This window comes from Sphingomonas sp. SDUR79, from assembly GCF_056821745.1.
In genome coordinates, this window is record NZ_JBPDIN010000001.1 from 3,049,186 (window position 1) to 3,496,303 (window position 447,118).

The following is a 447,118-nucleotide window of genomic DNA, read 5'->3' on the forward strand; positions in this document are numbered from 1 at the left end:
CCGACGCACCGGAGCGGGCCAAGCGCTATGTGCAGGCGGGTGCGGCGCTGGCCGCCGCTGGCCTTCCGATGAATTTCGACAATTGGGGCGGCTATCCCGCCGCGCGTGCACGCTTCCTGTCCTCGTCGCAGGCGATGGGCGCGAACCTGGTCGTGCTGGCCGGGGACAGCCACAATGCCTGGGCCTATGACCTGGCGCAGGACGGCAAGCCCGCCGGCGTCGAGTTCGCCGGCCAGTCGGTCAGTTCGCCGGGATACGAAGGTTCGATCAAGGTCGATCCCAAGCTGGTCGCGCGGTCGCTGGTCGAGACCAATCCCGAGCTCAAATGGTGCGACACGTCGAACCGCGGCTACATGGCCGTGACCGTCACGCCCGACAGCGTCCGCAACGACTGGATGTTCGTCGACACGGTCCTGACACCCAGCAAGACCGCGCGGATCGGGCATAGCGCGACCGTAGCGCGCGGGCGGAACGTGATGGCAGGCTGAACCACAGCTTTCGGATCGGGCCAGACAGGGTTCATTTCGACACCGATACAAGCTAATCCTGTCAGGCCCAGTGGCGTTCCCGGCTTGCTCAACCAGAGGAGGGAATAGCCATGCATCGTTCGTCCATGATCCTTGCCGCCAGCGCCGTCGCGCTGCTCGCCGGAACCGTCGCCGTCGCGCAACAGCCCGGTCAAAGCCTGCCCACGGGTCAGCGGCCTTACAAGCCCGCGATCCGCGCCACGCCGACCGCACTGCCCACCCCGCGCGTCCCGGTCGCCTGCAAGGTCGATCCGGCGGTGCGCTCGCTCACGCTGACCAAGGTCGGTGGTAACAAGCGCCGCATCCAGGCGATCATCGAAGTCGTCAACCTCGGCCCCGACACCTGGCGGTCGGGTCCGCGCCAGCAGACCGTGACGCTGACACTGCGCAACGGCAATACCGGTGCGGTCTACACCCGCAGTTTCCCGCTCCGGTCGCCCGCCGCGCGCAGCGCGGTGATGCTGCGCCACACCACCCCGGTACTGAACGACCCATTCGACACATTCGAATTCGCCGGCACCGCCGAGGTCAGCATCGCCTATGACCCCGATATCGCGATCGACGGCAACACGTGCAACGACGACACGAATATGGGTAACAACGGCAAGAAGCTGGTGACCAGCGACATCCAGGCGTTCCTCGGCAACACTACGATCACCAGCCGCACCTGGTAAATTGGCAGGTGGGCGTCAGCCCTCCAGGCTCTTGCTCACCTGCTCCGTCATGTCCTTGCTCAGCCCCGGCTGGGCAAGGATGCGCTCCAGCTCCGCGCGCATCTTTGCGGCGCGCGCCGCGTCGAACCGGCGCCAGCGGCCGAGCGGGGGGACCAGCTTCGCCGCAGTCTGCGGGTTCAGCTTGTCCAGTGCGATCAGTTGATCGGCGACGAAGCGATAGCCGCCGCCATCGACGCCGTGGAACGCGCGCTGATTGACCGCGAACGCACCCACCAGAGCGCGCGCGCGATTGGGGTTGGCGAGGGTGAAGTCGGGATGCTGCGCCAGTTCCTGCACCGCCGCCAGCGTATCGGGCCGGGACGACAGCGCCCGGGTCTGGAACCATTTGTCGAGCACGAGGCTGTTGTCGCGATAGCGTTGGTAGAAAATGTCGAGCGCCGCGACGCGCCGCGGATCGGCCGCTTCGGACGACAGGTTGGCGAGTGCCATCAGGCCGCCCTGCCGGTCGGTCATATTGTCCGCCGCCTCGAACTGCGCGAACGCCAGCTCGGGTCCGTCCGTCGCGCCGCTGGCGTTGATATAGCCGAGCGCGACCGACTTGATCCGCCGCGCGCCCTTCCCCGCCGGGGAATATTCGAAGCGGTTGGCGCGGACGCCCTCATATAGGCTGCGCCATTGCGGTTCGAGCGCGCGGCCAAGGTCGCGGCGCAGCGCCTCGCGCTTCTGGAAGATCAGCTCGGGATCGACCACCGCCAGCTGATCGCCGATGAAGCTGTCGGACGGGAGCAGCACTGCCTCGGCCACGAAGGCCGGGTCAAGCGTCGGATCGGCGAGCGTATTTGCCACCGCCGCGATCACCGGACCATGATCGACATGCCCCTTGGTCACCGCGCCGACGAGCGTGTCGAGCATCAGCTGCTGCATCGCCTCATACCGGGCGAAGGGATCGTCGTCATGCGCCGAGAGAAAGGCGAGATCGGCGGCGCTGCGATTGGTGTCGACGATTACGGGTGCAGAAAAGCCGCGGTTGACCGACAGTACCGGGCGCTCGGGTACGCTGTCGAAGCTGATCTGCGTCTCGGCTCCGTCGAGCAGGACCAGCCGTTCGTCGGCGAGCGGGGCGGCGCTGTCGCTGCCGAACAATTTGATGCGCAGCGGGAGCAACATCGGCGCCTTGACCGGCTGACCCGGGGTCGGCGGCACGCTCTGGCGCAGCGTCAGCGTGGCGCGCGCGCCGTCCGCTTCATGCTCAAGGCTAGCCGAGACACGCGGGGTGCCGGCCTGCGAATACCAGAGGCGAAACTGGGTCAGATCGACGCCGCTCGCTTCCTCCATGCACACGACAAAATCCTCGCACGTCGCCGCCGTGCCGTCGAACCGGTCGAAATAGAGGTCGCTGCCCGCGCGGAATTTCTGGGGCCCGAGGATCGTGGCGATCATGCGGATCACCTCGGCCCCCTTGTTATAGATGGTCGCGGTGTAGAAGTTGCTGATCTCGATATAGTCGTCCGGGCGGACCGGGTGCGCCAAGGGCCCTGCATCCTCCGGGAATTGCGCGGCGCGCAGGCCCCGGACATCCTCGATCCGCTTGACCGCGGCGCTGCCCTGATCCGCGCTGAACTGCTGATCGCGATAGACGGTGAAGCCTTCCTTCAAGGAAAGCTGGAACCAGTCGCGACAGGTGACGCGGTTGCCCGACCAGTTGTGGAAATATTCGTGCGCGACGACCGCAGCGACGGCGTCATAGTCGTAATCGGTCGCGGTATCGGGGTCGGCGAGGATGTAGCGGCTGTTGAAGATGTTCAGCCCCTTATTCTCCATCGCGCCGAAGTTGAAATCGTCCACCGCGACGATGTTGAAGACGTCGAGGTCATATTCGCGGCCATAGACGCGTTCGTCCCACGCCATGCTGAGCTTGAGCGCGTGGAGCGCGTGATCGGTCTTCGCCAGATCCTTCTCCCGCACCCAGATGGCGAGCTGAACCGTGCGCCCGCTGGCGGTGGTGAAGGTCGCGCGATTGGCGGCGAGGTTGCCCGCAACCAGCGCGAACAGATAGCAGGGCTTGGGGAAGGGGTCGTGCCACTCGGCCCAATGCTTGCCGTCTGCACTATCGCCTGCTGCCACCGGATCGCCATTGGCGAGCAGGACCGGGTAGCGCGCCTTGTCGGCGGTCATCTTCACGCGATAGCGCGACAGCACGTCGGGGCGGTCGGGGAAGAAGGTGATGCGACGGAACCCCTCCGCCTCGCATTGCGTGCACAGATTGCCGCCCGAGGCGTAGAGGCCCATCAGCTGGCTGTTGCGGTCGGGGACGATCTCGACCTCGGTCTCGATCACATGCGCGTCGCCGGGCAGGTCGACCACGAGCGCGGGGCCGTCCATCCGCCATCCGCTCGCCTCAACGCCATCGATCCGCACCGCGAGCGGGCTTAGCCCGTCGCCGTCGAGCCGCAGCGGACGAGCATGCGCGCCGTTCCGCGTCACCGACAGGCGCGCGCGAACGCGGGTGCCGCCGGGCGCCAGGTCGAAATCGAGGGCGATGTCCGGGACCAGCCAGTCGGGCTGGGCATAGTCCGCGCGGCGGATCACACGGGGTTGCAAGGTGGGCGTTGCGTCGAGAGCGTCGATCATGTTCTGGCCTTTACGCGCGGGCGCGCAATGCGGCACGCGAAGAAATTCGATTGCGGTGTATCGCCGGAATGCTACGCCTCACCCCGTCGTTGGTTCAAACGAAAGTTGATAGCCTTGTTCAAGTCCCGCCTGCTGCGTTCGACGATCGCCTTTTCGCTGATTACCCTTTCCCCCGCCGTGATGGCGCAGGACGCCAAGGCACCCGCCGACACGCGTGCCGAGGACAATGCCCGCGTCAATGCGCCGCTGCCGCCGGCCGAGGCGGCGATGAAGGCGCATGTCATGTTCCTGGCATCAGACGCGATGAAGGGCCGCGACGCGGGATCGCCCGAATATGACATCGCCGCGCAATATGTGGCTTCGCAATATTATGCCGCGGGTCTGCGTCCGGCGGGCGATAACGGCAGCTATCTCCAGGCCGTTCCGCTGCTGAGCTTTCGCCCGGCGGACAAGGGCACGCTGACGGTCACGCGCGGCGGTACACCGGTGACGCTGGAGTTCGGCAAGGATTATATTCCCGGCGGCGACCCCGAGAAGCTGAGCACGCTGATCGATGCCGGCGTGGTGTTCGCCGGCTATGGCATTGTCGCGCCGCAATATAAGCGCGACGATTACAAGGGCGTCGATGTGAAGGGCAAGATCGTCGCGATCTTTGGCGGCGCTCCCGGAAGCTTCGACGGCGAGGAGCGCGCGCATTTCGGCAGCAACGCCAACAAGGCGGCGATCGCGGCCAAGAAGGGTGCGGCGGGCGTGATCCTGATCGAGACGCCAGGATCGCGTCGCCCGTTCGCGCAAATCGTGGATTATTGGGACGAGTGGCGGATGACCTGGGCGGATGCGCAGGGCAATGGCCATCTTACCGCCAGGGGCACGCCGACCATCGCGTCGCTGAGCACGGCGGGCGCGGCCAAGCTGTTCGGCGATGACAAGGGCTGGGCAGCGGCGACCAAGGCCGTTGCGGACGGCAAGCCCGTGCTCAAATCCTTTGCGACGCGCGTCACGCTCGCCGTCGCGCTCAAGACCGAGCGCAAGATGGTGATGAGCAGCAACGTCGCCGGGATCATTCCGGGCAGCGACCCCGCGCTGAAGGACGAGGTGGTCGTGCTGACCGCGCATCTCGACCATGTCGGCGTCGGACGCCCGGATGCGAAGGGCGACACCATCTATAACGGCGCGATGGACAATGCGATGGGCATCGCCTCACTGATCGAGGAGGCCAAGCGCTTTCGCGATTCGGGCAAACCGCCGCGCCGGTCGGTCATGTTCCTTGCCGTCACCGCAGAGGAAAAGGGCCTGATCGGCGCCGATTACTTCGCGCACAACCCGACCGTGCCGAAGGACAAGATCGTCGCGAACGTCAATCTCGACATGCCGGTCATCACCTACAAGTTCGAAGACATGATCGCATTCGGCGCGGCGCGCTCGACGCTGGGCGAGATCGTTGCGCGCGCAACCGCGACAGTGGGCGTCGGTGTCGGCACCGATCCGATGCCGGAACAGGGGTTTTTCGTCCGCTCCGACCATTATCGCTTCGTCCAGCAGGGCATTCCGTCTGTATTCCTGTGGCCGGGCATGGCCGGCGTGGGCCGCGAGGCATTCGACCGTTTCCTGTCGACCCGCTATCACCGCGCATCGGACGAGATCACCAATCCTGAAATCCTGTGGGATCAGGGCGTCCGCTTCATCGAGGCCAACTATGCAATCGCGCGCGAAATCGCCGATGCTGATGCGCGCCCGGCGTGGAAGAAGGGCGATTTCTTCGGGACCTTGTACAACGGATATGGCGCGAAGTGAGGGTCGTCTGACGCCGTTGCTCCGTTTCTCCGTCACCCCCGCGAAAGCGGGGCCCCATCTCCGATCCGTGCCGCGTGCGCAACGGTCAGGAGATGGGTTCCCGCTTTCGCGGGAATGACGGCACAAGGATATGCGCCTCCTCATTTTCGGCCTTGGGTACAGCGCGCGGCATATCGCCGCCGCGCTGCCCGCTGCGCGCGTCATGGCAACGGGCAGCGTGGGCAACCTGCCCTTCGACGATCACGACCGGGTGCGGTTCGAGATTGCGCAGGCGACGCATATCCTCTCCTCCGTCCCGCCGGGCGAGGCCGATCCGGTGTTGGCGACCTATGGCGCGGAGCTCGCCGAGAGCGCCGCGTGGCTCGGCTATTTGTCTTCGACCGGGGTCTATGGCGATGCGCAGGGCGCGTGGGTGGATGAGAGCGCACCCACCGGCACCGGGCGACGCACCGCGCGCACGGCGGCGGATGCGGCGTGGCTGGATCTGGGCGCGCGGGTGTTCCGCCTGCCCGGTATCTACGGCCCTGGCCGCTCGCCGCTCGACCGGATACTGGCGGGTGAGGCGCGGCGGATCGACGTGCCGGGACAGATATTCAGCCGCATCCATGTGACCGACCTTGCCGCCGGGGTCATTGCCGGGTTCGATGCGCCTGCCGGTGCATACAACCTCGCGGACGACGAACCCGCGCCGCAGTCCGACGTGATCGCGTTCGGATGCCGGTTGCTCGGGCACCCCGTCCCGCCGCTGGTCCCGCTCGCCGAGGCGGAGCTGTCCCCGCAAGCGCGCGCCTTTTATGCCGAGAACCGCCGGGTCGCGAACGGAAAGGCGCGGCGCGTGCTGAACTGGCGGCCGCGTTTTCCCGATTATCGCGCGGGCCTGCGCGCCTTGAGCGCGACGATGAGTCCGATGCCCGCCAGCGCCGCGCCCGCCCCGGCCAGCAGCGACCAGCGATAGCCTTCAAACACCGTCGAAAGCAGCATCGCGATCACCGGGATCAGCACGCTGGAATAGGCCGCCTTGGCCGGGCCGATCACGCGAATGATGCCGAAGTAGAGCGGGAAGGCCACTGCCGACGCGACAATGCCGAGATACAGGACCCCGGCGATATAGGTCGCGGTCCATTCGAATACCGGCGGGCCGGCGGTGATCCAGGCGAACGCACCGTCCATCATCGCGCCGAGCAGCATCGCCCAGGCGATCATGGTCGCCATCGGATAACGTTTCGATCTCTCGGTCGCCTGCATGACATTGGCAACGGACGCGCACATGACGCCGAGCAGGGTGACGCCGATTCCGTAATAGACCTCGCCGCTCGCCAGGGGGTCGCGGCGGATCTCATGCACGAACAGCAACGCCACGCCCGCCATCGCCACGACCGACCCGACCAGCAGCTGCCGCCCCATCCGCTGGCCCAGGAAGATGCGCGACAGGATCGCGTTTGGCACGAGCAGCAGGGCAAATACCACGGCCACAAGGCCGGAGGTGACGTGCATCTCCGCGCGATAGACGAAGTTGAAGTTGAGGACGAACTGCATCAGCCCGAGCAACGCCGCGAACCCCATGCCGCGCGCGTCGAGCCATAACGGCTGGCGCGACCACGCCGCCCAGGCGAGCATCGCGATTCCGCCGACCAGAAAGCGATAGGTGACCGACCAGGTCGGCGGCACCACCCCCAGCTGACCGGTGATCACCAGCCAGGTCGATCCCCAGATCAGCGTGACGATGCCGAACGGGATCAGCACCGCGAGCTTTGTCGAATTGGGCCGGGGGGCCGCTGGCGCGCCCTCGCTCACAGCGCGGCGAGCGCCGCGGCGAGCGGAGCGACCGCGGCCGCGTCCTGATCCCAGGCGACGACGAAGCGCGCCTCGCCCACGCCCCAGTCGTAAAAGTCAAAGCCCTGCGCGCGCAGCGATGCGGCCTCGTCCGCAGTCAGCCGCACGAACACGGCGTTGGATTCGACCGGGTGCACCAACCGATGCGGCGCGGCCTGCCCCAGCAACGCCGCCCCCGCATTGGCGGCGCGGGCGTTGCGCAGCCAGACATCATCGTCGAGCATTGCGATCAGCTGTGCCGCGAGATAGCGGCCCTTGGACTGGAGGTGTCCGGCACGCTTGCGGCGCATCTTGCAGGTTTCGGCGAGGTCGGGGCGGAAGAACACCAAAGCCTCCGCGCCCATGCCGCCATTCTTGATGAAGCCGAAGCTCAGCGCATCGACGCCGGCGCGCCATGTCACATCCGCCGGGTCGCAGCCATGATGCACCAGCGCATTGGCGAAGCGCGCGCCGTCCATATGGAGGGCCAGATTGCGGCTGCGCGCAAGATCGCCGATCGCGGCCACCTCGGCCGGGGCATAGGCGAGCCCATATTCGGTGGCGTTGGTGATCGAGATCGCATGCGGCTGGACCCAGTGTACGCCCGGCTTCACCGCGTCGAGCACGGCACGGATCGCGTCGGGGGTCAGCTTTGCGCCTGGCCCCTCGGCCAGCATGAGCTTGGCACCGTGCGTGTAGAATTCGGGCGCCCCGCCCTCGTCCATCTGGATATGCGCCTCGCGGTGACACACCACGCCGCCATAGGGCGGGCAGAGCGAGGCGAGCGCGAGGCAATTGGCGGCGGTGCCGGTCGGTACCCACAGCACCGCCACCTCAGTCTCGAACAACTCCGAGAACCGCGCGTCGAGCGCCGCGCTCCAGCGGTCGCCGTCATAGGCGGTGTCCTGGACGTTGGCGGCGGAGAGCGCCGCGATCACCTCGGGACAGGCGGGGGCGGCATTGTCGGAGAAGAAGCGCATGGCGGCCCAGATGCGCCGCCATGCGATCTTGGTCAATCAGCCGCTTGTGTCAGCCGTTGACGATGATCCCGCCATTGGGATGCAGCACCTGTCCCGACATGTAGCTCGCATCGTCGCAGGCGAGGAACAGGAAGGCCGGAGCGACTTCATTGGGCTGGCCGGGGCGCCCCATCGGTGTGTCTTCGCCGAAGGTTTTGAGCTTTTCCGGCGAGGCACCGCCACAGGGGTTGAGCGGGGTCCAGATCGGGCCGGGCGCGACCGCGTTCACGCGGATCCCCTTCTCGATCAGATTTTCCGAAAGCGAGCGGGTAAAGGCGGTGATCGCGCCCTTGGTGCTCGAATAATCGAGCAGCTCGGCCGAGCCCTGATACATGGTCACGGATGTACAATTGATGATCGCTGCGCCTGATTTCAGGTGTGGAAGCGCGGCCTGTACCAGGTAGAACATGCCGAAGATGTTGGTCTGGAACGTGCGGAGCAATTGCTCTTCGGTAATGTCCCGAATGTCCTTGTCGGGATGCTGTTCGCCGGCATTGTTGATGAGGACATCGAGCCGTCCGAAGGCGTCGATTGTCTGCGCGACCGCGCGATCGCACATCTTCTTTGACCCGACATCGGCCTTGATCAGGATCGCACGGCGACCTTCCGACTCGACAATGCGTTTAGTTTCCTCGGCATCCGCGTCTTCGAGCAGATAGAGGATGGCGATGTCGGCGCCTTCGCGGGCAAACAGGGCGGCGACGGCGCGACCGATGCCGCTATCGGCGCCGGTGATCAGCGCGACCTTGCCATCGAGGCGGCCAGAACCGGGGTAGCGCGGCTGCCATTGCGGCTTGGGGTCGAGCGTCCGCTCTTCGCCCGGCAGCGCGTCTTCGTGGATCATTTCGGCGGTGTCGGTCATGCGTACGCTCCATCTGACCCCCGTCCCGCGTATCAACCGGAGCGGCGAAGGAGAGTTCCGGCAACCAGTGCCGTCGGCGCTCGTTTCAGCTGCGCGATGGCCCAGTTGACCTATCCCGACGGGATCGACCCCGCACATGCCGAGCCGCGCAGCGGAGGCTGGCGGCGCTGGATCGTGGTCCTGCTGCTGGCTGCGATCATGCTCGCCGCGTTGCTCGGCGCGTTTGGCGGCGGAAAAGCGCGTCCGGTGATCGCCACGGGTGAAGCTGCCCAACTCGAGGTCCGCACCCCGCGCGTGATCCGCAATGGCATGTTCTTCGAAACGCAGATCCGCGTCACGGCGCGCGCGCCAATCGCAAAAGCGGTGATCGCGGTCGATGCCGGGCTGTGGCGCGACATGACGATCAACACGATGCTGCCCGCTCCCAGCGAAGAGTCGTTCAAGGACGGGGCATTCCGCTTCGATTATGGCCCGCTCAAATCGGGCGAGACGCTGACCGTCAAGATCGATGGCCAGATCAACCCGCCGCTGTTCGCGGGGACCGAGGGCACAGTCGCGGTGCTGGATGGCGAGCGCGAACTGGCGGCGTTGCCGCTTACCATCACGGTGCTGCCCTGATGGATATCGTGATCCGCGCCAGCGTGATGTTCGCGCTTCTGTTCGGGCTGCTGCGCCTGATGGGCAAGCGCGAGCTGGGACAGATGACGCCGTTCGAGCTGGTGATGCTGGTGGTGCTGGGTGACCTGATCCAGCAGGGGGTCACGCATAATGATTTCAGCCTGACCAGCGCGACGCTGGCGATCGCGACCTTTGCGTTCTGGGCGACCGTGCTCGGCTGGGTCAGCTATCGCTGGCCGCGCGCCGAGCGGGCGATCGAGGGCGAGCCGCGTGTGCTGATCCGCGACGGGGCGTTGATCGAAGCGAATATGAAGCGCGACCGGCTAACGCGGCGCGAGCTGGAATCGGAGATGCGGCTGGCGGGGATTGTGTCCGTCCGCGATGTCGCCTGGGCGATCCTGGAGCCCGAGGGGCGGATCAGCTTCATCAGGCGCGGGGACGGCGAGCCCGCACAGGCAGAGGATGCGCGGCCCGCGTGAAGCGGGGGCGCACCCCGCCGGTCAGGCGATGAAGCCTGCCGACTGGGGTGCGATGGTGGTGGCGACCATGGCGGCGGTGAGACCGATCGACACGAGCGCGACGAGAAGCTGACGAACCATTTTATCTACTCCCTGTGAGATTGCGGCGGGTCAGGCGACCGGGCCGAGGCTGACGGTGTTGGCGACCATCATCAGGGTGAAGGCAGCAGCGCCGACCAGAGCGACGGCGGAGCGGGCGAAGCTTTCGAAACGGAGTGCCATGATGTGTTTTCCCTCTTTTGCTTCCCGGAGGATCATTCCGCCGGGGATGCCAGAAGGATTGCAGAGACCGTGCCAGTTTCGCTAAACGATTGATTTAGCTGGACTTGCAATTTTATTGCGAGGGAATGTGGGAAATATCGCCAGTTGGCATGGCGCATTTTACCAACGTTCAGCCGCCAATAATGCGGTTACGCCCGGCATGTTTGGCTTCGTACAGCTTGGCGTCGGCACGCGAGAAGCTGTCGGCGAGCGATTCGCCGATATGCACGCGGGTAAGGCCCGCAGAGAAGGTGATCTCACCGATCGGCAGATCGGATTCGCGAAGCCGATAGCGCTTCGATGCCACCATGGACCGCGCATGCTCCATGATGTCGCGCGCCTTGGCGATGCCGATGCCGGAAAACAGGATCGCGAACTCCTCGCCGCCATGCCGCGCGACGAGATGGCCGACACAGACTTCGCTCAGCCCCTGGGCGATGGTGCGCAGCACGCGATCCCCGACCGAGTGCCCGAACCGGTCGTTGACCGATTTGAAGTGATCGACGTCGCACACCGCAATGCACAGCCGCGCGCCGGACGCCTGCTGCGCACTGAACGCCTCCTCGAACGCCCGTCGGTTGGGCAATTCGGTAAGGGCGTCGCGGCGCGCATTGTCGCGTGCCTCTTCAAGCGCGCTGCGCAGTTCGCTCGCTTCCCGCGTTGCGCTTTCCAGCTGCGATTCGGCGCGATGGACGCGCTCGAGCATCGCCCCGGTAATGCGCGACACTTCTTCGAGCGCGACGCCGGTCGGCCCGTCGCCTGACCGGCGGATCGCATCGGCGCTGGCGGCAAGATCGCGACCGAAGCCGGCGGTCTCGGCGCGCATCGCCTGGACCATGTCCTGAAAGCCCTCGACCTGCATCTGTGTCTTGGCGACGAGGCCGTCGACCTTCTCACGCGCCTTTGCAGCATTGGCCGGCGGTTCGCAGCCAAGCGCTTCGATGTCGCGCTGAGTCAGCCGGACGCCACCCTCGGTCAGATGTTCAACCGCTTTGGCGAGCGCGCCGTCGGGATCGTGCAGCAAATGCCAGGCAAAGGCGAAATTGGCCGGGATGGGTTCGAGCCGCTGGTCGAACAGGAAGGTGCCGATGCGCTCGTACAACTGACGCGCCGCATCCCCGGCCTCGTCCGTACGTGACGCCCTCGCCAGCCTCACCAACCTGTCCTCCGCCTTACCAAAGCGCCCACCCATTGCGCGCTGCTCCGTCGCCACCGGACCTAATCCGGAAACTGCTAATATCCGGTGAAACGGGCCACGCCGTAACGAATCAGCGCTTCTGGGCGGCACGCCAGTCGCGCACGGCGGCGAGCGTGTTGCGCACGTGATCCGCCGGGCTGCGGTCGCTGTGCGCGTAGATAATCTTGCCGTTGGGCGCGATGACGTAGCTGGTGCGGTTGGTCGCGTCGCGGCCCCCGATCTGGCGGTCCAACGCAACGTCGTATCCGCGAATGACTTCCGGGCTGGCACTGGCGACCGCGAACTTTCCGGCACAGTCCTTGGCCGAGAAATCGCGCAACTTATCCACAGGATCGGCCGACATGCCGATCACCACGGCGCCCGCTTTCTTGAAATCGTCGACCGCCGCAGCGAATGCCGCCGCCTCGGCGCTGCACCCCGGCGTGAACGCGGCGGGGAAGAAATACAGGACCACCGGCCCCTTTTTCAGCTGGGTAGCGAGGTTCACGGTGAAATCGCGCCCTGCAATCGCGCCCTTGGCCGTGAAATTGGGCGCCTTTGCCCCCGGAGCCAGCGCGGCGCTCGCCGGCATGGTCAGCGGCAGCATCAGGGCGGCAAGAGCAAGCTTAAGGCGCATAATGTCTCTCCTAACGGTCGCCGGGCGACCTACCGCGTCAGCGCTATCCCGATCCGGGCATGGGTATCGCGGCGGCGATGATCGTCCAGTGCTTCGCCATAGCCTGTAAAGCCTTGCGCGAAGAGATAGAAGCCAAGATCGCCGTGCAGCCGGGCGAGCGGGTAGGAGGCGAACAGCTCAGCCGCGCCGCGCCCGCTGTCAGGACTGCCGCGAACGGTCAGCGCCAGCTTGAGGCTGTCCGGCTTGACGAGCGCAAGGCCGAGCGCGCCATTGCCCCAATAACGGTCGAGATCGGGGGCCACCCCCTGTTTGCCGACATAGACCCAGGCCTGGGGGGTCACCTCCGCACGCCAGCTGTCGCCCAGATCGAAGGTCTTGGTCGCGCGCAGGAAGATGCGGTTCGAATCGATCGAGGTCGCCGGCCCCTCGCCATTTGAATCATGTCGCCAGCCAAGCCCGATCGTCGCGCTCGGATCGATCGCCCGCTCGACATAAACCTCGGGCGAATAGGTGGTGTGGGCAAATGGCCCGGACGGAAGATCGAGCCGCCAGAACATCGTCTGAGTATAGGCGAAGCGCAAATGGCTGAACGCGCCGTCGCCACCGATCGGTTGGAACGCGAAGCTGACCTGCAGCTTGCCGCCCGAATCGCCCAGGCCGAATGCGCCATAGACGGGTTCGTGCGGCGTGAACCGGTCGAGAAAGCCAGATCGTGTGCCGGAAGATGTCGGGGCCTCATGCTCGCCCGCCCCGGCGCTGCGCGGGGCGGCGGCAGGTGCATCAGCGGTCCAGGGCGCGCCGACCCCGGAAGGGAGCGGCGCACCCGGCAGTGGCTTGGTCACCGGACGGGCGGCATAGCCGGTCGGAACATAGCGCGCCTTGGCAAAGCTGCCGGGAGCGATCGTCGCGGTCGGAGCGGGCAGGCGCTCAAGGATCAGGCGCGTGCCGTCGGCGGCGGTCACCTCGATCGTGCGCGGCCCTTCCGCAGCGACCGGGGCGGCACCTTCGTTGATCAGGATCACCTCGACCCCGCGCAGCGCCGCCGCTTCCGATTCGGGCTGAGTCGGCACGGCGCGCAGCTGCGCTGCGGCGGGCGACGCCATCGTGGCAGCGGCAAGAAGGAGCAGGCTTCGCATGGTCACCGGATGCCAGCGCGCGATGACGTTTGCGAGTCGGAAACGCAACGCCGGCGCGTCATCGCCGCCCTCACCCCTCACGCAGCGCGTAGCGGACCTGATCGAGCAGCGGTTTGGTGATGTAGGACAGGATCGAGCGGCTGCCGGTGGACACGAACACCTCGGCCGGCATCCCGGCCTTGAGCGCGATCTGGGGCTGGCGCGCCAATGTCGCTGCATCGACGCGCACGCGGATGCGGTAAAAGGCCTGACGCGTGGCATCGTCGCGCGTCAACTCAGGCGACACGAAGATCAGCTTGCCCGGAATATCGGGCGTCGCCTGACGATCGAGGCCGGAAAAGACGATGCGCGCATCCTGGCCGATGCGCACCTGGTCGACATCCTGCGGGCGAATGCGGGCTTCGATCACCAGCGTATCGCGGTCCGGGACGATCTGAAGGATCGGCTGGGCGGCGGGAACCGCGCTGCCGGTGGTAGTATAGGCGATCTTGTCGACCGTGCCCGATTGCGGTGCGCGCACATCGCTGCGCGCAAAGGCATCGGCGGCGGTGGCGACGCGCAGCTGCTGTTCGTTGATCTGCGCGACGACGTCGGCGAGTTGGGTCGCCGCCTCGCTGCGCATATTCTTGGTGACGTTCAGGATCTGCTCGCGCGTTTCGGCGATGCGGGCGCGTGCCTGGGCGATGTTCGATTGCAGCGCCGCGCGGCTCCCCTCCAGCTGGACGGCGGCGCGCTCGGCGCTGTTGAGCCGGTTGATCGTCACCAGCTGCTTCTCGTGCAGCCGGCGCAGTCCCTCCAGCTCGGGCTCGATCAGCACCAGCTGGCGATCGGCGGCGGCGATCTGGACGCGGTAACCGGCGATCTCGCTGTCGAGCTGCTCGATTCGCTGGCGCAGCAGGTCGAGCGTACCCGACAGTTCGGCGCGGCGCAGCGCCAACAGGCCCTGTTCGCGCGCGATCAATTCACGCACGCGCGCGTCGCCGGTCCCGGAAAGCTCGGGCGGCAGCCGCAGGCTCGCGGTGCCATCGCGCTCCGCCTCGAGCCGGGCGCGGCGGATCAGCAGCTGTTCCAGCCCCTGCGACGCCGATTGCGATCCGACCTGGGTGACCGTGGTATCGAGCCGAACCAGCAGCTGCCCCTGGCGCACGCGATCGCCGTTGCGGACCAGTACTTCGCGTAGGACGCCACCATTGGGGTGGCTGACCACGCGCACGCTGGAATCGACCACCACCTCGCCCATCCCGATCACCGCGCCGCCGACCTGCAGGATCGCGGACAGGCCGAACAGGCCGAATACGAGAAATCCGATCAGCGCAAAGGCGCGGCGGGTGCGGCGCTGGAGGCGCGCGTCGGCGGCACCGGGATCGGCAAGTTCATAGGCCGCATCATCGTCGACCGGGCTGTGCGCGTTCATGCCGATCCGCCGCGCTGCGGAAGGACCGCGACATTGGCCGTCTCGGGCGCGCCGCGGGGGCGGATCACCTTGGCCAGCACCTCGTCGCGCGGACCGAATGCCTGCACCGCACCGCCGCGGATAAACAGCGCGAGATCGACCGCGGCAAGGATCGCGGGGCGATGCGCGACCATCAGCACGATACCGCCGCGTTCGCGCACCTGCTGTACCGCGCGGATCAGCGCTGTCTCACCTTCATGGTCGAGGTTCGAATTGGGCTCGTCCAGCACGACCAGAAACGGGTCGCGATAGAGCGCGCGGGCGAGCGCGATGCGCTGGCGCTGCCCGGCGGACAGCTGGCCGCCATCCTCGCCCACCTCCAGGTCATAGCCATCGGGCAGCTGCAGGATAAGGTCATGTACCCCCGCCGCGCGCGCCGCAGCGAAGACCAGATCGGCGGGGGCGTCGGGTTCGAACCGGGCGATATTCTGCGCAATGGTCCCGGCAAACAGCTCGACCGACTGCGGGAGATAGCCGATATGCGCGCCGAGCTGATCGGCATCCCATTGATCGATCGTCGCGCCGTCGAGTCGCACACAGCCGCGCGCCGGCTTCCACGCGCCGATCACGCCGCGCACCAGCGATGACTTGCCCGAACCGCTGGGCCCGAGAATGCCGACTGCCTGCCCCGCCTGTAGCCGGAAGCTCGCGTCGCTGACCGTGGTGCGCGTCGCAGCGGGCGGGGTGAGCGTCAGATGTTCGACCGACAGTGTCTGGGCGGGCGGGGGCAGATTCGTGCGCGCCTGGGTCGGGGCAGGCAGCTGGCGCAACAGGTTCGACAGGCGCGACCAGCTTTGCCGCGCGCCGACAAAGCCCCGCCAATTGGCGATCGCCGCATCGACCGGCGCAAGCGCACGCCCGGCCAGGATCGCGCTGGCAAAGATGATCCCCGCCGTCGCCTTGCCATCGATGACCAGCACCGCGCCGACGGTCAGCACCGCCGACTGCAGGAGCATGCGCAGCACCTTGCTGACGCCGGTGAGGGTCGAGGTCGCGTCGGTGAGCGCCGCTTGCTCGCGCAGCATCGTCGTGTGCGCAGTGTGCCACTGCGCCACCATCCGCTGGCGCATCCCCAGGCTCGCGATCAGCTCGGCATGGCGCCAGCGTCGGTCGCCCAGGCTGCGGCGCCGCGCCCCGGCCTCGTTCACTGCGGCAAGATGGCGCGCGTTGATCCGCTCCGCCGCGACGGTCAGGCCCGCCAGCACGATCATCCCGACCAGCGTCACGACGCCGAGCCAATAATGCACCAGGGTCAGCACCAGCAGGAAGAAGATCATCCAGGGCAGGTCGATCAGCGCGGGCGGCCCGGCGCTCGCGATGAAACTGCGCAGCTGGTCGAGATCGCGGGTCGGGCTGACCAGTTCCTTTGCATCGGGGCGTTCGAGCGCCACGCGCCCTTCGATCTGCTGCACCCGCCCGACCAGGCTGTTGTCGAGCGAGGCGGCGACATCGGCGAGCATCCGTGAGCGCATCACGTCGAACGCGCCGTAAAAGGCGAAGGCGACGATCACCATCAGGAACAGACTGATCAGCGTCGCCTGGTGCTGCCCCGGCAGCACCCGGTCATAGACCAGCATCAGATAGATCGATCCGGTCAGCATGAGGATGTTGACCATCGCGCTCAGCGCAACGATGCCCCACAGGCCGCCGCGCACGCGCCGCAGCGCATCGCGCAATTCGGATTCGCCGAGGCGGCTTCGCAGATCCATCATTTCGCCACGCCATTCCCCGGAATGACCCGAGCAAATACAGCGTTATGGTGCCGGGGGAAAGCGTTCGTCACGATCGCGCCGCCAGGGTGCGTTCGACCAGCGCCACATCCTCGGGATTATTGACCTCCCAAAAGCCATGCTCCGGGCGCGCGATCTCGACCAGCTTGACCGGGACGCCATGTTCCAGGAAGCGCAACTGCTCCAGCCCCTCAGCCATTTCGAGCGCCCCGGGGGGTAGCGCGGCATAATTGCGCAGCGCGTCCGGCGTATAGGCATAGAGGCCGAGATGAAGCTTCAGCCCCTCCCCCGGCCCATAGGGAATGGGGCGTTTCGAGAAATAGAGCGCCTGGCCGGAGCGATCCGCCACCACGGTGGTGCCACCGACCCGACCCGCCTGATGATCGGCGATCAGCAGCGCGCCCAGCGTGCCATCGCACGCAATCCACGGGGTCAACACCGGCATCGGCGCAGCGACCCAGGCGTCGATCAGCGCATCGAGCGCGGCGCGCGGCACAAGCGGCGAATCGCCCTGCAGGTTGATCACCAAATCGGGGTCTTCATCGCGCTGATCGAGGACTGCGGCGCAGCGCTCCGTCCCGTTGCGCAGGTCAGGCGCCGTCATCGCGACCGCGCCGCCAAAGCCCCGCACCGTATCGGCGATGCGCGCATCGTCCGTGGCAACGACGATCTCCGCACGATCCCGCACGGCCATCGCCGCTTCCCAGCTCCACTGCACCAGCGGCTTGATCACGCCATCGCCGCCCCGGAGCGGGGCAAGCGGCTTGCCCGGGAAACGCTGGGAGGCGTAGCGCGCGGGCACCACCACCAGCACGCGCGGCGGCGGCGCGTCAGAGGATGCCGGCACGCAGCAGGTCCTGAATATGCACCAGGCCGGTCGCGCGCGCCGCGTCGACCACGAACAGAGTCGAAATGCGGTGCATGCGCATCAGGTCGAGCGCCTGAGAAATATCGGCGGCTGCATCGATCGTCACGGGATCGGGCGTCATCAAATCGCGGGCGGTGAGCGTCGCGACATCCATCGCGTGACGCCGGATATCGCCATCGCTGATCGCACCGATCAACTGCCCAGCCGCATCGGTGACGCCGACAATGCCCAGCCCCTTGGCGGTTATCTCACCCACCACGTCGATGCCGATGGCCGATGCCGGTACCAATGGCAGACGGTCGCCGCCGACCATGATCTGGGCCAGCGGGCGCAACCTGCGCCCGAGATCCCCGGCGGGATGCAGCGCGCGCATGTCGCTGCGTCGATGCCCGCGGAGCTGTGCCACCAGCAATGCGAGCACATCGCCCATCGCCATCGACACGATTGTCGACGCCATCGGCGCGGCATAGTCACCGCCGCCTTCGTCGCACTGTGGGATCAGCAGCACGTGATCGCTGATCAGGGCGAGCGGCGCGTGGCTGGATGCCGTGATCGCGACGGTCTCGGCGCCGAGATGGCGGGCATGTTCGACCACCCGTACAAGTTCGCGGCTCGCCCCCGATGCGCTGAACGCCACCACGACATCCTCGCCCCGGATCGCGCCGAGATCGCCGTGCAGGGCGTCGCCGGCGTGGAGGAACTGCGCGGGGGCGTCGAGCGAACAGAGCGTGGCGGCAAGCTTGCGCGCGACGATGGCCGATTTGCCGATCCCGCTGGTCAGCACGCGGCCGCGACAGGCAGCGATATCGGCCGCAGCCGCAATCACCGTCTCATCGATGCTGTCATCGAGCAAGGCGAGCGCACGCTGCTCGGCACGCAACAGGCGATGTGCGGTCGCGCGCAGATCGCCGTCGACCAGCGACGCAGCGCGTTCACGCACCGGGCAGGCCCGCCGACAGGGGCAAGATATACGCGAACATCGAACGGCCCCAATGGTTAAGTGCGCAATGGCGGATGCAGACGTGAAGCTTGCCGCCGCCGCTGGATGTCAGGCGACCAGATACCAGCCCAGATGGGGCTGTTCCCACGCACTGATGCCACCGCCCCGCGCCACGGACAGATCGAAATCGACCAGCTTGTCCTGAACATCGGCGACGCCCGTGATCTGGGGTTCGGCACCTGCCGCGAGGATGAAATCGCTCTGCGACAGCGCTGCACGCGTGACACCGTTGATGACGATGAAATCGCCATTGCCAAGGTCGATCGCGGTGCTGCCATCATTCTCGTGCATCGAGTTGATCACCGTCTGCCAGGTCAGGCCATAGGCACTGAGATCGATGCGATCCGTCCCGGTCACGAAATCGGCGATCACGTCACCGCCGGTGCCCTGGGTGAACACGAAGATATCCGCCCCCGCTTCCCCGAACAGCACGTCATTGCCGCCACCGCCGTTGAGAATGTCGTTGCCCGCACCCCCCAGCAGCCAGTTCGCACTGGAGCTGCCGGTGATGCGGTTGTCGAGGGCGTTGCCCACCCCGAACGGCGTATCGCCGCGCAGCACGAGGTTTTCGACATTGGCATTGAGCGTATAGCCCGCGCCGCTGATCGTGGCGTAGACGGTGTCGGTGCCACCGCCCACGGCTTCGATCGTCAGATCGTCCGGGGTGTCCACATAATAGCTGTCGTCGCCCGACCCGCCATCCATCCGGTCATAATCGCCAAGGCCGCTGTCGCCGCGCAGGATGTCGTTGCCCGCGCCGCCGACGAGGATATCAGTGAAGAACCCCGACCCGCCGATCAGCGTGTCGTCGCCATCCTCGCCATAGAGCGCATCAGCTTCGGTCCCGCCGTCGAGCGTGTCGTTGCCAATCCCGCCGACGAGATAGTCGATCCCGGCATCGCCGAACAGCTGGTCCGCACCGCCTTCGCCGAACAGCGAGTCCGCACCGCTGCCGCCGCGCACAATGTCGTCGCCCGCGCCGGCGATCAGCAGGTTAGAGCCGCTATTGCCCAGGATCGTATTCGCAAGCTCGTTGCCCACGCCGAAAATATTCCCCGCCCCTTCGGCCAGGGTCAGGTTCTCGACATGCTGCCACAGATAATAGTTGCTGGTAGAGATGACGGTGTCGGTCCCCTCTCCGTCGAATTCGAACACGATGTCGTCCTGGCGGTCGACATAATAGGTATCGTTGCCGCGATCGCCGTGCAGGCCGTCCGCGCCCGCACCCCCGTTGAGGATGTTGTCGGCCGCATTGCCGATCATGAAATCATTGCCGCTGCCGCCGATCGCATTTTCGATCACCGTGCCGCGCGCGATCACGACATTGCCGCGACCGGTGCCGATGTTCGAAAACGCCTCTTCGCGCAGGTTGATCAGCTGATTGGTGCTGTTGCCCGAATAGTCGAGCGTATCGATCCCGCCATTGTCGATGATCGTGTAGGCGACATTGGGGAAGAGCGAGGCGTTGTAGATGTCGCGACCGGCAGTGCTGTTATAGCCATAGGTCGTGTCGCCGGTCCGGGTCGTCGTCACCGTGCCATACATATTGGCAACCGCGATCGCATCGGCCGCCATCGGCGACAGCGTGAACTGTCGGGTATAGCCGAGCCCGGCGAAATAGCCGTTCTCGAGCGCGTCGAAATACGACATGACCGTCGTGATCCACGCGTCGTTGAGATAGCCCGCATCGGTCGCATAGTCGGCCGAGCTGTTGTAATTGCCGCCATGGCCCAAGCCGAGCGCGTGGCCGATCTCATGGACATAGGTCTGGAACGAATAGCTGTTAAGCGACGTGCCGTAGGTGGTCAGCCAGCCCGTACCGACATTGACGTTGGCGCTCGAGGTGACGCCGGCGCCGTTGAACGACGCGTTCGCGAACGCACCTTCCTCATCGTCGTCGAACGTGATCTGCGCATTGCCGGTCTGCTCGGCGAAGTTGATCCCGGTAAAGTCGGTCCACAATTGCAGGGCCGCGCGCGCCAGCGTCTGGCCGGCGGCCGTCAGCGCGCTGATGTCGACCGTCAGCGTGCCGCCCGGCGCCACGTCGAAATGGTGCGGCGTGGTCCAGTAGAGCGTCGTGAGCTGGTTCGCGATCTGGTCGTTGGTCCACAGCGTGAGCGGCGGCGCTTCGCCAAAGCTCAGCGTAAAGCTGCCCTGGTCCGATTCGCGCCACGTGCCGACATCGATATAATAGGTGCCGCTTGTGGTCGGGGTGAAGACGAGCCGCGAATAGGTGCCCGCACCGCCGTCGTCATTCTCGCCGATCGCGTTGCCGTTGGCGTCGCGCAGCATCAGCAACGTGTCGACCGTACCGCTACCCGACGTCTCGAACACATACCGCGTTCCGGCCGTCAACGTGACTCCATACCAGTCATGGTCACCCAGGCCGTTGAGGTTCACCGTGGTCGATCCACCAAATGTAACGGTGGCGGTGGTGGTCCGGTTGTCGACCACCGTGTCGGCCGGGTTCCACAGGCCGCTGCTGGCAAACAGGCTGTACGAGCCGGTCACGCTGCTGCTGAACCCGCTGACATCGACGAAATAGGTACCGGTCGTGGTCGCGGTGAAGGTGATGTGCGACAACACGTCCTGCCCGCCATCGTCATTGGTGACGATTACGCCGCCGCTCGAATCGCGCAACCTGAGCAGCGTGTCGGTTGGATCCTGCGCACCGTTGGTCCAGAAGGTGTAGGTCTGACCGGCGGTCAGGGTGACCCGATACCAGTCTTGGTCGCTTCCAGTGTCGATCGCCCCCGCGACCGAACCGCCGAACACCACCGCATCGGTCGAACCGGTATTGCCGGGCGCGTCGCTCGCCACCTCGACCGGGAGCAGGTCGTCATCGTCCAGTCGCGCCTTGGCACAGGCTTCGCACATGCACGAGGTGACTTCCGCGTGCTGGACCAGCGCGGTGCCGATCGACCCGTCGAGCTGCACGCCGCCGCCGAACCCGTCGACGATGCGTGAAAAGCCGGCGAAATTGCCGTCGGTGACGCCATCAAGCCTTGTCGAGATTCCGAACACACGCTGCCTCCCTCACCGGATGCCGTCCGATCGGACATCCTTGAAAAGGCGGTGCAAATCCAGAACAGCACTTCAGTCCGATAGCGCCGCCGCCCGCGCGACATCCCGCGCCAGCAAGCCGATAGAGTCAAGCCCCAAAGGCCGGTCGGACGATGAAATCATGCGGGTTTCAACCGATCGCGTACGTCCGCGCTCGATCACCGTGACATCCGCCGCGAGGGTATCGGGCCGAACGACGCGGAGCGCGACCGTCATGCCGTCGCCCGACCGCTGCCCGACCGGAACCAGCGCGTAGCGAAGCCCAGTGGCAGCCGACAGCTTTTCGGCAAAGCGCGTGCACATCACCTGCGGGTCCAGCCCGGCCGCCGCTGCCCCGGAAACGGTGCACGACAGCGACAGCGGCGTCCCGGCACCGGTCACCGACATGGCCAGCCAGACGATCCACGACATGCCGCTACTCCCGATAAGGCGATCATCCCCGGCACCCTGGCCGTGGCCCGATGAACAGGGCCTGTCGCGCGCGGTTCATCGCCGGAAACACAGCATATGGTCGATATGGTGCGGCTGGGCGAAGATTGCGTCGATCGTGATCGGCTGAATCCCGGCGACATAGTCGATGATCTCGAGGCTGAAGCCTTCGCCGATGATCTCCTCAAGGAACCCGCGCGGGTCGGGGTAGCGCAACACGGTGAATTCCATGAAGATGGTGAGCGGCTGACCACCGGCAAGGATGCCGGTCATCCCGCGCCACACCTGTTGCTCGAACCCTTCCACGTCGATCTTGATGAACTCGGCGTCGAGCGCTTCGGGAAAGCTGTCGAGCCGCCGCAGCGGGACCGCGTTGGACATCCCGTCGCCGGTTTCGGCATGGACCCGCCCGCCGCCGGGCTGGTGCGGCATGACTTCCAGCGTCACATATCCCTCTTCGCTGCCCAGGGCGCAGTCGTGCAATCTGGCAAAGGGCGCAAAGCCGTTCATCTCGATGCTGCGCTCAGCGCGGGTCGCCAGCGCCGGATTGGGCTCGAACGCCAGCACCCGCCCTTCCGCCCCGGTCAGGTCGGCGAGCAGCAGCGAATAATAGCCAAGATTGGCCCCGACATCGATCACGGTCGACCCGCGGCGGACGCTGCGCAGCATCGCCTCGGTCACCCACATTTCCCAGAATCCGTCGAGCATCAGATGGCTGCTGATGCCGATGTCGCGGGTGTCGACGAACATCTTGTAGCGCCCGAGCACCCGCGCCAGCGCAATATGGTCGCCGCAATAAGCGGTGCGACACAGCGCGCGGATCTCCGCCTCGTTGAAGGTGCGGGGATGCTGGAGCAGCCGCCAGATATCGTAGATCGGTGTCGCGTTCATCCTGTTCCCATCATCCCCCGGTCGCCGCGCGGCGCGCGCCGAACCATCCCGCCAGACGCCCGATCATGACGCGTGCCGCCGACGGGCCCGACGCGTTCGCCCCCGCCGCCAGCTCCTCCGCCAGCGCCTCGACACTGCACCGCTCGCCGCTGCGCGCACTGGCATAGCGCGGATAGACGATCAGCGCCGCCGCGACCAGTTCGGCAAGGGTGCGTCGCCGCGTGCGCCGCGCGACGGGCGCGCGGTCCTGCGTGAGGCCCCAGCCGGCATAGAAGGGCTGGCCGTGGACCACCACCTCCCGCCCGCGCAGCAGCGCCTCAAACCCGGTGAGCGACGTCAGCACATGCACCGCATCCACGCGATCGAGCAGGTCGGTCAGACTGGCGTGCGGCGCGACCAGATCGGCGAACGCCCGCGCCGCGGCTTCGTCGATCCCACCTGCGCGCAGCCCCGACACGATATCGGGGTGCGGCTTGTAAATCAGAAAGGCGTCGGGCTCCTCCGCGCGGACGCGGGCCAGCAGATCGAGCATGCCGGTTACGCCGGCATTGCCGAGCAGCACCGATTGATCCGATTCGACCTGACCCGCCACCAGGACGATCCGCCGCCCGGGTGGCAACGCCAGCGCCGCGCCGGCAAGATTATATTTGGTGAGGCGCGCCGAACATAGCAGCGCGATCAGCGCCTTTGCCCGCGCCACCATCCCCGCGTCGAATTCGGCGGTCTGAAGCAGCTCCTCAAGATCGCTCGGGCCGCTCGGGTCGTAATGTGGGCGGCGGCTGTCGAGGGTCAGCGAACAGGGCTGGACCAGCGCCGCGCCCAGCCCGGCCGAGCGCAGAAAGCCGTCCTCGATCCACCATAAGGGGACACCGGCATCGCGCGCCGCGCGCTCAAGCCCCGGCGGGGTCCGCGTCGCCCAGCAGCCGATCGCGCCGCCCCGCGCACGCGCCATCGCGACTGCGCGGGCGGGGTCACTGGCAAAGGCCGGGCCGTGCGCATTGCGCAGCATCGTAGCGATCCGCCGCCGCTTCCACGGCGCGATCCCGATCAGGCAGGCGAGCTCATCGGGCCGCGCCACCGCGCTCATCGCGTCAGCAGGTCGACGGTGATCGCGGGCGTGACCAGCGTATTGAGCAACTGCACCAGCTTGCCGAACTGCACCGAGCGGGCATTGGCGACCAGCAGCACATCCTTTTCGCGCATCTCGAACCGTTGCGAGAGGAAATAGCTGCGCGGGTCGAGCAGGTTGAGGCGGTAGATCACCGGTTTCGGCGCGCCATCGGCTCCCGCCTCGTACCGGAACACGAACACCCCCGTAGCATCGGCACGGTCGTCGGCCAGTCCGCCCGAGCGCGCAATCGCCTCGGCCAGGGTCAGCGTATCGCTGTCGAATGCCAGCTCCGCCACGTTGCGCGCCGAGCCGAGCACGGTCAGCGAGCGTACGCTGCGGATCAACTGGACATGATCGCCGGGTGCGAGCCGGACATTGGCGGGGCTGTCGACCCGCAGCTGATCGAGCCGGATTTCCGCCGCCTGTTCGCCACGCACCAGCCGGACGCGGGTGTCGGCCGGGCGATTGGCCGGGCCGCCCGCCTGCGCGATCAGGTCCAGCAGCCGCTCCCCCGCCAGCGTCAACGGCTGACGCCCGGGGTTGCGCACATCGCCGCTCGTGACGACGCTGCGCCCCGGGCCGCGATCGACCGCGACCACAACCTGCGCCTGTTGCGACAGGCCGCGCAGTTTCTGGCGAATCTCTTCCCCCACCGCCGCGCTGGAGCGGCCGGCCACCCGCACCGCGCCGATATAGGGGATGGTTACCGCGCCTGATTCACCCACCTCCATGCGCGGCAACGTCCGTGCGCCCGCCGCAGGCGGCGCGCCCTCGCGCACGCCGGGATCGCCTGACGGAGCGAATAGCGCGTAGCCGACCTCGAAGACCGTGACGGTCAGCACGTCGCCCACCGCGATCTCGCCGGTCCAGGGCGGGGCGTCGGCGATGGGCCAGGCGGGCTTGGACAGCGATGCGGCCTGGGGCGGCATGGGCGTATCGACAATGTCGATCACCGCAATGCCCGCGGTCGCCGCCGGTCCCACGACCTGCGAGGCGGTTGGTGCGCCGGTGGGTAGCGTCGCGCAAGCCGATGCCGCGAGGAGCAGCGGGAGGAGCGCGAAAACGCGGTTACGCATGGGCATGATCCGGTCCGCGTGCGGCGGCGAAACGCGCGATGGCGCGCTGCTGCGCCAGGTCGTCATAAAGTCGACCCAGCCGCTCCTGGTAGCGCGCCTGCGAAAACCGCTCCGCCTGTACCCGTCCGGCGGCGCTGAGCGTCGCGCGCAATTCGGCATCGTTGTCGAGTCGCGCCAGCCCCGCGCGGATGGACTGCGGGTCATAGGGATCGACATACAGCACCGCATCGCCCCCAACTTCGGGCAGCGCGCTCACATTCGAGGTCAGGACAGGCGTCCCCAGCATCATCGACTCCAGCACCGGCAGACCGAATCCCTCATAGATGGACGGAAAGGTCACCGCCTTTGCCCCACGGATCAACCGCATCAGCAGCGCACGGGGCAGATAATCGATCCGACGGATATTCTTGAACGTCGCCTTGAGCGGCTGGATTTCATCGCGCTGGAGCAGCCGCAGCTCCGCATCCGCTCCCCAGCTGCGCCGCCCGACGATCACCAGCGGGGTCCTGGTCGCGAGCGCCAGATACGCCTCGATCAGGCGGTTGACGTTCTTCTTGGGCTCGATCGCACCATAGAAGAGGAAATATCCGCGGAACGGCAGGTTGAAGATACTGCGGATTGCGGCGGCGACATCATCGTCGCTTTCCTGCAGCACCGCGTCGGGGACGCGTACCGCCTGATAGGTGTTGACGATCTTGCGCTCGGCGAATGGGAAGAATTCGATGATGTCGCGGCGGCTCGATTCCGACACGGTGACGATGCGGTCGGCGCGGCGGGCAACGGCGCGCATCAGCTTGTAATAATAACGTTTCCGGTCGGCGCTGGCATAGGGCAGCTTGAGCGGGACCAAGTCGTGCATCGTGTACAGATTGGCCGCACCGCGCAGCTTGAGCGGCAGCGGATAGGTCCAGTGCATCACATCGGCCGGCTCGGGCAGGCAAACGTTGGAGAACAGCCCGAGCCGCGCGAAATTGCGGCCAGCGAGGTCGAAAATGTCCGGGGCGGTGTACAGCCCGGCATCGAATTCGGGCAGGCGATGGGCAAACTGGCGGGCGAGCACGCGACCGTCCTGCGAGATGGCGCGCGCACGGCGATCGCGCAGCATCAGGGTCATCTCCCGAACCCAGTTGGGTGACAAGTGGCGGGGGGTGCGGGTCTGGTGCTCACGGCCCAGCGACTCGTAGAACATGATGTCGCGCAGCTTCGGATTGAACGGTGCGCGCAGGCCGTACAGGCCACCCACCGGCAGGCCCATGCCCTTGATCGCCCCGGCAAGCTGATAGCCATAGGTCGCCACCCCGGTGCCCTGCGGCAGCGCGAGATTAAAGCCGTCGATCAGTACGCGCATGATGAACCCGCCCCCAAGGCTCTCATAACTCACCACAAGCGTTCGTAAAGCGCCGCCAGCCGCGCGGCGAAGCGTTCGGGGGTGAAGTCGGCGGCACGCTGACGACCCGCCGCGACCAGCCTGGCGCGCAGGTCGGCGTCGGTTGCAATGCGCTGCACGGCCGCGGCGAGCGCCGTCGGGTCATGCGGATCGACCAGCAGCGCGGCGTCGCCCGCAATCTCCGCCGCCGCGCTGCCGGCGCTTGCCAGCGCGGGAACGCCAAGCGCCATCGCCTCGACCACCGGCAGCCCGAACCCCTCGGCCAGCGAGGGCATCAGCAGCGCGCGGGCATTGGCGATTAGCGCGGCGATGGTGGCATCGTCCTGCCAGCCGATCCGGATCACGTCCGGCGCGGTCATCAGCGCTTCGACCCGCCGACGCTCTGCGGCATCGCGCCAATGCCCGTCCGGCCCGGCAATGACCAGCGGCAGCCCGGTGTCGGCGCGGCGATGGGCGCGCAGCAACACCTCGACATTCTTGCGCGATTCGACCCGGCCGATCGTCAGCAGATAGGCACCGGGCGCGAGACCGGGTGGCACCGCGCGGCCCGGTCCCGGATCGACTGCCTGATAGGAGCAGGTGACCCGATCCCGCGCTTGTGGGATCAGCTTGCGCAGGTCAGTCGCTGTGGTTTCGGAGACGGTGACAAACTGCGCCGCAACCTCTGCCAGCCGATCGAGCAACCGGCGCTGGCGTCCGGCGCGGATGCCGGTCAGCGCGGGATCGGTCAGCGGGATCAGATCGTGGACGGCGTAGAAATTCGCCGCCCCGACGACCTGGATCGGCAGCGGATGCGACCAGTGGACGATCGCCGGAGGATCGGGGAGGATCAGCCGCGTCAGCGCCCCGGTGGCGGTGAAGCGGCGCTGGGCGAGGCGATAGAGGTCGGGGACCAGCCAGCCTGCTCCGGCACGCGTGGCAGTTGGTCGCCCGTGGACGATGCGCGGCAGATCGCGCCAGCCCGCGCGCGCCGCCGCGTCGCCGCCGTCGCCGATCGGCTCGACCGCAACCGGCAACCGCGCGAGCGCAGTGCCAAGCCCGGCGCGATAGCGCGCGACGCCCGTCCCTTCGCGCCACCGGACCGCGCGGCAATCGACCGCGATTCGCGGGACTTGCGCGGTCACCCCTGTGCTCCGGCTGCCACTTTGCCTATCATCCCGCGATGATTCGCTTCGACCGCGTCAGCAAGACCTATCGGACGCGGCGCGGGCAGCATCGCGTGCTCGACGAAGCGAGCTTCACGATCGGGCGGGGCGAGGCGCTGGGCATTTGCGGTCATAATGGCGCGGGCAAGTCGACGCTGCTGCGCCTGATTGCCGGGGTCGAGCGGCCGAGTTCGGGCCGGGTCGAGCGTCAAATGTCGGTGTCCTGGCCACTCGGCTATGCCAGCAGTTTCCAGAGCAGCCTGACCGGCGCCGACAATGTCCGCTTCATCGCGCGCGTCTATGGCCGGCCGGTCGACGCGGTGCTCGCCTTTGTCGAGGAGTTTGCGGAGCTTGGCAGCTATCTCGACATGCCGATCCGCACCTATTCGGCGGGGATGAACGCGCGGCTGGCCTTTGCCGCGTCGCTCGCGGTCGATTTCGACTGTTATCTGGTCGACGAGATCACCGCCGCCGGGGACGAGCGTTTCCGCGCGCGCTGCCACGCCGCATTGCTGGAGCGGCGCGAGCGCGGGACGCTCGTGATGGTGTCCCACGACCCGCACACGCTGCGCGCCTATTGCACCAGCGGCGCGACGTTGAGCGACGGGCGGCTGACATTTTACGACACGATCGAGGGCGCACTGGAGCAGCATTTCTAGCGCCGCGCCCGTCCCATCAACTCCGATGCTCGCGCACTCCGGCGATCAGCATCCAGCCAATGCCATAGGCAACGCTCAGGCCGATCAGGATCAGCAACGTCGTGCGGAAGGGCCTGGGCAAAGCCGGCTTTTCGGGAAGATTGGGTTCGACCACCGCGACGATGAACAGCTGCTCGTTCGCTGCACGCGTGCGCGCCTGTTCGAGCCGGGCCCGGGCCGCCTCATAGCGTTTGCCGGCGAACTCCTGCTGCAGCCGCAGCTCCTCATATTCACCGAGCCGCCCCGCCACCGCCTCGGGCCGACCGGTCTGGCGCGCACGCGCGGCGTCGAGCGCGGCCGATGCGGCGGCGACCTGTGCCGCCATCGCGCGCACTTGCGGGCTGTTCGGGCTGAGCTTGCCGCGCATATCGGCGAGCACGGCGGCAGCACGGTCGAGCCGCGCCTGTTGCTCCTCGATCAGCCGCGCGCCGCCCGCGCCGGTCGCGGCGGGATCGAGGTCGCGCTCACGCTCACGAAAGCCGCCAAGCTGACGCTGGATCGACTCCAGCTCGTCCTGCGCCCGCTGCGATTCGCCCGACGCGACGCGCAGCGAGGCGTCGAACAGCCGCGCATTATAGGCGTTGACCCGCTTTTCCCCCAGCGCAAGCAGCGCGCGGGCGACGCGCCGTGCATCGGCGGGGTCGAACGCGCGCACCGACAGGCGGGTGATATTGTCGTCGGGATCATAGATGATATCGACATGGTCGCGGTAGAAATCGAGCAGCGTCTCGGCACGCGGCACCGGGCTCCACAGCCGCGACAGCGGATCGGTGCCGGGACGGCGATAGATGGCGACAAGGTCCACCCCCTCCCGGCGCAGCGCGCGGATCGCATCGTGCGAGCGCAGATATTCGCGAATGCTCTGCGCCTCCTGCTGCCCCGGCGACAGGTTCGCGGAGAGGCCGAGCAATTGCCCGACCCCGCTTCCCGGGGCAGCCTGGGCCTCAAGCCCGCGCACCACGAACTGCGCCTCCGAGCGATATTGCGCGCTGGCGATGAGGAACAGATACAGCGCCGCGATCACCGTCGGCACGATCACCAACAGGATGAACGGATGCGCCCGTGCCCGGTCGAACAGCGAGGTCGAGCGTTCCTTGATAGCGTCTTGCGCGACTGGGTCGGACGTGTCGGTGAGCACCATGATGTTCCGCTTATCAGGAGAGTTCGATGCGCGCGCGCAAATGCTTGAGGCCGAGCAGTCCGAGCAAGGTCAGCGCGCCGCACCAGCCGACGACATAGGGCAGGTCGATCCAGCGCGACTCAAACGCCTCGAACTGGCCGACCTTGAGCAGTTCGAAGATGTGCACCGTCGGCACCCAGACGAGCAGGTCGCGCACCCCCTGTGGAAACCAGGACAACGCGAAAAACGCGCCCGAGAGCGGCATCGACAGATAAAGCAGCGGGTGCACGAGCCGTCCGACCACCGGCGACTGGTGCGAAGCTGCGGTAACCAGCATCGACAGGCCGAAGGCAAACCAGCACATCAGCGCCACCGCCCCCGCAAACGCCTCGGGCCGTGCCAGCGGATCGGCAAGGCCCAGCGCCCATGCCCCGCCGAGCAGAACGATCAGCATGACGATGGTGCTGACCGCCTCCAGCACCATCCGCGCGATCAGCATGTCGGGAATCGTTACCGGCCGATGATGCAGCAGCGGGCGGTTGGCCTCGATCACCGTTTCGGCGCGCGACACGACCGAGCGGAACATGATGAACAGCCCATAGCCGGCGATGGCGAACGGGATCGGGCGGATGCCCCCGGCGATCGGCAGATCGTGGTTGGTGTGGAGCAGCGCCACTGCCACCGCGAGCAGCATCGGCTCGGCGAACAACCACAGATAGCCGATATTGGCCCGCCCGAAGCGCGTGTGCAGCTCGCGCAGAATCAGTGCGCCGATGACATTGCCCTGTACCCTGAGGGCAGCGCGGAACGACACAATGCTCACAGCGCGTCCAGAAATGGCAGGACCTGCGCGAAATGCGTGTCCCAGCGTGGCGCCGTCCAGCTCCGCATCCGCGCGAGCTGCGCCGCGCGCATCGGCGAATCCGTGCGCGCATGGTCCTGGATCGCCCGCGTCCAGCCCGGACCGTCGAGCGGGTCGAAATAATCGGGCACATCGCCCCCGGTCTCGCGCAGCACGGCGATGTCGCTCGCGATCACCGGCACCCCCGCCGCCAGCGCCTCGGCCACCGGCAGGCCGAACCCCTCGGCAAAGCTGGGCATCAGCACCGCGCGCGCGCCGGCGATCAGCGCGCCAAGCGCGCGGTCCCCGACCGCGCCCGCTTCAACGACATGACCGTGCAGCGCGGGGCAGCGGTCGAGCAGGTCGACGACATTTTCATTTTCCCACCCGCGCCGCCCGGCGAGGATCAGCCTGGGCGTGTCGCCCGGCGACCGTTCCGCCATCGCGCGCCAGATCTGAAGCAATAGCAGGTGGTTCTTGCGCGGTTCGATCGTGCCGAGGCACAGGAAATAGGGTTGCGCAGGGTCGGCCCCGGCCTTGCCATGCACAAAGCGCGGCTCGATCCCCAGCGGCGCCACCATCAACGCGGGCCGATGTCCGGCATCGACGAGATAGGGTTCGACGGCGCGCGCGGTCGCGTGCGAATTGACGAGGATCGCATCGGCAAAGCGCGCTGCATTGCGCAGCCGCCGCCGATGCCGTTCGGCACCGCCAGCCCGTGCATATTCGGGAAAGTCGGCCGGAATCGCATCGTGCAGATAGACGCACAGCCGCTCGCCGTCGCGCAGGTTGCGCCGGTCGAGCCGGTCGAGATGCTGGTGCGACACGATCAGCCGCACGCCGGCAGCGGCGACGCGGGGCAGCGGGCGCACGCCTGACCAGGCCGTCGCGATGGCGCCGATGCCCGCCTCCTCCCCCATTTCCCAGCGCTGCTCCAGCGCCGCGACCAGGCGCATCAGCGCCGCACGCGAAAAGCCGACCCGGCCCAGCCATGGCAGCCACGCCTCGAACCGGGCCACCCGGTCGCGGCTTGCCAGCAGCGCGCGCGCATAGGCCAGCTCGACCCGGTCGATTCCGGTCGGGGCCGCATGGTGCGCGCGAATGAGGAGCCGGGTGATCTCCAGCGTCACGCTCCGCCCCGCCAGCGCGGTGCAGTCGGTTGCAGCGTGGTCGAGGGCGACCCGCGCGTTCACCGGTCGCGCAACCGGGCTACGGCGTTGCGGACAAGCAGGTCGAGCGCTTCCTCTCCGTGGAAGCCGCCATTGACCAGGCATTTCGCCCGCAACGCGCGACAGAATATGTCGAACGCCTCGGCATCGACCGGCGGCGGGGCGTGCCAGAAGCGGTCGAGCGGCACGTCCGCCGTGACGCCCGCAACGTCATAGATGGCGGTGCCCAATGTCTTCACCGGCACCCCGGCTGCCAACGCGAGCGGGCCAACACTGCTGTTCACCGTGACCACGCCGTGCGCGACCTTGAGCAACGGTGTCAGGTCAAAGCGTTCGATGAATACGACGCGGTCGCCCAGGCCGAGCTGTGCCGCCCGATCGGTGACGAAGCCACGCCAATTGTCCACATCGGGGTCCAGCGGATGCTGTTTGACCAGCAGCGCCACGTCTTCCGGCGCATCGCGGAATGCCGCCAGCACCTCCACCACCGCGTCGCGCATCGTGTCGAACCGCGAATGGACACGGATCTGCGCGTCCCCCTCCAGCTGCAGCGGGAACAGAAAGAAGCGCCGCCCCGCCAGTTCCGCGACCGCAGCCTGGCTCGCCCGCCGCTCGCGCCTGCGCCGCACATAACGCCGCAACCACGCCAGACCCTCCCGGATCGGGGATGCATGACGATGCGTGCGGTAATGGGCGAAGAACGGTGCCGCGGCCTGAGTCGCGGCGTAATAGAACGCCGACTGGCTGGCGCGCCGCCGGAAGGAACTGGCGACCTGAACCTCATCGGCGAGATCGCCAGCCCGCGCCGCGATCAGGCGCAGCGCATGGAGACCGCGCGGGAAGGACGAATGGCCATTCACCCCGCCGCGTTCAAGGGTCACGTGATTGGGGCGCAGATACCCCTCCTCGAACGTCGTAAAGCGCAGGCCGCGCCGGTCGGCGAGCACCCGCGCGGCGCGGTGCACCGGGCGCAGATCCCCGAACACGATGATGTCGGTCACTCCCCGGTCGCGGACAAAGCGATCGAGCCAGGTCGGCCAGTCGGCGGGCGTGCCACGATAGGCGAAGGCGTCACGTCCGGGCCAGTCGAGCACGTCGCCGCCGTTGAAATTGATCCGCGAGACGCGCGCCCCGTCCGCACGCAACGCCTCGCCCAGGCGCCGAAAAAACGGACCGGGAAGGCCCTGCAGGAACAGGTAATGACGCGCGGCGCGGGGGATGACGACGCACTGGTCAGATGCGTTGACCGGCTCCGCAACCGTTTCGTCGAGCATGTCGCGCGCGAGGCTAGCCATCCGACATCCCGGTCGCGCGCACCAGGTCATGGATATGCGCGACATCCGCCAGCAGCGGTTCAAGCCGGTCGAGCGGCCACACCGTCGCGCTGTCCGACCAGGCATTGGCCGGATCGGGATGGGTTTCGATAAAAAGCCCCGAAATCCCCGCCGCAGCGGCCGCGCGCGACAGCAGCGGGATCCATTCGCGCGCTCCGCCCGACCGCCCGTTCGCACCGCCCGGGCTCTGCACCGAATGCGATGCATCGAACAAGGTCGGCAACCCGGTCGCGCGCATTTTTCCCAGGCTGCGCATGTCGACGATCAGGTCGTGATAGCCAAAGCTGGTTCCGCGTTCGGTCAGGATGACATGGTCGCTGGCCACGCAGCCGGGGGGCAGCGCATCGCCGACCTTGGCCGCAGCATGGACCATATCGTCCGCCGCCATGAACTGGCCTTTCTTGATGTTGACCACCCGCCCGGTCGCGCCGGCGGCGCGGAGCAGATCGGTCTGGCGCGACAAAAAGGCCGGGATCTGGATGACATCGGCCACTTCCGCCACTGCCGCGACCTGCCCAGTCTCATGCACGTCGGTCAGCACCGGCAGCCCGATTTCGCGCTGAACCCGCGCCAGCACCGCCAGCCCTTCATCCAGGCCCGGTCCGCGCGGACTGGCGCCTGCTGTACGATTGGCCTTGTCGAAACTGCTCTTGAAGATGACCGGGAGTTGCACACGCGCGCCGATCGCCGCCAGCGCCTCTGCCACGCCCAGCGCATGATCCGCACTTTCGATGACGCATGGCCCCGCAACCACGAACAGCGGCCCGCTCGGCTCGACAGTAAAACGACCGATGCGCACCGCGACTCCCCGCGCCAATCCAGCCCTGCACTTTTGGGCATCGCTGTAGGCGTTCGCAACCAGCAATTTCCCGCCGCGCCTGCAAGTGCGACAGCGCTGCTCGGAATGCCACGTGTTCAACCGGCCGTCGCCGTGCGCGACTCGCGCGGGAGCCCAATCCGGACCAAAGCCCATTCAGCACCGCGACGGCCGCCCCGGCGAACCGGGCAGGCGACAGGAGTGGCGGAGACGGAGGGATTCGAACCCTCGGTACGGTTCCCCGTACGACGCTTTAGCAAAGCGTTGGTTTCAGCCACTCACCCACGTCTCCGGATGCTCGTAGCGAGCGGGGCTATAGCGAGCGTCGCGGCGGCGATCAATGGGCGGATTTGCGGCGGCTGGGCGCGAAATCGACTCGGGTCATCGCCGGTTCATTGCCGCACTGCCATCGCTCGGCATAAGTGCGAGGCTGCGGAGGGATTATATGCGACGGTTGATGCGGTGGATCGGAATGGCGCTTGTCGTGCCCGCGCTGACGATGATGCCGGTTCAGGCGCAGAGTATCCAGAAGGTCGATCCCGATACCGCCATCGACGCCGATCTCGACCGGCCGCAAACCGCCATTCCGGCACAGCCCGCACCACAAGACGAGCAGGTCGACCCCGGGGCACCTTATGAAGCGCCGCCCGCCGATGAGCAGCAGCCGACGCGTCCCGCTGGCCAGGCTCCGGCCCAGGAAAGCGCGCAGGCGGGTGGCCTGAGCAAGCCCGAAGCGCCGGTGACCTTCGACCGCGTCCGGCTGGTCTCTGCGGCCGAAGACGTGTTCGGCAAGGGTGCCACAGGCCTAGCCGCGCTGATCGAGGATATCCTGAAGGATCAAGGTGAGCCCAACGCCTATATCGCCGGCTCCGAAGGATCGGGCGCGGTGGTGGTCGGGCTGCGCTATGGATCGGGCAAGATGATCCATGCGGTCGAGGGCGAGCGCGACGTCTATTGGACCGGGCCGTCGGTCGGCTTCGACATCGGCGGCGACGCCAACAAGGTGTTCGTGCTGGTCTACAATCTTTACGACAGCCAGGAGCTGTACAAGCGCTTCCCGGCCGGCGAGGGCCGACTCTATTTCGTCGGCGGCTTTTCCGCCACCTATCTGCGTCGCGGCGATGTGGTGCTGATCCCGGTGCGGCTGGGCGTCGGATGGCGCGCGGGCGCCAATGTCGGATATATGAAGTTTAGCGAAAAACGTCGCTGGTTGCCGTTCTGACCGGCCTTCTATTCTGCGCTGCGCCCCGCTAGTCGGGGCGAATGCCAGTCAATCAAGCCGATATCGATCTCACCCAGCGCCTTGCCGATGCGGCGGGCGCGGCGATCCGCCCCTATTTCCGCGCCGAATATGGCCTTGAGACCAAGGACGATGCGTCGCCCGTCACGCTCGCCGACAAGGCGGCGGAGGCGGCAATGCGGCGGCTGATCGTCGCCGAACGCCCGATGGACGGCATCATCGGCGAAGAAGAGGAAGAGCGCGCCGGATCAAGCGGGCGGACCTGGGTGCTCGATCCCATCGACGGGACGCGCAGCTTCATCGTCGGGCGGCCGATCTTCGGCACGCTGATCGCGCTGCTGGAGGATGGCTGGCCAGTGCTGGGGATCATCGACCAGCCGATCATCAGCGAACGCTGGCTGGGCGTGACCGGACGACAGACGCTGTTCAACGGCAAGCCGGCGCAGGCGCGGACGTGCCGCGAGCTTTCACAGGCACTGCTCGCCACCACCTCCCCCGCCCTGTTCACCGACGGCCAGCTCCACGCATTTGAACATGTCGATGCGGCGGTGATGAGCACGGTGCTGGGCGGCGACTGCTATAATTACGGCCTGGTCGCATCGGGCCATCTGGATCTGGTGATCGAGGCGGGGCTCAAGCTGCACGATTTCGCCGCGCTGGTGCCGGTGGTCGAGGGCGCGGGCGGTCGCATGTGCGACTGGCAGGGCGATCCGCTGCATGCGGGCAGCACTGGCGAGGTGATCGCAGCGGGCGATCCGGCGCGAATCGAGGAAATCGTCGAAGCGCTGGCCTGCCGGGGGCATTGAGATGCTGCGCCTGCACCGCGGCTATGCGCTGGCGGCGGTGATGCTGTTCGCGATCGAGGTCGCGATCGCGCTCTATGTTCGCGACCGGTTCGTGCGGCCGCATCTGGGCGACACGCTTGCGGTACTGCTGGTCTATTGCGGGCTGCGCGCAGCAACGCGCATCGGGGTGGTTCCTGCAGCGGCGGCGGCATTTGCGGTCGCGGCGCTGGTCGAACTGGGCCAATGGATCGGCATTCTCGACCTGCTCGGCTGGCGCGACAGTCCACTCGCGCGCACGCTGCTGGGCACCGGATTCGATTGGAAGGATTTCCTTGCCTACGGTGCCGGGGCGGGCGTCGCCGTGGTGGCCGAACGCATGTTCGGGCGTCGTTGAAGGATCGGGAGGCGTGGCGCGGCGCGAATCGAGGAAATTGTCGAGGCACTTACCTGCCGGGGACATTGAAAGGGCGCGAATGGCTTCGGACATCTACTGGATCGACTCGACCCAGCCGCGTCTGGCGATCATGGCGCGACCGCGTGCGGGCGACTGGCTCGAGGATGAAATCGCCCATTGGCGCAGCGCCGGAATCGTTACGGTCGTCAGTCTGCTGGAGCGTCATGAGATCGACGAGCTGGGCCTGGAGGACGAACCCATATTTTGCGCAACAGCCGGCATTCGATTTCTGTCGCTCCCGATCGCCGATCGTGGACTTCCGAGCGATTCCCGAGCCTTCGACGCGTTTATCCAAGAGCTATCAAGCGACAGCGCACCACTAGCAGTTCATTGCCGCGCCGGCATTGGGCGTTCGGCCATCGTCGCTGCGGCCCTGCTGGTTCGGCGGGGTCTCGCACCTGCGGTCGCCATTGAACATATCTCGCTTGCGCGCGGCACCCGCGTGCCGGACACAGAGGCTCAGCGCGATTGGATCTTGCAGCTGGCCGCACGCTAAGCACCTCAGGCAGTTGCAAAACCGACTCAAACCGACTATCGGCCCGCCTTTCCGCGATTCAGGAACGACCCGGCTAACAAGGGCTGCCGTGGCTGTTCGAGAATTCGTCGCGCGTAAAAGGAGACGAAAATGCCCAAGATGAAGACCAAGAGCGGTGTGAAGAAGCGCTTCAAATTCACCGCAACGGGCAAGGTGAAGCACGGCGTCGCCGGCAAGCGTCACCGCCTGAGCAGCCATAACGCGAAATATATTCGCACCAACCGCGGCACGTCGGTCCTGTCCGAAGCTGATGCCGGTCACGTGCGCCTCTGGGCGCCGTACGGCCTGTAAGGAGAGATAGACCATGGCACGTGTCAAACGTGGTGTAACCACCAAGGCGAAGCACAAGCGGATTTTGGATCAGGCGAAGGGCTATTATGGCCGTCGCAAGAACACCATCCGCATCGCACGCCAGGCCGTCGAAAAGGCCGGCCAGTACGCCTATCGCGACCGCAAGGTTAAGAAGCGCAGCTTCCGCGCCCTGTGGATCCAGCGCATCAACGCCGGCGTCCGCGCCGAAGGCCTGACCTATTCGCAGTTCATGCATGGCCTCAAGCTCGCCGGCATCGAACTGGACCGGAAGGTCCTGGCCGACATCGCAATGCACGAGGGTGATGCGTTTACCGCCATCATCGCGCAGGCGAAGGCGGCTCTGCCCCAGGCCGCCTGAGGCGACCTGTAGCGACCGAAATGGGGCGCCGGTGGACCTTCCACCGGCGCCCTTTTTCTTGACCAGGAAGGCATCGCGAGATGACGCTCCAGACCTGGTGGCTTTATGTCACCGCCGTGTTCCTGATCTCCGCGACGCCGGGGCCGAACATGCTCCACGTCATGGTGCAGAGCATCCATCACGGCGCGCGCCGCTCGGTCGCGTCGATGCTGGGGCTGATGACGGCCAATATGGTCTGCCTGCTTGCGTCGGCGGCGGGCCTTGGGGCGTTGCTCAAGGCGTCGCCGATGCTGTTCGATGCCCTGCGCTATGCCGGGGTCGGCTATCTGGTGTGGCTGGGGATCAAGGCATGGCGTGCGCCAGTCGCGAGCAACGACCCGGACGCGGAGAAGCCCGCCCCGCCCTCGCTGGTCGCGATGTTCGGCGCGGGGCTTGGCACTGGCTTCTCCAATCCCAAGCTGATCATCTTTGCCGCCGCGCTGTTTCCGCAGTTCATCAACACCAACGCGCCGTTCGCGCCCCAGCTCGCCATCCTGATCGCCAGCTTCGCGGTGATCGAGGCATTCTGGTTCAGCATGTACGCGCTGGGAGGACGTTCGCTCGCCGCTTGGCTCGCGCCGGCCAACCGCCAGCGCCTGTTCAACCGCGTGACCGGCGGCGTGTTCATCGCGTTCGGCGTCGCTCTGCTGGGTGGGCGGACGTGAGGCTGAGCCGTTCGATCGCCTTCATCGTCATTCCCGCGCAGGCGGGAATCCATTGGCGCTGAAGGCGCGGTTCTTGCGATAGGGTAGCCAGAATGGATCCCCGCCTGCGCGGGGATGACGTTTGGGGAACATGCGGATGGCCAAACAACCGTGCGTGTACATTCTCGCGAGCGGGCGCGCGGGCACGGTCTATACCGGAGTCACCTCGGACTTACTCGGCCGGCTCTACCAACATCGCGAGGGCATCACCAAAGGGTTCGCGGGTGAGCATCATGCGCTGAAGCTCGTCTGGTACGAAATCCATCAGGAGATGGAGCCCGCGATCATCCGCGAAAAGCGGATCAAGAAGTGGAATCGCGACTGGAAACTGAACCTGATCGAGCGATCAAATCCCGAATGGCTTGACCTTGCCATCGCGCTGGGCTTCGAGCCACTGGACGATGCGCGAATGGATTCCCGCCTGCGCGGGAATGACGGAGTGAACAAGTGAACACCGATCTCGACCAATTGAAGGCCGACCTTCTCGCTGCAATCGATGCGGCCACCGGCGTCGATGCGCTGGAGGCGGTGCGCGTCCATGCGCTGGGCAAGCAGGGTGCCGTGACCGGGCTGCTCAAGACGCTGGGCGGCATGTCGCCCGAGGAGCGGCAGGAGACCGGCCCGCGCATCCACGGCCTGCGCGAGGCGGTGACCGAAGCGATTGCGGCGCGCAAGGCGGCGCTGGAGGGCGCGGCGCTCGAAGCCAAGCTGGCGAGCGAGACGCTCGACATGACCCTGCCTGTCGATGGCGTACCCGCAGGCACCGTCCATCCGATCAGCCAGGTGATGGACGAGCTGGCGGAAATCTTCGCCGATATGGGCTTTGCCGTCGCGACCGGGCCGGAGATCGAGGACGACTGGCACAATTTCACCGCGCTCAACATTCCCGAAACGCATCCCGCTCGCGCGATGCACGACACCTTCTATCTCGCGGGTGAGCATGAGCGGCCGATGGTGCTGCGCACCCACACCAGCCCCGTGCAGATCCGCACGATGACGTCGCAACAGCCGCCGATCCGCATCATCGCGCCGGGCCGCGTCTATCGCAGCGACAGCGACGCGACCCACACGCCGATGTTCCACCAGATCGAAGGGCTGGTGATCGACAAGGGGATCACGCTCGGCCACCTCAAATGGACGCTGGAGACCTTCCTCAAGGCCTATTTCGAGCGTGACGACATCGTGCTGCGGCTGCGCCCGAGCTATTTCCCGTTCACCGAGCCGAGCGCGGAGGTCGATGTTGGTTTCACGTGGATCAATGGCAAACGCGTGATCGGCGGGTCCGGCGATGCCGAGGGCGGCGGATGGATGGAGGTGCTGGGCAGCGGCATGGTCCATCGCCGCGTGATCGAATCGTGCGGTTTGGATCCCGATGAGTGGCAGGGTTTTGCCTTTGGCACCGGGGTCGATCGGCTGGCGATGCTCAAATATGGGATGGATGATTTGCGCGCATTCTTCGACGGCGATCTGCGCTGGTTGAAGCATTACGGCTTCTCGGCGCTCGACGTGCCCACGCTGTCGGGGGGAGTCGGGGCATGAAGTTCACTTATGGCTGGCTCAAGGAGCATCTCGACACCGATGCCGATCTGACCGCGATCCTCGATTGCCTGAACCGCATCGGGCACGAGGTCGAGGGCGTCGAAAACCCGGGCGCCGCGCTGGCGGCGTTCAAGGTTGCGCGCGTGCTGACCGCCGAGCGCCATCCGCAGGCGGACAAGCTGCAGGTGCTGACCGTCGATGCCGGCCCCGAGGTCAACAACGGCGAACCGCTGCAGATCGTGTGCGGCGCGCCCAATGCCCGCGCAGGGCTGGTCGGCGTGCTCGGCCTGCCCGGCGCGACCGTGCCCGCCAATGGCATGGTGCTGAAAGTCGCCGCCGTGCGCGGGGTCGAATCGAACGGCATGATGTGCTCCAGCCGCGAGCTGGAGCTGGGCGATGACCATGACGGCATCATCGAACTGCCCGAGAATGCGCCCGTCGGCACGCCCTTCCCCGACTATGCCGGGCTGGACGATCCGGTGATCGACGTATCGATCACCCCGAACCGTCAGGATTGCATGGGCGTGCGCGGCATTGCCCGCGACCTTGCCGCAGCAGGCCTTGGCACGCTCAAGCCACTCGACGCGGTGGTGTCGGGGCTTCCCGCAATCTTGGCGGAAGGTGCCGGACCGGACGTGCGGACCGACGATAGCGAGGGCTGCCCGGCCTTTTATGGCCAGATCGTGCGCGGCGTGAAGAACGGGCCGTCGCCCGAGTGGTTGCAGCGTCGCCTGAAGGCGGTGGGGCAGAAGCCGATCTCGGCGCTGGTCGACATCACCAACTTCGTGATGTTCGGACTGGGGCGCCCGCTCCATGTCTATGATCTCGCGACGCTCAACGGCGGCCTGGTCGCGCGCAGGGCGCAGGCAGGCGAACAGGTGCTTGCGCTCAACGGCAAGAGCTACACGCTCGACACGACCATGACAGTGATCGCCGATGATGCGGCGGTGCACGATATTGGCGGCATCATGGGCGGCGAACATTCGGGGTGCAGCGACACCACGACCGACGTGTTGATCGAATGCGCCTATTTCGATCCCGAACATATCGCCCGCACCGGGCAGAAGCTGCTGCTGACCAGCGACGCGCGCACCCGCTTCGAGCGCGGGGTGGATCCCGAGTTTCTCGACGACGGACTGGCGATCGCCACACGGCTGGTGCTGGCGCTGTGCGGCGGCAAGGCAAGCGACGTGACCCGCGCGGGCAGCATTCCGCGCGTCGGCTTCACCACCGGCTATGACCCGACGCTGGCCGAGACGCTGGGCGGGCTGGCGATCCCGGCGAGTCGGCAGCGCGACATCCTCGAATCGCTTGGCTTCACCGTCCAGCCGCTCGATGCCAATGGCGACCCGTGCGAGCTGGACGACGCCTGCGACGGCTTCCGCGTCACCGCGCCGAGCTGGCGGCGTGACATCGATGGCCCCGCCGATCTGGTTGAGGAAGTGATCCGGATCGAGGGGATCGACAAGGTCCCCTCCACCCCCCTGCCCCGCGCGCCCGGCGTCGCCAAGCCGACCGCGACGCCCGAACAGAAATTGGAGCGCCGCATCCGCCGCACCGCCGCCGCACGCGGCCTCAACGAGGCGGTGACGTGGAGCTTCATCTCCGAGAGCGAGGCCGCAGCGGTCGGCGGCGGCGCGTGGACGCTCGCCAATCCGATCAGCGAGGACCTGAAGGTCATGCGCCCCTCGCTGCTGCCGGGCCTGATGATGGCGGCGGCGCGCAATGTGAAGCGCGGTGCGACGAGTGTGCGGCTGTTCGAACTTGGCCGCCGGTATCAGGCCGATGGTGAGAAGCTGACCCTCACCGTCCTGCTCGCGGGCGACCGCAGCCCGCGCGGCTGGGCGAACGGCAGGGCCCAGCCCTTCGGCGCGTTCGACGCCAAGGGTGAAGCGCTGGCGTTGCTCGAAGCCGCCGGAGCGCCAGTCGGCAACCTTCAGGTCATGGGCGAAGCGGGCGCGGCCTGGCATCCCGGCCAGTCGGCGACGCTGCGGCTGGGCCCGAAGACCGTGCTCGCCGCGTTCGGTATGCTCCACCCGAGCCTGACCAAGAAATTCGACCTCGACGGCCCGGTCGCCGCGGTCGAGATCTTCCTCGACGCCATCCCCGCCAAGCGCGCGACTGGCTTCGCACGCCCGGCCTACACGCCCCCGGCGTTGCAGGCAGTGACGCGCGACTTCGCGTTCATCGTGCCGAGCACGCTGGCGGCGGGCGATCTCGTCCGCGCGGTCAAGGGTGCGGACAAGGCGGTGATCACCGATGCGCGGCTGTTCGACCTGTTCACCGGCGCCGGCGTCGAGGAGGGCAAGAAGAGCTTGGCGATCGAAGTCACGCTGCAACCCGGTGACAAGAGCTTCACCGACGCAGAGATCAAGGCAGTCGCGGACAAGGTCGTCGCGGCGGCGGCAAAGCTGGGCGCGAGTCTGCGCGGCTAACTCGAGAAGGACCCCGATCATGCCTACCGTACTCATCACCGGCGCGACTGCAGGGATCGGCGAGGCGGCGGTGCATGCCTTTGCCGATTCGGGCTGGCACGTCGTCGCCACCGGTCGCCGCGCCGACCGGCTGGCCGCGCTCAAAAGCGACAGCGTCCACACGCTCGAATTCGACATTCGCGACGAAGCCGCGCGCGATGCGGCGCTCGCGTCACTGGCCGAACCGTTTGCCGGGATCGACCTGCTCATCAACAATGCCGGGCTCGCCCGCGGCCTCGAGAAGGCGCAGCAGGCCGATCTCGATAACTGGAAGACGATGGTCGACACCAACGTCACCGCGATGATGTCGATCACGCACAAGCTGCTGCCGATGCTGATCGAACGCAGGGGCGCGATCATCAATCTCGGCTCGGTCGCGGGCAGCTATGTCTATCCGGCGGGCAATGTCTATGCCGGGACCAAGGCGTTCGTGAACCATTTCAGCCTCGCGCTGCGTGCCGATCTGCATGGCACCGGTGTGCGCGTCACCTCGATCGAGCCGGGCATGGTCGAGACCGAGTTCATGACCGTGCGCACCGGCGGCGACAGGCAAGCGTCGGACCGCCTGTACGCCGGGGTGAACCCGATGACGGCGGAGGACATCGCCGAGACGCTGTTGTGGGTCGCGACGCTGCCGCCGCATCTCAACATCAACCGGCTGGAGCTGATGCCGGTAAACCAGGATTTTGCCGGGTTCGCGGTCCACCGCGAAGGATAGAAAGCGTCCCGTGACGGGATCACCCCCGCCACCCCCCTTGCCATCGCGGCGTTAACCAATAGCCTGTCTGCCGGGGGGACATGCGGGTGGAGTCGATCGATCCCGGCAATACATGCGCAGCGTTCGGCGAGGACGACCTCGTCGAACTGCTCGCCATTGCCGAATATCATGAAGATGCGGGAAGCGTGCTGATGAATCTCGCTAAACAGGCGGGGAAACAGGCGGATTCGATCATCGAGTGGCTGCCCGACGATTGGGAAGCCAAGCTGCAGGGGATGCTCGATCTGGCGCTGCGCCAGAGCTATGCCTTCGCCTTCCGCACCAACAAGGCGAACCGCCGTGCCGCTGGCGACACGCGGCCGGTGAAGAACAGCGAGGGGTTTCACCGCTTCGCCGCCGGGTTCACGGGCGCACTCGGCGGTCTGGGCGGGGTCGGCACGACGCTGGCCGACCTGGCCGTCACCACCACACTGATCCTGCGATCGATCCAGCAGATCGCAGCCTATTATGGCGAGGATATCGACGATCCCGATGTGCGCGCCCAGTGTATCGCGGTGTTTGGCCTTGGCGGCCCGCTCAGCGACGATGACGCGACCGATACTGGGCTGTGGGCCGGACGCATCGCGCTTAGCCACCAGTCGATCTCCGGCGTGATCGGCGCGGTGGTACCGCGGATGGGGCGAACGATGGGCCAGACGCTCGCCGCGCGCGCCGCACCAGTGGTGAGCGCTGCTGCGGCAGCGGCGATCAACACCGTCTTCACGCGCTATTATCAGAAGATGGCGCACGTCCATTTCCGCCTGCGCCGGATCGAGCGCCGCCACCCGCGCGATCAGGTCATGGCGTGTTTCGAGCGGATCGTGCTGCTGGAGCGCGAGCGGCGCAAATCGCGCAAGCGCCGGGCGTAACGTTGGATTCGCGGCGCACTTGCCGCTAGAGGGCCGCGATGCCCGACAATTCGATTCCCGATCGCCGCACCTTTGCGATCATCTCTCACCCTGACGCCGGCAAGACCACGCTGACCGAAAAGCTGTTGCTGTTCGGTGGCGCGATCCATCTTGCCGGAGAGGTCAAGGCGCGTGGCCAGGCGCGGCGCGCGCGATCGGACTGGATGAAGATCGAGCAGCAGCGCGGCATTTCGGTCACCAGCTCGGTGATGACGTTCGAGCGCGACGGCATCACCTTCAACCTGCTCGACACGCCGGGCCACGAAGACTTTTCGGAAGACACCTATCGTACGCTGACCGCGGTCGATTCCGCCGTGATGGTGATCGACGCGGCCAAAGGCATCGAGAGCCAGACGCGCAAGCTGTTCGAAGTGTGCCGGTTGCGCAACGTGCCGATCATCACCTTCGTCAACAAGGTCGATCGCGAAGGCCGCGAGATGTTCGAGATTCTTGACGAGATCGCCGACCTGCTCGCGCTCGATGTCGCGCCGATGACCTGGCCGGTCGGCATGGGCGGGCAGTTCGAAGGCATCTACGATCTGGTCGACCATCGCCTGCTGCTGCCCGAGGGCGACAGCCGCGAATTTCAGGGCAAGGTCGTGCAGACCAGCGGGCTCGACGATCCGCAGCTCGATTCGCTGATCTCGGCGCAGACGCTCGCCAAGGTCCGCGAAGAGGCGGAGCTGGGATTGGCGGGCTATGCGACCTTCGACGGCGACGCCTATCGCAATGGCGACCTGACCCCGGTCTATTTTGGCTCCGCGCTCAAGGAATTCGGGGTCGATTCGCTGATCGACGCGATCGCGCGCCACGCGCCGCCGCCGCACGCCCTGCCCGCCGAACCCGCCCCGGTCGCGCCGGACAATCCCGAAGTCACCGGCTTCGTGTTCAAGGTTCAGGCGAACATGGACCCCAATCACCGCGACCGCATCGCGTTCATGCGGCTGGTGTCGGGGACGTTCAAGCGCGGCATGAAGCTGACGCCGAGCGGCCATGGCAAGCCGATCGCGATCCATTCGCCGATCATGTTCTTTGCCCAGCAGCGCGAATTGGCGGACGAGGCGTTCCCCGGCGACATCATCGGCATCCCCAATCACGGCACGCTGCGCGTCGGCGATACACTGAGCGAGAAGGCGGCGGTGCGCTTCACCGGCCTGCCCAATTTCGCGCCGGAAATCCTGCGTCGCGTGGTGCTGAAGGATCCGACCAAGACCAAGCAATTGCGCAAGGCGCTCGACGACCTGTCCGAAGAGGGCGTGATCCAGGTGTTCTATCCCGAAATCGGGTCGAACTGGATCATCGGCGTGGTTGGGCAGCTTCAGCTCGAAGTGCTGCTCAGCCGCCTCGATGCCGAGTACAAGGTTGGCGCGGTGCTCGAACCCGCGCCGTTCGATACCGCGCGCTGGGTCGGCGGTGAGGCAGCGGATTTGAAGGAATTCATGGACCTCAACCGCACCGCCATGGCCAAGGACCGCGACGGCAACCCGGTCTTCCTCGCCAAATCGGCGTGGGAAATCGGCTATATCGCTGAGCGCTATTCCAAGGTGAAGTTCATGGCGACGCGCGAGCGGTGAGTTACTCCGGTCGCGCCCGCGCCTGAGGATAGGTGCCGAGCACCCGCATCGACTTGGTGTGGAACTTGAGTTCCTCCAGCGCGCGGTCGACCGGCGCATCGCCGGGGCGACCGACGATATCGCAATAGAATTCGGTCGCCGCGAAGCTGCCGCCGCGCTGATAGCTTTCCAGCTTGGTCATGTTGACGCCATTGGTCGCGAAGCCGCCCAGCGCCTTGTAGAGCGCGGCGGGGATGTTCTTCACCTCAAACACGAAGGTGGTCATGTAGGGCCCATGATCGCGCAGCGGCGGCGCATTGCGCGCGAGCATCACGAAGCGGGTCATGTTATGGTCGGCGTCGGCAACGTCGCTGTCGAACACTGTCAGACCATAGAGCGGCGCAGCCCCCGGCGGCGCGAGCGCAGCGACCTGCGGATCGCCCATCTCCGCCACGACCGCCGCTGCACCGGCGGTGTCGGGATAGGAAAGCGGCGCGATACCCTGCGCCTTCAGCCAGTGGCGGCACTGGCCCAGCGCCTGCGGGTGGCTCATCGCCTGGCGGACTCCGGCGCGCGCGCCCAGTCCCATCAGCGCGTAGCGGATCGGCAGGAAATGCTCGCCGATGATCACCAGCCCCGATTCGGGCAGCAGGAAATGAATGTCGGCAACGCGCCCGTGCAGTGAATTTTCGATCGGAATCATCGCGCAATCGGCGCGCCCGTCGCGCACCGCGTCGATCGCATCCTCGAAGCTGAAGCACGGCATCGGCAGCCCGGTCGGGAACGCCTCCAGCGCCGCCATGTGCGAATTTGCGCCCGGCGCGCCCTGAAACGCGACCGCGCGCTTGGGCTCGGCCAGGGCGGCCTGCGTCATGCGTTCGACGATCGGGCGGGCGGGGGCGGCGAAATTGTCCATCGGCGCGCGCGTAACGGCGCGATCAACTTGCGGCAAGCCCGGGTTGCGGTGCGCAAAAGGGCCGACTAAAGAACCCGGCCAAGATCAACACGGGGCAGAACGGGCGCACATGGACAATCGCATGAACACGATCGCAGGCTGGGTCCTGTTCGGCTGTGCCTCTGCCCTCGGCCTCTCGATCGCCAGCGGCATGATTTACCACAGCGGAAAGCCCGAAAAGGAAGGCTATCCGGTCGAAAGCGCCGATGGTGCCGAGGGTGAAGGAGGAGCCGCCGCGGTCGAGCCGATCGCCAACCGCCTGGCCAAGGCCGATGTCGCCAAGGGCCAGGCTTCGTTCGCCAAGTGCGCCGCATGCCATTCGATCACCCAGGGCGGTGCCAATGGCGTGGGCCCGAACCTGTGGGCGTCGATGGGCAAGGCACATGGCCATGTCGCCGGCTTTGCCTATTCGGATGCGCTCAAGGCCGTCCCGGGCAATTGGGACTTTGCGGCGATGGATGCGTGGCTCGCGTCCCCCCGCAAATATGCCCCGGGCACCAAGATGACCTTTGCCGGCCTGTCCGATCCGCAGGAGCGCGCCAACCTCATCGCCTATCTGAACGCGCAGGGTTCGAACCTGCCGCTCCCGGCACCCGAAGCGGCTCCGGCCGAGGGTGGCGAAGCGGCGACCGAGAATGCGATCATCCCGACCGAAATGGGCAATGCCGGCACCCCGGCATCGGGCGCCCCGTCGGTCGATCCGGCTGCTGCAGAGGAAGCCGCGAAGAAGGAATGATCCACCGCAACTGACGGTGTGAACAAAAAAGGGCGGTCCGTTGGGCCGCCCTTTTTCTTATGCCGTCCGCTCTTCCCAGAATTTCTGGACGATTTCCCAGCCCTCTTCCGCCGTTTCGCAGAAGTGGAACAAGTTGAGGTCGCGCGGGCTGATCACGCCCTCTTCCACCAGCGCCTCGAAATTGACCACGCGGGTCCAGAAATCCTTGCCGTAGAACAGCACCGGGATCGGCGCGATCTTGCCGGTCTGGATCAGAGTCAGCAGCTCGAACGATTCGTCAAACGTGCCGAACCCGCCGGGGAACACCGCCACCGCGCGCGCGCGCAGCAGGAAGTGCATCTTGCGCAGCGCGAAATAGTGGAACTGGAAGCTGAGCGACGGGGTCACATATTCATTCGGTGCCTGCTCATGCGGCAGCACGATGTTGAGGCCGACCGATTCGCAGCCCTTCTCCGCCGCCCCGCGATTCGCCGCTTCCATGATCGACGGGCCACCGCCCGAGGTAACGACGAAGTGGCGATCGCCGTTTTCATCGAGCGGATAACAGCTGGCGAGTGCGGCCAGTTCGCGCGCGACGTCATAATATTTCGACTTTTCGATCAGCCGCTCGGCAATCCGGCGCGACTGGTCGTCGGTGGCCAAGTCGAGCAACGCCTGCGCCTTGGCAGGCTCAGGGATCCGCGCCGAGCCATAGATGACGAACAGCGACGCGATCTTCGCCTCGTCCATCAGCACGCTGGGCTTGAGCAGCTCCAGCTGGAACCGCACCGGGCGCAGATCTTCCCGCAACAGGAACTCCATGTCCTGAAAGGCAAGGGCATAGGCCGGGTGTTCGGTCTGGGGGGTAGAGACGGCGGTTCGCGCGGTCTCCGCATCCTGGCTCGCGCGGGCAAAGACGCGCGACGGCACTTTCTTGTCTGTCATTGGCGCGGGATTAGCGGGTTTCGGCGGCAAGGCAAACCACCCCGCGCCATTAACGGCAGAAGCGCTTGCCACCCATGTCGAAATGGAAATGGTTGGCGTGCGCGCTGTTATATTCCGGGCCCAGCACCGTGGTGAAGCGGCGGCAGGCCGAACGATGCACCACCCGCAGAAATTGACGCTCCTCCGCAGTCCCGCCGTTCCAGTCGCCCAGCACGCTGATCTTGCGCCCGTCGCGCAGCACGAACGCGGCGACGTCCACCGCATTGCCCAGCCCATGTTCGGACACCTTGAGCGACGACGCCGCGCTGCCGCCGACGATGCCGCGGCAGGCATAGGTGCCATAGGTTTCGACCCGCACCAGTTCCCCGCCCAATATCTCACGCGCCGCCGGAACCGCAGCGTGCCGCATCCAGCCGATAAACGTGCGCGCGAGCGGGCAACGCATCGCCTTCAGCCCCGACACGGGAATGCCGACATCGATCAGCTGCACCGCGCCAATCACCTGGCATCCGCCGCCATAATCCCGGTCGGGCAGGGGACTGAACCGCACCTGTTCGCGAGACAGGTCGGCATAGCATTGCTGCGTCTCGCGGCTGGTCGGCAGGTCGAGCGTCACCGGCCCGCGCGGATCTGGGCGCACCGGCGCGCGCGACGGCGCACGCTCCTCGCCGCCGCCGAACAGGCATCCGGCTAGGGCAAAGGGCAGGCACAGGCTCAGGAGGATACGCATGCCATATCCTCTCTAACCCATTCTGGTTAACCCGGGATTATTCGAACACCTCGTGATCGCGCAAATGGCTTTGCGTCTCGGTCAGTCGGCGAATGATCCAGAGCAGCGAGAGGCCTGCGATGAAGTCAAACGGAGTGCCTGCGATATCCACCCACGCAACTTCGACGAAATCCTCAAGCGTCTCGGCGCGCAGGCCCAGGCGAAAGGAGAGCTGACCGAACATCCCGGCGATCAGCCAGCCAGCCCACCACAGGCGCATGATGGCGGGCACCGGCACAGCGTCCGCATCAGCCGGTGCATGGCTTGCCTGCCACGTTTCCCGCACGCCGCTGAACGGGCGAAACAGGTTGAGAATCGGGATGAAGAAAGCGCCGATGCTCCATCCCGGCGACACCGTCATCGCATCGCTGAACTGCCACGCATTCTTGTTCACGCGGTAGATCCAGCGCCCGATCACGACCACACAGACAAGATAGGCGAGGGAATAGATGCCGCCCGAAATCATCGACACGAGGTCGACCGTCTCCAAATCCGCGAGCGGGGAGGATGACCCGCTCTGATAGGCGGAGATCCCGACGATCGAATAGATCGCCGAGCCGCAAAAGATTGCCGACGCGACAAGCCAGCAGATAAGGACCGCGCGCGCGGCCTTGCCGACGGCCGTCGGATCTCGAAATTCATCCATGAAGCCCCCTGTTTGCAGGATATTAGGCTGCACCTATGCGAAGTCCAGATCGTCCGACACGCGGCGGGCGGTATCGTCGGTTACCTTGATTCGCTTGACTTACCGCCCCTCGTCGTTAGGGCCGCCGACGGGCCACGCGGTCCCAACGCCGCGCGTGCTCTCTGCGAGGAGAGACTGACATGACTGATTTGACTGCCCCCGACGCCACAATTGCGTCCATTGCCAAGCCCGCCACCCGGCCGGCACGCCCCCATTTCTCTTCGGGTCCCTGCGCCAAGCCTCCGGGCTGGGACGCATCGAAGCTCGCGACCGAGGTCCTGGGACGCTCGCACCGCTCGAAGCTGGGCAAGACCCGCCTGCAATATTGCATCGACCTGATGCGTGAGATGCTGCGCCTGCCCGACACGCATCGCATCGGCATCGTCCCCGGTTCCGACACCGGCGCGTTCGAAATGGCGATGTGGACGATGCTCGGCGCGCGCGGCGTGACCACGCTCGCCTGGGAAAGCTTCGGCGAAGGCTGGGTCACCGACGCAGCCAAGCAGCTCAAGCTCGACCCGACGATCGTCCGCGCCGATTATGGCCAGCTGCCCGATCTCGCTGCGATCGACTGGTCGACCGATGTGCTGTTCACCTGGAACGGCACCACCAGCGGCGTGCGCGTGCCCAATGGCGACTGGATCCCCGACGATCGCGAAGGCCTGACCTTTGCCGATTCGACCAGCGCGGTGTTCGCGTACGACCTGCCGTGGGACAAGATCGATGTCGCAACCTTCAGCTGGCAGAAGGTGCTGGGCGGCGAAGGCGGCCATGGCGTCCTGATCCTCGGCCCGCGCGCCGTCGAACGCCTCGAAACCTACACCCCCGCATGGCCGTTGCCCAAGGTGTTCCGCCTGGTGGCCAAGGGCAAGCTGGCCGAAGGCGTGTTCAAGGGCGAGACGATCAACACGCCGTCGATGCTGGCGGTCGAGGACGCGATCTTCGCGCTCGAATGGGCCAAGGGCCTCGGCGGGCTCGACGGCCTGATCGCGCGCAGCGACGCCAATGCGGCGGCGTTGCAGACGCTGGTCGCGGAGCGCGACTGGCTTGGAAATCTCGCTGCGGACGAGTCGATTCGTTCGACCACCAGCGTGTGCCTGACCGTCGATGGTGCCGACGAAGCCTTCATCAAGAAGTTCGCGTCGCTGCTCGAGGCCGAACACGCCGCTTATGACGTCGCCGGTTATCGCGATGCCCCGGCGGGTCTGCGCATCTGGTGCGGCGCGACGGTAGACACCGCCGATATCGCAGCGCTCGGTCCCTGGCTCGACTGGGCCTACGCCACCGCCAAGGCTGGCTAATCGTCGCCCCGGCGCAGGCCGGGGCCGCCCTGTTGCACTCCCAAACTTATCGGCCCCGGCCTTCGCCGGGGCGACGGAGACATTCCATGCCCAAGGTACTCATCAGCGACAAAATGGACCCCAAGGCCGCCCAGATCTTCCGCGAGCGCGGGGTCGAGGTGGACGAGATCACCGGCAAGACGCCCGAAGAGCTGAAGGCGATCATCGGCGAGTATGACGGCCTCGCCATCCGCAGCTCGACCAAGGCGACCAAGGAGATCATCGACGCCGCGACGAACCTGAAGGTCATCGGCCGCGCCGGCATCGGCGTCGACAATGTCGACATCCCCTATGCCTCGTCCAAGGGCGTGGTGGTGATGAACACCCCGTTCGGCAATTCGATCACCACCGCCGAACACGCCATTGCCCTTATGTTCGCGCTCGCGCGCCAGCTGCCCGAAGCGAATGCCCAGACCCAGGCGGGCCTGTGGCCGAAGAACGGCTTCATGGGCGTCGAGGTGACCGGCAAGACGCTCGGCCTGATCGGTGCGGGCAATATCGGGTCGATCGTCGCCGACCGCGCGCTTGGCCTGAAGATGAAGGTCATCGCGTTCGACCCGTTCCTCTCGCCCGAACGCGCGGTCGAGCTCGGCGTTGAAAAGGTCGAGCTGGATGGCCTACTCGCCCGCGCCGACTTCATCACGCTCCACACGCCGCTGACCGACCAGACGCGCAACATCCTGAGCCGCGACAATTTGCTCAAGACCAAGAAGGGCGTGCGCATCATCAACTGCGCGCGCGGCGGACTGGTCGACGAGGCGGCGGTCAAGGAACTGCTCGACAGCGGCCATATCGCGGGCGCAGCGCTCGACGTGTTCGTCACCGAACCGGCCAAGGAACATGCGCTGTTCGGTACCCCCAACTTCGTCGCTACCCCGCATCTGGGTGCATCGACCAGCGAGGCACAGGTCAATGTCGCGATCCAGGTTGCCGAACAGATGGCGGATTATCTGGTCAATGGCGGCGTCACCAATGCGCTCAACGTCCCCAGCCTGACCGCCGAGGAAGCGCCGCGGGTGAAGCCGTATATGGCGCTCGCCGAAAAGCTCGGCAGCCTGGTCGGCCAGCTCACCCATGGCGATATCCCGCGCGTGTCGGTGCACAGCGAGGGCGCGGCGACCGAGGTCAACCAGAAGCCGATCGTCAGCGCGGTGCTCGCCGGGTTCCTGCGCACCCAGACCGACACGGTCAACATGGTCAACGCCCCCTTCCTCGCCAAGGAGCGCGGGATCGAGGTGCGTGAGGTCAAGACTGAGAAGGAAGGCGATTACCACACGCTGATCCGCGTCGCGGTCAAGACCGATGCGGGCGAGCGGTCGGTCGCCGGCACGCTGTTCAACAACCGCGAGCCGCGGCTGGTCGAACTGTTCGGGATCAAGGTCGAGGCCGATCTCGCGGGCCACATGCTCTATGTGGTGAACGAGGACGCGCCCGGCTTCATCGGCCGCATCGGTACCGCGCTGGGCGATGCCGGCGTCAACATCGGCACCTTCCACCTTGGCCGCCGCGATGCCGGTGGCGAAGCGGTGCTGCTGCTGTCGGTCGACGAAGCGGTGACGCCTGAGCTGGTCGCCAGCGTCCGCGCGCTGCCCGGCGTCCGGACCGCGATGGCGCTGAAGTTCTGAAAACCATAATCGTCACCCCGGACTTGTTCCGGGGTCCACTGTGCGGCAAGCGCGACGCACGAGCCTCTACAGTTGGACTTGAGGTTGAGTGGACCCCGGCACGAGGCCGGGGTGACGAGGTTTGATGATGAACGGACTACTTCCCGAAGGATTCCACGACCGCCTGCCCCCGCTTGCCGACGCGGCGGCGGCGCTCGAATCGCGCGTGCTCGATGTCGCGCGACTGCATGGCTATGAGCGAGTCGATCCCCCGCTTGCCGAGTTCGAGGAGTCGCTCGGCCAACGGCTGAAGGCGGCGAGCGGCAAGGATGCGGTGCGCTTTACCGATCCCGTGTCGCGCCGCACGCTGGCGATTCGTCCCGACATTACCGCACAGGTCGGTCGCATTGCCGCGACGCGCATGGCGCACCACCCACGTCCCGTCCGCCTGTCCTATGCCGGACCGGTGCTCAAGCTGCGCGCGAGCGAGCTGCGCCCCGAGCGCGCGATGCGCCAGATCGGCTGCGAACTGATCGGGCGCGACAGCATCGCCGCGGTGCGCGAGATCGTGACCGTTGCGGTCGCGGCGCTCGAGGCTGCGGGCGTGCCGGGGCTGGCGATCGACTTCACCCTGCCCGATCTGGTCGAGCAGCTCGCACCGACCATGGCAGCCGAACAGCTGTCCGGCTTGCGCGCGGCGCTCGACGCCAAGGACGCGGCGGCGGTGGCGGCAATCGACCAGGCCTTCCTCCCGCTGATCGAGGCGGCGGGGCCGTTCGATGCGGCAATCGCCCGGCTGCGCGCACACGATACCGGCGGTGCGCTGACCAGCAGACTCGACGGTCTGGAGGCGGTCGCACAGGCGGTGGCGGGCAAGGCCGCGCTGACGCTCGACCCGACCGAGCGGCATGGCTTTGAATATCAGAGCTGGATCGGCTTCTCGCTGTTCGCGCGCGGCGTGCGCGGCGAGATCGGGCGCGGGGGCAGCTATTCGGTGCTGGGTGCGCAGGGTGAGGAACCAGCGGTCGGCTTCTCGCTCTACGCCGATCCGCTGCTCGACGCGGGGCTCGCCCCGGCGGAGCGGCGGCGGTTGTTCCTGCCGTTCGGGACCGATGCCCACACCGCCGCGCATTGGCGCAGCGAAGGCTGGGTCGCGGTCGCCGCGCTCGATGCCGACGACAGCGCGCAGGCGCAGCTCTGCACCCACGTGCTGAACAACGGCGAGCCCTGCCGGATTTAGTCCAGCGGTTCGACCAGCAGGTCCGCCCATTCGGGGTGCTTGCGGATATAGGCGGCGACAAACGGGCATTGCGGCACGACCCGCAGGCCCCGCGCCCGCGCCTCGGCCAGGGCGTGGCGGATCAGTCGGCTCGCGATGCCCCGCCCCTCCAGTGCCGGCGGGACGATGGTGTGGGTGAAGGTGATGACGTCGCCATCGATAATATATTCGGCGCGCGCCAGATGGCCGTCCACGGTCAGTTCGAACTGGTGCCGCTCCCCATTGTCGTGAATCGCGTCAGAATCCATCACCCGCCTCCCGGTTGCCGTCCATCAGGGGCGATGGTAGCGATCCGGCAGTGGAGGACAATCGCCCGATGTTACGCCTGTTCAGCCTGATCGCGGCGGCTTTGATGCTCGGCGCTGCCGCAGATCCCGGAAAGCCGGTCAGCGACGGACAGAAGATCGAATGGACGATGGGCGAAGGCCGCAAGGTCTATCGCTTCGGTGACCTCACCGCCGTGTTCGATCGCGTCCAATGCGCACCGCTGGGCGAAGAATGCGAAGACGGCGATGTCGATCCGGTGCTGACGATCACGCGCGCCGATGGGGCGAGCGTCCGGCTCGACGGGTCGGCGATGCAGAACATCCTGATGCTCGGCCGCTTGTCGAAGGACGGCTCGGCGGTCGCGTTCTTTCAGGACTATACCGGGGGCATGCATTGCTGTCAGCGGATGCGCGTCGTCACGCCCGTGGGGGACACACTCAAGGTCGCCGAACTGGGCGGCTATGACGGGGCGGAGATTGGCTGGCCCAAGGATGTGGATGGCGACGGCACGCGCGATTTCGTGCTGAGCGATGATCGCTTTCTCTATGCCTTTGAAAGCTATGCCGCGAGTGTTGCGCCGCCCAAGGTGCTGAATGTCACTGACGGCGCGGTGCGCGATGTGTCGGCCGAACCGCGCTTTTCCAGGATCTTCGAGAAGGCCGCCACCAGCGCACGCAAGGCGTGCATCGGCGAGGCGTACCCCAACGGCGCGTGCGCCGCCTGGGCCGCCGCCGCTGCGCGGCTCGGCACGCTCGACGCTGTGTGGCCGGTGATCCTCGCCGAATATCGCAAGGACCCCGCGATCTGGCCCGACCGGTGCAAGGTCGAGCGTAGCGAGGATGGCGACTGCCCCGCGGGTCAGCTGGTCGAATATCCCGATTACCCGACAGGATTGCGCGCATTTCTGGTGGAGACTGGCTATATCCGCGCCGCATGAGTGACCCGCGCCCACTGAATCCCCAAGACGTATTACACACCGTTTTCGGCTTTCCCGAGTTCCGCGGGGTCCAGCGCCACGTGGTCGATCGCGTGCTGGCCAGACAGCGCACGCTTGCGGTGATGCCGACCGGCGCGGGTAAATCGCTGACCTATCAGCTGCCCGCAACGATGCTCGACGGGACCTGCGTCGTCATCTCCCCGTTGATCGCGCTGATGCACGATCAGTTGCGCGCCGCAGAGGCCGTCGGCATCCGCGCCGCCACGCTGACCAGCGTCGACGAGAACCGCGCCGAGACGATCGAGCGCTTCCGCAACGGCGCACTCGACCTGCTCTACGTCGCACCCGAACGCGCATCGAACAGCAGCTTCCGTGACCTGCTCCGCTCGGCCCCGCTCGCCTTGTTCGCGATCGATGAGGCGCATTGCGTGAGCGAATGGGGTCACGACTTCCGACCCGATTACCGCCTGCTCCGCCCGTTGATGGACGCGTTTCCCGACGTCCCCCGGCTCGCGCTGACCGCCACCGCCGACGCACACACCCGCGCCGACATTCTGAACCAGCTTGGCATCGCCGAAGACGGGCTGATCGTTGCGGGGTTCGACCGGCCCAATATCCGCTACAACATCGCCCCGCGCGACAATGTGCCGCGCCAGGTCGCCGATTTCATCGCCGCCCAGTCCGGTCCCGGCATCGTTTATGCCCAGACGCGCAAGGCGGTGGAGCAGCTGGCGGAAAAGCTCGCCGCGACCGGGCGCCCGACCCTGCCCTATCACGCCGGGCTCGACCCCGCCGTGCGCCGCCGCAACCAGGCCGCGTTCGTGTCGAGCGAGGATATGGTGATCGTCGCCACGGTCGCGTTCGGCATGGGGATCGACAAGCCCGATGTCCGCTTCGTCGTTCATGCCGGCCTGCCCAAGTCGATCGAGGCCTATTATCAGGAGACCGGTCGCGCGGGGCGCGACGGCGACCCGGCGCTTGCCCAGCTCTATTGGGGTGCCGATGATTTCGCCCGCGCGCGCCAGCGAATGACCGAGGTCGAGCCCGAGCGTCAGCCGGGCGAACGCGCGCGGCTCAACGCACTGGGCGCATTGGTCGAGACCGCCGGATGCCGCCGCGCGATCCTGCTCCGCCATTTCGGCGAAGAGCCGCCCGCGACCTGCGGCAATTGCGACAATTGCCTCGAGGCCCCCAAGGCGATCGACGCCAGCGTGACCGCGCAGAAATATCTCTCCGCCGTATTCCGCACCGGTCAGAGTTTCGGTGCGACCTATATCGAGCAAGTGCTGACCGGCCAGTCGAGCGAGCGCAGCCTGATGAACGGGCATGAGGCGCTGTCGGTCTGGGGGATTATCGAGGGGGATGAGGCAGCGCTGATCAAGCCGGTCGGCCGCGCGCTGCTGCTGCGCGATGCGCTGCGCACCAATCCCCATGGCGGGCTGGAGTTCGGCCCTGGAGCCCGCCCGATCCTCAAGGGCGAGGCGACGCTCGATCTGGTCGTCCCGCCCAAGCGCGAGCGCCGCCGCCGGGGTGCCACCACCGGAGCGCCCAATCCAGTCGGTGATCCGCTGTTCGAGGCACTGCGCGACAAGCGCCGCACGCTGGCGCAGGCCGCCGCAGTGCCGCCCTATGTCATCTTCCACGATTCAGTGCTGCGCGAGATGGCGGCGGCGCGTCCCGCGACACTCGCCGACCTGTCGCGCATTCCGGGCATTGGCGCGCGCAAGCTGGCGGATTATGGCGATGCCTTCCTGAACGTGATCCGCGAGGCCGACTGAATGCGCACGATCGACGAGACCATCTCCGTCTCCGCCCAGATTACCCCGGCCGACGTGACCGAACTGGCGCGCGCGGGCTTCAAGGCGATCGTCAACAACCGCCCCGACGAGGAAGAGCCCGGCCAGCCATCGGGCGACGCGATCCGCGCGGCTGCGCAGACGCTGGGCCTGTCCTATTTCGCGATTCCCGTGACCCATGCCGGCTTCTCGATGCCGCAGGTCGAGGCAATGCGCGCCGCGATCGATGGCGCGGGCGGTCCGGTCTTCGCCTATTGCCGATCGGGCACGCGCTCGACCAACCTCTGGGCGCTCGCCGAAGCCAGCCGGGGCACCGATCCCGAGACGCTGGCGACCAAGGCGGCGCAGGCGGGATATGACCTCACCGGCCTGCGTCCGATGCTCGACACGCTGGCGGGCAAGGCCTGATCCGATGAACTGGTGGCTGGCCGCCGGGTCGCTTGCCGCCGTGCTGGCGCTGGCCGGGGTTGCGCGGATGCTCGGGCTGGGCGGCAGCCAGCGGCTCGCTGACGGCGACGACGCCATCCGGCTGGCCGAAGCACTGGTGTCGGGGTTCGAGGGCAGGCTGGGCATCGTCGCCGCCGATGGTGGGCGCGCGGCAGTGGCGGGCGGCCCCGGCGATGTTGTGGTGATCGAACCGCTCGGCGCGCGGTATCGCGCGACCCGGTTCAAGTCCGCACGCGTCGTCATGGAGCATCCCGAGGCTGACGGCACCAAACTCGCGCTGGAGCTGCAGCCCGGCACCGTGCTCCGCATCACCGTCGCCGATGGCGAGGCGGCACGCGCCTTTGCCGAGACCCTAACCTAACCATTGCCAAGGTTGGGAAGACGCGCTTATTTACACTCGTGTAAGGAGCGTGGATGCCCAACCTGCCGAACCCGGTCGACCTAGCCGTCCCGGCCTTCGTCCTGCTCGTGCTGGCGGAGATGCTGGTCGCGCGGCTGAAGGATCGCAGCCGCTATTGCCCGCGCGACACATTGACCTCGCTGATGCTGGGGTTCGGCAGCACGATCGCGGGCGTGCTGGCGGGCGGCTTTGTGTTCGCCATGGCAGTGTGGGTCCACCAGTTCCGCCTCTTCGACATCGGCTATGCCTGGTATTGGTTCCTCCTCGCCTTCGTGCTGGACGATCTGGCCTATTATGTCTTCCACCGCTCGGCGCATCGCGTCCGCTGGTTCTGGGCGAGCCATGTCATCCACCACAGCAGCCAGCATTATAATCTGTCGACCGCGCTGCGGCAGACCTGGACCGGATTCTTCAGTCTGGGCTTCATCTTCCGCCTGCCGCTGTTCCTGATCGGCTTTCCGCCCGCGATGGTGTTCTTCGTCGCGGGCCTGAACCTCGTCTACCAATTCTGGATCCATACCGAGGCGATCGGGCGCATGCCGCGCTGGTTCGAGGCGGTGATGAACACCCCGTCGCACCACCGCGTCCACCACGCGACCAACCCGCGCTATCTCGACAAGAATTATGCCGGCGTGTTCATCATCTGGGACCGCATGTTCGGGACGTTCGAGGCGGAGCGCGATGACGACCGGCCGCGCTATGGCATCGTCAAGAACCTGCCCGACTTCAACCTGATCCGCGCGGCGTTCCACGAATGGTGGGGGATAGCGCAGGACGTGTGGGCTGCCCCGAGCTGGCACGCGCGCCTCATGTACATGATCGCACCGCCCGGCTGGAGCCATGACGGTAGTCGCGATACATCCGAGACGATCAAGGCGCGCTGGGAGGCGCGGGAAAAGGCGGGGAATCAATGGAAGAGGCCGACATCGTCGTCATCGGCGCCGGATCCGGAGGCAGCGCCGCAGCAGGCCGGCTGAGCGAAGACGGCAAATACAGCGTCGCCGTTCTGGAGGCGGGCGGGCGGAATACCAGTTTCCGTACATTGATGCCCGGCGGCATCGCGATGCAAACGCCCGCAACCAACTACGCCTATGAAACGGTGCCACAGCCGGGCCTTGACGGCCGTCGCGGATACCAGCCGCGCGGACGGGGCTTGGGCGGATCGAGCGCGATCAATGCGATGCTCTACATCCGCGGGGTGCCGTGGGACTATGACAATTGGGCGCGGCTCGGCTGTCCCGGTTGGGGCTGGGACGATGTCCTGCCCGTGTTCAGGCGCAGCGAGGCCAACGAACACGGCGCGGACGATTTCCACGGCGCCGACGGCCCGCTGCATGTCAGCGACCAGACCTTCGTCCACCCCGGCACGCGCGCGTTCATCGAGGCGGGTGCCGCGCTGCAGATCCCGCGCAACGACGATTTCAACGGCGCGCGGCAGGAGGGGATCGGCGTCTATCAGGTGACGCAAAAGGATGGCGAACGCTGGACTGCGGCGCGCGGCTATCTGAAGGAACGCGCGAACCTCGAAATCATCTGCGACGCGACGGTCGAGCGCGTGCTGTTCGAGGAGGGCCGCGTGTGGGGCGTCGCCTACTCGCGCGGCGGCCAGACCAGGATGATCCGCGCGCGCCGCGCCGTGGTGATGGCGGGCGGCGTGTTCGGCACACCCCAGACGCTGATGCTGTCGGGCATCGGCCCGGCCGCGCATCTCAAGGAAATGGGGCTTCAGGTCCGCATCGACCGGCCCGAGGTGGGCGGCAATTTGCAGGACCATCTCGATTATGTCGCCGCGTTCGAAACCCCGGGTTACGACTTTCTCGGCCGATCGATGCGCGGATCGCTGGCGGGGCTCGGCGGCATGTGGCGCTGGTTCCGCAGCCGCAGCGGCATGATGACATCACCCTATGCCGAGGGCGGCGCGTTCCTGAAAAGCGATCCCGCGCTGGAGGTGCCCGACATCCAGCTCCATTTCCTGATCGCGATTGTCGAGGATCATGGCCGCGCGAAGGTGAAGGCGCATGGGTTCAGCTGCCATGCCTGTGTCCTGCGTCCCGAAAGCCGGGGGACGGTGCGCCTGAAGTCGCCCGATCCGCGCGCCGCGCCGCTGATCGATCCGCAATTCCTGTCCGACCCGCGCGACCTGGAGCTGCTCATCAAGGGCACGCACATGATGTACCGGATTCTGGAGCAGGAGCCGCTCGCCACGTTCGCGGGCAAGGACCGCTACCCGTTCGACGACGATGCGACGCTGGAGCGGCTGATCCGCGCGCGCGCCGACACCATCTATCACCCGGTCGGTACGGCGCGGATGGGGCCCGACGATGCCGCAGTGTGCGATCCGCAGCTGCGCGTGCGCGGGGTCGAGGGGCTGTATGTCGCCGACGCCTCGATCATGCCGCGCCTGATCGGCGGCAATACCAATGCGCCAAGTGTCATGATCGGCGAGCGTTGCGCCGATTTCGTGAAGGCGGACCTCGCATAAAAAAACGGGCCGGCGCTTTCGCACCGGCCCAGTCGTCCGCAGGAGGAACCCCTGTGGGGCCGCACCACAAGGGGTGCGGCCCGATTTCGTCAGTAGTTGTAGGCGCGTTCGCCATGGGCGTTGAGATCGAGACCCTCGACCTCGACTTCCGCCTTCGGGCGCAGGCCGATCGTGTACTTGAGCGCGAGGAACAGCACCGCGCTGACGACGCCGCTCCATGCGATGGTCCAGCCAACTGCCTTGAGCTGCGTGATGACCTGGGCAGCCATGTCATACGCACCTGCAGTAGCGACCGGAGCGGTATAGTCGATCCAGCCCTGACCGCCCAGCGCCGGGTCGGCGACGATGCCGGTGCCGATCGCACCGATGATGCCGCCGACCGCGTGGATGCCGAAGACGTCGAGCGTGTCGTCATACTTCAGCGCGTTCTTCACCGTGGTGACGAAGAAGAAGCAGACCAGCGAGGCGACTGCGCCCAGGATGATCGCAGTGCCGGGGTGGGAGAAGCCCGCCGCCGGGGTGATCGCGACCAGACCGGCGACGACACCCGATGCTGCGCCGAGCAGCGACGGCTTCTTGTGCACGATCTGCTCGATCACTGCCCAGGCCACGCCTGCAGCCGCAGTGGCGACGAAGGTGTTGACGAAGGCAAGCGCACCGAACGCGTTGGCTTCAAGACCCGAGCCGGCATTGAACCCGAACCAGCCGATCCACAGCAGCGACGCGCCGATCATGGTCATCACCAGATTGTGCGGAGGCATCGGTTCGCTCTTGTAGCCGATACGCGGGCCGATCACGATGCAGCCGATCAGGCCGGCAATGCCCGCATTGATGTGAACCACGGTGCCGCCCGCGAAGTCGAGCGCGCCCCAGCTCCACAGCAGACCGGTGTCATCCGGCGCAGCGTGCAGGAAGTCCGGGCCAGCCCAGTACCAGACCTGATGTGCGATCGGGAAATAGGCGAGCGTCAGCCACGCGACCACGAAGAGGATCAGCGGGGTGAACTTCACGCGCTCCGCGAATGCACCGACGATCAGCGCCGGCGTGATGCAGGCAAAGGTCATCTGGAACATTACGAACACCAGTTCGGGGAGGTAGACCCCGTTCGAGAAGGTCGCGGCGAACGTCGTCGGATCGACGCCCGCAAGGAACACCTTGGAGAAGCCGCCGACATATTTGTTGAGGTCGCCGCCATTGGTGAAGGCCATCGAATAGCCCCAGGCGAACCAGACCAGCGCGGCGACGCAGACGATCGTCAGCACCTGCATCAGCACCGACAGCATGTTCTTGGTGCGGACCAGGCCGCCGTAGAACAGCGCCAGAGCAGGCACCGACATCATCAGCACCAATGCTGTGGCAACGATCATCCACGCGACATCGCCCTTGTTGACCATCTCGGCCGTGGGCGTGAAGGGTGCGGCGGGCGCGGCCGCGGCCGCGTCCTGGGCCCAGGCGGGCAATGCCGCGAACAGCGCGGCTCCCGCGCCTGCAGCCAGTTTGAGTGCAGTTTTCATCGATACCCCCTTGTTACAGCGCGGTCTGGTCGGTTTCGCCGGTGCGGATGCGCACGGCCTGACCGACGTCGAGCACGAAGATCTTGCCGTCCCCGATCGCGCCGGTGTTCGCCGCAGCCTGAATTGCCTCGACCACCCGGCCCGCCAGGTCGCTGGCACAGACCACTTCGATTTTGAGCTTGGGCACCATGTTGGTGCTGTATTCCGCGCCGCGGTAGATTTCGGTCTGGCCCTTTTGCCGTCCGAACCCCTTAACCTCGGTCACGGTCATGCCCGCGACGCCCAACTCCGTGAGCGCCTCCCGGACGTCATCGAGCTTGAACGGCTTGATGATGGCGATGACGAGTTTCATTCCGCCCCCTTTTCGCATTTGACCCGGGGAAGCATTCAGCAAAGGTCGTGCCAGAGTCGGAAAAGGCTGGATTCCGGGGATTCAGCTCCGCCGGATCGTTACCGAAAGGTAAAAAATTGTGCAGATGCGAAACACTGCCTAATTTTTAGGCGACAAGGTGCTGTGCTCACACAATAGGCAATGCTGTCGTCTGCGCCGCTATGTGCACGGGCGGGCTCAACAGAGGTGGCGGTAGCAACAGTGCTTCGACGCGCTAACCGCGGACTGGCCGAACTAAAGCTGGTGCCCCGTGCGGTCACGCTTGGTCGCGAGATAGGCGGCATTGTGCGGATTGGGCGGGAGGTGATGTGCGACCCGTTCCGCCACGGTCACCCCGGCGGCCTCAAGTCCGGCGACCTTGGCGGGGTTATTGGTGAGCAGACGCACCTGCGTCTGCCCCAATTGGGTCAGCATCCGCGCCGCCACGCCAAAATCGCGCGCATCCACCGCAAAACCCAATCGGGTATTGGCGTCGACCGTATCGAATCCCTGATCCTGCAGGGCATAGGCGCGCAGCTTGTTGATCAGCCCGATCCCCCGCCCCTCCTGGCGCAGATAGAGCAGGATGCCCCAGCCGTTATCCGCAATCGCACGAATCGCGGCGTGCAGCTGTGGTCCGCAATCGCATTTCAGGCTGCCCAGCACATCGCCGGTCAGGCATTCGCTGTGCAGCCGCACCAGCGGCGGAGTGCCGTCGGGTTGACCGATCAACAGCGCGATATGCTCGTCCGGGGACTCCGGGCTACGAAATGCCACGATCTCGGCATTTTCCGCGCCAACCACGGGGAGTCGGGCGCGTGTCACCAGCCGCAAGCGCGCAGGATCTTCATGCGCCTGGATATCAGCCGGCGTGATCGCCGCGTCGATCCGGTAACCCAGTTCCTCCCCCCGCACGAAAAAGGCCGGGAGCAAACCGGCAATCCGCGCCAGCCGCAGCGCCGCCGCCGCCGCCTCGGGTGCCATTGCGGGGACCGCGCGATATGGCCCTTTCAGAGGGACGCGCAGATCCAGCTGCGGATCCGACAGCGCGACCGCAGCGTCGAAATCGAGCCAGGGGCGGCGCGCGATCATCACCGGCGAATCCGGAACGGCGGCGGCGGCCTGATTGGCAAGCTTCAGCGTCACCGCGCGGCCCGAGGTAATCAGCAACGGTGCGGCCATGCCGGGATCGAACTCGGCGAGCCGCGCAGCGTCAGCGGTCTCGACGGCGAGCAGCGATAGCGCGCCGCTGGCCCCGCGGATCGCAAATGGCCAACCGCGTCGCATCGCGTCGACCGCGCGAGCCGCTGCGCGGGGATCGGGCGCGGGGGCGCTCAAAAGGCGAACTCGGTGACGATCGGGACATGGTCCGACGGCTTGAGCCAGCCGCGGCACGGTTCGCACACGCGATGCGCGGTCGCCTGTGCCGCGACTTCGCTGCTGGCCCACATATGGTCGAGCCGCCGCCCGCGGTCCGACGCCGCCCAGTCCTTCGCGCGGTAGCTCCACCAGGTGAAGCAGCGCTCGGGCGCAGGAATGAAGCGGCGGCCAAGATCGACCCAGTCATTCGCCGCCTGCAGCCGCCCTAGCGCCTCGACCTCGATCGGCGTGTGGCTGACCACGTCGAGCAGCTGTTTGTGGCTCCACACATCGCATTCGAGCGGGGCGATGTTGAAATCGCCGGTCACGATGACCGGCAGGCTGCCCAGCCCCTCCGACCAGCGCGTCATCCGCTCGACGAAATCGAGCTTCTGTCCGAATTTGGGGTTCTTCTCGCGGTCGGGAATGTCGCCGCCGGCCGGGACATAGACATTCTCGAGCCGCACGCCATTGGGCAGCCGCACGCCCACGTGCCGCGCCTCGCCATTCGCCTGCCAGTCGAGCCGGTCGTCCTCGACCAATGGCACCTTGCTGACGATCGCGACGCCGTGGTGCATGCGCTGGCCGTGGATGACGATATGCTCGTACCCCAACGCGCGCAGGGGGCCATGCGGGAAATCGCCATCGATCACCTTGGTTTCCTGAAGGCACAGCACGTCCGGCGCTTCCTCACGCAGAAAGCGCTCGACGATCTCCATGCGGAATCGGACGGAGTTGATGTTCCAGGAGGCGATCTTCATCGCGGGTGATCTAGGGGCGATCCTGCGCCGATGCCAGCCCAAGGTTGAGCGTGCGGCGCCAGCCCGCTCCGCCAGCCGGGCGCCCTACGCCAGTATTCTATGGGTGGCCGGGTGGGGGAGCGGGCTGGTGCCGCACCGCCGCGACAGCGGCGCACACACAAACCAAAAGGCCCCCGCTCCGGGGGCATGGAGCGAGGGCCGACCTGGCGTTCGTCACGCAGGCGGGACGGGATGTGCCTCAGGCAACAGGGGGAAAAATCCCGAGGCCCCGTCCGCAAGATCCGGTTTAGCGACTCAAAGCTGTCACCAACATGAACGCGAATGTCAGCGGCGTCCGCCGGTTTTCCGCGGGTCGTTCCAGCGGAACGATCCGTCGCTGACCGGCGCATTGAAACGCTGGCTCGACAGGCGGACGGTGGTGCGGTTGTTCTGCGAATCCAGCGCGACCCAGCCCTGAAGCATCAGCCCGCCGGGGGCCGACGCATTGCGCGCGAACACCATGGTGATGCGGCCATATTCGGGGCGCTTGGGGTCATGCGCTTCGACGCTGACGACATTCGGATTGCCGGTCGGAACCACCTTGGCATAGCGCGCGACATTGCCGTCCGGGTTCATCAGGATGCCGAGCGGCGAATCCTTCACCGGCCAGCGCTGCACCTGTCGCACCGAATAGTCGATGAACCACAAAGAACTGCCATCGGCGACGATCAGCAGCGGCACGCCCTTTTCATACTGAAACCGGATCTTGCCCGGCTTCTTGAGCGTCATCGTGCCGTTCAGCGTCTTGCCGGACCGGTCGGTCTGGCTGAACGCGGCCGTCATCGTCTGGGTGGCGCGCAGATGCTGTTGCACCTGTGCGAGCGTGCCCTGCTGCGCGGCGGCGGGCACGGCGAGCGGGAGGGTGATTGCGGCCACAGCCGCGAAGGAGCGAAACATCATGGAATTGCCAAACATGTCCCGCCCCTGCCGGTTCCGCGTTGAACTTGGTCTGAACGCTCAGGTGCGGTGGCGGCACCGCTTCGGCGTGACCCGAAAAAACTACGCTTCGCTGCGTGCCTTGACGATCTTGCCCGGCTCACGCGGCGGCTCACCCTTGGGCAGCGCGTCGACATGCTCCATGCCCTCGGTCACCATGCCCCATACGGTGTACTGGCCGTCGAGGAAGGTTGCATCGTCGAGGCAGATGAAGAACTGCGAATTGGCACTGTTCGGATCGTTGGTGCGCGCCATCGAGCAGGCGCCGCGCACATGCGGCTCGCGGCTGAACTCGGCGGGAAGGTTAGGCTCCTTCGACCCGCTCATGCCGGTTCCGGTCGGATCGCCGCCCTGAGCCATGAAGCCGTCGATGACGCGGTGGAACACGACGCCGTCATAGAAGCCGCTATCGGCCAGCTTGACGATCCGCTCGACATGCTTGGGCGCCAGGTCGGGGCGCAGCTGGATATGAACGTCGCCGGCGTCGAGCGTCATGATAAGGCGCGTCGGAAGATCGGACATCGAAACGGATACTCCAGAAGGGAAACAATCTGGGTCCCCCCTAGGGCGCGACGGGGCGGGTTGCAAATCGCGCCATCGAGACGGCGGATTGGCAGCACGATTCGAGCGCGTTAGAGGGGGGCAGGCAGCGCAGTCGGAGGAGGCTCGATGAACGACGAGACCGAAACCGCGACCGGCACCGCCGAGTCGACGCACGACGCGCAGGACAGCCTCTCGCCCGACTTCGTGCGGACCGTCCTCGACCTGGTCGAAGCAGGCGAGGTCGAGGCGGTGCGCGAACGGGTGGAGCCGCTTCACCCCGCCGACATCGCCGACCTGGTCGAGCTGACACCGACCGACCAACGCCAGGCACTCGCCGCGGCAATCGCCGGCCTGATCGACGGCGACGTGCTCGCCGAGATGAACGATTGGGTGCGCGAGGCGCTGATCGAGGCGCTCGAGCCGCACGAAGTCGCCGACATCGCCGCCGAGCTCGACACCGACGACGCCGTCGCGATCATCGAGGACATGGAGGAGGAGGACCAGCGCGCCGTCCTCCGCGCGCTCGACCCCGATGATCGCGCCGCGATCGAAGAGGCGCTGTCCTACCCCGAGGAATCCGCCGGCCGCCTGATGCAGCGCGAGCTGATCGCGGTGCCCGAGCATTGGACGGTCGGCGACGTGCTCGATTATTTGCGCGGCGAAGAGGAACTGGCGACCGATTTCTGGGAAATCTTCGTCGTCGATCCCGCGCATCACCCGGTCGGCACCTGCGCCTTGTCATGGGTCCTGCGCACCCCGCGATCGGTGTCGATGGCCGATGTGATGAAGCGCGAACAGACGCTGATCCCGGTCGACATGGATCAGGAGGAAGTCGCGCTGATCTTCCAGAAATACGCCCTGATCTCCGCCGCCGTGACCGACGATTCCGGGCGGCTGGTCGGTGTCATCACGGTGGACGATATCGTCCACATCATTTCCGAGGAAGCGGGCGAGGACGCGCTGCTGCTGTCGGGCGCGGGCGATGGCGACATCAACGAACCGATCCGCGACACCTATATCGCGCGCGTCCGCTGGCTGATCGCCAATCTGTTCACGGCACTGGTGGCATCATCGATCATTGCAGTGTTCGGCGGCGCGATCGAACAGATGGTCGCGCTCGCGATCCTGATGCCGATCGTCGCATCGATCGGCGGCAATGCCGGGACGCAGACGATGGCGGTGATCGTGCGCGCAATCGCCACCAATCAGCTGACCCAGTCGAACACGGTGCGGATGGTCAAGCGCGAGATCAAGGTCGCGTTGCTCAACGGCGGGACGATCGCGGTGCTGCTGGGGCTGGGCGCCGGGCTGGTCTTCTCCAACCCCGCGCTGGGCGGCGTGATCGCGGCGGCGATCGTCATCAACATCCTCGTCGCGGGTCTCGCCGGGGTGCTGGTTCCGGTCGCATTCGACCGCATGGATCAGGATCCGGCGGTCGCCTCATCGGTGTTCGTGACGATGGTCACCGATTCGATGGGCTTCCTCGCCTTTCTCGGCCTTGCCGTCGCGTCGGGACTGGTCGGCTGGTAGCTTGACCGGAGGGCGCGCGGCCCCCAGATCGCCGCGATGCCCCTCCATCTGACCAAAGTCGCATTCGGCGCCGCGAGTTTCGAGCATCTGCGCGAACGCCTCACGCTGCGCGGCGTGACCGGTCCGGTTGCGCTGACCACCCGCTATCTGCCCAAGCGGCATGAGGAGATTGCAGGAGAGGGATCGCTGTTCTGGATTCTCAAGCACCAGCTTGTCGCCCGCTCGCCGATCCTGGGCTTTGGCGAAGCCGAGGGTGGTCGCTGCGCGATCCTGCTCGATCCGGCGCTGGTGCAGGTCGTGCCGCAGCCCAAGCGTGCACATCAGGGCTGGCGCTATCTGGAGGGCAGCGACGCCCCGGTCGATCTGGGCAGCGGCGACATGGCGTCAATGCCTCCGGAACTGGCGGGAAAGCTGGCGGAACTGGGTCTCTAGCGCGCGAGGCTTGGATACGCCGCGCGGAATGCCGCCACCTTGGGCTTGTCCCAGCGGACGATATAGCCATGGTTCGGGTTGCGGCGGGCAAAGTCCTGATGCTCGGCCTCCGCCTCGAAAAAGGCGCCGCTTTCGATCCGGGTGACGATGCGCGCGTCATACGCGCCGCTGCGGCCGAGTTGTTCGATATAGGCGCGCGCCACGCGGGCCTGCCCTGCATTTTGCGGGAAAATCGCCGAACGATAGCTGGGGCCGGTATCCGGTCCCTGACGGTTCAACTGGGTCGGGTCGTGCGCGACCGAAAAATAGATGCGGAGCAGCGTCGCATAGCTCACCACACGCGGGTCATAGACGATGCGGATCGCCTCGGCATGGCGCGTGCGCTCGGTCGAAACCTGGGCGTAGGTTGCGGTCGCGCGGGTGCCGCCCGCATAGCCGCTGACCACGGACTTGACGCCCTTTACCCCCTCGAACACCGCCTCCATGCCCCAGAAGCAGCCGCCGGCCAGCACGGCGACCTGATCGCCCGGCGCGGGCGCGACATCGGTGGTAGAGGCGGGGATCGAAACGGCCTTTTCGCCGCCCACCGCAAGAACCGGCGGAACCAGCCCCGCCACGTTGGCAAAGGCGATAGCGCCAAGGCCTGCGAGGCCAAGAGCGGCCGCGCGCAACATCAGAAAAGCGGTGCCGCCAACACCTGATCGGCGTGTAGCGCGATCATGCCGACCACACCGAGCGAAAAGCCGGTCAGGAAACGGCGGAGGAACGGCGATTTGAGAGCCGCAGTCATCATCTTGATCCTTGTTGCGTGGCGCGGAGATGGGGGCGCCACCTCCGATTCCAAGCAAAGACTAACTTTCGCGTGCTGAACCTGCGCTGGTCTTCCCGTTCATATTCGGGAAATCCGCGCAAAAGGTTTCAGCCTTCGGTGAAAAAAGATTGCGGCTTGAATTGTGCGAAGCTGAACCGACTCTACCGCAAAGCGGCGCATGCTTCCTGAATTCGTCCGCACGCCTCGGTGAGCAGCGCCTCGCTCGTCGCATAGCTGATGCGCAGCGCGGGGGAGAGGCCGAACGCCGCACCATGCACCGCCGCAACCCGCGCATCGTCGAGCAGATAGCCGACCATCGTCTCGTCGCTGTCGATCACCAACCCCCTGGGCGTCGTCTTGCCGATCAACGCGCTGAATTCGGGATAGACGTAGAATGCACCCTCAGGCCGCGGACAGGTCATGCCGTTGATCTGGTTCAACATCGACACCACCAGATCGCGACGCGTCTGGAACGCGGCGTTGCGTTCGGCCAGGAACGACTGATCGCCATTGAGCGCCGCGACCGATGCGGCCTGCGACACGCTGCACGGGTTGCTGGTCGATTGCGACTGCAGCTTGCCCATCGCCTTGATCAGCCATTGCGGACCGCCCGCGTAACCAATGCGCCAGCCGGTCATGGCATAGGCCTTCGACACGCCGTTCGCAGTCAGCGTTCGGTCGAACAGTGACGGACACACCTGTGCGATCGTCGCAAATTCGAAACCGTCATACAGGATATGCTCGTACATATCGTCGGCATAGATCAGGACATGCGGGTGCCGCTCCAGCACCTCGCCCAGCGCCTTCAGCTCGGCCGCGCTATAGGCCGCGCCGGTCGGGTTGGACGGGGAGTTGAGCACGACCCATTTGGTCTTTGCGGTGATCGCCGCCTCAAGCTGCTCGGGCTTGACCTTGTAGTTCTGGTCGGCACCGGCGGCGACGAACACCGGCTTGCCGCCCGCAAATTCGACCACATCGGGGTAGCTGACCCAATAGGGCGCCGGAATCACCACCTCGTCGCCCGCGTCGATCGTGGCGCAGAACGCGTTGAACAGCGTGTGCTTGCCGCCCGAATTCACGCTGATCTGGTTCTCGGCATAGGTCAGGCCGTTGTCGCGGGCATATTTGGCGACGATCGCGGCCTTCAGTTCGGGCGTGCCGTCGACATTGGTGTACTTCGTCGCGCCGCGGCGGATCGCCTCGATCGCGGCCTCTTTGACGAAATCGGGCGTGTCGAAATCGGGTTCGCCCGCGCCAAGGCCGATCACATCGACGCCGGCACGCTTCAGCTCGAACACACGGCTCGTCATCGCGAGCGTGGCGGAAGGCTGGATGCGGTTGAGCGCGGCGGAGGTCTGCATGGGGGAACGCCTCTCTGGGAAGGAAATCGCGCGCCCTATAGGTCGGCTGGTTCCTCTTCCGCAACCGTAACAGCGGAAACCAGCCCGCGCACCGCATTGCCGAGCTGGAATCCGTCGCGCAGATCCGCGGGCCGCAGCTCCGCCTCGACCGCGCGGCCGCTGGCGATCAGCTCGGCGCGCAGCACGCCGGGAAGGATGCCATGGCTAAGCGGCGGGGTCTGTAGCACCCCGTCGGCGCGGGGCACGAAGAGCGACGTGAAGCTGCCCTCGGTCAGATAGCCATCAGCATCGACATAGACCGTCTCCCACGCCCCGGCGACGCGCGGCCACGGCCGACGGTCGGTCGTCTTGTGGCCAAGGCGAAAGTCGCGCGGCGCAACTTGGCGGCGGGCCAGCGCGACCGTTACCGGATCGGTCGGAGCCTCCGGCATCGGCGCGGTCCCGATCGTGATCCGCCCCTCCGGCGACAGCAACAGCCGCACCTTGGCCGGATGGCGCAGACGGAAGGTCGCCGCCTGCAGCTCGTTGCGCACCCCGTGCCGGTCGAAGCGAATCCCGACCGCCTCGGCGCTCGCGCGCATGCGTGCCAGGTGCCGTTCGAGCAGCGCGATGCCACCAACCGGATCGAACGCCATCGTCTCGATCAAGTCGAACCGCCGCTGGCCACGGGTCAGGAATGCGCCCTTGGCCAGGCACTCGTCCCATTCCTCGCCAGCGCGCGAATCAGCGACTACGCCCGACCCCAGGCCGATCGTCGCCGTGTCGGCACCGTGTTTCAGGTGCAGTGTGCGGATCGCCACGTTGAACGCGGCATCGCCATCCGGGTCGATCCGCCCGATCGAGCCGGTATAGGTGCCGCGCGCATCGGGCTCGACCGCCGCGATCACCTCCATCGCCCGGATTTTCGGCGCGCCGGTGACCGATCCGCATGGAAAGATCGCCGCCAGCGCCTGCCCCGGCCCAATCCCGGGCGCTAGCTTCGCGGCGATGGTTGACACCATGGTGTGCAGCGTCGGGTAGGTTTCGACCTTGAACAGTTCCGGCACCGACACGCTGCCCGGTGCGGCGATGCGGGTCAGGTCGTTGCGCATCAGGTCGACGATCATCAGGTTTTCGGCGCGCTGCTTGTCGTCCTTTGCCAGTTCCGTCCGCGCCGCTTCGTCCGCTTCGGGGGTCGCACCGCGTGGGGTGGTGCCCTTCATCGGCCGCGCGATCAATTCGCCCTGGCGGAGCGCGAAGAACAGTTCGGGCGAAAAGGACAGCAGCCAGTCGCTGCCGGTCCACACAATCCCGCCATAGCCCGCCGCCGCGCGCGAGCGGATCGCGGCATAGACGGCGAGCGGATCGCCCGCGACGCGCACTGCCGCGCGAAAGGTCAAATTGGCCTGATAGATGTCCCCCGCCTCGATCCAGTCATGCACGCGGGCAAAGGCGGCGTCATAGTCGCTGCGACTGATCCGCGGCGCTGGCCGCCCGACCCATGCGCCCGCCGGATCGGGAAGCCGCGCGGCAATCGCGTCGGGCGCTAGCTGCTCGACCGTCTCGAACAGCCCGAACCACAACAACGGCGCATCCGCATTAGTCCGACTCAGCCCGGCCAGCCGCGGTTCCAGCGCATGTCCGGCCTCATAGGCGATATACCCCGCCGCATGCAGCCCCTCCGCCCGCGCCGCGTCGAGCGCGGCCAGCGCCGGGGCGACCTCGTCCGCGCTGTGCGCAGCGATCACCCGCACCGGCGCGGTGTAAAGGCGCGCTTCCGCACCACCCGGTCGGGCATCGTCGAGCAGCACAAACGGTGTCTGGACAAGCATCGCATTGGCCATGAAGCGCTAAACGTCCGCCCGCAAGCCTCTGTTGCCGCTTGCCTGCGCGCCGCCTATCTCCGGGCCATGTCCACGCCCCCGCTGCGCGCCGCCATCGTGCCCGTCACCCCGCTTCAGCAGAACTCGACGCTGCTGTGGTGCACCCGCACCATGCGGGGCGCGCTCACCGATCCCGGCGGCGACCTCGACCGGCTGAAGGCGGCGGCGCAGCAGCATGGCGTCACCATCGAAAAATTGCTGATCACGCATGGCCATATCGACCATTGCGGTCAGGCGGGGAAGCTTGCCGCCGAACTCGGCGTGCCGATCGAGGGGCCGCACGAGGCCGACCGCTTCTGGATCAGCCGACTCGACGATGACGGCCGCAACTATGGCATCGACGGCAAGCCGTTCGAGCCCGATCGCTGGCTGGTCGATGGCGACACGGTCACGGTTGGCGAACTGACCCTCGATGTCTATCACTGCCCCGGCCACACGCCGGGCCATGTCGTGTTCCACCATGCACCGTCGAAGCTCGCCATCGTCGGCGACGTGATCTTTCAGGGGTCGATCGGCCGCACCGATTTCCCGATGGGCAATCATCAGGATCTGCTCGACGCGATCACCACCAAGCTATGGCCTCTCGGTGACGACACCGTCTTCGTCCCCGGCCATGGCCAGCCGAGCAGCTTCGGTCAGGAGCGCAAGACCAACCCGTTCGTGTCGGACCGCGCGCTCGCACAAAGCTAAACCGATCGGTTGACAATCAGAGGGGCCGCGAGTAGCTCAACCAAATGGTTGAACGACTCGACATGACCTTCCACGCGCTCGCCGATCCCACGCGGCGTGGGATGCTCGCCACCCTCGCACAGGGGGAGAAGAGCATCGGCGAACTGGCCCAGCCCTATGCGATGACCCTCGCCGGGGCGTCGAAGCACGTGCAAGTGCTCGAACGCGCCGGCCTCGTCACCCGCCGCCGCGACGGGCGCACGCACCGCTGCGCGCTAAACCCCGCCCCGCTCGCCGAAGCGAACCAGTGGCTCCAGCAATGGGCGGCGTTCTGGAACACGCGGCTCGACGGGCTCGAAGCGCTGTTGCGCGAATCAAAGGGAGACAGCGAATGACCAAGGCCACCCCATTCCTGATGTTCCAGCACGGCAAGGCGCAGGCCGCGCTCGACTTTTACATCGAGCATGTTCCCGACAGCCGCATCGATACGGTCGAACGCTTCGGCCCGGACGGTCCCGGCCCCGAGGGCACGATCATCCGCGCTCATGCAGTCATCGCCGGGCAACCGGTGATGATCCATGACAGCTTCATCACCCACGGCTTCGACTTCACGCCCTCCTGGTCCTTGTTCCTCGATTGCGACGACGCCGCGACGTTCGACCGACTGTTCGCGACACTCTCGGAGGGCGGCGGTGTGCTGATGCCGCCCGGCAATTATGGCTGGAGCAGCAATTTCGCCTGGATCAACGACCGTTTCGACGTGTCGTGGCAACTCAACCTCGCCTGACGGAGGCCCAACATGCCCGCACTGGAAATCCTCGCCCCCGACACATTGCGCATCGAGCGTATTCTCGACGCGCCGCCGACGACGGTGTGGCGCTACCTGGTCGAAGCCGATCTGCGCCGGAAATGGTTCGCCGGCGGCACCGATGCCCGGGCGGGCGAGGAGGTCCAACTGGTGTTCGACCATGACAATCTGTCGGCGGACGACGTGCCGTACCCCGAAAAATACGCCAAATGGAAAGGCGCGGTCGGGCGCGAGCGGGTGGTGGAATATGATCCGCCGCACGTCTTCGCGATCAGCTGGGACAATGGCAAGGAGGGCACCGCCCGGTTCGAATTGTTCGCCGAAGGGACTGATAAGACCCGCCTCGTTCTCACCCACAGCGGCATCACCGGTCCCGCGCCGATGGCCAATTTCGGCGGCGGCTGGCATTCGCATCTTGCGGTGCTTCAGGGGCTGCTGGCAGGCGACCCGGTGCGCGATTTCTGGGCGCTCCATGGCGAGTCGGAGGCAAAGGTCGCAGCCACACTCGCGCAGGCTTCGACAAGCGGAGGATGAATCCCTAGATCGGCGCGATGTTGATCCTCGGCCTCGAATCGAGTTGTGACGAAACCGCCGCCGCGCTGGTAACGGGCGACCGCCGCATCCTGTCCCACCGCCTCGCGCGACAGGATGAGGCGCATCGCCCGTTCGGCGGCGTCGTTCCCGAAATCGCCGCACGCGCGCATGTCGAGGCTCTCGAACCGCTGATCGCCGCCGCGTTCGAGGAAGCGGGCGTCACCCTCGCCGATGTCGATGCCGTCGCCGCCACTGCCGGGCCGGGCCTGATCGGCGGGGTGATGGTCGGCCTCGTCACCGGCAAGGCGCTGGCGCACGCCGCAGGCAAGCCGCTGGTCGCGGTCAACCATCTGGAAGGACATGCGCTGTCCCCGCGCCTTTCCGACCCCGATCTGGCCTTCCCCTATCTGCTACTGCTCGTATCGGGCGGCCATTGCCAATTGCTGCTGGTCGAGGGAGTCGGTGCCTATCGCCGCCTCGCCACCACGATCGACGATGCCGCAGGGGAGGCGTTCGACAAGACCGCGAAATTGCTCGGCCTCGGCTTCCCCGGCGGCCCTGCGGTCGAGGCGGCGGCGCTGCGCGGCGACCCGCGCGCGGTGCCGCTGCCCCGCCCGCTGGTCGGATCGGGCGAGCCGCATTTCTCCTTCGCGGGCCTCAAGAGCGATGTCGCGCGCAAGGTCGGGAAGTTCGCGCCCGAGGATCTCGCCGCATCGTTCCAGCAGGCGGTTGTCGATTGCCTGGTCGATCGCACCCGCATTGCGCTGACCAAGGCGCCTCAGGCCACCGCCCTCGTCGTCGCGGGCGGGGTCGCTGCCAACACTGCCGTTCGCGCGGCGTTGACGACGCTCGCAGCGGACCATGGCCTGCACTTCGTCGCGCCGCCGCTCTGGCTCTGCACCGACAATGCGGCCATGATCGCCTGGGCCGGGGCGGAGCGCTTCGTCGCCGGCTTCAGTGATCCGCTCGACGTGCCCGCGCGCCCGCGCTGGCCGCTCGACCCGGATGCAGAAAAGGTGCGCGGCGCGGGAGTGAAGGCATGAAGATCGGCGTACTCGGTGGCGGCGCATGGGGCACGGCGCTCGCTCAGGTCGCGGCACGTAACGACCAGCCAGTGACGCTGTGGGCGCGCGAGGATGACGTCGTGGCGTCGATCAACGCGGCGCATGAGAACGCGCTGTTCCTCCCCGGCATCCCGCTCGCCCCGTCGATCCGCGCGACCAGCGACCTCACGGCGCTATCGGATTGCGACGCGTTGCTGGTGGTCGTCCCGGCGCAGTTCCTGCGTTCGGTCCTGTCTCAGCTTCCTGCCGACAATCGCCCGCTGGTGCTGTGCGCCAAAGGGATCGAGGCGGGGACGGAAAAGCTGGTGGCCGAAATCGCCCGCGAACTCCATCCCGACGCGCCGGTCGCAGTGCTGTCCGGCCCGACCTTCGCGCATGAAGTGGCCAAGGGGCTGCCGACCGCCGTCACGCTGGCGTGCGAGGATGACGCGCTGCGCAACGCACTGGCCGAGCGGCTCGGCGGGCCGACTTTCCGCACTTATGGTTCGTCCGACGTCACCGGCGCTGAGATTGGTGGCGCGGTCAAGAATGTCCTCGCCATCGCATGCGGGGTGGTCGAGGGCGCGGGGCTTGGCCTCAACGCCCGCGCGGCGCTAATCGCACGCGGCTTTGCCGAGATGACCCGCTTTGGCGTGGCGCGCGGCGGGCGGCCGGAGACGCTGGCGGGACTGTCGGGCCTAGGCGACCTGGTTCTCACCTGTTCCTCGCCCAATTCGCGCAACTTTTCGCTCGGCCTGGGCTTGGGTCAAGGAAAGGCGGCGGCCGACCTGCTCGCCGACCGCCGCACCGTCGCCGAAGGTGCTGCGACCGCGCCGGTGCTGCGTGAAGCGGCGCGTGCCGCTGGGGTCGAGATGCCAGTGACCGAGGCCGTCTGCGCGCTGTTGGAGGGAACGCCGGTGCGCACCGTGGTCGACGCGCTGCTCGCCCGCCCGCCGCGCGGCGAAACCGCATGAGATGGGCGGCAATGCTGCGGGGGATCAACCTCGGCAAGCGACAGCTCAAATCGGCGGAACTCAGGGCAGTGATCGAAGGGATGGGCTTCACGGACGTCAAGACCCTGCTCGCGTCGGGCAATGTCGTCTTCACCGCCCCAGATGCGCCCGCCGAACGGCTCGAGGCGCAGATCCACGACGCGCTGGCCCGGGCGACCGGCCTAAAGTCCGAAATCTTCGTGCGCACGCCCGAAGCGATGGACGCAGTCGTCGCCGCCAACCCCTTCCCCGATGCAGCGACCGATCGGCCCAGCTTCCTCGTCGTCACCTTCCATCGCAAGCCGGTCGATGCCGCCGCCGTCGATGCGCTGATGGCGGTCCATGACGGCCCCGAGCGCGCGCGGGCGCTCGACCGCGAACTCTATATCGATTTCCGGGAAGGTCAGGGGCGGTCGACCCTGCATGCTCCGCTGGGCAAGGCGACGCGCGATCCCGTCACCACCGCGCGCAACTGGAACACCGTCCTGAAGATCCGCGACGCGCTTTAGCGTAACGCCTGCGCCGCCAGACCTTTGCAGTCGGCATCGGTCGCCAGCGGCGGGCGATCGCCGCCGATCGCATCGCCCAGTAGTTTCAGCACCCCGCCGACATTCGGCTTTGCGCCGTCGGGAAGGCGCATTACCGGTTCCTTGATCGTGCCCGAAACCGGCACCGGCTTGGTCAGGCGCAACAGGCTCTCCTTCTTGGGCGATCCGGTCATGGCGAGCGACAGCCGCTCATCCGACAGGTCGACTGTCCCGGCAAAGCGCGACTGGCTGCGCGAAGTGTCGATCAGGAACGGTGACATTCGCCCGGTGCCATTCTTCACCTCAAGCCGCAAAATCATGCAGCGCAGCGTCGCCACCTTATCCCCATCGACCAGCGCCCCACGCCCGACATCAAGGCCGAGATAGGAGGCGATGTTCGCGGGGATGCGCCCGGTGCCGCCGATCAGCGCGACGTTGCCGGTCGATCGTCCCACCGCGCTGCGGATCGTATCCCCCGGCCCGGTCAGCCGCACGCGCCCCCGCAGCGGCGCGTCAAGTACACCATCCCCCGCCAGCGCCGCAATCCGGCTGCCCCGCAACGTCAGGTCGAGATCAAGGGTCGGGACGGACTTGCCGCCGCGCTGGTCGATTACGATGCGGCCGGCCAGTCGGCCCGGCGTCATGTCCATCATGAACGGATCGACGGTCAGCCGCGCATCGTCCAGCGCCAGCGTCGCCCGCGCCGCGCGAAGGCCAGGCGCGCCGATGATGCGCCCGACGCGCACGCGCAGCGCGCCATCGACATCGCTCACGCTCTTGAGGTCGATCTGCGTCGCCGGGATCAGCCGGTCGCCCAGCCGCGCGCGCCGCGCGGCGGCAACGGCAAGACCGCGATCATTTGCGAGATCATCGAAACGGAACGCCGCAAGTGCGACATCGCCATCGATCCGCGTGCGACCCGGCTCGCTCTTGTCGATGCTGGCCGTAGCGCTCGTTAAACGCGACTCGCCGATCGTCCCGGTCAGCCGCTCGACCTGCCACTGATCGCCCTTGCGCGATACCCGTCCGACCAGCGCCACCGGCTGTGTCCCGAACAGGCCCGCCTCGATCACCCTGTCTACATCGAGCAGATCGGCGCCCTGTGCTGCAATGTCGAATGCCATGTCGCGTGTGTTGAACGGCGCCGCCATCGCGCCCTGCACCGCGATCCGCGTGCGCGGCCCGGCCAGCCGCGCGCGGAACGGCCAGCGGACACGCCCGGCAATCGCAGCACCGCGCACTTCGATGCTGACCGGTTCATCCGCCAGTGCGCCGGTTCCCGACGCCCGAAAGCCGCGCGGGTCGGAATCGATGCGCACCGCGAGGCGGCGGTCCTTCTTCGCATCGCGATAGTCGAGAATCAAATTGCTGACCGCCAGCGTCTCGAGCCCGCTGCCGCCACCGCTGCGTCGCTCCGATTCGCGCTCCCAATTCTTGCGCCCGTCCTTTGCGCGGATCAGCGTCAGGCGGCCATTGGCGGCCTCGACCGGTTCAGGGGCAAAGCGGCCGGTGAGGATCGGTAGCACCGGCAGGCGCACGGTCACGCGCTCGACCCGCACCATCTCGCCCGTCCCCGCCCAGTCCGGCTGGGCGATGCGCAGGTCACGAATGTCGAGCAGCGGATTGAACGAAAAGAATGAGCGCCGCTCGATCGCACCGATCGTCACCGGCGCGCCGATCTGCACCGACAATGCCCGTTCCGCCCGCCCCTTGAACGCCCCCCAGGGCAGCATCGCGAGCAGCAGGAGCAGCAACGCGAGCACCACGGCGATGCCGATGGCGATGCGAACGATCAGGGTGCGGGAAGGCGCGGTCATCGCCGCAGGACGCGCCGCGCGCGGATTTCGTTCCGGCTACGGTTCAGAAATCGATCGCGATGCCCTTCAGCTCCCAGTCGCCATAGCGGGTGGGATCATTGCCGAGCGGATCGCTCTGGGCCTTCTTGCCCGCCTCCGGTCGCGGCAGCGGCGGGCTCTTGGACAGATAAGCGGGCGGCTTCACATGATCGGGGCGCTTGCCCATGATGGTTCCTCGATTGAAGCGGGACATGGCATTTCCCACATTGGGGTGTGAAAGGATCGAATCCAAGTGAACGGCTTCAAGACGACGATGTTGCTGGCGGCGCTGACCGCGCTGTTCATGGCTTTGGGCTTCACCATTGGCGGGCGTGGCGGCATGGTCATCGCGCTGGTGGTCGCGGTGGGGATGAACCTGTTCACCTACTGGAACGCCGACAAGATCGTGCTGAGCATGCACGGCGCGCGACAGGTAGATGCCGCATCGGCGCCGGAATTCTACAACCTTGTCGCCGGACTGGCCCAGCGCGCGCAGCTGCCGATGCCCAAGGTCTATGTCATCGATTCGCCGCACCCCAATGCCTTCGCCACCGGCCGCAATCCGGAGAATGCGGCGGTCGCGGCGACGACGGGCCTGCTCAACATCCTCAATCGCGACGAGATCGCCGGGGTCATGGCGCATGAGCTGGCGCATGTGCGCAACCGTGACACACTGATCATGACGATGGTCGCGACGATCGCGGGTGCGATCTCAATGCTCGCCAATTTCGGCCTGTTCTTTCGCGGCGGCGACGGGGACAATCGCGGCGCGATGCTGGCGACGATCCTCGCCGTGATCGTCGCGCCCTTTGCCGCGATGATCGTGCAGATGGCGATCAGCCGCACCCGCGAATATGGCGCAGACAAGGGCGGCGCGGAGATTTCGGGCAACCCCCGCGCGCTCGCCTCGGCGCTCGCCAAGCTCGCCCATGGCGCGGCGGCGGTCCCCAACCCGGTGGCGCAGCGCAATCCGGCGGCGTCTCAGCTCTATATCGTCCCCGGCCTGGCCCTTGGCGGCGACAGCCTGTTTTCCACCCACCCCGACACCGGCAACCGCATCGCGGCGCTGGAGGAACTGGCAGTCACGATGGGCCAGAGCGCGCCGCTCGACGTGTTCGCTGCCCCTGCACCCGCCAACCGCCCGTCCGCGCTGGGTGTCCGCGCGGCCCCGCGCCGCAGCAGCGCGCTTGATCCGAACCGGCGCGTATGATGCTTTGGGGGTGAACCGGCGCGCGTTTCGGCGTAGGGGGCGGTGATGCCCCGCCCTACCGGTCATCGCCCCCCGCCCCGTCCCGCCGATCCCCCCGGCACCCCCGCCCGCCGTGCCGCGCTGCGCCTGCTCGACGCAGTGCTGCGTCGCGGCCTCGCCATCGAACAGGCGCTCGACGCCTCGACCCAGGGGCTTGCTCCGTCCGATCGCGGTCTCGCGCACGCCATCTCGGCCGAAGTGCTGCGCCGCCTCACCGATCTCGACGACCTGATCGACAGCGCCACGCGGAACCGCCTGCCCGATGACGCCAAGGCGCGCTTCGTGCTGCGCATCGCGCTGGTTCAGGCGCTGCGGCTCGGCACCCCGCCGCACGCCGCGATCTCGACCGCGCTGCCCCTAGTCGATGGCGGCCCGCGCAAGCTGGTCCATGGCGTATTCGGCACGCTGATGCGCCAGAACGCGGTCCTGACCGACCCGCCCGCGCTGCCGGGTGACGTCTATGCCCGGATCGCCGGTAATTGGGGCGAGCGCGTAGCCGACACGGCGTGCGCCGCAATCGCCGCTCCGCCACCGCTCGACCTGACATTGCGCGGCGGAGCGTCCGCCGAGGGCGAGAGCCTGCTTCCCGGCCATGTCCGGGTCGCCGCGGGCACCAGCATCGTCGAGCATGACGGCTTTGCCGAGGGCGAGTGGTGGGTGCAGGATATCGCCGCCTCGCTCCCCGCGCGGCTGATTGGCGGCGGATCGGGCCGCGCGCTCGACCTGTGCGCCGCTCCCGGAGGCAAGACGCTTCAGCTCGCTGCCGCCGGATGGGACGTTACCGCTGTCGACGCCTCGGAAAGTCGTCTGGCGCGACTTCACGAGAATCTGGAGCGCACCGGCCTGTCGGCGACCGTCATCGCCGCCGATCTGCTAAAATGGGAACCGGGGTTCGAAGCCGACGCCGTGCTGCTCGACGCGCCGTGCAGCGCGACCGGCATCTTCCGCCGCCACCCCGATGTGCTCCACCGCGTCCGCCCGCGCCTGATCGCGGAGATGGCCGAGCTTCAGGCGCAACTCCTGCCGCGCGCGGCGCGCTGGGTCCGCCCCGGCGGGTTGATGGTCTACGCCACCTGCTCGCTCGAGCCCGAAGAGGGTGAGCAGCAGATCGAGCGCTTCCTGGCCGACCATCCCGGTTTCGCGATCGACCCGGTCCTGCCCGATGAACTACCTGAAGGCGTTGTCGCGCACCCGCGTGGCTGGCTACGCACCCTGCCCGGCATGCTCGCGGAACAAGGCGGGCTGGACGGGTTTTTCATGGTGCGCCTCATGCGAGTTGCCGCCTAGAGTTGAGGTGATAAAGGGAAGGTCATGAACCCGGTCCGCATCGCCCCGTCCATCCTGTCCGCCGATTTCGCCAAATTGGGCGAGGAAGTGCGCGCGATCGACGCGGCTGGGGCCGACTGGATCCATATCGACGTGATGGACGGTCACTTCGTCCCCAACATCACGATCGGCCCCGCCGTCATCAAGGCGCTGCGCCCGCACAGCGCCAAGCCGTTCGACGTCCATCTGATGATCGCCCCGGTCGATCCGATGCTGGAGGCATTTGCGGAAGCCGGTGCCGATTGCCTGTCGGTCCATCCCGAAAGCGGCCCGCACCTGCACCGCACGCTCCAGACGATCAAGGGCTTAGGCAAGCGCGCCGGGGTCGTGCTCAACCCGGCGACGCCGGTCGATGTTGTCGATCATGTCATGGACCAGATTGACCTGATCCTGGTGATGAGCGTCAACCCGGGGTTTGGCGGGCAGAAGTTCATCGAGAGTCAGCTCGCCAAGATTTCAGCACTGCGCGCGAGGATCGACACCAGCGGCCGGTCGATCGACCTGGAGGTCGATGGCGGGGTCGATCGCACGAACGCCGCACGGGTGATTGCCGCCGGAGCCGATGCGCTGGTCGCAGGCACCGCCGCGTTCAAGGGCGGCCCTTCGGCCTATGCCGACAACATCGCCGCGTTGCGGGCGGGGTGAGCATTGGCGGCGATGAGCCCGCCGACGGGGCGGCCAGCGACGGGATCGAGCAGGGCAAGCGGCTCATCCGGATCGGCGGCGACCGTGGCCTGTCGCTCGCCGACCGCATTTCCGAAAAGCTGTTCCGCTTGAGCTGGCGCACACCAATCCATTCACTGCGCCTCAAAGGGCGACATCCGCTCAAGCTGATCGCGGTGACCGACGACCCGTTTATGGGCGACCCGGCGCGCGGCAATGCGCTGCTCGACGGCAAGCTGATGTTTCGCGGCGAAAGCCATGACGTCACCGCGCTTGAGTTCGCCCGGCCCGGCTGGTCCACCGCCTTTGGCGAGCATCTGCACAGCTTTGCCTGGCTGCGCGACCTGTCCACCGTCGCGACCCGGCAACAGGCCGCGCCGATCGCCGAAGCGTTGATGCGCGGCTGGCTGGCGGCACATGCCGGCAAGGTTGCCGATCCCGCCTGGCGCGCCGACTTGTGGGGTCGCCGCCTGCAATATTGGACCGCGCACGCGCCGCTGATCCTGTCGAGCACCGACCTCGTCTATCGTTCGCAAGTGCTCCACGCCCTCGCCCGCGGCGCCCGCCACCTCGACCGCGCTGCGGATCGTGCGCCGACCGGCGCGCCGCGCATCGCCGCCTGGTGCGGCGTGCTGACCGCCGGACTGATGATTCCCGGAGGCGACCCGCGCCGCTCATTCGGCGAGGCCGGCCTGTCGCGCGCGATCACCGGAGCAGTCAGCCGCGACGGCGGCATCACCGGCCGCTCGCCCGCTGCGTTGCTCGACGCGATCCAGCTGCTGACACTGCTGCGCGAAACCTATGCCGCGCGCCGGCTCGACGCCCCCGGCTTTGTCACCAACGCAATCGACCGCATGGTCTCGGCGCTGCTCGGCGTCAGCCATGGCGATGGCGGGCTGGCGAGCTGGCAGGGCGGGATTCCCATATCGGGCGACGTGATCGAACAGACGGTTGCGGCGACGGGCGCGCGCGTCCGGCCACTGCGTCAGGCGCATGAATGGGGCTATCAGCGGCTCGCCCAGCAGGGGACGGTGCTGATCATGGACGCCGCCCCGCCGCCGATTGCGCGGGTGATGGCGGGCGGCTGCGCCTCGACGCTTGCCTTTGAATTCTCTGACGGTGCCGAGCGGATCGTGGTGAGCTGTGGCGGCGCGCGCGGTGCCGACCTGCGCCTCCCCGCCGCATTGACCGAGGGGCTGCGCACCACCGCCGCCCATTCCACTTTGGTCGTACGCGACAGCAACTCCACCGCGATCCACCCCGACGGCACGCTGGGCCGCGGCGTGGTCGAGATGGAGCTCAGCCGCAACGAGAGCGATACGGCCAGCCGGATCGAGGCGAGCCATGACGGCTATGCCCGCCGCCACGGCGTGATCCACCGCCGCACCATCGCGCTCGGCACCGACGGACGCGATGTGCGCGGCGAAGACAGCCTGCTTCCGGCGACGGCGCGGGGAGGAAAGCGCAGCGCGGTGCCCTTCACCGTCCGCTTCCACCTTCACCCGGCGGTCGAAGCCACGCCCACCGCCGATGGCTCGGGCGCCTTGCTGCGCACCCGGTCCGGCGCGGTCTGGCAGTTTCGCGCGCGCGGCGCGGGATTGGCGGTCGAGGACAGCGTGTGGATCGACGCAAAGGGCATCCCCCGGGAAACGCTGCAACTGGCCCTGTCCGGCGAAGCGCTGACCGGTGGGTCCAGCGTCTCCTGGCTGTTCCACCGCGCGCGGTAGCACGGCTGGACAGCGGACTGCTGCCGCAACTCGGGGCTTGCAGCGCAAGCTTGGCAGGCTAAAGCGCCCGGCCATGACCAGCATCACCATCCGTCGCGCCCTTCTCTCGGTTTCGGACAAGACCGGGATCGTCGAACTCGGTCAGGCGCTCGCCGCCAAGGGGGTCGAACTCGTCTCGACCGGCGGCACGTCAAAGGTGCTGCGCGACGCGGGACTTGAGGTGCGCGACATCTCCGACCTCACCGGCTTCCCCGAGATGATGGACGGCCGCGTCAAGACGCTGCACCCGGTGGTGCATGGCGGGCTGCTCGCCGTGCGCGACGATGAAGGGCACATGGCCTCTGCCGGCGAACATGCGATCGGCATGATCGATCTGGTCGTCGTCAACCTCTACCCCTTCGCACAGACCGTCGCAAAGGGCGCGAGCCGCGACGAGATCATCGAGAATATCGACATCGGCGGCCCGTCGATGGTCCGCTCGGCCGCCAAGAACCACGCCTTTGTCGCGATCGTCACCGATCCCGCCGACTATGCCGTGGTTGCAGCTGGCGAAACCACGCTGGAAGACCGCAAGCGCTTCGCCGCCAAGGCCTATGCACTGACTGCGCAATATGATTCGACCATCGCCAGCTGGTTCGCCTTCGCCGATCAGGGCGAGCGTTTCCCCGAAACGCTGCCTTTGGTGTTCAAGCGCGGCGAGGAGCTTCGCTATGGCGAGAACCCGCACCAGTCCGCCGCGCTCTACCTTCCCGCGGGCCCCGCCACGCCGGGCATCGCCCAGGCGCAGCAGCTGCAGGGCAAGGAGCTGAGCTACAATAACTATAACGACGCCGACGCCGCGCTCGAGCTGGTCAGCGAGTTCCGCGACGGCCCGCCGACCGTGGTCATCGTCAAGCACGCCAACCCGTGCGGCGTCGCAACCGCCGACACGCTGGTCGATGCATACAAGGCGGCGCTCGCCTGCGATTCGGTCTCCGCGTTCGGCGGGATCATCGCATTGAACCGCCCGCTCGATGCCGACACGGCGAAGGCGATCACCGACATCTTCACCGAAGTCGTCGTTGCGCCGGGCGCAAGCGAAGAAGCCAAGGCGATCTTTGCCGCCAAGAAGAACCTGCGCCTGCTGATCTGCGGCGATCTGCCCGACCCCGCCCGCCCCGGCCTGATGCTCAAGACCATTGCCGGCGGCGCGCTGGTCCAGTCGCGCGACAGCGGTCGCGTGACGCAGGACGCTTTGAAGGTCGTGACTCAGCGCGCGCCGACCGGTCAGGAACTGGCCGATTGCCTGTTCGCCTGGACCGTTGCCAAGCACGTCAAGTCGAACGCGATCGTCTATGCCAAGGACGGCAGCACTGCGGGCGTCGGTGCAGGCCAGATGAACCGCCTTGAATCCGCGCGCATCGCCGCGTGGAAGGCCAAGGACGCCGCCGAAAAGGCCGGCTGGGCGGAGCCGCGCACGATTGGCAGCGCGGTCGCGTCGGACGCCTTTTTTCCCTTCGCTGACGGACTGCTCGCGGCGGTCGAGGCGGGCGCGACCGCCGTGATCCAGCCCGGCGGATCGATCCGCGACGATGAAGTGATCGCGGCGGCTGATGAAGCAGGGCTAGCGATGGTCTTTACCGGGATGCGCCACTTCCGGCATTGATGTGATCCGCTGACGCGGATGCGGTACCGGCCCGCTCCCCCACCCGGCCACCCATAGAATACACTGGCGTTGGGTGCCCGGCTGGCGGAGCGGGCCGGTACCGCCCTCAAACCTTCTCATCAGGCAATGTCGGCTCGCTCTTCGGCATCTTCTTGAACAGCGCGCGGTCTTCCGGGCCGAACGCCCATTTCCCGATCACGGCGAAATAGGCGATGAAGATCGCTGGAATCCCGACCGAAAGCTCCAGCCATTCCAAGGATGGCGGCAGCCGCGTGAAGGCCCAGCCGACCGCACCGGCGATCACGATCGCCGCGACGAAACCGGGACGCAGGCTGAACACTGCAGCGCCGGTCAGCCGGGCGAGCATCCAGCACTTGATCGTCGATCCCAGCGCCAGTGTCAGCACCAGCGCCACCGCCGGCCCCGCCGCCTGGACATGTACGTCGAGCCCCATTGCGCGCATCTGGAACACCAGCGCAAAGCTCAACGCCGCCTGGAATCCGAGCAAGAGCATCGACACCATCAGATTGCGGTGCCGCGCCATATAGACAAGGCCAGCTTCGGCAACTGCGCCGGGCGTGGCGACGACCTCAGCGGCAAGCAGAAAGCACAGGGCCACGGCACCGACCACGAATTGCGGCCCGACCACGCCCATCACCCCTTCGGCCGGGATGCCGCCCATCAACAGCAGCACCGCCTGTAGCGCGATGATCCAGAAGCCGACCTGCCGCACCTGCGCCGCAATTGCCGCGCGGTTGCCCGCTGCCAGATTGCGCGCGATCACCGGCCCCAGCACCGGATCGAAGCTGGTCTTGAGCTTTTGCGGGATCGAGGAGACCTGCTGGGCCATATAATAGATGCCGACGATTGCCGGTGGGAACAACAGGCCGAGAATGAAGCGGTCGATATTGCGCGACCCCCATTCGATTGCGTCCGCCCCGGCGAGCGGCATGTTGCGCCGGGCAAGCTGGAGCAGCGGCGTCACCCGCGGCGACCAGCCATGGGGCAGGCCATAGCTGCGAATGAACGGGATCAGGCTGGCGATCAGCGCCGCCGCCATCGACAGGACATAGGCGATGATCAGCCCGTCACGCGCCGAAACATAGTATAATGCCCACGCGGCAATGCTGATCGTCCACGGCTCGACAATCGCGCGCGCGGTCACGGTCGCCTTCACATTGTGGCGATAGGCGAGCGCGGCAAGGCTGACATCCGACCAGGCAATCGCGAACACGATCACGGCGAGATAGCGGTCGAGTCCGGTGGTGCCGCTGTTGGGGAACATGAGTTCGGGAAAGACGAACAGCAGCGCGCTCGCCAGCATCGAAACGACGAACGCCACCACCATGCCGTCCCACACGACATGGGCATGCGGCCGGTCGGTCGATGCCAGCGCCTGGGCCAGCCCGCGCTTTAGCCCCAATGTGGCGAGCAACGCGGCCAGTTCGACGACCACGACCGCCAACGCGAACCGCCCCACCGTCTCCGCGCCATAGAGCCGCCCGGCGATGAACAGAAATGGCAGGCGCGCGAGCAGCCGCAGGAAAAAGCCGAAGATATTGGTCCGCCCGCCCTTGGCGAGCGCGCTCATATCGTCATTCTGCTTCACGTCGCGCGCGCCCGACCGCGCTCGAGCAGACGCATTGCCGGGGTCGCGGTCGTCCCGTGCAGCAGGATCGAAATCAGGATCACGACGCCAAGCGCGCCCCACAGGCGCACCGGCTCCTCGAACTGGCCATGGTTGATCCCGTAAGCGAAATAAAAGACCGATCCCAGCCCGCGAATGCCGAAGAAGGCGATCACCGGCCGTTCGAACGGCGCAAGGCGGCACCCGGCCAGCGCGATCCAGCCCGCCAGCGGTCGCACGATGAAGATCGCGACCAGCGCAAAGCCGAGCTCCGCCCAGCCGATCATCGCGAACAATCCGCCAGCAGTCAGCATGCCACCGAACATGACGAGCAGCGCCATCATCAGCAGCCGTTCGGTCTCGTCGGCAAAATCATGCATCCGCGCATTGAAATCGCTGCTCCCGGCCGCGCGCCGCAGCATCAGCCCGGCGACGAACACCGCCAGAAAGCCATAGCCATGCGCCAGCTCGGTCACGGCATAGATCGCCAGCGTGGCACCCAGCGCGACAAAGCCATCACCGGTGCGCGACAATTTGGTGTCGGCAGGCAGGCGATAGATGATCTTGCCCAGCGCCCAGCCCCCGGCCCAGCCGAGCGCGAGGCCAACGGCGAGGCGGATGACCACTGCGTCCAGCGCCCAGGATGCCAGGTTGGAAACGGCCCAGCCGCCCGCCGCGACGGCGATGGCAAGATGCACGAACGGAAACGCTAGCGCGTCGTTGAGTCCGGCTTCGGAGGTCAGCGCGAACCGCGCCTCGTCATCGCTCGCGGATTCCGGCTCATCGATCTGGACATCCGATGCGAGCACTGGATCGGTCGGGGCGAGCGACGCGGCGAGCAGCAGCGCGGTCGCCACGCCAACGCCGAGCAACGCCTGTCCGGCAAAGGTCAATGCGAGGATGGTCAGCGGCATCGCGATCGCAAGCAGGCGCACGCACAACCGCCAATTGGCCCAGTTCAGCGCGCGATCGATCTTCAGTCCCGCCCCCATCAGCGAGACGATGACGATCAGCTCCGCCGCCTTCTCGACCAGAAATGGGCTCTCGATCGGGTGCAGCGCAAAGGGCGCGAAACGATCGAACGAAAACACCAGCGCGCCGACCCCGACACACAGGATCGGCAGCGACAGCGGCGCCTTTTCCAGCAGCAGCGGGACCCATGCGACCATCAGGATCAGCACGCCCGCGCCCAGCAGCAGCGGGATATACAGGTCGATCAGCGGCGCAAGGCTGGCCCCCGCTGCGGTCAATGCGCCGCGCCCCAGCTGGGGCCGGTGCCGATTTCGACGCCCAGCGGCACGGTCAGCGTGATCGCGGGCTCCGCCGCAGTCTCCATCACGCGGCGGATCACCGCCGATGCCGCGTCGACATCGCCCTCGGGCAGTTCGAACACCAGTTCGTCATGCACCTGCAGCAGCATGCGGACATTGGACAGGCCCGCGTCCAGCAACGCCGGACCCATCCGCGCCATCGCGCGCTTGATGATGTCGGCACTGGTCCCCTGGATCGGCGCGTTGATCGCGGCGCGCTCGCTGCCGGCGCGCTCATTCTGATTGGGCGCGTTGATCCGGGTGAAGTGCGTCTTCCGCCCGAACAGGGTCGTGGTGTAGCCGCGCGCCTTCGCCTCGTTCAGCGTGTCGGCGATGTAGCGGCTGATCCCGGGGAAGCTCTGAAAATAGCGGTCGATCATCCCCTGCGCCTCGTCCGGCGTCACGTCGAGCCGCCCGGCCAGCCCCCAGCGGCTGATGCCATAAAGGATCGCGAAGTTGATCGTCTTGGCCCGCCCCCGCGTGTCGCGATTGACCTCGCCGAACAGCTCCATCGCGGTGCGATTGTGAATGTCCTCGCCCTGTTCGAACGCCTCGCGCAGTGCGGGAACGTCGGCGATATGCGCGGCAAGGCGCAGTTCGATCTGCGAATAGTCGGCCGACAGGATGACATTGCCCGGCTCCGCCACAAAAGCGTCGCGGATTTGCCGACCGACTTCGGTACGGATCGGGATGTTCTGGAGGTTGGGATCGGTCGATGACAGCCGCCCGGTCTGCGCGCCGGTCAGCGAGTAGCTGGTATGCACGCGGCCCGTCGCAGGGTTGATCTGCGCCTGCAACGCGTCGGTATAGGTGGATTTGAGCTTCGACAGCTGGCGCCAGTCGAGCACCTTCAGCACCATCTCCCGCCCCGGCGAATCCTTGTCCGCCGCAATCCGCTCGAGCTCGTTGACGTCGGTCGAATAGACGCCCGACTTGCCCTTGCGCCCGCCCTTGATCCCCATCTTGTCGAACAGCACGTCACCCAGCTGCTTCGGGCTGCCGATAGTGAACTTGAACCCGGCAATGGCGTGAATCTCTTCTTCCAGCCGGGCAATCTGCTTCGAAAACTCGTCCGACAGCCGTGCCAGCACCCCGGCATCGACCTTGATGCCCGCCAATTCCATGTCGGCGATCACCCGCACCAGCGGTCGGTCCACCATCTCATAAACCCGCGTCGCGCCCTCATAGGCCAGCCGCGGTTTCAACCGCCGCCACAGCCGCAACGTTACATCGGCGTCCTCGGCGGCATAGCGGGTCGCGGCCTTCAGATCGACCTCGGCAAAGCCGATCTGCTTCTTGCCGCTCCCGGTCACGTCCTTGTACGCGATACAGCTGTGCGCCAGATGCGTCGCCGCCAGCTCGTCCATGCCATGGCCGTGCAGCCCGGCATCGAGGTCGAAGCTCATCACGATCGTGTCGTCGAACGGCGCGACCTGAATCCCCAGCCGCGCCAGGATGATCAGGTCATATTTGAGGTTATGCCCGATCTTGAGCACCGCCGGATCCTCCAGCAGCGGCTTGAGCTTCGCCAGCACCGTCGCCCGGTCGAGCTGCACCGGCTTTTCCGCGAACATGTCGGTCCCGCCATGGCCGATGGGGATATAGCAGGCGAGATTGGGGTGCAGCGCCAGGCTTACCCCGACCAGCTCGGCACGCGTCGCATCGGTCCCGGTCGTCTCGGTATCGATCGCGACCCAGCCCTGATGCCGCGCCACGGTGATCCAGCGGTCGAGCGCCGCCTCATCCACCACCGTTTCATAGCCATCGTGATCGCATGGGGGATCCGGCTCCAGCCCCGGCACTTCCTGCGTCTCGACCGGCGCATCAGCGACCGAACTCGCCTCGCTGCCCAACCGCGCGAGCAAGGTCTTGAACCCGTGATGCTCCAGAAACGCGCGCAGCGGCGCATCGGGAATCCCGTCGAGCACGAAATCGTCGAGCGGTTCGGGCAGCGGCACGTCCTCGGCCAGCGCGACCAGCTTGCGCGACAGCCGCGCCATATCGGCATGTTCGATCAGGTTATCGCGCAGCTTGCCCGGCTTCATCGTCGGCGCGGCGGCCAGTACCGCCTCGACATCGCCATGCTCCAGGATCAGCTTGGCGGCGGTCTTGGGGCCAACGCCAGGCACGCCCGGCACATTGTCGACGCTGTCGCCCATCAGCGCCAGCACCTCGCCCAATTTGTCCGGCCCGACCCCGAACTTCTCGACCACCGCCTCCGGCCCCATGCGCCGGTCCTTCATCGTATCGAGCATGTCGATGCCCGGTTCTGTCAGCAGCTGCATTAGATCCTTGTCGGAACTGACAATCGTCACCTGCCACCCCTGCGCCAGCGCCGCCTTGGAATAGCTGGCGATCAGATCATCCGCCTCCCAGCCCAATTCCTCGATGCACGGCAGGCTGAAGGCGCGCGTCGCGTCGCGGATCATCGGGAATTGCGGCTTTAAGTCTTCCGGTGCGGGCGGGCGATGCGCCTTATACTGGTCGTAGAGTTCGTTGCGGAATGTCTGCTCGCTCTTGTCGAGGATCACCGCCAGATGCGTAGGCCCTTCCGCCTTGTGCAGCTCGCTCGCCAGCTTCCACAGCATCGACACATAGCCATAGACCGCCCCCGCCGGCTCGCCATGTTTGTTGGTCAGCTTGGGCAGCACATGATAGGCGCGGAAGATGAAGCTCGAGCCGTCGACAAGGTAGAGATGGGGCATGGCGCGGGGATAACCCATGCTGCCGGACGGACAAACTCTTTTAGGTAAGTGCCGGCGGGGTTTCGGAACGGCCGAGTGACGTGCGGCACCGGCGCGCTCGGCGTTGCTGGCCCGGCCCTAATGCGCGTCGTGAAAGATAATGCCCAATGTGTGACGCCGACCTTCGCTGATCTTGCTGACGCCATGGCGCATCGTGACGCGGTAGCTGCCCCGGCTCCCCTGCACGGGGCGCTGGCTGACGGCGAAAATGACCGCATCGCCCTGCATCAAGGGCACGACGGCCGCGCGCGATTGCATCCGCGGGCGCTGTTCGGTCAGGACGAGCTCGCCACCGCTGAACTCCGCGCCCGGCTGGGACAGCAGCACGGCGACCTGCAGCGGGAAGAAATGGTCGCCATAAAGGTCCTGATGGAGACAATTATAGTCGCCCAGGCCGTAGCGCAGCAGCAGCGGCGTTGGCCGTCGTTGCCCTGCGGCATGGCATTGGTCGAGAAATGCATCGTGCGTCGGCGGAAAGCGCCGGTCGGTTGCCATCCGCGCGTACCAGCGGTTCGCAATGGGCGCGAGCTGTCGATAAAGGCCCGACCGCAGCGCGGCGACCTGACGCGGCAGCGGATAGGCGAAATAGCGGTACTCGCCCCGGCCAAACCCGTGCCGCGCCATGGTGATAGTCGAGCGAAACCGGGTGTCGTTGTCGTACCCAGCGACCAGCGCGGCGCAATCTTTGGGAGTCAGCAGACCCGGGAGCACCGCCCAGCCTTCCGCGTCGAGCGCGGCTTCGATGGCAGTCCAGTCGATCATGGTCAGCGCGTCGGTCATGGCCCCGCGTTAGCGAAGCACACGCCACCGCGCCTCCCGGCGCATGCGGTCGAACCGGTCAGCGGTGATTGGCAACCACGCTCGCAACCACCGCCTGCATCAACTGCTGACGTTCGCGCACCGGGCGCGGGGTGTCGCCGATCATCACCGCGACCGAATAGGCCTTGCCGTCGGGCGCGGTCAGGATGCCGATGTCGTTGAAGCCTGCAGTGCGACCACCCAGGTCCTGGCCGGTGCCGGTCTTGTGCGCCAGCGTCCAGCCCACCGGCACCGCGGCACGCAGCCGCGCCTTGCCGGTGCGGGTGCCCGACATGACATTGGTGAGGAAACTGGTCGAAGAGGCCGAGAGCAGCTCGCCCGCCTTGAGCCGCGCCAATGCCAGCGCGATTGCCGAGGGTGCCGCGCCATCGACCGGATCGGCGACATAAGAATCGAATGCCGCGCGCCGCACTGTCGGGGGCAGCGCCGCCCGCGCGCGCTGAAACTCGCCGGCCATCGAATAACGCTGATCCCAGCGCAGACCCGCCGTCCCGGCCTGCAACAACCGCTCGCCCGGACCGAAGCGAATCTCACCAAGGCCGCGTTCGGCGATGAATGCCCGCACTGCCTGCGGCCCGCCGGCCAAGGTCAGCAACCGGTCATTGGCGGTATTGTCGCTCTGCTGCATCGCGCGCAGCAGCAATTCGCGCACCGTGGTGCGATACACACCGTCGCGAACCACCAGGGTCGCGATCGGCTGGTGGAACAGGGTCAGATGCTCGCGCCGCAATTCGACCGGATCGTCGAGCGTCAGCTTGCCCTTGTCGCGGGCGTCGAGCACGGTCATCGCGACCCACAATTTGCTCACGCTCTGCTGTGGCATGCGGCGATCGCCATTGGCGTCAACCTGCCAGCCCCATTCGAGGCTGCGGACCGAAATGCCCACAACGCCGCCAAAGTCGCGCGCCAGTGCGTCGACCGACGCGGTCAGCGCCGCAGGAGCGGGAAAGACGGGCAGCGGCTTGGGCGCATCCGGGATCGGCATCGACACGCGATAGCTGGCCGGGGTCAGATCCTTGGGAAGGTCATCGCGATGCACCCCCGCGCCGATCAGCAGCACAGGCGCAAGGCCCGCCAATGTCATTGCCCGCTGAAGAATCGTAAACTCCTGCATCCCCAACACGATAATCACGCCCCTTGCCCAAAGCGATCATGCTGCGTCGCGGCACCATGGCCAAGAGCATATGGTGGCATCTGCGACGAATGCGCGGATTATGACGGCAAAGCGTGAAGATTCAGCCAAAAATTCACGGGACCAATACGGTGTCCTGCGCCATTTTGTCCGTATCCGGGAAATCCAGCGTGTAATGCAGCCCCCGGCTTTCGCGCCGGTGCAGCGCCGATCGCACGATCAGCTCGGCCGATTGCAACAGGTTGCGCAGCTCGATCAGGTCGGGCGTCACGCGGAAATGGCCGTAATAGTCGGCGACTTCCTCGTTCAGCATCTTGATGCGATGTGCCGCGCGTTCCAGCCGCTTGGTGGTGCGCACGATGCCGACATAGTTCCACATGAAGCGGCGGATTTCGGTCCAGTTCTGCTTGATCACCACCTCTTCATCCGAATCGGTGACGCGGCTTTCGTCCCATGGCCGGATCGGCGGTGGCGGGGGCAGATCCTCCCAGTTCGCCGCGATATGCCGCGCCGCCGCCTCGCCGAACACGAAACATTCGAGCAGCGAGTTGCTGGCGAGCCGGTTCGCGCCATGCAGACCGCTCTCGCTGCACTCGCCTGCGGCATAGAGGCCGGGCAGGTCGGTGCGCCCGTCCAGGTCGATGACGATCCCTCCGCACGTATAATGCTGGGCCGGCACAACCGGGATCGGGCCACTGGTCATGTCGATGCCAAGGCCAATCAGCTTGTCGTAGATGTTGGGGAAATGCCCCTTCACGAACTCCGGCGGCATATGGCTGATGTCGAGATGGACGTAATCAAGGCCGTCGCGCTTGATCTCCGCGTCGATCGCGCGCGCCACCACGTCACGCGGCGCCAGCTCCATCCGCTCGGGATCATAATCCGCCATGAAGCGCTTGCCGGTCTGCGGGTTGATCAGCCGCCCGCCCTCGCCACGCACCGCTTCGGTGATCAGGAAATTCTTGACGTCAAGGTGATAGAGGCAGGTGGGGTGGAACTGCATCATCTCCATGTTCGAGATGCGGCATCCTGCGCGCCACGCCATCGCGATCCCGTCCCCCGTCGCCCCCTTGGGCGCGGTCGAGAAAAGGTAGGTGCGCCCCGCCCCGCCGGTCGCCAACACGGTGGCGTTGGCGGTGAACAATTCGACCCGACCGGTCGCGCGATTGACGGCATAGACGCCCCACACCTTGCCCGCGCCCGAGTAGCGCAGCTCGTGGCGACTGGTGGCAAGATCGATCGCGACCATGTCGGGGACGAGGGTGATATTGGGATGCGCCTGCGCTGCGCGGATCAGCGCGACCTGCACCGCCCAGCCGGTGGCGTCATCGACATGGACGATGCGCCGCGCGCTATGCCCGCCCTCACGCGTCAAATGCAGCGCATTGCCGTCCATGTTGAACGGCACGCCCAGCTCGACCAGCCGGTTGATCGCGGCGGGGGCATTCTCGACGACCATCTCCACCGTCGCGCGGTCGTTGAGCCCCGCGCCCGCGACCATTGTATCCTCGATATGCGCCTCAAAGGTGTCGCCGGGTTCGAGTACGGCGGCGATCCCGCCCTGTGCCCAGGCGGTCGATCCCTCGTCCAACCCGCCTTTGGCCAGCACCGTGACGCGGAACCGCTCGGCGAGATTGAGCGCAGCGGTAAGTCCGGCGGCACCCGAGCCGATGATGAGGACGTCGCACTGATGGGGGTCGTGGGCCAATCTCGTTCCTTCGCGCACCGATGGCGGGGAGCCGCTATGCGACAAAGCGCGGGGAAATCAAACCGCGCGGAACTTCGCCGCGCCCCCACCCCTTATTGTCACCCCGGCCTTGTGCCGGGGTCCACCGCGCGGCAAGCGTGGGACAAGAGGCTCCAGTCCCGGACGCGCGGCACCGTGGACCTCGGCACAAGGCCGGGGTGACCAGCGTTCGGGAAACTGGGCCACCCAGTCTGGAGACCAAGTTTGCGCCTGATCCTCGCCGCCGCCGCTGCCCTGTTCGCCGCGACTGTGCCCACATTCGCCGCCCCGGGCTGTCCCGTCGCCGCCGGCACCACGGCGCGCGTGACGGTTGGCGATACCGGACGCAGCCTGCTCCTCCATGTCCCGGCGAATGCCAAACCAGGCCGCCTCCCGCTCGTCTTCGCGCTGCACGGCAGCGGCGGCGACGGCGCGGCGATCCTCGCGCAATCGAAGCTGGAGGGGAGCAGCGACCGCCACGGCTTCCTCGTCGCCGCACCCGATGCCGGCATTCCGGTCGAGCGTGGCTTTGTCTGGAACATCCCCGGCGTTCCGACCGTCACTGGCAAGGTGCCGGGGCCGGGCGATGCCGATGACGTGATGTTTCTCAAGACCGCGATCGACTGGCTGGCCGCCAGCGGCTGCGCCAACACCAAGCGCGTCTATGCCACCGGCCTGTCAGGCGGCGGACGGATGACGTCATGGCTGGGCTGCGTCGCGTCCGACCGCTTCGCCGCGATCGCCCCGGTCGTGGGCCTGCGCGCGGGCAACCCGCTGGCGAGCGACAAGACCCGCCCCGACCCCGCCACCTGCACGCCCAAGAACCCGATACCGGTGATCGCCTTTGCGGGCGATGCCGATGGCACCAACCCGGTGCAGGGCGGCGGCGCGGGCTATTGGCAGTACACGATGGAGGCCGCCGAAGCGCGCTGGGCCGCACTCAACGGCTGCACCGCCGGCCCGCTGCGCCGCGACCTCGCTGCCAATCTCTACGAACGCCTCCACACCCAATGCCGCGCGCAGGCCGAAGTTACCGCCCATATCCTGCGCGGCGGCGGTCACGTCTGGACCGCAGACAATGACGCGATGTGGCGCTTCTTCGCGCGCTACCGGCGTTAGGGTCTCAGCGCCCCCCCTATCGTCTGCGAGTGGATCAGGCCGCGTTCGCGGCGCGGGTGAGACTCAGGAACACGTCTTCAAGGTCTGCCTCGCGCGTGCTGACATCGACGATGCCGAACCCCGCCGCCTGCACCGCACCCAGTACTTCGCCGGCATTCGCACGGTCCTTGCGATAGGTGATCACCAGCGTCCGCTCGCCCTTCGCCTCGATCTTCTGGAAACAGCCATTGGCGGGGAGGTCGATGATGTCGCGATCGACCACGACCTCGACCGCCTTTTCCTGAGTCTTGCCAACCAGCTCGCGGGTCGGCTCATTCGCGATGAGCTTGCCATGGTTGATGATCGCGATGCGATCGCACAGCTGCTCGGCCTCCTCCAGATAATGGGTGGTCAGCACCACCGTCACGCCCTGCTCATTGAGCGTACGGACATAGGCCCAGAGCTGCTGGCGCAACTCGATATCGACGCCTGCGGTCGGCTCGTCGAGCACCAGCACGGGCGGTGAATGCACCATCGCCTTCGCCACCATCAACCGCCGCTTCATGCCGCCCGACAGCGTCCGCGAATAGGCACGCGCCTTGTCCTCCAGATGCACCGCGCGCAGCAGCTCCATCGACCGCCGCTCCGCCTTGGGTACGCCATATAGACCAGCCTGGATCTCCAGCGTTTCGACCGGTGTGAAGAACGGGTCGAACATGATCTCCTGATTGACGATCCCGATCGCGCGCTTGGCGTTGCGCGGGCTGGCGTCGATGTCGAACCCCCAGATGCGCGCCGTGCCGCCGGTCTTGTTGACGAGGCCTGCCAGAATGTTGATCAGCGTCGACTTGCCCGCGCCGTTCGGCCCCAGCAGCCCGAAAATCTGCCCGCGCGGCACGGTAAAGCTCACCCCGTCCAGCGCCTGCTTGCCGCCAGAATAGACCTTGGAAAGGCCGTCGATCTCGATCGCCGCGTCGCTCATGCCGGGGAAGTGGGACGGTATGGGGCGATTGGCAAGCGAAAGACGTTGCCAAGACCAGACGCACGGCACAGGCTGAGCCGCCATCAGGGGAGGAACACCGGTGCTCATCACATACGCACTCGCGCTCGCAATGCTTCAGGCCACACCGACGCCTGCCGATCAGGCCGACGCAAAATGCGTGTTCGCGATGACAATGCTGGGCGAAACTGCGTCGGCTACCGACAAGTCGGGACTCGACATGACGATGAGCTTCTTCCTCGGCAAGATCGTCGGACGCAGCGGTGCCGCCATGCTTGGCCCGGCGATGGAGGCGGTGGCGGAGTCGATGCAAGCGGGCGGCGTAGCGGGCGCGGCCAAGCTCGCCGAACGCTGTGCGGACGAGTTCGAGCGCGCCACCGGGACAATGTGAGCGTCGCTGCACGCCGAGATTGCTCGCGCGCCCGCGCTTTGCTAACCGCACTCCCATGATCGCGCCGCCCGAAGTCACCCGCGTCACCACCGCCCGCGTCGCCTGTGACGGCGCGCATGCGGGTATCCCCGCCGCGCTCGGTCATCCGCGCGTGTTTTTGCAGATCGACGAGCATGGCTATGTCGATTGCGGCTATTGCGACCGCCGCTTCGTGCTGATCGGGGGCCCCGCCGATGGCGCCGACCAGAGCGATTTGCCCGACATCGCGTCTGGCGCGAGCGTTTAAGCACTCTATATTTCGGGGATGTACAGCGATCCCCGAGGTTTCCTCTACCGCGACGGCTTCGATGCCGACGCCGCCCAGCGCCTGACCGCATCGATCCTCGCCAGGGCCGAGGATGGCGAGCTCTATCTGCAATATCGCAAGACAGAGGCGTTCGGCTTCGACGACGGGCGGCTCAAGACCGCGTCGTACAACACCGATTCGGGCTTCGGCCTGCGCGCGGTGAGCGGCGAGACCACCGCTTTTGCCCATGCCAATGAGATCAGCGACGCCGCGATCCGCCGCGCGGGCGAGACGATGGCGCTGATCGATCCGGCAACCGGCCCCAAGGCCGCGGCCCCGGTCGGCACCAACCGCCACCTCTACACCGACGCCGACCCGCTCGATCTGGTCCCCTTCGCCGACAAGGTGAATCTGTGCCAGACGATCGACGCCGCCGCCCGCGCCCGCGACCCGCGCGTGGTGCAGGTTTCGGTCAGCCTGCTCGGATCATGGAGCGTGGTCGAGATCGTCCGTCCCGACGGCTTTATCGCCTCCGACATCCGCCCGCTGGTGCGCCTCAACGTAAGCATCGTGGTCGAATCCAACGGGCGGCGTGAGACGGGCAGCTTCGGCACCGGCGGCCGCGCGCTCTATGACCGGCTGATGCAGCCCGAGACGTGGAATCGCGCGATCGACGAGGCACTCGCACAGGCGCTGGTCAATCTTGACGCGGTCGATGCGCCGGCGGGCGAAATGACCGTGCTGCTCGGCCCCGGCTGGCCCGGCATCCTGCTGCACGAGGCGATCGGCCATGGCCTTGAGGGCGATTTCAACCGCAAGGGGACCAGCGCATTTTCCGGTCGCATCGGCGAGCGCGTTGCCGCGCCCGGCGTCACCGTGGTCGATGACGGGTCGATCACCGACCGCCGCGGATCGCTGTCGATCGACGATGAGGGCACGCCGACGCGCGAAACGGTGCTGATCGAGGACGGTATCCTGCGCGGCTATATGCAGGATCGCATGAACGCGCGGCTGATGGGCGTCGAACCGACCGGCAATGGGCGACGCGAATCGTTCCAGCACGCCCCGATGCCGCGCATGACCAACACCTTTATGCGCGGGGGCAAGGACGATCCCGCCGAACTGCTGAGCCGAGTCAAGAAGGGCATTTTCGCCAAGAGCTTTGGCGGCGGTCAGGTCGACATCGTGTCGGGCAAGTTCGTGTTCAGCTGCACCGAAGCCTACAAGATCGAGAACGGCAAGTTGGGCGCCCCGATCAAGGGGGCGACCTTGATCGGCGACGGGCCGACCAGCCTGACCCGGGTTATCGGGATCGGCAATGATTTCGCGCTCGATGAGGGCATCGGCATGTGCGGCAAGGGTGGGCAGTCGGTGCCAGCCGGCGTGGGTCAGCCGACGCTGTTGCTCGACGGACTGACCGTCGGCGGGACGGCTTAAGCCAGCAACCGCGCGACTTCGGTGAAGTCGTGCGCGATGTCGTGGACACCAATGGCGCGCAGTCGGGCACCATGGTCCGGACCGCAATGATTGCCGGCGCATAGGCCGATCACATGCGCGCCTGACGCCACCGCCCCGGTCGCCCCCACCGGCGAATCCTCGATAATCGCGCAGCGTTCGATGCTCACGCCCAGCTGTGCGGCGGCGTGGAGATAGATATCCGGCGCGGGCTTGCCCCGCGCGACATGCTCGCGGCCGCTGAAGATTCGTCCGTCAAACGCGTCGCGGATGCCAAGATGGTCGAGATGCGTTCCGATCCAGTGGCTGTTGCTCGACGAAGCGATGGCGCGTGGCAGATCGTCGGGCAGCGCGCGGACGAAGGTGATCGCCCCGGCGACCTCGGCAACGCCCTCGGCCAGCGCACGGCGATTCTCCGCCTCGCGCGCATCGTGGAAGTCCTCGGGCAGGGAACGCCCGATCCAGCTCTCGATCGCTTCGATGAACTCGCGCCCGGCAAGGCCCATGAAGTTCGCCATCGACTCTTCCGGGCTGGTCGGGTGACCGATCGCGGTCAGATAGTCCGCGATGTGCCGGTTGCCCTCGAATTCGCTCTCGAGCAGGACGCCGTCAAAGTCGAAGATCAGCGCGTCGAACCGGACCGACAGGCTCATGCGCGTGCTCCGAACAACGCGGTGCCGACGCGGACATGGGTCGCGCCGATCGTCACCGCGACCTCGAAATCGTCCGACATGCCGATGCTGAGCCCCGCCAGCCCCGCCTCACGCGCCAGCTTGGCGAGCAGCGCGAAATAGGGTGCCGAATCGACGCCGACCGGCGGCACCGCCATCAGCCCGGCGATCGGCAGGCCCGCTGCTTGTGCCTCTGCCAGCAACGCAAACAGGTCTGCGACCGCGACGCCGCCCTTTTGCGGTTCGTCGCCGATATTGACCTGGATGAAACAATCGGGGCGTTTGCCACTCTCCCCCATCGCTTTGGCGAGCGCGGCGACCAGCGACGGGCGGTCGACCGAATGGATCGCATCGAACAGCGCCACCGCGTCCGCCGCCTTGTTCGACTGAAGCTGGCCGACCAGATGCAGGCGGATGTCCGGGGTCGCGGCCTTGAGCGCGGGCCATTTGGCCGCCGCCTCCTGCACGCGATTTTCGCCGAACACACGCTGCCCCGCATCGATAAGCGGCTGGATCGCGGCGGCGTCATGCGTCTTGGACACGGCAATCAGCGTGACCGCATCCGCACGGCGCCCCGCCGTCGCGGCGGCGCGGGCAAGGCGGGCGTTGATATCGGAAAGGCGAGACGAAGCGGTTTCGGCAGACATATGCCGCGCTATAGGTGGCGCGATGTCGCGCCGCCACCCCCACCCCTCCGCTTTGCCGCGCCGCTGGCTGATGACGGACGAGCGCTTGGGCGACGCGCTATGGGCAGCGATCGAAGCGCTGCCGCGCGGATCGGGGATCATCTTCCGCCATTATGCGACCCCGCCCCAGGCGCGACAGGCGCTGTTTGAACGGGTGCGCAGGCGTGCGCGACGCAAGCGGCTGATGCTGGTCGTGGCGGGGCCCCCGGTCGCGCGCGGACCCATGCTGCGCCATGGTCGGAGCCGTGCCGCGCTGACCGCGCCGGTGCATTCGCGGGTCGAGGCGATTGCGGCAGCGCGGGCCGGTGCTGCGCTGTTGTTCGTATCGCCGGTTTACCCCACGCGCTCGCATCCCGGCGCATCGGCGCTGGGTCCGGCGCGATTTGGCTTGATGATTCGCGGGCTCAAGCTGCCAGTGATCGCGCTCGGCGGGATGAATGAGCGCCGCTGGCGCGCGCTCAGCCCGCTCGGCGCGCATGGATGGGCGGGGATCGATGCCTGGGCCTAGCCCGACATCACCGGTCAGAAGCGGATGGCCGTTCCGACATAGACCGCCTGGCTGTCGCGGCGGTCATCCTTCAGCTGCGGCAAGCGATCCTTCTCGCTGTTGTACCGCACGCCCGCAGTCACATCGAGATTACGGGTGATCGAATAGGCGCCGCCGACATCGATCGAATAATTGGGATCGACCGTCAGCAGGCGCGGACCACGCTCGGCCGGCTTCTCGCTGGTCGCCTTGATCCGCCCCGACGCGCGCTTGCCGGTGTAGCTGAGGCCCAGATCCATCTTCTGGTTGCTGCCCGGCTGCCCCGCCAGATCGAGTTTCGCAAGATCGCCTGAGATCGCAAAGCGCTTCCAGCCCACCGAAACGCCCAGATTATAGGCGATCGGCTGCAACGTCACCGAAGCCGGGGCAGCCGCGCCGCGATCAGCGATCGCAGCCGACGGCCGGGTGGTGCGGGCGCGAACCGCGACGGTCACGCTGCGATTGCTGATCCCGCGCGTGTCGGCGGGCGTGAAGCGAAAGCCACTGCCCGACAGGCCACTGCGCGCCAGCGCTGCTGCAAGGCGCGGGTCGGCCGATGCCGGCGTGAAGGTTCCGATTCCCGCAATCGGGGTCGCCCGCGCAGGCGCAACGCGCTGCGGTGTCCCGGTCTGCGCGAGCAACGCCGGCGCGGCAACGAGCCCGGCGACGCCCAGCGCCCCCAGTCCCAATCCCGCAATGATCCGACGAGTACGCATTGAAACCCCTTATTCGCATTGTGCTCTACCATGATTCGATTGTGATGTTCCACAGGCCGAATCCGATTTTGGCGCAGGTGTTGCTCTAGACGCACAGCATGGGCCGCATCGGCTTGCGCTTGCGGCGCGCGCGCCAACATCTATAGATGCACACCGAGCCGATGAGATTTCCCATAGGATGATGCCGATGAACCGCCAGTTGCGCACCGCGATCCTGGGCAGCGTTGCCCTCACCCTCGCCGCGTGTGGCGGTGGTGGCGATCGCCCGCGCGCCGATCTTGCCGCGTCGAAGGTCACGACGATCGGCGTCAACGCCTATCTGTGGCGGGCGGCGCTCGACACCGTGTCGTTCGCGCCGATCGCGCAGACCGATTCGAACGGCGGTGTGATCGTGACCGACTGGCATGTGAACCCCAACCTCTCGACCGAGCGGATCAAGATCACCGTGGCAATCCTCGACCAGGATCTGCGCGCCGACGCGCTGCGCGTCAGCGTCCAGCGCCAGCAGAATCGCGGTGGTCAGTGGGTCGATGCGCCGGTGGAAGCAGCGACGGTGCAGAAGCTGGAAGACATCATCCTGACCAAGGCCCGCGATCTGCGGCGCGCCGCGATTACCGGGAATTGATCCGGCGGGCCGTTTGCCCGACCGACTGAAGACAAGGAAAGACATGTGTCGCGGTTCAACGCGCTGAACGCCGATTCCGCGTGGCAGAAGGTCTGGGAAGAACGCCGCACCTTCGCCGCGGACGATCATTCGCCCAAGCCCAAATCCTATGTGCTTGAGATGTTTCCCTATCCGTCGGGGCGCATCCATATGGGGCATGTCCGCAACTATACGATGGGCGACGTCCTGACGCGCTATCGGCGGATGAAGGGCATGGAAGTGCTCCACCCGATGGGGTGGGACGCATTCGGCATGCCGGCCGAGAATGCCGCGATGGAAAAGAAGGTCCATCCCGGCGGCTGGACGCGCGACAATATCGCGACGATGCGCGCGCAGCTGAAGCGCCTTGGCCTTGCCATTGACTGGGGTCGCGAACTGGCGACATGCGAGCCGGATTATTACGGCCACGAACAGGCGCTGTTCCTCGATCTCTTCGCTAACGGATTGGTTTACCGCAAGGAATCGACGGTCAACTGGGACCCGGTCGACATGACCGTGCTCGCCAATGAGCAGGTGATCGACGGGCGCGGCTGGCGCTCGGGCGCGCTGGTCGAGAAGAAGAAGCTCAACCAGTGGTTCCTCAAGATCACCGACTTTGCCGACGAGCTGCTCGATGGCCTCGAAACGCTCGACAAATGGCCCGACAAGGTCCGGCTGATGCAGGAAAACTGGATCGGCAAGTCACAGGGGATGCAGTTCCGCTTCAAGATTTCGTCCAGCGATTTCAACGAAGTAGAGGTGTTCACCACGCGGCCCGACACGATTTTCGGGTCGAGTTTCGTGGCGATTGCGGCGGACCATCCGATCGCGCAGGCGCTTGCCGCCAAGGATTCGGCGGTCGCCGAGTTCGTCGCACAGTGTAAGCTCGGCGGGACCACTGCGGCGGAGATCGAGACGCAGGAGAAATTGGGCTTCGACACCGGTATCCGCGCGGCGCATCCCTTTGATTCCACTTGGGAATTGCCGGTCTATATCGCCAATTTCGTGCTGATGGACTATGGCACCGGCGCGGTGTTCGGGGTGCCGGCGCATGACCAGCGCGATTTCGAATTTGCGACCAAATACGGCCTGCCGATCCGGCGCGTCGTCTCAGATGGCGAAAAAACCCAAAGCGAATATGTCGAGGATGAAAGCTTCACCGGCCCCGGCACGCTCGTCAACTCTCACTTCCTGAATGGCATGGATGTCGCCGACGCGAAGCGTGAGGTGATCCGCCGCGCCGAATCCGAAGGCTGGGGCAAGGGAACGACCGTCTGGCGGCTGCGCGATTGGGGCGTGTCGCGCCAGCGTTACTGGGGCACGCCGATCCCGATCGTGCATTGCGAGATTTGCGGCGCGGTGCCGGTGCCCAAGAAGCAGCTGCCCGTCGTGCTGCCCGAAGATGTCAGCTTCGACATCCCCGGCAACCCGCTCGATCGCCATCCGACCTGGAAGCATGTCGATTGCCCGCAATGCGGCAAGCCGGCGCGGCGCGAGACCGATACGCTCGATACCTTCGTCGATTCGAGCTGGTACTTCATCCGCTTCGCCAGCCAGCCGGGCGACAAGCCGTTCGACCGCGCGGTGGCCGAGCAGTGGCTGCCGGTGAATCAATATATCGGCGGGGTCGAGCATGCGATCCTGCATTTGCTCTATGCCCGCTTCTGGACGCGCGCGCTCAAGCGGATCGGGATGATCGACATCGCCGAGCCATTCGAGGGGCTGTTCACCCAGGGCATGGTGACGCATGAAACCTACAAGTCCGCCGATGGCCGCTGGCTGTCGCCGGGTGAGGTGGTACGCAGCAACGACGCGCTGGTCGAGGTCGAGGGCGGTGGCCCCGTCACCGTCGGCCGCATCGAGAAGATGTCCAAGTCCAAGAAGAACACGGTCGATCCCGAACCGATCGTGGACCAGTACGGCGCGGACGCGGTGCGCTGGTTCGTGCTGTCGGATTCGCCGCCCGAGCGCGATCTGGAGTGGACCGAGAACGGAATCGAGGGCGCCTGGCGCTTCGTCCAGCGCTTGTGGCGTCTGTTCGACGGGCTGCAGGCATGGGAGGGCGAGGACAAGAGCCTCGACCGTGTGCTGCACCAGACCATCGCCGGGGTTGCCGCGGATATCGAGGGGCTGCAGTTCAACAAGGCGGTGGCCAAGCTGTACGGCCTGGTCAACGCGATCGAAAAGGCCGCGCCGAGCGCGTCGCGCGCCAACGCGATCCGCACCGCGATCCTGATTGCCGCGCCGATGGTGCCGCATCTGGCGGAGGAAGCCTGGGCCGCGATGGGTAATGACGGCCTGATCGCCGATGCCGAGTGGCCGGCGGTCGACCCGGCCCTGCTGGTCGATGACGAGGTGACGATCGCGATCCAGGTCAATGGCAAGCTGCGCGACACGGTCACCGCGGCCAAGGGCGCGGACAAGGCCGATCTGGAAGCCATGGCCTTGGCAAACGCCAATGTGCAGCGCATTCTGGACGGCGCTACCCCGCGAAAGGTGATCGTCGTGCCCGACCGTCTGGTGAACATCGTCGCATGAAGCGCGCAGCACTCCTGATCGCGCTGGTCGCGGCGAGCACCACGCTGTCGGGCTGCGGGCTGCGTCCGCTCTATGGCGGCGGCGTCGGTGGCCCGGTGCAGACGATGCTGTCGGGGGTCGAGGTTGCGCCGATTCAGGGCGAGGCGGGGTGGCTCGTCTCCAACGCGGTGCGCGACCGGATCGAGGCGACGCGCAGCGGCACGCCCACCTATCGGCTGGAAATCAAGCTGGACGACCGGATCGAGGGTCTGGGCGTGCGCAGCGATGACGTGGTGACGCGCGAGCGGCGGACGTTGCGTGCGCGCTATCAGTTGATCGACCTGGCGACCGGGCAGACGGTGCTCGACGCGACCGCCGGGTCGGACGCGGGCATCGATGTCGCAGGATCGGAATATGCGACGATCGCGGCCGAGCGCAGCGCGCTGGAGCGGCTGTCGGGCATCGTCGCCGACCAGATCGTCGCGCGGCTCGCCCGCTACGCGCGCAGCGCCAAGCCCCAATGAACGCGAAAGCGACGTGAAGGCCAGCGAAGCGCAAATTCGCGCGCGGCTGGACAAGCCCGGCCCCGATATCCGCCTGTTCCTGCTCTACGGCCCCGATGAAGCGGGTGCCAACGACCTCGCCGCACGGCTCGGCCGGGCGATGGGCCCCGATGCCGAGCGCATCGATATCGAGGGCAATGCGCTGAAGGACGATGCCGGGCTGCTCGCGGGCGAGGCGGCCTCGCTGTCGCTGTTCGGCGGGGCGCGCTACATCCGCGTTTCGGGCATCGACGATGGCGGCACCGACGCGGTGCGGATGCTGATCGAGGCGGAGACGACCGGCAATCCGGTAGTTGCGGTCGGCGGCGGCCTCAAGGGCACCGGGCGGCTGCTCAAGCTCGCGCTCGCTGCGCCCAATGTGATGGTCCATGCCTGTTACGTGCCCGACGCGCGCACCGCCGGGCAGCTGGCGACCGGAATTGCGCGCGAACATGGGTTGCGGCTGGTCGGTGGCACGGCGGACCGGCTGGCCGCCATGTCGGGCGGCGACCGCGCCGTATTGGCGCGCGAGATCGAGAAATTGTCGCTGTTCCTCGACGCCGCACCCGATCGACCGCGTGAGGCCGGAATCGAGGCGCTGGATGCGATTGGCGCGGATCTGGGCGAGGCCGAGATGTCGGGCGCGATCGAGGCCGTGGTGGGCGGTCGCCCGGCGGAGATCGGCGTGGAGCTGGCGCGGCTCGACGCGGCGGGGGTGTCGACGATTCCGCTGCTGCGCGGGCTGGTCCGCCGCCTGATGGCGCTGGCCGAGATGCGCGCCGATATCGATCATGGGCTGAGCCCGACCGAGGTGGTCAAGAAGCACCGCGTGTTCTTCAAGGAAGAGGCCGCGACGATCCGCGCGCTGCAACGCTGGAACAGCCCGATGCTGGCGCGCGCCGTGGAACGCGCGCGCGAGGCGGAACGCGCGATGACGCGCGGCGGCGGCAATGCGGGCCAAGTGCTGGCGGATCATGAGCTGGCGGTGCTGGCGCGTGGTGCGGCGCGGGGGTGAGGGCCAGATCAGGGCTGTTGAATCGGCTCCAGACGACTCAAGACCCGACCGTGCCGTTCGCTGTGCGTTTCCGCAAACCCGCGTTCACGCAAAAACTTCTGGAGGCGTGGGTTTGGGTTCGCACAGGTGAGCGCATGGACAATCCACAACACGCTACGATAGCCACGGTCCTTCGCGAACGCAGTCACGAGCTTCCATAGCGATACAAGCACGCCCTCCCCGCCACCGTCAATGTGCGCGAGATTGACGGTGAGGCAATCATCATCCTTGTTGAACTCGGCAAGCACGGTTGCCGATCCGATGCGGAAGGTGATTGGTTGCCCGAATGCGAGCAGAGCATCGAGCTCGTCGCTCGGTAGCGCCCGCAAGGCTGCGGGAGTAAGGCCTTCTATTTTCACGCTGACTATCTGGCTGCGGATCGCGCAGGCAGCAAGTCGGCGCTATCTGTTCGTAACCCCGGACTTGTTCCGGGGGCCACTCGTCCTCGCGCCTGGCGGCTTGAAATTCAAGCTTTGGGCTTGTGTCCCGGTGGACCCCGGCACAGGGCCGGGGTGACGAGGGGGTTGGGGCGGCGTTGGTGGGCCTCCCACTCAGGTTAGGCCAATTCGGGGCAAACAGCCGAACGAAGGCGTGCTGTTCTAACTCCTCTCCCGCTTTCGGGGGATAGAGTTGGGTCACGGTCTTCTTCTTTTCGAAGGCCGTGCCGCGGGCCCGGAAGGAACAAGAAGAAGACCCTCCCCAACCCCCCCGCAAGCGGGAGGGGCTAAGAAGAAGAACCGTTCATTCCTATGGTCCAAACACGTTGATTTAACTAGATTTTCTCGCCCGTCAGGCGCTGGCAGATCATGTCCAGCTGATCGAGCGTCGAATAGGCCAGAGTCAGCGCCCCGCCCTTTTCCCCGAAGCTGATCTTGACGTTGAGGCCCAGCACATCGCCCAGCTGGCGCTCCAGTGCGGCGATGTCGGCGTTGCTGCCGCCGCCAGCCTTGTCGCCGCTCTTGCCAGGTGCGCGGGGCTTGGCGTCGCGGGCAAGCTTTTCGGTTTCGCGGACCGACAGGTCGCGTTCGACGACGATCTTTGCGAGCTTTTCCGGGTCGGGCGCGCCGATCAGGGCGCGGGCATGGCCCATGGTCAGCCCGCCCTCGACCACGCGCTGGCGGACGGTGGCGGGCAGGTCGAGCAGGCGGATCAGGTTGGCGATGTGGCTGCGCGATTTGTGGACGATCTTGGCCAGCGCCTCCTGGCTATGGCCGAAATCGCCGATCAGCTTGGCATAGGCCTCAGCCTCTTCGATCGCGTTCAGATCTTCGCGCTGAATATTTTCGACGATCGCGATTTCGAGCGTCTGCGCTTCGTCCAGGTCGCGGACGATCACCGGCACCTCGTGCAACCGCGCCCGCTGTGCCGCGCGCCAGCGGCGTTCGCCGGCGACGATCTGATAGTCCTTGCCATGCGGCCGCACCAGGATCGGCTGAATCAGCCCGCGCATCGCAATCGACTTGGCGAGCTCTTCCAGCGCATCCTCATCGAAATGGCGGCGTGGCTGCTCGGGGTGCGGGGCAAGCGAACTGACCGGGAGCATGCGCACGCCCATCGACGGTTCGGTGCCGGGGCGCACCGGCTCCTCGCGCTCGGCATCTCCGAGCAAGGCGCTGAGGCCGCGGCCGAGGCCGGGGCGGGTCTTGCGGGTGCTGAGTGCGGCGGCAGCGGGCGTAGCAGCCTCTTGGGGTGTCTCTTCGGTCATGCGGCCTTCTTCAGCTTGGGCAGGCGCTCGATCACTTCGCGCGCAAGGGCGATATAGGCTTCCGACCCGGCGCAGCGATAATCATAGATCAGCGCGGGCAGGCCGTGGCTGGGTGCTTCGGAAAGGCGGACGTTGCGCGGAATCACGGTGTCGAACACCACCTTGCCCAGCACCGCGCGGACATCGTCAGAGACCTGGTCAGTCAGGCGGTTACGGCGGTCGTACATGGTCAGCACAACGCCAAGGATCGACAGGCCCGGATTGAAGCGCCCGCGGATCCGCTCAACCGTGTTGAGCAGCTGGCTCAGTCCCTCGAGCGCAAAGAATTCGCATTGCAACGGCACGAGCAGCGCGTCGGACGCGACCATCGCATTGATGGTCAGCAAACCGAGCGACGGCGGACAGTCCATCAGCACCACGTCCCAGCGCTCCGCGCTCCGCTCGATCGCAGTTGCCAGGCGGTGGGTGCGGGCCTCAAATTCGATCAGCTCGATCTCCGCGCCCGACAGGTCGACGGTGGCGGGCACGATATCGAGGCCGGGAACGCGGGTGGGAACCGAGACATCCTCCAGACTGGTTTCACCGATCAGCAGGTCATAGGTCGAGCGCTCACGGTCGGCGCGGCCGATGCCGAGTCCGGTGGAGCAATTACCCTGGGGATCGAGATCGAGCAGCAACACCCGCATGCCCGTCGCGGCAAGCGCCGTCCCGACATTGATCGCGGTCGTGGTCTTGCCCACGCCGCCCTTCTGATTCGCAATGGCGATGCAGATCATCTGGGGCGCACCTCTTTGGCGACGATGATGAGCGAATCCGCTGCGGTCACGCTCGGTTCCACGTGGAACGAACCTTGCCACCATAGCTGCGCATCTTCCACCTCCGATTGCGCATTGCGGCCCTTGGGCAGCACCCAGATTGTGGATCGATCGGCGCGGTGGCGCGCGATGCGGAACAGGGTGTCGAGCGAGCCGACCGCCCGCGCGGTGATGACGGCCGCGCGGCCCGTAGTCCGCTCGACCTTCGCCGTGTGGACGGCCACGTTGGACAGGCCCAGTGTATCGACGCAATGCTGGAGGAAACCCGTGCGCAGCTTGCGAGGCTCGACCAGCTCCACCGGGGAGTCGCGCAGGATTGCGAGGACGATACCGGGCAGGCCTGCGCCACTTCCGATGTCGAGCCATGTGCCATCGATATCGACATGGTCGAGCAATTGCGCCGAATCGACCACATGGCGTGCCCAAATTTCGTCGAGCGTGGATGGAGAGACCAGATTCTGACGCGTTGCTTCGTCTCGCAGGAGGTCGACGAATGCGGCCAGCCGTGTTTCACGTGGAACATCGTAACGGTTGCGAACCCATTTGCGGGCTTCATCTTCGGTCATGCAGCCCGCTTCACATGCAGGAGGATGGCGGTCAATGCCGCTGGCGTGATCCCGCGAACGCGCGCGGCGTCGCCGATCGTGTCGGGGCGTGCGGTGCCGAGCCGTTCGACCATCTCATTGGATAGCCCCGGAACCGAGGCATAATCGAGCGCGGGGGGAATCCGCGTTCCGTCCGCACGACGCATCGCGGCGGTTTCCTGTGCCTGCCGCTCCAGATAGGGTGCGTAGCGTGCATCTTCGATCAGCTCGGCCAATATTGCGGGATCGGCACCTTCGGTATCGATATCGAGATGCTCGAGCGTCACCGCCGGGAAGCGGAGCCACTCGAACGCACTGCGACGCGCGCCGTCTTGCGCCACCGGTGCGCCAGCCTGACCGAGCGCATGGGCGGTCCGGGTGTCCGCAAACCGTGCATCGAGGCGCGCACGCGCTTCGGCCCGCCGGGCGATGAACGCGCGGCGGTCGGTGCCAAGGCACTGCGCCGCCTCACCCAGCGGGGCGAGGCGAGTCTGGGCATTGTCGGCGCGGAGATAGAGGCGATGTTCGGCGCGAGCGGTGAGCATGCGATAGGGCTCTGTCACGCCCTGCAGCGTGAGGTCGTCGATCATCACGCCGATATAGCTGAGTTCGCGCGGGAACAGGGTCGGCGCGCGGCCCAGCACGGCGGCGGCGGCATTGATGCCGGCGACGAGGCCCTGTGCGGCGGCCTCTTCATAGCCGGTGGTGCCGTTGATCTGGCCTGCGCAATAGAGGCCGGGCAGGTCGCGACATTCCAGTTGGTGCGAGAGTGCGCGGGGGTCGATATGGTCATACTCGACCGCATAGCCGGGGGTGACGATCTGTGCGCGGGCGAGCCCGGGTATCGAGGCGATCATTGCCGCCTGCACGTCCGTGGGCAACGAGGTCGAGAGGCCGTTGGGATAGACGAGATGGGTTGCCAAGCCTTCCGGCTCGAGAAAGACCTGATGCCCGTCGCGGTCGCCGAAGCGGAAGATCTTGTCCTCGATCGAGGGGCAGTAGCGTGGGCCGCCAGCTTCGATCGCACCGCTAAACAGGGGTGAGCGGTCGAGACCGCCACGGATGATCTCATGGGTCTCAAGCGTGGTGCGGGTGATTGCGCAGCCGAGCTGGGGCAGGCGCGGGTCGGTCGTCAGTGGTGACATGCGCCAATCATCGGCGTCGCTGGGCTGCTCGTCGAGGGCGCCCCAGTCGATGGTGCGACCGTCGAGCCGGGGTGGCGTGCCGGTCTTGAGACGGGTGATCGGGAGGCCACAGTCACGCAGCTGAACGCCCAATGCGGTCGCGGCGCGCTCCCCTACCCTGCCACCGGCCTCGCGCTCTTCGCCACGGAAGATGCGGCCGCCGAGGAAGGTGCCGCTGGCGAGGATGATGGCGCTGGCGCCCAGCGTGCTTCCGTCGGAAAGCTCGACGCCCGCGATGCGGCCACGCTCAATGCGGAGGGCAACCGCCTCCCCTTCAACAATCTCCAACCCCTGCTGGGCAGCGAGCATCGTCTGGATCGCGGCGGCGTAGCGGATGCGGTCGGCCTGGACGCGTGGTCCCTGCACCGCCGGCCCCTTCGACCGGTTGAGCAGACGGTAGTGGATTGCGGCAGTGTCGGCGGCGCGGGCGATCAGGCCGTCGAGCGCATCGACCTCGCGCACCAGATGCCCCTTGCCGAGCCCGCCGATCGCCGGGTTGCACGACATCGCGCCGATCATTGCGGGATCGAAGGTGACGAGCGCGGTTCGCGCACCGCAGCGCGCAGCCGCAGCTGCGGCTTCGGTACCGGCATGGCCGCCGCCGATCACGATCACGTCGAAACTTTGCATGTCCGCTCGCATAGCCCCGCGCGGGGGTCAGGTCAAAAGCGTTCCACGTGGAACACTCACTTGCCGATACAGAACCGCCCAAACAATGCGTCGAGCATCGCCTCGACATCCGCCGCGCCAGTGATGCGATGGAAAGCCCGCAGCGATGCGCGCAGTTCCTCGGCGACAAGCAGCAGTTCGTCGTGAGCCGCGGCAGCGCGCAACGCTATTGCGGCCTGCTCTGCGAGCGCACGCTGGCGGAGGTTAAGTGCGACGCTATCCGAAGGAGGAAGCAACGCGGTGGAGAGCTCTGCGACGGCGTTCCAGAGCGCCTCAACCCCCTGCCCCGTCTCTGCAGACACGGAAAGACGGTCTGTGGCTCCACCCTCCCGGCCTGCTGCGTCTGCGCGCGGGTGGATGAGCAGATGCGGTACTTCCGCCCACTCACCAGTTAGTGGCGCATCATCGAGCCATAGGACGAGGTCAGCACTTTCGATCGCGGACCGCGCGCGGGCGATGCCGATCTCCTCGACGATATCCGCAGGCGCTGCGTGGAAGCCGGCGGTGTCGGTGAGCAGATAGGCGATGCCGTCGCGCATCACCGGGACCTCGATCCGGTCGCGCGTCGTTCCCGCCAGCGGCGAGACGATCGCGGCTTCGCGCCCAGCCAGCGCGTTTAGCAGGGTCGATTTGCCGGCATTGGGTTGTCCCGCCAGCACGATGCGGATGCCGTCACGAATGCGTTCAACCGGTGGCTGCGCGCTTACGGCCTCGATCTCAGCCGCAAGCGCGGCCGCGTCGCGCTGCACAGTAGCAAGGACATCCCCCTCCCCCGCCACATCATCCTCGTCGCCATGATCGAGCATCGCCTCGACCAGCGCCGAGAGCCGAAGCGTGCGCGTGGCCCATTGCTCGATCCGCGACCGGACACTTCCTTCGGCAGCACGCAGCGCGGTGCGGCGTTGCATTTCGGTCTCGGCGGTGAGCAGGTCGCCCAACCCCTCCGCCTCGGTGAGATCAATCCGACCATGCTCAAGCGCGCGGCGGGTGAACTCGCCTGGCTCGGCACCGCGCAACCCCGGGATCGTGGCTAGCGCTGCCTCGACCGCGCGCACCACGGCGCGGCCACCGTGCAGGTGGAGTTCGGCAAGATCCTCGCCAGTCGCGGTCGCGGGGCCGGGAAAGACAAGGACCAGCGCGCGGTCGAGCGCTTCGCCGTCATGGCGGAGGGTCCGCAGCGATGCGCGACGCGGTGCCGGGAGCTCGCCCGCCAGCGTAGTGACGGCCGCGAATGCCTGTGGCCCCGAAATGCGGATAACCGCGATGCCGGCGGGCAATGCCCCGCTCGACAGCGCAAAGATCGTATCGCTCACTCGCCGCCGCTACGCTTGCCCATATCGAACATGCCGCGCCAGAAGTTCATTCCGGCCTCGCCCATCGGGGTCCAGCTCTTCATCATGTTGTCGAGCATCTCGGGATTGACCCCGCCCTTATCGATCGAGTCGAGCATCATCTGAATGTAGCGGTCATGGACCGGGGTGAAATCGGGCAGGCCCATCGCGCGGCGCGCCTCTTCAGGGGTGCAGTCGACCTCGACATTGATCTTCATACCGTCTTCTCCACTTGAGCCCGAAGCATCCCCTGCCCTACGCTCCGCCCATGTATGCGCGCGACCATGCCCTGATCGCAACGCCCATCGGCCTCATGCGGGTCGAGGGTGGCGAAACAACGGTTTCGCGGGTCGTCATCGGAGCGGACGGCCCGCCCGCAATCGGTTCAACAGCACCGGTCCGCGCTGCGGCGGAACAACTGCTGGCTTATTTTGCGGGCGATCTCAAAGAGTTCGACCTTCCGCTCCCCCCGCTTGCGTCGCCACGCGGACGGGAGTTGCGCGACGGACTGATCGCGCTGCGCTATGGCGAAACCGCAAGCTATGGCGAACTCGCACGGCGGCTCCAGTCGGGGCCGCGTGCGATCGGGCAGCTGTGCGCGCGCAATCCCCTTCCCGTCATCATTCCGTGTCACAGGGTAACCGCAGCCGGCGGCGCGCTGGGGAGTTATTCCGCGGGGCACGGCCCGGCGACCAAAATATGGCTGCTCGACCACGAGCAGCGTCACCGCTGAACAAGGAGAGTTTCATGGCGACTATCGAAATTAGCGCGATCGACGGGAGCGGCAGCTTCGCCGCCTATCGCGCCGACCCCGAGGGGACCCCGCGCGGCGCGATCGTCGTCATTCAGGAAATCTTTGGCGTGAATGAAGGGATTCGCCGCAAGTGCGATCATTTCGCGTCGCTCGGCTATGTCGCGCTGGCCCCGGACCTGTTCTGGCGGCTTGAGCCGGGCATCGACCTCGATCCCGATGTCGAGGCGGAGTTCAAGCAGGCGCTCGACTGGATGGGCAAGTTCGATCAAGACAAGGGCGTCGCCGATATCGAAGCGACGATCCGCGCGGCGCGCGACGCCAGCGGTGGTAAGGTCGGGGTCACCGGCTATTGCCTGGGCGGTCGCCTCGCCTTCATGACCGCCGCGCGCACCGATAGCGATGCCAGTGTCGGCTATTATGCGGTGGGCGTCGACGGGCTGCTGGGCGAAAAGCACGCCATCGCCAATCCGCTGATGCTGCACATTGCTGGTGAGGATGGATTTGTCCCCGCCGTGACGCAGCAAGCGATGCATGAAGGTCTGGACGATCACCCCAAGGTGACGCTCCATGACTATCCGGGCGAAGACCATGGCTTTGCGACCGAGATGGGCAAGCGTCGGTCCGATGCGGCGGCGCAGCTGGCGGACAGCCGAACCGAAGCGTTTTTCGCCGAGCATATCGGCTGACAAAAATGGGGCGGCATCCCCGTGGATGCCGCCCCATTTTCTTTTGTATCAGCTGCTTAGCGGAACAGCTGGAGCAGACCGACTTCCTGATCGGTGATCCCGGTGTAGATCATCGAACCCGCGACATAGACGATCACGAGCAGACCGATCCACGCGATCCAGCGATAGCGTTCGATATATTTGGCGATGATGTTCGCCGCGACGCCCATCAGTGCGACCGCGATGACCAGGCCGACCATCAGGATGCCCGGATGGTCGCGCGCCGCACCCGCAACCGCGAGGACGTTGTCGAGGCTCATCGACACGTCGGCGACTGCAACGGCCCAAGCAGCGCTGGCGAAGCTCTTGGCCGGCTTCACGCCCGAATGCTCGTCACCCTCGATCTCGGGCGAGCCGGCGCTTTCGCCGCCATGGCCGATCTCGCGCCACATTTTCCACGCGACCCACAGCAGCAGCACGCCGCCGGCAAAGACCAGGCCGATGACCTGCAGCAGTTGCGTGACGACCAGCGCAAAGCCGATGCGCAGCACCAGCGCGGCGATGATACCGATCAGGATGACCTTCTTGCGCTGATCTGCAGGCAGACCCGCAGCAAGCGCACCGATGACGATCGCATTGTCGCCCGCCAGGACGATGTCGATCAGAATGACCTGGCCGAATGCCAGCCAGGCGGACCCGCTGCCCGAGAACAGGCCAGCGAAGTCGGCGACGATATGGCCCCAAATTTCCTGCATGGATTTCCCTGTTTACCTTGAAGTGCCGACAAAGCGGTTCACCCGAGCCGGGTCAAGCCCGACGGGCATCAACGCGATGCCGGGTAAAGTGTTTCGTTCGCACCGAACAAACCGGCGGCGCAGTCCGTAAAGACTGCACCGCCGTGAAATTTCAAAGCCAAAATAATAGCTTACTGATTCATGCTGTCGAAAAAGTCTTCGTTCGTCTTCGAATCCTTCATCTTGTCGAGCAGGAACTCCATCGCATCGGTCGTGCCCATCTGCATGAGGATGCGGCGGAGCACCCACATTTTCGAGAGCGTCGCCTTGTCGAGCAGCAGCTCTTCCTTGCGCGTGCCGCTCTTGCCGACGTCGAGCGCCGGGAAGATGCGCTTGTCCGCAACCTTTCGGTCGAGGACGATTTCGGAGTTGCCGGTACCCTTGAACTCTTCGAAAATCACTTCGTCCATGCGGCTGCCCGTGTCGATCAGCGCGGTGGCGATGATCGAGAGCGAGCCGCCCTCCTCGATATTGCGCGCGGCGCCGAAGAAACGCTTCGGACGCTGCAGCGCATTGGCGTCGACACCGCCGGTCAGCACCTTGCCCGAACTCGGGACCACGGTGTTGTAGGCGCGGCCGAGGCGGGTGATCGAGTCGAGCAGGATGACGACATCCTTTTTGTGCTCGACCAGGCGCTTGGCCTTTTCGATCACCATTTCGGCGACCTGGACGTGGCGCGTGGCGGGTTCGTCGAAGGTCGAGCTGACCACCTCACCCTTCACGCTGCGCTGCATGTCGGTGACTTCCTCGGGCCGCTCGTCGATCAGCAGGACGAGCAGGAACACCTCGGGATGGTTGTCGGTGATCGCCTTGGCGATGTTCTGCAGCATGACCGTCTTGCCGACGCGCGGCGGCGCGACGATCAGCGTGCGCTGGCCCTTGCCCTGTGGCGAGACGATGTCAATGACGCGCGCCGACTTGTCCTTTTGCGTCGGATCGGCTGGGTCGAGCGTCAGCTTGCTGTCGGGATAAAGCGGCGTGAGGTTGTCGAAATTGACGCGATGGCGGACAACGTCGGGGTCGTCGAAATTGACGCTGACCAGCTTGGTCAGGGCGAAATAGCGCTCGCCATCCTTGGGCGCGCGGATTTCGCCTTCGACCGTATCACCGGTGCGCAGGCCGAATTTGCGGACCTGATTGGGCGAGACATAGATGTCGTCGGGGCCGGCAAGATAGTTGGACTGGGGGCTGCGCAGGAAGCCGAAGCCGTCCTGGAGCACCTCGATCGTGCCCTCCCCCATGATCAGTTCGCCATTTTCGGCCTGAGCCTTGAGGATGGCGAACATCAAATCCTGCTTGCGCAGCGTCGACGCGCTTTCGACACCGAGTTCCTCGGCCATCGACACCAGCTCGGCGGGCGCGGTTTTCTTCAAATCTTTTAAGTGCATGGGAGAAGTCCGTCTGGCGATCGCTACAAGGTTTTCGGGCGTTTGGACGCGCGGATTGCGATGGCTTGAGGAAAAAGGGAGGGATGCCGGGACGCCGCCGGAACGACGACGCGACCTCAGCGGATTAGGATTCGCCCTGTGGCAAGTCAAGCCATCAGACGGGCACGAGGCTGACAGACTGACAGAAACACGCGGGTTTGCGGCGAACTGGGCGGGTTCGCGACCGGTTTGGAACGGGGAGCCGACAGCGACGCGACACATAGGCGACATCGAGTCACCACCGGCGAGATTGTGACACGACTGCAACCGGCCGCTTCGCAACCGCGATGCGACAGCTTTGCGCCAGCATGACACCGTCGACGCATCATCGGATGACAGGATTTAAACGGTCAAAGAGCGGCATCCAACGATGCCGTTCGAGAACAACAAATAAAATCCAACATTACAAGCATGTTGCAGCCGTCAGAACGGACGCACCACCGCGAGGATGACGATCAGCGCGACGAAGATCGCGGGGATTTCATTGGCGATCCGCAGCTGTTTCGAGGTCAGCGGCCCCTGACCCGCCGTCAGCTTTTTGGAATAGCTGACCGCCCAGCCATGATAGCCCGAGAGCAGCACGACGAGCAGCAGCTTGGCGTGGAGCCAGCCGAGGCCAGCGCCGCCCTCGAACAGGCCGAGATTGATCGCGAGCGCAAGGCCGAGGACCCACACGATCACCAGCGAGGGGGTGAGGATCACGCGGCGCAGCTTTGCCTCGCGCTCCGCCCATGCCTTGGCCTGCACCGGATCGCCGAGCGATTCCTGATGATGGACCAGATAGCGCGGCAGGATGAACAAGCCGGCCATCCAGAAGATCACGAAGATGACATGCGCGGCCTTCACCCACAGCCAAGCGAAGCTCAGAAATCCGGTCATGCTGCTGCTGTCCCCCGAACGATCCCGATCAGCTGTTCGACATGCGCAATCGGCGTGTCCTGTTGAATGCCGTGGCCCAGGTTGAAGATATGGGGGCGGTCGCGCAGGGCATCAACCACGCGGGTCGCCGCTGCCTTAAGCTCCTCCCCGCCCGCGATCAGCGCGAGCGGGTCGAGATTGCCCTGCACCGGCATGCCGGCGGGGAGTTCGCGGTGCGCCCAGGCGGGATCGACGGTTTCATCAAGGCCGATCGCGTCGACCCCGGTTTCGCGGGCATAAGCGGCGAGCTTGCCACCGGCGCCCTTGGGGAAGCCGATGATCCTGGCCTGCGGGCAGCGCTCGCGCAGCCCTGCGACGATCGCGGCGTTTGGGGCGATGACCCAGCGTTCGAATTGCGCTGGGCTGAGCGATCCGGCCCAGCTGTCGAACAGCTGCACCGCCTCGACCCCCGCCTCGATCTGCTTGGCGAGATAGTCGATCGACATGGCGACGATGGCGTCGATGATCGCCTGAAACGCCCCCGGATCGGCATAGGCCATGCGGCGCGTTTCGCTCTGGTCGCGGCTGCCCTGCCCGGCGACCATGTACGTCGCGTTGGTCCAGGGACTTCCTGCAAAGCCCAGAAACGTCACCTCAGGCGGCAAAGCGGCGGCGACGCGGGTCACGGTGCCATAGACTGGGTCGAGCCGCTGTGGGGCCGCTGTAAGGCTTTCCAGCGCATGATCGACTAGCTTGGGAGCCAGACGTGGCCCCTCTCCGGCTTCGAACCACAGATCCTGACCGAGCGCGTGGGGGACGACGAGGATGTCGGAAAACAGGATCGCGCCGTCGAATCCGAAGCGACGGATCGGCTGGAGCGTGACCTCGGCCGCGGCATCGCTGTCGTTGACCAGCTCGAGAAAGCCGCCCTTTTCCGCCCGGAGTGCGCGATATTCGGGCAGATAGCGGCCGGCCTGACGCATGAGCCACATGGGGGGCGCATCGACGCGTTCCCCTGACAGCACTTGGAGTAGATTTTTGGGAGTCACCGGACCGCTCGTCTCTCAACAAAAGAAAGAAATAAGATTCTAACAGACTGTAGATGTTAGTTGGCGCGTGGATGCTGGGGCTTAGGCGTTCGTGCCCATTCTGCCAACAGATTGACCGCGCTGACTCACGCGATTCCGCGGCGATTCGATTCAACCGTCCACATTATCCACAGGCTGTGCGCAGGATCGCCGCGCTGTGGAGCCGGCTGTGGATGAATGACCCGGAGCGTGGATGGACTCCACCGCTTGGCGGGTCCGGCGGGTTGCGCTAGCGATTTCCCCCATGTTTTCCACAGAACTGTCCAGAAGGGCCATTTTCAGGTGAAATTGCACCTTCATCTCCTGTCGGATTCCACCGGCGAGACGCTGGAGAATATCGCCAAGGCCGCGCTGGCGCAGTTCGACGATGTCGAGGTGCTGCGCCATTTCTGGCCGATGGTGCGGAGCGAAACGCATCTCGAGCGCATTCTGGCGGAGATCGCGCAGAATCCTGGGCTGGTGATCTTCACCCTGGTGAACCCGGAGATCCGCCGCCAGCTGGAGACGCGGTGCCGCGCGATCGGTCTTCCCGCCGTGGCGCCGCTCGATCCGGTCAACCACGCGCTGTCCAACCTGTTGGGACAGGAGATGAAGGCGCGGCCGGGGCGGCAGCATATGCTCGATGCCGCCTATTTCGCGCGCGTGGACGCGATCCAGTTCACCATCGCGCATGATGATGGGGTGAATTGGGAGAATTGGGAGGAGGCCGATATCGTGCTGGCCGGGGTATCGCGCACGTCGAAGACCCCGACATCGATCTACCTCGCCAATCGCGGGCTGAAGGTCGCCAACATCCCGATCGTCCCGCAATCGCCGCCGCCCGACCTGCTCTTTTCCCTCAAAAATCCGATGGTGGTCGGGCTGACCACCAGTCCCGAGCGGCTGATCCAGGTGCGGCGCAACCGGCTGCTTGCGCTCAACCAGCAGGACGAGACCAGTTATGTCGAACAGGAAGCGGTGCAGAAGGAGGTCGCCTATGCCCGGCGCATGTTCGCCGACAATGGCTGGCCGGTGATCGACGTGACGCGGCGATCGATCGAGGAAACGGCGGCGGCGATCATCACCATGGCCAATGAACGTGCGACCGCGGCGGCGCGGCAATGATCGTGCTGGCATCGACCAGCGCGTCGCGGCGCGCGATGCTGACCGCCGCCGGGGTGGCGCATGAGGCGCTGCCCGCACATGTCGACGAGGAAGCGGTCAAGGCGAGCCTTGGCGAAGTCGCGCCGCGCGACTTGGCCGATGCGCTGGCCGAGATGAAGGCGATCAAGATCAGCCAGCGGGTGCCGGGCACCTTGGTACTGGGCGGGGATTCGGTCGTGGCGATCGAGGACGGGACGCTGCTCGACAAGCCGGTCGATCGGGCGGACGCCGAGCGGCATCTCAAGCTGTTGTCGGGCAAGCGCCATGATCTCTACAGCGCGGCTGTGATCGCGGAGAATGGCCGCGCGGTGTGGCGGCATGTCGATCGCGCGCGGCTGTGGGTGCGGCCGCTGTCCGACCAGTTCATCGCCGCGTATCTCGATGCAGAATGGCCGGCCATTTCGGGCTGTGTCGGCTGCTACCGGGTCGAGGGGCCGGGGGTGCAGCTGTTCAGCCGGATCGAGGGCAGCCATTACACGATCCTGGGGATGCCGTTGCTCAACATCCTCGATTATCTGCGGACCAGAGGCCAATTGACGTCATGACCACTCCCCATGCCGAAGTGATCGGCGACCCGATTGCACAGTCCAAATCGCCGCTGATTCATGGCTTCTGGATCGACAAGCTCGGCATCGATGCGCGCTATGAAAAGACGCTGGTGACGCCCGAGGGGCTGGGCGACTTCTTCGCCGCGCGGCGCGACGATCCGGACTGGCGCGGGTGCAACATCACTGCGCCGCATAAGGTGGCGGCGCTCGACCATGTGCCCGATCCGGGCAGGGTGCGCGACTCGATTGGTGCGATCAACACGGTGTTTCGCGGGGCTGACGGGGCGCTGATCGGGACCAATACCGATGCGGCGGGATTCTATGCGCCGATTGCCGAGTTCGACCTGGAGGGTGCGCCGGTGGCGGTGGTCGGCGCTGGCGGCGCGGCGCGGGCGATCCTGTTTGCGCTGGCGCGGGCGGGCGTGGAGCGGGTGACGATCCTCAACCGGTCACCGCTCAAGGCGATGGGCTTGCTGGCGACGTTCGGCCTGAAGGGCGATGTGGTGCCGCTCGACGCGCCGATCCCGCCGGTGGCGCTGCTGGTCAATGCGAGTTCGCTGGGGATGGTCGGGCATCCGCCGCTCGACCTCGACCTGTCCAACCTGCCTGAGGACGCGCTGGTCTATGACGCGGTTTACGCGCCGCTGGAGACCGAGTTGCTGGCGGCGGCGCGGGCGCGCGGGCTGGAGACGGTTGACGGGCTGGAGATGCTGATCGGGCAGGCGGCGCTGGCGTTCGAGCTGTTCTTTGGCAAACCGGCACCGCGCGAGCATGATGCGGAATTGCGTGCGTTGCTGTTGAAATGAGCCTCGTCCTCGGCCTCACTGGTTCGATCGGCATGGGCAAGTCCACCGTCGCGGCGATGTTCGCCGAGGCGGGGGTGCCGGTGTTCGATGCCGATGCCGAGGTGCACCGGCTGCAGGGGCCGGGCGGTGCGCTGGTGGCGCAGATCGAAGCGGAATTTCCCGATACGACGACCGAGCTGGGGGTCGACCGGACTTTGCTGGGCGAGGCGGTGTTCGGGAACCCGGAAGCGTTCAAACGGCTGGAGGGCATCGTTCACCCGGCCGTCGCGCATGCGCGCAATGAATTTCTGAAGGCCAATGCCGACAAGCCCCTGGTGCTGCTCGACGTGCCGTTGCTGTTCGAGGCCGGGGGGTGGCGGCAGGTGGACAAGATCGTCGTGGTATCCGCCCCGGCGGAGGTGCAGCGTGCGCGCGTGCTGGTGCGACCGGGGATGACGGTCGAGCGATTCGAGTCGATCCTGGCGCGGCAGATGCCCGATGCGGAGAAGCGCGCGCGCGCCGATTTCGTAATCGATACCGGCACGACGAAAGACGCGACGCGTGCCGAAGTTGCGGCGGTCATCGCTTGCCTCACGGGCCAAACGGGCGGATAAGACGGGCATGCGCGAAATCGTGTTCGACACCGAAACAACCGGCCTGAGCTACAGCGCCGGGCACCGGCTGGTGGAGATTGGCTGTGTCGAGCTGATCAACCGCGTGCCGACCGGCCGGCATTTCCACCGTTATGTGAACCCCGACCGCGACATGCCGGTCGAGGCGTTCGCGGTGCATGGGCTGTCGGAGGCGTTCCTGGCCGACAAGCCGCGCTTTCACGAGATTTGCGACGAACTGATCGAGTTTCTGGGCGATTGTCCGCTGATCGCGCACAATGCGATGTTCGACCTGGGGTTCATGAACGGTGAGCTGAAGGCGTGCGGTCGCGCGATTCTGACCGTCGACCGCATCGTCGACACGCTGCAGATCGCGCGGACCAAGCATCCTGGTGCCAAGCACACGCTCGATGCGCTGTGCGTGCGCTATGGCGTCGACCTGTCGGCGCGCGAGCTGCACGGCGCATTGCTCGACGCGCAATTGCTGGCGCAGGTGTTCATCGAACTGACCGGGGGGCGGCAGATCGCGCTGGGGCTGGCGGTGGGTGAATCTACCGGGCCCGACCGGATCACCGTCGCTTCGGCTAAGAGCAATATACGCCCGGCGCGCATTTTTACGCCGAGCGCAGAGGAACTGGCACGCCATTCGGCGTTTATGGCCGGGTTCGAGGACCCTGTCTGGGGAGCATCGGCGTCCGGTTGACGCTGTCGCCCCCCATTCCTAGGTGCTCCTCTTGTTAAGACGGAGGACGATATGGATATCCGCGTTTCTGGTCATCAGGTAGACACGGGCGAAGCACTGCGCCAGCACGTGGACGACCGGCTGCAGGGTATCGCCGAAAAGTATTTCGCCCGCGCCATTTCGGCGCAGGTGACGTTCGGCAAGGGTCCGCATGACCATGGCTTTACCTGCGACATCGTCGCGCATGTGATGCAGGGGCTGGTGCTCAAGGGCGCGCATTCGGCACCGTCCGAGGCGCACCTCGCGTTCGACGGCGCGGCCGACAAGATCGAAAAGCAGCTGCGCCGTTACATGCGCCGCTTGAAGGACCGCAACAATGGTCAGCAGCAGGCGATGCTGGCCGATTTCGATGCGGGCTACACCGTATTCCAGGTCGAGGAAGAGGAAGAGGTCGCCGATGCGCCCGCGATCATCGCGGAAACGCGCGTCGATGTGCCGGACGCCAGCGTGTCGGATGCGGTGATGATGCTTGACCTGCGCAATACCAATGCGCTGTTGTTCAAGAATATCGGCACCGGCACCTACAACATGGTGTATCGCCGTACCGATGGCACGATCGGCTGGGTCGAACCCAACCGGGCAGCCTGATCCAGCACGATGCATGATCTGAATGATCTGGTGACGCCCGAGGCGGTGGTCTCGGGCGTGGCGGCGAGCAGCACGAAGAAGCTCTTCGCGCTGCTCGCCGATGTTGCGGCGCGGGTCTATGGCCTCGACGCGACCATCGTCGCCGGACAACTGGCCGCCCGCGAAAAGCTCGGCACCACCGGCTTTGGTGGCGGGATCGCGATCCCGCATGGCCGGATCGAGGGGCTGGATGCGGTGCGCGGGGTGATGATGCGGCTGGACAAGCCGGTGGATTTCGGGGCGGTGGACGATAGTCCCGTGGACCTGGTGTTCATGCTGCTGTCGCCCGCCACCGCGGGTGCGGAACATCTGAAGGCGCTGGCGCGGGTGTCGCGGCGGCTGCGCGATCGCGGGTTCACCGCGAAGCTGCGCGGGGCTGGCTCGGCCGACGCCATCTATGCGCTGCTGGCGGGGACCGAAGCGCGTGACGCCGCTGCCTGACCCGACCCCCGCGGTCGGCGCGGTGGCGCACCACCGCGCGCTCGAATCGCTCTATGCCGCCGCGCCGATCAACCAGCTGTTCGAATCGCGGCTGGAAATCCCGCAAGCGGGCGTGGCGCGGATTCACTTCACCATCGATCAACGCCATTTCCATGCTGGCGGCGCGGCGCATGGGACGAGCTATTTCAAGATGCTCGACGATGCCGCCTTCTACGCCGCGAACAGCCTGGTGACCGACCGGTTTCTGCTGACCACCGCGTTCAACCTGCTGTTCACCAGGCCATTGGGGCCGGGGCCGGTGACTGCGGAAGGGCGCTGGGTCAGCGGCCAGCGGCGGGTGTTCGTCGCCGAGGCGCGGCTGATCGACGCATCGGGCGAAGAGGCGGCGCGCGGGACCGGCACCTTCATGAAATCGCGCATCGCGCTGGCCGGATTGCCCGGTTATCGCGCAACGTCGTGAGTGCGCGGCTCGCCAGCGGACTGGTTGCCAACGCGCTGATCCGCCGCGTCAATGGCGCGGGCGGCAGCGCGATGGTGCTGGCCAAGGGCCATGCGGAAGCGGGTGCGATCCTGATCCTGGCGCTGGAACGTGGCGGGAATCCGCGCTTTTTCGAGCGCGGGATCGGGCCTGACGGGCTGTCGGCGCTGCTGTCCAGTGGGCCTTCTGCATTCGAGGATGCCGGCGCGGTCACCGATTACTGGCAGCGCCGCCGCAGCCGCGACCCGGATCTATGGGTGATCGAACTGGATATCGCAGCGGCAGAACGGTTCGCCGCTGAAACGATTATCGGTGGTTGACGCGCTGCAACATCGGCGGCAGAGGCGCGCGACATTTTAATAGCGTTGTGCCGTCGGGGTCAGAGGCCGGTGGTTACGCAGTCGGGGGGCAAGCCCGATCGGTCCGTGCATCTGCACCTTGTGAGACCCGATCGCGCACCAACCGCACAGTATCGAAGTTGAATGACCTTCTCGTTCCGGGCTGCGATCATCGCGGCCACGACCCTCACCTTTGCCGCAGGCATCGGTGCAACGGCCCCAGGCGTAGCCGGAGAGGCCGAAAAGACCCCGGTTCAGGCAATTAACGAAGCCGCAGCCGAACAGGTTCCCACGATGGGCGAATCGCTCGCCGCGCTCGACGCCGACGATGCCGCCATCACCCCGGACTCCGAATCCGAATCCGCAACCTATGCGACGCTGGCCGCAGCGGTCGCCGCGCAGGACGCGATTGCCGCCGATGCCGAGCTCAACTGCCTGGCGATCGGCGTCTATTACGAATCGAAGGGCGAACCGCTGGAGGGCCAGCTCGCGGTCGCCGAGGTCATCCTCAATCGCGCAAAGTCGGGGCGTTTCCCGACATCGGTGTGCGGCGTGCTGACCCAGCGCGGGCAGTTTTCGTTCGTGCGTGGCGGCCGCCTGCCGCAGCCGCCGGCCAGCGCCCGCGCATGGAAGACCGCGCTTGCGGTGGCACAGGTCGCGCGGGACGATGCCTGGGACAGCCGCGTGTCCGACGCGCTGTTCTTTCACGCCCGCTATGTCTCGCCCGGCTGGCGCCGCGCGCGGGTCGGCAGCGTCGGCAATCACATCTTCTATCGTTGAACCCAGCGGGCGGGCTTCCGTTCGTTCGTCAAATGTTCTAAAGGCCGGAGATGGTTTCGAACCCCTCACCGGCCTTTTCCGTGGCTGACGATACCGATGCGGCGACCGCGCCGCTGATTGCCGCCGATGTGACGCGCGGTGTGTGCCGCATGCTGTTGCGGCATGATTGCGTGGCGATGGCGGAGGTGCCGCTGGGCGATGGCCGCCGCGCCGACCTGATGGCGCTCAACCTGCGTGGCGAGATCGTGATCGTCGAGGTCAAGGTATCGCGGGCCGATCTGATCGGCGACGGCAAATGGACCGACTATCTGGCGCATTGCGACCGTTATTTCTGGGCGGTGCCGGCGGGGTTCGACCTGGCCCCATTGGAGCGGCCCGACTTCCTGCCCGAGCGTGCCGGGGTGATCGTCGCTGACCGCTATGACGCGGCGATCGTGCGTGAGGCGCGGACCCATCCCCTGCCCAGTGCGACGCGGCGCAAATGCACGCTCGCCTTTGCCCGCCGCGCCGCGCGGCGGGTGATCACGCTGACCGATCCCGATGCGGACGGGATAGCTTGGGGGCGGGAGGGGTGAGTCAACAATCCTCTCCCGCAAGGGGGAGGTGTCAGCCCAGCTGACGGAGGGGGAGGAAGCACCACGGTCGAGAGGACATAGCCGTCCTCCCCCTCCGTCGGCCCGGATCAAGTCCGGGCCGCCACCTCCCCCTGGCGGGGGAGGATTTGGTCCCTAGAAGCTCGGGCCGGAAACCGTGCGCTTCTTGACCTTGGGCGCGTTCTTGAGTGCTTCGGCGATGGCGGGCGCACGCGTGTCGCGGGCAGCGTAATCGCGCGCGCTGAGCCCGGCGAGCCGGTCGACCATGTCGGGGTCGGCACCATTGGTCAGCAACAGCTGGACCAACTCGCCATCGCGGCGCTGGACTGCACGGATCAGCGGGGTTTCGCCGCCATTATTGGCGAGATTGACATTGCCCCTGCGCGTGATGAGCTCGCGCACGCCTTCGGGCCAGTCGGCCATGACAGCCAGCATCATCGCGGTGTTGCCGTCGCCATCCTGCAGATTGACGTTGCCGCCGCGCGCGAGGACGAAGCGCAGATAGGTCATGTCGCGTCGCTTGGTGATGATGTGGATCGCCGCCTCGCCCTTGTCATCCTTGGCATTGACGATGGTCTGGCCGGGGGCGTTGAGAAATTCGGTGACCTTGTTGCCATCCTGCTCGCGCACCGCCTTGAGGAAGTTGTAGCTTTCGGAAAAGCGCTGGGCGCCGGCCGGAAGCGCTACGCTCAGCAGCGCCGCGGCGAGTACGAGCCGGGACGGAACGGTCAACATGGTCGGAATACACCCCTGAACAACTGCAAGCCTTGCCTAACACCCCCTATCAGATCATGGGTCGCCTTGTCATGAACAGGATATCTTTCTTCGCCCTTCCCGCCCTTCTGGTGTTGGCCGCCTGTGGCGGAGGCGCTCCGGCGACCAAGTCGATTGCCGATGCCCCGCTCGCGGGCGCGTCGATCGGGGGACCGTTCACGCTGGTCAATGGCGATGGCAAGACCGTTACCGAGAAGGATTTCGCGGGCAAATACCGCATCATGTATTTCGGCTACACCTTCTGCCCCGATGTGTGTCCGGTCGATGTGCAGAATATCGGCGGCGCGATGAAGCGGCTCGACCAGCAGAATCCCGAGCTGGCGGCGAAGATTGTGCCCGTGTTCGTGTCGATCGACCCGGCGCGCGATACGCCTGCGGTGGTCAAGGAATTCACTGCTGCCTTCCACCCGCGCATGGTCGGCCTGACCGGCAGCGCGGCGCAGGTCGATGCGGCGGCGAAAGTCTATCGCGTCCCCTATGCCAAGCGCGAGACGCCGACTGGCTATCTGATGGATCATGGGCGTCAGGCCTATCTGATGGGGCCGAATGGCGAGCCGATCGCGCTGTTGCCGCAGGAGCAGAGCCCCGACGCGATCGTTGCGGAAATCACGCGGTGGATCGGCTGACCCGCTTTTGGGAATTGCCGCTCGCCCGGCTCGACCGCGCGCAGTGGGAGGCGCTGTGCGACGGCTGCGGCAAATGCTGCCTGCACAAGGTGGAGGATGCCGATAGCGGCGAAATCTATGCGACCAACGTCGCGTGCCGCTTGCTCGACCGCGACCAAGGGCGGTGCAGCGATTATCGGCACCGTCATGCCTATGTCGCCGAATGCGTGCGGCTGAATGCCGGGAATGTCGACGACATCCCCTGGCTGCCGGTCACCTGCGCCTATCGCCTGCGCGCGGCGGGCGAGCCGCTGCCCGATTGGCATTATCTGATCAGCGGGAGCCGCGAGACGGTGCATGAGGCGGGTGAATCGACTCGGGGCTGGACGGTTTCGGAAGATGTCGCCGGCGACCTCGAACATCATATGGTCGACCGTATCCTGTGAGCCACGAGATCCAGATCGTCCGCCACCCACGCGCGCGGACGATGCGGCTGTCGGTCGATCAGGCGACCGGCGCGGTGCGGCTGACCCTACCGCCGCGCGCGCCGACCGGGCCAGCGTTGCGCTGGGCGCAGGGACAGCAGGACTGGATCGCGCGCGCGCTCGCCAACCGCGCTGCGCCGACGCCGTTCGCACCGGGGGAGACGATCCTTTATCTCGGCGAAGACGTCGGGCTCGGCTGGGACAGCGGATTTCCGCGCACCCCGCTGCTCGATGACGGTCAAATCATCGCGGGCGGGCCGCGTGAGGGGTATGAGCGGCGGATCGAGCTGTGGTTGCGCAAGCGGGCGCTGGAGACGTTGAGCGCGGACACGGGTGAATATGCCGCGCTGTCGGGCGTGCGGGTCAGCAAGGTTGCGATTGGCGACGCCAAGGGCCGCTGGGGCAGCTGTGCGTCGTCAGGGGTGATCCGCTATAATTGGCGGCTAATCCTGGCCCCGCCAGCGGTGCGGCGGGCGACGGTGGCGCATGAAGTGGCGCACCGCACCCATATGAATCACAGCCCGGCGTTCCACGCGTTGGTGCGTAGCCTTTACGGGCGCGATCCGAAGCCGGAACGCGCGTGGCTGCGCGCCAACGCGATGCGGCTTCACTCGTTCGGACGGTCGTCCTGAGGCGCGCGTAGCGGTTCGCGCTGCGGCGCTTGCTGCTGTGGCGGGGGGCGGTCGGCCGGGTCGCGGCGCGGTGCCGGTTGCGGATCGCGCGGGGCATCACGGCCGGTCATGCGGTCGAGCCAGTCCTGGCTGATCCCGCCTTCATCGCCCGGCGCGGGCTCGCCCTCGATCGGTTCCTCGTCACGCGCGACCGGATTGCCGTCCTGATCGACGAACACGCCATTATCGGCTTCGCCCCACGCCTCCTGATCGGGCTCCATCTGCCATTCGGGCAGCGTTACCGCCGTCTCGAACTCTTCGACCGGACGGTTGGCGACCGCGACGCGCATGAAATTGGCGAAGGCGCGGGCAGGTGCTGTGCCGCCCTGCAGTCCGCCGACGCGCTTGGCATCGTCGCGGCCCATCCACACGCCAGTGGTGAGGCCGGAGGAGAAGCCGAGGAACCAGCCATCCTTGTTCGACGTGGTCGTGCCGGTCTTGCCCGCGACCGGGCGCCCGATCTGGGCCGCGCGGCCGGTGCCGGTGTTGACCGCGGTCTGGAGCAGGTCGGTCATCTGCGCCGCGACATAGGGGGCGACGAGGACGCGCGAGGTATCGACCTCATGCTGGTAGATCACCGCGCCATTCGCGGTGACCCGGGTGATCGCATAGGGGGTCACCGCCACGCCCTTTTGCCCGACCGAGGCAAAGGCGCGGGTCATGTCGATCAGCCGGACATTGGAAGTGCCGAGCACCATCGCCGGCTGAGTATTGATCGGCGTCGTGACGCCAAAGCGTCGCGCCATGTCGGCGACGGTGCCGAAGCCGGTTTCCTGCCCCAGCTTTGCCGCAACGGTGTTGATCGAATAGGCAAAAGCCGAGCGCAGCGTCATTTCACCGCTGAACCGCCCGCTATTGTTGCGGGGGCTCCAGCCATTGATCGTGACGGGCTCGTCGACCACGCGGTCCTCGACCTTGTGGCCCGCCTCCAGCGCGGCGAGGTAGACGAACAGCTTGAAGGCTGAGCCCGGCTGGCGCGTCGCCTGGGTCGCGCGGTTATAGATCGACGAGACATAATCGCGCCCGCCGACCATCGCGCGCACCGCGCCGTCGCGGTCGAGACTGATCAGCGCGCCCTGTGCCCCCTTGGGCGTGTTCGCCTGAATCGCCTGGGTCGCGGCATTCTGCATCTTGAGGTCGATCGTGGTCCACACGTCGAGCGGGGCGACGGTTTCGTCGATCAGCACTTCGAGCTGGGGCAGTGCCCAGTCGGTGAAATAGCGCACGCTGTTCTGCTTGGGCGCGGCGGCGAGCTTGACCTGCGCCGGGCTGGCGGCGGCGGCTTCAGCAGCGGTCAGCGCGCCAGTTTCGACCATGACGTCGAGCACCACGCTGGCGCGGCCGACGGCCGCCTGGGCATCGGCGGTGGGCGAATAGCGTGACGGCGCCTTGACCAGGCCCGCGATCACCGCCGCTTCGGACAGCGTCAAATTGGTCGCGGGATGGCCGAAAAAGGTGCGCGAGGCGGCGTCGATGCCATAGGCGCCGCCGCCGAAATACACCTTGTTGAGATAGAGTTCGAGGATCTGGTCCTTGGTGAATTTCCGCTCCAGCGCGAGCGCCAGGATCATCTCGCGGAATTTGCGCCCGACATCGTATTTGTTCGACAGGAAGATGGTGCGCGCGACCTGTTGCGTGATCGTCGACGCGCCCTGCAGCCGTCGCCCAGTGCCGCGATTGTCGATCGCGAATTTGGTGATGCGGGCGAGCGCGACCGGATCGACGCCCCAGTGCGAGCGGAAGCGGCGATCCTCGATCGCCACCATTGCGTCGCGCATCGGCTCTGGAATCTTGTCATATTCGATCCACTCGCCATAGCTTGGCCCCAGCGAGACGATCACCGTGCCATCGGCGGCATGGACGCGGATCATCTGGCCATTGGGTGAGGATTTCAGCTCCTCATAGCTCGGCAGCGACGACTTGGCGGTATAGACGGCGATCAGCAGCGCGATGAACGCGGCCAGCGCGGTCAACGCAATGCCGCCCCCCACCCAGAGGAGGATGCGGCGCGCCTTGGGCGAGAGCATTGGTTTACGGATGGCCATGGGACGCTGTGTGACGATTTACGGGTGAACCGGTGCTGTCACAAGCGAATCATGCGTCGCCCGATATCGCTCTGGGCCGAAATTCAAGCGCCACCGAATTGATGCAATAGCGCAGCCCGGTCGGCGGCGGGCCGTCAGGGAAGACATGGCCCTGATGCCCGTCACAACGCGCGCAGCGCACCTCGATCCGCGTCATGCCGTGGCTGGAGTCGCGATGCTCGCTGATGCGATCGGCCGCGACGGGGCGGGTGAAGCTGGGCCATCCCGATCCCGAATCATATTTGTCGTCGCTGTCGAACAGATCGAGGTGACATCCTGAGCAGCGATAGATGCCGTCCGCCTTGTTATCCGAAAGCGCGCCCGAAAAGGCGCGTTCGGTCCCGGCTTCGCGGAGCACATGATATTGTTCGGGGGTCAGGCGCTGACGCCATTCCGATTCAGACAGGTTGAGCTGATCCATGTGCGCAGATGTGTGGTGCGCAACGGCCTCCGTCAATTGGCGTTGGATTGAGCGGCGCTGAATCCTGGCACCGGCCCGCTCCCCCACCCGTTTCAGCTTTGCCGAACCAAGCTCTAACGGGTCAATCGGCCGGCGCATCCTTCCACGCCCACCATAGCTGCGCGGGCGGCACGTTCCACCATTCCATCGCATGGTCGATACGCGGGAAATGGGGGGTCAGGAAATTGCGGACGTTCGGATTGAACTGATAGACCAGAAACTGGCCGCCGGGGCGCAGCACCTGATGCGTCGCGGCGGCGATCTCTTCCCCGACGCCAGCGGGCAGGGTCGAGAAGGGGAGGCCTGACAGAACATAGTCGGCATGGGGTTCGCCATGGTCCGCGACGATCGCATTCACCTCCGCTGCCGAGCCATGGATCGCCGAAAAGCGCGGATCGACAATGGTGCGGCGCAGATAGGCGACGAAATCGGCATTGGTGTCGATCGCGATATATTTGGCGTTCGGGCCGAGCCGCTCGAGCACGGCGCGGCAGAAGGTGCCGACACCCGGGCCATATTCGACAAAGACCTTGCAGTTATCCCAGTCGACCGGGCCCAGCATCTTGCGGATCAGCTTGCCCGAGGAGGGGATGATCGATCCGACCATCACCGGGTGCTTGAAAAACCCCTGAAGAAACAGCGCCTGGGGCGAGAGCGGGCGCGAAGCCTTGCGCTTCGAGCGGGCAATCGTGGTCGAACCGGTCATCAACATTCCTCAAGTCGGTGTCGCGCTTCTGTAGGACAGTTGCAACGGTCCTGTCATCATCGACATGGCGCATTAACGTCGATCCTGTCGCAGCGGTTGCGCCACGGCGGGAAACGTTTCATCCTGAAACCCATGGAAAATCCGCGCACAGGGCAGATCGCCGTGATCTTCGTCTCGCAGCGGACGGGCGCGGAAGAGGCGGAATATGGCGCCGCCGCCACCGCGATGGCGGAGCTGGCAGCGGTGCAGCCGGGCTATGCCGGGGTCGACAGCGTCCGCGATGCACAGGGTCTGGGCATCACCATCAGCTATTGGACCGATGACGCCAGCGCGATCGCGTGGCGCGATCATCCCGAACATGCCCGCATCCGCGAGATGGGCCGGGCGCGCTGGTATGACTGGTATACGCTGGAGGTGACCCGGGTCGAACGCGGCTATCGCTGGAGCCGGGCATGACATCGCCGCGGATCGACCGCACCTTCGCGATCCTGTTTGCCGTCATGTTCGTGATCGCGGCCGGCAATACCGCGCTGCAATCGGTGCTGCCAGCGCTTGGGCGCTCGCTCGGCGTGCCCGACAGCGCGGTGGCGGCGGCATTTTCGGTGTCGGCGTTGCTGTGGACGCTGGTCGCGCCCTTCTGGGCCAATCGGTCGGATCGCTATGGGCGGCGCAAGATGGTGTTGCTGGGCCAGGTCGGGCTGACCGCGTCCTTGTTCTTCTGCGGCCTGTTCCTAGCGGCCGGGATCAATGGCTGGATCGCGCCGGTGACCGCCTTTGCCTTCTTTGTCGCCGCGCGGATGCTCTATGGCGGGTTCGGATCGGCGGCGCCGCCCGCGATTCAGGCGATCGTCGCGTCGCGCACCAGTCGGGACGAGCGAACCAAGGCGCTGACCCTGCTTGGCTCGGCGTTCGGGCTCGGGACGATCCTGGGTCCGGCGATTGCGCCCTATCTGGTGCTGGGCGATTTGTGGCGGGGCGGGCCGACGATCGGGCTGGCCGGGCCGGCCCTGATCTTCAGCGGGGTCGCGCTGGCGATGCTGTTCGCGGTCGCCCGGCTGCTCCCGCGCAATGTCGATGAGAGCATCAGCCATGGCGCGGCGTCGAGCTATCCGTCGATCGGTGGGCAGGCGAGCGGAGCGAGCGTGACCGCGGCAACGGCCGCAGCGGCCGAGCCGATCGGATTTCTCGACCCGCGTGTCCGCGCCTGGATGATCTGTGGCCTTGTGCTGGGCCATGCCCAGGCCATGGCGGGGCAGGTGATCGGGTTCCTGATCATCGACCGGCTGGGGGTCGCGCCGCTGGAGGCGATCGAGGCGACGGGGCTGGTGCTCATGATGGGCGCGGGGTCGGCGCTGTTGGTGCAATGGGGGATCATCCCGCTACTGGGGCTCAACCCGCGCCAGTTGATGCTGATCGGATTGAGTTTGAGCGCGGTCGGGTGCCTTGCCACCGGTACCGCGACCTCGCTGTACGGCATCGCTACGGCCTATGCGCTGACGACGATGGGGTTCGGCTTTTCGCGCCCCGGTTTCACGGCGGGATCGTCGCTGGCCGTGCCACAGGGCGCGCAGGGGTCGGTCGCGGGGAAGGTCACGTCGATCAACGGCGCGGCGTTCATCCTTGGCCCGTCGATCGGCGTTGCACTGTATGGTGGATGGCGGCCGCTCCCCTATCTGGTCGCGGCCGCCGCCCTGGCAGTGCTGGTCGTCTATGGCTGGTTCAGTCTTCGGACGAGCGAGTCCGCCCCTGCAGCATCCCCGGAGCGATAAAGCCGATCGGGTTCAGCGACACCGCGTCCTGCTTCATCTTCGAGACGATCTGCGCATATTCCTGCTCCATCTCCGGCGTGACGGTGGCGCGCGAATCGGCCAGCGCCGTTTCGAAATGCGCCATCGTTACCTGCGTCGCGGGTGGCCGTTCGCGCAGCGCGGCAAGGCCGGCGCGCCGGGCGACGTCCTCCAGGTCCGCGCCGGTGAAGCGTACGGTGCGGGCGGCGACCGCAGCGAGATCGACATCGTCGGCAAGCGGCATCTTCTGAGTCTGGATCTTGAGGATGCGTTCGCGCCCGGGGGCGTCGGGCACACCGACATAGATCAGCTCGTCGAGTCGGCCGGGACGCATCAGCGCGGGGTCGATCAGGTTCGGCCGGTTGGTCGCGCCGATCACCACGACCGACTGTAGCTCCTCCAGCCCGTCCATCTCGGCAAGGATGGTGTTGACCACGCGCTCGGTCACCTGCGGCTCGCCCATCCCTGATCCGCGCGCGGGGACGAGCGAATCGAGTTCGTCGATGAAGATGACGCAGGGCGCGACTTGGCGTGCGCGCGCGAACAGGCGGGCGATCTGCTGCTCGCTCTCACCATACCATTTGGACAGGAGGTCGCTCGACTTGGTGGCGATGAAATTCGCCTCCGCCTCGCGCGCGACTGCCTTGGCGAGCAAGGTCTTGCCGGTACCGGGCGGGCCATAGAGCAGGAAGCCCTTGGCCGGACGGATGCCGAGGCGACGGAACGCATCGGGATCGCGCATCGGCAACTCGACGCCCTCCTTCAACCGCATCTGCGCATCGTCGAGGCCGCCGACATCCTCCCATTTAATGTTCGGCTTTTGCACCATCACCTCGCGCATCGCGCTCGGCTGGACGCGCTTCAATGCCTCAACGAAATCCTCGCGGGTGACGGCGAGGGTTTCGAGGACGTCGGCGGGCACGGTTTTGTCGCTGAGGTTGAGGCGCGGCATGATCCGGCGCACCGCCTCGATCGCTGCTTCACGCGCGAGCGCCGCGATGTCCGCGCCGACAAAGCCGAAGGTGGTGCGGGCGAGCTCGTCGAGATCGACGCGCTCCTCGATCGGCATGCCGCGGGTGTGGATGCCGAGGATCTCGCGGCGACCGCGCTCGTCGGGGACGCCGACGATGATCTCGCGGTCGAAGCGGCCGGGGCGACGCAGCGCCTCATCGATCGCCTCGGGCCGGTTGGTCGCGGCGATGACGACGATGTTGGCGCGCGCCTCCAGCCCGTCCATCAGCGTCAGCAGCTGGGCGACGAGGCGCTTTTCGGCCTCGCCCGACACCTGGCCGCGCTTGGGCGCAATCGAATCGATCTCGTCGATGAACACGATCGAGGGGGCGTTTTTCGCCGCCTCCTCGAACACGTCACGCAGCCGCTTTTCCGATTCGCCATAGGCCGACCCCATGATTTCGGGACCGTTGATCAGGAAGAATTGCGCGTCCGATTCGTTGGCGACGGCGCGGGCAAGGCGGGTCTTGCCGGTGCCGGGCGGCCCATGGAGCAGCACACCCTTGGGCGGATCGACGCCGAGGCGCTGGAACAGTTCGGGATAGCGCAGCGGCAGTTCGACCATTTCGCGCAGCTGGTCGATCGTCGCGGCCATGCCGCCGATATCGTCATAGGTCACGTCGGCGCGGCGCAGTTCGCGTGCTTCCTCGAACTCGTTGCGCAGCTCGATCTCGGTCTCGGCATCGATATGGACGATACCGCGCGGGACGGCGGAGACCACAGTCAGGCGAATCTCCTGCAGCGCATAGGCGGGTGCGCGCAGATGCTGGAGCACGTTGGGCGGCATGTCCGACACGCGCTGTTGCCCGACGGTCGAAATGGTGTCGCCCTGGCACAGCGGACGGCCAAGGAAGGTGCGGCGGAGTGCATCGCCCGACCCTTCGAGTCGCAAGTCGCGGCGGGCGGGGGCAAAGATCACGCGAGTCGCGGGGCGCGACTCGGCCTTGCGCACCTCGACGAAATCGCCCGATCCGACTCCGGCATTGGCGCGCTGAAGCCCGTCGATGCGCAGCAGCTCCAGCCCTTCATCTTCGGGATAGGGATAGACGGCGCGCGCCGGGGTGGTGCGCTTGCCGATGATCTCGACCACGTCACCCTGTTGCACGCCGAGCGCGTCCATCATCGCCCGCGGAAGATGCGCTAGGCCGCGGCCGCTGTCCTCCGGCCGTGAATTGGCGACCTGCAGCTTGCGCGTGTCTGATTCGGTATCGGCCATCGGCTCTCCTTTCGCCCGTCGGGGGGTGACGCGCAGATAGGCAGCCGGTTCCGTGTCGGCTAGAGTTAGGGTGAGACGGCAGCGGGCCGATCCGCCACGCGGCCACCCAGCGCTAGCATGCTATGGGTCGCCGGGTGGGGGAGCGGGCCGGTGCCGGACCCTTGCCAACGCAAAACGCGCAAAAAAAAATGGGCCGGTCCGAAGACCAGCCCTTTGGAAGGTTTAGGAGAGGATGCCTGAAAGGCACGTCCTATGTGCAGTGCGGCGAGTTTTTGTGCAAGTGCGAAGAGCGTTCGTTGCGATTGCAGATTCTGCAATCTGTAACATTCGCGGATTACTGCCGATGACAAAGGTGTCATGCTTCCGACACCTGCGGGAATGAGTTGCAATATGCTACGCTGCACCACAGAAATATAAGCGATGCGCAGGCTGCCGCCCCTCACCGCCATCGAGGCGTTTGTCCAGGTCGCACGGCTGGGATCGGTGAAGGCCGCGTCGGAGGAACTGGCGCTGTCTTCGCCCGCGCTGAGCCGTCGCGTGCAGGCGCTGGAGCGATTCATCGGCAAGCAATTGTTCGAGCGGCGGCATCAGGCGATGAAGCTGAATGCGGAGGGCGAGCGGTTGCTCGGCCTGATCGCGCCGGCGCTCGACACGATGAGCGACGCCATTGAGAGCATGAACAGCGGGACCGAGGTGCTGCGGCTGCGCCTGGGAACGCCGTCGCTGTTCGCGAGCCAGCGGCTGTTGCCCTACCTCACATCGTTGCGTGCGGTGCATCCGCAGCTTCATCTCGATATCGATACCGGCGGGCATGGCATGTCGCGGCTGGGCGACGGGCTGGACGCGGCGATCGTGCTGGCGCGCGATATCGAGCCGACCTTGTACGGGCGCCGACTCGACCGCAACCGCATCCGCCCGGTGGCGGCGCGGCGGCTGGCGCATGGGCCAGAGGCGATCGGGCGGCCTGAGGAACTGGCGGGCTATTCGATTCTGGCGCATCGCGACATGGCCGACAGTTTCGAGATCTGGCGCACGGCTTTGGGCCTGCCCGACCTGGAGCCGGTATCGATCGACCTGTTCGATTCGGGATCGTTGCTGCTGGAGGCGGCGGCGCAGGGGGTGGGGATCGCCTTCATGCTCGATTCGCATCGCATCGATCCCGACGATCCGCGCATCGGGACGCTGTTCGGGGAACCGAGCGTCAAGAGTCCGTACAGCTACTGGTTCGTGTGCCGCCCGCGCGCGCTGGAGCAGCGCCCGGTGAAGCTGTTCCACGACTGGCTGATCGGGTTGTTCGATATCGAGGGTTAGGGGGCCAGCGATCGGCGGCCGCTGAGCGGCGCGAGATGCTTGGCCCTTCGGGCCCGAATCTAGAGCGGCCGCCCGTCCTGATCCATCAGCACCTCGCGCCGGCCGACATGGTCGGGGCGCGAAACTAATCCGTCCTTTTCCATCCGTTCGACCAGCCGCGCGGCGCTGTTGTAGCCGACGCGCAGCTGGCGCTGGAGCCATGACGTCGATGCCTTCTGGCTCTCCGCGACCAGCTGCACCGCGCGGCGGTAGAGCTGTTCTTCCGGCGAATCCTCGCCGGTCGGGGCGCCGTCGAGGGCGAATTCTCCGCCCTCCGGCTCTTCGGTGACGGCGGAGATGTAATCGGGTGCGCCTTGCGAGCGCCAGTGATCGGCGACCGCCATCACCTCTTCGTCGCTCACGAACGGGCCGTGGACGCGGGCGATCTGTTTGCCGCCGGGCATGTAGAGCATGTCGCCCTTGCCCAGCAGCTGTTCGGCGCCCTGTTCGCCGAGAATAGTGCGCGAATCGATCTTCGACGTGACGTGGAAGCTGATGCGGGTCGGCAGGTTCGCCTTGATCACGCCGGTGATGACGTCGACCGAGGGGCGCTGAGTCGCCATGATCAGGTGGATGCCGGCGGCGCGCGCCTTTTGCGCCAGGCGCTGGATCAGGAATTCGACTTCCTTGCCCGCGGTCATCATCAGGTCGGCGAGTTCGTCGACGATGATCACGATCTGTGGCAGCGGGTTGAGGTCGAGCGTTTCTTCCTCGTACAGCGGCTTGCGCGTTTCGGGGTCGTAGCCGACCTGGACCTTGCGGCCGAGCTTTTGCCCCTTGGCGAGCGCCTGACGCACCTTGTCGTTGAACGACCCGAGCGAGCGGACATTGACCGACGCCATCATGCGATAGCGTTCCTCCATCTGCTCGACCGCCCATTTGAGCGCGCGCACCGCCTTGGGCGGGTCGGTGACGACGTCGGCGAGCAGGTGGGGGATGTCCTTGTACATGCTGAGTTCCAGCATCTTGGGATCGATCATGATCATGCGGCACTGGTCCGGGGTGAGCCGGTAAAGCAGCGAGAGGATCATGCAGTTGAGGCCGACCGACTTGCCCGATCCGGTGGTGCCGGCGACGAGCAGGTGGGGCATGGGGGCGAGATCGGCGATGACCGGATCGCCCGCGATATTCTTGCCGAGCACGATCGGGAGCTGCGCGCCCAGATCCTCGAACGTCTCGCTGCCGATCAGTTCGTGGAGCGACACGGTTTCGCGCTTCACATTGGGCAGTTCGATGCCGATGACGCTGCGGCCGGGGATCGTCGCGACGCGGGCGGAGACCGCGGACATGTTGCGCGCGATATCGTCGGCGAGCTGGACGACGCGGCTGGCCTTGATGCCCGATGCGGGCTCCAGCTCGTACATCGTCACCACCGGGCCGGGGCGGACTTCGACGATCTGGCCCTTCACATGGAAATCATCGAGCACCGATTCGAGCAGGCGGGCATTGCGCTCGAGCGCCGCCTTGTCGATCGCTGCGGTCCCGCTCCTGGTCGGCTCCTTGAGCAGTTTGAGCGGGGGGAGCTGGTAGGTGCCCTTGAAATCCAGGGTCGCCTGGACCGGCTTGGCCTTGGGCGGAGCAGGGGCCGGCGTGCGGTCGGCGATGACCGGGCCGGGGCGTTCGTCGGGCAACGCCACTTTGCGCGGGCGCGGTGCGGCGGGGGTGAAGACGTCGTCGGCATCGTCGATGTCGGTGTCGAACGGCAGCGCGCCAACCGCCTCGCGCTGGGGCTTGCGCGGCAGGCGGATATGCTGGCGGAAATCGAACTGCACGCTGCGCGCCCACAGGATTACGCCGCCGATGCCGAGGGCCAGCCCGACCGCGCGCACGCCCCAAAGCGTGACGGTGGCGTCACCGCTCAGCCCCAGCAGCCCGCGTACCGCGCTGATGACGGCGAGGCCGAACAGCCCACCCCATCCGCCGGGCAGCTCCATCACCGCCACGCTGGAGATCGAGGCGAGCGCCGCGCCCATGAGGGCAACGCCGCCGAGTGCGCCCAGCAGCATGCGCCGCCAGTTCCCCGCCCCCTCGCCGCGCCACAGCCGCAGGCCGATGATGATCCCTACGGGCGCGAGCAGCACGATCGGCAGGCCACCGATCGCGAGCAACAGGTCGGCGAGCCAGGCGCCCGGCTGACCCAGCAGGTTGCGTGCGGGGCCGCCGGCCGCCGTATTGAGCGAGGGATCCTCGCCATTATAGGTCCCGATCGCGAGCACGGCGGCCAGCGTCAGCGCGAACAGCGCGATGGCGCCGATCAATGCCCCGCTCCGTCGTGCTCCTGCCCGCATCGTGTCACGCCACAGCATCGGCTGCGCCCGGCTCGCCATCATTCCCACCCGTGTTCGATAATCGTTCTAATCATCCCCCTTGTGGACTCTGGCGTCAAGGCGAGCGAGCGCCTAACTGCGGGATATGACCCAGGCAGACCTTCTCATTCTCGGCGGCGGACTGGTCGGGAGCGCGCTTGCCGTGGCGCTCGACGCGCATGGCATCTCCAGCATCGTGATCGACACCGCGGACCCGGACGCGATCCTCGCCGCCAGCCATGACGGGCGCGCATCCGCCATCGCCGCCGCGCCGTTGCGGATGCTGGAGGCGATCGGGTTGGCCGACGATCTGGCGGGCAAGGGGTGCCCGATCGAGAGCATCCGCGTGTCGGATGGCCTCAAGCCCGGCAAGCTCGATTTCGACCCGCAGGAGGGCGAGGGCGCGCTCGGCACGATGTTCGAGAATCGCGACCTGCGCCGTGCGCTGATGGCGGCGGCACAACGCGCGCCGCTGGCCGATGTGCGGATGAAGACCCGCGCGCTGTCGGTCGCGCGTGATGCAACTGGCGTCACCGCGACGCTCGATTCGGGCGCGACGGTGCGCGCGCAATTGCTGATCGGGGCGGAGGGGCGCGCCTCGCCGACGCGCGACGCGGCGCTGTTGCGGGTGGCGCGCTGGAATTATGACCATGCGGCGATCGTGACCTCGCTGCATCACGAGCATAGCCACGAGAACACCGCGTTCGAGATTTTCTATCCGCAGGGTCCGTTCGCGATCCTGCCGCTGCGTGATGACGCCAACGGGCATCGCTCGGCAATCGTCTGGTCGGTGAAGCGCAGCGAAGAGGCGGGGATGATGAAGCTGTCCGAACGCGGCTTCCTTGCCGAGGCGGACAAGAAGATGGGCGGGTTCCTCGGCAAGCTCGGGCCGCTGGGGCCGCGCTTCAGCTATCCGCTCGGCTTCCACCATGCTGCGAAGATCACGGCGGAGCGGCTGGCGCTGGTCGGCGACGCGGCGCATGGCATCCACCCGATTGCGGGGCAGGGGGTCAATGTCGGCTTTCGCGATGTTGCCGCGTTGGTCGAGGTGCTGGTCGAGGGGAAACGGCTGGGGCTCGACATGGGCGATCCCGCGTTGCTGACCCGCTACGAACGCTGGCGCAGCCTCGACACGATGATGGTCAGCATTGCCACCGACGCGCTGACGCATCTGTTCGGGCTTCCCGGCGGCGCGGCGAACGCGGCGCGGCGGTTTGGGTTGTCGGCAGTGGACAAGGTGCCGACGCTCAAAAACTGGTTCATGGCCGAAGCCCGCGGCGAATCGGGCAAGGTGCCGCGGTTGTTGCATGGGGAGATGGCTTAGGTGGCGTCGCGAGATGTGCGGCGCGGCGGTGCAATTGTGCTGCTGCTCGGAATAGCGGCAATTTCGGTGGGTAACTCGCCGCCCGCCCCTCTAGCGGAAGGACCTTTTGACAGCATCGCTCTGGCGGTGAAAGCGGCCCGCAAATGTGGCATCGAAGAGCTGAGATTGGAGGTCCGCGCAGACTTTACGCGGATGTTTTATGCCGGTGACCCGGAGCCAAACGCCGGGAATGGCGGCCTGCTTTGTTTGGCACGATGGCAGCGTGAAAATGCGGAGCGCCTCTCGCTTTCCAAGCAATGGTTTCAGTACGGCTACGGACCACGCAGGTAGGCTTCAGCCAGACTTCAAAAGCCCCGTCCCGGGTCAAGCCCGGGACGACGAGAGGGGGGCGGTCTACTGCAACGTCCCCTCTTCCCCCTCATGCCGCCCGAAAAACTGCATGAGCTGGATAATCAGCTCGGCGCGGTCGGCGATCGTGTCGGCTTCGAGCAGTGCCTGTTTCGCGGCGGGGTCGAAGGGGGCGATCTGGGCGATGCCGTTGACGAGGTTCTGATCGTCGAGCCGCGCGACCGCTTCCCAGTCGACCGCATAGCCCTGAGTCTCGGCGAAGCGGCGCGATTCGAGTTCGAGCGCGGCGCGCGCGCCCATTGAGAGGGTTTCATCGACCGGGTCGGCGATCAGCTCGGCCTCGACCTGGCGGAACAGCGTCGTTACCTCCAGCTCGCGCAGAATGCGGAAGCGCGACAGCCCTTCCAGCACGACATTGTACCGGCCATCCTCCATCGCCTCGACATCGGCGATGCGGCCGACACAGCCGATCTCGAACAAGGGCGGTTTCTCGCCACCCCCTTTGGGCTGAATCATCGCGATGCGCCGGTCGCGGGCGAGGCTGTCATTGACCATCGCCCGGTAACGCGGCTCGAAAATATGCAGCGGCAAATGCATGCCGGGGAACAGCAGCGCCCCGGGGAGCGGGAAGATCGAGAGGCGCGTGCCGGTCGCCAATGCGGTCATCCGAACAGGATCGCGGAGAGCTTGCGGCGCTGCGCCGAGACCCAGGGGTCTTCAAGCCCGACCGCTTCGAACAGCTTGAGCAGGCGCGCGCGTGCGGCGCCGTCGTTCCATTCCCTATCCTCGGCGATCAGCGCGAGCAGCGTGTCCGCGGCGCTCTGACGGTCGCTGCCCATCAGCGCGCCGGCAAGGTCGTAGCGCGCCTCCATGTCGCCGCTTGCGGCCTTGGCGCGCAGCGCGCCGAGTTCATCGTCACCGGCGGCAGCGGGCGCCTCCTGCGCCAGGCTCAGCGCGGCGCGGGCGCGCTCGACCTCGGGCAGCTTGGCGGCCTCCTCGGGCAGGGCGGCGAGCACGGCGGCGGCTTCGTCAAGCCGGGCCAGCGCAGTCAGCGCGCGGACGCGGCCGGCGACGGCCTGTGCACTGTCCGGCGCGATTTCGGCGATCTGTTCGAAAATCGACAGCGCGCGTTCGGTCTCACCGCCCGCCAGCACCTCTTCGCCCATCGCCAGCAGCGGTTCGAGCTCGGCGGCCTGCACCGCGGCGTCGCTTTCGACCGGGATCTGGCGCAGGATCTGGTCGAGCATCGCCTTGAGCTGTCCCTCGGTGCGCGCATTGGTCAGGTCGGCGATCGGCTGGCCCTGGAACATCGCATAGACGGTCGGGATCGACCGCACCTGGAACTGCGCGGCGATGAACTGATTCGCATCGACATCGATCTTGGCCAGCATCACGCCCTTGTCGGCATAGTCGGCGGCGACCTTGTCCAGCACCGGTCCCAGCGCCTTGCACGGGCCGCACCATTCCGCCCAGAAATCGAGGATGACGAGCTTCGTCATCGACGGTTCGACGATGTCGCGACGAAATGCCTCGACGGCGTCCTTGTCGGCGGCGGAAAGTCCAAGCGTGGCCACGGCGAATCCCTTGTCGTTCGAGCAATGCGGTACGCCCCTATTTGGGCGTTCGTGGGCTCAGGGCCAACCCCCTGAGCCGGAATCGCGAATCCTGCAACTTCCCCCTTGCAGCCCCCGGAACCCGCTGCTAGAGGCCGCCACCTTGCCCCGCCCCCTCGGCTTCCCGAGCGGGCACATATGGCGCCAGAGAGCGGGCGTAGCTCAGGGGTAGAGCACAACCTTGCCAAGGTTGGGGTCGAGGGTTCGAATCCCTTCGCCCGCTCCAGTCGCCGCGCTGTGATAGCGTGGATCTTCGTCAGATCGGGCCCGTCAGAACCCTCGAGTATTTTGCTGGCCCTCCGCGCAATAGCGCTGCGGGCGTGGTTCGAATCCCTTCACCTGCTCCAGTTGCCGCGCAGCAACTGCGCCCCTTTCGATATGTGGCACATGGGTGTTCGCGAACGCGCCGTTTCGCAAATTGCCTCCTTCCGGCCCTTTTCGTGCCGGGTCACGTACCTAATTATCTGTTCAAACAGGATTTCAGCCGCGTCAGGCGCGGCCTGTATGGATGATTGGAGTTTAGACCATGACGATCGAGGGACCGGTGCGGCGCACGGCGCGTCCGCGGGCATGGATGATGGCGGTGGCCGGGCTGGCGATGCTGGCCGCGCCGCTGGGCGGCGCGAGTGCCGCCGGCAATGGCGTCAAGCAGCTCGTATCGAGCGAATGGCGCAACCCGAGCAACAGCGTGCATATCCGCATCACGCCGTGTGGCGGCGAGCGCGTGTGCGGCACCGTGATCTGGGCGAGCGAGAAGGCCAAGGCCGATGCGCGCAAGGGCGGCACGGAGAAGCTGGTCGGCGCGAACCTGTTTCGCGAATTCCGTCAGGTTGAGCCGGGCAAATATAAGGGCCGGGTGTTCGTGCCCGACATGAACCGCACCTTCAGCGGCCAGATGCGGATCGAGGGCAATGCGATGATCGGCAAGGGCTGTGTGCTCGGCTTCATCTGCAAATCGCAGACCTGGACGCGTATTTCGTGATGTGAGGCGGGCGGCGGCGCGCTAAGCACGCGGCATGACGCACGCTCCTATTCGCACCGGCATTGGCGGGTGGACCTTCGAACCGTGGCGCGGGACCTTTTACCCTGAAGGTCTCACGCAGAAGAAGGAGCTGGAGTTTGCCAGCCGCCAGCTGGGCGCGATCGAGATCAACGGCACCTATTATTCGGGGTTCAAGCCCGCGACCTTTGCCGGATGGGCGGCGAGCGTGCCCGAGGGGTTCGTGTTTGCGGTCAAGGCGTCGCGCTATTGCACCAACCGCAAAGTGCTGGGCGACGCGGGTGAGTCGATCGCCAAATTCGTGGGACAGGGCATCATCGAGCTGGGCGACAAGCTCGGCCCGATCCTGTGGCAGTTCATGGCGACCAAGAAGTTCGACGCGGCGGATTTCGGTGCCTTCCTGAAGCTGCTTCCTGCGTCTCACGACGGAGTGACGCTGCGCCATGCGGTGCAGGTGCGGCATGAAAGTTTTGCGGTGCCGGAGTTTGTGACGATGTGCCGCGAAGCGGGCGTTGCGATTGTCTATGCGCACTCGCCCGAATACCCCGCGATTGCCGACGTGACCGGCGATTTCGTCTATGCGCGGCTTGAGTCGGGGGAGGACGATAACCCGCTTTGCTATCCCGAGCCCGAGCTGGACCGCTGGGCGGAGGTGGCGAGATGCTGGGCGTCGGGCGGACGGCCAGCGGGCCTGCCCTATATCGAGGATCGCGATCCGCCCGCGACGCCGCGCGAGACATTCGTCTTCCTGATCCATGGCGGCAAGGTGCGCGCGCCCGCCGGGGCGCAGGCATTGGCGACACGGGTGCGCGGCTGACCGCGACCGGCGCGCAGGCTGCGCCTCCCGCAGCGTGGTTCCATATGGATGCGATGCGCGCCGTGCTCGCGGTGACGGTCGCGTTTGGACATTTGTGGGGGCTGCTGGTCGAGGACTACCGGCCGACCGCGTCGCTGCTGGTGCGCGCGGGCTATTTTTTTGCCGGCTTTGCGCATTCGGCGGTGATCCTGTTCTTCGTGCTCAGCGGATACTGGATCGCGCGCAGCGTTTCGGCGCGGGCCGAGCGTGGCTGGCGCTGGGACGCGTATCTCATCGACCGGGTCGCGCGGCTGGGGATCGTGCTGGTCCCGGCGCTGCTGCTGGGCGGGCTGCTCGACTGGATCGGTTATCATGTGCTGGAACTGCCCACGTATTACGGGCTGACCGGTGCGTGGGTGTTCAGCCAGGACCTGTCGCAGTCGATGACGTGGGGCGCGCTGGTCGGCAATCTGATGTTTCTCCAGCATCTGATCGTCCCGCCCTTTGGCAGCAATGGGCCGTTGTGGAGCCTGGCGTTCGAATTCTGGTATTATCTGTGGTTTCCGGCGCTGTGGCTGGCGCTGCGCTATCGGCGACCGGGCATCGCGCTGGCGAGTTTGGGGATCGCGTTCGTCAATCCGGAGATTGCGCTCGGCTTCCTCAGCTGGCTGTGCGGCGCGGCGTTGCTTGGAGCGGAGCGGCGCTGGCCGGACCTGCGCCTGGCGCGCTGGACGCCGGTTGCGGCCGGACTGCTGTGCCTCGCCGCGTTGCTGTGGGGGCGCACGGGCGATTTCGGGGTCGAGGATCCGATCGAGGCCGCCAGCTTCGCGCTGTTCCTGTTCACCCTGCTGCGCAGCGACCCGCCGCGCCTCGCCGCACTGCACCCGCTGGCCAGCTATGGCGCGCAGGCGAGCTTCTCGCTCTACGCCATCCATTTCCCGCTGATGGCGCTGGCGGCGGGGTGGATCGTCGGGGACACGCGGCTGGCGCCCGGTGGGGAGGCGGCGCTGGCGGTGGTGGCGATCCTGGTGCTGGCGGTTGCCGTAGCGTGGCTGTTCGCGGCGCAGACCGAGGCGCGGACGGGCGCGCTGCGCGACTGGATCAGAAGTCGAGTCCAAGGCGGGCGAGCGGGTGACCCACCGCTCCGCTGACCAGCGCCGCCTGGACCACGGTAAACGGCCACAGCTTCGACACCGGCCCCATCACCCGGTCGCGCAGCCACGGTATCGCTGCGCCATCGGACTGATAGACCGGGGTCAGCAACCGGCTGAGCAGCTGATAGAGCTGAATCTGATCGCGGCGCAGGCGGATGGTTTCGGCGAGCGCTTCGGATAGCGTGCGCGCGCGGCGCAGGCCGAGGGCGAGGGCATAGGCGTCGAGCAGCGCCATGTTCGCGCCCTGCCCCAGTTGCGGGCTGGTCGAATGCCAGGAATCGCCGAGATGGATCAGGCCCGGCTCGACCGGATGGCGCAAGGTGCGATGCGCGTAGCTGGCGAAGGTCAGCTGGTCGGAATCGGTGATCTGGTCGAGCAGGGGCGCGGTGGCGGGCCATAATTCCAGCACCTGCTCTTTCCACCGTGGGAGACCCGCCGCGCGCCAGTTCGCGAGGCGATCGCCGCGCAGCGACCAGAACAAGGCGGCACGTGGACCCGTCGCGTGGCGCGGGGTTCCGATCGGCAGCACGCCGGCCATGACGCTGGCGCGGCGATAGCGCTGCTGCAGCGCATCGGGGATGAAGTCGCCCGCCCAGTCGAGATCGGCCCAGAGCGCGCCGAACGCCAGCGGGGGCGTCGCCGGGACGAGCGGGGAGCGGCTGCCCATTGCGTCGACGATCAGGTCGAAGCGCGCTGTCTGCGTACCATCGGCGAAGTGCAGCCGACTGTCCGCGCACGCCGCGATCGCCCGTCCGGCTTCGATTCCGATACCTTCCGCCAGCACGGCATCGTGGAGGATCGCGAACAGGGTCGCGCGGTGGACGCCGATGCCGACGCCGCTGCGCCTGAGTGCGGCGTAGCGCACGTCGAGAACACAGCGATCGCCGGCATGACCGATCAGCCGCGTGACCGGCGCGCCGCGCGCTAGCAATTCGGCCTCTAGCCCCAATGCGCGCAACACGGCCTGACCGGTCGGCTGGATCAGCAAGCCCGAGCCGAGCGGGCGGGGCGTGCCGAAGCGTTCGAACAAGGTGACGCGATGGCCGACGCGGTGGAGCAGCAAGGCGGCGGCAAGCCCGGCGGTGCCGCATCCTGCCACCGCGATGTCCAGCGGAGGCAGCCTAGTGCTCCACGGGCCGCGCGGGGCTGGCGCGGTCGGAGACCATGCGCTGGCCGTCGATCACGATCGGGCTGGCGACGCCGGGCAGGCCTTCTGGCGCGATCTGCATGCCGCGTGCGATCACCTGCGGGTCGGCGAACACCTCGTCCACGGTGTTGATCGGCCCGGCGGGGACACCTTGTGCCTCGAGCGCGTCGGACAGCGCCTGTTTGGTCCAGCCCGCCACCGCCGCCTGGATCGGCGCGATCAGGCGGGCGCGGTTGCGCACGCGTGCCGGGTTGGTCGCGAAATCGGGATCGTCGGCAAGGGTGAGGCCCAGCACGCTGCACAGCTTGCGGAACTGCGAATCATTGCCCACCGCGATGATCAGGTCGCCGTCGCTCGCCGTAAACGCCTGATAGGGGGCGAGGTTGGCATGGCCGTTGCCCATCCGGTGCGGCACCTTCGCCGGGTTGGCCATCCAGTTCAGCGCCTGATTGGCGAGCACCGCGACCTGGGTATCGAGCAGCGCCATGTCGATGTGCGCGCCCTTACCCGTCGCATCGCGCTGACGCAGCGCCGCGAGGATCGCGACGGCGGAATAGACTCCAGTAAAGATGTCGGCACAGGCGATCCCCGCCTTTTGCGGCGCGCCATCGGGCTCGCCGGTCAGCGACATGATGCCGCCCATCCCCTGGATGATGAAATCATAGCCGGCGCGGTGGGCATAAGGTCCGGTCTGGCCGAAGCCGGTGATGGAGCAGGTGATCAGGCGCGGGTACAGCGCGCTAAGGCTGGCATGATCGAGGCCGTATTTGACGAGCCCGCCGACCTTGTAATTTTCGATCACGACATCGGCGTCGGCGACCAGCGCGCGGACTTCAGCCTGACCTTCGGGCGTTGCGATGTCGATGAAGCGGGTGGTCTTCCCACGGTTCGCCGAATGGTAATAGGCGGCGTCGCGGCTCACGCCATCGGCGTCGTGCAAGAAGGGCGGACCCCAGTGGCGCGTGTCGTCGCCCGCGCCGGGGCGCTCGACCTTGATCACTTCGGCCCCCAGATCGGCGAGCAGTTGCCCGCACCATGGCCCGGCGAGGATGCGGGCGAGTTCGACCACCTTGACCCCGGCGAGCGGCTTCATGCGCGGCAAATCTCGTACACGACATTGTCGGGCAGGACCTGTCCACCGCCGCGATGGGTGCGGCCCGGAATCAGCCGCCCACCGATCTTCGCCATTGCACCGCGCGAGCGCAGATTGTTGCGCCCGACGATGAATACCACGCGGTGCACGAAGCGGTGGATATGGCCGAGCATCAGCCGCTTGATCTCACGGTTATAGGTGCCGCCCCAATGGCTCCGCGCGATGAAGGTCCAGCCGATCTCGATCTCGTCTTCCTCAGGGACCCAGCAGTCATAGCGGCTCGACCCGATCACCGCGCCGGTTGCCTTGTCGAGGATCGCGAGGCCGCCGCCGCAGGCGAGCGCGTCGTCGAAGAATTTGCGGAACACCGGTTCCTGCCAGCGGTCGTTGGCCGGGTGGAGTTCCCAGATCAACGGGTCGGAGGCGACGGCGAACAGGGCGTCCCAATCCGCAGCGACGAGCGGTCGGATGGTGACGAGTTCGCCGACAAGCGTCGGTTGCCGATCCGGCCCCATCAGAACGCGGCAATCCCGGTGATCGCGCGGCCGAGGATCAGGCCGTGGACGTCGTGAGTGCCCTCATAGGTGTTGACCGTTTCGAGGTTGATCGCATGGCGCATCACGTGGAACTCGGCGGAAATGCCGTTGCCGCCATGCATGTCGCGCGCGACGCGGGCGATATCGAGCGCCTTGCCGCAATTGTTGCGCTTGATGATGCTGATCGCTTCGGGCGACAGCGTGCCCTCGTCGAACATCCGCCCTGCGCGCAGTGCTGCCTGAAGGCCGAGTGCGATCTCGGTTTCCATGTTCGCCAGCTTCAGCTGCACCAGCTGGGTTGCGGCGAGCGGGCGGCCGAATTGATGGCGGTCGAGCGTGTACTGGCGGGCGGCCTGCATGCACGCTTCGGCCGCGCCCATCGTGCCCCAGGCGATGCCATAACGCGCGCGGTTTAGGCAGCCGAACGGGCCCTTGAGCCCCTGAACCTCGGGCAGCAGCGCGTCTTCGCCGACTTCGACCCCGTCCATCACGATCTCGCCGGTGATCGACGCGCGCAAGCTCAGCTTGCCCTCGATCTTGGGTGCCGAAAGCCCCTTCATCCCCTTTTCGAGGACGAAGCCCTTGATTCCGCCGCCATGTTCGTCGCTCTTGGCCCAGACCACGAAGACATCGGCGATCGGCGAATTGGTGATCCACATCTTCGCACCGGTCAGGCGGTAGCCGCCGTCGATCTTTTCGGCGCGGGTGCGCATGCCGGCCGGATCGCTGCCCGCATCGGGTTCGGTCAGGCCGAAACAGCCGACCCATTCGCCGCTGGCGAGCTTGGGCAGGTATTTGCGCTTCTGCTCCTCGGTGCCGTAAGCGTGGATCGGGTGCATCACGAGGCTCGACTGCACGCTCATCGCGCTGCGATAGCCCGAATCGACCGCCTCGACCTCGCGCGCGACCAGGCCATAGGCGACATAGCCAAGCCCCGCGCCGCCATAGGTTTCGGGGATGGTCGGGCCGAGCAGGCCGAGCTGGCCCATTTCCGACATGATTTCGCGGTCGAAATTTTCGTCGAGGAATGCGCGGGTGACCCGCGGGAGCAGCTGTTCCTGCGCATAGGCACGCGCCGCGTCGCGGACCATGCGTTCTTCATCGGTCAGCTGTGCGTCGAGCGCGAACGGATCCTGCCAGTCGAACCGGCCCATCTCGGCCATCTTACTCTCCCTGAATATCTTGTGCCGGCGCGGTCGGTGCTGCCGGGGTCGGGGTGCGCGCGCCGGAGACCGGCTCGGCCTTCCCCGCAATTGCCGCATTTTCGAGCGTGTCGAGCGCGCGCCGCGTCTCGATGTAGCGGCCCGCCGCCGCCATCCAGCTTTCGGCACCCTGCGCGCCGGGCAGGCGCGAGACTTCGGCCAATGCCGCCTCGACATGGCCCTGTCCCAGCAGGCGGCGCGCGCGGGCCAGCCGCTCGCGCGGATGCGGGCTGGGCGCGTCCTGTTTGCGGATGATGACGAGCGTCGATAGTTCGCGCTGGATCGCGTTCAGCCAGCCATCGTCGGGCTGCGAGGTCGACAGGCGCGGGGCGATCTGGTCGAACGCGACGCGCAGATCCTCCAGCGTGATGGGCTCGCCGGAGGCGGAAATGACGGCGGCGACGGCATCGGGTTCGGCCCCGCCCAGGCGGCGGCGCAACTCACCCTCGATCATTCCGAGACCCTGTCCGCGCTCCAGCGCGCGGCGCGCCCCGAACACCAGCATCATCGCCTCGGCCCGCCCGGCATAGCTTGCCGCTACCCGCGCATCGGCATCGGCGGCGCGCAACCGCGAATCGAGTGCCTCCAGCCGCGCGGCAAGCGCCTGTTCGCGTGCAGCGAGCGTAGCGACATCCATGCCCGGCGCGGTGACGGGCGCGGCGGAGATTGGGGGCTGGACGAGTGGGGCGGGCGCAGCCTCGGGCTGCCCCCACCAGTCGCTGGCGCGGAACACGACCGCCATCACCGCCAGGCCGGCAATGAATGCGATCAGCACCGCGCCAATCGTCATCAATGGATTGCCGCGCGCAGGGGCGGTGGGAACCGGAGCGTCGGGGGTCATGACCTGCTTATTCTCCCGATGCGCTCAGGGGTCAATCGCCAGCCGCTGTGCCGCGGCGATCAAAGCGGCATCGCTTGGCTTGGCGGCGACGGCGACGCTGTCCCAGCCGCGCCCGTCGGCGTCGGCGGCGCGCGCGCTGATCGCGGCGATACGGACGGAGGCGCGGGGGATCCGGTGCGTGTCGAGCTGTGCGGCGAGTTGGCGCGTCGCGCGCGCGGAATGGACCATCGCGACGGTCCCCGGCAGCTGCGCGGCCTGCTCCGGGGTCCAGCCGATTGCGTCATTGGCATAGACGGCGATGGTCATGCGCACCGCCGGGTGGTTCACGGCCATCCGGTCACGCCCCGCCAGCCACAACAGGCGCTGACTCCACGCCTGGCGTGCCAGCAATGCGGCGACGCCATGAGTGCCGCATTCGATGACGCACAGACCCGCCTGCGTCGCGGCGTCGGCGGTTTCGGGACCGACCGCCAGCACGGGGAGCCGGGCGATCCGCTCCAGCCCCGCCCCGGCGTGCCGCGCGGCGTTGGCGCTGGTCAGCAGCAGCGCGTCGAACGCGGCAGGATCGGGTGGGGTCCAGTCGAGCGGGGCGACCGCGAACAGCGGCAGCAGGATCGGGTCGAGGCCGGCGGCGCGAACGCGCTCAGCAGTGGCCGATCCGCCCGGTGCCGGGCGCAGGATTACAATCGGGCGGGTCAATGGCCGAACAGGCGGCGCAGCTGTGGCGAGGCGCCGGACAGCAGCGCGCGTGCGTGGTCCGCCGCCTCCTCCGCAGTCCCGGCTAGGCCGCTGCGGTCGATCCGGACATGCTCCGACCCATCCGCGCTCAGGATTTCGGCGCGCAGGCGCAGGCCGTCGGGCGCGACCGTCGCCAGTGCCGCGATCGGAGAGTGGCAGTCTCCGCTGATCGCGGCGAGCAAGGCGCGCTCGGCCCAGACACAGCGTTCGGTCAGCGCGTCGCCGATGGCCCCGACATGGATGCGGGTCGCCGAATCGTCGGCGCGCACCTCGATCCCGACCGCGCCCTGCGACGGGGCGGGGAGCAAGTGATCGGTGTCGATCGCCACGCCGATATCGCCATAGCCCAGCCGGTCGAGCCCGGCGGCGGCGAGCAGGGTGGCATCGGCCTCTCCCGCCGCAACCTTGGCGCGGCGCGTATCGACATTGCCGCGCAGGGGCACGATGGCCAGGTCGGGGCGCAGGCGGCGCAGCTGCGCGGCGCGGCGCGGCGAGCTGGTCCCGATCCGCGCACCGTGCGGCAGCGCGTCGAGCGACTCGGCCCCGATCAGCCGGTCGCGCACATCGGCGCGCGGCAGCATCGCGGCGACCGTGATCGTGTCCGGGCGGATCGTCTCGACATCCTTCATCGAGTGCACGGCAAGGTCGATCGTGCCGTCCAGCAGCGCGCGGTCGAGTTCCTTGGTCCACAGCGCCTTGCCGCCGATTTCAGCAAGCGGGCGATCCTGCACGCGGTCGCCGGTGGTGCGGATCGGCACGATTTCGACCGCCGCTGGACCCCAGCCATGCGCGGCGAGCAGCGCATCGCGCACCATATTGGCCTGAACAAGCGCGAGCGGCGAACCGCGGGTACCAAGACGGAGCAACATGCAGGCCGTCTAGCGAAGCGTTTCGCCGATGTCGAAGGGGTCAGGGAATCTCGAACAGCCCCGCCGCGCCCATGCCGCCGGCGGTGCACATCGACACCACGACCCAGCGCACGCCACGCTTGCGGCCTTCGATCAGCGCGTGACCGACCAGCCGCGCACCGGTCATGCCGAACGGGTGGCCGATCGCGATCGCGCCGCCATTGACGTTATACCGCTCGGGATCGATGCCGAGATGGTCGCGGCAATAAAGGCACTGGCTGGCAAACGCCTCGTTGAGTTCCCACAGGCCGATATCGTCGACCGACAGCCCGGCGCGGTCGAGCAATTTGGGGATCGCGAAGATGGGACCGATGCCCATCTCGTCGGGGCCGCAGCCTGCCGCCTGAAAGCCGCGATAGATGCCGAGGATCTCCCGGCCCTCCGCCTGTGCGGTGGCGCGGTCCATCACGATCTGCGCGGCAGCACCGTCGGACAGCTGGCTGGCATTGCCGGCGGTGATGTGTTGGCCCTGCTCGATGACCTGCCCGCCCTTCCACACGGTCTTGAGGCCAGCGAGTGCTTCGACGGTGGTGCCGGGGCGGATGCCTTCGTCCTGAGTCACGGTGACGGTCTCGGTGCCGGTGCGGGTGCCTTCGTTGTCGAACAGCGCCTTTTCGACCGTGATCGGCACAATCTCCTCGGCGAACGCGCCCTTTGCCAGCCCGGCCTCGGCGCGCTGCTGGCTCTGCGCGGCATAGGCATCCTGCGCCTCCCGGCTGATGCCATAGCGTTCGGCGACGATTTCGGCGGTTTCGATCATCGCCATATAGGCATGCGGTTCGTTGGCGAGCACCGACTGGTTGGCGAAGCGCGGCGCGTCCTTGTTCACGGTCAGGCTGATCGATTCCATGCCGCCGGACAGCGCGACATCGATATCGCCCGCGATGATCGAACGTGCCGCCAGCGCCAGTGCGGTAAGGCCGGAGCCGCATTTGCGGTCGAGCGTGAAGGCGGGGACGCTCTGTGGCAGCCCGGCGGCGAACACCGCCATGCGCCCGGCATTGGCCCCTTGCGTCCCCCATTGATTGCCGACGCCCCAGAAGATGTCGTCGATCCGCGCCGGGTCGATCCCGGCGCGTGTTACCGCCGCGTTCATCACATGGGCGGCGAGGACCGGTGCCTCGGTCGCGTTGAACGCGCCGCGATAGGCCTTGCCAATGGCCGTGCGGGCGGTGGAGACGATCGCGGCTTCGCGCATGGACATCCTCTCATTCGTATATCGGGTATGGTCACCCTTTATCGCGAGAGGCGGTCGGTTGGAAGAGTCAGTCGGTGAAACTCGGCGCGCGCTTCTGCATGTTCGCCATCACCGCCTCCATCTGGTTGGGCGAACGCAGCAGCTTGGCCTGCTCGGCGCTCTCCGCGGCCAAAATCGGCCCGGCGCTGGCGTCAGCGGACAGGTTGGCGAGCCGCTTGGCCGCGCGGATCGCGTCTGGATTGCGCGCGGCAACGGCGGCGGCAATATCCATCGCGGCGGCATAGGGCGCCTCGGAAAGATGGGTGACGAAGCCGAGCGCCGCCGCCTCCTGCGCATCGAACTCCCGCGCGGTGTAGGTCAGCTCGCGCAGCACATCGTCGCGCACCGTCGTCCGCCACAGCGCGAATCCGGCCATGTCGGGGACGATTCCCCACTTCATCTCCATGATCGAACAGCGCGTGCCCGGCGCCATGATGCGGATGTCCGCACCTGACATGATCTGGAACCCGCCACCGAACGCTATGCCATGGACGGCGGCGATGACCGGCACGGGCAGGGTACGCCAGCCCCAAGCAACCTGCTGGAACAGGTTTGCCTCGCCATGGCTGCGCGCATGGATGTCGAGGCCGGTGCCGCCGCCAGCCATGCTGGCCATGTCGAGCCCGGCGCAAAAGGCCTTCCCCTCGCCTGACAGCACCACCGCGCGCAGGCCGGGCGTGGCGGCGAGCTGGTCGATCGCGTCGGCGATTCCCGCGAACATCGCCGGGTCGAGCGCGTTCATCTTGTCGGGGCGCGCCAGCCGGACATCGGCGATGCCGTTGGCGATATGAATGGTCACGCGCTGTTCGGTCATGATCCTCTCCGCTCGATCTTGCTTTACGCGCACGTTAACTCGCCACGAGGCGATAGCCCAGCCCCTTGCGACCTTCGATCATCGCGGTGGGAAAGGGGCGGTCGAGCTTGGCGCGCAGGTTGGAGACATGCACCGCGACGACATTGGTGCCGGGATCGAAGCGCAGCTTCCACACCTGTTCAAGCAACTCACCGCGCGACACGAACTGCCCCGGCCGCTCGGCCAGGTAGCGCAGCAGCGCATATTCGCGCGGCACCAGCGCGATCATGGTGCCCGACCGGGTCGCGGTGCGCGCGACGGGATCGAGCGTCAGCGGGCCGACGATGACCGGGCTGGCGGCGTGACGGCGCACCCGGGCGTCGACGCGCGCCGCCAACTCTTCGGGATCGACCGGCACTGCGACGGCGTCGCATGCCCCGGCATCGAGCGCGGCGATCAGGGTGGCGCGGTTGATGGTCAGGGCAATGCGCGGCACCGATCCGCCGGCGAGGGCCTGGCCGGTTCGCCAGCGACATAGGATCGCCACGACATGCGGTGCCGGATCGCGCGCCGCCTCGCCGATCTCCAGCGCATAGCCGCGTGCGCGAATGGCCGCGTCAAGCCGCGGTATCTCGACTTCGGACAGAATCACCGGGCCCACCCGGCGGATTTGCGCAGTTTTGCGTCGGCCTGTCTGCCGCAGATGGGTCCAAAGCGGGGTGACCAGGCGCGGCGCGGGCGATCAGCTCCAGCGCCTGCGGGCAATCGGGACGCGCTGCTGCGAGCGCTGCAAGCGCGGTCGCCCGCATGCGCGGGTGCGGGTGGCGTCGCGCGAGATGGTCGATCAGGTCGAGCCCGTTGCCGCCGCCCAGATGCGCGGCGATCGTCGCCAGCCCTTCGGACGGTGCGGTGGTCAGCACCTCCGCAATCTCGCCGGTCGCAGGGTCGAAGCGATGCTGGTCGATCCAGCGATGCGAAGGATGGCTGCCAAGGATGTTGAGCGTGACCGAAAAGGCATCGGGTGGCAGCTGTGCGTGGACGTCACGGCACATGCGGTAGAGCATCAGCTGCCCCGGCGCGATCCGGCGCCGGCCGGTGAAGCGCATCGGTTCGTGCGGGGACGCGGGATCGCGCTCCCAATAATCGCTCCAATAACCGGGGCCGAGATAGCCATAGGTCAGGAACGGGAAATTATGGTCGTGCGCCATGCCATAGACGAAGGGCGCGGTGCCGCTCGCCTGGACGATCCCGTCACTGGCGGAGGGCCAGAAATTGGCACGCAGCACGAATCGGCCAGTGGGTGGGCGCAGCAGGAACACCTGCGCGCCATAGCTGTTGGCGGCGCTTTGCCCGGCGCAGCGCGTCTTGAGCTCGGCGATGGCGCGGTCGGCGAGGAAATCCCGGTTGCGCCCCAGCCGCGCGAGCAGCGGGCCGAGCGCGGCAAAGCTGTCTTCGTCATGCGGGTCGAAGGGGGTGGTCTCCAGCGCCTCGACCAGTTCGTCGAGGGTGATCGCGCCGCCGATGCCGGGGTCAATCATGCGAGTCATGCGGCGGCGATCCGGGCGTCGAGTCGGTCGAGCGTCTGTGTCGCGGCGGCGCGTACGCCTGCATCGGGATCCATGCCTGCCATTTCGGCCAGTCGGGGCCGCGCCGTGCGCGCATCGAGCATCAGCCATTCGCGCATCGCCGCCCAGCGCAGGTGAAAGGCGGGATCGCGGGTCATGGCGTCGAAGCTGTCAGCGGCATCGCTCCGCCCGCTGGCACGCAGCAGGGCGAGCAATAGTTCGGCGCGGGAGGCGCGGTCGTCGGCGGTCGCGCTGCGGACGGGCCTGCCATCGGCGATGGCGAATTCGTGGAGAAGCGGGTCGGCACCCGGCTTGGCGGTTGCGGTGACGGCGACGACATCGCGAGTTGCAGCGACGATCAGCCGACCCTCGCGCCGTCCGTCCAGTTCGATCAGGTCGCCATCGGCCAGCTGCAGGGGGGCGATCTCGACGCAGCGGCGCGGCCCCGCCTCTGCCAGCTGCCATCGGCGCAGCTGCGCCTGCCCGCCCCGGACATACAGCGTCAGCGCGCGCCGACCTGACAGCACGACTGTCGCTGGTGGATCGAGCCGGGCGAGTGATGCTGCCGAGGTCACGCTGGCGGTCAGCGTGACGCCGGGCAGGTCGGCGAGCACCACGGCGGTGCGCAGCGCGTCGCGGGTCATGCGCAGCGCCGGATCGAACCATGGATCGGCGCGCAGGGCGTCGACCAGCGGAGCGATCAGCCCGGCGACCCAATCGCTGTCCGCGAGCAGTAGGCGCGCCTGCTCCAAAACGGCATCCGCATCGCTGAGCCCGTCGAACCGGGCAGCGACGCGGTCGCGCACGGCGTCGGCAAAGGCGGCATTGGCGGCGGTCGAGTGTGCGCGCGCGTCCGGCACCGCCGGGGCGAAGCTGGTCAAGCCGCAGTGTCGTAAACGATGATGACGATCGCGACCATCATCTCGAAAATCTCGTCGCCGGCGATCTCCGAAGCGCGGATCGCGCCGTGCATTGCAACCTGGGTGCCCAGCGTGGCGATGTCGGACAGTGTGAGAGTCAGCATGGTCGTTCCCCCTTGTCGATGATGCGGACAGGCTAGGCGGGGACGTCGTGACGGCTGAGTTAATTCGACTTTATGTTGCGGCTGCCCCCGGCTTGCCGTGCGTCGCCATGCCCGCTAGCGCGACCGCCATGAGTGCGGTGCCGATCCCTTTTGACCCCCAACGCTTTTTCACCGCCCGGGTGGGCGGGCATGGCGATGCGCTGGGCATCCGGTACCGCGCGCATGGCCCCGACTGGTGCGAGCTGGCCTTGCCGTTCGATCCGAAGCTGATCGGCGATGTCGAGCGCGGGGTGCTGGCGTCGGGGCCGATCATCACCCTGCTCGACATGGCGACGAGCGTCGCGGTGTGGATGAAGCGCGGCGGGTTCCTGCCGCATGCAACACTCGACCTGCGCGTCGATTATCTGCGGCCGGCGGTGGCGGGGCGCGAGGTGATCGGGCGCGGTGAATGCTATCGCGTGACCCGCTCGGTCGGCTTTGTGCGCGGGGTGGCGCATGACGGCGACCCCGACGATCCGGTCGCGCATGTCGCGGGCACGTTCATGTTCATGGAGGGCGCGGCATGAGCTTTGCGCTGCCGCCCTATGCCGAATTGCTCGGCATCACGATTGAGCGCGGCGATGGCCCGCCGATCCTGGACATGCCGTTCGGCAGCGGGGTGCTGGGGCGCCCCGGATTCGTTCATGGCGGTGCGCTGTCCGGCCTGCTCGAAATGGCGGCGGTCGCGGCGCTGCGCCACGCACTGGCGGGGGAGGATCGCGCAGGCGCGCGGATCAAGCCGGTCAACGTCACGGTCGATTTCATGCGCGGCGGTCGCGAAAAGGTGACGCGCGCGCAGGGCAAGGTCAGCCGGCTGGGCAACCGCGTCGCCAATGTCGAGGCGTTCGCCTGGCAGGACGATCCGGACCGCCCGGTGGCGGCGGCCCGGATGAATTTCCTTATTTCCGCGTCAGTTTGAGCAGGCGCCCTTCAGATCCGCGCCCGCCATCCTCGAGCAGCCAGATTGCGCCGTCGGGGCCTTCCTCGACCTCACGGATGCGCGCGCCCATTGACCATTGGTCGCCCTTGGCGGCGCTGGTGCCGGTGACGTCGACGCGGACCAGCGCCTGGCTCGACAGGCCGCCGATGAACAGATCGCCCTTCCATTGCGGGAACATCTTGCCCGAATAGACGATCAGCCCGCCCGGTGAGATGGCCGGATTCCACGACACCTTGGGGGCCTCGAACTCGGGGCGGGTGCTGTGGTCGGGGATGGGCCGACCGTCATAATGGTCGCCGTCCGAGACGATCGGATAGCCATAATTGCGACCGGGCAGGACCAGATTGACCTCGTCGCCGCCCTTTGGCCCCATTTCCTGCTCCCACAGATTGCCGGCGCGGTCGAAGGCGATGCCGAGCAGGTTGCGGTGGCCATAGGACCAGACGGCGGGGTGGAACCCCTTGGCGGTCAGGCCGGGATCGCCGGCCGGCTTGCCGTCCAGCGTGAGGCGCAGCATCTTGCCGAGCGTGGACTTGGGGTCCTGGGCCGGGTCGAACTTCTGGCGCTCGCCATTGGCGAAGAACACATGCTTGCCGTCTGGGGCAAAGGCGATACGTCCCGAATAATGGCCACTGCCCTCGACATAGGGGCTGGCCTGGAACAGTCGCTCGACCTTGGTCAGCGAAGGGGCGGTGCCATCGGTCAGTACCGCGCGGGCGAGGACAACGCCCTTGCCGCCCTGTCCTGATTCAGAGAAGCTGAAATAGACTTGGCTGCTTTTGGCATAATCGGGCGCAAGCACGATGTCCTTGAGCGCGCCCTGTCCGGCGCTGTCGACCGCAGGTACGCCCGCCACTTCGGTCTTGGTCGTGCCGTCTGCGCTGACCAGAATCAGCTTGCCGACCTTTTCCGTCACCAGCATCCGCCCGTCGGGCAGGAAGGTCATCGACCATGGCGCGTCGAAATCGGCCACCGGCGTGACGGTGAAGGGCAGGCCGGTGGATGCGGTTGCCGCTTCCTGGCTGTTGCCGGGTTGCGCGCTGGTGCAGGCGATCAGGACGAACGGAACGGCGGCAATCGGTAACAGGCGCATCAAATCCTCCCAGAAGTTGTGCACGCAACGCGCGGAATGCGTGGATGTTGCACGCGAAACGGCGCGCGAAAAGGGGTCGAGAGATGCAGATTCGAACAGCTTGCCGTTTGCGCGCCATACGCCTATAGGGAAGCCGTTCTCGACATTGGAAACTTGGCGAGGTCGGTCCCAGCGGGTCCGGCGGCGACGGGGTGTTTCCGGTGTATTTGGAGTTTTTAGCGTTGGCCGATCTGGCAGTCCTGACCGCAATTATCGAGCCCGAGGCGCGTGCGCTCGGCTTCGACCTGGTGCGCGTCAAGCTGTTCGGCGGCGAGGGCGACCGCACGCTGCAGGTGATGGCCGAGCGGCCCGACACGCGCCAGCTCAACATCGACGATTGCGCCGATCTGTCGCGCCGCATTTCCGATCGGCTCGATGAGCTCGAAGAGGCCGGCCGCGATCCGATCCCTGAGGCGTATCGGCTGGAAGTCAGCTCGCCCGGCATCGACCGGCCGCTGACCCGGCTCAAGGATTTCGCGGATTGGCAGGGGCATGAGGCCCGCATCACGCTCGCGGAAAAGATCGACGGGCGCAAACAGTTCAAGGGCGACCTTGCCGGCCTGGAGGGCGACGTGATCGCGATCACCGACGGGCACGGATTCACCCACCATATCGCCTTTGCGACCATCGAGGACGCGAAGCTCGTGATTACCAACCGGCTGATCGCCGCAACCAAACCGCTCTCTGCCGAGGGCGCCGACGAATTCGAAGCAGAGGAACAGGACTGATGGCCACCGCCATTTCCGCCAACAAGGCCGAGCTGATCGCCATCGCCAATTCGGTGGCGAGCGAGAAGATGATCGACAAGGCGATCGTCATCGAGGCGATGGAAGACGCGATCGAGCGTGCCGCCAAGAACCGCTATGGCGCCGAGAATGACATTCGCGCGAAGCTCGATCCCGTCACCGGCGACCTGCGCCTGTGGCGCGTGGTCGAGGTGGTCGAGGCGGTCGACGACTATTTCAAGCAGGTCGACCTGAAGGGCGCGCAGAAGATCCAGAAGGACGCCAAGGTCGGCGACTTCATCGTCGATCCGCTGCCCCCGATCGAATTCGGCCGCATTCAGGCGCAGGCGTCCAAGCAGATCATCTTCCAGAAGGTCCGCGACGCCGAGCGCGAGCGCCAGTACGAAGAATTCAAGGACCGCCAGGGTGAGATCATCACCGGCGTCGTCAAGCGCGTCGAGTTCGGCCATGTCGTGGTCGATCTGGGTCGCGCCGAGGGCGTGATCCGCCGCGACGCACAGATCCCGCGCGAAGTCGTCCGCGTCGGCGACCGCGTGCGCAGCCTGATCCTGAAGGTCGTGCGCGAAACGCGCGGGCCGCAGATTTTCCTCAGCCGCGCGCATCCCGACTTCATGAAGAAGCTGTTCGCGCAGGAAGTGCCCGAAATCTATGACGGGATCATCGAGATCAAGGCCGCCGCCCGCGACCCGGGTTCGCGCGCCAAGATCGGCGTGATCAGCCATGACAGCAGCATCGACCCGGTCGGCGCGTGCGTCGGCATGAAGGGCAGCCGCGTGCAGGCCGTCGTGCAGGAAATGCAGGGCGAGAAGATCGACATCATCCCCTGGTCGCCGGATACGGCCACCTTCGTCGTCAACGCGCTGCAGCCGGCCAATGTCGCGCGCGTCGTCATCGACGAAGAGGATGACCGCATCGAAGTCGTCGTTCCCGACGATCAGCTGAGCCTCGCGATCGGTCGTCGCGGCCAGAATGTCCGCCTCGCCAGCCAGCTGACCGGCAAGGCGATCGACATCCTGACGGAGACCGATTCGAGCGAGAAGCGCCAGCAGGAATTCGTCGCCAACAGCGAGATGTTCCAGAACGAGCTCGACGTCGACGAGACGCTCGCCCAGCTGCTGGTCGCCGAAGGCTTCAGCCAGCTCGAGGAAGTCGCCTATGTCGAGATCGACGAGCTGGCGAGCATCGAAGGGTTCGACGACGATCTGGCGAGCGAGCTGCAGAGCCGCGCCGCCGAGGCGCTGGAGCGGCGCGAGGAAGCGAACCGCGAAGCCCGCCGCGCGCTGGGCGTCGAGGACGATCTGGCGACCATGCCGTATCTGACCGAAGCGATGCTGGTTACGCTGGGCAAGGCCGGGATCAAGACGCTCGACGACCTCGCCGATCTTGCCACCGACGAGCTGGTCGCCAAGAAGCGCGCCGAACCGCGTCGCCGCGGCGATGGCCCGGCAGCGCCGGTGCGCGAGCAGGACAAGGGCGGCGTGCTCGGCGAGTACGGTCTGACCGACGAGCAGGGCAACGAGATCATCATGGCCGCCCGTGCCCATTGGTTCGAAGACGAGCCGGTTGCGGCGGACGCAGAAGAGACGGCTTCGGCCGGTGGGGAGGACGCTGTTGCGGACTCCGAACAATGAGCGCCCGGTTGAACTGACGGACGGTCAGCGTGCGGATGGGGGTCCCATCCGCACCTGTATCCTCTCGCGCGAGGGACAGCCTCGCGACGGGCTGATCCGGCTTGCCGTTTCGCCCGACGGCGATGTGCTGCCCGATGTCCGCGCCAAGGCGCCGGGCCGCGGGGCATGGATCGGCGTCGATCGCGCGACGCTGGAGGCGAGTGGCAAGCAGCTGCGCGGCGCGCTGTCGCGGGCGTTCAAGACGAGCGACCTCAATATTCCCGACGACCTCGGCGCGCGCATCGTCGCACAGCTCGAGCGGGCGTTCCTCGATCGGCTCGGGCTGGAGGCCAAGGCCGGCTATGTCGTCATCGGCGGCGAGCGGATCGAGAAGGCCGGGCGGATGGGCAAGCTGCACCTGCTGCTGCATGCCGCCGATGCCGGGTCCGACGGCTCGCGCAAACTCGACCAGGCGCTGCGCGTTGGCACCGACCGGGAGGGGTCGGGCGACACGGGGTTCACATTGCCGTTCCCCCGCACCATATTGTCCTTGGCGCTTGGCCGCGAAAATGTGGTACATGCAGGCCTGACCGACCCACGAGCGGCGGGGCGGGTGCGCGACGCACTCGACCGTCTGCTCCATTTTATCGGACCCGACCCGGCCCCATAGCCTTGCGAAACCCGCTCGCAAGGCGCATCGGGCCTTGCGGCGATCCGAACGAACGACGAAGAAAAGCAGGAAAAGACACTTGAGCGATACCGAAAACGACAAGCCGAAACTCGGAATGCGCCAGCCGTTGGGGCTGAAGCGCACGGTCGAGACCGGCAAGGTGAAGCAGAGCTTCAGCCACGGACGCTCGAACACCGTCGTGGTCGAAGTGAAGCGCCGCCGCATGCTCGGCCCGCAGAGCGGGGCCGCGACCGAAGACGCTGCACCGCCGCCCGCACCGGTTGCTGCGCCGCCTCCGCCGCCGGCTCCCGCGCCGCGTCCGGCCGCTCCGGCGGGCGAGACCGCGCAGGAGCGTCAGGCCCGCATGCTGCGTGAAGCCGACGAACAGCGCATGCAGGCGCTCGAGGAAGCGCGCCGTCGCGAGGAGCGCGAGCGCGCCGAGGCTGCGGAAGCGGAGCAGCGCCGCATCGAGGAAAAGGCGCGCGCCGAGGCGGAAGCCGCCGCCGCGCCGAAGGTCGAGGCAAAGCCCGAGCCGGTCGCCGAGGCCAAGCCGGAGCCTGTGGCACCTGCTCCTGCGCCTGCGCCTGCGCCTGCAGCGCCCGAGCCGATCGCGCTTCAGCTCGACCCTACCCGTCCGGCTCCGCGCCGTTTCACCCCGGTGCAGCGTCCTGAAATTCCGCGTCCCGCGCCGGCCAAGCCCGAACCGGCTGCACCCGCCGCCGCCGCGCCCGCCGCCACTCCAGCGAGCACCGGCGGTGCCGCTGCGGCGCCGCGCTCGACCAATCTCGGCCCGAACCGCGCCCCGGCCCGCGCGCCGGAGCCGCAGCGTCCGCAGCAGCGCGATCGCAAGGGCGACGAGCGTCGCGGCGGCAAGCTGACCGTCAACCGTGCACTGGGTGGCGACGATGGTGCGCGTGCGCGCAGCCTCGCCGCGCTGAAGCGTGCGCGCGACAAGGAACGCCGCCACACCGGCCCGCGTGAGCCGCAGGCCAAGCAGATCCGTGACGTCAAGGTGCCGGAAACGATCACCGTTGCCGAACTCGCCAACCGCATGGCCGAAAAGGGTGCGGATCTGGTGAAGGCGCTGTTCAAGATGGGCATGCCCGTCACCCTGACCCAGACCATCGATCAGGATACCGCCGAACTGCTGGTGACCGAATTCGGCCACAACATCGTCCGTGTCAGCGACAGCGATATCGATCTGGTGCTCGACACCGACGCCGATGTCGAGGATGCGCTCAAGCCGCGTCCGCCGGTGGTGACGATCATGGGCCATGTCGACCATGGCAAGACCAGCCTGCTCGACGCGCTGCGCGGCACCGATGTGGTGCGTGGCGAGGCTGGCGGCATCACCCAGCATATCGGTGCGTATCAGGTCACGCTGAAGGACAAGTCCAAGGTCACCTTCCTCGACACGCCCGGTCACGAGGCATTTTCGGAGATGCGCGCACGCGGTGCGAACGTCACCGACATCGTCGTGCTGGTGGTCGCTGCCGATGACGGGCTGATGCCCCAGACGATCGAGGCGATCAACCATACCAAGGCGGCGGGCGTCCCGATGATCGTCGCGATCAACAAGATCGACAAGCCGGAAGCCAATGCCCAACGCGTGCGCGAGCGCCTGCTCGAGCATGACATCCAAGTCGAAGCGATGGGCGGCGACACTCAGGATGTCGAGGTTTCGGCAAAGGAGAAGACCGGCCTCGACGATCTGATCGAGAAGATCCAGCTTCAGGCCGAACTGATGGAATTGAAGGCCAATCCCGACCGCGCTGCCGAGGGCAATGTGGTCGAGGCGAAGCTCGACAAGGGGCGCGGCCCGGTCGCGACGATCCTCGTCACGCGCGGCACGCTCAAGGTCGGCGACGTGTTCGTGGTGGGCGCGGAAAGCGGCAAGGTCCGTGCGCTGATCGACGACAAGGGGCGGCAGATGAAGGAAGCCGGTCCGTCGATGCCGGTCGAGATTCTCGGCCTGTCGGGCGTGCCGATGGCCGGCGACCTGCTCCAGGTGGTCGAGAACGAAGCGCGCGCCCGTGAGGTCGCCGCCTATCGCGCCAGCGTGATCCAGCAGAAGCGTACGACCAACGCCCCGGCCAGCCTTGAGAGCATGTTCAGCGCGCTCAAGGAAAAGCAGGCGATGGAATACCCGCTGGTGGTCAAGGCGGATACCCAGGGCACGGTCGAGGCGATCGTCGCGGCGATCAACAAGATCAGCACCGACGACATCAAGGCGCGCGTGCTGCATGCCGGCGTTGGCGGTATCACCGAAAGCGACGTGAACGCAGCCGCAGCCTCGGGCGCGCCGATTATCGGCTTCAACGTTCGCCCGAACGCCAAGGCGCGCGAGATCGCCGATCGTCACAAGGTCGCGTTCAAATATTATGACGTGATCTACGAACTCACCGACGAGATCCGCGCCGGCATGGCCGGGCAGCTGGGTCCGGAAGCGTTCGAGACCGTGGTCGGCCGTGCCGAAATCCGCGAGGTGTTCTCGGCGGGCAAGCATGGCAAGGCCGCCGGTCTGCTGGTGGTCGATGGTGCGATCCGCAAGGCACTCAAGGCCCGCATCACGCGCGACGACGTCATCATCTACCAGGGCGAGATCGCATCGCTGCGCCGCTTCAAGGACGATGTTGCCGAAGTCCGCGCGGGCCTGGAATGCGGTGTGACGTTCAGCCAGAACTTCACCGACATCAAGCCGGGCGACTATCTCGAAACCTTCGAGGTCGAGCTGCGCGAACGGACGCTGTGATTTAGTTCGTCGCTTGCGCGACGAGGGCGGCGCCGGCCCGCTCCCCCACCCGGCCACCCATATGATACTGCCGTTGGGTGGCCGGGTGGGGGAGCGGGCCGGCGCCGCCACAAGCGACCGAAGGGAGCGCCAGACCTATGCGCCACAACGAAACCCCCGAAACCCGCTCCGTCCGCCTGCTGCGCGTGGGCGAGCAGGTGCGCCATATCCTGTCCGACATCCTCGCGCGCGGGGAGGTTCATGATGACCTGTTGTCCAAACACATGGTCAGCGTCACCGAAGTGCGCATGTCGCCCGACCTGCGCCACGCCACCGTCTTCGTGAAACCGCTGCTCGGCAAGGACGAGGAAGCGGTGATCAAGGCGCTGCGCACCAACACCGCGTTTCTCCAGCGCGAGGTCGCGGCGCGGGTGAAGCTCAAATATGCCGCGAAACTCAAATTCCTGGCGGACGAGAGCTTCGACGAGGGCAGCCATATCGAACGGCTGCTGCGTGATCCCAAGGTCGCGCAGGATCTGGGCGAAGGTGCCGACGACGAAAGCTGATCGCGTTTTACCACGGTGGCGTTAGGGTCGCGCGATGGCCAAGCTCTATTTCTACTACGCCTCGATGAATGCGGGGAAATCGACCACGCTGCTGCAGGCCGATTTCAACTATCGCGAGCGCGGCATGCGGACCTTGTTGTTCACCGCCGCGCTTGATGACCGCGCGGGGACGGGGCGGATCGCGTCGCGGATCGGGCTGGACATGCCGGCAACCGGCTTTGCCGCCGACACCGATCTGCGCCTGCATGTCGAGCGTGAGATGGATCATGGGCCGGTGCATTGCGTGCTGGTCGACGAGGCGCAGTTTCTGAGCGCGGCGCAGGTCGATCAGCTTGCCGCCGTCGCCGATGTGCTGGGGATTCCGGTGCTGGCCTATGGCTTGCGCACCGATTTTCGGGGGAGCCTGTTCCCTGGATCGGCCCGGCTGCTGGCGCTTGCCGACGCGCTGGTCGAAATCAAGTCGGTGTGCCGCTGCGGGCGCAAGGCGACGATGAACCTGCGCGTCGATGGTGCGGGGCGCGCGGTGGCCGATGGCGCGCAGACCGAGATTGGCGGGAATGACCGCTATGTTGCGCTGTGTCGGCGGCATTTCACCGAGGCGCTGGCGGGGGCGGAATGAGCGCCGTCCGTCCCGTTACGCGACTGCCGATGCGCACGAATCGGTAGAGTCCGGCACGGCCTTCCGCCACGGTGTGCGCCGGGGGGAAGGATGCAGCCGATTGTCGAATCGCTGGCGGTGTGGGCGATACCCGCGATTGCGGCGGTGCTGCTGCATGATGCCGCTCAGCGGATCGTGGCCAGCTGGCTGCCGGCTGAGCCCGACGCACCCCCGCCGGCACCCAGTCGCCTGCCGCGTTTCCTGCGCGCGGTCGATCCGGTTGGCACGGTCATCGTGCCGATCGCGCTGGCGCTGGCGGGCGCGCCGGTGCTCGGTTGGCCGCGTTATCGTCCCTTCGCGCTGGGCGAGGATGCGCTGGCGCGGCGGCGGCGGTTGCTGAGCGCGCTTGCCGGCCCGATGGCGAGCTTTGCCGCAGCACTGACCGGCGCGATGGCGTTGGGCGCGCTGGTCGCCGCATCGGGCGGTACAATGCCCGAACATGGGGTCGCGTGGCTGGTCACGACCAACCTGTTCAACTTCATCCTCGCCAATGCCTGCATGACCAGCTTTCACCTGCTGCCGGTCCCGCCGTTCGACTTGGGGCGGGCGCTCAGCGCGCTGCTTCCGGTCCCGCTGCGCCAGAAGCTGCGTCGGGCCGGGCGGTTGGTGGTGCTGGCGGTGATTGCCACCGTCGTGGCGATTCCGCTGCTCGACCCGCATGCCCGGATCGGCGAGTGGATCGCCGCACCGATGATCAACGCAATCACGCGATTCGTGCTGGGACTTGTGAACCTCACGGTCTAGGCGCGTTCACCATGCATGGCTGGATCATTCTCGACAAGCCGCTGGGGCTGGGCTCGACCCAGGGGGTGAGCGCGGTCAAGCGCGCACTGCGTGACTGTGGTTATGGGCCAAAGCTGCGCGACCTGCCCAAGGTCGGGCATGGCGGCACGCTCGACCCGCTGGCGACCGGCGTGCTGCCGATCGCGGTGGGGGAGGCGACCAAGCTCGCCGGGCGGATGCTCGACAGCGACAAGGTCTATGACTTCACCATCCGGTTCGGGGTCGAGACCGACACGCTCGACCTTGAAGGGAAGGCGATCGCGGAATCGGAAGTGCGTCCGACGCGCCCGGAGATCGCGGCGATCCTGCCGCGCTTCACCGGGCCGATCGATCAGGTTCCGCCCGCCTATTCGGCGCTCAAGGTCGATGGCGAGCGCGCCTATGACCTGGCGCGCAAGGGCGAGGCGGTGACGCTGGCGACCCGCGCGGTGACGATCCATGCGCTGACGCTGGGCGAGACCGACGGCGAATCGGCGACGCTGACGGCACATGTGTCGAAGGGCACCTATATCCGGAGCCTGGCGCGCGATATCGCGCTGGCGCTTGGCAGCGTGGGCCATGTCACGATGCTGCGGCGGGTAAAGGCGGGGCCATTCTCCCTCGAATCCGCGATATCGCTGGACAAACTGGCGCAATCCGCTAAGGGCCGCACCCTTGAACACTGCCTCCTGCCGCTGAGGGCGGGGCTGGACGACATCCCGGCTCTACTCCTCGAACCCGGTCAGGCAGGGGCGCTCCGTCAGGGGAAGGTGCTGACCGGGATTGCCGCGAATGATGGCCAATATTTTGCGCTGGACGGCGAAACGCCGGTCGCGCTGGTCGAGGTTTCGGACGGAAACGTCCGCGTCGTGCGCGGCTTCAACCTGTAGAATGATGTCGAAGGAAGACGAAATTCATGACGATCACGACCGAGCGCAAGGCTGAACTGACCAAGGAACATGGCCGCAACGAAGGCGACACGGGCAGCCCCGAAGTCCAGATTGCGATCCTGACCGAGCGCATCGTCAACCTGACCGAGCATTTCAAGGGCCATGCGAAGGACAACCATTCGCGTCGCGGCCTGCTGATGATGGTCAACAAGCGCCGCAGCCTCCTCGACTACCTCCGCAAGACGGACGGGGATCGCTACACCGCCCTCATCGCGAAGCTCGGGCTTCGCAAGTAACCGGAAAGGCGGCCTTCGGGTCGCCTTTTTGCCATTTCGGGCATGTGCCCGGATCCTGGGTCACCGGCAATTCGGCCACCGACCCGCACCAGGGGTGACGTCACCCCGCACCGCGCAAGCCGGACAGCTTGCACACAGGCCCCGGGCGCATTGGGCGCCCGGTCCAAAGGAAATCAGATGTTCGACAAGAAGACCGTATCGATCGAGTGGGGCGGACAAACCCTGACACTCGAAACCGGGCAGGTTGCCCGTCAGGCCGATGGCGCCGTGATGGCGACGCTCGGCGAAACCGTGGTGCTGTGCGCCGTCACCGCCGCCAAGTCGGTGAAGGAAGGGCAGGATTTCTTCCCGCTCACCGTGCACTATCAGGAAAAATTCTCGGCTGCCGGCCGTATTCCCGGTGGCTTCTTCAAGCGTGAGCGCGGCGCGACCGAAAAGGAAACGCTGACCAGCCGCCTGATCGACCGCCCGATCCGCCCGTTGTTCCCGGAAGGGTTCTACAACGAAATCAACGTGATCTGTCAGGTCCTTTCGTACGACGGCGAGAATGAGCCGGACATCCTGGCGATGGTCGCCGCTTCGGCAGCCCTCACCATTTCGGGCGTGCCGTTCATGGGCCCGATCGGCGCAGCGCGCGTCGGCTATGTCGATGGCGACTATGTCCTCAACCCGACCAACGAGCAGGTTGCCGAGGGTGATCTCGACCTGGTCGTCGCGGCCACCGGCAACGCCGTGATGATGGTCGAATCCGAAGCCAAGGAGCTGTCGGAAGAGGTCATGCTGGGCGCCGTCCAGTTCGCGCACAAGGCATGCAAGCAGGCCGTCAACGCGATCATCGACCTGGCCGAGCAGGCCGCGAAGGATCCGTGGGAAATGGCCGAGCAGGCTGATCTCTCGGCCGCCAAGGACAAGCTCAAGAAGCTGATCGGCAAGGACATCGCCGCCGCCTATAAGGTGACCGACAAGTCCAAGCGTTCGGACCTGCTGAACGCGGCGCGCGCCAAGGCGAAGGAAGCGTTCTCCGACGCCACCCCGCAGGATCAGATGGCCGCGATGAAGCTGGTCAAGAAGCTGGAGGCGGAGATCGTCCGCGGCGCCATCCTCAAGGACGGCACCCGCATCGACGGTCGCTCGACCACCCAGATCCGTCCGATCGAAGCGATGGTGCATTTCCTGCCCCGCGCGCATGGTTCGGCGCTGTTCACGCGTGGCGAGACGCAGTCGATCTGCACCACCACGCTCGGCACCAAGGACGCCGAGCAGATGATCGACGGGCTGGACGGCCTGTCCTACTCGAACTTCATGCTCCACTATAACTTCCCGCCCTATTCGGTCGGTGAAGTCGGCCGCTTCGGCGCGCCGGGCCGTCGCGAAGTCGGCCATGGCAAGCTGGCATGGCGCGCGCTGCACCCGGTGCTGCCGAGCAAGGACGAGTTCCCCTACACGATCCGCGTTCTGTCGGACATCACCGAGTCGAACGGCTCGTCGTCGATGGCGACGGTGTGCGGCGGTTCGCTCTCGATGATGGACGCGGGCGTTCCGCTCAAGCGCCCGGTGTCGGGCATCGCCATGGGCCTGATCCTGGAAGGCAAGGATTTCGCGATCCTGTCCGACATTCTGGGTGACGAGGATCACCTCGGCGACATGGACTTCAAGGTTGCCGGCACGTCCGAAGGCATCACCACGATGCAGATGGACATCAAGGTCGCCGGCATCACCGACGAGATCATGCGCGTCGCGCTGGCGCAGGCCAAGGAAGGCCGCGCGCACATCCTGGGCGAAATGGCCAAGGCGCTGGGCGAAACCCGCACCGAGCTGTCGGCGCATGCTCCGCGTATCGAGACGATGCAGATCGACAAGTCGAAGATCCGCGACGTCATCGGCACCGGCGGCAAGGTGATCCGCGAGATCGTCGCGACCACCGGCGCCAAGGTCGACATCGACGACGAGGGTGTGATCAAGGTCAGCTCGTCCGACGTCAGCCAGATCGAAGCCGCGATGAACTGGATCAAGGGCATCGTCGAAGAGGCCGAGGTCGGCAAGGTCTATAACGGCAAGGTCGTCAACCTCGTTGATTTCGGGGCGTTCGTGAACTTCATGGGCGGCAAGGACGGTCTCGTCCATGTGTCCGAGATCAAGAACGAGCGCGTCGAGAAGGTCAGCGACGTCCTGAGCGAAGGCCAGGAGGTCAAGGTCAAGGTGCTCGAGATCGACCAGCGCGGCAAGGTGCGCCTGTCGATGCGCGTTGTCGATCAGGAGACCGGTGAAGAGCTGGAAGACACCCGTCCGGCGCGCGAACCGCGTGAGCGCGGCGAGCGTGGTGAGCGCGAAGGCGGCCGCGGCGGCGATCGTCGTCGTGAAGGCGGCCGTGGTGGCGACCGCGATCGTGGCCCGCGCCGCGACCGTGGTGACCGCAACGATCGCCCGGCGCGTTCGGAATCGAAGGATGAGGGCGGCGAGAATATCGGCCTGCCTGCATTCCTGACCGGCGGCAGCGACGACTGATCGCCCTAGCGATTGCGACAATGAAGAGGGCTCCGGGAAACCGGGGCCCTTTTTCTTGGCGCACCGTTTGCCCGGTCCGACAACAGGCGATAGCGTGGGGCATCCCGTTCCTCACGCTCAGGATTTTGCCTGTGACCTTGCGTCTTGCCCTTCCGCTCCTGCTCGCTGGCGCCGCCGCCCCCGCGCTGGTTGCAAATGCCGCGCCACAGGCGGCCACCCTCACCGCCGATACCCGGGCGGAGGACGCCCGGCTCAACGCGTTTCTCGACGCTGCGTTCGATGCCAATGTCGCGCTGAGCCCGGAGAGCCAGACCGCGCTGGGCCTCAAGACCAATTACGACAAGCTCGACGACTATACCCGTGCAGCGGGCGCGAAGCGGATGGCGATGGCCGAGGCGACGCTGAAGCAGATGCGCGCGCAGTTCGATCCGGCCAAGCTCGGGCCACAGGCGCGGCTGAGCTATCGCCTGTTCGAAACCCAGGTCGAGCGGTCGCGCGCGGCGTACACGTTTCGCGACTATGGCTTTCCGGTGTCGACCAATGGCAGCCCGGCGGGGCATATCCCCGTATTCCTGATCAACAACCACCGCGTCGACAGCGTCGCCGATGCTCGCGCCTATATCGCGCGGATCGGGGAGGTCGAGCGCGTGATGCGCGAGGTCGCGGCGACGATGCGCGATCAGGCAAAGAAGGGCATCGTGCCGCCCAAGATGGTGTTCAAGCCGGCGCGTGAGGATGCGCGCAAGGTGATCATCGGTGCGCCGTTCGCCCCCGGCGCGGACAGCACCTTGCTCGCCGATTTCCGCAAGAAGGTCGGCGCGCTCGACATTGCCGATGCGGAGAAGATGGCGCTGATCGCGGATGCCGAGAAGGCGCTGACCGGGCCGTTCAAGCGTGGCTTCGACACGCTGTTCGCGGTGCTCGACGAGATCGAGCCCAAGGCGAAGGGCAATGACGGTGCGTGGAGCCTGCCCAATGGTGCGGCCTTTTATGCCAACCGGCTGGCGCAGAGCACGACGACCGATCTGACCGCCGACCAGATCCACCAGATCGGCCTCGATCAGGTCGCCGCGATCCGCCGCGAGATGGAGGCGGTCAAGACGCGCGTCGGCTATACCGGCAGCCTCGAAAGTTTCTTCGACGCGATCCGCACCGATCCGAAGTTCAAATATCCCGACACCGATGCCGGTCGCGAAACCTATCTGACCGAAGCGCGCGCAGTGGTCGCCAGGATGATGGACGTCGCCCCGCGCTGGTTCCACCGCCTGCCCAAGGCCAAGCTGGAGGTGCGCGCGGTCGAGAAATGGCGCGAGGGGACGGCGTCGGTCGCCTTTTACAACCGCCCTGCGCCCGATGGGTCGCGCCCGGGCATCTACTACGTCAACCTCGCCAATATGGATCAGGTGCAGAAGATTCAGCTGGAGGGGATCGCGGTACATGAGGGCGCACCGGGGCATCATTTCCAGATCGCGCGCGCGATGGAGCTGGAGGGGCTGCCCAAGTTCCGCCGCTTCGGCGGCTACAGCGTCTATAGCGAGGGGTGGGGCCTCTATACCGAGCGGCTGGCGAAGGAGATGGGAGGCTATGCCGATCCCTATTCGGAATTCGGCATGCTCTCGCTCCAGATGTGGCGCGCGATCCGGCTGGTGACCGATACCGGGCTGCACGCGAAGAAGTGGAGCCGCGAACAGGCGATCGATTATTTCAAGGGAAACTCGTCTATTTCGGCGGCGGATATCGAGCGTGAGGTCAACCGCTACATCAACAATCCGGGGCAGGCGACGAGCTATATGATCGGCCAGCTCAAGATCGCGGAGTTGCGCAAGAAGGCGGAGACCGCGCTGGGCGACCGGTTCGACATCCGCGATTTCCATGAGGTGGTGCTGGCCAATGGCGCGGTGCCGCTCAATGTGCTGGGGGAAGAGGTCGACCGCTACATCGCGAGCAAGAAGGCATGATCGCGCGCGCGGCCGCGCTGGTCGCGGCAGCGACGCTGGCGGGTTGCGTGACCACCGGCCCGGCCGAGGTGCGGGTCGCGTTCGATGCCAAGGGCGTGACGGCGGCGCGCGCCAGCGGCTTGGCGGATCGCGCCACCGGCCGCCGCGTCACCGCCGACGATCCGGTGCGGATCGCCAGCATCTCTAAGCTGGTGGTGGCGCTCGGCGTGATGCGGATGGTCGAGGCGGGGCAGCTCGACCTCGACCGTGACGTGTCGGAGGTGCTGGGCTGGCGCGTGCGCAACCCGGCCTTTCCCGATGCGCCCGTAACGCTGCGCCATTTGCTGTCGCACCAGTCCGGGCTGATCGATCCGGACGAGTATCGCGTGCCACTGGGCGCTTCGCTTGCCGATGTCATTGCGCGCCCCGCCTTATGGGACACGCAGCACGCGCCGGGCAGCCACTTCCGCTATTCCAACGTCGCCTTTCCGGTGATTGCGAGCGTGATGGAGAAGGCGGGCGGCGAGCGGTTCGACAAGCTGATGCAGCGCCACGTGCTCGCGCCGCTCAGGCTCGATGCCTGTTTCAACTGGTCGACCTGTTCGGATGCGAAGATTGCGCGGCACGTCGTGCTGTATCGCGCGAGCGGTGAGGCCGCACTGGACGATCTCAAGGGCAAGCGGCCCGATTGCCCGGTGATCGCCAAGCAAGGCTGCGACCTTGCCGGATATCGGCTGGGTGAGAATGGCGCGCTGTTTTCGCCGCAGGGCGGGCTGCGCGCGTCGATGCGCGACCTGGCGGTGATTGGGGCGATGCTGATCCGCAATGACGGGAGCTTCCTGAAGCCCGCGTCGATCGCCGAGCTGGAGCGGGTCGCCTGGCGCTTCGACGGTACCAATGGCGACACGAGCGGCGGCTTCTACTGCCAATATGGGCTGGCGGTGACGACGCTGCCGACCCAGCGGCAGGGTTGCGACGATCATCTGTTCGGCGATGGCCGCACGCGGATCGGCCATGCGGGGGAGGCTTATGGCCTGCGCTCGGGGCTATGGATCGACCGCGCGGCGGGCAAGGGCGTCGCCTTTTTCGCGACCGCCACCCCGCCGGTGAGCAAGGGGCGCTCGGCATTCAGTGTCGAGGAAGAGCGCTTGGCGAAGGGGAAATAGTGGGGGGCTTCTGTTGCCCGGTGCCCCCCGTACCGCTGGAATCCGCTTCTGTTGCCCGGTGCGGTCCAACCGCGCATTTTAGTCTAACCTTAATCCGTTAGGACTTGGGGTTAGGCCGCAATAGCGAGTGCTTCGTTATCGTTGGCACTTGTGAGTATGGGCCGTCACGGTGGTCCCATTCCGAACGAAAGAAACGCTTTTCAACACACGTCGATCCTGGTTCGGCCCCGTCAGAAACGGTGTCCAAGTACACCACCTTATGGTGGAGCCGCCGGGTACTGCCCCCGGGTCCGCTGCGTCTATTGCACGCCACAATTTATCGTCATAGCCGGGCGAACCCGGCCTGACCGATATAGGAAGCCGCACTCCGATTGAAAAGAGCGGGTTTCGGTGCCGAAATCTAACAAGAACGATGGGATTTGGCCTTCCCATCGCCATAAACCGCGCGCAAAGAACGTGCCATGCTTACTCAGCGCTCTCGTTATGCCCTGCGCGCCATGTTGTTTCTGGCCAAGCAGCCCCGGGAAGGGGCACCGACGCCGATGACGCGCATCGCCGCCGAAGCCAATGTACCGCGCAAGTTCCTCGAATTGATCCTTGCCGACCTGCGCGAAGCCGGCTTCATCCTGTCGACGCGCGGCAAGATGGGCGGCTATCGCCTGGCGCGCGCCAATCACCTGATCTCGCTGGGTGAAATCATCCGCGTCATCGAAGGGCCGCTGGCGCTGGTTCCGTGCGTCAGCCGCACTGCATATCGCCCCTGCCTCGATTGCAAGGACGAGGCGAGCTGCGCCATCCGCCACGCGATGGCGCGGGTGCGCGATGAAACGGCGCGGATCCTCGACGGCACATCGCTTGCGGATGCCACCGCCGAGGACCTCGTCGCAGCTTAAGCGCTGTTGCGCTTCTTCAACTCGTCGCGGATTTCGCGCAGCAGCACCACGTCGGCCGGATCGGCCGCAGGTTCGGCTGTGCCCTCGGCCTTTTCCTTTTCCATCCGCGCCAGCAGCTTGTTGACCGAGCGCACCAGCAGGAAGACGATGAAGGCCAGGATCAGGAAATTGATCGCCACGGTGATGAACTGGCCAAAGCCGAACAGCGGCACGCCGGCGGCCTTCAGCGCGGCATAATCCGACGGAGAGCCGGTATAGCTCGCGGGAATTTCGCCCAGCCGGATAAAATAGCTCGAGAAATCGAACCCGCCGAAAATCCAGCCGACCACCGGCATGATGATATCGTCGGTCAGCGATTTGGTGATCGTCCCGAACGCCGCGCCGATGATGACCCCGACGGCGAGGTCGAGCACGTTGCCGCGGGCGATGAAGGTCCGGAATTCCTTGAGCATACGCTCTCCCTTGTGATTGCCGATAAACGCTATCGAAGGCGGGCACGCGGGGCAAATTTCCGGTTTCCATTGCGTAGCGGGCAGCCGGTCCCTAGATTTGCGGTGTCGTATGGATGCGACACACTATGAGGGACTCATCGCGATGAAGCTTCGTCTGGTTGCCGCGCTGGTTGCAGCGGCCATGCTGTCTGCCTGCGGGCTCAACAGCGTTCCGACCGCCGAGGAAAATGCGAAGGCGAAATGGGCGGAGGTGCAGAATCAGTATCAGCGCCGCGCCGATTTGATTCCCAACCTTGTTCAGACGGTGAAGGCCGCCGGTGCGCAGGAAAAGGCGGTTCTGGTTGAAGTGACGCAGGCGCGCGCAGCCGCGACGCAGGTGCGCGTCAGCGATGCCGACCTGACCGATCCCGCCAAGCTCGCCGCCTATGACCGCGTGCAGGCCGGGGTGACCCTGTCGCTCCAGCGGCTGCAGGAGGCATATCCGGAACTGCGCAGTCAGGCCAATTACGCCACGCTGATGACCCAGCTGGAAGGAACGGAGAACCGCATCGGCATCTCCCGCCGCGATTATAACGAGGCGGTGCAGAGCTATAACACCACCATCCGCACCTTCCCCGACGCGATCGGCGCCAAGATCTTCTACGGCGCCAAGCCGATGGCCCCGTTCCAAGCAACCACCCCGGGCGCCGACACCGCGCCGAAGGTGGATTTCGGGAACAGCAACTGACCATGCACCGCTTCCTGCCGCTCCTGCTCCTTGCAGGGTGCGGGACGGCAGGGTCCGGGCCGACGGCAGAATCATCGCCGACCGTGCCCGCGCTGACGGGCCGGGTGGTCGATAACGCCGATCTGTTGCCGCGCGACAAGGAAGCGCTGCTCGAGCAGGCGCTCCTGACGACCGAGCAGCAGACGCGCAGTCAGTTCGTCGTCGTTACCTTGCCGACGCTGAACGGCCGCAGGATCGAGGATGTCGGGTTGGAGCTGGGCCGCACTTGGAAGATTGGCCGGTTCGACGTCGACGACGGCGTGATGCTGATCGTCGCGCCGACCGAACGGCAGGTGCGCATCGAAGTCGGCTACGGCCTGGAAGGTGTGCTGCGCGACGAGGAGGCGAAGGCGATTATCACCGACACCATCATTCCGCGTATCCGTTCGGGGAACATGCCCGGAGCGATCCTGGCCGGAAGTGCTGCGATCATCCGTGAAATCAACGTACCGGGAGCAACGCCATGAGGTTCGTGCATCTGGTTCTCGCGCTGCTGCTCGCTGCCTTTGCGGGGCAGGCGGCGTCGGCGCAGACTTTTCCCAAGCTCACCGGGCGGGTGGTCGATAGCGCCGACCTGCTGAGCCCAGCGCAGGAGGCGGAGCTGTCCGCCATGTCGGAGGCGACCGAGAAGGCGACCGGGCGACAGCTGGTGGTCGCCACCGTGCCTGACCTTCAGGGCTATCCGATCGAGGATTTCGGCTACAAGCTTGGCCGCGAGTGGCAGATCGGACAGAAGGACGCTGATAACGGCATCATCCTGCTGGTCGCGCCCAATGAGCGGAAGGTGCGGATCGAGGTCGGCTATGGCCTTGAGCCGATCATGACCGACGCGCTGTCGGGGATGATCATCCGCGACACGATCATCCCGCGCTTCAAGGACAAGGACATGCCCGGCGGGATCATGGCGGGTGCCGCCGCGATCAACGAACAGTTGAAACTCCCGCTCGAAGCCGCCGAGGCGCGCGCCAAGCAGCTGATCGACAGCGGCAAGTCGCGCAAGAAGGACGGCGCCGGGGTATTCGTGCTGATCTTCTGGATAGTGATCCTGCTGATGGTCGTGTTGCCGATCATCATCGGCGCGGCGCGCGGCAAGAAATATCGCCGTGGCAGTGCGCCGGTGGTGATCTGGGGCCCCGGCTGGGGCGGCGGCGGCGGTGGTTCGTCCTGGGGCGGCGGTGGCGGCTCCTGGGGTGGAGGCGGCGGCGGCTTTGGCGGCGGCGGGGGCTTCTCCGGCGGTGGCGGCGGGTTCGGTGGCGGCGGCGCATCGGGGGGATGGTGATGGCACGGCGGTTTACAGCTGAGGAACATGCGCGCGTCACTGCGGCGGTGGCAGCGGCCGAGCGCGGTACGGACAGCGAGATCGTGACGATCGTCACCGACTGGTCCGATCATTATCATGACGTCTCGCTCTATTATGCCGGCGCGGCGATGCTCGCGGCTTTGGGGCTGTTCGCCTTCTTCCCCGACCTGCTCGACGCCAAGCTGGCGTTGTTCACCGGCGGCTGGGGCGAGGCGGAGCGGCATCTTCAGCTCGCGCTGCTCGTGGTGGTGCAGGCGGTGATCTTCCTCGCCGTCCGCTTCGGGTTTGAGGCGCTGCCGGGGCGCGGCGTGCTGATCCCCGGCGCGGTGCGCGGACGGCGGGCGCGGCGGCGCGCGGTGCAGTTCTTCAAGGCGAGCGCCGAGAAACGCACCGCGGAACGCGTCGGCGTGCTGCTCTATGTCAGCCTGGCCGAGCATCGCGCCGAGATCATCGCCGATGAAGCGATTCTGGCCAAGGTCGAGGACGGCGTGTGGGGCGAGGCGATGGTCGCGCTGGTCGACAAGGTGCGCACAGGCGATCCGGCCGGCGGCATGGCCGACGCGGTGACGCGGATCGGCGCGGTGCTGACGACGCATTTCCCCAAGACGGCGACCGATACGAACGAGCTGCCCGATCGGCTGATCGAGCTGTGAGCTTTCCCGACAGCGACGCGCCGGTCGAGACCGTCTGGCAGGGCAAGTTCATCACCGCCAAGCGCCAGGGCTGCTGGGAATATGTGGCGCGCGCGCGGGGCATCCGTGCGGCGGTGATCGTCGCGGTCGATGACGACGGGCATCTGCTGCTGGTCGAGCAATATCGCGTGCCGCTCGGCCGCCGCTGCCTCGAGCTGCCTGCGGGCTTGATCGGCGACGGTGGCGACGATGAGGCGGATGAGATCGCCGCCGCGCGCGAGCTGGAGGAGGAGACCGGCTATCGCGCTGAGCGGATCGAATCGCTCGGCGAGTTCTTCTCCTCGCCCGGCATGGTCAGTGAGAGTTTCACGCTGGTCCGCGCGCACGGGCTGACGCGCGTGGGCGAAGGCGGCGGGGTGGAGGGGGAGGACATCATCGTCCACCGCGTGAAGCTGGCGGATGTCTCCGCTTATGTCGCCGATTGCCGTGCGCACGGAATGGCGATCGACGTCAAATTGTTGCTGGCGCTGGGCGCAGACTTGCTCAACCCATCGTCGCCCCGGGCTTGACCCGGGGCTGAGTTGCTTTGAGCGACGAAGAAGAAGCCCTGTCCCGGCTCAATGCCGGGACGACGAGAAAAGCAGGCGCAGCTTACCGGAAATTGTCGGCGTAAGCCTGAAGCTTGAGCGTCTTCACCGGCGCGGGGACGACATGGACGTGGATCCCTTCGCGCGCGGCATAGTCCTTGGCCGCTTCCAGCGTCGGGAAGTTCAGCCGCAGCTGCGCGCGGGTGTCGCCCGATCCGGCCCAGCCGGTCAGCGGGTCGGGGCGCTGCTTCTCATTCGATTCGAATTCGAGCACCCAGCGATCGGTGCGGGCGCGGCCCGACTGCATGGCGTTCTTCGGGCGCTGATAGATGCGTGCTGTCGACATGGCTGCCCCTTTATCCCGATCCGCGCCGCCTTGCATCTGCATTTTTCGTCCGCAACGTGGCATTGGCCGCCGCAGGATCGTCGGGCCAGGGGTGGCGGGGGTAGCGGCCGCGCATTTCCTTGGCGACATCGGCCCAGCTGCCCTTCCAGAAGCCCGGAAGGTCGCGCGTCGTCTGGATCGGTCGCCCGGCGGGGGAGGTGAGCGAGAGGACGAGCGGCGTCCCGTCCCCCAGCATCGGATGCGCGGCGAGGCCGAACAGCGCCTGCACCCGCACCTCGACCGTCGGACCGCCCTCTGCGGCATAGTCGATCGCATGACTCGATCCGGCGGGGGTCTCCAGCCGCGCCGGGGCGAGGCGGTCGAGCGTCTTCTGCCCGTCCCAGCCGATCCGGTTCTGCAGCGCGTGGGTCAGCCCTTCGCCCGATACCGCATCGAGCCGGCGCCTGCCTGCGAGCGATGGGGGCAGCCAGTCGTCGAGATCGGCGATCAGCGCGGCGTCCGACAGCGCGTCGAGACCGGCATAGGCCGCGCGGGAGCGTAGCGCCTGTGCGGTATCGGACCAAGGCAGCAGCGCGAGGCCATGCGCGCGCACCCCTTCCAGCAAGGCGGCGGCGATCTCATCCGGATCGGCGGCGCTGTCGGGACCGGAGGACAGGCGGATCGCGCCCAGCCGCCGCTCGCGCATCGCCTCGACCCGGCCGGTCGCGGGGTCGAAGCGGACATGGCGGCGCGTTTCAATCCGGTCGGCGAACAGGCTGTCGATCTGCGCCGCGTCGAGCGGGGCGGCGGAGAGAATCCGCGCGCCTGCGGCCATCCCCTGGGTCTCGGCGACCGCGAGCCATTCGTGGCGGGCGAGCGATGTGGTCGGATCGAGCCTGAACCCGCGTCCTCCCGCCGATGCCCAGGTCTCGCCCGACGCGTCACGGCGGCGCGCGATGCGGTCGGGGAAGGCGAGGGCAATGCACAGGGCGACCTGTTCGGCGCCGGGCGCAGTGCTGGCGGGCGCTGCCGGAGCGAGCTTCGTCCAGCGCTCGGCCAGCTTCCAGGCCGCCTCGGCGCGCTGGCCGCGTTCGCTCCGCCAGCGGCGCATCCGCGACTCAAGGTCGACGTCATTGCCCCCCAGCCCGCGCTCGCCAAGCAGCACGGCGACCTGCGCGGCAGTCGTCGCCATGCCCATCTCGCCCGCGCGGACCAGCATATGGCCGAGCCGGGGAGGGAGCGGCAGCGCGGCAATTGCCTTGCCATGCGCGGTCGGGCGGCCATCGGCGTCGAGCGCTTCCAGCGTGGTCAGCCGCGCCCGCGCCTCAGCCACCGCAGCCGCGGGCGGCGGATCGAGCCAGCGCAGCTCGCGCGGGTCCGCAACGCCCCATAACGCGCAGTCGAGCGTCAGCGCCGACAGATCGGCCTCGAGAATCTCGGGCGGGTCATAGGGCGGCAAGCCCGCGGTCGCCGCCGCCTCCCACAGCCGGTACGCGACCCCCGGCCCCTGCCGCGCGGCGCGGCCCGCACGCTGCGTCGCCGAAGCCTGGCTCGCGCGTTCGGTGACGAGCCGCGTCATCCCCGCCGCGCGGTCATAACGCGGGCGGCGCGCCAGGCCCGAATCCACCACCACCCGGATGCCGTCGAGCGTGAGCGAGGTTTCGGCGATCGACGTCGCCAGCACGATCTTGCGCCGCCCGTGCGGATCGGGGGCAATGGCCGCGCGCTGAGCACCGGGGTCGAGGCTGCCGTGCAGCTTGTGGGTCACCGTGCCGGGAACATCGCCCAGCCGTTCGGCGGTGCGCTCGATCTCGGCCACGCCGGGCAGGAAGGCGAGGATGCCGCCCTCCGCCTCGCGCAGCGCCTGACGGATCGCGGCGACGACAGGCTCGTCGATCCGCGCTTCGGCGGAGCGGCCGAGATGGCGCAGCTCGAGCGGATAGCTACGCCCCTCGCTCTCGATCACCGGCGCGCCATCCATCAACTTGGAAAACCGGGCACCGTCGAGCGTCGCCGACATCGCCACGATCCGCAGGTCGGGCCGCAGCGCCCCCTGCGCATCCAGCGCCAGCGCCAATCCGAAATCGCTGTCGAGGCTGCGTTCATGCACCTCGTCGAACAGCACCGCGCTGACCCCGGCCAGTTCGGGATCGGCCTGGATGCGGTTGACGAAAATCCCCTCGGTCACGACCGTCACCCGCGTCGCTGCCGACCGCCGCGTATCCATCCGCGTGGCATAGCCAAAGGTCGCGCCGACCTTCTCCCCCGCCAGCGCTGCCATGCGCTCGGCGGCGGCGCGCGCAGCCAGGCGGCGGGGGGACAGCAGCAGGATTTCGCCGCTGCACCAGGGCTCGTTCAGCAGCGCCGGGGCGACCGCCGTGGTCTTGCCCGCACCCGGTGGCGCGACGAGCACGGCGTTGCTGCCATCGCGCAGCGCGGCGAGCAAATCGGGCAGGACGGCATGGATCGGCAGGTCGCTCACCGCCCCGCCCTACGCAATTCGACGCGATGCTTGAAGCCGCGATGGCACCGGATCGCGCGGCGCGCGTTGCGGCGGATGGAAAAGGAGACACGGTATGGCACGCACGGTTTCGAGCTTCACGGTCGCGGCGGACGGCAAGGGCGATTATCTGCTCAATTTCGAGGATGAGGATGGCGAGACGATCGAGCTGACGGCGAGCTTCGAACAGCTCGACCTGATCGCCGATGCGATCGGCGAAGCGCTGGATACGGACGAGGAGGACGCGCTCGGCGTCGATGACGACGCGGACGAGCCGGTCGAGGAGTAAGGGGCGCAAACCGCGACGTCCCCCGTCGTCACCCCCGCGAAAGCGGCGGCCCATCTCCTACGCTATCGGCGCACCGAGCTGGTGAGTGGTTGGACAGTCCGGGAGATGGGTCCCCGCTTTCGCGGGGATGACGGACGCTGGCATTCAATACGCCCGCGCCACCGCGAACTCGACCGCTTCGATCATCGCTTCCTTGGCCGCGCTGGCGGGAAAGCTGCCGATCGCGTCGATTGCGCGCTGGCCGTAATGGCGCGCACGGGCGAGCGTGTCATCGACCGCGCGGCTCGCGCGGACCAGCTCGACCGCATAGGCGAAATCCGCATCGTCATTGCGGCGACCCAACACCGCTTCCCGCCAGAAGGCGCGCTCTTCGTCATTGCCGCGCGCATAGGCGAGGATGACGGGCAGCGTCATCTTGCCCTCACGGAAATCGTCGCCCGCGTCCTTGCCCATCGTGCCCGCGTCGGAAACATAATCGATCGCGTCGTCGACCAGCTGGAACGCGATGCCGAGATTGCGGCCATAGGCGTCGAGCGCGGCTTCGTCCGCCTCGCTGCGCTCCGCCACGACCGCCGCAATGCGGCACGCGGCGGCGAACAAGGCGGCGGTTTTGGCGCCGATAATGTCGAGATAGCGGCCTTCGTCCAGCTCGACCCGGCGCGCGGCGGTGAGCTGATTGACCTCACCTTCCGCAATCACCGCGCTGGCGTTGGACAGGATCTTGAGCACCTTGAGGCTGCCATCCTCGACCATCAGTTCGAAGCTGCGGCTGAACAGGAAGTCGCCGACCAGCACGCTGGCCGGATTGCCCCAGATGAGGTTGGCGGTGCGCTTGCCGCGGCGCATATCGCTGCCATCGACGACATCGTCGTGGAGCAAGGTCGCGGTGTGGATGAATTCGACCGCAGCGGCGAGCCGGTGATGCCGGTTGCCCGGATAGTCGAGCAGCCGCGCACTCGCCAGCGTCAGCATCGGACGCATCCGCTTGCCGCCGCCCGCGATCAGATGGCCGGCGAGTTCGGGAATCAGCGGGATCTGCGACTGCATGCGGTCGAGGATGACCGCATTGACATGGTTCATGTCACCCGCAACCAGCGCGATCATCGGCTCGAGCGAGGGGGCGGCACTGCGGCCGATGCGATGGATGGTCGCGCTCATGGCGACGCGATGGCGGCAACTTGCCCTAAAGGCAAGTGGCTGGGGGTTGCGTGGGGCCGAAAGCGCGGCAAGAAGGCGCGGGACCGGGCCGGTGCCACAAGTCGAGGGGCGAGAATCATGACCGACGAGACGCTGCAGCGCTATCGCCAGAGCATTGATCGCATTGATGCGGCATTGGTGTTCCTGCTCGCCGAGCGGTTCCAGATCACCCAAGCGGTCGGCCGGTTCAAGGCGGAGACCAACCTGCCCCCCGCCGACCCGATGCGCGAGGAGCGCCAGATCGCCCGGTTGCGCGAACTCGCCGCCGAAGCCGATCTCGATCCGGAATTTTCGGAGAAATTCCTGCGCTTCATCATCGATGAGGTGATCCGCCACCATGCCCGCATGCAAGATATGCCGGGAACCGAGTGAGGCGCTGCGCGCTAGGCGCTGGGCGGGGTAATAAAGGGGCGCAGGCATGATCGACGACACGCTGATCTTCACGCCGGACGATGTCGACCTGTCGCGCTCGCCGCTGCGCCGGTCGCTCGACGCGGACACCTATGTCCTGGGCGCGTTCAACCCTGGCCTGACCCGGCTGCCCGGCGGCAATCTGCTGCTGATGGTGCGCGTGGCGGAGGCGATCACGCAGCCGGTGGTCGACGGCCACGCCCGCGCAATCCGCTGGACGCCCGACGGCTATGTGCTCGATTCCTATCCGCTCGATGGCCTGGAGATGGACGATCCGCGCACCTTTCGCCTGCGCGGCAGCGCGCCGCCCCTGTCCGGGCTGACCTCGCTGTCCTGGTTGTTGCCGGTCGAAATTGCGGGCGACGGGCGCAGCGTGGTGAAGGTGCATTACGACAAGGCGATCGAGCCGTCGGCGTCGTTCATGGCGCTGGGGGTTGAAGATGCGCGGATCAGCCTGATCGGCGGTGCCTGGTACATGACGGTCTGCGCCGTGTCGGACGAGCGGCAATGCACCGCGCTCTATCGCTCGGTGAACGGCCTCGATTATCGTTGTGAAGGGATCGTGCTCGATCACCAGAACAAGGACATGTGCCTGTTCGAGGGGAAGGTCGGCGGCAAGTTCATGGCGCTGACCCGCCCGCTCGGCGAAGCGTGGTTCGCGCCGCCGCCCGACAGCCCCTATATCGGCGGACCGGCGATCCAGCTCGCCCAGTCGCCCGATGCGCTGCACTGGAAGCCGCTCGATACGCCCGGGCTACGCGCGCGCCGCGGGACCAGCACCAACCGGCGCATGGGTGGGGGGACGCCGCCGGTGCTGACCCCACAAGGATGGCTGATGCTGTATCACGGGGTCGAGCAGCGCGCTGCAATCGGGGCCTATCGCACCTTCTGGGCGCTGCTGGATCGCGACGACCCCACGGTCGTGCTGCGGCAGGAGGACGGGGTGCCGCTGCTGGAAGAGCGGCCCGCGCTGACCGCGGCGATCGCCGACCGCCGCTATCTGCCCACGCCAGTGGTGTTCTCCACCGGTATCGTCGATGCGGGTGAGGCCTGGATCGTGGCCAGCGGCGAGGCGGACCTGGCCTGCCGCATTTCGCATATTGCCAAGGCGCGTTTCGATTAGCGTTTGGCAGCGGGCCGGTGCCGCCATTCAGCGCAGCTGAATTCGACTCCAACTTCGCCTTCGCAGTGGCACAATTTTGCGACAAAGCACGGCTAGTGCGCCGCTGCCGGATATCGTCCGGTCGGTTTTTTCGGTTCTGGAGTAAGTGGATGCGGCAAGCGGCGTGGATCACGGCAGCGTTGATGACAACGGCCTCACCCGTGGCGGTGGCTGCTGCCCAGACGGAACCGGCTTCCCCCTCGACCACGCCGCAGCAGGCCGAGCCGGAGCAGGAGCCCGGCGCGCCGGGCGGTGCAATGGGCGACGAGGTCGAGGAAGTGGTCATCACCGGCAGCGCCCCGCGCGGATCGGTCCCGGGTGACGTGAAGCCGGAGCTGGTGCTCAACCCCGCCGATATCCGCGCCTATGGCGTCGGATCGCTCGCCGAACTGCTGACCGAGCTGGAGCCGCAGACGCGCAGCGGGCGCGGGCGCGGCGGCGGTGCGCCGGTGCTGCTGCTCAGCGGGCGGCGCATCTCCGGCTTTGGCGAGATCCGCGACATTCCGCCCGAAGCGATCGAGCGGATCGATATTCTGCCGGAAGAGGCCGCGCTCAAGCTCGGCTATCGCGCCGACCAGCGCGTCGTGAACATCGTGCTGCGGCGTCGCTTCCGCTCGTTCACGGTCGAACTCGATGGCAGCGCTGCGACCGGTGGCGGGACCGCCGGGCAGGATGTCGAGTTGAGCATGCTTCGCCTCAACCCCAATGGCCGTATCAACCTCGACCTGGAATATGAGCGCGATTCGACCTTGCTGGAGAGCGAACGCGACATCGTTCAGGATCCGCTGTTCCCGCGCCAGGACACGCAGTTCCGCTCGCTGCGCCCCGAAACGCAGAGTTTGACGCTGAACGCCGTGCTCAGCCGCAACATCGGCAAGACCGTTGCCACCGCGAATCTGCGGATGGAGCAGAATTGGAGCGATTCGCTGCTGGGCCTCCCGACCGGAGGCACCGATCCGCTCGAGCGGAGCAACGCGACCAACACGCTCCAGGGCGGCGTGTCGTTCAATGGCGACATCTCGACCAAATGGCGCTGGTCGCTGACCGGCAATTGGGACCGGATTGAAAGCCGTACGCTCACCGATCGCGACACTGGCCTGACCGATTGGGCGCAGTCGGTATCGAATGTCGGATCGATCGACGGTCTGGTCAACGGCCCGATCGCCGATCTGCCCGCTGGTGCGATCAATACCAGCCTGCGCCTGTCCGGTCGGACCAGCGACCTCGACGCGCAATCGCGGCGTGCCGGGCAATATGTCGCGACCGATATCGGCCGCACCAGCGGCAGCGCGCGGGCGAATATCGACCTGCCCATCGCCAGCCGCAACAAGGACGTGCTGAGCCCGCTCGGCAACTTTTCGCTCAATGCCAATGCGGAGGTCGAACAGCTGTCGGACTTCGGCACGCTGCTCACCTATGGCTATGGCGCCAACTGGTCTCCGGTCGACGGGCTGCGCATGCTCGCCTCCTTCACCGAGGAAGAGGGCGCGCCCTCGGCGCAGCAGCTCGGCAACCCGGTGGTTGCGACGCCCAATGTGCGCGTGTTCGACTTCGTGCGCGGGGAGACGGTCGATATTACACGGCTGGACGGCGGGAATCCCGGCCTGTCGGCGGACAATCGCAGCGTGATGAAGCTGGGGCTGAACTATCAGCCGGTCCAGAAGATCGATCTGAGCTTCAACGTCGATTATACCAAGAGCATCGTTCGGGACCCGATCGCGTCCTTCCCGACCGCGACGGCCGAGATCGAAGCGGCGTTTCCCGATCGTTTCGTGCGCGACGGCAGCGGTCGCCTGATCCGGATCGACAATCGTCCGATCAATTTCGCGCGCAGCGAGCGCGAGCAGATCCGCTGGGGCATCAACTTTTCCGCGCCGATCGCCTCACCGCTGGCGCGCAAGGCTGCGGAAGAGTTCCGTGCCCGGCGCGAGGCGATGATGGCGGCGCGTCAGGCGCAGCAGGGCCAGCCGCAACCGGGTCAACCCGGCGACGCTGCGCCGCAGACACCGCCTGAGGGTGCACGTCCGCCGCGTGGTGAGGGCGCTCCGGGCGCTGGTCCGGGTGGCGGCGGTCCGCGCTTCGGCGGTGGCGGTGGCGGCGGGCGCGGGCCGGGCGGCGGTGGCTTTGGCGGCTTCGGTGGCGGTCCTGGAGGAGCGGGCGGCGGCGGGCGGCTTCAGTTCGGCGTGTTCCACACCGTGGCGCTGACCGATCGTATCGAGATTCGCGACGGGCTTCCCGCGCTCGACCTGCTCGACGGATCGGCGACGGGTAGCCGGGGCGGGTCGCCGCGCCATCAGGTCGAGGTGCGCGCGGGCGTGGTGCGCGATGGCATCGGGCTGCGCGTGAATGCCGACTGGCAGAGCGCGACGCGAGTCGATGGCGGTACGACCGGGACGGGCCAGTTGCGGTTCGACGATTTCGCGACGGTCGGGCTGCGGCTGTTCGCCAATCTTGGCCCACAGTTTAAATTTGTGCGCGACAATCGCTGGCTGGCGGGTACGCGGGTGGTGCTGTCGGTCGATAATGTCTTCGACAACCGGCTGAAGGTGACCGACGCGACGGGCGGGACGCCGTACAGCTATCAGCCGACACTGCTCGATCCCGTCGGGCGCACGGTGCGGATCAGCGTGCGGAAGCTGTTTTTCTAAGGCGTCTTTGGCGTCGCTGACGCGACGCGCGCGGCGCCGGCCCGCTCCCCCACCCGGCCACCCAACGACAGTGTATTCTATGGGTGGCCGGGTGGGGGAGCGGGCCGGCGCCGCACTTCAGCGCAGCTGAACCAGTTCACTTATCCAGCTTGCTCTTGCGATAGAGCAGGGTGATCGCGACGCGGCGGTTGCGCGGGTCGGCGGGGTTGGCGGCGATCATCGGTTCGCGGTCGGCGACGCCTTCGATCCGTTCGAAGCGTGACTCCGGCACGCCCGCTGCGACCAGCCGGCGGCGGGTCTCTTCCGACCGCGCGCTCGATAGCATCCAGTTGTTCATATTGGTCGGGTCGCCATAGCGCAGGCTGTCGGTATGGCCGCGGATCATCAGCGGATTGTCCGAATCCGCGATCGACTGCGCGACCAGCTTCACCAGCTCCGCCGCATCGGGCACGAAACTGGTCGTGCCAAGCGCGAACATCGAATAATCGGCATCGTCCATCAGGTCGATGCGCATCCCCTCGCGCGTCGGCACGAACCGGACCTGCTTGCCGAGGCGCGTGAGGCCATTGGCCTTCATCTTGCGCTCGATCTCGCTCTTCATCTTGGCAAAGGCCTTGCGGTCGGCGTTGTCCATCGCCTCCTTGTTCTTGAGGCTGCCCTTCTCGCCCGTGCCGACGCGGTCGCCGCCGGTTGCGCCGGCCGGGATGGTCATCGACCGGGTGCCGGTCTGCTTGCCGTTGGTCGGGTAATTGTCCTTGCCCTGGATCGCGTCGCCGCCGAACAGTCCGTTGGAGCCGGCGCTATTCTGTTTGAACTCGATCAGTGTCGGGGCGAAATAATCGGCAAGCGCCTTGCGCTGCTTTTCATTGGTCGCGCCGAGCAGCCACATCAGCAGGAAAAACGCCATCATCGCCGTCACGAAATCGGCATAGGCGACCTTCCACGCGCCGCCATGATGACCCCCGCCGCCCTCGACGTAGATCTTCTTGACGATGATCTTGGGCGGCTGCTTGGCCGCGTGAGGTGCCCGGGCGGTCATCGTTCGCGCGCCTCACGGCGCGAAACGGCACCAGCCCGCTCCCCCACCCGGCCACCCATCGAGAGTACCGTGTGGGTGGCCGGGTGGGGGAGCGGGCTGGTGCCGAAACCCATCATCAGCGCCCGCGCAAACCGTCGAACACTTCGGCGAAGCCGGGCTGGTTATGGTGCGCGATACCGCTGCGCGCGGCTTCGATGACCAAAGGCTGCGGATGGCCGTGGAGCGAGGCGATGATGATCTGCTTGACCGTGTGATAGATCGCCGCATCAGCGTCGATGATCTGCTTCAGCCGCCCGGCGAGCGGGCCGACCAGACCATAGGCCAGCAACACGCCCAGAAACGTGCCGACCAGCGCCGATCCGATCATCCCGCCCAGGATGTTCGGCGGCTTGTCGATCGATCCCATCGTCTTGACCACGCCCAGCACCGCCGCGACGATCCCGAGCGCGGGCAGCGCGTCGGCAAGGTTCTGGAGCGCGTGCTGCGGTTCGGCGACCTCATGGTGGTGGGTCTTGATCGCGTTATCCATCACCTCTTCGACCGCATGCACGTCGAGCGTGCCGGACGAGACGACGACGAGGCGCAGCGTGTCGGCGATCAGGCTGGTCAGCGCGTGGTCGGCGAGCAGGCGGGGATATTCGGCGAAGATCGCCGAGGATTTGGGATCCTCGACATGTGGTTCCAGCGCGATCGGGCCGTCGATGCGCAGCAGCTTCATGAGCTTGCTGACCAGGAAGATCGCGTCGAGATAATCCTGCTTCTTGTATTTCGGGCCCTTGAGCACCTTCACGAAACCGCCGCCCAGCGCTTTCAGCTCACGCCCCGAATTGCCGATGATCAGCGCGCCGACCGCGGCACCGCCGATGATCAGCATTTCGTGCGGAAGTGCGTGCAGCACGGGCTCGAGCGCGCCGCCGGTCAGCGCGAAGCCGCCGAACACCATCGCGATCAGGACGACGAAGCCGATTGCTGGAAACATGAGTGCGATCTTCCCCCGAAGTCACCGGAGCCACCGGAACGGGCGGCCTATTCAATGATGTCTAACGACCGATTCACCCTGAACTTGAGGGGTTCAGCGCAGATAATCGAACAAGGACAGGCTGGTGAGCTTGGTAAAGCTCGCCTGCGTCGCTTGAAGAATGGTCAGCGTCTTTTGCAGCTGCGCGATCGAATCCGCCGTGTCGGCGTCCTCGATTCCCGTGCGCGCTGCCTCACGCGTGATCTCGGCCTCGCCCAGCCGCTCAGCCTCGAGGTCGAGGCGGAAGGCGCGCGCGCCGACCGAGGCGCGGGTTGCGCCGAGATGGTCGAGGGCGGCGTCGAGGTCGCTCATCGCGGTCCCGACGCCGCCCTCCGCTCCGTCCGGCCCGAGCGCCGCGGCGAAGGCGGAAAGGATCTGGAACATGTCGGTGGTCCCGCTGGACCCCGCGATGCCCCCGAACGCGCGCGCGCCGCTGGTGGTCGCGGCGATCGCTTCGCCCTCGCCAATCGGGATCGCCGCGACGTCGCCGCCTCCGGTCCAGACGACGCTGCCGTCCTCCTGCACGGTAAAGGCTGCATCGCCCGACGTGCCGCCGAACAAAGGCTGGCCGCGCGTGTCCGTGCTGTTGGCGACGCCGATCAGGTCGTCGAGAATCGCCTCGACCTCAACCTTGATCGCCGCGCGCCCCTCGGCATTCACCGTGTCGCTGTTCGCCTGCACCGCGAGCGCGCGGGCGCGCTGCAGCTGGGTTTCGACCTGATCGAGCGCGGTATCGGTCGCGGCGAGCAGTGCCTGGGCCGACTTGATATTGGTGCCATAGGCGTCGTCGTCCGACGCGGCGCGCTTGAGGCCCGATAGCTGCTGCCAGCCCGACGCGCTGTCCGACGGGGCGAGGATTTTCTTGCCCGTCGCCACCTGCGTCTGCAGCTTGTCGGCCTGGCTTGTCAGGTTCGCCATCAGCAGCGAGGGGCGATCGAAGCTCTGGCTGGTCGTCACGCGCATGGGGATCACCGGATGTCGAAGAGGGTCTGGAGCGTTTCGCGGGCGACCTGGATCACCCGGCTCGACGCCTGATAGGCTTGCTGGAAGCGGATCAGATCGACCGCTTCCTCGTCGACATTGACGCCGGTCACCGAATCGCGTGCCGCGACCGCATTGCTGCGGATCGTCGACTGGACTTCCGCAATCGCGCGGCGGCCCGCAAGCGCGCTGGCATTGCCGGTGGTCAGCGTGGTCACCTGGCTTTCAAAGCCCTCGTCGCGACGCAGCGTGGCAAGCGCAGCAAGGTTGCCATTGTCGCGCTCGCCGCCGCCCGGAGCTGCAGCGGCGATTCCGCGCGGGTCGGTCAGGACCAGCTGGAAATCGCGCGCGCCGGTGGCGGTGAACATCGCAGCACCGGCGGTGCCGTTTAAGTCCTCGCCCCCCGCCTGCACCGCGTTGACGCCAGCGGCGAAATCGGTGGCGAGCGTGTCGAGGGCGGCCTTGGCATCGGCAAGGCGGGCCGCACCCTCGGCGACTCCCGCCAGTGCGCCGCCGGTGGGTGCCAGCGCCTGCGACCCCTCGATGCCATAGACGGCAAAGGACACGGCGCCTTGGCTGCGCGCATAAGTGGCGATGGCCGCCTGATCGGCCTGCACCAGCAACGGCCCGCCGCCGCCGGCGCGTACCGTGGCGCGGCCCGCAGCGTCGAAGCTCGCAGAGACATCGGTCAGCGCCGCCATCGAATCGAGCATCCGGTCGCGCTCGTCGAGCAACGCGGCCTGGGCGCTGCTTCCCTGCGCGGTGCGGCCGAGCGAAGCATTGACCTTGGCCAGGCCGGCGCTGAGCGTGTTCAGTTCGACGACTGCAGCATCGGCGGTGCCGTCGAGATCGGCGGTCGCACCCTCGATCGCGGATGCGGTCGCGGTAAAGCTGTGCGCCAGCGTCGCTGCCGCCTGAAGGAAGGTCGCGCGCGGTGCGCTGGCCGATGGATCGGCGGCGAGTGCGGTCGCGGCGTTGAAGAACGCGGTCATCCGCTCATCGAGCTTGTTGCCGGTCAGCGCGCTCTCGATCCGGTCGAGCCAGACGATCCCCGCCTCGCTGCGCGCCAGGTCGGACCCGGCGGCGCGCACCTCGGCGTTGCGCAGGTCGCTGCCGGTGCGGGTTACGCCGCTGACGGTGACGCCGAGGCCGTTAAGCGTGCGGCCCGAGGCATCGCCCGGTGCCGCTACCTCACGCGTCGATGCGACGCGCCGCGAATAGCCGGCGGTCCCGGCGTTCGCGATATTCTCCGACGTCGTGGTCAGCGCGGTCTGGTAGGCGCGCACACCGCTCGCGCCGATCGAGAGCATGTCGGTCATGGCGTGCTGCCCCTGTCGATTCCGGCCTTGTCTCTGTCAGCGACCGGGGTCCCGGTAACGCTGCCCGCTTTCGCCAGGAATTCGGTCATCGCCTTGCCGATTCCCATCGGCGTGTGCGCGGCCATATTCTCGGCCAGCTTCTGGTCCTGCATGTCGCGGAACTGGTCGAGCGCCTGGCTTTCGAACAGGCTGTCGGCCAGCTTCGCCTTGCGCATCGCGCCCAGCATCATCTTGGTGAAGATCGCCTCGAACTTCTCGCCCGCCTGGTCGAGATTGTCGCGCGTTCCCAGACGCGCGGTGTCCGTCGAGACACTGCCCGTGAGCTTCAGCGATGCAGGGGCGACAGGCTGGGTCACAGGACGATCAGCTCCGCTTTCAGCGCGCCGGCCTGCTTCAATGCCTCCAGGATCGCGACCAGATCGGCCGGCGATGCGCCGATCGCGTTTACGGCCTTGACCACATCGGCCAGCTTGGGACCCGGATCCATCAGGAACATCGGTCGCTTCTCCTCCTCGACGCCGACGCCGCTCTGCTGCTCCACCCGGGTCTCGCCCTGGCTGAACGGCAGCGGCTGAACGACGCGCTGGGATTCATCAATACGAACGGTAAGTTTACCATGCGTTACCGCGGCGGGGCTGACCCGCACGGCCGAATTGATGACCACGGTGCCGGTGCGCGCGTTAACGATTACCTTGGCCGCGGCCTCGGCGGATTCGACGTTGAGATTCTCGATCTCGCTCATGATTTGCGCGCGGACATCGGCGCCCTGCGGCGCGGTGACGGCGACCGATACCGCGTCGATCGCGCGCGCGGTGCCGAAGCCGAAACGGCCGTTGATCGCGTCGGCGACGCGCTGCGCCGTGGTGAAGTCCGCCCGCGCGAGGTTGTAGGTCAGCGTCGGCGCAGTGGCGAAGCCGGTTTCGACCGCGCGCTCGACTGTCGCCCCCTCCGGGATGCGCCCCGACGAAGGGATGTTGACGACGATCTTCGATCCGTCCGCGCCCTCGGCGCCCAGCCCGCCGACGGCGAGGTTGCCCTGCGCCATCGCATAGATCTGTCCGTCCGCACCCAGCATCGGGGTCAGCACCAATGTGCCGCCGCGCAGCGACTTGGCCTTGCCCATCGACGATACGGTGATGTCGAGTTTCTGCCCCGGCTTGGCAAAGGCGGGCAGCTCGGCGGTCACCAGCACGACGGCGGCGTTCTTGAGCGCCGGGTTGACCCCGGCCGGCAGCGAGAGGCCGAAGCGGGCGGTGACCCCCTTCATCGACTGGACGGTATATTCCAGATTGTCGTCGCCCGTACCCGGCAGACCGACGACGATGCCGTATCCGGTCAGCTGGTTGGTGCGGATGCCCTGAAAATTGCCAAGATCCTTGATCCGCTCCGCCGCGACGGGCTGGGCGAGGATCAGAGTGGCGAGCAGGGCGAGCAGGAAGCGGATCATTGATGCTATCCTCAGAACGGGCTGATGGCCTGGAAGAAGCGGCTGAACCACCCCTGCCGGGCGGCGCGGGCGACATCGCCCTTGCCGGTATAGGCGATGCGGGCATCGGCGACGCGGGTCGACGCGATGCGGTTGTTCGCATCGATATCGGTCGGGCGGATGATGCCTTTGATCTGCACGAACTCGTCGCCGCGGTTGAGCGTCACGCGCTTCTGCCCCTGCACCAGCATCGTGCCGTTGGGCAGCACGGCGGCGACGGTCACGCTGATCTCGCCCGACAGCGCGTTGGACTGGTCGGCGGCCCCGGTGCCCTTGAACCCGCGCTTGCCGCTGATGCTGGCATCGCTCTGGTTGAACAGGTTGAGCGCACCCGTGGTCGGCGGCGTCAGTGAAAAGCCGCCGCCGCTGTCGAGATCGGTGCTGGCCGATTTGGACGCGCTGGTGCGCTCGACCAGCACGATCGTCACCGGATCGCCGACGCGGCGTGCGCGCGTGCCTTCGTGGAGTGCGGCATAGCCTTCGCTGACCTGAAAGATCGATCCATTGGCTGCGGGCGGCGCGGGCGTCGGCGTCGGCAGGGTAACGGTGAAATCCTCCGCCGGCTTCTTCTTGCCGAACAGCTTCGCGTCGACCGGCTGCACGACGAAGGCGCAGGCGGTGAGGGCGGCGAGGGCGGACAAAGTGCGCATCATATGGCCCTCAGACATTCTGGTTGATGTACTGGAGCATCTCGTCGCTCGCGGAGATCATCTTGGAATTGACCTCGTACGCGCGCTGGGTCTCGATCATGTCGACCAGTTCCTCGACGACATTGACGTTCGACCCTTCGAGCATGCCCTGACGGATATTGCCGCGCCCATCCTGCCCGGCGATGCCAAGGTTGACCGCACCGCTCGCCGCGGTTTCGACGAGGTAATTGTCGCCGATCGCCTGCAACCCCGCGCTGTTGGGGAAGGCGGCGATCTGGATCTGGCCGATCTGGCTCGCCTCGGTCTGGCCCGAAATGGTCGCGCTGACCGTGCCATCGCTGCCGACGGTGATCGAGGTTGCGCCATCGGGAACCGTGATGCCGGGCATCACCTGATAGCCCTCGCTGGTCACCAGCATGCCCTCGGGCGAGCGCGCGAAATTGCCGGCGCGGGTATAGCCGAGCTGGCCGCCGGGCATCTGCACCTGGAAATAGCCATTGCCGTCGAGCGCCATGTCGAGCGCGTTGCCGGTGGTCTGCATTGCACCCTGGGTGTCGATCCGGGCCGTCCCCTGAATGCGCACGCCGGTGCCAAGATTGGTACCGGTGGCATATTTGGTCTCGGCAGTGCTCGCTGCGCCCGGAGCGGTGACGACCTGATAGGCCAAGGCCTCGAAGCTCGCCCGATCGCGCTTGTACCCGGTGGTGTTGACGTTCGCGAGGTTGTTCGAGATCACCCGCATGCGCATGTCCTGAGCGTCAAGCCCGGTGCGCGCGATGTGCATTGCTGCGGAACCCATGGGTCTAATCCTTCCTGAAAATTCTTAGCTGACGCGCATCAGCGATGCGGCGCTCTCGTCCATCGACTTGGCTTCGCGCAGCAGGTTCGCCTGCACCTCGTAACTGCGCTGGTTTTCGATCATGTCGACCAGCGCCTGGGTGAGGTTGACGTTCGATCCTTCGAGCGCGCCGGACATCACCGTCGCATCCAGATCCTGCGGCAGCGCGCCGCCGCCGCGGACATGGAGCAGATTGTCCAGTCCCTTGACGGTGGTGCTTCCGGCATCGCTGACCAGCTTGATCTGGTCGATTACCTGCGGCGGCTGGGTCGGATCGGCGCCCGGAGGCACGATCGACAGCGAGCCATCGGAAGCGATCATGATCTTGTCGTGGGGCGGCACGGTGATGGGGCCCCCCGACCCCATCACCGGGAAACCGTCGCCGGTTTCCAAGACGCCACTCGGCGCAACGCGCAAATCGCCGCGCCGGGTATAGGCTTCGCTGCCATCGGCGGCCTGCACTGCAAGCCAGGCTTCGCCGGTGATCGCGATGTCCAGACCGCGACCGGTCTGGGTGATCGCGCCGGCGCGCCGATCCATATCGACCACCGTCTCGACGCTGGGCTGGCGGCTGTCATGGCCGTCGCCCTGCACCAGCAGGCGCTCGAAATTGACGCGGTCGGCGCGGTAGCCGATGGTCGAGGCGTTCGCGATGTTGTTCGCGATCGTCGCCTGCGCCTGCATCTGGCCCTTAAGGCCGGACAGGGCGGTGTAGACGAGTCTATCCATCGCGAATGCCTCCTAAATCGCTGAAATCAGCTGCGGATGTTGAAGATGGTCTGCGAGATCTGGCTCGCGGTATCGAGCGCCTTGGCGTTCGCCTGGAAGTTCCGCTGCGCCGCGATCAGGCCGACCAGTTCCTCGGTAATATCGACGTTCGAGCGCTCGATCGCGCCCGACATCAGGCCCCCGAAGCCGTTGACGCCCGGCTCGCCCAGCCGCGGTTCGCCCGACAGGCCGGTCGCGGCCCAGGTCGAGTTGCCGAGCTGACGCAGGCCCGAGGGGTTGGAGAAGTTGGCGAGCGCCACCTTGCCCAGCGCCAGGCTGTCGCCGTTGGAGAAGCTGGCGCGGACGATGCCGTCCTCGCCCACCGTCACGCCGTCGAGCTGGCCGACTGCCTTGCCATCCTGGCTGCGGCTATCGACGCTGAACGGTGCCCCGAGTTGCGTGGTCGCGCCGCCGAAGTCGAGCGCGATGCTCTGCTCGGTCGTGCTCGATCCGACGGTAAAGGGCGCGAACTGGGTCGGCGCGCTCGGGCTGGTGAGCGCACCGTTGGCGTCGAAGGTCAGCGTCACCGGCTGCGGATTGGCTGCATCGGTGCCGAGCTGCTTGTCGCCGACGAACGTATAGACCGACCAGGTCGACGGCGCTTCGGTCGTCTCGCGCACGAAATAGCTGGTCATCGTCAGCGGATTGCCGCTGGCGTCGTAGATCGTGGTCTGGGTCGAGTTGTTGTAGGTGCCCGGATCGAAGCGATCGAACGCATAGGGCGTATCCTCGCTGAACCGCGACGCTTCCGACGGGACCGACGAATAGGCCGACAGGTTGAGCGACAGCGCGACATTCTCGGTCGCTTCGGGCACGCCGCTGGTCTGCGGCAGGCGCAGGTTCACGGTCGAACCCAGGCCGGTGGCGACCACCGCGCCCGATCCGTCGACCGGATAGACCTGAAGATAGCCGCCCTGCGAATCGGTGACATAGCGGTTGCTGTCGACCAGGAAGCTGCCGTTGCGGGTGAAGTTGACGCCCGCCGCATCCAGGCTCGGCTTGACCGCGAAGAAGCCGTCGCCGGCGACCGCGATGTCGAGGCTGGACGCCGATTGCTGCATCCCGCCCTGGCCGAATTGCTGGCGGATCGCTTTTACCACCGTGCCCGACCCGATCATCTGGTTGGGGTTGAGCGACACGCTCGACGCGATGACGTCGGCAAATTCGGTGCGGCTCTTTTTGAAGCCGTTGGTCGAGACGTTCGACAGATTGTGGCTGATGGTCGACATGTCGGTCTGCGCCGCCTGAAGACCCGAGAGCGAGGTGTAGAAGGACATCGAATAGGCTCCTGTGTGGACTCAGCCGATCTGGCGGATCGCGGTGGTGGACACCTGGCCGATGCCAGGCAGGGTAAGGACGGGGTTGCCGTCGCTGCCCATCGCGACCGAGGTCACGGGGGCCCAGACGAGCGACTTGGCGGTAACGGCAGCGCCATTGGCATCGCGTGCGGCGACACGGATGGTGAAGGGGCCATCGCCGGCCGGTTCGCCGGTGTCAGTGGTGCCGTCCCATTCAAATTCCGTGCGGCCGGCCGGCGCGGCGCCAAGCGCAACGCTCTTGAGGATCTCGCCGTTCGGCCCCTCGATCACGACATTGACCTCGGCGGCTTCCGCACCGAGTTCGATCATCCCGCCTAGCGAGCCGTCGGTGCGCGGATAGGCGACATTGCCCTCGGTCAGCACGGTACGGCCGACCCATGCGACCATGTCGGTGGTGCTGGTCCCGCCGAGTTTGGCGGCGATCGCCTGCAGCGTCGTGTTCATCTCGCTGATCCCGGCCAGCGACGAGAATTGCGCCATCTGCGCCACCATCTGGGTGTTGTCGACCGGATCGAACGGGTCCTGATTCTTCATCTGCGCGGTCATCAGCGTCAGAAAGTCGGCCTGGTCCATTTCCGACGAACCCAGCGAATTGGTGCTCGCCTGATTGGTCGTGCCGGTACGGGCGATGCCAAGGTTGCTCAGCGTCGTGTCGAAAGCGGTCATCAGCTGCGTCCCAGGTTGAGCGTCTGGGTGATCAGCGTCTTGGCCGTCTGCATCACTTCGACATTGTTTTGATAGGTGCGGGCGGTCTCCATCATGTCGACCAGCTCGCGGGTCTCATCGACCGCGCTTTCCCAGACATTGCCTTCGGCATCGGCCATCGGGTTGCCGGGGTCGTAGCGCTTGGTCGGCGCTTCGCCCGCTGCGACGACGCTTTCGACATCGACCGTCGCCATCCCGCTCGCCGCATCGAAATGCGTGCGGAAGACGGGCTTCATCGAGCGATAGGCCTCGCCCGGATTGGACGCGACCTGGCCGACATTGGCGAGGTTGGAGGCGGTGGTGTTCATCCGCACGAGCTGCGCCGACATGGCGCGGCCCGCGACCTGGAAGATGGAAAGCGGCTGGTCGGACATTCTTATTCTCCCTTCAGCGCGCGCTTGAGCGTGTCGATGCGGCCGTTGAGGAAGGCGAGCGTCGTCTGATAGGCGACGGCATTCTCGGCAAAGGCGGTCTGTTCCGTCGCGAGCTCGACCGTGTTGCCATCGAGGCTGGACTGCAGCGGCACGCGGTACTTGGTCGCACCGCTGATCGGATCGGCCCCCGCCATACCCGGGGTCTCGATCGCGTTCAGCGCCGCGCGAAAGTCGATATCCTTCGCCTTGTAGCCGGGGGTCGAGGCGTTCGCGATGTTCGACGCGAGCACGCCCATGCGCTGCGAACGCACCTGAAGCGCCGCGCCGTGCACCCCGAAGAGACTGTTGCTGCCCATATGAACGGTCCTCATGCCAATGTTCGGACGGTTCCTAGCAATGGGCGTGCCAATTTCCGGGGGGCGGGCCGGAATCGTCGCATTTGCCGCTTTGACGGGTAGGGGCGGCAAGGATTTGCCGGGTGGCGGCAGCGGATTTGCCGTTTTTGCCGGTCGCGCATGCCCTTCCCGGAGTTTCCCTGCCCGCGCGTGAATTGGCCCGGTGCTTGCAAAGCTCTCGCGCATGAATAGTGCCGCACCCGCCGAACTTGCCGCGCTGGCCCCGCTCGACGCATCCGTGCTGCTCGACCCGCTGGCGCTCGCCATCGTGCTGGGCGGGACAGCGGCCAGCGTGCTGCTGCGTCATCGGCTGGTCGATGTCGGGCGCGGGCTGATCGCGCTCAAGACGCTTGCCCGCCGCCCGTTCGATGCCGCGCCGCTGATCGCGCAGGCCGGGTCGCTCGAGAAGATCGCGCGGCGCCATGGGCTGATCGCGCTTGACCGGTCGGTGATCGACGATCCCGAAATGGCGGCGGCGGTCGCCGCCGCCGTGGATGGCGCGAGCCAGTCGGAGATCGAGGCGATCGTCCGCGACCGCGCCGCAATGCGTGCCGAGCGGCACCGCGCGGTGATCGAACTGTGGAGCGGGGTGGCCGAGGCCGCGCCGGCCATGGGCCTGATCGGCACGATCCTGGGCCTGGTCCGCATGTTCGCGGCGATGGACAATCCCGACCGGATCGGCGCGGCGATGGCGGTGGCGCTGCTCGCCACGCTCTATGGCGCGCTGCTCGCCAATCTGGTCGCCATGCCGATCGTTGCGCGCTTGAAGCGCCTTGCGCGAGTCGAGGCCACCGAACGGCTGCGGCTTGCAGCGCCACTGGCACGCCTCGCCACGCTCGAACGTGCGCGCAAACGCGAGATGGCGGCATGAGCGCAGCGCTGACCCCGGATAGCTGGGACGACATCGCGCCGGCGCGGTCAGCGTGGCTGATCACGCTTGCCGATCTGGCACTGCTGCTGATCGGCTTCTTCGTCCTGCTGCAAGCACATCGTGAGGCGGATCGCAGCAAGCTGCTCGCCGGGTTGCGCAGCGGCTTTGGCACCGAAGCCCCGGCACCCGTCGATCCGATGGCGGTCGCACGGGCGCGGGTCGAGGGCTATGCGCCCGGTAGCGCTGAGGCTGACCTGAGCGCGACCATCGCCTGGGCCCGCGATGCCGCCCGCGATGGCCGAACGGTCATCACCATCACTGGATCGACCGCGCTTACCGACGATGTCGATCCGCGCACCGGCAGCGCCGCCATCCTCGCCGCCGACCGCGCCCGCGCGGTCGCCGCTGCCTTGGTTGCACAAGGCGCGGTTGCACCGTCGCGCCTCATCCTTCGCGTCGCGCCCGGCCAGCGCCGTGCCGTGACCCTGTCCGTCGGCTTTGCCGGCGATCCCCCATCAGAAGCTGGAGAGTCCCAATGATCGCACTCCTGATCGCCCTGTCCGGCCCCTCGGCCGCCTTCCAGTCGACCGAGGCGCTCGACCAGCTGGTCGAACGCTTCGCCGGTGCCCCGATCGGGGCAGAGGGCGGGGCGCGCGCAGCGGTGGACAAGCGCCTCAAGCTCGCCGCGTGCGATGCGCCGCAGCTCAGCTGGCGCTCGCCGGCCGAGGATGCGGTGGTGATCCGCTGTCAGGGGCCGCAGCAATGGCGCGTGTTCGTCGCGATAAACGCGTTGCCCAAGGCGGCTCCGACTGCTGCGGCACCATCGCCGGTCGCGGCAAAGCCCGAACTGATCATCCGCCGCGGCGATCCGGTGATGCTGGAGGCGGGTGCTGCCGGCTTCTCGATCACGCGTGAAGGGCTGGCGATGGGCGATGCGGCGGTCGGTGCGCGCGTGCTGGTCAAGACCGACGACAAGCGCCCGCCGGTCGCGGCCATCGCGCTCAGCCCCGGCCGTGCGCGCCTGCCCGGTTTCGGGGATTGAACCAGCCAATCCTCCCCCGCCAGGGGGAGGTGGCACGCGCAGCGTGACGGAGGGGGAGGACGGCTTCGTCCTTGAGCCTCTTGCCGTCGTGCTTCCTCCCCCTCCGTCGCCTTCGGCGCCACCTCCCCCTGGCGGGGGAGGATTGTTCTTCCCGGCTCCCGGAAGAAAAATTCGCCGCCCCTGCATTTTTTCCTAAAGCTCCCCGTCAAAGCGTCGTTTTTGCGTATGTCCGCAGAAAAAGGGTCGCAGACATGGTGGATCCAGTCGGCTTCAAGCCTGCATCACTCGCCCCCCGGCTCACGCCGGTTGCCGCTGCCGCGCCCGTGCGGTCGGTGGAGGGTGCAACGCAGGCCGCCACTACCAGCGCCGCCGCATCGCTGACCCAATCAGCTGCGGCCAGCGCTCCAGTCGATGCCGAGCGCGTCGCGCGGATCAAGAAGGCGATTGCCGACGGCAATTTCCCGCTGGTCCCCTCGACGATCGCCGACCGGCTGCTCGCGCTCAAGTTGCAGTGGAACCCGAATGACCAGGCATGACGCCCTGATCCGCGTGATCGAGGCGCTGCACGCCGAGATCGCCGCGCTGAAGGCCAACGATGTCGCCGCGCTCGAACGCGCGACGCGCGACAAACTGATCGGGATCGAGGCGGTGGGGGCCGCCAATGACGACGATCCCGCGCTGTCGGGCGAGCTCAAGGCGCTGGCCGAGGAAGCGCATCGGCTGAACGAAAGCTGCCGCATCTATGTCAACCTGATGGCCGCCAATGTGCGGCGGCGGCTGACGGCACTGACCGGCAATGATTTGCCGTCTTACCGGTCGGCAGTTGCCGGTGGTTATGGTTGATTAGGCATCGCTGACGCGGTGCCGCCTCCCAAACAAAACTGGCACGCCTTTTGCTGATCTCACCCAGACCCCAGGGGATGAGAAGCAAGGCCTATGACCGTACCTTCGATCGGAGCCAGAACGCACGTCACCACGGCGATCGCGACGGCGAGCCAGAAGACCGGCATCGACTTCAACTATCTGCTCGGCCAGGCGCAGGTCGAAAGCGGCATGCGTGCCGATGCGCGCGCGCGCACCTCCAGCGCCACCGGCCTCTATCAGTTCATCGAACAAAGCTGGCTCGGCGTGGTCAAGGATCATGGCGAGAAGCATGGCCTGGGCTGGGCGGCGGACAGCATCCGCCAGACCGCCAATGGCCGCTTCACCGTGTCCGATCCGGCAACGCGTCAGGCGATCCTGTCGCTGCGCAACGATCCGCAGGCCGCGTCGCTGATGGCGGCCGAACATGCCAGTGACAACAAGGATGCACTGGAAGCATCGCTGGGGCGCGAGGCGACCGGGACCGACCTGTACATGGCGCATTTCCTGGGCCTTGGCGGCGCGCGCAAGTTCCTGCGCGCAATGGACGCCGACCCGACACGCGGCGCGGCGAACCTGTTTCCCGCCGCCGCGCGCGCCAACCGCAACATCTTCTATGCCGCCGACGGTTCGCAGCGTTCGCTCGGCCAGATTTATGAGCGCTTCGCCGGCAAGCTCGATCGCGGTGCCGCCGCAGTCGGAGCGACCGGCGCTGCATCGGGCAGCCTCGACGCCCGCTTCCAGACGCTCGTCGCTTCGCTCGGCGAGGATGTCGAAGTGGTGCTGGGCAATGACGCGGTCGGGCAGGATCGCGGCTGGCTGACCACGCTCGACCGGCTGGAGAATGCAGGACGGCTCAAGGCATCGGCGCTGCCGACCGTCAATCCGCTGCGCCCGACGCCGGAAACGGCGCGCCTGGCCTATCTCATGCTCGCGCAGATGGGGGCCTGATCCGCGATGAACGCACTGACTCTCAAGGGCGGCATCCTCCCCGGCCTGCGCAGCTTTGCTTTGCCGGTCGCTATCCTCGTGCTCGTGGGCATGATGGTCGTGCCGGTGCCGACCTTCCTGCTGGACGTCTTTTTCATCATGAACATCATCATCAGCCTTGCCGTGCTGATGGTGGCGCTGAACGCGCAAAAGCCGCTCGATTTTTCCGCCTTCCCGACCGTGCTGCTCTTCGCGACGCTGTTTCGCCTCGGCCTCAACGTCGCTTCGACCCGCGTCGTGCTGGGTCACGGGCATGAGGGTGAGGCGGCGGCCGGCCATGTGATCGAGGCGTTCGGGACGTTCATGATCGGCGGCGATTATGTCGTCGGCCTGTTCGTGTTCGCGATCCTGATCATCATCAACATGATCGTGGTGACCAAGGGTGCGGGTCGCGTGTCGGAAGTGTCGGCGCGCTTCACCCTCGACGCCTTGCCCGGCAAGCAGATGGCGATCGACGCCGACCTCAATGCCGGCCTGATCACCCCCGACGAAGCCAAGGCGCGCCGGATCGAGGTATCGACCGAAGCCGATTTCTACGGCGCGATGGACGGTTCGTCCAAGTTCGTGAAGGGCGACGCGGTCGCCGGCCTGCTGATCCTGTTCATCAACATCATCGGCGGCCTGATCCTGGGTCCGGTCAGCCATGGCCTGACACTGGGTGAGGCGGCGCAGACCTATGTGCTTCTCGCGATCGGCGACGCGCTGGTCGCGCAGATCCCGGCGCTGCTGCTCTCGATCGCGGCCGCCGCGATCGTGACGCGCGTGTCGGCGAACAAGGATCAGGACCTGACCGGTCAGATCGGCAGCCAGTTTGCCAGCCACCGCACCTGGACTCCGGTCGCGGTGATCACCGGGCTGCTCGCCTTCCTCCCCGGCATGCCCGCCTTCATCATCCTGCCCGCTGCCGCTGGGTCAGGCTATATGGCGTGGAAGATGTGGCGCGCGAGCAAGCTGCCGCCGCCCCCCGCCATCGTCGAGGCGGCCGAGCCGGTCGACCCCTCGCGGATCGGCTGGGACGAAGTCACCGACAATATGCAGGTGATGATCGACATCGGCTATGGCCTGGTCCCGCTGGTCGACGAACGCCGTGGCGGCGCGCTGATGGGCCGGATCACCGGCGTGCGGCGCCAGCTGTCGAAGGAACTCGGCTTCGTCGTGCCACAGGTGCGGGTGCGCGACGACATCAACATGGCGCCCTATGCCTATCGCATCGTCGTCGGCGGCGTGGTGATCGGGGAGGACAGCGTCTCGCCAGACGAAATGCTGGCGCTCGACACCGGCCAGGCGGTCGGCACCCTGCCGGGCAAGCGCGCCAAGGACCCGACCTTCGGCCTTGATGCGATGTGGATATCGCCCGCCGACGCCGATGCCGCTACGGGTCAGGGCTGGCTGGTGGTCGATCCCGGCACGGTGATGGCGACGCACCTCAACCAGGCGCTGATCCAGAATGCCGCCGACCTGCTCGGCCCGGACGAGGTGCAGGCGCTGCTCGACGGACTGCGCGAGCGCGCGGCGCAGCTGGTCGCGTCGCTCTCGCCCAACCCGCTGTCGATCACGACGCTGACACAGGTGCTGCGCGGGCTGCTGGCGGAGAATATCCCGCTCAAGGAATTCCGCCGCATTGCCGCCGCGATCGCGCTCGCTGCACAGCGCTCCGCCGACGCCGACGAGATTATCGAGCTGATCCGCCCCGAACTTGGGCCGCTGATCATCCAGCGGCTGTGCGGGGTTCGCGAACCGCTGCGCGTGATGACGCTGGAGGGGCAGCTCGAAGCGCTGCTGGGTCAGGCGATCCGGTCCGATCCGGCCAAGCGCCACACGATCGAGCCAGACCTTGGCCGCCGCATCGTCGACGCGCTGCAACGCGCCGCCCAGCCGCTCGTCGCCGAGGCCAAGCCGTTCGCCTTGGTCGTCCAGCCAACCATCCGCATCGCAATCCGCAAACTCGTCCGCACCGTCCTGCCCGACACCCCGGTGATGAGCTTCTTTGAAGTGCCCGAGGACAAGTCGGTCGAGGTCGTCGCCGTGATCGGCGCACCGGAGGCACTTGCCGCATGACCTATCAGCCCGCCCCGAACGAATTCGCGCTGACCTATGATCGCCGTGGCGACACGCGGCGCGACATGGACGCGCTGGTGCGCAAGCATATGCCGCTGGTCCGCCGCCTTGCTTGGCATGTCCATGGGTCGATGAGCACGCTGATCGATGTCGAGGATCTGGTCCAGATCGGGCTGGTCGCCTTGGTCGAGGCGGCGGGCAGTTTCGAGGATCGCGGCCTCGTCAGCTTCGACCAGTATCTCCACACCCGCGTGCGCGGCGCGATGATCGACGAGCTGCGGCGCCAGGCGACGATCACGCGCGGCGCGATGAAGCGCCGCCGCGCCTATCAGGATGCGGTCACCGCGCTCGCCGCCGATGGCGCGCGGCCCGACGAGGCGGCGGTCGCCTCGAAACTGGGCGTTACGGTGGAGAAGCTGCGCAGCGACTATGCCAGCGCCGAAGCCGTGCGGTTTGATTCGATCGACGATGTCTATTCGGACGAAGGCCCGTGGTTCATGTCCGACGAACCCGACGCGTTCGACCAGCTTGCCGATGCCGACCAGCGCGAGGCGCTGATCGAAGCGATCGCCGAGCTGCCCGAAAAGGAGCAGCTGGTGATCCAGCTCTATTATGTCGAGGAATTGAACCTCGAGGAGATCGGCCAGGTGCTCGGGGTCGGCGCCGCGCGGATCTGTCAGATCAAGAAGAGCGCGCACGACCGGCTGAAGAAGGGGCTGATGCGGCGGTTGGGGTAACCCCTAATCCTCCCCCGCAAGGGGGAGGTGTCGGCGCAGCTGACGGAGGGGGAGGAAGCACGCCGGCAAGAGGCTCAAGCGAACAGCCGTCCTCCCCCTCCGACGCCTTCGGCGCCACCTCCCCCCGGCGGGGGAGGATCAGAGGCGCAGCGCGCCCGCTTTCTTTTTGCGAGACAGTCGCGACTGCCGTGCTACGCAAGCGGGGTGCGTCGTCATCTCTATCTGATCGCCGGGTTCCTGTGCCTTGGCCTCGCGGTGATCGGGGCGGTGCTGCCGGTGATGCCGACGACCGTGTTCGTGATCATGGCGGCCTATTGCTTTGCGCGCAGCTCGCCCGCGCTCGAACGCCGCTTGCTTGAGCATCCGCGCTTTGGCCCGCACATCACGCGCTGGCGCGTGAACGGCGCGGTCAGCCGGAGCGGCAAGATTGCCGCGACCATCGCCTTCGCCATCAGCATCGCGCTGACCCTCGCATTCACCGCCATGCCCTGGCCACTGATCCCGATCGGCGCGGCGGTGGTGATCGGCGGCTGGCTGTGGACCCGACCGGAAGCCTGACGCCTTGCCCTGCGCGCTGTCCCCGTTAGGGTCGCGCAGGTCCAATCAGGGGGTTTTTCATGAAGCGTATCTTCGCCGCCGCATTGCTCAGCACCGCGCTCGCCACGCCCGCTATCGCCCAGACCGCCGCGCCCGCGCCGGTCACCAGCGCCGCGCCGGCGACCGATTGGGCCGTGAAGCCCGAATGGATTTCGGCGCATGTCCGCTTCCTCGCCGGGCCGGAGCTGCAGGGACGCGGCAGCGCGACGCGCGACGAGGCGATTGCCGCCGCCTATGTCGCGGCGCGCTTTCAGGGCTATGGGCTGCAGCCTGCGCCGGGCGCGGACTCTTATGTGCAGAAGGTGAAGGTCATCCGCCCGCGTCTCGACGGTGAACCGACGGTCATTGTCGCAGGCAAGGCAGTGAAGGGGGCCACGCTGATCCTGGGCGGCGCGGATCGCGCGGCGGGCAATGCGGCGGTCTATGCCGGCGACGATCCAGCGGCGATCCCGGCCGGCGAGGTGCTGTTTATGGCCAGCGCGAACATCTCCCCCTCGGCGGCGATCCGCGCGACCCGGGGCAAGGGGACCAAGCTGCTTGTGCTGCGCGCGAGCGAGGCGACGGCGAAATTGTGGGACATGATCGGCAAGCAGCCGCGCCTGACTTCCTATCTGGCGGGACAGCCGCCCAAGGACAGCCTGTCGGTCATCGTTCTGCCCGCCGCAGCGTTCGACAAGGCGGCGAAGGCGGCGGGCAAACCGGTCGAGATGAAGCTGAACCTGATCCGCGAGGAGGTCGAGACGACCAACGCGATCGGCTATCTGCCCGGCACCGATCCCAAGGCCGGGGTGATCCTGCTCGCCGCGCATGTCGACCATCTCGGCGTCCAGCCCGACGGGACGGTGATGTATGGCGCGAACGACGATGCCTCGGGCGTCGCCGCCGTGCTCGAACTCGCCCATGCGTTGAGCAGCGGCAAGCGGCACAAGCGCGGCATCCTGTTTGCGGCGTTCGGCGCGGAGGAGATGGGCGGGTTCGGATCGCGCGCCTTCGCCGCCGCGCCGCCGGTGCCGCTTGGCGACATCGTCGCCAACCTCGCCTTCGAGATGATCGGGGCGCAGGATCCCAAACTGCCCGCCGGCACGATGATGATGACCGGGTTCGAACGCTCGACGCTCGGCCCGGCGCTGGTCGAGCGCGGCGCGCTGGTGGCGAAGGATCCCTATCCGGAGCAGAACTTCTTTGCGCGGTCGGATAACTACCAGCTCGCTCTGCGCGGGGTGGTGGCGCACACGATTTCGGGCTGGGCGGTGACCCCGACCTATCACTCGCCGCAGGATACGATCGCCAATCTCGACATCCCGTTCATGGCCCGCGCGGTCCAGTCGCTGATCGGCCCGGTCCGCTGGCTCGCCGATGGCGACTATCGCCCCGACTGGACCCCCGGCGGCAAACCGGGCGAGTAGGGGCAACCCTTCGGCACCAGCCCGCTCCCCCACCCGGACACCCTGCGCCAGTATTCTATGGGTGGCCGGGTGCGGGTAGCCCCGCAAAGTATTACTTTGCGGGGACCCCGTGGGGGAGCGGGCCGGTGCCGCCCCGCGCAACGCGCGGCAAGCAAACAAAGAAAAACCCCGGCGGCCTTTCGACCACCGGGGCTTCCTCGCATGCCCTTCCAACAGGGAAGGGTGACCGGCCGTGGCGCCTGTCAGGGGGGTGACGCCCCGACCGGCACACGCTTAGCGAAGCAGCGAAAGAACGTTCTGCTGCGACTGGTTGGCCTGGGCGAGCATCGCGGTCGATGCCTGGCTCAGGATCTGCGCCTTGGCGAGCGCCGTCGTTTCGGCCGAGAAATCGGCGTCTTCGATGCGGCTGCGCGCTTCGGTCAGGTTGGTCGAATTGGTCGTCAGGTTGTTGACCACCGATTCCAGGCGGCTCTGCGCGGCGCCCAGGCTGGCCCGGGTCGATGCCACCGCGTCGAGCGCGTCGTCGATCGTCTTGAGCGCGGTCGAAGCGTCGCTGCGGGTGCCGATCTGAAGTACGGTGGCTTCGCCGCCTTCTCCTTCACCCTCGCCTTCGCCTTCGCCTTCACCGGCTTCCGCCGCGACCCACACCTTGTCGCCTTCGGCCAGCTTGATCACATCGCCTTCAGCAGGCGATGTGAATGCGCTGATCTCGGCGCCGTCGGCGATATCGTCGGCGGTGACGGTGTAAAGGCTGTCAAGCTCGGTATCGCCATCGGCGATGGTCTTGGTGCCGCCCGCGCCGTCGGAGATCTTGTCGCCGACCTTGAGCTGGACCTCACGGCCCTCGGCCATCGTAAAGGTTGCGCCATTGGCGGCGTCGTCTGCCGACACCGTATATTCGGTGCCAATACGATCGTCGCCCGAACCCAGCGTTTCGAGCTCGCCAGTCGCTTCCTCGGCCTCACCCGCTTCTTCAACGGCGTCGGCGGCCCAGACCTTGTCGCCTTCGGCGAGCTTGATCACATCATTCTCAGCAGGCGATGTGAATGCGCTGATCTCGGCGCCGTCGGCGATGTCGTCGGCGGTGACGGTGTAGAGGCTATCCAGCTCGGTATCGCCATCGGCGATGGTCTTGGTGCCGCCCGCGCCGTCGGAGATCTTGTCGCCGACCTTGAGCTGGACCTCACGGCCCTCGGCCATCGTAAAGGTTGCGCCATTGGCGGCGTCGTCTGCCGACACCGTATATTCGGTGCCAATACGATCGTCGCCGGAACCCAGCGTCTGAAGCGAGTAGGTCGTTTCGCCTTCGCCTTCACCCTCGCCGCCTTCGACCGCTTCGACCGGAGCCGCAATGGTCTGGCCGGTGATTGACGACAGGTCGAGCTTGGTGATCTTGAGCGAAACCGTCTGGTCCGCGCTCGATCCGACCTGGATGGTCTTGGTGATGTCGGCGTCCGTTGCGAACAGCTGGACATTGTTGAACTTGGTGTTCTTCAGGATGTCGTTGACCTGGCCCGCCAGTTCGGTGACTTCCGTCTGCATGTTCTTGCGGTCGTCGTCCGAATAGGTGCCCGACGATGCCTGGGTCGCCAGTTCCTTCATGCGCTGAAGCATGTTGGTGACTTCGCTCAGTGCACCTTCCGCGGTCTGCGCGAGGCTGATGCCGTCGTTCGCATTGCGGATGGACACGGTCATCGATTTGATCTGGCTGGTCATGCGGCTCGCAATGGCGAGACCGGCTGCATCGTCCTTGGCGCTGTTGATGCGCTTGCCGGTCGACAGGCGCTCCATCGCGCTCTGCAGCGAGGTCGACGCCATCTTGGACGCATTCGCGGCCCGCAGGCTCGCGATGTTCGTTCCGATAACAGTCATGTTTCGTCTCCGTTCAATCCGGCGTCTCCCGTTCCCCCCTGAATGCGAGAGAGCCCGAGCCGCCAATGGGGTGAACGGCAGGGTGGGCGGCGGATTAAGCAGTTTTCTGCGCAGTTTTTCGTCGGTCTCGCGCGCGCGTAGAGGCACGCGCGGCTAACTGGAGCCGAAAATCGCTGTTTTTTTGAATTGGTTTACTCGGCGTTTACCACCAATCCCGCATTCCCCCGTTCAACAGGGGGTTCGAATGCAGACCATCTTTCCGTCGGCCGCAGTCCTTCGCCAGCATTATGCGCTGGTTTCGGCGCTGCGCTCGCAAGGGTTCACGATCGGTGCCGCCGACAAGGTGAAGCCGATGTCCGGCGACCTGTTCATGATCATCGAGGGCGAAGCGCCCCCGGTCTCCGCCCGCACCCTGGTGCTGGCCGAGGGGCCGGTCGCGGCGATCCCGTTCCATGACGGCAATCCCGCACGCCTGTCGTTCGGTGCCGATGACAACGCCGTCGCAACCGGCTTTGCCAGCGCGATGTTGCGTGGCGCGCATGCACCCGTCGCCGCCGATCCCGAAAGCCTGGCGCTCTATGCGCTCGCCGAACGCGTCGCGGTTGCCGACATCACCGTGCTGATCAATGGCCCGACCGGCACCGGCAAGGAAGTGCTGGCCAAAGCGATCCATAATGGCTCCACCCGCCGCGACGGCCCGTTCATCGCGGTCAATTGCGCGGCGCTGCCCGAAACCATGCTCGAAGCGCTGCTGTTCGGGCACCAAAAGGGCGCGTTCACCGGGGCGAATGCTTCGGGCGAAGGCTTTTTCCGCGCGGCCAATGGCGGCACGCTGCTCCTCGACGAAGTCGCCGAAATGCCGCTCGCGCTTCAGGCCAAGCTGCTGCGCGCGCTGCAGGAGCGCGAAGTGGTGCCGATCGGCGCGACCGCGGCCGAAAAGATCGACGTGCGCGTCATCGCCTGTGCCAACCGCGACCTTCAGACCGAGGTGCTGGAAGGCCGCTTCCGCGCCGACCTTTACTACCGCCTGTCGGTGTTCCCGCTGTCGACCAAGCAACTGGCCGCACGTCCCGGCGATGTCGCCGCGCTGGCGGCGGCGATGGTCCTGCGTCACAGTGCTGGCCGTGCGCGGCTGCCCTGGGTGACGCGTGAGGCGCTGGCGGTGCTGCAGGCACATGACTGGCCCGGCAATGTCCGCGAGCTCGAGAATGTCATCCAGCGGGCGCTGTTGCTGTGCATGGGCGATGCGATCACGCCCGATCACCTGATTTTCGATCGTCCCGCGATGGTGGCGGCGCCGGTCCAGGCCGAACCCGGCCAGCTCAGCAACATCGTCCAGCTCAGCGAATTCGCGGCGATCCGCGAGACGCTGGCGGCATGCGGCGGCAGCCGGATCGAAACGGCCAAGCGGCTTGGCATTTCCGAACGCACGCTGCGCTACCGCCTCGCCAAGGCGCGCGAGCAGGGCGAAGACCTTGTCCGGAGGATTAGCGCATGAGCGTGAGCGGAATTGGCGGCGCGGGTGGCGTCGACCGGGTGATGCAGCTGCGCGCCCAGATTCTCGAGCGCAACGAAGCGCTGCAGCGCGCGACCAGCGGCGCATCCGTTTCGGGCGGCGCGCCGCTCGGCCAGCCCGCCGGCCCGTCCAGCTTCATCGACACGATGGAGCAGGCGGTCGGCAAGGTGAACGGCGCACAGGCCCGCGCCAGCGAATTGTCCGCCGCCTATGAACGCGGCGAAACGGTCGACATCGCCAAGGTGATGCTCGCCCGTCAGGAGGCGTCGGTCGGGTTCGAAGCGACGCTACAGGTCAGGAACAAACTGCTGACCGCCTATCGTGACATCATGAGCATGCCGGTCTGATCATGAGCAACGCCATCGCTACCACCGACGCCCCTGTCCCTGCCACTAGCGGCGGCACGGCTAACCCCCTCAAGCAGATGGGCGACCTGTTCGCTCAGCCCGCGGTCAAGCGCAGCCTGCCGCTGATCTTCATGCTCGGCCTGATCGGCGCTGCAGCGCTCGCCTGGATGATGCTGTCGACCCCGCCGCAGCGGGTGTTGTTCGCGAACCTGCCCGAAAGCGACAAGGCGGCGGTCGCGCAGGCGCTCGACGCTGCCAGCATCGCCAATGGCATCGACGGATCGGGATCGATCACCGTCGGCGAAGACGATTATCACAAGGCGCGGATGCTGCTCGCCGGGCAGGATCTGCCCAAGGCGGCACCGGGCGGCTATGCGCTGCTCGACACGATGCCGATGGGCGCAAGCCGCGCGGTCGAGGGGGAACGGTTGCGCCAGGCGCGCGAAACCGAACTCGCCCGCTCGATCGGTGCGATCGATACGGTGGCCGAGGCGCGCGTGCACCTTGCTACCCCCGAAGCCAGCGTGTTCGTGCGCGACAAGGCCGAGCCGAGCGCATCGGTGATCGTCAAGCTTCAGCCCGGCCGCAGCCTGTCCGAAGCGCAGGTCCGCTCGATCGTCAACCTCGTCGCCTCTTCGGTGCCGGGGATGAAGCCCGATGCCGTCACCATCGTCGATCAGATGGGCGCGCTGCTGAGCAAATCGGGGCAGGAGACCAGCGCCGGCGACGCACGCATCGATATCCAGAACCGGGTTGAGGCCAAGGTGCGGCAGCAGCTCGTGACCCTGCTCACCCCGTTGCTCGGTGCCGGCAATTTCAGCGCCGAGGTTCAGGCCGAGGTCGATCTGGACGAAAGCCAGGCGACCCGCGAAAGCTATGACAAGGACGGCACTGTGGTGCGCGCCGAACAGGGTAACTGGACCGGCGCGCCGCGCGACGGTGCGGGTGCACCCGGCGGTATTCCCGGCGCGCTGTCCAACGTGCCGCCGCCGCCCAGCACGGTCGCGACGCCGACGCCCGGGGCTCCGGCTGAGGCTGGCCAGCCCGCGCCCCCCGCCGCCGCGCCGGGGATGAAGCAGAGCGACAGCTTCACCCGCAGCTACAGCAATGGCCGTGAAGTCTCCGTCACCCGGAACATGCCCGGCAACATCAAGCGACTGTCGGTCGCAGTGCTGCTGCGCGAAGAGCCGGGCAAGCCGCGCGGCCAGGTCGAAATCCGGCAGATCGACGAGCTGGTCAAGGCGACCGTCGGCTACAAGGCCGAGCGCCAGGATCAGGTCACCGTGGTCAGCCGCAAGTTCAGCACCAATGCCAATGCCGAGGCACAGGGTGTCCCCTTCTACGAAACGCCGTGGTTCGCGATGGTTGCACGCAACGTCACCGCTTTGGTGATCGCGCTGCTGGTCCTGCTGCTTGGCGTGCGCCCGCTGGCCCGTGCGCTGATGCGCCGCCGCGACGATACGCGTCCGGCCGGTGCGCCGATGGGTGCCGCCGATGGCGTGCAGCTGCCAACGCCGGTCAGCCCGGAGATGCTCGCGGGTTCGGGCCTGTCGCTCGGCGACCGGGTCGGGCTGGTGCGCGACTTTACCCGCGAAAATCCGGCGCGCGCCGCGCTCGCGGTCCGCGACATGATCCGCACGGAGGCCCAGTGAGATGAACGCGCCGCGTCACTTTACCGGGGTCGAGCGCGCCGCCGTGCTGATGATGGTCGTCGGCGATGAAGAGGCCGCCGCGATCCTGCAAAAGCTCGATCCCGATGAAGTGCGTCAGCTCGGCGCCGCGATGATGGCCGTCGCTGACGTCAGCGAATGGGAAATGGCGCAGGTCCTCGACGATTTCACCGGCCGCGCGCAGGAGCGCAGCGCGATCCAGTTCGATCCGCGGCCCAAGCTGGAAACCGTCGTTACCCGCGCATTGGGGCCGGAGCGGGCGGGCGCAGTGCTCGCCAGCATCCTGCCGCCCGAGCCAGCCGAATCGATCGCCGCGCTCGCCTGGATGGATGCGACCGAGATTGCCGGCATGCTGGAGGATGAGCATCCCCAGATTGCCGCCGTGCTGCTGGCGCATCTCGACCCCGCGGTTGCGGCGCAGGTGCTGGAAATGCTGCCCGAGGCGACCCAGCCGCAAGTGCTGCGCCGCGTCGCGCGCTTGGGGCCGGTCACCCCGGATGCAATCGCGACGCTGACCCAGGTGCTCGAACGCCATGCCGGCCAGCCCAAGCGTGTCGCGGGCGTCCAGATGGGCGGCGCGCGCGAGGCCGCGAAGATCATGTCCTCCGCGCGCAAGATCACCGAACAGAAGGTGATGCCCAAGCTCGCCAAGATCGACCGCGAGATCGCCCGCGCGATCGAGGAGGCGATGTTCGTCTTCGACAATCTGCTCGAACTCGACGACAAGAATATGGGCACGCTGCTGCGCAACATCGACAGCGATATCCTGGTCCGCAGCCTCAAGGGCGTGGACGAGGCGGCGCGCACCCGGTTCCTCGCCTGCATGTCGAGCCGCGCGGCCGACACGATCCGCGACGAACTCGAAGCGCGCGGCCCGATGAAGATGGCCGAGGTGCTCGACGCGCAAAAGGCGATGATCGCGATTGCGCGCCAGCTGGTGAAGGACGGCACGATCACCATGCCGGGCGGCGGCGGAGACGACGACTATGTCTAATTTCGTCCCCGGCCTTGCCGCGCGCAGCGACGGGATCGCCGACGCACTCAAGCGCGCCTTCGCCCCGCCCGACGCGTTTGCCGCGCGCGCCATCGCGCCCCGTCCGCCCGCAACCCCGCGCCACTTCGCGCCCGATGCACCGGGCCATAAGCCGACCCAGGGCTGGGACATGTTCGAGGCGGACAAGGCGGCTGAGCCAGCGCCCTTCGTTGATCCGGTCGCCGCCGCGCGCGCCGCCGGCTATGCCGAGGGGCTCGCCGATGGGCGCGCCGAGGCTGATGCGTCCGCCGCGCAACAGGCCGCCTTGCTCGCGCAGGTCAGCGAAGCGCTGGCCCGCGGCGCACATTTCGATCGCGCCCGCATGGCGGGCCATCTGCGCCAGACCGTGCTGCATCTCGTCACGCAAATGATCGGTGAGGCGGGGATTGCCCCCGACATCCTCGCCGCCCGGATCGAGGCGGCGACCGATCTGCTCGCCGACAGCGCCGAATCGGCGATCCTGCGACTCCATCCCGACGACGTCGCCCTGGTGCAGGATCATCTGCCCAAGACCGTCTTCCCCGTGGGCGACCCCCAGCTCAAGCGCGGCGCCTTCGTCATCGAAAGCGCCTCGACCATCGTCGAGGATGGGCCCGACCTGTGGCTCGACCAGCTGGCGCAGGCGATCGACCGCGTGCCGATTCCTCCCGCGATCTGAGGGCGCATGTTCAACGATTTCAGCGTCGCCTATCTCGACGGCCTTGCCGGTGGTGGATTCCGGCCACAGCCCAAGGTGTCGGGCCGCCTGTCCTCCTATGACGGATTGCTGATGGAGGCGGTCGGCCTCTCGCTCCCCGTGGGCACGGTCTGCGCGATCGGGACCGGCGAGCATCGCGTCGAAGCCGAAGTGATCGGTTTTCGCGGCGGCAAGACCTTGCTGATGAACCTCGGCGGGCCCGCCGCCTTGCTCCCCAACGCCCCGGTGCGTCCCGTCGGCCCGCCGGGCGAGGCGGAGGTCGGCGCGGCGATGCTCGGTCGCGTCGTCGATGGCGCAGGCAAGCCGATCGACGGGCTTGGTCCGATTCGCGGCGCAGGCAAATGGCCGCTCGCGGGCAAGATCCAGTCGCCACTCGACCGCGGCCGCGTGCTTCAACCGATGGATGTCGGGGTGCGCGCGATCAACGGCCTGCTGACGATCGGTCAGGGCCAGCGCGTCGGCATCATGGCGGGATCGGGCGTCGGCAAATCGGTGCTGCTCGGCATGATGGTCCGTGCGGCGAAGGCCGATGTCATCGTCATCGGCCTAATCGGCGAGCGCTCACGCGAAGTGTCCGACTTTCTCGAGACCAAGGTCGCGGGCGCGGCGCGCGCGCGCTCCGTGGTCGTCGCGGTCCCCGCCAACCACTCGCCGGTGCTCCGCATTCGCGGCGCGCTGCGTGCCACCGCCATCGCCGAAGCCTTTCGCAACGAGGGCAAGAAGGTGCTGCTGATCATGGATTCGCTCACCCGCGTCGCGCATGCGGGGCGTGAGATCGGCCTGGCGCTCGGCGAACCCGCCAGCGCGCGCGGCTATCCGCCCAGCGCCATCGCGATGCTGCCCAGCCTGATCGAACGCGCCGGGACCGACGTCCATACCGGCGGGTCGATCACCGCAATCTACACCGTGCTCGCCGATGGTGACGACGGCAATGATCCGGTCGTGGACAGCGCCCGCTCGATCCTCGACGGCCATATCGTGCTCAGCCGTGCGCTCGCTGAACGCGGCGTCTATCCCGCGATCGACTTGGGGCCATCGGTCAGCCGCGTGATGACCGATATCGCCGACAAGAAGCACGTCGCCGCCGCGCGCGTGCTGCGCCGTCACCTCGCCACCTATGAGGAGAATCGCGATCTCGTGCTGATGGGTGCCTATCGCGCCGGCGCGGACGCTCAGATCGACGCGGCAATCGCCTGCCACGACACCGTGCTCGACTATATCCGCCAGCCCTATGACGAAACGGTCAGCCTCGACGAAGCCGTGACCGAACTGGTCGGCGTGTTCGGGGATGGATAAACACGCCAAAAAGCTCGGCCGCCTGCACCGCGTCCGCACACTCCAGCTCGACATGGTGCGCGCGAGCGAGGTGGCGGCGCGCGAGAAGGTCGCCGCCGAACAGGCGCTGCGAGCGCGCATCGAATCGCTGGCGCAGGGCGTCGCCCCCGCGCCAGCCCCGCTTCCCGGCAGCGCCACCAGCCTGATCGCCGCCGCGCATTATCGCGAACGGCTCCACCAGTCCGCCTTCGCGGCCGAGCGCCGCGTTGCAGATGCACAGCGCGGGCTCGACCACGCCCGCAGCGCGACGCAGGAAGCCAAGCGCGACCAGAGCGCGATCGAGAAGCTGATCGAGCGCGCCGAAGCCAATGCTGCCCGCCGCGCAATGCGCGCGCTGGAGGATATGCCGGCGATCCCACGAAAACGGCACGATCCTTGCTGATTGCCGGGCGAAGGAGTTTCGCCCGACGTGACCGACCTGCTCGCCTCGACCGCACTTACGCTGTCCCCGCCGGGATTTGTGCCGCGCGCCGCGCCTGCCGCCGGGCCCGCAGGCTTCGATCTCAAGCTTGCGCTCGACTGCGTGATGCCCGGCATCGCACCGACGACCGGCAAGCCGGTTGCCTGCACCGGCAAGGATTTGCCGGTCTCCGGCAATGGCGTGGCGGAAGGCGACACCGACGAGGATGAAGCGCTGCTGGCATGGATGCCCGAGGGCATGGCCCTGTTGCCGCTCGAAACCCCGCTGCCCGCACGCGTCGCGGTTGGCACGCCCAGCGCGCATAGCGACGGGCCGATTGCCGATCCGGTCGAGGCCGCCGCGCTGCCAGCCGATCTGGGCGAGGCCGCGCCGCTCCCAGGTGATGCCGCAGACGGCGACGCGTTTGCCGCGTCGCTCGCACCCGCCCCTGCCGCTCCTGCGGCAACCCCAGTTTCCACCCCGCTTCGCACCTGGCGCGATCCGGTTCCGGCCCAGGCCGAGCCGGGCGTCGGGGGCGGGGTCGCCGCGGCGGAGGTGCGGGCCGACCGCGCCACCGCCGCGGCGCCCGAGATCCGCACGCCCGCCGCCATCACAGCCGCCCCGATGACAGCCGCTCCGGTGCCGCCGCCGGTCGTGCAAGCCGCACCCGCCGCACAGGTCTTCGCCGCCGCGCTCGCCGCGCCGCTGGTCGAGCTGCTCGACACCGCCACGCCGGCCGATCCCGCCAGCCCGGAGATCCAGCTGCTGCGGTCGCTCGACGTCCAGCGTACCACCGTACAGGCGACCGCACCGGCCGATCAGGCCCCGCTCGACCTCAGCCGCGACGACTGGACCGGCAAGATGATCGAACGGATCGCCGCGCTGCGTGATGGCGTCGAGGCGGCGGACACGCGCATCCGCCTCGCGCCCGAGAATCTCGGCGCGGTCGATATCTCGATCCGCCGCGACGGCGATCGGCTTCAGGTGCACTTCACCGCCGAAAATCCCGCGACTCGCCAGCTGCTCGCTGACGCCGCCCCGCGCCTGGCCGAACTCGCCGAAGCGCGCGGGCTGAAGCTCGGCCAGTCGAGCGTCGATGGCGGCGGGACCGACGCGCGCGGCCAGCCGCAGCAGCAGCAACAACAATCCACACCCGCCCGCCCGGCATCGGCGCGTGCGGACACCGGGACCGCGTCCGACGCGCGGGTTGCCTGAACCATCCTGAGGGGGATTTGAGATGAGCGATACCCAAGCAACCGCCGCACCCGCCAAGAAGAAGGGCGGCATGATGAAATGGCTGATGATCGGTACCGGCCTGGTCGTGCTGATCGGCGGCGGGGTCGGGGGCGGACTCTATGCCGCCAATTCCGGCCTGCTCGGCGGCGGTGCGCAGGGCGAGAGCGCCGACGCCGACACGCCGCGCCTCGTCCCCAAGAGCGAGGAAGTGCGTGCGTCGGCTGGCAAGGAAGGCGAAGAGGGCGGCGAGAGCACGGGCAAGCCGACGCCAAAGGGCGAGGGCGGCGACAAATACGCGTCCAACTATTACGCGCTGGAGAAAGAGTTCACCTCCAATTTGCGCGAAAGCGTCCATTTCGTTCAGGTCGGCATCGCCGTCTCGACCCCTTATGACAATCGCGTCGTCGAGAATTTGAAGACGCATGAACTCGCCGTGCGCTCGGCGATTCTGCTCGCGCTCGGCGAAACGGCGGAGGACGATGTCTTCACCGCCGACGGCAAAACCCGCCTGCAAAAGCGCCTCGCCGCCGCAATCAACGGCGTCCTGAAGGAAAAAGAGGGATTTGGCGGGATTGCTAACGTCTATTTTACCAATTTCATCGTTCAGTGAACGGGCATGGTTAACGGCCCTTCAGATATGACCCTTCAGGGAAGCGCGCCCGAACGGCGCGAGCGTTCGCGCGCCGGTGCCGAACACGCACCGGCGCTCGGGGCCGCCAACCTCAACCCGTTCGGCGACCTGCACGGCGTCCAGCACCTGACCGCGCGCCTCGCCAAATCGCTCAAGCCCGTGTTCGAACCGCTGCTCGGCGAAGGGCTGCGCGTCTGGGCCGAGCCGCTGGCGGTGCAGCGCCACGCCGATTACCGCGCGGAGCGGCCCAATGGCCTCACCGCCTGGCTGCCGCTGGCAATGACGCCGGGCCGCGGTCGCGCCTTCATCCTGATCGACGGCAAGCTCGCCTATGAAATGCTCGACCGCTTCTTTGGCGGCGATGGCGAAGCGCCCCAGCCGATGCCCGCCGACTTCACCGGATCGGCCGAAACCCTGCTCCGCCGCATCGCCGACAGCATCGCCGCGCAGCTGCGTCCGGCATGGGAGCTGCTCGCCGATATCGACTTCGCATTCGTCCCCGCGCCGACGCCCTTATCGGTCGCGCCAGAGATTGACGGCGGCGATGCGATGGTCGTCACCCGCATCGGCATCGCGCAGGGCGGGGGAAAGCCGCATTGGATCGACATTCTCTACCCCGTCAGCGCGCTCAAACCCTGGAGCCCCGCGCTCACCGCCAAGGTGATCGGTGGCGAGCCTGAGGTCGAGCCGCACTGGCGCAATTGCCTGACCCGCGCCGCGCTCGGCGTGCGCCTGCCGGTCCGCTCGGTGCTGGCCGAGCCGATCGTACCCGCTTCGACGCTGATGGCGCTCAAGCCCGGCGACGTCATTCCGATCAGCTTCGGCCCCGATGTGCCGGTGATGGTCGGCCCGCGCCGCATCGGATGCGGCACCGTCGGCACCGCCAATGGCCGCGCCGCCATCCGCCTGACCCGTTTCGACACCCCTGAGCTCGAGGACGCACGATGAACGACATGACCGGCAGCTTCGCCGCCGAGACCGCGGCCGCCGCCAATTTCCACCTGCTCCAGGATGTCGGGGTCAAGCTGACCGTCGAGATCGGGTCGACCACGCTGACGCTGCGCGAACTGCTTGCGCTCGCCGAAACCAGCGTGATCGAACTCGACCGCGAGGCCGACGAACTGCTCGACGTGTTCGTCAACGGCACGCTGATCGGACGGGGCGAGGTGGTCACCGTTGGCGACAAGTTCGGCGTGCGCATGACCGAGCTGGTCGCGCCCGAAAAGCGGGGCTGATCGACCATGATGTGGTCCTACATCCTCAAGCTGGTCGTGCTGCTGCCGCTCGTCTGCGGCCTGCTGATCGGCTGCCTCTATCTCTGGCGCAAGCTCGAGGCGCGTCTGCCCGGCAATCAGGGCGACCGGATGCTCAAGGTGCGTGAGACGATGATGGTCTCGACCGGGACCCGCATCGCGGTGCTGGAGGTCGAGGGCAAGCGCCTGCTCGTTTCGGTCAGCCGTAACGGCGTCACCCTGATCGACCGGATCGACGGATGAGCCCGATGCTGCGCCACATCGCCCTGCTGCTCGGCGCGCTCGCGCTCGCGCTGTTCGCAGTCGCTCCGGCGTTCGCGCAGGAAGCGGCCGCCGCAGCGCCCGTCGCCGCACCGACTGCAGCTGCGACCCCCGGGGCCGGCGACGCGATCGACCGCGCGCTCGGCGATCTGGGCGGCGGCGACGCGCCGCTCAGCCTGTCGCTGCAAGTGCTCATCATCATGGGCCTGCTCACGGTGCTGCCGGGCATCCTGCTGATGATGACCAGCTTCACGCGGATCATCATCGTGCTGGCGATCCTGCGGCAGGCGCTGGGGCTGCAACAGACCCCGCCCAATCAGGTGCTGGTCGGCCTGTCGCTGTTCCTGTCCTTCTTCATCATGGCGCCGACGATCGAACAGATGAACCGCACCGCGATCCAACCCTATGCCGAAGGGCGCATCGGCGCGACGCAGATGATCGAGGAAGCGGGCAAGCCCCTCCACGCCTTCATGCTCAAGCAGACGCGGGTGAAGGACATCACCATGTTCGCCGGCATCGCCAAGGCGGGGCCGATCGCCAATCCGCAGGACACGCCCTTCTCGATCCTGCTGCCGGCCTTCGTCACCAGCGAACTCAAGACCGCGTTCCAGATCGGTTTCCTGATCTTCCTGCCCTTCATCGTCATCGACCTGATCGTCGCCACCGTGCTGATGAGCCTTGGCATGATGATGATGTCGCCGACGATCATCTCGATGCCGTTCAAATTGCTGCTGTTCGTGCTGGTCGATGGCTGGGCGCTGACGATGGGCAGCCTCGCTTCAAGCTTCAGTGGGTAGCCACGGCACCGGCCCGCTCCCCCACCCGGCCACCCATAGGGTAGCTTGCCTGGGTGGCCGGGTGGGGGAGCGGGCCGGTGCCGCAAAGGATTAAAGATGGACGCAGACTATTTCCTCTCCGTGGCGCGCGAAGCGATGTGGATCCTCGCGCTCGCCTCGGCCCCGATCCTGATCCCGGCGCTCCTGTCCGGCCTGATCCTCGGCATGATTCAGGCGGCGACGTCGATCCAGGAACAGACGCTGACCTTCGTGCCAAAGCTCGCGATCGTCGGGGTCAGCCTGGTGATCTTCGGCGGCATGATCATGACCCTGCTCGGCGATTTCACCACGGCGATCTTCGAACGCATTCCGGATCTGGTGAAGTGATTCCGACACCGCTCTTCCTTCCGTCACCCCCGCGAAAGCGGGGGCCCATCTCCGACACGAGCAACATGCTCTGGCGGTGCGAGCGGGGATGGTCCGGGAGATGGGCAGGTAAGATTGCCCCCGGCAATCTTAGCCATGCGCGGGGCGCATGGCAGACCTGCCCATTCCCCGCTTTCGCGGGGATGACGACTCATAATCCCAAAGCCGGTTCGTTGAACTGACATGCTCGGCTTCGGCCTCGCGATCGAGCCGCAGCTCTGGGCGCTGCTGTTCACGATGGTGCGCGTCGGCGCGGCGTTCATGGCCGCGCCGGTGTTCGGCGCCGTCGCGGTGCCGCTCAACGTCCGCATCCTGCTGACCGCCGCCGTCTCGATCCTGTCGATGCACGCCGCGCCGATCGCGGTGCCGGGCGAGGTGTTCGTGCTGACCACGATCCTCGCCGTCGCGGCAGAGGCGCTGGTCGGCCTCGCGCTCGGCTTCATCCTTCAGATCGCCTTTGCCGCGCCACTCGTGGCGAGCGAGGTGATCGGCGTGTCGATGGGCCTGTCCTTCGCCACCGCGATCAACCCCCAGACCGGCCAGTCGACCCCCGCGCTCGGCCAGTTCCTGACCGTGCTGCTCACCTTGCTGTTCCTCGCGGTCGACGGCCATCTCGTACTGGTCGAGCTGATCGTGCGCTCCTACGAGCTGCTGCCCCCCGGCGGTGCCTGGCTCGCGCCGGGCAAGCTCATGAACATCGTGCTGTTCGGCGGCTATGCCTTCCTCGCCGGGCTGCTGCTTGCGCTTCCGGTGGGGTTCCTGCTGCTGTGCCTCAACATCGTGGTCGGCATGATCTCGCGCTCTGCCCCTGCACTCAACCTGTTCGCGATCGGCATTCCCGCCAGCCTCGCCATGGGCGTCCTCGCCCTGCTCGTCGGCATGCCCGCCATGGGCGATTACATGCTCGTCATCGTGCGTGAGGCGCTCGATGCCGCGCAGACGCTGGTGCTGGGAGGGCCCGGCTGATGGCGGAGACGGCTGGCGAAAAGACACAAGCACCAACACCCAAGCGCAAACAAAAAGCGCTCGACGATGGCGACCTGCTCAAATCGCGCGAGTTCGGCGCGGCGCTGATCATGCTGCTCGGCTGTGGCTGGATGATCCTGATGGGGCCGCAATTGCTCTCCGCGATCCGCGAAGTGATGGCGGCCAGCTTCAGCTTCGGTCGCGCCGATATCGAGAGCTTTCAGCCCTGGAAGCCGCTTGCCATCGCCGGGTGGAAGCTCGCGCCGTCGCTCGGCGCGCTGCTCGCCATCACGCTGGGCGGCGCGGTGCTGAGCCAGGCGGCGCTGGGGTCGCTACGCTTCAACGGCAAGCTGATGGCGCCCAAGGGCAACCGCATCAATCCCGGCTCGGGCCTCAAGCGCATCTTCGGCCCGACCGGCTGGATCGAACTCGGCAAGTCGTTGCTCAAGGTGGTGCTGCTCGGCGGCATGGGCGCGTGGCTGCTCTGGGGGTCGGCGGGGATGACGATGGGGCTGGTCTCGTCCGACCTCGGCACGGCGGTAAAGTCGCTCGGGGACACCTTCGCGACGCTCGTCATCGTCATGGCTGGCGGATTGCTGCTGATCGCGGGCGTCGACCTGCCGATCCAGATTTTCCGCCACATGCAGCGGCTCAAGATGAGCGTTCAGGAAGTGAAGGACGAATATAAGGAGACCGAAGGGTCGCCCGAGGCCAAGAGCCATCGTCGCCAGCGCCAGCGCGAAATCGCCAAGGGCGGGCTGCGCAAGAGCGTCGCCACCGCGCATGTCGTGCTGACCAACCCGACGCACTTCTCGGTCGCCTTGCGCTACGATCAGGGCAAGGATCAGGTGCCGGTGGTGGTCGCCAAGGGGCGCGGCGAGATTGCCCTCGCCATCCGCGAGCTGGCCGACGAACTGGCGGTCCCGCGCCTCGAACTGCCCCCGCTCGCCCGCGCGCTCTACTTCACCAGCCGCGAGAATCAGGAGATTCGCGACGACCTCTATCTCGCGGTCGCGACGGTGCTGGCGTTCGTGTTCGGCCTCGACAAGCGCGCTGGAGCCGCGATGCCGACGATCAAGGTGCCGGAAACCGCGCTGTTCGATGAGGAAGGCCGTCAAACCGGCCTTAAGCCCGCATGATGATAGCCGTTTATCGAGGCATGGGGGATCACGGCCATGGCCATTGAATCGATTGCGAAAACGATCGGCACGGGGTCGGGCATCGACACGACCGCGCTCGTCCAGGGCCTGGTCGACGCGCAGTTCGAGCTGAAGAACGCCGCGCTCACCAAACGCGAAGAGACGCTGACCGCGCAGATCACCGCTGCAGCGACGCACAAGAGCAACATCACCGGCTTTGCGTCCGCGCTCGCCAGCCTGACGCGCGGCGGAACGCTGGCGACTCAACCGACCAGCTCGCACCCCAGCATTCTCGGCGTCACCCGCCTCGCCGGCGCCAATCTCGCGACGCTCAATACCAAGGTCGAGGTGCGCCAGCTCGCCGCGCCACAGAGCGCCGCCAGCGCCCCCGTCACCGACCGCACCGCCGCAATCGGGCAGGGGACGCTGACGCTGACCTTCGGCACCGCGACTGTAGCCGACGGCGCGATGACCGGCTTCACCCCGGGAACCGCTGCCCCGGTCGCCATCACCATCGGCCCGGATAACAGCAGCCTCGACGGCATCGCTTCCGCGATCAACGCGGCCAAGGCGGGCGTCTCCGCATCGGTCGTGACCGACAGCGGCGGCGCGCGACTGGTGGTCAAGGGCGCAAGCGGGGAGGCGCGCGCCTTCACCCTCACCGCGACCGAAACCCCCGGACAAACCGGCCTTGCCGCGCTCAATGTCGGTATCGGCGCGAGCGGGACGACGATCGGCAGCGCCGCATCCGACGCGATTGTCGCGGTCGATGGCATCGCGCTGCGCCGCGACGGCAACAGCATTTCCGATCTGGTCCCCGGCGTGCGGCTCGACCTGTCCTCGGCCCAGCCCGGCACGATCGTGTCGATCGGCAAGAGCGCACCGACCAGCGCACTGCTCCAGGCGGCGCAGGACTTCGTCGCGACCTATAACGAGGTCTTTTCGGCGCTGAACAAGGATCTCGATCCGATCGGCGGCGCGCTGCGTGGCGATGCGGCGGCGAAGGCGGTGAAACGCGAGCTGCAGCAGATCACCATCGCACAGATCGCAACCGGCGCAGCGGGTGAGCCGACCACGCTGGCGCAGATCGGTATCCGCACCGAACGCAACGGGACGCTCAGCGTCGATACCTCCGCGCTCAGCCGCGCGCTGGTGGACTATCCCGAAGCGGTCGAGCGGCTGTTCGCCGAACCGGTCGGCACCAATGCCACCGGCAATGGCGTCGCCGGGGCGCTCAACGCCATCGCCACGGCGGCGGCCAGCACCACGCGCGGGCTGGGTGCGAGCGAGGCGGGCTATACCCGCGCCAAGGCCGATCTCGACGACGACAAGGCGGACATTCTGACCAAGATCGAGGACACCCGCACCCGCATGACCCGCCAGTTCGCCAGCATGGACGCCAAGGTCGCGGTCTATAAATCGACGATGAGCTTCCTCGAATCGCAGGTCGAAGCCTGGAACAAGCAGGATTGATGCGATGACCCGCCCGATCCGCCTCTCCACCGACGCCGCCGCCACCTATCGTAACATCGATGCGGTCGGACGGACTGCGGCCGCCGATCCGCACCAGCTGATCGCGCTGATGTACAAGGAGTGCATCGCCGCGCTCCGCTCCGCCGCCTTTGCGACCGAGAAGCGGCAGTTCCCGGTCAAGAGCGAGCGGATCGCCCGCGCCACCGCGATCCTGTTCGCGCTGGAAGGGGGCCTCGATTTCGAGCGTGGCGGCGACGTGTCGCGCACGCTGGCAACGCTCTACCATGGCCTGCGCAACCAGATCGTTCAGGCCAGCATCGGCACCGACCCCGCGCCGTTCCGCGCGGTCGCCGACGACCTCGAGGAAATCGCCGGCGCCTGGAGCGCCGCGCGCGCGGCGTAGGTCACCCTATAAATCCTCCCCCTTGCGGGGGAGGATTGTGTATGCCTCAATCCACCCACCGCCCCAGCATCTCGCCCACGCTCGTCACCACCGCCGGTCCCACCGGCGCGGCGCGCGGGGTGAATTGCGGCGCGGTCGGGCCACCCGCCGGGCCGCTCGCCAAGGGACGGCGGGCGAGCGCATGCGGGTGCCGCGCGGCCTCGCTCAGGCTCAGCACCGGGGTGACGCAGGCCGCGCCATCGGGAAAGCGCGCGATCCATTCGTCGCGCGTCCGGCTGGCAAAGCGCCGCGCGAACTCACGCGCCATGTGCGGCCAGCCGGCACGGTCGAATTGCGGGATTTTCGACGCTTCCAGCCCCAGTACCGCGCACAGGTCGGCAAAGGCCGACGGCTCGATCGCACCGACCGCGACATGCCGCTCATCGGCGCAGCGATAGGTGCGGTAAAAGGGCGCGCCGCCATCGACCAGATTGGCCTCGCGCCGGTCGAGCCAGCGCCCGCTGCTCGCCAGACTTTGGGTCAACGCCATCAGCGTGCCCACCCCGTCGACCGCCGCCGCATCGACGATCCGCCCCTCGCCGCTCGCCTGTGCGCCCAGGATCGCGCTGACCATGCCCAGCGCCAGAAACAGCCCGCACCCGGCATGGTCGCCCAGCAGGGTCAGCGGCACCACCGGCTGGTCGGGCGTGCCGATCGCGTGCAGCGCGCCGGTCAGTGCCAGCACATTGATATCGCTGCCCGGACGTTCGGCCATCGGCCCGTCCTGCCCCCAGATGCTCGCCCGGCCATAGACCAGGCGCGGGTTGCGCATCCGGCACGCGTCCGGCCCGATCCCCAGCGCCTCGATCGAGCGCGGCGGCATCCCCTCGATCAAGCCATCGGCGCGGTCGATCAGGTCGCGCAGCTCGTTGATCGACGCCGGGTGCCGGAAATCCAGCTCCAGCTCGCGCCGCCCGCGATACAGGCTGGGGACGACATGGCTCGCGCTCGCATCAGGCTGGACGATGCGGACCACGTCCGCTCCCAGATCGCCGAGCAGCATCGCGGCGAACGGAACCGGCCCGATCGCGTCGATCTCGACGATGCGCACGCCCGCCAGCGGTCCCTTGGTCTGCACCCCGTCCTCCTTTTCCGTCCCGCGCGTTCAGGGTGGCTCATCCCACCGGTTTCCGCTAGCCCCGCGCCATGAGCAAGCCGCACATCGTCGCCCTGGGCGGAACCTCGCGCCCCGAATCGAGCACCGGGCGCGTGCTGGCGCGGTGCCTGGCGATTGCGGAAGACGCTGGCGCGCGCACCACCTTGCTGACGGGTGAGGCGATCAACTTCCCGCCCTATGAGCTGTGCGATCCGGTGCCGGACGGCAAAATTGCCGATTTCGTCGCGGTGCTGCGCAGCGCCGACGCGCTGGTGATCGGCTCGCCGGGCTATCACGGCACGCTGTCGGGGCTGGTCAAGAATGCGCTCGACCATGTCGAGCTGCTGCGCGGTGACGACCGTGTCTATTTCGACCGGATGCCGGTCGGCATGGTCGCGACGGCCGGCGGGTGGCAGGCGGCGGTGTCGACCATGGCGGCGCTGCGTACCGTGGTCCACGCGTTGCGCGGATGGCCGACCCCACTCGGCGTCGCGATCAACATGGGCGCGCCTGGCGACCCGCTCGGCGATGCCGATGCCCAGCTGCGCATGATGGTCGACCAGATCATGTGGTTCCTGCGCCGCTGAGAGGCTTCTTTGGTTCGCCGGTGCCGCCGCCCAGCGCAACGTTAACAGGATCGTGACGCTCGCGAGATAAGACGGGGCCATGGTGAATGGCACCACCCCGACCGGCGAATCACGCCGACGCGCCACGCGCACGATCCTGGTCGTCGATGACAGCCGGACCAGTCTGCATGTCATTGGCGGGCGGCTCGGCGCGATGGGCTATATGGTCGTGCTGGCGCAAAGCGGTCGTGAGGCGCTGGACCTGCTGTCCGGGCGCGGTTTCGACCTGGTCCTGCTCGACATGGTGATGCCGGGCATGTCGGGGCTGGAAGCGCTCACCGAAATTCGCACCGCTCCCGACACCGCCGATTTGCCGGTGATCATGATCACTGCGCTCACCGACACGCGCGGTGCGGTCGAAGCGCTGGCGGCGGGAGCCGACGACCATCTCGCCAAGCCCTTTGATTTCGGTGTGCTTCAGGCGCGGATCGAACGCACGCTGGAGCGCGCAGGCCGGATCGCCGAGCTCAAGCGCACCGTCGCCTCACTCGACGCGCGGATCGCCGCGCGCGCGATCGAACTGGGCGAGACGCGTTGCGAACTCGCCGTTACCCGAGCCGATTATGCGCGGCTGCAAGGATCGATCGACGCGCCGGGGGGCCGCGTCGTCCCGGTTTAGCGTTTGTTTCTGCATCGCTGAAACGGCTGCGGGCCGGTGCCGCGATTCAGCTGACTCCAATTCTAACGGAACCAGTGCCGCCGGACGAAATACAGCGCGACCCCGGCCGCCACCGCCAGGCTGAAGCCGGTAATCACCCAGAATGATTCGGGATGCCGGGCATAGGGAATCCCATCGACATTCATCCCGAACAGCCCGGTGATGAAGGTCAGCGGCAGAAAGATCATCGCCGCCACCGCGATCAGCAGCGAGCGCTGATCGATCACTTCAGCACGCAGATCGGTCAGCGCTTCATGGATCAGCGCCGCGCGCTCGCGGATGCTCTCCAGCTCCTCGGCCATGCGTGCCGCGCGGTCGGCGGCGGCGTTGATGTGCAGCCGATCCTCGTCGCTCAGCCAGGTCACGGCCAATCCGGCGAGCTTCTCCAGCGCGGTGCGCTGCGGATAGAGGAAGCGGCGATAGCCGATCGCCTGCCGCCGCACGCGGCTGACCGTGCGACGCAGGTCGAACGCGGCGCGCGGATCGAGCTGCTCCTCGCAATCGTCGAGCGAATCGCCAAGCTGCGCAACCTGCGGATCGAGCTGCTCGGTGATCGCGGTCGCCAGCGTCGCGATCAGGTCCCCCGCATCCCGGATCTGCCCGGATTCCATTGCCCTGCGCGCCGCATCCAGCGCGTCAAGCGGCAGGCGCGTGACCGAGATGACCCGTTCGCCATCGGCACGCAGTCGGATCGAGGCGAGCGGATCGCTGCTGACCATCGCTTCGTGGGTCATGCCGCGCATATTGAGCACGGCGGCACCATTGATCTGCTCGCACCGCGGGCGCGTCTCCAGCGCGGTCAGCGCGTCGATGGTGAAATGGTCGAGCGCCGCATGATCGCGCAGCCACGACTGCACTTCTTCATCGCGTGAGGTAAGGTGGATCCACACGAACTCCGCCGCACACGCCAAGGCGTCGCGCGGGGCGATCTCCTCCACGGCCTGCGCCGTCACGCGATAGGCAAATCCGCTCATCGTGCGGTTGAAACATCGACGGTCAGCCCGGGCAAGCCCTCAGGCGGCGCATCGCAGAGCAGGCGATCGGCATCGGCGCGTGCGCGGTCGAGGATCGCGGCGGGCACATCGGCGCGATGCGTCACGCGATCCGCCTGCGCCAGCCAGCGCGCTTGCCGCAGCGTCAGGTCGTCGGGATCGGGGGAGGTCAGCACGATCGTCTCGATCCGGTCGCCCGGTGCATCGGACCCGGCGATCCAGCGCGCGACCGCCTCGCCATCCTGTGCCTGCAATGGATCGAGCGGCCCGCTCAACGCAGCACCCAGCGCCCGCCGCCGCTCCCCGCCATCGGGCCAGCGCGCACGCATCGCCCCACGCGCCGCCGCCAGCGCATCGGCGAACGCGCCAAGGCCAGCCGGAACCAGCGGCTCGATCCGCTGCCGCAACGCCGCCGCGAGGCCCGCCGACGCGCCCCCGGTGCCGATCGCGATCGTCACCGGATCGCGCTCGACGATCGCGGGCAAAGTGAAGTCGCACAGATCGGGCCGGTCGGCGACATTAACCAGCAGCCCGCGTGCCTTGAGCCGCGCCACCACCGGCTCGGGATCCTCGCATGCAACCAGCGCGATGTGCGCCTGCGCCTCCTCGCCGACGATCACCGCGCCCGCGCGCTCGAGCAGGCGGCGCTTAGCCTCCGCCATCGCGCCGTCGCCCACCAATATCGCCGGCCGCCCGTCCAACCGCACAAAGACGGGCAGGCCGGAGCGTTTCACCGCACCCACTCGGGGACGCGTTCGGCCCCCATGATCGACTCGGGCTGGATCCGGTCTGCGACGATCGCGAACTTGTCGCCCGACACCAGAACCTCGGGCACCAGCGCGCGGCTGTTATACGTCGACGCCATCGTCGCGCCGTACGCGCCGGCGGTGCGGAACACGCCCAGATCGCCGGACTTCACCAGATCGATCTCACGCCCCATCGCGAACGTATCGCCGGTCTCGCACACTGGTCCTGCGATATTGGCGACGAACTTCTCGCCATTGGGTTCGACCGCCTCGAACGCATGATAGGCGTCGTACAGCGCCGGGCGGGCAAGGTCGTTCATCGCCGCATCGACGATGACATAGGGGTTGATGCTCGCCGGCTTGACCCAGATCACCTCGGTGACGAGCAGCCCGGCATTGCCGCAAATGAAGCGGCCCGGCTCGAACATCAGCGTTACATCCCAATCGGCGGTGACGCGCTTGACCATCGCACCGAATTCCTCGGCGGTCGAAACCTTGTCATCGGGCTCATAGGGAACGCCAAGCCCACCGCCGAGATCGACATGGGTAATCTCGTGTCCCGCCGCACGCAGCTGCGCGACCAGCTCGCCGACACGCTTGTACGCCGCTTCCAGCGGGGCGAGCGTCTTCAACTGGCTGCCGATATGGATCGCCACGCCGCGCAAATTCATGCCCGGCCGCTTAGCCAGCCGGTCGAAGATCGCAGGCGCGCGGTCGATCGCGACGCCGAACTTGTTCTCCGCCTTGCCGGTCGAAATCTTGGCGTGCGTGCCGGCATCGACATCGGGGTTCACGCGCAGCACCGCCGGGGCAGTCTTGCCCTGAGCATGCGCGAGGTCGGCGAGCACTTCGCCTTCCTCCTCCAGCTCCAGGTTGAACTGGCCGATCCCCTCGTCCAGCCCCAGCTGCAGCTCGCCGCGCGTCTTGCCGACGCCCGAAAACACGATGTCCTCGGGCTTCATTCCCGCCGCCAGCGCGCGCTTCAGCTCGCCACCGGAAACGACGTCCGCGCCATAGCCCTGCTTGGCGAGCACGCCGAGCACCGCAAGGTTCGGATTGGCCTTGATCGCAAACGCGATGTGCACGCGCGGCAGATCGGCGAGCGCGGCCTTCAGCACCTGCGCATGCCGCTCCAGCGTCGCGGTCGAATAGACGTAAAAGGGCGTGCCCACTTCCGCGGCGATGGCGGGAATGGCGACGTCCTCGGCGTGCAGCACGCCGTTCTTGCGATTGAAATGGTCCATGATGATCTTCTTACTGCGGCGGCAGGTCGAACTCGTCGCTGCGCCGTTCTTCTGAGCTGCGCAGCACTTCGTCGCTGCGGGTCGGTCGCGTCTGGGGCGGCGCCTTCGTCAGGTCTGCCGGTGCCGGCGTGGCCACCGCCCCAAAGGGTTTGGGCGGCAGCGACTCCCCGGCAGCCGGTTTCAGGTCGCCCCGATTGCCGCATGCGGCCAGCAGAAGCGCCGTGAAGACCACCAGGGTTCGCATCGTCATTCTCCTCTTGCGGCACGCGCCGCCGCAATCGCCGCACGCACCCGCGCCGGGGCCGTGCCACCAAAACTCATCCGGCTCGCGACCGAAGCATCGACCGTCAATACGCCAAAGACGCGGTCGTCGATACGCCCGTCAATCGCCTGCAGTTCCGCCAGTTCCAGCTGGTCGAGCCGTACGCCCCTCGCCTCCGCCGCCGCGACCGCGCGGCCGGTGATGTGGTGCGCCTCACGGAACGGGATGCCGCCCTCACGCACCAGCCAGTCGGCCAGGTCAGTGGCGGTGGCAAAGCCGCTTTCGGCGAGGCCGCGCATGCGGTCTGTCCGGAACTCGGCGCTCTCGACCATCCCGGTCATCGCCGCGATAGACAGCGCGAGCAGGTCATGCGCCTCGAACACCGGCGGCTTGTCGTCCTGCATGTCCTTCGAATAGGCGAGCGGCAGACCCTTCATCGTGATCATCAGCGCGGTCAGGCACCCGACGATCCGCCCGCTATGCCCGCGCACCAGCTCGGCCGCATCGGGGTTGCGCTTCTGCGGCATGATCGAGCTGCCGGTCGACCATTGGTCGCTCAGCTTGACGAAGCCGAACGGCTGGCTCGCCCAGATCACGAACTCTTCGGCGAGCCGCGAAAGGTGCAGCGAGCATTGCGCCGCCGCCATCAGATAATCGAGCGCGAAGTCGCGGTCGCTCACGGCATCGAGCGAGTTGCGCGTCGGCCCGTCGAAGCCCAGCGCCGCCGCCGTCATCTCGCGATCCAGCGGAAAGCCGGTTCCCGCCAGCGCCGCCGATCCCAGCGGGCACAGATTGCCGCGCCCGCGATTATCGGAAAACCGCGACACATCGCGCCCGACCATCTCGAAGTAGGCCATCAGATGATGCCCCAGCGTCACCGGCTGCGCGCTCTGAAGGTGCGTAAAGCCCGGCATCACGCTGTCGGCATGCTCCTGCGCCCGCGCCAGCAGCGCGCCCTGCAGCGCGTCGAGCGCGGCGAGCACCTGATCGGTCGCGTCGCGCACCCACAGGCGGAAATCGGTCGCGACCTGATCGTTGCGGCTGCGCGCGGTATGCAGCCGCCCGGCGACCGGTCCGATCTTCTCGGCCAGCCGCGATTCGGTCAGCATATGAATGTCTTCGAGCGCCAGATCCTCCGGCACCCCGTCGCGCTCGTAATCGGCGGCGACCTGATCCAGCCCGGCCGAGATCGTCGCGGCGTCCTCAGCCGAGACGATGCCCTGCTGCCCCAGCATGGCGACATGCGCCTTCGATCCGGCGATATCCTGGCGCCACATTCGCTTGTCGAACGGGATCGATGCGTTAATCTCACGCATCACCGACGACGGGCCTTCGGCGAAGCGCCCGCCCCACATGGAATTGGAGCTTCCCTTGCGCTCGACGATCGCGCTTCTCCTTATACTGGGCCTTGGAATTGCCGGCTGCGATAGTGGCAAGCAACCGCAGCCGCAAGCAACCGCAACTGTCGCCGACGAAAGCACGGCTGCGGTCGGCAATGGGTCCGACGAACCCGAACGCGTCGGCACGGTCGACCGCAGCAAGCAGGGTGAGGCCGCGCCCGACTACGGCTTCCTCGATCCCGCTGGCAAGCCGGTGACGCTGGCAGCGTTCCGCGGCAAGCCGCTGCTGGTCAACCTTTGGGCCACCTGGTGCGCGCCATGCGTGCGCGAAATGCCGACGCTCGACCGGCTCGCGGTGCGCGAAAAGGACAGGCTGCAAGTGCTGGTAATCAGCCAGGACCTCGACGGCGCGGCCAAGGTCACGCCCTTCTTCGACAAGGCGAAATTCGCCGCGCTCCAGCCCTATCTCGACCCCGACGTCAAATTCTCGACCGGCTATGGCGTCAACCTGCCGACGACGATCCTCTACGACGCGCAGGGCAAGGAAGTCTGGCGCGTGTCGGGCGACATGGACTGGGACGGCGAGACGGCGGCGAAGTGGATAGCGGAGGCGGGTTAGATCGAGCCGGAATGTGGAGGGCTACTACCAATTTTCCTCCATCATCATGCTAACCGCATCGCTGATTGAGCCGTCATAACGGGCAGTGTGAAACGAAGCTGCCAAGCATTCGAACGTCGTGTCGTGGAATGGCAAAACATAGTGGGTGAGGCCGGAATTTGTGCCGACTTTTCGCCTTAGCCATTCGGAGTCGATCACACGAAGAAAGGTGTAAGGTTCCCAACCCTTGCCCTCCAAACGATGCCCTACTTCACCGGGCGTCTCGAATCTAACGGCGAGGCATCGTTCGAAAGCAATCGAGCCGACCTCATCGCGATCACCCCTCAGATAGAAGAAAAGACGCGTGCCAAACTCCCATTGAACCAAAGTTGGGAGCGGCGCTCCGAAGCTCCATGTCAGGTCGCATTCTTGCGGAACGGCGTATTCTTCGTTCCCAGCGGCAAGCTCAAAATAGTTCATGGCGCAGATGTGCCGTTGGGAGCCTGAAAACGCAACGAGTGCGCATCCGGCCCTTACTATCCTCCCCCGCCAGGGGGAGGTGGCGCCGAAGGCGACGGAGGGGGAGGACGGCGACGCACTTTGTTGCTTGCGGCTCGTTCCACGGCGACCGCGATGATCTGCTGCACTACGCCATCCAAATTCCCTAAAACCTCAGCTGCGGGATAGCGAAGCGTCTGAACGCCCTGCTCCAACAGCCAGGCATCGCGCGCTGCGTCGCGCTCGGGTCGGTCGCCCCGCTCATGGGCTTCACCATCGACTTCGATCGCCAACCGGGCCGGCGCGCAATAGAAGTCGAGGACATACGGCCCGGCTCCATGCTGCTTGCGAAACCGCAAGCCTGCGGCGTTCACGCGCAGTGCAAGCCAGAGAGCGATTTCCGGCGGCGTCATGGTCCAGCGCAGGCGTTTTGCATTGCGGCGGGCTTGCTCCGATCCCTCTAGCCGCATCGCCGTCCTCCCCCTCCGTCACGCTGCGCGTGCCACCTCCCCCTGGCGGGGGAGGATAGAGAAGTTACCGAACCCCCAACCCCCGCGCCAGCATCTCCGCCACGGTATCCGCGACCTCGGCCGCTTCGGCATCCTCGCTCCACACGCCATAGCGCAGGCCCAGGAACACGTTCATCCCCATGATCGCCCAGGCGTGAACCTCGGACACGTCGGCGCGCACCTCGCCGCGTTCCGCCGCCGCCTTCAGCCGCTTCTCGATGCGCTCGGCGGTAGTCTGATAGTGCAACCGGAAGCTCTCGGGATCGACGAACTCGGCCTCGTCGATGATGCGGTAGATTTCCTTGTGCTTGCGGACAAAGCCGATGAAGGTTTCAAGGCCCGCGCGCTCGGCGGCGATCTGCTCTGGCGCGGCGCGGATCGCGGGGGCGACATGTTCGCGCACCTGATCGCTCATGTCGCGCACCAACGCGCGGAACACCGCGTCCTTCGAATCGAAATAGGTGTAGAAACTGCCCAGCGCCACGCCCGCGCGCCGCGTGATGCCGCTCACCGACCCGTCATGGAATCCCTTCTCGCCAAACTCGGCCGCAGCCGCGTCGAGGATCGTGCGCAGCGTGCGGCGGCCGCGTGCGGTGCGCGGTTCCTTGCCCTCGCTCGCGGCGCTGTCGCCCAGATGCAAAGCAGGGGGCAGTGTGGCGGACTTGCCACGTTCTTGCGTCATTTTTCCCCTCCTTCATCCCGAAGTTGAAACCCGGTTCAGGTTTCACTATAGGCATCTTCAACCACTGACAAGGCCGGGAGTCGCCGGCCGCTTTTGGGGAGGAAAGCATGAAGCGTCTCTATCCGTCTGTCCGCACGATTCTGACCGCCGGCGCCGCATTGAGCGCGCTCGCCTCGGTCCCTGCCATGGCGCAGGAAGCGCCCGCCGACGAAGCCGCCGAAACGCAGGACAGCGGCGAAATCGTCGTCACCGCGCGCCGTCGTGAGGAAAGCCTGATCGACGTGCCGATCTCGATGTCGGTCGTCTCGGGTGATTCGCTGGTCAAGAGCGGTGCGGCGGACATCACCGCGCTGCAGGACAAGACCCCGAACCTGACGCTGCAGATCGCGCGCGGGTCGAACTCGACCCTGATCGCGTTCAGCCGCGGCGTGGGTCAGCAGGATCCGCTGTGGGGCTTCGAACCCGGCGTCGCGCTGTATATCGACGATGTCTATGTCGCACGGCCCCAGGGCGCGGTGCTCGACATTTTCGACGTCGAGCGGGTCGAAGTGCTGCGCGGGCCGCAGGGCACGCTCTATGGCCGCAACACCATCGGCGGCGCGGTCAAGTATGTCACCCGTCGTCTGGGCGATGACTTCAAGGCCTCGTTCCGCGGCAGCTACGGCTCGTACAACCAGATCGATCTGGTGGGTCAGGTCGTGGTGCCCGTAGGCGACACGCTGTCGCTGGGTGCGGCGGTCGCGCAGTACTGGCGCGATGGCTTCGGCACCAACCTCACCACCGGGGCCGAGCACTACAACAAGGACGTGTTCGCCACCCGCCTGTCGGCCGAATTCACCCCGACCGACACCATCTTCGTCCGCGTCGCGGGCGACCGCGTGCTCGACCGGTCGAACCCGCGCCACGGCACCCGCCTGCTGCCCAATGGGGTCGATCCCATCTACGCGCCGACCGCCAGCGTCTATGATACCCGCGCGGGGATCGGCGACGACAACCGTGTGGAAACGCGCGGCCTGTCGGTCACCGGCGAAATCGGCCTGTCGGATGCGCTGACCTTCAAGACGATCACCGCGTGGCGCGACGGCAACACCGACACGGTGATCGATTTCGACAACACCAGCCTGCCGACGCTCGATGTTCCCGCCGAATATTCGGACCGTCAGTTCACCCAGGAACTTCAGCTGCTGTATGAAGGCGAGCGGCTGCAGGGCGTGTTCGGCCTCTATTACCTCAACGGCCGCGCCAGCGGCGCGTTCGACACCGTGCTGGGCGGCCTCAACACCACCACGCTGACTGCGGGTGAGGTGTTCACCAAAAGCTATGCCGCATTCGGCGACTTCAGCTTCGACCTGACCGATACGTTCAAGATCTCGGCGGGCCTGCGCTACACCCGCGATGAAAAGACCGGCACGGTGTTCCGCCGCAACTATACCGGCATCCGCTCGCCGCGCTTCGGCAACGCCGCCGCGGTCCCCGGCCTGATCCGCTCGGACTATACCAACAGCCGCGATTTCGAAAAGCTGACCCCGCGCATCAGCCTCAGCTATCAGCCCAACGCCGACCTCAACCTCTATGCCAGCTACGGCAAGGGCTATAAGTCGGGCGGGTTCGATATGCGCGGCGACGCGATCCTGACGCCGACCACCGTCAACGGCTATGAGCCCGAAACGATCGACAGCTACGAACTGGGCCTGAAGGGCGCGTTCCTCGACCGCACCCTGTTCATCAACGCCGCCGGCTTCTTCTCCAACTACAAGGATCAGCAGGTCACGATCCAGGTGCCCTCGCTCGCGGGTGGTATCGCCAGCTTCGTCGATAACGCCGGCAAGGGCGAGATCTATGGTTTCGAGCTGGAAACCCGCATGGTCCCGTCGCGCCACTTCCAGGCCAGCGTCGTGGTCGGCTACACCAATGCCGATTACAAGGAGTTCTTCACGTTCATCGGCGGTGGCACCACCCCGGTCGATGTGTCGGACCAGCGCGCGTTCCAGAACACGCCGGAATGGACCGCCAACGCATCGTTCACCTGGTCGAACGACGTCGCGGGTGGCGTGCTCGCCTTCACCCCTTCGGTTTCGCTGCGCAGCGACACCCAGATGTTCGAGCTGGCGACCCCGGCGCTGGATCAGGATGGCTATGCGCTGGTCGATGCCTCGCTCAACTGGACCTCGGGTGACGGCCGCTATCGCCTCGGCGTCGCGGCGCGCAACCTGACCGACGCCCGCTATCGCGTCGGCGGCTACAACTTCCCTGGCGCGCTCTTCGGCAATTCGATCATCGGCTATTACGGCCCGCCGCGCACCGTGACCGGCACGTTCGAGATCAAGTTCTGATCGCTTTCGTGGTTTGAGTTTGCCAGACTGATCGGGCCGGGCGTCGAAAGGGGGCGTCCGGCCCATTTTTTTGAGGGAGAGGGTATGAGCGCCACCAACGGGGCGGCACCGGCTGCACAGGGCCATGGCACGCCCGGCTATCGCGCGGTCGTGCTGGCGATGCTGCTGCTGGTCTATACCTTCAACTTCCTCGACCGACAGATCCTCGGCATCCTCGCCGTGCCGATCAAGGCGGATCTGGGGCTGAGTGATACCCAGCTCGGCGCACTCGGCGGCATCGCCTTTGCCTTTCTCTATTCGACGCTCGGCGTACCGCTCGCGCTGCTCGCCGACCGCACCAGCCGCACCTGGGTGGTGACGATCTCGCTCACCGTGTGGAGCGGCTTCACCGCCTTGTGCGGCCTTGCAACCAGCTTCTGGACCCTGTTCCTCTACCGCCTTGGCGTCGGCGTGGGCGAGGCGGGCGGCGTCGCGCCCTCCTATGCGATCATCGCCGATTATTTCCCCCAGCATCAGCGCGCCCGCGCGCTCGCCATCTACTCGCTCGGCATCCCGATTGGTCTCGCCTCGGGCACATTGCTCGGCGCGTGGATCGCGGCGACCGTCGACTGGCGCTGGGCGTTCATCGTCGTCGGTCTGGCCGGCGTCGTCATCGCCCCCTTCTTCCGCATGATCGTCAAGGAACCACCGCGCCCCGTGGCGACCACCGCCGCTGCACGCGCGCCGATCGGGCAGGTGTTCGGTATCCTCGCGAAGAAGCCCAGCTTCTGGCTGATGGCGATCGGCGCCGGGTTCAGCTCGATGTGCGGCTACGGCCTCGCGTTCTGGGCGCCGACCTTCTTCGTGCGCAGCTTCGGCTTCGACCTGTCGACGACCAGCTATTTCTTCGGTTCGATCCTGCTCGTCGGCGGCACGATCGGCGTGTTCATGGGCGGCGTGCTCGCCGACCGGCTGGGGCACAGCGACCGCGGCGCCTATGCCAAGCTTCCGGCGATCGCGTGGCTGATCTGCGTTCCGCTGTTCGCCGGCGGGTTCCTGACCGACAATGTGACGCTGGCGTGGTTCCTGTTCCTGATCCCGAACGGCCTCAACATCCTGTGGCTCGGCCCGGTGACGACGGCGATCCAGAACCTCGTGCCCCCGCAGATGCGCGCGACCGCGAGCGCCAGCTTCCTGCTGATCAACAATCTGATCGGCCTTGGCGCGGGCTCATGGGCGATGGGCGCGATGTCGGACGCGATGACCGCGAGCTATGGCAACGAAGCGCTGCGCTATTCGGCGGTCGCGGCGCTGTCCTTCTACGTCATCGCCGCCGTGCTGATGCTCTTCGCGGTCCGCACCCTGCGCAAGGACTGGGTGGAAAGCTAATCCTCCCCCGCCAGGGGGAGGTGGCACGCAAAGCGTGACGGAGGGGGCGGAAGCACGACGGCAAAAGGGGAGGACATCGCTGTCCTCCCCCTCCGTCGCCTTCGGCGCCACCTCCCCCTTGCGGGGGAGGATCAATTTCAATCCGCGAACAACAACACCGGCGTCTCGAGCAGCTTGCGCAGCGCCTGAACATAGCTCGCCGCGTCCCAGCCATCGACGACGCGGTGGTCGCAGCTGATCGACAGGTTCATCAGCTTGGCGCGGACGATCTCGTCGCCGACAAACACCGGGCGCTCGACGATCTTGTTCGGGCCGATAATCGCCACCTCCGGCCGGTTGATCACCGGCGTCGTCGCGATACCGCCAAGCGGGCCAAGCGAGGTGATCGTGATCGTCCCGCCCTGCAGCTCTTCCGACTTGATCTTGCCGGTGCGCGCCGCTTCGGCGAGGCGCCCGATCTCGCTCGCCAGCTGCCACACATTCATGTCCTGCGCATCGCGGATCACCGGAACGGTCAGCCCCGCGTCGGTCTGCGTCGCCATGCCCATGTGCACGCGCCCGTGCCGCGTCACCACGCCGCCCTCATCGTCATAGCGCGCGTTGAGCATCGGGAAGTCGGGCAGGGTGCGGCAGATCGCGACGATCAGGAACGGCAGCATCGTCAGCTTGGGCCGCGATGCGCGATTGGCGTTCAGGTCCGCGCGCATCGCCTCGAGCGCGGTTATGTCGATCTCGTCGACATAGGTGAAATGCGGAATCGCGCGCTTCGCTGCCGCCATATTCTCGGCGATGCGGCGACGCATCCCGATCACCTTGACCGCCTCATCCTCCCGCGCGCGGCTGGCATGCGGCGCATGATAGCCCTGTCCGCTGCCATAGCGCAGATAGGCGTCGAGATCGGAATGGCGGATATGCTGGCCGTCATGCTTCACCTCGGCCAGGTCGACGCCGAGATCCTTGGCGCGCGCGCGCACGGCGGGGGAGGCGAGGACGGGCCTGCTCTCCCTCTCCCCTTCAGGGGAGAGGGCCGGGGAGAGGGGGATGTCCGCGGGCGACGGCGCTTGAGGAGAGTCCCCCTCTCCCAACCCTCTCCCCTGAAGGGGAGAGGGCTTTTCGTCGACCACCTCCGGCACGCCCGGCGTCTCCGCCTCGACCTGTTCCTCGACCGCCTCGACAACCGGAGCCGGTTCCGCCGCAGCTTCTTCCGCCACCGCCTCGTCGGTCTCCACGACCATCAGCGACGCGCCGATCGCGACCTGATCGCCGACTTCACCGGCCAGCTCGACCACCACGCCCGACACCGGCGATTCCATCTCGACGGTCGCCTTGTCGGTCATCATGTCGGCGACCTGCTGATCCTCCTCGATCCGGTCGCCCACCTTGACGTGCCAGGCGACGATCTCGGCCTCGGCGATGCCTTCGCCGATGTCCGGAAGACGAAACGTAAAGCGCGCCATGCCGATCAGTCCTTCAGGAGTTTCTTGAGCGCCTGTCCGATACGGACCGGCCCGGGGAAATAAGCCCATTCAAGGCTATGCGGATAGGGCGTGTCGAACCCGGTGACGCGCTCGACCGGCGCCTCGAGGTGATAGAAACACCGCTCCTGCACCAGCGCCGACAGCTCCGCGCCGAACCCGCCGGTGCGCGTTGCCTCATGCACCACCATGCAGCGGCCGGTCTTCTTGACCGACTCCTCGATCGTCTCGATGTCGAGCGGAACCAGCGTGCGCAGATCGATGATCTCGGCGTCGATCCCCATTTCCTCGACCGTCGCCTTTGCGACATGCACCATCGTGCCATAGGCCAGCACGGTCAGCGCAGTGCCCGGCCGCACGATCGCCGCCTTGCCCAGCTCGATCCGGTAATAGCCCTCGGGCACCGCGCCGCCGGGATGCTTCGACCAGTTTTCTGCCGGGCGATCCCAATGGCCGTTGAACGGGCCGTTATAGATGCGCTTGGGCTCGAAGAAGATGACCGGGTCATTGTCCTCGATCGACGCAATCAACAGCCCCTTGGCGTCGTACGGCGTCGACGGGATCACCGTCTTCACGCCCGACACATGGGTAAAGATGCCCTCAGGGCTCTGGCTGTGCGTCTGCCCGCCGAAAATGCCGCCGCCGAAGGGCGAGCGCACCGTCAGCGGCGCGGTGAACTGCCCCGCCGAGCGATAGCGCAACCGCGCCGCCTCGCTCACCAGCTGGTCGAGCGCGGGGTAGATATAGTCGGCGAACTGAATCTCCGGCACCGGGCGCAGGCCGTATGCGCCCATGCCGATCGCCACGCCGATAATGCCGCATTCGGTGATCGGCGTGTCGAACACGCGGGTCTTGCCGAACTTCTCCTGCAGGCCCGCCGTCGCGCGGAACACGCCGCCGAAATAGCCGACATCCTCGCCCATCACGATCACGTTCGGATCGCGCTCCATCATCACCGCCATCGCGGAGTTGATCGCCTGGATCATGTTCATGCGCACGGTCTCACCGGTCTCGGCGCTGGCTGAGGTTTCGATCACGTCGCTCATGCCTTCCTCGCCCATGGCCGTCCGCTCGCCACTTCCTCGTCGATCATCTGCTGGCGCTGCTCGCGCAGATGCCAGGGCATTTCCTCGAACACCCCGTCGAACAGCGAATCGAGCGGCTGGTGCAGGCCATGGCCCAGGATGCCGTTCTTCTCGGCTTCCTTCTGCGATGCCTTGACCAGTTCGGCGACCTCGCGGTCCATCGCCGCGTGGCGCTCCTCGTCCCATTCGCCCAAGCCGATCAGATGCGCCTTCAGCCGCGCGATCGGATCGCCCAGCGGCCATGCGCCGGGCTCGCCCGCGCTGCGATATTGCGTCGGATCGTCGGAGGTCGAATGGCCCTCGGCGCGATAGGTGAAATGCTCGATCAGCGTCGGCCCCTGATTGGTCCGCGCGCGCTCCGCCGCCCATTGCGTCGCGGCATAAACCGCCAGCGCGTCATTGCCGTCGACCCGCAGGCCCGCCATGCCATAGCCGATCGCCCGCGCGGCAAAGGTCGTCGCCTCAGCCCCGGCAAAGCCCGAAAAGCTCGAAATCGCCCATTGGTTGTTGACGACGTTGAGGATGACCGGCGCCTTGTAGACGGTGGCAAAGGTCATCGCCGAGTGGAAGTCGCCCTCCGCCGTCGAACCCTCGCCGCACCAGGTCGCGGCAATCCGCGTATCACCCTTGGCCGCGCTCGCCATCGCCCAGCCCACGGCCTGCGGATATTGCGTGGCGAGGTTGCCGCTGATCGAGAAGAACCCGTCGTCCTTCGACGAATACATGATCGGCAGCTGCTTGCCCTGCAGATTGTCGCCGCTGTTCGAATAGATCTGATTCATCATCTGAACCAGGCTGTATCCGCGCGCGATCAGGATGCCCTGCTGGCGATAGCTGGGGAAGCACATGTCGTCGCGGCTCAGCGCATGGGTGGCAGCAATCGCCACCGCCTCTTCGCCGGTGCACTTCATGTAGAAACTGGTCTTGCCCTGCCGCTGTGCGCGGAACATGCGCTCATCGAACGCGCGGACCAGTGCCATGTCGCGCAGCATCGTGCGCAGCGTGTCGGGGTCGAGTCGCGGATCCCACGGGCCGACCGCGCGGCCCTCATCGTCGAGCACACGGATCAGCGTATAGGACAGGTCGTGGAAGCTCGCCGGATCGGCGGCGGTGTCCGGACGGGGCTGGGCACCGGCGGGCGGCACATCGACCGCGGCGAAATCGACCGCATCGCCCGGCCGGAACTTGGGCTCCGGCACATGCAGGCTCAGCGGGGGCAGGTTGCGCGGGACGTCCGCCATGCACTCTCCAGCAGCTAAAGGCCGTCCGGGTCGCCCTGCGGCGCGCGGACATTTATTTCAGCGCCCGATTATATTGTTTCAACGCACCTGTCGAGATGGGACAGCAATGCTGTCCTGACTCGCCTGTGCCCACGCGGGACGCCGTCGCGCTGGCACGCTACCCTAAACGCCCCCTTTTCGCGAGCGATCCACGTGCCTAAGGGAGAGACAATTCGATGACATTCGCTTGGGAGCGACGCGCATTATGAAACTCATGGCTGGCAATTCGAACCTGCCGCTCGCCCAGGCGATCGCCTCCTATCTCGAGCTTCCGCTGACCAAGGCCAATGTGCGCCGCTTCGCCGATGAAGAAATTTTCGTCGAAATCCTCGAAAATGTCCGTGGCGAGGACGTGTTCGTGCTCCAGTCGACCGCCTATCCGGCGAACGACAACCTCATGGAATTGCTGATCATGATCGATGCGCTGCGCCGCGCATCGGCCAAGCGGATCACCGCCGTGCTCCCCTATTTCGGCTATGCCCGCCAGGATCGCAAACCCGGCCCGCGCACCCCGATCTCGGCCAAGCTGGTCGCCAACCTCATCACCACCGCCGGCGCCAACCGCGTCCTGTCGGTCGATTTGCATGCCGGGCAGATCCAGGGGTTTTTCGACATCCCGACCGACAATCTCTTCGCCGCCCCGGTGATGAGCGAGGATATCAAGGCGCGGTTCTCGGACAAGAATCTGATGGTCGTCTCGCCCGACGTCGGCGGCGTGGTCCGCGCCCGCGCGCTCGCCAAGCGACTCGACAACGCCCCGCTCGCGATCGTTGACAAGCGCCGTGAAAAGGCCGGCGAATCCGAAGTGATGAACATCATCGGCGAGGTCGAGGGCCGCTTCTGCGTGCTGATCGATGACATCGTCGATTCGGCCGGCACTTTGTGCAACGCCGCCGCCGCGCTCAAGGCAGCCGGAGCCGAGGATGTCGTCGCCTATTGTACGCATGGCGTGCTGTCGGGCGGCGCCGTCGCGCGCGTCGACGGTTCGGCACTGCGCGAGCTGGTCATCACCGATTCGATCGGCAACCACAATGTCGTCGATCAGTCGCAGCGCGTCCGCCATTTGACCATCGCCCCGCTGCTTGCCGAAGCGATCCGCCGGATTGCGGACGAAAGCTCGGTATCGAGTTTGTTCGACTAACGCGATCGGGCAGGCGGAGGCTTCGATGAAGAAGGGGCGTGGCCTCCAACGCGCGTTGTCACCCCTCCCGCGTGAAGAGTTGGAATCCATGCCCACCGGCGCCTTGCTGGCGCGGTTGAAACGCTTGCGATGGTGCGAAGATAGTCCCGAGATGAGTGACATCTCAGAGGAAGAGCGGGCGACGGCAACGCACTTGATCCTGTTCAAGACGGATCCCGCTTGGCGGCAGGCCTATGCGGACCTCAAGGGCGTTCTAGCAGGTCGCGAACATATGGGCGCCAACCCCTAGGCAAGTTCACACCACCGCCTTCGCCACCAACACCGCGCCGACCCCGATCATCAGCCAGTAGATCGCGGTATAGAATCGCTCCGGCGACACCCGCCGTACCAGCCACACCCCGGCAAAGGTCGATCCAATCGCCACCGGCATCAACACCGCACTGGTCCCCAGATTCTCGCGCGTAAACTGCCCCAGCGCCAGATAGGCGGGGACCTTGATCCAGTTGACCGCGCCGAAGAACACCGCCGTGGTGCCGACCAGATAGGCGGGCGCCAGCTGCCGCGGCATCACCCACAGCTGCCAGGGCGGTGCCCCGGCATGGGCGATCTGGCTGGTAAAGCCCGACGCGATCCCGAACAACGACCCGACCCACCCCGGCGAGGTCGACGCCGCTCCCGCGCCCAGCCGGTCCTTCCACAGCCGGTGTGCGCCGAACAGGACCGAAATCACCCCGACCATCGCGAGCACGACGTCCGCCGACACGCTCGCCGCAAACCAATAGCCCAGCGCGATGCCGACGATGGCCCCGGCCAGCGTCCACCCCAGCACGAAATAATCGACCGTCCGCCGGAACGCCCAGATGCCGACCACGTCCTGCACGATCAGGATCGGCAACAGGATTGCCGCCGCGCGCACCGGATCGATGACAAAGGCGATCACCGGCAACGACAGCGAACCCGCCCCCGCAAACCCGCCCTTGGACAGCCCCAGCAGCACGACCGCCGGAACCGCGATCGCGTAAAAGATCGGGTCTGAAATCAGAACCGGCCGACCGGTTCACGCACCCCGGCATTGCCGCGCGCCTTGAGCTGCGCCTTCAGCTTCTCGGGCGGCGGGGCATAGAGAAATCCGAAGCTGACCGTGCCATGCTTGGTCTCGACCACGTGATGCAATCGGTGCGCCTGAATGATCCGCTTCATATACTCCGACTTGGGGATGTAGCGGGTGTTCAATCGCTTGTGCACGATGATGTCGTGGAACCCGAAATAGATCGCGCCATAGGCCGCGATCCCCGCGCCGATCCACGCAGTGCCCTGCCACCACCCCAGATGCACGCCACCGAGCAGCAGCACGAACGACGGCACCGCAAAGATCACGGCATAGAGGTCGTTCAGCTCCCAATTCCCCGTGCGCGGCGAATGGTGGCTTTTATGCAGGAACCAGCCCGGCCCGTGCATCAGCCAGCGATGCGCGACATAGGCAAAGCCCTCCATCAGGGCGACGGTGAGCAGGAACAGCGCGATGCCGATTGCGGGACTCATGCGGGCGATATAGCGAGCCTGTATGTTCGATGCGAGACGCGTGTTTCCCCTGATTGCGGCCCTGACCGCACTTTCCGCCTGTGCGGTGCCCGAAGCGAAGCTGCGCACGGGCCTCACCAATGCCGGCCTGCCCAAACCGCTCGCCGCGTGCATGGCCGAACGCATGGTCGATCGGTTGAGCCTTGCCCAGCTGATGCGCATCGCCGACCTGCCCAAGGCGCGCGAAGCCGAGTCGCTCGACCGCTTCCTGCGCCGCGTCCGCGCGCTCGGCGATCCCGAAATCCTCGCGGTCGCCACCAGCTCGGGCGGATTATGCGCCACCGGCCTCGCCAAAGAGGCGCGCTAACCCGCTCGTTTCGCAGCTAACGCAGCGTTTATTGCAAATGCGTCGCAATGCCGATGTCAAGAGATTTGATTCCGCCGCGCCCCTGTGCTTAAGCGGCGCGAAATTTGCTGCAACGCAAAGGGCGATCCCATGAATATCCATGAATATCAGGCCAAGGAACTGCTGGCGAAGTACGGCGCGCCGATCGCTGCCGGCCATGCCGCCTTCACCGTCGAAGAGGCGGTCGAGGCTGCCAAGAAGCTTCCCGGACCGCTCTATGTCGTGAAGTCGCAGATCCACGCCGGCGGCCGCGGCAAGGGCAAGTTCAAGGAGCTCGCCCCCGAAGCCAAGGGCGGCGTCCGCCTCGCCTTCAGCCTCGATGAAGTCGAATCGCACGCCAAGGACATGCTCGGCAACACGCTGGTGACGATCCAGACCGGCGACGCTGGCAAGCAGGTCAACCGCCTCTACGTCACCGACGGCGCCGACATCGCCAAGGAATTCTACCTCGCGCTCCTCGTCGATCGCGCCACCAGCCGCGTCGCCTTCGTCGTCTCGACCGAAGGCGGCATGGACATCGAAGAGGTCGCGCATTCGACCCCTGAAAAGATCCAGAGCTTCTCGGTCGATCCCGCGACCGGCTTCATGCCGCATCACGGCCGCACCGTCGCCGCCGCGCTCGGCCTAACCGGCGACCAGGCGAAGCAGGCGGCCAAGGTCGCGTCGGCGCTCTACGCCGCGTTCCTCGCCACCGATGCCGAGCAGATCGAAATCAACCCGCTCGCGCTGACCGAGCAGGGCAATCTCCTCGTCCTCGACGCCAAGGTCGGCTTCGACGGCAACGCCATGTTCCGCCACAAGGACCTGATGGAACTGCGCGACGAGACCGAGGAAGATCCCGCTGAGCTCGAAGCGTCGAAATACGACCTCGCCTACATCAAGCTCGACGGCGACATCGGCTGCATGGTCAACGGCGCGGGCCTGGCCATGGCGACGATGGACATCATCAAACTCAACGGCATGTTCCCGGCCAACTTCCTCGACGTCGGCGGCGGCGCGAACAAGGAAAAGGTGACGGCGGCGTTCAAGATCATCCTCGCCGATCCTGCGGTGAAGGGCATCCTCGTCAACATCTTTGGCGGCATCATGAAGTGCGACATCATCGCCGAGGGCATCGTCGCCGCGGCGAAGGAAGTGAACCTGTCGGTTCCGCTGGTCGTCCGCCTCGAAGGCACCAATGTCGAGCAGGGCAAGGAAATCCTCGCCAATTCGGGCCTCGCCATCGTCCCTGCCAACGACCTGGGCGACGCGGCGAAGAAGATTGTGGCGGAGGTCCAGTCGGCTGCTTGATCGCGGCCCCCTGAACACCCATTGAAAGGGGGTCTGGCGCGTCATCTGCGTCGGACCCCTTTTTCGTTTGCGCAATGACGCTACGGCAATCGGATGATTCCATACCGGACTTGCGAAAACGGCAAAAACCCTTCTAGGGACAGACAGACTCGAAGCTTTAAAACGACGCGATTGGAGCGGAGGACGCGATGAAAGTGCTGGTGCCGGTCAAGCGTGTGCTTGACTATAACGTAAAGCCCCGCGTGAAGGCGGACGGAACGGGCGTTGATCTTGCCAACGTCAAGATGAGCATGAACCCGTTCGACGAGATCGCGGTCGAAGAAGCGATTCGCCTGAAGGAAAAGGGCGTGGCGACCGAGATCGTCGTGGTCTCGATCGGCGAGCAAAAGGCGCAGGAAACGCTGCGCACCGCGCTGGCGATGGGCGCCGACCGCGCCATCCTGATCACTACCGAAGGCCCGGTCGAGCCGCTCGGCGTCGCCAAGCTGCTCGCCAAGGTCGCCGAAGAGGAACAGCCCCGCCTGATCATCCTCGGCAAGCAGGCGATCGACGACGACAACAACCAGACCGGCCAGATGCTCGGCGCACTGCTCGGCTGGGGCCAGGGCACCTTCGCCAGCAAGGTCGAAGTGTCGGGCGACAAGGTCGACGTGACCCGCGAAGTCGATGGCGGCCTCGAAACCGTGAAGCTCAATATCCCGGCGATCGTCACCACCGATCTTCGCCTCAACGAACCGCGCTACGCCTCGCTGCCCAACATCATGAAGGCAAAGAGCAAGCCGCTCGCCGCCAAGACCCCGGCGGACTACGGCGTCGACGTGACGCCGCGCCTGTCGGTGGTGAAGGTCGAAGAGCCGGCCAAGCGCACCGCCGGCGTCAAGGTTGCGGATGTGGATGAGCTTGTCGGCAAGCTGAAAGCGCTCGGCGTCGCGAACTAGAACCAAACTCCGTTTGCCCTGAGCTTGTCGAAGGGCGATGCGTGCCATCAAGGACAGGGGCGGGGCTTCGACAGGCTCAGCCCAAACGGATTGAGAGGAACATGAGATGACCGTTCTGGTCTGGGTCGAACATGACAATGCGTCGGTAAAGGACGCAACGCTCGCCGCCGTCACCGCTGCGGGCAAGCTGGGCGACGTCGTCGCGCTGGTCGCGGGCTCGGGCGCACAGGCTGCCGCCGACGCCGCCGCAAAGATCGCGGGCGTCAGCAAGGTGCTGCTCGCCGATGACGCGGCCTATGCCAATGCGCTCGCCGAAAATGTCGCGCCGCTCGTTGCCGATCTGATGTCGGGCTATGACGCCTTCGTCGCGCCCGCCACCACCACCGGCAAGAATATCGCGCCGCGCGTCGCCGCTTTGCTCGACGTGATGCAGATCAGCGAAGTCGTGGGAATCGAGGGCGACCAGTTCACCCGCCCGATCTATGCTGGCAACGCCATCGCCACCGTCACCTCGTCGGACGCGAAGAAGGTGCTCACCGTGCGCGGCACCGCCTTCGACAAGGCAGCGGCCGAGGGCGGCAGTGCTTCGGTCGAAACCGTTTCGGGCACCGGCGACAAGGGCCTGTCGAGCTTTGTCGGCGCGGAAATCGCCAAGAGCGAACGCCCCGAACTGACCAGCGCCAAGATCATCGTCTCGGGCGGTCGTGCGCTCGGCTCGGGCGAACAGTTCCACGCGATGATCGATCCGCTCGCCGACAAGCTCGGCGCCGCGGTCGGTGCCAGCCGCGCTGCGGTCGACGCGGGCTATGCCCCCAACGACTATCAGGTCGGCCAGACCGGCAAGATCGTCGCCCCGGAAGTCTATGTCGCGATCGGCATCTCGGGCGCGATCCAGCACCTTGCCGGCATGAAGGACAGCAAGACGATCATCGCGATCAACAAGGACGAAGACGCCCCGATCTTCCAGGTCGCGGACATCGGCCTGGTCGGCGACCTGTTCAAGATCGTCCCGGAGCTGACCGAGAAGCTGTAAGCGGATCGGATAGAATGCAGGAAGGCGCCGCTGGCCGAAAGGTCGGCGGCGCTTTTCGTTTGCCCGGAGCCCGGACGCCACAACCCAATCGTCACCCCGGACTTGTTCCGGGGTCCACTGTGCCTCGCTCCCGACGCTGGAGCCTCTCGCTTCGCGCCCCGCCTCCCGGTGGACCCCGGAACAAGTCCGGGGTGACGACGGGAGGGTAGGTACGACAGTCAAAATCCTCCGCCGCCAGGAGGAGGTGGCATGCTTGGCATGACGGAGGGGAGCGAGCACGTCGGCCTGAAGTGAGGCAGTCAGCCTCGCCAGAAACAAGTAAGCCCCGTCGCATCGCTGCGGCGGGGCTCCCTGGACGATCCGTTCCACATGGGTTCGGGTCGTCTAAATGCTCTTTCTCTCGATCAAGCCGGACAACAACGGCCCAAAATCGCGATTGGTTCCACGCCCCACGAAAAAAATTTCGCCGCCTCAAAACCCGCTCAAAAAGCTGGCAACATTCGCCCCCAGCGCGTCGATCGCATAGCCGCCCTCCATCACGATCGCGGTGGGCAGCCCGGCGGCGGCAATGTCACGCCCCAGCACGGCATAGTCGGCGGTCTCCAATGCGAACTGCGAAATCGGATCGCCGACGAACGTGTCCGCGCCAAAACTGACCAGCAGAAACTCCGCGCCCGATGCCGCAATCGCCGTCAACGCCCGCTCCTGCGCCCGCCGAAACGCATCAATCGCCGTCCCGCGCGGCAGCGGCAGGTTGAGCGTCGCCCCCGCGCCGTCGCCCTCGCCGACCTCATCGGCATGGCCCCAATAGAACGGAAAGTCCGTCGCCGGATCGGCATGGATCGACGCAAAGAACACGTCCCCGCGCTCCCAAAAGATATCCTGCGTCCCGTTGCCGTGATGATAGTCGATGTCGAAGATCGCGACCCGCCCGACCCCCGCATCACGCGCCGCCTGCGCCGCCACCGCGACATGGTTGAGGTAGCAATATCCGCCCAGATAATCCGCGCCCGCATGATGCCCCGGCGGTCGCGACAGCGCGAACGCCGCCCGCTCGCCGTCCAGCACGGCATGTGTCGCCGCCAGCGCACACTGCACGCTGCGATAGCTGGCGTCCCAGGTGTCGGCGGTCAGCGGGGTCGATGCGTCGATGCTATACTGCCCCGCCAGCGCATCGATCCGCTCCAGGTTTAGCGCGCGTTTGCGCACCGTCGGCCAGATATAGCCCATGACATCGCCCGGCCGCCCCGCCTCCGCCCAGCGCGCAGGCGCAGTCTTCAGGAAGTCGATATAACCGGTATCATGCACCGCCCGGATCGCTGCCTCGCCCCGATCCTGCGGCAGCTCGGTCGCCCCCAGCGTCGCGGCAATCGCCGCCGCGCGCGCGGGCGTTTCGGCATAGGGGACGAACGCGCCATTATGCAGCTCGCGCGCCGGGGCATGCGCCAGCTGGCCGGGGTCGTAAAAGCAGCGCATCAACCGACCAGATCGGCGTCGCCCTTGCCGCCTTCACGCCAGCGTGGCGCGAACCGCAGGATGGTGTAGCCGATCACCGCCGACAGGATCGACCCGGTCAGCACGCCGATCTTCACCTCATCGACCAGCAATTCATTGCCGGGGAAGGCAAGGCCGCCGATGAACAGGCTCATCGTAAAGCCGATGCCGCACAGCATCGCGACGGCATAGAGCTGCAGCCAGGTCGCCCCGCCCGGCGGCGCGGCAAAGCGCAGCTTCGCCGCCAGCCAGATGCTCCCGAAAATGCCGAGCTGCTTGCCGATGAACAGGCCCGCCGCAATGCCCAGCGGCAGTGGCTCGAGCAGGATCGCCGGGCTCATCCCCGCCAGGCTAACGCCGGCATTGGCAAAGCCAAACACCGGAACGATCGCATAGGCGACCCATGGCGCGAGCGCATGCTCCAGCTTGTGCAGCGGCGATTCGGCATCGTCGCACGCACCCGGGCTGGTCGTGATCGGCACCATCATCGCGGTCAGCACGCCCGCGATCGTCGCATGGACACCGGACATGAACACGAAATACCAGAGTGCCGCGCCGAGCAGCAGATAGGGCGTCAGTTTCTTCACCCCGCTGCGGTTCAACACATACATCACCGCCATCACCAGAGCGCCGAGCGCGAGGTACAGCGTCGACAGCTCGGCGGTATAGGCAATCGCGATGATCGCCACCGCGCCCATGTCATCGACGATCGCAACCGTGGTCAGGAACAACTTGAGCGACGCCGGTGCGCGGCTGCCAAGCAGCGCCAGCACGCCGATCGCAAAGGCGATGTCGGTCGCCGCCGGAATTGCCCAGCCATTGACCAGCGGCCCGCTCCAACCGGTGATGAACAGATAGACGACCGCCGGTCCTATCATTCCGGCGGCGGCGGCGACGATCGGCAGGCGGCGATGCTCCCAGGTGGCGAGCTGCCCGTCGATAAACTCGCGCTTGATCTCAAGCCCCACGAACAGGAAGAAGATCGCCATCAGCGCATCGTTGATCCACAGATGCACCGTCATCGAACCGTATTTCGGACTGATCACCGGCCCGGTGTCCAGATGGAGCAGGTGGAAATAGGCTTCGGAAAGTCCCGGCAGATTGGCGACGAGCATCGCCAGCGCCGCGGCGGCCATCAGGATGATGCCGCCGGCTGCCTCGCTCTTCAGAAAGGTGCGCAGCATCGATTGTCCTGCCTGGTCGTTCCGCGCGGCCATGAGCTTTCCCTGTGATTGCGGTTCGTCCCCTGCCTAACGGCTGGAACCCCCGGGGCAAACCCCTTACAGCCCACCCAATGAGCATCGCCTTGTTGAAGCCCGACAATCCGCTCGTCGCCTGGTGGCGCACGCGGGTGATCGCCACGGTCGATCATGTCGATGTCGTCGAAAAGGTGCGCGAGGATGCCGGGTTTACCGGCCGCTATGCCTTCATGACGCTGATGTCGGCGGGCATCGCTGTGCTCGGCCTGCTGTTGTCCTCGCCGGCGGTGGTGATCGGCGCGATGCTGATCTCGCCGCTGATGGGGCCGATCATCGGCTTGGGCTTCGGCCTCGCCACCTTCGACTGGAACGAGATCCGCACCGCCGCCATTGCCGTCGCGCTCGGCGTGCTGATCGCGGTCCTGTTCACCGCATTGCTGGTGCTGGTGTCGCCGATCCAGAACGTCACGGCAGAGATCGCCGCGCGCACCCGACCCAATCTGTTCGACCTGCTCGTCGCGCTCTTCTCGGCGCTGGCCGGCGCTTATGCGATGATCCGGGGCAGGGCGGGGACGGTGGTCGGCGTCGCCATCGCCACCGCGCTGATGCCGCCGATCGCAGTGGTCGGCTTTGGCCTTGCCACCTGGAACTGGACGGTATTCGCGGGTTCGCTGCTGCTGTTCCTGACCAACCTCATCACCATCGCGGTCGCCGCCGCCGTCGTCGCGCGGCTCTACGGCTTCGGCTCGCACCTCTCCCCCCAGCATACGATGCTGCAGACGATCGTCGTCACCGTGGCGCTCGCCGCCTTCGCGATCCCCTTGGGCTTGGTGCTGGTCCAGCTCGGCTGGGAGGCGAACACCTCGCGCCAGATCCGCGACGTGATCAGCGGCGAGTTTGCCGGCGCGGCACGCTTGAGCCAGGTGGAGATCGATTATGAGAGCGACCCGGTCCGCGTCACCGCCACCGTCCTGACGCCCCGGGTACAGGACGATGTCGAGCGCCGCGCCGCCGGCGTGCTCGCGCAACTCGTCGGCCGCCCGGTCGCGGTCGAGCTCGAACAGATCCGCGTCGGCACCGGTGCCCAGGCCGAAGCCGCACAGGTCGCCGCCGCGCAGGCCTCCAGCGCCAGTGCCGCCAACCGCCTCGCCGCGCGCGCACAGGAACAGCTCGCGCTGATCGCCGGGGTCAAGCCCGACGCGGTGCTGCTCGATCGCGACAATCGCCGCGCGGTGGTCAACGCCGCCCCGCTGCCCGGCGCGAACCTCGCCGCCTATCGCGCACTCGAAACCCGCGTTGCGGCTGGCGTGCAGGGCTGGACCGTCACGCTGGTTCCCCCCGTCGCCGCCCTCCCCGACATCGCGGTCGCGGACGACAAGCCCGACGCCGAACCGCTCGCCACCGCGATCTGGGCCGCACAGCGGATCAAGCTCCCGCTCGGCGTGTCGGGGAATGGCGCGCAGACCGTGGTCGACGCCCTCACGCAAGCCGGCGTGGACGCCCGCGTCACCGGCAACGGCAACGGCACCGCCCGCCTGCGCTGGCTCGCGCCGGAGGAGGCCGAATAGTCATCCTCCCCCGCCAGGGGGAGGTGGCACGCGCAGCGTGACGGAGGGGGAGGAAGGGTATCCGCTAGAGCGGTGAGGACGAAGCCGTCCTCCCCCTCCGCCGCTTTCAGCGGCACCTCCCCCTTGCGGGGGAGGATAACCGGTCAGCCCTTCGCCAGCGCCTCGGCGATCAGCTTCCGGCTATTCTCCACGCCATACAGCGCGATAAAGCTGCCCATGCGCGGCCCCTGCGAGCTGCCCAGTAACGTCTCATACAGCGCCTTGAACCAGTCACGCAGCGCTTCCTTGCCAAACCGCGCCTTGCCGATCTCATAGACGATGTTCTGCAGATCCTCCGCCGACGCATCCGCGCCCGCCCCGGCCAGCATCTGGTCCAGATCCTGCAACGCTTCGACCTCGACCCCCTCGGGCGCCCGCCGCACCGGCTTCTCCGCCACATCGCGGACATAGGCGATCGCATAGCCGATCAGCGCATCCAGCTCGGGCCATTCCGCCGCTGACGCTCCCGGCAGATAATTGGCGAGATAGCCCCAGACCTGCTCCTTGGTCGCCTCGCGCATCACGCCGACCAGGTTGAGCAACAGCCCGAACGTGACCGGCAACGTCCCCTCCGGCGGCGGGCCGTTATGGATATGGTGGACCGGGTTCCCGAGCCGCTGTTCGACCGGCTGGTCGGCATAGGCGGCGCGGAACTGCCAATAATCGTCCACCGCGCGCGGGATCAGGCCCAGGTGCAGCGCCTTGGCCTTTTTCGGCTCGCGATAGATGTAGAAGGCGAGGCTCTCGTCCGGGCCATAGCTCAGCCATTGCTCGATCGACAGGCCATTGCCCTTGGTCTTGCTGATCTTCTCGCCCTTGGCATCGAGGAACAGCTCGTAATTGAACCCCTCGGGCGGGCGGGCACCCAGCACGCGCGCGATCTTGCCCGATTGCGTCACCGAATCGATCAAATCCTTGCCCGCCATCTCGTAATCGACGCCGAGCGCGACCCAGCGCATCGCCCAGTCGGCCTTCCACTGCAGCTTCGACTTGCCGCCAAAGATGCTCTGCTCGATCCGCTCGCCCCCCTTGCCATCGCTGCTGTCGGTGAACGCGATCATGCCCGTTTCGGGGTCGAGCACCTCGATCGGCACCTGCAGCACGATCCCCGTCTTGGGGCTGATCGGCAGCACCGGCGAGTAGGTCGCCTGCCGCTCCGCACGCAGCGTCGGCAGCATCACGTCCATGATGCCCTGATAGTTGCGCAGCACCAGTCGCAGCGCATCGTCGAACTTGCCCGACCCATAATAGTCGGTGGACGACGCGAACTCATAGTCGAACCCGAACCGGTCGAGAAAGTCGCGCAGCATCGCATTGTTATGCGCCGCGAAGCTCTCGAACTTGCCGAACGGGTCGGGCACCTTGGTCAGCGGATGGCCGATATATTGCGCCAGCATCTCGCCATTGGGCACATTGTCCGGCACCTTGCGCAGGCCATCCATATCGTCGCTGAACGCGATCAGCCGCGTGGGCTGGTCGGACAGCGTCTCGAACGCGCGCCGCACCATCGTCGTGCGCAGCACTTCATTGAACGTGCCGATATGCGGCAGCCCCGACGGGCCATAGCCGGTCTCGAACAGCACCGGCGCACCACCCGGCTTCCCGTCGGGATAGCGCTTGAGCAGCTTGCGCGCCTCTTCATAGGGCCATGCCTTTGAGGTGAGGGCGGCGTCACGGAGAGCGGTGTCGGTCATGTGTGTCTGTCTATCTGAAGGCAAAGCCTGCGGGTGCGCGAAGGCGCGCCGATTTGCAACCCACGCAATTCCTCCCCTGAGCTCGCTCAGGGGAGGGGGACCGCCGGCGAAGCCGGTGGTGGAGGGGCCGCCCCGAAGAGGGCGGAATTTTGCCGAGCTGCCCCCGGCCGTCTGCGCGGCCGCCCCTCCGTCATCGCTGCGCGCTGCCACCTCCCCCAGCAAGCTGGGGGAGGAATGATTCGCATTCCGCTGGCATTTCCCCACCGCTCTTGATAATCGCTCGCAACATGACCGACTCCCTCGCGCGTGCGCCGCGCAACCTCCCTGCCACCGTCGCCACGATCGACTGGTCCGCGCTCGCCCCGCACGAAGTGCGCCGCCTGCGCGAATTCGGGCTGGACGAAGGGGTCGAGGTCGAACTGATCCGCCCGGTCGGCTGGTTCGGTGGCCCCGCCGCGGTGCGCATCGGGCGCATGACCGTCGCGCTGCGCCGCCACATCGTCCAGGCGATCCACTTGAAGGCACCCGCGGCATGAACGCGCAACCGCTCGTCGCCCTGGTCGGCAACCCCAATGCCGGCAAGACCGCCCTGTTCAACGCGCTCACCGGCGCACGGCAAAAGGTCGGCAACTATCCCGGCGTGACGGTCGAGCGCCATTCGGGCCGCCTCGCGCTCAACGACGGTCGCCCGGTCGAACTGGTCGACCTGCCCGGCACCTACAGCCTCGATCCGTCCAGCCCCGACGAAGCCGTCACCCGCGACGTCGTGCTCGGCAAACAGGCGGGCGAACGCCTCCCCGACGCGCTGATCGTCGTCGCCGACGCCTCCAACCTCGAAAATCACCTCCGCTTCGTGCTTCAGCTGCGCCAGCTCGGTCGCCCGATGGTGGTCGCGCTCAACATGATCGACATGGCGACGCGCGACGGCATCACGATCGACGCCGACGCGCTGTCGGCGGAGCTCGGCGTCCCGGTTGTCACCACCGTCGCGGTGCGCAAGCGCGGCCTCGACGAACTCCGCGCTGCGCTCGGCGGCGTGCTTCAAGCGAGCCGCCCCGCCGCCCCCGAAGCCCCCGAATCCGACATCACCTATTTTCAGCGCGACGCCCGCCGCATCGCCGCGCTCGCCATCACCGATCAACCGCGCAGCCGCGCCTTCACCCGCGCGGTCGATAACGTCGTCCTCCATCCGGTCGCGGGCTGGCTGATCCTGTTCGCCATGTTCTTCGTGATGTTCCAGGCGGTCTATAGCTGGTCGGAGGCCCCGATCGGCTGGATCGAGGGCGCACAGGAATGGCTTGGCGCACAGGCCCAGGCCAATCTCCCCAGCGGGTTCTTCGGCGACCTGATCGTTCAGGGGATTATCGCCGGCGTCGGATCGGTGGTGGTGTTCCTGCCCCAGATCCTGATCCTGTTCTTCTTCATCCTGCTGCTCGAAGCGACCGGCTATATGGTTCGCGCCGCATTCCTCATGGATCGGCTGATGTCGCTGGTCGGCCTGTCGGGCCGCGCCTTCATCCCGTTGCTCTCGTCCTTCGCCTGCGCGATCCCCGGCATCATGGCCGCGCGCTCGATCGACGATCCCAAGGAGCGGCTGACCACGATCCTCATCGCCCCGCTGATGACCTGCTCGGCGCGGCTGCCGGTCTATATGCTGATCATCGGCGCGTTCATCCCCGCGCGCGACGTCGGCCCGGGCATCGGGCTTCAGGGGCTGGTGCTGTTCGGCCTCTATGTCTTCGGCATTGTCGGCGCGATCCTCGCCGCCTTCGTGCTGCGCCTGACCGCAACCCGCGGCAAGAGCGGCGGCTTCATGATGGAAATGCCGCGCTACCAGCTCCCCTCGCTCCGCGACCTGCTGATCGGCCTGTGGCAGCGCGCCTATGTCTTCCTGCGCCGCGCGGGCACGATCATCCTCGGCGTCACCGTCGCCTTGTGGCTGCTCGCCTCCTATCCGGTCGCACCCGAAGGGGTGAAGCAGAGCGAATATTCGGTCGCCGGTCGCATCGCATCGGGCCTCGAAGTCGTCCTCGCCCCAATCGGCTTCAACCATGAAATGAGCCTCGCGGTGATCCCCGCCATGGCCGCGCGCGAAGTCGCGGTCTCCGCGCTCCAGACCGTCTACGCGATCGACGCCCCGGACGAAGAAACCGGCGCAGCCGCGCTCGGCGAAAAACTGGCACAGGGCTGGCCGCTCCCGACCGCGCTCGCCTTCCTCGCCTGGTTCGTCTTCGCCCCGCAATGCCTCTCGACCATCGCCGTCGCCCGGCGTGAGACCAATGGCTGGAAATGGCCGATCGTGATGATCGTCTATCTGTTCGCGGCGGCCTATGTGGCGGCGGGGCTGACCTATTGGGGTGCCAAGGCGCTGGGGCTTTAGGGGGCTTCGAAACGCTTCAACGGCTCAAGCAGGGCAGCCTCAGCCACTCAGCTCCCGCTACGGGTGACCATATTGCGGACATTCGTTGGACGAATGTAGGTTGCTTGGCGGCGTGCTGGCGGTTCGCTGGCGGGTTCACGGCGTTGTCGGCGAATATGCGCCTGCTAGCTTTGGCGGTGAACCAACCACAGCGATGCAGGAGAATGTGATGCCACTCACCCCGAACGCCGAAAAAATCAGACGCTGGCGCGAAGAGCGTCATTGGTCACAAGAACATCTTGCCGCCGTGGCGGGTGTCGGTGTGAGGACTGTCCAGCGTATCGAGAATGGCGAGACGGCGTCCAACGAAACCTTAATGGCGCTCGCTGCCGCATTTTCCGTGGATGTCGCGGCACTAACCGACGATGCGACGATAAAAGCGGAGGCGCATGTAAAAGCAAAGACAGACAAGAAGCTTGCCGATCTGCGGCTGGCCTTTGCGATCAATCTCGCCAGCTATATCTTTGGAATGCTGGTGTTTGCGGGTATTAGTTTCGGGGATGGCAGCGGTGGACGCACCATGATGTGGCCCTCAGTCTGGTGGACCATTGTTATTGTCGGGTTCGGTTTGGTTGTTGCCATCGTCGAGTGGGTAGCGCGGCAGAACCATGGGCAAAATGCTCGTGCACCAGAGCGTTAAGTTGTCAGTGACCTATCGTCTTCGCAGCAGAAGCGCTTGATCCGCAACTTGCGCCTCAGAAAAGGCGACACCTCAAATCGGATCGATGGCGCGTAAACCCGCGACATGTTCGCTTTACCAAATCCGCCGCTCCGCCCGATTCGGCCCACCCAGCCTTTCGCGCCCACCCGGTAAAGCACTCATATGGAACGATAATATCGAACATGTTTCCTACATGTTCTCATTCTGCTATACCCTGACCATGGCCAAGCCAAAGTCGAACCTCACTCCCGCCGCGCGCCGTCCAGATTTTCGGAAATCCGGGCGCGCTCGGCTTCGTCCGCCGCTTTCTGCGCCTTGGTGCGTCCGAACTTGGCGCGGTTCTCCACAGCCTTTGCGGTGGCCTGCGCCTTCGCGCGTGCCTTTCGCGCCTTGTTGAGGTTAAGGATATCGGCCATTCGTCCCTCGATATCGATTTACAAGCGGAGTGAATATGGCGGGCAGCGTCAATAAGGTCATCCTGGTCGGCAATCTCGGGCGCGATCCCGAAAGCCGCTCCTTTTCCAACGGCGGCAAGGTGGTCGAACTGCGCGTCGCCACCTCCGAATCGTGGAAGGACCGCAACAGCGGCGAGAAGAAGGAGCGCACCGAATGGCACACGGTCAAGCTGTTCTCCGAGGGACTCGCCAACGTCGCCGAACGCTATCTGCGCAAGGGCTCGAAAGTCTATCTTGAGGGCCAGCTTCAGACCCGCAAATGGCAGGACCAGCAGGGCCAGGACCGCTATTCGACCGAAATCGTGCTGCAGGGCTTCGACGCCAAGCTGGTGATGCTCGACGGACCCGGCGGCGCGCAGGGCGGTGGCGCTGGCGGCGGCGGCAGCCGTGGCGGCGATGACTGGGGCGGTGGCGATGACGCGTTCGCGGGTCAGTCGAGCAATCGCGGCGGCGGTGGCTATGGCGGCGGCAATGCGGGTGGCGGCTTCGGCGGCGGTGCGCGCGGTGGCGCGGCCAGCGGCGGCGCTGCGGGCGGCGGCTTCCCCGACGATCTCGACGACGACGTGCCGTTCTGACGGATGGATGGGCGCGCTGCGGATGTGGCGCGCCATTTCCCCGTAAGGGGTTGGTTCGCTTGAATTTTTAGTGAAATGGTGCGGCCAAGAAGACTCGAACTTCCACGGGCTTTCGCCCACAACGACCTCAACGTTGCGCGTCTACCAATTCCGCCATGGCCGCACGGATTTCGCACACCGGATGAGACCGGAGGCGGGTAAGGCAGCGGCCCCTAGCAAAGCCCCGGGGGGCATGCAACCTCCCTTTTGTCCGCGCCACTCTGCGGCTAAGGCGACCGCCCCATGACGCTGACCCCCGAAACCCGCGCAGAGATTCGTCGCATCCTCGCGCTGGCCTGGCCGGTGGTGCTGACCGGCCTCAACTGGACGATCCTCCACGTCACCGACGTGATCGTCGTCGGCCTCGTCAGTACCCACGAGGTCGCGGCCTTGGGGGCCAGTCGCACCCTGACCTTCATCGGCATCGTCGTGGCATTGGGCTGGCTCACCGGAGTGCTGGTCTTCTCGTCCCGCGCCGACGGGGCCAAGGACCTGCCCGCCACCGGCGCGGTGCTGCGGCAGGGCCTCGTACTCGGCGGTATCCTCGGCCTGATCAGCGGCGCGCTGCTGTTCGTCTTCGCGCTCCCGATGCTCCAGGGTGTCGGCGTCGATCCCGGTATCGCGCCCGAAGCGGCGCGGGTCGTCCAGACCATGGCGCTCGCCTATCCGTTTCAGCTGATCATCGTCGCGGCGAGCTTCTTCCTCGAAGGCGTCAGCCGCCCGCGCCGGGTGATGGCGGTCAACCTCTCGATCCTGCCGCTCAACGCGGTGCTCGCCTGGATCCTCGCCACCGGCCAGTTCGGCCTGCCGCAATTCGGCGCGGTCGGCGCGGCCAGCGCGACGGTCATCGCCACCATCGTCGGCGCGATCGCCATGACCGCCGCCGCGCTCACCCTCCCCCGCGCGAAGGAGCGCGGCGTGCGCGACTGGAGTGATCTTGGCACGCCGGAGATGTGGCGCGGTGTCCGCCGGCTCTTGGCGTTCGGCACCGTCCCGGCGGTCGCGTCGGGGCTCGAGCTGGCGGGATTCTCGATCCTGATCGCGCTGTCGACCCAGTTGGGGGAGGCGACGACGCACGCGTTCCAGATCGTCTTCTCGGTCCACAACGTCACCTTCGCCTTCGCGCTCGGCCTCGGTTCGGCCGCAGGTGTTCGCGCGGGCAACGCGGTGGGGGAGGGGGTTCCGGCACAGGCAGGACCACGCACCGGCATCGCCGCGATTCTCGCCGCGCTGATCCTCGGCCTGCTCGCGCTGCCGCTGACCTTTACGCCCGCCCTGATCGTATCGGGCTTCCCCGCTTCGGCGGAGGTCGCAACGCTCGCCGCGCTGATGCTGGCGATGTGGGCACCGTTTATCCTGTTCGACGGGCTGCAGGTGGTGTTCGTCTACGCGCTGCGCTCGCTCGGCGATCAGGTCGTGGCCGGCCTCAACGGCATCCTAGCCTTCTTCCTGCTCACCGGCGCGATCGGCCTGTGGACCGTCCAGCATGGCTGGGGTCCGATGGGGCTGGTCTGGGCCTCGGGCAGCGGGATGATCGCCGCCGCCTTGCTCAACGGTGGCCGTTTATGGTGGGTTATTCGCCGCCTTCGCCGGAAAAGCTGAACTGAATCGTCTTGCCGGTCTGCGGCACGTCAAGCTTGCCGCTGTTGAAGTCGAGGCTGCCCCCGGCAGGCAAGGTGCGCGGGTCCGGGGTGATGGTCCAGCTATAGACGATCGAATTGTTCGCGTCGCGCAGCTCGGCCAGGATGTTGGGGACGCGCTGCGTCTCCTTGGTCGGGTTCATCACCTGTCCGCTGACGACGAACAGCTCGCCGCCATTCAGGCGCGGCTTGCGCTCGACCGACTGGGCGGTGAAGATCAGCGGGGTCTGCGCCGCGCCGATCGGGAGGCCCAGCTGCGCGGCAAGACCGGGCGCGCCGGTCCAGATGATCGCAACCGCGCCCAGCGTCATGGACAAGCCGGCGATCGCGGCCGCCGCAGTCCAGCGCTTCTCGGGATTGCGGCGCGGCTTGAACGGCGGCTCGTGCGCGAACGGATCATAGTCGCGCGGCTTGTCCTCGGTCGGCTGCGAATAGGCATCGGCGCGCACCAGATCGGGAGCCGGGGTCGGAGCCGCGCTGCCCGCCGTGGCCAGAGGGGTCTGGAACCAGCTATGCTTGCAACTGGCGCAGCGAACCGTGCGTCCCTCCGCACCGATGGCGGTGTCGGGAACCAGATAGCGTGTTCGGCAATCGGGACATTCAAGGATCATGGCGGCACGTGTTGCTAGGCGGCCTTGGCTAACCAAAACGGGAAAGGCCGGTCCCGAATCTAAACACCTGCCGCGCGCGAATGGCAAGGCCCGAGTCGCGGCGGTGCCGCTGCGCTTGAGCGGGCGGGTTGGCTGTGCGATGGCTGGCTCAAGGGCAGAAGGATCAGGAGCGGCCGACGCCGGCACATGGCCAATATCGTTCAGTTTGAGAATGTCGGCCTGCGCTATGGCACCGGGGCTGAAACGCTGAGCGACGTCAGTTTCACGCTCAGCGCGGGCGCATTTTACTTCCTGACCGGCGCATCGGGCGCGGGCAAGACCTCGCTGCTCAAATTGCTCTACCTCGCCCAGCGACCGACGCGCGGCGTGGTGCGGCTGTTCGGCGAGGATGCCGGCGCGCTGCCGCGTCGCCGCCTGCCGGGGTTCCGCCGCCGCATCGGCGTGGTGTTTCAGGACTTCCGCCTGCTCCCGCATCTCTCGGCCTATGACAATATCGCGCTCCCGCTGCGCGTTGCGGGGATGCCGGAGGGAGAGATCGAGGCGCCGGTGCGCGAAATGCTGGCCTGGGTCGGGCTGACCGACCGTGGCACAGCGAAGCCGCCGACGCTGTCGGGCGGGGAGCAGCAGCGCATCGCCATCGCCCGCGCCGTCATCACCCGGCCCGAAATGCTCGTCGCGGACGAACCAACCGGCAACGTCGATCCCGACATGGCCGAGCGGCTGTTGCATCTCTTCGACTCGCTCAACCGGCTCGGCACCACGGTCGTGGTCGCGACGCACGACTTTCATTTGCTCAACCGCATTCCCAATGCGCGGATGATGCGGATCGAGAAGGGGCGGCTGCTCGACCCGACCGGAGCGCTGCGCTTTCCGCCTGATCGGGGGACCACGTGATGCGGATCGGGCGCGCGCGCCCGCATCATCGCTGGCTCGACGATGGCCAGCGCACGCGTGCAATGGTGTGGATCATGGCGATCATGCTGTTCCTGACCGTGCTCGCCGGGGCGCTGGGCTTTGGCATGGCCGGGGCCGGGCGTTCGCTCGACCGCCAGCTTGCCGGGCGGCTGACGGTCCAGCTGGTCGAGGCGGACGCAGCGCGCCGCGACGCCAGCGCCCGCATGCTGGTCGAACGCGTGCGCGCGATCCCCGGCGTGAAACAGGTGGTCGAGGTTGACCGCGCCCGGCTGGCCGAACTGCTGCGCCCGTGGCTGGGCGATGCCGGGCTGGATGCCGAACTGCCGATGCCGGCGATGATCGATGTCGATCTGACGAGCGGCGATCCAGCGTTGATCGCGCGGGTGCGCCAGACCGCGCTTGCGGTATCGCCCGCGGCGCGGGTGGATCAGCATGCGCAATGGCTGTCGCCCGTGGCGGGCTTTATTGCGACATTGACCTGGGCTGCGGCGGGGCTGGTGCTGTTGATGGCGACGGCGACAGCCGCAGTGGTGTTGCTCGCCGCGCGCGCGGGGCTCGACACGCATCGCGACACGATCGCGGTGCTGCACATGCTGGGCTCCACCGACACCCAGGTCGCGCGCCTGTTCCAGCGGCGGATCGCGCTGGACACGCTGCTCGGCGGGGTGATCGGTACGGCGGCGGCGCTGGGCGCGGTGTGGCTGCTCGGGCGGCAGACGGCAGAGCTGGGCTCGGAACTGCTGGGCAGCATCGCGCTCGCCGATGCCGATTGGGTGCTGCTCGCGCTGGTGCCCCTTGTCTTTGCGTTGCTCGCGATGGGCGCGGCACGCGTCGCGGTGCTACGCACGCTGGGGCGCACGCTGTGATCTGGCGCATTCCGCTGCTGCTGGTACTGGCCTGGGCGCTTGGCTTTGGCCTGTTCATGCTGTCGCTCGGCAAACCGCTCGACCCCGGGGTTCGGACCGATGCCATCGTGGTTCCGACTGGCGGGCCGGGTCGGATCGATCGCGGGATCACCCTGCTTCAGGCGAAATCGGCCAAGCGGATGCTGATCACCGGTACCGATCCGACGGTCCGCCCGATCGAGCTGGCGGTCGAATATCGGACCTCGCCGCGGCTGTTCCGCTGCTGCATCGATCTGGGGCATGAAGCGGTCGACACGCGCTCCAACGCCGATGAGACCGCCGCATGGGTGGCAAAACACGGCTACAAGTCGGTTAGGCTGGTTACTGCCGACTGGCATGTTCCGCGCGCGAAGCTGGAACTCGCCAACGCGCTCGGCCCCGATGTCGAGATTCGCGGTGACGGCGTGCGGACTACGGCGAGCTGGTCGATGCTGCTGCGCGAATATCACAAATATCTGGTCCGGCGTTTCGCTTTGCTCTTCGGGATCGGCAATGGCTGACCGTATCCGCACGCTGATCTTCGCGATTATCTTTTACGGCCTGTCGGTGCCGATCGTGCTCGCCGCGCCGATCGTGGCGCTGTTCGGGACACAGCGGATCCGCAGCTATTCGATGGCATGGGCCGGGCTGGGTCTGCTGCTCGCGCACCAGATTCTCGGCATACGCGTCGCGGTCGCGGGAAGTCGCGCCGAAGGGCCTGCGCTCTACGCGGTCAAGCATCAGGCGATGTATGAAACGCTCGCGATGGCAGCGATGCTCGACGGGCCTGCAATCGTGATGAAGCAGGAACTGGCGCGCATCCCGGTATGGGGCTGGGTCGCGCGCCGCTATGGCGTCATCGTCATCGACCGTGCGGGATCGGCCAAGGCGCTCCGTGCGATGATGAAGGAAGCGCGTGCGGCGGTGGCAGAGGGACGGTCGGTGGTGATCTTTCCCGAGGGCACCCGCACTCCGCCGGGTGAAACGCCGCCGTTGCGGTCGGGCTTTGCCGGTCTCTACCGTGCCATCGGGCTGCCGGTGATCCCGGTCGCGTGCGAAACGGGGAAGGTCTGGCCGCGCAAAGGGCCCAAGCGCCCCGGCCTGGTCACCTTCCGCTATGGCGATCCGCTCCCCCCGGGGATGCCGCGTGAGGAGATCGAGGCGGCGGTGCATCGCGGTATCAACGCGTTCGAACCTGCCCGGCTCTAGCCGGTCCGCCGGGACGAGGGCGAATGGCTCCGGGCGGGGACGCATCGCTGACGCTCAGCGCTGGTCCCCGGCTCCGTCCGGTCAGGCGTCCTGCGCCGCCAGCGCGGGGTAATCGATATACCCCTCCGGCCCCTGGCTGTACCAGGTTGCCATATTGCCCTCATTCAGCGGTGCCCCTGTGCGCAGCCGTGCGGGCAGGTCCGGATTGGCAAGGAAGGTGCGGCCAAAGCTCACCGCGTCTGCAACCCCGCTGTCGAGCGCGACCTGCGCCTGTTCGCGGGTCACATAGTCCGAATTGACCACCAGCGGCCCATCGAACACCGTGCGGATTGCGGGGCTGAGCTTCGGCACGTCGGTGCGACCGAACGTCCCCTCCGGCCCGGGCTCACGCAGCTCGAGGAACGCGATGCCCAGCTCCGACAGGCGCTTGGCGGCGGGCAGGAACAGCGCATGCGGGTCGCTATCATCGACCCCCTGGCTCGCGCCATTGGGCGACAGCCGCACCCCGGTGCGGTCGGCACCCGCGACCGCGACGACGCGTTCGGCGACTTGGCTCAGCAGCCGGATGCGATTCTCGACGCTCCCGCCATAGCTATCGGTCCGCAGATTCGCGCCGTCGCGCAGGAACTGGTCGATCAGATAGCCATTGGCAGCATGGATCTGCACACCATCGAACCCGGCCTTGAGCGCGTGTTCCGACGCGCGGGCATAATCGTCGAGGATGCCGGGGATTTCCGCGATGTCGAGCGCGCGCCTGCTCATAAGGCTGGCGACCCTCATAGGTGTGGACATGGCCCTGGGTCTGCGTCGCTGACGCCGAGACCGGCTGCTCCCCGATCACCGAGCTGTGGACCTGTCGTCCCATGTGCCACAGCTGTGCGACGATCCGCCCGCCTGCGGCGTGCACCGCGTCCGTCACCGGCTTCCAGCCCTCGGCCTGTGCTTCGGTCCACAGCCCCGGCGCGAACGGCCAGCCCAGACCCTGACGGCTGATCCCGGTCGCCTCGGAAATGATCAGACCCGCCGATGCGCGCTGAGCATAATAGTCCGCCATGATCGCGGTCGGCACGCCGTCGCGCCCGGCGCGTCCGCGCGTCAGCGGCGCCATCAGGATGCGATTCGGCGCCTGGATCGCGCCCAGCGTCAGCGGATCGAACAAATCGGGCATCGTCGAATTTCCCTCCAAACAAGTTGCATGTTGCAACAGATAGGGCGCTAAGGACGCCATGCACGAGTCCGCCCCGCCAAGAAAAGTTGCATCTGTAACAAGCAGCGCTGCGTTGCCCTTCGCCGCGCTGCTTCTTGGCAATCTCGCGCTCGCTTTCGGCCCGTGGTTCGTGCGCGCCGCCGATGTCGGACCGGTGGCGGCGGGCTTCTGGCGGCTCACGCTGGGTGTCCCGTTCCTGTTTGCGATCATCCTGATGAGTCGCGGCAAGCCAACGCATGGAACACGCGGCCTGTGGGGCGTCCTGCTGTTGTCGGGCGTTGCCTTCGCCGCCGACCTGGCCTCCTGGCACATCGGCATCCTGCACACCACGCTGGCCAACTCCACCCTGTTCGGCAATTCGGCGACCTTGATGTACCCGATCTGGGGATTTCTCGTGGCGCGGGCCTGGCCGACCCGGCAACAGGGTCTGGCGCTCGCGCTTGCCGCGATCGGTGCCGGGCTGCTGCTCGGTCGTTCGTACGAATTGTCGCCGCAGAACCTGTTCGGTGACCTGCTGTGTCTGCTCGCGGGCGCGCTCTATACGGTCTATTTTATCCTGATGGCCCGCGCCCGCACCGCCATGGCGCCCTTGCCCGCATTGGCCTGGTCGAGCTTGTTCGGGACGCTGCCATTGCTGGTTTTTGCATGGGTGCTGGGGGAGCGGATCTGGCCTGGAAACTGGAGCGTGCTGATCGGCCTCGCGCTCGCCAGCCAGGTCATCGGACAGGGGCTGCTGATCTACGCGCTCGGCCATCTTTCGCCGCTGGTCGTCGGCATCGCCTTGCTGACTCAGCCGGTCGTCGCCGGGACGGTCGGGTGGATCGTCTATGACGAACGGCTGGGCGTACCCGATTTTATCGGCGCGGCGCTGGTCGCGGTGGCGCTGGTGCTGGTCCGTCGCGGCAAAAGCCCTCCGGGACAGGTTGCGTCGAGCGAGGCAGAGGCTAAAACGTGAACATGACTCAGGTTGCCGATATGACGCTGGACGAGCTGCGCGACGCGCTGGCGCCGCATCTCGCCCCCAATGCCGCGTTCGACGGGTGGAGTGCGGCGGCCATCGCTGCCGCCGCCGATGCGATCGGTGCTGACCGCGATGTGGCCCGCCTCGCCATTTCCGCCAAGCCGGTAGAGATGATCGATCTGTGGTTCGCCCATGTCGACCGCGAGATGGCGCGTCGCCTGCCGCCGGAAACGCTCGCATCGATGAAGATCCGCGCAAAGATCACAGCGCTGGTCGAGGCGCGGCTCGACATCCTTGCCCCCGATCGCGAAGCGCTGCGCCGCGCAGTCGCGATCCTCGCCATGCCGCAGAATGCACCGCGCGCGAGCCGGCTCGGCTGGCGCTCGGCCGACACGATGTGGCGGCTCGCCGGCGATACTGCGACCGATTACAACCACTATACCAAGCGCGCGATGCTTGCCGGCATCTACGCCGCGACGATCGCTGTGTTCCTGAACGATGAAAGCGACGACCAGGCCGAAACGCGCGCCTTTCTGTCACGCCGGATCGAAAACATCATGCAGTTCGAAAAGGCCAAGGCAAAACTCGCCGCGCGCTCCGACCATCGCTTCAGCATGTCGCGCTTCATCGGCCGGCTGCGCTACAATGTGCGGTGATTTGCTGCCGATTGCCCGTTGCGAAGAACCTGCTTAGGCTGATGCCCTTGATCAACGGGGGGACGACCGGTGAAAGCTGTCGCAATCATTCTCAATTTCTTCATTCCGGGCGTTGGCAGCCTGGTCATCGGCAAGACGGGCGCGGGCATCGCGCAACTGATCATCTATTTCGTCGGGCTCGCCTTCGCCATCACGGTGATCGGCGTGATCATCGGCGGCCCGATGATGTTGGGCGCGTGGATCTGGGGCCTGGTGACTGCGGCGACCCATGTCGATGAGCCGGTGCAGGTTCATGTCATTCATAGCAATCAGCCGGGCGGCTCCACCCCCGACGCGTGATCCGGGCTCGGCCTCGCGTTACGCGATGACGCGAGGCAGTTGGTGAATCCGCTCCCCTATCCTGCGCTCCACGCCAGCCATGGCGGTATCTGGATCGCAACCGCTGACAGCACGCGCAGTGTCGGGCGGGGGGAGGCGGTGCGGATCGCCGCCGACACACCGGTCATCCTGCTCAATGCGCCATTGACGGCACAGCGCCTGGGCTATCCCGATCTCTCCGGGCTCGATCTGCTCGAGTTGTTCGCTTTTCTGCGCCCAGCGCGGTTCATGGTGCCGACCCCACGCGGCATGGCGCGCATGCTGGGCATCGCCGAGCCCGTCGACGATGCAGCGGTCGCCCCGTTCCTGCGCGACGCTGCCAGCGCGATGCTCGCCCTTGCCGAAACCGACTGGCCGGAGCGGGAGGGCGCATGGCACGCCGCCCAGTCGCTGACCAAACTGCGCTGGAGCTGGGCTCCGGCGCTTTCGCAGCGCCTGTCGCGTCCCGAGAAGGCCGAACGCTGGCTATTCTCGCGCTTGCCCGAGTGGAGCGAAGCTGCGCCGCGCACGCCACCGCGCACCGTGACGCTGGACCCCGACGCGGTGCGCGATCGGCTCGCGGCGCTGACGGGATCGGGTGCGGAGGTGCGCGCAGGCCAGCGCCTTTATGCCGAAGCCGTCGCGAGCGCCTTCGCACCACGCACAATGCGCGATTCGCCCAATCTCGTGCTGGCTGAGGCCGGGACGGGGATCGGCAAGACACTGGGCTATCTCGCCCCCGCCTCGCTCTGGGCGCAACAGGCCGATGGCGTGGTGTGGATCTCCACCTTTACCAAGGCGCTGCAACGGCAGCTCGGGCATGAAGGCGAGCGGCTGTTTGCCGACCCCGAAGAGCGCAAACGCCGCATCGTCACGCGCAAGGGGCGCGAGAACTATCTTTGCCTGCTCAATCTGGAGGACGCGCTGCAGGGCGGGTTTGCGGGTCGCGCGGCGATCCTTGCCCAATTGGTCGCGCGCTGGGCTGCCTATACCGCCGATGGCGACATGATCGGCGGCGACCTGCCCGGCTGGCTCCCGGTGCTGTTCCGCCGCAACGGATCGACCGCGCTGACCGACCGGCGCGGCGAGTGCGTCTATGCCGGCTGCCCGCATTACCGCAAATGCTTCATCGAGCGCGCGGCGCGGGCGAGCGCGGACGCCGATATCGTCATCGCCAATCATGCGCTGGTGATGGTCAACGCCGCGCGCGGTCGCGAAGCCACCACCCGACCGACCCGCTATGTCTTTGACGAGGGCCACCATCTGTTTGACGCCGCCGATGCGATGTTCGGCGTCGCGCTGTCGGGGCAGGAGACGATCGAGCTGCGCCGCTGGATCACCGGCCCTGAGGGCAATTCGCGCGGACGGCGGCGGGGGCTTGCGGCACGCCTTTCGGACGTGGCCAGCTATGACGATGCCGGCGCGCGCGCGATCAGTGACGCGGTGGACGCCGCCCGCGCGCTGCCGTCCGACGGCTGGCTTCAACGCCTGGCCGAGGGGCAGCCGTTCGGCGCGATCGAGCAGCTTCTCGGCGCTGTGCGCGGCCTCGTCTACGCCCGCGACACCGCTGGCCCGGGCGAGGCCGGTTATGGCATCGAGACCGAGCTGGCCGAGCCCGACGCCCCGCTGATCGACGCGATTCCGCCCGCCGTCGCCGCGCTCGAATCGCTGTTGCGTCCGATGATGGCGCTCGGGCGGCGGCTGGAGGCGGTGCTCGACGAGGCCCCTGACTGGATGGACGGGCAAGCGCGCGCCCGGATCGAGGGCGCGATCGCCTCGCTGGGGTGGCGCGCGGAAACTGTCGCCGCCTGGCTATCGCTCGTTGCGCGCATCGGCGGCCCCGCCACTGCCGACTTTGTCGACTGGCTCGCCGTCGAACGCATCGAAGGGCGGGAGATCGATATCGGTATTCACCGCCGCTGGCTCGACCCAACCAGGCCGTTCGCCGAAACGGTGCTGAAGCCGGCGCACGGCGCGCTCGTCACCTCCGCGACCTTGCGCGCGGGCGGGGACTGGGACGTTGCCGTACAGCGCAGCGGCGCCCAGCACCTCACGCACCCCGCCCAGCAGTTCGAAGCCGCCTCGCCCTTCGACTATCCGCGCCAGGCCGAAGTGCTGATCGTCACCGATATCAAGCGCGGCGACATGGGCGCGCTCGCCGCCGCCTATGCCAGGCTGATCGTTGCGGCACAGGGCGGCACGCTGGGTCTCTTTACCGCGATCCGGCGGCTGCGCGCGGTTCATACCCGCATCGCCGATCGGCTCGCGCGTGAGGGGCTGCCGCTCTACGCCCAGCATGTCGATCCGATCGATACCGGCACGCTGGTCGACATCTTCCGCGACGATCCGCGCGCTTCCCTGATCGGCACCGACGCTTTGCGCGACGGGGTCGATGTCCCCGGCAACTCGCTGCGGCTGGTGGTGATGGAGGGCGTGCCCTGGCCCAAGCCGAGCGTGTTGCACGCCGCGCGCCGACTGGCCGGCGGCGGCAGCGCTTATGACGACCGCATCGTCCGCGCGCGGCTCGCGCAGGCATTCGGACGACTGATCCGCCGTGCCGACGATTCGGGCGCGTTCGTACTGCTTTCCGCCGCCACGCCCTCGCGCCTCCTCGACGCCTTCCCGCCCGGCACACCCGTAGTGCGGCTCACGCTCGATGCGGCAGTGGAACGGGTACAGCGTCTTTCCTCCGTCGCATCGCTCGGGCAGAAGGCGCAGGAAACCGCCGATCGGGAGGACCGATGAAGACGTTGACGGTGCTGCGCCATGCCAAGTCGAGCTGGGACGATGCCGTCGCGCGCGATTTCGACCGACCGCTCAACGCCCGCGGGCAGCGCGCGGCAGTGACCGTCGGCCGGCACATGCGCGGCGAAGGGCTGACCTTCGACCATGTCGTCGCCTCGCCCGCAGTGCGAATCGTCGAGACGGTGGAGCAGGTTGAGACCGGTTTTGGCAGCGCGCTCGCCCCGGCATGGGACCGTCGCATCTATCTCGCTTCGGCCTCGACCTTGCTCGACGTGATCCACGAATTGCCCGAAGGAGCCGACAGCGCATTGCTGATCGGTCATAATCCGGGTCTGGAGGATCTGATCCTGATGCTTGTCCCCGACCGTGCCGGCGACGCGCTGCGCGATTCGGTTGAGGAGAAATTCCCGACTGCCGCCTTGGCGGTGATCACCTTTGACACAAGCGACTGGACCGCGATCCGGTCCAATACCGGAACCCTGGCCCGGTTCGTGCGCCCGCGCGACCTTGACCCCGCGCTGGGGCCGGAGCGCTGATCAACCGTCCTCGCTCAGCGCCCCATGGAGCGAATCGCGCAGGGCGCGGAGCGAGTCGGTCCGCCCGCACCGTGCGCTGCGCTCCGCGTCGAGCAGCCGCTGGACGCCCCGGATCGAATAGCCCTCGCGGCTGAGCAGCGCATCGATACGACGCACCAGCGCAACATCGTCGGGCCGATAATAGCGTCGCCCGCCCGCCCGCTGCAGCGGGCGCAGCTGAGAAAATCGCGTTTCCCAATATCTCAGGATATGCTGAGGGCGACCGATTTCCTGCGCAAGCTCGCCGATCGTCCGGAAGGCCTCGGGGCCCTTTTCCGGACCGGCTGCCATGTCATCCCCCGTTGACGATCCGGTCGCGCAGCATCTGGCTGGCCCGGAAAGTCAATACTCGGCGCGGTGCGATTGGCACTTCGACCCCGGTTTTGGGATTGCGCCCGACCCGCTCACCCTTGTCGCGCAGCACGAAGCTGCCGAAGCCCGAAATCTTGACATTCTCGCCATTGGCGAGCGCCTCGCACATATGGCCGAGAATCTGTTCGACCAGTCGAGCGGCGTCGGCACGCGACAGGCCAACGTCGCGGTGCAGCGCGTCGGCGAGATCGGCCCTGGTCAACGTCGCGGCGGTTGCCATTCCTTAACCCTCCTGCCCCGTCTTGTTACCGTAACACATTGAGGGACCGGTGCAACCATCGTTGCGCCCACGTTACGATACCGTAGTATTACCGTAGCGGGCGTGATCGCCGGCCTTTCAAAAGCGAACGACCGCCGCGCCCCAGGTAAAGCCGCCGCCCATCGCCTCGAGCACCAGCAGGTCGCCCGGCTTGATCCGCCCGTCGCGTACTGCCGTGTCGAGCGCCAGCGGCACCGAAGCGGCGGACGTGTTGGCGTGCTGATCGACCGTCACCACGACCTTTTCGGGTGCAAGGCCCAGCTTCTTGGCGGTGGCGTCAAGGATGCGGGCGTTCGCCTGATGCGGCACGACCCAGTCGACATCCTCCGCCGCGAGTCCCGCCGCCGCCAGACCCTCATTCATCACTGCGGCGAGATTGACCACCGCGTGGCGGAACACTTCCTTGCCCTTCATGCGCAGCTTGCCCACGGTCCCGGTGGTCGACGGGCCGCCATCGACATAGAGCAGCTGATTGTGCCGCCCATCGGCATGCAGCTTGGTGGCCAATACCCCGCGCCCGCCGTCGACCGCAGTCTCCTGTGCTTCCATCACGATCGCGCCGGCACCGTCGCCGAACAGGACACAGGTGGTGCGATCTTCCCAGTCGAGAATCCGGCTGAACGTTTCCGCCCCGATCACCAGCGCGCGATTCGCGCTGCCCGCCCGGATCATGCTGTCCGCGACCTGCACCGCATAGAGAAAGCCCGAGCAGACCGCTGCCACGTCGAACGCTACGCAATCGTCGATGCCCAGCGCCGCCTGAACGCGGGTTGCGCTGGCGGGGAAGGTCTGGTCGGGCGTCGCCGTCGCCAGTACGATCAGGTCGACCGCCTGCGCATCGATCCCGGCCGCCGCCAGAGCCGCCCGCGCTGCATCGGTCGCAAGCGTCGCAGTGGTTTCGTCATCGCCGGCAATATAGCGAAAACGAATGCCGGTGCGTTCGACGATCCATTCGTCGGACGTGTCGATCTGCTCGGCCAGCTCGGCATTGGCAACGCGGCGGCGCGGCAGCGCCGATCCGGTCCCGGTGATCACTGCACGCCGCATGGTTGCGACGGCGCTTAAGTCAGTCATGCTGCCTGGGCCTCGAAATTGCCGAGATCCTCGGCGATGCGGCGGGTCAGATCGTCGCGTATCATCTTGGCGGCGACGCCGATCGCGGTGTCCACCCCGATCTCATTGGCGCTGCCATGGCTCTTCACGACAATGCCGTTCAGGCCGAGGAAGACCGCGCCATTGTGATTATTGGGGTCGAGATGATGGCGCAGCAATTCGGTGGCTGGCTTGGAAATCAGGAAGCCGATCTTCGAGCGGATCGAGCTGGAAAAGGCGCGGCGCAGCAGATCGGCGACGAAGCGCGCGGTGCCCTCGACCGTCTTGAGTGCGATATTGCCCGAAAAGCCGTCGCACACGATCACATCGACATTGCCGCGCGACATCGCATTGCCCTCGACAAATCCGGTAAAGCGGAGCGGCAGATGGGTCGCGGCGCGCAATTGCTGCGCAGCGTCGCGGATGATGTCGGTACCCTTTTGCTCTTCGGTGCCGATATTGAGCAGCGCGACGCGCGGCGATTCGAGGTCGAGCACAGTGCGCGCATAGGCGGCGCCCATCACGGCAAACTGGATGAGGTTGCGGGTATCGACCTCGGTATTCGCGCCCAGGTCGAGCATGACGACATCATTATCGCCCAGCGTCGGCATCCGCGCGGCAAGCGCCGGCCGGTCGATTCCCGGCATGGTCCGCAGCGACAGCTTCGCCATCGCCATTAGCGCGCCGGTATTGCCGGAGGAAACCGCAGCAGCGGCCTCGCCGCGCTTCACCAAGTCGATCGCGATGCCCATCGACGTCGTCTTGGCGCGGCGAATGGCTTGGCTCGGCTTGTCGTCGGCGGTCACCACCTCAGGCGCGTGCACGATTTCGGACGCAGCGGTGAGGTTGGGATGGGCCTTTAGCCCCTCGCGAATCGCGGCTTCGTCGCCGACGAGCAGAAAGCGCATGCCATCGAAGCGGCGTCGCGCGCGCGCGACTCCGGCAAGCATGACCGCCAGCCCCTCATCGCCGCCCATCGCATCGACGGCGATTCGTGCGCTTGAGGTCATGACCGACGGCCCCCTTTAATCGGGCTCAGCCCTCGACCGAAACGATCTCGCGGCCGTTATAGTGGCCACAGGCGCCGCACAGCACGTGCGGGCGCTTCAGCTCGCCGCAATTCGGGCATTCCTGAAAGGCCGCAACCTTCAGCGCGTCGTGCGACCGGCGCATGCCGCGGCGGCTGGGCGAAGTTTTTCTCTTGGGGACGGCCATTTCGGCAAACCTTCTTGAACTGTCGTCTTAAAACCTGGATCGCGATACGCCCATGGCGGCGAACGGGCAAGCACCGGGGTCCGGCACTCGCCGGACAGCCCTGGGCCAGTCGCAAAGCGAGCGAGCGCCTATACCGATTTCCGTTCAAGTTGCAAGGCGGTGCGCGCCGTGGCAGCCACAGTGTTTCAAAGGGGGAAGAGTAAATGGAAGCCATCATCCTGCCCGTCACGCTGGCCGCCGCTGCGGCCTGCGCGCTACTCAATTCCTGGCTCACCTTTCGGGTCGGGCAGGTGCGCCGCGCTGAAAAGATCCTAGTCGGTGACGGGGGCAGCACCCGGCTGACCGCGCGGATGCGCGCCCAGCTCAATTTCGTCGAGCACGCGCCGTTCGTGTTGATCCTGATCGCACTGATCGAACTGGCGGTCGGGACCGAGACCTGGCTGTGGGCGGTCGCCGCGCTGTTCGTTGCCGGGCGCATCCTCCACGCCTTCGGGATGGACGGCTGGTTCCCCGGGCGCATGATCGGCATCGTCGTCACGCTGCTCGTGACGATCGGTCTGGCGGGATATGCCGCAGCGATCCCCTATTTTGCGTTCGGCGACTCGGAAACGATCGAGCTGGTCGAAACGTCGGGCTAGTCTTCCGCCACCCATGCGCTGAGCAGGCTGTGGGCGATCGCGTAGCGCGGCGGGGCGATGAACCGCGCCTCCGAATCGCCCGCCAGCGCCGCGCGCACCTCGTCGCGGGTCACCCACATCGCATCCTCGATCTCGGTCGTATCGAGCGATAGCGTGTCGTCTTCGGCACGCGCGATGCAGGCGATCATCAACGAGGAAGCGAACGGCCAGGGCTGGCTGGCGACGTAGCGTACGTCCGTCACGTGCACGCCTGCTTCTTCGAGCGTCTCCCGCGCCACGGCCTCCTCGATCGATTCGCCGACCTCGACGAACCCGGCGAGCGCGGAGTAGCGCCCGGCCGGCCATGCCGCCTGCCGCCCAAGCAGTGCGCGCCCGTCATATTCCGCCAGCATGATCACCACCGGATCGGTGCGCGGGAAATGCTCCGCGCCACAACCGGAGCACCGCCGCGCCCAACCCGCGCGAAAGAGCTCGGTGGCGCTGCCACATGCCGCGCAAAAACCGTGGCGCTGATGCCAGTCGACCAGGCTGCGCGCGCAGGCATAGAGGCTCGCCTGATCGGGCGGCATCAATCCGAGCATCGCGAACAAGGCGGGCGAGCGCGCCGCGCCATGCCGCTGGCCCATGCGCAGAGGTGCGAAATGCGGCTTGCCGTCGATATAGCCGAGGAACAGCGGCTCGGCATCCTCGGGCAGGTCGGCGAGGCTCACCCAGACCAGCCGCCCCTCGCCGTCCAGCTCGGGGTCGAGTCCGCCCAGCTTCAGCAGCCGCGCGCGCCAGTCGCCCAGTGCCGCCGCCAGCGCCTCAGGGTTATTGCGTTCGCGGTCGGCGCGGTCGAGCACGCCGCCAGTGAACCCGACTTCGAGGCGCATCAGCGTCCTGCTTGGGCGTAGACCGCTTTGACCGCATCGGCCCGCAGCGGCCATTTGTCCGACGGGAAGTAATTGACCATCACCGTCCCGCGAATCTTCTTCGACGGGTCGACCCAAGCGACCGTGCCGGCCGCGCCGCCCCAGCCATAGGTGCCCTTGCCGGCGCCGCCCGGAACATCCTCAAGCTGCACCGATCCGCCCGCGCCATAGCCCATTTTTGGACCCATCGCCCCGCCGCTTCCGCTCGGCGCGCCTCCATAAGTCACGCCGGCGGGCAACAGGTTCGACATGGCGAGTCGCACAGTCTCAGGCTTCATCACGCGGACGCCATCGACCGCGCCGCCATTGGCCAGCATGTGCAGGAAGCGGTCATAGTCGCGTGCCGACATTACCAGCCCCGCTCCGCCATAAGGAAAGGAGGGCGGTGTCAGCCAGGCCGAGCTCCTGGCCGGATCGAACGGAATGCGATTCTCGCCCGCCCAGGCATAGTTGGTCGCGAACCGCCCGATTTCCGACTGCGGCACCGTCCAATAGGTCGAGCTCATCTTGAGCGGCCCGAGCAATCGCGTCTGCAAGAATTGCTCATAGGGCATTCCTGCCGCCGCCTCGATGATCGCGGGCAGCAGGTCGAGGCTGATCGAATAGCTCCACTTGGTGCCCGGCTCGGCGATCAGCGGCAGCGTCGCAACCCGCTCGGCAAATTCCTTGAGGCTTTTGGGCCGCAACGGCCGCGCCTGCGCCTCCAGTGCCGCGTTGACTGCGCCCGGCGTGATGCCCAGCCGCTCATATTCCTTGAGCAGCGGCCCCTTGGTGATGATCGAATAGCCAAGGCCCGCCGTGTGGGTCAGCAGATGCCGAACCGTGATCTGCGTCGTCGCCGGCCGGCTATCGAGGCTATTGGCCGGATCGGTCAGCACCTTCATCTCGCGGAAGCCCGGGAAGAAGTGCGCGATCGGCTGATCCAGCTTCAGCTTGCCGTCCTCGACCAGCATCATCGCCGCCATGGCGGTGATCGGCTTGGTCATCGAATAGACGCGCCACAGCGAATCGGGCGTGGCTGCGGCGGCGTCAGGCTCCACCGCGATGCGGCCTGCACTGGCAAATACCGGCGCCGAATCGCCGACGCCATAGGAGATGACGATGCCCTGTGCGCGGTTCTGCGCGACATAATCCTTCGCCAGCGCCTCGACCGGAGCCGCCGTCTGCGTCGCAGTCGCCGCCTGTCCGAACGCCGCCGTTTGCGTCGTCGCCAGCGCCAGCGCCGCAGCGCCACCGATCATCCAGGTCCGCTTCATGCTTCGCTCTCCATCGCCTCGACCGCCTTGGCGAACAGCCGCGGAAGTCCTGCCTCATCCAGTCGCTCGATCGGCCACCAATCGCCCTCGACCGCGCCTATGTGACGCGCGAGTGTTGCAGTCGCAAGCACGGCGTTCAGCTCGAAATGCGTGAACACATGGCGGATCGCCGCGTTGCGGAGCGTCCAGGCGGCGGCGACCGGCGCGTCAGCGAGTCCCGGCGGGCTATCCGCCCACGGCCCGGTCGGCAGCGCGCGCATGCCGCCCAGCAACCCCTTGGCGGGGCGACGGACCAACAGCACCGCGCCATCGCGCGCCAGCCAGAAGAAGGTGCCGTACCGCACGGGCCGAACCGCCTTCTTCGCCTTGACCGGAAATGCCTCAGGCATCCCCGCCCGCCGCGCGGCGCAGGCTTCGGCAAGCGGACAGAGCAGGCATTTGGGACTGCGCGGGGTACAGATCGTCGCGCCCAGATCCATCATCGCCTGCGCAAAATCGCCCGCGCGCGCGCTCGGCGTGATCGAATCGGTCAGCGCGCGGACCTGTGGCTTCGCTCCCGGCAACGGGTCGGCCACGGCAAACAGCCGCGTCACCACCCGCTCGACATTACCGTCGACCACCACCGCGCGCTGCCCGAACGCAATCGCCGCCACCGCCGCCGCGGTATAGGCTCCGAAACCCGGCAGCTTGCGCAGTGCGGCCTCGTCTCCCGGCAACTGCCCCCCATGCTGCCCCGCCACCGCCCGCGCTGCGGCGAGCAGGTTACGTGCGCGGGCATAATAACCAAGCCCCGCCCATGCGCTCATCACATCGGCATCATCCGCCGCCGCAAGGCTCGCGAAATCGGGCCAGCGCGTCGTGAATGCCTCGAAATAGGGGATCACCGCCGCAACCTGAGTCTGCTGCAGCATCACTTCGGACAGCCACACGCGATAGGGGTCGGGCGGCGGTGTTCCCGGCGGCGCGCGCCACGGCAGCATCCGGGCATTGGCATCATACCAGGCGAGCAACTGATCGGCGATGGCGCGAGAAACATTGTCGGGCACGCCCCGGCTATGGCATGGACCGGGCGAATGAGTAAGCCGCGCGCCACGACCGACGAACCTCGCCGCAGCAACCGGGTCCGCGCCGTCGCGGATCTGGTGCCCGACGTCGGCCGCGTCGCGTTCCGCAAGTTCGGCTTCGTCCAGAGCGCGGTGCTCAGCCGCTGGAGCGAGATCGTCGGCGAACGCTATGCTGGCGTGTCATCCCCCGAATCGATTCGCTTCCCGCGCGGCGAGCGGTCGAACGGGGTGCTCAGCCTGGTCGTGCAGGGTGCGCACGCCCCGATGATGCAGCATATCGCGCCCGAGATCGTCGAGCGGGTCAACCGCTTCTTCGGCTATCCCGCAGTCGGCCGGGTCGCGATCCGCCAGGGTGAGGTCGCGCGCAAGCCGAAACCCGCCGCACCGGTGCCTGCCGCGCCGCTTCCAGCCGAACTTGGCGACAGCCTGCGCGCGATCGTCGATCCCGAATTGCGGGCGGTGCTTGAAGGGCTCGGCGCCGGACTTGCCGCCCCCGTGCCCAAACTTGGAAAGATCGACTGATGCGTCCGTTTGCGCTGATCGCGCCGCTGACCGCGCTGGCCCTGATTGCAGGTGGGGCGATTGCAGGTGGGGCGACCGCTCAACAGCCGAAGAAAGCTGCCGCCCCACGCGACTGGGCAACGTACGTCGTTCAGGCGCCGTCGGGTGCCATTATCATCGGCAATCCCGGCGCACCGGTGAGGCTGGTCGAATATTTGAGCTACACCTGCGGCAGTTGTGCACATTTCATGGCTGAAGCGAAGGTGCCGTTGAAGGACGGCTATGTGCGACGCGGCGCGGTGCGCGTCGAGGTGCGCCATGCCGTGCGCGATCCGATCGACATGGCCGCCGCACTGCTCGCCCGCTGTGCGGGGCCGGGTGGCTTTGTCAGCGCGACCGATGCGATCTTTGCCGAGCAGCGCGACTGGGCGCGTCGCGGTGCGGCGTGGTGGAGCGCCAACGCGGCGGCGCTGCAGTCGGAAACCCGGCTGATGCAGCTTAAGGCCGCAGCGGAAGGGTCGGGCCTCAGCACGCTGATGCGTAGTCGCGGCATGAGCGATGCGACGATCGACCGCTGCTTCGCCACCTCGACCGATCTCAACCGCCTGACCGCGATGGCCGATGCGTCGTGGAAAGTGATCAAGGGTACGCCGACTTTCGTGATCAATGGCAAAACCGGTGGCGGCGACCATTGGGAAACGCTCGAACCCCAACTGCGCGCCGCCGGCGCGCGCTGACCCATCCCCCAAGCGTGGAGACGTAACTTGAAGCGAATTGCAATCGGCCTGGTATCGGCACTGGCTCTGGCCAGCTGCGGTGGCGACAATGCCGGCAATAACAGCACCGCCGCGCCTGCGGCCCCGGTTGCGGGCGCATCCGCCCCGGCGGGCACCCAATGGGTCGACACGGTGGTCAAGACGCCCGAAGGCGGCTTCCGCATGGGCAACCCCGATGCGGCGATCAAGCTGATCGAATATGGCTCGCGCACCTGCGGCCATTGCGCGAATTTTGCCGTCACCGGCATGGAGCCGCTCAAGGCCTATATCGCGACCGGCAAGGTCAGCTTCGAATTCCGCGACTTCCTGCTCAATCAGATCGACGTCGGCGCGGCACTGGCGGGCCAGTGCGCCGGTCCAGGTCCGTTCTTTGCGATCCTCGATCAGATGTTCGCCGAACAGCAGACGCTGATGAGCAATGGGCCGAAGCAGGGCGATCCTTTCATTCAGCAGGTCGAGGCCATGGCCCCGCAACAGCGCATCGCCGCAGTGGCGGAGAAGTTCGGCTACCTCGCCTTTGTCCAGCAGCGCGGCGTCCCGGAATCACAGGCACGCGCGTGTCTCGCCGATTCGGCAGCCACCGACGCGCTGGTGAAGGCGGCTGAGGATGGGCAGAAGCAGTATAATATCTCCGGAACCCCGACCTTCATCCTCAATGGCAAGGTGCTGGAAAACACCGGCACCTGGCCGCAGGTCGAAGCCGCGCTGAAAGCTGCAGGCGCCTGAACCCCATGACCGGGCGGGGCCGCTGACATGCAGATCAAGCGGCTCCGCCTGACGGGGTTCAAGAGCTTCGTCGACCCCGCCGACCTGCGCATCGAGCCGGGGCTGACCGGCATCGTCGGCCCCAATGGCTGCGGCAAGTCCAATTTGCTCGAAGCGTTACGCTGGGCGATGGGCGAGAACAGCGCAAAATCGATGCGCGGCGCGGGGATGGAGGACGTGATCTTCGCGGGCACCGCCAGCCGCCCGCAGCGCGATTTTGCCGAAGTCTCGATCCTCGCCGAACAGGCTGGCGGCCCCGATGACGGCGAACTGGAAGTCGTCCGCCGGATCGAGCGGGGCGCGGGGTCGGCCTATCGCATCAATGGCCGCGACGTGCGCGCCAAGGATGTCGGCCTGCTGTTCGCCGACTCCGCGACCGGCGCGCATTCCCCTGCCTTGGTCAGCCAAGGGCGGATCGGCGCGATCATCCAGGCCAAGCCGGGCGAGCGCCGCCAGATGCTTGAAGAGGCGGCAGGCATTTCCGGCCTGCATGTCCGGCGCAAGGACGCCGAACAAAAGCTGCGCGCGACCGAGGCCAATCTGACCCGGCTCGATGAACTGATCAGCGATCAGGAGGCGCGCGCCGCCGCGCTGAAGCGACAGGCGCGGCAGGCCGAGCGGTATCGCGAACTGTCCGACCGGATCCGCACCGCCGAGGCGCGGATGATCTTCGCCCGCTGGCGCGACGCCGCTGCCGCCGCCGATGCGGCGAAGCAGGAAGCCGCCGCCGCCGAGGCTTTGGTTGCCGAACGCACCGCAGCGCAGGAAAGCGCGCTCGCCGCGCAACAGGCGGTTGCGACCACGCTCGCCACTGCTCGCGCCGCTGCGCTGGCCCAGCGCGACCGCGCGAGCGAGGCGATGCACCGGCTCGCGACACTGCGCAGCGAACGCGCCGCGATCGACCGGCGGATTGCCGAGCTGCACGATTCGGCTGCGCGGCTGGAGACCGATAAGGAGCGCGAAGGCGCGCTTGCCCGCGATGCCGCCGATGCGCTCGCCCGGCTCGACAGCGAAACACAGGCGCTCAATGCGCGCATTGCCGAAGCGACGGCGCGGATGCCCGATCTCGACGCTGCGCTGACCGACGCCGAACGCGCCGCCCGCGATGCCGAGGTGGCGCTGGCGCAGGCGCTCGCTGCTCAGGCCGCCGAAGCCGCCGAGACGCGCGTCGCCGACGCCGCGCTCGCCGCCGCGCGGACCCGCGCCGAACGCGCGACACGCGAGGGGGCGCGGGTCGAGGCAGAGATTCGCGCACTCGGCGATCCCGCCCCGCTCGCCGCCGAGCGCCAGCGCGCCGCGGATGCGCGCGCGCAGGCGGCGCATCAGGCCGAATCCGCGCGCACCGGCCTGACCCGGGCAGATGCTGCCGAACGCGCCGCAATCGAGTCGCGCAGCCGCGCGCAATCCGCCCGCGCCGAGGCGCATGCCGAACTCGCCCAGCTGGATAGCGAGGCAGCGGCGCTGTCCAAAGCCACGCGACCCAGCGGCAAGGAACGGCTGCTCGACCGGCTGACGGTGGCGCCCGGCTATGAACGCGCGCTCGCCGCCGCGCTGGGCGACGATCTGGAGGCTGGCCTTGATCCCGCGGGCGAGCGCCATTGGGCGGGGGCTGACCAGTTGCCCGGCGACCCATCGCCGCCGCGCGGGACAACGCCGCTTGCTGCGCACGTTACCGCACCGCCCGCGCTTGCCCGGCGGCTGGCGCAAGTGCTGGTTGCAGAGACCGACGACGGCCAGCTGCTCGCCGTCGGACAGCGGCTGGTGACGCTGATGGGCGTGCTGCGCCGCTGGGATGGTTATGTTGCGCGCTCGGGCGGCGCGGCGGCGGCGGAACGGCTGGAGCGGGTCAATCGGCTCCACGCGATCGAGAAAGCGCGCCCCGCTGCCGTCCGCGCGGTCGACGCCGCCGATGCCGAACTGGCGCGGATCGAGGCGGAGATCGCCGAGGCAAAGCGCGCCGCGTCCGATTGCCGCCGCTTGCTCGATAGCGCCGAAACCGCCGGTCGCGAGGCTGCGCGCGCGGAAGACCGCGCAGCTGCCGCACTCGAACGGCTCGACGCCCAGCGCGCCGATCTTGAAGGCCGCCGGGCGCGTACCTTCGCCGAGCAGGACGAAGCTTCGGCTGAAGTGGAGCGCGCCGAAGCCGCGCGCGCCGCGCTCCCGGATGGCAGCGAAATCCGCGCGAAGGTCAGCGCGCTGTCGTCCGAAGCCGAACTGCGCCGCACCGCCGCCGCGACCGCGCGGGCGGAGCGCGGCGCACTGGAACGCGACATCGCCGCCGCGCGCGAACGCCTTGCCGCCGCGCAGGCCGAACGGCGCGGCTGGACCTCCCGTGCCGGTGAGGCCGCGCGCCGCATCGCCGAAATGGATGCGCGCGCGATCGAACTCGCCGAAGCTTCCGAAGCGCTCGCCGCCCGCCCCGCCGAACTCGACGCGGCGGTCACTGAGGCCGAGCGCGCGAGCGAGGAAGCGCGCATCGAAAGCGCCGCCGCCCAACTCGCCGAGCGCGAAGCCGAAGCCGAACTGCGCGGCACGGAAGCAGCGGTTCGCGCAGCCGGCGATGCGCTGGGCGAAGCGCGCGAGCAGCGCGCCGGTGCGGTCGCCCGCGCTGAAAATCACGATCTGCGCCGCGTCGAAATGAACCGCCTGTCGGGTGAACGCTTCGAATGCCCGCCGCCGGTCCTGTCGCAACGCGTCGGCTTCGATCCCGACAGCGTGCGCGGGCCGCAGGATGAATCCGCCGCGCATGACCGGCTGATCGCGGAGCGCGAGCGGATCGGCCCGGTCAACCTCGTCGCCGAGACCGAACTGGCCGAACTCACCACCGCCGCGCAGACCGCAGCCGCCGAGCGTGACGAACTGATTCAGGCGGTCCATCGGCTGCGAGGCAGCATCGGCACGCTGAACCGCGAGGGGCGGCAACGGCTGCTGACCGCGTTCGAAGCGGTCGACCAGCATTTCCGGCGGCTGTTCACGACCCTGTTCAACGGTGGCCAGGCGCATCTCGCACTGATCGACTCCGACGATCCGCTGGAGGCGGGGCTGGAGATCATGGCCCAGCCGCCGGGCAAGAAGCTTCAGTCGCTCACCCTGCTCTCGGGCGGCGAGCAGGCGCTGACCGCCGTTGCGCTGATCTTTGCCCTGTTCCTCACCAACCCCGCGCCGATCTGTGTGCTCGACGAAGTCGATGCGCCGCTGGATGACGCCAATATCGAGCGCTTCTGCGACCTGCTCGAAGCGATGACGCGCGAGACCGCGACCCGCTACCTCATCGTCACGCACAATGCCGCGACGATGAGCCGCATGCACCGCCTGTTCGGTGTCACCATGGTCGAACGCGGCGTCAGCCGCCTCGTCTCGGTCGATCTGGGCGGCGCCGAATCGCTGCTGGCGGCGGAGTGAGCGTCGCCGCCCGCCCCACCCGCTTCCGCCTCGCGCTGTTCGGTTTCGGGGACTTTGCGTTCAACCTCTACTGGCAGAGCGCGATGCTCTTCCTGCTCTTCTACTATACGGACGCGCTCGGGCTGCCGGTGGGAGTGGCGGCGACGATTTTCCTCGCCGCATCGGTATGGGACGGGATCGCCAATTTCGCCGCCGGGCTGCTCGCCGACCGGCATGAGCCGCGCGGCGGGCTGGGGCGGTTGCTCGCGCTCGGTGGCGTGCCGCTCGGGCTTGGGTTCATGCTTGCCTATCTGCCGCCGCTCGCGCCGGGCATGTGGGGAATGGTCGGCATCTTTGCAGGCCATATCCTGTTCCGCACCGCCTATGCCTTTTTGAACGTCCCCTATCTGGCGATGAGCGCGCGGGTCAGCGCCGACAGCAACGACCGGGCGTTCGTTGCGGGCGTGCGGATGCTGTCGGGCACGCTCGCCGCGATCGTCGTCGCGCTCGGCACGGTTCCGCTGGGCACCGGCCTGCTCGGCATGCAGGCGGCGGCAGACGCCTATTTTGGGGCGGCGATCCTGTTTGCGCTTGCCGGAGCCGTGATCCTCGCCCTGGTCGGCGCCAGCTATCGCGAAGCCGATGTGCCCGATCGCGCCGCGCCGGTTCCGGTGCTCACCGCATTGCGCGTGATCGCCGCGAACCGCGCCTTCGTCACGCTCAACCTCGCGATGATGGCGGTGATCGTCGCAGTGACGATCCTCAACAAGTCCGTCCTCTATTATTTCAAATATTTCCTGCATGATGAGGCGAGCGGGCAGCTGGCACTGGCATCGATGAGCGTGGTCAGCGCGGTGTCGGTGCCGTTATGGATGCTTCTGCGCCGCCGGATCGGCGCGCGCGGGCTGTGGTTCCTTGCAGCCGGTCTCGCCAGCGCGGGACTCGCCGCATTCGCATTGTTCGACATCCACCGCGCCGGGGTGATGCAGGCCTATCTGATGGCGATGCAGGCGATGATCGTCGGGCTCAATTTCGTGTTCTGGGCGATGCTGCCGAACACGATCGAATATGGCGAACAGCGCACGGGCTTACGCGTCGAGGGCGCGGTGTTCGGCATGGCGGCGCTGCTGCAACGCGTGGCGATCGGTATCGCGACAGCGATCATCGGCTTCGGCTTCGACGCCGCCGGCTACGTCGCCAATGTCGAACAAAGCGCGGCGACGCTGACTGCAATGCGGCTGACCATCGGGGCAGTCCCGCTGGCATTCCTCATATTCTCGTGCGTGATGATGGCGCTGAACCCGCTCGCGCGCGGGGCGCATGCGCAGATCGTCAAGGATCTACGCGGATAGTATAGCAGCACCGGTCCGCCCCCCTAATTCGGCACCGCCCCGGGGGAGGAGGGGGAGCTGGAGCGGTGCCGAATCCCGGACCAGGTCCGGGGCGCGCGGCCGTCAGGCCGCTGCGAGGGTAAAGGTCGAATGCACGCCCTGCGCTTCCGCCGACGGCGCGATCCACACGTCGAACAGGCCCGGCTCGACCGTGGGTTTCAGATCCATGCCGATGAACTGCAGGTCGCGACGGCGCAGCACGAAGCGCACCGTCTCGCTCGCACCGGGGGCCAGCGCCAGTTTGCGGAACGCCTTGAGCTCGCGCACCGGGCGGGTGATGCTCGCCGCACGGTCGCGGATATAGAGCTGCACCACTTCCTCGATCGCGCGCGTGCCACGGTTGGTGATCGTTGCGGTGAACGCGATCTCCCCGTCCCAGCCCAGCGTGCCCTGTTGCGGCGTCAGGCCCGCATATTCGACCTTGCCATAGGTCAGACCATGGCCGAACGGGTACAGCGACGAGTTGGGGCTGGTCCGCCAGCGCGTCTTGTAAGGCTCGAGCTTGTCGTCGCTCGGGTTCGGTCGGCCGGTCGGCTTGTGCGCATAATGATAAGGCTGCTGCCCCGATTCACGCGGGAAGCTGATCGGCAGCCGCGCCGACGGGCTATAGTCGCCGAACAGCACGTCGGCGATGGCATTGCCGCTCTCCGACCCCAGGAACCAGGTGACGAGGATCGCTGGAGCGTTCTTGACGGCCCCTTCCAGCGCCAGCGCGCGGCCATTCTTGAGCAGCACGACGATCGGCTTGCCCGTCGCGGCGACTGCTTCGGCCAGTGCCATCTGCGGGGCGGGAACGGTGATGCTGGTGCGCGACTGCGCCTCGCCCGACATATTCTCGCTCTCGCCGATCGCGAGCAGCACGACGTCTGCGGCATTGGCCGCCGCCACCGCTGCCGCGATACCGCCGTCGAGCGGTTCTTCGACCTTGGAGCCGAGCGCCACGGTCACCGGTGCATCCTTGCCGAGCGCATTGCGGACGCCGGTTGCCAGATCGATCGCCTGCTTGTTGTCGCCATAGACGCACCACGGACCGTTGAGGTCGTGCTGCCCCTCAGCGAACGGGCCGATGATCGCGATCTTCTTGCCGCTCTTGGGCAGCGGCAGCAGGTCACCGTCATTCTTGAGCATCACGATCGAGCGCTTGCCCGCCTCACGTGCCAGAGCGAGATTTTCCTTGGTCCGGGTGCGCGCCGCCTCACGCTTTTCGTCGATGCGGCGGAACGGGTCTTCGAACAGGCCGAGCTTGGCCTTCAGCGCCAGCACCTTGCGCACCGATTCATCGACGCGTGCCATCGGCACCTCACCCTTTTCGACCAGGTCGGGCAGGTGGTCGCGGTAGAAACCGCTGGTCATGCTCATGTCGACACCGGCCATGAAGGCGAGCTTGGTCGCCTCACGCGCATCGGCGGCATAGCCGTGCGCGATCATTTCCATGTCGCCGGTATAATCGGACACGACGAAGCCGTCGAAGCCCCATTCATCGCGCAGAATCTTGCGCATCAACCATTCATTGCCGGTCGCCGGGACGCCGGAAATCTCGTTGAACGCGGCCATCGTGGTCGGTGCGCCCGCTGCAAAGGCAGCCTGGAACGGCGGGAAATAGACTTCGCGCAGCGTCCGCTCCGAGACGTCGACGGTGTTATAGTCGAGCCCCGCTTCCGCTGCGCCATAGGCGGCGAAATGCTTGGCGCACGCCATCATCGTGTCGATCGCCTTCAGGCTCTTGCCCTGGAACCCGCGCACGCGCGCTTCGGCGAACAAATTGCCGAGCAGCACATCCTCACCCGCGCCCTCGACGCCGCGGCCCCAGCGCTGGTCGCGGGCAATGTCGACCATCGGCGCGAACGTCCAGTCGATGCCCGCCGCGGCCGCCTCGAACGATGCGGCTGCGGCGGCCTTCTGCGCCAGCAGCGGTTCGAAGCTCGCGGCCTCGCCCAGCGGGACCGGGAAGATGGTGCGGTGGCCGTGAATGATGTCGGCGGCGAAGATCAGCGGGATCTTCAGCCGCGAATCCTTCATCGCCGCGGTCTGCATGATGCGGCACATGCGGGCATTGTTGCCGTTGAACACGCCGGTGATGCGGCCCTGACGCACTTCGTCGACTTGCTGCGCGAAATTGGAGTTCGACCCGCTTGGCGGGTTCATCGCGATCGCCGCGCCGCCGCCCCAGGCCGATGCCATCAGGCTGAGCTGACCCGCTTTTTCGGCCAGCGTCATCTTGGCGATCAGCGCATCGACGAAGCCCGGGACCTCAATCTTCGCGGCCTCGCCCATCAACGCCCGCGCCGGGCTGTGCAGCCATGCGGCGACCGCACCTGCACCCATCAGGGCGGCGCGGCGAGAAATCCGGGTGTCGAGCATGTTGGTCCTCTCCTGATCGGGTCGCACCCCCTAGGGTACGGTAAAGGCGGAAGAATGGCGCGCCCCGAATTCAGGGTGTCGCGGCAAGCCGTAACCGGTTACATGCCGCCTAACGAACCCATTTGCAATCGCGAATGACCCGGTGGAGAAGAACGTTCTCAATTTGGGGGGCAGGACGGTATGGGCGAAGCGACGATTCGGGATGTGGCGCGGCACGCACAGGTGTCGATCGCCTCGGTCTCGCGCGCGCTCAACGGCCTTGGCAATGTCCGCGCGGAAACCCGCGAGCGGGTGATCGCTGCCGCGAACGAACTGGGCTATGTCCCCCATGCTGGCGCGCGCAGCCTCAGCCTGGCCCGCGCCCATGCGATCGGCGTGGTGCTGCCCGATCTGCATGGCGAGTTCTTCAGCGAGTTCGTGCGCGGCATGGATCGTGAGGCGAGCCGGCGCGGCTATGTGATGCTGCTCGCGGTGATGCATGACGATAGCGAACAGGCGGCGGCAGCGCTTCGCGCGATGCGGGGGCGGGTCGACGGACTGGTGGTGATGGCCCCGCATCTGTCCGAAGCGATGCTGCGCCGTGCGCTCCCGACCGGGCTTCCGGCAGTGGTCATCAACGGACCGCGCAGCATTGCCGACCTTGCGACGGTACGGCTCGACAACGCCGCCGCGACCGAGGCGATGGTTGCACATCTGGTTGCCACCGGTCGGCGCCGGATCGTCCATATCGCCGGGCCGGATGGTAATATCGACGCGGACGAGCGCGCTACCGCGTTCCGCGCCAGCATCGCGCGGCACCTGCCCGGCACCGAACCCATTGTCCTGCCGGGAGATTTTGCCGAGGAAGGGGGCGAGGCGGTGGCGCGCGCCATCGCTTCGGGCGCGATCGACTGCGACGCGGTGTTCGCGGCCAACGACATGATGGCACTCGGTTGCCTTCAGGGGCTGCGTACCGCGGGGATCGCTGTGCCGGGGCAGGTCGCCGTCGCCGGGTTCGACGACATCCCGCTCGCGCGTTATCTTGGCGTGACCACGATGCGCGTGCGGATTGCCGAACTTGGCGAGGAAGCGATCGGCCGGGTGATCAACGTGCTGGAGGGTGAGGGCACCGACACCCGCGCCGAGCTGCATCAAGCCGAGTTGGTGGTACGCTCGACCAGCGCCGGTTAGAGTCGTTTTCAGTTAGGCGGCACCAGCCCGCTCCCCCACCCGGCCACCCAACGCCAGTATCCTATGGGTGGCCGGGTGGGGGAGCGGGCTGGTGCCGATCAGCTTTGCTGAAAACGACTCTAACGCACCCGTACCGGGGCGCTGCGCTTCGACACTCCGGTCTCGTTGAACGCCTCGACGGCGGCATAATAGCCCACGCCCTTGTTGAGCGCGCGCAGGTCGAGACTCGCCTGCGCGCCCTCACCCAGCTCATCCGCGAACACCTGATAGGTCAGCGTCAGCCGGTCCGGGCGGATGCCCCACATGACGTTATAGCCGGTCGCGCCGGGCACCTTGCGCCAGCGCACCGTGGCATTGCGTTCGTCCGTGTCGCGGATCGCCGCCACTGCGCCGGGCATCGCGGGCGCGCAGCCATCGGCGTTGCCGAACACACGCAGGTCGTTGATTGCCAGATGCGCGCCGCCGATATGGCCATGCACATAGCGGACGAAGCGGACTTTCGCCGGCGTCGTGAGCTGGAAATAGGCGTTAGGCCGATCGCGGCGCGGGGCCTCGGTCTCGGCGAGCTTCGACCAGCTCTTGCCGTCGAGCGATCCCTCCAGCCGAAACTCGGTGTAGATGTCGGGCGCGTCGCCATAACGGCCGGACTTGTAGTCGGCGAAATTGACCTGGATTGCGCGCACCGTCTTCGTCGCGCCCAGATCCATCGTCAGCGTCTCGCCCTGCTTCTTGCTGGCGGCGACCCAGAAGGTGCGGGGGTTCTCGTCCGCCGCGCGGCTCGCATCATACTCCCCCAGGGTCGAAGATGCGGTCAGCGTCTTGCGATACGACAGCAGCATCCAGCCGGTGAACAGCCCCTCGATGTCCTCGACCTTCCCCTCCGGCATCCAGTGCGGGAAATCGCCGAAGCGCGACGATGCCCACATCTGCCCGTCCGCCTCGAACCGCGTCGGGAACAGGTTGATCCGGCGCTCGAACGTCCAGTTATGGCCAAGCCAGGGCGTGCCGCTGTTCCACCAATTGCCGTGGTGATCCTGCACCGTCGAGCCATGCCCCGCGCCCTCGACGAACCCGCCGGGTTTGTAGGCGACCGGGTTCCACGGCGCATAGGTGAACGGGCCGAGCGGCGATTTCGCGGTGTAGGCGCCATTGGCATAGGCGTTATACTCGGTCCCCGGCGCGCCATATTGCAGATAATAGGTGCCGGCGACCTTGGTCATCCAGGCGCCTTCCATGAACGGCTTGATCGGGGTGCCGTCGGGCAAAGTACCCGAATGATCCTGCCCGAAGCGTTCCCAGCCATGATTGTCGGGGTCGAGCTTGAACGCCTCGGTCGCGCGGCCCTTGTAGATCATCCGGCCGTCCTTGAACTCGATCTCAAGGCCGTAGAGCGGGAAGACGTTGGACGATCCCCAATAGAAATACCATTTGCCGTCATCGTCCAGGAATAGCGCAGGATCCCATGGCCCCGGCGGCACATCGCCCGGCTTCATGTTCGCTTCGCCACCCGGCCAGATCTGCCCCGGCAGGCGCGGCATGCGGCGCACGAAATAGTCGAGCTTGCCCGTCTCCGGCGCGTCGGAGACATAGACCGACCCCGGCTCCATCATCGATGGCATCAGGTAGAGCCGCTCGCCGTCCGACCAGGCGGCGGGGGCGACAAACCCGCCCTTTTCCCATCGGCTGGGGGTGATGAAGGTCCAGTCGATCAAATTGGTCGAGCGCCAATAGCCCTCAGCCAGCGTCTGGAAGAGATAGTAAGCGCCCTTGTGCCGGATGATCACCGGATCGGCGCCGGTGCGGTACGAGATATCCTCGTTCACCTGCTCATAATTGTAGCGGTAATCGAGGTCGATCGGATTGGCGTAGGTCCGCTTGCCCGGCTGCGCAGTCGCGGAGGTCGCGCACAGGCTTACCAGCACCAGAGCAAGGGTTGCACGCATCGACCATCTCCAAAAACCCGCGCCATAAAGCACTTGAGGGTTCTGTAACCGTTTACAGATGTCGGCGAAACCCCGTGGGCTCGGCCGGAGCATTGTCGCCCCGGCCGTGGCCGATCACTCCCACCAATACGGGCGGCGCTTCGCGGTGCCGGTGTCGACCTCGTTCATCGTACGCGGATCGTACATCCGCCCACCCAGCATGACGCGGTGGATCTTGTCGCTGTTGCGGATGTCCGCAGTCGGATCGGCGTCGAGGACCAGCAGGTCGGCGAGCTTGCCCGGCTCCAGCGACCCGACATCCTTCGCGTAGCCCAGCGACTTGGCCGAATCGATCGTGCCTGCACGCAGCGCCTCGACCGGGGTCATGCCGCCGCGCACGAACGACCACAGCTCCCAATGCGCGCCGATCCCGGCCTGCTGCCCGTGCGCGCCGATCGCCACCAGCTTGCCCGCCTGCATCACCTTCTTCGCCTCGCGCGCGGCTTCGTCATCGACGAAATTGCTTTCGGGTGCCTTGGTCACGCGCATCGTGTCGGCGCGCAGCTGCGCCGGGGGCGTGTGCACCATCAGCGGGTTTTCCCAGACATTGGTCGCCTGTCGCCAATAAGGGTCACCGGCCAGTCCGCCATAGGTGACGACCAGCGTCGGGGTGTAGTTGGTGTCACTCTGCCCGAAGAACTGCAGCACGTCCTGGTAGAACACCTCACCGGGCACATTATGCTCCAGCGTCGAGTTGCCATCGGCGATCAGGTTCATGTCCATGCCGAATAGCGACCCGCCCTCGGCGACGACCTGCATCCCCTCGGCCCGCGCGGCGGCGACGACCATCTGGCGCTGTTCGCGGCGCGGCTGGTTGTAGTTCTTTACCGAATAGGCGCCCTGGGCCTTCAGACGGCGGACATGATTGAGCGCGTCGTCATAGCTGTCGATCTGCGCGTATACGCCCGCAGCGCGCGCGCCGTAGACGATCTCGCCGGTCGAAAAGAGGCGCGGGGCAAGGATCTTGCCCGCCTGCTGCATTTCTGCCGCGGCAAAGACATGCGCTGCCTGACTCGACGGGTCGTGCAGCGTGGTGGTGCCGAGCGCGAGATTTTGCAGCAGCGACCAGTTCTGCTGCGGGATCAGCTCGTCGGTGCCATAGGGGCCATGCGCATGCGCATCGACCAGGCCCGGGATGATCGTCTTGCCGGTGACATCGACCGTCTTCGTGCCGGCGGGCAGCTGGATCGCAGCGGTCGGCGCGACCGCGACGATGCGATCCCCCTCGATCACGATCGTGCCATTCTCGATCACCCCGCCATCGGCGCCGGCCATGGTGACGATTCGTGCGCCGGTCAGCGCAACGGTACCGCTCGCCTTGGCCGCCTTGACCTCCATCGCCATCGAGCTGGTGCGCGGGGTCACGGTGACCTTGGTGCCACCGGGGGCCGAGGCGAAGAAGGCGCTGCGGTCGGCGGTGTAGAGCGTCGGGCCAAGGCTCCAGTGCAGCCGCGCGCCGTCGCCCGACCAGGTGATGTAATCGCCGCCATCGCTGCTGACGCGCACGACGGGGAGCGCATCGCCCTTGGGCGCGACCGCGACCTGCTGGCCACCGGGCATCAGCGGCATCGCGAACACCTGATAATTCTGGCGGAAGGCGACGCTCTTGCCGTCCGGTGCGACGATGAATTCGGTGGCGAGTTCACCCGCGGCATGCACGCGCTTGCCCTCGCCATTCAGGTCGGTCGAGACCAGCTGGAGCTTCTCGCCACCCTCGACCATGAAGATGCGGTCGTTCGATGCGCCATATTGCGGGCGCGCCAGGCTGCGCGTGACCATCACCGGCGTGCCGCCAGCGGTGGCGACGCGATAGACGCCGGGGTTCTCACCCCATTTGGGCGCGGTCAGCCCGCCGCCATCGCCCTTTTCAAACACGATCGTGCGGCCATCGGGCGAGAATTGTGGGCGCGCATAATGGCCCGGCTGCTGCGTCACCCTCCGCGCCGTACCGCCCGAGGCGGAGACCACGCGGATCGCGCCGAGGCTCTCGTCATTCCACTGAACGAACACGATCGACCGCCCGTCGCGCGACCAAGCCGGAAACAGCTCCATCCCCGCGCCATCGGCCAGGGTGGTCAGCCGCTTCGCGCTGCCGCCACTGACCGGCTTGACCCAGAGCTTGCCCAGGCTCTCGAACACCAGCTGGCTACCGTCGGGCGAAACAGCGGCGAAGCGCGGCATCTTCGTGGTAAAGCTGGCGGGAGCGACCGCGATCTGCGGGTGCGGGGCATCGGCGACGGCGCGGGTATCGGCGACGCGGAACGGGATCACCGCCGCGTTGGCACCATCGGCATCGACCCGGCGGATTTTGCCGCCCGCCCAGAATACGATCGACTTGCTGTCGGGCGTCCAGTCGATGTTGGGGTAGACGCCGGTGACCGCCCAGGTTTCCTGCACGTCCTGATCGAGCGCGTCATAGACGATGCGCTCGGCCCCGCTCGCCATGTCCTTGACCCACAGCTTCGACTTGCCCGCCTCACGCCGGACAAAGGCGATCGACTTGCCATCGGGCGAGGGCGCCGGACGCACTGATCCGCCAAGGCCCGACACCGCCGTCGTCGTCTCGCCGGTCTCAAGGTCATAGCGCTCGATATTGAACAGGTTGGTGTTCGAATCCTGCGCATATTCGAAGATCGGGCCGGACGTGATGTTACGGGTGAAATACACGCCCTTGCCGTCCGCCGCGTAGATCGGCTCGCCCAGTTCCTTCTGGTGCCGCTCATTGGGGCGCTTGACCAGCTGCACGCCCGCCCCGCCCGAGACGTGATACAGCCACACCTCACCCGTGCCGAGCGAGCGGCCGGTCGTGAAATGCTTCTTCGCGACGATATACTGCCCGTCCGGCGACCAGCTCGGCTGGTTGAGCAGGCGGAAATCCTCCTTGGTGTGCTGGCGCTTATCGCTGCCGTCGGCATTCATGATCCAGATATTGTCGCCACCGCCCCGGTCGGAGGTGAAGGCGATGCGGCGGCCATCGGGCGAGAAGCGCGGATGCACTTCCCACGCCATCCCCTCGGCAACCCGCGTCGGCGTGCCGCCCGCGATCGGCATCGTGTAGATGTCGCCGAGCAGCGCAAAGGCGATGCTCTTGCCATCGGGGCTGACATCGACGTCGATCCAGGTGCCTTCGTCGGTGTCGATCTTCGCCTGCTTCAGCGTCGCGCCCTGCGGCGCGTTGACGTCCCATTTGGGCTTTTCGGCGGGCTTGTCCTGCGCTTGCGCGTGACCCATGACGAAGAGCGCGGCGAGAACGCCGGCGACCGAATGACGCATGTTGGGACTCCTGAACCTGTTTATGGGTCAGGTGGTAACGGACGAAACCGCCCGCGTCACGGCCCTATCGCTTGAGCAGGAACACCGCATGTTCGGCGCGGAAATTGGCGGCGGCGGAGCTGGTCAGCTGATCGCCCGACAGGAACCACGCCTGCTCGACCGTGATCCCGCGATCACGCACATAGGCGCGGAAATCATCGACGGTGACATGGTGGATATTCGGCGTCTCGTACCACGCCACCGGCAACAGCCGCGTGACCGGCATGCGCCCGCCCCACAGGAGCGACAGCCGCACCCGCCAATGCGCGAAATTGGGGAAGGACACCACCGCGCGCTCGCCAATGCGCAGCAGGTGATCGAGCACGACATGCGGCCGCATCGTCGTCTGGAGCGTCTGGCTGAGGATCGCATAGTCGAAGCTGGCATCGGGATAGTCGGCTAGGTCGGTGTCGGCATCGCCCTGAATCACCGAGAGCCCGCGCCCGACCGCGGATGCGACGTTGTGGGCGTCGATTTCCAGCCCGCGCGCGTCGCATTGACGCTGGTCGCGCAGCGCCGCCATCAGCGCCCCGTCCCCGCACCCGACATCGAGCACCCGGCTGCCCGGCGCGACATTGGACGCGATAATCGCGAGATCGGGGCGGAGTCCGGTCATTCGCCCGCCCTCAAAAACCCGTCGACCACGCGGTTCAGCTCGGGCGCTTCCAGTAAAAAGGCGTCGTGTCCGAACGGCGAGGACAGCTCGACGAAACTGACCGGCGCGCCGGCGGCGTTCAGCGCATGCACGATGCTGCGCGAATCGCGGGTGGGGTAGAGCCAGTCGGTGTCGAAGCTGACGAGGCAGAAGCGCGCCCTGGTCGCGCGGAAGGCGTTGGCGAGCACGCCGCCATGCTCCTCGGCGAGGTCGAAATAGTCCATCGCGCGGGTGATATAGAGATAGGCGTTGGCGTCGAAGCGATCGACAAAGCTCAGCCCCTGATGGCGCAGATAGGATTCGACCTGAAAATCCGCGTCGAAGCCGAAGGTCTTCGCTTCCCGCGCCTGCAGCTTGCGCCCGAACTTCTCGGTCAGGCCGGCTTCGGACAGATAGGTGATGTGCGCCGCCATCCGCGCGACCGCGAGGCCCGATGCGGGCGGCTCGCCCTCATAATAGGCGCCGCCATTCCAGCGCGGATCGGCCATCACCGCCTGCCGCCCGACTTCATGGAAGGCAATATTCTGCGCCGAATGCCGTGCGGTCGATGCGATCACCACTGCGGCCTCGACCCGCTCGGGGAAGGTGGCCGGCCAGCTCAGCGCCTGCATCCCGCCCATCGACCCGCCGACCACGGCCTTGAGCTTGGCGACGCCGAGATGGTCGAGCAGCATCGCCTGCGCGCGCACCATGTCGCGGATGGTGATGACGGGGAAGCTCATGCCCCATGGCGCGCCGGTCGCCGGATTGACCGTCGCGGGCCCGGATGACCCCATGCAGCTGCCCAGCACATTGGCACAGACGATGAAGTGCCGCGCCGGATCAATCGGCTTGCCTGGCCCGACCATGCGGGTCCACCAGCCGGGTTTGCCGGTAATCGGGTGGTCTGATGCGACATGTTGGTCGCCCGTGAGCGCATGGCAGATCAGGACCGCATTGCCGCCATCCGCCGCCAGCGTGCCATAGGTTTCGTAGGCAATCTCGACCGGCGACAGCAGCACGCCCCCGTCAAGGCGCAGCGGCCCCGGAAGCGTCACGCGGCGGTCGAGGCCAAAGCGCACATCGTCAGACATCGCCGCGTGCCTAGAAGCCGCGCGGCGCGGGTTCAAGCGGTTCGCGCGGGGATGGTTCGGCCAAGGATCGCCTGCGCCGCCAGCCGCCCGGTCTGCGCGCCACCATTCATATAGCCGGGGAAGGCGTCGGACAGATGCTCGCCGGCAAAGATGACGCGGCCAAGCGCCGGGGCGGACTGCACCGCCGCGCCGTCATTGCCCTCCATCCACAGCAGCGACCCGAAGCGGGTGAGGTGCCCGGGCGGATAGCTGCCATAGGAGCCGCCGATCAGGGGATCGCGGTGCCACGCGGTGCGCCGCACCGGCGCATCGGCACAGGCAGCGGCAAGATCGCCGAGCGCCCTGCGTGCGTCGCTCGCATAGCGCGCCGCGAGCGCCCGTGCAGGGTCGGCATCGTCAGTGGCGTCGCCACCGAGGTACCACGTCCATACCGGTGGCCCTTCGACCCCGCGCACGCTGCCGTCCCAACCGCTTGCCCAGCTGCCGCGCGCGCCGGCATGCCATACATCGCCGCCCCTGCCGATCGCGTCGCGCCAGCGCGCCGAGTCGGCGACAGCAAGGATTTTCTCGTTCCGCCCCAGTGTCATCGCCTTGATGAACCGGCGCCACTGGGCTGGCAGTGGCACCTCAAAGTCGATCTGGCGCGTCTTTGGCGCCGGGACCGCGATAATCACCGCATCCGCGCGTGCCGTCGTGCCGTCAGCGAAACTCAGCGTGACGCCCCCCGTCGCGCGACCGACGCGGCGCAGCACGCGGCCGGTCTCGATCTGGGCGGCATGGCGGGTGGCAAGCGCGTCGATCAGCGTGCTGCTGCCCCCTGCAATGGCGTAGCGCTCGTCCGATCCGCCGAGGATATCGGCGCGCGCGCCATCCACGGTCGGCAGGTTGAACAGCAGCGACAGCGCCGAAGTAGCATCGGGCTCGGCACCATATTCGGTGCGACCCGTCGTTTCGAGCAGGCCGCGTACCCAAGGCGTTGGGAGCAATCCCGCATGGCGATCGAGATAGTCAGCGATTGAGATCGCGTCGAATGCGCGCAAGGCAGCGGGATCGGCATCAATCCGGTCGGCGTCGCGACCGATCTGTGTCGCGATCGGCGCCAGCGCGTCAGCGAGCTCCGCTTCCGCCACCGCGCGACCGCCCGTGACGACGATGCTGCGATGCGGGTCCACCTTGCGATCGACCAGCCCGATTCCGAACCGTCGCGTGAGCGCCCGTATGTCGTTATGGTCGCTGTTGACCAGCTGGGCACCAAGCTCGAACGCCGGGGCGCCCGTGGCTTTTTGCGTGAACACGCGCCCGCCAAGCCTTCCGCCCGCTTCATAAAGCCGGGCATCGACGCCCGCTTCGCGCAGATGGTGGAGTGCGGTCAGCCCGGCGATGCCGCCGCCGACGATCGCGACCCGACCGATGCCGGTGCGCGCCGGTGCCGCAGTGGGGATCGCGGCGGCGACACCCCCGGCCGCAAAGCCCTTAAGCAGCGCACGGCGGGTCGCTCCCGGCTGAGCCGGAACCGGCGCAGTCTCACCGGCCGCCGCGAGATTTCGCCGCCGTGCCGCCGCCAGTGCAGTCCAAATCAACCCGCCGCTTCGCATCCCACCCCCGGTTTCGTTGCGCCGGGCGTAGCGCCATGACCTTGCTATTGCGTAACCATTGGGCAAAGGGGTCGCCCATGACTGGACCGACCCCCAAGCCGTGGATCATGGACATCGCCCCCTATGTGCCGGGCAAGTCGAAGACCGATGATGGCCGCAAGGCGATCAAATTGTCGTCGAACGAAAACCCGCTCGGCACTTCGCCCGCTGCGCGCGCCGCATTTGCGACCGCCGCAAGCAGCCTCGAGCGTTATCCCGACGCCAGCGGGACTGAATTGCGTGAGGCGCTGGCCGCCAAGCACGGGCTCGATCCCGACCGGATCATCTATGGCAATGGATCGGACGAGGTGCTGCACCTCGCCGCCGGCGCATTCGCCGGGCCGGGCGACGAGATCATCTATGTGAATTACGGCTTCACCGTGTACCCGATCGCGACCAAGCGCGTCGGCGCGGTGCCGGTGGTCGCACCGGACAAGGATTATGCGACCGATGTCGACGCGATCCTTGCCAGTGTCACCGACAAGACGCGGATCATATTCATCGCCAATCCGAACAATCCGACCGGCACCCATGCCAGCCGCGAAGAGATCGCCCGCCTCCACGCCGGGCTGCGCGACGACATCCTGCTCGTGCTCGACCACGCCTATGCCGAATATATCGATGGCGACATCGACGATGGCGGGATGGAGCTGGCGATGACCGCGCCCAACGTGCTGGTCACGCGCACCTTCTCCAAGATGTACGGCCTTGCCGCCGAGCGCATTGGCTGGGGCTATGGCGCGCCTGCGATTATCGAAGCGATGCACCGCATCCGCCTGCCGTTCAGCATCACTATTGCCGGGACCGCGGCCGCGATCGCCGCGCTCAACGACGATGATTTCGTCGCGCGCTGCAAGACGGAGAATGCCCAATGGCGCCGCTGGTTCAGCGATGAGATCGCCAAGCTCGGCAATGCCGGGCTGCGCGCGGTGCCGAGCCAGGCCAATTTCGTCCTCGTGCTGTTCGAGGGCAAGCTGACCGGCGAAGCGGCCTATAAGGGGCTGATGGACGCGGGCTATATCGTGCGCTGGCTGCCCGGCCAGGGTCTGCCCCACGGCCTGCGAATCACCATCGGCAATGAGGAAGAGACGCGCGCGGTCGCGGCGATCCTCCAGCAGCTGGTGGCCGCCGCCGACGCCGAATGAAGCGCTTCGGCATCATCGGCTTCGGGCGGTTCGGACAGCTCGCCGCCACGCATCTGCGCGACCATTTCACGGTGATCGTGCATGATTCGCGCGACATTGCCGCGGATGCGGTGCGGATTGGCGTGGTTGCTGACACGCTGGAGGCGGTCGCCGCGTGCGATGCGGTGATGCTCGCCGTCCCGGTGCAGGCGATCGAGCGCACGCTCGCCGCCATCGCCCCGCATGTCCGCACCGGCGCGCTGGTCGTGGACGTGGCATCGGTCAAGATGCTCCCCGCCCGCTGGATGGCCGAGGCGCTGCCCGAGAGTGTCGATATCGTCGCCACCCACCCACTGTTCGGCCCGCAGAGCGCGCGGCGCGGGCTGGCGGGACAGCCCTTGGTGGTCTGCCCGGTGCGCGGCGAGCGCCACCACCGCGTCGCCGAATTCGGACGCAAGCTCGGCCTCAAGGTATCGATCACCAGCGCCGAAGAGCATGACCGCGAAATGGCCTATGTTCAGGCGCTCACGCACCTGATCGGCCGGACGCTCGTCAACATCCGCATCCCCGACGAGGAGCTGAAGACCGACAGCTACCAGCACCTGCTCGAGCTGTGCGCGCTGATCGGCGACGATAGCGAGGAGCTGTTCTTCGCGATCCAGAACCTCAACCCGTTCGCGGGGGAGATCACGCAGCAGTTTATCGGGGAGGCCAATGGCCTGCTGGCACGTGCGCTCAACGCCGGGAACCGCAGCGCCTAATGTCGTTTCAGCAAAGCTGAAGCGGGCCGGTGCCGCCGAACCGGAAAACGACTCTAACTGCGTTCCACTTCGTCCAACCGTGCGGTGACCCATTTGCGGGCCGCTGCACGGAGCCCGGGTTGAAGGATCACCAGGAACGGCAGCACGATCAGCCAGGGGAAGAACAGAAAGGCGATCGTGAAGGCAACGAACAGGGTGATCAGCCAGCCGCCGATCGCCTTGCCGATCTTCTCGTTGAAACGGTCGTCCATGACGATCCGGCGTGGTGCCTTGAGGTCGTAAACCGGCGAGGTGGTGAGGATCTGTGCGCCGCTGCGGTCGTCGATCCGGCGGGGTTCGGGTTCGCTGACGGGCCGTTCGGACGCGGCTGGCTCCGGCCGGGCTTTCGCTGGGACGGGGCCGGGCGCGCTGGCCGGCTTGCCCGTCACCGTGTCGATCACCACGAGCCGCCGATCGCGCTCGACGACCTTGTAGCGGCTGGGTGGCACGTCGGTCACCGGGCTGCCCGCCGTGCGCGCCACTGGTCAGCGCTCTGGCCCCAGGCGTCGACCCGGACGTCGGCATAGGGGGCGGGGAGCAGGACCGGGCGGAGGTTGGTCGAGCCGAGCCGCTGGGCAAGCCGGATCGAGCGGGTGTTTTCGGGCGCGATGGTGTGGATCACCTCGTCCCAGCCGAGCACATCGACGGCATAGTCCATCGCGGCGACTGCGCCTTCATAGGCATAGCCACGCCCGGCGAACTCGGCAGCAACGCCCCAGCCGACTTCGGTGCCGGGCCAGCCGTCGGGCATCCATGGACCGAGGCGGCCGACCCATTTGCCGGTCGCACGCTCAATGACCGAGAACATCGCGAAGCCGTTGATCTCCCATGCGCCGGCCATGGTGCACAGCTGACGCCAGGCGACGCTGCGTTCGACCGGGCCGCCGAGATGCTCGGTCGCGACGGGGTCTGCCGAGAAAGCCGCCCAGCCATCCAGATCCTCCGCCGCCGGACGGCGCAGGATCAGCCGTTCGGTGAAGAGGATCGGGTGGGTCATAGCCGTTGCTTGAGCGCCAGCATCGCGATTGCCGCCTCTGCCGCGCCGCCGCCCTTGTTCAGCTGCGCGGGGTCGGCGCGGCGGATCGCCTGGGCCTCATCCTCGGTGGTCAGGATGCCGTTGCCGATCGGGATGCCGTCCATGGTCAGCGCCATGATCCCGCGCGCGCTTTCGTTCGAGACGATCTCGAAATGATAGGTCTCGCCGCGGATCACCACGCCGAGCGCGACATAGGCGTCGTAGCGCTGCGTTTCTTCGGCCAGCACGATCGCGCCGGGCACTTCGAGCGCGCCGGGGACGGTGACGGTCTCGTGGGAATGGCCCGCCGCCTCGATCGCGGCGCGGGCACCGGCGAGCAGCATGTCGTTCAAATGGTCATAGAAGCGCGCTTCGACGATCAGGATGTTGGCCATTATTCGCCTTTCAGATCGATTGCGCGCTCGCCGACGATGCGCAGCCCATAGCCATCGAGGCCGACGAGCGTGTGATGGGTGTTGGTGAGCAGCACCATTTCCTCGACCCCCAGATCATTGAGGATCATCGCGCCGACGCCATAATCACGCAACTCCTCCATATCGACTTCGGTGCGCTTTCCGGCCTTGCGCTCGACCGCCATGGTGAAGGCGTCGGCGCGTGGCTTGTTGATGACGACCACGACGCCAGCGCCTTCCGCGCCGATGATCTCCATCGAGCGCTGCAGCAAGACGCCGCGATCCCCCGCCTCGCCGAACACATCGGCGAAGGGCGAGAGCGCGTGCATGCGCACGAGGGTCGGCTTGTCAGGGGTGACGCGGCCCTTGACCAGCGCGAGCTGTTCGGTGCCGGTTGCCTTGTTCCAGAAGGCGATGGTGCGCCAGTCGCCGCCCCAGCGGCTCGTGAACACCGATTCGGCACGGCGCTCGACCAGATGGTCGTGGCGGCGGCGATAGGCAATGAGGTCGCGGATCGTGCCGATCTTCAGATTGTGCAGCTGGGCGAAGGCGACGAGGTCGTCCATCCGCGCCATGGTGCCGTCATCCTTCATGATCTCACAGATCACGCCCGAGGGGCTGAGTCCGGCGAGGCGGGATACGTCGACCGCAGCCTCGGTATGACCGGCGCGGACCAGCACACCGCCTTCGCGCGCGACGAGCGGGAAGACGTGGCCGGGCGAGACGATGTCTGCGGCACCCTTGGTCGCGTCGGTCGCGACTGCGACAGTGCGGGCGCGATCGGCGGCGGAGATGCCGGTGGTCACGCCTTCCTTTGCCTCGATCGAGACCGTGAACGCGGTGCCCATGCTGGTGCCATTGCGGCGCGACATCGGCTCCAGCCCGAGCTGGTCGGCGCGCGCCTGCGTGATGGCGAGGCAGATCAGGCCGCGGCCGTGGCGGGCCATGAAGTTGATCGCATCGGGGGTCGCCATCTGGCCGGGGATGACCAGATCGCCCTCATTTTCGCGATCCTCGTCATCGACCAGGATGAACATGCGGCCGTTGCGCGCTTCGTCGATGATCTCTTCGGGCGTCGACAGGAAGGCGTGAGGCAGGCGGGAGAGTTCAGCGTGGGCCACGGACGGCCTCCATTCGTTGCAGATAGCGTGCGAGCACATCGATTTCGAGATTGACCGCCTGACCCGGGGCGAGCGCGCCGAGGGTGGTGACCGACTGCGTGTGCGGGATCAGGTTGATCGCGAAATGGGCGGTGCCGTCGGGTTGGTCGGTCACTTCGTTCACGGTCAGCGACACACCGTCGATGGTGATCGAACCCTTGGCGGCGATGAACGGGGCGAGGGTGGCGGGCACGGCAATGCCGATCCGTTGCGAGTCGCCATCGGGACAGATGCCCAACACGGTACCGACGCCATCGACATGGCCGGTGACGATATGGCCGCCCAGCTCGTCGCCGACCTTGAGCGCGCGTTCGAGGTTGAGGCGCTGGCCGACCTGCCACTGGGCCGCGGTGCGTGAGATGGTTTCGTGGCTGACATCGACTGCGAACCAGCCCGGGCCCTTGCCGACGACGGTCAGGCAGACGCCCGAACAGGCGATCGACGCGCCGAGATCGACGGTGGCCATGTCATAGGCGGTGGTGATGCGCGCACGCAGGTCGCCGCGATTTTCGATCGCTTCGATCGCGCCGACATCGGTGATGATTCCGGTGAACATATCCTATCCTCTGGCGCGCTCGTAAACCTCGAGCCGGTCGCTGCCAAGCATGCGCGCATCGTGCAATCGCCAGCGGCCGTGCGCGGGATCGAGCGTCGCAAGGGCGAGGTCGGCGAGACCGGGCTTGCCGCCGAGCAGGATCGGGGCGCGGTAGAGCAAGAGGCGGTCGATGAGATCGGCACGGAGGAAGGCAGCGGCGGTTTGTGCGCCGCCCTCGACCAGCAGGTGATCGACGCCTTCCAGGTCGGCGATGGCTTCGGGCGCGGCGATGCGGGTCCAGCCAGGTGCGTCCGTCGCGGATAGGAGGACGCGGCGCGGAGCGCGATCTTCAAGCCCGGCAAGCCGCACGTCGAGTGCGGGAGTGTCGGCGTCGCGCGTGCCGCGACCGACCAGGATCGCTTCATGGCGAGCGCGTTCGAGATGGGCGTGTGCGCGGGCGCGTGGGCCGGTGATCCAGCGACTTGTCCCGTTGGCGAGCGCGATGCAGCCGTCGAGCGAGGTCGCGAGCTTGAGCGTGACGAAGGGCCGCCCGTATGCGCGGCGGGTGAGGAAGCCGGCCATGCAGCGCGCGGCTTCGGTGGGACCGATGTCAGTGGTTACGCTGATCCCGACCGCTTGCAGCCCGGCAATGCCGCGCCCGTCGGTACGCGGGTCGGGGTCGCGCAAGGCGATGACAACGCGGGCGACGCCGGCGGCGATCAGCGAGTCGGTGCAGGCGGGGCCGCGCGCCGATTCATGCGCGCATGGCTCCAGCGTGACATAGGCAGTGGCACCCCGCGCGGCGTCGCCTGCCAGCGCCAGCGCCATCGCTTCGGCATGCGGGCGGCCGCCGGGTTGGGTCCAGCCGCGCCCGACGACGCGATCCGCGCGCACGATGACACAGCCGACATTGGGATTGGGCGCGGTACGGCCCCGCGCGCGCTCGGCAAGCGCGAGCGCGGCGCCCATCCACGCGGCGTCGTTCAAATCCCGTATTCTTTCAGCTTGTCGTCGATCTTCTTGTATTCGCGCTTCTTCTTTTCAGCCTTCGCCTTTTCCTCGGCGAGTTTTTTCTGGCGGATCGGTTCGTCGATCTTCTGCTGGGCGATGATCTCGTCGATCGTCCGGTCGGCGCGCCAGTTCTGGAAATAGACGATCTCGCGCTTGTACGGCTTCTCGAAATAGCTGTCCTTGTAGAAGCCGAACAGGACCAGGCCGGTGGTGACCGCTGCGGCGAATAGGAACCACAGCTGGTAGCGGTGGCGGATACGCAGGACATTGCGCAAATCCGCCAGCGCGCCGACCGTCGAAACGGGGCGATCGGGTTTGAAGAACCTCATGGCGGCCAAGATAGGGAATGCCGATGCCTGAGGCCAGTCCCCGTCAATCCACCAATTTGAAACTCAGCGTCATCGTCATCCAGTCTTCATAGGGGACGCCGTCACGGGTCGCCGGCTTGAACCGCCATTTGGACAAAGCATGGCGGCGGGTGGCTTCGGACAGGCCCTTGCTGGGGCTGCGCATGATCTCGATCGCCTTCACCCGGCCGTCGACCCCGACCAGCACGCGCGCGGTCAGCTTGCCTTCGGTCTGATTGCGGATTTCGGAACCGGGATAGGGCGGCTGAAGCGAGTCGGCGTAGCGCGGATCGACGGTCGCGCCGATCATCACGGGCGGCTTGGGCGGGTCGACCACGGTGCCGGTCGAGGGCGGCCCGGGATCGGCGGGCGGGTCCATTGGGATCGGGTCAAAGCCCGTGGTCGATCTGATCGGATTGCCGGCCCCGGCAATCGGCACGACCGGATCGGGCTGGTTTGGCAGCGGCTGGGTCGTCGGGACGGCATCGCGCTTGTCGCGGACCTGTTCGATCGGCTTGGGGTCGGGTTTGGGCGGATCGAGCTGGATAGGAATGACCTCGATCGGGGGGTCCTTAAGGATCGGCACGAGCGTCGGACCGACCAGCGTCGCGCCGAAGCCTACCGTGGCAAGGATGAGCAGCGAGGCCCCGGCGCTGGCCGGGCGTGAGGCGGAAGGCTGATAGCGGGTGGTGTGCATGACAGGCTCTCCATCATTCCGGTCTTTGCCGGTACATGGATGTTATACCATAACATTGGAGTTTCAAACCCCTTTTCGCCCGGGTGGTTGAGCGATCCGGTAGGAGGGAAGTGGAGCGGCCGGGCGGGTAAGCCAGCCCGAATAGGCTCTAGCCGCGCAGGCGCTCGATTGCGCGATCGCGGCCGATCAGGGGGAGGAGCGCGGCCATGTCCGGTCCCGAGTCGCGACCGGTGAGTGCGCGGCGCAGCGGATGGAACAGCGCGCGGCCCTTGCGTCCGGTCGCCTCCTTGAGCGCGCCGGTCAGCGCGTGCCAGGGGTCGGCGCTCCAGTCGATCGACGCGGCGACCTGCGCAGCGGTGGCGAGGAACGCGGCGTCCTCCGGATCGGGCGCTGCATCGACCGGACCTGCGACCACCTGCCACCAATCGCCCGCACCCGTGACGGTGTCGAGATTCGGGCGGATCGCGTCCCATGCCGCAGCGTCCATCCCAGCAGGAAGCCGATCAGCGACCGCTGCAAACGGCAGCTGGTGAACGATGCGGGAATTAAGCTGGGCCAGTTCGGCCTCATCGAAGCGCGCGGGCGCGCGGCCGAACCGGGCGAAGTCGAACCCGGCGATCAACGGTGCGGAGTCGGCAAGCGGCTCGACCGGATCGCTGGTGCCGAGCCGGGCGAGCAGGGCGATGATCGCCTGCGGCTCCAGTCCGGTATCGCGGAAATGGTCGCAGCCGAGCGAGCCGAGCCGCTTGGACAATTTGCCCTCGCTCCCGGTCAGCAGCGCTTCGTGGGCGAAGGCGGGGGGCGTTGCGCCGAGCGCGGCGAACATCTGCACCTGTGCCGCGGTGTTGGAGACGTGATCCTCCCCGCGCACCACATGAGTGATGCCCATGTCGATATCGTCGATTACCGAGGGGAGGAGATAGAGCCACGAGCCATCGGCGCGGCGGATGACGGGATCGCTCATCGTCGCCGGATCGAAGCGCTGCGCCCCGCGGATCAGATCGGTCCATTCGATCGGCGCTTTATTGTCCAGCTTGAAGCGCCAGTGCGGGCGGGTACCGGCTGATTCGAGCGTCGCGCGGTCGCCATCGGTCAGGGCGAGTGCGGCGCGATCGTAGATCGGCGGCAGGCCGCGACCGAGCCGGATCTTGCGCTTGAGCTCAAGCTCCTGCTGGCTTTCATAGGCCGGATAGACGCGGCCCGCCGCGACGAGCTCGGCGAAGCGGCGCTCATACAGGTCGAAGCGCTGCGACTGGCGCGCCTCGCCATCGGGGTCGAGGCCGAGCCAGGCGAGATCGGCGCGGATCGCGTCGACATAGGCCTCTTCCGACCGCTCGGCATCGGTATCGTCGATGCGCAGCAGGAAGCGTCCGCCCTGTTTGCGCGCCCACATCCAGTTGTGGAGCGCGGTGCGAATATTGCCGACATGCAGACGGCCGGTAGGGCTGGGCGCAAAGCGGGTGACGACGGGCGTGCTGATCATCCGCGCGCGCTAGCCGATTTGGCGGCGCGATGGAAACCATCGCGCGCGTCTTTACGCGCGCGATGGTTGCGCCTATCGGGGCGCGTCCGGGCGCTTAGCTCAGTTGGTAGAGCATCTCGTTTACACCGAGAGGGTCGGCGGTTCGAGCCCGTCAGCGCCCACCAGATCTTTCCGGAACCCGGCTCAGTCGCAGAACCAGCTCAATTGGCGGTGATCGACGGTTTGCCGCCGGTCAGCTTTACCGTGACATAGCTGTTGTCGCAGACATTGGCGCTGCTGAAGACCATTGTCGTGGCGTCTTCAAAGGTCGCGCGCAGGTCGAAGCGGCATTGGCTGGACGGGCGATCGAACCGCACCGTCGTCTTCGCACCCGGCTTGATCACCGGCGAGCGGCGTGCCGCCTCTTCCTCCAGCCCCGCCTTCCAGTCCGTCGATCCGGTCGGTGCGATTTCGATCATCTTGATAGGCTTGCCTGTGCCGTTGGTCAGGACGAAGTCCCAATCCTCGGCAAGTGCGGGCGACGCGACGAACAGGGCCAGCGTGAGGCCGGTCAGATAGTGCATGAGCATCCCTCCCCTAAAAGGACTGGAACCAGCATGCGCCGGTGCGACGCGCTAGGCAAGATAGGGGGAAATGCGCATGGCCATGCGTGCCGAGGCAACACGGTGTCGATCCGGCGGGGTCGAATCCGAGCCTAAAGCGAGCGTACCAACCGTGTGGCGCAGGCGATCCAGGGCGGGTCGGCAACCACCTGTTGCCGCGCGCCGGGGCCGAGGGGCAAGATGTTGAGCCGCCCCCCTTCCCCCTCATGCGCGATCATGCGGCCGAACAGGAAGCGGCCCGCCGGACGCGGGATCAGCACATCGCGATTGAGCGCCTGACCGAACGCGCCGGGGGCGAGGCGGCGGCACCAGATTTCATCGCCGGCGCGATAATCGCCGATGCTGCCCGTCACCATGACCGCCACCAGATCGGCTTCGGCAACCGGCGGCACGACGGTGGCGGGGCGGCGCAGCGCCTGAGCGCCGGTCGAATCGAGATTGGCTGCGACCGGAATGTCGGGACGATCGGGCAGGCGGACCAGATCGGCCGCATCGACGCCGAGCGCCGCGGCGATGCGGTTGAGCCAGATGACCGATACGGTGCGGGTGCCGGTTTCGAGCCGCCCGATCGTCTGAGCGGTGGTCGGCGGGTCGCAGCGCTGCGCCACTTCTTCCAGTGTCAGTCCCTTGGCGCGTCGGACTTCGCGGATCGCGGTGATCAATGGCGGCTCCTGATAACCGATACGGTTAAATCTCTTTCCTACAAGCGTGACGCCATGGCAAGTCCGATTCGCAGATGAACATAGGAGCAGCGGATGCGGGAACTGGTCGAACGCACGATCGAGGATGGCCATGTCGTGCGGAATGTCCCGGCCCGGCGAACGGGGCGGCGGGTCACGGTCAATGACGCTGAATCGCCGCTCGCCTGGCTGCGGGCGCGTAACATGGTCGATGCCCGGCAATTCGAGGCGGGCGAGCGGCTGCGCGACGACTATGAAATGGCGGCCCTGGGGCCGCGCGTGACGATGCGCTGGGATGCGGCACCGGCGGCACGGCGCGGGGGTGGGCCGAGCACGGGTCTCGACCCGACCGAGGCGCAGATCGCGGCAAAGCGGCGATTCGATGCGGCGATTGCCGCGGCGGGGCGCGGGCTGGCGGATATAGTGTGGCGGGTGATTTGCGCCGGGGAGAGCGTCCCGGCGGCGGAAAAGGCGTTAGCCTGGCCGGCCCGCGCCGGCCGGCTGGTCCTGACGCTGGCGCTCGACCGGCTGGCGGATCATTACCGCTTGCCGTGAGCGGCTAATTCATCAGCAGCAGCACATCGGTCGCATCGGCACCGCGATTGGCGACTCGGGCGACGAGCGGGCCGCCGCCCGCAGCAATGCGGCAGGTGAGCAACGCGCTGCCGCTATTGTCGGTGCAGAGCTGTCGCCCCGTCGCGTCCAGGATCGTCAGCGCGACCGGGGCAGCGCCGATGCGGCGGACCGCGATGGTCGCGGCGGCGTGCGAGCTCCGCGTAATCGGCAACGCCCAGGTCGCACCGGCGGGGACAGTCTGGCGGATCGAACTGGGGCCGGAGCCGAGCACGCCGCGTTCGGCCTCAGCCTCGGCCTCGGCAACCTCGGCGAGCAGACGGGGGTCCCCTGCCGCCAGCGACCGGGCCTCGGCGCGCATTTCGCTTCCGCTGACCGGGCGTGGACGATCTTCGCCACGAACCGGCAGCGCCGCCAGGGTCAATGCGATGGCAAGCAGGCGAAGGGCAGTACGCATCGGATCAGGCCGCGCTGGCGGGGTGGGGGCCGGTCCAGACCGGCGCACCGACGCGGAAGCGGACTTGCGGTGCGGGGGTGGCCGACAGGCCGATGCCGTTGCCGCGATAGCCAACGACCCAGCTTTCCGCGGCGTAGCAAGTGCCGCGCGTGGGGCGGGCATAGCCATATTGCACCGCGTCGATCTCGGCGAGCATCGCGGGGTCGCTGCGGGCGAGCAGGCGTGCTTCGGCATAGAGTGCGGCGGCGGTGGTCGCGCCGGGGGCGAAGACATTGCGGGGAAGGGCGGCGAGCAGCTTGGCAGCTTCGACCATCGCCAGCGGGTCCTGGGCGGCGCGGGCATAGCTGGCGAGCTCGCCCGACAGCGCGATGGCGCGGGCGGCGTCGATGTCGGTCTCGGCGGGATCGACGATATGGACAATCTTGGTCATCTGGGCCTCCTGTTGGTGTGAGGCCAGGATGCCGCCGGGGTCAGGCGTTCGCCACTGACGCTTTCGGTCGCGCGGCGAGGAAGCGGCGATAGACCCAGCCGATACCGATCAAAGCGATGCCGAGGCCAAGGAAGGACAGGATGCGGAGCAAGCCGTCGAGCGCGGCTGCGTCGATCAGGAACACCTTGACCGTGACGAAGGTGAGCAGGCCGAGCCCGGCGAGGCGCAGGTCGCGGCTGCCCGAGCGGATGCCCAGCGTCAGACCCGCGAGCGCGAGGAGGAGGAGGGCGATCGAGTATCCGTAGTTTTCTCCGGTTCCGATCGGGCCGGTGATGATGCCGCCATGCGCGGCCTGACGGACGGCGGCGAGGGTGGCGAGGAGGGCGGCGGCGATGGCGGCGCGGGTCGCAAGCGGCTGCGGGAGGAAGCGATAGAGCCAGAAACCGGCCAGCGCGACATGCAGCGCGAGCGGGAAGAGGCTGACCTGCTGCGCCACGAGCAGCGGGTTGATGACGATCAGGTCGAACCAGATCAGGCGGCCGAGCGCGAGCCCGAACAGCGGTAGCGCGATGGTGGGGAGGCGGCCGCGCAGCAGGAAGGCGGCGGCGAACAGGGCGTGGGTGATCGCAGCGCGCTCGATGAAGCCGAGATTTTCGAAACGGGCGTCGCTGGCGATGGCGAGCGGCAGCTTGGCGAGATGGTAGAGGAGCAGCAGCGCGGCGGCGGTGCCGACGCCGAGCGCTGCGTTGCGCAGCCGGCCGAACTGGCGGGAATCGGGGGCGAGCAGCGCGATGGTGGCGATCAGCGGGACGAGCGCGCGGAACGCCTCGGCGAGGGGAGGCAGAAGCGGGGCGGTTACGCCTTCGCCGGATAGCGACTGGGCGAGCAGCAGCGCGTAGCCGAGGATCGGCGCGATCGCGGCGCACAGGATCGCGGCGATGCCGAGTGCGGGCAGCATCAGCAGCGCGCGGTCGCCGATGTGCCGCGCCCACAGGCCGAGGCCGAGTGTCGCTATGGCAAAGATCGCCCCGATCCACTCGATCGCGACCAGCTGGCCGACGGCGGTGGCGAACAGGATCGCTGCAGTGAGCGCGCCACCGATCAGGCCGGGATCGTGGCTGTCGGTTGCGGCGCGACGGCGCCAGCTGACAAGGAAGGCGAGCGCGGCGGCGAAGAGTTCGAGCGCTGCCCAGTGCCAGTCGGCGAGGCGCGATGGCTCAAGCACATTGGCGAGCAGGACCGGCCCGGTGATGCCGCCGAGCGCGATGATGGCCCAGCTGCGCGCGCGGTCGAGCAGGACGAGGCCGGGTACGGCGAAGATCAAGGCGAGGACCGGCGCGGCGAAGAAGGTCGCGCCGTGCTCCGGGGCGACCAACGCGGCGGCGAGCAGCACCAGCGACAGGCCGAGCGCGGCGAGTGCGCCGGGCAAATAGCGCTCGTCGCGCCAGGCGAGGATCAGCGCGGCGGCGGCGAGGATGAGGTAGAAGCTCCAGGCGAACCCGTCGAACGTCAGCGCGGGGGCGAAGATCAACAGTTGGATGAGGCCCGCAACGAGTGGAGCGGTGCGCAACCAGGCGCTGGTCACCCCAGCGCGGGGCAGGGCGAGCGTGGCGGCAAGCGCGAGCGCGATGACGAACGCGGCCGGGCCAGTCAGTCGGGTCGGCTCCAGTGCGACGAGCAGGAAATTGATCCAGCCGAAGCCGACTACCGTAGCGGCGAGTGCGAGCCAGCCCCAGCCGCGATGGATGGCGAGGCCGAACAATGCCGCAGTGAACAGGCCGAGGTAAACAAGCAGTGGTCCGATGCCGGCGGCGTCGTAGCCTGCGACGAGCGGGGCGATGAAACCTCCGGCCAGCGCCAGCACGGCGGTCGGCGGGCCGTGGCGCAGTGCCAGGAACAGGCCGAGCGCGGTGACGCCGATCATCAGCATAAAGGCTGGGAGCGGGCCAATCAGGTGATAGAGCGCGGCGGCGATGTAGAGTGTCGCATAGCTGCTGGCGATGCCGGCCCCGGCGAGCGCCTGGGCGATGCGCGGGTCTTCCGCGAGCGCGGGGATGCGGCGGGCGGCCTCACTTGCGCCGACGAGAATTACGGCGAAAAGCGCGGCGAGGATGGTGCGCACCGCAGGGGTGAGCAGGCCGATCTCGACCGCGTAGCGCACGAGGAAAAAGCCCGCGACGACCAGCGCGACCGCGCCGATCCACACGGGCAAACGCGCGCCGATGAGCGATTCGAGGCTGGGGCGGGCTGGCTCTGGTTCGGGATCGGGTTCTGGCGGTGGTGGCGGGGCCTGGATCGGAGGGGTGATGGCCGCGGGGGTGGCGCGCGCGGGTGCGACCTGAGCTACGGGAGCGGGTTCGGTCGCGCGGGTCGGCTGGGGCTGTGCGCGTGGGGCGCTTTCGAGCCACTCGATCCGGCGTGTCAGCGCCCGCAGCCGCTGGCCCTGCGCCATCGCAATGATGCCGAGCGCGACCACGGCGAGGAACAGGATGCCGTCCATCGCGGACCTTGTGGCAGCTTGGCTGCAAGCGCGCCAGTGCGGGTTTGCGGCGGACAAGCCGAACTGCAGTTGCGCCGTGATGGGGGTGGCGTAGAGGTCAGCATATGGAATTGAGTTTTACGAAATGTCACGGGTCGGGGAATGACTTCTGTCTGATCGACAGCCGCGACGTCGATCTGGACGATGCGAGTTGGGGGCGGATTGCGCGGGCGTTGAGCGACCGGGCGGGGCCGGTGGGGGCGGATGGGATTTTATTGCTGACTGCGGGCGATGATTCTTCGGATTTCGGATTCCGGGTCGTGAACGCGGATGGGTCCGAACCAGAGACGTGTTTGAATGGGCTGCGGTGCGTGGCGCGTGCGGGGTTTGAGGCACTTGGGCTGGATGCGGCGCGGGTGCGGTTGAAGACGAGCGCGGCGCACGTGGCGCGGGAGGCGGAGCTGGCGCCCGGAGTTTATACAGTGCGGGAGACAGTGGGGCCGGTCGCGACCGAGCCGGCGGCGGTGGGCATTCGCGTCGCGGCGCCGGTGATCGACGCGGTGGTGCCGGGGTTGCCGAGCGACCGCGCGTTTACCGCGCTCGCCATGCCCAATCCGCATCTGATCGCGTTCGTCGAGCGAGTCGATGTCGAGGACCTGGTCGCGCTGGGCAACTGGTGCGAGGCGGGGCCGGAGTTGCTGGTCGATCGCGCCAATGTGAGCTTTGTCGAGCTGCGCGGCAGCGATCTGTTCGTGCAGACATTCGAGCGCGGGGTCGGGCTGACCAACGCGTGCGGGAGCGCGATGGCGGCGTCGGCGCATGCTGCGGGGCTGACCTCGCGCTTGCCTTTCGGGGAGTGGCTGACGGTGTTCAACCCCGGCGGCCGCGTGCGCGCGCGCGCCGAGGGGCCGGCGGGCGGCGACGCGGTGACGATCGCGGGCAATGCGACGTTCGAGTGGGATGGGGTGGTTGAGATCGACCCGCTTACCGGGGCTGTCGGCGCGATGCGCGTGGTGCAGCGGCGGGAGGATGAAGTTGCCGCCTGGGCGGCGGCGCGGGGGTAGGGGTTGGTCCGTGATCGCGTTGCGAAGTAATGGCGTTGCAGCAGCCTTTTGGTAGCTGAGGACCACCGCAGCTCCGGAATTCCGCCGGATGGTCATCCCTACGATAAGTCATTGATTCTTTAGCATTTGAACCCCAGATGCTAATAATCCGATTAAATATTGCATCACGATAGTCTTTAGTTGATCATGTATCGACTTACTTTTCCGTGGGCGGCAGTCTTTCGAAATATGCGGCGTGATGATAAGCATTTGTGTGTTTCGAGAATAATTTCGTACCACTCATGCAGTTCGTCATAACTCGCGTAAATTATTGTTCTTTTTCAAACGGAGATGGTTTTTTGAGAACCGGATAGGGGGAATCAATGTCGCTCGGGGATCTAGTTTTCACGATCGGCCGGCTCGTTCTTGGAGAGGCAAAGATAAACCGGATCGCGATCAATCGCTTGGTCAATGCTGGTCCGAGTCGGCCCCTGGCATGGAGTACCCATGACGACGATTACCTGTCCTGGTCTGGACTGACGGACAAAAGCTGGTTCGCGCGCCTTTTACCCCCCTCACGGCTGCCGCCCGACGAGGGCATCGGTACGCATCGGCCGCCAATGGATGCATTGGCCAAGCTATTTCCAGCGTCCCCGGGCAAACAGATTGCCTGCCCGAAATCGACCTGCCTTTTCCCGGCGTTCGCGCAATATCTGACCGATGGTTTCTTGCGCACACGACTGTTCAACGATCCCCCAGGTCCCGGGACGCGGCCGGGAATTGAAGACCGCAGACGCACGACTTCCAACCATGAAATCGATCTGAGCGCCCTGTATGGCCGCACGGATGAGCAAACCGGCGTTCTGCGACAGAAGGCAGGCGGCCGGTTGAAGTCGCAATTTATTGATGGTGAGGAGTTTCCGCCATTCTTGTACGGCGGCGATGGCATGCCCAAGCCCGAATTCTGTGGCAGCGACGGTCTTCTTCTGCTGGACGAGCCGCTCGGCGTAAATAGCGCGACGCCTGGCCGCGCCACCCTGTTTGCGACAGGAGGAGACCGGGTGAATGCGTCAGTTCAAGTGGCAACGATCAACACGCTGTTTCTGCGCGAACACAATCGGCTAGCCGCCCTTTTGGAGAGCGGCAATTCGAGTTGGGACGACGAACGGCTGTTTCAGGTCGCGCGCAACATTGTCATCGTCAAGTTCATCCGCATCGTGGTCGAGGAATATATCAATCATATTTCTTCGGCCCCGTTCCGGTTCAGCGCCGATCCGTCTGTCGCTTGGGATGCCAGGTGGAACAGGGCGAACTGGATGACGATCGAATTCACGCTGTTGTACCGCTGGCACTCACTGGTCCCGGAAAAATTGGTATGGGATGGAACGACGATGGCTGGGCGGGAACTTCTGCTCAACAATGCGCCGCTGCTCGATGGTGGGTTGGCCAATGCCTTCGCGCAGCTTTCCGCCAACCACGCAGCTCAAATGGGCCTCGGCAATTTCGCAGCTTTCCTGGAGGATGCGGAAGCCAAGGGCATCCACCAAGGGCGTGCCAACAATCTCAAAGGCTACAACGATTATCGGGAAGTCATGGGCCTCGCGCGCGCCAAATCCTTTGCGGACGTTGTCGGCAAAGGGCAAGATCGGGAGGATCAGGCGCGAAGGGATGAACTGGCAGGCGCTCTCGAACGTCTTTACGGGACGGTCGATAATATTGAGTTCTACGTCGGAATCTTTGCAGAACCCCGCCAAAAAAACAGTCCGATTTCCGAACTCGTGCTCGCAATGGTCGCGATGGATGCCTTTTCGCAGGCCCTGACGAATCCGTTGTTATGCAAACGGATTTGGGACGATCCCGACACGCTCCGTCGTACCTTTACCGATCTGGGGGTCGAGGAAATACAAAAGACGAGCAAAATGCGTGACATCATCGAAATGAATTGCCCCGGGATCGGCAGCCGTTTCGTGAGCATGACGCGTCAGGACTGGAAACGTGTTTAGTTTTTCAGTCCGGGCGATGCCCGAATATCTTCGCGAAAGACTATAGCCAGAAGCACGCTGCGGCGAGGTTGCGCAATTTCAGGGACGCGTAGCGCTGCCGACCATCGCGCAATCGGTGTCCCCGCATGGCCTGCGCCGCGCCATGTCAGCCCGCGCCGCAGTCTGACATTCAGTCCTTCGACTTCGCGAGTTCCTTTGCCGTCTGCGGCGGCTCGCCGTCGATCTTGACCAGCGAGTCGAGGCGGCATTCGCCGTCTCTCGGGACGATGATGCTGGCATTCCGGTCGATGCCGCCGATGGCCGGTGACGGCTTGAAGGCGATCCGCGCGGCCCAGGGCAGGCCCTGGCAGGGGGCGAAGAACGTCCCGCGATACCATTGCCGGCCGGCGCGCAGATAAATGACCATGTCGCCATCCGTGCGGTAATCGCGGACCGATGACGGGAAGGGGATCCGCGCTTCCTTGGCGCGCGGTGCGGTGGCGTCCTGCGCGGTGGCGGGGAACGCGGTGGCGAGCAGCGCCAGCGGGGCGAGCAACGCGGCGGGGGCGAGTCGATGGGTCATGCGGGCAGCATGGCACAGGAAGGATGAACCCGCGATGGATGATTTGCGAACCAAATGGGAACAAAGTGCTTGACATCGTCACGCTTGTTCGGTACATAACAGGAACGCTGAAGAATTGCGAGTCGCGGCGATCGGGTCGCTGAGCGCGACCTTCGGGGAATTGGAAATCGAGTGAAGTCGGGCCGGGGCGGTGACGCCTGTCGGCCCGATTTGCGTTTGGGGAGATTTGGGATGGAGGAGCTGTTGGTCAGCCTGAAGGGCAAGCCCAAGCGCCGCAAGATCAACGTGAGCAGCTTTACGGCAGCGAAACGCCAGAAGTTTCTGGATGGGCTTGCGCTCACCTGCAACATCACCCGGTCCGCAAGCTATGCCGGGGTTCATCGCGGCACGATCTGCGCGACGCGACGGCGGGATCCGGTGTTCGCCGAGCAGTTCCGGCAGGCGCTGGCGCTGGGATATGACCGGATCGAGGCGCTGGTGCTGGAGCATGGCGGAGCCGGGGTCGAGATCGATATCGATCCGGACCGGGCCGAGGCCGATGGTCTGGACGAACCATTCGACATGGACCGGGCGATCCGCGTGCTGACCTATCGCCGGGGCGAGCGCAATGGCGAGCCGAACCGGCGCACGGGGCGACCGCGCCGGGCGGCGACCCGCGAGGAGACCAATGCGGCACTGATCAAGGCGTTGACGGCAGCGCAGCGCCGGGTGGAGAAGCGGCGTGACGGCGGAGACTGATCCGCTTGCGCTGGCCCGAGCCGACCCGGCGACGATTTCGGACAACCTGCTGCGCGAGGTTTGGAAGGCGCTGCCCCCAGAGGAGCAGACACGGGTTCTCACAACGCTGAGCGATCCGGTTGCACGCGAGCTGGAGCAGCGCTGGCCGATGTGGGTGCATCACGGGCAGGCGGTGCCGCCGGGCGACTGGCGGGTGTGGCTGATCCGTGCGGGGCGCGGGTTCGGCAAGACGCGGACGGGCAGCGAATGGGTCAGCGAACTTGCGCGGACGCATCGCGATGCGCGGATTGCGCTGGTCGGTGCGACGTTCGAGGAAGTCCGCCGGGTGATGATCGAGGGCGCGAGCGGACTGATCGCCGTGGCGCGCGACGGGGAAACGGTCGATTGGCGGCCGACATCGGGCGAAGTGCGGTTCGGATCGGGTGCGTGCGCCTTTGTCTATTCCGCCGAAGCGCCGGAAGCGCTGCGCGGGCCTGAGCATCATTTCGCCTGGTGCGATGAGCTGGGTAAATGGCGGCGGCGGGGGGAGCCGGCCTGGGATAATCTGTCAATGGGATTGCGGCTGGGCGAGCGGCCGCGCGTGCTGGTGACGACGACGCCGCGCCCGACGCGGCTGATGCGGCGGGTGATGGCGCTGCCGAGCTGTGTCGAGACGCGCGGGGCGACGCGGGACAATCCGCATCTGCCCGCCAGCTTTGTGGAGGCGATGGAAGCGGAATATGGCGGCACGCGGCTGGGGCGGCAGGAGCTGGACGGCGAATTACTGAGCGATGTGCCGGGGGCGCTGTGGACCCGGGCGATGATCGAGGCTGCGCGCGGCGTGGCGGTGGATCCGCCGGTGCGGGTGGTGGTCGGCGTCGATCCGCCGGCGAGCGCCGAGGGCGATGCGTGCGGGATCGTTGCGGTAGCGATCGACGGCGCGGGGCGGCTGTGCGTGCTGGAGGATGCGAGCGTTGCCGGGCTGTCGCCCGAGGGCTGGGCGCTCGCTGTGGCGGCGTGTGCGGACCGGCAGGGCGCGGATCGGGTGGTGGCAGAGAAGAACCAGGGCGGCGACATGGTGGAAAGCGTGCTGCGCGCGGCGGCGGTGACGATGCCGGTGCGGCTGGTGCATGCCAGCCGGGGCAAGGCGGCGCGGGCGGAGCCGATCGCGGCGCTGTATGAGCGGCGGCAGGTGCGGCACGCGCGGGCGTTTGCGGCGCTGGAGGATGAGCTGTGCGGGCTGGTGCGCGGGGGCGAGTATGCCGGGCCGGGACGCTCGCCGGATCGGGCGGATGCACTGGTGTGGGCGGCGTGGGAGCTGGTGTTCGGGTGGAAGGGAGAGGTTGGCGTGCGCAAGCCGTGAGATCGCCCCTAGCTGTCGCCTTTCACCCTCGCTAAGCCACGCTCCCATGTGCGTGCTGGCGTTGGCGTGGGGGATGCATCCCAATTGGTGGTTGGTCGCCGCGGGGAACCGCGACGAGCGGCATGCGCGCGCGACTGCACCGCTGTCGCGGTGGATGGCACGCGGGCCGGTGATTGGCGGGCGCGATCTGGAGGCTGGGGGGACCTGGCTGGCGGTGAATGAGGCGGGACGGCTGGCAGCGGTGACCAATGTGCGCGGCGAGGCGGCGGACCCGGCGCGGTTGTCGCGCGGGGGGCTGGTGACCGATATGCTCGCCGGGCATGAGCCGGAGGATCTGAACGCGTATAATCCGTTCAACCTGATCGCGGTGGATCGCGATGGGCCGCTGTATTTGTCGAACCGGCCCGATCCGGTGCGGCGGCCGTTGAGCGCGGGGATGCATGGGCTGTCGAACGGGTTGTTCGATACACTGTGGCCCAAGACGATCCGGGTGCAGATGGCGCTGACTGCGTGGCTGGAGGCGGGGAGTTCGTCGCTGGAGCCGCTGTTCGCCGCGCTCGCCGATGAGCGGCCGGCGGGGGCGGCGGAGCGCTATGAGCCCGATCCGCATGAGCCGGTGGATTCGCCGGTGTTCATCCGCAATCCCGTTTATGGGACGCGGGCGAGCACGGTGGTGACGGTGGACCATCTGGGGCGCGGGCGGATTGCCGAGCGGCGGTTTAACGCCTCGGGCTTGCTCGAGGGTGAGAGCGTTTTGAGTTTTTCGTGGAGTTGAGATGACGCCTCGGGAACTGATCGGTGTGGCCGAGGTGCCGGGCGGGGAGCCGTTGCGGCTGGTGCGGCATGGTCGCGACTTCATCATCATGCTCGAGCGTAACGAGCTGATGTCGAGCCGGATGAGCGGATCGGAAGAGGCGCTGGCGGAGATGACGCTGGACCGGCTGAGCGATCCGGCGAGCGCGCGGTTGTTGATCGGCGGATATGGCATGGGGTTTACGCTGCGCGCGGCGCTCAGGCGGCTGGGGCCGAAGGGGTGGGCGTGCGTGGTCGAGCTGGTGCCGGGCATCATCGAATGGGCGCGCGGGCCGATGGCGGAGCTGGCCGACGGGTGCCTGGACGATTCCCGCACGCAGTTGGTGATGGGCGATGTCGGCGCGGAGATCGCACGAAGCCGGGGTAGCTGGGAGGCGATCCTGCTGGATGTCGACAATGGGCCGGACGGGCTGACGCGCGACGCCAATAACGGGCTGTATACGATGCGCGGGCTGGAGCGGGCGCGGGCGGCACTGGCGCCGGGCGGGGTGCTGGCGGTGTGGTCGGCGGGGCCGGACCCGGCCTTTACGCGGCGGATGCGCGATGCGGGGTTCGAGGTTGAAGAGGTGCAGGTGCGGGCGCGGCAAAATGGCAAGGGGCCGCGCCACGTGATCTGGTTCGGTAAGAAGCGGTAAGAGTCTTTTAGGCGCGCAGACGCGCGCCCTCCCCCAGCCCCTCCCGCTAGCGGGAGGGGAGTTTTAGCGGAGAATTTTTATGAAATGGTTCGGGCGGAAGTCCGGGCGCGAGGGTTCGCGTCCGGTGTTGGCGCGTGGGCAGGGCGCGGGCGCGGTGCTGGGTGAGTGGCCGCAGAGCTATGAGGCGCAGGTGCGGGCCGGTTATGCGGCCAATCCGGTGGCGCAGCGGGCGGTGAAGATCATCGCCGAGGGGGTGGCGGGCGCGCCGGTTGAGGCGAGCGATGCGGCGTTGCTGAAGCTGATCACGGCGCGGAGCCAGGGGCAGGAGTTGGGGGCGACGATCGCCGCGCAACTGCTGCTGCATGGCAATGCCTATGTGCAGTTGCTGGGGACAAGCGCGGGGGGTGTGGCCGAGCTGTTCGCGCTGCGGCCCGAGCGGATGAGCGTCGAGACCGATGCCGGGGGATGGCCGGTCGGCTATCGCTATCGCGTCGGCGGGAGCGTCAGCGTGATCGCGGCGGAAGATGCGGGGGGGCGACCGCAGGTCTTGCATCTGAAGGCGTTCAACCCGGTCGACGATCATTATGGGCTGGGCTGCCTGGGCGCGGCGTCGGGGGCGATTGCGATCCACAATGCGGCGACGCGGTGGAACAAGGCGTTGCTCGACAATGCGGCGCGGCCTTCGGGGGCGCTGGTGTACGAGCCGGGGGATGGAAGCGCGCTGTCGCCTTCCCAGTTCGAGCGGTTGAAGAGCGAGATGGAGGCGGGCTTTGCCGGTGCCGCCAATGCCGGGCGGCCGATGCTGTTGGAGGGGGGGCTTAAATGGCAGGCGATGAGCCTGTCGCCGGCGGACATGGATTTTGTCGGGCTGAAGGCGGCGGCGGCGCGCGAGATCGCGCTGGCGTTCGGGGTGCCGCCGATGCTGATCGGCCTGCCCGGCGACAATAGCTATGCGAACTATCGCGAGGCCAACAAGGCGGTGTGGCGGATGACGATCCTGCCGCTGGCGGACAAGATCCTGACCGAATTGGCGCAGGGGCTGTCGCCGTGGTTTCCCGATGCGCGGCTGTGGGTTGCGGTCGACAAGGTGCCGGCGATGGCTGAGGACCGCGAGCGGCTGTGGCGCAGCGTGAGCGGGGCGGAGTTTCTGACGACCGAGGAGAAGCGCGCGATGGTGGGGATCGGCCCGGAGATTGGCCAGGGGACCGGTGCGTGAGCGCGCCGGTGGACGGCAAGCTCCTGGCGCAGCTGATCGCGCAAGGGTCCGCCGAGGGCGCGGACATGGCGACGCTGCGCGCGGTGGCGGAGGAGGCGGGCGAGCTGGGGGCGAGCCGGGCGCTGGCGCGGTTGGGGCTCGACGATCCGCATGCGGGGAAGGACATGGGCGAGTTGCGCGAGCTGTTGGAGGCGTGGCGCGATGCCAAAAGGTCGGCGGTCAAGGCGGTGGCGGGATGGGTCGTGCGGATGCTGCTGGCGCTGGTCGTGGTGGGGCTGGCGGTGAAATTGGGGTTTTGGGGGGTGGGGAAGTGATGCCGCGTCACGTGCGGGGCGGTAGCTTGTCCCTCTCCCGCTTGCGGGAGGGCCTGTCGGGTCCGACTGGTGCTGGGTGTGAAGACAGGCCCTCCCCCGACCCCTCCCGCAAGCGGGAGGGGCGTGAACGCGCGATGCCCGGCGTGCGCTTCGCCGGTTATGCGGCGGTGTTCGATGTGCCGGACCGGGGTGGGGATGTGATCCGGGCCGGGGCGTTTGGGGCGCGGGTGCGGCGGGTGCCGTTGCTGTGGCAGCATCGCGGGGCGCCGGTCGGGGTGATCGAGGCGATCGCCGAGGATGCGCGCGGGCTGCGGGTGACGGCGCGGGTCGATGCGCCCGAACTGGCGGCATTGGTGGCGCGGGGCGCGATCAATGGCCTCAGCTTTGGGTATCGGACCGTGAAGGCGCGGCAGGGGCGGTGGCGCGAGATCGAGGCGCTGGAGCTGTGCGAGGTAAGTCTGGTCGCGCGGCCGATGCAGGGGCTGGCGCGGGTGCACGCGGTGGAGGCACCGGCGGCTAGCTGAGGCGGCGGGCGTTGGCGCGGACCTTGCGGCGGTAGTGGGCGAGCGCCTTGCGGGTGGTGGTGGTGGGACTCATGCCCATGGCGCCGGTCATCATCGCCAATTGCAGCTCGAACGCGGCGGTCATTTTTTCGGAGACCATCAATTCAGCCTCGCGCTGTGCTCCGGCGCCGCCCTGGGCGATCTTGGTTGCGCGCAGACCGATCACGGCGGCGGATTCCCAGCCGAGTGACCAGGCGTCGAATCCGGCGTTCATCCAGCTTCTGTTCGATCGTTTGGACATTTGGAATTCCCGGAGTGACGGTGCGTCGCGGTCCTAACGATACAGGATCGTGGATGGGCGCGCATGGGCGCGAATATGGCTGATAGCCGATTCATTTTCTGAGACGACGGGGTTCGCCTGACGCGGGCCCCCTCCACCATCGCTTTGCGATGGTCCGCCTCCCCGTTCCGGGGAGGATTTTTGCTGGTGGGAGAAGAACATGGAAACGAAGGCGGATGTCCTCGAACAGTCGTTCGAGGCGGTGGAAGCGGCTGGGGTGCCGGTGGCGCGGCCGATGTTGAGTGGCGCGCGCAGTGTGACGGGCGCGGCGTTCGAGGGGTTTTTGCGGAGCGGCAGCGGCGCGCTGGAGATGAAAGCGCTGTCGGGGGTGAGCGGGGCCGAGGGCGGCTATGCCGTGCCGCGTGAGATCGACGCGCTGGTCGATGCGACGCTGGCGAGCATTTCGCCGATCCGTGCCATCGCCAATGTCGTGACGGTGGGCAGCGCAGGGTATCGCAAGCTGGTCGCATCGGGCGGGACCGAATCGGGTTGGGCGAACGAGACGGCGGCGCGGGACGAGACCGATACGCCGGTGTTCAACGAGATCGCCCCGCCGATGGGCGATCTGTTCGCCAATCCGGCGGCGAGCCAGGCGATGCTGGACGATGCGGCGTTCGATGTCGAAGCGTGGCTGGCGGACGAGATTGCGCGGGAATTTGCACGGGCCGAGGGGGCGGCGTTCGTCAGCGGCAACGGGACCAACAAGCCCAAGGGGTTCCTGAGCTATACCACCGCGGCGACCGGCGATGATGCGCGGGCGTTCGGGACGCTGCAGCATGTCCTGTCGGGTGCGGCGGGGGCGTTTGCGGCGGATCCCGAGGAGGCGCTGATCGACCTGGTTCAGGCGCTGCGCCCGCCATATCGGCAGGGTGCGGTCTGGTGCATGAATTCGGCGACACTGGCACGCATCCGCAAGTTCAAGACGAGCGACGGGGCGTTTCTGTGGCAGCCGTCGCTGAGCGCCGGGCAGCCGGCGAGCCTGCTCGGCTATCCGGTGGTCGAGGCTGAGGATATGCCCGACATCGCGGCCAATTCGCTGTCGATCGCGTTCGGCAATTTCAAGGCCGGATATCTGATCGCCGAGCGCGGCGAGACGCAGATCCTGCGCGATCCGTACAGCAACAAGCCGTTCGTGCATTTTTACGCGACCAAGCGCGTCGGCGGCGCGGTGACCAACAGCGAAGCGATCAAGGTGATGAAGTTCGCAGCGTCCTGACCTGGATGGCCCGGGCGGCAGGGTTAGTGTGGCGCAAGCCATCGCGATTCTGCCGTTCGTTACATCACTGATACAGCCGTGCCGGGGCGATTCGGGGCCCCGGCAAGTTTCGATTTTACCGCCGCAGGAGCAGACAGATGGCAGAGCTGATTTACGCAGATTTGGTCGAGGAAACGACGAGCACCACCGGCACAGGTGCGATCACGCCGAGCGGCGCGGTCGATGGCTCGCGAAGCTTTGCCGCCGTGCTGAGCGAGGGCGACCAATTCTATTACAGCATCGACGGGGCGCCCGCCGACACCAGCGTGTTCGAAGTCGGGATCGGCACCTATACGAGCGGGACGATCGAGCGGGCGCCGATCGTGTCTTCAGCCGGGACCAGTGCGGTGAACCTGCCCGCCGGGACCAAGACGGTCGCCCTGACGGTTGCGGCCGAATTCTACCAGACCGTACAGGCCCATGACGTGTTTGCCGCGTGGCAGGCGATTCCGGGCAATGAGGGCCTGACCGTCACCGATTTTCTGAACCAGATTACCGGCGCGGATGGGCTGTCGGCACCGCATTACACGATCGAGACCGAGACGCCGCCCGATATCAATTCGGGGTGGTCACAGGAGGGGGTCATCTATGACACGCCCAATCGTGACGAGGGCGGCGAGCCGTCGAGCATCCGGTTCGGGTTGAATTTTTCGTACAATCCGTTCGCCGCCAACACCCAAGGGCCCGGGCAGGCGGAATATACCAACAATGTCTTCGCGACGGGCTGGAACCTCAATCCCAACTTCGCGCCGATCAACACCGACATGGGCGGGCCGTCGATCCGGATCGAAGCCCGGTTCAAAGCACAGACGCGCAATCCGGCCAATCCGGGCGGCTGGGTCGACGGGTCGGAATTCCATCACGCGATGCACACGACCGGATCGGGCGGGCTGGAGTTCCGACCGTTCAGCATCTACGCCCCGTTCACCAACGACGATTGGGCCTATGATTCCTCCAACAGTTTTCAGGCGGCGAACTACGTCTTCGCCGATGGCTATCGCAACGCGCATGTCCAGTTTGCCTGGTTCGGGACTTCGACCGCGAGCAAGCAGATCTTCCTGTCCAACCAGGTTCGGATCAACCGGGACGGTAATGGCACTGCCTGGCTGTATCAGCCGAATGCTGCAGGCACGCTGTTGCCGCTGCCCTTCATCAGCGCGCAGAACCATCTGCAGATCAGTCAGCCGATCTATGCGCCCATGGCGGCGTCGTCCGTGGCCAATCCACTGGGCATTCAAGCGCTGCTGACGCTGCAGGGAACCTCTGGCTTCAGCAATGGCGCGCGGATGGTATTTCTGACTTCCAACGCGATCACGGGGTCCGCCACCGGTTATGAGACCGCGCTGTCGGCATCGACCCGGTTCGAGGGGTTCAAGGTCCAAAACCTTCACGCCAGCGGCACCAGCGGTGGACGGATTGTCGGTAACGGCAACCTCTACCTCGATTTTTACCGCGAGACGGCGTTCAAGCGCTGGGGCATGGGGCTGCGCTCCGACGACACTTTTGCGATCGGCCAGCAGGCGCAGGGGGTCGAGGTCGCCGACGCGATCCGCATCAATTTCACGACGCTGCAAACGCAGTTCATGAAAGCGCCCAAGCTGCCCAGCGCGACGGTGGCGGGGGCAGGTTCGGCAGCGACTGCGGGCGCGGGGGCGCTGCATTATGTGACCGACCTCAACGCCACCACGACCGGCAGCGTCGCGGCGGGCAGCGGATCGAACAAGGGCGTCGTCGTCAGCGACGGCACCGACTGGCGGATCATGGCCGCATGGTAAGCCCGCGGGATGGAGCGGCGATCGCGCGCCGTCGGATTGGCGGCGGAGCGATCGGCGCGTTGCGGCGAAGCGAGCAATACTCGAACCGGCTGGTCCGTCTGGCCGGCCTAGCACGCGTCGATCCAGGTGCCGATGCGCAGGTGGACGCAGATGCCGACGGGCACATCATCCGGGCTGAGGATGGGGAGCGTTTAGTGCGTCCGGACTGAAGCACGGCGAAGTGAAAACGATGAAGGGGCGGTCCGCTGGGCCGCCCCTTTTTTCTTGGGAAACAGGGGCGAGCGATGGGCGTCTTTCTGAAGGATCCGGCGGCGGCGCTGGACTATGCGATCGATTGGGCGGCGCTGGCCGGCGCGGCTGGGCTGAGCGCGAGTAGCTGGGCGGTCGAGCCCATGCACGATGGCGGGCTGGCGGTGGTCGCGGAGGCGGTCAGCGGGTCGCGCTGTGCCGCAACGGTCGAGGGCGGACGGCCGGGGTTGGTCTATCGCCTGACCAACCAGGTGACGTGGAGCGATGGCCGGCGCGATGCGCGCACGCTCGACGTGCGGGTGGAGCAACGGTGATGATCGAAACGATCGTGCCGCCCGAGGCGGCCCCAGTCGCGCTGGCTGAGCTGCGCGCGTTCCTGCGGATCGACGGCGCGGCGGGCGACGCCGAACTGGCAGCGCAGCTGCGCGTTGCGACCGAGATGTGCGAGCGGTTCATCGGAGCGCCGCTGCTGGAGCGGACGTTGCGCGAGACGCTGGCCGCCCGGGCGGAGTGGCACGCGCTGAGCGTTGCGCCGGTGCGGGCGGTGACGGCGGTTCATGCACTGTCGCCCGACGGGAGCGACGTCGCGCTGGCTCCCGAAGCCTATGGCATCGACATCGATGCGGGCGGGCGCGGTTGGGTGCGATGCCCATCGGGCGCTGGGCGGGTCGCGGTCATCTACACTGCGGGAAGTGCGGGCGATTGGAACGCGGTGCCGGAGCCGGTGCGACATGGCATCCTGCGGCTGGCGGCGCATCTGCGGATCGACGGCGATGGCGTGCCGCCGGCGGCGGTGGCGGCGCTGTGGCGACCGTGGCGGACCATGCGGTTGAGCGCGGGATCGGTGCGATGAGCGCGGCGGTGGTGCTGGCCGAGGCGATCCGGGCGGCGCTGAGCGCGCATGCTCCGCTTACCGAGGGACTGGTCGGGATATTCGATGCGCCGCCGGTGCGCGCGGCGACGCCGCATGCGGTGATCGGCGAGGCGCTGCTGAGCGACTGGGGAACCAAGGACATGGCCGGGCGCGAGGCGCGGGTCGCGGTGAGCTTGCACGATGCCGGGGAGAGTCCGGCGCGGGTGCGGCGGCTGTCGGGTGAACTCGAGGTTGCGATGGCGGGGATGCTGCGTGCGATCGGCGGGGGCTGGGAACTCGCCAGCCGCGTGCTGTTGCGCGCGCGGATCGAACGCAAGGGCGAGGGACGCTGGATCGCGACGAGCGAGTGGCGGCTGCGGATGCTGAAATCGGGTGGGTGAGGGAGATACGGACATGGCGGTGGAGAAGGGAAGCGCGTTCCTGTTGAAGGTGGGCGATGGCGGGTCGCCGGTCGCCTATGCGACGGTGGCGGGGCTGCGCACGACGCAGCTGAGCGTCAATGGCGAGGCGGTGGCGATCACGTCGAAGGATTCAGGCGCGTGGCGCGAATTGCTGTCGGGTGCGGGCGTGCGATCGGTGAGCGTGTCGGCGGCGGGGGTGTTCACCGGGTCGGCGGCGGAGACGCGGATCCGGGGCAATGCGCTGAGCGGAGTGATCGATGATTATCGCCTCAGCTTCGAGAGCGGCGAGACGATGACCGGGCGGTTTCTGGTCACGCGACTGGACTATGCCGGGGATTTCAACGGGGAGCGGAGTTACACGCTGAACCTGGAGAGTTCCGGGCCGGTGGTTTCGGCATGAGTGCGAACCCGGCGCGGGGCGAGGCGGCGGTGCGGGTTGCCGGCGTCGAGCTGGTGCTGCGCCCGTCGTTTAGCGCGCTGGTGGCGGCGGAACAGGAAGTGGGGCCGTTGTTCGCGCTGGTCGAGCGGGCGGCGGAGGGGCGGCTGGGGCTGGGCGAGATGGTCGCCTTGTTCTGGCACTGCCTGAAGGAGCGGCCCGAGGGGCTGACCCGTGAGGCGTTTGGCGAGGGTGTGGCGGCGGGGGGACTTGCCGCCGCGACGCCGGCGCTGCGCGTACTGATCGGGCAGATTCTGGCGGGGCGGTAATGTTCGCCGAGCGCGCGGCGCTGCTGGCGGGGCAGGCGGGGGTGGCGTTCGGGTGGACGCCGGAGCTGTTCTGGAATGCGACCCCGGCCGAGCTGGCGGCGCTGGTGCGGGCGGTGGCTGGCGAAGCGGTCGCGCCGCCCGATCGCGATACGATCGCGCAGCTGATGGAGGCGTTTCCCGATGGATGATGAAATCGAACAGATGATGGTGCGGGTGCGCGCCGACACGCAGGGCTTTGCCCGCGATGTCGCCGAGATGCGCGCGGCGATCGACGGGCCGCTGCAGGCCGGGGCCGATCGCGCTGGGCGCGGGATCGAGACAGCGCTGTTGCGCGCGGTGCGGACGGGCAAGCTCGGCTTTGAAGATCTCAAGCGCGTTGCGTCGCAGATTCTCGCCGAGATTGCGGCTGAGGCGGTGCGTGGGGGAATGACGGCAATCTTTGGCAGCGGCGGGATTGCCGGGGCAATCGGGGGGCTGTTCGGATTGCCCGGGCGCGCCACTGGCGGGCCGGTGACGCCGGGGCGGGCCTATGTCGTGGGTGAGCGCGGGCCGGAGCTGTTCGTGCCGACGAGCAGCGGGCGGGTCGAGGTGCCGGTTCAGGGTGGCGGGCGTGATGTGCGGGTGGCGATCACGATCAATGCGCCGGGTGGCGGCGAGGCTGCCGGGGCGCTGCGGCAATCGGGGCGGCAGGTCGCGCGGGCGGTCAAGGCGGCGCTGGCGGGGGTGGATTGAGCTGTTCCCCTTCCGCTTGCGGGAGGGGTTAGGGGAGGGCCTGTCTGTTGAGCGCGGGCGCGTGTGGACAGGCCCTCCCCCGGCCCCTCCCGCAAGCGGGAGGGGAGAAGAAGGGGGAAGGGACATGGCATATTGGCTCGCGTCCGGGCGGACGGTGCAGGCGGCGGGGGTGATCTCGCGCTTTGACCCCGCCTATTGGGCAGTCAATTTTCCGCGGCCGATGATGGCGTCGGTTGTCACTACTGCGCCGGATGCGTTGCGCGTGGATGCGGTGTTTTACCGGCAGGACGATCTGGCGGGACTGATCTGGGAGAGCGTGGATCGGCATGACCACCCGCTGCTGTCCTATGAGACCAGCCGGGATTATCGTGGGTGTCGGTTGCGCTTTCGGTGGCGGTCGTCGGGGGTGATGCCGCTCGATGCGGTCAACGGCGCGGTGCTGACGATTGAGGGGCGCGATGCGGTGGGGGTGGCGCGCGCCTGGTATGTGCGCTTGTGGAACTATGCCGAGGGGACGCCGGAGGATTGCGTCGTCAGCCTCGACTTTGCGAGCGTTGCGGGCGGGTTCGTGCTGCCGGATGAAGCCGATCCGGTGTGGCCGGGGGATGTCGACCGGATGTTCGTGAGTCTGGTGCCGCCGGGTTATACCGGTGACGATGCGGCACTGGCGGTGCCGGTAGAGGGCTGGGTCGAGCTGTCGGAGATCGCGGTTGAAGGGCCCGGAGCGGTTCTGGCGATCGGGGATGTAGTGGTGCCCGAACATGGGCTGTCGATCTGTTCGGGCTATGACGACAGCTATCATGTCACCCCGGAGAGGCTGCTGCGCAATGCGCTGCAACTGGGGTATCGCGGGGACATCGTCCATTATGTCGGGATGAGCCATTATTTCCGGCTCGAGGCAGCGTCGGGGGGCTATTATGCGAGCCTGAGCGGCGGGGTGCTGAACGCGCCGTGTGTCGCGTGGCATGCGGATTTTGCCGCGCGGGCCAGGGCGCTCGGGTTCGGGGTGATTTGGTCGCTGTCCTACGAGCTGTTCGACGCGCATTGCTGGGGCGACTGGAAGCAGCGGGCGGCGGATGGGTCGCCTGCGCTGACCGGGTGGGAGCCGCCCTCGACCTTGCTGTCGCCGGCGCATGTTGGGGCGATGGGGTATCTCCAGGCGGTAGCGGCGGCGTTTGTCGGGATTGCGCGGGATGCGGGCCTGGCGGTCAAGTTCCAGGTCGGCGAGCCGTGGTGGTGGGTGATGGCCGATGGGCGGCTGTGCATCCATGACGACGCGGCGACGGCGGCTTTGGGCGATCCGGCTGAGCAGAATGTGCGAGATGATCCTGACACGGATGTGCTCGACGCGGCGGGGGCGCTGCTGGCGGCATCGACTGCAGCGCTGGGGGCGGCGGTGCGGGGCGTAGCTCCGGAGGCGCAGCTGTTGCTGCTCGCCTATCTGCCGACGGTGCTGGATCGGGAAGCTCCCGAAGCGATGCGGGCGAATTTGCCGGTCGGTTGGGCGTTTCCGGCGTTCGATGTGCTGCAGCTGGAGGATTATGACTGGGCGGCGGCGGGAAATGCCTTGGCGAGCGCGCGCGGCGTGGCGCTGGCGCAGGCGCGGCTGGGCTATCCGGTGGAGAGGCAGCATTATTTCGCGGGGTTCGTGCTGAACCCGGAGGATGCGGCGCAGTGGCGCGGGATTGCCGAGGCGGCGGATGCGGCGCGGCGGCGGGGCGTGGCGGCGACGTTCGTCTGGGCGCTGCCGCAGGTGATCCGCGACGGGTTTGTCGCGTTCGATCAGGAGGAAGACATGCAGGCGTTCGATGATGTGCTGTTTCCCATTGCGCTGGGGCGTGAGGCGGAGGTGGCGCCGGAGGTGTCGACTGCGATCCTGACCAGCGCGGGCGGACATGAGGCGCGCAATGCGGCGTGGGCGCAGGCGCGGACGCGGTACGATGTCGGGCCGGGGGTGCGGAGCGAGGCAGATATCCGGGCGCTGTTGGCATTTTTTCGCGCGCGGATGGGGCCGGCAAGGGGGTTCCGGTTGCGCGATCCGTTCGACGATTGCTCAAACGATGACGGTGCGCCGGGGCCGCTCGATCAGCTGCTGGGCGCGGGTGACGGCGAGCAGCAGGCGTTTGCGCTGGTGAAGACCTATGGCGATGCCGCGCGGCGGATCACCCGGCCGGTGGCTGGGAGCGTGCGCGTGGCGATCGATGGGGTCGAGACGGCGGCGTTCGCGATCGGCGCGGGCGGGGTGGTCGTGCTGGACGCGCCGCCGAGCGAAGGCGCGGTCGTGACAGCGGGGTTCCGGTTCGATGTGCCGGTGCGCTTTGCGGAGGATTCGCTGAGCGTGAACCGGGCGACGTTCATGGCGGGGGCGGCGCCGAGTGTACCGTTGGTGGAGGTGAGGGAAGGCTAGCGCGGTCAATCGGCTCCTAGCGGAGCCAATCCGGTAGGTCGGGGCACACCGGCAAGCCGATCGATCTCTTGGTCGAACAGCGCGCCGAGCTTCGCATCCCAGATCGCGGAACCATTCATCCCCGAATCCGCCACGAAGATCGGCGCGCCGCCGCTGAGCAGAACGCGAATGCGCTGACCGGCACGGGTGAAGGCGATCGAGCAAGAGTCGAGGTAGGCGACGGCAATCGACGCATTCTCGACGATGCCCGGTCCGCCGGGCTTGAGAACCCGAATAACCTTGAGGCGGGCGGCGGGCAGCAGGCCCTCTTTCCAATCGTCGCCAAGGTGCATCGGAGCCTCGACCTCCGCGTCCACGACGAGCGCGGCGAGGCCATAGGACTGGCGCGCATAGTCGAGCGCGCCCGTTTCGGAGCGGATTGGCCCCATCGAGCATGCCATCGCGGGCGGCGCGACCAACAGTGCAATCACGGACGCGGTGCGAAGCAAACTGAGCATCGGTTCAGTGTGCAGCCCGCGTTGCGTCCACGCAAGGTCAAGGAAGACGCTGATGAACTGGCTGAACGAGCCCCTCACCACGATTGCCTATTGCTGGCGGATCGAGCGGCGGGATGGGGTGGCGATCGGGCTGACCGCGCATGATCGCGATCTGGAGGTGGATGGGTTCCACTATCGCGCGGCGCCGGGGATGACGCCGTCAGCGATCCGGCGCGGGGCGGGGCTGGATGCCGACAGTATGGATGTGACCGGGGCGCTGACCGGGGCGGCGATCAGCGAGGCGGATTTGCTCGCGGGGCGGTGGGACGGTGCGCGGATCACCTTGTTCGCGGTCGACTGGACGGCGCCGGGCGAGGTTGTCGATCTGGGCAGCGGGACGATCGGGGCGGTGGAGACGCGGGACGGGACGCTCACTGCGGAGCTGCGCGGCGCGGCTGCGGCGCTGGATGCGCCGGTGGTCGAGATGACTTCGCCCGAATGCCGCGCCGAGCTGGGCGACAAACGATGCCGGGTGGCGATGGCGGGGCGGCGGCGGTTTGCGCGGGTGATCTCGGCGGACGGGGCTGTGCTGACGCTTGATGGCGAGGAGCCTGTTCCGGGCGGATGGGCTGGCGGGCGGCTGCGCTGGTTCGGCGGGGCGAATAGCGGGCTGAGCGACGTGATTGCGGCGTCGGCGGGGGATGTCGTGACGCTGCGCCGTGCGCCGCGCTTCGATGCCGTCGGCGCGTTGGTGGAGGTGAGCGAGGGATGCGACAAGAGCATCGCGACATGTGCGGGGCGGTTCGGCAATGCGGTGAATTTCCGGGGCGAGCCATATCTGCCGGGGGTCGATCTGTTGACGCGCTATCCGGGCGGATGACGCCGCTCGAGCGCGCGCGTGGCGCGATCGGGGCGCGGTTTCGGTTACATGGACGCGATGTCGCGCATGGGCTGGATTGTGTCGGGCTGGCGGGACTTGCCTATGGGATTGCGGTGCCGCGTGGATATGCGCTGCGTGGGGGCAATGTCGCGCAGGTGTCCGAAGCGGCGGCGGCGGCGGGGCTGCTCCGTGTCGGTGATGCGCGCGCGGGCGACCTGCTGTTGCTGAATGCCGGGGCGGGGCAGCTGCACCTGGCGATCGCGAGCGAGACGGGCGTGATTCACGCCGATGCGGCGTTGCGTCGCGTCGTCGAGCGGCCGGGCGTGCCGCCCTGGCCCGAGCTGGCGCGCTGGCGACGCGGGGAGGATTGAGATGGCGACATTGGTGCTGATGACGGTCGGCGGCCTGTTCGGCGGGCCGATTGGGGCGATGCTGGGCAGCCTCGCCGGGCAGGCGGTGGATCGCGAATTGCTGTTCAAGCCCAAGGGACGCGAGGGACCGCGGCTTACCGAATTGGCGGTGCAGACGTCGAGCTATGGCACGCCCGTCCCGCAGCTGTTCGGGACATTGCGGGTCGCCGGGACGGTGATCTGGGCCGCCGATCTGGTCGAGCATCGCCATCGCGAGGGCGGCAAGGGGCGGCCGACGGTGACCAGCTATAGCTATACGGCGTCCTTTGCAGTGGCGCTGTCGGCGCGCCCGATCCTGTCGGTCGGGCGGATCTGGGCGGATGGCAAGTTGCTGCGGGGTGCTGCGGGGGACTGGAAGGCGCGAACCGGATTTCGATTGCACCGGGGGATGGAGGATCAGGAGATCGACCCGCTGATTGCATCCGCGGAGGGGGCCGGACTTGCACCGGCGCATCGCGGCATTGCTTATGCGGTGTTCGAGAATCTGGAGCTGGAGGAATTCGGCAATCGCATCCCTGCGTTGAGTTTCGAGGTGGTGGCCGATTCCGGTGCGGTGACGGCGGGAGCGATTGTCGCGGCGCTGTCCGGCGGCGTGGTCGGTGCGGGCGAGGCGGTGCTGCCGATCGAGGGCTATTCGGGCTATGGCGAATCGGTGCGCGGGGCGATTGCGCCGCTGATCGAGGCGAGCGGTGCCTGGCCGGCCGTTGCAGGCGACGGTTTTGTGCTGGCCAGCGGCGGGGGTAGCGCCGCGACGATTGCGGACCCCGGCGCAAGCGGGCGCGGGATCGAGCGAACGATTGCGGCACCCGATCAGGTGCCGCGCAGGGTGGCGATCAGCCATTATGACCCGGCGCGTGACTATCAGGCCGGGGTCCAGGTCGCCACGGACCCGCAGGGGCAGGATCGCGAGCGGCGCATCGAGCTGCCTGCGGCGACGTCCGCCGCCACTGCCAAGGGGATCGCGCAGGCAGAGCTGGTGCGGGCGGATTTGGCGCGGACGCGGCGGGTGGTGCGGCCCGGCTGGTCGGCGATCGACATTGCGCCAGGCGCGCGCGTCGCGATTGCCGGCGAGACCGGGCAGTGGCGGGTGGTCGAGACCCGGGTCGAGACAAGCGACGTCGCGCTGGTGCTGACCCCGATTGCCCCGCCCGGGACGGCGGCATTGGCCAGCCCCGGGCGGGTCAGTCCAGCGCCAGACCGGATCCATGGCGCGACCCGGTTGCACGGTTTCGAGGTGCCGCATGTCGGCGAGGGATTGTTGAGCGGCCCGCGCCTGTTGATCGCTGCGTGCGGCGCGTCGCCCGGCTGGCGCAGGGCCGCGCTGGCGTTAAGCAGCGACGATGGCGGGCGGTGGGAGGCGATCGGCGGGACTGCGGCTCCTGCGGTGATCGGAACGGTGGTGACGGCCGCGCGGGCGGCAAGCGCGCTGATCGAGGACCGCAGTTCGCAGCTCGTGATCGACCTTGCCCATCGCGAGATGGCGCTGACCGACGCATCGGCCGAAGCGCTGGATGCCGGAAGCAATCTGGCGCTGGTCGGGAAGGAGCTGATCCAGTTCGGTCGCGCCGAGCCATTGGGCGGCGGGCGCTGGGCGCTGAACCAGCTGTGGCGCGGACGGCGGGGGACAGAAGATGCGATCGGCACGATGGAGGCCGGAGAACCGTTCATTCTCATCACGCCCGATACGCTGGTGGTGCAGGACGGGCGGGGCGCAGTGGGTGCACGCCTGACCGTGATGGCATCCGGGGTGGGCGATGCCGCGCCGGTCGAGGTAACCGTGCCGGTTACCGGGCGGTCGGCGACCCCGCCCGCGCCGGTTGCGCTGCATGCAGTGACCGTTGCGGGCGGACGGGTGCTGCGCTGGACCCGGCGGAGTCGGGCCGGATGGCGCTGGAGCGACGGCACCGATGCGCCGCTGGGCGAGAGCGCCGAGCGCTATCAATTGCGGATCGTCAGATCTGACCAGCCCGATATCGTCGCGATGAGCGATACCCCCGAATGGCTGCTGACCGGCGCGGACGCGGCGACCGTTGAGGTGCGCCAGGCGGGCGACCACGGCCTGTCGCCGCCCGCCATCCTGATCCTTGAGGCGATGGAGTAACGATCGATGACGACGACCAGCCGATTCGCCCTGCCCCTGCTACATGCCGGGCAGGCGCAGAAGGAATTGTTCCACAATGAGGCAGTGGTCGGCATCGACACGCTGCTGCACCCCGATGTGCAGGGGGTAGGCGTCGATGCGCCGCCCGCCACGCCCGAATCGGGCCAGGCGTGGATCGTGGGGGATGCGCCAACCGGCGACTGGGCCGGGCATGCGGAAGAGATTGCGTGCTGGACCGACGGGGGATGGCGATATGCAACACCGCGGACGGGGATGGAAGTTTGGGCCGAATCGCTCGCCCGGCCCGTGCGTTATCGTGCCGGCGCCGGCTGGCAGGTCGGCGTGATCGCCGCCAGCCGGATCGAGATCGATGGGGTGCAGGTGACCGGCCCCCAAAGGGAAGCAGTTGCCACGCCCGCTGGCGGTGCTATCGTCGATGAACAGGCGCGCAATGCGATCGGGGCAATCCTCGATGCGCTGCGGGCGCACGGACTCATCGCTACCGCCGAACTGTGACGTTGCGGCAACAGTCCCCGGATTTTGTTCGCTTGCGCGGAAACTTTCCAGCGGTTAGGAAGTTAGCGCTGTCCGAAGTGGCAACTAAGAAAGGGGATTAAGATGCGGAAGCTTGCCGTAACTCTGGCACTTGCTTCGACCGCGCTCACCACGCCCGCCCTCGCACGCGACGACGCGTGGTATGTGGGCGTCGAAGGCGGTGCGATGATCGTCGAAGACATTGATTACGACATCGGCGCCACGGCGTCCGCTGGCACCGTCGACCATGAATATGGTTGGGACGTTGGCGGCACGATCGGCTACGACTTTGGCGGTTTCCGCGCCGAAGCCGAAGTCAGCTACAAGCGCGCATCGGTAGATGGCTATCGTTCGTCGCTCACCACGCCGTACTACACGGCAGGCGGTGCGCTGGCGAGCGCTGGCGCTGGCAGCTTTGGCTATGCTGGTGGCACCACGAGCGCGCTCAGCTTCATGATCAACGGCATGCTCGACTTCGGCGAAGATGATGGCCTTCAGGGCTTCATCGGCGGCGGTGCCGGCGTTGCTCGCGTCAAGGCTGACTATGCGCTCACCACCCGCGGTGCGTTCCTGGACGACTCCGACACCGTCTTCGCCTGGCAGGCGATTGCGGGTCTGCGTCAGCCGCTGACCGACAAGATTGACGTCTCGCTGAAGTATCGTTTCTTCAACGCGGACAACGTCAAGCTGGTTGACGTGACCGGTCGCACCTTCGACGGTCGCTATCGTTCGCACAGCCTGCTCGGTGGCGTGACGTTCAACTTCGGTGAGCCGGCTGCTCCGCCGCCTCCGCCGCCGCCTCCGCCGCCGCCGCCGCCGCCTCCCCCGCCGCCGCCTCCCCCGCCGCCGCCGCCTCCGCCGGTGTGCACCCCGGGGCCGTACATTGTCTTCTTCGAGTGGGACAAGTCGGACATCACGCCGGAAGCAGCGGGCATCCTGGATAACGCCATCTCGGCTTACCAGAGCTGCGGCAACGCGCAGGTCATGCTCGCCGGTCACGCTGACCGTTCGGGTGCCGCCAGCTACAACGTCGGCCTCTCGCAGCGTCGTGCGAACTCGGTCCGCTCGTACCTGTCGGGCCGCGGCATTCCCGATGGCGTCATCGGCACGGAAGCGTTCGGCGAAAGCCGTCCGCGTGTCGACACCGCCGACGGCGTGCGCGAACTGCAGAACCGCCGCGTGGAAATCACTTACGGTCCGGGTTCGGGCATGTAAGCCGCGCGGTCCACTCTGTGGATCGACAAGATTTGGGGAGGTCGGGAAACCGGCCTCCCTTTTTCTTTGTATTTGCCCGGCGTCGGTGTGCTTGATTGCTTGCGTAAAGGCGGGCCTTCCGGCCCTATCGGAAGATGAGCTCTTCCGCCCACATGCCACTGGCAGTTCGCACGCGCGATCCGATGCGGTTCGCTGAACACGGTGCCGAACGCCTCGACTTTGCAGCCCTGCTGATGCTCGGTGAGATCGAGCGGGCGGTGGCCGCCCTGCCATGCGATCGCCCCGGAGTGCGCCTCACTGGCCTTTCAGCACTTTCCGGGCTGCTCGGCCCCGATGGCGAAATTGGATCGCAGGTCGCGCAATTCTGCGACGGTGCGCCGCAGCACGTCCGCGCGATCTTGTTCGACAAGACCCAAGCGATCAACTGGTCACTGACATGGCATCAGGACCGCACGATCTGTATCCGCGAACGTCGCGACGTGGCGGGATTTGGGCCGTGGACGGTCAAGTCCGGCTTGCTCCATGTCGCCCCGCCGTTCGACCTGCTCGAACGAATGGTGACGATCCGAGTCCATCTGGACGATGTGCCCGCCGACAATGCGCCGCTCCTGATCGCACCAGGCTCGCACCGGTTCGGTCTCGTCCACGAAGATCGGATCGAGGCGGTCGTCGGCCAATGCGGGGTTCATGCCTGCACGGCGTTGGCGGGTGACATCTGGGTCTATGCCACCCCGATTCTGCACGCATCCGACGCCGCCGCAATCCCGCGCAGGCGGCGCGTGCTGCAGGTGGACTATGCGGGATTCGATCTGCCCGGCGGCCTCCAATGGTCAGGCATCTGACGCGTCTGTGGTCGACGGCGCGTCGCCCGGCGTCAAAGTCCCAGCGCAAAGATGGTCGCTGTCAGGGGTGGAGCGGGAGGCAGATCAGAGTGGGGGTAAGCAGATGACCTCCCCCTCCTCTTTCTTCCTTCACCTGACGCAATGGCCCGGACGCGTAGGCGCGGGATGGCCCGACAAGCCTAAAACCGAGCTCCATCACCGCATTCAGCCGGGGTAGGCCGGCGAATGTTTCACCCAGCACATGTCGACAGCCTGAAGCGCGGGCATGGTCGATCCGTGCCACGTCGAGTAATCGGCTCAGCCCCTGTCCGCCATGCGATCGCGCGACGACCAGTCGCGTCATTACCGCAATCGGCCCGGCCAGATCGGGCGGCAACACGCCTTCGTAAATCTCCGCATTGGGTGCATCTGCCAACCGGTCATGGATGGTCAGCCGCGCAGCCGCGATAATCTGTCCGCCGTCACGAATTGCCCAATGGCAGGCGGTGGCGTCGTGCGAATCCCGCCACTCGGCGATATCGGGGAAATAGTCGGTCCGGGTCCGCCACGCTGCAACGCGAAGGCGATAGATCGCCGCCAGATCTTCGGCCGATTCCACGCGCTCGACGATAAAAGGTCGTGGCATCGGACCGTCCGACAAACCGTTATCGAACACTGCCGTCCCCATTGCCAGACGCGGCAGCGCTACCATCACATCGCAGCAAACGCGACGGTCGCTTTCAGATGATTGGCGTCAGCGAAGGTTGCCGTCACCAAGCGCCGTCGCCAGCCAATCGGGGACGATCGCATCGCCCAGCGCCTCCACGCGGCGATGTTCGACCATCAGGGCGAGATCGGGATAGGTGGCGCGGGTGCGGTCGCCCGGTTCGCCGAGCGGGGCGACGACCAGGCGGCGATTGACCTTCGCGCGCCAATTCATCCGCGCGGTGTTTTCCTGCCCGACATAGCAGCCCTTGGCGAAGCTGACTCCGTTCAGCTCGGCGGCGTTGCATTCGAGCCAGAGGGTCTTGTCCTGGCCGAGTTCGTCAGCGCCCTCGGTCACGCCGAGGCGGAGGCGGTGTTTGCGCCACCCCGATGCGGGTTCCCCATCGGCATCCCCCAGCCATCGATGGCCTAGTGCGGCCAGTCTTGGATCTGCCACGCCTCGTCCAGCGTCAGCCGACCAATGCACCCCGCCTTCCGTTGCCGCGATCGTGATCGGGCGGCGCAGGCGGTAGATCGACAGGCGGCGGATCAGCGCATCGCGCTGCGCCGCCTCGCAATCGATCAGAATGTCAGCATCGTCAGCCCATAGGATGAAGTCGAACAACGCCTTACCCTGTGGCGAGAGCAGCCCCGCCCAGAGCGGCGCATCGGGCTGCACCGCGTTCACATCCTGCGTCACCAGTCCTTGCAGGAAGCCGCGCACATCCTCCCCGGAAACACGGATCAGGGCGCGGTCGGGGAGCAGGGTGGCATCAGTCATGGCGAACAGGTAGGAGGCGGGGCAGGCAAGCGAAAGAGGCTGATATGGCGACGTTCGATCTGAAGCTCACCGGTGGCACGGTGCATCTGCCCTCTGGGCCGGCACAGGTCGACATTGGCGTGCGCGACGGGAAAATCGTCACGATCGGTGCGAGCGGGGACGCGGGTGAGACGATCGACTGCACCGGCCTCGACATACTGCCCGGCGTGATCGACAGCCAGGTGCATTTCCGCGAGCCGGGCCTTGAGGCCAAGGAAGACCTCGAATCCGGCAGCCGCGCCGCCGTGCTGGGCGGGGTCACTGCGGTCTTCGAAATGCCGAACACCAAGCCCAATACCGACAGCGCCGATGCGGTGAACGACAAGCTGGCCCGCGCGAAGGACCGCATGTGGTGCGATCACGCCTTTTACGTCGGCGCGACCAACAGCAATGCCGAGCATCTGGCCGAGCTGGAGCGGATGCCGGGCACGGCGGGGGTCAAGATCTTCATGGGCGCATCGACCGGCGACCTGCTGGTATCGGACGATGCCAATCTGGCGCGGGTGCTGGCATCGGGACATCGCCGCGTTGCGATCCATGCCGAGGACGAGTTCCGCATGAACGACCGCGAGGGCGAACGCGTCGCGGGCGATCCCTCCTCGCACCCGGTGTGGCGCGACGATGAGAGCGCGATCCTGGCGACCCGGCGCATCCTGAAGCTGGCGCGCGAAGCGCGGCGGCGCATCCATGTGCTGCATGTGACGACGCCGGCGGAGCTGGAATTGCTGAGCCAGCACAAGGACATCGCGACGTGCGAGGTGACGCCGCAGCATCTGACGCTGGCCGGCGAGGACGCCTATCCGCGCCTTGGCAGCTATGCCCAGATGAACCCGCCGATCCGCTCGGCCGCGCATCGCGACGGGCTGTGGCACTGGCTCAATCAGGGCGTGCCCGATGTGCTCGGGTCCGACCATGCCCCGCACACAATCGAGGAAAAGGCGCGACCCTATCCGGGGTCGCCAAGCGGGATGCCGGGGGTGCAGACGCTGTTGCCGCTGCTGCTCGACCATGTGGCGAAGGGGCGCACGACGCTGGCGCGGCTGATCGACCTCACCAGCGCGGGGCCGCAGCGGGTGTTCGGGCTGGTCGGCAAGGGGCGGATTGCGGCGGGATATGACGCGGATTTCACCGTGGTCGATCTGAAGAAACAGTGGACGGTCGAGGAAGACTGGCTCGCGTCGCGCTGCGGGTGGTCGCCGTTCACGGGGGATCAGCTCACCGGCAAGCCGATCGGGACGATCATCCGCGGGCGTCAGGTGATGTGGGACGGGCAGCTGGCGAACAGCGCGCATGGGCGTCCGGTGCGGTTCGAGGCGGTGGAGTTCGGGTGAGCTAACTGTGTTGCTGCCGGGTTGCGGAGGTTCTTGTGTTCAGATTCAAATGCGGGAGCTGCGACGAATGGCATGAAGGCATGCCGAGCTTCGGTGCGGTCGCGCCGCTATATTATTACGCGATTCCAGAGTCGGAGCGGGACCGGCGATGTGAGCTGACCAGTGACACCTGTATCGTCGACGACCAGTTCTTCTTCGTGCGCGGTGTCATCGAAATCCCGGTCGAGGGCGAGTCCGAGTCACTGACCTGGGGTGTCTGGGTGTCGTGGAGCCGCGCGAATTTTGACGAGTATGTCCGTCATTTTGAATCGGATGGCCGTGCGGATCTAGGCCCGTATTTTGGCTGGCTCTCCGCAGAGTTTATTGTCTATCCGGAGTCGGAGAACCTCAAGACCCGAGCGCATCTGCGTGGGCCGGGGATGCGCCCGCTCATAGAGCTGGAGCCGACCGATCACCCGCTTGCCGTTGAACAGCGGCATGGTATCACCGTTGAGCGGGTCGCGGAAATATATGCGACTTATATGCACGATGCGAGCGAGTGAGCTGGCTCTAACCAACAGCTACGCGTCCACCGCTTCCCGCTCGGCCTGTTGCCGCATCCACATCTCGGCGTAGGTGCCGCGCCGTTCGAGCAGTTCGGCGTGGGTGCCCTGTTCGGCGATCCGCCCTTCCTCCAGCACCACGATGCGGTCGGCGTTGACCACGGTCGACAGGCGGTGGGCGATGACGATGGTGGTGCGGCCGCGCTCGATGGCTTCCAACGTGTCGAGGATCTCGGCCTCCGTCCTTGAGTCGAGCGCGCTGGTCGCTTCGTGGAGGATCAGGATCGGCGGGTTCTTCAGCAGGGTGCGGGCGATGGCGACGCGCTGCTTCTCGCCGCCGGACAGCTTGAGGCCGCGCTCGCCGACGCGAGTGTCATAGCCGTCGGGCATCGATTCGATGAAGCCGGCAATCGCTGCGCCGCGGGCGGCCTGTGCAACCTCATCCGGCCCCGCGCCTTCGCGGCCATAGGCGATGTTGTAGCCGATCGTGTCGTTGAACAGCACCGTGTCCTGCGGGACGATGCCGATCGCGGCGCGCAGGCTGGCCTGCGTCACCTGGCTGATATCCTGCCCGTCGATCGTCACGCGCCCGCCGGTGAGGTCGTAGAAGCGATAGAGGATGCGCGCGAGCGTGGACTTGCCCGCGCCCGAGGGGCCGACGATCGCGACGGTCTGGCCGGGGCGGATGACGAGGTCGATGCCCTTCAAAATATCGCGATCGGGGTCATAGCCGAAGCGGACATCTTCGAACCGAACCTCGCCGCGGTCCACCACCAAAGGCGGCGCGCCGGGGGCGTCCTTTACCTCGGCGCTGGTGTCGATCAGGTCGAACATCGCGCCCATGTCGATCACACCCTGACGGATCGTGCGATAGACCCAGCCGAGCATGTCGAGCGGGCGGAACAGCTGGCTGAGCAGGGTCGAGACGAACACGACGTCGCCCGCGGTGAACTCGCCGGTGGACCAGCCCCAGGCGACGACGCCCATCCCTGCACCGAGCATCACATTGGTGATCAGCGACTGGCCCATGTTGAGCCAGGCGAGCGAATTTTCCGACTTCACCGCCGCTTTCGCGTAGGATTCGACCGCGCGCTCGTAGCGGTCGGATTCGCGCTGTTCGGCGCCGAAATACTTCACTGTCTCGAAATTCAGCAGCGAGTCGACCGCGTGCGCGACCGCACCGGTGTCGAGGTCGTTCATCTGCTCGCGCAGCTTGGCGCGCCAGTCGGTGACCCAGCGGGTGAAGGCGATGTAGATGACGACCATCGCCATGGTTGACGCGACCAGCCACCAGCCGAACTTGCTGCCGAAAATCTGCAGTACCAGCGCGAGTTCAAGGATCGTCGGGGCGATGTTGAACAGCAGGAAATAGAGCATCGAATCGATGCTTTTGGTCCCGCGTTCGACCACCTTGGTCACCGCGCCCGTGCGCCGTTCGAGATGGAAGCGCAGCGACAGCTGGTGCAGGTGGCGGAAGGTGACGATGGCGAGTCGCCGCGTCGCATCCTGCCCGACCTTTTCGAACACCGTGTTGCGCAGATTGTCGAAGACGGTGGTGAACAGCCGCGCGGCGGCATAGCCGATCACCATCAGGATCACGAAGGTGATGACGCCGCGCTCACCGATCGACATCGCATCGACCACGGCCTTGAGCGCATAGGCTGCGCCATAGACCTGCACGACCTTCGACAGCACGACCAGCGCCAGCGCGATGATGATGCGCGCCTTCAGCCCCGGCTGTCCGTCGGGCCAGAGATAGGGGAGGAAGCGCCGGAGCGTGGCGAACAACGGGCGTTCGCCGCCGGAGCGGGCGGTATCGGGAGGCATTGCGGCTATCTGGGGCCGCAGCCACCGGGATGCAATGAAACAAAACGCACCCGCCATCCGTTGAAAGGGCGAGGAGCGAGATGATGGACCCGGTTTTCTACGTGATGGCCATTCTTGGCTGCGGCGACTTCCAAGAGCAATGCCAGCAAGCCCGGATCGAGCCAGTCCGGTATGAGAGTGCGGCGCAATGCCAGGCGGCGATGGCTCAAGTGCTGCCGCGCCACACCGACCTGTCCTATCCGACCATCGCTGCGACCTGTCAGCGGCGCGGCGAACAGATGGCGCGCAGCGAGGCCAAACCGCGCCATTACTGATGTCTGGTTACTGCGGACGCGTCCAAAGTTCTGGCGCGCGCGGGCGCTGAACATAGAGCTTTCGGCGCAGGCTAGCCTGACCGAACGCGCGGGCGATCCAGCCGATCTTCTGCCGCTTGCTGGTTCCAGCACGATGGTCCCAGGCATGATCGCCACGCTCGACCACTTCGCGCGCGATGTCCCCGTAGATCCCCGCTGCCGCCAGCACCGCCCAGGCTGACCGAAAGCCGAGCGCGGGGGTGCCTAGCCGCGCACTGTCCTCATGGGCCTGCGCCAGTTCGCCCAGCCATCGCGCCATCACCGTCAGCCGTGACCGAAATGGCGGCTTCATATGCTGGCCGGGCGGGATGTCCATTTCGACCAGCCAATCCATCGGCAGGTAACAACGGCCGATGCGGTCATCCGCCTCGATATCGCGCGCGATATTGGCGAGCTGGAACGCCAGGCCGAGGTCACAGGCGCGGTCGAGTGTCGCCTTGTCCTGCGGGTCGACCCCCATCACCACCGCCATCATGCACCCGACCGCTCCCGCGACATGGTAGCAATATTGCAGCAGGTCATGTTCGGAGCGGGGAAACCAGCCTTTGGCGTCGAGCGCGAAGCCATCGACCAGGTCATGCGCGAAGCGATGCGGCATGCGCGTTTCGGCGGCGACGATGCGCAGCGCCTCGAACGCCATCTCGCCGGTCGGTTCGCCTGCCAGCGCCTTGTCGGTCAGCGTGCGGATGCGCGCGAGCGCGGCGGCGGGGTCTTCGACCACGCGGGCGTCATGGCCCAGTTCCTGCCCATCGGCGATGTCGTCGCACGCGCGGCACCAGGCATAGAGCAACCAGGCGCGCTCGCGCGTGACCGGATCGAACAGCTTGCTGGCCGCCGCGAAACTCTTCGAGCCCTTGGCGATACTCTCCCGCGCGGCCGCCACGACGGCGTCGCGGCTTGGCGCGGGGTGGGTCACAGGTCCTTGCTGCCGATCTGGCCGACCGTCTGGGTCGGCACATGCGCCGCCATCTTGGCGAGCAGTCCGTCGAGCTGGTCGTCGATGATCAGGATCGAGCGGTGCTGCGGGCGCAGGAAGCCGACCTCCCCCATCTTGGCGACGAATTCGATCAGTCCGTCATAATAGCCCGCGACGTTGAGCAGGCCGACCGGATTGGCGTGATAGCCGATCTGCGCCCAGCTCATCGCTTCCCACAATTCGTCCATCGTGCCTGTCCCGCCGGGCAGGGTGATGAAGCCATCGGACAGGTCGGTGAACGCCTGTTTGCGCTCATGCATCGTGCGCACAACGTGCAGCTCGGTACAGCCGCGATGTGCGACTTCGGCATCGACCAGCGCCTGCGGGATCACCCCGATCACCTCGCCACCCGCTTCCAGTGCGCTATCGGCGATCGCACCCATCAGGCCGAGCCGCCCGCCGCCATAGACCACGCCGATCCCACGCTCCGCCAGCGTACGGCCGACCATCTGCGCATTTTCGATATAGACCGGATCCGCCGGGGTGGCGGAGCCGCAATAGATGGCGAGGCGCTTCACGGGTTGGGCTGCTCCAGCATCAGCGCGGCGGTTGCCTTGGCGCTGCCGACCACGCCGGGGATGCCTGCGCCCGGATGGGTGCCGGCACCGACGAAATAGAGGTTGGGGATCGAATCGTCGCGATTGTGCGCGCGGAAATAGGCGCTCTGCGTCAGCACTGGCTCCAGGCTGAACGCACTGCCCAGATGCGCGGCGAGATCCTGCGTGAAATCGGGCGGCGCATAGCTGAACTTGGTGACGATCCGGTCATGGATGTCGGGGATCAGGCGGCGGCCGACTTCGTCCAGGATGCGCTTTTCGAGCAGCGGGCGGACCGTGTCCCAGTCGACCGGTGCCTTGCCCATATGCGGCACGGGGGCGAGCGCGTAAAAGGTCGAATGCCCCTCCGGCGCCATCGATGGATCGGTGATGGTGGGATGGTGCAGGTAGAGCGAGAAATCCTCGCTCACCACGCCATGCTTGTAGATGTCGTCGAGCAGCCCCTTATAGCGCGGGCCGAACAGGATCATGTGGTGCGGGATGCCGGGCCACGTGCCCTTGACCCCGAAATGCACGACAAACAGCGAGGGTGAGAAGCGCTTGCGCTCAAGCTTGCCGGCGGTGCGCTGGGCGCTGCGCGACCCCTTGAGCAGGTCGCGATAGCTGTGGACGATGTCGGCGTTGCTGGCGATGGCGTCCGCCTCGAACCGCTTGCCCGATTTGGTGCGCACGGCGGTTGCGCGCTCGCCCAAAGTCTCGATTTCCTCGACGCCATCGCCCAGCACCAGCGTGCCGCCGAGCCGCTCGAAATGTCGGACCATCCCCGCGACCAGCCGGTTGGTGCCGCCCATCGCGAACCACACGCCGCCATCGCGCTCCAGCTTGTGGATCAGCGCATAGATTGCGCTGGTGGTCATCGGATTGCCCCCGACCAGCAGCGTGTGGAACGACAGCGCCTCGCGCAGCTTCTCGTTCTTCACGAAGCTCGAGACCATCGAATAGACGCTGCGCCACGCCTGATACTTCATCAGCGCGGGCGCCGCCTTCACCATCGAGGTGAAGTCGAGAAACGCGACATGGCCGAGCTTTTCATAGCCCTCGCGATAGACCCCGGCCGAATAGTCGAGGAAGCGGCGATAGCCGGCGATGTCGGCAGGATCGAGCTTGGCGATCTCCGCCGTCAGCACGCTGTCGTCGTTGGTATAGTCGAAATTGGTCCCGTCCGGCCAGTTAAGGCGATAGAAGGGCAAGACCGGGGTCAGCGTCACATCGTCGGCCATGCGATGGCCCGACAGCGCCCACAATTCCTCCAGCGCCTCGGGCGCGGTAATGACCGTGGGGCCAGCGTCGAAGACGAACCCGTCCTGTTCCCAATAATAGCCGCGCCCGCCGGGCTTGTCGCGCGCTTCCACCACCACGGTGTCGACGCCCGCCGATTGCAGGCGGATGGCCAGCGCCAGACCGCCAAACCCCGCTCCGATCACTACTGCACGCTTCATTTGCTCGACCCCCTGATCGCCGCGAGCGCGCGCTTGACCGGCACCGGCGGTTTGCCGGCGAGAACACGGGCGCGATCGAATAGGCTGGACTGAGCGCTATAGAAGCGGGCGACGAGCCCCGCGTCCAAGCGATAAAATCGTTCAAGCACGCGATAGCGCTCACCCGGCTCAGCGGCGCGGAACAGCATCGCACTGAGCATGCGGTAAAAGCCGCGCTGTCGCCACACGCGGCGCGCATGACCATAGGTCAGGTCGTGCAGCGCGGCGCCCGACAGGTCGCGCGCATTGCCGATCAGCGCGGCGAGCCGCACCGCATCGGGCAGCGAATAGCCGGTGATCGGCTGAAACAGCCCGGCGCGCATGCCGGCCTTGGCGACGCGATTGCCGCCGGACTTCCAATATTCGTCGAAATCGCCACCCAACGGGATGGGCAGCGACCCCATCTCCTCGCGCATCACCCCCTCGACGATGATCCCGCGCGCGCTCGCCCAGGCGTCGATCCGCTTGGTGTAGGCGGCGATATCGATGTCTGGCGTGTCGCTGTAATAGGTGTCTTCAAGGAACAGCCGCGTCGCCGCGAAGGGCAGCGCATACATGAAGCGATAGCCGTCGATCTGCGCGACGGTCGCGTCCATGATCACTGGGCGCTTGAGCGCATGCGGCTCGGCCAGCGCGAGTTCGCGCCCGACGAATTTCTGCCAGCCCAGCTCGAGCTTGGACAGATCGGCGGGACCGCGGCAATCGATCACCCCGCCCGCCTCGATCCGGTCGCCATCGGCGAGCACGACCGCGCGCGCGCTAGCGCCCAGCACCTTGCGCCGGGTCATCACCGCACCCTCCGGCATCGCGGCGCGCACCACCTGGTCGAACCGATCGGATTCGATCGAATAATAGGCCGATTTCAGGGTGCGGGCGTGCGCGGGGAAGTGGACGTCGTAGCTGGTCCAGCCATAGGAAATCAGCGGGGCGACCAGCCAGCGATCGGCGGGTGCCACGTCACTGGCAAAGAACGACCAGAGGTGGTTGCCGCCAATGCTTCGCCCGCCTTCGATCAGGCGGACGTCGAGCGCCGGATGTTTGCGGCGCAGCGCGAGCGCGATCAGCCCGCCGGCAAGTCCCCCTCCGACAATGGCAACGTCGCAATGGATGATCGCTGGCATCGCCGCCGCCTAGCGGATCGCCGCGCATGGTAAAAGCCCCGCTTGCTGCGTGCGCGAACCTTTCTATCGTGCCCGCGCGTTGCACTGCCGCAATCGATGAGGGTCAAGATGCGGACAGCAATCGTAACGGGCGGGGCGCAGGGGATCGGGCGCGGCGTGGTCGAGCGGCTGTTGGGGGAAGGCTGGGCGGTGATGGCGATCGACCTTGACCGGGTCGCGCTGCGCGAGCTGGCCGATGCGCATGCGCCGCGTCCGTTGCTGACGCATCAGGCCGATGTCGGCGAAGAGGCGGCAGTGGCGGAGCTGTTCACGGCCTATGCGGCGTGGCGCAATGAGATCGGCGCGGACGGTCTCGACCTGCTGGTCAGCAATGCCGGGATCGCCGATCCGGTCAGCGGCCCGATCGAGACATTGAGTCTAACCGACTGGCGGCGCTGGCAGGACAGCCATGTCACGGGCGGCTTCCTGATGACGCGCGGAGCCGTGCCGCTGCTACGCGAGGGGGGCGGGTCGATCCTCTTCATCGCCTCCACCCGCGCCTTTCAGTCGGAACCCGAGACCGAAGCCTATGCCACGGCCAAGGGCGGACTGGTCGCGCTGACCCATGCGCTGGCGGTCAGCCTTGGCCCCGACGTCCGTGTCAACGCGATCTGCCCGGGCTGGATCGAGACCGGGCCATGGCAAAAGGCGTCGGCGCGATCGGAGCCGGAGCACCGCCCGATCGACCGCGAACAGCACCCCGTTGGCCGCGTCGGGACTCCGGACGATATTGCCGATGCTGTGCTCTACCTCACCGATCATGCCGGGTTTACGACGGGTCAGGCGCTGGTGATCGACGGCGGGATGAGCCGGCGGATGATCTATGCCGACTAATCTCCATTTCGCGCAAACCGGCCCTTGACCACGAGTCGCGCGCCGTGCTGTCATAGACATGTCACGGCTGGCGGCGAATAAGCCCCGGTCGCGAGCGACGCGCGGCGAGAGAGGGGGACCATGTACCATCCCGATCTGATCCGACATCCGGAAGGGTGCCCGGCGCTCGTGCTCAATGCCGATTACACGCCCTTGTCCTATTATCCGCTCAGCGTCTGGCCGTGGCAGACGGCGATCAAGGCGGTGTTTCTCGACCGGGTCGATATCGTCAGCCATTATGAGCGGGAAGTGCGCAGCCCGACTGCGTCGATCAAGCTGCCGAGCGTGATCGCGCTCAAACAATATGTGCGGCCTTCGCAATTCCCGGCCTTCACGCGCTTCAACCTGTTCCTGCGCGACAAGTTCGAATGCCAATATTGCGGCAGCCACCGCGACCTGACCTTCGACCATGTCATTCCGCGCGCGCAGGGCGGGCGGACGACGTGGGAGAATGTCGCGACCGCCTGTGCCCCGTGCAATCTGAAGAAGGGCGGGCGCACGCCGAAACAGGCGGCGATGCCGCTGTTCATGCCGCCGATCCGCCCGACCAGCTGGCAGCTGCAGGAACATGGCCGGCGCTTCCCGCCCAATTATCTCCACGATACCTGGCGCGACTGGCTCTACTGGGATGTCGAGCTGGAGGCATAGCGCTTCCCCACCATTCCATCGTCACGCCGGACTTGTTCCGGGGTCCACTGCGCGGCAAGGTCGGCATTCCAGGTTCTTGCGATGCGCGCGCGGATGAGTGGACCCCGGCACAAGACCGGGGTGACGATTAGAGGTGAAGCGGAATGACGGGATTCACGGTCGATCGGCGGACAGCGCTGGCGCTTGGGGTTGGCGGCGCGGCGAGCCTTGCGCTTCCCGCCTGGGCGCAGCAAGCTGCTCCCGCGACGCTCGATGCCGCCGTGGACCCGATCGTCGCCGGCTTCATGCGCGCGTTCGAAACGCCAGGCATCGCCGTCGCGGTGGTGCGCAAGGGGGAGCCGGTCTGGCTCAAGGGCTATGGCGTCCGCACAATGGGCCGCCCCGGACCGGTCGATATCCACACCCGCTTTGGCATCGCGTCGAACAGCAAGGCGTTCACCGCTGCGGCGCTCGCGATGCTGGTCGAGGAGGGGAAGCTCGGCTGGGACGACCGGCTGACGCAGCATATGCCCGAGTTCAAGATGGCCGACCCTGCTGTCACCAGCCTGTTCAACGTGCGCGATTTGCTTGTGCACCGCTCGGGGCTTCCGCTCGGTGCGGGCGACCTGCTCTATTTTCCGCGCTCCAACCGCACCGTGCAGGATGCGGTACGCGCACTGCAGTTCCTTCAGCCGGTGCGCCCGTTCCGCGGCGGCTATGATTACGACAATATCCTCTACATCGTTGCGGGCGCGCTGATCGAAGCCAAGTCGGGGATGAGCTGGCGTGACTTCATCCGCACGCGGATGCTCGAGCCGCTCGGCATGGCCGATGCGGTGCCGTCGCTGGAGCTGCTCAAGACGAGCAATGTCGCGGGCCGCCATGCGCGCCTTGGGCCGCCGGTGCGCGGGGTCGGGCCGATGCAAGTGATCGAACCCGATGAATCGCCGGTCGTCGACGCCGGGGCAGGGATCAACGCCAGCATCGCCGATGTCGCCAAATGGCTGGAGGTGCAGCTGGCGCTCGGCGCCCTTCCCAGTGGCAAAAGGCTGTGGAGCGCCGACAGCGCAACCACGATGTGGACCCCCCAGGTCGTAGTAGCATCGAGCGATGGCCCAACCGCCCTCAACCCGGTGCGGTCGATTATGCAAGGCTATGCGCTCGGCTGGTTCGTCCAGGATTATCGGGGCCGCCGCCTGATCAGCCATTCGGGCGGGTTGTCGGGGCAGGTGACCCAGACCGCACTGATCCCCTCCGCCGGGATCGGCGTCGCGGTGCTCACCAATACCGAAGACAGCGTGTCAGGTGGAATCCGCAATGCGCTGCTCGACCATCTGCTCGGTGTGCCCGCCTATGACTGGGTTGCCAATTATGTGGCGCGCAGCAAGCTTGCGACCGAAAGTGCGGTGGCGGCGCTGGGCGATGGCGACGCACAGCGGCCGGCGGGTGGCCCCAGCCTGACGCTCGCCGACTATGCCGGGCGCTACCGCGATCCCTGGTATGGCGATATCGTTGTCACCGAACGCGGCGGCGCCTTGTCGATCGACTTCGCGCCGCATCCGCAATTCGCCAGCCGGCTCGAGCCATGGGGCAAGGACGCGTTCCGCACGCGGATGACGCCGGGCAAGGGCGAGGACGCGGTCATCAGCTTCGCCATCGCGGACGGCAAGGTCACCGGGGTGACGATGAAGGCGCTCTCCCCGCTCGCCGATTTCAGCTATGACTATCATCATCTGGCATTTGTGCCGGTGGAGTGACGTGATCGAATCGCGATGACCATGACGGACAGGGCGCAGATGGGGCGCGGCGGAGCGTGGGGTGCATGCGCCGTCCCGACCCGCACGCAGCTTGCCCAAACTGTTTTAGCGGCGTAATACAGTGTCCGGCCCCATGCGATACGATACACTTTACCCCGAAATTCCGGACGCGCGCGGCCCTGCTGCCCAGCCTCAGCCCGTCGGTGCCGGCGGGGCGAGCCCGCCGCTCGGTGACTATACGGTCAATCTGCCCGTCATCGTGCGGCGTCGGAAATGGCGGTGGGTGCCGCGGATCCTCGCCGGGCTGATTCTGTTGTTCCTCGCGGCGGTCGCCTGGCTGGTGTGGACCGCGCCGCTCAGCAAATCGCTCGAACCGCCGGTTCCGCCGTCGATCACATTGCTCTCGGCCGAAGGCACGGCGATTGCGCGGACCGGTGCGGTCGTCGGCAAGCCGGTCGATGCGGCGCAACTGCCGGAGCATGTCGTGCAGGCGTTCGTTGCGGTCGAGGATCGCCGGTTCCAGTCGCATTGGGGCGTCGATCCACGCGGCATATTGCGCGCCTTCGTCAACAACATGTTCACCGACAATGGCCGTCAGGGTGGCAGCACGATCACCCAGCAGCTGGCAAAGAACGCCTTCCTCAATTCCGACCGCACCTTTGGCCGGAAGTTTCAGGAGGTGCTGATCGCCTTCTGGCTGGAGGCGTGGCTGACCAAGAACGAAATTCTCTCGCGCTATCTGTCCAACGTCTATTTCGGCGACAATCAATATGGCCTCGACGCCGCCGCGCGCCATTATTTCAGTCGCCCGGCGACCGACCTGACCACCGCTCAGGCCGCGATGCTGGCTGGACTGGTCAAGGCGCCGTCGCGGCTCGCTCCGTCCTCGAACCTCAAGGGCGCGCGCGAGCGTCAGGCAGTGGTGGTGAGCACGATGGTCGATGCCGGCTTCCTGACCGAGGCGGAGGGCAAAGCGGTGCAGCCGGCACGGCTGCGCCTGTCGAAAGTGAAGACGCTGCCCAGCGGCACCTATTTCGCCGACTGGGTCCTGCCCGAGGCGCGCGACCGTTCGGGCGAGATCACGACCAACCAGACCGTAACCACGACACTGGAGGCGCGGATGCAGCGCGCGGCCGAGCGTGCGGTACGCAATGCGGCGTTGCGCAAGGCCCAGGTCGCGATCGTCGCGATGCGCCCCGATGGCCGGGTGATCGCCATGGTCGGCGGCAAGAATTACGCCGCATCGCCATTCAACCGCGCAACCCAGGCCCAGCGCCAGCCGGGATCGACCTTCAAGCTGTTCGTCTATCTGGCCGCCTTGCGATCCGGCATGACCCCGGATTCGATCGTTCGCGATGAGCCGATCACGATTGGCGACTGGAGCCCGAAGAACAGCGACGGGCGCTATCGCGGCCCGATCACGCTGCGCGAGGCGTTTGCCCGGTCGAGCAATGTTGCCGCTGCCCGCCTGACCCAGCGGGTCGGCGTGCCGGCCGTGATCCAGGCCGCGCGCGATCTGGGTATCACCAGCCCGATCCCGAACGAGGCTTCGATCGCGCTCGGCACGTCGAGCGTGTCGCTGCTGGAGCTGACCGCCGCTTATGCCGCGATCGCCAGCGGCACCACCCCGGTCCGCCCGCGCGGACTGGCAGACACGGACGAGCCCGGCTGGGCGGCGCGGCTGACCGGCTCGGCACGATCGCTGTCGCGCCGCGAACTGGACGGGATGCGCGACCTTCTCTCCGCGACGGTCACGGGCGGCACGGGGCGCTCCGCCGCGCTGGCGATCGACACCTTCGGCAAGACCGGAACGACGCAGGACAATCGCGATGCCCTGTTCCTCGGCTATGCCGACGGGATCATCACCGGCGTGTGGATGGGCAATGACGATAACAGCCCCAATGCCGGTCTGGCAGGCGGCGGTGCCCCGGCACGGGTGTGGCGCGATTTCATGAGTCAGGCGCTGGGCGTCGCGGCGCGTCCGCGACCCGAGCCGGTGGTCGAGAATGTCACGGACGTGCTGGTCGAGGACCCGGACAATTTCATCGAGGACGGCATCGAGCTGGAGGGCAGCTTTGGCGGCCGTGAGCTGGGCGTGCGCGTCAACCGCGACGGCAGCATCGAAATGACCCGCCCGCGCCGTGAGGGTCCGCCCGAGGATGAGTTCGTCGAAGAGCCGCGCGACCGCGGCCGGCGCGACGAGCGGCGGCGGGAACAGGTACCCGAGGACGAGTTCTAGGCGGGAATTTCCGCGCCGTCCCAGGCGAAGCATTTCCCGCTGTCGACCGGCTTCAACCCCTCGATCACATCGAGCAGTTGCAGCGCCGCGCGCTCCGGATCGAACAGCTTGCCCGGTGCCACCGTCCCGCGAAACGGCTGCGACAGCGCCGTATCGACCGTGCCCGGGTGCAATCCGACGACAATCGACCGGTCGTTGCGGCGCGCGGCGTCGATCGCGAAGTTGCGGATCAGCATGTTGAGCGCCGCCTTGGACGCGCGATAGCCGTGCCAGCCGCCTAACCGGTTGTCGCTGATGCTACCGACCCGCGCCGATAGCGCCGCGAACACCGGGGTGCCGGTACGCGGCAGCAGCGGCAGAAAATGCTTGGCGACGAGCGCGGGGCCGATCGTGTTGATCGCGAACACGCGGGCCAGCCAGTCGGGATCGAGGTCGCGCAGCGCCTTCTCCGGCCCGCGCTCGCCCTCGCCAAGGATGCCCGTCGCAACGAAGATCAACGACGGCGGCGGCCCGGCGGCGACCCGCGCTGCGGCGGCCTCGATGCTCGCCTCATCGGTGAGGTCTAGATACGCGTCGCCGCCCAGCGACCGGCCGAAACGCCACACCTTGGCATGCGCCGCTTCCTCCTCCAGCGCATCGGCGAACGCGCCGCCAATCCCGCCGCTCGCACCGATGACGACCGCGCTGGCCGCGCTCACAGGTCGAGCTTCTCGTAATCCGCCGGCGGGTTGATCCCCTCCATCCGCTCGGCCAGCAGCGGGCGGAAGCTCGGGCGGCTCTTCATGCCGACATACCAGCGCTTGGCCTGCTCATGGCTCTTCCAGTCGATCCCGCCGAGATAATCGGCAACGCTGATCTGCGCTGCGGCGGCCAGATCGGCGAGGCTCATCGTCGCACCGCCCAGCCAGGTGCGGTGATCGAGCAGGAAATCGATATAGTCGAGATGCGCGACCGCGGCCTTCATCGCCTCGCGCAATGCGCCGCTGTCGGGCGTCGCGCGCTGGACGATGCGCTTGATCATTCGCTCGTTGAGCAACGGCCCTGTGATGTCGCGAAAAAACTGGTTGTCGAACCAGCTGACCAGCCGCCGGATCTCTGCGCGGTCGGCGGCGGTACCGTTGAGCAGGGCTGCCTTGCTCACCGTTTCCTCGAAAAACTCGCAGATCGCGACCGAATCGATCAGCACGACCCCGCGATCATCGGCCATGACCGGGGTCTGCCCGGCCGGGTTCATGTCGAGAAATTCGTCGCGCCGCGCCCAGGGCGATTCGCGCACCGGCTCATAGCCTACGCCCTTCTCACCCAGGACGAGCCGCACCTTGCGCGAGAAGGGGCACAGGGGGAATTGGTAAAGCTGCCACATGCTGACCGGCATAGGCGCGCGGGGCGGGGGGCGGCAAGGGAAGTAGAAAAAATCCTCCCCGGAACGGGGAGGATTTGAATTACTCCGCCGCGACCATCTCCACGCTGTCATCCAGCGGATGCGCCAGCCGCGTCAGCATTTCCTTCGGCACCACCTGCCAGAAATGGCCGCGGACCCGGTCCCAGTCTTCGAGCAATCCGCGCGACCATTTGCTGTCGGTCGCTTCGGCATGGTCGGTGATCAGGTTCTTGAGCACCGCTTCCCAATGCAGCGACGACAGCCGCTGCCACACGATGCTCTCGCCATTGGCGCGCGCGTCGAAGCTGCGGCTCTCGTCATAGATGAACGCCATGCCCCCGGTCATGCCCGCGCCGAAATTCGCGCCAACTTCACCCAGCACCACCGCGACGCCGCCGGTCATATATTCGCAGCCATTGGCGCCACAGCCCTCGACCACCACCTGCGCGCCCGAGTTGCGCACCGCGAAACGCTCGCCCGCCTGGCCGGCGGCGAACAGCCGGCCTGAGGTCGCGCCATAGAGCACGGTGTTGCCGATGATCGTGTTGTCCTGGCTGGCGAGCGGCGAGCTGACCAGCGGGCGCACGATGATCGTGCCGCCCGACAGGCCCTTTCCGACATAGTCGTTGGCATCACCGAACACTTCGAGCGTCACGCCCTTGCACAGGAACGCGCCGAGCGACTGGCCGGCCGATCCGCGCAGGCGGATCTGGACGTGACCATCGTTGAGCTTCGACATGCCGAAAATCTTGGTGATCTCGCTCGACAGCCGTGTGCCGACCGCGCGGTGGGTGTTGCGGACATTATAGGCGAGCTGCATCTTCTCCCCGCGTTCGAACACCGCGCGCGCGTCTGCGATGATCTGCGCGTCGAGGCTGTCGGGCACCGCGTTGCGCCAGGTCGACAGGCTGAACCGCCGCTCGCTCTCGTCCGCGTCGACCTTGGCCAGGATCGGGTTGAGGTCGAGATCGTCGAGATGCTCGGCGCCGCGGCTGACCTGACGCAGCAATTCGGTGCGGCCGATCACCTCGTCCAGGCTCTTGCAGCCAAGCTTGGCGAGGATCTCGCGCACTTCCTCGGCGATGAAGGTCATCAGATTGATGACCTTTTCGGGCGATCCGGTGAATTTCTGGCGCAGCCGTTCGTCCTGCGTGCACACGCCGACCGGGCAGGTGTTGCTGTGGCACTGGCGCACCATGATGCAGCCCATCGCGACGAGGCTGAGCGTGCCGATGCCGAATTCCTCGGCACCCAGGATCGCGGCGATCACGATGTCGCGCCCGGTCTTCAGGCCGCCATCGGTGCGCAGCCGCACCCGCCCGCGCAGGCCGTTGAGAGTCAACGTCTGGTTGACCTCCGATAGCCCCATTTCCCATGGCGTGCCGGCATATTTCACGCTGGTTTGCGGTGACGCGCCGGTGCCGCCGACATGGCCGGCGACCAGGATCACATCGGCATGCGCCTTGGCCACGCCCGCCGCAACGGTGCCGATGCCCGCGCTCGACACAAGCTTGACGCACACCCGCGCGCGCGGGTTGATCTGCTTGAGGTCGTAGATGAGCTGCGCCAGATCTTCGATCGAGTAGATGTCGTGGTGCGGCGGGGGCGAGATCAGCGTCACGCCGGGCGTCGAATGGCGCAGCCGCGCGATGAACTCGGTCACCTTGAACCCGGGCAACTGCCCGCCCTCGCCGGGCTTGGCGCCCTGTGCGACCTTGATCTCCACTTCCTCGCACGCGCCGAGATATTCGGCGGTGACCCCGAAGCGGCCGCTCGCGATCTGCTTGATCGAGCTGTTGGCGTTGTCGCCATTTGAATAGGGCTTGTAGCGGATCGAATCCTCGCCACCCTCGCCCGACACCGCCTTTGCGCCGATGCGGTTCATCGCGATCGCCAGCGTCTCATGGGCCTCGGGCGACAGCGCGCCGAGGCTCATGCCCGGCGTCACGAAGCGCTTGCGGATTTCGGTGATCGCCTCGACCTGATCGATCGCAACGCCCTCAGTCGGGAAATTGAATTCGAGCAGGTCGCGCAGATAGACCGGCGGCAAATCGCGGACCCCGCGCGAGAATTGCAGATAGGTCGAATAGCTGTCGGTCGATACCGCAGTCTGCAGCGTGTGCATCAGCTGCGCGCTGTAGGCATGCGTCTCGCCGCCGTGCCGCTGGCGGTAGAAGCCGCCGATCGGCAGCGTCGCGACCGCGCTGTCATAGGCCGCATCGTGGCGCATCGTCGCGTTGAGGTGCAGCGAGGCATAGCCTTCGCCCGAAATCTTCGCGGGCATGCCGGGGAAGAAGTCGTTGACCAGTGCGCGCGACAGGCCGACCGCCTCGAAATTATAACCGCCACGATAGCTGGAGATCACCGCGATCCCCATCTTCGACATAATCTTGAGCAGGCCTTCGTCGATCGCCTTGCGGTGGTTCTTGAGGCATTGCTCGAACGACAGCTCACCGAACAGGCCGCGCGCATGGCGGTCGGCAATCGCGGCTTCGGCCAGATAGGCGTTCACCGTGGTCGCGCCGACGCCGATCAGCACCGCATAATAATGGGTGTCGAGGCATTCGGCGGTGCGGATGTTGACGCTGGCGTAGGAGCGCAGCCCCTTGCGCACGAGGTGCGTGTGAACCGCCGCCGCTGCCAGCACGCCGGCAATGGCGATGCGGTCGGGGCCGACGGCTTCGTCGGTCAGGAAAATCTCGGTCTTGCCCGCGCGCACCGCCTGTTCGGCCTGAAGCCGGATGTCGGCGATGGCCGCGCGCAGCGTCTCCGGCCCGCCACCGGCCGGGAAGCTGTAATCGATCTCCGCCGCCTGCGCGCCGAAATAGCTTTTGAGCCGCGCCCAGTCGCCATTGGTCAGCACCGGGCTTTCCAGCACCAGCACCTTGTTCGCGGTCTGCGCGGTGTCGAGGATGTTGGCGAGATTGCCGAACCGCGTCTTGAGCGACATCACATGCCGTTCGCGCAAGCTATCGATCGGCGGGTTGGTCACCTGGCTGAAATTCTGGCGGAAGAACTGGCTGATCAGCCGCGGCTTGTCGCTGATCACGGCAAGCGGCGTGTCGTCGCCCATCGACCCGACCGCCTCCTTGGCGTCGGTCACCATCGGCGAGAGGATCAGCTCCATGTCCTCCAGCGTCTGTCCGGCCGCAACCTGGCGACGGGTCAGTTCGGCGCGGGTCCATGCAGGTGGCGCATCGGCGGCGGCGGGCAGATCGTCGATCCCCATGAACTCGCCGATCATCGACGCGTAATCATATTCCCCGGCGATGCGGTCCTTGACCTCGCCATCGGTGTAGAAACGCCCTTCCTCCAGATCGACCGCGATCATCTGGCCCGGCCCCAGCCGCCCCTTGGCGACCACGGTCGCTTCGGGGATCTGGACCATGCCGGTCTCCGACCCGACCACCAGTAGCCCGTCGGACGTGCGCGTATAGCGCAGCGGACGCAGCGCGTTGCGATCGACGCCAGCCACGGCCCAGCGGCCATCGGTCATCGCGAGCGCGGCGGGGCCGTCCCACGGCTCCATCACGCTGGCGAGATACTTGTACATCGCCAGATGCTTGTCGGGCATCGCATCGATCGCCTGCCACGCTTCGGGCACCAGCATCAGCTTGGCGGTCGGCGCGTCGCGGCCGGAGCGACAGATCGCCTCGAACACGGCGTCGAGCGCGGCGGTATCGGATGCGCCCGCCGGGATCACCGGCTTGATGTCCTCCGAATGCTCGCCGAACGCGGTCGCCGCCATCTTGATCTCGTGGCTCAGCATCCAGTTCTTGTTGCCGCGGATCGTGTTGATCTCGCCATTATGGGCAAGACAGCGGAACGGCTGGGCCAGCCACCATTGCGGGAAGGTGTTGGTCGAATAGCGCTGGTGGAAGATCGCGACGCGGCTGACGAAACGTTCGTCGCGCAGGTCGGGATAGAATTCGCTCAGCGACTCCGCGAGGAACAGCCCCTTGTAGATGATCGAGCGGCACGACAGCGAACAGATGTAGAAACCGCTGATCTGCGCGGCGATGATCCGCTTTTCGATGCGACGGCGGACGAGGTAGAGGTTCTTCTCGAACTCGGCCGCGCTCTGTTCGTCGGGCATCGGCCCGGCGATCATGATCTGCTCGATCTCCGGCCGGGTCGCCTGCGCCTTTTGCCCGATGACCGAGACATCGACCGGTACCTGCCGCCAGCCATAGATGGTGTAGCCCGCATCGATCAGCACGCTTTCGACGATCGTGCGGCACGCCTCCTGCGCGCCCAGATCGACGCGCGGCATGAAGATCATGCCGACCGCCAGCCGGTTGGGCAGCACGCGATGCCCGCTGGCGAGCACCGCATCGTCAAAGAAGCGCAGCGGCAGATCGACATGCAGCCCGGCACCGTCGCCGGTCTTGCCATCGGCATCGACCGCGCCGCGATGCCACACCGCCTTCAACGCATCGATTGCACCCTGCACCACGCGGCGCGAGGGTTGCCCATCGATCGCCGCGACCATGCCCACACCACACGCATCGCCCTCGAACTCGGGGCGGTACATGCCCTCACGGGCGAGGCGTTCGCGTTGGGTTTCGGTGGTCACTTCTGAGCTTCCTTCCCAGCCATGAACTCTTCCGCCGCCTTTTTGACGACGGCTTCAAGCTCGGCTTCTTCCTCCGGTGAGGATTCATTCATCCACGCCGCCTTCACCCGCGCGACTTCCGGATTGATCTTCTGAATCTTGGCAAAAGCCGGCGTGCGCGCAAACGCCATCAGAGCCGCCTGATCTTCAGGCGACATCTGGGCAATGACCGCGGGCATTCCCGCTGCTAACCCCTGACGCATGCTCTTGGTGCTGATATCCTCGTCCTGCGCAGCCTCGCTCAGCATGGGTTTGAAGTCGAAATGCCGACTCACCGCGCTGATGAGGCGCGAACCGGCGCTTGAGCCATAGTAGCGTTGCGCCTGCTCAATCTCTGCCGGGGTGAGATTGGCGTCATAAATGCGGGCCAGTCGGTTCCATAGCGTCGGCAGGGACGTAATAACCTGACGTTCGATCGTCGGTCTCATCTGGGCGATGATATGATCAATGAAACCGGGATATTCACGCTCGGTTTCCGCCATTTCGGGATCGGCCCGCATGCTGGCCGCGAGTTCTCCGCCGGCAAACAGGCGATCGCTTTCGGACGTTATGCCCTCCGCAGGGTTCGTAGTCTCCGCGAGTTTCAGCGCCGCTGGCGATACCGACGATGCCTCCTGAGTTGGGAGCGGCGCGGTTGCGCTGGCTACCGGCGCCCCGGCGAGCGCGGTGATGAACAGGCAGATGGCGATCGTCATGCTGCGACCCGTTCTTTGCTCCGGGGCGCTTTTGCCTTCGCCTTCAACCACGCATGCATCCGCTCGCTCACATCGCGGCCGTCACGGATTGCCTGCACCACCAGGCTCGCGCCCTTGACGATGTCGCCGGCGGCGAACACGCCGTCGAGGTTGCTCATCATCGTGCGCGCGTCGGTGCGAACGGTGCCCCAGCGGGTGACGCCCAGCGCGGGCGCATTGAACAGCACCGGCAGGTCTTCGGGGTCGAAGCCGAGTGCCTTGATCACCAGATCGGCGGGCACGTCGAACTTAGCGTCGGGATCGGGCTCGGGCGCGCGGCGGCCGCTGGCGTCGGGGGCGCCAAGGCGCATGCCGACTGCCTTGACCGCCGTCACCTGCTCGCCGCCCTCAAATGCCTCGGGGGCGGAGAGCCAGACGAACTCGACGCCTTCCTCCTCGGCATTGGCGGTTTCGCGCTGGCTGCCCGGCATATTGGCGCGGTCGCGGCGATACAGGCACTTCACCGATTCCGCGCCCTGGCGGATCGCGGTGCGGACACAGTCCATCGCGGTGTCGCCGCCGCCGATCACGACTACGTTTTTGCCTGCGGCGTTAAGGCTGCCATCCTCGAACGCCGGGACGCTGTCGCCAAAGCTCTTGCGGTTCGACGCGATCAGGTAATCGAGCGCATCGACCACGCCGGTCGCACCGACGCCCGGTGCCTTGATCGCGCGCGGCTTGTACACGCCCGTCGCGATCAGCAGCGCGTCATGCTTCTGGCGCAGCTGCTCCAGCGTCGCATCCTTGCCGACGTCGAACCCGAGGTGAAAGACGATGCCGCCCGCCGCCAGCCGGTCGGTGCGGCGCGTGACGATGTGCTTTTCCAGCTTGAAGCCGGGGATGCCATAGGTCAGCAGCCCGCCGGCGCGGTCGTGGCGGTCATAGACATGCACGTCATAGCCGAGCACGCGCAGATATTCCGCCGCAGTCAGGCCCGCCGGACCCGCGCCGATCACGCCGACCGACTGGCCGCGCGCGGGGCCGGGCTGCAACGGCTCGACCCAGCCCTGATCCCAGGCGGTGTCGGTGATGAACTTTTCGACCGACCCGATCGTGACCGTGCCGTGGCCGGAGGATTCGATGACGCAATTGCCCTCGCACAGCCGATCCTGCGGGCAGATGCGGCCGCAAATTTCGGGCATGGTCGAGGTGCTGTTGGACAGCTCGTACGCTTCGCGCAGCCGCCCCTCGGCGGTCAGGCGCAGCCAGTCAGGGATATGGTTGTGCAGCGGGCAGTGCACCGTGCAGTACGGAACACCGCATTGCGAGCAGCGCCCGGCCTGATCCTCGGCGGTGGGTGGCGCATAGCGCTCCGCGATCTCGCGAAAATCCTCCGCGCGCAGCTCTGGATCGCGCTTGGGCGGAAACGCCTGCGCACGATCGACGAATTGGAGCATCACATCCTTTGCCATGCGGCGCGCGATGACAGGATTTCCCTCCAGAGTCACGCAAAAATGCCGATATAGGTAAGCAGTACTTCCCTATTATCGGGTGCACCTAGGCTAAGTTCCGCATTCGACGCAATATCATTTCAAGCTTATGGCCGTATCGGACCTTAGCGCAGCGACAGGAAGAGAATAGCCGCAGCACCAACTGCGATTCGGTACCAGGCAAAGGGCGCGAAGCCGAATCGACCGACAATCTTCACGAACGCCTTCACCACAAACAATGCGACGATAAACGACACACCCAGGCCGATCGCAATGCCGCCAAGGTCATCGGCATTCAGCAGGTCGCGATCCTTGTACAGCGAGTAGGCGGTCGCACCCGCCATGGTCGGCACCGCGAGGAAGAAGCTGAACTCCGCCGCCGTCTTGCGCTCGACCCCCATCAGCAGCGCACCCATGATCGTCGCGCCCGACCGGCTGACCCCCGGGATCATCGCGATGCACTGGACCAGCCCGATTGCGACCGCAGTTGTAAGCGGCATCGTCTCGACGCGCTCGACCTTCACCACCTTGACCATGCGTTCGATGATCAGGATCGCGACGCCGCCGACGATCAGAGCGACCGCGACGGTCATCGGCGACTGGATCAGCGCGCGGATCCCCTCATAGGCGACCGCGCCGATCAGCATCGCGGGCAGAAATCCGATCAGAATGTTGCGCGTGAACCAGATCGCCTCGCGCTCCCCGTGCAACAGGCCCATGCCGATGCCCCAGAAACGCCGCCAATAGGCCACCAGCACCGCCAGGATCGCGCCAAGCTGGATCGCAACCTTGAACGCGACCGATCCTTCGCCGGTAAAGCCGAGCAGCTCGCCCGCCAGGATCAGATGCCCGGTCGATGACACGGGCAGGAATTCGGTCAGCCCCTCGATAATGCCGAGAATGATGTAGATCGCGATGTCGCTCACGGCGCGCTCCCCCTGCCGGGTGTGCCCGGTCGTTCAACTGTGCCGGATGTGGCGGTCAGGCGTGGCGCGCGTCGGCGAACCGGCCATGTTTGCGATACTGGACCAGCCAGTGCGGCGCGACTGCGCCCAGCGGCGTCGGCGCGATGTCGAACGCGGCGAGGCCTTCGCCCGATGCGACATTGTCCTGCTGCAGCATCAACCACTGGTCCCAGCTGATCGGTGCGCCCGGCAGGAAGCCGAGCGATGCCAGCGCGGCTCCGGCAACATCGGGCAGCTCGACCACCGGCTTGTCGCGACCGATCGCGCCGAGCAGCCAGCGGTGGAACTGGGTGAAAGTCATGACGTCCGGCCCGCCCAGCTCAATCGTCTGGCCGGCATAGCGCGCCGGGTCGGCGATCGCGCGGGTCACCGCCTGGGCGACATCGGCGACCCACACCGGCTGGATCTTCGTCCCGCCCTTGAGCACCGGGACGAACGGCAGCGACGCGGCCAGCGCGGCGAAGCGGTTCACGAACTGATCCTCGCGCCCGAACATCAGGCTGGGGCGCAGGATCGTGGCGGTGGGGAAGGCGGCAAGGACAGCCGCCTCGCCATCGCCCTTCGACCGGCCATAGGCCGAGGGTGAGTCGGAATCGGCGCCGATTGCGGACATCTGCACGAAGCTGGTGGCGCCAGCCGCGGCGGCCGCCTTGGCGGCGTTGCCCGATCCGCGCGCGTTGACGAAGTCCATGCGGCTGCCAAACACCCCGACCAGATTGACCACGGCGTCCGACCCGGCCACCGCGCGTGTCAGCGTGTCGGGGCGGGTCACGTCGGCGGCAACGAACTGGGTCTGGCCCAGGCCGCCCAGCGGCTTGAGGAACCACGCCGCGCGGGGATCGCGCTGCGCGATCCGCACCCGCGCACCGGCCTTGAGCAGGCTCTGCGCGATATAGCGTCCGGCGAAACCGCCGCCGCCGATCAACGTCACCAGCTTGTCCTTCATCGCGTCCTCGAACAATTTGACCAAAGTCTGCGCTCCCCATGCCGCGCGATCCGGCAAAGGGCAATGCCGGGATCGTCGTTCCCCCTCCCGCTTGCCGCGCCAAGGGTCTATGGCGGGGGGATGACCGACGATCCCTTTGCCCTGTTCGATGCCTGGTACCGCGAGGCGCGGACGACCGAGATCAACGATTCCAACGCCATGGCGCTGGCGACGGTGAGTGCGGATGGCCAGCCGTCGGTGCGGATGGTGCTGCTCAAGGGCCATGGCCCCGAAGGCTTCACCTTCTATACCAACCGCGAAGGGCGCAAAGCGGGCGAGCTGGAAGCCGTCCCCCGCGCGGCACTGCTGTTCCATTGGAAATCGCTGCGCCGCCAGATCCGCATCGAAGGGCCGGTGAGCCGGGTGACCGACGCCGAATCCGACGCCTATTTCGCGAGCCGTAGCCGCGACTCGCAGCTCGGCGCATGGGCCAGCGACCAGTCGCGCCCGCTCGCCGATCGCGCGACGTTCGAAGCGCGCTTTGCGCAGATGCAGGCGCGGTTCGACGGCGGCGATGTGCCGCGTCCCCCGCATTGGGGCGGCTATCGCGTCGCGCCGGAGCGGATCGAGTTCTGGCTCGATCGCGCACATCGCCTGCATGAACGCCGCGTCTTTACCCGCAACGGCGACCACTGGGATCAAGGCATGCTGTATCCATGAGCGCAACCCCGACCCGGGCGGCGATTGCCAGCGTATGCGCGGCGCTGCTGCTGGGCGGGCTCAAGGCTTATGCGGCCTGGACCACCGGATCGGTGGCGATGCTGGCCAGCCTATCGGATTCGGTACTGGATCTGATCGCGTCGCTGGTGACGCTGGCCGGGGTGCGCATCGCCGCGCAGCCCGCCGACGCCAATCACCGCTTCGGCCATGGCAAGGCCGAGGCGCTGGCGGCGTTATTTCAGGTGGTGCTGATCTCCGCCTCGGCCACCTTCATCGCGGTGCGCGCGATTGAGCGGCTGACCAGCGGGCAGGTCGCGGCCGACCCCGAAGCCGGGATCATCGTGTCGGTGATCGCGATCGGCGTGACGCTGCTGCTCACCGCCTATCAGGCGCGCGCCATCGCGGCGAGCGGATCGATCGCGATTCGCACCGACCGGCTGCATTATCAGTCAGACCTGCTGCTCAATTCCGGGGTGATCGCCGCGCTTGTGCTCGAATCCGTCCTGCATCTGCGCGGCGCGGACCCGGTGTTCGGCATCGGCATCGCACTATGGCTGCTGTGGGGCGCCTGGCATGCGGCGAGCGACGCAATCGGCCAGCTGATGGACCGCGAATGGCCGGAGGAAAAGCGCCGCGCCTTCATCGCCTGTGCCGCCGCGATCCCCGGCTTTGAAAGCCTGCATGACCTGCGCACCCGTACCAGCGGGTCACAGGATTTCGCCCAATTCCACATCCATGTCCCGGCATCGATGAGCGTCGCACAGGCGCATGATGTGGTCGAAGCGCTGGAGGCGCGGCTCGAGGCCGAATTCCCCGGCACCGAAATCCTGATCCATGTCGATCCGGAGGGGCAGGTCGATCGCCCCGGCGAACCGCTGCGCGAAGCCAACGAGCTGGGCGGTTAGGCCGTGACCATTTCCGCCCGCTCGGTCTCGGCGATCCACCCGCCGCCAAGCACGCGTTCGCCGGAATAGAGCACCGCCGCCTGGCCCGGCGCGACGCCATATTCGGGCGCGTCGAACACCACCCGGTCGCGATCGAGCCGCGCCGGCACCGGGCGTGCCATCGACCGGACCTTGGCGGTCAGCGGGCCTTCATGGCTGCCGCCGATCCAGTTCAGCCCCTCGATCCGCGCCGCGCTGACCGCCAGCGCGGATTTGGGGCCGACCACCACGTCGCGCGTGGCGGGATCGAGGCGCAGGACATAGAGCGGCTCGGGGCTGCCCCCGATTTCGAGGCCCCGGCGCTGGCCGACGGTGAAGTGGATCAGCCCCTTATGCGCGCCAAGCTTGTTGCCGGCTTCGTCGACGATCGCGCCGGCGGTGTCGGCCTCGGGCCGCAATTTCTTGACCAGCGTCGCATAGTCGCCATCGGGAACGAAGCAGATGTCCTGGCTGTCGGGCTTGCCCGCAACGCCAAGGCCGATCTCCGCCGCAATTTCCCGTACCCGTGCCTTGGGCAGGCCACCCAGCGGGAAGCGCAGGAAATCGAGCTGCGCGCCGGTGGTCGCGAACAGGAAATAGCTCTGGTCGCGCGCCGGGTCGGCTCCCTTGTGCAGTTCCGGCCCCTCGGTCCCCTCGACCCGCTGCACATAATGGCCGGTGGCGAGGCAATCGGCACCCAGGTCGCGGGCGAGCGCGAACAGGTCGGTGAATTTCGGCCCCATATTGCATTTGACGCAGGGGATCGGGGTGCGGCCGGCGAGATAGGTATCGGCGAAATCGTCGATCACCGTCTCGCGAAAGCTGCTTTCATGATCGAACACATAATGCGCGATGCCCAGGCGATCGCATACGGCGCGCGCATCGCGAATGTCGCGGCCCGCGCAACAGCTGCCCGCGCGCCCCACCGCCTCACCATGATCGTAGAGCTGCAGCGTGACGCCGATCGTCTCAGCGCCCGTCCGTGCGGCGAGCGCGGCCACGACCGAACTGTCGACCCCGCCCGACATGGCGACGACGATGCGCCGCTTTGCGAGCGGCCCGGTCAGCTGAAAATCTGCGGCAAACATCGCCGCGCACATAGGGGTTTCACGGGGGCGATGCAAAATCGCTGTATTTACCGGGCTTTCAGCCTTCGCGATTAAACGGGGTCGGATGAGTTCGACCGATGACAGCAGGCTCCAGTGGATTTGAGCTTCCGATTCGACCGCGATGTCGCGGCGACGCCGATCGCCGCGCCGGTCGCCGTGCTGCTGGCGGCGGCGGCGGTGCGCCAGTCGGCCAGCCCGACCGCGCGGCTGCAATTCCGGCTCGACCGGCTGGCACCAGCGCACGGTCTGCTCGCGCCGCCGCATGGCGCGTTCAACCTGGCGGTCGAGCGCACGCTAACCCGGTGGCAAGTTCGATGAAGGCGCCATTTACCGTGCCGTTTAGGCGAAGCGAAATCCGCAGAGGTTATGACGGGTTTCGGATGCAGTTGGGGACCCCCCGCCCTGATCGAGGTATTGAATGATTGAGAACCAGAAGATCCGCCCAGCGAAAGTGATCGGTCCGCTCGGCGAACCGCTGACGCTCGATTCGCTGCCGCCGCCCGAAACGACCCGCTGGGTCGTGCGCCGCAAGGCGGAGGTCGTCGCGGCGGTCAATGGCGGCCTGCTCAGCATCGATGAAGTGTGCGAGCGCTACGGCCTGACCGTAGAAGAATTCGCCGGGTGGCAGCGTGCGATCGACCGGTCGGGCATGCCCGGCCTGCGCGTGACACGGATCCAGCACTACAAGTCGCTGTATGAGCGCCAGCAGAAATACTGAAATGATCCCGGTAACCTAGGCCGGGCTCTGACCCTCTCTCCCATCCGCCCGCGCCTCAAAACGCGGGCGGAACCATTTTCCGCCCCTGCGCGTCTTCGCTTCACATAGTCCGCGCGGCTTGCGGACTTCACAGTGGAGGAAGTTATGGACCTGGTTGGACTGATTGTCTGGCTCGTGATCGGCGGCGTGGTCGGCTGGCTCGCCAGCCTGGTGATGCGCACCGACGCCCAGCAGGGCATTTTGCTCAACATCGTTGTCGGCATTGTCGGCGCGTTCATTGGCGGCCTGCTGTTCGGCGGCTCGATCAACAGCGCGATCACCGTGATGACCTTTGTGTCGTCGCTGGTCGGCGCGATCATCCTGCTCGCGATCGTCAATCTCGTGCGTCGCGGCTCGGTGCGTTGATCGGTTGATTCAGCTTCGCTGAAACGGCACCGGCCCGCTCCCCCACCCGGCCACCCATATCATGCTACCGCTGGGTGGCCGGGTGGGGGAGCGGGCCGGTGCCGCAGCCCAAAAAAAAGGGGCCGTCCCGGCTGGGGCGGCCCCTTTTCTTTACTTCAGCAGGAAGCGGACGCGTACGGTCGCGCTCACCTGCTGTTCGCCCGGCGCGATTTGGGTCGAATCCTTGGCTTCGGCGCGGACCATCATCTGTGGCACCGGTCCCGGAGCGCCGCCCTCGCTACCTTCGCTGACCATCAGGATGCGGTCGATGCGCATCCCGAGCGCCCCGGCATAGAGGGCAGCGCGGGCGCGCGCGCGCTTGACCGCATCGACCCGCGCTTCGTCCATTGCCGCGTCGATCGCATCGATCGTCAGGCTCGGCCCGTCGATCTGGTTCGCGCCCTGCTTGACCAGCGTGTCGAGGATCGTGCCGCTGCGTGCGATGTCGCGAAACTTCACCGACACGCTGTTGCTCGCCTGATAGCCGGTGATGACCGGCGGCTGATTCTCGGCATAGCGATATTGCGGGCTGAGCGAGATGGTGGCGGTCTGGATGTCGCGATCGGCGATCCCCGCTGCCTTGAGCGCGGTCAGCACCGACGCCATCTGCCGCGCATTGGCCGACAACGCATCGGCCGCCGTCGCGCCCTGGCTGACGACGCCGGCGCGGATTACTGCGATGTCGGGAACGCGATTGACCCGGCCCTCTGCCACGACATCGAGCAGCGTGCCTTCGCTGGCGATTGCGGTCGGGGCGGTCTGCGCGGCAGCGGCAAGCGGCACGGTGGCGGCAAGTGCGGCGGCGCTCAGCAGTCGGATCATGGAGTTGGGCCTTTCAGCAAAAAATTGTCCCGCCGCTGCGTAAGGCAGGGCGGGACAACCGGGGCTGAACGCCCCTTGCAGCAAGCGTTCAGCGCGTGCGGCGCGTCATCACCAGCCGATACAGCGCGAGCAGCACGATCGCGCCGACCGTGGCGGCAATATAACTGTTAAGGGTGCTGGTCAGGTCGACGCCGATCGACGGCGCGACAAACCCGGCCAGCAATGCCCCGGCAATGCCGATCAGAATGGTGACGATGATACCGCCCGGGTCCTTGCCCGGCATGATCAGCTTGCCAAGGACGCCGGCCACCAGGCCGATCAGGATCCAACCAAGAATTCCTTCGGGCATGCTTTCCTCCTGTAGTCGTCTCCGTCCCCCGATCAGGCTGGAGCGATTGCGAGATTGCATGATGAACGCCCCGCTGAATACCCCCATTTGCGCGAGACTTGAGCTTGCGCGAAATGACCAAAACAGGCATTTGCCGCGCACCTCAAAACTGCCCTTGAGGCAAGTGACTTATTCAGATAATACAGCGCGACGGGGAGGACCCGCGCCGGCCGTTGGTCGGGGGTGAAAGAGGTCGCGCATGAATTACGAGGCTCGGATGTTCGGTGGGGAAGAACGACTCGCTCTGGCGGGTGAAGGCGAAAAAAGCTCGCGTCGCAAATGGTGGATCATCGCGGGCGTGATTGCGCTCGTCGTGATCGTGGCGGCGTATTTCGCCTTTGCCTCGGGCGGTGCGACCGACAAGGCCGAGCCAGCCAAGGCGGGCGCTGCTGGCGCGGCCAAGGGCGGGCAGGGCGGTGATCGTCAGCTGCCGACCGTCACCGTCGCGGTCCCGGGCCGCAGCACCATCACCAGCGTGATCAACGGCACCGGCTCGCTCGCCGCGCGTCGTGAAATGCCGGTCGGCGTCGCGGGCGAGGGCGGTATGGTCACACGCGTGCTGGTGGAGCCGGGCGACTGGGTCAATGCGGGTCAGGTGCTCGCCACGGTCGATCGTTCGGTCCAGAGCCAGACCGCCCAGTCGCAGGCGGCAAGCATCCGCGTCGCGCAGGCCGACCTCAATATTGCACAGGCCGAGCTCGATCGCGCGCAGCAGCTGCTGGGGCGCGGGTTCGTGTCCAAGGCGGATATCGATCGCAAGACCGCGACCCGTGACGCCGCCGCCGCGCGCGTGCGTGTTGCCCAGTCGCAGCTGTCCGAAACGCAGGCGCGCAACCGCCGCCTCGACATTCGTTCGCCCGCTGCTGGTCTTGTCCTTACCCGCGCGGTCGAACCGGGTCAGATCATCAGCTCGGGTTCGGGCGCGCTGTTCCGCGTCGCCCAGGGCGGCCAGATGGAATTGCGCGCGCAGCTGAGCGAAGCCGACCTCCAGCGCATCCCGGTCGGCGCGCGCGCTGAGGTCACGCCGGTCGGGACCGACCGCAGCTTCACTGGCGAAGTGTGGCAGGTGTCGCCGGTCATCGACCCGCAGACGCGGCAGGGCATTGCGCGCGTCGCATTGTCGTTCGATCGGGCGCTGCGTCCGGGCGGCTTTGCCTCGGCGCGGATCAATGCGGGCGGCGCTGTCGCCCCGCTGCTCCCGCAATCGGCGATCCAGAGCGATGCCAAGGGCAATTTCGTGTACATCCTCAATGCCAAGGATGAGGCTGAACGCCGTAACGTCACCACCGGTGACGTGTCGGATATCGGGGTTGCGATCACCAGCGGGCTGGACGGCACCGAACGCGTGGTCCTTACCGCAGGCGCGTTCCTCAACCCGGGACAGAAGGTCAAGCCGAACCTCACCACGCTGAAGCGTTAAGGGACAACGGGATATGAGCTTTCGCAACATCTCCGCCTGGTCGATCCGGAACCCGGTTCCGCCGATCGTGCTGTTCATTGCGCTGACCATCGCGGGTTTTGTCAGCTTCGCGCGGATGGACGTGAACAACGATCCGGACATCGATTTCCCGATCGTCTGGGTTTCGATCAGCCAGCCCGGCGCCGCGCCGAGCGAGCTCGAAACCCAGGTCACCCAGCGGGTCGAGGCGGCGGTGCGCAGCCTGCAGGGCATCGATCAGATCGAATCCACCGTCAGCGAAGGCAATTCACAGACCGTCATCCAGCTGGACATCGGCACGCCGATCGATCGCGCGGTCAGCGACGTGCGTGATGCGATCGCCCAGATTCGCGGCGACCTTCCCGACGGGATTCTGGAGCCGCTGGTCGGACGCGCCAATACCAGTGACCAGGAAATCGCGACGTTCACCGCGACCGGCACCGACATGACGATCGAGCAGCTGTCCTGGTATGTCGATAATACCGTCGCCAACGAGCTGCTGTCGATCGACGGCCTGTCGGGGGTCGAGCGCATCGGCGGGGTCAGTCGCGAAATCCGCGTCATCCTCAACCTGCCCAAGATCCAGTCGCTCGGCCTGACCGCATCACAGGTCAACCAGCAGCTGCGTCAGGTCAATCTGAACGCCGCCGGTGGACGCACCGAGATTTCGGGGAGCGAGCAGTCGGTCCGCGTGCTCGGCAACGCCGCGGATGCGCGCGCGCTCGCTGAAACGCGCATCAGCATCGGCGGTGACCGCAACGTCCGGCTCGGCGATATTGCCGACGTCAAGGATCTCTATGCCGAACAGCGCAGCCTGGCCGAGTTCAACGGCCGGCAGGTGCTGTCGTTCAACATCAAGCGCGCCAAGGGTGCGTCCGATGTGACCGTGTTCGACGAAGCGGAAAAGAAGCTGGAGGCGCTCAACAAGCGCAACCCGGCGGTGCAGTTCAACGTCCTGTTCAACAGCGTCAAATATACCGAAGCCCAATATCATTCGGCGATGGTCGCGATGATTGAGGGCGCGGTGCTCGCCGTCATCGTCGTGTTCCTGTTCCTGCGCGACTGGCGCGCGACGCTGATCTCCGCACTGGCGATCCCGCTTTCGGCAATCCCGACCTTCTGGTTCATGGAGATGCTCGGCTTCACCCTGAACCAGATGACGCTGCTCGCGCTCAGCCTGGTTGCGGGCGTGCTGGTCGACGATGCGATCGTGGAGATCGAGAATATCGTCCGACATATGCGCATGGGCAAATCCGCCTATCAGGCATCGATCGACGCGGCGGACGAGATCGGCGTGGCGGTGCTGGCGACGACCATGTCGATCGTGGCAGTGTTCCTGCCCGTCGGCCTGATGCCGGGCATTTCGGGTCAGTTCTTCAAGAATTTTGGCCTGACCGTGGTTGCCGCCGTGCTGATGTCACTGGCGATTGCGCGCCTGTTGACGCCGATGATCGCGGCCTATTTCCTCAAGGCCAAGGGCCATGCCAGCCATGGCGAGGGCGCGATGATGGACGGCTATGTCCGCGTGCTGCGCTGGACGCTGGTGCATCGCTGGGTCGCGGTGGTGGCGTTCCTGGTCGCCTTTGCGCTCGAAATCTTCCTCGCGGCGGGCGGCCCGCTGCCCTTCACCTTCCAGCCCAATCAGGATCAGGACGATATCACCGTCCAGATCGAAATGGTGCCCGGAACCAGCCTGGAGCAGACCAAGACGGTTGTCGACAAGGTCACCGGTATCGTCGCGGCACGGACCGACGTGGTCGAGAATGTCTATTCGCGCACCTTTGTCGGCAATGGCCGCGTCGTCGCGATCCTGAAGGACGAGCGCGCGATCACCAGCGTCGAGCTGGAGCAGGCGCTTCAGCCTGCGCTGGCCCAGATCCCCGATGCGCGCGTCAATGTGCGCTCGCAGGGCGGCTGGGGCGGCAGCGGTCGGGCGGTGTCGATCGTGCTGGGTGGCGAGGACCCGAAGCTGCTCAACGATACCGCGCTCAAGATCGTCGCCGAGATGGAGAAGATGCCTGAGGTCCGTGCGCCACGGATCACCGGCGATCTTCAGCGGCCGGAGATCGTGATCCAGCCGCGTACCGAACTGGCGGCGGACCTGGGTGTAACCACGGCGGCCCTGTCCAATGCGATCCGAATCGCGACGCTGGGTGACATCGATCAGAACAGCGCCAAGTTCTCGCTGTCCGATCGCCAGGTTCCGATCAAGGTCGCGCTCGCCGAAAGCTCGCGCGCCGAGCTGGAAACGATCCGCAATCTGCCGGTGCCAACCGCGTCGGGCGGATCGGTGCCGCTGGGTGTGGTCGCCGAAATCAAGTTCGGGGTGGGCGCAACGCGGATCGACCGCCTGAACCAGAAGCGCCGCCTTGTCGTCGGTGCCGATCTTGCCACCGATCCCAAGACCGGAAAGCCGTTCGTGCTGGGTGCAGTGATGCAGAAGGTCGATCAGCTCCCAACGATGCGCAACCTGCCGATGGGCGTCGGCAAGCTGGAGGTCGGCCAGGCCAAATGGCAGACCGAGATGCTGGTCAACTTCGTCGTCGCGCTGATTTCCGGCATCCTGCTCGTCTTCGCGGTGCTGGTGCTGCTCTATCGTGGCGTGATGGCGGCGATGGTCAATCTGTCGTCGCTGCTGATCGCGGCACTGGGCGGGTTCATCGCGCTATGGCTGACCGGCAATCCGATCTCGATGCCGGTGCTGATCGGCGTCTTGATGCTGCTTGGCATCGTGGCGAAGAACTCGATCCTGCTGATCGACTTCGCGCTGGAGGAGATGGAGAAGGGTGTCGACAAGATCACCGCGATCGTCGACGCCGGGCACAAGCGCGCGCAGCCGATCGTGATGACCACCGTGGCGATGGTCGCCGGCATGGTGCCGACCGCATTGTCGCTGAACGGCGACGGATCGTGGCGTGCGCCGATGGGCATCACCGTGATCGGCGGTCTGATACTGTCGACGCTGCTTACCCTGCTGATCGTCCCGGCACTGTTCAGCCTGGCGCTGGGCATGGAGCGGCGGGTCGGTCCGTGGCTTGGCCGCAAGCTGCTGACCTTCCGCCCGGGTGACGATGCCGATGACAAGGCGCGGATCGGCGGCACGGTCCCTCCCCCCCAGATCGGCCATCGCGGCGAAGGTCCCGAACCTGCCGAGTGAACCAAAACAGGGCACGCGGATTGTTCCGGCTATGAACCCGGCAATCCGCGTGCTTTCTGGTCCAGTGATTCGCTCATATGACCCTGTCCCGCCTGGCCTCAGGCGGATGCGCATCCTCGCCACCGGCCTGCTGGTGCTGATGGCGGCGGTGTACTTCACCGCGCGCAGCTTCGAACCCGACTATACCGTCGCGGGCTTTATCCGCGCCTTTGCCGAGGCGGCAATGGTCGGTGGCCTCGCCGACTGGTTCGCGGTCACCGCGCTGTTCCGCCACCCGCTCGGCCTGCCGATCCCGCACACCGCGATCATTCCGCGCAACAAGGAGCGGATCGCCAGCTCGCTCGCCAATTTCCTGCGCGACAATTTTCTGATCCCCCGCGTCGTCGCGCGGCGGATGCGGACGATCGACGTGGCGGGCGCAGCGGGCAAATGGCTCGCGCAGCCGCCCGAAAGCTCGGGTCGCCTGCGCCGCGGCGCATCGCGCATGGCCGCGAACCTGCTCGAATCGCTCGACAAGGATCAGTTGGGCGGCCTGATCAAGGGCGCGGTCGCCAATCGCCTGCGCCAAACTGATGTCGCGCCGTTGCTGGGCCAGGCGCTCGGCGCGGCGATTGCCGAGGGGCGGCACCTGCCCCTGATGGATTCGATGCTGCGCTGGCTGGCGAAGATCATCGACCAGAATGAGGCGCTGATCCGCAAGATGGTGCATGAGCGCGCCGGTGCGATCATGCGCTGGACCGGGCTCGATGAGACGCTCGCCAATGCGATCATCGACGGGCTGTACAAGCTGGTGTCGGACGTCGCCGAGGATCCCGGCCACCCGCTGCGTGCGAAGGTTGAGGAGGGATTGGAAAAGCTCGCATTCGACCTGCAGTTCGACATCCCGACCCGGCTGAAGGTCGAGGAATTCAAGGCCGACATGCTCGACAATCCCGCACTCGCGCGCTGGATCGAGGGGATGTGGGAACAGGCGCGCGGCGCGTTGCTGCGGGTAGCGCGCGATCCCGATGCGGCGCTGGCGGGCAAGTTCGGCGAGGCGTTGCGCCAGCTCGGGGGAACGCTGCAGAGCGACCCGCGCCTTGCCCATATGATCAACCGCTTCGTCCGGCGCGCCGCAGTCGGCACCGCCGCCGATTATGGCGACGGCATCGTCCGGCTGGTGTCCGACACGGTCCGCGGCTGGGACGCGCGCACGATCACGGGCCGACTCGAAAATGCGGTGGGCAAGGATTTGCAGTATATCCGGATCAACGGGACTTTGGTGGGCGGGCTGGTCGGGCTGACGCTGCACTCGTTGCATACGGTGTTGTGAGCCCGGCGCCCCGTTTGCCCTGAGCTTGTCGAAGGGCGATCCCCCGACCTCCCCGGGGGTGGAACTGGTGCTTCGACAAGCTCAGCACAAACGGCGGAGGTGCTCCAGCGAAGGCGGGAGGGGCTACGATGATGATTCACTCCTCCCAATCCAGCACCGTCCAGCCCTTGACCGCCGCCAGTTTCCGCAACGGGCCGTGCGCGTTGACCGCGAACGGCTCGTCCGCCCATTCCAGCACCGGCGCGTCGGACACATGGTCGCTGTAGAAGCGCACCCGCATTTCCTCGCGCGACAGCCCCTCGCGCGCCATCCACGCCTCGATCAACCGCAATTTGGCGGGGCCGTAGCAATTCTCGCCCTCAAGCCCCGCCAGCACATTGCCATCGGCATCGCGTCGCGCCGCGGTGGCGATCACGGTGCCGATGTGCAGCCGCGCCGCGATCGCTTCAGCATAATAGCCATGGCTCGCGGTCGCCAGCACCGGCTCCCAGCCCGCCGCGCGATCGGCTTCCACCCGCGCGCGGGCATCGGCGAACAGGTTGGTCGCCGCCATATCGTCCGCGAACGCCTCCGCCACCACTGCAAGTTCGGCGGGCGGGATCGCACGACCGATCATCAGCCGGTGCGTAATTTCCTTCAGCCGTGCGCGGTCGATCGCCTTGGCCAGATAGGCGAGGCTGGCAAGGCCGGCGAGCGGGAGCAACGCCAGCCGCCACGGTGCCCGAACGCGCGCTGCATGGACCAGAAATGGCGTCCATGTCGCGCGTCGCGTGATCGTCTTGTCCATGTCGTAAATGGCGAGTCGGCGCATCGGAACCTTTCCCGGTCGTCCGTAATTGGTTCGGTCGGTATCTTATCCTCTAGCTACAGGTGCTTGCCGTTCCAGTGCGAATCAACGATGGGTGGTCGCGATGAATGCGCCAGCCGACTTTCAGCACGACACGGCCGCCGGGGCGCTGCGGTTCAGTGGCAATCTGTCGCTGCGCAGTGTCGGCGACCTGCCCGATCGGCTTAACGCGGTCGAGGGCGATGTGCGAACGCTCGACATGCGCGGGATCGACCGGATCGACACGGTCGGCGCGTGGCTGATCCACCGCTTCGCGCGTGACCATGATGCGCAGGTGACCGGGCTCGACGCCAACCAGCAGCTGCTGTTCGACCATGTCGCCCAGGCCGACCACCCGATCGAAGCGCCGCCAAAGCCAATAGGCGCCTTTGCCCAATTGCTCGCCGAAATCGGCGAAGCCGTGATTCAGGCGGGCAAGACCATGTTCGGCCTGCTCGGCTTCATGGGCGCGACCGCGGTCGCGGCGGGCCGGGTGATCGCGAACCCGCGCCGCTTCCGCTATCACGCCACGGTCCACCGGTTCGAAGTGGTCGGCGTCTCCGCGCTCGGCATCATCGGGCTGATGAGCTTTCTGATCGGCATCGTCATCGCACAACAGGGCGCGGTCCAGCTGCGCCAGTTCGGTGCGGAGGTGTTCACGATCAACCTGGTCGGGCGCATCACGCTGCGTGAACTGGGCATCCTGATGACTGCGATCATGGTCGCCGGGCGCTCGGGATCGGCCTTCGCGGCGCAGCTCGGCACGATGAAGCTGACCGAAGAAATTGACGCAATGCGCACCATCGGGGTCAACCCGATGGAGGCACTGGTCTTGCCGCGCGTGATCGCCGCCGTGCTGATGCTGCCGTTGCTCGGCTTCTACGCCTCGCTGCTCGGGATGATCGGCGGCGGCCTGCTGTGCTGGATCGCGCTCGACATTCCACCGGTCACCTTCGTCCAGCGGCTGCGCGAAGTGGTGCCGATCACCGACCTCTATGTTGGCCTCGTCAAGGCGCCCGTGTTCGGCGCGATCATCGCGATCGCCGGCTGCTATCAGGGGATGCAGGTCGAAAGCGACGCCGAACAGGTCGGCCTGCGTACCACCACTGCGGTGGTTCAGGCGATCTTCCTCGTCATCGTGCTCGACGCCTTTTTCGCGGTGTTCTTTACCGAAGTGGGGTGGAACTGATGACCGCCCCCATTTTCGACGGCGAAGAGGCGGTCATCCGCATCCGTGGCCTGCGCAACAGCTTTGGCGATCAGATCGTGCACGACAATCTCGATCTCGATGTGCGGCCCGGCGAGATTCTGGGCGTGGTCGGCGGATCGGGCACCGGCAAATCGGTGCTGATGCGATCGATCATCGGCCTGCAACCACCCGATGCGGGTGAGGTCCATGTGTTTGGCGAATCGGTGATCGATGCCGATGAACAACAGGCAATCGAGATTCGCCGCCGCTGGGGCGTGTTGTTTCAGGGCGGCGCGCTGTTCTCGACCCTGACCGTCGCCGAAAATGTCCAGGTGCCGCTCAAGGAATTCTACCCGCAGCTTGACGACCAGCTGCTCGCCGAGATCGCGGCCTACAAGGTGGTGATGACTGGCCTGCCGCCCGAGGCTGGCCCCAAATATCCCGCCGAGCTTTCCGGCGGCATGAAAAAGCGCGCGGGCCTCTCGCGCAGCCTCGCGCTCGATCCCGAATTGCTGTTCCTCGACGAACCGACCGCCGGGCTCGACCCGATCGGTGCGGCGGCGTTCGACGAGCTGACGCGGTCGTTACAGCAGACGCTGGGGCTGACGGTGTTTCTGATCACCCATGACCTCGACACGCTTTATGCCATATGTGACCGCGTCGCGGTGCTGGCCGACAAGCGCGTGATCGCGGTCGGAACGATCGACGAGCTGCTCGCTTTGGATCATCCGTGGATCCAGGAATATTTTAATGGCCCGCGCGGACGCGCGGCGGTGGCGAGCGTGGAACGCGCCGGGGCCATGGGGGCATGAGGGACTGATGGAAACACGCTCAAACCATGTGCTGGTCGGCGCGGTCGTGCTGATCCTGCTTGCCGTGTTGGCGCTGTTCACCGTGTGGCTCGCCCGGGTGAGTACGACCAACGAGAAGGAATATGACATCTTCTTCAAACAGGCGGTCGACGGGTTGAACAAGGGGTCGCAGGTCGCCTTCTCCGGCGTCCCCGCAGGACAGGTCAAGGAAATCGGCCTGTTCAAGCCCGACCCCAGCCTGGTGCGCGTCCGCATCGCGGTGAACAGCGATGTGCCGATCCTGCAGGGTACGACCGCGACGATCCAGGGCGTCGGGTTTACCGGGGTCAGCCAGATCCAGCTGGACGGTGCGGTCAAGGGCGCGTCCCCGATCATATGCCCCGACGTCAATCCGCGCAGCGTCTGCCCGCTCGGCGTGCCGGTGATCCCGACCAAACAGGGTGGCCTTGGCGCATTGCTCAATTCGGCACCGCGCCTGCTCGAACGGCTCTCAACCCTGACCGAGCGGCTGACCGAATTGCTGTCCGACCGCAATCAGGCGTCGATCAGCGGCATCCTCGCCAACACCGAAAAGCTGACCGGCGAACTGGCCAAGGGCGCGCCGGACATGCGCGCGACGCTTGCTGAGCTGCGCATCACGGTCCAGAAGGCGGGCGTCGCCGCCGAACAGATCGGCAATCTCGCCGGCACCACCGACCGCGTGCTCGACAAGGAAATCGCGCCGACGATGAAGGATCTGCGCGGCGCGATCGCCTCGGCCGACAAGAGCATGAAGGCGCTCGAGCGTACGTTGAGCAAGGCCGATGGCGGCATCGACGAAGTGACGACCAAGACGCTCCCTGAAATCAACCAGCTGATTCAGGATCTGCGCCAGATGACTGCCGCGCTCGCCTCGGTCGCGGAAAAGATCGACCGTGAAGGCGCCGGATCGCTGATCGGATCGCCCAAGCTGCCCGACTACGAACCCAAGAAGAAGTGAGCCCGATGATGCGCAAGCTCCTCCTCGCCCCCGTCCTGCTTGCCGCGCTGCCGCTTGGCGGGTGCATCAAGTTCGGGGCCGAACCGCCGCCCTCCCTGCTCAAGCTGGAGGCCGACGCAGTGATGCCGACTGGCCAGACGGTGAGCTCGGCGACAGCGCGCGCGATCACCATCGCCGTGCCGTCGGTGCCGCAGGAGCTGGCGGTGACCCGCGTGCCGGTGCGCAGCAGCGACACGGCGGTCGCCTATCTCAAGGACGCGCAATGGGTCGAAGCGCCCAACCGCATGTTCGCGCGCGTGCTGGGTGATACGATCTCGGTACGCACCGGTCGCGTCGTGCTGAACCTGCGCCAGTCGCTGTCCGATCCCGGTGCGCGGTTGGGCGGCGAGCTGCGCCAGTTCGGCGTCGATGCCGACAGCAGCGCAGCGGTGGTCGTCTATGAGGCGACGCTGGTCCGCGACCGCCCCGTCGGCGCCGATGGCGTTCGTCCGGCAATGACGTTCGAGAAACGCCGCTTCGAAGCGCGCGTGCCGCTGGCTCAGATCACGCCCACCGCCGCCGGCGCAGCGCTCAATCAGGCTGCCAATGAGGTGGCGGGTGAGGTTGCCGACTGGGTTGGAAAGTAAACTCCATTACGGCGCACGCCTGATCGGCGGCATTACATTGCAGATGTCCGCCCCGCCCGCGGGCAGGTTGAAAAAGGGCGGTTGGCGGTTCTCGCGCGCCTTGATCCACGCAGCAAAGCGGGAATTGTCTGCCGCGCGATATTGAAAGCGCGGGCGCTCCGTTTCGGGCAGGTCGCTGGCGAGCCGACCGCGCACGAATGGCACATGCTGGCTCGCCTCCTTGTAGAGGCCCAGGCCGCCCTCGGTGCCGCGCGGGAGCGACGCGAGATGCTCGATCCCCTCCAGCACCCGCCCGACGATCGCGATATTGCGGTCGAGATGGCGCGGGCCATGGCCAATCACCGCATAAAGGTCGCCGCCGCTACCGGTGCTGGGAGCCAGATCGCGCGCGACCCCGACCATTCCATAGCAATGGGGGATCCACGCGACCGTGCCGTTGGTAGCTAGCGGCCAGCCATCGGCGCTGTGTCCGGCGGCGGTCGAATAAGGGTCGCTACGCGTCAGCCGCGTCACCGCGTCAAAGTTCGGCCAGTCATACTCGGCCGGCGGCTGCGCGATCATGCCGGCGGGAAGCGGCTTCTTCTCGGTCGGGTCGCCCCATTGCACGACATAATTGTCATGCACACGGTAGATCGACGCCGTATCCCACCAGCCGGCAGCGGCAAGCCTGCGGATATTGGCGACATGCACCGACGCATAGCGCGGAGCGAGGCGGATCACGACCTGCCGCTTGTCCGACAGGGTCAGGACCAGCAGCTCATCGGCCGGAATGTTCCGCCAATCGGCAGGGTGCGGGTCGAACGGGGCCGGGGCTGGCGCGGGTGTCGCAGCCTGCAGCGCGAAGGCAAGGGAGAGGGTCAGCATGGGGTAAAGCTGTCACGCCTTACCGCAGGACGCAACGCGCTTGCACAGCGCCCGGCAAATCTCTAGGCAGCCCGCTTCCAGCGGTGCGGAGCGGTGGCCGAGTGGTCGAAGGCGCTCGCCTGGAAAGTGAGTATACGCCAAAAGCGTATCGAGGGTTCGAATCCCTCCCGCTCCGCCACTTTGGGCCTTTTTCAGGTCGCGTTACCCCGGAAAAATCGCTAAGAAAGCCCAGAAATCAGCGGTTTTTTCGTTCCGCTGTGTTTCACTCAATTTCATACCATCCCGCACGAAGTGTGGGGAAAAGTGTGGGGAAGAATGAGGTGAGATGTCATGGGAAAGCTCACAGCTGCGAAAATTCGCAGCCTCTCTGAACCGGGCCGCTACTCCGACGGGGACGGCCTTTTCCTCGAAATCAACGGCCGCGGCGCCGCCAGCTGGATTCTTCGCGTTCAATCCGGGGGGAAACGGCAGGATATCGGGCTCGGCTCTGCGAAGTCGGTTTCACTCAAGGACGCTCGAGCGGCGGCATATGCGACGCGTCAGAAAATCGCCCAAGGGATCGACCCGGTAGCGGAGCGCAAGCAGGAGCGGATCACAGTCCCCACGTTTCGGGAGGCGGCGGTGAGCGTTCATGAAGAGCACCGTGCAGCCTGGAAAAACGGCAAGCATCAGCAGCAGTGGATTTCGACGCTGGAGACCTATGCCTTTCCGGCATTTGGCGAGCGACCGGTGAACGAGATCGAAGGGCCGGCCATTCGTGACGTTCTCGCCCCGATCTGGTTGAGCAAGCCCGAGACGGCACGCCGCGTGCGCCAGCGGATCGCCACGGTCCTCGACTGGGCCTGCGCGAAGGGGTTCAGGGCAACCGAAGCGCCGATGCGGTCGATTGCAAAGGGTCTGCCGCGCCAGCCCAAGAAGGATCGTCACTTTGCCGCGATGTCCTATGCCGATGTCCCGGCGTTCGTTGAAAAACTGCGTGAGAGGGAGTCGGTCGGTCGCGTTGCCCTCGAAGCCCTCATCCTGACTGCTGCGCGGTCGGGGGAAATTCGCGGCGCATGCTGGTCGGAGCTGGATCTGCAGAACCGCATCTGGTCGGTCCCGGCCGAGCGCATGAAGATGGGGCGGATCCATCTTGTGCCGCTATCGGATGAGGCTGTCGCCGTGTTCGAGCGGGCCAAGGCGTTCAAGGTCGGGGCGAGTGACCTCGTGTTTCCGGGGCAGAATGTGAAGCGGCCGCTGTCCGACATGACGCTGCTGAAGATTTTGCGCGACATGGAGCTAGGCGTCACCGTCCATGGGTTCCGTTCTGCGTTCCGCGACTGGGTTGCGGAACAGACCGACTATCCCGGAGAGGTCGCCGAGGCTGCGCTGGCGCATGCGGTTTCAAATAAGGTCGAGGCTGCGTATCGGCGCACGGACTTTCTCGACAAGCGTCGGCTTCTCATGCGCGATTGGGGCGCGTTCGTCTCCGGACGTGAGGTCGCTGGAAAGGATTTGGGCGGGGAAGCTGACAATGGGGCGTCATAGCCTGAGCTACCTTAGCTCAGGAGTTTTCATTGTCCGTTTCATCGTGTTCCAAGACCGTCCGTCGCGCATCTTACTCCACATCGCCCGGCACAGCGACTGCCTCGGTGACACCCGCTCAACGTGGGCCGAAGCCGCGTCCCATCGTTGAGTTCCCCGAACCGCTGTCCATCGACTGGATTGATCCACCGACCTTTCCCGAGGCCTTCGCGCTTCAGCTGAAGCGACATGGCGATAGTTGCTGGCACCTGCACAAGGCCATCTGCCGCCCCGGCGAGACGTTCGACCGGAAAACCTTCCAGCAATGGGCATTGGGTGCGAAGCTGCCCAGCGCCGTGCAGAGTTTCGACATGCTGGCACGGGTCGAGCAACGCTATCGGCTGCAACCGGGCTATTTTCGCGCAAAGCTCGCGAACACGGGACGGGCAATTGTCGGCCACAAGTTTGCAACGATGCCTGCGGCGGAGCGTCGCCGCCTCGCCTGGCATCTACCAGATGACTTCGACCAGCGCTCGCAGGCGGAGCGTGCCGAGATCCTTCACTGGATCCGATCAGTGATCATTTCCGGATCGACCGAATATCGCCGCTTTCAGGCTGAAGCGATGAAGGTTCGCTTCGCGCTGCGTTTCCCGGAATTTCTCTCAGCTGCGCCGTCGCTGAAAACGGACAGCGGCGGGTCGGTGGCTGGCGAAGGCGTGCGGCCCGCACCGCCGCGTCTCGTGAGGGAGATGAGTGACCTCATCCGGTTCAAGACAGCCACACTCACGCAGATCGGCGTCAAGCGTTCTGGTGTGTGGGGGGAAGAGACCGTGACCCAGAAGATCGAACATTTTGCTCTCATGTTCGGCGCCGTTGCCGGCGATCCCGCACCACCGGTTTCGGGCCTTGGCGCGCCTCTGCAAAGTCTGTCCATGGCGCTGCTGGTATTCCCCGTCTTTTGGGACTGGTACCTCCGGTGGCGAGAAGCGCGGCGCGGCTTTTATACGTCATGGGAGGTCAATATGCTGGCGCTCGGGATGGCATTCAGCCGTCGCGAGACCGGATGGATTCGCCAGAGCGAATGGCTTGCCGAGGGGCTGACGGCCATTCCCGGACTGGTATCGCAGGATGACATTGCGCAGGTGCGAAGCGACTGGACCGCGGCATGTGATCGTGTCCACGACCATACGCTGGCACGGTCAAAAGAACTGGCGCGGGTGGTTCGCGTCCACCGCGACCCGTTCGAGCCGATCTTGGTGATACTGGAGGATGACAGTCCGGTCGGGGCCTATCGGCGGATCACCGACGAAATCATCGCGCGCATGCCCGACCCGCGTCGCTATCCGCGCTCAGCGGCCGAAGCCATGCGCGGCTTTCTGATGCTTCGGCTGGGTCTGCATCTGGGGGTTCGGCAGAAGAATCTGCGACAGCTGATGGTCTGCCCGCGCGGTCAGACGCCGCGATCCGAACGCCAGCTTGAGCATCTGCGTCGCGGTGAGTTACGCTGGAGCGCGCGCGATCAGGCATGGGAGGTTCTGATCCCGTCGGTCGCGTTCAAGAACGCCAATTCCTCATTCTTCGGCAAGCAGCCTTTCCGGCTGACCTTGCCCGATCTTAACGGGCTCTATGCCCGGATCGACGCCTATATCGAGCGCTACCGCCCCTTGCTGTTGGGCGAAGCCGAGGACCCCGGGACGTTCTTCGTCAAGACAGTCAAGCGAACCAGCCGCAACGCATCCTATGATCAGAGCACATTTTACGAAGCCTGGCGTCTGGTGATCCAGCGCTATGGCATCTTCAATCCCTATACCGGGCGCGGCGCGATCAGGGGATTGCTTCCGCACGGCCCCCACAATGTTCGCGACGTGCTGGCGACGCATATCCTCAAGAAGACCGGGTCCTACGAACAGGCGAGCTATGCCATTCAGGACACGCCCGAGATGGTCGCACAGCATTACGGGCGATTCCTCCCGCAGGATAAGGCCGCGATCGCCGCGCGCGTTCTCAATCAGGTCTGGGAGAGCGGTTGAGTTAGCTGCGCGCACCGCCCTTTGCAGCATAGGACATCGGGCTTTGAGACCATTCCCGGATAGCGGACTCCCGCCAGCCCACGCAGCGGGTGCTGATCTGCACGTTCTTCGGGAAAGTGCCTTCCTGCATCCGGCGATACAGCGTTGTGCGGGCCAGGCCGGTCATTTCGATGACGGCCTTGAGGCGGAGAATGCGGTCGGTCTGTTCGGTCTGCATTGGTTTCACCTCGCATCGCATGCGTTTCAGTGGTCCCTCGCCTGCAAGACCTGAGCATGGATTTGCGAAGTGGCAACAGCGCGACACGCAGGAGAGCAGGCCTGCGCAGGGAAACGAGCGTTAGCGTAAGCCGCGTCGTCACGAGAAGCGGTTTGTCCTCCCAACGCTCGTGGCGGGAACTCGCTCTACGCTCTTTGCGCGGCACCGAGTCGCTCTTCGGCGTCTCTGTCTATCCGGATGACAATCGCTGGAGCGTGGTCGGGGCCGCCGGAGGAATGAAACGCGGTTCCGATTGAGCGTGCTCTGCCGGACTTTTGGGAAGCCGCCGGCGTGAGCAGAGCCTTCGCTTGCTGCGTGGCGCCCTCTGGCCGGATTCGAGGGAGCCGCCTTTGCGTGCGTGGAGCGCTAAAGCATCCACACCAAAATGGACCTAAATTCACGCGTTAGGCCTGAGCCTTTGTCCGTCATATATTTGACATACAGGGCATTATTTTGGTTGAAGCTGTAGGCCACTAAACTTGCTTCGCCGCTGCCGTGAGAAGTTGTCCGGCCGAAAGCTTCGAACAAGGCGGCTCCCGAGGCGCGCGGGTTGAGGACCGCACGAGGGACCGACCAGGGTGGGTATGCCCCGGCTGGCCATTGCCGAATATTTTATCGAGACTGCTCGCTCGGCGAGCACGTCGGAAACCCTATACGCAGCCCTTTTGCGATGCTGCGAGGAAATGGGCCTCAAATATTTCGCGCTGACGCATCATGTCGACTTTGCCTGCGATCAGGGGTCGGCCATTCGCCTGCATAACTATCCCTCGACATGGGAGGACTGGTTCGACGAGAACGGCCTCGGACAATCCGATCCGATCCACCGGGCGTGCAGTTTGGCCACTGTCGGATTTGGCTGGTCGGCTGTGCCGGAAATGATCAGGCTGACCCCTCAAGACATTCGTGTCCTGGAAAACGCCTATGAAGAGGGAATCGGCGACGGCTTTACAGTCCCGGCAAGCGTGCCGGGGGAGACGTTGGGATCCTGCTCCTTTGCTGTCCCGGCGGGCGAGGAGTTCCCGAAGGAATATGAGTTCGTCTGCCAGCTGATCGGCGCGTTTGCCTTTGAGGCGGCCCGACAGCTTCTTGGCAAGCGGGATTTGCCTGTGAATGAGGTTCCGTCGCTGACGACACGCCAGCGCGATTGCGTTCTGTGGGCTGCTCGCGGAAAGACCGATTGGGAGATTTCCGTAATCCTTGGCATCAGCCATGAAACGGTGATCCAGCACTTGAAGCACGCGCGGGAGCGTTACGGCGTGCAGAAGCGGGCGATGCTGGCGGTGCGCGCACTGTTTGACGGCTCGATCAGCTTCTCGGAAATTCTCAAGCACTGAACCGATCCCCAGAACTGGGGATATCCGACGCAACCAACGATGCGGATGCTGCCCCCTCGCTAATCGAGGGTGCAGCGCATGGTCCAGCTGGTTCCATCCAGAGCTGATAGCAGCAGTCACATCGCCTTCCGGTCGATGTTTGCCGCCCGTAAGCAGATCTTCATTGATTTGCTGAAGTGGGACCTGCCCGTCCTCAGCGGGCAATACGAGGTCGATCAGTTCGATACCACGCACGCTCGTTACATTATCCTCGTCGACAAGGGCCTGGGCCATCTGGGATCGGTCCGATTGCTCCCGACAACACGACCACATATTCTTGACTCTATCTTTCCTGCCCTGTGCGCGGGCGAACCGCCACGTGGACCCGCGATATGGGAGCTCACGCGTTTCTGCCTGGACCGGAAGTTGCGGGCGACAGAGCGGCGCGCGATCCGCAATCAGCTCGTCACGGCGCTGGTCGAGTTCGCGCTCGATAACGGTATCGAGACCTATACCTGCGTCGCAGAGGCGAGCTGGCTGCAGCAGATCCTCAACTTCGGCTGGCAGTGTCGGCTGCTCGGCGAACTGCAGCCGGGCGGAGCGAGCCAGCTCGGGGCTCTTGCGATCTCGATCAGTTCGGCAACGCCGGCGGCGCTGTCGGCGGGCGGAATATGGTGGTCGCTGCGCGACCAACAGACGAGCGGGCGATGTGCCAATGGCTGAGGAGACCGCGATGACACGCAATTCGACCGCGAAGCCTGTCCGGATTGAGGCTGTTTCCGAGCATCTCGAGCGGGAAGGCTGGTGCATCGTTCCCAACCTGCTTCCGCGCGGTTCGATTGAAGCGCTTGACGAAGATCTGGGTCCGGTGTTCGCCGCTACGCCGTTCTGCGAAGGCGATTTCTATGGCGCACGAACGAAGCGGTTCGGGAGCCTGTTGAAACGGACACCTCGTGCCGCGGCGCTTGCGCTGGAACCATTGATCCTTGCCGTGTGCCAGCGCTTGCTCGGACAATGGTGCGACACCATCCAGCTCAACCTGATGCAGGCGATTGCACTTCATCCAGGCGCGCCGGCACAGTTCCCGCATCGCGACCAGGACATGTGGGCAGGCGTGAAAGGCGAGGTCGAATATCTGGTCAACGTGATGTGGCCGCTTACGCGGTTCACAGTCGAGAACGGTGCGACAATCATTTACCCGAACAGCCATGGCCAAACCGCACTGAATGACGCGATGCCAAGTCACTCGATCGTCGCGGAATGCGATCCGGGCGATGCGATCGTTTTCCTTGGCTCGACCCTCCATGGCGCGGGTGCAAATCGCACCAGCGAAGTTCGCAGAGCCGTGGTGGTCAGTTTCTGCCTGGGTTGGCTCAAGCCCTACGAAAATCAGTGGCTGGCCTATCCGCCTTCGGTCGCCAGGGCCTTTCCGCCTGAGCTGGCCGCGCTGGTCGGGTATCGCCAGCACCGGCCAAATCTCGGCAATTACGAAGGCGTCTGTCCCTCAATACTGCTGACAGACTGCCTTCCCGACCATATCGGCGCGGTCGACGCGCTCCGGCCCGATCAGGCTGAGGCGGTCGCCGCGCACCGCGCCAGCCAAGGGTGTGTTCGGTGAGCCCGCTCCAGGCGATGGAGCGCAGTTACTCGGTGCTGAAGCAGATGTTGCGCGACGGCCGGCTTGCACCGGGTGCGCGGCTTGAGGCCAACCGCATTGCGGGAGACCTGGGCGTCAGCATGACGCCAGTCAGGGATGTGCTGCACCGTCTTGTTGGCGAGCGCCTGGTGGAGGCCAGCAGTGGTGAAGGCTTTCATGTTCCGCGCTACTCCGAGGCCGACCTGCGCGATCTCTACGAATGGCATTCTGCTCTTGTATCCATTGCGCTTCGAACTGGGCGCGCGCCGCTCGTCCAGTCCGAAGCGGGCACATTCTCATCCCTCGCCGACCGGGCCGATCGCCTGTTCGAGCGACTGGCTGCATTCGCACCGAACCGCGAAATTCATGCGGCAGTGGCGAATGTCTCGGATCGCCTTCATCCCTTCCGGCTGGTCGAGCCCGACGTGCTCGGAGCGAGTCCCGAAGAACTTCATGAAATAGAGTCCGCCGACGCAGCAATTCAACAAGCGATCCGGCGCTACCATCTGCGACGAATGAAGTTCGTTTCCGACCTGATCAGGCGACGCGAACACGCTGGATCGTCAGTTTGATTATAATCGGATTATAAACTTCTTATACATGAACGCTTGGATGATTTTGTCTCTGTCGCATCCCGCGACATGGAGACGAGCAATGGACCATGACAACAATGAAACGGTCGATCTGATCGACCTCGGCGTCGCCAGCGTGGAGACGCAGGGGGCCAATGAGGGTCAGTTCGACCTCGCCGGTCTGGTGATCCCGCAGGGTCTCACCAACGACTGAGCAGTGCGCGTCGGTCGGGCCCTTCCGCCCGACCGGCGCCATTGCGATGCCGCGTCGCAGTGTCTTGGCCGAACGAGCGTTGGCGCCCCGCGCGGGAAGCAAAAACGGGTTCATTCATCTGCTGATCGAAGGAGCGGCCCGATCGATGTTCTGGCGCATCCTCCCGCACGCGACCGCCTGCGTCGCTTCCAACAAGCTGTTCGTGCTCGATCTTCGGCGCGATCGCTATTTCCGTGTTCCGCAATCGGCTCATGCGGAAATGCTGACCTGGCTGAACGTGCGACATGGGGCACCCGCGCCCGATGCAATCATCGACCTGCTTGGCAAGGCAAGGGTGCTGCAGAGATCGGATCCGGTCCCGACCAACGCCTTGCGGGACCGCGTCAAGATCCCCGATGCGCTTGTTCAGGCCCGGGAGACACCCGCGCGCGGCAGCGCCGTTGCCGTCGGGCGGCAGGTGGCAGCTGCCTGGCTCAGACTGCGTTGTTCGCCATTACACCTGATCCTGTCGCGCCGTCGCATGCGCACGCCGCTTCCGGTCCTGGGCCAGCTCGATGCAACGCTTGTCGAAGCTGCGGCATTCGAGCGAAGCCGACCCCTGGTGCCGATCGCACGCAACTGCCTCCTCGACTCGCTCGCCCTCGACAGCTGGCTGGCGCGGCGCGGATACGGAGCGCAACTGGTCTTCGGGATCATGCCCGAGCCGTTCGCCGCGCACTGCTGGCTTCAGACACCGCAAGCGCTCCTGAACGACAGCTACGACCATGTGTCGAGCTTCACCCCGATCCTCGCGCTATGAACAACGCCGCGTTCATCGCCTGCGTCACCGCGCCCGCGTGCAGGGCACCGGATTGGCTGAGGCAGTTTCTCGACGCGCTCGCAGCGCACCACCGGCTCGGACCGCTTGTCGAGCGCGATGGTCTGGCGATCCTGGGTGACGCTCGCGCGGCGCACCTGGTCCTTGGCGAAGGTCGAGGCGTGATCTGGGGTCATCTGTTCCGCCGCGACACCTTCTCGCGCATCACGCAATCGCCCTCGACCGCCTTGGCAGAGCTGGAGACAGGTGAACTGCTGGACTGCTATTGGGGCGGATATGTCGCCATTCGGGTGCGTGGCGATGGCGTGGAAATCCTGCGCGATCCGTCCGGCACGGTCGCCTGTTACCATTTCGAGCGCGACGGCGCGCATCTGGTCACCTCGCGCCCCGATCTGCTGTTCGAGCATGGGCTGCTAGCCCCCTCGATTGACTGGACCGTAATCGCACAATCGCTTGCGTTTCGCGATCTGCGCCCCGCGCAGACCGCGCTGCGCGGGGTCAGCGAGCTGCTGCCCGGTGTCTGCCTGACGATCCAGCGCAACCGGGCGAGCGCTCGTCGCGCATGGTCCCCTTGGGACTTTGCCGCGCCGGGCGCGCAGTTCGCTGACAGCGCGACATCGATTGCCGCGCTTCGGGACGTCGGATCGGCGGTGCTGCAGAGCTGGGGCGAATGCTTCGATCGACCGCTGATCGAGATTTCGGGTGGCCTCGACTCGGCGATCGTTGCTGCTGGCTTATCCGCTGTTGCAGATGCGCATTGCCTGACCTTCGGACCCGCGCCCGGCGAGGCCGACGAGCGCCCCTGGGCACGCGCCGTCGCAGCCCATATAGGGCTGCCGCTCGAGGAGATGCTGGCGGATGCCGCGGTGGTCGACATCGAACGCAGCGACGCATGGCGACAGCCCCGGCCCTGCGCGCGCGCATTGTCGCAGGCCTTTGATCGCGCGATCCAGGCATTTGCAGGGAAGCGCGGCGCTGATGCATTTCTGGGCGGGGCCGGGGGCGACAGCATGTTCTGCCTGCTTCATTCGGCGCTGCCCGTCCTCGATCGGCTTCGCGCGGAAGGCTTCGGCCGGGCGGTGTTCGAGACGGCGGCGGACATCGCTCGGCTCTCCCGGACCAACGCATGGGCGGTGCTGCTCACCGCAGTGCGCCGATCCATGCAACCGGTGAAGGTGTTGCCGACCCCGATGGTCAATCCGTTTCTGGCTGAAGATGTCTGCGCGACCCTCCCCTGGCCTGCGGGGAATCCCTGGCTCAGGGCCCGAGACGATGTAGCCCTAGGGAAGAGGCGCCATGTCTGGTCGATCATCGCAATTCAGAATCATCTCGAGGGCTATGGCCGGGAGTCAATTGCCCCTTTCATTGCGCCACTGATGTCGCAGCCGATCTTCGAGACCTGCCTGCGGATCCCGAGCTGGCATTGGTGCATCGGCGGCAACAACCGCGCGGCCGCGCGTGAGGCGTTTCGCGACGCCTTGCCGGCGGCAGTGATCGACCGCCGTAGCAAGGTCGCGTTCAACACGCTGGTTCACCGCGTGATTGCCGCCAACCTGCCGCGTCTGCGCGACATGCTGCTGGGAGGAGCGCTGGCGAGAGAGCGACTGATCGACCCGAAGCGCATCGAACGATACCTCGCGGATGAGCTGAGCAAGGGCGTCTTGCTCCCTGAACTGATGGCGCTGGTCGATGTCGAGGCCTGGGTTCGGCATTGGGAGCGCCAGTCATCGGCGCGCATCGTTGACTGATCGCATCACTGTCCAGCGCGCGATTTCGGCTCCGCGCGACGGATGTGATGTTTCGACGCCCCGCAGCCAGAAATCGAACCAGGCGAGGTTACGTTCATAGATGGCGAGGCGATGCGCGGGATGTTGCTTGGTGTGCCATTCGTCCTCGAAAACATACATCTCGACCGGGGCATCATGGGCGCGCAGCGCGCTGAATGTCTCCTGCGCCATCCGAAACTCGGCGTCAGCAAGGTGCATCAGCAACGGAACCCTGATCCGATGTGCATTCATGGCGAGCGACTGTGCCCGCCAGAATGCCCGCCCATCTTCCCCCGCGGGTGGATAGCCGACCTGTGCGACGACACCGCCATAGGCCGGGCCCACGCTGAACACGGCGCTGGGCTCGTCGCAGCAGCTTGAGACGATCGCCGCCTTGAACCGGTCGGAATTGTTCAGCGCGAACTGAACCGTGCTCGCGCCATCGCTCAGGCCGGTGATTCCGATGCGCCCGGGATCGACGACCCCAAGGGCGATCGCGGTATCCACGCCCGCTTCAAGCGCGGTCAGGATGCGCCGCCGTCCCGACCAGTCCTGCACCTTGATGCGCTGCGCCGCGATCGCGTCGGGCGCGGCCGCAGCTTGATCCGACTCCTGCGGGGCGTGGAAATTGAGCACCGCATAGCCGCGCGCGGCGAGCAGCTGGATCGGATATTCGTCACCCAGGCCACCGCGCTGGAAGCCGCGCGAGAGATACTGGACGATGATCAGCGGGTGGCGTGCGCCCGGCTTGTGATCGGGCGGAAGCATCAGGTCGCCATAGCTGCGCACGCCATCGCGATCGCTCCAGACCAGCCGCGCATGCTTGCCGAAGCGCCAGCCCGCGGTCTCGGGGTTGGGATCGAACAGCGTCACGCTGTGACCGGTTGCAGGATCGATCCGCACCAGTGTCCGGGGCGAGGTTGCCGTTTCGCGCGCGCAGATCAGGGTGCCTGCGGCCAGCGCGCAATGCGCAAGCCAATCATCGGTCTCAAGAACCTTCCGGGGTTCGGCATCCCCCTCAACCCGCCAGCGGTACAATGCGCTGCGACCGCCATTTTCAGCATTACCGGCGCGCAGGATCAGCAGGGTGGTATCGTCGAGCCACCAGAGACCGCCGACCGGACCGGTGCACATGGGTGCCTTGCAGCGGATCGACCGATCCCCCCGTGCCAGCAGCAGGCGCGCCGCGCCGCGCGGACGCGCTGGATCGGGTTCGGCCCAGGCGGTTGCGCCCGAGGCCGATCGCGCATGAAGCGGTGCCCCGGCCGCGCTCTGCGCGCGCGCTCCCTTCATCGCGTCAACTTCGCCCGCAGTGACGATACGGATCCGGCCGGTTGCGAGATCGAGCGCGTTGGTCTCGAACGGGATCGGAAGCCGTGGTGTCGGTCTGGCGAAGGCGAGTGCCCAGAAGCGCGTATCGTAGAGAAAGCCGCTTCGGCCTTCGCGTTCGATCTCGGCGAGACCGGCTTCATAGCCGGAGCGTGTTGTGAACAGCAGATGCCGACCATCGGTCGACCAGGCGAGGTCCTGCGGTGCGGAACCGGGCCGCGCCACCGGGCGCGCCGGACCGCCAACGAGATCCACCCGCCAGATCTGGGTGCGCCCCTGGTCGCGGCGAAGATAGGCAAGCGACCGGCTATCGGGGGACCAGACCGGCGCGTCGGTCATGGGCAGCCCGCTCGGAACCCCGGATGCGCCATAGGGGTCGGTCATTGTCGCGATGAATTCACCACCGCTATCGAGCAGTCTGGGCCGACTGCGTCCGTCCAGCGGCACCAGCATGACGCCAAAACAGTAGCTGTTCGAACCCGTATCGGCCCGCCGCAGGATCAGTGCGGCGAATTTTTCGTCTGGCGAGAGTCGGAAGGAGTGACTGCGACTGTGGTCGCTCAGCTTTCCGAAATCGCGCAGTTCGATCAGGTCGCGCGCGGTGATTGACCGCTGGCCTGTTGCCGCCCCGGGGGAGGGCGGCAACAGGCGTTCGGCGCAGGCCGGCGCTGCTGCGTGCGCCGCGCCGGCCATGCACGAACTCAGCGCAAGTGCGGTCGTGGAGAGCAGTCGCCTTACCACGCCTTGCTCACCTGCAGCGCGATGAACCGACCGATCGGGCTGGCATTTTCGCCATCGAAGCCAAGGCCGAGCGTGCCCACGACATAGTTCACATAAGGCGGGTCGGCGTCGAGCAGATTGCTCGCATTGAGCGCCACCCGCACGCCGGCAAGTGCGCCCGACCGATGCTGGAAGCTGTAGCTCAGATTGAGGTCGAAGGTCGTCCAGGCTGCTACGCGCTGGGCTGGCGTGACCGTGCGGTTGGTATAGCCATCGGCATAGTTCGCGAAGAGTGCGACGCCCACGCCATCCTTGCTGAAGCTCGCGCGTCCGCGGATTCGCAGGTCGATCGGATTGCCGACCGTATCGACGACATCGACCGGGGCCGACGTTGCGGTGACCTGCTGCTTGATCCCGAAAATATAGGTCGCGACCGCCCCGAGCTCGGCATTGCCGCCGGCGAGCTTGAAGCCATATTGGAGATCGAGGTCGAGCCCGGACTGCTTGACCACCGACAGGTTGCGCGTTCGCGCATCGGCGATTGCCAGGATCGGCGCCGTGCTCGGGACCCCGGCAAGATTGAGATAATAGGGCGATGCGAACAGCTCGGCGATCTGCGCGGCCGGCGGATTGTAGGTCAGGATCGGCGCATAGATGTCGCGGTTGATCAGAAAGCTGGTCACCGACGATGCGACCGAGGCGATGCGATCGCGATAATTGACGTTGAACCAGGTCACTCCCGCGCGAAGACCGGTCAGGCCGGCGGGCTTCAGATCCGCACCCAGCGTCCATGTCGTCGCGCGCTCGGGGCCGATGTCAGGATCATTGCCGCGGATGACCATGATATTCGAAATGCCCGTGGGCGATTGCGGATCGACGGCGGGATAGGCGAAGTGACCCAGCGTGCCGGGGTCCTGTCGCAGCTCGGTGACGCCGGGCGCACGGAACGATTTGCCGTAGCTGCCGCGCAGCTGCAGCCCGTCGACCAGGTCCCAGGCGAAGCTGAACTTGGGATTGGTCGTGCTGCCAAAGTCGCTGTATCGCTCGCTGCGCACCGCAGCCGAGAGGTCGAGGCGGTGCAGGAGCGGCAGCGCCACGCGCTCGCCGAACACCGGCACGCGCAGCTCGGCATAGAGTCCGGTGACCCTGCGCGGGCCGGGTAGCGGGGTGAGCGCCACCGCCTGTGGCGTCAGGGTCGAGGTATAGGCGATGCTTTCGCGATCGCGGTAGCGGTCCTCGCGATATTCCGCGCCGATCGCGAGCCGGACATCGCCCGCAGGAAGCGCGAGCAAGGGTCCGTCGGCACGCAGCGTGGCGGACCATACGACAGCGTCCCAGCGCCGCTTGTTGTAGCCGCGGATCGACGCGATCGTATCGGGGTTAGTGGACCCGCCATCACCCAGAAGATTATAGGCAGTGGCCGGGTTGGTGTCGGCAAGCGCCAGCGCGAGCCGCGCGCTGTTGACCCGGTTGAGATAATCATAGCGCTCGTCCTGACGGCCCCATGTGCCATGGGCATCCACCGTCCATGTGCCGAGCTGGAATTCGAGGCCGGCGGTTGCGCCATAGGCCCGGACCGTCCCGCGATTGCGCTCGTTTCCAAGATCGCGCGAGAAGCTGTAGTTGACGCCGATCGGCTGGCCGGTGCCGATCGGATCGATGTAGAAGGGATTGGTGACCGGGACGGTGCGCCGGGTATCGGTACCGGTCCGGGTGGCGACATCGAAATCCCGCCACGTCGACAGGATCCTTGCGTACACCCGCAGCGAGTCGGTCAGCTCCTGGCTTGCTGACACGAACACCGAATGGCGCCGTTGTTGGGGCAGGATATCGACCCCATCCCATCCATCGCCGCGGTTGACCGCGCCGCGCGTCAGCTGTGCCGGGGTGAGCCCGACCCCGGATTGACCGGCAGGAATCGCAAAGTTGATGCCGCCGGCGACGATCGTCCCCGGGCTTGCGAAATTGCCGCGATAATCCCCGCCGCCAAAGGCGCGCAGATCGTCGGTGATATAGGCGCGGCTGTCTGCGGACAGGTTGTCGCGATGATAGAATTCATAGGCAATCATTGCATGGCCGGTTGCCCAGCGCGTGCCGAGCAACTGGCTGAACTGATATTCCTGCGCGCTTCCGTCGGCGGTGCCGATCCGGAAGCTGGTTTCGGCGCCGCGAAAATTGTTGCGGGTGACGATGTTGACGACGCCGGCAACGGCATCCGAGCCATAGATCGCCGAAGAGCCATCGGGCACGATTTCGACGCGTTCGATCGCGGACGCGGGAATCACCGACAGGTCGGAGAAGGTCCCTGAAAAGCCTCCGAGCGGCGGGCGGTCGCCATTGATGAGGAGCAGGGTCGAGCTTGGACCCAGACCGCGCAGATTGACGCCCGCGCCGCGGGCGACGTTGCCATTGCCAGCGGCGGTGATCAGGCCGCTGGTGCCCTCATTCGCGCCACCGCCAAAATTCTGCGGGATCGATTGCACGATCTGCTGTGTGGTGGCAAAGCCGCCCTCCTCAATGGCGGCGCGATCGATCGCGATGACCGGAACGCCGACCGGGCCGCTGCCGCGGATGCGGGTGCCGGTGATCAGCACCTCACCATCGCTACCGGTGCGGTCCGCAGCTTCGCCCTGGATTTCATTCTGGATGACGAGCGTCTGGCCGACGGGCACCGCGCGCAGCCGAGTGCCGCGGAGCAGTTCACGGATCGCTTCCTCCGGGCGATACCGCCCCTTGAGCGCCGGCGCGCGAAGTCCTTCGACCAGGTCGGTGGATGCGAAGACCTGCTTTCCCGACTGCTGCGCGACCTCGCGGAGCGCCGCGCCAAGGTGCTGGCTCGGGACGTCATAATCCCGCGCGCCATCGGTCTGTGCGAGCGCTGCCGGTGCCACAAGCACCATTGCCGTGCCGGCAAGTGCCAGCGCGCTCAGATTGCCAAGATTCATCATAGTCTCCCCGTCGCTCGACGCCGGTGATGCGGCTGTCTTGGGGGACTCGACGACGTTGGCTGCAAACACCCCCCGAAAAAATTCGGGTGTCCGAGATTATTTGCGCCGGAGGATGAAATCGCCAGCAGGCGTGCGCACGACGCGCAGGCCGAAGGTTGCTGCAAGGCTCGCCGCAAGCGCATCGGCCGGGAGCGGATTGAACGCCCCGGTGACCCGCAACGCCGCAAGCGAGGGGTCGCCGAGACGGATCTTGCGCTGCGAATAGCGGTTGGTCTGCGCGAGGACATCGCCGAGCGGCGTGCCATCGAAGCTCAGCATGCCCGCAACCCATTGATCGATCCCGCGCGGGGCAGGGGCGACGACCGGGCCGCGCCCGGCATCGGAGAAACACTGCCCGGGCGAGAGCCGCGCGACGGACGCGACTGCGCCCGCCGCTGCGCGACCGCGGACCTCGACCGAACCGCGCAGCAAGGTCACCCGCACCCCTCCCGGCTCGAACCCGACATCGAACAGCGTGCCGCGAGCGGTGACGAGCCGTCCGTCAGCCTCGACCCGGAATGGCCGCCCAGGATCAGGCGCAACGTCGAAGCGGGCGCGGCCGCGCGACAGCCGGACGCGCCGACCCGCTTGGGACAGCTCGATCTCGATGGCGCTGTCGGTGTCCAGCGTCACGGAGGTGCCATCGGCCAGGGCGATGGTGCGAACTTCTCCAACGCGGGTGCGCTCCGCTGCGGTCGCGGTGGCGACAAGTTCTCCAGGTTTCGTTCCGAGCGGCTGCAGTGCAACGAGGCCGATTACCACGAGGATCACGGCGGCAAGTGCGGCCAGCGCCGGTTGCCTGGCCGGCAGCGACCAGATCGAGGGCATTGACTCCGAAAGGTTTCGCGTGCGTCCCAGCTCGGTCCGGGCAAGTCCGGCCGAAACCTGCCACAGCCGCTCGGCCTCGGCATAGGCCGCGCGGTGCGCGGGATCGCGCGATCGCCATCGCTCGAACTCCGAGCGCACTGTCTCTCGCTCGGGGCCTTGCATACGCGCGAACCACTCCGCCGCCGCGCGGTCGATCATTGGGTCGCGGTCGGCGCTTCCGCGCTCGCCTTTGCGGGTCATCGCTCCCCACCTGCATGGCGCAGCAGTTGGGCCATAGCCCGGCTCATCTGCTTCTCGACGCCTTTGATCGAAAGGCCGGTGCGCTCGGCGATTTGCGCGTAGGTGAGGCCATCAAGGCGATGCGCCATGAAAATTTCCCGAGTCTTTGGCTTCATGCTGCGCATAGCAGCCTCAACCCGCGCGAGACCATCCCGGGCTTCCAGCCGGTCGATCCCGTTCGCGTCCGGAATGGTGTCGTCAAAGGGAATATGATGTGCCTCCGCGCGCCGGCCCGCAGTCTTGGCGCGGTCGCGCAGCAGGTTGCGGGCGATCTGGCGCAGATAGGCGCTGGGGCGGGCGATGGTCTCCTGTCTTGGAGGAGCAGCGCGTGCCAGGCGCAGGAACGTTTCCTGGACCAGATCGCGCGCATCTTCGGGACTGGCGCGGTTGCGGGTAAAGAATCGGGCGAGCGCGTGTCGCTCGCTCCGATAGAGCTGTTCGATGTCGCTGGCGTCCGGTGTGACGTCATCAGAGGTGCAGGGCGCGGGGAGGGAACTGCTCATCCAATGCCCCCACCGGCGAGGGCGAACGCGCCATCTTCAACACTTACGCTGCACACGCGCCTGGCTCCCGCTTGCGAGGCGGGCCGGCCAGGTGACCGGGTGTTGAGAACAAGTTTGAGGACTTGCGCCGACGCCTTTAGCCGCAAGCAGCCTGGACATGCGCGTCGGCCACCCGGCCGTGTTGTGCCTGGTTAGGTGCCCCAAACGAGGTTCTCACGCCTCGGCGTCGCATTGTTCGCGACACGCGGCCAGACTAGGACCGGAAGGGCGGGAAATGCAAGAGCCGCAACAAACGTAGCGATTACAGACACTTAGCTGTTGATGAGCCTTGGCGTCACCGGTCGACAAATGGGCGTACGCTAAACCAACTCCGCACGGACACACAGAACCCCAGCCGACATCCTCGCACTAAACGCGCCGGCTTCAGTGAGGAAGTTTGGGATGGAAGTCGGCTAGCTGCATCGCTTTGGCCGCTCTTCACGAATCCGCTGTTCTGCCCTCCGGGGGCACTGGCGCGTTGATTGCCCATCGTAGTCGTGCCCGATGAAGTCTACCGGATCGGGCGCACGGGAATCTTCAGGAGCTTCAACGAGCGCCGAAATCCCAGGACGGCAGCGTTTAGGCATCTTGAAAGTCAGGCACACTTCAATCTGGAACGAGAGACTACACGTCTCGAAGTTCACGACTGAAGTGCAGCAGAAACCACCCTGCAAACTTTGTTGGGGTCCCGAAGCCGCACCGACCGCTACGCGCACCATTTTCGGACTTCCGTCGCATCATCGAATTGGCCCGAAAGCCGCCATCGGTTCACGTAAGGGCGGAGCAATGGGTGATCAGCTATCGCCGAAGATTATTGCCGCGGATGGCAGCCGTGAGCATCAGGCGGCCAGGATCTGATCGACGCCGCGCAGATCGTCGGGGTGGTATTCGGCGCCTGAATTGAACGAGTAGACCTTGCTGACCTTGCTGCCGTTCCAGACAAACTTGAAGTGGTCCCGCTGGACTCCTTGGTCGAGAACCGCCCCCCGCAATACACAGATGCAAAACCCGGTAGGCCGTTCGGGCGGACGATAGAGCAACCCGTCGAGCCCAGCCTCTAATATCGAGCGGCCTAGCCGAACGCAGTCGCTCCGCGCGAGATCCACGGCCCAGCTCCGGCCATCTGCGAAGCGACCGCGAACAGTGCGCGAAAGCTCGCGCATCTCCAGACCAATGGCGGCCTCGCCGGTGCGGGAGAGGAAGGTTTCCCGCTTTCGGATCGAGATCGCCAGTGCGGTCTGCATGTCGCTGGCTAGTTCCAGCACCGGATGCTCGGCTTCGAAGAAGCGCGAACCTCCTAGGTTGTGTTATGTGAGTTCCGGGGTCAAGGAATTCGATCAAATGCCCGCTGCCTGGTCAGCGCTGTGCGCGATTGTAGCTGCGGGCGGCAGCATCAGTGTCAAGGACGCCGCCGCGCAAGACGTCGTCGGCGCTTGGCATCAAGCGCTCGATCGGGTGACCTCGGTACTCAGCCGTCAGATCGGCGATCATGTCCGACTTTCCCTGAGCCGTGCCGAAGCCACCGATCCCGCAGCGCGCCTCAAACAGGCTGTCGCGGGCCTTGCCAGCGACGGCGTGCTCACCGCCGAGCTGGTGATCCCGGACGCGGCGGCGCCCACAGAGATCTGCGCTGATCTGCGCAAGCGCGTTGTGTCGCTGCGCATGCGCCTCAAGGCGCCCGGCGATCGAAAATCGACCAAGGCGAGGCTGACCTGGTTGCTTCGCCAGCTCGCGACGACGGACCCACAAGGACTACATGTGCGGCTGATCTGGCCCGGTCGTGCCGGTCCAACACAGTATCCGCTCGTGACGCTGCGGGAGACGCCGGAGGTTGCTGTAGACGACCGCCCGGGCGTGACTGTGTTGGCATTCGAAGTGGTGTTGGTCCGAGAACTCGGCGCTCGTTTCGCGCAGCGTCGGCTGGTGGTGGGGGATATCGTTGAGGCGGCGGGCCTATTCCATTCGCGCGTCGGCGCATATCTCACTGCGTGGCAGGCCAAACCGCCACGCATTGCCGATAGCAAGCTGGAACCGGCTTCGGTCAGCACCGAGGCTTTGCGCGATCAAGTAGAGCGCGAGGCGCTGGCGCGGGCGGGGTAATGGTTGCCCGCTCGCGGTGGAAAGAGTCGACGCACTGTTCGAAGACGGCGGTGCTCGCCGACGCCTTGTGTTGGAGCGGGGCGCTAAGCGAGTGTCCGTTTCCGCGCGGCGTCAGGTGAAATCTGCTGCTCTGCAAACTGCCCCGATTTGGCCATGACAGCTTTGCTGAGGCATGCTCGACACGTCTCTACGCCTCGACGCTGCGCGCCGCGGCGATGATCAACATACATGGCGTCGGCACAGGTCATGTCACAAATTACTGCCCGTCAATTCGTGCAATTCGTCGATCCTGCTCTGCAGCTGCGCAAATCGTGTACGATGGCTGACATCGCCGATTGAAGCCATACGGTCGATCGCCTGCGAGAGACGTTCCTGCGCTCCGACCAGGCGGTCATGCACGAATGTGCGTCGATCTGGCGGCGGCTTGGCGGCGTCCCACCCACCGATCAGCGGATCCGTGCCGTGCGCCGCCTCGCAGGTCAGAACCCGTGCCTGGATGTAGTCTGCTTGCGCTTGTGCCGGGATTGCGCCGAGCTGGGTCGCGATGGTGCCGAGGTCGCGTGCGCCGATCGTCGCGATATGCAGGGCGGCTGCTGCCGCGATGATATCGGGGATCTCACTCGCAAGTTCGGTTTCAGCAAACAGGGTGTTGATATCGGCTAATGTCGCAAGAACGTCCAGTTTGGTGCCATGGCTCGCGCTACCGCTTGCCGCGCGATGATGCGCGAGCGTTGCATATGCCCGCGCCGGGGTCAGTTCGCCGAGCAATTTATGATATTTGGCGAGGTCGAGCATGACGCCGACGCGATCGGCCCCGCCAAAACGCCGCAGACGCGCGGTGTTCACATCGAGCAGGGTGCGTACGGTGTCCAGTGCACGCTGACGCTCGCCGGGGTCCAGCCGCGCGAAATATTCCTCATGCATTAGAAAGCGGATATATCTGCGCCCCAGACGCCCGTTGAGCACCGCCGGATCGAGCTGGTCCGCGCGGCCCGCGCCAAGCCATTTCTCGCAGCTCTCGATGTCCAGGTAGAGCTTTGCCGCGACCGCGCGGTCTTCGGAGACCAATGCACAGATCTCAGCCTCGCGCGCGAGGATACGCATCATCGCTTCGACTGTCTGCCGATCCGCTGACGCCCGCGCAGCGTCCAGCGCCGGGAATTTTTCTTGCAGCAGCTTTTGAACATCGCCCAGTGCGTCGTGAAGCGACGGCTTTCCCCCCAGCATGATACGATCGTCGATCTGGCAGCACCAGATCCGCGAGAGATGTGCGATGCGAACGGCCGGCGAGCAATCCGACTCAAAATTTTCAGCCAGTTGCACGATCGCGGTGATGACGTCCGAACGTTGTGCATGGAAGGCGGCGAGCGCAACCGTCGTCATGAGCGCGAAAAGTTCCTCGCTCTGCAGCGCCAGGACGAGATGGTCCGGCATTTCGGCGGGGACGGTGAGTGGCGCAACATGAGTTGGATACCAGCGTCCGGGCGTTTGAAACAGAAGCAGATAGAGGTCGAGCCGTAGCGAATCCTCGTCGAAAATCATCGACAGGCGATAGTCGCGGTCGATGTCCTCGCGCAGCAGCCCCAGTGCGGCAAACCGGATCGCTGCGACGGTGTTGAAGCGATCGTCGAGCGCGAAAATCTCGTCCTCGCGCAGCCGTAATGGTAGATTAGGTGCTGTCGGTGCCGGAAAGGGAGCCGGTTTGGTATTCACGCTCGCGAGGAGGCCAACATAGGTCTGGATGTCACGCGAGGCGTCCTCGGTCGCGCGCGACCCGAAGGCGGTGCGCATCAACACGCGCTTATGCTGCGCACGCTCGCGTGCGATCCATGCGATCAGGCGGTGGGCCTGCGACACGACCGGCCCGACCTGCTCGCGCAACGCCTCGAGCAGCGAATAGGCAACGCGCGGATCGATCCGCCACGCCGGATCATGCCGCGAGGTTTTCGCGCCGGCCGGGTATTCGTCGGGATCGTGCCGGACGAGCGGACCATGTTTGAGAAACCGGTTGTCGCTGAGATCGCGAATCCGCGCCAGCCGCTCGAACATCGCTTTTGGATCGGCATGCAGCGCGTTGGCATGCACGTCATAGGGCGCCCAGCGCTGCATCAGGCGCGTCAGGCTGTCCTCGCGGACGCCATCCTCGCTCGCGGCGACCAGCACAACGGCATGCAGGATCCCCTGCACGCGTAGTTGCTCGGCGAGCAGCCGGTACAGGGCAGGGCGTACTGCGTCCCGATCATCGCGTGGCTTGCTCAGAAAGGCGTCGATCACGGCGACATCGTCACCATTCAGCCCCGGCCCATCGTTGGGTGCATAGCGCAGGCCTAAAAGCGTCGCGAGTGCGATCATGTCATCGCCACGCAATTCGGTGGGCGGGCGGCGGCGCAGGAAGGAATCCGGTGGAATGCGGGCGAAACTTTCGCTGTTCATAAAGTGCCGCAGGTCCGCCAGACGCGGCGCATCTACCCGATGAGCATGCGCAATATGTGACCCGAAAGAGACGATCTTCTTGTCTTCGTCGGCAAGCTCGCCGGTCGTCGTGATGATGATGCGGGTCCGTGGATCCGCCGCGCGGAGGGCCTCGATCAGCCGCCAAATGCCCTGGTCAAGGACGGCATGGCGCATCCGGTCCTTCTCCAGTCCTTCGACATCGGTAAATATGAACAGCGCGGGCAAGCCCTGAAAGTCGCGATAGATATCCTCGACAATCTCGTCGAACAGCGCGTTTGGGGGTAGTGGATCGGAGTGCGCAACGGCACGATCAATTCCAGCCCGATGGAGGCCGACCTGATACCGCCGCAGAAACGCGATCACCTTGTTGACCAGGCCGCGATAATGCACCCCGTTGGCGCTGAACGCGGCAATCGGTAGTTGGATCTGGCCAGTCGTCAGCTCGTCGAGCTCGAAGAGCAGCTTGTTGTGCCGCCCGCCGAGCAGGCGCAGTAGCGATTTGATGGTGGTCTTCTTGCCCAGCAATGGCTCACCGCCGAGCACATGCAGGCGTGGCTTGAGTTGCAAGGCCAGCGACAGACCGCGAACCGTTACATCGCCAAAGTCTTGCGACGTCGCTGGAATCATCGCACGACCCGCAAAACCTTCTTCCACTACGTCTGCCGCGAGTTCATCGTCGATATGGCTCAACAGATCAAGGTAGGTGAGGCGATCCATCACCTCGCCCGATGGGCGAACGGCGTCGCTCCGGCGTGCGTCATTGCTGACCGGGAGCGATCCTGCAGGGATTGAGGGGACGGTGTTCGTGCGTTCCGCGATGCGTGCAACAATCTCTTCGAGCCGTCGATATAGCACGGACAGGCGATCGGTTCTGGAGGTTGCCACGGAAAAAAACTCGGCCCGCTGCGCTTCATGCTCGGCGCCGGCCGGCTCGGCCGCGAACCAGCGGTTCTGACAATGCGAGATCATCATTTCGAGCAGACCTTCCACCAGTTCGGGCGGCCGATGGCGGCCATGAAATGTGGCGGAGATCAGGTTGTTGAGATAGTCGGACGCTCTCTCCTTCTCATGCGGCCTGGCTGCGGCCTCGAACTTGGCGCGGTCGGGCCCAATGGTTTTCCACGGCTGGACGACTGCTCGAGCGATTTTATCGGGGGAAGGGGTCGCGTCGCCATAATGCACCAACAACAGGGCCAGCACCCACAGTCGGCCGCGCAGCCCGATATTGACTAGCGATTCTCCGTCCGGACCCGTACGTCCCCAGATGCCGGGCCAATATCGGGCTGGCGTCCGTTTGCCCATGATCATTGGCCGGCCATCGCGCCATTCGCCGTAAAAGGCGTCGAGCAGCCGCAGCTGTTCCGTCGAATCACCCTGCAACAGATAGTTTTGAGCGTGCGATGGCCGACCCACGATTCCCCCCGGATACGCGTCTCGCCAGATTCGCGCGTTACGCGCGGGTTAAAGGCGAGTTACAGTGAAGTTTCCAGAGGATAAGCGCGCGTTTCTCAAACTCGCCGCCAGAATGGTTTAAATCGCTGATAACCAGCCCCCCTGTTCCAGCTCGGGACAACTGGCACACTCGCTGAACTATCAAGATGGAGACCAGCCGGTTGGCGCAGGAACGACAAGAGGTGATTGATCTGGGGGTGCGTGCGGTCGAATAGGCCGGTTCTCTTCCAGAAGCAAGGCACGCAGGTTCGTCGATGCGCTTCGGGCTCCGTCTAAAGGCGGGAGTTTGATTATGGAGCCTCTACGTACCGACGCTGGACCGTCCAACCATAACCGGTTCGATCTGCCCCCTGTGACGCGCGGCATGTTTCTGCTCGCCTTCGGGGGCATCCTCAACATAGTTGTCGTTTCGTTTGGCATCCGCGACATTCTGGGCAGCCCGTTCTTCGTAGCGCTTATCGGTGCCACGCTGCTGCTTTTGCTGCTCTATGTGCTCGGTACGAACGTCAAGGCCAACGGCCTGCTCGGCTGGCTTGGCACTGTTCCCTATATTGGCGTGGTGCTGGTCAATGGCGTGCTCGCGGTGAGCGGCATTATCGCGCTCGCCCAACCCGATGCCCTGGGCCAGCGCGGATTTGCAGCTGCCGTTCGTGCGCCGCGCGCGCAGATGATCGCCGTGGCCGACAATTTCACTGCTACAGAGCGCGCACTGTCACAGCTCGTTGTCCAGAGTGACGCCCGCGCCGCGACAGAAAGCAGCAGCGGCGGTACCTGTGGTCCAACCGCGCCAGGGCGCGGACCGGTCTATCGCGTCCGGATGCACGACAAGGCGACGCTTGGTGAGATCAGTCGAAGCTTCGCGCTACGCGCACAGACCATTCGTACAGCGCGCGCGCAGATGGACGCAGCGATTGCGGGATATCGTGTCGCCAATCATGGCGCGGTCATCCGCAAGCTCGAAGCCGAGGTCCAAGCTGGATTGGCAGCGGCGCAGGACCCCGCGCTCGGCGCGATGCGCGCGCAGCTGGCGACACGCCTTGCCGGGATCAGCGCAACGACGCCTGATCCCGAGACCGGGATTGGCGTTCGGTGCCCGGACATGGATCTGGCGCGCGCACTCGGCGCGGTCCTCGCCATCCGTCCGGTGGCTATCGAAAGTCCGGGGCCGATGCCGACGACGCCCAGCCACCGCGCTGCGGCGCTTGCGTTTCTCTCCGAAAGCTGGGCGGCGCTGCAGGGCGCGCCCTTTGACTGGGCGATGTGGGGCGGTGCGCTTAGCATCGCATTTTTCCCCGACATCCTGTTTCTCTACGGGCTGGCACAGCATCAAAAGGATCAGCGGACCCGGCTCGGGCTCGTGGGCCTGCTGGCGCGCGCGATCAGCAAGACTGGCACCGACTGGTCTGCCGCCGCGACTGCGGCGGCACAGGGGGCGCGCGATCCCAGCGTCCGGCTGCTGTCGCAATATCATGCGGTCCGTAGCAGGCTTATCGGCGACGTCCATTTTCTGGTGATTCCGGCCGGTGCGGATGCCCAGGACCGCGCTGTCTATTTCATCGGCCTCGGTCTCGTCGAGATCGGCAAGGCGCGCTATGCGGGGCTGGCTCCGGCGGGCCTGCTGCCCGAAGCAGCTGTACCGCGTCCGGCCAATCCCGCCCTGGAGTCGCACTTTTTCGTGCTCAAACGCGGTGTTTGGCGCAGCCTGCTAGTGGAGGCGATGCGTGGTGCGCCGCCGCCGGAGGGAGCGCCCCCGACGGGCGCGGACAGCAGCTGGCAGGAGGCGGCATGATGCAGCGGCTCCATTTTGGCCCCGCGCTCGACCTTGCGGCGGCACCCTGGCTCGATGCCTGGCAATTGCGGCAGGGAATTGCGCGGTTCCGCGTGCATGGTGAATATCCTGCCAGAGCGCATGCGGGCGCAGCGCGCAGGGGCGGGGCAGGCGGCTGGTCGCGGCATCGTGCCGGCGGGGAGCCAGAGCGCATCGTTCTTATCCCGGCCAATGACGCCGCACGCACCCCCTTGCCGAACGATCATAGCCCGGCGGTTCCGTTTCGGCTGCGCGCGGTCGAAGCCGACGGGCATATAGGCCAGCCTGGGCCACGCGATGCGCGCATGCGGCGGTGGGCGCGGCGCGGCGCGAAGGTGGCGTTGGCGACGTCCGCGCTGACCCTCACGATTATGCCGGTGCTGGCATTGATCGTACCGGTCGGCCTCGCGCATGCCCGGCGCGACGCTGTGGCGGCGCGCTACGCACAGCTTCAAGGGCTGACCACAGCGATCGAGGTGCGTGATTCTGCGGGGCGTTATGTCGGACAGGTCGAGCAACTGCGCAATCCGTCCAGCCATCTCGTGCTGCGCGCACGCACGGTGCCGACACCGATGTTCGCGATGCTGACCTGGCTCGAGGACAGACAGGACGGGGGGCTGGTGCGAGACTGGTACGGACTGAACCTGAGCGGCCTCACCAGAACCGGCGTCTGTATTGTCACGGGCGGCGGGGTTGCGAGCCATGACGGCGAGTGCGGGGGTGGGTCGAGCCTCATGATGCAGGCCGCGCGCGGTGCCCATGGCTGGTGGGGCGGCAGCGCCAACTGGCGCGAGCGCAAGCGCGTCGAGCTGATGGATGCACCGGCGCTGTCGCTCATCTACCCGCGCGGGTCGAAAGGCCACAGGCGCTTCATCGTCGATGCGCTGACCTATGGCTATACGGACCAGGGCTATGAGCTCTGGGGGATCCGCAACGCGAGCCTCATCACATTTGGGGTCGAGCCAGAAAGACTATCGCTCGCACAGCAAGCGGTGCTGGCGGCAATGCCGAAGCGGCGCCTGGTTCTGCGCTGTGGCGCTGCCGACCTGAAAACACGCGCTCGCGATGAGCGCGCCTGGGCTGGAACCCGCGACCGGGCCGACCTGGCGCTGCGCAGCGCATTTGATCCATCCGCGCCCGAAATCGCCGCCGCACGGGCCGAGCTTGCCCGCATGGCGCGTCCCGCGCGCCCCGCACCGCTCGATCCTGCGCTTGCGGTCGGGCTTGACGCCACCGCGGCGTGCAAGTTCGCCGGGCACCCCCGCGCCCTCTTCGGAAATGTCGCGTCGAGCGAACGGGCTGCGACCCTGGCAGAGCTGCGGACCGCTGCGCACGGCCGGACCGTCGAACAGGTCGAGCTCAGCGTCGATATCGCCGCGCAGCGCAGGTTCAAGATCGCTGCGACCGCGATGCTCGACGACTTGGGCCGTGCGCAGCGCGCCAATCTCGATCTGCCGCTGGTAGGCGCAGGCGCTGCGCATACGCTGATGATGGCAACACGCAATGACGGCGGCTTCAGCCACCTGTTTGCTTCCAGTCCGCGTCCGCTCCTTGACGAACCACGCCGCGTCGGCTCGATCGGCAAACTGGTCGTCGCACTGGCCGCTGCCCGGCAGGGATATTCGGCCGACACGGCGCTGTGTGATTTGCGCGATCGGAGCGGACTGCGCAATGCGGGTGGGGGTGGTGGTCACGCACACTGCATCGGGGACGCGCGGTTGAGCGTCCGGGAAGCCTTTGCCCGCAGCAACAATCTTGCAATCCTCGATCTGGCTAATCGTGTTGGGCCAGAGGCCATCCGTGCCGCGCTCGCAGCAAGCGGGTTCGACGTGAAAGGGCATCCCGATCCCGGGCGGGCGCTGGTGACGGGCATGGCTGAAGCCTCGCCACGGCAGATCGTTGCGTTCATGCAGGCGCTTGCCAACGGGGTCAGCGGCGATGCTCCGGTCGCAACGCGTGGACACATCATCGCGCGCATCCGGCGCGATGGCGTCTGGGAAGGGGCGCGGCGAGACGTGTTGGCGTTGCCGGCACCCTATTTTGCGACGCCGCAGGCGCGGCAATTTCTCGCGGCTGCCGCACAAGCCGCGTTTGCCGGGCAATATGGTACGCTGCGCGCATTGGCGGCTGCCGCGCCGCCGCTCCCTGGCGAGATCGCTAAATCGGGCACGGTGGCCGGACCGCGGCCGCAGCTGGCAACGCTGGCCTCACTTGCAGCCGGTGCTGCCCCCGAGCGCCATGGCTGGATGACGTTCAGCGCCGCGCCGTCGCACCAGCTCGGCAATCGCGCGCTGCGCCTGGCGCCAATCCCGGTGTTCTTGCGGCGGGAACTGACGGCTAAGCGCTAAGGCGCGGTCGTGATCGCGGTCGGCGCCTCGCGGCGTAGCTTTAACTACTACCGGGGAGCATGCGCGGTGTTGCCTGGTGCCCCTCCGTAGGCGTGTAGGCCGCCTGGGCTGAACAAACTCGCAAAAGCCCGAGTGTTCTCGGATTGCGGTTTTTACGTCCAGACACTCTTCATCTCATCGGCGATGAGAGTCCGATGATGCGTGACCGAGCAAGAGCCCGTCTGTCTTTGGCCAGAAGCGGCGCGACAAGGTCGGTAAATCGCGCCCTCACCGCTCCATCGGGGCCGGTCGGGTCGTCGGGGCGCGGCCTGGAAGGCCGCGCAGTGATCAGTTTGGGGCGGCCCCCACCCAAGGTTTCGCTCTTGGGCGAGCGGCGAGTTTGCGCAGGGTCGCTCCCGCTCCTGCCTCAATTGCCCGCATTCCCGGTCATTCGATCGATCCAGTCCTGGTCGACCGCCGCTCCCCCCGGTTCTGGAGGCTGGGACACGGCGTTTGGGTCTGAGCCCTCGCCTTCAGAATTATCGCTTTCGCCGCTGTCGGCATTGCTGGCGGCTACCGCCGGGAGCCGCGCGCTCGCAATTTGCTTCTGCAATGCTTCCAGCCGCAGATCGGCGCTTTCAGCGCTCTCGCCGGCCTTGACCGCCAGCGCGAGGTACCGGGCAGCGGCTGTTTCGGGCTCGAAATAGGCAAACTCGCTGGGCAAATCAGTCTCGAGCGACTGCTCCGCTAGCCTTACCGCCTGCAGGTCAAAGCCGCCGCAGCGATCGAGCGCGGCCCAGCTGAACCCTTGCGACACGCCATCATAGCAGCTTTGCGAATAAATCATCGCGCCCGGCAATCCCTCCGCCGCGATGACGAGGCCCAGATGCCGCAGACCGCGCCGCACATGCAACGGGGCGAGCCGCTCGACCCTGGCGGGCGGCTCGACCGCGTCGATCTGATTGCCGAGCGCGGCAGCGCCGAACGGCTGCTCGGCATCGATCGTCGCGGTGGGTTTGGAATCGCAGCTGTTCACCGCGATCAGAAACAACACGATCAGCCCGATCACGAGCGCGGCCCGGCAGCCCTGATTGTCCTGCCCCGTCGTGTCCGACGCTGGTTGCAACTGCGCCAAACCATTTCCCCTGTCGCGCACGCCGCTTTGCTCGAATGCGGCATTAAGGTCTTGCGCTTGCTCGATTACAGCCTAGCCTTCGAACTCGAGGGGAAGCAAGTCGTGAGGCAAGCGGAGATTGCTGTTGGTCAAGACGAGACCGCGCTGATCGCGCGCGCGAGCGAACATCTTGTCCAGTTTTACTCCGATATGGATGTATCTTTGCTTGGTGGGTCGGTCCTGCTTACAAGCGGTTCGCGAGACCAGGCTGAACTGGTCGCGCTGTGGCAGACCGTTGTCGCCAATGAGCGACTCCATGCGCGGGCCCATCCGCATCGGCTCGACCTGCTCGCAGCGCTCGCATGACCGCGTTCCTGCCCTTGCGCGCACGCAGGCTCCCGGGCGAACGAACGCTATTGGTCGGCGATGGTGGCGGCTTCTTCACCGCCGGTCCGGAATTTCTGACGCGGCTGTCGCACGATATGCTGAGCGAGGCTGACGAGCGCTTTCTGCGTGATCGCGGCCATGCCATTGCGGACGACGATCCGCTTGCGGAAACATCGCACCTCTACAACATCGCCGAGCGACTGACCCGCGCCGGACCGCTCGACTATCTGATCGTGGTGCCGACGCTGCGCTGCAATCTCTCGTGCAGCTATTGCCAGGTGTCGCGCGCCGCAATCGACCAGACCGGCTATGACTGGAGCGCGGCGACGCTCGAAGCGGTGCTCGCGCTGATCGATGCGCTGCCTGGACCACGGCTCAAGATCGAGTTTCAGGGCGGCGAGCCGAGCCTGCGCTGCGATCTGATCCGGGCAGTGATGGGCCGCGCGCAGCGGTTCGAGGAACGGCAGTTCGTGATCTGCAGCAATTTGCAGCGGCTCGAGCCGGAGCTGCTGGAACTGCTCGATATGCCCGAAGTGTTTCTCAGCACCTCGCTCGATGGCGACTTTGCAACCCATCAGCGCATCCGCACGGCCGGGGTGTCGGAGACGCGCACGTTCCGCGACAATCTCGCGGCCGTGATCGCGCGCTATGGGCCGCATAAGGTTTCGGCGCTGCCGACGATCGATCCGGTCAGTCCACCCGAGCCGGACGCGCTGATCGACGCCTATCTCGAATTCGGGCTCGAGAGCATCTTCCTGCGTCCGATCAACTATCAGGGGTTCGCCCGCAAGCGCCATGCCGCCGCGCGCGAACAGGACGCATCGTGGCGCGCCTATCACGAGCGGTTCGTGCGCCGACTGATCGCGCGCAACTGGGACGATCGCTCGCGGGTGCTCGAGGAGAGCTATTTTAGTATCTGCCTGCGCCGGATCTTCCAGCCGGGTGCCGACCGGCATGTCGATCTGCGCAATCCCAACCCGCTCGGCCAGGATTATGTCGTGATCGATTATGACGGGCAGGTTTATCCGACCGACGAGGCGCGCATGCTCTCGCGCTCGGGGGTGATCGACTTGGCGATCGGTGATGTCGCGACCGGCTGGGATACGCCGGCGCGCGATCTGCTCAACGCCCATGCCTCGAACCTCGACGATCCAGCGTGCCAGCGTTGCACCTATCAGCCTTATTGCGGGCGCGATGTGGTCGATGACATTGCCCGCTATGGGCGGATCGATCTGCCGCGCCACGAAACTGAATTCTGCCGCCGGCATCTCGGCCTGTTCGATCTAGCCTTCCAGCTGATCTATGCGCCGGACGCGCCGACACGCTATTCCTTGTCGCGATGGCTGCGGCTTGAGGGCACCCCGGCACACTTCGGAGCGCATTGGGCATGATCCCGCTCAACCTCTCCGCGCTGGCCGAGCATCCCGAGCCCTTCGTCACGCGGTTGCGGCGGCTGCGCGATGGGGCTGGTGTGCAGGATTCGATTTGGGTCGAGGGGGCCGGCGATGCCCATGTCTTTGCCGGGCGGGAGGGACTGGTCGCGTTGGAGGGGGCGGACGTGTCTGCGCTCGATGGCGACGTTCTGCTGGTCGATCCGCTGCGTGGACGCGCTGAGCGGCTGTTTCGTGCGGGGTCGGCGCACAATACGCTGCTGGTGACCGAGCGCTGCGATCAGCTGTGCGTTATGTGCTCGCAGCCGCCCAAGAAAATCCATGACGACCGGTTCGAGTTGCTCGAGCAGGCCTGCCTGCTCGCCGAGCCCGACGCGATGATCGGGATCACGGGCGGCGAGCCGACGCTCTACAAGGCGCAGCTGTTCGATTTGATCGAACGCGTCCATGCCGCGCGCCCGGACCTTGGGTTCCATGTGCTGAGCAATGCGCAGCATATCGAAGCCTCCGACATCGCGCGCCTGCGGCGTCCGGCCTTTCGGCAAGTCACCTGGGGCATCCCGCTGTATGCCGCTGCCCCGACCGTGCATGACCGGATCGTCGGCAAGGCTGGCGCATTCGAGCGGCTGATGGCGGGCTTTGCCGCATTGGTCCGTGCGGGGCAGCGGATCGAGCTGCGCACCGTGATCATCCAGGACAATGTCGCGCTGCTTCCCGCGCTTGCGCAGCTGGTCAGCACGCGGCTGCGCTTCGTCGCGGCCTGGTCGATCATGCAGCTTGAGCATATCGGTTTTGCCAAGGGACGCTGGCAGTCGCTCTATGTCGCGCATGATGCGGACTTCGCGCCGGTGGGCGCGGCGATCGACATTGCGCGGCTCCATGGCATTCATGCACGGCTGTTCAATTTCCCGCTGTGCAGCGTGCCCGAGCCCTATCGCGCGCTCGCCGTGCCGTCGATCTCGGACTGGAAGCGCAAATATGCGCCGGGTTGCGACGGGTGTCGTGCGCAGGACGACTGCACGGGCTTTTTCGCATGGCATCCCGATGACGCGCTGGGAGGCGTGACCCCGCTATGAAACGCGCCCGCTTTCTCATTCCATCGCTGATCGCCGCGGGGTTTTCCGGACATGAGAGCGTCGCGCAGGTGCCGGGCATGGGGCCGCGCGTGATGAGCGACAGCGAGCCGAGCCTGTTCGAGCTGTTCAAACAGGATCACCAGGTGACCCTGGCGCAGCATCGCAGCCATCGCAGTCATAGCTCGCATCGCAGCCATAGCAGCCACCGCTCGGGGAGTGGCGGCCATTACAGCCATGCCAGCCATCGCTCGAGCACCGGCGGGACCTATGTGCCGAGCGCGCCGGTCTATACAGCGCCTGCGCCCAGTCCGCCGCCTCCGCCGCCACCGCCGCCACCGCCGCCACCCGCTGCATCCTATCCGCTGCGCAGCGCCCAACCCGGTGAAGCCAGTGCGCCACGGACCTCGAACCTTCCAGCGCTCAATGGGCGCAGCGAGCGGTTCAAGTCGATCGTGCGGCGGGTCCAGATCGCGTTGCTGGCGCAGGGCTTTTATGACGGCGCGATCGATGGCGTGGTGGGGCCGGGCATGCGGGCCGCGATGCGCAGCTTCCAGAAGAAGCGCGGGCTGGAGGTCACGGGTACGATCACGCCGCAGCTGCTCGACGCGTTGCGGATCGCAAGCGAGTAGCCTGGGCTCAGACTTGCGCCGTGTCGAGGGCGGGCAGGGCGGTTGCGGGAAGAGGGTGGCCTGGGGCTAGGCCGGGTTGTGGCCCAGCGGGGTCGGGCAGGGCTGTGCATGGGCCAGCAGGCTCGGGCAGGGATGTGCAGGGAGGTGCGTAAGCGTGTCGGGCGGGCTGGTTTGCGGCGTGCGGGCGGTCGGCTCGCGCGGCAGGGACGCAGCGCTATGGCGGTTGGTACGTCGTAGACTTGGCTGTGCTTGGAGACCGCTGAGCGATGGTCTGGGGTGCATGCTGGCAGGTCAAGCTGGGTGTGAAAGGCAAGAAGCGCTTGTTGGGGTTGGCGTTGGGATGGTCTTGGTGAGCTGAGGCCGATCGTCTGAAGCTGTGAGCGGGGGCAGCGGGCTCGATCGGAGAAGGCCCGGGCGTGCAGCTGGCATGGGCGTCTGTCGATGGTGACGGTGATCCTGGCGGCTGCCGCGTTGCGGCACCGCGGCCCTATCGGCTGATGCCGACCGGGCTCGGCTGATGCCGGATCCCGGCCCTGCGGGTGACGGTCCGCTTCCGGGGAGGGGGGAGTGTAGGAGTCTGAAGTGCGGTGTTGATGCCCCCTCATTCGCCAATCGTTGCTCCTCCAAGATGGCCGGCTCTCACCCCGTGCTCCGGTGCTCCTGGCCGAGCGCGGGTCAGCAAAGGAGTGCTTGCCGACAGATCGAGGTCCAATCAGATTGGACCATTCTATGGATGATCGGCCGATGCAGTTGCGTCATGCTCCGCGAACGAGTGAGGAGCAAAAGCAATGGCTTGGTATAAGAATGCAGCCAACTTGCAGCAGGCCAACGGCACCGAACCGGTTTGGTCGACCGATTACAAGCCGGGCGCCACAGTTCCAGTCTCGGGGATTTATCGCTGTAAAAACTGCGGCAAGGAAGTGACCAGCAACAAGGATGATCCGTTCCCACCCCAAAATCATCACCAGCATCCGCAAACGGGGCCGGTTCTGTGGCGACTTATCGTTTGGACAAATACTTCAGGCGATCAAAAGCATGGTAGCGTCTAGACGCTAGGTCATGGCCGATCAGGGTATCAGCACCCGACACTCCGGTCAGACTGGGGGTCCTGACGCTCTCGTCGGTAACTTGTAACAGCGGGACGGGGGTGCGCGGCGATCGCCGGACTGGTGTCTCGGCCGACAGGCGGCGCCATACTGTGCGAACTGGCAGAAGGCGGGCCATTCATAACGCAAATTGGCGGATCCAACCTTCCCAGCTGGCCAGGTTCCGCCTATGTTCATTTTACAGGAGGAGCCCATGCTCAAGGGATTAGACGCACTTACCCGCAAGCTGAAAGAGGCGGAACAGGTCGCGGCAGAACTGGACGGAGACTTGGCTTCTGTAAACTTTGATCCGACCGATCCCGCCAGCATCGAAAACGCGATTCAAGAACTCTGTTCGGTCGTCGACGCGAAGACGGCCGGATATGAGCGAAATGAACTGGTCCAGCAAATTGCTGATGGCTTGAAGGAAGCCGGACGCAACGCGATTCTGGAGAAGGCGGCTGCCGCTCGCCTGGGTGATGGCGGATCGGAATGAATCTCAAAACCGCCCTTGGCGAGGTCAACAACGCCGTCCTCGATTTGCAGTCCGCCGACTATAACACATATCATCGGCCCGTGCAGCGTCTCTCAGCCGCTTCACTCTGAGCCGCTCAGAGAGATAACGGAACAGCTAAAGGCTGCAGCGGATTTCGACACATTCGTCAGGGACTCCGACCGGGGCGGCTCGATGATGGGCAGCGCGACCCTCAATTGGCCCAATGATCGACAACACGAGCTTGGTCTCGTGATTCATATCATCGATCGCGGCGCTGAAGATGCCGACTGGTTTTTGAATTTTGCTCACCAGTGGTATTACTCGGGCAGCAAGATCGTGGGTGACATCCGGAAGATCACAACCGCGATCCTAATTCCGTTCGCGCGAGACTTTAAATCGCACGTTGAGTCAGTTGCTCCTGTGCGCCCCTTCCATATCCAGCCAAGCGATTTCCACCGGGTTTTCATCGTGCATGGACACGATGAAGCACCTCGCGAGACCGTGGCACGCTTTCTCACGACGATCGGGCTGTACCCGATTATCCTCCATGAGCAGGCGAATAAGGGCATGACGGTCCCGGAGAAGCTTGCCGCGTACGCCAATGTGGGGTTCGCCGTCGTTCTGCTTACTCCAGACGATGAGGCACGGGTGAAAGGCGCGGACGAGCTCCAGCCTCGAGCGCGCCAGAATGTCATCCTTGAACTAGGGTATTTTGTCGGGCGGTTAGGACGGGCTCGGGTCTGCGCCTTGCTCAAGGGGGAGGTTGAGATCCCCTCGGACTATGTTGGGGTGGCCTACACCCCATTTGATGCAGGCGGCGGTTGGCGGCAGAAGCTGGCATTGGAACTGGAAGCGGCTGGCTATGACATCGACTGGAACAAGGTGATGCGGAGGGGCTAGCGGAGAGGGTCGATGCCGCTGCCGCACTTTTGCAGGATATGCAGGTAGGGCTATACGTGGGTACCGGCTTCGCACCAGCACGGGCGAGCGATCACTGTTAGCTGATTTTTGCACCTTCTACACCTGCTGCGAGGGTAACCTGGCTCTCACTCGCAGGCGGCAAGGTACGCCACTTCGGGCCGTGCCGAAGCTGGATCGGCCATGGTGAAGCCAATTTTCGGTATGTCGGCCTTGACGGATTCGTTTTGGAGAGTCGCTTGTTTCAATCTCGGCTGATCGATGATCAGTGGTGCGTTAGATACTGCCAAGGAGCCATGCGGTAATTCGCGGTCCGCGGCACTCGGATAATCGGCAAGTCAGGCGGGAGAGGGGCGCTGGGGAGTTTTCATTACCTGTTCGACGATGGGGAGCATTTGCGGGCATCTCTAGAGCAGATTGAGCACTTTCGCGATCACTGGCTGGATGCCATGCCTTCGATCCGCTCGTTTTCGGAGCGGATCAGTCGGTGCTTCTGGTTCGACCTCCTTGTTCTGGAGCTACGCTACAAAATCGGCGTCCATTCCATCTTGCAGCCTTTGTGCGATCTCGAAGAGAAGGAGCCGCTGAATGGAACAAAATATGCCACGCCGTTCACTCGGCTCCCTCTGAGAGGTCTCTGGCACAAACATTGGTTCAGCACCCAGTTTCTCGCTGCCAATCTCCTGGCGATGGCAAAGCGCAAGGGATCAATGGACTGGATCTGGGATATCGCGAAAGAGGGCGACCTCATGACCGAGGAGCTAATTGGCCAGATCGCCCACCGCATGACTGTCCAGGCATATGAGGACCGCTTCGCCGCCAAGCGGATAACCGGCGAGTGGATCATCTATTTACCTCGCTCCGGCCGGAACTACTATCTCTGCTTGGGCACCCATCTCACTGGCGACGAGCGGCTCGACGAGAAGATTAGGATGCTCTGTTCCATTGACTTCCCCGACATCGGACAATGGATCGACGAGGCGGCCGCTGCGCTCTGAAGCATTCCGTTCTCGCTTCAGATCCAAAGCGGCTGGTCGCAACGGTCCCCTTTCTGAGCATTCGCCACACCGCGTCTTGCGCGAAAATCGCCAGGTGAGTTCACCTCGTGGTGATCGGGCTGCGGGTAGGGAATGGGCTTTGTACTGCGTGCACCGCGGGGCGGTTATGCGCCCCATTTGCGGCCGTTCGCCCGATTAGATCCATGCCCAGAAGCAGCCATTGAAATCACCTTTCCACAGCCGAGCGCGACAAGATGCGCTGAGCCGGTCACTACCAAGCCAATCGGCAGGGTCGCGCAGTCTTGCATACCGACGCAAAGCGGATACGTAATCCGAACCCTCCATTTGCAGGTAACGCGTCCGGTTTAACGAGACGCCGGTGCGGCACGCCTGATCCAGCATCTTGTTCAACTCGATTCGTACTGTTAGGCGTGCGCCGATTGGCGGGGTTGGCTTGCTATCCGATCAGCGGGGGACGATATGAATCAGGTGGATGACAACGCTCAGCCGACGGACAAGAAGGCATGGAATCGCCCCGAAATGAAGGCGTGGAACAAGCCTGAGATTCGCGATCAGAGCATCAGCAGCGCGACTGGCAGCAAGCCCAACCAGTGGCCGTCCGAAGCGTCGCCGGGCACCGGCTCGTAATCTTACTCGGGCTTCAATCTGAACTATTATTCGATCTGCGGCCTGTCGGTCTCATCCGCGATTCCTCTTCCTGGAGGGTGGCCGGATTCGCCAGTTGGCGAGCCAGATGTGCGGGTGCGCGTCGGCGTCATACCAGATGATCCGGATGCGCCCGACTATATCGGCCCGACATGGCGGCTGGTCGGTCGGCGCTTTTATCTGGAGGTGCCCGGCGTTGTCCGGCTGATGGCCGAGGATGGACGCGAAATCGTGGCCGAACCCGTCGAGGGTGCGACCGACACCGATCTTGCGCCCTTCATCCTGTCGACCGGCTTTGCCGCCATTCTCCACCAGCGCCAGTTGCTGGCACTGCACGCCGCGACCGTGGCGTGGCAGGGCCGCGCCATTGCCATTTGCGGTGCGACGGGAATGGGGAAGTCGACGTTAGCCGCGACGCTCTGCCGGGCTGGCGCCAGCTTTGTCGGCGACGACATCGCCGCGATCCGCATCGACGAAAACGACGGCGTTCCCACGGTCTGGCCGGACGGACGTCAGCACCGGCTATGGGCCGACGCCATCGAGCACCTGTCCCTGACGGAACGGCAGGGCGCTCCGATCCGAAGCCATATGCGCAAATACCATGTCTCGCCGACATCGCCGGCGGAACGTACCCGGGACGCCCTGCCGCTTGCCGCCGTTATCCTGCTCACATCGCGCGACGGGACCGTGCCGCCCGGCCCGCCCCGGATCGAACAGCTACCATTGGTGGACGCGGCACCGATGCTGCGCGGAGAAATCTACCGCCCCTATCTTGCCCGTCGCATGGGCCATGACCCACTCTTGTTCGTCCAGATCGCGACCCTGTTGAACCGGGTGCCGGCGTTCCGGCTCGATCGCACGCGCGGCTTAGAGTATCTCGACGCGGGCGCAACGCTGGTCCTGGACGCGGTGGCAGGCGCGACGTGATCGCCGGACCGGTCTGGCTGGCGTCATATCCCAAGTCGGGAAATACTTGGCTGCGCTTGCTGCTATCCAACCTGCTGTGCGGGCAGTCCGATCCGGAGGATATCAACGAACTCAGCCTGGCCGCGCATAGCGTGGTCAACAGAAACGTGATCGAAGACGCGACGCTGATCGACAGCTTCCTCCTCACCCGGGAGGAATGTGACAGGATGCGCCCCGGCCTGATGGAGGAAGCCTGGCGCGAGGCGGCGGATCAGGATCTCTTCATCAAGCTGCACGACGCCTATTGCCGCTTCAGCGACGGGCTGCCCCTGCTGGGACGCGGGGCGCGCGCGGCGCTCTATATCCTGCGCGATCCCCGTGACGTAGCGGTCTCGTTGGCCTTTCACACCGGCAAGCCGATCGCGACGGTCGTGCGGCAGATCCTCTCCGCAAACACGCGCATGGGCGGCACCACGCCGCACCATGAGCAGATTTCGCAGCGCCTGTTGGACTGGAGCGGCCATGTTCGCAGCTGGACCGGGCAGGCTGACGTGCCGGTCCATGTGCTGCGCTATGAGGATCTGCGCGCAGATGCGGTGGGCCGCTTCGGCGAGGCCGTCGCGTTCCTGGGATTGCAGGCGACTGATGACGAACTGGCGCGGGCGGTGGCCCAGTGCGATTTCGGCAGGTTGCAGCGGCAAGAGGCCGAGAAAGGCTTCCGGGAACGCCGTCCCGAATCGACAGCGCCCTTTTTCCGGGCGGGACGGGTCGGGGAATGGCGCGACGCCCTGACCAGCGAACAGGCCACTGCGATCGAGGCGGCGCATGGCGCAGTGATGGCCGAGTTCGGATATCTGTGAATGCGCGTGAAAAGGCGATATGCGCCGCCCCCGCAATCAACGGGACTGCGAAAGGAAGAATCGCGAAATGAATGACGAAACCGGGGGCACTCTCGTGCGCCGTACCGACGGACTCATGTCGGCTGCGGTCGGCGACGAACTGCTGATGATGAGCGCCGCAGAGGGCAAGTATTTCAACCTGAACGATGTTGGCAGCCGCATTTGGGAATTGCTGGCTCAGCCGGTGAGTGCAGAAGCGCTGGTGGCCGCCCTGACCGCTGAATATGATGTCGATGCCGATACGGCACGCGAGCATGTTGCAGACTTTGTCGCTGCACTGCGCGAACGCGGTCTGGTCACCGCGACCGGTGAGGCACCCGAGGCCTGAGGCGCGGATTCACCGCGGATCAGCCGTGCTGCTCCAGATAGGACATGACCCGGAAGGCGCGGGTCAGGCTGCCGGCCTGGTCGATGGCGGTCCAGTCGCCTTTGCCCGCATCGATGGTACGCGCCAGGTCTTCCGCCGCGGGCAACGACTCCAGCCGCGCCGCGACAGCGTCCAGGTCGAACAGGTCGGTGATCGCGTCACGCTGCCGCCACAGCGCAAGTCGCTCGGTCAACAGCAGGCGTTGCGCAGCGACATGGACCGGATCCTCGACCACCAGATCGAGCTTCGTCCGCTTCCAACGGAGCGCCTCTGGCAGAACTCCGGCCATCGCATCGCGGAACACGCGTCGCGACCAACCCTCGCGCACGAACAGCGTGCTGGCCAGCGACAGGGCGAATTCGACAAGGCGGCGATCCAGCATCGGGAGGCTGACGCTCATGCCATGGCGGGCGGCGAGGATCGCCCAATGCTCCGCCCGGCGCGCCAATCCGTGGCCGCTCAGCAGCGAAAGTCTGATCTGCCGCGCCTGTCCCCGCCTCACAGGCGGCGTCAGGCACCGATCGGCAAGCTGTTCGGGCCGCAGCAGTTCAGCGGCCAGCTCGGCGATGCCAGGCGCGGGATTTGCCCTGCCCAAGGCGCGCTCGGACAGGTTCCGCAAGCCATCAGGCAGCAGGAACGTCGACAAGGCGCTCCAAGCCGCGCCGAGCGATCCCAGCGCACGCAACTCCGATGCGAGATAGGCCCAATGCCCCGCCACCAGCGCCTCCGCCAGGACGCCGCGCCAGCCATAGCTAGCCGCTTCATCGCCCCCCCACCCTGACAGCAACATGGACGCGCCATGGCGGTGCGCGTGCGAAAGCGTCTGGCTATCGCGATAGGAGGGGTCCACCGGGAAGAGCTGGTCCCGGTCCATCACCGGCAGCGCGAACGCCGCCGAATCGACCGTGCGTATCGGGTGCCAGTCGATGTCCGGCTCTTGCCGCAATACCGGCGCGAGGTACGCGCCATCGCCACCAAAGAGATAGTCGCCAAAGGGGTTGGGGGCGTGCGAATAGGCTAGAAGTCGGCGTCCCGCTGGACGCAGCGCCCGCGCCGCGATGATGGCGATTGCCGAGGAATCGAGACCGCCGCTGAGATGCGCCGCAACCGGCCCCGTCGTCGGAAGCCGACGATGGACGGCCGCCGTCATCAATCGCGACATCTCCGCCGCGGCATCGACAGGGCTGATGCGAAGCGACCCGGCCGACGCCGGGTCGAGCGACCAATGCCGTCCCGACCGGACAGGGGCATCAGGTGTCAATTCCAGCCAGCTGCCGGGGGCCAGTCGCTGCACACCCTGAAACAGCGACCGCTCCGGCCCATCGAACTGGAACAGCAATTCACTGACCAGGAAATCCCGGTCGACTTCCCGCGCGAGCAACCCCGAAGCGTGCAGCCCGCGTGGCAGAGAGGCGAGCACAAACAGGTCACCGGGGCGATGGGTAAAGAAGAAGGGGCGGACACCGAACGCATCGCGCGCGCACAGCAACCTGCGGTCGCGCCGGTTCCACGCGGCCAGCGCGAAGTCGCCCGCCAGCATGCCAAGTCCTGCCGCTCCCCGTTCAGCAAGCAACGCCGCCAGTCCGGCGTCGCCGCGGATCGTATCGGGTTCATCTAACCGTGCGTCGGCGGCCAGGATCACCCCATGATCGCGCGCCGGTGAACCCTCGCCTTGCGGTGCGGGGCCGAAATCCAACGTCAGCAGCGCGACCGGGCCATCGACCTGCATCTCGACGCGGGGACTAAGCCCTGGTTCGGTCATCGCCGCCGCCATGGCGTGCAGCCGGGACGGGTCGGCGGGACGGCCGTCGAGATGAAGGAAGCCCGCGATCAGCCGCATCGCGCCGCCCCTTTCAGATGCTCCAGCGCGATTTGGGTCAGCGCCGTGTCGCCAAGCGGCACGCCATCGCCCAGTTGATGGTTGAATTCGCCCCAGCCATGGTTGGTCTCGATCAGCAGCGGCCCGTCATCCGTGATCGCGACGTCCCAGCCCAGGAAGATGAAACGGGCGAATTCCGGCACGCTGCCATGGGCGCGAACGACCAGATCGATCGTATCTCGCCAGAATGGCACAACAGCTTCCGCCAGAACCGCACCGGTATCGGGATGATCGGCAATCGGATGACGGCCGCGTAGCCGGGGGCTGCGCAGGTCGCCCGCTTCTCCGACAGCCGCGAAGATCTGCCTGCCCGCCGGACCGCCATATGGCAGTTGTGCCATCGCATCGACGACGGCCACGCATCCGGCACGGTCGATCCCGGTGATGACCCGAAACACGACCAGCGATCCATCCGACAGAGGAGCGAGGGAAGGATGAGTCTCCAGACAGGGTTGGACGATGCAATCGGCTTGCGCCCATTGCGCCACCAGCGCTGCGGGGCTGCATAGTTCGCCGTTCCAGGCGTGGCGATACTTGGCTCCCTCCCGCCGCCATCTTGCCGCGCCTGACCCGCGGCTACCCGCCAGATCCTTGACCCACAAATCGGGCGCGTCGGGCAGATAGGGGGATGATGGCACGGACTGGGCGCCGTTGCGGAACACCGCGAGCGTCGGAATGCACGGCAGGCCATGAGCGCGGCAGAGCTCCGCGAATCGCGCCTTATCCTGCACATCGTCGCCAACCGCACCGGCCCGTCGGTTAAGATGGGCCATTATCACCGCCAGCTCCGGTTCGTAGAGGTTGCGCGCGATCCGATCTCGGCGACGCGCGTCATGCAGGCGGTAGGCGACATAGTTGCGCGGTGGCACATTGTTGGACCAGGCTTGCACCAGCATGTCGGCGCCCCGCGAGATCCAGCCCCATGCGCGCGTCGGGCGATCGGCGACCGGCATCCGGATCAACTGGTGCCCGGTCTCCCACACCGCACCCAGCGGCCAACCGAGCGTCATGACGGTTCGCAGCAGCGCGCGCCGCCAGGCCGGATGACGCGCGAACATGGCGCGGCGAATTTGGTGACGCAGCTGTCGTACGGGGTTGTCGCCCGGCCAAAGCATGAAGGGAAAGCCGCTCCCGACCAGCCTGCGGACCAGCGCTGCCGCGCGCCGTCGGCGACCGCTCAATCGAGCGGTCCGGCGAAATCGGCGTTCACATAGTGGAGCAGCAGCGTCCAGCAGGTCTCGTCGGCCGGCAACCGCGTGCGGCCGTGCGGCAAGTCGCGCCCACGGAACAGGATGCCGCCGCCCAGCGTCTGGAAACAGTCAATCGGCTCGGCGTCAGGCGGGGGGTAAATCTGGATCGCCCACGGCGAAACACCGTTCGCTGGCGCCGGTTGATGGTCGATCAGCACGGACAAGGTGTATTCGCATTGCGGCCGATCGGTATGGACCGGCAAGACGGCACCTTCGCGATAGAGTGAGGCGTAGCAATAGCTGGGTTTGACCGGCACCCCGACAAGCGCCTCCACCGCCGGAAGCAGCGCCCGCTGCACCACCCGTCCGGCGGGATCATTATGCAGCTGCCACCGATCGACCTGTCCATCTGACGTTCCGACCTTGCCGCTGTCGATTGCCGCGCGGTAGTGGCGAGCGAGCATATCGACCATCGCGGGGGTGAGGCAGTCGGTCAGGAGGGCGAAACCATCGCGCGCGAAATCGCCCGATGCGGCCGCGAAGCGGGCCGGTGCGAATGCGTGCGCCACTTCTGCGGGGAGCACGATCAGGCCGCTCGCCCACAGCGCCAGCGCCAGTTCTGGCGAAAGGCGATCGAGTGCGCCCTGATCCGCCGCGATGTCCAGCGCCGCCACAAAGGCGGGCTCGCCAGCGCGTTCGAGCACCGTTTCGGTAAAGCCGTTCACCGCCGAATAGGCGCTGAGGATGATCCGAGCAGCACCGTCTGAATCGGACTCAACCACGCGAACGTCGCTAACGGGGTTGCGGATGAATGGGGTCGGGGCGCTCATCATCATGCCTTAGGTCTATCGCGCGCTGCGATACCAGCAATTCAGTGCGAAACGACTATCGGCAAAGGCTCCCGACGGGCACGACACCCGCCTCACCTCGTGCGGGACCCAGGACGGGAACAGGATGAATGTATCGCAGGCGGGCACGATGTCGGTGAACGACCTGGTGCCGTCAGCCGCGGGGGCAATCGCGTGCAGACGCAACGCGCCGCCATCGAACCCTTTGGGATTACCGTGGAAATAATAGACGCCGGTCAGGGCCCGATCCGATTGAGCGTCGGGTCGCGCCGTGAAGGTATCGATATGCTCGCTGTAAAACGCACCTTCATTATGGGCGACCAGCTCCAACTCCAGGCTGTGCAGCGCAATATCGGACAGACGCAGTTCGCGCACGGTGTCGTCCAGAACGGCTGCGAACCGGGTTTCCAGTTCGGAACGCAACTCACCCAGATCGCGCAGTAACAGCGATGCGCGGATATCCGGATTGACGGTGCCGCCTCCGCCGTTTCCGACCGATGTCGGAGCAAAGTCATCCGCGCGGGCGATCGCGAGATCGAGCAACTGCTCAACCATGACCGAGCCCATGAAATCCGGAATTTGGCGATGCGGGACCAAGTCCTCGAACGCATTCACGGTAACGGGCACGTATCGAATTCCGTTCAAAGGCAGGTCAGTCGGGACCGCCACATTCTATCTCAATGCCATGCGCTCGCAAGGAGGCAGTGAAGTTCGACGCGATGGTGACACTGAGGTTTGCAAAGGCTGGTATCGCACATCTATCACCGTCTGGGTCTAATCCGCGATCCTCGCTGATCGGGAAAGGGCCCCTGCTACGGGGTGTGCGGCAAAGCAGAGGCGCCCGCTTTGTTCCCACTAACGCCTCAAAGCGGAAGGACCGCAAGCGGCCCAATAGCAGTCATTTCACGCCGATCTGCGCCGTTCTCTTCAGTTTCATGAACCCACGGTCGCCCGCCATAAATTGTGCGAGCATCGGGACGATCAGCCTGGCGGGGCCTTGGGACTCTTGTCCGGCTGCAGCGGCATGTGCCTCGGCATAAAGGCTTAGGTCGCGAAGCACGTCCGGCGGAACGTCGATCGTGAGCTTCACCGGCTTGTCATCGGGTATTGGACCGAGCCTGAGCGCGCTCATTTTGCAACTCCGTGTGAGGCCAGGACGAGGTCACGGGTCACGATCACACGTAGCGGAAAGCCTGGCCTGATCTCCAGCGTCGGTTGAATGCCCATCTGCCGACGGACCAGATCCTGACCCGTTCGACCGATCGACTGCGAGCCGCCCTGCCGGATCGCCCGAACGAGGTCGTCGTCGCTAGCGCTTCCAACCTCGGTCCCGATGCTCAGAAGCGTGGAGATCAACGCTGAACGGAAGATGCCGCCCCAATGATGGTTTACCCGATCCTGCAGGCCGGCATAGCCAGCAGTATCGGCACCGGGCAGCCGGTCGAGAAGGATCGAACGTCCGTCCGGCAGGATCAGCCGCGTCCATGCTAACAGCACCCGGCTCTGGCCGGGAGACACCTGCGAGTCATAGTCGCCGAGCAGGCGGCTGCCCTGGGGAATGAGCAGATGCCTGCCCGTCACGCTGTCATAGACATTCTCAGTCACCTGCGCGGTGATCATGCCCGGAAGGTCCGAGCGAATGCCGGTGATCAGCGCCGCCGGAATGATGCTGCCCGCCTGGACGATGCTGCTCGAGCTCGGAGCAACGATGCGAAATCCGCTTTCAGATGCCGCCGCGCCGCCGCTGTCGAGGAAGGCGCGCTTTGCAGCTTGCTCCCCTTGTCCCGCTGCGGGCGGCGGCAACGGTTCGACAGCACCGTCCGCCATCGCCGGAGGCGGTGCATTGGCGGCGGGGCCAGACGGGACGGGTGCCGCGCTGCCGATGAACATCCTGCTTGTTCGCGCGGCGTCCTGCTCGTCCCGGGCCCGCTCGCGTGCCGTCTGACCCGGACTCGGTGCTGCACTGGCGGGCGGCGAAGGCGTGCCCATTGGCGGAGGCGCGACATCGGTGCCGCGCTGCTGGGCGGACAGGATCGGTCGACCAAGATCGCCTGGCAGCGGCGGACCCAGTTTAGGGACCTCGCTATAGTCCTTGGGCGCGCCGGAAAGCCCGTCGGTGGTCGCCCGATTGTCCGTATCGTAGAGTTCGGTTGGAGCGGTCTGGCTCCCCGGCTGCAATGCATAGATCAGCGAACCGCCGATCCCGGCTGCGGCGACCATACCGACTGTAGCGAGGGCCTTGCGGGACAGGCGCATGACGCGCGGCGGCTTGCCACGCAGCCGAAGGTCCGCCGGCTGGAGTGGCGCGGTCGCAGATGCCTCGCTCACTTTGCGGCCTCCTGCAGCGTGCCTTCCCGCAGGATGCGGACGCGCTTCTGTGACTTGCCTGCGCCGAGCCGCAATTCGGCGCCCGCGAACAGGCGATCGACGACCAGATAGCGCCCGCGGACCCGGTAGTTGACCAGTTCGCCCTCGCCCTCGGGGTTGGCGACGAACAGCGGCGGCATCTCGCTCTGGGCGATGCTTGGAGGAAATTCGACAAAGACCTGTCGGCCATCGTCGAACGCGCGCACTGGCCGCCAGTCTGGGCGGTCGCCGTCGATGCGGTAACCGAAGTTCAGGGCTTCGAGGGCAATGCCGGGAAGAGAAGGCTGCGTGTCCGCGGCTTGCCGGTTTCGCTCGGTGAGCGCGATCAGCGCATCCTGGGGATAGATCCAGGATACCGATGCCATATAGGTGTCGGGGGTTGAGCGCAGCTCGAGATGGTAGGTCCGCCGATCGGTGTTGATGACCAGATTGGTGGTCAGCCCGGGCCGGGTCGGCTTGACCAGAATGTGGACGCGCTGGGCGGATCCTGTGCCGCTCACGGTGTCGCCGATAATCCAGCGGACCGTATCGCCTGCGGCGACAGGGCCGGGACCGACGAGTTGTTCTCCGGGCTGAAGCGCGATGTCGGTCACCTGGCCCGGGGCTGCGTAAAGCTGGTAGAGTGCACCCTCGCTCCAGGGATATTGCTGGATGGCATTGAGGAACCCGTCGCGCACCGGCTGCATTCGCGCGGCCGCGTTCGCCCGGCCGATCCGAAGCTTTGGATCGCCGGCCTCGGGCGCGGCAGACGTTTCGATCGACTTCAGCTGCCCGGGAAGTGGCAGCGGTTCGGGTATCCGCACAATCTCGATGGCGCGGGGCTGTTCGGGTTCGGGCGAAGCCGCAGCGGCGCGCTCGAACGCCAGCGCTTCCGTTTGCGCATGCGAGGCCGAACAGGCCGCGAGGGTAACCAGCGCGGCTGCGAGCAGGGACGAGCGGGTTGCCTTGGGCAGACCAATCATTGCGAAAGCTCCTTCGACCAGTTCAGCGCGTTGACGAACACGCCCAGGGGATTTTTTCGCAGAGCATCCGGGGTGCGCGGCGTCCGGATGACGACCGTGGCAATCGCGGACCAGCGCTCGGTCGCCGTGAGGCTGCCGTCCTGATAGCGCCGTTCGGTCCAGGCGATGCGGAAGCTGTTGTCGGAAGCCCGGATGACGCTCGAAACATCCACTGCGATCTGGACTTTGCCGACCTGGGTGAACGGGTCATTCGACCGGGCGTAGTCGTTAAGCGCGAGTGCGCCCTTGGCCGTGGTAAAGTCATAGGCACGCAGCCAGTTCTGGCGCAGCACCACCGGATCGGCGGGGATCGAGCGCACATTCTCGATCAAGCGCGCGAGGTGGAAGGCGATCTGGGGGTCGCTCGGGCGGACGCCGGTCTCGGCCGGTGCGACCGCCTGCGCCTCGCCAAACTTGTCGACCTGCACGATCCATGGCGTGATCGTTCCGCGCGATGCCTGCCAGATCATGCCTGCCGCGAGCAGCGCCGACAGCCCGAGCGATCCGAAGGCGGCTATGCGCCAGTTTTTCGCCTGGACCCGGGCCGAGCCGATCCGATCGTCCCATGCCTGGGCGGCGCGCTGATAGGGAGTCTCTGGCTCGGGGGTTACACCGTAGCGTACGGTCGATCGTCGGAACATGCTGGTTACTCCTTCTCGGTCACGCTGACGGAAGCGCCAGGGCCCCGGCTGTCACCGCCGCGTAAGGTGTGGGCGGCGACGTTGACGCCTTGGTCGATCGCCTGCTTTCGGCGCATTGCCCTGGCCCAGTCCGGCGCTTCGCTGCGCGGGGCGTCGAAAACTGGCGCCGCATCACCTGGCGCTGCCTGATCGGCTGCGGCGGGGGCCAGCGGCGAGGGGGCGGCGGCTGGTATGGGCTCCGGGACCGCTGCATCGCTGCTATCGCGAGTCTCGCCTGTCGCCGGCTTGGGATTGCCACCCGTGTCGCGCTCAATGGCGCGTGGGGCTTCCGCAGCCGGTTGGGTCGCACCGCTGCGGCTCGCGGGAGTGGCTGGCGCCGCTCCGGTCGCGCCTCGCAGCGGCGACCTCGCGCCGTCGTGCGCGGGTCGCTCGACATTCTCCACGCCGTCCGCGCCGCTGACCATGCTACTCTTACCTGCGGCACGGGTGCGGTAGGCGCTTGCCGCAGTGCTGACGGTCCGGCCCGCGCCTGCGGCCGCGCCTGCGACTGCGCCGACCGCTGCGCCGCCCGCAGTGGCTACTGCGGCGCCGCCAGCGGCAATGACGCCGCCTGCTGCAAGCGCGGTGCCTGCGGCAGCGCCTGCGCCCAATTGGGGGCCGCCGGAGACGATGCCGCTCGCGATGCCGGGACCAAAGATGCCGAGGCCAAGCAGGCAGAGCGAGCCGAGCACGATCGCCATCGCGTCCTCGATCGTCGGCTGGGCGTCGCCGATCGCGTCGGTGAACTCGGCGAACAGGGTGGAGCCGATGCCGACGATCACCGCGAGCACCAGCACCTTGATGCCGGAAGAGACGACATTGCCGAGCACGCGCTCAGCCATGAAGGCAGTCTTGCCGAAGAGCCCGAACGGGATGAGCACGAAGCCGCAGAGCACGGTGAGCTTGAACTCGATCAACGTCACGAACAGCTGAACCGCGAGCACGAAAAAGGCGAGCAGGACAATCACCCAGGCAAACAGCAGGACGATGATCTGGATGAAGTTCTCGAAGAAGCTGATATAGCCCATCAACCCGGAGATGGATTCGAGGATTGGACGGCCCGCATCGAGGCCGACCTGGGCGACACGGCCCGGTTGCAGCAGCTCGGCGGCGGTAAAGCCGGTGCCCGATGCCTTGAGGCCAAGCCCCGCGAAGCTCTCGAAGACGATCCTCGCGAGCATGTTCCAGTTGCCGATGATGTAGGCGAAAATGCCGACGAACAGCGTCTTCTTGATCAGCCGCGCGATGATGTCGTCGCCCTGGCCGAGCGTCCAGAACAGCGCGGCCAGCGTGACATCGATCACGATCAGCGTTGTGGCAATGAACGCGACTTCGCCCTGGAGCAGGCCAAAGCCTGAATCGATGTAGGAGGTAAAGACCGACAAGAAGCGATCGACGACGCCGGTACCGCCCATGTCACTTCTCCTGCTGCGGGGCATGGCCCCTGTCATCGACCTGCATCGGTTCGGAGAGTTTTCCTGGCCCCGCCTCGAAGACGGGCTCGCTCGGACGCGAGCGGCCTGGCCTGAGGAACCGCCTGCGGTTCTCGGCCCAGGCTGCGAGGCAGCCCGGGTCCGAGCCCGCCGCCTGCCCGGCCAACTGGCAGCTCCGCAAAATTGCCTGGAGCGGGTCATTGGGCAGGTCGGTCGAGAGAGTTGCCGGCACGATCGGCCGCTCCGGCGGCTCGCGAAACGCGAGGACGCCCATCGCGCAGGCGACGCCGAGGCACGCAAAGGCGCCAATTCGAGCCGGAAGCCGGATGTTCATGGGTCCGGCCTTCAGCGGCGAAACATTTTGACCCGGGTCGGCTTGTAGCCGGTGCCCGGGGCGAGGAAGCGACGCAGCTGCTCGCGGGCCTGATCCTGGGCTGCCGCGCGCTGGGCCGCCTCGAGCGCCTGCGCCCGGCCCTGCGCCGCGACCAGCGCGGTCAGGTCTGCGATCTGGCGGGCCTGAAGCGCGAGCAGCTGATTGCCGGCCTGGGTCACCTGGAGTGCGCCCGAGGCCGACTGGCTGGCGCCGACCAGCCGGTCCATCACCGCGCGCGTTCCTTCGATATTGCCGACGACGCCGGCCTGGACCTTGAGCGCATCTTCGAGCGCACCGACGCTGTCCTCCCAGCGCGCCCGGGCATGGTCGACCAGCGCCCGGTCGGTCGCGGTCATGCTGGACGCGCGGTAGCGGCTCGCGAACGCGGTATCGATCGACTGGACCGAATAGGCGATGCGCTGCGCATTGCTCAGCAGCTGCTGGGTCTGGCGCACCTGGGCCTGCAGGTCGGAGAGCGCAGAGGTCGGAAGCGCCTCAAGATTGCGCGCCTGATTGATCAGCGACTGCGCTTCGTTCTGGAGCGACTTGATCTGATTGTTGATCTGCTCGAGCGTCCGCGCGGCCGTCAGGACGTTCTGGGAATAGTTGGTGGGGTCGTAGACGATGCCGCCAAACTGGGCATGGGCCGGGGTAACCGCGGAGGCGAGCAGCAAGACGCAAGCGCTGGAAAGCGCGAAGCGGCGGAGCGAGGCAATACGCATGACAATTACTCCTTGGTGGTGAGGGGAAGAAGGTCCGCAGCCCAGTCGAGGCCGCGTGCGCGCAGCCACGCGGCGGCGAAGCCGGCATGGCCATGGGCCTCGACGAGCTCTGCGATGCGGCGTTGGTCGGTACGCGAGGAAGCCGCAGCGAAGGCGAGGGCGACTTCGCCCAGCCCGAGATCGAACAGGCGGTTGCCGCGGCGCGATTGGCAGTAATAATCGCGCTTGGGGGTCGCCCGGGCGAGGATCTCGATCTGACGATCGTTCAACCCGAACCGGCGGTAGATCGCGGCGATCTGCGGCTCGAAGGCACGCTCGTTCGGAAGGAATATGCGGGTGGGGCAGCTCTCGACGATCGCGGGTGCGATGGTCGAAGTTTCGATGTCGGCAAGGCTTTGCGTCGCGAACACGACGCTCGCATTCTTCTTGCGCAGCGTTTTCAGCCACTCGCGCAGTTGGGCGGCAAAGGCAGGACTGTCGAGTACGAGCCAGCCTTCGTCGATGATGATGAGCGTCGGCGAGCCGTCGAGCTGCGCCTCGATCCGGTGGAAGAGGTAGGACAGCACGGCAGGAGCTGCGGCACTTCCGACCAGGCCCTCGGTCTCGAAGGCCTGGACGCGGCTCTCGCGCAGCGCTTCGGACTCCGCATCGAGCAGCTGACCATACGCGCCGCCGATGCAATAGGGCTGCAACGCTTGCTTGAGCTGCTGCGCCTGGAGCAACACCGCGAGGCCGGTGAGCGTGCGTTCGCCGACCGGGGCGGAGGCCAGCGACTCCAGCGCGGACCAGAGATAGTCCTTGGCCTGAGGATCGACCGGCACACCTTCGGCGGCGAGGATCGCGGTGATCCATTCGGTCGCCCAGCTGCGCTCCGCCAGATGATCGATCCGCGCGAGCGGCTGAAGGCGGATCGCGCGCTCCTGCGGATCCGTGCCGCCGCTACCGAGGTCCTGCCAGTCTCCACCCATTGCGAGCGCGGCAGCGCGGATCGACCCGCCGAAATCGAACGCAAAGATCTGCGCGTCGCGATAGCGCCGGAACTGCATCGCCATCAGCGCGAGCAGGACGGACTTGCCGGCCCCGGTCGGCCCCACGACCAGCATATGCCCGACATCGCCCACATGAAGGGAGAAGCGGAACGGCGTCGATCCTTCGGTTCGCGCGTAGAACAGCGGCGGCGCGCCGAAATGCGCGTCGCTGGCGGGCCCCGCCCAGATCGCCGACAGCGGTACCATATGCGCGAGATTCAGCGTTGAGATCGGCGGCTGGCGGACATTGGCGTAGACATGACCGGGCAGGCTGCCGAGCCACGCTTCGACCGCGTTCATGCCCTCGGAAATGACGGTGAAATCGCGCCCTTGGATCACCTTCTCGACCAGCCGCAACTTCTCAGCAGCAAGGGCGGCATCGGCGTCCCAGACACTGACGGTGGCGGTGACATAGGCCTGTCCGACCAGATCGCTGCCCAGTTCCTGCAGCGCAAGGTCAGCATCGGCGGCCTTGTTCGAGGCATCGCTGTCGACGAGGACGGACGCTTCGTTGGTCATCACCTCCTTGAGGATGGCGGCGATCGACTTGCGCTTGGCGAACCATTGGCGGCGGATGCGGCCGAGCAGCCTGGTCGCATCGGCCTTGTCGAGCATGATCGCGCGCGTGACCCATCGATAGGGAAAGGCCAGCCGGTTGAGATCATCGAGCAGGCCCGGAAAGGTCGCGCGCGGAAATCCGGTGATGGTGAGGGTGCGCAGGTGCTGGTGTCCTAGCATCGGCTCGAGTCCGCCGACGAGCGCTTCGTCCACAAGCAGCGCGTCGAGGTGCATCGGTGTTTCGGGGACACGGACCCGCTGGCGCTTGGTCGAGACGGTCGAGTGCAGATAGGTCAGCGTCTCTTCGTCATCGAGCCACCGGGCCTCGGGGACGAAGCCTTCCAGCAACTGGAGGAGCCGGGCGCTGCGATCGACGAAGCCGGCAAGCAGTTCGTGCGGGTCGACGCCTGATTTCGCGCGGCCTTCGTAGAGCCAGCCCTCGGCGCGCGCGGCGTCTTCGGCCGGCGGCATCCATTGCAGGGTGAGGTGATAGGCACTTTCGAAGTGGGCGCCTTCCTCGGCGAATTGTTCGCGGCGCTCACGATCGACCAGAGCCGATGCCGCATCGGGAAAGGTGCTTGCGGGATAGTCCTGCGCCGGGACGCGCTGGGCTTCGAAGAAGATTGCCCAGCCCGAGCCGAGGCGCCGCAGCGCGCTATTGAGACGGCCCGAGGTGGCGACCAGCTCGGCGGGGGTCGCGGAGTCCAGGTCAGGGCCGCGGATTGCGGCGGTGCGCTGGAACGATCCGTCCTTGTTGAGCACGATGCCGGGCGCGATCAAAGCGGCCCAGGGCAGAAAGTCGGCGAGCGCTGCGCCGCGGCGGCGATATTCGCGAAGCGACATCATGGCCGTCTCACGTCCGCAGATAGGCGGGATAGCGCATATGGCGCCGCCCGACTTCGAGGAACTGGGGATCCCGGCGCGCTGCCCAGACCGCGATCGCATGGCCAGCTGCCCAAAGGAGCAGCCCCACCAGCCACAGGCGAAGCCCGAGGCCGATCGCGCCCGCCAGGGTGCCGTTGACGATCGCGACGGAGCGTGGCGCACCACCAAGCAGAATGTGCTCGGTCAGCGCCCGGTGCACGGGCGCGAAATAGCCTGGAACGGCCGCGCCGGGATCGAGCGTTTCCATCAGACCAGCGCCCCGCCGCCGAAGCTGAAGAAACTGAGAAAGAAGGAGCTCGCCGCGAACGCGATCGACAGGCCGAAGACGATCTGGATCAGGCGGCGGAAACCACCCGAGCTCTCGCCGAAGGCGAGCGTCAGGCCGGTGACGATGATGATGATCACCGCGACGATCTTGGCGACCGGACCCTCGATGCTTTCGAGGATGGACTGGAGCGGGCTTTCCCACGGCATCGAGGAGCCGGAGGCGAAGGCCGGCCCTGCGGCGAGGGCGAGGATGGCGGTGCCGGCGAGCGTTGCCGCGCGGGCACCTATTGTCGACAGGGACAAGGTCATGCGAAGTCTCCGTTGCTGAGGAATTCGAGGCGGTATTCGCCCGAGCGATCGAGGCCGGTCACGCGGGCGAGCTCGGAAAGCCGGCGGCCGGCGCCGTCGCGCACGAGCACCGCGATCAGGCCGATGGTCTCGGCGATCAGCGGGCGCGGCACGGTGGTGACGGCCTCCTGGATGAGCTGCTCGAGGCGGCGGAGCGCGCCGAGCGCGGTGCCTGCATGGATGGTCCCGAACCCTCCCGGGTGTCCGGTGCCCCAGGCCTTGAGCAGATCGAGCGCTTCCGCCCCGCGCACCTCGCCAATCGGGATACGGTCCGGTCGCAGGCGCAGCGCGGAGCGGACCAGGTCGGTCAGCGACGCGACGCCTTCCTTTGTACGCATGGCGACGAGATTGGGGGCGGTGCATTGCAGTTCGCGCGTGTCCTCGATGAGGACGATGCGATCGTTGCTGCCCGCGATTTCGGCGAGCAACGCGTTTGTGAGCGTTGTCTTCCCCGTGCCGGTGCCGCCCGCGACGAGGATGTTGGTGCGATCACGAATGGCCGAGCGCAGCGCGGCGCACTGCGCGACACTGACGATCCCTGCCGTGACATAGTCATCGAGCGTGAACACCGCGACCGCGGGCTTGCGGATCGCGAAGGCTGGCGCAATGACCACCGGGGGCAGCAGGCCCTCGAAGCGTTCGCCGCTTTCTGGCAGTTCTGCCGAAACCCGCGGAGCCTTGGGATGGACCTCAACGCCGACATGATGGGCGACGAGGCGAATGATCCGCTCGCCATCATTGGCAGATATGGTGAGGCCGGTCTCCGCCATCCCCGAGCCGAGCCGATCGACCCAAAGCCGGCCATCGGGATTGAGCATGATTTCGACGACTTCGGCGTCGTCCAGCCACTCGGCGATCGCGGATCCGAGCGCGGTCCGGAGCATCCGGGCACCCCGGCGCGAGGCTTCGGAACGGAATGGCTCGACGCTCACTGCGGTTACCCTGCGACTTGTCCGGAGCGGGAGTGCGCCGGTGACAGGGGTGACTAAGGAGGCACGAAATCCACGCTTGGCAACAGAATGTCGTTCGGATCGTGGTGCAGCGTAGAAGAAGAAACTCTGGGTCAGATCGTATGGCTATCGAATGCCGCTTAGCGGTTCGCCGCAAAGGAAGCCTGCGGCCTTTCGCCCCCGATTCGAAGGTCACCGACGGCCACGCCTTGAACCCATAAGCAACCAGGTTCAGCGGGGAGGTTGGACAGCTTGAAACGGTTGCAAAGCCGACGTTGGCTCCCGATCGCCAATCGGCGACTCTTGGGGCGGTAAGAGACAGTCAGCTTTTCGGCGAACGACCGGAATAGCCGACATTTCTCATCGCCTTTACATCGGCAGAAGCTGGACCCTCATCGCCTAAACACCCACCGGCCGGTGCCGCCGGATATGGCAATGCCATGAGGCATCTTCTGAACGGTGTAGATCTCTCTTGATCGACCAATCTGGGTTTTTCCGCGGCGCCCGCAACTCGTAGTGAAGGACTCGATGCCTCCGCTAATGGCGAAGGTGAGTTTCGTGCCGGCCTGATCAACCTGTCCATGCTTTTCCTGCGTCGTGCTGATTGTGCAGCCATCCTTCTCGGGATGTCGCCGCGTAATGGTCCAGTTGAACCGACCGTTCGCGTCTACCGCCAAGGTCATCGACCGGGCGACAGTCATTGGCACCGGTTCGGTGACGAGGGTGGTACGGGTCATCGACCCATAGCCTACCGTGCCCCCAAGGCTGGTGCCTGCCGTCGCGCCGACATTGGGAACGAGCTTGATCCGTGGGATCAGCACCAGCTCCTTGCCGGTGCTCGACTGGGTCCAGCGCCCCGTGATGTCCACGAACGCAGGCGGAATCGAGAGCAAGGCGGCACCGGCCAGCGCGGCGAGGTAGAGGATTTTCATTGGAGGTCTCCGCAATCGCGTCAAAACACGCCGACCCAGCTCTCGCTGGCGGCAAACTGGTTGGATTTCCCCCAGCACATCAGGCCGGGTCGCTCGACGCTCTGGCTGTCCTTTTCGAGGCGGTAGGTCATCTTGCGGCAGCGGAAGCCGTTGACCTGCTCCTCACTGTCCACGCGGAGCGATCCGGCAAAGCCGTTGGCCGCCCAGCGATGGACGTGACCAATCGCAAGGCTGGCAAGACGCTGCTCGTCTCCCCCATGTTTTCCGGAATATTGGTCACGCGGCCAGACAGGCCAGCCCGAATAGGCGAAGCCACCCTCACAGCCGGTGCAACGCACCTTACCGAACTCGGTATAGGCATCTTTGGCGGTCCGCCATTCCTGCGAAATTTCCATCCGGCTGGGATATTGCCTGTCGCTCTCCGCCTGCCGCCGTGCCGCGCGCGGAGTGGCGGTTTCAGGTGCCGATTGCGCCTCGTCGACTGCCTGCGTTGGAGCCTCACCCTCCTTGGGTTGAGTTTTTTCGGCAGCCTTGCACCCGGCGACAGTCGCCGCTTCGCTCGCGCGTTGCTCAGCGCCGCGCTGGGCGGTGTCCTTGATGTCGGTGCCCAGGTTGCGCTGGCCGCGCGCTGCGCCCTGGAGGCGCGTGAGCAGCCCCCCGGCGCCCTCGGCACCGAACAGGCTGGGGCGACGCTTCTTCGCCTGGGTGGCGCAATCGGACTGGGCGTGCGCGGGCAGCGGCAGACCGAAGCTGGTCGCGAGCAGCAGACCCGCGACAAGGGTTATCGGGAACACAGGTTTCATGGGTTTCTCCTGATTGAAATGGCGCGGGTCACTGCGCGCTGGACCAGCTCGACAGCAGCACTTCGCGCTCAGTCTCGCCGCTATTGTGGAGCTTGAGCGTCCATCTGCCGCGGGTGACGGAGCGATCGACGAATATTGATCGGAAGGTCTGGCTGGCCTCCGGGGTGGCTGCGTCATTGCGACCCGCAACCGCGCCGGTGTCGTCGATCAGCGTCGCCGACACGACGCTTGCCGCGACCAGCGTGAGGCCAAGATTGCGCGCCGCCTTGACCGGGATCGCAACATCGATCGTCTGACCCGGTGCCAGCTTCACCAGTTTGGCGAAGTCGGCTTTGCTTGATGGTGCCGGCGCGGGTGCTCCGTCATCGGTCAGCATGATCCGCGCCGTCGCACCGCCACTTCCACCGCCGGTCCCGCGATAGGCCGATGGCCCCTGCGCGAGGCGCGGCTTGACGAAGGACGAGAAAGGTCCGGTCTCGGTCATTGCGGTATGGATCACGTCGTCCTCGGCGGCGTCGGCGATCGTCCACCGTGCGGACTCGACGGCCACTACGCCGTCATTGGGTTTGGCCATCGTGCAGATGGCAGGGAATACATTGCCGGCGAGGACCGAGAATTGGACGCCCTTGCGCTCGGTCGTCGTGGCGTTGAACTGCGCAACGACGCTCGGGCGCAACTCTCGCAGCGCATGCATGGGGATTTCGAGATATTCGAGCGCCGCGCTGATCTGATCTGCGCATACGCTGCCCATATTCGGTGTGCCGAGCATGACGAGGCGCGACACCTGCGGCCGGCCATCCGCATAGCTTGGCATCAGTTCATGAATATAGCGGCGGCTGATCAGCCCGCCCATCGAATGAGCGACTAGGTCGATATGCCAGGCGTTGCGATCCTTCTGGGCGTAGCTGACATATTTTGCGAGTTCGAAGGCGTTTTGCGCGATGGTGTAGGTCGCCCCGAAATTACCGACCTCCTCGCCGGTATTCATGCGGCCATGTTCGCGCTTTTCGCCGACCGGGAACGCCTTCCAGTCATAGCTGTGGGCCGTGGTCAGGATATTCTGCCACGATGCCCAGGCACCCCAGTTGGACCACAGACCATGGACGAGGACGAGCGGCTTGGGCGCGACCTTGAGGTTCCGGGTCTGCTCGTCGACCTTCTTGCCCTTGTCCTCAAGCTCGGCGCGGATGCGCTGGATCGGGCGTGGGCGACCATCGTCGTACCAAGCATAACCGGAGCTGTCCCAGTTTAACTTGACCTCGCGCTGCTGGCCGGCGGGCACGATCACCGACAGTTCGTCGATCGTGCCATCGGGCTTTGCGCCATCCCATTTGTCGCCCTTGTAGGTTTCCTTGAACTTGACCGTTGCGGCCTTTTCCGTGTCGCCATCATTGGCGACGACTGCCGTCACGCGAACGATATTGCCGTCGATCGTGCCGCGCTGGTCGGAGATGTCCTGCCAATCCTCCCATTTCGGGAAGCGCATGTCTTCGAATTTGAGGTCGACCAGCCGCAGAGCGGGACCACAGCGGCGGAGATTCCAGCTGAGCCGCTCAGTCACGCCTGACCATGTCTTGACGAAGCTGCCGGTCAGACGATTGGGGTCAGACGAGTTGATCCGGTCGTCGCCATCGGAGCCAAAACTGACCGGGTCGATCGAATAGGGGCTTTCGGGCAGCGTCTGGTTGACGCCCTTCTTAGCCACACACTGGCCGCTGAAGCTCGAAGATATAGAACCCGACGCGGTGCCCTGGAGCTGGGGCAACCGCACGCTGATGCGGTAGCTGTCATCAGAATCGAGCGAGACATTGACCTCGGTCTCCAGATTGCTGGCGTTCGCGCTGATCACACTCTTGGACTCGGATGTACCCGACACCTGTCGCCGCTCGCGCGTTTGGAGGCAGACATCCTCGTCCGTCGTCCGGACGGTCTCGGATGCGACCTGTGACAGATTGATGTTGGCTTTGGCGAGATTCGTGTCCGGATCGGACGTCGGACGCACCACGACCTGCGCGGCATAATTGTAGGTCATCGACGCGGTGCTGGTATGGCTGCCCTTGCCCGACAATTTGGGCACGGTTTTGCTGTCGCGCGTTTCCTGGGTGCGCGAATAATGCACAGTCCCGCCCCAGCCGCTCGCGCATTGCGCGGCGATCGCCGGGGTTGCTGCGCCCGAGAGGATGACGCCCAGCGTCAGGGCAGGGAAACTGCGCATCGCGATCATGATGTCCTCCAGTGCGGCAATCGCCGTGTAGGAAGGCGCTACCGGGCAGGCCGGCCGTGAGCAGCGCGCGTTCAATGGAAGCGGCCCATCCCGCGACCGGTCAGGGGAATGACGACGAACCCGGATTTCTCAGCGACGAATCCGGTTGCGGGAGGTCAGGAAAGCCCCAGCCGTTCCAGCACCGATTTCACATAGCTCGGCCCAACCTGCACCACCGCGGCGTCGCGCATCTCCAGCGCGATGAGACCTTTGCCGAGCCGCTGCACGCCCTGGACCAGCGCCGGGCGGATGAAGGTCGAGCGGTGAACCCGCATCAACTCGTCGGCGTCGAACAGCTTTTCCAGCGCCGCCATCGAGATGCGGTGGATGTAGCTGCGCGTGGCGGTGTGGAAGAGGACATAGTCGCGCGCCGCCTCGACCCATTCGATCTGGGCGATGGGGAGGCGCAGGTTGCCGCCCGCGACCTGCACCCATATTGCATCATCGCGCACTTCAGGCTCGGGCATGGTCGCCAGCCGTTCGGCGGCATCGCGCAGCGCGCGCCGCCGCCGCGCGCGCTCTACCGCCTGGCGCAGCCGGTCGAACCGCACCGGCTTCAGCAGATAGTCGGCGGCATCCACCTCGAATGCGTCGGGGGCATATTGCTCGAACGCGGTGACGAAGACGATTTCGGGCCGCGGATCGGCAGCAAGGTCGGCAGCGACGCGTATTCCGCTCTTTTTGGGCATCGAGATGTCGAGGATTACCAGGTCGGGGGTCAGCGTTGCGATCCGCTCCTCCGCTTCTTCGCCCGTAGCGGCAGTGCCGACGACATCAGCCGCGTCGATGTCGCCAAATAGCGAATCCAGCCGTCGCAGCGCCAGCGGCTCGTCGTCCACCAGCAAAACTCTCAGCGCGGTCATGCCGCACCCTCCCCGCTTCGCCGCGCCAGCGGCAGGCGCACCCGCGCAACGAAACCGCGTGGGCGCGGCCCGGCCTCGAGGCTGCCCGCCTCTCCGAACAGCGTTTCGAGCCGCTGACGGATATTGGCCAGGCCGACCCCGGTACCGGGACGAACATCACCGTTCCCGCCATCACCATCGTCCTCGACCGACAGAATCAGCATGTCCGCCTGCGTTTTGGCGCAAACACGGATCGTGACCGGATCGGCGGACGGCGCGAGCGCATATTTGATCGCATTCTCGACCAGCGGTTGAAGCAGGAAGCCCGGCACCAATGCGCGGTTCAGCTCTGGCGGACAGACGAACTCGACCGCCAACCGCTCGCCAAACCGCACGCTTTCGATCTCCAGATAATGCTGGAGCGTCGCCAGCTCATCCTCCAGCGGCAGCAGCGCGTCGGGCTCCGACGACAGGGTCGCGCGGAGGAACTCCGACAGCTTGGCCAGCATGGCGTCGGCCGCATCATAGTCACGGGTCACGATCAGTGAGGAGATCGCGTTGAGCGTATTGAACAGGAAATGCGGATTGAGCTGGTAGCGCAATGCGGCGAGACTGGCCGCGCTTGCCGCCGCCTCGGCCCGGCTTGCAACCTCCCGCGCGACCGCAAGTTCCAGTTCGCGCGCACGGGCCAGCTTGTTCGTCTCGATCACGGTGAATGCCGCGCCGAGCAGCGCGAACTGCCAAACCAGCGCCACAAAGTTGTTGGTCGCCCGCAGCGCGAATGGCGCCGAGCGCACCGGCGTGTCCAGATACGCGTCAACCCATTGCGCCATCACCGCATCGATCAGTGCGAGCAACGCGGATGCCGTGAATGCCGACAGGATCATCGCGGCAAGCCTGACGATCATGTTGCGATGGCGGGTGCGCCGAGCCGCCCAGTAGATCCCCCCCGAAAATACCGCGCCCAGAACACAGATATTGACGACGGACACAGCGACATAGGCACTGGGGTCGCCGAACAGCGAATAGGGGATCAGATAGAGCACTGCCGACAGCGTCCACGTCGCGATGACCAACGTGAGCGTTTGGCGATGTTCGGTCTTCAGCTGCATACGACCCCACGGATAGCCCGCTCTGGTGATAGCGGAAACGGGGGCGACTGACGCCTGCCTTCGTCGCACCCAGGTCGGACTTCGTCGCGCGACTCTGCCTTTGCCGAACCTCCATCGGGATCGGTCGCGAAGCCGTGGCGGTCCAACGCGGTCAACCATATCCCGGCCCCTGTTCGCGGCACGTTGCCGCCAGGAGGTCGATCATGGCTCATCCCGTTCATCGTTGCTGCGTCGCTGCACTGGGCCTGATCGGTGCCCTCGCTGCCGCACAGGCCGTTGCCTTTATCAGCGAAACGCTGGTGCCCGCCGCGATCGCGGCGCAGGGCTCGCTTGAGGTCCTCCCGTCGGGCCATCCCGTCGTTCTCGTAGCGCTCGACAATTCGGCTCCCAAGCGGTTCGTCATCGACACCGCCGCGAGCATCACCGCGATCATGCCCAAGCTTCGCGCGGCGATGCCGGGCATTGTGGCCAAAGGCGGTGGCGCTCCGCTTCAGGCCGTGAGCGGATCGACTGCGATTGAGAGGACAGTTGTCGAACGGCTTCATCTGGCAGGCCGCACGTTCCGCAAACGCGACCTGCTGCTGCTCCCGCCAAGCCCGACTGACGCGCTGGGCATCGACGGCATTTTGGGTGCCGACATCATCGCGAATTTTGTGGTCGAGATGGACATGCCCGGTGGGCGATGGCGCATGATCGATACGGTCGAGCCCGCCATGCTCAACGGGATCGCCGGATCGGTGCCCTTCACCCTCGACGACCAACGCGCGCCTCGGCTCACCGTCAGCATCAATGGAGTCAACATGTCGGCGGTGCTCGACACCGGGGCGCGCGGAACGATCCTGAACTGGGCGGCCGCGAAGGCGATTGGCCTGTCGCCCGACAGCCACGGGGTGGCCAAGGCCAGCGACATCAAAGGCGCGAGCAGCCACGCCACCGCAAGCGTCGAGGCACCGCTGAACGAACTCGCGATCGGCGATGTGAAGATCGCACGTCCCAAGGTGCGCGTCGCCGACCTTTCGGTGTTCAAGGTGCTGGGCTTCACGCTCGATCAGCCTGCCGTGATCCTGGGCATCGACATGTTCGCCGACCGGCGTTTTGTGATCGATCACCCCGGCCTGCGCCTTCACATTTCCCCGCCCGCGCCGCGCGCGGCATCGTGATCCCAAGCGAGACACTTTCGAAATGAAGATGGTCCTGTCCACCGGCGCTGCGCTCGGCGCGATCGCCATCGTCTGCACCGCATTCGCGCAGCAGGCACCGAAGCCCAAGATCGAGGCGGTCTATTGGCTCTCCGCCGAAACGACCTCTGGCATGGCGACCGGTCAGCCGAACGGTGTCGAGAAAATTCTGAAGCTTCAGCTGGGATCCAGCCGCAGCCAGCCCGCACCGAGCGCTGCGCATCTTCCGCCCCAGGGGCTGCAGGCAGGCGAGCGGCTCCCGCTGATCACGCCACGGGGCGCCGAGCAAAAGGCCGACGCCCCGACCGACTATCGCCCCGGAATGCCCAACGGGCCCAAGGGGCGGATCGAGCTCTTTTGGGGTTGCGGCGAGACCGCGCCATCGGGACAGCCGTTCGTCGTCGATCTGTCGACGCTCCGCCCCGGCGGCCAGTCGCCCTTTGGCGCGGTTCCCCAGGTGCGCGCGATGACGCCGCCATCCCAGGGGCGTCACGCGACCTACGGCGAATGGCCCAATGGCCGAAAGGAGACTCGCGTTCCGCGCGATGCCTCGCTTGCCGGGGAGCACATCGTCCAGGCCAATTACGCGCCCGAAATGCGCTTCACGATCGCCAACGGAGCCGACTTTCTCGGCCCGCTGACGCCGAAGCACGACGCTTTGCCGTCTGGAGCGGTGATGGTGAGCTGGCCCGCCCTCACCCATGGACGCGGCACCATCATCACCGTGGTGGCTGCGCGAGAGGACGGGACGACGGTCATGTGGTCGTCGAGCGCGGTGCGGATGCCGGGCATGGCACTGCCCGACTATCTGACGGAAAGTGAAGCAGCACGGCTGGTCCAGCAGCGCATTCTCCTCTCGCCACAGACGACCCAGTGCGCGATCCCGGCGGCGGTGGCAAAGGCGTCGGACTCGGCGATGCTGATGATGACCGCCTTTGGCGCCGAAGCGAACTACGGATCGCCGAAGGACGCGCCGCTTGGCTGGGCGGTCAAGCTGCGTACCAAGGCGACGCATATGAGTGTGCTCGGCGTCGATCTCGCCGCGATGATGGGCGGTGACGACGACGGCGCAGATCGCGATGCCCCGGCAGAACAGACAAAGCCGAAGAAGAAGCGCGGCTTGCTGCGCGGCGTCATCGGCGGCGCGCTCGGCATTCCGGGCTGAATCCATGCCCCAATTCTTCAATCAGGAGATTATCATGCACGGTTCGTTCCGCACCGCGTTCATCGCCCTCGGCCTGATCGGGCTTGCCACCGCCGGGCAAGCCATCGCGAATGGGCCGGTTCGCTATGTCAGCAACCTCAAGCCGCCCGCCGATGCCCAGGCCCGAAAGGATGCCTTCCGCAAATTCGGCGAGGTCTCGTGCACCGATTGCGAGGGCGGTATCGCCTTCGACAGCAAGCCGAAGGCGCCCTACGACCAGTATAGCGGCAATTATGCTGAATGGCCGCGTCGTGCGGGTAGCTGGCCGGTCGGTCATGTCCACCGCTGGAAGGGCAAGGCGTCGACCGGAACGATCACCGTCGTGACCGAAGAGCAGGTCGACGGGTTCAAGTGCCGCCGCCTCGAATATAAGCTGGTGCGCGGCACCGCATCGGCGACCCGCCCGGGCCTCATCTGCTTCGGCCTCGCCAACCGTGAGTCCTCGGTCGAGAACTGGCACGAAGTTTACTGACCCTGTTCGCCCCGTCGGCGCTTGTCGCCGCATGTCGAACCCTTCGCGATCTACGCTGACCGCAGTCCCGATTTCAGAATGGAGAAAGAAGATGCTCACGCGTACTGCGGGACTGGGGCTTGCCGCCGCGATCCTGTCGCTGCCCCTGCCTGCGCTCGCCCAGCGCACCGACGACAACGCGACGACCAAAGCGGAGGACGCCTTTGGCACCTCGGTCGGCGGTGAGCAGATCGGCATCTACAACCCGAACTATGTGCGCGGATTTTCCGCGGCCGAAGCAGGCAACATCCGGCTCGAGGATCTCTATTTCGACCAGCAGGCGAATTTCACCGAACGGCTGATAGGCGGGCTCAAGATGCGCGTCGGGCTGTCCGCGCAAAGCTATCCCTTCCCCGCGCCGACCGGTATTGCGGACTATGGTCTGCGCAAGCCGGGGGACAAGCCGCTGCTGAGCCTGGGCGGGCGCGTCGGCCCGTTCGGAACGACGGCGATCGAACTGGACGCGCAACTGCCGATCAGCGCCCGACTGTCGCTGGGCGCCGGTGTCGGTTTTATTTCCGACCGGACCCATACTGGCGGCAGGGGCGAATATCGCACGGGCGCGCTGGTGGCCAACTGGCGGCCAGCCGATGGCGTCCAGCTCCTGCCCTTCTGGAGCCGCACCCAGATCGACCGCGAAGATGTCGCGCCGATCCTGCTCACCGCTGGCGCCTTTCTTCCGCCCGAGATCGAACGCGCCCGACCGCTGGGCCAATCCTGGGCGATCAATCGTGGTCGCGCCGACAATTTCGGCATTGCGAGCGCACTGACGCGCGGCGACTGGACGGTGAAGGCAGGACTGTTCCGCTCCGAACTCGATCTCGACAAGTCGCACACGCAGTTGTTCCTTAACGTGCGCCCCGACGGGGTTGCGGACGAGGTGGTGATTGCCGAGCCTGGCCGGCTTCAATCGTCCACCAGCGGCGAGATACGCGCGACGCGGCGATTTGCGGAGGGACCGCGCCTGCACGCGCTGCACGCTTCGCTGCGCGGTCGGGCGCGCGCACGAACCTATGGCGGTGACCGTGCCGTCACGATCGGCACCCATCATATCGAAGCACCGGTCAGCGTCCCCGAGCCCGACCTGGTCTTTGGCCCTCGGACGCAGGAGCGCGTGCGGCAATGGACTGCTGGTTTGGCCTATGAAGGACGGTGGCGTGGGGTTGGCGAACTCAGCCTCGGGCTGCAAAAGACCAGCTATCGCAAGCGAACCGACGCCCCCGGCGCCGCACCGGTGATCAGCCGGGACTCGCCGCTGCTGCTTAACGCGACGGCGGCTGTCCATGCGACCTCCAGCCTCGCTGTCTATGGCGGCTTTACGCAGGGGCTTGAGGAGAGTCCGATCGCCCCGGGTGTAGCCGTTAACCGCGATGAGGCCCCCCCTGCACTGCGCACACGCCAGATCGATGCCGGCGTGCGCTGGGCAGTGACCCCGGCAGTGCGACTGGTCGCTGGTGTGTTCGACGTGACCAAGCCGTTCTTCTCGCTCGATGCGGGTCGCACGTTCAAACAACTGGGCACGGTCCGTCACCGGGGGGGCGAATTCTCGTTGTCCGGTCAAGTTTCGCCGGGCCTGACCGCGGTGGTCGGGACCGCGCTGATCGATGCGCGCCTGTCTGGCGCCGGTGTCGATGCGGGGCTGGTCGGGCCAAAACCACTTGCCAGCTTCGGCAGATTATCGACTGTTGTGTTCGACTATCGGCCGCCCTTCGCCGCCGCACTTTCGGTCGATCTGGTCGTAGAAAGCACCTCGGATCGCGTCGCCAGTACCGACGGCAAGCTGGTGATCCCCGCCCGCGCCATCGCGTCGGTTGGCGGTCGCTACCGGTTCAACATCGGGAAGGCACCCGTGACGCTCCGCGCCCAGCTCGCCAATATCGGTGACAAGTTCGGGTGGGCAAACGGGCCGAGCGGCATCTATCTGTACAATTACCCACGTCGCTTCACTGTGGCGGTGACGAGCGACCTTGGCTGAGTGGGCAGGCAGAGTGCCGGTCATGCTGTGGGTATGACCGGCAATGGGAGGCAGGTCATGAGTTGGGCGACATCGTTTCGGGCCCTCGGCCTGCTCGCATTGAGCCCGCTGCTGTCGACGCCGGCATCTGCGCATACGTCGGACTGGCGCGCGATCGCACAGCGCGATGCCGAGGCAGCACTTACGTTGATCGCCGAAAGCCACCCTGGCGATGTCCCGCACTTGATATTGGGCTTTTACTTCAAAACTGGCGCGCGCGGGCGGAAGTGAAGCGATCTGGTCCCGCCGGCACGCCGTACGTTGCTCAACGCCTTTCCGACATCGGGACCCCTTGAGAATCGCGCTTGGCCTTTTCGATCTGACCGCTCGCTCTGTTGACCTCCATCGTATCGATCTCAGGAGTGCCCAAAAAAAGCACTTGTGTGGAGGGGTCGCCGCTCAGGCTAAAACGGTCAGCTCCCAGTGCGACCAACGAAGAAACTGGTCCGGATCCGCGCTGCATGGTGAGGGCCTCTCCGTCGAGACGCACGACGCGTTCCCCGTAGATTCCGACATAGGCAGAGAGCGGGCGGCTGGCGGCCACCGGCCGCGCTTTCGCTTCGTGATATTGAGCCGTTCGCTCCATCCTGGTGCGATCCGGCCCACTTGATCGCTTTGCAATGATCGAGAGTGCGTCTGCCTGCGCGGCATCAAGCGCAGCGTCGCTCGGCACTGCGATCACCGGCGCTACGCCTCGCCCCTCCCAATTGCCGCCGTCGGGAAGTTCGGGTCGACCGATCGAGACACTTAAAATGTATCGGCCTCGGATGGGATACAGTGCGTTGCGGTAAGCACCGCCGCCCGTGGTCATACCCACAAGCTTGCCGAACCCGAACTGCGTTACATGGCTCGCAAACTCTTCTGCGGCCGAGAATGTTCGGTTTGAAGTCAGCACATAGACCGGCTTTCCACTGATACGACCTCCAGGAATTTCACGCGCAGCGCGCGATTGCGTTGGATCGGCGGACCTCAAATGAAAAGTGACCAGCAGCGTGTCGGCGGCCACGAAATAGCTTGTTAAGTGTCGCACGGCATCGGGCGATCCACCGCCATTCTCGCGTAGATCAATGATGATCGCATCGCCGTCCCGCAGGAAAGCCATCGCCCGGTCGATTGCAGCGGCGCTCGCCTGCCCGTTTCCGCCCGTCCACATGAACCCACGATAATTGATATAGCGGACATTTCCCGCGAGTACCCGTGCTTCGACAATGCCGTGGTTCCAGATCCGCGCCAGTTCATCTAAATAAGTGTCAGGTGCGTCGTCGTCGTCGTCGCGGGGGGCGACCATATTTCCCGCCTGATCCGGGGCAAAGCGAATACCGAGATGCGCGTCGCGTGCCACTGCGGCCATATCCGCCGTTATTCTGTCCGCCAGCAGAACCGGATCGATCCCGTCATAGCGCCCGTTTGCCATCCCGCTAGCCAACGCCGCGTCCAGCGCCGTTCGCTTTTCGGTGACAACGTAATCGCTCGCGACAATGCGGCGCACCTCGGCAACAATCGCCCGGTTGTCGTCGACCTGCCCCCATGCGGGCAACGCTGACATCGTCAGCGCCAAACTCAATGACCCAAAAAATCGCATCGATATATTTCCAAATCTGGCTGCAGCTCCGATAATGCGAGAAGTGGCCCACCCGGAGTGCGCAAGAATGGCACTAAGCGCGCGTATTTTTGGTAATTTTGGACGTGTTCATGCATGATTTTGCCAATTGCGATGCCCATGACCGTCGAATCCTTGCGGCCTTGCAGGTCGACTGCATGCGAACGGCGGACGATCTCGCCAGAGACGTCCCCTTGTCGCCGTCAGCGATCGCGCGCCGGATACGCCGACTATGGGAAACTGGTATAATCGAACGCGCTGTTGCGATTGTGGCGCCAGGTCGCGAGCAGCTATCGGCAATCGTCGATGTCCAAATGGAGCATCATGCGCGACCCCAAGTCGAGTCGTTGATCAAACGGCTTAATTCCGACCCGCGGGTCCAGGTTCTAACAGAGCTGACCGGAGCATTCGATCTGATGCTGATTGTAACGGTCGGAGACATGGCGGCGTTTAACGATTTTGCCGATACCGAGCTGGCCGCCAGTCGCGCGGTGCGTCGGTATGAGACCCGGTTTGTAAAGAAGCGGCGTAAGTTCACGGCCGCATTGCCGCTGGGGTAGGCTATTATGCGCTGCAGATTGAGTGATGCAGGGATCAGCTGAGCACCGATCTGCCTCTGGTAAACGCATGCCGCCCAAATAGTGTCGCGACGTCGTTCGCACCTAAGCGGCAACGATCGTAGCCATACACTAGCCGAGAAAATCTGCCGATTTAGGGATCATTGCACGATCGGATGAACGACGGGAATAGCGCTGACGCGATGGGGTAGAATTCTGACGGTCAGTTTTTGACAAGATCAGCGAGAACTAGCCATTGCGCGGAGCGCCATGATCAGATGTCGACAAACCGTCCGATCTCGATCCGCTCAAGGAAAGAGCGGTCGTGACTCACTACAAGCAGCGCACCGTCGAAGTTCCGAAGAGCGTTCTCGAGAAGTTCGACGGTCTCAATGTCGAGATGATTGGTCGGCTCGTCGAGGATCAGCAGCCAAGGCGCGGCGGCCCCGCCTAGTGTCGCGGCCAGACTTGCCCGTAGGCGTTCTCCGCCAGACAGGGAGCCCACGACCCGCCGGGCGTCGTCGTTTCGGAAAGCAAAGCGGGCGCACAGCGCGAACGCGGCTTCCGCGTCCAGCTCTGGATGTAGGGCGCGCACATTATCTACCACACTCGCCTGGGCGTCCAGCATTGCGGCGTGTTGATCGAGCAGCGATATCCGTTCATTCGCCCGCCAGACGCGGCCGTCCACCGGGTCGAGTTGCCCAGCCGCTATCCTCAGGAGCGTTGTCTTGCCGGCACCATTCGGTCCCCTCACCGCAATGCGTTCCGGACCATCGACGCGAAGCGTCCAGGGCCCGAGCCGGCGATCGCCGAATTGTGCTTGCACCCCATCCAAAGCCAGCAAGCGGCTGCCCAATGGCAGCCCACTTGCCGGCACGTCAATCCTGAGAGGCGTGACGATTTCCACCAGAGCCCGCGCTACCTCCTGACGTTTTCTGGCGTCTGCGACGATCCGATCGGCGACGGACTGTTCCCGCCCACTGCTGTTCTCGGCACGCTCTGCCTTTGCGCCAAGGAGGATTTTCGGTTCCGATTTCCGGTCGGCGAATTTGCGTCCCGCCTTGTCGCGCCGGGCCTTGCTTTCGAGTTGAGCCTGAGCCGATCCTTTAGCCTGGCGAAGCGCGGAATCGGCCCGCTCGCTCTCAACGGCGATTCGCTTTCTTTCATCTTCGCGCGCTCGTGCGAAAGCGGACCAGCTCCCGCGAAAAACGCGCACCCCAATCGGATTCAATTCAACGATCCGGTCCATCCATCCCAGCAAATGCCTGTCATGACTCGCGACGAGGACGCCGCCCTTCCAGTCACGGATTAACGCTTCGACGACTTCGCGTCCCGCGAAGTCTAGATTATTCGAAGGCTCGTCCAGCAGGAGGAGGTCGGGCGCTTCGATTCGCAGCCGAGCGACACCGATGCGGGTTCTCTCACCGCCGGACAACGTGCCAATCCTACGCGCCAGCAGGTTTGAGGACAGGCCCACTGCCTCCAGAGCGCTTCCAATTCGCTCGTTCAAGGTCCAATCGGCCAGGTCGAAATCGTCAGCGTTCCCGTCTCCGGCAAGGATACGACGGAGCGTTTCGAGCTGGTTGACCACCCCCAACGCTTCCTCGACGGTCCAATTCTCGGGCATTTCCTGTTGGAGCATGCCGACCGACCCCGAAACGCTCAGCGTGCCGGAGTATGATTCATTTTCGCCTGCGATCATGCGCATTAGGGTCGATTTTCCCGATCCGTTGCGTCCGACAAGGCCTACTCTTTCGATTCCGATGGATAGCGTCAAATCATGGAAGAGAACTTGCAGGTCGGGCGTGAATGCTGAGACCGCGTCGAGCGTAAGAAGAGCAGACATAGAGAACCGTGTTTTAAATAAGGGGAGGGAAAATTCCGTCACTTATCCTGTTGTTCACGTGCGCTCTCCGTTGTTCGCGCGCCGCTAATAATAACCGAACGTTGTTTGATCAAGACGCGGTCGGCTGTTGGGATATCAAAAATCATTCTTTGAGGATCGCTTCTGGTTCGAAACATTAAAGGTCTCTTTTTCGTAAAGTTCGCGATTTCCTGTCAGTGAGAAACCGACCCCAAAGCGGTCGACTGCTATTCGACTGTAGTGATACTGCACAGTGGCAGGTCGCCGCTAACCCACCGCCATGGATCATCACTACGTTTGAGGCGAGCCGACGTTGCGATCCAGCGAGGCCCAGGCTTGTCGCGATATTCCGCAAACGTGTAAGCGGACTGGTTGCCCTCCATGGGTAGACATTGCGGCGCACATATACGGTTGCAATGCACGGTTCCATCCCATGGCAGTTGCGACTTCATGAATGACACGCGCGCAATATCGAGATCAACTTTCGAGGGCGGTGCTTGACGGCTCCCCAAAGCAAAAGCCCATCAGCGCGAGACAGCAGACGAGCAGCGTTGGTCAAAATGTCACACACGATGACCGCTAGCGTCAATGGCAGCTTCCCGCCCAAGTTCAGCCCTTCCGGGTGGCCCTCCGCGATTCCAAGACCGGTCAAGCAGCTTCGCTAGAGGTTTTGCCAGAAGCCCACTTTCTCGTGCCGACTCAGTAGCGGTGCCCGCTTCTGCAGATTATGAACGCGCATGCTTATCCGCCCTTTCCGATCTTCAGATGCCCCTAGTTTGGCCCAGTTGTTCTACGCGTCGGTGCATCAGATCGCGGCACAATATTACACAGCCGAGCAAATTCGAGCATGGGTGCCTGATGTCCCGGATCCAGCACGCATTGACGCTTGGGGCAGAGACGGGCGAATTTTCCTAGTCGCCGAAGATGACGGTGAAGCGTTGGCTTTCGCGGATCTGGAGCAGGATGGTCACATCGATCATTTCTTTTGCCGTGCTGACCGGGCCGGGACGGGTGTTTCCGCTGCGCTTTATCATCACCTCGAAACGGAGGCGCGCGCCCATAAGCTGAAGCATCTTTACGTGGAAGCCAGCGAACCGGCGCGGCGCTTTTTCTTGCGCATGGGCTTCACTGCGGGCCATCGACGCGACTTCGTCATTGGCGGCGTGCCAATCCATAACTTCCGAATGGATAAGCAGTTCTAACGCCAGCGGCTTAGCGGCCGCGTTCTACCCACATTCAACCATAGAGCGCCCGGCTCGGCGATGCCCGAAGCTGACATTACCGCCGAATTCGTGGTGATCGGTCTGGGGCAGGATGACGTACGTCCGTAAGGACCGATTCTGGGGCGCTAAGATGCCAACGACGTTCCCTACTCAATCGCGGTGGTTCCAAAAACGATCGGACAAACCGCATACCCGACTGCACCCGAGCAAAATCCCTCTGACCCCAGCTCGGAACAAGATGTGCCATCACGAGCCCTTGCCCGATGTTCCCTAATCGTTCTATTCAAGGCTTACCGCGATTCGCGGTCGTTCACATCGATGGAGCTTTGACCGTGGAGCATGACTTGCGGTTGCGTGCGGCTGCGCGCGAGATTTACGATGCCGCCTATCCCAGCGAAGAATGGTCCCCGACCACCTTCGACGAGGCCGAGCGCTTCGGCACAGTCCATTACCGGCAGGCCGTGAGCGCAGCGCAGAAGGCAAGGGGCGTACTGACTGATCCGAGCATCCAGCCCGAGTTGTTTGCCTCGCGCCAATCGTGACCCGCAGTGGCGCGGTTTGATGAGAGGGGCGGACGCATACCGACTACGCTTTTCGAGTGCGCGGCCTGGCACACAAACATCCTCGCAATTTGCCGGAAGCCACAATGCCGCCGGGTCGCGATCTTCAACCCGCACCAGCTATGGTGGCGGTTTCATTGCAAAGGCTGGGATGACCATCTGAGCTCCGTGGGAGACAGACTCAAATGTGACATCTGCAAGAGCCGGGCGGCAGTCAGCACGACGAAAACGCGCGCACCTACCGTTGAGCTGCCCTGGCCGGATGATCGGGAATGGAAGCGAGCGGTCAGCCGGTTCAGAGCGTAGACTAGCTCAAAGCCCATTTGATCGCGCCCCATGCGCCCGCAACGCAGCTGCCGAGCAGCAACGCCGCGATCAGCCAATATTCCAGCGCCTGTTCGATCCCGCTGACCTTCAGTCGCTTCCTCATCCTGTCATCCAACCTTGTCGTTGCCGGGCACGACAGCAGGATCGACTCCCGCCCTGTTCGCTGGCACCTTCCCCCCATGTGCAACCTATACGCCGTGCGCAAATCAGCCGCAGAGGTCGCGGCGCACTTCAACGCAATTCAGCCGGCGCTCTTCAACGCCGCTGACGAGATATACCCCGGAACACCGGGCATGGTGGTGCGGGAAGTCGATGGTCACCGCGTCCTCCAGTCGATGACCTGGGGCTTTCCGCTCCGCCTCAAGGGCATGAAGCCAGAGTCGAAACCGAAACCTGTCAACAACATCGCAGACCTGAACAAGCCGATGTGGAAGAGCTTGGCGGCAAAGCCTCAATGGCGGTGCCTGATCCCGGTGACCGGGTTTGCCGAAGCCGAGGGTGAGAAGGGCAGCAAGACGCGCACATGGTTCAGCATTGTGGACCAGCCGATCTTCGCATGGGCGGGTCTGTGGCGTGACAGCGCCGAGTGGGGCGCGGTCTATTCGGGCGTGATTACCGACTGCAATGAGGCGATCCGCCCGGTTCACGATCGCATGCCGGTGCTGCTCCACGCCGACGAATACGACCACTGGCTCCGCGGCAGTTTCGATGAGGCGGTCAGCTTTCAGCAGCGATGCTTCCCGAACCACCTGATTGCGATGGAAAGAACAGCCGAGCCGTGGGTGAAGCGAAAGGCGCCCGTCGAGGCAACAGGGCCGCTGCTGTGATGCCGGATGGATAGCGATGGGCTAAGGCGGGCCCGCGCGCACATTTCGAAGGAGGGTTTGCTCAGGCTTGGGACGCTCCCGATGCCGGATCGACATCCTCTGAAATCTCGTTCTTCAGACGCGGTCCAAATTCCATTCGCCGGTTCAGCGTTGCAACGAAGCGCTCCCAGCGTTCCTTGCCCATGGCCTGGGCAGCAGCGAGCGCCGTGTCGGGTAACGGCGGATTGTTGACCAGCCAGAAGCGGACGAACAGTGCGAGCGTTTCGTTTCCGAGTTCCACATGCCAGGCCAGCTTGTCCGCCTGCCTTGAAAGTCTGTCGAGCCTGCGGCTCAGCACGGCCTCGAGATGCTCGGCGCTGTCTCCCGAAAGCAGGGACCTGAGCGCTGTTTCCACGACCAGCGCCTGGCTGACCCGCTTGCGCGCGGCATAGTCGGCAAGTGCGCGCGACAGGTCGGACGGAAGCCTGAATGTGTGTTTGATCCGCAGCGTATTCATAGGTCAACTCCATCATTTGGGTCGAGCGAGGCTTGGCGCGCCGCCCCGCGCATCCGGTCACGCAAGCGCTTGTTGGCAGCGTCATCGTCGCCGGCCCGATCTTCGAAATCGAATTCTCCACGAGGCGGCGTGGGGCGGGGAACGATCTCCTGCTCCTTGGGAAGCTCGGGTTCGCGGCGAATGCCCGCGTTGGCGAGATCGCCGCTGGCAGGTTTTGCTGCTGGAGCCGGTTCCGGCTGCGTGGGGTGCGGCCAGTCGGTCCAGTCATTTGCGCGGGTCGGCACGCGCCCGGACGGAGCCGGCGGATCCTGCACCCGAACCTTGAGGCGAGGATCGGCATAATAGCGGACCTTGCGCGCGCGGATCGGGTGGGTACCGGCGATCATGACGAGTTCGTCGTCGGGCGGCAGCTGCATCACTTCGCCTGGCGTGAGCAGGGCGCGGGCGGTTTCGGTGCGCGAGACCATCAAATGGCCGAGCCAGGGCGAGAGCCGGTGCCCTGCATAATTCTTCATCGCACGCATCTCGGTTGCCGTGCCGAGCGCGTCCGAGATGCGCTTGGCGGTCCGCTCGTCATTTGTCGCGAAGCTCACGCGCACATGGCAGTTGTCGAGGATTGCGTTGTTGGCGCCGTATGCCTTCTCGATCTGGTTGAGCGACTGGGCGATCAGAAAGGCCTTGAGCCCATAGCCCGCCATGAAGGCCAGCGCGGACTCGAAGAAGTCCAGCCGGCCGAGCGCCGGAAACTCGTCGAGCATGAGCAGGACGCGGTGCCGCTTCGCGCTCGGTCGCAATTCCTCGGTCAGCCGCCGCCCGATCTGATTGAGCAGCAGGCGGATCAGCGGCTTGGTGCGGCTGATGTCGGACGGCGGCACGACCAGGTAAAGCGTGACCGGACGATCGGCTTCGACCAGGTCGGCGATCCGCCAGGCCGAGTTGCTGGTCACCTTTGCAACGACGGGATCGCGGTAGAGACCGAGGAACGACATCGCGGTCGACAGCACGCCCGAGCGCTCATTCTCCGACTTGTTGAGCAACTCGCGCGCGGCCGAGGCGACCACCGGATGGACACCGGCTTCGCCCAGATGGCGGGTCGACATCATCGCCGCGAGCGTGGCCTCGATCGGGCGGCGCGGATCGGACAGGAACGCCGCGACGCCGGCGAGGGTCTTGTCTGGTTCGGCATAGAGGACGTGGAGAATGGCGCCGACGAGCAGCGCGTGGCTGGTCTTCTCCCAATGGTTGCGTCGTTCGAGCGAGCCCTCGGGATCGACCAGCACATCGGCCACATTCTGAACATCGCGGACCTCCCATTCGCCGCGGCGGACTTCGAGCAACGGATTGTAGGGCGCCGAGGCGGGGTTGGTGGGGTCGAACAGCAGCACCGTGCCGATCCGGGCGCGAAGGCCTGCGGTCAGCGTCCAGTTCTCGCCCTTGATGTCGTGGACGATCGCAGAGCCGGCCCAGGTCAGCAGCGAGGGAATGACGAGGCCGACGCCCTTGCCCGATCGTGTCGGCGCGAAGCACAGCACATGTTCAGGCCCGTCATGGCGCAGATAGGCGCGGCCCAGCCGCCCGAGGACGACGCCATCCTCGCCGAGAAGTCCGGCGGCCCTGACCTCACGCGGCGTGGCCCAGCGCGCCGAGCCATAGGTCTCGGCAACCTTAAGCTCGCGGGCGCGCCACACCGACATCGCCACCGCGACGATGATCGCGGCGATCCCGCCCGAGGCGGCGATGAACGCCCCCCTGATGAAGATCTTCGGGGCATAGGCATCGTAGCTGAACCACCACCAGAAAAAGGCGGGCGGCAGATAGAGTGGGTAATCGCCGATCCTGAACCAGGGCGGCCCCAATGCTTCCTGATAGCCGAGCGCAGCGGCGGTCCATTGGGTTGCGCCCCAGGTTGTGACCAGCACGATCAGGAGCACTGCGAGCACCTGACCCCAGAGGATGCGGGATGATTGCACTTAGGGTCTCCTAGATGCCGAGGGATCGGTTGCGACCGAGGCTCCACTCGACCCCGCCGGGCGTCAGGGTGCCGGTGACGGTCATGCCGAGCTGTCGGTCGAGCGCCGGCCGCCAGGGAACCAGCTGAAAACCGAGCCCGTCGTCGATCATCGCAAAGCGCCCCGAAGCGAGGGTCACCCGTTCGCGATAAGTGCCGGCAACTGGCATCCCGGGGACGGTTTCGCGCGGCGTCAGTCCGGTGCGCGCGGCGATCGCGCCTGCGGCCTCGCGTAGGTCAGCGCTGCGAAGCTTTTCGATCAGGTCGGGCGCGAGCGTCACGCGGTCGCCGCGACGGGTGGCGAGTCCCTCGGCGATCAGATGCTCCGCGCGCGCCGCCATTGCCGCCCGGACCTCGCCGCCAAAGCCGTGGTTCGATTGAGCAAGGCCGGAAGACAGCAGTTGCCGATCGAGCCAGGTCGCGCCCCGCGCCCGGATCTGGGCGTCGAGGGGCAGGTCGCTGCGCACGGCAAGCGCGGCACGTGCGGTGCCTTTGCCGTCGCGCCATTCCCGCAGCTCGACGATCGCGCCGGGTGCGGCGTCGCTGGTGAGGTCGAGATCGGCAAAGCGAAGATGATGGTGACGCCCGTCGATGCCGTCGATCACCGCATAGGCTGTGCCGGACAGTTCGTCGTGCAGGCCGCGCGCGACCAGGCGGCCGACCACCGGCTCCGCAGCACCGGGCGCGTGGATCGCGAGCCGGCCGCTATCGAGTGCGTGACCAGCGCCGCGCATCGCGCGATGCATCGTCTTGATGATGTCGCCCCGGACGCCGAGGTCGCGCAGGATGGGCTCGAGATCGGGCTTCAGCCTCCAGCGGGCCACTCCCACAGGCGTCGCGAGCCCCAGGCGTTCGAGCTTCTGGGCACGTCCCCGCAGCAGCAGGTCCTGCCAACCTCCGCCGGCAACGCCGTCGGGGCGCCGATCGACGATGCCATCCGGGTCGGCGCGCCCGATCAGCGTGCGGTCGAGGATGGTCATCCGGTCGGCCTCGACCTCCCGGCCCAGCGCCGCGGCGATCTCGGCCTCGCTGCGGGGCCCGAGCTCGAGCGTTGCCCTGGCCTGCGCGCGGCTGCGAAGGCCATGCGCGATATAGTCGCGGTCGATGATGAGGTCGCCGCCATCATCGGCGCGGCCGCGCACCAGGATGTGGACGTGGGGGTTGTCGGTGTTCCAGTGATCGACCGCGACCCAGTCGAGCTCAGTCTCCAGGTCGCGGGCCATGTCGCCCATCAACTCACGCGTGAATGTGCGAAGATCGGAGAGCTCGCCGGCGTCCTCCGGCGAGACGGTGAAGCGGAAGTGATGGCGGTCGTCAACGCAGCGGGCTGCAAAGGCGTCGCCGTCGGCGCGATCGGTTCGCGCGTCGAACATGGCGGCATCGCCACCGTCGCGAGTCACGCCATCGCGCTCGAGATAGGCGATGTGGCGGGCGAGCGGAGCAGCGCGGAAGCGCGCCCCGCCATGCCGCACGATGCGCGCCTTGATCACGACCCGGCGAGCCGCCGCCTGCCCGCGTCCGGCAAGCCCCGCCGCGCGACCGCGCCCGAGCTGCCCGGTGCCGCCGCCACGGCGCGCAGACCGCGGCACGATGCCGGACCGGGCGGCGGCGCGCCTGACCTGCGCTGCAAGACTGGGCGGCCGGGCATGGCCCGAACCCCGGTTGCCCCCCTTGCCGGGCCTGATGCGGAAGTCGTCCTCGGTCGCCATCACGAACGAGCCTGAGGCCGGGGTGCCAGCGCGCCGAACATTGAAATCATTGGATAAATTCGAG

444 protein-coding genes, 5 tRNA genes, 1 other RNA gene and 4 pseudogenes (1 of these 454 cut by a window edge) are annotated in these 447,118 nt (G+C 66.3%); 245 read left to right on the forward strand and 209 right to left on the reverse strand.

What is annotated here, in order from left to right; genetic code table 11:
* Positions 1 to 488, forward strand: the end of a protein-coding gene (locus tag ACRYLO_RS15000) for an alkaline phosphatase D family protein (RefSeq protein WP_482660893.1). 1,138 nt of this gene lie to the left of the window's left edge; the window shows 488 of its 1,626 coding nt (coding positions 1,139–1,626); its start codon lies off the left edge, out of view; it ends in the stop codon at positions 486 to 488.
* Between the two features lie 110 nt (positions 489 to 598).
* Entirely contained in the window at positions 599 to 1,201 is a 603-nt protein-coding gene (locus ACRYLO_RS15005; RefSeq protein ID WP_482660894.1) for a hypothetical protein, read from the forward strand.
* Positions 1,202 to 1,216: 15 nt separating this feature from the next.
* Here the strand turns inward: ACRYLO_RS15005 and pepN are convergent, their stop codons facing one another.
* Positions 1,217 to 3,832, reverse strand: coding sequence for an aminopeptidase N (pepN, locus tag ACRYLO_RS15010; RefSeq protein WP_482660895.1), 2,616 nt, complete (start codon positions 3,830 to 3,832; stop codon positions 1,217 to 1,219).
* Between the two features lie 114 nt (positions 3,833 to 3,946).
* On the opposite strand from pepN, the gene ACRYLO_RS15015 reads away from it, so the two are divergent.
* Together ACRYLO_RS15015 and ACRYLO_RS15020 are read left to right on the forward strand one after the other, a co-directional pair.
* A complete protein-coding gene (locus ACRYLO_RS15015; protein ID WP_482660896.1) occupies positions 3,947 to 5,626 on the forward strand; it encodes a M28 family metallopeptidase in 1,680 nt (559 codons plus the stop codon).
* Between the two features lie 130 nt (positions 5,627 to 5,756).
* Positions 5,757 to 6,581: a Rossmann-fold NAD(P)-binding domain-containing protein gene (locus ACRYLO_RS15020; RefSeq protein ID WP_482660897.1), complete on the forward strand. Its 825-nt coding sequence runs from the start codon at positions 5,757 to 5,759 to the stop codon at positions 6,579 to 6,581.
* On the opposite strand, the gene ACRYLO_RS15025 is transcribed toward ACRYLO_RS15020, so the two are convergent.
* Genes ACRYLO_RS15025 through ACRYLO_RS15035 form a run of 3 tightly spaced genes read right to left on the reverse strand, consistent with a single transcriptional unit; the run spans position 6,491 to position 9,319 of the window.
* Positions 6,491 to 7,420, reverse strand: a complete 930-nt coding sequence (locus ACRYLO_RS15025) for a DMT family transporter (protein ID WP_482660898.1) — start codon at positions 7,418 to 7,420, stop codon at positions 6,491 to 6,493. The two genes, ACRYLO_RS15020 and ACRYLO_RS15025, sit on opposite strands and share 91 nt — an antisense overlap.
* A complete protein-coding gene (locus ACRYLO_RS15030; RefSeq protein ID WP_482661755.1) occupies positions 7,417 to 8,418 on the reverse strand; it encodes a threonine aldolase family protein in 1,002 nt (333 codons plus the stop codon). Before ACRYLO_RS15030 ends, ACRYLO_RS15025 begins: the two co-directional genes overlap by 4 nt.
* Before the next feature lie 49 nt (positions 8,419 to 8,467).
* Positions 8,468 to 9,319, reverse strand: coding sequence for an SDR family oxidoreductase (locus ACRYLO_RS15035; protein WP_482660899.1), 852 nt, complete (start codon positions 9,317 to 9,319; stop codon positions 8,468 to 8,470).
* Between the two features lie 96 nt (positions 9,320 to 9,415).
* On the opposite strand from ACRYLO_RS15035, the gene ACRYLO_RS15040 reads away from it, so the two are divergent.
* A complete protein-coding gene (locus tag ACRYLO_RS15040; RefSeq protein WP_482660900.1) occupies positions 9,416 to 9,937 on the forward strand; it encodes a hypothetical protein in 522 nt (173 codons plus the stop codon).
* The gene (locus tag ACRYLO_RS15045; RefSeq protein WP_482660901.1) at positions 9,937 to 10,416 is read left to right on the forward strand and encodes a DUF421 domain-containing protein; all 480 of its coding nucleotides are present in this window, start codon (positions 9,937 to 9,939) and stop codon (positions 10,414 to 10,416) included. Before ACRYLO_RS15040 ends, ACRYLO_RS15045 begins: the two co-directional genes overlap by 1 nt.
* Positions 10,417 to 10,846: 430 nt before the next feature.
* Here the strand turns inward: ACRYLO_RS15045 and ACRYLO_RS15050 are convergent, their stop codons facing one another.
* From ACRYLO_RS15050 to ACRYLO_RS15115, 14 genes are all read right to left on the reverse strand, one after another.
* Positions 10,847 to 11,872, reverse strand: a complete 1,026-nt coding sequence (locus ACRYLO_RS15050; protein WP_482660902.1) for a GGDEF domain-containing protein — start codon at positions 11,870 to 11,872, stop codon at positions 10,847 to 10,849.
* 112 nt (positions 11,873 to 11,984) lie between these two features.
* Positions 11,985 to 12,530, reverse strand: coding sequence for a peroxiredoxin (locus ACRYLO_RS15055; protein WP_482660903.1), 546 nt, complete (start codon positions 12,528 to 12,530; stop codon positions 11,985 to 11,987).
* 29 nt (positions 12,531 to 12,559) lie between these two features.
* A complete protein-coding gene (locus ACRYLO_RS15060) occupies positions 12,560 to 13,666 on the reverse strand; it encodes a phospholipase A (protein ID WP_482661756.1) in 1,107 nt (368 codons plus the stop codon).
* Positions 13,667 to 13,736: 70 nt separating this feature from the next.
* Positions 13,737 to 15,080: an HlyD family type I secretion periplasmic adaptor subunit gene (locus ACRYLO_RS15065; protein WP_482660904.1), complete on the reverse strand. Its 1,344-nt coding sequence runs from the start codon at positions 15,078 to 15,080 to the stop codon at positions 13,737 to 13,739.
* Entirely contained in the window at positions 15,077 to 16,828 is a 1,752-nt protein-coding gene (locus tag ACRYLO_RS15070; protein WP_482660905.1) for a type I secretion system permease/ATPase, read from the reverse strand. The genes ACRYLO_RS15065 and ACRYLO_RS15070 overlap by 4 nt, the downstream gene beginning before the upstream one ends.
* A gap of 70 nt (positions 16,829 to 16,898) precedes the next feature.
* Entirely contained in the window at positions 16,899 to 17,696 is a 798-nt protein-coding gene (locus tag ACRYLO_RS15075) for a 3-deoxy-manno-octulosonate cytidylyltransferase (protein ID WP_482660906.1), read from the reverse strand.
* A complete protein-coding gene (locus ACRYLO_RS15080) occupies positions 17,680 to 18,657 on the reverse strand; it encodes an SIS domain-containing protein (RefSeq protein WP_482660907.1) in 978 nt (325 codons plus the stop codon). Before ACRYLO_RS15080 ends, ACRYLO_RS15075 begins: the two co-directional genes overlap by 17 nt.
* A 108-nt stretch (positions 18,658 to 18,765) precedes the next feature.
* On the reverse strand, positions 18,766 to 21,741 hold the full coding sequence (locus ACRYLO_RS15085) for a M10 family metallopeptidase C-terminal domain-containing protein (protein WP_482660908.1): 2,976 nt from the start codon (positions 21,739 to 21,741) through the stop codon (positions 18,766 to 18,768).
* A 72-nt stretch (positions 21,742 to 21,813) separates the two neighbouring features.
* Entirely contained in the window at positions 21,814 to 22,191 is a 378-nt protein-coding gene (locus ACRYLO_RS15090) for a hypothetical protein (RefSeq protein WP_482660909.1), read from the reverse strand.
* Positions 22,192 to 22,266: 75 nt separating this feature from the next.
* Complete coding sequence (locus ACRYLO_RS15095) at positions 22,267 to 23,100, reverse strand: FkbM family methyltransferase (RefSeq protein ID WP_482660910.1); 834 nt, start codon at positions 23,098 to 23,100, stop codon at positions 22,267 to 22,269.
* A gap of 10 nt (positions 23,101 to 23,110) precedes the next feature.
* Positions 23,111 to 24,187: a capsular polysaccharide export protein, LipB/KpsS family gene (locus tag ACRYLO_RS15100; protein WP_482660911.1), complete on the reverse strand. Its 1,077-nt coding sequence runs from the start codon at positions 24,185 to 24,187 to the stop codon at positions 23,111 to 23,113.
* Entirely contained in the window at positions 24,184 to 25,287 is a 1,104-nt protein-coding gene (locus tag ACRYLO_RS15105; protein ID WP_482660912.1) for a polysaccharide biosynthesis/export family protein, read from the reverse strand. The genes ACRYLO_RS15100 and ACRYLO_RS15105 overlap by 4 nt, the downstream gene beginning before the upstream one ends.
* Entirely contained in the window at positions 25,280 to 26,635 is a 1,356-nt protein-coding gene (locus ACRYLO_RS15110) for a glycosyltransferase family 4 protein (RefSeq protein WP_482660913.1), read from the reverse strand. The genes ACRYLO_RS15105 and ACRYLO_RS15110 overlap by 8 nt, the downstream gene beginning before the upstream one ends.
* Positions 26,636 to 26,664: 29 nt before the next feature.
* Positions 26,665 to 27,798, reverse strand: a complete 1,134-nt coding sequence (locus tag ACRYLO_RS15115) for a glycosyltransferase family 4 protein (protein WP_482660914.1) — start codon at positions 27,796 to 27,798, stop codon at positions 26,665 to 26,667.
* 38 nt (positions 27,799 to 27,836) lie between these two features.
* Between ACRYLO_RS15115 and ACRYLO_RS15120 the strand changes: the two genes are divergently transcribed.
* Positions 27,837 to 28,478, forward strand: a complete 642-nt coding sequence (locus ACRYLO_RS15120) for an ABC transporter ATP-binding protein (RefSeq protein WP_482660915.1) — start codon at positions 27,837 to 27,839, stop codon at positions 28,476 to 28,478.
* A gap of 16 nt (positions 28,479 to 28,494) precedes the next feature.
* Here ACRYLO_RS15120 and ACRYLO_RS15125 read toward each other — a convergent pair whose 3' ends face one another.
* From ACRYLO_RS15125 to ACRYLO_RS15150, 6 genes are all read right to left on the reverse strand, one after another.
* The gene (locus tag ACRYLO_RS15125; RefSeq protein WP_482660916.1) at positions 28,495 to 29,655 is read right to left on the reverse strand and encodes a KpsE/RkpR family capsule polysaccharide export protein; all 1,161 of its coding nucleotides are present in this window, start codon (positions 29,653 to 29,655) and stop codon (positions 28,495 to 28,497) included.
* Between the two features lie 16 nt (positions 29,656 to 29,671).
* Positions 29,672 to 30,460, reverse strand: coding sequence for an ABC transporter permease (locus ACRYLO_RS15130; RefSeq protein WP_482660917.1), 789 nt, complete (start codon positions 30,458 to 30,460; stop codon positions 29,672 to 29,674).
* Positions 30,457 to 31,671 carry a glycosyltransferase family 4 protein gene (locus tag ACRYLO_RS15135; RefSeq protein ID WP_482660918.1) on the reverse strand — a complete coding sequence of 405 codons (1,215 nt, stop codon included), beginning with the start codon at positions 31,669 to 31,671 and terminating at the stop codon, positions 30,457 to 30,459. Before ACRYLO_RS15135 ends, ACRYLO_RS15130 begins: the two co-directional genes overlap by 4 nt.
* On the reverse strand, positions 31,668 to 32,942 hold the full coding sequence (locus ACRYLO_RS15140; RefSeq protein WP_482660919.1) for a capsule biosynthesis protein: 1,275 nt from the start codon (positions 32,940 to 32,942) through the stop codon (positions 31,668 to 31,670). Before ACRYLO_RS15140 ends, ACRYLO_RS15135 begins: the two co-directional genes overlap by 4 nt.
* A complete protein-coding gene (gene kdsA / locus ACRYLO_RS15145) occupies positions 32,935 to 33,780 on the reverse strand; it encodes a 3-deoxy-8-phosphooctulonate synthase (RefSeq protein WP_482660920.1) in 846 nt (281 codons plus the stop codon). Before kdsA ends, ACRYLO_RS15140 begins: the two co-directional genes overlap by 8 nt.
* 220 nt (positions 33,781 to 34,000) lie before the next feature.
* A tRNA-Ser gene (locus ACRYLO_RS15150) sits at positions 34,001 to 34,090 on the reverse strand.
* 153 nt (positions 34,091 to 34,243) lie between these two features.
* Between ACRYLO_RS15150 and ACRYLO_RS15155 the strand changes: the two genes are divergently transcribed.
* The 13 genes from ACRYLO_RS15155 to ACRYLO_RS15215 all read left to right on the forward strand — a co-directional run bounded on the left by ACRYLO_RS15155 (position 34,244) and on the right by ACRYLO_RS15215 (position 45,477).
* Entirely contained in the window at positions 34,244 to 35,020 is a 777-nt protein-coding gene (locus ACRYLO_RS15155) for a DUF1134 domain-containing protein (protein WP_482660921.1), read from the forward strand.
* Between the two features lie 41 nt (positions 35,021 to 35,061).
* The gene (gene hisN, locus ACRYLO_RS15160; RefSeq protein WP_482660922.1) at positions 35,062 to 35,844 is read left to right on the forward strand and encodes a histidinol-phosphatase; all 783 of its coding nucleotides are present in this window, start codon (positions 35,062 to 35,064) and stop codon (positions 35,842 to 35,844) included.
* Position 35,845: 1 nt separating this feature from the next.
* Positions 35,846 to 36,217: a ribosomal maturation YjgA family protein gene (locus ACRYLO_RS15165; protein ID WP_482660923.1), complete on the forward strand. Its 372-nt coding sequence runs from the start codon at positions 35,846 to 35,848 to the stop codon at positions 36,215 to 36,217.
* A gap of 79 nt (positions 36,218 to 36,296) precedes the next feature.
* Positions 36,297 to 36,773, forward strand: a complete 477-nt coding sequence (locus ACRYLO_RS15170) for a protein-tyrosine phosphatase family protein (protein WP_482660924.1) — start codon at positions 36,297 to 36,299, stop codon at positions 36,771 to 36,773.
* Between the two features lie 129 nt (positions 36,774 to 36,902).
* Complete coding sequence (rpmI, locus tag ACRYLO_RS15175; RefSeq protein ID WP_224921822.1) at positions 36,903 to 37,103, forward strand: 50S ribosomal protein L35; 201 nt, start codon at positions 36,903 to 36,905, stop codon at positions 37,101 to 37,103.
* Between the two features lie 13 nt (positions 37,104 to 37,116).
* The gene (gene rplT / locus ACRYLO_RS15180; protein ID WP_224921823.1) at positions 37,117 to 37,482 is read left to right on the forward strand and encodes a 50S ribosomal protein L20; all 366 of its coding nucleotides are present in this window, start codon (positions 37,117 to 37,119) and stop codon (positions 37,480 to 37,482) included.
* Positions 37,483 to 37,562: 80 nt separating this feature from the next.
* Positions 37,563 to 38,186, forward strand: a complete 624-nt coding sequence (locus ACRYLO_RS15185; RefSeq protein WP_482660925.1) for a LysE family translocator — start codon at positions 37,563 to 37,565, stop codon at positions 38,184 to 38,186.
* Positions 38,187 to 38,322: 136 nt separating this feature from the next.
* On the forward strand, positions 38,323 to 38,676 hold the full coding sequence (locus ACRYLO_RS15190; RefSeq protein ID WP_482660926.1) for a GIY-YIG nuclease family protein: 354 nt from the start codon (positions 38,323 to 38,325) through the stop codon (positions 38,674 to 38,676).
* Entirely contained in the window at positions 38,673 to 39,764 is a 1,092-nt protein-coding gene (gene pheS, locus ACRYLO_RS15195; RefSeq protein ID WP_482660927.1) for a phenylalanine--tRNA ligase subunit alpha, read from the forward strand. The genes ACRYLO_RS15190 and pheS overlap by 4 nt, the downstream gene beginning before the upstream one ends.
* Complete coding sequence (gene pheT / locus ACRYLO_RS15200; RefSeq protein ID WP_482660928.1) at positions 39,761 to 42,199, forward strand: phenylalanine--tRNA ligase subunit beta; 2,439 nt, start codon at positions 39,761 to 39,763, stop codon at positions 42,197 to 42,199. Before pheS ends, pheT begins: the two co-directional genes overlap by 4 nt.
* Before the next feature lie 19 nt (positions 42,200 to 42,218).
* Positions 42,219 to 42,956 carry an SDR family NAD(P)-dependent oxidoreductase gene (locus ACRYLO_RS15205; protein WP_482660929.1) on the forward strand — a complete coding sequence of 246 codons (738 nt, stop codon included), beginning with the start codon at positions 42,219 to 42,221 and terminating at the stop codon, positions 42,954 to 42,956.
* Positions 42,957 to 43,042: 86 nt separating this feature from the next.
* Positions 43,043 to 43,864: an EcsC family protein gene (locus ACRYLO_RS15210; RefSeq protein WP_482660930.1), complete on the forward strand. Its 822-nt coding sequence runs from the start codon at positions 43,043 to 43,045 to the stop codon at positions 43,862 to 43,864.
* A 38-nt stretch (positions 43,865 to 43,902) separates the two neighbouring features.
* Positions 43,903 to 45,477 (forward strand): peptide chain release factor 3, encoded by a 1,575-nt coding sequence (locus ACRYLO_RS15215; RefSeq protein ID WP_482660931.1) that lies wholly within the window; start codon positions 43,903 to 43,905, stop codon positions 45,475 to 45,477.
* A gap of 1 nt (position 45,478) precedes the next feature.
* On the opposite strand, the gene ACRYLO_RS15220 is transcribed toward ACRYLO_RS15215, so the two are convergent.
* On the reverse strand, positions 45,479 to 46,372 hold the full coding sequence (locus tag ACRYLO_RS15220) for a prephenate dehydratase (RefSeq protein ID WP_482660932.1): 894 nt from the start codon (positions 46,370 to 46,372) through the stop codon (positions 45,479 to 45,481).
* 109 nt (positions 46,373 to 46,481) lie between these two features.
* Here ACRYLO_RS15220 and ACRYLO_RS15225 point away from each other — a divergent pair, with 109 nt between their 5' ends.
* A complete protein-coding gene (locus ACRYLO_RS15225; protein WP_482660933.1) occupies positions 46,482 to 47,147 on the forward strand; it encodes a c-type cytochrome in 666 nt (221 codons plus the stop codon).
* Positions 47,148 to 47,204: 57 nt separating this feature from the next.
* Here the strand turns inward: ACRYLO_RS15225 and ACRYLO_RS15230 are convergent, their stop codons facing one another.
* The 3 genes from ACRYLO_RS15230 to ACRYLO_RS15240 are packed head-to-tail and all read right to left on the reverse strand — an operon-like array spanning position 47,205 to position 49,486.
* A complete protein-coding gene (locus ACRYLO_RS15230; protein ID WP_482660934.1) occupies positions 47,205 to 48,071 on the reverse strand; it encodes an LOG family protein in 867 nt (288 codons plus the stop codon).
* 49 nt (positions 48,072 to 48,120) lie between these two features.
* Positions 48,121 to 48,801, reverse strand: a complete 681-nt coding sequence (locus ACRYLO_RS15235) for an extensin-like domain-containing protein (RefSeq protein WP_482660935.1) — start codon at positions 48,799 to 48,801, stop codon at positions 48,121 to 48,123.
* Between the two features lie 37 nt (positions 48,802 to 48,838).
* Positions 48,839 to 49,486, reverse strand: a complete 648-nt coding sequence (locus ACRYLO_RS15240; protein WP_482660936.1) for a DUF4328 domain-containing protein — start codon at positions 49,484 to 49,486, stop codon at positions 48,839 to 48,841.
* Positions 49,487 to 49,665: 179 nt separating this feature from the next.
* On the opposite strand from ACRYLO_RS15240, the gene ACRYLO_RS15245 reads away from it, so the two are divergent.
* From ACRYLO_RS15245 to ACRYLO_RS15255, 3 genes are all read left to right on the forward strand, one after another.
* Positions 49,666 to 50,826 (forward strand): phosphoserine transaminase, encoded by a 1,161-nt coding sequence (locus ACRYLO_RS15245; RefSeq protein WP_482660937.1) that lies wholly within the window; start codon positions 49,666 to 49,668, stop codon positions 50,824 to 50,826.
* Positions 50,827 to 50,912: 86 nt separating this feature from the next.
* A complete protein-coding gene (serA, locus tag ACRYLO_RS15250) occupies positions 50,913 to 52,490 on the forward strand; it encodes a phosphoglycerate dehydrogenase (protein WP_482660938.1) in 1,578 nt (525 codons plus the stop codon).
* 127 nt (positions 52,491 to 52,617) lie between these two features.
* The gene (locus ACRYLO_RS15255; RefSeq protein WP_482660939.1) at positions 52,618 to 53,709 is read left to right on the forward strand and encodes an ATP phosphoribosyltransferase regulatory subunit; all 1,092 of its coding nucleotides are present in this window, start codon (positions 52,618 to 52,620) and stop codon (positions 53,707 to 53,709) included.
* On the opposite strand, the gene ACRYLO_RS15260 is transcribed toward ACRYLO_RS15255, so the two are convergent.
* A complete protein-coding gene (locus ACRYLO_RS15260) occupies positions 53,706 to 53,996 on the reverse strand; it encodes a GNAT family N-acetyltransferase (RefSeq protein ID WP_482660940.1) in 291 nt (96 codons plus the stop codon). The two genes, ACRYLO_RS15255 and ACRYLO_RS15260, sit on opposite strands and share 4 nt — an antisense overlap.
* Positions 53,997 to 54,046: 50 nt before the next feature.
* On the opposite strand from ACRYLO_RS15260, the gene ACRYLO_RS15265 reads away from it, so the two are divergent.
* The 6 genes from ACRYLO_RS15265 to ACRYLO_RS15290 are packed head-to-tail and all read left to right on the forward strand — an operon-like array spanning position 54,047 to position 60,077.
* Positions 54,047 to 54,952 carry a hypothetical protein gene (locus ACRYLO_RS15265; protein WP_482660941.1) on the forward strand — a complete coding sequence of 302 codons (906 nt, stop codon included), beginning with the start codon at positions 54,047 to 54,049 and terminating at the stop codon, positions 54,950 to 54,952.
* Positions 54,949 to 56,730 (forward strand): DNA helicase RecQ, encoded by a 1,782-nt coding sequence (recQ, locus tag ACRYLO_RS15270; protein WP_482660942.1) that lies wholly within the window; start codon positions 54,949 to 54,951, stop codon positions 56,728 to 56,730. Before ACRYLO_RS15265 ends, recQ begins: the two co-directional genes overlap by 4 nt.
* A complete protein-coding gene (locus tag ACRYLO_RS15275; RefSeq protein ID WP_482660943.1) occupies positions 56,731 to 57,156 on the forward strand; it encodes a protein tyrosine phosphatase family protein in 426 nt (141 codons plus the stop codon).
* A gap of 4 nt (positions 57,157 to 57,160) precedes the next feature.
* A complete protein-coding gene (locus ACRYLO_RS15280; protein WP_482660944.1) occupies positions 57,161 to 57,556 on the forward strand; it encodes a hypothetical protein in 396 nt (131 codons plus the stop codon).
* Between the two features lie 53 nt (positions 57,557 to 57,609).
* Positions 57,610 to 58,572 (forward strand): sterol desaturase family protein, encoded by a 963-nt coding sequence (locus tag ACRYLO_RS15285; protein ID WP_482660945.1) that lies wholly within the window; start codon positions 57,610 to 57,612, stop codon positions 58,570 to 58,572.
* A complete protein-coding gene (locus ACRYLO_RS15290; RefSeq protein WP_482660946.1) occupies positions 58,506 to 60,077 on the forward strand; it encodes a GMC family oxidoreductase in 1,572 nt (523 codons plus the stop codon). The genes ACRYLO_RS15285 and ACRYLO_RS15290 overlap by 67 nt, the downstream gene beginning before the upstream one ends.
* 89 nt (positions 60,078 to 60,166) lie before the next feature.
* Here the strand turns inward: ACRYLO_RS15290 and ACRYLO_RS15295 are convergent, their stop codons facing one another.
* From ACRYLO_RS15295 to ACRYLO_RS15320, 6 genes are all read right to left on the reverse strand, one after another.
* On the reverse strand, positions 60,167 to 61,591 hold the full coding sequence (locus ACRYLO_RS15295; protein ID WP_482660947.1) for an ammonium transporter: 1,425 nt from the start codon (positions 61,589 to 61,591) through the stop codon (positions 60,167 to 60,169).
* A 13-nt stretch (positions 61,592 to 61,604) separates the two neighbouring features.
* A complete protein-coding gene (locus ACRYLO_RS15300) occupies positions 61,605 to 61,943 on the reverse strand; it encodes a P-II family nitrogen regulator (RefSeq protein WP_294015687.1) in 339 nt (112 codons plus the stop codon).
* A gap of 273 nt (positions 61,944 to 62,216) precedes the next feature.
* Entirely contained in the window at positions 62,217 to 63,248 is a 1,032-nt protein-coding gene (gene ribA, locus ACRYLO_RS15305) for a GTP cyclohydrolase II (RefSeq protein WP_482660948.1), read from the reverse strand.
* A 47-nt stretch (positions 63,249 to 63,295) separates the two neighbouring features.
* A complete protein-coding gene (locus ACRYLO_RS15310; RefSeq protein ID WP_482660949.1) occupies positions 63,296 to 64,081 on the reverse strand; it encodes an exodeoxyribonuclease III in 786 nt (261 codons plus the stop codon).
* A gap of 324 nt (positions 64,082 to 64,405) precedes the next feature.
* A complete protein-coding gene (locus tag ACRYLO_RS15315) occupies positions 64,406 to 65,020 on the reverse strand; it encodes a LolA family protein (RefSeq protein WP_482661757.1) in 615 nt (204 codons plus the stop codon).
* Between the two features lie 99 nt (positions 65,021 to 65,119).
* Complete coding sequence (locus tag ACRYLO_RS15320) at positions 65,120 to 65,578, reverse strand: peptidylprolyl isomerase (protein ID WP_482660950.1); 459 nt, start codon at positions 65,576 to 65,578, stop codon at positions 65,120 to 65,122.
* A gap of 147 nt (positions 65,579 to 65,725) precedes the next feature.
* Between ACRYLO_RS15320 and mgtE the strand changes: the two genes are divergently transcribed.
* Together mgtE and ACRYLO_RS15330 are read left to right on the forward strand one after the other, a co-directional pair.
* Positions 65,726 to 67,129, forward strand: a complete 1,404-nt coding sequence (gene mgtE / locus ACRYLO_RS15325; protein ID WP_482660951.1) for a magnesium transporter — start codon at positions 65,726 to 65,728, stop codon at positions 67,127 to 67,129.
* Between the two features lie 36 nt (positions 67,130 to 67,165).
* Complete coding sequence (locus ACRYLO_RS15330; protein ID WP_482660952.1) at positions 67,166 to 67,561, forward strand: DUF1489 family protein; 396 nt, start codon at positions 67,166 to 67,168, stop codon at positions 67,559 to 67,561.
* On the opposite strand, the gene msrA is transcribed toward ACRYLO_RS15330, so the two are convergent.
* From msrA to pabB, 3 genes are all read right to left on the reverse strand, one after another.
* Entirely contained in the window at positions 67,558 to 68,235 is a 678-nt protein-coding gene (gene msrA / locus ACRYLO_RS15335; protein ID WP_482660953.1) for a peptide-methionine (S)-S-oxide reductase MsrA, read from the reverse strand. The two genes, ACRYLO_RS15330 and msrA, sit on opposite strands and share 4 nt — an antisense overlap.
* Positions 68,236 to 68,533: 298 nt before the next feature.
* On the reverse strand, positions 68,534 to 69,733 hold the full coding sequence (locus tag ACRYLO_RS15340) for a pyridoxal phosphate-dependent aminotransferase (protein WP_482660954.1): 1,200 nt from the start codon (positions 69,731 to 69,733) through the stop codon (positions 68,534 to 68,536).
* A 35-nt stretch (positions 69,734 to 69,768) separates the two neighbouring features.
* On the reverse strand, positions 69,769 to 71,544 hold the full coding sequence (gene pabB / locus ACRYLO_RS15345) for an aminodeoxychorismate synthase component I (RefSeq protein WP_482660955.1): 1,776 nt from the start codon (positions 71,542 to 71,544) through the stop codon (positions 69,769 to 69,771).
* Between the two features lie 78 nt (positions 71,545 to 71,622).
* Here pabB and ACRYLO_RS15350 point away from each other — a divergent pair, with 78 nt between their 5' ends.
* Genes ACRYLO_RS15350 through ACRYLO_RS15380 form a run of 7 tightly spaced genes read left to right on the forward strand, consistent with a single transcriptional unit; the run spans position 71,623 to position 76,150 of the window.
* On the forward strand, positions 71,623 to 72,285 hold the full coding sequence (locus ACRYLO_RS15350) for an MBL fold metallo-hydrolase (protein WP_482660956.1): 663 nt from the start codon (positions 71,623 to 71,625) through the stop codon (positions 72,283 to 72,285).
* Positions 72,286 to 72,329: 44 nt separating this feature from the next.
* Positions 72,330 to 72,659 carry an ArsR/SmtB family transcription factor gene (locus ACRYLO_RS15355; protein ID WP_482660957.1) on the forward strand — a complete coding sequence of 110 codons (330 nt, stop codon included), beginning with the start codon at positions 72,330 to 72,332 and terminating at the stop codon, positions 72,657 to 72,659.
* Positions 72,656 to 73,051 carry a VOC family protein gene (locus ACRYLO_RS15360; protein WP_482660958.1) on the forward strand — a complete coding sequence of 132 codons (396 nt, stop codon included), beginning with the start codon at positions 72,656 to 72,658 and terminating at the stop codon, positions 73,049 to 73,051. The genes ACRYLO_RS15355 and ACRYLO_RS15360 overlap by 4 nt, the downstream gene beginning before the upstream one ends.
* Positions 73,052 to 73,063: 12 nt before the next feature.
* Positions 73,064 to 73,606, forward strand: coding sequence for an SRPBCC family protein (locus ACRYLO_RS15365; protein WP_482660959.1), 543 nt, complete (start codon positions 73,064 to 73,066; stop codon positions 73,604 to 73,606).
* Between the two features lie 17 nt (positions 73,607 to 73,623).
* The gene (gene tsaD / locus ACRYLO_RS15370) at positions 73,624 to 74,649 is read left to right on the forward strand and encodes a tRNA (adenosine(37)-N6)-threonylcarbamoyltransferase complex transferase subunit TsaD (protein WP_482660960.1); all 1,026 of its coding nucleotides are present in this window, start codon (positions 73,624 to 73,626) and stop codon (positions 74,647 to 74,649) included.
* On the forward strand, positions 74,646 to 75,623 hold the full coding sequence (locus ACRYLO_RS15375; RefSeq protein ID WP_482660961.1) for an NAD(P)H-dependent glycerol-3-phosphate dehydrogenase: 978 nt from the start codon (positions 74,646 to 74,648) through the stop codon (positions 75,621 to 75,623). The genes tsaD and ACRYLO_RS15375 overlap by 4 nt, the downstream gene beginning before the upstream one ends.
* Entirely contained in the window at positions 75,620 to 76,150 is a 531-nt protein-coding gene (locus ACRYLO_RS15380) for a DUF1697 domain-containing protein (RefSeq protein WP_482660962.1), read from the forward strand. The genes ACRYLO_RS15375 and ACRYLO_RS15380 overlap by 4 nt, the downstream gene beginning before the upstream one ends.
* Here ACRYLO_RS15380 and ACRYLO_RS15385 read toward each other — a convergent pair.
* Positions 76,147 to 77,985 carry an AsmA family protein gene (locus ACRYLO_RS15385; protein ID WP_482660963.1) on the reverse strand — a complete coding sequence of 613 codons (1,839 nt, stop codon included), beginning with the start codon at positions 77,983 to 77,985 and terminating at the stop codon, positions 76,147 to 76,149. The genes ACRYLO_RS15380 and ACRYLO_RS15385 overlap by 4 nt on opposite strands.
* 43 nt (positions 77,986 to 78,028) lie before the next feature.
* Positions 78,029 to 78,190 (reverse strand): DUF1674 domain-containing protein, encoded by a 162-nt coding sequence (locus tag ACRYLO_RS15390; RefSeq protein ID WP_482661758.1) that lies wholly within the window; start codon positions 78,188 to 78,190, stop codon positions 78,029 to 78,031.
* Between the two features lie 66 nt (positions 78,191 to 78,256).
* Here ACRYLO_RS15390 and htpX point away from each other — a divergent pair, with 66 nt between their 5' ends.
* The 5 genes from htpX (at position 78,257) to purH (ending at position 84,613) form a co-directional block, all read left to right on the forward strand.
* Positions 78,257 to 79,213, forward strand: a complete 957-nt coding sequence (gene htpX / locus ACRYLO_RS15395) for a zinc metalloprotease HtpX (RefSeq protein ID WP_482660964.1) — start codon at positions 78,257 to 78,259, stop codon at positions 79,211 to 79,213.
* Positions 79,214 to 79,258: 45 nt separating this feature from the next.
* A complete protein-coding gene (locus tag ACRYLO_RS15400; protein ID WP_482660965.1) occupies positions 79,259 to 80,539 on the forward strand; it encodes an RsmB/NOP family class I SAM-dependent RNA methyltransferase in 1,281 nt (426 codons plus the stop codon).
* Positions 80,540 to 80,563: 24 nt separating this feature from the next.
* Positions 80,564 to 81,223, forward strand: a complete 660-nt coding sequence (gene rpe, locus ACRYLO_RS15405; protein WP_482660966.1) for a ribulose-phosphate 3-epimerase — start codon at positions 80,564 to 80,566, stop codon at positions 81,221 to 81,223.
* Positions 81,220 to 82,968 (forward strand): heparinase II/III family protein, encoded by a 1,749-nt coding sequence (locus ACRYLO_RS15410; RefSeq protein WP_482660967.1) that lies wholly within the window; start codon positions 81,220 to 81,222, stop codon positions 82,966 to 82,968. Before rpe ends, ACRYLO_RS15410 begins: the two co-directional genes overlap by 4 nt.
* 73 nt (positions 82,969 to 83,041) lie before the next feature.
* On the forward strand, positions 83,042 to 84,613 hold the full coding sequence (purH, locus tag ACRYLO_RS15415; protein ID WP_482660968.1) for a bifunctional phosphoribosylaminoimidazolecarboxamide formyltransferase/IMP cyclohydrolase: 1,572 nt from the start codon (positions 83,042 to 83,044) through the stop codon (positions 84,611 to 84,613).
* Between the two features lie 106 nt (positions 84,614 to 84,719).
* Here the strand turns inward: purH and ACRYLO_RS15420 are convergent, their stop codons facing one another.
* From ACRYLO_RS15420 to nadB, 6 genes are all read right to left on the reverse strand, one after another.
* Positions 84,720 to 86,204, reverse strand: a complete 1,485-nt coding sequence (locus ACRYLO_RS15420) for a lipopolysaccharide biosynthesis protein (protein WP_482661759.1) — start codon at positions 86,202 to 86,204, stop codon at positions 84,720 to 84,722.
* A gap of 14 nt (positions 86,205 to 86,218) precedes the next feature.
* Positions 86,219 to 87,490, reverse strand: coding sequence for a cation:proton antiporter (locus ACRYLO_RS15425; RefSeq protein ID WP_482660969.1), 1,272 nt, complete (start codon positions 87,488 to 87,490; stop codon positions 86,219 to 86,221).
* Positions 87,487 to 90,255, reverse strand: a complete 2,769-nt coding sequence (gene polA, locus ACRYLO_RS15430) for a DNA polymerase I (RefSeq protein ID WP_482660970.1) — start codon at positions 90,253 to 90,255, stop codon at positions 87,487 to 87,489. Before polA ends, ACRYLO_RS15425 begins: the two co-directional genes overlap by 4 nt.
* A gap of 117 nt (positions 90,256 to 90,372) precedes the next feature.
* Positions 90,373 to 91,074: a 2OG-Fe(II) oxygenase gene (locus ACRYLO_RS15435; protein WP_482660971.1), complete on the reverse strand. Its 702-nt coding sequence runs from the start codon at positions 91,072 to 91,074 to the stop codon at positions 90,373 to 90,375.
* A 58-nt stretch (positions 91,075 to 91,132) separates the two neighbouring features.
* Positions 91,133 to 92,227, reverse strand: a complete 1,095-nt coding sequence (locus tag ACRYLO_RS15440) for a serine hydrolase (RefSeq protein WP_482660972.1) — start codon at positions 92,225 to 92,227, stop codon at positions 91,133 to 91,135.
* 133 nt (positions 92,228 to 92,360) lie between these two features.
* Positions 92,361 to 93,953 carry an L-aspartate oxidase gene (nadB, locus tag ACRYLO_RS15445; RefSeq protein ID WP_482660973.1) on the reverse strand — a complete coding sequence of 531 codons (1,593 nt, stop codon included), beginning with the start codon at positions 93,951 to 93,953 and terminating at the stop codon, positions 92,361 to 92,363.
* 243 nt (positions 93,954 to 94,196) lie between these two features.
* Between nadB and ACRYLO_RS15450 the strand changes: the two genes are divergently transcribed.
* Positions 94,197 to 95,090, forward strand: a complete 894-nt coding sequence (locus tag ACRYLO_RS15450) for a CE1 family esterase (protein WP_482660974.1) — start codon at positions 94,197 to 94,199, stop codon at positions 95,088 to 95,090.
* Between the two features lie 34 nt (positions 95,091 to 95,124).
* Here the strand turns inward: ACRYLO_RS15450 and ACRYLO_RS15455 are convergent, their stop codons facing one another.
* Positions 95,125 to 96,051, reverse strand: a complete 927-nt coding sequence (locus ACRYLO_RS15455; RefSeq protein WP_482660975.1) for an ABC transporter ATP-binding protein — start codon at positions 96,049 to 96,051, stop codon at positions 95,125 to 95,127.
* Positions 96,052 to 96,151: 100 nt separating this feature from the next.
* Between ACRYLO_RS15455 and ACRYLO_RS15460 the strand changes: the two genes are divergently transcribed.
* The 3 genes from ACRYLO_RS15460 to tldD are packed head-to-tail and all read left to right on the forward strand — an operon-like array spanning position 96,152 to position 98,183.
* The gene (locus ACRYLO_RS15460; RefSeq protein WP_482660976.1) at positions 96,152 to 96,460 is read left to right on the forward strand and encodes a hypothetical protein; all 309 of its coding nucleotides are present in this window, start codon (positions 96,152 to 96,154) and stop codon (positions 96,458 to 96,460) included.
* A gap of 55 nt (positions 96,461 to 96,515) precedes the next feature.
* Positions 96,516 to 96,746: a zinc-finger domain-containing protein gene (locus tag ACRYLO_RS15465; RefSeq protein WP_294015742.1), complete on the forward strand. Its 231-nt coding sequence runs from the start codon at positions 96,516 to 96,518 to the stop codon at positions 96,744 to 96,746.
* A gap of 18 nt (positions 96,747 to 96,764) precedes the next feature.
* Positions 96,765 to 98,183 carry a metalloprotease TldD gene (gene tldD, locus ACRYLO_RS15470; RefSeq protein ID WP_482660977.1) on the forward strand — a complete coding sequence of 473 codons (1,419 nt, stop codon included), beginning with the start codon at positions 96,765 to 96,767 and terminating at the stop codon, positions 98,181 to 98,183.
* On the opposite strand, the gene ACRYLO_RS15475 is transcribed toward tldD, so the two are convergent.
* Both ACRYLO_RS15475 and ACRYLO_RS15480 read right to left on the reverse strand, forming a co-directional pair.
* The gene (locus ACRYLO_RS15475) at positions 98,180 to 98,854 is read right to left on the reverse strand and encodes an HAD family hydrolase (protein WP_482660978.1); all 675 of its coding nucleotides are present in this window, start codon (positions 98,852 to 98,854) and stop codon (positions 98,180 to 98,182) included. The two genes, tldD and ACRYLO_RS15475, sit on opposite strands and share 4 nt — an antisense overlap.
* A complete protein-coding gene (locus tag ACRYLO_RS15480) occupies positions 98,851 to 99,519 on the reverse strand; it encodes a YggS family pyridoxal phosphate-dependent enzyme (RefSeq protein ID WP_482660979.1) in 669 nt (222 codons plus the stop codon). The genes ACRYLO_RS15475 and ACRYLO_RS15480 overlap by 4 nt, the downstream gene beginning before the upstream one ends.
* A gap of 70 nt (positions 99,520 to 99,589) precedes the next feature.
* Between ACRYLO_RS15480 and ACRYLO_RS15485 the strand changes: the two genes are divergently transcribed.
* The gene (locus tag ACRYLO_RS15485; protein ID WP_482660980.1) at positions 99,590 to 100,066 is read left to right on the forward strand and encodes a thiamine phosphate synthase; all 477 of its coding nucleotides are present in this window, start codon (positions 99,590 to 99,592) and stop codon (positions 100,064 to 100,066) included.
* 14 nt (positions 100,067 to 100,080) lie between these two features.
* On the opposite strand, the gene ACRYLO_RS15490 is transcribed toward ACRYLO_RS15485, so the two are convergent.
* Positions 100,081 to 100,800, reverse strand: a complete 720-nt coding sequence (locus ACRYLO_RS15490) for a hypothetical protein (protein WP_482660981.1) — start codon at positions 100,798 to 100,800, stop codon at positions 100,081 to 100,083.
* A gap of 187 nt (positions 100,801 to 100,987) precedes the next feature.
* On the opposite strand from ACRYLO_RS15490, the gene ACRYLO_RS15495 reads away from it, so the two are divergent.
* The 4 genes from ACRYLO_RS15495 to holA are packed head-to-tail and all read left to right on the forward strand — an operon-like array spanning position 100,988 to position 105,517.
* Positions 100,988 to 101,425, forward strand: a complete 438-nt coding sequence (locus ACRYLO_RS15495) for a DUF3576 domain-containing protein (protein WP_294015754.1) — start codon at positions 100,988 to 100,990, stop codon at positions 101,423 to 101,425.
* Between the two features lie 45 nt (positions 101,426 to 101,470).
* A complete protein-coding gene (gene leuS / locus ACRYLO_RS15500) occupies positions 101,471 to 103,981 on the forward strand; it encodes a leucine--tRNA ligase (RefSeq protein WP_482660982.1) in 2,511 nt (836 codons plus the stop codon).
* On the forward strand, positions 103,978 to 104,484 hold the full coding sequence (gene lptE / locus ACRYLO_RS15505; RefSeq protein ID WP_482660983.1) for an LPS assembly lipoprotein LptE: 507 nt from the start codon (positions 103,978 to 103,980) through the stop codon (positions 104,482 to 104,484). The genes leuS and lptE overlap by 4 nt, the downstream gene beginning before the upstream one ends.
* Before the next feature lie 13 nt (positions 104,485 to 104,497).
* On the forward strand, positions 104,498 to 105,517 hold the full coding sequence (holA, locus tag ACRYLO_RS15510) for a DNA polymerase III subunit delta (protein ID WP_482660984.1): 1,020 nt from the start codon (positions 104,498 to 104,500) through the stop codon (positions 105,515 to 105,517).
* A gap of 8 nt (positions 105,518 to 105,525) precedes the next feature.
* On the opposite strand, the gene ACRYLO_RS15515 is transcribed toward holA, so the two are convergent.
* The 7 genes from ACRYLO_RS15515 to ACRYLO_RS15545 form a co-directional block, all read right to left on the reverse strand.
* Positions 105,526 to 105,915, reverse strand: a complete 390-nt coding sequence (locus ACRYLO_RS15515) for a hypothetical protein (RefSeq protein ID WP_482660985.1) — start codon at positions 105,913 to 105,915, stop codon at positions 105,526 to 105,528.
* 413 nt (positions 105,916 to 106,328) lie between these two features.
* Positions 106,329 to 107,261 carry a ParB/RepB/Spo0J family partition protein gene (locus ACRYLO_RS15520; protein ID WP_482660986.1) on the reverse strand — a complete coding sequence of 311 codons (933 nt, stop codon included), beginning with the start codon at positions 107,259 to 107,261 and terminating at the stop codon, positions 106,329 to 106,331.
* Positions 107,258 to 108,037: a ParA family protein gene (locus tag ACRYLO_RS15525; protein WP_294015764.1), complete on the reverse strand. Its 780-nt coding sequence runs from the start codon at positions 108,035 to 108,037 to the stop codon at positions 107,258 to 107,260. Before ACRYLO_RS15525 ends, ACRYLO_RS15520 begins: the two co-directional genes overlap by 4 nt.
* On the reverse strand, positions 108,034 to 108,642 hold the full coding sequence (rsmG, locus tag ACRYLO_RS15530) for a 16S rRNA (guanine(527)-N(7))-methyltransferase RsmG (protein WP_482660987.1): 609 nt from the start codon (positions 108,640 to 108,642) through the stop codon (positions 108,034 to 108,036). Before rsmG ends, ACRYLO_RS15525 begins: the two co-directional genes overlap by 4 nt.
* Positions 108,639 to 110,474, reverse strand: a complete 1,836-nt coding sequence (gene mnmG / locus ACRYLO_RS15535) for a tRNA uridine-5-carboxymethylaminomethyl(34) synthesis enzyme MnmG (RefSeq protein WP_482660988.1) — start codon at positions 110,472 to 110,474, stop codon at positions 108,639 to 108,641. The genes rsmG and mnmG overlap by 4 nt, the downstream gene beginning before the upstream one ends.
* A gap of 56 nt (positions 110,475 to 110,530) precedes the next feature.
* Positions 110,531 to 111,826, reverse strand: coding sequence for a tRNA uridine-5-carboxymethylaminomethyl(34) synthesis GTPase MnmE (gene mnmE, locus ACRYLO_RS15540; protein WP_482660989.1), 1,296 nt, complete (start codon positions 111,824 to 111,826; stop codon positions 110,531 to 110,533).
* Positions 111,823 to 112,062 (reverse strand): DUF6489 family protein, encoded by a 240-nt coding sequence (locus tag ACRYLO_RS15545; protein WP_482660990.1) that lies wholly within the window; start codon positions 112,060 to 112,062, stop codon positions 111,823 to 111,825. The genes mnmE and ACRYLO_RS15545 overlap by 4 nt, the downstream gene beginning before the upstream one ends.
* Before the next feature lie 50 nt (positions 112,063 to 112,112).
* Here ACRYLO_RS15545 and ACRYLO_RS15550 point away from each other — a divergent pair, with 50 nt between their 5' ends.
* Both ACRYLO_RS15550 and ACRYLO_RS15555 read left to right on the forward strand, forming a co-directional pair.
* On the forward strand, positions 112,113 to 112,577 hold the full coding sequence (locus ACRYLO_RS15550) for a methylated-DNA--[protein]-cysteine S-methyltransferase (protein ID WP_482660991.1): 465 nt from the start codon (positions 112,113 to 112,115) through the stop codon (positions 112,575 to 112,577).
* A 14-nt stretch (positions 112,578 to 112,591) separates the two neighbouring features.
* A complete protein-coding gene (locus tag ACRYLO_RS15555) occupies positions 112,592 to 113,284 on the forward strand; it encodes a dienelactone hydrolase family protein (protein WP_482660992.1) in 693 nt (230 codons plus the stop codon).
* A gap of 56 nt (positions 113,285 to 113,340) precedes the next feature.
* On the opposite strand, the gene ACRYLO_RS15560 is transcribed toward ACRYLO_RS15555, so the two are convergent.
* The 4 genes from ACRYLO_RS15560 to hemE all read right to left on the reverse strand — a co-directional run bounded on the left by ACRYLO_RS15560 (position 113,341) and on the right by hemE (position 117,391).
* The gene (locus ACRYLO_RS15560) at positions 113,341 to 114,018 is read right to left on the reverse strand and encodes a TerC family protein (RefSeq protein WP_482660993.1); all 678 of its coding nucleotides are present in this window, start codon (positions 114,016 to 114,018) and stop codon (positions 113,341 to 113,343) included.
* 170 nt (positions 114,019 to 114,188) lie between these two features.
* Positions 114,189 to 115,445 carry a transcription termination factor Rho gene (gene rho, locus ACRYLO_RS15565; protein ID WP_482660994.1) on the reverse strand — a complete coding sequence of 419 codons (1,257 nt, stop codon included), beginning with the start codon at positions 115,443 to 115,445 and terminating at the stop codon, positions 114,189 to 114,191.
* 462 nt (positions 115,446 to 115,907) lie between these two features.
* Positions 115,908 to 116,363, reverse strand: coding sequence for a CopD family protein (locus ACRYLO_RS15570; RefSeq protein ID WP_482660995.1), 456 nt, complete (start codon positions 116,361 to 116,363; stop codon positions 115,908 to 115,910).
* Complete coding sequence (hemE, locus tag ACRYLO_RS15575; RefSeq protein ID WP_482660996.1) at positions 116,360 to 117,391, reverse strand: uroporphyrinogen decarboxylase; 1,032 nt, start codon at positions 117,389 to 117,391, stop codon at positions 116,360 to 116,362. The genes ACRYLO_RS15570 and hemE overlap by 4 nt, the downstream gene beginning before the upstream one ends.
* Positions 117,392 to 117,712: 321 nt before the next feature.
* Here hemE and ACRYLO_RS15580 point away from each other — a divergent pair, with 321 nt between their 5' ends.
* The 11 genes from ACRYLO_RS15580 (at position 117,713) to ACRYLO_RS15630 (ending at position 124,498) form a co-directional block, all read left to right on the forward strand.
* Complete coding sequence (locus tag ACRYLO_RS15580; RefSeq protein WP_482660997.1) at positions 117,713 to 118,534, forward strand: pyruvate, water dikinase regulatory protein; 822 nt, start codon at positions 117,713 to 117,715, stop codon at positions 118,532 to 118,534.
* Positions 118,531 to 119,118, forward strand: a complete 588-nt coding sequence (locus ACRYLO_RS15585; protein ID WP_482660998.1) for a Maf family protein — start codon at positions 118,531 to 118,533, stop codon at positions 119,116 to 119,118. Before ACRYLO_RS15580 ends, ACRYLO_RS15585 begins: the two co-directional genes overlap by 4 nt.
* Positions 119,115 to 119,927 carry a shikimate dehydrogenase family protein gene (locus tag ACRYLO_RS15590; RefSeq protein ID WP_482660999.1) on the forward strand — a complete coding sequence of 271 codons (813 nt, stop codon included), beginning with the start codon at positions 119,115 to 119,117 and terminating at the stop codon, positions 119,925 to 119,927. The genes ACRYLO_RS15585 and ACRYLO_RS15590 overlap by 4 nt, the downstream gene beginning before the upstream one ends.
* A complete protein-coding gene (gene coaE / locus ACRYLO_RS15595) occupies positions 119,924 to 120,520 on the forward strand; it encodes a dephospho-CoA kinase (protein ID WP_482661000.1) in 597 nt (198 codons plus the stop codon). The genes ACRYLO_RS15590 and coaE overlap by 4 nt, the downstream gene beginning before the upstream one ends.
* Positions 120,521 to 120,527: 7 nt before the next feature.
* On the forward strand, positions 120,528 to 121,220 hold the full coding sequence (gene dnaQ / locus ACRYLO_RS15600) for a DNA polymerase III subunit epsilon (RefSeq protein ID WP_482661001.1): 693 nt from the start codon (positions 120,528 to 120,530) through the stop codon (positions 121,218 to 121,220).
* A gap of 51 nt (positions 121,221 to 121,271) precedes the next feature.
* The gene (hpf, locus tag ACRYLO_RS15605; RefSeq protein ID WP_482661002.1) at positions 121,272 to 121,847 is read left to right on the forward strand and encodes a ribosome hibernation-promoting factor, HPF/YfiA family; all 576 of its coding nucleotides are present in this window, start codon (positions 121,272 to 121,274) and stop codon (positions 121,845 to 121,847) included.
* Positions 121,848 to 121,856: 9 nt separating this feature from the next.
* Positions 121,857 to 122,327, forward strand: coding sequence for a PTS sugar transporter subunit IIA (locus ACRYLO_RS15610; RefSeq protein WP_482661003.1), 471 nt, complete (start codon positions 121,857 to 121,859; stop codon positions 122,325 to 122,327).
* A complete protein-coding gene (locus tag ACRYLO_RS15615) occupies positions 122,284 to 122,787 on the forward strand; it encodes a PaaI family thioesterase (RefSeq protein WP_482661004.1) in 504 nt (167 codons plus the stop codon). The genes ACRYLO_RS15610 and ACRYLO_RS15615 overlap by 44 nt, the downstream gene beginning before the upstream one ends.
* A complete protein-coding gene (locus ACRYLO_RS15620) occupies positions 122,784 to 123,125 on the forward strand; it encodes a DUF1491 family protein (RefSeq protein WP_482661005.1) in 342 nt (113 codons plus the stop codon). Before ACRYLO_RS15615 ends, ACRYLO_RS15620 begins: the two co-directional genes overlap by 4 nt.
* 162 nt (positions 123,126 to 123,287) lie before the next feature.
* Complete coding sequence (locus tag ACRYLO_RS15625) at positions 123,288 to 123,923, forward strand: cell wall hydrolase (protein ID WP_482661006.1); 636 nt, start codon at positions 123,288 to 123,290, stop codon at positions 123,921 to 123,923.
* 50 nt (positions 123,924 to 123,973) lie between these two features.
* Positions 123,974 to 124,498 (forward strand): MmcB family DNA repair protein, encoded by a 525-nt coding sequence (locus ACRYLO_RS15630; RefSeq protein WP_482661007.1) that lies wholly within the window; start codon positions 123,974 to 123,976, stop codon positions 124,496 to 124,498.
* A gap of 153 nt (positions 124,499 to 124,651) precedes the next feature.
* Here the strand turns inward: ACRYLO_RS15630 and ACRYLO_RS15635 are convergent, their stop codons facing one another.
* Complete coding sequence (locus ACRYLO_RS15635; RefSeq protein WP_482661008.1) at positions 124,652 to 125,251, reverse strand: ankyrin repeat domain-containing protein; 600 nt, start codon at positions 125,249 to 125,251, stop codon at positions 124,652 to 124,654.
* 71 nt (positions 125,252 to 125,322) lie between these two features.
* On the opposite strand from ACRYLO_RS15635, the gene ACRYLO_RS15640 reads away from it, so the two are divergent.
* The 3 genes from ACRYLO_RS15640 to ACRYLO_RS15650 are packed head-to-tail and all read left to right on the forward strand — an operon-like array spanning position 125,323 to position 127,012.
* A complete protein-coding gene (locus ACRYLO_RS15640) occupies positions 125,323 to 125,916 on the forward strand; it encodes an SCO family protein (protein ID WP_482661009.1) in 594 nt (197 codons plus the stop codon).
* Complete coding sequence (locus ACRYLO_RS15645; protein ID WP_482661760.1) at positions 125,913 to 126,341, forward strand: YcgN family cysteine cluster protein; 429 nt, start codon at positions 125,913 to 125,915, stop codon at positions 126,339 to 126,341. Before ACRYLO_RS15640 ends, ACRYLO_RS15645 begins: the two co-directional genes overlap by 4 nt.
* On the forward strand, positions 126,338 to 127,012 hold the full coding sequence (locus ACRYLO_RS15650) for a M48 family metallopeptidase (protein WP_482661010.1): 675 nt from the start codon (positions 126,338 to 126,340) through the stop codon (positions 127,010 to 127,012). The genes ACRYLO_RS15645 and ACRYLO_RS15650 overlap by 4 nt, the downstream gene beginning before the upstream one ends.
* On the opposite strand, the gene ACRYLO_RS15655 is transcribed toward ACRYLO_RS15650, so the two are convergent.
* The 3 genes from ACRYLO_RS15655 to ACRYLO_RS15665 form a co-directional block, all read right to left on the reverse strand.
* Positions 126,988 to 129,096: a transglycosylase domain-containing protein gene (locus ACRYLO_RS15655; RefSeq protein ID WP_482661011.1), complete on the reverse strand. Its 2,109-nt coding sequence runs from the start codon at positions 129,094 to 129,096 to the stop codon at positions 126,988 to 126,990. The genes ACRYLO_RS15650 and ACRYLO_RS15655 overlap by 25 nt on opposite strands.
* Before the next feature lie 49 nt (positions 129,097 to 129,145).
* Positions 129,146 to 129,556, reverse strand: a complete 411-nt coding sequence (gene msrB / locus ACRYLO_RS15660; protein WP_482661012.1) for a peptide-methionine (R)-S-oxide reductase MsrB — start codon at positions 129,554 to 129,556, stop codon at positions 129,146 to 129,148.
* A gap of 121 nt (positions 129,557 to 129,677) precedes the next feature.
* The gene (locus tag ACRYLO_RS15665) at positions 129,678 to 130,301 is read right to left on the reverse strand and encodes a class I SAM-dependent methyltransferase (RefSeq protein ID WP_482661013.1); all 624 of its coding nucleotides are present in this window, start codon (positions 130,299 to 130,301) and stop codon (positions 129,678 to 129,680) included.
* Between the two features lie 132 nt (positions 130,302 to 130,433).
* Here ACRYLO_RS15665 and ACRYLO_RS15670 point away from each other — a divergent pair, with 132 nt between their 5' ends.
* Both ACRYLO_RS15670 and ACRYLO_RS15675 read left to right on the forward strand, forming a co-directional pair.
* A complete protein-coding gene (locus tag ACRYLO_RS15670; protein ID WP_482661014.1) occupies positions 130,434 to 130,757 on the forward strand; it encodes an antibiotic biosynthesis monooxygenase family protein in 324 nt (107 codons plus the stop codon).
* Positions 130,754 to 132,070: an MFS transporter gene (locus ACRYLO_RS15675; RefSeq protein WP_482661015.1), complete on the forward strand. Its 1,317-nt coding sequence runs from the start codon at positions 130,754 to 130,756 to the stop codon at positions 132,068 to 132,070. The genes ACRYLO_RS15670 and ACRYLO_RS15675 overlap by 4 nt, the downstream gene beginning before the upstream one ends.
* On the opposite strand, the gene ACRYLO_RS15680 is transcribed toward ACRYLO_RS15675, so the two are convergent.
* Positions 132,021 to 134,315 (reverse strand): CDC48 family AAA ATPase, encoded by a 2,295-nt coding sequence (locus ACRYLO_RS15680; RefSeq protein ID WP_482661016.1) that lies wholly within the window; start codon positions 134,313 to 134,315, stop codon positions 132,021 to 132,023. The genes ACRYLO_RS15675 and ACRYLO_RS15680 overlap by 50 nt on opposite strands.
* Before the next feature lie 420 nt (positions 134,316 to 134,735).
* Between ACRYLO_RS15680 and ACRYLO_RS15685 the strand changes: the two genes are divergently transcribed.
* Positions 134,736 to 135,626, forward strand: coding sequence for a LysR substrate-binding domain-containing protein (locus ACRYLO_RS15685; protein ID WP_482661017.1), 891 nt, complete (start codon positions 134,736 to 134,738; stop codon positions 135,624 to 135,626).
* 59 nt (positions 135,627 to 135,685) lie between these two features.
* Here the strand turns inward: ACRYLO_RS15685 and ACRYLO_RS15690 are convergent, their stop codons facing one another.
* Positions 135,686 to 137,992 (reverse strand): DNA translocase FtsK, encoded by a 2,307-nt coding sequence (locus tag ACRYLO_RS15690; RefSeq protein WP_482661018.1) that lies wholly within the window; start codon positions 137,990 to 137,992, stop codon positions 135,686 to 135,688.
* Positions 137,993 to 138,077: 85 nt separating this feature from the next.
* On the opposite strand from ACRYLO_RS15690, the gene ACRYLO_RS15695 reads away from it, so the two are divergent.
* Positions 138,078 to 139,295 (forward strand): FAD-dependent monooxygenase, encoded by a 1,218-nt coding sequence (locus tag ACRYLO_RS15695; protein ID WP_482661019.1) that lies wholly within the window; start codon positions 138,078 to 138,080, stop codon positions 139,293 to 139,295.
* Between the two features lie 36 nt (positions 139,296 to 139,331).
* Positions 139,332 to 139,625 (forward strand): hypothetical protein, encoded by a 294-nt coding sequence (locus ACRYLO_RS15700; protein WP_482661020.1) that lies wholly within the window; start codon positions 139,332 to 139,334, stop codon positions 139,623 to 139,625.
* Positions 139,626 to 139,688: 63 nt separating this feature from the next.
* On the opposite strand, the gene ACRYLO_RS15705 is transcribed toward ACRYLO_RS15700, so the two are convergent.
* The gene (locus ACRYLO_RS15705) at positions 139,689 to 140,309 is read right to left on the reverse strand and encodes an LON peptidase substrate-binding domain-containing protein (RefSeq protein WP_482661021.1); all 621 of its coding nucleotides are present in this window, start codon (positions 140,307 to 140,309) and stop codon (positions 139,689 to 139,691) included.
* Positions 140,306 to 141,217 carry a tetratricopeptide repeat protein gene (locus ACRYLO_RS15710; protein ID WP_482661022.1) on the reverse strand — a complete coding sequence of 304 codons (912 nt, stop codon included), beginning with the start codon at positions 141,215 to 141,217 and terminating at the stop codon, positions 140,306 to 140,308. The genes ACRYLO_RS15705 and ACRYLO_RS15710 overlap by 4 nt, the downstream gene beginning before the upstream one ends.
* Positions 141,218 to 141,407: 190 nt before the next feature.
* On the opposite strand from ACRYLO_RS15710, the gene ACRYLO_RS15715 reads away from it, so the two are divergent.
* From ACRYLO_RS15715 to ACRYLO_RS15730, 4 genes are all read left to right on the forward strand, one after another.
* Positions 141,408 to 141,482 (forward strand) — tRNA-Gly (locus tag ACRYLO_RS15715).
* 300 nt (positions 141,483 to 141,782) lie between these two features.
* Positions 141,783 to 142,238, forward strand: coding sequence for a DUF2147 domain-containing protein (locus ACRYLO_RS15720; RefSeq protein ID WP_482661023.1), 456 nt, complete (start codon positions 141,783 to 141,785; stop codon positions 142,236 to 142,238).
* A 34-nt stretch (positions 142,239 to 142,272) separates the two neighbouring features.
* A complete protein-coding gene (locus tag ACRYLO_RS15725; protein WP_482661024.1) occupies positions 142,273 to 143,073 on the forward strand; it encodes a DUF72 domain-containing protein in 801 nt (266 codons plus the stop codon).
* Positions 143,074 to 143,117: 44 nt separating this feature from the next.
* On the forward strand, positions 143,118 to 144,203 hold the full coding sequence (locus tag ACRYLO_RS15730; protein WP_482661025.1) for an acyltransferase family protein: 1,086 nt from the start codon (positions 143,118 to 143,120) through the stop codon (positions 144,201 to 144,203).
* Here the strand turns inward: ACRYLO_RS15730 and ACRYLO_RS15735 are convergent.
* The 13 genes from ACRYLO_RS15735 to ACRYLO_RS15795 form a co-directional block, all read right to left on the reverse strand.
* Entirely contained in the window at positions 144,154 to 145,305 is a 1,152-nt protein-coding gene (locus ACRYLO_RS15735) for an FAD-dependent oxidoreductase (RefSeq protein ID WP_482661026.1), read from the reverse strand. The two genes, ACRYLO_RS15730 and ACRYLO_RS15735, sit on opposite strands and share 50 nt — an antisense overlap.
* A gap of 22 nt (positions 145,306 to 145,327) precedes the next feature.
* Positions 145,328 to 146,446 carry a CaiB/BaiF CoA transferase family protein gene (locus ACRYLO_RS15740; RefSeq protein WP_482661027.1) on the reverse strand — a complete coding sequence of 373 codons (1,119 nt, stop codon included), beginning with the start codon at positions 146,444 to 146,446 and terminating at the stop codon, positions 145,328 to 145,330.
* Positions 146,443 to 146,961, reverse strand: coding sequence for a GNAT family N-acetyltransferase (locus tag ACRYLO_RS15745; RefSeq protein ID WP_482661028.1), 519 nt, complete (start codon positions 146,959 to 146,961; stop codon positions 146,443 to 146,445). The genes ACRYLO_RS15740 and ACRYLO_RS15745 overlap by 4 nt, the downstream gene beginning before the upstream one ends.
* Complete coding sequence (locus ACRYLO_RS15750) at positions 146,961 to 148,145, reverse strand: acyl-CoA dehydrogenase (protein ID WP_482661029.1); 1,185 nt, start codon at positions 148,143 to 148,145, stop codon at positions 146,961 to 146,963. Before ACRYLO_RS15750 ends, ACRYLO_RS15745 begins: the two co-directional genes overlap by 1 nt.
* Before the next feature lies 1 nt (position 148,146).
* Complete coding sequence (locus tag ACRYLO_RS15755; protein WP_482661030.1) at positions 148,147 to 149,025, reverse strand: hypothetical protein; 879 nt, start codon at positions 149,023 to 149,025, stop codon at positions 148,147 to 148,149.
* Positions 149,026 to 149,049: 24 nt separating this feature from the next.
* Positions 149,050 to 149,724, reverse strand: a complete 675-nt coding sequence (locus tag ACRYLO_RS15760; RefSeq protein WP_482661031.1) for a uroporphyrinogen-III synthase — start codon at positions 149,722 to 149,724, stop codon at positions 149,050 to 149,052.
* Positions 149,721 to 150,632 carry a hydroxymethylbilane synthase gene (gene hemC / locus ACRYLO_RS15765; protein WP_482661032.1) on the reverse strand — a complete coding sequence of 304 codons (912 nt, stop codon included), beginning with the start codon at positions 150,630 to 150,632 and terminating at the stop codon, positions 149,721 to 149,723. Before hemC ends, ACRYLO_RS15760 begins: the two co-directional genes overlap by 4 nt.
* A 40-nt stretch (positions 150,633 to 150,672) precedes the next feature.
* A complete protein-coding gene (locus ACRYLO_RS15770; RefSeq protein WP_482661033.1) occupies positions 150,673 to 151,869 on the reverse strand; it encodes an acetyl-CoA C-acyltransferase in 1,197 nt (398 codons plus the stop codon).
* Between the two features lie 67 nt (positions 151,870 to 151,936).
* Positions 151,937 to 152,722 (reverse strand): crotonase/enoyl-CoA hydratase family protein, encoded by a 786-nt coding sequence (locus tag ACRYLO_RS15775; protein ID WP_482661034.1) that lies wholly within the window; start codon positions 152,720 to 152,722, stop codon positions 151,937 to 151,939.
* Positions 152,723 to 152,756: 34 nt separating this feature from the next.
* Entirely contained in the window at positions 152,757 to 153,353 is a 597-nt protein-coding gene (locus tag ACRYLO_RS15780; protein WP_482661035.1) for a winged helix-turn-helix domain-containing protein, read from the reverse strand.
* Positions 153,319 to 154,248 (reverse strand): transposase, encoded by a 930-nt coding sequence (locus ACRYLO_RS15785; RefSeq protein WP_482661036.1) that lies wholly within the window; start codon positions 154,246 to 154,248, stop codon positions 153,319 to 153,321. The genes ACRYLO_RS15780 and ACRYLO_RS15785 overlap by 35 nt, the downstream gene beginning before the upstream one ends.
* Positions 154,245 to 155,147, reverse strand: a complete 903-nt coding sequence (locus ACRYLO_RS15790) for a hypothetical protein (RefSeq protein ID WP_482661037.1) — start codon at positions 155,145 to 155,147, stop codon at positions 154,245 to 154,247. The genes ACRYLO_RS15785 and ACRYLO_RS15790 overlap by 4 nt, the downstream gene beginning before the upstream one ends.
* Positions 155,144 to 155,290, reverse strand: coding sequence for a hypothetical protein (locus ACRYLO_RS15795; RefSeq protein WP_482661038.1), 147 nt, complete (start codon positions 155,288 to 155,290; stop codon positions 155,144 to 155,146). Before ACRYLO_RS15795 ends, ACRYLO_RS15790 begins: the two co-directional genes overlap by 4 nt.
* 128 nt (positions 155,291 to 155,418) lie before the next feature.
* Here ACRYLO_RS15795 and ACRYLO_RS15800 point away from each other — a divergent pair, with 128 nt between their 5' ends.
* Together ACRYLO_RS15800 and ACRYLO_RS15805 are read left to right on the forward strand one after the other, a co-directional pair.
* Positions 155,419 to 155,856: a PaaI family thioesterase gene (locus ACRYLO_RS15800; RefSeq protein WP_482661039.1), complete on the forward strand. Its 438-nt coding sequence runs from the start codon at positions 155,419 to 155,421 to the stop codon at positions 155,854 to 155,856.
* Positions 155,853 to 156,248 (forward strand): PaaI family thioesterase, encoded by a 396-nt coding sequence (locus ACRYLO_RS15805; RefSeq protein WP_482661040.1) that lies wholly within the window; start codon positions 155,853 to 155,855, stop codon positions 156,246 to 156,248. The genes ACRYLO_RS15800 and ACRYLO_RS15805 overlap by 4 nt, the downstream gene beginning before the upstream one ends.
* On the opposite strand, the gene ACRYLO_RS15810 is transcribed toward ACRYLO_RS15805, so the two are convergent.
* On the reverse strand, positions 156,229 to 157,362 hold the full coding sequence (locus ACRYLO_RS15810; protein WP_482661041.1) for a PQQ-dependent sugar dehydrogenase: 1,134 nt from the start codon (positions 157,360 to 157,362) through the stop codon (positions 156,229 to 156,231). The two genes, ACRYLO_RS15805 and ACRYLO_RS15810, sit on opposite strands and share 20 nt — an antisense overlap.
* Before the next feature lie 221 nt (positions 157,363 to 157,583).
* Between ACRYLO_RS15810 and rimP the strand changes: the two genes are divergently transcribed.
* The 12 genes from rimP to ACRYLO_RS15870 all read left to right on the forward strand — a co-directional run bounded on the left by rimP (position 157,584) and on the right by ACRYLO_RS15870 (position 171,938).
* Positions 157,584 to 158,129 carry a ribosome maturation protein RimP gene (rimP, locus tag ACRYLO_RS15815; protein WP_482661042.1) on the forward strand — a complete coding sequence of 182 codons (546 nt, stop codon included), beginning with the start codon at positions 157,584 to 157,586 and terminating at the stop codon, positions 158,127 to 158,129.
* Positions 158,129 to 159,778, forward strand: coding sequence for a transcription termination factor NusA (gene nusA, locus ACRYLO_RS15820; protein ID WP_482661043.1), 1,650 nt, complete (start codon positions 158,129 to 158,131; stop codon positions 159,776 to 159,778). Before rimP ends, nusA begins: the two co-directional genes overlap by 1 nt.
* Positions 159,759 to 160,427, forward strand: a complete 669-nt coding sequence (locus ACRYLO_RS15825; RefSeq protein ID WP_482661044.1) for a DUF448 domain-containing protein — start codon at positions 159,759 to 159,761, stop codon at positions 160,425 to 160,427. The genes nusA and ACRYLO_RS15825 overlap by 20 nt, the downstream gene beginning before the upstream one ends.
* 79 nt (positions 160,428 to 160,506) lie before the next feature.
* Positions 160,507 to 163,179, forward strand: a complete 2,673-nt coding sequence (infB, locus tag ACRYLO_RS15830) for a translation initiation factor IF-2 (protein ID WP_482661045.1) — start codon at positions 160,507 to 160,509, stop codon at positions 163,177 to 163,179.
* Between the two features lie 137 nt (positions 163,180 to 163,316).
* Complete coding sequence (gene rbfA / locus ACRYLO_RS15835; protein ID WP_482661046.1) at positions 163,317 to 163,724, forward strand: 30S ribosome-binding factor RbfA; 408 nt, start codon at positions 163,317 to 163,319, stop codon at positions 163,722 to 163,724.
* A 34-nt stretch (positions 163,725 to 163,758) separates the two neighbouring features.
* The gene (locus ACRYLO_RS15840; RefSeq protein ID WP_482661047.1) at positions 163,759 to 164,343 is read left to right on the forward strand and encodes a thymidine kinase; all 585 of its coding nucleotides are present in this window, start codon (positions 163,759 to 163,761) and stop codon (positions 164,341 to 164,343) included.
* Positions 164,344 to 164,433: 90 nt separating this feature from the next.
* Complete coding sequence (locus ACRYLO_RS15845; RefSeq protein WP_482661048.1) at positions 164,434 to 165,126, forward strand: zinc metalloprotease; 693 nt, start codon at positions 164,434 to 164,436, stop codon at positions 165,124 to 165,126.
* Positions 165,127 to 165,137: 11 nt separating this feature from the next.
* Positions 165,138 to 166,034: a tRNA pseudouridine(55) synthase TruB gene (truB, locus tag ACRYLO_RS15850; RefSeq protein WP_482661049.1), complete on the forward strand. Its 897-nt coding sequence runs from the start codon at positions 165,138 to 165,140 to the stop codon at positions 166,032 to 166,034.
* Between the two features lie 26 nt (positions 166,035 to 166,060).
* Positions 166,061 to 166,330: a 30S ribosomal protein S15 gene (rpsO, locus tag ACRYLO_RS15855; protein WP_066664838.1), complete on the forward strand. Its 270-nt coding sequence runs from the start codon at positions 166,061 to 166,063 to the stop codon at positions 166,328 to 166,330.
* A gap of 177 nt (positions 166,331 to 166,507) precedes the next feature.
* Positions 166,508 to 168,835 carry a polyribonucleotide nucleotidyltransferase gene (gene pnp, locus ACRYLO_RS15860; protein WP_294019568.1) on the forward strand — a complete coding sequence of 776 codons (2,328 nt, stop codon included), beginning with the start codon at positions 166,508 to 166,510 and terminating at the stop codon, positions 168,833 to 168,835.
* A gap of 131 nt (positions 168,836 to 168,966) precedes the next feature.
* Positions 168,967 to 170,793 (forward strand): DUF885 domain-containing protein, encoded by a 1,827-nt coding sequence (locus ACRYLO_RS15865; RefSeq protein ID WP_482661050.1) that lies wholly within the window; start codon positions 168,967 to 168,969, stop codon positions 170,791 to 170,793.
* The gene (locus ACRYLO_RS15870; RefSeq protein ID WP_482661051.1) at positions 170,790 to 171,938 is read left to right on the forward strand and encodes a serine hydrolase domain-containing protein; all 1,149 of its coding nucleotides are present in this window, start codon (positions 170,790 to 170,792) and stop codon (positions 171,936 to 171,938) included. Before ACRYLO_RS15865 ends, ACRYLO_RS15870 begins: the two co-directional genes overlap by 4 nt.
* 37 nt (positions 171,939 to 171,975) lie before the next feature.
* Here ACRYLO_RS15870 and ssrA read toward each other — a convergent pair.
* Positions 171,976 to 172,320: a transfer-messenger RNA gene (gene ssrA / locus ACRYLO_RS15875) on the reverse strand.
* A 79-nt stretch (positions 172,321 to 172,399) separates the two neighbouring features.
* On the opposite strand from ssrA, the gene ACRYLO_RS15880 reads away from it, so the two are divergent.
* Positions 172,400 to 172,831, forward strand: coding sequence for an RrF2 family transcriptional regulator (locus tag ACRYLO_RS15880; RefSeq protein WP_294019562.1), 432 nt, complete (start codon positions 172,400 to 172,402; stop codon positions 172,829 to 172,831).
* Here ACRYLO_RS15880 and mscL read toward each other — a convergent pair.
* On the reverse strand, positions 172,828 to 173,283 hold the full coding sequence (gene mscL / locus ACRYLO_RS15885; protein WP_482661052.1) for a large conductance mechanosensitive channel protein MscL: 456 nt from the start codon (positions 173,281 to 173,283) through the stop codon (positions 172,828 to 172,830). The genes ACRYLO_RS15880 and mscL overlap by 4 nt on opposite strands.
* 142 nt (positions 173,284 to 173,425) lie before the next feature.
* On the opposite strand from mscL, the gene ACRYLO_RS15890 reads away from it, so the two are divergent.
* The 5 genes from ACRYLO_RS15890 to ACRYLO_RS15910 are packed head-to-tail and all read left to right on the forward strand — an operon-like array spanning position 173,426 to position 176,550.
* Positions 173,426 to 174,010, forward strand: coding sequence for a LemA family protein (locus tag ACRYLO_RS15890; RefSeq protein WP_482661053.1), 585 nt, complete (start codon positions 173,426 to 173,428; stop codon positions 174,008 to 174,010).
* Positions 174,011 to 174,012: 2 nt separating this feature from the next.
* Entirely contained in the window at positions 174,013 to 174,516 is a 504-nt protein-coding gene (locus ACRYLO_RS15895; RefSeq protein ID WP_482661054.1) for a TPM domain-containing protein, read from the forward strand.
* On the forward strand, positions 174,513 to 175,328 hold the full coding sequence (locus ACRYLO_RS15900; protein ID WP_482661055.1) for a TPM domain-containing protein: 816 nt from the start codon (positions 174,513 to 174,515) through the stop codon (positions 175,326 to 175,328). Before ACRYLO_RS15895 ends, ACRYLO_RS15900 begins: the two co-directional genes overlap by 4 nt.
* Positions 175,328 to 176,002: a TPM domain-containing protein gene (locus ACRYLO_RS15905; RefSeq protein ID WP_482661056.1), complete on the forward strand. Its 675-nt coding sequence runs from the start codon at positions 175,328 to 175,330 to the stop codon at positions 176,000 to 176,002. Before ACRYLO_RS15900 ends, ACRYLO_RS15905 begins: the two co-directional genes overlap by 1 nt.
* The gene (locus ACRYLO_RS15910) at positions 175,999 to 176,550 is read left to right on the forward strand and encodes an NUDIX hydrolase (RefSeq protein WP_482661057.1); all 552 of its coding nucleotides are present in this window, start codon (positions 175,999 to 176,001) and stop codon (positions 176,548 to 176,550) included. Before ACRYLO_RS15905 ends, ACRYLO_RS15910 begins: the two co-directional genes overlap by 4 nt.
* An 82-nt stretch (positions 176,551 to 176,632) precedes the next feature.
* On the opposite strand, the gene ACRYLO_RS15915 is transcribed toward ACRYLO_RS15910, so the two are convergent.
* Both ACRYLO_RS15915 and hrpB read right to left on the reverse strand, forming a co-directional pair.
* Positions 176,633 to 176,914 (reverse strand): ETC complex I subunit, encoded by a 282-nt coding sequence (locus ACRYLO_RS15915; protein WP_066661891.1) that lies wholly within the window; start codon positions 176,912 to 176,914, stop codon positions 176,633 to 176,635.
* Positions 176,915 to 176,924: 10 nt separating this feature from the next.
* A complete protein-coding gene (gene hrpB / locus ACRYLO_RS15920; protein WP_482661058.1) occupies positions 176,925 to 179,375 on the reverse strand; it encodes an ATP-dependent helicase HrpB in 2,451 nt (816 codons plus the stop codon).
* A 94-nt stretch (positions 179,376 to 179,469) separates the two neighbouring features.
* On the opposite strand from hrpB, the gene ACRYLO_RS15925 reads away from it, so the two are divergent.
* On the forward strand, positions 179,470 to 179,682 hold the full coding sequence (locus ACRYLO_RS15925) for a hypothetical protein (protein ID WP_224921965.1): 213 nt from the start codon (positions 179,470 to 179,472) through the stop codon (positions 179,680 to 179,682).
* Between the two features lie 144 nt (positions 179,683 to 179,826).
* Here the strand turns inward: ACRYLO_RS15925 and ACRYLO_RS15930 are convergent, their stop codons facing one another.
* Positions 179,827 to 180,840 (reverse strand): polyprenyl synthetase family protein, encoded by a 1,014-nt coding sequence (locus ACRYLO_RS15930; RefSeq protein WP_482661059.1) that lies wholly within the window; start codon positions 180,838 to 180,840, stop codon positions 179,827 to 179,829.
* 117 nt (positions 180,841 to 180,957) lie between these two features.
* On the opposite strand from ACRYLO_RS15930, the gene ACRYLO_RS15935 reads away from it, so the two are divergent.
* From ACRYLO_RS15935 to ACRYLO_RS15945, 3 genes are all read left to right on the forward strand, one after another.
* Complete coding sequence (locus ACRYLO_RS15935; protein ID WP_482661060.1) at positions 180,958 to 181,251, forward strand: chorismate mutase; 294 nt, start codon at positions 180,958 to 180,960, stop codon at positions 181,249 to 181,251.
* 46 nt (positions 181,252 to 181,297) lie between these two features.
* A complete protein-coding gene (locus ACRYLO_RS15940) occupies positions 181,298 to 182,413 on the forward strand; it encodes a glycoside hydrolase family 130 protein (RefSeq protein ID WP_482661061.1) in 1,116 nt (371 codons plus the stop codon).
* A 149-nt stretch (positions 182,414 to 182,562) separates the two neighbouring features.
* Entirely contained in the window at positions 182,563 to 185,100 is a 2,538-nt protein-coding gene (locus tag ACRYLO_RS15945; RefSeq protein WP_482661062.1) for a TonB-dependent receptor, read from the forward strand.
* A gap of 136 nt (positions 185,101 to 185,236) precedes the next feature.
* Here the strand turns inward: ACRYLO_RS15945 and ACRYLO_RS15950 are convergent, their stop codons facing one another.
* The 13 genes from ACRYLO_RS15950 to flgB form a co-directional block, all read right to left on the reverse strand.
* Positions 185,237 to 186,139, reverse strand: coding sequence for a flagellar motor protein MotB (locus ACRYLO_RS15950; protein WP_482661063.1), 903 nt, complete (start codon positions 186,137 to 186,139; stop codon positions 185,237 to 185,239).
* 115 nt (positions 186,140 to 186,254) lie between these two features.
* A complete protein-coding gene (motA, locus tag ACRYLO_RS15955; protein ID WP_300496113.1) occupies positions 186,255 to 187,118 on the reverse strand; it encodes a flagellar motor stator protein MotA in 864 nt (287 codons plus the stop codon).
* Positions 187,119 to 187,211: 93 nt separating this feature from the next.
* A complete protein-coding gene (gene flgL / locus ACRYLO_RS15960; protein WP_482661761.1) occupies positions 187,212 to 188,120 on the reverse strand; it encodes a flagellar hook-associated protein FlgL in 909 nt (302 codons plus the stop codon).
* A 5-nt stretch (positions 188,121 to 188,125) separates the two neighbouring features.
* A complete protein-coding gene (flgK, locus tag ACRYLO_RS15965; protein ID WP_482661064.1) occupies positions 188,126 to 189,457 on the reverse strand; it encodes a flagellar hook-associated protein FlgK in 1,332 nt (443 codons plus the stop codon).
* Complete coding sequence (locus ACRYLO_RS15970) at positions 189,454 to 189,813, reverse strand: rod-binding protein (RefSeq protein WP_294017636.1); 360 nt, start codon at positions 189,811 to 189,813, stop codon at positions 189,454 to 189,456. Before ACRYLO_RS15970 ends, flgK begins: the two co-directional genes overlap by 4 nt.
* Positions 189,810 to 190,904: a flagellar basal body P-ring protein FlgI gene (locus ACRYLO_RS15975; protein WP_482661065.1), complete on the reverse strand. Its 1,095-nt coding sequence runs from the start codon at positions 190,902 to 190,904 to the stop codon at positions 189,810 to 189,812. Before ACRYLO_RS15975 ends, ACRYLO_RS15970 begins: the two co-directional genes overlap by 4 nt.
* A gap of 11 nt (positions 190,905 to 190,915) precedes the next feature.
* Positions 190,916 to 191,593 carry a flagellar basal body L-ring protein FlgH gene (locus ACRYLO_RS15980; RefSeq protein WP_482661066.1) on the reverse strand — a complete coding sequence of 226 codons (678 nt, stop codon included), beginning with the start codon at positions 191,591 to 191,593 and terminating at the stop codon, positions 190,916 to 190,918.
* A gap of 10 nt (positions 191,594 to 191,603) precedes the next feature.
* Positions 191,604 to 192,392 carry a flagellar basal-body rod protein FlgG gene (gene flgG / locus ACRYLO_RS15985; protein WP_482661067.1) on the reverse strand — a complete coding sequence of 263 codons (789 nt, stop codon included), beginning with the start codon at positions 192,390 to 192,392 and terminating at the stop codon, positions 191,604 to 191,606.
* Between the two features lie 24 nt (positions 192,393 to 192,416).
* A complete protein-coding gene (flgF, locus tag ACRYLO_RS15990; RefSeq protein WP_482661068.1) occupies positions 192,417 to 193,160 on the reverse strand; it encodes a flagellar basal-body rod protein FlgF in 744 nt (247 codons plus the stop codon).
* 26 nt (positions 193,161 to 193,186) lie between these two features.
* A complete protein-coding gene (locus ACRYLO_RS15995) occupies positions 193,187 to 194,476 on the reverse strand; it encodes a flagellar hook protein FlgE (protein ID WP_482661069.1) in 1,290 nt (429 codons plus the stop codon).
* 21 nt (positions 194,477 to 194,497) lie between these two features.
* A complete protein-coding gene (locus tag ACRYLO_RS16000; protein ID WP_482661070.1) occupies positions 194,498 to 195,184 on the reverse strand; it encodes a flagellar hook assembly protein FlgD in 687 nt (228 codons plus the stop codon).
* Positions 195,184 to 195,597, reverse strand: coding sequence for a flagellar basal body rod protein FlgC (gene flgC / locus ACRYLO_RS16005; protein ID WP_294017630.1), 414 nt, complete (start codon positions 195,595 to 195,597; stop codon positions 195,184 to 195,186). The genes ACRYLO_RS16000 and flgC overlap by 1 nt, the downstream gene beginning before the upstream one ends.
* A 2-nt stretch (positions 195,598 to 195,599) precedes the next feature.
* Positions 195,600 to 195,953, reverse strand: coding sequence for a flagellar basal body rod protein FlgB (gene flgB / locus ACRYLO_RS16010; RefSeq protein WP_482661762.1), 354 nt, complete (start codon positions 195,951 to 195,953; stop codon positions 195,600 to 195,602).
* A gap of 223 nt (positions 195,954 to 196,176) precedes the next feature.
* Between flgB and ACRYLO_RS16015 the strand changes: the two genes are divergently transcribed.
* The 10 genes from ACRYLO_RS16015 to ACRYLO_RS16060 all read left to right on the forward strand — a co-directional run bounded on the left by ACRYLO_RS16015 (position 196,177) and on the right by ACRYLO_RS16060 (position 204,554).
* Positions 196,177 to 196,863, forward strand: coding sequence for a motility protein A (locus tag ACRYLO_RS16015; protein ID WP_482661071.1), 687 nt, complete (start codon positions 196,177 to 196,179; stop codon positions 196,861 to 196,863).
* Positions 196,860 to 197,402 carry an OmpA family protein gene (locus tag ACRYLO_RS16020; protein ID WP_482661072.1) on the forward strand — a complete coding sequence of 181 codons (543 nt, stop codon included), beginning with the start codon at positions 196,860 to 196,862 and terminating at the stop codon, positions 197,400 to 197,402. Before ACRYLO_RS16015 ends, ACRYLO_RS16020 begins: the two co-directional genes overlap by 4 nt.
* On the forward strand, positions 197,399 to 197,905 hold the full coding sequence (locus ACRYLO_RS16025) for a flagella basal body P-ring formation protein FlgA (protein ID WP_482661073.1): 507 nt from the start codon (positions 197,399 to 197,401) through the stop codon (positions 197,903 to 197,905). The genes ACRYLO_RS16020 and ACRYLO_RS16025 overlap by 4 nt, the downstream gene beginning before the upstream one ends.
* A 251-nt stretch (positions 197,906 to 198,156) precedes the next feature.
* On the forward strand, positions 198,157 to 198,441 hold the full coding sequence (flgM, locus tag ACRYLO_RS16030) for a flagellar biosynthesis anti-sigma factor FlgM (RefSeq protein ID WP_482661074.1): 285 nt from the start codon (positions 198,157 to 198,159) through the stop codon (positions 198,439 to 198,441).
* On the forward strand, positions 198,428 to 198,748 hold the full coding sequence (locus ACRYLO_RS16035; RefSeq protein WP_482661075.1) for a flagellar protein FlgN: 321 nt from the start codon (positions 198,428 to 198,430) through the stop codon (positions 198,746 to 198,748). The genes flgM and ACRYLO_RS16035 overlap by 14 nt, the downstream gene beginning before the upstream one ends.
* A 93-nt stretch (positions 198,749 to 198,841) precedes the next feature.
* Entirely contained in the window at positions 198,842 to 199,717 is an 876-nt protein-coding gene (locus ACRYLO_RS16040; protein WP_482661076.1) for a lytic transglycosylase domain-containing protein, read from the forward strand.
* A gap of 6 nt (positions 199,718 to 199,723) precedes the next feature.
* Positions 199,724 to 201,814, forward strand: a complete 2,091-nt coding sequence (gene flhA / locus ACRYLO_RS16045) for a flagellar biosynthesis protein FlhA (protein WP_482661077.1) — start codon at positions 199,724 to 199,726, stop codon at positions 201,812 to 201,814.
* On the forward strand, positions 201,811 to 202,551 hold the full coding sequence (locus ACRYLO_RS16050; RefSeq protein ID WP_482661078.1) for a sigma-70 family RNA polymerase sigma factor: 741 nt from the start codon (positions 201,811 to 201,813) through the stop codon (positions 202,549 to 202,551). Before flhA ends, ACRYLO_RS16050 begins: the two co-directional genes overlap by 4 nt.
* 204 nt (positions 202,552 to 202,755) lie before the next feature.
* Positions 202,756 to 203,109 carry a YbaN family protein gene (locus ACRYLO_RS16055; RefSeq protein ID WP_482661079.1) on the forward strand — a complete coding sequence of 118 codons (354 nt, stop codon included), beginning with the start codon at positions 202,756 to 202,758 and terminating at the stop codon, positions 203,107 to 203,109.
* 59 nt (positions 203,110 to 203,168) lie between these two features.
* Positions 203,169 to 204,554: a M28 family metallopeptidase gene (locus ACRYLO_RS16060; protein WP_482661080.1), complete on the forward strand. Its 1,386-nt coding sequence runs from the start codon at positions 203,169 to 203,171 to the stop codon at positions 204,552 to 204,554.
* Between the two features lie 273 nt (positions 204,555 to 204,827).
* Here the strand turns inward: ACRYLO_RS16060 and ACRYLO_RS16065 are convergent.
* Positions 204,828 to 205,082: pseudogene (locus tag ACRYLO_RS16065) on the reverse strand (flagellin); the annotation flags it as partial.
* Positions 205,083 to 206,069: 987 nt separating this feature from the next.
* Positions 206,070 to 206,426 (reverse strand): annotated as a pseudogene (locus ACRYLO_RS16070) (flagellin N-terminal helical domain-containing protein); the annotation flags it as partial.
* Positions 206,427 to 206,670: 244 nt separating this feature from the next.
* On the opposite strand from ACRYLO_RS16070, the gene ACRYLO_RS16075 reads away from it, so the two are divergent.
* The 18 genes from ACRYLO_RS16075 to ACRYLO_RS16160 all read left to right on the forward strand — a co-directional run bounded on the left by ACRYLO_RS16075 (position 206,671) and on the right by ACRYLO_RS16160 (position 221,988).
* Positions 206,671 to 207,924 (forward strand): sigma-54 interaction domain-containing protein, encoded by a 1,254-nt coding sequence (locus ACRYLO_RS16075; protein WP_482661081.1) that lies wholly within the window; start codon positions 206,671 to 206,673, stop codon positions 207,922 to 207,924.
* Complete coding sequence (fliE, locus tag ACRYLO_RS16080) at positions 207,921 to 208,289, forward strand: flagellar hook-basal body complex protein FliE (RefSeq protein ID WP_294017619.1); 369 nt, start codon at positions 207,921 to 207,923, stop codon at positions 208,287 to 208,289. Before ACRYLO_RS16075 ends, fliE begins: the two co-directional genes overlap by 4 nt.
* Positions 208,290 to 208,291: 2 nt before the next feature.
* On the forward strand, positions 208,292 to 209,941 hold the full coding sequence (fliF, locus tag ACRYLO_RS16085; RefSeq protein ID WP_482661082.1) for a flagellar basal-body MS-ring/collar protein FliF: 1,650 nt from the start codon (positions 208,292 to 208,294) through the stop codon (positions 209,939 to 209,941).
* A 1-nt stretch (position 209,942) separates the two neighbouring features.
* Positions 209,943 to 210,953 (forward strand): flagellar motor switch protein FliG, encoded by a 1,011-nt coding sequence (gene fliG, locus ACRYLO_RS16090; protein WP_482661083.1) that lies wholly within the window; start codon positions 209,943 to 209,945, stop codon positions 210,951 to 210,953.
* On the forward strand, positions 210,946 to 211,650 hold the full coding sequence (locus ACRYLO_RS16095) for a FliH/SctL family protein (protein WP_482661084.1): 705 nt from the start codon (positions 210,946 to 210,948) through the stop codon (positions 211,648 to 211,650). Before fliG ends, ACRYLO_RS16095 begins: the two co-directional genes overlap by 8 nt.
* 6 nt (positions 211,651 to 211,656) lie before the next feature.
* Positions 211,657 to 212,985 (forward strand): FliI/YscN family ATPase, encoded by a 1,329-nt coding sequence (locus ACRYLO_RS16100; RefSeq protein WP_482661085.1) that lies wholly within the window; start codon positions 211,657 to 211,659, stop codon positions 212,983 to 212,985.
* Positions 212,978 to 213,406, forward strand: a complete 429-nt coding sequence (locus ACRYLO_RS16105; protein WP_482661086.1) for a hypothetical protein — start codon at positions 212,978 to 212,980, stop codon at positions 213,404 to 213,406. Before ACRYLO_RS16100 ends, ACRYLO_RS16105 begins: the two co-directional genes overlap by 8 nt.
* A 27-nt stretch (positions 213,407 to 213,433) precedes the next feature.
* Positions 213,434 to 214,639, forward strand: coding sequence for a flagellar hook-length control protein FliK (locus ACRYLO_RS16110; protein ID WP_482661087.1), 1,206 nt, complete (start codon positions 213,434 to 213,436; stop codon positions 214,637 to 214,639).
* Positions 214,640 to 214,661: 22 nt separating this feature from the next.
* Positions 214,662 to 215,270 carry a flagellar basal body-associated FliL family protein gene (locus ACRYLO_RS16115; protein ID WP_482661088.1) on the forward strand — a complete coding sequence of 203 codons (609 nt, stop codon included), beginning with the start codon at positions 214,662 to 214,664 and terminating at the stop codon, positions 215,268 to 215,270.
* Between the two features lie 27 nt (positions 215,271 to 215,297).
* Positions 215,298 to 216,239 (forward strand): FliM/FliN family flagellar motor switch protein, encoded by a 942-nt coding sequence (locus ACRYLO_RS16120; protein WP_482661089.1) that lies wholly within the window; start codon positions 215,298 to 215,300, stop codon positions 216,237 to 216,239.
* Complete coding sequence (gene fliN / locus ACRYLO_RS16125) at positions 216,236 to 216,526, forward strand: flagellar motor switch protein FliN (protein ID WP_257843981.1); 291 nt, start codon at positions 216,236 to 216,238, stop codon at positions 216,524 to 216,526. Before ACRYLO_RS16120 ends, fliN begins: the two co-directional genes overlap by 4 nt.
* A gap of 9 nt (positions 216,527 to 216,535) precedes the next feature.
* Positions 216,536 to 216,787, forward strand: a complete 252-nt coding sequence (locus ACRYLO_RS16130; RefSeq protein WP_224922002.1) for a flagellar biosynthetic protein FliO — start codon at positions 216,536 to 216,538, stop codon at positions 216,785 to 216,787.
* Positions 216,788 to 216,792: 5 nt separating this feature from the next.
* Entirely contained in the window at positions 216,793 to 217,602 is an 810-nt protein-coding gene (gene fliP, locus ACRYLO_RS16135; RefSeq protein ID WP_482661763.1) for a flagellar type III secretion system pore protein FliP, read from the forward strand.
* 96 nt (positions 217,603 to 217,698) lie between these two features.
* Positions 217,699 to 217,968: a flagellar biosynthesis protein FliQ gene (gene fliQ / locus ACRYLO_RS16140; protein ID WP_294017608.1), complete on the forward strand. Its 270-nt coding sequence runs from the start codon at positions 217,699 to 217,701 to the stop codon at positions 217,966 to 217,968.
* Between the two features lie 222 nt (positions 217,969 to 218,190).
* The gene (gene fliR, locus ACRYLO_RS16145; protein ID WP_482661090.1) at positions 218,191 to 218,973 is read left to right on the forward strand and encodes a flagellar biosynthetic protein FliR; all 783 of its coding nucleotides are present in this window, start codon (positions 218,191 to 218,193) and stop codon (positions 218,971 to 218,973) included.
* Complete coding sequence (gene flhB, locus ACRYLO_RS16150; RefSeq protein ID WP_482661091.1) at positions 218,973 to 220,112, forward strand: flagellar type III secretion system protein FlhB; 1,140 nt, start codon at positions 218,973 to 218,975, stop codon at positions 220,110 to 220,112. Before fliR ends, flhB begins: the two co-directional genes overlap by 1 nt.
* Before the next feature lie 36 nt (positions 220,113 to 220,148).
* Positions 220,149 to 221,585 carry a flagellar filament capping protein FliD gene (gene fliD, locus ACRYLO_RS16155; RefSeq protein WP_482661092.1) on the forward strand — a complete coding sequence of 479 codons (1,437 nt, stop codon included), beginning with the start codon at positions 220,149 to 220,151 and terminating at the stop codon, positions 221,583 to 221,585.
* A gap of 4 nt (positions 221,586 to 221,589) precedes the next feature.
* Positions 221,590 to 221,988: a flagellar export chaperone FliS gene (locus tag ACRYLO_RS16160; RefSeq protein WP_482661093.1), complete on the forward strand. Its 399-nt coding sequence runs from the start codon at positions 221,590 to 221,592 to the stop codon at positions 221,986 to 221,988.
* A 46-nt stretch (positions 221,989 to 222,034) separates the two neighbouring features.
* Here ACRYLO_RS16160 and ACRYLO_RS16165 read toward each other — a convergent pair whose 3' ends face one another.
* On the reverse strand, positions 222,035 to 223,105 hold the full coding sequence (locus ACRYLO_RS16165) for a CaiB/BaiF CoA transferase family protein (protein ID WP_482661094.1): 1,071 nt from the start codon (positions 223,103 to 223,105) through the stop codon (positions 222,035 to 222,037).
* 68 nt (positions 223,106 to 223,173) lie between these two features.
* Here ACRYLO_RS16165 and ACRYLO_RS16170 point away from each other — a divergent pair, with 68 nt between their 5' ends.
* Both ACRYLO_RS16170 and ACRYLO_RS16175 read left to right on the forward strand, forming a co-directional pair.
* Positions 223,174 to 223,710, forward strand: a complete 537-nt coding sequence (locus tag ACRYLO_RS16170) for an NADPH-dependent FMN reductase (RefSeq protein WP_294017602.1) — start codon at positions 223,174 to 223,176, stop codon at positions 223,708 to 223,710.
* 82 nt (positions 223,711 to 223,792) lie between these two features.
* The gene (locus tag ACRYLO_RS16175; protein WP_482661095.1) at positions 223,793 to 224,368 is read left to right on the forward strand and encodes a response regulator; all 576 of its coding nucleotides are present in this window, start codon (positions 223,793 to 223,795) and stop codon (positions 224,366 to 224,368) included.
* Positions 224,369 to 224,430: 62 nt separating this feature from the next.
* Here the strand turns inward: ACRYLO_RS16175 and ACRYLO_RS16180 are convergent, their stop codons facing one another.
* The 5 genes from ACRYLO_RS16180 to argH are packed head-to-tail and all read right to left on the reverse strand — an operon-like array spanning position 224,431 to position 229,006.
* Positions 224,431 to 225,381 (reverse strand): CorA family divalent cation transporter, encoded by a 951-nt coding sequence (locus ACRYLO_RS16180; RefSeq protein WP_482661096.1) that lies wholly within the window; start codon positions 225,379 to 225,381, stop codon positions 224,431 to 224,433.
* Positions 225,378 to 226,133, reverse strand: coding sequence for a precorrin-2 dehydrogenase/sirohydrochlorin ferrochelatase family protein (locus tag ACRYLO_RS16185; RefSeq protein ID WP_482661097.1), 756 nt, complete (start codon positions 226,131 to 226,133; stop codon positions 225,378 to 225,380). Before ACRYLO_RS16185 ends, ACRYLO_RS16180 begins: the two co-directional genes overlap by 4 nt.
* Positions 226,130 to 227,389 carry a diaminopimelate decarboxylase gene (gene lysA, locus ACRYLO_RS16190; protein ID WP_482661098.1) on the reverse strand — a complete coding sequence of 420 codons (1,260 nt, stop codon included), beginning with the start codon at positions 227,387 to 227,389 and terminating at the stop codon, positions 226,130 to 226,132. Before lysA ends, ACRYLO_RS16185 begins: the two co-directional genes overlap by 4 nt.
* Before the next feature lie 10 nt (positions 227,390 to 227,399).
* Positions 227,400 to 227,633, reverse strand: coding sequence for a lipoprotein (locus ACRYLO_RS16195; protein ID WP_327517232.1), 234 nt, complete (start codon positions 227,631 to 227,633; stop codon positions 227,400 to 227,402).
* A 2-nt stretch (positions 227,634 to 227,635) separates the two neighbouring features.
* Positions 227,636 to 229,006, reverse strand: a complete 1,371-nt coding sequence (gene argH, locus ACRYLO_RS16200; RefSeq protein ID WP_482661099.1) for an argininosuccinate lyase — start codon at positions 229,004 to 229,006, stop codon at positions 227,636 to 227,638.
* Positions 229,007 to 229,022: 16 nt separating this feature from the next.
* On the opposite strand from argH, the gene ACRYLO_RS16205 reads away from it, so the two are divergent.
* Positions 229,023 to 229,610 (forward strand): TlpA family protein disulfide reductase, encoded by a 588-nt coding sequence (locus ACRYLO_RS16205; RefSeq protein WP_482661100.1) that lies wholly within the window; start codon positions 229,023 to 229,025, stop codon positions 229,608 to 229,610.
* 24 nt (positions 229,611 to 229,634) lie between these two features.
* On the opposite strand, the gene ACRYLO_RS16210 is transcribed toward ACRYLO_RS16205, so the two are convergent.
* The 3 genes from ACRYLO_RS16210 to ACRYLO_RS16220 form a co-directional block, all read right to left on the reverse strand.
* Positions 229,635 to 230,069 carry a hypothetical protein gene (locus ACRYLO_RS16210; RefSeq protein WP_482661101.1) on the reverse strand — a complete coding sequence of 145 codons (435 nt, stop codon included), beginning with the start codon at positions 230,067 to 230,069 and terminating at the stop codon, positions 229,635 to 229,637.
* Positions 230,070 to 230,125: 56 nt separating this feature from the next.
* A complete protein-coding gene (locus ACRYLO_RS16215; RefSeq protein WP_482661102.1) occupies positions 230,126 to 230,557 on the reverse strand; it encodes an endonuclease domain-containing protein in 432 nt (143 codons plus the stop codon).
* Positions 230,558 to 230,621: 64 nt separating this feature from the next.
* The gene (locus ACRYLO_RS16220; RefSeq protein WP_224922019.1) at positions 230,622 to 231,278 is read right to left on the reverse strand and encodes a TetR/AcrR family transcriptional regulator; all 657 of its coding nucleotides are present in this window, start codon (positions 231,276 to 231,278) and stop codon (positions 230,622 to 230,624) included.
* A gap of 107 nt (positions 231,279 to 231,385) precedes the next feature.
* On the opposite strand from ACRYLO_RS16220, the gene ACRYLO_RS16225 reads away from it, so the two are divergent.
* On the forward strand, positions 231,386 to 233,611 hold the full coding sequence (locus tag ACRYLO_RS16225; RefSeq protein WP_482661103.1) for a TonB-dependent receptor: 2,226 nt from the start codon (positions 231,386 to 231,388) through the stop codon (positions 233,609 to 233,611).
* 84 nt (positions 233,612 to 233,695) lie between these two features.
* Entirely contained in the window at positions 233,696 to 234,979 is a 1,284-nt protein-coding gene (locus ACRYLO_RS16230) for a spinster family MFS transporter (RefSeq protein ID WP_482661104.1), read from the forward strand.
* Positions 234,980 to 235,116: 137 nt separating this feature from the next.
* Here the strand turns inward: ACRYLO_RS16230 and ACRYLO_RS16235 are convergent, their stop codons facing one another.
* The 3 genes from ACRYLO_RS16235 to ACRYLO_RS16245 are packed head-to-tail and all read right to left on the reverse strand — an operon-like array spanning position 235,117 to position 238,780.
* Entirely contained in the window at positions 235,117 to 236,436 is a 1,320-nt protein-coding gene (locus ACRYLO_RS16235; protein WP_482661105.1) for a dihydrolipoamide acetyltransferase family protein, read from the reverse strand.
* 5 nt (positions 236,437 to 236,441) lie between these two features.
* Positions 236,442 to 237,446, reverse strand: coding sequence for an alpha-ketoacid dehydrogenase subunit beta (locus ACRYLO_RS16240; RefSeq protein ID WP_482661764.1), 1,005 nt, complete (start codon positions 237,444 to 237,446; stop codon positions 236,442 to 236,444).
* A gap of 50 nt (positions 237,447 to 237,496) precedes the next feature.
* Entirely contained in the window at positions 237,497 to 238,780 is a 1,284-nt protein-coding gene (locus ACRYLO_RS16245; protein ID WP_482661106.1) for a thiamine pyrophosphate-dependent enzyme, read from the reverse strand.
* A 244-nt stretch (positions 238,781 to 239,024) separates the two neighbouring features.
* Between ACRYLO_RS16245 and ACRYLO_RS16250 the strand changes: the two genes are divergently transcribed.
* Positions 239,025 to 239,960, forward strand: a complete 936-nt coding sequence (locus ACRYLO_RS16250) for a ribose-phosphate pyrophosphokinase (RefSeq protein ID WP_482661107.1) — start codon at positions 239,025 to 239,027, stop codon at positions 239,958 to 239,960.
* A 151-nt stretch (positions 239,961 to 240,111) separates the two neighbouring features.
* A complete protein-coding gene (locus tag ACRYLO_RS16255; protein ID WP_482661108.1) occupies positions 240,112 to 240,249 on the forward strand; it encodes a hypothetical protein in 138 nt (45 codons plus the stop codon).
* Between the two features lie 6 nt (positions 240,250 to 240,255).
* On the opposite strand, the gene ACRYLO_RS16260 is transcribed toward ACRYLO_RS16255, so the two are convergent.
* On the reverse strand, positions 240,256 to 241,002 hold the full coding sequence (locus tag ACRYLO_RS16260) for a sulfite exporter TauE/SafE family protein (RefSeq protein WP_482661765.1): 747 nt from the start codon (positions 241,000 to 241,002) through the stop codon (positions 240,256 to 240,258).
* Positions 240,999 to 241,502 (reverse strand): sterol desaturase family protein, encoded by a 504-nt coding sequence (locus ACRYLO_RS16265; protein ID WP_482661109.1) that lies wholly within the window; start codon positions 241,500 to 241,502, stop codon positions 240,999 to 241,001. The genes ACRYLO_RS16260 and ACRYLO_RS16265 overlap by 4 nt, the downstream gene beginning before the upstream one ends.
* 22 nt (positions 241,503 to 241,524) lie before the next feature.
* On the opposite strand from ACRYLO_RS16265, the gene ACRYLO_RS16270 reads away from it, so the two are divergent.
* From ACRYLO_RS16270 to ACRYLO_RS16285, 4 genes are all read left to right on the forward strand, one after another.
* The gene (locus ACRYLO_RS16270; RefSeq protein ID WP_482661110.1) at positions 241,525 to 241,848 is read left to right on the forward strand and encodes a hypothetical protein; all 324 of its coding nucleotides are present in this window, start codon (positions 241,525 to 241,527) and stop codon (positions 241,846 to 241,848) included.
* 129 nt (positions 241,849 to 241,977) lie between these two features.
* Positions 241,978 to 243,177, forward strand: coding sequence for an ADP-forming succinate--CoA ligase subunit beta (gene sucC, locus ACRYLO_RS16275; protein WP_482661111.1), 1,200 nt, complete (start codon positions 241,978 to 241,980; stop codon positions 243,175 to 243,177).
* 188 nt (positions 243,178 to 243,365) lie between these two features.
* On the forward strand, positions 243,366 to 244,115 hold the full coding sequence (locus ACRYLO_RS16280) for an electron transfer flavoprotein subunit beta/FixA family protein (RefSeq protein ID WP_482661112.1): 750 nt from the start codon (positions 243,366 to 243,368) through the stop codon (positions 244,113 to 244,115).
* A 106-nt stretch (positions 244,116 to 244,221) separates the two neighbouring features.
* On the forward strand, positions 244,222 to 245,148 hold the full coding sequence (locus ACRYLO_RS16285; protein ID WP_482661113.1) for an electron transfer flavoprotein subunit alpha/FixB family protein: 927 nt from the start codon (positions 244,222 to 244,224) through the stop codon (positions 245,146 to 245,148).
* 471 nt (positions 245,149 to 245,619) lie between these two features.
* Here ACRYLO_RS16285 and ACRYLO_RS16290 read toward each other — a convergent pair whose 3' ends face one another.
* Both ACRYLO_RS16290 and nhaA read right to left on the reverse strand, forming a co-directional pair.
* Positions 245,620 to 246,624 (reverse strand): histone deacetylase family protein, encoded by a 1,005-nt coding sequence (locus ACRYLO_RS16290; RefSeq protein ID WP_482661114.1) that lies wholly within the window; start codon positions 246,622 to 246,624, stop codon positions 245,620 to 245,622.
* Positions 246,624 to 247,859: a Na+/H+ antiporter NhaA gene (nhaA, locus tag ACRYLO_RS16295; RefSeq protein ID WP_482661115.1), complete on the reverse strand. Its 1,236-nt coding sequence runs from the start codon at positions 247,857 to 247,859 to the stop codon at positions 246,624 to 246,626. The genes ACRYLO_RS16290 and nhaA overlap by 1 nt, the downstream gene beginning before the upstream one ends.
* Before the next feature lie 77 nt (positions 247,860 to 247,936).
* Between nhaA and ACRYLO_RS16300 the strand changes: the two genes are divergently transcribed.
* Positions 247,937 to 249,409, forward strand: coding sequence for a DUF389 domain-containing protein (locus ACRYLO_RS16300; RefSeq protein ID WP_482661116.1), 1,473 nt, complete (start codon positions 247,937 to 247,939; stop codon positions 249,407 to 249,409).
* A gap of 143 nt (positions 249,410 to 249,552) precedes the next feature.
* On the opposite strand, the gene ACRYLO_RS16305 is transcribed toward ACRYLO_RS16300, so the two are convergent.
* Positions 249,553 to 251,142 carry a lysine--tRNA ligase gene (locus tag ACRYLO_RS16305; protein ID WP_482661117.1) on the reverse strand — a complete coding sequence of 530 codons (1,590 nt, stop codon included), beginning with the start codon at positions 251,140 to 251,142 and terminating at the stop codon, positions 249,553 to 249,555.
* Between the two features lie 287 nt (positions 251,143 to 251,429).
* Here ACRYLO_RS16305 and ACRYLO_RS16310 point away from each other — a divergent pair, with 287 nt between their 5' ends.
* The 3 genes from ACRYLO_RS16310 to ACRYLO_RS16320 all read left to right on the forward strand — a co-directional run bounded on the left by ACRYLO_RS16310 (position 251,430) and on the right by ACRYLO_RS16320 (position 254,201).
* Entirely contained in the window at positions 251,430 to 251,678 is a 249-nt protein-coding gene (locus ACRYLO_RS16310) for a FeoA family protein (RefSeq protein WP_156442774.1), read from the forward strand.
* Positions 251,675 to 253,522, forward strand: a complete 1,848-nt coding sequence (feoB, locus tag ACRYLO_RS16315; RefSeq protein ID WP_482661118.1) for a ferrous iron transporter B — start codon at positions 251,675 to 251,677, stop codon at positions 253,520 to 253,522. The genes ACRYLO_RS16310 and feoB overlap by 4 nt, the downstream gene beginning before the upstream one ends.
* 100 nt (positions 253,523 to 253,622) lie before the next feature.
* A complete protein-coding gene (locus ACRYLO_RS16320) occupies positions 253,623 to 254,201 on the forward strand; it encodes a helix-turn-helix domain-containing protein (RefSeq protein WP_482661119.1) in 579 nt (192 codons plus the stop codon).
* A gap of 263 nt (positions 254,202 to 254,464) precedes the next feature.
* On the opposite strand, the gene ACRYLO_RS16325 is transcribed toward ACRYLO_RS16320, so the two are convergent.
* Positions 254,465 to 254,638 carry a DUF4169 family protein gene (locus ACRYLO_RS16325; protein ID WP_439571727.1) on the reverse strand — a complete coding sequence of 58 codons (174 nt, stop codon included), beginning with the start codon at positions 254,636 to 254,638 and terminating at the stop codon, positions 254,465 to 254,467.
* Between the two features lie 35 nt (positions 254,639 to 254,673).
* Between ACRYLO_RS16325 and ssb the strand changes: the two genes are divergently transcribed.
* Positions 254,674 to 255,252: a single-stranded DNA-binding protein gene (ssb, locus tag ACRYLO_RS16330; protein WP_482661120.1), complete on the forward strand. Its 579-nt coding sequence runs from the start codon at positions 254,674 to 254,676 to the stop codon at positions 255,250 to 255,252.
* Between the two features lie 76 nt (positions 255,253 to 255,328).
* Here ssb and ACRYLO_RS16335 read toward each other — a convergent pair.
* A tRNA-Leu gene (locus tag ACRYLO_RS16335) sits at positions 255,329 to 255,415 on the reverse strand.
* A 119-nt stretch (positions 255,416 to 255,534) separates the two neighbouring features.
* Between ACRYLO_RS16335 and ACRYLO_RS16340 the strand changes: the two genes are divergently transcribed.
* A complete protein-coding gene (locus ACRYLO_RS16340) occupies positions 255,535 to 256,893 on the forward strand; it encodes an MATE family efflux transporter (RefSeq protein ID WP_482661121.1) in 1,359 nt (452 codons plus the stop codon).
* Here the strand turns inward: ACRYLO_RS16340 and ACRYLO_RS16345 are convergent.
* Positions 256,865 to 257,542, reverse strand: coding sequence for a zinc-ribbon domain-containing protein (locus ACRYLO_RS16345; protein WP_482661122.1), 678 nt, complete (start codon positions 257,540 to 257,542; stop codon positions 256,865 to 256,867). The two genes, ACRYLO_RS16340 and ACRYLO_RS16345, sit on opposite strands and share 29 nt — an antisense overlap.
* A gap of 186 nt (positions 257,543 to 257,728) precedes the next feature.
* Here ACRYLO_RS16345 and ftsE point away from each other — a divergent pair, with 186 nt between their 5' ends.
* Genes ftsE through ACRYLO_RS16365 form a run of 4 tightly spaced genes read left to right on the forward strand, consistent with a single transcriptional unit; the run spans position 257,729 to position 260,550 of the window.
* On the forward strand, positions 257,729 to 258,436 hold the full coding sequence (gene ftsE, locus ACRYLO_RS16350) for a cell division ATP-binding protein FtsE (RefSeq protein ID WP_482661123.1): 708 nt from the start codon (positions 257,729 to 257,731) through the stop codon (positions 258,434 to 258,436).
* Complete coding sequence (locus ACRYLO_RS16355; protein WP_482661124.1) at positions 258,436 to 259,323, forward strand: cell division protein FtsX; 888 nt, start codon at positions 258,436 to 258,438, stop codon at positions 259,321 to 259,323. Before ftsE ends, ACRYLO_RS16355 begins: the two co-directional genes overlap by 1 nt.
* Positions 259,320 to 259,862, forward strand: coding sequence for a YdcF family protein (locus ACRYLO_RS16360; protein WP_482661125.1), 543 nt, complete (start codon positions 259,320 to 259,322; stop codon positions 259,860 to 259,862). Before ACRYLO_RS16355 ends, ACRYLO_RS16360 begins: the two co-directional genes overlap by 4 nt.
* The gene (locus ACRYLO_RS16365; protein WP_482661126.1) at positions 259,855 to 260,550 is read left to right on the forward strand and encodes a lysophospholipid acyltransferase family protein; all 696 of its coding nucleotides are present in this window, start codon (positions 259,855 to 259,857) and stop codon (positions 260,548 to 260,550) included. The genes ACRYLO_RS16360 and ACRYLO_RS16365 overlap by 8 nt, the downstream gene beginning before the upstream one ends.
* Before the next feature lie 81 nt (positions 260,551 to 260,631).
* On the opposite strand, the pseudogene ACRYLO_RS16370 reads toward ACRYLO_RS16365, so the two are convergent.
* Positions 260,632 to 261,718: pseudogene (locus tag ACRYLO_RS16370) on the reverse strand (alkene reductase).
* Between the two features lie 58 nt (positions 261,719 to 261,776).
* Between ACRYLO_RS16370 and ACRYLO_RS16375 the strand changes: the two are divergent.
* From ACRYLO_RS16375 to ACRYLO_RS16395, 5 genes are all read left to right on the forward strand, one after another.
* The gene (locus ACRYLO_RS16375) at positions 261,777 to 262,712 is read left to right on the forward strand and encodes a DMT family transporter (RefSeq protein ID WP_482661127.1); all 936 of its coding nucleotides are present in this window, start codon (positions 261,777 to 261,779) and stop codon (positions 262,710 to 262,712) included.
* A gap of 2 nt (positions 262,713 to 262,714) precedes the next feature.
* Complete coding sequence (locus ACRYLO_RS16380) at positions 262,715 to 263,374, forward strand: COQ9 family protein (RefSeq protein ID WP_482661128.1); 660 nt, start codon at positions 262,715 to 262,717, stop codon at positions 263,372 to 263,374.
* A gap of 69 nt (positions 263,375 to 263,443) precedes the next feature.
* Positions 263,444 to 263,713, forward strand: coding sequence for a hypothetical protein (locus ACRYLO_RS16385; RefSeq protein ID WP_482661129.1), 270 nt, complete (start codon positions 263,444 to 263,446; stop codon positions 263,711 to 263,713).
* A 42-nt stretch (positions 263,714 to 263,755) separates the two neighbouring features.
* Positions 263,756 to 266,476, forward strand: coding sequence for an ATP-dependent DNA helicase (locus ACRYLO_RS16390; protein ID WP_482661130.1), 2,721 nt, complete (start codon positions 263,756 to 263,758; stop codon positions 266,474 to 266,476).
* A complete protein-coding gene (locus ACRYLO_RS16395; RefSeq protein WP_482661131.1) occupies positions 266,473 to 267,012 on the forward strand; it encodes a SixA phosphatase family protein in 540 nt (179 codons plus the stop codon). The genes ACRYLO_RS16390 and ACRYLO_RS16395 overlap by 4 nt, the downstream gene beginning before the upstream one ends.
* Here ACRYLO_RS16395 and ACRYLO_RS16400 read toward each other — a convergent pair whose 3' ends face one another.
* The 5 genes from ACRYLO_RS16400 to rpmF form a co-directional block, all read right to left on the reverse strand.
* Positions 267,013 to 267,342: a MerR family transcriptional regulator gene (locus tag ACRYLO_RS16400; RefSeq protein ID WP_482661132.1), complete on the reverse strand. Its 330-nt coding sequence runs from the start codon at positions 267,340 to 267,342 to the stop codon at positions 267,013 to 267,015.
* Between the two features lies 1 nt (position 267,343).
* A complete protein-coding gene (locus ACRYLO_RS16405) occupies positions 267,344 to 267,643 on the reverse strand; it encodes an integration host factor subunit alpha (protein ID WP_482661133.1) in 300 nt (99 codons plus the stop codon).
* 117 nt (positions 267,644 to 267,760) lie between these two features.
* A complete protein-coding gene (locus ACRYLO_RS16410; RefSeq protein ID WP_482661766.1) occupies positions 267,761 to 268,729 on the reverse strand; it encodes a beta-ketoacyl-ACP synthase III in 969 nt (322 codons plus the stop codon).
* Between the two features lie 23 nt (positions 268,730 to 268,752).
* On the reverse strand, positions 268,753 to 269,784 hold the full coding sequence (gene plsX, locus ACRYLO_RS16415) for a phosphate acyltransferase PlsX (RefSeq protein WP_482661134.1): 1,032 nt from the start codon (positions 269,782 to 269,784) through the stop codon (positions 268,753 to 268,755).
* Between the two features lie 25 nt (positions 269,785 to 269,809).
* Positions 269,810 to 269,989: a 50S ribosomal protein L32 gene (gene rpmF / locus ACRYLO_RS16420; RefSeq protein WP_294017548.1), complete on the reverse strand. Its 180-nt coding sequence runs from the start codon at positions 269,987 to 269,989 to the stop codon at positions 269,810 to 269,812.
* A 203-nt stretch (positions 269,990 to 270,192) separates the two neighbouring features.
* Between rpmF and ACRYLO_RS16425 the strand changes: the two genes are divergently transcribed.
* A complete protein-coding gene (locus ACRYLO_RS16425; protein ID WP_482661135.1) occupies positions 270,193 to 270,627 on the forward strand; it encodes an MAPEG family protein in 435 nt (144 codons plus the stop codon).
* Here the strand turns inward: ACRYLO_RS16425 and nudC are convergent.
* From nudC to mutY, 3 genes are read right to left on the reverse strand one after another with little or no spacing between them, the layout of a single operon-like run.
* Positions 270,624 to 271,499, reverse strand: a complete 876-nt coding sequence (gene nudC / locus ACRYLO_RS16430; RefSeq protein WP_482661136.1) for an NAD(+) diphosphatase — start codon at positions 271,497 to 271,499, stop codon at positions 270,624 to 270,626. The two genes, ACRYLO_RS16425 and nudC, sit on opposite strands and share 4 nt — an antisense overlap.
* Entirely contained in the window at positions 271,499 to 272,794 is a 1,296-nt protein-coding gene (locus ACRYLO_RS16435; protein ID WP_482661137.1) for a serine hydrolase domain-containing protein, read from the reverse strand. Before ACRYLO_RS16435 ends, nudC begins: the two co-directional genes overlap by 1 nt.
* On the reverse strand, positions 272,791 to 273,840 hold the full coding sequence (mutY, locus tag ACRYLO_RS16440; RefSeq protein WP_482661138.1) for an A/G-specific adenine glycosylase: 1,050 nt from the start codon (positions 273,838 to 273,840) through the stop codon (positions 272,791 to 272,793). Before mutY ends, ACRYLO_RS16435 begins: the two co-directional genes overlap by 4 nt.
* Positions 273,841 to 273,867: 27 nt before the next feature.
* Here mutY and ACRYLO_RS16445 point away from each other — a divergent pair, with 27 nt between their 5' ends.
* Genes ACRYLO_RS16445 through ACRYLO_RS16465 form a run of 5 tightly spaced genes read left to right on the forward strand, consistent with a single transcriptional unit; the run spans position 273,868 to position 280,633 of the window.
* A complete protein-coding gene (locus ACRYLO_RS16445; protein WP_482661139.1) occupies positions 273,868 to 274,380 on the forward strand; it encodes a DUF721 domain-containing protein in 513 nt (170 codons plus the stop codon).
* Positions 274,380 to 275,096, forward strand: coding sequence for a DsbA family protein (locus ACRYLO_RS16450; RefSeq protein ID WP_482661140.1), 717 nt, complete (start codon positions 274,380 to 274,382; stop codon positions 275,094 to 275,096). The genes ACRYLO_RS16445 and ACRYLO_RS16450 overlap by 1 nt, the downstream gene beginning before the upstream one ends.
* 27 nt (positions 275,097 to 275,123) lie before the next feature.
* Positions 275,124 to 275,861 carry a thioredoxin domain-containing protein gene (locus ACRYLO_RS16455; RefSeq protein WP_482661141.1) on the forward strand — a complete coding sequence of 246 codons (738 nt, stop codon included), beginning with the start codon at positions 275,124 to 275,126 and terminating at the stop codon, positions 275,859 to 275,861.
* Between the two features lie 27 nt (positions 275,862 to 275,888).
* Positions 275,889 to 279,302, forward strand: a complete 3,414-nt coding sequence (locus tag ACRYLO_RS16460; RefSeq protein WP_482661142.1) for a chromosome segregation SMC family protein — start codon at positions 275,889 to 275,891, stop codon at positions 279,300 to 279,302.
* Positions 279,299 to 280,633 (forward strand): MFS transporter, encoded by a 1,335-nt coding sequence (locus ACRYLO_RS16465; RefSeq protein ID WP_482661143.1) that lies wholly within the window; start codon positions 279,299 to 279,301, stop codon positions 280,631 to 280,633. Before ACRYLO_RS16460 ends, ACRYLO_RS16465 begins: the two co-directional genes overlap by 4 nt.
* Before the next feature lie 102 nt (positions 280,634 to 280,735).
* On the opposite strand, the gene ACRYLO_RS16470 is transcribed toward ACRYLO_RS16465, so the two are convergent.
* Positions 280,736 to 283,033 (reverse strand): glycoside hydrolase family 3 N-terminal domain-containing protein, encoded by a 2,298-nt coding sequence (locus ACRYLO_RS16470; protein WP_482661144.1) that lies wholly within the window; start codon positions 283,031 to 283,033, stop codon positions 280,736 to 280,738.
* Positions 283,034 to 283,213: 180 nt separating this feature from the next.
* Between ACRYLO_RS16470 and ACRYLO_RS16475 the strand changes: the two genes are divergently transcribed.
* On the forward strand, positions 283,214 to 284,203 hold the full coding sequence (locus tag ACRYLO_RS16475) for a LacI family DNA-binding transcriptional regulator (RefSeq protein ID WP_482661145.1): 990 nt from the start codon (positions 283,214 to 283,216) through the stop codon (positions 284,201 to 284,203).
* A 119-nt stretch (positions 284,204 to 284,322) separates the two neighbouring features.
* Here the strand turns inward: ACRYLO_RS16475 and ACRYLO_RS16480 are convergent, their stop codons facing one another.
* The 5 genes from ACRYLO_RS16480 to ACRYLO_RS16500 form a co-directional block, all read right to left on the reverse strand.
* The gene (locus tag ACRYLO_RS16480) at positions 284,323 to 286,146 is read right to left on the reverse strand and encodes a family 43 glycosylhydrolase (RefSeq protein ID WP_482661146.1); all 1,824 of its coding nucleotides are present in this window, start codon (positions 286,144 to 286,146) and stop codon (positions 284,323 to 284,325) included.
* 114 nt (positions 286,147 to 286,260) lie between these two features.
* A complete protein-coding gene (locus ACRYLO_RS16485) occupies positions 286,261 to 289,458 on the reverse strand; it encodes an amidohydrolase family protein (protein ID WP_482661147.1) in 3,198 nt (1,065 codons plus the stop codon).
* Positions 289,459 to 289,522: 64 nt separating this feature from the next.
* A complete protein-coding gene (gene metW, locus ACRYLO_RS16490; RefSeq protein ID WP_482661148.1) occupies positions 289,523 to 290,113 on the reverse strand; it encodes a methionine biosynthesis protein MetW in 591 nt (196 codons plus the stop codon).
* Positions 290,110 to 291,225, reverse strand: a complete 1,116-nt coding sequence (gene metX, locus ACRYLO_RS16495) for a homoserine O-acetyltransferase MetX (protein WP_482661149.1) — start codon at positions 291,223 to 291,225, stop codon at positions 290,110 to 290,112. Before metX ends, metW begins: the two co-directional genes overlap by 4 nt.
* Before the next feature lie 32 nt (positions 291,226 to 291,257).
* Complete coding sequence (locus tag ACRYLO_RS16500) at positions 291,258 to 292,820, reverse strand: flavin monoamine oxidase family protein (protein WP_482661150.1); 1,563 nt, start codon at positions 292,818 to 292,820, stop codon at positions 291,258 to 291,260.
* Between the two features lie 77 nt (positions 292,821 to 292,897).
* Here ACRYLO_RS16500 and hisC point away from each other — a divergent pair, with 77 nt between their 5' ends.
* A complete protein-coding gene (hisC, locus tag ACRYLO_RS16505; RefSeq protein WP_482661151.1) occupies positions 292,898 to 294,004 on the forward strand; it encodes a histidinol-phosphate transaminase in 1,107 nt (368 codons plus the stop codon).
* Positions 294,001 to 294,744, forward strand: a complete 744-nt coding sequence (locus tag ACRYLO_RS16510) for a prephenate dehydrogenase/arogenate dehydrogenase family protein (protein ID WP_482661152.1) — start codon at positions 294,001 to 294,003, stop codon at positions 294,742 to 294,744. The genes hisC and ACRYLO_RS16510 overlap by 4 nt, the downstream gene beginning before the upstream one ends.
* 53 nt (positions 294,745 to 294,797) lie before the next feature.
* Here the strand turns inward: ACRYLO_RS16510 and ACRYLO_RS16515 are convergent, their stop codons facing one another.
* From ACRYLO_RS16515 to gltX, 9 genes are all read right to left on the reverse strand, one after another.
* Positions 294,798 to 295,265, reverse strand: coding sequence for a hypothetical protein (locus tag ACRYLO_RS16515; RefSeq protein ID WP_482661153.1), 468 nt, complete (start codon positions 295,263 to 295,265; stop codon positions 294,798 to 294,800).
* Positions 295,238 to 295,780 (reverse strand): GNAT family N-acetyltransferase, encoded by a 543-nt coding sequence (locus ACRYLO_RS16520; protein ID WP_482661154.1) that lies wholly within the window; start codon positions 295,778 to 295,780, stop codon positions 295,238 to 295,240. Before ACRYLO_RS16520 ends, ACRYLO_RS16515 begins: the two co-directional genes overlap by 28 nt.
* Positions 295,777 to 296,193, reverse strand: coding sequence for a 6,7-dimethyl-8-ribityllumazine synthase (gene ribH / locus ACRYLO_RS16525; RefSeq protein WP_422056166.1), 417 nt, complete (start codon positions 296,191 to 296,193; stop codon positions 295,777 to 295,779). The genes ACRYLO_RS16520 and ribH overlap by 4 nt, the downstream gene beginning before the upstream one ends.
* Complete coding sequence (gene ribB, locus ACRYLO_RS16530; protein WP_482661155.1) at positions 296,193 to 297,332, reverse strand: 3,4-dihydroxy-2-butanone-4-phosphate synthase; 1,140 nt, start codon at positions 297,330 to 297,332, stop codon at positions 296,193 to 296,195. Before ribB ends, ribH begins: the two co-directional genes overlap by 1 nt.
* Positions 297,319 to 297,927: a riboflavin synthase gene (locus tag ACRYLO_RS16535; RefSeq protein ID WP_482661156.1), complete on the reverse strand. Its 609-nt coding sequence runs from the start codon at positions 297,925 to 297,927 to the stop codon at positions 297,319 to 297,321. Before ACRYLO_RS16535 ends, ribB begins: the two co-directional genes overlap by 14 nt.
* 3 nt (positions 297,928 to 297,930) lie before the next feature.
* Positions 297,931 to 298,875, reverse strand: coding sequence for a bifunctional diaminohydroxyphosphoribosylaminopyrimidine deaminase/5-amino-6-(5-phosphoribosylamino)uracil reductase RibD (ribD, locus tag ACRYLO_RS16540; protein WP_482661767.1), 945 nt, complete (start codon positions 298,873 to 298,875; stop codon positions 297,931 to 297,933).
* 14 nt (positions 298,876 to 298,889) lie between these two features.
* The gene (locus ACRYLO_RS16545; RefSeq protein WP_482661157.1) at positions 298,890 to 299,246 is read right to left on the reverse strand and encodes a hypothetical protein; all 357 of its coding nucleotides are present in this window, start codon (positions 299,244 to 299,246) and stop codon (positions 298,890 to 298,892) included.
* Positions 299,247 to 299,289: 43 nt separating this feature from the next.
* Entirely contained in the window at positions 299,290 to 299,961 is a 672-nt protein-coding gene (locus ACRYLO_RS16550) for an energy transducer TonB (protein ID WP_482661158.1), read from the reverse strand.
* Between the two features lie 148 nt (positions 299,962 to 300,109).
* Entirely contained in the window at positions 300,110 to 301,444 is a 1,335-nt protein-coding gene (gene gltX / locus ACRYLO_RS16555; protein ID WP_482661159.1) for a glutamate--tRNA ligase, read from the reverse strand.
* Positions 301,445 to 301,532: 88 nt separating this feature from the next.
* Between gltX and ACRYLO_RS16560 the strand changes: the two genes are divergently transcribed.
* Positions 301,533 to 301,608, forward strand: a tRNA-Val gene (locus tag ACRYLO_RS16560).
* A 36-nt stretch (positions 301,609 to 301,644) separates the two neighbouring features.
* Here ACRYLO_RS16560 and ACRYLO_RS16565 read toward each other — a convergent pair.
* Both ACRYLO_RS16565 and ACRYLO_RS16570 read right to left on the reverse strand, forming a co-directional pair.
* Complete coding sequence (locus ACRYLO_RS16565) at positions 301,645 to 302,007, reverse strand: hypothetical protein (protein ID WP_482661160.1); 363 nt, start codon at positions 302,005 to 302,007, stop codon at positions 301,645 to 301,647.
* Positions 302,008 to 302,138: 131 nt separating this feature from the next.
* Positions 302,139 to 302,708, reverse strand: coding sequence for a helix-turn-helix domain-containing protein (locus ACRYLO_RS16570; protein ID WP_482661161.1), 570 nt, complete (start codon positions 302,706 to 302,708; stop codon positions 302,139 to 302,141).
* A gap of 93 nt (positions 302,709 to 302,801) precedes the next feature.
* Here ACRYLO_RS16570 and ACRYLO_RS16575 point away from each other — a divergent pair, with 93 nt between their 5' ends.
* Entirely contained in the window at positions 302,802 to 303,281 is a 480-nt protein-coding gene (locus ACRYLO_RS16575) for a DUF6456 domain-containing protein (protein ID WP_482661162.1), read from the forward strand.
* A 4-nt stretch (positions 303,282 to 303,285) separates the two neighbouring features.
* On the opposite strand, the gene ACRYLO_RS16580 is transcribed toward ACRYLO_RS16575, so the two are convergent.
* The 3 genes from ACRYLO_RS16580 to ACRYLO_RS16590 are packed head-to-tail and all read right to left on the reverse strand — an operon-like array spanning position 303,286 to position 306,686.
* Complete coding sequence (locus ACRYLO_RS16580) at positions 303,286 to 303,756, reverse strand: hypothetical protein (RefSeq protein ID WP_482661163.1); 471 nt, start codon at positions 303,754 to 303,756, stop codon at positions 303,286 to 303,288.
* A 4-nt stretch (positions 303,757 to 303,760) separates the two neighbouring features.
* Complete coding sequence (locus ACRYLO_RS16585; RefSeq protein ID WP_482661164.1) at positions 303,761 to 304,186, reverse strand: hypothetical protein; 426 nt, start codon at positions 304,184 to 304,186, stop codon at positions 303,761 to 303,763.
* Positions 304,187 to 304,226: 40 nt separating this feature from the next.
* Positions 304,227 to 306,686 (reverse strand): DUF2339 domain-containing protein, encoded by a 2,460-nt coding sequence (locus tag ACRYLO_RS16590; protein ID WP_482661165.1) that lies wholly within the window; start codon positions 306,684 to 306,686, stop codon positions 304,227 to 304,229.
* Positions 306,687 to 306,790: 104 nt separating this feature from the next.
* On the opposite strand from ACRYLO_RS16590, the gene dapF reads away from it, so the two are divergent.
* Positions 306,791 to 307,729: a diaminopimelate epimerase gene (dapF, locus tag ACRYLO_RS16595; protein WP_482661166.1), complete on the forward strand. Its 939-nt coding sequence runs from the start codon at positions 306,791 to 306,793 to the stop codon at positions 307,727 to 307,729.
* A gap of 362 nt (positions 307,730 to 308,091) precedes the next feature.
* Complete coding sequence (locus tag ACRYLO_RS16600) at positions 308,092 to 309,711, forward strand: peroxidase family protein (RefSeq protein ID WP_482661167.1); 1,620 nt, start codon at positions 308,092 to 308,094, stop codon at positions 309,709 to 309,711.
* A 169-nt stretch (positions 309,712 to 309,880) separates the two neighbouring features.
* On the opposite strand, the gene ACRYLO_RS16605 is transcribed toward ACRYLO_RS16600, so the two are convergent.
* Positions 309,881 to 310,273 carry a hypothetical protein gene (locus ACRYLO_RS16605; protein WP_482661168.1) on the reverse strand — a complete coding sequence of 131 codons (393 nt, stop codon included), beginning with the start codon at positions 310,271 to 310,273 and terminating at the stop codon, positions 309,881 to 309,883.
* Between the two features lie 231 nt (positions 310,274 to 310,504).
* Between ACRYLO_RS16605 and ACRYLO_RS16610 the strand changes: the two genes are divergently transcribed.
* From ACRYLO_RS16610 to ACRYLO_RS16640, 7 genes are all read left to right on the forward strand, one after another.
* Positions 310,505 to 311,011 carry a hypothetical protein gene (locus tag ACRYLO_RS16610; RefSeq protein WP_482661169.1) on the forward strand — a complete coding sequence of 169 codons (507 nt, stop codon included), beginning with the start codon at positions 310,505 to 310,507 and terminating at the stop codon, positions 311,009 to 311,011.
* 34 nt (positions 311,012 to 311,045) lie between these two features.
* On the forward strand, positions 311,046 to 312,353 hold the full coding sequence (locus ACRYLO_RS16615) for a DNA-packaging protein (protein WP_482661768.1): 1,308 nt from the start codon (positions 311,046 to 311,048) through the stop codon (positions 312,351 to 312,353).
* 46 nt (positions 312,354 to 312,399) lie between these two features.
* Complete coding sequence (locus ACRYLO_RS16620; protein ID WP_482661170.1) at positions 312,400 to 313,128, forward strand: NRDE family protein; 729 nt, start codon at positions 312,400 to 312,402, stop codon at positions 313,126 to 313,128.
* 1 nt (position 313,129) lies between these two features.
* Complete coding sequence (locus ACRYLO_RS16625) at positions 313,130 to 313,801, forward strand: spermidine synthase (protein WP_482661171.1); 672 nt, start codon at positions 313,130 to 313,132, stop codon at positions 313,799 to 313,801.
* 79 nt (positions 313,802 to 313,880) lie between these two features.
* Positions 313,881 to 315,017: a phage portal protein gene (locus ACRYLO_RS16630; RefSeq protein WP_482661172.1), complete on the forward strand. Its 1,137-nt coding sequence runs from the start codon at positions 313,881 to 313,883 to the stop codon at positions 315,015 to 315,017.
* 65 nt (positions 315,018 to 315,082) lie between these two features.
* Positions 315,083 to 315,331: a DUF6127 family protein gene (locus ACRYLO_RS16635; RefSeq protein ID WP_327517569.1), complete on the forward strand. Its 249-nt coding sequence runs from the start codon at positions 315,083 to 315,085 to the stop codon at positions 315,329 to 315,331.
* A gap of 134 nt (positions 315,332 to 315,465) precedes the next feature.
* Positions 315,466 to 315,855, forward strand: a complete 390-nt coding sequence (locus ACRYLO_RS16640; RefSeq protein WP_482661173.1) for an HK97 family phage prohead protease — start codon at positions 315,466 to 315,468, stop codon at positions 315,853 to 315,855.
* Here the strand turns inward: ACRYLO_RS16640 and ACRYLO_RS16645 are convergent.
* Positions 315,848 to 316,135 (reverse strand): hypothetical protein, encoded by a 288-nt coding sequence (locus ACRYLO_RS16645; RefSeq protein ID WP_482661174.1) that lies wholly within the window; start codon positions 316,133 to 316,135, stop codon positions 315,848 to 315,850. The two genes, ACRYLO_RS16640 and ACRYLO_RS16645, sit on opposite strands and share 8 nt — an antisense overlap.
* A 199-nt stretch (positions 316,136 to 316,334) precedes the next feature.
* Between ACRYLO_RS16645 and ACRYLO_RS16650 the strand changes: the two genes are divergently transcribed.
* The 10 genes from ACRYLO_RS16650 to ACRYLO_RS16695 all read left to right on the forward strand — a co-directional run bounded on the left by ACRYLO_RS16650 (position 316,335) and on the right by ACRYLO_RS16695 (position 324,572).
* Positions 316,335 to 317,390, forward strand: coding sequence for a phage major capsid protein (locus tag ACRYLO_RS16650; RefSeq protein ID WP_482661175.1), 1,056 nt, complete (start codon positions 316,335 to 316,337; stop codon positions 317,388 to 317,390).
* 137 nt (positions 317,391 to 317,527) lie between these two features.
* Positions 317,528 to 319,204, forward strand: a complete 1,677-nt coding sequence (locus tag ACRYLO_RS16655) for a hypothetical protein (RefSeq protein WP_482661176.1) — start codon at positions 317,528 to 317,530, stop codon at positions 319,202 to 319,204.
* 284 nt (positions 319,205 to 319,488) lie between these two features.
* Positions 319,489 to 319,767, forward strand: a complete 279-nt coding sequence (locus ACRYLO_RS16660; RefSeq protein WP_482661177.1) for a phage fiber-tail adaptor protein — start codon at positions 319,489 to 319,491, stop codon at positions 319,765 to 319,767.
* On the forward strand, positions 319,767 to 320,306 hold the full coding sequence (locus ACRYLO_RS16665) for a head-tail connector protein (RefSeq protein ID WP_482661178.1): 540 nt from the start codon (positions 319,767 to 319,769) through the stop codon (positions 320,304 to 320,306). Before ACRYLO_RS16660 ends, ACRYLO_RS16665 begins: the two co-directional genes overlap by 1 nt.
* Positions 320,258 to 320,707: a DUF3168 domain-containing protein gene (locus tag ACRYLO_RS16670; RefSeq protein ID WP_482661179.1), complete on the forward strand. Its 450-nt coding sequence runs from the start codon at positions 320,258 to 320,260 to the stop codon at positions 320,705 to 320,707. The genes ACRYLO_RS16665 and ACRYLO_RS16670 overlap by 49 nt, the downstream gene beginning before the upstream one ends.
* Positions 320,708 to 320,720: 13 nt before the next feature.
* Positions 320,721 to 321,128, forward strand: coding sequence for a phage major tail protein, TP901-1 family (locus ACRYLO_RS16675; protein WP_294017498.1), 408 nt, complete (start codon positions 320,721 to 320,723; stop codon positions 321,126 to 321,128).
* A complete protein-coding gene (locus ACRYLO_RS16680) occupies positions 321,125 to 321,433 on the forward strand; it encodes a gene transfer agent family protein (RefSeq protein ID WP_482661180.1) in 309 nt (102 codons plus the stop codon). The genes ACRYLO_RS16675 and ACRYLO_RS16680 overlap by 4 nt, the downstream gene beginning before the upstream one ends.
* Positions 321,433 to 321,621, forward strand: coding sequence for a phage tail assembly chaperone (locus ACRYLO_RS16685; RefSeq protein WP_482661181.1), 189 nt, complete (start codon positions 321,433 to 321,435; stop codon positions 321,619 to 321,621). The genes ACRYLO_RS16680 and ACRYLO_RS16685 overlap by 1 nt, the downstream gene beginning before the upstream one ends.
* Positions 321,614 to 322,165: a tail tape measure protein gene (locus ACRYLO_RS16690; protein ID WP_482661182.1), complete on the forward strand. Its 552-nt coding sequence runs from the start codon at positions 321,614 to 321,616 to the stop codon at positions 322,163 to 322,165. The genes ACRYLO_RS16685 and ACRYLO_RS16690 overlap by 8 nt, the downstream gene beginning before the upstream one ends.
* Positions 322,166 to 322,289: 124 nt before the next feature.
* Positions 322,290 to 324,572, forward strand: a complete 2,283-nt coding sequence (locus ACRYLO_RS16695; protein WP_482661183.1) for a DUF2460 domain-containing protein — start codon at positions 322,290 to 322,292, stop codon at positions 324,570 to 324,572.
* A 5-nt stretch (positions 324,573 to 324,577) separates the two neighbouring features.
* Here ACRYLO_RS16695 and ACRYLO_RS16700 read toward each other — a convergent pair whose 3' ends face one another.
* Positions 324,578 to 325,069 (reverse strand): hypothetical protein, encoded by a 492-nt coding sequence (locus tag ACRYLO_RS16700; protein WP_482661184.1) that lies wholly within the window; start codon positions 325,067 to 325,069, stop codon positions 324,578 to 324,580.
* Between the two features lie 52 nt (positions 325,070 to 325,121).
* Here ACRYLO_RS16700 and ACRYLO_RS16705 point away from each other — a divergent pair, with 52 nt between their 5' ends.
* The 6 genes from ACRYLO_RS16705 to ACRYLO_RS16730 all read left to right on the forward strand — a co-directional run bounded on the left by ACRYLO_RS16705 (position 325,122) and on the right by ACRYLO_RS16730 (position 331,030).
* Positions 325,122 to 325,928 carry a DUF2163 domain-containing protein gene (locus ACRYLO_RS16705; protein WP_482661185.1) on the forward strand — a complete coding sequence of 269 codons (807 nt, stop codon included), beginning with the start codon at positions 325,122 to 325,124 and terminating at the stop codon, positions 325,926 to 325,928.
* Complete coding sequence (locus ACRYLO_RS16710; protein WP_482661186.1) at positions 325,925 to 326,299, forward strand: peptidoglycan endopeptidase; 375 nt, start codon at positions 325,925 to 325,927, stop codon at positions 326,297 to 326,299. The genes ACRYLO_RS16705 and ACRYLO_RS16710 overlap by 4 nt, the downstream gene beginning before the upstream one ends.
* A 1-nt stretch (position 326,300) precedes the next feature.
* Positions 326,301 to 328,439 carry a phage tail protein gene (locus tag ACRYLO_RS16715; protein WP_482661187.1) on the forward strand — a complete coding sequence of 713 codons (2,139 nt, stop codon included), beginning with the start codon at positions 326,301 to 326,303 and terminating at the stop codon, positions 328,437 to 328,439.
* Between the two features lie 6 nt (positions 328,440 to 328,445).
* Entirely contained in the window at positions 328,446 to 328,955 is a 510-nt protein-coding gene (locus ACRYLO_RS16720; protein ID WP_482661188.1) for a DUF2793 domain-containing protein, read from the forward strand.
* A 102-nt stretch (positions 328,956 to 329,057) separates the two neighbouring features.
* Entirely contained in the window at positions 329,058 to 330,188 is a 1,131-nt protein-coding gene (locus ACRYLO_RS16725; RefSeq protein WP_482661189.1) for an OmpA family protein, read from the forward strand.
* Between the two features lie 134 nt (positions 330,189 to 330,322).
* A complete protein-coding gene (locus tag ACRYLO_RS16730; protein WP_482661190.1) occupies positions 330,323 to 331,030 on the forward strand; it encodes a phytanoyl-CoA dioxygenase family protein in 708 nt (235 codons plus the stop codon).
* A gap of 61 nt (positions 331,031 to 331,091) precedes the next feature.
* Here the strand turns inward: ACRYLO_RS16730 and ACRYLO_RS16735 are convergent, their stop codons facing one another.
* Together ACRYLO_RS16735 and ygfZ are read right to left on the reverse strand one after the other, a co-directional pair.
* The gene (locus ACRYLO_RS16735) at positions 331,092 to 331,655 is read right to left on the reverse strand and encodes a GNAT family N-acetyltransferase (protein WP_482661191.1); all 564 of its coding nucleotides are present in this window, start codon (positions 331,653 to 331,655) and stop codon (positions 331,092 to 331,094) included.
* A gap of 108 nt (positions 331,656 to 331,763) precedes the next feature.
* A complete protein-coding gene (gene ygfZ / locus ACRYLO_RS16740) occupies positions 331,764 to 332,495 on the reverse strand; it encodes a CAF17-like 4Fe-4S cluster assembly/insertion protein YgfZ (RefSeq protein ID WP_482661192.1) in 732 nt (243 codons plus the stop codon).
* A gap of 44 nt (positions 332,496 to 332,539) precedes the next feature.
* Between ygfZ and ACRYLO_RS16745 the strand changes: the two genes are divergently transcribed.
* Together ACRYLO_RS16745 and ACRYLO_RS16750 are read left to right on the forward strand one after the other, a co-directional pair.
* Positions 332,540 to 333,865, forward strand: coding sequence for a dihydroorotase (locus ACRYLO_RS16745; protein ID WP_482661193.1), 1,326 nt, complete (start codon positions 332,540 to 332,542; stop codon positions 333,863 to 333,865).
* Positions 333,866 to 333,900: 35 nt separating this feature from the next.
* Positions 333,901 to 334,407: a DUF2199 domain-containing protein gene (locus ACRYLO_RS16750; protein WP_482661194.1), complete on the forward strand. Its 507-nt coding sequence runs from the start codon at positions 333,901 to 333,903 to the stop codon at positions 334,405 to 334,407.
* A gap of 18 nt (positions 334,408 to 334,425) precedes the next feature.
* On the opposite strand, the gene ACRYLO_RS16755 is transcribed toward ACRYLO_RS16750, so the two are convergent.
* On the reverse strand, positions 334,426 to 336,234 hold the full coding sequence (locus tag ACRYLO_RS16755) for an ABCB family ABC transporter ATP-binding protein/permease (protein WP_482661195.1): 1,809 nt from the start codon (positions 336,232 to 336,234) through the stop codon (positions 334,426 to 334,428).
* 83 nt (positions 336,235 to 336,317) lie between these two features.
* Here ACRYLO_RS16755 and ACRYLO_RS16760 point away from each other — a divergent pair, with 83 nt between their 5' ends.
* Complete coding sequence (locus ACRYLO_RS16760; protein ID WP_482661196.1) at positions 336,318 to 336,548, forward strand: hypothetical protein; 231 nt, start codon at positions 336,318 to 336,320, stop codon at positions 336,546 to 336,548.
* A gap of 7 nt (positions 336,549 to 336,555) precedes the next feature.
* On the opposite strand, the gene ACRYLO_RS16765 is transcribed toward ACRYLO_RS16760, so the two are convergent.
* Genes ACRYLO_RS16765 through crtY form a run of 4 tightly spaced genes read right to left on the reverse strand, consistent with a single transcriptional unit; the run spans position 336,556 to position 340,719 of the window.
* A complete protein-coding gene (locus ACRYLO_RS16765) occupies positions 336,556 to 337,503 on the reverse strand; it encodes a phytoene/squalene synthase family protein (RefSeq protein ID WP_482661197.1) in 948 nt (315 codons plus the stop codon).
* On the reverse strand, positions 337,500 to 338,081 hold the full coding sequence (locus ACRYLO_RS16770; protein ID WP_482661198.1) for an LOG family protein: 582 nt from the start codon (positions 338,079 to 338,081) through the stop codon (positions 337,500 to 337,502). The genes ACRYLO_RS16765 and ACRYLO_RS16770 overlap by 4 nt, the downstream gene beginning before the upstream one ends.
* Entirely contained in the window at positions 338,078 to 339,559 is a 1,482-nt protein-coding gene (locus tag ACRYLO_RS16775; protein WP_482661199.1) for a phytoene desaturase, read from the reverse strand. The genes ACRYLO_RS16770 and ACRYLO_RS16775 overlap by 4 nt, the downstream gene beginning before the upstream one ends.
* Positions 339,556 to 340,719, reverse strand: coding sequence for a lycopene beta-cyclase CrtY (crtY, locus tag ACRYLO_RS16780; protein WP_482661200.1), 1,164 nt, complete (start codon positions 340,717 to 340,719; stop codon positions 339,556 to 339,558). Before crtY ends, ACRYLO_RS16775 begins: the two co-directional genes overlap by 4 nt.
* A 108-nt stretch (positions 340,720 to 340,827) precedes the next feature.
* On the opposite strand from crtY, the gene ACRYLO_RS16785 reads away from it, so the two are divergent.
* The 4 genes from ACRYLO_RS16785 to ACRYLO_RS16800 all read left to right on the forward strand — a co-directional run bounded on the left by ACRYLO_RS16785 (position 340,828) and on the right by ACRYLO_RS16800 (position 346,254).
* A complete protein-coding gene (locus ACRYLO_RS16785) occupies positions 340,828 to 341,592 on the forward strand; it encodes an SDR family oxidoreductase (protein WP_482661201.1) in 765 nt (254 codons plus the stop codon).
* A 120-nt stretch (positions 341,593 to 341,712) separates the two neighbouring features.
* The gene (locus ACRYLO_RS16790; protein WP_066662179.1) at positions 341,713 to 342,279 is read left to right on the forward strand and encodes an HNH endonuclease; all 567 of its coding nucleotides are present in this window, start codon (positions 341,713 to 341,715) and stop codon (positions 342,277 to 342,279) included.
* 143 nt (positions 342,280 to 342,422) lie between these two features.
* Positions 342,423 to 344,015 carry a serine hydrolase gene (locus ACRYLO_RS16795; protein ID WP_482661202.1) on the forward strand — a complete coding sequence of 531 codons (1,593 nt, stop codon included), beginning with the start codon at positions 342,423 to 342,425 and terminating at the stop codon, positions 344,013 to 344,015.
* A gap of 133 nt (positions 344,016 to 344,148) precedes the next feature.
* On the forward strand, positions 344,149 to 346,254 hold the full coding sequence (locus tag ACRYLO_RS16800) for a transglycosylase domain-containing protein (RefSeq protein ID WP_482661203.1): 2,106 nt from the start codon (positions 344,149 to 344,151) through the stop codon (positions 346,252 to 346,254).
* On the opposite strand, the gene ACRYLO_RS16805 is transcribed toward ACRYLO_RS16800, so the two are convergent.
* The 7 genes from ACRYLO_RS16805 to ACRYLO_RS16835 form a co-directional block, all read right to left on the reverse strand.
* Positions 346,251 to 346,952: an SDR family NAD(P)-dependent oxidoreductase gene (locus tag ACRYLO_RS16805; RefSeq protein ID WP_482661204.1), complete on the reverse strand. Its 702-nt coding sequence runs from the start codon at positions 346,950 to 346,952 to the stop codon at positions 346,251 to 346,253. The two genes, ACRYLO_RS16800 and ACRYLO_RS16805, sit on opposite strands and share 4 nt — an antisense overlap.
* Positions 346,949 to 347,617, reverse strand: coding sequence for a glutathione S-transferase family protein (locus tag ACRYLO_RS16810; protein WP_066658930.1), 669 nt, complete (start codon positions 347,615 to 347,617; stop codon positions 346,949 to 346,951). Before ACRYLO_RS16810 ends, ACRYLO_RS16805 begins: the two co-directional genes overlap by 4 nt.
* Before the next feature lie 79 nt (positions 347,618 to 347,696).
* Positions 347,697 to 352,169: a glutamate synthase large subunit gene (gene gltB, locus ACRYLO_RS16815; protein ID WP_482661769.1), complete on the reverse strand. Its 4,473-nt coding sequence runs from the start codon at positions 352,167 to 352,169 to the stop codon at positions 347,697 to 347,699.
* Positions 352,170 to 352,207: 38 nt separating this feature from the next.
* On the reverse strand, positions 352,208 to 352,945 hold the full coding sequence (locus ACRYLO_RS16820; RefSeq protein ID WP_482661205.1) for a hypothetical protein: 738 nt from the start codon (positions 352,943 to 352,945) through the stop codon (positions 352,208 to 352,210).
* Positions 352,942 to 354,396: an NAD(P)-dependent oxidoreductase gene (locus tag ACRYLO_RS16825; protein ID WP_482661206.1), complete on the reverse strand. Its 1,455-nt coding sequence runs from the start codon at positions 354,394 to 354,396 to the stop codon at positions 352,942 to 352,944. Before ACRYLO_RS16825 ends, ACRYLO_RS16820 begins: the two co-directional genes overlap by 4 nt.
* Positions 354,397 to 354,539: 143 nt before the next feature.
* Positions 354,540 to 355,340: an undecaprenyl-diphosphate phosphatase gene (locus tag ACRYLO_RS16830; protein ID WP_482661207.1), complete on the reverse strand. Its 801-nt coding sequence runs from the start codon at positions 355,338 to 355,340 to the stop codon at positions 354,540 to 354,542.
* Positions 355,341 to 355,395: 55 nt separating this feature from the next.
* Positions 355,396 to 356,325, reverse strand: a complete 930-nt coding sequence (locus ACRYLO_RS16835) for a complex I NDUFA9 subunit family protein (protein ID WP_482661770.1) — start codon at positions 356,323 to 356,325, stop codon at positions 355,396 to 355,398.
* 120 nt (positions 356,326 to 356,445) lie between these two features.
* Here ACRYLO_RS16835 and pdxH point away from each other — a divergent pair, with 120 nt between their 5' ends.
* Together pdxH and ACRYLO_RS16845 are read left to right on the forward strand one after the other, a co-directional pair.
* Positions 356,446 to 357,024 carry a pyridoxamine 5'-phosphate oxidase gene (pdxH, locus tag ACRYLO_RS16840; protein ID WP_482661208.1) on the forward strand — a complete coding sequence of 193 codons (579 nt, stop codon included), beginning with the start codon at positions 356,446 to 356,448 and terminating at the stop codon, positions 357,022 to 357,024.
* Positions 357,021 to 357,929 carry a cation diffusion facilitator family transporter gene (locus tag ACRYLO_RS16845; protein WP_482661209.1) on the forward strand — a complete coding sequence of 303 codons (909 nt, stop codon included), beginning with the start codon at positions 357,021 to 357,023 and terminating at the stop codon, positions 357,927 to 357,929. The genes pdxH and ACRYLO_RS16845 overlap by 4 nt, the downstream gene beginning before the upstream one ends.
* On the opposite strand, the gene mnmA is transcribed toward ACRYLO_RS16845, so the two are convergent.
* Complete coding sequence (mnmA, locus tag ACRYLO_RS16850; RefSeq protein ID WP_482661210.1) at positions 357,926 to 359,035, reverse strand: tRNA 2-thiouridine(34) synthase MnmA; 1,110 nt, start codon at positions 359,033 to 359,035, stop codon at positions 357,926 to 357,928. The two genes, ACRYLO_RS16845 and mnmA, sit on opposite strands and share 4 nt — an antisense overlap.
* 114 nt (positions 359,036 to 359,149) lie before the next feature.
* On the opposite strand from mnmA, the gene ACRYLO_RS16855 reads away from it, so the two are divergent.
* The 3 genes from ACRYLO_RS16855 to ACRYLO_RS16865 all read left to right on the forward strand — a co-directional run bounded on the left by ACRYLO_RS16855 (position 359,150) and on the right by ACRYLO_RS16865 (position 360,179).
* Positions 359,150 to 359,374 carry a hypothetical protein gene (locus ACRYLO_RS16855; protein ID WP_482661211.1) on the forward strand — a complete coding sequence of 75 codons (225 nt, stop codon included), beginning with the start codon at positions 359,150 to 359,152 and terminating at the stop codon, positions 359,372 to 359,374.
* A gap of 100 nt (positions 359,375 to 359,474) precedes the next feature.
* Entirely contained in the window at positions 359,475 to 359,774 is a 300-nt protein-coding gene (sciP, locus tag ACRYLO_RS16860) for a CtrA inhibitor SciP (RefSeq protein WP_066658893.1), read from the forward strand.
* 144 nt (positions 359,775 to 359,918) lie between these two features.
* Positions 359,919 to 360,179 carry a GlsB/YeaQ/YmgE family stress response membrane protein gene (locus ACRYLO_RS16865; protein WP_066658922.1) on the forward strand — a complete coding sequence of 87 codons (261 nt, stop codon included), beginning with the start codon at positions 359,919 to 359,921 and terminating at the stop codon, positions 360,177 to 360,179.
* A 150-nt stretch (positions 360,180 to 360,329) separates the two neighbouring features.
* Here the strand turns inward: ACRYLO_RS16865 and ACRYLO_RS16870 are convergent, their stop codons facing one another.
* Entirely contained in the window at positions 360,330 to 361,040 is a 711-nt protein-coding gene (locus ACRYLO_RS16870; RefSeq protein WP_482661212.1) for an SIMPL domain-containing protein, read from the reverse strand.
* A gap of 88 nt (positions 361,041 to 361,128) precedes the next feature.
* Positions 361,129 to 361,389: a GlsB/YeaQ/YmgE family stress response membrane protein gene (locus ACRYLO_RS16875; RefSeq protein WP_482661213.1), complete on the reverse strand. Its 261-nt coding sequence runs from the start codon at positions 361,387 to 361,389 to the stop codon at positions 361,129 to 361,131.
* A 238-nt stretch (positions 361,390 to 361,627) separates the two neighbouring features.
* On the opposite strand from ACRYLO_RS16875, the gene ACRYLO_RS16880 reads away from it, so the two are divergent.
* From ACRYLO_RS16880 to ACRYLO_RS16890, 3 genes are all read left to right on the forward strand, one after another.
* Positions 361,628 to 362,848, forward strand: a complete 1,221-nt coding sequence (locus tag ACRYLO_RS16880; protein WP_482661214.1) for an efflux RND transporter periplasmic adaptor subunit — start codon at positions 361,628 to 361,630, stop codon at positions 362,846 to 362,848.
* Between the two features lie 13 nt (positions 362,849 to 362,861).
* Positions 362,862 to 366,023, forward strand: coding sequence for an efflux RND transporter permease subunit (locus ACRYLO_RS16885; protein WP_482661215.1), 3,162 nt, complete (start codon positions 362,862 to 362,864; stop codon positions 366,021 to 366,023).
* 106 nt (positions 366,024 to 366,129) lie between these two features.
* Complete coding sequence (locus tag ACRYLO_RS16890; protein ID WP_482661216.1) at positions 366,130 to 367,335, forward strand: DUF445 domain-containing protein; 1,206 nt, start codon at positions 366,130 to 366,132, stop codon at positions 367,333 to 367,335.
* A gap of 136 nt (positions 367,336 to 367,471) precedes the next feature.
* Here the strand turns inward: ACRYLO_RS16890 and ACRYLO_RS16895 are convergent, their stop codons facing one another.
* Positions 367,472 to 368,146 carry an HAD family hydrolase gene (locus ACRYLO_RS16895; RefSeq protein ID WP_482661217.1) on the reverse strand — a complete coding sequence of 225 codons (675 nt, stop codon included), beginning with the start codon at positions 368,144 to 368,146 and terminating at the stop codon, positions 367,472 to 367,474.
* A 100-nt stretch (positions 368,147 to 368,246) separates the two neighbouring features.
* Between ACRYLO_RS16895 and ACRYLO_RS16900 the strand changes: the two genes are divergently transcribed.
* Genes ACRYLO_RS16900 through ACRYLO_RS16915 form a run of 4 tightly spaced genes read left to right on the forward strand, consistent with a single transcriptional unit; the run spans position 368,247 to position 371,767 of the window.
* Complete coding sequence (locus tag ACRYLO_RS16900; protein ID WP_482661218.1) at positions 368,247 to 369,350, forward strand: ABC transporter permease; 1,104 nt, start codon at positions 368,247 to 368,249, stop codon at positions 369,348 to 369,350.
* The gene (locus tag ACRYLO_RS16905) at positions 369,350 to 370,162 is read left to right on the forward strand and encodes an ABC transporter ATP-binding protein (RefSeq protein ID WP_482661219.1); all 813 of its coding nucleotides are present in this window, start codon (positions 369,350 to 369,352) and stop codon (positions 370,160 to 370,162) included. The genes ACRYLO_RS16900 and ACRYLO_RS16905 overlap by 1 nt, the downstream gene beginning before the upstream one ends.
* Before the next feature lie 7 nt (positions 370,163 to 370,169).
* Positions 370,170 to 371,141: an MlaD family protein gene (locus ACRYLO_RS16910; protein WP_482661220.1), complete on the forward strand. Its 972-nt coding sequence runs from the start codon at positions 370,170 to 370,172 to the stop codon at positions 371,139 to 371,141.
* An 8-nt stretch (positions 371,142 to 371,149) separates the two neighbouring features.
* Positions 371,150 to 371,767, forward strand: coding sequence for an ABC-type transport auxiliary lipoprotein family protein (locus tag ACRYLO_RS16915; RefSeq protein ID WP_482661221.1), 618 nt, complete (start codon positions 371,150 to 371,152; stop codon positions 371,765 to 371,767).
* Between the two features lie 6 nt (positions 371,768 to 371,773).
* Here ACRYLO_RS16915 and ACRYLO_RS16920 read toward each other — a convergent pair whose 3' ends face one another.
* Positions 371,774 to 372,631 (reverse strand): peptidylprolyl isomerase, encoded by an 858-nt coding sequence (locus ACRYLO_RS16920; RefSeq protein WP_482661222.1) that lies wholly within the window; start codon positions 372,629 to 372,631, stop codon positions 371,774 to 371,776.
* Between the two features lie 87 nt (positions 372,632 to 372,718).
* Between ACRYLO_RS16920 and ACRYLO_RS16925 the strand changes: the two genes are divergently transcribed.
* From ACRYLO_RS16925 to ACRYLO_RS16935, 3 genes are all read left to right on the forward strand, one after another.
* Positions 372,719 to 372,809: transfer RNA gene (locus ACRYLO_RS16925), tRNA-Ser, on the forward strand.
* A 152-nt stretch (positions 372,810 to 372,961) separates the two neighbouring features.
* Entirely contained in the window at positions 372,962 to 374,158 is a 1,197-nt protein-coding gene (locus ACRYLO_RS16930) for a tyrosine-type recombinase/integrase (RefSeq protein WP_482661223.1), read from the forward strand.
* 29 nt (positions 374,159 to 374,187) lie between these two features.
* On the forward strand, positions 374,188 to 376,164 hold the full coding sequence (locus ACRYLO_RS16935; RefSeq protein ID WP_482661224.1) for a hypothetical protein: 1,977 nt from the start codon (positions 374,188 to 374,190) through the stop codon (positions 376,162 to 376,164).
* Between the two features lies 1 nt (position 376,165).
* Here ACRYLO_RS16935 and ACRYLO_RS16940 read toward each other — a convergent pair whose 3' ends face one another.
* Positions 376,166 to 376,381 (reverse strand): helix-turn-helix transcriptional regulator, encoded by a 216-nt coding sequence (locus ACRYLO_RS16940; protein ID WP_482661225.1) that lies wholly within the window; start codon positions 376,379 to 376,381, stop codon positions 376,166 to 376,168.
* A 623-nt stretch (positions 376,382 to 377,004) separates the two neighbouring features.
* Here ACRYLO_RS16940 and ACRYLO_RS16945 point away from each other — a divergent pair.
* The 6 genes from ACRYLO_RS16945 (at position 377,005) to ACRYLO_RS16970 (ending at position 380,954) form a co-directional block, all read left to right on the forward strand.
* Entirely contained in the window at positions 377,005 to 377,754 is a 750-nt protein-coding gene (locus tag ACRYLO_RS16945) for a LuxR family transcriptional regulator (RefSeq protein ID WP_482661226.1), read from the forward strand.
* Between the two features lie 78 nt (positions 377,755 to 377,832).
* Positions 377,833 to 378,456 (forward strand): acyl-homoserine-lactone synthase, encoded by a 624-nt coding sequence (locus ACRYLO_RS16950; RefSeq protein ID WP_482661227.1) that lies wholly within the window; start codon positions 377,833 to 377,835, stop codon positions 378,454 to 378,456.
* A 10-nt stretch (positions 378,457 to 378,466) separates the two neighbouring features.
* The gene (locus tag ACRYLO_RS16955; RefSeq protein ID WP_482661771.1) at positions 378,467 to 379,351 is read left to right on the forward strand and encodes a phytanoyl-CoA dioxygenase family protein; all 885 of its coding nucleotides are present in this window, start codon (positions 378,467 to 378,469) and stop codon (positions 379,349 to 379,351) included.
* Positions 379,348 to 379,941, forward strand: a complete 594-nt coding sequence (locus ACRYLO_RS16960; protein ID WP_482661228.1) for a GntR family transcriptional regulator — start codon at positions 379,348 to 379,350, stop codon at positions 379,939 to 379,941. Before ACRYLO_RS16955 ends, ACRYLO_RS16960 begins: the two co-directional genes overlap by 4 nt.
* 82 nt (positions 379,942 to 380,023) lie before the next feature.
* Positions 380,024 to 380,155, forward strand: a complete 132-nt coding sequence (locus ACRYLO_RS16965) for a benenodin family lasso peptide (protein ID WP_482661229.1) — start codon at positions 380,024 to 380,026, stop codon at positions 380,153 to 380,155.
* A gap of 64 nt (positions 380,156 to 380,219) precedes the next feature.
* Positions 380,220 to 380,954 (forward strand): lasso peptide biosynthesis B2 protein, encoded by a 735-nt coding sequence (locus tag ACRYLO_RS16970; protein WP_482661230.1) that lies wholly within the window; start codon positions 380,220 to 380,222, stop codon positions 380,952 to 380,954.
* Here ACRYLO_RS16970 and ACRYLO_RS16975 read toward each other — a convergent pair.
* Complete coding sequence (locus ACRYLO_RS16975) at positions 380,912 to 381,148, reverse strand: hypothetical protein (RefSeq protein ID WP_482661231.1); 237 nt, start codon at positions 381,146 to 381,148, stop codon at positions 380,912 to 380,914. The two genes, ACRYLO_RS16970 and ACRYLO_RS16975, sit on opposite strands and share 43 nt — an antisense overlap.
* Here ACRYLO_RS16975 and ACRYLO_RS16980 point away from each other — a divergent pair.
* Complete coding sequence (locus tag ACRYLO_RS16980) at positions 381,134 to 382,720, forward strand: asparagine synthase-related protein (RefSeq protein WP_482661232.1); 1,587 nt, start codon at positions 381,134 to 381,136, stop codon at positions 382,718 to 382,720. The two genes, ACRYLO_RS16975 and ACRYLO_RS16980, sit on opposite strands and share 15 nt — an antisense overlap.
* Here ACRYLO_RS16980 and ACRYLO_RS16985 read toward each other — a convergent pair.
* The 5 genes and pseudogenes from ACRYLO_RS16985 to ACRYLO_RS17005 form a co-directional block, all read right to left on the reverse strand.
* Entirely contained in the window at positions 382,697 to 384,760 is a 2,064-nt protein-coding gene (locus ACRYLO_RS16985) for an Atxe2 family lasso peptide isopeptidase (RefSeq protein ID WP_482661233.1), read from the reverse strand. The genes ACRYLO_RS16980 and ACRYLO_RS16985 overlap by 24 nt on opposite strands.
* A gap of 41 nt (positions 384,761 to 384,801) precedes the next feature.
* Positions 384,802 to 387,732 carry a TonB-dependent receptor gene (locus ACRYLO_RS16990; protein WP_482661234.1) on the reverse strand — a complete coding sequence of 977 codons (2,931 nt, stop codon included), beginning with the start codon at positions 387,730 to 387,732 and terminating at the stop codon, positions 384,802 to 384,804.
* A 99-nt stretch (positions 387,733 to 387,831) separates the two neighbouring features.
* Positions 387,832 to 388,842, reverse strand: a complete 1,011-nt coding sequence (locus ACRYLO_RS16995; RefSeq protein ID WP_482661235.1) for a FecR family protein — start codon at positions 388,840 to 388,842, stop codon at positions 387,832 to 387,834.
* A complete protein-coding gene (locus ACRYLO_RS17000; protein WP_482661236.1) occupies positions 388,839 to 389,384 on the reverse strand; it encodes an RNA polymerase sigma factor in 546 nt (181 codons plus the stop codon). Before ACRYLO_RS17000 ends, ACRYLO_RS16995 begins: the two co-directional genes overlap by 4 nt.
* 878 nt (positions 389,385 to 390,262) lie before the next feature.
* Positions 390,263 to 390,715: pseudogene (locus ACRYLO_RS17005) on the reverse strand (RES family NAD+ phosphorylase); the annotation flags it as partial.
* A gap of 49 nt (positions 390,716 to 390,764) precedes the next feature.
* Between ACRYLO_RS17005 and ACRYLO_RS17010 the strand changes: the two are divergent.
* On the forward strand, positions 390,765 to 391,523 hold the full coding sequence (locus ACRYLO_RS17010) for a hypothetical protein (protein ID WP_482661237.1): 759 nt from the start codon (positions 390,765 to 390,767) through the stop codon (positions 391,521 to 391,523).
* A gap of 249 nt (positions 391,524 to 391,772) precedes the next feature.
* On the opposite strand, the gene ACRYLO_RS17015 is transcribed toward ACRYLO_RS17010, so the two are convergent.
* Positions 391,773 to 395,357 (reverse strand): hypothetical protein, encoded by a 3,585-nt coding sequence (locus tag ACRYLO_RS17015; RefSeq protein ID WP_482661238.1) that lies wholly within the window; start codon positions 395,355 to 395,357, stop codon positions 391,773 to 391,775.
* 364 nt (positions 395,358 to 395,721) lie between these two features.
* On the opposite strand from ACRYLO_RS17015, the gene ACRYLO_RS17020 reads away from it, so the two are divergent.
* Complete coding sequence (locus tag ACRYLO_RS17020; protein WP_482661239.1) at positions 395,722 to 397,218, forward strand: hypothetical protein; 1,497 nt, start codon at positions 395,722 to 395,724, stop codon at positions 397,216 to 397,218.
* Positions 397,218 to 399,584 (forward strand): hypothetical protein, encoded by a 2,367-nt coding sequence (locus ACRYLO_RS17025; protein WP_482661240.1) that lies wholly within the window; start codon positions 397,218 to 397,220, stop codon positions 399,582 to 399,584. The genes ACRYLO_RS17020 and ACRYLO_RS17025 overlap by 1 nt, the downstream gene beginning before the upstream one ends.
* Before the next feature lie 406 nt (positions 399,585 to 399,990).
* On the opposite strand, the gene ACRYLO_RS17030 is transcribed toward ACRYLO_RS17025, so the two are convergent.
* Entirely contained in the window at positions 399,991 to 400,698 is a 708-nt protein-coding gene (locus tag ACRYLO_RS17030) for a hypothetical protein (RefSeq protein ID WP_482661241.1), read from the reverse strand.
* On the opposite strand from ACRYLO_RS17030, the gene ACRYLO_RS17035 reads away from it, so the two are divergent.
* The 12 genes from ACRYLO_RS17035 (at position 400,684) to ACRYLO_RS17090 (ending at position 410,456) form a co-directional block, all read left to right on the forward strand.
* The gene (locus ACRYLO_RS17035; RefSeq protein WP_482661242.1) at positions 400,684 to 401,043 is read left to right on the forward strand and encodes a hypothetical protein; all 360 of its coding nucleotides are present in this window, start codon (positions 400,684 to 400,686) and stop codon (positions 401,041 to 401,043) included. The two genes, ACRYLO_RS17030 and ACRYLO_RS17035, sit on opposite strands and share 15 nt — an antisense overlap.
* Positions 401,040 to 402,455 carry a radical SAM protein gene (locus ACRYLO_RS17040; RefSeq protein WP_482661243.1) on the forward strand — a complete coding sequence of 472 codons (1,416 nt, stop codon included), beginning with the start codon at positions 401,040 to 401,042 and terminating at the stop codon, positions 402,453 to 402,455. Before ACRYLO_RS17035 ends, ACRYLO_RS17040 begins: the two co-directional genes overlap by 4 nt.
* The gene (hxsC, locus tag ACRYLO_RS17045; RefSeq protein WP_482661244.1) at positions 402,452 to 403,531 is read left to right on the forward strand and encodes a His-Xaa-Ser system radical SAM maturase HxsC; all 1,080 of its coding nucleotides are present in this window, start codon (positions 402,452 to 402,454) and stop codon (positions 403,529 to 403,531) included. Before ACRYLO_RS17040 ends, hxsC begins: the two co-directional genes overlap by 4 nt.
* Complete coding sequence (locus ACRYLO_RS17050; protein WP_482661245.1) at positions 403,528 to 404,160, forward strand: peptidoglycan-binding protein; 633 nt, start codon at positions 403,528 to 403,530, stop codon at positions 404,158 to 404,160. Before hxsC ends, ACRYLO_RS17050 begins: the two co-directional genes overlap by 4 nt.
* A gap of 788 nt (positions 404,161 to 404,948) precedes the next feature.
* Positions 404,949 to 405,209, forward strand: a complete 261-nt coding sequence (locus tag ACRYLO_RS17055) for a hypothetical protein (protein WP_482661246.1) — start codon at positions 404,949 to 404,951, stop codon at positions 405,207 to 405,209.
* A 250-nt stretch (positions 405,210 to 405,459) separates the two neighbouring features.
* Positions 405,460 to 405,741, forward strand: a complete 282-nt coding sequence (locus ACRYLO_RS17060; protein ID WP_482661247.1) for a hypothetical protein — start codon at positions 405,460 to 405,462, stop codon at positions 405,739 to 405,741.
* Between the two features lie 195 nt (positions 405,742 to 405,936).
* A complete protein-coding gene (locus ACRYLO_RS17065; protein ID WP_482661248.1) occupies positions 405,937 to 406,641 on the forward strand; it encodes a TIR domain-containing protein in 705 nt (234 codons plus the stop codon).
* Positions 406,642 to 407,108: 467 nt separating this feature from the next.
* Positions 407,109 to 407,657, forward strand: coding sequence for a hypothetical protein (locus ACRYLO_RS17070; RefSeq protein ID WP_482661249.1), 549 nt, complete (start codon positions 407,109 to 407,111; stop codon positions 407,655 to 407,657).
* Positions 407,658 to 408,146: 489 nt separating this feature from the next.
* Positions 408,147 to 408,305 (forward strand): hypothetical protein, encoded by a 159-nt coding sequence (locus ACRYLO_RS17075; protein WP_482661250.1) that lies wholly within the window; start codon positions 408,147 to 408,149, stop codon positions 408,303 to 408,305.
* A 114-nt stretch (positions 408,306 to 408,419) separates the two neighbouring features.
* The gene (locus ACRYLO_RS17080) at positions 408,420 to 409,250 is read left to right on the forward strand and encodes a hypothetical protein (RefSeq protein ID WP_482661251.1); all 831 of its coding nucleotides are present in this window, start codon (positions 408,420 to 408,422) and stop codon (positions 409,248 to 409,250) included.
* Positions 409,247 to 410,089, forward strand: coding sequence for a sulfotransferase domain-containing protein (locus ACRYLO_RS17085; protein WP_482661252.1), 843 nt, complete (start codon positions 409,247 to 409,249; stop codon positions 410,087 to 410,089). The genes ACRYLO_RS17080 and ACRYLO_RS17085 overlap by 4 nt, the downstream gene beginning before the upstream one ends.
* Before the next feature lie 67 nt (positions 410,090 to 410,156).
* Entirely contained in the window at positions 410,157 to 410,456 is a 300-nt protein-coding gene (locus tag ACRYLO_RS17090; RefSeq protein WP_482661253.1) for a PqqD family peptide modification chaperone, read from the forward strand.
* Positions 410,457 to 410,475: 19 nt separating this feature from the next.
* On the opposite strand, the gene ACRYLO_RS17095 is transcribed toward ACRYLO_RS17090, so the two are convergent.
* From ACRYLO_RS17095 to ACRYLO_RS17190, 20 genes are all read right to left on the reverse strand, one after another.
* On the reverse strand, positions 410,476 to 412,335 hold the full coding sequence (locus ACRYLO_RS17095) for an asparagine synthase-related protein (protein WP_482661254.1): 1,860 nt from the start codon (positions 412,333 to 412,335) through the stop codon (positions 410,476 to 410,478).
* The gene (locus tag ACRYLO_RS17100) at positions 412,326 to 413,432 is read right to left on the reverse strand and encodes a sugar-transfer associated ATP-grasp domain-containing protein (protein ID WP_482661255.1); all 1,107 of its coding nucleotides are present in this window, start codon (positions 413,430 to 413,432) and stop codon (positions 412,326 to 412,328) included. Before ACRYLO_RS17100 ends, ACRYLO_RS17095 begins: the two co-directional genes overlap by 10 nt.
* 119 nt (positions 413,433 to 413,551) lie before the next feature.
* Entirely contained in the window at positions 413,552 to 414,394 is an 843-nt protein-coding gene (locus tag ACRYLO_RS17105) for a hypothetical protein (RefSeq protein WP_482661256.1), read from the reverse strand.
* Positions 414,395 to 414,409: 15 nt separating this feature from the next.
* Positions 414,410 to 415,039 (reverse strand): 2OG-Fe(II) oxygenase, encoded by a 630-nt coding sequence (locus tag ACRYLO_RS17110; protein WP_482661257.1) that lies wholly within the window; start codon positions 415,037 to 415,039, stop codon positions 414,410 to 414,412.
* Positions 415,040 to 415,310: 271 nt separating this feature from the next.
* Positions 415,311 to 415,544 carry a DUF2274 domain-containing protein gene (locus ACRYLO_RS17115; protein WP_482661258.1) on the reverse strand — a complete coding sequence of 78 codons (234 nt, stop codon included), beginning with the start codon at positions 415,542 to 415,544 and terminating at the stop codon, positions 415,311 to 415,313.
* Entirely contained in the window at positions 415,541 to 416,740 is a 1,200-nt protein-coding gene (locus ACRYLO_RS17120; protein ID WP_482661259.1) for a TraB/TrbI/VirB10 family type IV secretion system protein, read from the reverse strand. Before ACRYLO_RS17120 ends, ACRYLO_RS17115 begins: the two co-directional genes overlap by 4 nt.
* Complete coding sequence (gene trbG / locus ACRYLO_RS17125) at positions 416,737 to 417,741, reverse strand: P-type conjugative transfer protein TrbG (RefSeq protein WP_482661260.1); 1,005 nt, start codon at positions 417,739 to 417,741, stop codon at positions 416,737 to 416,739. Before trbG ends, ACRYLO_RS17120 begins: the two co-directional genes overlap by 4 nt.
* Positions 417,738 to 418,421 (reverse strand): conjugal transfer protein TrbF, encoded by a 684-nt coding sequence (gene trbF, locus ACRYLO_RS17130; protein WP_482661261.1) that lies wholly within the window; start codon positions 418,419 to 418,421, stop codon positions 417,738 to 417,740. The genes trbG and trbF overlap by 4 nt, the downstream gene beginning before the upstream one ends.
* Before the next feature lie 5 nt (positions 418,422 to 418,426).
* Entirely contained in the window at positions 418,427 to 419,875 is a 1,449-nt protein-coding gene (gene trbL, locus ACRYLO_RS17135) for a P-type conjugative transfer protein TrbL (RefSeq protein WP_482661262.1), read from the reverse strand.
* 1 nt (position 419,876) lies between these two features.
* A complete protein-coding gene (gene trbK-alt / locus ACRYLO_RS17140; protein WP_482661263.1) occupies positions 419,877 to 420,227 on the reverse strand; it encodes a putative entry exclusion protein TrbK-alt in 351 nt (116 codons plus the stop codon).
* Positions 420,228 to 420,238: 11 nt separating this feature from the next.
* On the reverse strand, positions 420,239 to 420,988 hold the full coding sequence (gene trbJ, locus ACRYLO_RS17145; RefSeq protein ID WP_482661264.1) for a P-type conjugative transfer protein TrbJ: 750 nt from the start codon (positions 420,986 to 420,988) through the stop codon (positions 420,239 to 420,241).
* 5 nt (positions 420,989 to 420,993) lie between these two features.
* Positions 420,994 to 423,420 carry a conjugal transfer protein TrbE gene (gene trbE, locus ACRYLO_RS17150; RefSeq protein WP_482661265.1) on the reverse strand — a complete coding sequence of 809 codons (2,427 nt, stop codon included), beginning with the start codon at positions 423,418 to 423,420 and terminating at the stop codon, positions 420,994 to 420,996.
* Positions 423,421 to 423,427: 7 nt separating this feature from the next.
* The gene (locus ACRYLO_RS17155) at positions 423,428 to 423,706 is read right to left on the reverse strand and encodes a VirB3 family type IV secretion system protein (protein ID WP_482661266.1); all 279 of its coding nucleotides are present in this window, start codon (positions 423,704 to 423,706) and stop codon (positions 423,428 to 423,430) included.
* A complete protein-coding gene (locus ACRYLO_RS17160; protein ID WP_482661267.1) occupies positions 423,706 to 424,035 on the reverse strand; it encodes a TrbC/VirB2 family type IV secretion system protein in 330 nt (109 codons plus the stop codon). Before ACRYLO_RS17160 ends, ACRYLO_RS17155 begins: the two co-directional genes overlap by 1 nt.
* A complete protein-coding gene (trbB, locus tag ACRYLO_RS17165; RefSeq protein ID WP_482661268.1) occupies positions 424,032 to 425,006 on the reverse strand; it encodes a P-type conjugative transfer ATPase TrbB in 975 nt (324 codons plus the stop codon). Before trbB ends, ACRYLO_RS17160 begins: the two co-directional genes overlap by 4 nt.
* Before the next feature lie 410 nt (positions 425,007 to 425,416).
* Entirely contained in the window at positions 425,417 to 425,956 is a 540-nt protein-coding gene (locus ACRYLO_RS17170; protein WP_482661269.1) for a hypothetical protein, read from the reverse strand.
* A 20-nt stretch (positions 425,957 to 425,976) separates the two neighbouring features.
* Positions 425,977 to 426,759, reverse strand: coding sequence for a hypothetical protein (locus tag ACRYLO_RS17175; protein ID WP_482661270.1), 783 nt, complete (start codon positions 426,757 to 426,759; stop codon positions 425,977 to 425,979).
* A gap of 28 nt (positions 426,760 to 426,787) precedes the next feature.
* Positions 426,788 to 428,983, reverse strand: a complete 2,196-nt coding sequence (locus ACRYLO_RS17180; protein ID WP_482661271.1) for an esterase/lipase family protein — start codon at positions 428,981 to 428,983, stop codon at positions 426,788 to 426,790.
* A 155-nt stretch (positions 428,984 to 429,138) separates the two neighbouring features.
* Positions 429,139 to 429,885, reverse strand: a complete 747-nt coding sequence (locus ACRYLO_RS17185) for a LytR/AlgR family response regulator transcription factor (protein ID WP_482661272.1) — start codon at positions 429,883 to 429,885, stop codon at positions 429,139 to 429,141.
* Positions 429,882 to 430,976 carry a sensor histidine kinase gene (locus ACRYLO_RS17190; RefSeq protein ID WP_482661273.1) on the reverse strand — a complete coding sequence of 365 codons (1,095 nt, stop codon included), beginning with the start codon at positions 430,974 to 430,976 and terminating at the stop codon, positions 429,882 to 429,884. The genes ACRYLO_RS17185 and ACRYLO_RS17190 overlap by 4 nt, the downstream gene beginning before the upstream one ends.
* A 203-nt stretch (positions 430,977 to 431,179) precedes the next feature.
* Here ACRYLO_RS17190 and ACRYLO_RS17195 point away from each other — a divergent pair, with 203 nt between their 5' ends.
* The 5 genes from ACRYLO_RS17195 (at position 431,180) to ACRYLO_RS17215 (ending at position 436,114) form a co-directional block, all read left to right on the forward strand.
* Positions 431,180 to 432,136 carry an aspartyl protease family protein gene (locus tag ACRYLO_RS17195; protein WP_482661274.1) on the forward strand — a complete coding sequence of 319 codons (957 nt, stop codon included), beginning with the start codon at positions 431,180 to 431,182 and terminating at the stop codon, positions 432,134 to 432,136.
* Between the two features lie 22 nt (positions 432,137 to 432,158).
* Positions 432,159 to 433,319 (forward strand): hypothetical protein, encoded by a 1,161-nt coding sequence (locus tag ACRYLO_RS17200; RefSeq protein ID WP_482661275.1) that lies wholly within the window; start codon positions 432,159 to 432,161, stop codon positions 433,317 to 433,319.
* 34 nt (positions 433,320 to 433,353) lie between these two features.
* Complete coding sequence (locus tag ACRYLO_RS17205; protein ID WP_482661276.1) at positions 433,354 to 433,830, forward strand: hypothetical protein; 477 nt, start codon at positions 433,354 to 433,356, stop codon at positions 433,828 to 433,830.
* A 91-nt stretch (positions 433,831 to 433,921) separates the two neighbouring features.
* Positions 433,922 to 435,844, forward strand: a complete 1,923-nt coding sequence (locus ACRYLO_RS17210; RefSeq protein WP_482661277.1) for a TonB-dependent receptor domain-containing protein — start codon at positions 433,922 to 433,924, stop codon at positions 435,842 to 435,844.
* Positions 435,845 to 435,901: 57 nt separating this feature from the next.
* Positions 435,902 to 436,114, forward strand: coding sequence for a hypothetical protein (locus ACRYLO_RS17215; RefSeq protein WP_482661278.1), 213 nt, complete (start codon positions 435,902 to 435,904; stop codon positions 436,112 to 436,114).
* Between the two features lie 34 nt (positions 436,115 to 436,148).
* Here ACRYLO_RS17215 and ACRYLO_RS17220 read toward each other — a convergent pair whose 3' ends face one another.
* Positions 436,149 to 437,465, reverse strand: coding sequence for a S41 family peptidase (locus ACRYLO_RS17220; protein WP_482661279.1), 1,317 nt, complete (start codon positions 437,463 to 437,465; stop codon positions 436,149 to 436,151).
* Between the two features lie 110 nt (positions 437,466 to 437,575).
* Here ACRYLO_RS17220 and ACRYLO_RS17225 point away from each other — a divergent pair, with 110 nt between their 5' ends.
* Entirely contained in the window at positions 437,576 to 438,043 is a 468-nt protein-coding gene (locus tag ACRYLO_RS17225) for an Lrp/AsnC family transcriptional regulator (protein WP_482661772.1), read from the forward strand.
* A gap of 271 nt (positions 438,044 to 438,314) precedes the next feature.
* On the opposite strand, the gene ACRYLO_RS17230 is transcribed toward ACRYLO_RS17225, so the two are convergent.
* On the reverse strand, positions 438,315 to 439,886 hold the full coding sequence (locus tag ACRYLO_RS17230) for an ABC-F family ATP-binding cassette domain-containing protein (protein WP_482661280.1): 1,572 nt from the start codon (positions 439,884 to 439,886) through the stop codon (positions 438,315 to 438,317).
* Positions 439,887 to 440,680: 794 nt separating this feature from the next.
* On the opposite strand from ACRYLO_RS17230, the gene ACRYLO_RS17235 reads away from it, so the two are divergent.
* Complete coding sequence (locus ACRYLO_RS17235; protein WP_482661281.1) at positions 440,681 to 441,106, forward strand: GNAT family N-acetyltransferase; 426 nt, start codon at positions 440,681 to 440,683, stop codon at positions 441,104 to 441,106.
* Between the two features lie 353 nt (positions 441,107 to 441,459).
* Positions 441,460 to 441,669: a hypothetical protein gene (locus ACRYLO_RS17240; protein ID WP_482661282.1), complete on the forward strand. Its 210-nt coding sequence runs from the start codon at positions 441,460 to 441,462 to the stop codon at positions 441,667 to 441,669.
* 325 nt (positions 441,670 to 441,994) lie between these two features.
* Here ACRYLO_RS17240 and ACRYLO_RS17245 read toward each other — a convergent pair whose 3' ends face one another.
* Positions 441,995 to 442,117 carry a hypothetical protein gene (locus ACRYLO_RS17245; protein ID WP_482661283.1) on the reverse strand — a complete coding sequence of 41 codons (123 nt, stop codon included), beginning with the start codon at positions 442,115 to 442,117 and terminating at the stop codon, positions 441,995 to 441,997.
* A gap of 76 nt (positions 442,118 to 442,193) precedes the next feature.
* On the opposite strand from ACRYLO_RS17245, the gene ACRYLO_RS17250 reads away from it, so the two are divergent.
* Positions 442,194 to 442,841, forward strand: coding sequence for an SOS response-associated peptidase (locus ACRYLO_RS17250; protein WP_482661284.1), 648 nt, complete (start codon positions 442,194 to 442,196; stop codon positions 442,839 to 442,841).
* 61 nt (positions 442,842 to 442,902) lie between these two features.
* Here ACRYLO_RS17250 and ACRYLO_RS17255 read toward each other — a convergent pair whose 3' ends face one another.
* The 3 genes from ACRYLO_RS17255 to ACRYLO_RS17265 are packed head-to-tail and all read right to left on the reverse strand — an operon-like array spanning position 442,903 to position 447,054.
* Positions 442,903 to 443,337, reverse strand: coding sequence for a CopG family transcriptional regulator (locus tag ACRYLO_RS17255; protein ID WP_482661285.1), 435 nt, complete (start codon positions 443,335 to 443,337; stop codon positions 442,903 to 442,905).
* Positions 443,334 to 445,307 carry a conjugal transfer protein TraG gene (locus tag ACRYLO_RS17260; RefSeq protein WP_482661286.1) on the reverse strand — a complete coding sequence of 658 codons (1,974 nt, stop codon included), beginning with the start codon at positions 445,305 to 445,307 and terminating at the stop codon, positions 443,334 to 443,336. The genes ACRYLO_RS17255 and ACRYLO_RS17260 overlap by 4 nt, the downstream gene beginning before the upstream one ends.
* A 10-nt stretch (positions 445,308 to 445,317) precedes the next feature.
* Complete coding sequence (locus tag ACRYLO_RS17265; RefSeq protein WP_482661287.1) at positions 445,318 to 447,054, reverse strand: relaxase/mobilization nuclease domain-containing protein; 1,737 nt, start codon at positions 447,052 to 447,054, stop codon at positions 445,318 to 445,320.
* Positions 447,055 to 447,118 lie beyond the last annotated feature (64 nt).

Bases quoted from the DNA above. Each gene is read 5' to 3' on its own strand.
- ACRYLO_RS15005 (WP_482660894.1), top strand. From the start codon at position 599: ATGCATCGTTCGTCCATGATCCTTGCCGCCAGCGCCGTCGCGCTGCTC.
- pepN (WP_482660895.1), bottom strand. From the start codon at position 3,832: ATGATCGACGCTCTCGACGCAACGCCCACCTTGCAACCCCGTGTGATC.
- ACRYLO_RS15020 (WP_482660897.1), top strand. From the start codon at position 5,757: ATGCGCCTCCTCATTTTCGGCCTTGGGTACAGCGCGCGGCATATCGCC.
- ACRYLO_RS15030 (WP_482661755.1), bottom strand. From the start codon at position 8,418: ATGCGCTTCTTCTCCGACAATGCCGCCCCCGCCTGTCCCGAGGTGATC.
- ACRYLO_RS15035 (WP_482660899.1), bottom strand. From the start codon at position 9,319: ATGACCGACACCGCCGAAATGATCCACGAAGACGCGCTGCCGGGCGAA.
- ACRYLO_RS15040 (WP_482660900.1), top strand. From the start codon at position 9,416: ATGGCCCAGTTGACCTATCCCGACGGGATCGACCCCGCACATGCCGAG.
- ACRYLO_RS15045 (WP_482660901.1), top strand. From the start codon at position 9,937: ATGGATATCGTGATCCGCGCCAGCGTGATGTTCGCGCTTCTGTTCGGG.
- ACRYLO_RS15055 (WP_482660903.1), bottom strand. From the start codon at position 12,530: ATGCGCCTTAAGCTTGCTCTTGCCGCCCTGATGCTGCCGCTGACCATG.
- ACRYLO_RS15060 (WP_482661756.1), bottom strand. From the start codon at position 13,666: ATGCGAAGCCTGCTCCTTCTTGCCGCTGCCACGATGGCGTCGCCCGCC.
- ACRYLO_RS15065 (WP_482660904.1), bottom strand. From the start codon at position 15,080: ATGAACGCGCACAGCCCGGTCGACGATGATGCGGCCTATGAACTTGCC.
- ACRYLO_RS15070 (WP_482660905.1), bottom strand. From the start codon at position 16,828: ATGGATCTGCGAAGCCGCCTCGGCGAATCCGAATTGCGCGATGCGCTG.
- ACRYLO_RS15090 (WP_482660909.1), bottom strand. From the start codon at position 22,191: ATGTCGTGGATCGTCTGGCTGGCCATGTCGGTGACCGGTGCCGGGACG.
- ACRYLO_RS15095 (WP_482660910.1), bottom strand. From the start codon at position 23,100: ATGAACGCGACACCGATCTACGATATCTGGCGGCTGCTCCAGCATCCC.
- ACRYLO_RS15100 (WP_482660911.1), bottom strand. From the start codon at position 24,187: ATGAGCGCGGTGGCGCGGCCCGATGAGCTCGCCTGCCTGATCGGGATC.
- ACRYLO_RS15105 (WP_482660912.1), bottom strand. From the start codon at position 25,287: ATGCGTAACCGCGTTTTCGCGCTCCTCCCGCTGCTCCTCGCGGCATCG.
- ACRYLO_RS15110 (WP_482660913.1), bottom strand. From the start codon at position 26,635: ATGCGCGTACTGATCGACGGCTTTAATCTCGCGCTGCCGCAGGGCACC.
- ACRYLO_RS15120 (WP_482660915.1), top strand. From the start codon at position 27,837: ATGATTCGCTTCGACCGCGTCAGCAAGACCTATCGGACGCGGCGCGGG.
- ACRYLO_RS15140 (WP_482660919.1), bottom strand. From the start codon at position 32,942: ATGGCTAGCCTCGCGCGCGACATGCTCGACGAAACGGTTGCGGAGCCG.
- ACRYLO_RS15155 (WP_482660921.1), top strand. From the start codon at position 34,244: ATGCGACGGTTGATGCGGTGGATCGGAATGGCGCTTGTCGTGCCCGCG.
- hisN (WP_482660922.1), top strand. From the start codon at position 35,062: ATGCCAGTCAATCAAGCCGATATCGATCTCACCCAGCGCCTTGCCGAT.
- ACRYLO_RS15165 (WP_482660923.1), top strand. From the start codon at position 35,846: ATGCTGCGCCTGCACCGCGGCTATGCGCTGGCGGCGGTGATGCTGTTC.
- ACRYLO_RS15170 (WP_482660924.1), top strand. From the start codon at position 36,297: ATGGCTTCGGACATCTACTGGATCGACTCGACCCAGCCGCGTCTGGCG.
- rpmI (WP_224921822.1), top strand. From the start codon at position 36,903: ATGCCCAAGATGAAGACCAAGAGCGGTGTGAAGAAGCGCTTCAAATTC.
- rplT (WP_224921823.1), top strand. From the start codon at position 37,117: ATGGCACGTGTCAAACGTGGTGTAACCACCAAGGCGAAGCACAAGCGG.
- ACRYLO_RS15185 (WP_482660925.1), top strand. From the start codon at position 37,563: ATGACGCTCCAGACCTGGTGGCTTTATGTCACCGCCGTGTTCCTGATC.
- ACRYLO_RS15190 (WP_482660926.1), top strand. From the start codon at position 38,323: ATGGCCAAACAACCGTGCGTGTACATTCTCGCGAGCGGGCGCGCGGGC.
- pheT (WP_482660928.1), top strand. From the start codon at position 39,761: ATGAAGTTCACTTATGGCTGGCTCAAGGAGCATCTCGACACCGATGCC.
- ACRYLO_RS15205 (WP_482660929.1), top strand. From the start codon at position 42,219: ATGCCTACCGTACTCATCACCGGCGCGACTGCAGGGATCGGCGAGGCG.
- ACRYLO_RS15215 (WP_482660931.1), top strand. From the start codon at position 43,903: ATGCCCGACAATTCGATTCCCGATCGCCGCACCTTTGCGATCATCTCT.
- ACRYLO_RS15220 (WP_482660932.1), bottom strand. From the start codon at position 46,372: ATGGACAATTTCGCCGCCCCCGCCCGCCCGATCGTCGAACGCATGACG.
- ACRYLO_RS15225 (WP_482660933.1), top strand. From the start codon at position 46,482: ATGGACAATCGCATGAACACGATCGCAGGCTGGGTCCTGTTCGGCTGT.
- ACRYLO_RS15230 (WP_482660934.1), bottom strand. From the start codon at position 48,071: ATGACAGACAAGAAAGTGCCGTCGCGCGTCTTTGCCCGCGCGAGCCAG.
- ACRYLO_RS15235 (WP_482660935.1), bottom strand. From the start codon at position 48,801: ATGCGTATCCTCCTGAGCCTGTGCCTGCCCTTTGCCCTAGCCGGATGC.
- ACRYLO_RS15240 (WP_482660936.1), bottom strand. From the start codon at position 49,486: ATGGATGAATTTCGAGATCCGACGGCCGTCGGCAAGGCCGCGCGCGCG.
- ACRYLO_RS15245 (WP_482660937.1), top strand. From the start codon at position 49,666: ATGACTGATTTGACTGCCCCCGACGCCACAATTGCGTCCATTGCCAAG.
- serA (WP_482660938.1), top strand. From the start codon at position 50,913: ATGCCCAAGGTACTCATCAGCGACAAAATGGACCCCAAGGCCGCCCAG.
- ACRYLO_RS15255 (WP_482660939.1), top strand. From the start codon at position 52,618: ATGAACGGACTACTTCCCGAAGGATTCCACGACCGCCTGCCCCCGCTT.
- ACRYLO_RS15260 (WP_482660940.1), bottom strand. From the start codon at position 53,996: ATGGATTCTGACGCGATTCACGACAATGGGGAGCGGCACCAGTTCGAA.
- recQ (WP_482660942.1), top strand. From the start codon at position 54,949: ATGAGTGACCCGCGCCCACTGAATCCCCAAGACGTATTACACACCGTT.
- ACRYLO_RS15275 (WP_482660943.1), top strand. From the start codon at position 56,731: ATGCGCACGATCGACGAGACCATCTCCGTCTCCGCCCAGATTACCCCG.
- ACRYLO_RS15280 (WP_482660944.1), top strand. From the start codon at position 57,161: ATGAACTGGTGGCTGGCCGCCGGGTCGCTTGCCGCCGTGCTGGCGCTG.
- ACRYLO_RS15285 (WP_482660945.1), top strand. From the start codon at position 57,610: ATGCCCAACCTGCCGAACCCGGTCGACCTAGCCGTCCCGGCCTTCGTC.
- ACRYLO_RS15290 (WP_482660946.1), top strand. From the start codon at position 58,506: ATGGAAGAGGCCGACATCGTCGTCATCGGCGCCGGATCCGGAGGCAGC.
- ACRYLO_RS15295 (WP_482660947.1), bottom strand. From the start codon at position 61,591: ATGAAAACTGCACTCAAACTGGCTGCAGGCGCGGGAGCCGCGCTGTTC.
- ACRYLO_RS15300 (WP_294015687.1), bottom strand. From the start codon at position 61,943: ATGAAACTCGTCATCGCCATCATCAAGCCGTTCAAGCTCGATGACGTC.
- ribA (WP_482660948.1), bottom strand. From the start codon at position 63,248: ATGCGACGCGGTTGGCCATTTGCGATCCGCGGGGCCAGCGGCGCGCTA.
- ACRYLO_RS15310 (WP_482660949.1), bottom strand. From the start codon at position 64,081: ATGAAGATCGCCTCCTGGAACATCAACTCCGTCCGATTCCGCATGGAG.
- ACRYLO_RS15315 (WP_482661757.1), bottom strand. From the start codon at position 65,020: ATGATGTTTCGCTCCTTCGCGGCTGTGGCCGCAATCACCCTCCCGCTC.
- ACRYLO_RS15320 (WP_482660950.1), bottom strand. From the start codon at position 65,578: ATGTCCGATCTTCCGACGCGCCTTATCATGACGCTCGACGCCGGCGAC.
- mgtE (WP_482660951.1), top strand. From the start codon at position 65,726: ATGAACGACGAGACCGAAACCGCGACCGGCACCGCCGAGTCGACGCAC.
- ACRYLO_RS15330 (WP_482660952.1), top strand. From the start codon at position 67,166: ATGCCCCTCCATCTGACCAAAGTCGCATTCGGCGCCGCGAGTTTCGAG.
- msrA (WP_482660953.1), bottom strand. From the start codon at position 68,235: ATGTTGCGCGCGGCCGCTCTTGGCCTCGCAGGCCTTGGCGCTATCGCC.
- ACRYLO_RS15340 (WP_482660954.1), bottom strand. From the start codon at position 69,733: ATGCAGACCTCCGCCGCGCTCAACCGCATCCAGCCTTCCGCCACGCTC.
- pabB (WP_482660955.1), bottom strand. From the start codon at position 71,544: ATGCTTGTCCAGACACCGTTTGTGCTGCTCGACGATGCCCGACCGGGT.
- ACRYLO_RS15350 (WP_482660956.1), top strand. From the start codon at position 71,623: ATGTCCACGCCCCCGCTGCGCGCCGCCATCGTGCCCGTCACCCCGCTT.
- ACRYLO_RS15355 (WP_482660957.1), top strand. From the start codon at position 72,330: ATGGTTGAACGACTCGACATGACCTTCCACGCGCTCGCCGATCCCACG.
- ACRYLO_RS15360 (WP_482660958.1), top strand. From the start codon at position 72,656: ATGACCAAGGCCACCCCATTCCTGATGTTCCAGCACGGCAAGGCGCAG.
- ACRYLO_RS15365 (WP_482660959.1), top strand. From the start codon at position 73,064: ATGCCCGCACTGGAAATCCTCGCCCCCGACACATTGCGCATCGAGCGT.
- tsaD (WP_482660960.1), top strand. From the start codon at position 73,624: ATGTTGATCCTCGGCCTCGAATCGAGTTGTGACGAAACCGCCGCCGCG.
- ACRYLO_RS15375 (WP_482660961.1), top strand. From the start codon at position 74,646: ATGAAGATCGGCGTACTCGGTGGCGGCGCATGGGGCACGGCGCTCGCT.
- ACRYLO_RS15380 (WP_482660962.1), top strand. From the start codon at position 75,620: ATGAGATGGGCGGCAATGCTGCGGGGGATCAACCTCGGCAAGCGACAG.
- ACRYLO_RS15385 (WP_482660963.1), bottom strand. From the start codon at position 77,985: ATGACCGCGCCTTCCCGCACCCTGATCGTTCGCATCGCCATCGGCATC.
- ACRYLO_RS15390 (WP_482661758.1), bottom strand. From the start codon at position 78,190: ATGGGCAAGCGCCCCGATCATGTGAAGCCGCCCGCTTATCTGTCCAAG.
- ACRYLO_RS15400 (WP_482660965.1), top strand. From the start codon at position 79,259: ATGCCCCGCCCTACCGGTCATCGCCCCCCGCCCCGTCCCGCCGATCCC.
- rpe (WP_482660966.1), top strand. From the start codon at position 80,564: ATGAACCCGGTCCGCATCGCCCCGTCCATCCTGTCCGCCGATTTCGCC.
- purH (WP_482660968.1), top strand. From the start codon at position 83,042: ATGACCAGCATCACCATCCGTCGCGCCCTTCTCTCGGTTTCGGACAAG.
- ACRYLO_RS15420 (WP_482661759.1), bottom strand. From the start codon at position 86,204: ATGAGCGCGCTCGCCAAGGGCGGGCGGACCAATATCTTCGGCTTTTTC.
- polA (WP_482660970.1), bottom strand. From the start codon at position 90,255: ATGCCCCATCTCTACCTTGTCGACGGCTCGAGCTTCATCTTCCGCGCC.
- ACRYLO_RS15435 (WP_482660971.1), bottom strand. From the start codon at position 91,074: ATGACCGACGCGCTGACCATGATCGACTGGACTGCCATCGAAGCCGCG.
- ACRYLO_RS15440 (WP_482660972.1), bottom strand. From the start codon at position 92,227: ATGCAGGAGTTTACGATTCTTCAGCGGGCAATGACATTGGCGGGCCTT.
- ACRYLO_RS15455 (WP_482660975.1), bottom strand. From the start codon at position 96,051: ATGAGCGACGCGGCGATCGAGATCGACGGCCTTTCCAAGGTCTATTCT.
- ACRYLO_RS15465 (WP_294015742.1), top strand. From the start codon at position 96,516: ATGATCGCGCCGCCCGAAGTCACCCGCGTCACCACCGCCCGCGTCGCC.
- tldD (WP_482660977.1), top strand. From the start codon at position 96,765: ATGTACAGCGATCCCCGAGGTTTCCTCTACCGCGACGGCTTCGATGCC.
- ACRYLO_RS15475 (WP_482660978.1), bottom strand. From the start codon at position 98,854: ATGAGCCTGTCGGTCCGGTTCGACGCGCTGATCTTCGACTTTGACGGC.
- ACRYLO_RS15480 (WP_482660979.1), bottom strand. From the start codon at position 99,519: ATGTCTGCCGAAACCGCTTCGTCTCGCCTTTCCGATATCAACGCCCGC.
- ACRYLO_RS15485 (WP_482660980.1), top strand. From the start codon at position 99,590: ATGACGGACGAGCGCTTGGGCGACGCGCTATGGGCAGCGATCGAAGCG.
- ACRYLO_RS15490 (WP_482660981.1), bottom strand. From the start codon at position 100,800: ATGCGTACTCGTCGGATCATTGCGGGATTGGGACTGGGGGCGCTGGGC.
- ACRYLO_RS15495 (WP_294015754.1), top strand. From the start codon at position 100,988: ATGAACCGCCAGTTGCGCACCGCGATCCTGGGCAGCGTTGCCCTCACC.
- lptE (WP_482660983.1), top strand. From the start codon at position 103,978: ATGAAGCGCGCAGCACTCCTGATCGCGCTGGTCGCGGCGAGCACCACG.
- ACRYLO_RS15520 (WP_482660986.1), bottom strand. From the start codon at position 107,261: ATGACCGAAGAGACACCCCAAGAGGCTGCTACGCCCGCTGCCGCCGCA.
- ACRYLO_RS15525 (WP_294015764.1), bottom strand. From the start codon at position 108,037: ATGATCTGCATCGCCATTGCGAATCAGAAGGGCGGCGTGGGCAAGACC.
- rsmG (WP_482660987.1), bottom strand. From the start codon at position 108,642: ATGACCGAAGATGAAGCCCGCAAATGGGTTCGCAACCGTTACGATGTT.
- mnmG (WP_482660988.1), bottom strand. From the start codon at position 110,474: ATGCAAAGTTTCGACGTGATCGTGATCGGCGGCGGCCATGCCGGTACC.
- ACRYLO_RS15545 (WP_482660990.1), bottom strand. From the start codon at position 112,062: ATGAAGATCAATGTCGAGGTCGACTGCACCCCTGAAGAGGCGCGCCGC.
- ACRYLO_RS15550 (WP_482660991.1), top strand. From the start codon at position 112,113: ATGTATGCGCGCGACCATGCCCTGATCGCAACGCCCATCGGCCTCATG.
- ACRYLO_RS15555 (WP_482660992.1), top strand. From the start codon at position 112,592: ATGGCGACTATCGAAATTAGCGCGATCGACGGGAGCGGCAGCTTCGCC.
- ACRYLO_RS15560 (WP_482660993.1), bottom strand. From the start codon at position 114,018: ATGCAGGAAATTTGGGGCCATATCGTCGCCGACTTCGCTGGCCTGTTC.
- rho (WP_482660994.1), bottom strand. From the start codon at position 115,445: ATGCACTTAAAAGATTTGAAGAAAACCGCGCCCGCCGAGCTGGTGTCG.
- ACRYLO_RS15570 (WP_482660995.1), bottom strand. From the start codon at position 116,363: ATGACCGGATTTCTGAGCTTCGCTTGGCTGTGGGTGAAGGCCGCGCAT.
- ACRYLO_RS15585 (WP_482660998.1), top strand. From the start codon at position 118,531: ATGATCGTGCTGGCATCGACCAGCGCGTCGCGGCGCGCGATGCTGACC.
- ACRYLO_RS15590 (WP_482660999.1), top strand. From the start codon at position 119,115: ATGACCACTCCCCATGCCGAAGTGATCGGCGACCCGATTGCACAGTCC.
- coaE (WP_482661000.1), top strand. From the start codon at position 119,924: ATGAGCCTCGTCCTCGGCCTCACTGGTTCGATCGGCATGGGCAAGTCC.
- dnaQ (WP_482661001.1), top strand. From the start codon at position 120,528: ATGCGCGAAATCGTGTTCGACACCGAAACAACCGGCCTGAGCTACAGC.
- hpf (WP_482661002.1), top strand. From the start codon at position 121,272: ATGGATATCCGCGTTTCTGGTCATCAGGTAGACACGGGCGAAGCACTG.
- ACRYLO_RS15610 (WP_482661003.1), top strand. From the start codon at position 121,857: ATGCATGATCTGAATGATCTGGTGACGCCCGAGGCGGTGGTCTCGGGC.
- ACRYLO_RS15615 (WP_482661004.1), top strand. From the start codon at position 122,284: ATGCGCTGCTGGCGGGGACCGAAGCGCGTGACGCCGCTGCCTGACCCG.
- ACRYLO_RS15625 (WP_482661006.1), top strand. From the start codon at position 123,288: ATGACCTTCTCGTTCCGGGCTGCGATCATCGCGGCCACGACCCTCACC.
- ACRYLO_RS15630 (WP_482661007.1), top strand. From the start codon at position 123,974: ATGGTTTCGAACCCCTCACCGGCCTTTTCCGTGGCTGACGATACCGAT.
- ACRYLO_RS15635 (WP_482661008.1), bottom strand. From the start codon at position 125,251: ATGTTGACCGTTCCGTCCCGGCTCGTACTCGCCGCGGCGCTGCTGAGC.
- ACRYLO_RS15640 (WP_482661009.1), top strand. From the start codon at position 125,323: ATGAACAGGATATCTTTCTTCGCCCTTCCCGCCCTTCTGGTGTTGGCC.
- ACRYLO_RS15655 (WP_482661011.1), bottom strand. From the start codon at position 129,096: ATGGCCATCCGTAAACCAATGCTCTCGCCCAAGGCGCGCCGCATCCTC.
- msrB (WP_482661012.1), bottom strand. From the start codon at position 129,556: ATGGATCAGCTCAACCTGTCTGAATCGGAATGGCGTCAGCGCCTGACC.
- ACRYLO_RS15665 (WP_482661013.1), bottom strand. From the start codon at position 130,301: ATGACCGGTTCGACCACGATTGCCCGCTCGAAGCGCAAGGCTTCGCGC.
- ACRYLO_RS15670 (WP_482661014.1), top strand. From the start codon at position 130,434: ATGGAAAATCCGCGCACAGGGCAGATCGCCGTGATCTTCGTCTCGCAG.
- ACRYLO_RS15675 (WP_482661015.1), top strand. From the start codon at position 130,754: ATGACATCGCCGCGGATCGACCGCACCTTCGCGATCCTGTTTGCCGTC.
- ACRYLO_RS15680 (WP_482661016.1), bottom strand. From the start codon at position 134,315: ATGGCCGATACCGAATCAGACACGCGCAAGCTGCAGGTCGCCAATTCA.
- ACRYLO_RS15685 (WP_482661017.1), top strand. From the start codon at position 134,736: ATGCGCAGGCTGCCGCCCCTCACCGCCATCGAGGCGTTTGTCCAGGTC.
- ACRYLO_RS15690 (WP_482661018.1), bottom strand. From the start codon at position 137,992: ATGGCGAGCCGGGCGCAGCCGATGCTGTGGCGTGACACGATGCGGGCA.
- ACRYLO_RS15695 (WP_482661019.1), top strand. From the start codon at position 138,078: ATGACCCAGGCAGACCTTCTCATTCTCGGCGGCGGACTGGTCGGGAGC.
- ACRYLO_RS15705 (WP_482661021.1), bottom strand. From the start codon at position 140,309: ATGACCGCATTGGCGACCGGCACGCGCCTCTCGATCTTCCCGCTCCCC.
- ACRYLO_RS15720 (WP_482661023.1), top strand. From the start codon at position 141,783: ATGACGATCGAGGGACCGGTGCGGCGCACGGCGCGTCCGCGGGCATGG.
- ACRYLO_RS15725 (WP_482661024.1), top strand. From the start codon at position 142,273: ATGACGCACGCTCCTATTCGCACCGGCATTGGCGGGTGGACCTTCGAA.
- ACRYLO_RS15730 (WP_482661025.1), top strand. From the start codon at position 143,118: ATGGATGCGATGCGCGCCGTGCTCGCGGTGACGGTCGCGTTTGGACAT.
- ACRYLO_RS15740 (WP_482661027.1), bottom strand. From the start codon at position 146,446: ATGAAGCCGCTCGCCGGGGTCAAGGTGGTCGAACTCGCCCGCATCCTC.
- ACRYLO_RS15745 (WP_482661028.1), bottom strand. From the start codon at position 146,961: ATGGGGCCGGATCGGCAACCGACGCTTGTCGGCGAACTCGTCACCATC.
- ACRYLO_RS15750 (WP_482661029.1), bottom strand. From the start codon at position 148,145: ATGGCCGAGATGGGCCGGTTCGACTGGCAGGATCCGTTCGCGCTCGAC.
- ACRYLO_RS15755 (WP_482661030.1), bottom strand. From the start codon at position 149,025: ATGACCCCCGACGCTCCGGTTCCCACCGCCCCTGCGCGCGGCAATCCA.
- hemC (WP_482661032.1), bottom strand. From the start codon at position 150,632: ATGTTGCTCCGTCTTGGTACCCGCGGTTCGCCGCTCGCGCTTGTTCAG.
- ACRYLO_RS15770 (WP_482661033.1), bottom strand. From the start codon at position 151,869: ATGCGCGAAGCCGCGATCGTCTCCACCGCCCGCACGGCCATTGGCAAG.
- ACRYLO_RS15775 (WP_482661034.1), bottom strand. From the start codon at position 152,722: ATGACCGAACAGCGCGTGACCATTCATATCGCCAACGGCATCGCCGAT.
- ACRYLO_RS15785 (WP_482661036.1), bottom strand. From the start codon at position 154,248: ATGACTCGCATGATTGACCCCGGCATCGGCGGCGCGATCACCCTCGAC.
- ACRYLO_RS15795 (WP_482661038.1), bottom strand. From the start codon at position 155,290: ATGCTGACTCTCACACTGTCCGACATCGCCACGCTGGGCACCCAGGTT.
- ACRYLO_RS15800 (WP_482661039.1), top strand. From the start codon at position 155,419: ATGAGTGCGGTGCCGATCCCTTTTGACCCCCAACGCTTTTTCACCGCC.
- ACRYLO_RS15805 (WP_482661040.1), top strand. From the start codon at position 155,853: ATGAGCTTTGCGCTGCCGCCCTATGCCGAATTGCTCGGCATCACGATT.
- ACRYLO_RS15810 (WP_482661041.1), bottom strand. From the start codon at position 157,362: ATGCGCCTGTTACCGATTGCCGCCGTTCCGTTCGTCCTGATCGCCTGC.
- nusA (WP_482661043.1), top strand. From the start codon at position 158,129: ATGGCCACCGCCATTTCCGCCAACAAGGCCGAGCTGATCGCCATCGCC.
- rbfA (WP_482661046.1), top strand. From the start codon at position 163,317: ATGCGCCACAACGAAACCCCCGAAACCCGCTCCGTCCGCCTGCTGCGC.
- ACRYLO_RS15840 (WP_482661047.1), top strand. From the start codon at position 163,759: ATGGCCAAGCTCTATTTCTACTACGCCTCGATGAATGCGGGGAAATCG.
- ACRYLO_RS15845 (WP_482661048.1), top strand. From the start codon at position 164,434: ATGCAGCCGATTGTCGAATCGCTGGCGGTGTGGGCGATACCCGCGATT.
- truB (WP_482661049.1), top strand. From the start codon at position 165,138: ATGCATGGCTGGATCATTCTCGACAAGCCGCTGGGGCTGGGCTCGACC.
- rpsO (WP_066664838.1), top strand. From the start codon at position 166,061: ATGACGATCACGACCGAGCGCAAGGCTGAACTGACCAAGGAACATGGC.
- pnp (WP_294019568.1), top strand. From the start codon at position 166,508: ATGTTCGACAAGAAGACCGTATCGATCGAGTGGGGCGGACAAACCCTG.
- ACRYLO_RS15870 (WP_482661051.1), top strand. From the start codon at position 170,790: ATGATCGCGCGCGCGGCCGCGCTGGTCGCGGCAGCGACGCTGGCGGGT.
- ACRYLO_RS15880 (WP_294019562.1), top strand. From the start codon at position 172,400: ATGCTTACTCAGCGCTCTCGTTATGCCCTGCGCGCCATGTTGTTTCTG.
- mscL (WP_482661052.1), bottom strand. From the start codon at position 173,283: ATGCTCAAGGAATTCCGGACCTTCATCGCCCGCGGCAACGTGCTCGAC.
- ACRYLO_RS15890 (WP_482661053.1), top strand. From the start codon at position 173,426: ATGAAGCTTCGTCTGGTTGCCGCGCTGGTTGCAGCGGCCATGCTGTCT.
- ACRYLO_RS15895 (WP_482661054.1), top strand. From the start codon at position 174,013: ATGCACCGCTTCCTGCCGCTCCTGCTCCTTGCAGGGTGCGGGACGGCA.
- ACRYLO_RS15900 (WP_482661055.1), top strand. From the start codon at position 174,513: ATGAGGTTCGTGCATCTGGTTCTCGCGCTGCTGCTCGCTGCCTTTGCG.
- ACRYLO_RS15905 (WP_482661056.1), top strand. From the start codon at position 175,328: ATGGCACGGCGGTTTACAGCTGAGGAACATGCGCGCGTCACTGCGGCG.
- ACRYLO_RS15915 (WP_066661891.1), bottom strand. From the start codon at position 176,914: ATGTCGACAGCACGCATCTATCAGCGCCCGAAGAACGCCATGCAGTCG.
- ACRYLO_RS15925 (WP_224921965.1), top strand. From the start codon at position 179,470: ATGGCACGCACGGTTTCGAGCTTCACGGTCGCGGCGGACGGCAAGGGC.
- ACRYLO_RS15930 (WP_482661059.1), bottom strand. From the start codon at position 180,840: ATGAGCGCGACCATCCATCGCATCGGCCGCAGTGCCGCCCCCTCGCTC.
- ACRYLO_RS15935 (WP_482661060.1), top strand. From the start codon at position 180,958: ATGACCGACGAGACGCTGCAGCGCTATCGCCAGAGCATTGATCGCATT.
- ACRYLO_RS15940 (WP_482661061.1), top strand. From the start codon at position 181,298: ATGATCGACGACACGCTGATCTTCACGCCGGACGATGTCGACCTGTCG.
- ACRYLO_RS15945 (WP_482661062.1), top strand. From the start codon at position 182,563: ATGCGGCAAGCGGCGTGGATCACGGCAGCGTTGATGACAACGGCCTCA.
- ACRYLO_RS15950 (WP_482661063.1), bottom strand. From the start codon at position 186,139: ATGACCGCCCGGGCACCTCACGCGGCCAAGCAGCCGCCCAAGATCATC.
- motA (WP_300496113.1), bottom strand. From the start codon at position 187,118: ATGTTTCCAGCAATCGGCTTCGTCGTCCTGATCGCGATGGTGTTCGGC.
- flgL (WP_482661761.1), bottom strand. From the start codon at position 188,120: ATGCGCGTGACGACCAGCCAGAGCTTCGATCGCCCCTCGCTGCTGATG.
- flgK (WP_482661064.1), bottom strand. From the start codon at position 189,457: ATGACCGACATGCTCTCGATCGGCGCGAGCGGTGTGCGCGCCTACCAG.
- ACRYLO_RS15975 (WP_482661065.1), bottom strand. From the start codon at position 190,904: ATGATCCGCTTCCTGCTCGCCCTGCTCGCCACTCTGATCCTCGCCCAG.
- ACRYLO_RS15980 (WP_482661066.1), bottom strand. From the start codon at position 191,593: ATGCGCACTTTGTCCGCCCTCGCCGCCCTCACCGCCTGCGCCTTCGTC.
- flgG (WP_482661067.1), bottom strand. From the start codon at position 192,392: ATGGGTTCCGCAGCAATGCACATCGCGCGCACCGGGCTTGACGCTCAG.
- flgF (WP_482661068.1), bottom strand. From the start codon at position 193,160: ATGGATAGACTCGTCTACACCGCCCTGTCCGGCCTTAAGGGCCAGATG.
- ACRYLO_RS15995 (WP_482661069.1), bottom strand. From the start codon at position 194,476: ATGTCCTTCTACACCTCGCTCTCGGGTCTTCAGGCGGCGCAGACCGAC.
- ACRYLO_RS16000 (WP_482661070.1), bottom strand. From the start codon at position 195,184: ATGACCGCTTTCGACACGACGCTGAGCAACCTTGGCATCGCCCGTACC.
- flgC (WP_294017630.1), bottom strand. From the start codon at position 195,597: ATGTCCGACCAGCCGCTTTCCATCTTCCAGGTCGCGGGCCGCGCCATG.
- flgB (WP_482661762.1), bottom strand. From the start codon at position 195,953: ATGGGCAGCAACAGTCTCTTCGGGGTGCACGGCGCGGCGCTTCAGGTG.
- ACRYLO_RS16015 (WP_482661071.1), top strand. From the start codon at position 196,177: ATGAATAGTGCCGCACCCGCCGAACTTGCCGCGCTGGCCCCGCTCGAC.
- ACRYLO_RS16020 (WP_482661072.1), top strand. From the start codon at position 196,860: ATGAGCGCAGCGCTGACCCCGGATAGCTGGGACGACATCGCGCCGGCG.
- ACRYLO_RS16025 (WP_482661073.1), top strand. From the start codon at position 197,399: ATGATCGCACTCCTGATCGCCCTGTCCGGCCCCTCGGCCGCCTTCCAG.
- flgM (WP_482661074.1), top strand. From the start codon at position 198,157: ATGGTGGATCCAGTCGGCTTCAAGCCTGCATCACTCGCCCCCCGGCTC.
- ACRYLO_RS16035 (WP_482661075.1), top strand. From the start codon at position 198,428: ATGACCAGGCATGACGCCCTGATCCGCGTGATCGAGGCGCTGCACGCC.
- ACRYLO_RS16040 (WP_482661076.1), top strand. From the start codon at position 198,842: ATGACCGTACCTTCGATCGGAGCCAGAACGCACGTCACCACGGCGATC.
- flhA (WP_482661077.1), top strand. From the start codon at position 199,724: ATGAACGCACTGACTCTCAAGGGCGGCATCCTCCCCGGCCTGCGCAGC.
- ACRYLO_RS16050 (WP_482661078.1), top strand. From the start codon at position 201,811: ATGACCTATCAGCCCGCCCCGAACGAATTCGCGCTGACCTATGATCGC.
- ACRYLO_RS16060 (WP_482661080.1), top strand. From the start codon at position 203,169: ATGAAGCGTATCTTCGCCGCCGCATTGCTCAGCACCGCGCTCGCCACG.
- ACRYLO_RS16075 (WP_482661081.1), top strand. From the start codon at position 206,671: ATGCAGACCATCTTTCCGTCGGCCGCAGTCCTTCGCCAGCATTATGCG.
- fliE (WP_294017619.1), top strand. From the start codon at position 207,921: ATGAGCGTGAGCGGAATTGGCGGCGCGGGTGGCGTCGACCGGGTGATG.
- fliF (WP_482661082.1), top strand. From the start codon at position 208,292: ATGAGCAACGCCATCGCTACCACCGACGCCCCTGTCCCTGCCACTAGC.
- fliG (WP_482661083.1), top strand. From the start codon at position 209,943: ATGAACGCGCCGCGTCACTTTACCGGGGTCGAGCGCGCCGCCGTGCTG.
- ACRYLO_RS16095 (WP_482661084.1), top strand. From the start codon at position 210,946: ATGTCTAATTTCGTCCCCGGCCTTGCCGCGCGCAGCGACGGGATCGCC.
- ACRYLO_RS16100 (WP_482661085.1), top strand. From the start codon at position 211,657: ATGTTCAACGATTTCAGCGTCGCCTATCTCGACGGCCTTGCCGGTGGT.
- ACRYLO_RS16105 (WP_482661086.1), top strand. From the start codon at position 212,978: ATGGATAAACACGCCAAAAAGCTCGGCCGCCTGCACCGCGTCCGCACA.
- ACRYLO_RS16115 (WP_482661088.1), top strand. From the start codon at position 214,662: ATGAGCGATACCCAAGCAACCGCCGCACCCGCCAAGAAGAAGGGCGGC.
- ACRYLO_RS16120 (WP_482661089.1), top strand. From the start codon at position 215,298: ATGACCCTTCAGGGAAGCGCGCCCGAACGGCGCGAGCGTTCGCGCGCC.
- fliN (WP_257843981.1), top strand. From the start codon at position 216,236: ATGAACGACATGACCGGCAGCTTCGCCGCCGAGACCGCGGCCGCCGCC.
- ACRYLO_RS16130 (WP_224922002.1), top strand. From the start codon at position 216,536: ATGTGGTCCTACATCCTCAAGCTGGTCGTGCTGCTGCCGCTCGTCTGC.
- fliP (WP_482661763.1), top strand. From the start codon at position 216,793: ATGCTGCGCCACATCGCCCTGCTGCTCGGCGCGCTCGCGCTCGCGCTG.
- fliQ (WP_294017608.1), top strand. From the start codon at position 217,699: ATGGACGCAGACTATTTCCTCTCCGTGGCGCGCGAAGCGATGTGGATC.
- fliR (WP_482661090.1), top strand. From the start codon at position 218,191: ATGCTCGGCTTCGGCCTCGCGATCGAGCCGCAGCTCTGGGCGCTGCTG.
- flhB (WP_482661091.1), top strand. From the start codon at position 218,973: ATGGCGGAGACGGCTGGCGAAAAGACACAAGCACCAACACCCAAGCGC.
- fliD (WP_482661092.1), top strand. From the start codon at position 220,149: ATGGCCATTGAATCGATTGCGAAAACGATCGGCACGGGGTCGGGCATC.
- ACRYLO_RS16160 (WP_482661093.1), top strand. From the start codon at position 221,590: ATGACCCGCCCGATCCGCCTCTCCACCGACGCCGCCGCCACCTATCGT.
- ACRYLO_RS16170 (WP_294017602.1), top strand. From the start codon at position 223,174: ATGAGCAAGCCGCACATCGTCGCCCTGGGCGGAACCTCGCGCCCCGAA.
- ACRYLO_RS16180 (WP_482661096.1), bottom strand. From the start codon at position 225,381: ATGAGCGGATTTGCCTATCGCGTGACGGCGCAGGCCGTGGAGGAGATC.
- lysA (WP_482661098.1), bottom strand. From the start codon at position 227,389: ATGGACCATTTCAATCGCAAGAACGGCGTGCTGCACGCCGAGGACGTC.
- ACRYLO_RS16195 (WP_327517232.1), bottom strand. From the start codon at position 227,633: ATGCGAACCCTGGTGGTCTTCACGGCGCTTCTGCTGGCCGCATGCGGC.
- argH (WP_482661099.1), bottom strand. From the start codon at position 229,006: ATGTGGGGCGGGCGCTTCGCCGAAGGCCCGTCGTCGGTGATGCGTGAG.
- ACRYLO_RS16210 (WP_482661101.1), bottom strand. From the start codon at position 230,069: ATGAACTATTTTGAGCTTGCCGCTGGGAACGAAGAATACGCCGTTCCG.
- ACRYLO_RS16215 (WP_482661102.1), bottom strand. From the start codon at position 230,557: ATGCGGCTAGAGGGATCGGAGCAAGCCCGCCGCAATGCAAAACGCCTG.
- ACRYLO_RS16220 (WP_224922019.1), bottom strand. From the start codon at position 231,278: ATGACGCAAGAACGTGGCAAGTCCGCCACACTGCCCCCTGCTTTGCAT.
- ACRYLO_RS16225 (WP_482661103.1), top strand. From the start codon at position 231,386: ATGAAGCGTCTCTATCCGTCTGTCCGCACGATTCTGACCGCCGGCGCC.
- ACRYLO_RS16230 (WP_482661104.1), top strand. From the start codon at position 233,696: ATGAGCGCCACCAACGGGGCGGCACCGGCTGCACAGGGCCATGGCACG.
- ACRYLO_RS16235 (WP_482661105.1), bottom strand. From the start codon at position 236,436: ATGGCGCGCTTTACGTTTCGTCTTCCGGACATCGGCGAAGGCATCGCC.
- ACRYLO_RS16240 (WP_482661764.1), bottom strand. From the start codon at position 237,446: ATGAACATGATCCAGGCGATCAACTCCGCGATGGCGGTGATGATGGAG.
- ACRYLO_RS16245 (WP_482661106.1), bottom strand. From the start codon at position 238,780: ATGGCGGACGTCCCGCGCAACCTGCCCCCGCTGAGCCTGCATGTGCCG.
- ACRYLO_RS16250 (WP_482661107.1), top strand. From the start codon at position 239,025: ATGAAACTCATGGCTGGCAATTCGAACCTGCCGCTCGCCCAGGCGATC.
- ACRYLO_RS16255 (WP_482661108.1), top strand. From the start codon at position 240,112: ATGAGTGACATCTCAGAGGAAGAGCGGGCGACGGCAACGCACTTGATC.
- ACRYLO_RS16265 (WP_482661109.1), bottom strand. From the start codon at position 241,502: ATGAGTCCCGCAATCGGCATCGCGCTGTTCCTGCTCACCGTCGCCCTG.
- ACRYLO_RS16270 (WP_482661110.1), top strand. From the start codon at position 241,525: ATGTTCGATGCGAGACGCGTGTTTCCCCTGATTGCGGCCCTGACCGCA.
- sucC (WP_482661111.1), top strand. From the start codon at position 241,978: ATGAATATCCATGAATATCAGGCCAAGGAACTGCTGGCGAAGTACGGC.
- ACRYLO_RS16280 (WP_482661112.1), top strand. From the start codon at position 243,366: ATGAAAGTGCTGGTGCCGGTCAAGCGTGTGCTTGACTATAACGTAAAG.
- ACRYLO_RS16285 (WP_482661113.1), top strand. From the start codon at position 244,222: ATGACCGTTCTGGTCTGGGTCGAACATGACAATGCGTCGGTAAAGGAC.
- ACRYLO_RS16290 (WP_482661114.1), bottom strand. From the start codon at position 246,624: ATGCGCTGCTTTTACGACCCCGGCCAGCTGGCGCATGCCCCGGCGCGC.
- nhaA (WP_482661115.1), bottom strand. From the start codon at position 247,859: ATGGCCGCGCGGAACGACCAGGCAGGACAATCGATGCTGCGCACCTTT.
- ACRYLO_RS16300 (WP_482661116.1), top strand. From the start codon at position 247,937: ATGAGCATCGCCTTGTTGAAGCCCGACAATCCGCTCGTCGCCTGGTGG.
- ACRYLO_RS16305 (WP_482661117.1), bottom strand. From the start codon at position 251,142: ATGACCGACACCGCTCTCCGTGACGCCGCCCTCACCTCAAAGGCATGG.
- ACRYLO_RS16310 (WP_156442774.1), top strand. From the start codon at position 251,430: ATGACCGACTCCCTCGCGCGTGCGCCGCGCAACCTCCCTGCCACCGTC.
- feoB (WP_482661118.1), top strand. From the start codon at position 251,675: ATGAACGCGCAACCGCTCGTCGCCCTGGTCGGCAACCCCAATGCCGGC.
- ACRYLO_RS16325 (WP_439571727.1), bottom strand. From the start codon at position 254,638: ATGGCCGATATCCTTAACCTCAACAAGGCGCGAAAGGCACGCGCGAAG.
- ssb (WP_482661120.1), top strand. From the start codon at position 254,674: ATGGCGGGCAGCGTCAATAAGGTCATCCTGGTCGGCAATCTCGGGCGC.
- ACRYLO_RS16340 (WP_482661121.1), top strand. From the start codon at position 255,535: ATGACGCTGACCCCCGAAACCCGCGCAGAGATTCGTCGCATCCTCGCG.
- ACRYLO_RS16345 (WP_482661122.1), bottom strand. From the start codon at position 257,542: ATGATCCTTGAATGTCCCGATTGCCGAACACGCTATCTGGTTCCCGAC.
- ftsE (WP_482661123.1), top strand. From the start codon at position 257,729: ATGGCCAATATCGTTCAGTTTGAGAATGTCGGCCTGCGCTATGGCACC.
- ACRYLO_RS16355 (WP_482661124.1), top strand. From the start codon at position 258,436: ATGCGGATCGGGCGCGCGCGCCCGCATCATCGCTGGCTCGACGATGGC.
- ACRYLO_RS16365 (WP_482661126.1), top strand. From the start codon at position 259,855: ATGGCTGACCGTATCCGCACGCTGATCTTCGCGATTATCTTTTACGGC.
- ACRYLO_RS16375 (WP_482661127.1), top strand. From the start codon at position 261,777: ATGCACGAGTCCGCCCCGCCAAGAAAAGTTGCATCTGTAACAAGCAGC.
- ACRYLO_RS16380 (WP_482661128.1), top strand. From the start codon at position 262,715: ATGACTCAGGTTGCCGATATGACGCTGGACGAGCTGCGCGACGCGCTG.
- ACRYLO_RS16395 (WP_482661131.1), top strand. From the start codon at position 266,473: ATGAAGACGTTGACGGTGCTGCGCCATGCCAAGTCGAGCTGGGACGAT.
- ACRYLO_RS16400 (WP_482661132.1), bottom strand. From the start codon at position 267,342: ATGGCAGCCGGTCCGGAAAAGGGCCCCGAGGCCTTCCGGACGATCGGC.
- ACRYLO_RS16405 (WP_482661133.1), bottom strand. From the start codon at position 267,643: ATGGCAACCGCCGCGACGTTGACCAGGGCCGATCTCGCCGACGCGCTG.
- ACRYLO_RS16410 (WP_482661766.1), bottom strand. From the start codon at position 268,729: ATGCGGCGTGCAGTGATCACCGGGACCGGATCGGCGCTGCCGCGCCGC.
- plsX (WP_482661134.1), bottom strand. From the start codon at position 269,784: ATGACCTCAAGCGCACGAATCGCCGTCGATGCGATGGGCGGCGATGAG.
- rpmF (WP_294017548.1), bottom strand. From the start codon at position 269,989: ATGGCCGTCCCCAAGAGAAAAACTTCGCCCAGCCGCCGCGGCATGCGC.
- ACRYLO_RS16425 (WP_482661135.1), top strand. From the start codon at position 270,193: ATGGAAGCCATCATCCTGCCCGTCACGCTGGCCGCCGCTGCGGCCTGC.
- nudC (WP_482661136.1), bottom strand. From the start codon at position 271,499: ATGCGCCTCGAAGTCGGGTTCACTGGCGGCGTGCTCGACCGCGCCGAC.
- ACRYLO_RS16435 (WP_482661137.1), bottom strand. From the start codon at position 272,794: ATGAAGCGGACCTGGATGATCGGTGGCGCTGCGGCGCTGGCGCTGGCG.
- ACRYLO_RS16445 (WP_482661139.1), top strand. From the start codon at position 273,868: ATGAGTAAGCCGCGCGCCACGACCGACGAACCTCGCCGCAGCAACCGG.
- ACRYLO_RS16450 (WP_482661140.1), top strand. From the start codon at position 274,380: ATGCGTCCGTTTGCGCTGATCGCGCCGCTGACCGCGCTGGCCCTGATT.
- ACRYLO_RS16460 (WP_482661142.1), top strand. From the start codon at position 275,889: ATGCAGATCAAGCGGCTCCGCCTGACGGGGTTCAAGAGCTTCGTCGAC.
- ACRYLO_RS16470 (WP_482661144.1), bottom strand. From the start codon at position 283,033: ATGCTCGACACCCGGATTTCTCGCCGCGCCGCCCTGATGGGTGCAGGT.
- ACRYLO_RS16475 (WP_482661145.1), top strand. From the start codon at position 283,214: ATGGGCGAAGCGACGATTCGGGATGTGGCGCGGCACGCACAGGTGTCG.
- ACRYLO_RS16480 (WP_482661146.1), bottom strand. From the start codon at position 286,146: ATGCGTGCAACCCTTGCTCTGGTGCTGGTAAGCCTGTGCGCGACCTCC.
- ACRYLO_RS16485 (WP_482661147.1), bottom strand. From the start codon at position 289,458: ATGCGTCATTCGGTCGCCGGCGTTCTCGCCGCGCTCTTCGTCATGGGT.
- metW (WP_482661148.1), bottom strand. From the start codon at position 290,113: ATGACCGGACTCCGCCCCGATCTCGCGATTATCGCGTCCAATGTCGCG.
- metX (WP_482661149.1), bottom strand. From the start codon at position 291,225: ATGTCTGACGATGTGCGCTTTGGCCTCGACCGCCGCGTGACGCTTCCG.
- ACRYLO_RS16500 (WP_482661150.1), bottom strand. From the start codon at position 292,820: ATGCGAAGCGGCGGGTTGATTTGGACTGCACTGGCGGCGGCACGGCGG.
- hisC (WP_482661151.1), top strand. From the start codon at position 292,898: ATGACTGGACCGACCCCCAAGCCGTGGATCATGGACATCGCCCCCTAT.
- ACRYLO_RS16510 (WP_482661152.1), top strand. From the start codon at position 294,001: ATGAAGCGCTTCGGCATCATCGGCTTCGGGCGGTTCGGACAGCTCGCC.
- ACRYLO_RS16520 (WP_482661154.1), bottom strand. From the start codon at position 295,780: ATGACCCACCCGATCCTCTTCACCGAACGGCTGATCCTGCGCCGTCCG.
- ribH (WP_422056166.1), bottom strand. From the start codon at position 296,193: ATGGCCAACATCCTGATCGTCGAAGCGCGCTTCTATGACCATTTGAAC.
- ACRYLO_RS16535 (WP_482661156.1), bottom strand. From the start codon at position 297,927: ATGTTCACCGGAATCATCACCGATGTCGGCGCGATCGAAGCGATCGAA.
- ribD (WP_482661767.1), bottom strand. From the start codon at position 298,875: ATGGGCGCCGCGCTCGCGCTTGCCGAGCGCGCGCGGGGCCGTACCGCG.
- ACRYLO_RS16545 (WP_482661157.1), bottom strand. From the start codon at position 299,246: ATGAGGTTCTTCAAACCCGATCGCCCCGTTTCGACGGTCGGCGCGCTG.
- ACRYLO_RS16550 (WP_482661158.1), bottom strand. From the start codon at position 299,961: ATGCACACCACCCGCTATCAGCCTTCCGCCTCACGCCCGGCCAGCGCC.
- gltX (WP_482661159.1), bottom strand. From the start codon at position 301,444: ATGATCAGCACGCCCGTCGTCACCCGCTTTGCGCCCAGCCCTACCGGC.
- ACRYLO_RS16565 (WP_482661160.1), bottom strand. From the start codon at position 302,007: ATGCACTATCTGACCGGCCTCACGCTGGCCCTGTTCGTCGCGTCGCCC.
- ACRYLO_RS16575 (WP_482661162.1), top strand. From the start codon at position 302,802: ATGCGGGAACTGGTCGAACGCACGATCGAGGATGGCCATGTCGTGCGG.
- ACRYLO_RS16580 (WP_482661163.1), bottom strand. From the start codon at position 303,756: ATGCGTACTGCCCTTCGCCTGCTTGCCATCGCATTGACCCTGGCGGCG.
- ACRYLO_RS16585 (WP_482661164.1), bottom strand. From the start codon at position 304,186: ATGACCAAGATTGTCCATATCGTCGATCCCGCCGAGACCGACATCGAC.
- ACRYLO_RS16590 (WP_482661165.1), bottom strand. From the start codon at position 306,686: ATGGACGGCATCCTGTTCCTCGCCGTGGTCGCGCTCGGCATCATTGCG.
- dapF (WP_482661166.1), top strand. From the start codon at position 306,791: ATGGAATTGAGTTTTACGAAATGTCACGGGTCGGGGAATGACTTCTGT.
- ACRYLO_RS16600 (WP_482661167.1), top strand. From the start codon at position 308,092: ATGTCGCTCGGGGATCTAGTTTTCACGATCGGCCGGCTCGTTCTTGGA.
- ACRYLO_RS16605 (WP_482661168.1), bottom strand. From the start codon at position 310,273: ATGACCCATCGACTCGCCCCCGCCGCGTTGCTCGCCCCGCTGGCGCTG.
- ACRYLO_RS16610 (WP_482661169.1), top strand. From the start codon at position 310,505: ATGGAGGAGCTGTTGGTCAGCCTGAAGGGCAAGCCCAAGCGCCGCAAG.
- ACRYLO_RS16620 (WP_482661170.1), top strand. From the start codon at position 312,400: ATGTGCGTGCTGGCGTTGGCGTGGGGGATGCATCCCAATTGGTGGTTG.
- ACRYLO_RS16625 (WP_482661171.1), top strand. From the start codon at position 313,130: ATGACGCCTCGGGAACTGATCGGTGTGGCCGAGGTGCCGGGCGGGGAG.
- ACRYLO_RS16630 (WP_482661172.1), top strand. From the start codon at position 313,881: ATGAAATGGTTCGGGCGGAAGTCCGGGCGCGAGGGTTCGCGTCCGGTG.
- ACRYLO_RS16635 (WP_327517569.1), top strand. From the start codon at position 315,083: ATGGCGACGCTGCGCGCGGTGGCGGAGGAGGCGGGCGAGCTGGGGGCG.
- ACRYLO_RS16640 (WP_482661173.1), top strand. From the start codon at position 315,466: ATGCCCGGCGTGCGCTTCGCCGGTTATGCGGCGGTGTTCGATGTGCCG.
- ACRYLO_RS16645 (WP_482661174.1), bottom strand. From the start codon at position 316,135: ATGTCCAAACGATCGAACAGAAGCTGGATGAACGCCGGATTCGACGCC.
- ACRYLO_RS16650 (WP_482661175.1), top strand. From the start codon at position 316,335: ATGGAAACGAAGGCGGATGTCCTCGAACAGTCGTTCGAGGCGGTGGAA.
- ACRYLO_RS16655 (WP_482661176.1), top strand. From the start codon at position 317,528: ATGGCAGAGCTGATTTACGCAGATTTGGTCGAGGAAACGACGAGCACC.
- ACRYLO_RS16660 (WP_482661177.1), top strand. From the start codon at position 319,489: ATGGGCGTCTTTCTGAAGGATCCGGCGGCGGCGCTGGACTATGCGATC.
- ACRYLO_RS16665 (WP_482661178.1), top strand. From the start codon at position 319,767: ATGATCGAAACGATCGTGCCGCCCGAGGCGGCCCCAGTCGCGCTGGCT.
- ACRYLO_RS16675 (WP_294017498.1), top strand. From the start codon at position 320,721: ATGGCGGTGGAGAAGGGAAGCGCGTTCCTGTTGAAGGTGGGCGATGGC.
- ACRYLO_RS16680 (WP_482661180.1), top strand. From the start codon at position 321,125: ATGAGTGCGAACCCGGCGCGGGGCGAGGCGGCGGTGCGGGTTGCCGGC.
- ACRYLO_RS16685 (WP_482661181.1), top strand. From the start codon at position 321,433: ATGTTCGCCGAGCGCGCGGCGCTGCTGGCGGGGCAGGCGGGGGTGGCG.
- ACRYLO_RS16690 (WP_482661182.1), top strand. From the start codon at position 321,614: ATGGATGATGAAATCGAACAGATGATGGTGCGGGTGCGCGCCGACACG.
- ACRYLO_RS16695 (WP_482661183.1), top strand. From the start codon at position 322,290: ATGGCATATTGGCTCGCGTCCGGGCGGACGGTGCAGGCGGCGGGGGTG.
- ACRYLO_RS16700 (WP_482661184.1), bottom strand. From the start codon at position 325,069: ATGCTCAGTTTGCTTCGCACCGCGTCCGTGATTGCACTGTTGGTCGCG.
- ACRYLO_RS16705 (WP_482661185.1), top strand. From the start codon at position 325,122: ATGAACTGGCTGAACGAGCCCCTCACCACGATTGCCTATTGCTGGCGG.
- ACRYLO_RS16710 (WP_482661186.1), top strand. From the start codon at position 325,925: ATGACGCCGCTCGAGCGCGCGCGTGGCGCGATCGGGGCGCGGTTTCGG.
- ACRYLO_RS16715 (WP_482661187.1), top strand. From the start codon at position 326,301: ATGGCGACATTGGTGCTGATGACGGTCGGCGGCCTGTTCGGCGGGCCG.
- ACRYLO_RS16720 (WP_482661188.1), top strand. From the start codon at position 328,446: ATGACGACGACCAGCCGATTCGCCCTGCCCCTGCTACATGCCGGGCAG.
- ACRYLO_RS16725 (WP_482661189.1), top strand. From the start codon at position 329,058: ATGCGGAAGCTTGCCGTAACTCTGGCACTTGCTTCGACCGCGCTCACC.
- ACRYLO_RS16730 (WP_482661190.1), top strand. From the start codon at position 330,323: ATGAGCTCTTCCGCCCACATGCCACTGGCAGTTCGCACGCGCGATCCG.
- ACRYLO_RS16735 (WP_482661191.1), bottom strand. From the start codon at position 331,655: ATGCCACGACCTTTTATCGTCGAGCGCGTGGAATCGGCCGAAGATCTG.
- ygfZ (WP_482661192.1), bottom strand. From the start codon at position 332,495: ATGACTGATGCCACCCTGCTCCCCGACCGCGCCCTGATCCGTGTTTCC.
- ACRYLO_RS16745 (WP_482661193.1), top strand. From the start codon at position 332,540: ATGGCGACGTTCGATCTGAAGCTCACCGGTGGCACGGTGCATCTGCCC.
- ACRYLO_RS16755 (WP_482661195.1), bottom strand. From the start codon at position 336,234: ATGCCTCCCGATACCGCCCGCTCCGGCGGCGAACGCCCGTTGTTCGCC.
- ACRYLO_RS16760 (WP_482661196.1), top strand. From the start codon at position 336,318: ATGGACCCGGTTTTCTACGTGATGGCCATTCTTGGCTGCGGCGACTTC.
- ACRYLO_RS16775 (WP_482661199.1), bottom strand. From the start codon at position 339,559: ATGAAGCGTGCAGTAGTGATCGGAGCGGGGTTTGGCGGTCTGGCGCTG.
- crtY (WP_482661200.1), bottom strand. From the start codon at position 340,719: ATGCCAGCGATCATCCATTGCGACGTTGCCATTGTCGGAGGGGGACTT.
- ACRYLO_RS16785 (WP_482661201.1), top strand. From the start codon at position 340,828: ATGCGGACAGCAATCGTAACGGGCGGGGCGCAGGGGATCGGGCGCGGC.
- ACRYLO_RS16790 (WP_066662179.1), top strand. From the start codon at position 341,713: ATGTACCATCCCGATCTGATCCGACATCCGGAAGGGTGCCCGGCGCTC.
- ACRYLO_RS16795 (WP_482661202.1), top strand. From the start codon at position 342,423: ATGACGGGATTCACGGTCGATCGGCGGACAGCGCTGGCGCTTGGGGTT.
- ACRYLO_RS16800 (WP_482661203.1), top strand. From the start codon at position 344,149: ATGCGATACGATACACTTTACCCCGAAATTCCGGACGCGCGCGGCCCT.
- ACRYLO_RS16810 (WP_066658930.1), bottom strand. From the start codon at position 347,617: ATGTGGCAGCTTTACCAATTCCCCCTGTGCCCCTTCTCGCGCAAGGTG.
- gltB (WP_482661769.1), bottom strand. From the start codon at position 352,169: ATGTACCGCCCCGAGTTCGAGGGCGATGCGTGTGGTGTGGGCATGGTC.
- ACRYLO_RS16820 (WP_482661205.1), bottom strand. From the start codon at position 352,945: ATGACGATCGCCATCTGCCTGTTCATCACCGCGCTCGCCGGGGCGCCG.
- ACRYLO_RS16825 (WP_482661206.1), bottom strand. From the start codon at position 354,396: ATGGCAAAGGATGTGATGCTCCAATTCGTCGATCGTGCGCAGGCGTTT.
- ACRYLO_RS16835 (WP_482661770.1), bottom strand. From the start codon at position 356,325: ATGAAGGACAAGCTGGTGACGTTGATCGGCGGCGGCGGTTTCGCCGGA.
- pdxH (WP_482661208.1), top strand. From the start codon at position 356,446: ATGACCGACGATCCCTTTGCCCTGTTCGATGCCTGGTACCGCGAGGCG.
- ACRYLO_RS16845 (WP_482661209.1), top strand. From the start codon at position 357,021: ATGAGCGCAACCCCGACCCGGGCGGCGATTGCCAGCGTATGCGCGGCG.
- mnmA (WP_482661210.1), bottom strand. From the start codon at position 359,035: ATGTTTGCCGCAGATTTTCAGCTGACCGGGCCGCTCGCAAAGCGGCGC.
- sciP (WP_066658893.1), top strand. From the start codon at position 359,475: ATGATTGAGAACCAGAAGATCCGCCCAGCGAAAGTGATCGGTCCGCTC.
- ACRYLO_RS16865 (WP_066658922.1), top strand. From the start codon at position 359,919: ATGGACCTGGTTGGACTGATTGTCTGGCTCGTGATCGGCGGCGTGGTC.
- ACRYLO_RS16870 (WP_482661212.1), bottom strand. From the start codon at position 361,040: ATGATCCGACTGCTGAGCGCCGCCGCACTTGCCGCCACCGTGCCGCTT.
- ACRYLO_RS16875 (WP_482661213.1), bottom strand. From the start codon at position 361,389: ATGCCCGAAGGAATTCTTGGTTGGATCCTGATCGGCCTGGTGGCCGGC.
- ACRYLO_RS16880 (WP_482661214.1), top strand. From the start codon at position 361,628: ATGAATTACGAGGCTCGGATGTTCGGTGGGGAAGAACGACTCGCTCTG.
- ACRYLO_RS16885 (WP_482661215.1), top strand. From the start codon at position 362,862: ATGAGCTTTCGCAACATCTCCGCCTGGTCGATCCGGAACCCGGTTCCG.
- ACRYLO_RS16890 (WP_482661216.1), top strand. From the start codon at position 366,130: ATGCGCATCCTCGCCACCGGCCTGCTGGTGCTGATGGCGGCGGTGTAC.
- ACRYLO_RS16895 (WP_482661217.1), bottom strand. From the start codon at position 368,146: ATGCGCCGACTCGCCATTTACGACATGGACAAGACGATCACGCGACGC.
- ACRYLO_RS16900 (WP_482661218.1), top strand. From the start codon at position 368,247: ATGAATGCGCCAGCCGACTTTCAGCACGACACGGCCGCCGGGGCGCTG.
- ACRYLO_RS16905 (WP_482661219.1), top strand. From the start codon at position 369,350: ATGACCGCCCCCATTTTCGACGGCGAAGAGGCGGTCATCCGCATCCGT.
- ACRYLO_RS16910 (WP_482661220.1), top strand. From the start codon at position 370,170: ATGGAAACACGCTCAAACCATGTGCTGGTCGGCGCGGTCGTGCTGATC.
- ACRYLO_RS16915 (WP_482661221.1), top strand. From the start codon at position 371,150: ATGCGCAAGCTCCTCCTCGCCCCCGTCCTGCTTGCCGCGCTGCCGCTT.
- ACRYLO_RS16920 (WP_482661222.1), bottom strand. From the start codon at position 372,631: ATGCTGACCCTCTCCCTTGCCTTCGCGCTGCAGGCTGCGACACCCGCG.
- ACRYLO_RS16930 (WP_482661223.1), top strand. From the start codon at position 372,962: ATGGGAAAGCTCACAGCTGCGAAAATTCGCAGCCTCTCTGAACCGGGC.
- ACRYLO_RS16940 (WP_482661225.1), bottom strand. From the start codon at position 376,381: ATGCAGACCGAACAGACCGACCGCATTCTCCGCCTCAAGGCCGTCATC.
- ACRYLO_RS16945 (WP_482661226.1), top strand. From the start codon at position 377,005: ATGCCCCGGCTGGCCATTGCCGAATATTTTATCGAGACTGCTCGCTCG.
- ACRYLO_RS16950 (WP_482661227.1), top strand. From the start codon at position 377,833: ATGGTCCAGCTGGTTCCATCCAGAGCTGATAGCAGCAGTCACATCGCC.
- ACRYLO_RS16955 (WP_482661771.1), top strand. From the start codon at position 378,467: ATGACACGCAATTCGACCGCGAAGCCTGTCCGGATTGAGGCTGTTTCC.
- ACRYLO_RS16965 (WP_482661229.1), top strand. From the start codon at position 380,024: ATGGACCATGACAACAATGAAACGGTCGATCTGATCGACCTCGGCGTC.
- ACRYLO_RS16975 (WP_482661231.1), bottom strand. From the start codon at position 381,148: ATGACCCCAGATCACGCCTCGACCTTCGCCAAGGACCAGGTGCGCCGC.
- ACRYLO_RS16985 (WP_482661233.1), bottom strand. From the start codon at position 384,760: ATGGCCGGCGCGGCGCACGCAGCAGCGCCGGCCTGCGCCGAACGCCTG.
- ACRYLO_RS16990 (WP_482661234.1), bottom strand. From the start codon at position 387,732: ATGAATCTTGGCAATCTGAGCGCGCTGGCACTTGCCGGCACGGCAATG.
- ACRYLO_RS16995 (WP_482661235.1), bottom strand. From the start codon at position 388,842: ATGACCCGCAAAGGCGAGCGCGGAAGCGCCGACCGCGACCCAATGATC.
- ACRYLO_RS17000 (WP_482661236.1), bottom strand. From the start codon at position 389,384: ATGAGCAGTTCCCTCCCCGCGCCCTGCACCTCTGATGACGTCACACCG.
- ACRYLO_RS17010 (WP_482661237.1), top strand. From the start codon at position 390,765: ATGCCCGCTGCCTGGTCAGCGCTGTGCGCGATTGTAGCTGCGGGCGGC.
- ACRYLO_RS17020 (WP_482661239.1), top strand. From the start codon at position 395,722: ATGGAGCCTCTACGTACCGACGCTGGACCGTCCAACCATAACCGGTTC.
- ACRYLO_RS17025 (WP_482661240.1), top strand. From the start codon at position 397,218: ATGCAGCGGCTCCATTTTGGCCCCGCGCTCGACCTTGCGGCGGCACCC.
- ACRYLO_RS17040 (WP_482661243.1), top strand. From the start codon at position 401,040: ATGACCGCGTTCCTGCCCTTGCGCGCACGCAGGCTCCCGGGCGAACGA.
- hxsC (WP_482661244.1), top strand. From the start codon at position 402,452: ATGATCCCGCTCAACCTCTCCGCGCTGGCCGAGCATCCCGAGCCCTTC.
- ACRYLO_RS17050 (WP_482661245.1), top strand. From the start codon at position 403,528: ATGAAACGCGCCCGCTTTCTCATTCCATCGCTGATCGCCGCGGGGTTT.
- ACRYLO_RS17055 (WP_482661246.1), top strand. From the start codon at position 404,949: ATGGCTTGGTATAAGAATGCAGCCAACTTGCAGCAGGCCAACGGCACC.
- ACRYLO_RS17060 (WP_482661247.1), top strand. From the start codon at position 405,460: ATGCTCAAGGGATTAGACGCACTTACCCGCAAGCTGAAAGAGGCGGAA.
- ACRYLO_RS17065 (WP_482661248.1), top strand. From the start codon at position 405,937: ATGGGCAGCGCGACCCTCAATTGGCCCAATGATCGACAACACGAGCTT.
- ACRYLO_RS17070 (WP_482661249.1), top strand. From the start codon at position 407,109: ATGCCTTCGATCCGCTCGTTTTCGGAGCGGATCAGTCGGTGCTTCTGG.
- ACRYLO_RS17090 (WP_482661253.1), top strand. From the start codon at position 410,157: ATGAATGACGAAACCGGGGGCACTCTCGTGCGCCGTACCGACGGACTC.
- ACRYLO_RS17095 (WP_482661254.1), bottom strand. From the start codon at position 412,335: ATGCGGCTGATCGCGGGCTTCCTTCATCTCGACGGCCGTCCCGCCGAC.
- ACRYLO_RS17100 (WP_482661255.1), bottom strand. From the start codon at position 413,432: ATGTTCGCGCGTCATCCGGCCTGGCGGCGCGCGCTGCTGCGAACCGTC.
- ACRYLO_RS17105 (WP_482661256.1), bottom strand. From the start codon at position 414,394: ATGAGCGCCCCGACCCCATTCATCCGCAACCCCGTTAGCGACGTTCGC.
- ACRYLO_RS17115 (WP_482661258.1), bottom strand. From the start codon at position 415,544: ATGAGCGCGCTCAGGCTCGGTCCAATACCCGATGACAAGCCGGTGAAG.
- trbG (WP_482661260.1), bottom strand. From the start codon at position 417,741: ATGATTGGTCTGCCCAAGGCAACCCGCTCGTCCCTGCTCGCAGCCGCG.
- trbF (WP_482661261.1), bottom strand. From the start codon at position 418,421: ATGTTCCGACGATCGACCGTACGCTACGGTGTAACCCCCGAGCCAGAG.
- trbL (WP_482661262.1), bottom strand. From the start codon at position 419,875: ATGGGCGGTACCGGCGTCGTCGATCGCTTCTTGTCGGTCTTTACCTCC.
- trbK-alt (WP_482661263.1), bottom strand. From the start codon at position 420,227: ATGAACATCCGGCTTCCGGCTCGAATTGGCGCCTTTGCGTGCCTCGGC.
- trbJ (WP_482661264.1), bottom strand. From the start codon at position 420,988: ATGCGTATTGCCTCGCTCCGCCGCTTCGCGCTTTCCAGCGCTTGCGTC.
- trbE (WP_482661265.1), bottom strand. From the start codon at position 423,420: ATGATGTCGCTTCGCGAATATCGCCGCCGCGGCGCAGCGCTCGCCGAC.
- ACRYLO_RS17155 (WP_482661266.1), bottom strand. From the start codon at position 423,706: ATGGAAACGCTCGATCCCGGCGCGGCCGTTCCAGGCTATTTCGCGCCC.
- ACRYLO_RS17160 (WP_482661267.1), bottom strand. From the start codon at position 424,035: ATGACCTTGTCCCTGTCGACAATAGGTGCCCGCGCGGCAACGCTCGCC.
- ACRYLO_RS17170 (WP_482661269.1), bottom strand. From the start codon at position 425,956: ATGAAAATCCTCTACCTCGCCGCGCTGGCCGGTGCCGCCTTGCTCTCG.
- ACRYLO_RS17175 (WP_482661270.1), bottom strand. From the start codon at position 426,759: ATGAAACCTGTGTTCCCGATAACCCTTGTCGCGGGTCTGCTGCTCGCG.
- ACRYLO_RS17180 (WP_482661271.1), bottom strand. From the start codon at position 428,983: ATGATCGCGATGCGCAGTTTCCCTGCCCTGACGCTGGGCGTCATCCTC.
- ACRYLO_RS17185 (WP_482661272.1), bottom strand. From the start codon at position 429,885: ATGACCGCGCTGAGAGTTTTGCTGGTGGACGACGAGCCGCTGGCGCTG.
- ACRYLO_RS17190 (WP_482661273.1), bottom strand. From the start codon at position 430,976: ATGCAGCTGAAGACCGAACATCGCCAAACGCTCACGTTGGTCATCGCG.
- ACRYLO_RS17195 (WP_482661274.1), top strand. From the start codon at position 431,180: ATGGCTCATCCCGTTCATCGTTGCTGCGTCGCTGCACTGGGCCTGATC.
- ACRYLO_RS17200 (WP_482661275.1), top strand. From the start codon at position 432,159: ATGAAGATGGTCCTGTCCACCGGCGCTGCGCTCGGCGCGATCGCCATC.
- ACRYLO_RS17205 (WP_482661276.1), top strand. From the start codon at position 433,354: ATGCACGGTTCGTTCCGCACCGCGTTCATCGCCCTCGGCCTGATCGGG.
- ACRYLO_RS17210 (WP_482661277.1), top strand. From the start codon at position 433,922: ATGCTCACGCGTACTGCGGGACTGGGGCTTGCCGCCGCGATCCTGTCG.
- ACRYLO_RS17215 (WP_482661278.1), top strand. From the start codon at position 435,902: ATGAGTTGGGCGACATCGTTTCGGGCCCTCGGCCTGCTCGCATTGAGC.
- ACRYLO_RS17220 (WP_482661279.1), bottom strand. From the start codon at position 437,465: ATGCGATTTTTTGGGTCATTGAGTTTGGCGCTGACGATGTCAGCGTTG.
- ACRYLO_RS17225 (WP_482661772.1), top strand. From the start codon at position 437,576: ATGCATGATTTTGCCAATTGCGATGCCCATGACCGTCGAATCCTTGCG.
- ACRYLO_RS17230 (WP_482661280.1), bottom strand. From the start codon at position 439,886: ATGTCTGCTCTTCTTACGCTCGACGCGGTCTCAGCATTCACGCCCGAC.
- ACRYLO_RS17245 (WP_482661283.1), bottom strand. From the start codon at position 442,117: ATGAGGAAGCGACTGAAGGTCAGCGGGATCGAACAGGCGCTGGAATAT.
- ACRYLO_RS17250 (WP_482661284.1), top strand. From the start codon at position 442,194: ATGTGCAACCTATACGCCGTGCGCAAATCAGCCGCAGAGGTCGCGGCG.
- ACRYLO_RS17255 (WP_482661285.1), bottom strand. From the start codon at position 443,337: ATGAATACGCTGCGGATCAAACACACATTCAGGCTTCCGTCCGACCTG.
- ACRYLO_RS17265 (WP_482661287.1), bottom strand. From the start codon at position 447,054: ATGGCGACCGAGGACGACTTCCGCATCAGGCCCGGCAAGGGGGGCAAC.